This window comes from Pyxidicoccus sp. M6 (assembly GCF_055568925.1).
In genome coordinates, this window is sequence record NZ_CM145714.1 from 3,524,255 (window position 1) to 3,985,627 (window position 461,373).

Below are 461,373 nucleotides of genomic sequence, written 5' to 3' on the forward strand. Positions count from 1 at the left end.
GAGACGTCGAAGCTGGCGCTGGGGGCCTACGGGCGCGTCACGCTGCCCACCGGCCCGAGCGACGAGGACGGCATCATCCCCAGCCTGTCCGACGGCACGTGGGACTACGAGGGCACCTTCATCGCCGAGCTCCGCGCGACGAAGGACCTGCGCTTCATGCTCAACGGCGGCTACTTCCACCAGGGCACGCGCGACAGGGACGAGCTGCCCGACTTCGACGTCCCGGACGCGGTGCAGGTGTCGCTGGCCGGCACGTACAACCTCGACAAGTTCACCATGCTGGGGCTCGAGGTGGTCAGCCGCATCTACTTCGAGGACGTGATTACGCCGGTGTGGCGGGACAACGCCACGCAGGTGGAAATCATCCCCGTGCTGCGCCACGAGGCCTGGCCCGGACTGGTGCTGGAGGCCGTCGCGGGCGTGGCGGTGACGCCGGAGCTGAGTGAGATCTACCAATTCCGCGTGCTGCTCGGCGCCACCTACGAGTTCGACCTCGCGTCGGGCCCGAACCTGCCGACGAAGGAGGAGGACCTGCGCCGGCCCAAGGCTCCCACGCGGCGCCGCCGCTGAGGGCCGCGCGGCCCGCGCGTGGCTAACGTTCCTTCATGAGCCAGACGACAGATGTCCTCATGAAGGAAGCGGACTCCGGGCGCACCGTGGACCTCTCGGTGGGGCAGTCGGTATCGCTCGAGCTGCCCGACCCGGGTCCCACCGGCTACCGGTGGAAGGTGGAGTCGCTCGACGAGTCGGTACTGTCCTCCGTCGGTACGCGCACGCAACCGGCCATGGCCGTGGGCGGTACCGGGAAGGCCACGCTGACTTTCCAAGCGAAGGCTCCCGGTACCACCCGGCTGCGGCTCAAGCTCTGGCGCGAGTGGCTAGGCGATGCGTCCGTCATCCGCCGCTTCGACGCGCTCCTCCACGTACGCTGACGGCGGCATGGCGGCCTCGGGTTGCTCGGCCACCTCGCGCCCTGCCTCCACGCCCACGGGGAAGGCGTGCTTCACCCAGGGCGTCCACGGCGCATTCGCCTGCGTGTCCTGCTTCCAGCACGTCCACAGGGTGTAGTGGCCTCCGCCCGTCGGGCTCGTCAGCCAGAGCTGCAACCGCTTGTCGGGCAGCACCGCCAGGGCCAGGCCCTCGATGGAGGCCGAGCCGGGGCGCGGGAAGGCATTCCAGGCATTCCAGCCCGCGTCTGGCCCCGTGCCCTTCTGCCGGCAGCCGTACAGCTCGCCCTTCGTGGTGAGGCCGAAGAGCTGCACGCGGCCGTCGGAGAGCGGCGCCGCGGCGAGGTATGCCAGCTTCCGGTCCTTCACGCCGGAGAGGTCCTTCCACGGCGTCCACTTCGCTCCCGCCTGGGCGCTCTCCTTGTGGCAGCCGTGCAGCTTCCCCTGGGTGTCGATGGCGAAGAGCTGGAGCGCGCCGTTGGCCAGCCGGACGGTGGTCAGGTGCGCGACCTTCACGTCGGGGATGCGCTGGAACTCGTTCCAGTCGCTCCAGGGCAGCGAGGGCTCGTCGCGCTGGAAGCGGCTGTAGAGCGTGCCATTGGAGCCGATGCACCAGAGCTGGAGGCGCCCGCCCGCGATGGCGCCCACGGCGATTTCCACCGGCTTCACGCCGGAGGGGGCGGGAATGGGCGGCTGCCATGCATTCCACTGCGGCACCTCGCCGCCCATCGTGCCCTCCACGAGCCCCCACAGCGTGCCGTCGGCCGCCAGCGCGAAGAGCTCCACGTACTGGTCCGCCCGCTTCGCGGCGGCGACCTGGGCGGTCTGGATGCCGGGCAGCGTGGAGGCGGGCTGGGACCAATACGTCGTCCACGGCGTCCACGGGGCGTCCGAGGCCGGCGTGGACTTGGCGCAGCTCCACGCGTAGCCCCCATTCACGGCCCACAGCCGCACGCGGTCGTCGTCATGGCGCGCGCTGGTCATCTTCCCCCGGCTGGTGAGCGAGGCCGCCTGCTCACTGGGACGGGTGATGTCCGTGGGCAGCCACATGATGTAGTCGATGCCGCACACGCCGTAGGCAATCTTGAAGTAGCCCTGGTCGCCCCACCAGGTGCCCCAGCTGTTCTTGCATATCCAACACCGCTCGGTGTCGCTGTAGCCCACGACGCAGATGCAGTGGCCGCCGACGTACTGCGCGGTGCTCGTGGGCGAGTAGACGCCGCTCGAGTAGCTGAAGAAGTCGTCGTAGACGGCGAAGCAGGCGATGAGCTGCCCGTCGCGCGCGAGCCACGCCTTCATCTGGTCGAGGTCCTGCGTCGTCTGCGAATGGGCGAGCGTGTAGCCCTGCTTCCAGTTCTCCGGGAGCTGGGGCGGCTGGTCTCCCGGGGTGTATGGATAGAGCGACGCGTCGGTGACGCCTTCCGCGAGGTGGCTGGTCGCGCTGTCCACCCACCAGCCCGTGTTGCAGCCGTAGCCCTCCTGCTGCGCGTAGACGTAGAAGAGGTGGGCCTCCGAGCAGAGGATGGGGAGGTAGGCATCGTCGCGCTGGATGCGCAGCGTGCCCTCCACGGCCGCGAGTGTTCCGAAGGCCACACACGAGCCGCAATAGCTCTGGTCCTTCACGGGGGACGTGTAGTCGCGCCCGTCGTGGTTGCGCCAGTCCACGGCGACCGGGCCGCGTGAGGCCTCCATTCGCTCGCCCATCGAGGCGCGGTATGCGGCGTAGCGGGCCTTCCCCTGGCGCTCGGCCTCCTCGAAGCTGGGCTGATTGGGGCCGGGAATGGCACCCAGCCTCAGCTTGAGCTGGGACAGCGGGAGCGACGTGAGCGGGTTGGGGCTTGCGCGCCAGTGCGCTCCCTCGCGCTGGATGGCCTGGATGATGCTCTGTACGTCTCGCATGGTGGTTCCTTCCCCCAAAGGTTCCCTTCAGAGGTGGGGGAAGCACCTGCCGGGGACAAGCCCGGCGCCAGTCATGGAGGCGAGGCCTCGTGCCGGTCGCTTTCAGTCGAGCTTCCTCCGCCGCTGCTGCTGCTCCAGCGGAGACCTCCGGGGGGCTCGGCTGGCCAGTGCGGTAACCGTGTTACCCTCGCCGCGGACGGTGCGAGGGCACCTCCGGGGGGAACAGGGAACCGGCATGACGGACGAAGCTGAGGTCTCGGACTCGCCAGACATTGCTGTCGTGGGGATGGCCGCGCGGCTGCCGGGAGCGCGGGACGTGGACGCCTTCTGGCGCCGGGTTCGCGACGGGGTGGGCTCGGTGACGTGGTTCACCGACGCGCAGCTCCTGGCCGCGGGCGTGGACCCCGCGCTGCTGAAGGACCCGAGCTACGTGAAGGCCGGCATGGTCTTCGAGGGGCTGGAGGACTTCGACGCGGGCTTCTTCGGCTTCAGCCCTCGCGAGGCGTCCATCCTGGACCCACAGCACCGGCACTTCCTGGAGGTGTGCTGGGAGGCGCTGGAGCACTGCGGGCACCCGCCCGAGTCCTTCAAGGGCCCCATCGGCGTCTTCGGCGGCTCCGGCATGAACGCGTACATGCCCTACCACCTCTTCACGAATCCGCGGTTGATGGAGCAGGTGGGCCTGTTCCTCGCGCGGCACACGGGCAACGACAAGGACTTCCTCACCACGCGCGTCTCGTACTGCCTCGATTTGCGCGGCCCCAGTGTCAACATCCAGACGGCGTGCTCCACGTCGCTGGTGGCCATCCACTCGGCGGTGCAGAGCCTGCTGACGCGCGAGTGTGACCTGGCCCTCGCGGGCGGTGTCACGCTGGAGCTGCCGCACTACCGGGGCTACCTGTACCAGGAGGGGGAAATCCTCTCTCCGGATGGGCATTGCCGCGCGTTCGACCACCGCTCGCAGGGGACGCTCTTTGGCAGTGGCGTGGGCGTGGTGGCGCTGCGCCGGCTGGAGGACGCGCTGGCGGACGGAGACACCGTGTACGCGGTGGTGAAGGGCAGCGCGGTGAACAACGACGGCGCGCGCAAGGTGGGGTACCTCGCGCCGTCCGTGGACGGGCAGGCGGATGCGGTGGTGGAGGCGCTCAACGTCTCCGGCATCGGCGCGGACACCATCGATTACATCGAGTGCCACGGCACCGGCACGCCGGTGGGCGACCCGATTGAAATCACCGCGCTCACCCAGGCCTTCCGCACGCAGACGCAGAAGAGCGGGTACTGCCGCATCGGCTCGGTGAAGACGAACATCGGCCACCTGGACACGGCGGCCGGCGTGGCGAGCTTCATCAAGGTCGTGCAGATGCTGCGGCACCGGCAGCTCGCGCCGAGCCTCAACTACGAGAAGCCGAATCCACAGATTGATTTCGCGCGCACGCCGTTCGTGGTGAATGCCGCGTTGCGCGAGTGGGCGGCGAAGTCAGGCCGGCCCCGGCGCGCGGCGGTGAACTCGCTGGGCGTGGGCGGTACCAACGCGCACGTCATCCTGGAAGAGGCTCCGGCCCAGCCGACGACGTCCGCCGCGCGGCCGTTCGAGACGCTCTGGCTGTCCGCGCGCACGCCGGCCGCGCTGGAGCGTGCGTCCCGCCGGCTCGCGCAGCGGCTCGGAGAGGAAGGGGCGCCGAACCTCGGGGATGTGTCCTTCACGCTGCTGGCCGGACGGCGCCGCTTCGCGCACCGGCGCGCGGTGGTGGCGTCCTCGCGCGAGGAGGCCATCCGCCTGCTGGAGCAACCCGAGCCGGCCCGCACGGCGCAGGCGCATACCGAGGCGGAGGGGCGCTCGGTGGTGTTCCTGTTCCCCGGTGGAGGCGCGCAGTACCCGGGCATGGCGAAGGGGCTCTACGAGCAGGAGCCCGTGTTCCGCCGCGCGCTGGATGAGTGTCTGTCGCTGCTGGAGCAGCACGAGTCGCTGAAGCTGCGGCCGCTGCTGTTCCCCGAGGCGGGCAGGGAGGCCGAGGCGCGCGAGCAGCTCGAGCAGGCGACGTATGCGCTGCCCGCGCTGCTGTCCGTGGAGCTGGCGCTCGCGGCGCTGTGGAAGTCGCGCGGGGTGACGCCCGCCGCGTGTCTGGGACACAGCATGGGCGAGTACGCGTGTGCCCAGCTCGCCGGGGTGTTCTCCGTGAAGGATGCGCTCGGCATCGTCGCGTGCCGGGGGCGGCTGTTCGACGGGCTCCCCGCGGGGGCCATGCTCAGCGTGGAGCTTCCCGAGGCGGAGCTGAAGCCGCTGCTCGGGCCGGGACTGGAGCTGGGCGCGCACAATGCACCGGGGCTGTGCCTCGTCTCGGGCGAGGTGGCGGCCATCGATGCGTTGGAGGCGCGGTTGAAGGCGCGCGAGGTGGAGGCCCGGCGCCTGCACATCCGCGTCGCCGCGCACTCGCGGATGCTGGAGCCAATCCTGGCGCCCTTCCGTGACTACCTGACGACGAAGGTGCGCTTCTCCGCGCCGAAGACGCCGTGGGTCTCCAACGTCACCGGGACGTGGATTGCGCCCGAGGAGGCCGCGTCTGCCGACTACTGGGTGCGGCACCTGCGCCAGCCGGTGCGTTTCGCCGAGGGCGCCGGAGTGCTCCTCGCGGACAAGGCCCGCGTGTACCTGGAGGTCGGTCCAGGGCAGACGCTGTTGTCGCTGCTGCGGGCGCAGGGGGAGAAGCCCCAGGCGGAGGGGCTCGTGCCGTCGCTGCGGCACCCGAATGATTCGGTTCCGGACCAGGCCTTCTTCCAGCTCGCGCTCGGACGTCTGTGGGCGGCCGGAGTGAACCTGGACACGGCGGCGCTTTTCGCGGGACTGAAGCGGCGCCGCGTGGGGCTGCCGACGTATGCGTTCGAGCGCGAGCGCCACTGGGTGGAGCCGGGCACAGGCTACTTCATGGCCCGGCGCGAGGGAGAGCGTCCGCTCGTGCGCGAGGAGGACGTGTCGCGGTGGGGCTATGCGCCGCGCTTCCGCGAGCAGCCGGGGCCGAAGCCGGAGGCTCCGGCGGAGAACGAGCGCTGGCTGTTGCTGGCGGATGAGGAGCCGCTCGCGGAGGAGTGGTCCCGTGAGCTGACGGCCCGAGGGGCGCGCGTACAGCGGGTGTTCCCGGGTGGGGCTTTCGCCCGGAGGTCGGACGGTGCGTTCACGCTGCGACCCGACGCGCGCGAGGACTGGGAGGCGCTCTGGGATGCGCTGGGTGCGGAAGGGCGAGTGCCTCCGAGGCTCGTGGACCTGCCGGCTGTGGACGCGAGTGGCTGGGAGCGCGCGGTGTCGCGTCACCTCCTCGCGCCGCTCGCGCTGATGCAGTCGCTCACCGCCGAGTCGCTGCCCGCCGGGCTGCGGTACGTCCGGGTGATGCGGGGCGGCATGGCGGTGGACGGGCCCGCGCGGATACCTGAGCAGGCACTCGCCTTCGGTCCTGTCCTCGTGGCTCCGAAGGAGCTGCCCGAGCTGTTCGCTCGCGCGGTGGATGTCGACGTGAGCGCCGCTCCGGCGACGCAGGCTCGCGAGCTGGCGGATGAGCTGTTGCGCCCGGACGTGGACGTGCCGGTGGCGCTGCGGAGTGGCCGCAGGCTCGTGCAGGTGCTGGAGCGGACCGCGTTGCCGGAAGCGCCGACACCGCTGCGCGAGCGCGGTGTGTACCTCATCACTGGCGGGCTCGGCGGCATCGGTCGGACGCTGGCGGAGTTGTTCGCGCGCAAGGCGAAGGCCCGGCTCGCGCTCGTGTCCCGCTCCGCTGCCAGTGCCTCGCACGCGGAAGTGCAGCGCATGCTGGAGGGATTGGGCGCCGAGGTCCTGCTGCTCAAGGCGGACACGTCCGATGCGGGGCAGCTCCGCTCCGCCATCGCCGAGGTGAAGGCGCGCTTTGGCGCGTTGCACGGCGTGGTGCACGCGGCGGGCGGGCTGGAGGACGGGCCGCTGGAGTCGAAGACGCGGGACTCGGTGCTGCGCGTGCTGGCGCCCAAGGCACTCGGTGCGCTCGCGCTCGAAGAGGTGCTGCACGGCACCCAGCTCGACTTCTTCGTCAGCTTCTCCTCGACGAGTGCGCACCTCGGTCCTCCGGGACAGGTGGACTACGTCGCGGCCAATGCGTTCCTGCTGGCCCAGGCGGCGCGACTGGAGGCGTCCGGTACGGCGAAGCGCGCGCTCGCGCTGGGGTGGGGCGTCTGGCAGGAGGTGGGCATGGCCGCGGCCCAGGTGGCGCCTCGGCTTCCTCCAGGCGAGTCCGTGGCCCACCCGCTGTTGCAGCGGCGCGTGGATGCTCCCGAGGGCCAGCACGTCTTCCGCGCCATCTACGACGCGAAGGCCCTGTGGGTGCTGGACGAGCACCGCATGCGCGGCGGCGGGCCGGTGCTGCCGGGCACGGGCTACGTGGAGCTGGCGCGCGCGGTCTGGGAGACGGTGCGTCCGGGCACGCCGTTGCATGTGGACCAGCTCGCCTTCGTCGCGCCGCTCGACGTGCCCGACGGCGAGGTGCGCGAGGTCGAGGTGTCGCTCGCTCCCGAGGGCGACGGCTTCACCTTCCGCGTGTCGAGCCGCTCGGCCGGGAGTGCGTGGGTGGAGCACGCCACCGCGCGCCTGGGGCCCGCGGCCGGTGGGCCTCCCGCGCCACTGGACGTGAGCGCGGTGCATGCGCGCTGCGCTGCGCGCCCGCTCAGCTTCGGCGAAGGGGAGCAGGTACTGCCCCAGGACGCACTCATCGCCTTCGGTCCGCGGTGGAAGGTGCTGCGCTCGGCGGGCTTCGGCGCGTCGGAGGCCTTCGCTCGCCTGGAGCTTCCTCGCGCGCTCCTCGGAGACCTGGCGACGTACGCGCTGCCGCCCGGGTTGCTGGACATCGCCTCCGGTTTCGCCTTCTCACTGCTGCCCGACGCGGGGCAGCCCGGGAAGCTGCACGTGCCCGTCTCCTACCGGCACCTGCGCGTGTGGGGCCCGTGGCCCGAGGTGGCGCTGAGCCACGTGCGCGTGCGCCAGGAGGAGGGGCGTGGCGCGCTGCTCGATGTCACCCTCTGTGACTCGGACGGCCGCGTCTTCTGCGCCATCGAGGGCTACCTCGTCGCCGCCGTCGAGGCGAAGCGCTTCGGCCGCTCGCCCCAGAAGAAGGGCTCACTGCTGGAGACGTGGCTGCCCCTGGGCATCAAGCCCGCGGAGGGACAGGAGGCCTTCCTCCGCGCGCTGTCCCTCACCGGCACTCCGGCGTTGTTTGTCAGCTCCATGGACCTGCATGCGCTGGCGGCGCGTCTGCGTCCGAAGCAGGAGGCGGAGAAGCCCGTGGCCGCGCAGCAGGGCGTGGCTCCGGCACAACAGGGTGCGGCTGCGGATGCTCCGCGCGACGACGTGGAGCGCAAGCTCGCGGAGCTCTGGCAGCAGTTGCTCGGCGTGCCGAGGGTGGGGCTCAAGGACAACTTCTTCGACCTTGGCGGGCACTCGCTCATCGCGGTGCGCCTGTTCGCTCGCATCAAGAAGCTGCTCGGCGCGGACCTGACGCTGGCGACGTTGTTCGAGGCGCCCACGCTGGAGCAGTGCGCCGCGCTCGTGCGCGAGGCCGCCGGCATTCCCTTCACGCCGGACACCGCTCCGGCCAGCGCGGCGCCTGTGGCCTCCGCGCCCGTGTCGAAGGGGTGGTCTCCGCTCGTTACCATCCAGAAGGGTGGCGCAGGCATCCCCTTCTTCTGCGTCCATGGAGCGGGCGGCAACGTCCTCAACTTCCGCGACCTCGCGGCGACGCTCGGGAAGGAGCAGCCTTTCTATGGGCTCCAGGCGCGCGGCGTGGACGGCAAGCTGCCACCCGCGGACAGCATCGAGGAGATGGCGAACATCTACCTGGAGGGCATCCGCCAGGTGAGGCCGCGCGGGCCCTACCTCCTCGGTGGCTACTCCGGAGGCGGCGTCGTCGCCTATGAGATGGCGCAGCGGCTGCGCGAGCAGGGCGAGGATGTGGCGTTGCTCGCCTTCCTCGACACCTTCCATCCCGCCACGCAGGAGCGGCGGCTCACCTTCGACGAGCGCTGGCGCGCGGTGCTCGACGAGGGCGCGGCGGCCTACCTCAAGGACCGGCTGCGCAAGAAGGTGGAGCGCGACGGCAACCGGCTCATCAACTCCATCAAGCTGCGCTGGTACGAGCAGCGCGGTGAGCCGCTGCCCATCGAGCTGCGAGACCTCCAGCTCACCGAGCGCTTCCAGTTCCTGTCGAGCCGCTACGCTCCGCGCCCCTATTCCGGGCCGGTGACGCTGTTCCGCGCGCAGGACGTCAACCCCATCTACTCGCACATGGGCGCGACGCTGGGCTGGGAGCCGCTGGTGCCGTCGCTGCGCATCCGCGAGGTGCCCGGCGACCACGACAGCCTCGTGCGCGAGCCCAACGTCCACATCCTCGGCCGACTGCTGCGCACGGCGCTGGACGAGGCACAACAGGCGGGCCGCAAGTGAATCGTCGGGACCTGGGCATGGCGGCGCTCGCGGCCGCACTGGGGGGCATCGTGTTGAAGTTCGGCTGGCTGGACAGACCGTCGGAGGCGCCGGGGCCGTTTCCCTATGACGGTGCGCCCCTGGCCTCCGGAGCGGAGGCACGCCTCACCGCGGGCGGGTGGACGCTGAGCGACATCGCCGGACCGCCACGCCAGCGCGCGCTGACGCGGGCTCCCGCGCCGGGCGAGACACGCTGGCTGGTCTTCTTCGGAGGCAACGGTCCGGGCTACCTCGAAGAGGCACGCTCCGTGCTGGAGGCGCTGGACGCAGGACGCGGGCTCGGGCTGGCCGCGGTGGCGCCGCCGGGCTTCGATGGCTCTCCGGGCAAGCCATCGCCGCAGTCCCTCCGAGCCGGAGCGGAGGCCGCGGTGCGCTGGCTCGTCGCCACGCACCAGCCGGGAGACCTCCAGCTCGTGGGCTTCTCCATGGGAAGCAACGCGGCGCTCGCGGCGGCGCACACGCTGGCGAAGGACGGAAGGCCCGCGCGCGGCGTCGTGCTCCTCGCGCCCTTCACGTTGATGGACGTGACGGACAAGGGGCTGCGCGGCCGGCTGCGGACGCCGGACCGCTACGACAACCTCTCGCTCGTCTCGGAGCGTCTGCCACCGGTCCGCGTGCTGCACGGACTGGCGGACCAGGCGCTGCCGCCGGTCCATGGTGAAGAGCTCGCGCGCAGGCTGGGCGCGCCCTTCCACACCTTCTCGGGCGTGGGGCACGCGGAGTTGCTGAAGCATCCCGCCGCCCTCGCCGAGGCCTCGAAGCTCTTCTCGCAGTCCGGAGCCATCGAATGACCGCGACTGCCGAGTCGCCCTCCTGCTTCATCATCGGCGAGGGCACCCTCGTCGTTCCCTGTGCCGAGGCGCTCCAGGAGCACGGCGTGCGGATTCTCGGGCTCGTCACCCGGGAGCCGGCCCTCCAGAAGTGGGCGGAGGCGCAGGGCATCCAACAAGTGCCGCCCGGGGACGGAGTGCTGCCCTTCCTCTCCGCCACGCCCTTCGACTGGCTCTTCAGCATCGTCAACCTGAGCCTGGTGAAGGACGAGGTGCTGCGGCTGCCGCGTCGCATGGCCATCAACTTCCACGATGGGCCGTTGCCGCGCTACGCGGGCCTCAACGTCACCTCGTGGGCGTTGCTGCACCGCGAGTCCCAGCACGGCGTCACGTGGCACGAGATGACGTCGGGCGCGGACAAGGGGCGCATCCTCAAGCAGCGCCTCTTCGACATTGCTCCCAACGAGACGGCCTTCAGCCTCAACGCGCGCTGCTACACGCTGGGCATGGAGATCTTCGCGGAGCTGGCCGCGGAGCTCGTCGACGGGAGCGTGGACCTCATCGAGCAGGACTTCTCCCAGCGCAGCTATTTCGGCATGGCGCGGCGCCCGGATGCGGGGGCCCTGCTGGACCCGCACGGTGATGTGGAGGATGCGCGCGCGCTGGTGGCAGCGCTGGACTACGGCGGCTATCCCAACCCGCTCTCCTTCGCGAAGCTGTGGTTGGGCAGCGCGCCGGTGGCCGTCTCCGACGCAGTCCGGGTGGAGGAGGGCTCCGGCGCGAGCCCGGGCCGCATCGTCGCGATTGAAGGGGACGCGCTGACGCTGGCCTTCGGCGGCGGGGACCTCACGCTGAAGGGGCCGAAGGGCCTGTGCGGTGCACCGCTGTCGTGGGCCGAGCTGCTGGGCTCGCGCAACCTCGCGGTGGGTGATGCGCTGCCGCCGCCCTCGCAGGAGCTTCGTGCCCGCGTGACTGAAGTGGGTGTGCAGGCGGGAAAGGCGGAGGCGTTCTTCCTCGCGCGGCTGGAGACGCTGGCGCCTCCGGACCTGCCGTTCCTGGGTGGAAGCTCGAAGGAGGAGGGCACGCACTCGCTGACGCTCTCCGCCAGCGACGTCGCTTCGGGCTGGGCCACGGACCTGCCTCCCGATGAGCGGCTCCTCTTCACCGCCGTGGCCTTTCTGTCGCGCCTGTCCCCGGAGCCGTCCTTCGACGTGGGCTTCAGTGACGCGAGCACGCGCGCCCGGGTGCGGGACGTGGAGGGCTTCTTCGCCTCGCAGCTCCCGCTCCGGGTGGAGCTGCCGATGAAGGACTCGCCGGATGCCGCGGCGTCCGCATTCCGCAAGGCGCTGACGCAGCTTCGCGAGAAGGGCGTGATGTCGCGAGATTTGCTCGGCCGCTCGCCGCAGCTCGCCGGCCTGCCGCGCCACCTGGGTGAGGTGGCCCATCCCGTCGCGCTGCGCATCTCCGCGCCGGGCGAGCTGAGCCATGTCGTGCCCGGCGCGGTGCTCACCGTCTCCGTCGATGCGGAGGGCACGAAGGCGCACCTGCTCTTCGATGCCTCGCGGGTGGAGCAGGGCCGCGTCTCCGAGCTGTCGCGCCAGCTCTCCGCGTTCCTCGCCTCGCTGCGCGAGTCTCCGGGCAGGCCGCTGGATGAGCAGGGCCTGCTGGGCGCGGAGGAGCGTGCGCTGCTCGCGAAGTGGAACGACACCGCGCGCGAGCTGCCCGGGGACGCCACCTTCCATTCGCTCTTCCGGGAGCAGGCACGGCGCACCCCGGATGCCACGGCCCTCGTCTGCCGGGGCGCCTCGCTGACCTACCGCGAGCTGGATGAGCGCAGCGACGTCCTTGCCCGCCACCTGCGAAGCGCGGGCGTGGGCCGCGACGTGCGCGTGGGCATCTTCATGGAGCGCTCGCTGGAGATGATGGTGGGCGTGCTCGCCGCGCACAAGGCGGGCGGCTGCTACGTGCCGCTGGACCCGGCGTACCCCGCGGAGCGCATCGCGTTCATGGTGGAGGACTCGGGCTGCCACCTGGTGCTGACGCAGGAGCGGTTGCTCGCGCGCGTGCCCCCGGCCGCGCGGCAGGTGCTCGCGGTGGACGCGGCGTGGGCGCGCATCGCCGCCTCCGAGGACGCCCAGACGCCCCCGGCCGGGCCGGACAGCCTCGCGTACGTCATCTACACCTCCGGCAGCACGGGCCGTCCGAAGGGCGTGATGATTGAGCACCGCAACTTCGTGAACTTCGGCATCGGCATGGACGAGCGCCTGGGCACGGAGCGCGGCACGTGGCTCGCCGTCACCAGCCTCAACTTCGACATCTCCGTGCTGGAGTTGTTGTGGACGCTCACTCGCGGCTTCACGGTGGTCATCCACGCGGAGCGGCACGACGGCGCGCAAGAGGGGAAGCACGCCTCGCGCGGCATGGACTTCAGCCTCTTCTACTTCTCCAGCGACGAGGGCGAGCGTCCGGAGGGCCGGTACGATTTGCTCCTGGAGAGCGCGCGCTTCGCGGACGCGAATGGCTTCCGCGCGGTGTGGACGCCGGAGCGGCACTTCCATGCGTTCGGAGGATTGTTCCCCAACCCGGCGGTGACGTCGGCGGCGCTGGCGGCGGTGACTCGCAACGTGCAGCTCCGCGCGGGCAGTCTCGTGTCGCCGCTGCACCCCACGCTGCGCATCGCCGAGGACTGGGCCGTGGTGGACAACATCTCGCACGGCCGCGTGGGCATCTCCTTCGCGGCGGGCTGGCAGCCCAATGACTTCGCGCTGCGGCCGGAGAACTTCGCGGACCGCAAGCGCGTCATGTTCCAGCAAATCGACGACGTGCGCAGGCTGTGGCGCGGCGAGACGCTGGAGGCGAAGAGCGGCACGGGCGGCACGGTGAAGCTGCGCACCCTGCCCAGGCCGGTGCAGAAGGAATTGCCCATCTGGGTCACCACCGCCGGCAACCCCGAGACGTTCGAGGAGGCCGCGCGCGCGGGCTGCCACGTGCTGACGCACCTGCTCGGCCAGTCGCCGGAAGAAGTCGCTCAGAAGATTGCCCTCTACCGCGAGACGTGGCGCAAGGCGGGCCACCCGGGGAAGGGCACCGTGACGCTGATGCTGCACACCTTCGTCGGTGAGTCCGAGGCCGCGGTGAAGGAGGTGGTGCGCGGCCCGATGAAGGCGTACCTGAAGTCCTCGGTGAGCCTCATCAAGGAGGCCGCGTGGAGCTTCCCGGCGTTCAAGGCGCAGACGACGCTGGCCAATGGCAACTTCGGCACCGACAACCTCTCCGCCGAGGAGATGGACGCGCTGCTCGAGTTCTCCTTCGAGCGCTACTTCCAGACGTCGGGCCTCTTCGGCAGCGTGGACACCTGCGTCGCCGTCGTCGACAAGCTGAAGGGCATGGACGTGGACGAGGTGGCCTGCCTCGTGGACTTCGGCGTGCCGACGGCGCTGGTGCTGAAGCACCTGCCGCTGCTGGCCCAGGTGCTCCAGCGCGCCAACGCCAGCGTGGGCGTGAAGCCGATGGAGGGGGACGAGGTGGATGGCTCCTTGCCCGCGCTGCTGGAGCGCCATCCGGTGACGCACCTCCAGTGCACGCCGTCGCAGGCGAGCATGCTGCTGGCCGAGGAGCGCGCTCGCGCGGGACTGAAGCGGCTGAAGAAGATGATGGTGGGCGGCGAGGCCTTCCCCGTTCCACTCGCGCGGCAGCTCTCGGAAGTCGTCTCCGGTGATGTGCTCAACATGTACGGGCCCACGGAGACGACCATCTGGTCCTCGACGTACGCGGTGAAGAACGTGGGAGACGGGATTCCCATCGGCACGCCCATCGCGAACACGCAGCTCTACGTGCTGGATGCACGGCAGCGCCCGCTGCCCATCGGCGCGGTGGGCGAGCTGTACATCGGCGGCGCGGGCGTGGTGCGTGGCTACCACCAGCGGCCGGAGCTGGACCGCGAGCGCTTCGTGTCGGACCCGTTCTCCTCGCGGCCGGGCGCGCGCATGTACCGCACGGGGGACGCGGCGCGCTGGCGGCAGGACGGAGTGGTGGAGTTCATCGGCCGCCTGGACCACCAGGTGAAGGTGCGCGGCTTCCGCATCGAGCTGGGCGAAATCGAGGCGCGGCTCGGTGAGCACCCGGCGGTCCGCGAGACGGTGGTGGTGGTGCGCGAGGACACGCCGGGCGACAAGCGGCTCGTGGCGTACCTCATCGCGAAGCCGGGCGAGCCGCCGACCGCGGACGCGCTGCGCGACTTCCTGCGCGCGCGACTGCCGGACTACATGGTGCCGCAGGCCTTCGTCACGCTGAGCGCCTTCCCTCAGACGCCGAACAAGAAGGTGGACCGCAAGGCACTGCCGCCGCCGGAGCAGGCGCAGTCGCGCGCGGCCTTCACGCGCCCGGAGGGGGAGACGGAGGCGATGCTCGCTGGCATCTGGCAGGAGGTGCTGAAGCTCGACAAGGTGGGCGTCGAGGACAAGTTCGCCGACCTGGGCGGACACTCGCTGCTGATGGTGCAGGTGTTGGAGAAGCTCAAGACGAAGGTGGAGCGGCCGCTGACGCTGGTGGACCTGTTCCGCTACCCGACGATTCGAGCGCTCTCCTCGTTCCTCTCCGGTGACGGCGCGGAGGGGCAGGGGATGAAGGACGTGGCGGCGCGCGGGGCGGCCCGGCGTGCGTTGCACACGCGCCGCCGCAGGTAGGGCTCCGCCGCGAGTCGAGCCGGGCGCCCATTGCATCCGGGCGTCCTGAATGGGCAAGGTGGCGGGGATGGACCGTCACCTCGCCCGGACGAACCCGCGCCTGTATGCCGCCCGCTGGATGTCGGCGGACGAAGAGGGGCACAGCGCCCTGCTGCGCTCGCTGCCTCCCGACGAGCTGGCGATTCACGTGGAAGCCCTGTTCGCGGCGCTGCTGCATCCGCCGCGCCTGGTGGGCGAGGGTGGCCTCGTCATCGACCTTCGCGTGGAGGGGCTGGACGCGGTGGGCATCGTCGCGAGCTTCCGTGAGGACGATGGCGAGAAACGGCGTTACCAGTTCCTGGAGGCGGGAGGCCTGCGTCCGGCCGAAGGGCGCGCGGTGCTGGAGGCGCTCTGGGCCGCCAACACGCGGCTCGGTGGACGGCCCGCGCGCACGGGCGTCAACAGCGTCTATCTGGCGGGGCTGTGGGGAGACGACGACCCTGGTCAACTGAATGACCCCGAGGCCTTCGCGCTGCGCCTCTGTGACCGGCAGCTCCGCGTCCTGGAGGCGCTCTTCACCGGACTGCCGCTGCGGCGCGCGGAGCTGCAGGGCTATGAGGCCACCTATGCGTGGTGCCTCACGCGGCCGGACGGGCTCGTCGTCACCGACTACAGCCGGCCAGACCCTGGCTACGCCAACCTTCATCTCTTCTGGGCCGCGCCCGACGGCGGCGAGTCGGAGTCCTTCTTCAGCAGCTCGATGAAGGAGACGGCGCTCGAGGCGTTCGTGGCGTGGTGTGAGGAGCGGGTTCGAGCGCGGGGCTGCCCGCTGTGGCAGCGATGGCAGGACCCGTCGTCCCCGTCGTTGCTGGAGACGCCGTGGGAAGCCTCTCGGGAATGAGTGGTTACGGCGTGCCGCCTCGCCTCCAACCCACCGCGAGGGCCACGAGCAGTCCCGGCAGCGCGAGCAGGTCGGTGACACCCATTACATCCATGGCCGCATCCGGAGTACGGCCACGGTCTGGGCACCCCATGTGCCATGACGATGTCAGACTCCCCGGCGCTGGCGGGCGGCCCGGGACTCGTAGAGCCGGTGCAGGAAGTCATACAGCACCAGCTCCTGGGCCCGCGCGGCCGAGCGCAGCATCCGGTTGGCGTGCATGTGCGCCAGGCTCGCCGCCACGTGGGGCAGCGCCTGGCCCAGCCTTCCTTGGAGCGAGAGCGCCCTCAGTCGCTCCATGAGCGGCGCGTTGCGCTCCGAGCGCCGCCGCAGCACCGCCAGCCCGGAGGCGAGCGCGCCCTCGGATGGAGGTGGATTCCAGAGGAGCGCCTCCAGCTCCCGGCGGTGCGCGCGGAAGCGCTCGCCCAGTTGCCGCTCGAAGGCACCGTCCACCTGGAACTCCTTCCCATGGGCCTCGCGCAGTCCCGCGAGGAGCTGCCGCCGTGCCTCCACGTCCAGGCCCAGGTCGTCCAGGAGCGCGTCGATGCCCCGCAGCGTGAGGCGCCAGCGCGCGTCCGCGCCCTCGTCACCCACGCAGGTGTCGAGCAGCTCCAGCGCGGCCTCGCTGTCGACATGGAAGAGGTGCTCGGCGAGCAGGATGCCCTCGTCGCCGCCGTAGCGCTCGACCTCGCGCTCGTACGTGTCCAACTGGACGCGGTGGACGAGCCCCGCGTGCAGTGACGGCGCCAGCGCTTCGTGCAGGCGCTCCAGCACCTCCGTCCTCAGTCGCGCCGGGTCGCCCTGGAGGCGCACCCGCAGGTGCCAGTCCGGGTCTCCGAAGCGGAGGAAGAACCACTGCTTCGCCGCGCCGGAGGCCAGCGCCTTTCGCGCCACCGGGGCCACGACGTCGCGCAGGACGGCGTCGGCGGTGGCCGTGCCCGTGTAGAGCTTCGCGTAGAGCCACTCCGAGCCCGGTGCGAAGGAGCGACTGATGGGGATGGGGCGTACCGGCGTGGCACGCGGCGGCGGCCGGGCCACGGGCGCCGAGCGCACGAAGGGCACCACCAGCTCGTGGACGAAGCGTCCCTCGGGACCCTGGACGCAGAGCCCCTCCGTGAGCAGCTCCACCAGCACCGCGTGCTCCCGGTCCTTCACCAGGTGGACGAAGGTGTCGATGCTCAGCGCGTTGTCCAGGTCCACCGGCAGCACGTTGTCCCGGTCCTCGACACCCACGAAGCGAGGCAGCCGCAGCTCGGCGCGCAGGCGCTGCACGGCCTGGAAGCGCTCCGCTTCGGACACCGCGCCCAGTGCCACCAACGTGGGGACTCGCAGGCGCCAGCGAGCACGGAAGAGGATGAGCCTTCCGGCGGTGACGCGAGGAAGGACGGCGCTGTCGGCGAGCGGGCCCCAACCCCAGCGGAGGCCCGGCGACACCCCCTCCTGCTGGAGCGTGGCGAGGAAGGTATAGGGCCGCAGGTGGGCCTTGCCGAAGTCGTGGACGTGGGTCATCCGGGGCAGGACTTCGCGCCCCAGGCTGGCGGACCGCAGGACGATGCGCCGGCCCTGGACGCAGACGCGCAGGTCGGTGATGGGTATCTGCTTCGCCACCGGCGCGCCCGAGTGCCCCAGGTACACGAGCTCGTACTCGCGCAGGACGGGGCGACAGATGACGTTGCCCACGCGCCCCTCGGGCAGGTGGACCAGCTCCGCGAAGAGGGCGTCCGGACGCAGCGCCTCCTCCGCGCGCAGGTGGGCCTCCACGTGCCGGTGGAGCTCCGGGTCCACGTGACAGAAGCGCCCCAGCAGCAGCGCGCCCGACGGCCCCACCACCGACTCCAGCACCACCTGGAACCGCCCCGCGTCGATGTCCTCCGAGGAGGTGGCCAGCACGCTCGCCATGACGGAGAAGGCCTCCGGCAGCGGGCCCGTGCGTGGGTTCTCCAGCGACTTCAGGTCCGCCTCGTCCAGCTCCAGTTGCTGCCCTCCGGAGCGCAGCAGCTCCGTCAGGCGATGCTGCAGGTGGGCCCGTCCGGGCCCCCAGGGCTGACGCTCGTCCCCGGCATTGGCGGGAAACGCGAGCCCCCGCAGGAGCGGGCTGGCCTCCGCGGTGATGGGATTGCCCGTCTCGAAGCCGATGCCCACGTCCTCGTCCAGCGCCTCCACGAGCGGCACTTCGCGCCCCTCGTAGCGCTGCACGAAGGCCTCGCGGAAGCGGCGCAGGGACGGTGACTCCGAGGCGGGGCTGATGCGGTGGAGCAGCGCCACGCCCCGCGCCAGCTCCTCCACCACCCGAGGGCCCAGCGTGAGCGCCGCGCCGGGCTTCATCAGGTCCACCTGGAAGAGGCGGCTCGGCTCGACGGGCGCGGGCAACGTCTCCAGCTCCCGGGCGATGGCGCGATAGCGGGACGGCGCGCTGCCCGGAGGCGAGGCATCCAGGTCCGCCAGCGCGCCCCGGACCTGCTCCAGGCGCTGGTGGTACCCGGCCAGGGCGGGTACGGGAGCCAGCCGCGCGAGCAGCTCGTCGAGGGGCTCGGGGCCCGTCACCCGGGGCGGCAGCTCGGGGACGAGGAGCTGGTGGTCCACGAGAATGCCGACGTAGGCCTCCGCCTCGTCGCGGGCCACATCGGGGTCCGCGGCGACGAGGGCCTGGGCCAGCTCGGAGAGCGGCGCTCCCGGACGGGCGCGCTCCAGCGTGGCCTCCAGGTAGTCCGTGGGCTCCACGGCGACCAGTTGGTAGGCGCGCGTGCGGCCCGTCAGGTGCGACTCGGCGTAGCGCAGCTTCCCGGCGCTTCGGTAGAGGCTGGAGTTGGGTCGGTAGCGGAGCGCCTCCCGTAGCGCGGGCTCCCGGGCGAGTTGCTCCGCCAGCGCGCTGACGTAGTCCATGTCCAGCCGCGTGTGGCGGCGGTACGTCTCGCGAGGCTCCAGCGTGAGCCGGGTGCTCGGGCCTGGCGTGCCCACGGTGGTGCCCGCGAAGAGGCCGAACGGCGTGGCCCGCGCGGCCATGCGCTGCCAGTAGCGCACCAACGCGCGCTCCACCTTGCGGCCCCATTCTCCCTCGGGCGCGCGGAGCCACTCGGGAAGGCCCTCGTCGAGCGAGGGTGAGGCGAGGAAGAGCGCCTCGCGAAGCTCTCCGCGCGAGAGGCTCGCCGCGAGGCGGCTCCGGAGCAGGGCGCGGTCCTCCCCGCCGCCTTCGCTCCAGGCGAGGAGCGCGTCGAAGGGCAGCAGGGGAGAGCGGAGGACGAAGAACCCCGACGTCGTGTAGCCGGGCAGCGCGGCGAGCGGAGCAGTCATTCCTGGACCGGAGCGAAGGGGGGCGGGGACATGAGCAGCAGGCGGTCCCATCCAGGCTCCACCGGAGTCGCCGCCGCCAGGAGGGCGAGGGCGATGCCGGTGGCCCCGGCGAGCAGCCCCGGCAGGTCCGTCCATTCCTCACCGCCGCCCGGAGGAACCTCCAGCGTCTGGAATCCGCCGATGCCCACGCCCGGCCGACGCAGCGAGAGGACATGCCGCAGCCAGCGGCGCGCCGCGTCCTCGAAGATGCCGTCGCCCGTCGCCTGGAAGAGCCGGTTGTACAGGTGCGCGAGCCCCGCCGCGCCATGGCAGAGGCCCGCGTCCCTCACGAGCTCGGTGCGGCTCCAGCGCTCCACCGACTCCTTGCAGAGCGCGAGCGCCTCCCGCTCCCAGCCGGCGTCACCCACCGCGCGGGCGATGCCATGGAGGATGAGCGCCACGCCGGGGTCGCCGTAGCACCACGCGGGACGGCTCGGCCAGCCGCGAGGCTCGCCGTTGGCGTCCAGGCGCGTGGGGAAGCGCGCGGCGTCGTCGTCGGGAGCGCGTTGCCGCATCAGCCAGCTCCATCCGCCCTGGAGCAGCTTCCGCGCGGAGGGCTCCGCGACGCCCGTGGCCACGGCCCCCGCGAGCACGGCGAGCACGCCGGGGACACCATGCGCGACGCCCAGGTTGATGCAGCCACGGGGGTAGCGCTCCCGGGCCTCTTCCTCGATGTGCCAGGACGGCGTCGTCCAGCGGAGGCCGTCCTCCACGGGCTCGGCGAGCTCGCCCAGCCGGGCCACCACCTGCTCCAGGCACTGGCGAGCGCCGGGGCGGGGAATGCGCTCCAGCGCGTAGGCGCCCAGCCCCGCCAGTCCACTCACCAGGTCATAGCGGTGGTGCCACGGGCGCGTCTGGAGGAACTCCGCGAGCGCGGCGTCGATGTCCGTGAGCGGGTCCTCGTCCGGTGACTCAGGGGTTCCCCGTACGTGCTGGAGGGCCCAGGCGATGCCGGGGAAGCCGTCATACAGGTCTGGCAGCAGCGTGGTGGTGACCAGCGCTTCGGTGGCCTCCTCCAGCAGCGCTTCCGCCCTGGCGCCGGACGGGGAGCCCGGAAACGCGCGCGCGTGGTAGGCGAAGAGGACGGCCAGGCCCGTCTGGCCTCGCATGAGGGAGGTGGCCAGGGGGCCCTGCACCGGGAAGCGGGGAAGGTCCTCGAGGATGTTCCCCACCGCGTGCAGCGCGGCCTCGCGCTCCGTTCCCTCGAGCAGGGGTTTCCAGTTCACCGTCCGCCGCATGCCTGCGTCCTCGCTTTCTCTTTCAGTTCCAACGCAGACAGACATCTTGCAGCGGTGCGTCGTCGGCGAGTCGAAAATCGCCCCCAGGTTGCAACTGTCATTGTGAGTGGGTTGGAATAATCTAGAGCTGAGGTGTGATTGTTATGTGAATGCAATTACTTTTGGACGCCCGCAAAGCGCTATTGCAAGCTTGGAAGGCCGCTCATCGGCGGTGAATCGCAACAATCAGAAGGGAAGGCGACATGAACCAGCACGACAACAAGCAGCCCAAGAAGCTGAGCCTGAGCCGTGAGACGGTCCGCATTCTCTCGAACCCGGAGGGCTCTCCCACGAAGAAGGAGATTACCACTCCGTTTTGTACCGAGGGTGGTCCTCGCTGCGAGGCGTGATGCACCTGACCGGCCGATAGGCCGGTGAGCCTCACCGGGTGGGGAACACCGTCCTCATCCGGTGAGGTATCTGAGGTGTGGGAGTCATCCCCTCACTGCCAGGGATTGCGGCCCTGGAATCAGTAGTCGAGCCGGAAGCAGCGGGAGACCCACTCCGCCACTTCCAGGTTGTCGCGAGGATTCGCGGGGCGCAGGGGCAGGGACGCCATCAGCTCGCGGACCTGGGCGACATGGGCCGAGCGGTCCTCCGCGCACAGCACCTGGCCGTTCTCGACGAGCAGCTCGTGGACCTCGTTGAACTTCCACGCGGGATGGAAGCCCATGTTGACGGTGAGGTCCCGCAGGAGGCCACTCGCCAGGAGCAGCGTGCCGGTGAAGAACACGGGGACGTGCAGCTCCCGGTACACGTAGACATAGTCGCGCGGCAGGTACTCGGGCCTCCTGCCAAACAGCTCCCGCCCGTGCGGCAGGGCGAGGTAGGCGTCCTTCAGCCGCAGCGAGGCATCCACGACTTCGTAGGTGCAGTAGAAGCCCCGGCGGTTGTCGCTGAAGCCGGTGTCCGGTTGGAGGCCGTGCTCGCGTGGCTCGAACAGCCCGGCGCCGTTGATGCCCGCCAGGGTGAAGGTCCGCCCCAGGTGGACCACGCTGTCGCCGATTTGCGCCGTCACGGTGGATGCTCCTCTGGCGGTGGATGATGTCACGTCCCGGGAACGGAGGCGGCGCGGCGCGTTCCCTCGTGGCCATCGGCTGCACGCCGGGGTTGCGGCGGCCGGGGCACGCGGCCAGAGTGCCGGGCCCATGAGCAAGTCCTCCGCCGAATTCGACGTCATCGTGTGGGGCGCCACCGGCTTCACCGGGCGCCTCGTCGCCGAGTACCTCGCGAAGACGCAGGACACCCACCGCGCACGGTGGGCCCTGGCGGGACGCGACCTCAAGAAGCTGGAGGAGGTGCGGCGGGGCCTCGCCTCGCTGGTGCCAGCATGCGCGGAACTGCCGCTGCTGGTGGCGGACGCGAAGGACGCGGCCTCGCTGGACGCGCTGGTGTCGCGCACGCGCGTGGTGTGCACCACCGTGGGGCCGTACGCGAAATACGGCAACGAGCTGGTGGCCGCGTGCGCCCGCGCCGGCACGGACTACTGCGACCTGACGGGCGAGGTGCAGTGGATGCGGCGGATGATTGACGCCCACCACGAGCAGGCCCGCGCGACGGGTGCCCGCATCGTCCACACGTGCGGCTTCGACTCGATTCCGTCGGACCTGGGCACGCTGATGATGCAGGAGCACATGCGCGAGAAGCATGGCGGACACCTGGGCTCGGTGCGTCTCTACATGGGGCCGATGCGCGGGGGCGCCAGCGGCGGCACGGTGGCCAGCCTCCTCCAGGGGCTGGAGGAGGTGGACGCGGACCGCTCGGTGCGGCGCGTGCTCGTCAATCCGCACGCGCTGGACCCGGACCCGCGCCAGCCGCGCAACGCGGCCGAGAAGGACCTGGCGACGGTGCGCTACAGCCAGGAGCTGGGGCAGTGGACGGGCCCCTTCTTCATGGCCTCGGTGAACACGCGCGTGGTGCGGCGCAGCCATGCGCTGCTCGGCTATCCGTGGGGCCGCGACTTCCTCTACACGGAGGTGGCCAGCCATGGCTCCGGCGTGAAGGGACTGACGCGGGCCACCACCGTGACGGTGGGCCTGGGCGGCTTCTTGGTCGCGCTCCAGCCGAAGCCGCTGCGCAAGCTGCTGGAGTCGAAGGTGCTGCCCGCGCCGGGGCAGGGCCCCTCCGCCGAGAACCGCGAGCGGGGCTACTTCGTGGCGCAGCTGTTGGGCGAGGGCAAGTCGCCGCGCACCGGGCGCGAGGTGAAGCTGAAGGGCAAGGTGGCGGCGCAGGGAGACCCGGGCTATGCGGCCACCGCGCGCATGCTCGCCGAGTCCTCGCTGTGCCTCGCCTTCGACGCCAACCCGACGCAGGGTGGGGTGCTCACCCCGGCCTCGAGCATGGGCATGCGGCTGGTGGAGCGGCTGCGCAAGGCGGGCATGACGTTCGAGGTGCAGGAGCTGGCCGCCTGAGCACGCCGGGCCGCGCGGGCTTCGCGCGGCGTGCTCGCCAGGTTGCCCTCGCGGCTCGCCCGGGTGGCAGTAATGACTCAGGAGTCCTGGCAGAGTTTGGGGGCTCCGGCGCTATGCTGGGGGCGTGATGATATGCCCAGTCTGTGCGCGGCTCCGCGCCGATGAAGCCGGGGCCGCGTGCCCGGAGTGTGGCAACACGCTCGTCCCTCCCACGGAGGCGCACGTCGAGGCGCTCGTCGAGAAGGTGCTGCGGCACCGCATCGACCGCTGGCGCTTCGACGGGCTCGTGGATGCCGCGACGGCCGCGAAGCTGGAGGCGTCCCTCTCCGCCACGCAGGCGCAGGCCGCGCCCGCGACGAAGCCCGTGGAGGCGCCGCAGCCGGTGCCTTCCGCCGACCGCGTGGAGGCCTGGGCGGATGATGTCGCTGACTCGCTGCGTCAGGCGGCGGGGTGGCGTCCGGGCTGGGGCGCGGCGCTGGCGCACAACCTGGAGGAGGCCGCGAAGGCGGAGCGCGAGCTGAAGGCGAAGCAGCGCGAGGCGGCGCGCGCGAAAGCCAGGCAGGCGGCGGGGAAGCACGGGGCTCGCGCGGGCCATGACGGTGACTCCAGCGAGGACGACCTCGGCTCGGCGCTGGGCTCGGGGCAGGCGCTCTTCGCGCACGGGCAGACGAGCGCGCTGGGCGGCGGGCTGGAGGCGGTGGTGGCGCTGGACGAGGGCGGGCCCTCGAGCACGCCGCGCCTCCACGAGTACATCTGGTGGTTCCTCGGCGCGGTGCTGGTGCTCGGCGGCTCGCTGATGGGCGTGCGCGAGGCGTGGCGGGCCCTGGGCGGCGTGCCCCGGCAGCTCCTCGTCACGGGCGCGCTCTTCGGCTACCACGCGGCCTTCATCGGGCTGGGCGCGTTCCTCGCGCGGCGCTCGCTGTCGGCCGGGCGCGTGCTGGCGGGCATCGGCCTCGCGCTGCTGCCGGTGGTGTTCGTGGCGCTGTCTTCGTTGGTGGCGCTGTCGCCGATGGTGGGCGTACCCGTCGCGCTCGGCGTCGCGGGCGTGGGGCTCCTGCCGCTGAGGATGGCGGGGCGGCTGCTGCACGGGACGTCGGCGGTGTCCCTGGCGGTGGCGCTGTGGCCGTCGCTGCTGGCCGGGCTGCCGTTGATGGGCTTCGAGGAGGCGCCCTGGTTGCGGGCGCTCTGCGCGGGGGCGGGCGTGGTGTCGCTGGGAGCCACGGCGTGGCGCACGCGCTCCTCCGGCCCGGGGAAGGCCGCGCTCGTCAGCGCGGGCGCGGCGCTCTACGGAGCGCTGTGCCTGGCCATCTTCAGTGTGGCCAGCGCGCCGGATGGCTTCGACGCGCTGGAGCCGGGCAGCGCGCTGTTCGCGGGGCTGACGCTGTGGGCGGTGGCACTCGGCGCGGTGGTGGCGGTGGCCGCGTCCTCGGACGTGGTGCGGGATGTGTTCCCTCGCGCGGGCGCGGTGGTGGAGACGCTGGCGCACGCGGTGGTGGCCACCGGTGCACTGGCGGGGGCGCTCGGTGCGTTCTCCGTGGCGGTGGGGGACTTCCAGACGGACCTCGCCTCGGCGCTCGCGCCCGTGCTGGCCGCGGGCGTCTTCTTCCTGTTGGAGCCCCGGCGCCGGGCGCTGGTGCATCCATTCGTCATGGCCGCGATGTTGAGCGGCGTGCTGCTCGCGCGCACGCAGGCGCCTGGGGATTCCACGTGGTGGGCCTTCGGCTTCGCGGTGGTGTGCTCGGGCCTGCTGCTGTTGGCGCGCGTGACGGCGGCGCATGGGACGCGTATCCGTCTGTTGACCTGGGCTGTCGTCGGCTCGCTGCTGTCGATGCCCGTCGTCATGGGCACCGCGTGGGGTTGGAACTGGGGGAGCGTGTGGCCGCAGGTGCTGACGGGCGCGTCCATCGCGGTGGCGGCGCACGTGGCGGGCGGCTGGCCCTGGCGGGGGCTGCACTACATCGGCGGCGTGGCCCTGCTCTTCGGTGTGCTCACGTACGTCACGGGCACGCCGTGGCTCAACGCGAGCGCGACGACCCTCGCCGTCCTCTCGCTGGCGTCGGCGCTGTATGGCCTCGTGGGGCTCGTGCACGGTTCGTGGGCGCATCCGCAGGGGAATGCCCACTCGCTGCGGCCCCTGGATGACCTGTCGCTGGTCATGGCCTCGCTCGGATTGGCGATGGCCGTCGGTGTCACGCCGGTGCTGCCCGAGGTGCTGGCCCCCTTCGTGGACCGCTGGAATGGCGGGCTGGTCTGCGTGCCCACGGCGCTCGCGTCGGCGGTGCTGCTGCTGCGCGTGCGGAGGGACGGCAGTCGGCTGGTCTCCTTCCTCGCGGCGTCGGGGCTCGCGCTCACGGTGGCGCAGGTCCTGGGCACCGTCTCCGTCCCCGGCTCCGCGTGGGCGGCCCTCGTCTCCGCGTGCATGGGCCTGGGCTTCGCGGCCTTCGCGGCGCTGCGCCGTCCCGTCCCGCCCGAGCCCATGGATGGAACGCCTCCGGTCCGAATCAAGGGACGGGTGCTGCTGGACCTCCTGCCGCTGCCCTTCGCCGCGAGGGGCCTGCACCTCTTCACGGACGGGTTCGCCGCCGCCGCGTTCGTGCAGGGCGCGGCCGCGACGCTCGCGCTCGTCAACTGGCTCTCCGCGCCGGATGACGTGGAGCGGCCGCAGGTGCTGCTCGCGGGCGCGCTGCTCACGCTCACCGCGCCGGTGGCCTTCGTGTCGCGCGGCTTCGTGACGTGGCGCCTGCGGGGCTCGGTCTTCACGCTGGCGGCGGGCGGCGGCTTCATCGCGCTCACGGCCGTCATCAACCGCGCGGGCCGGCCGCTTCCGCCAGACGTGTCCGCGTGGCGCCTGCCGCTCATCGGCATCGCGCTGTGGGGGCTCGCGCTGGCGACGCGGCGCTTCGGGCCCGGGCTCGGACGGCTGCTGGAGAACCCGTCGCACGGCCGCGACTACCATCTCGTGCCGCACCTGGGCGTGGCCGCGCTGGCGGTGGTCCTCGTGAAGAGCGCGGTGGCGGTGGGCATGCCGGACCCGTCGCGCGCGCTCGGCGTGGTGCCGCCGCTGCTGCTGCTGGGCGCGGCGCTGATGTCACTGCTGCTGGCGTACTCCTTCCGCTCGGTGTTCATCGCGCAGGTGGGGCTGCTGCTGGGGCTGCCGGGCGCGGCGTTGCTGGCCGCGCGACAGGACCTGCTCGGCCCGAGCCTCATCGCGCTCGTTCCGCCCGATGGTCAGTGGGTGCGCGCCACGGCGGTGCTCGCGTCCGGCGAGGCGCTGGACTGGCTCCAGCCCGAGGCGTGGCTCTCCCTGGGGGACACTCTCTTCTTCCTCTGGCAGCGGGCCTTCGCGGGCATCGCCGCGGCGGGGCTCGTCTATGCCGCCGCGGCCCTTGGCGCGCGGCACGAGCCGTTGAAGCAGGCCCTGCGCCGCGTGTCCGTCATCGCCGTGGGGCTCGTCTGCGCCGCCGCGTTCTTCCAGCCGGGGCTGACGGCGGCGGGGCTCGTCTTCGCGACGGGTGCGGCGCTCTTCGCGGGTGGGGCTCGCGAGAAGGGGCGCGGCGTGCTCGGCGCGGGCGTCTTCCTGCTCGTGCATGCGCAGGCGCACCGGGTGCCCTTCCTGGAGGCGTGGCCGGGTCCGGTGCTCGCGGCGGTGGGGCTGGCGGTGGTGGTGCTGGGCCCCTGGGTGGCGAGACGGCGTGGCGTGGACCCGAGCGTGGTGCGCGTGCGCGTCCATCAGGTCGCGCTGGCCTGGCTCGTGTCCGGCATGGTGTACGCGGTGGCCGTGACGGGCGAGACGTCGCCCGTGCTCGCCGTGCCCACGCTGCTGTGGCGGATGCTGCTGGGGCTGGGCGGCGCGTGGATGGTGTCCGTCGCGGTGCCGGTGACGCTGGCCCTCTTCGCCACCGCGCTGCTCCTGGCGGCGTTCCAGTGGAAGGGCGTCTTCGCCGGGTTCGTCGCCTGGTGGGGCGCATGCGTGGGGGGATGGGCCGTCGTCTCCGCGCTCATGGTCTCCCTCGTTCTTCGCGCGGGCGGCGCGCCGGGCTATGGCGAGCTCTTCACCACGTCCGGCGCCGCGCTGGCCCTGGCCGTCGCGGGCAGCGCGCTGGCCCTGCACCTGTCCCGCGGGCTGACGCAGCGCCGCCGCGAGGACGTGTCGGACGGCCTGGGCTGGGGACGCGACGGGTGGCTGGTCGTCGTGGGCGGGATGCTCGCCATCGTCGCGACGAGCGGTCGCGCCACCGAGGCGGCGCTGCCCTTGGCCGTCGGCGCCATCGGCCTGTCCGTCCTCGTGTCGCTGCACGCCGCGTGGCGTGAGCACACGGGTCGGCACGTGTACTTCGTGCAGTTGGCGGTGGTGGGCGTCTACGCGCTGGTGCGCAGCCTGTACGCGCCCGGCCTGCGGCCCGAGCACGACGCGCTCTTCGCGCTGGCGTTGGGCTTCGTGCTGGTGGGCGTGACGGTGCTGGCGCGGCGGGCCGGCGTGCGCCCGGTGGAGGCGGCGACGCGGCGCTTCGCGGCGCTGTTGCCCATCGGCGTGGCGCTGGTGCTGCCCGGGGATGCGACGCAGGATGCGGCGCTGCTCGCGGGAGGCTCGGGCCTGCTGTACGCGGCGCTGGGCGCGGTGGAGCGCAGCCGCATGTTCGGCGCGTTCGCGGCGGCGGCGTGCAACCTCGCGCTGCTCATCGCGGCGCTGGCGTACGGCCTGGAGGGGCTGGAGATATACCTCGCGCCGCTCGGCCTGCTGTTGCTCATGCTGAGCCAGTTGTTCTCGTCGAGCCTGCCGCACGCGGCCCGCAACGCGGTGCGCGTCGTCGGAGGGCTGCTGCTCTACGTGCCGGCGGCGGCGAAGCTGGCGATGCGGGTGGGGGAGTCGGCGGACGGGACGTATGCGCTCGTCTTCGGCGGTGTCTGTCTCCTCGGCGTGGCGGTGGGCATGGTGCTGCAGATTCGGGCCTACCTCGCGCTGGGGACGCTCTTCCTCACGCTGGACGTGGCGGCCAACCTGCTCAACGCGGGCCTGAGGGACCACCGCATCGGCTTCCTGGTGATGACGCTCACCGGGCTCACCATCGTCAGCGCGCGCGTGCTGGCCACCCTCAAGCGCCAGGAATGGGAGCTGGCGCTGAAGCGGGTGCGCGTGAGGCTCCAGGACTGGGATTGAGTCGCCCCGGAGGGCATGGGCCCCTCCGGGTCGTCAGGCATCGGAAGGCCCGGCGTCCATGCCGGCGGCGACCACGCCCTTTCCGCGTGCATCCCGCCTTCCGGTGCCCATGCGACGCCCGTCCGATGAGCCCATCTCCGACCTCAAGCGCATCCTGCTGCGCCTGAGCCTGCTCGACGGTCGGCTGGTGTGGCTCGTGGAAGGGCCGCGGCTCATCTGGCCCCAGCACGTGCACGACCCGCTCGTGCTGCTCGAGGAAATCGAACGGCACGGACGTCCCTCGTTGGCGGGGCTCCAGCGCGCCGTGCGGATGGTCCGCCCTCCATTGGCGGTGGACGTCCGGTGGCTCGGCGCCGCGCAGCGGGACCTCAAGGCGCTCCGGCGCCATCCCTCCGCGCTCGCGCTCATCGCCGAGGCCCGGCGCGTCTTCCGGCGCCATGGCTCCGTGGACGCGGCGTGGCTCGACGCGCGGCAGCACACGCTGGACGCGCTCTCGCGGCAGCTCGCGGCCGGCCCCCTGGAAGGGACGGCGGGCCTGCACTCCCTGGTCGAAGCCCTCCACGGCCCAGGCACCGCCAGGGTGCTGGAGCGAAGCGAGCTTCGGAGCCGCGAGCAGGGACGCCTGCGCCGGGCCGAGGGACGGCGGCGCATCGCAGCGCTCACGGCGCGCCTCTCCACGGACTCGCGCCTCGCGCCGTGCGACGCCTGCGAGATTCCGGACGACGTCCTCGATGGCTTCGCTCGCGAGGTGCTCCATGCGGACCGGGTGAGAGGCCGTCCCTTCGAGCGCCGCCTGCGGCGGACCGTGCAGGCGATGATGGCGTGGCCCGCGCCGCCGCCCGCCGCGGAAGGGGACACGCCTCCGGAACCGCTGCCGCCGTCCCTGGGAGACGCGGTGCGGGCGGTGGGGAAAGAGGTCATCGCGGCGCAGCGCTCCACCACGAACGCGCAGGCGCTGGCGCAGCGGGGGCGAGCGCTCGGGGTGCTCGGGCTGATGTTCCGCCCGGATGTGGAGGTCCTCCTCACTCCCTCGGATGTCTCGCTCGTACTGCGGAATGTGGACCGGCTGCGTGAGGGCCTCGCGGGGCAGCGGCTCGGGGTGTCACAGGTGCTGGAGTTGCTGCGGCTCGACAGGCACCGGAGCGATACCTCGAGCGACGTCCTCCACCCGCTCGGAGCGCTCGTGGCGCATGGCCTCGAGCTCTCCCTGGTCTCCGAGCTCGTCCGGGGCAAGCTCACCGGCGGGCTCGTCGAGCTGAAGAACGACGTGGAGGCGGCGCGCATCTGGGGACAATGGGCACTGCGGCTCGCTCCCATGCTGAAGAAGCCCGCGCGCGAAACGACGGAGATGGCGTCCACCTTCCGAGGCGTCGCCCAGAGCCGCAAGGCGCGGCTCGCGCTGCTTGGACGATGCCTGCTCACCCTGCGGTCCACGGCGAAGCCCCAGACGCTCCTCACGTGGCTTGATGCGACGCTCGGACTGGTGCGCTCCGCGCCGGAGCAGGCGCGCCAGCTCCATGCGGACCTGATGGGCACCACGCCCGGCCTCGGGCGCGGTCTCTTCCCGGAGTTCGCCACCTGGCTCGGAGAGGATGCCCTGCTGGACCGCTACTGCCACCTGCGGCGGCTGGCGGGCGAGCCGCAGGGACTGCCCCGGGCGCTGCTGCGCGACTTCGCCCGGGCCACGCGGCGTCAGGGCGAGCGCGAGCACCTGGCCTCACAAGAGGGTCTCACGGAAGGCCAGCGGCGCCGGCTGGAGCGGTTGGCGCATGAGGGGCCCCATCGGGACACACCGCCCTCGCCGGAGTGGACGCTGCGGCGCCTCCAGGAGCGGGTGGAGGCGGCTCAGGCTCGTGCCTTCGAGGTCCGTCTCGACGTCGCGCTCGACGCCGTGCTGCGCGCCGGCTGGGGCATCTGTCTGTCCTCGCTGACGCCCGCGTGGCGCGACGCCGTGCGCTTCCACCTGTCGACGGAGGAGAACAAGGAGCTGCTCGGCAAGCTGCTCCGCCACGCGGTGGCTCATCCGGGGCAGCCCCTGGTTCGCGCCATGCCCGCCAACATGCCGTGGCTCAAGCGCGCGGCGACGCGGATGGACGTGGAGGCGTGGCTCGCGTCCCGCTCCATCGGGGTGCGCCTCGAGGGCCGCCGGCACACGCTCTCCGTGGAGCAGGACCCGCTCCAGGTGCTGCGGATGGGCATCCCCTTCAACACGTGCCTGTCCATCGAGGGGGGCGGGTGTAGCGCCGCCACCGTGCTCAACGCCCTGGACGCGAACAAGCGCGTCCTCTACCTGCGCGACGAGGCCGGGAACATCGTCGCGCGCAAGCTCCTCGCCGTCTCCCGGGACTGGAAGCTCCTGGGCTACCGGCTCTACGTCGCGCTGGAGCGCGAGCTGCGGCCGGAAGTCGAGCGCGCCTTCCTCACCTTCTGCGTGGACCTGGCCACCAGCGCCCGGCTGCCGCTGGCGACCTCCGGCGAGCCGGAGACCCTGCACCCGGGTTCCTGGTACGACGACGGCGCCGTGCCCTTCCAGCTCTCGGACGCGGCAGGCCCGGCCGGGGACTTCGTGGCGGCGTACTGCCGGCACCTGGGGCGGCCCGTCGGTCCATCCGAGGCACTCCAGTACGAGGCGGCGGTGTGGTTCGCCCGCCAGCGCGAGGACGTCGGGGCGACGCTGACCGCCCTGGGACCGAACCTCGGAGGGGAGGTGCACCTGGAGGCCGCGCACTGGCTCGTCGAGCGCCTGGGTGAGGCCGAGTGTCTCCAGCTCTCGAAAGTTCATCCGACGCTGGGGTTCGCGCTCCTCCGCCGCGCCTTCACCCCCGACGCCGAGGCGATGCTCGCGATGCTGGGCCGCTTCCCGCGGGTGGACGACTCCCACTGGGAAGCGGCCAAGGCGCTCCTCGACCTCGCGAGCCCCTCCGCGGCGGCGGCGCGGATGCTCGTGGACGTGGCCCGGCGCGAGTCGAAGCGCTCGGCCCGTTACAGCGACCACGGCATCGAGCATGGCACCCTGCACGTGCTGCCGCCCCTGCTGGCGAAGCTGGACGTGGCCACGGCGCTCGAGCTGTGCGAGCGGGTGGCGCCACTCTGGGACTACGTCGGCTCGGCCGGGGCGCCCTACTGCGGGGACTGCCGCGACGAGGCGTGGCAGCGCGTCTTCGCGTCCTGCGTGCGGGCCTACGAGCGGCGGCCGGACCCCGCCGAGGTGGTCCGCTGCCTCGCGGACGCCCGACGGCACCCCGCCACGCACCGGGTGGCGCTGCACCTGGCCGCGCGTTTCCCCTTTCCCACGAACCTGGGGCGGCCCGGGCCGGTGCCCCGGGGCCTCACCTGCTTCGAAGGTGCCCCCATCGGCTGTCCACCGGCCTTGCGCGTCCTGCGCAGGCGCTGCGCGAGCAGCCGTGAGCTCGCCGCGCTGCCGGACATGCTCGCCGCGCTGTTGAGGCAGTCCGGGCCCGGCGCGTTCCTTCCTCCCGGTGCACTGCCGGTGCCCGGCGCCGCGCCCTTCGAGGCGCTCGCCGACCTGCGGCTCCACCTTCCCGGGCCCACGCGTGAAGTCCTGGCGCGCTGGGACGGTGCGCCGGCGGAGAAGGCGGTGGACCTCACGCCGCTGCGCGGAGCGCTCCACGCGCTCGACGTGGGCACGCGCCCCGGAGCGCCGGTGGAAGGCGAGGGCGAGGTACTGGAGCCGTGCATCGACGTGCTGGCCCAGGGAGGCCTGCCCCGGGAGTGCTGGAGAGGGGTGTTGGAGCAACTGATGGAGCGGGGAGCTCCGGACGCGTTGGTAGCGCGGGCCACGAAGGCCGCCTTCGCCGAGCCGATGAACTTCCTGCCGGATGGTGTGGAGGCGCTCCTGATCCGCCTCGCCGAGCGGCCCCGGGCGCGCCGGGCCGTCGTCGAGTTCCTGTCCCGGCTCCACCCCCTGGGTTGGCCGGGCTGTCATGCGCGCCTCATGTTGGAAGCGCGGGCCCGGGGATGGGACGCGAGCGCGCTGCTGGACGCGGTCTGCGCGGGCTGGGTCCGCCGCTTCCGGAGCACGGAGTCTCTGTACTTCGCACCCTGGCTCCCGGCCGGGCTCGTGGACTCGCTGGAGCGGGCGGCCCTCGCCCAGGGGCCGCTCATCTCCTTGCGCCTCTTCGGGGAGCTCCCCACGCACGCGCACGCGTCGGGATTCCTGGACCGTATGCTCGCCACGCTCCCGAGAAAGGCACTCCAGGAGGAGCTGGCCGTCAGTCCCCAGAACGACTCCGTGGAGCTCCGGCGCGGCTGGCTGGAGGCCGCACTGGGTGGGGGAGCATCACCGATGACCCTGACATTCTCGTGCGGCGAGAGCGCAAGGCTGCGTTGACGCTGCAATGGCAGATGTGAGACACAAGGCGCGCCTAGGGGACGGAGTCCTATCCGTCCTCATCAGGGGGAGGCCTTGTCCATGCACGTTGGGGTCGTGAGGGCCGCGCTACGCGCGAGCCGTTTCCGTTACGCGGTGCTGGCGTTGTTGTTCTCCACGGTGGCTCACGCGGGCTCCGGGCTGGACTGGCTCACCGCCCAGCAGGATGTGGACGGCAGCTATGGCGGGAGCGCGGCATCGCTCGCCACCCGTCCACAGGCCACGGCCGAGGTGCTCCGCGCACAGCTCGCATTGGACGCATCGCTCGCGCTGGGCTTCGAGCCCGGGCTCGCCTGGCTCAACGCGCACCCCGAGGTGAACACCGAGTTCCTCGCGCGCAAGGTGACGGTGAACGCGCTGGCGGGGCGCATGGCGACGGTGTTCGCCACGCGGCTGCTCACGCACCAGAACGCGGATGGCGGCTTCGGCCACCGGCCGGGCTTCGACTCCAGTGTGACGGACACCGCGCTCGCGGTGGAGGCGCTGGGCGCAGCCAACTACGGCTCCATGCCGCAGGTGGGCAAGGCGGTGGCCTTCCTCCTCGCGCGCCAGCAGGGCAACGGCGGCTGGGCGGAAGGGGCGAATGACGCCTCGGTGTCGCTGAGCGCCGTGACGCTGCGCGCGCTGTGGCCGTACCGCTCGACGTGGCAGGGCGTGGCGGCGGCGCTCACCCGCGCCCAGGGCTTCCTCGCCTCCCGCACCGAGGCGGACGGCCTCTGGGGCGAGGACTTCGTCAGCGCGCAGGTGCTGCTCGCGCTGGTGCCCGCGGCCACCGACTTGTCCGGCCTGACGGCCAGCGCGACGGCGCTCCAGGCCCGCCAGCTTTCCGACGACAGCTGGGCCCATGACACGTACACGACGGCCCTGGTGCTCCAGGCGCTGCGCGCGTACGAGGCGCGCAATAGCGGCGGGACGCCCGCGCCCACCGGCTCCGTGTCCGGCTACGTGGTGCGCGCCAACAGCACCGAGCCCATCGCCGGCGCCACCGTCAGCGTGGCCGAGTCGCCCGACATCGCGGTGCTCACCAACTCGGAGGGCTACTTCGTCATCCCCGGCCTGCCCGCGGGTGGCTACACGCTCACCGCGAGCCGGACCGGCTTCACGTCGGCCAGCGTGGCCGTGGGCGTCCAGGCCAATCAGGTGACGCTCGCGGGCCAGCTCGTGCTGGGCGTGGCCGCGCAGACGGGCATCGTGCGAGGCCGGGTGCTGGACACCACCACGGCGCAGGCGCTCGCGTCCGTGCAGGTCAGCCTGGATGGCACGGCCCAGCGCTCGGTGCTCACCAACAGCGCGGGTGACTTCGACTTCGGCGCGCTGGCGCCGGGCGCGTACAGCATCCGCTTCCAGAAGACGGGCTACCGCACCCTCTCCGGCACCGTCACCGTGACGGCGGGCGAGACGGTGAACGCGCAGCTCGGCATGACGCCGGACACCACGCCCGTCGACGACGCGGCGGGCCTCGTGTCCGGACGCGTGGTGGATGGGAAGACGGGCCAGCCGCTCGCCGGCGCCACCGTCTCGCTGGGCTCCGGCCTGAGCGGCACCACCGCGGCGGACGGCACCTTCGCCATCGCCGACGTGCCTCGCGGCAGCTACCAGGGCACGGTGAGCGCGGCCGGTTTCCAGGGCCTGCGCTTCAGCCTCATGTTCGGGCCGGGCTGCATCGGCGACATGGGCACGCTGACGCTGTTCCCCGAGGCCTCCACGCCTTCGCCCACCACGCTCACGCTGCGTGGCACGGTGTCCGACGGCGTGAATGGCGCGCCCGTGGGCGCCGCCACGGTGCGCCTCGTCGAGACGGGCGCGAGCGTCACCACCGCCGCGGATGGGCGCTTCGTGCTGACCGGCATCACCCTCAAGGACTTCAGCCTCGCGGTGAGCGCCACGGGCTACGCGCCGGCCACGTACACCATGAAGGTGGGCGCGTTCGGTGAGGCGGTGGTGGAACTCAAGCTGTCGCCGCCCGGCAGCAGCGCCACCACGAGCAACTTCGCCGGCGTGGTGACGGACGTGGACACGGGGGCGCCCGTGGCCGGGGCCCTCGTCTCCATCGAAGGCACCCACCTGACCGCCACCACCGGCGCGGACGGCGGCTACACGCTGGCCGGCATCGAGTCGCTGGAGTTCACCCTGAAGGTGTCCGCGGTGGGCTACGGCGCGCAGGCGCACGGCGTGAAGCTCGCCGCGCACGGCAGCTATACCTTCAGCCCCGTGCTCGCCCCGGTGGCGGGGGACAGCTTCCAGATTGTCGCGCTGGACGCGACGCAGCCCGAGGCGGGCGCGGACGGCACGGTGATGTTCACCGCCCGCATCGCCAGCCTGCTGGACGCGCAGAAGGCCGCGCTGGTGCTGGGTGAAATCCAGGACGCCACCGGCACGGGCATCGCGGTGGTGCGCCCCTACATCGAGGGCACCACCACCCCGGGCACGGAGTTCTCCTTCGCGCCGGACGAGGTGAAGACGCTCTCCGTTCCGTGGAACACGGCGCAGTTCTCCCCGGGCGTGTACCGGCTGGTGCTGCGCGTGGTGGAGCCGGGCACCGTCAGCCGCGCCCTGCCCACGGGCGAAGTCCTGGCGGAGAACAGCGCCTCCGCGCGCGTGAAGGCCACGCAGGCCATCAGCGGGGCCATGAACATCAACCCGCCGCTCACCCAGGCGGGGCTGCCCACGCCGGTGTCCTTCTCGGTGATGCTGCGCAACGCGGGCAACGTGCCGCTGGCGGCGGGCGCCTACGTGCTCACCGTCGTGCACCCGGACTCGGGTGAGACGCTCTTCACCGTGCAGGCGAACGCGGCCGCCCTCGAGGTGGGCGAGCTGACCACGGTGTTCCTGGGCACCTTCACGCCGATGCAGGCCGGCAACCTCCAGGTGCGCGTGCGGCCGGTGGCCACGGGCGTGGCCGGCGAGGTGACGGACCGCCTGTACGTGGGCGACAAGGCGACGGGCAGCTTCACCGTGAGCCGCACCGTGGTGCCCGAGGGCAACCAGACGGTGCGCGGCAAGGTCTCCATGCAGGGCGTGGACACCTCGCAGGGCGGCAGCACGGACCCGCTGTTCGCCTTCGTGAAGGAGTCCGTCCGCCGCGGCGGCGTCTTCACGGCGCCGGAGGCGGTGAGCTGGCACCGGGTGAACCGGTGCCTGGGCTGCCACATCCAGACGCAGAGCCTGCTCGGACTTTCGAGCTCCTTCGACAAGGCGCCGGTGGACCGCAATGCCGCGACGTTCCTCTACAACAGCATCTCCAGCAGCCAGTGGACGGACGGCGCGCTGCGCATCTCCCATCCGGAGTTCCAGCGCACGCAGACCACGCTGGGCCTGTGGTCGCTCTCCGCGTGGCCGGACATCGCCGGCACCTTCCGCACCAAGCTGAACGCGGCGAAGTACCTCCAGGCGCGGCGTAGCACCAGCGGTGACCAGACGTACTGGGTGCCGGACTACGCCACGGGCTGGTGGAACACCAACGTGAGCCACACGGCGCTCACCATCAAGGGCTACGCCAACGTCCTCAAGGACGCCACGCGGCCGGAAGTCGCGGACGTGAAGGACTACTCGCTCGCCACGGTGGGCGCGACGGGCACCATGTCCGGCTCCGAGGACCTGACGGTGGCGCCGGACGGCACCCTGTACGTGCTGCGCAACGGCGGAGCCATCGACCGGCTGGACAAGGCGACGGCCCAGTCGACGCGCGTCGTGTCGGGCCTGCCCGCGCCGACGTATGGCCTGGCCGTCGCCGCGGACGGCACCTTCTTCGTCACCCGCACCTCCAACCCCACCGTCGTCATCGTCCGGCCGGACGGCACGCGGCAGAACGTGAATGCGGGCGGCTACCTCGTCGACGGCGCCCTGGGCCCGGACGGCTGGCTCTACGCCGCGGACTACTCCAGCCACCGCGTGCTGCGCGTGTCGCCCACCGGGCAGGTGGAGACGTTCGTGAGCGGCGGGCTCATCTACTACCCGTACAGCGTGGTGTTCGACGCGGACGGCAACCTGCTGGTGTCCAACCAGTGGGGCTACAACATCGCCAAGGTGACGCCGAGCCGCACCGTCACCACCTTCGCGGACGGCCTCGCGTACCCGCCGATGCGGATGACGCGGGCGCAGGACGGCAGCCTGTACGTGCTGGTGGCCCAGAACTACTCGGAGGGCCTGCTGCGGGTGCGCCCGGACGGCAGCGCCGAGCGCCTCTTCGAGCTGAGCAACCTCCGCGCCGTCGCGGCGGCGGGGGACCAGGTGTTCGTCACCTACGCGGGTGACAACACGCTGAGGGAGGTGAAGCGCGCGGCCATCGACACCTCCTCGCTGGCGACGCTGCGCGCGGAGATTCCCCGCGCGGTGCGCTACCTGATCGCGAGCTACCAGGACAACAACAGCGACAACACCGTGCACGCGCTGCGGCTGATGGGCCTGGCCGAGGCCCGGCCCTACGTGGATGACGCCACGCTCAGGGCCCGCATCGACACGGCCATCACCTACGAGGCGGACCTGCTGCGCACCCGCCAGCGCGCCGACGGAGGCTGGGGCCGCTACCTGGGCTACGGCAGCGACCCGCTGATGGCCGCCATGGTGGGCATCGCGCTCGAGTACACGGACCCTTCGCCCTCGGACCCGCAGATTCGCAAGGCCATCCAGTACCTGCTGGCCACGCAGCGGGCGGACGGCTCGTGGGACAACTACAACAACGGCCTGAGCACCCGCCTGGCGTCCACCAGCTTCGTCATGGTCTTCATGCCCAAGGCGCTGGAGCGGCTGGGTGGCATCGACGTGGACCTGCGGCTGGATTTGCCGGGCAACGTGACGCTGTCCAACCCGACGCTCGCGCCCACCACGGTGCAGCCGGGCCCGAGCGGCGTGACGGCGTACACCTGGCGGCTCCTGGGTGTGACGGGCTCGGGCCGCGAGGTGGAGTTCGACCTGGGGCTGCAGGGCATGGCCCTGGACGAGCAGCGGTCTGTGGCGACGAAGGCCTTCCTCGAGTTCGATAACTCGTTCCTGGAGGAGAAGGTGCAGGTGCCCCTGGACGTGCCCGTGGTACGGGCCGCCAGTGGCATGACGCTGGCCGTGAAGACGGATGCCCTGACGTACCCGGCCTCGGCGCCCGTGGCCATCCAGAGCACGGTGACGAACAGCGGGCCCACGCCCGCCGCGGGTCAGGTGGTGCTGGCCATCCACGCGGTGGGCAGCACGGAGCCGCTGGTGGAGTTGCCGCCGCTGCCCGTGGACACGCTGGCGTCGGGGGCCTCGCGCGTGCTGCCGGCGGGCTGGAACACCGGCGCCACGCTGGCGGGTGAGTACGAGGTGCGGGGCCGGCTGCTGGACGCGCTCGGACGGGTGGTGGCCCGGGGCGTGGCGCCGCTGCGCATCAGCGCGCCCTCCGCCATCGCCACCACGGCCGTCGTCACGGACAAGGCGGTGTATGGCGCCTGGGACGCGGTGCGCATCACCGGTCGCGTGGGCAACGCCGCGTCCAACGCGCTGCTGGCGCCCTCGAAGGCGGAGCTGACGGTGCGGACGCCGGGTGGTGTCACGGTGTTCACCGCCACGCGCGACGTGCGCCAGCTCATGCCCAACGCGCTGGTGGACCTGCCCTTCCCGCTCACCCTGTCCGACGCGGCGGGGGGCACGTACTCCGTCACCCTGGTGCTGCGCGACGCGCTGTCGCGGGCCGTCCTGAGCACGGCCACCACCACCTTCCAGGTGGAGCGCCGCGTGCTGGCGGGTGTTTCGGGCTCGGTGAGCGTGGCCGAGTCGAAGGTGTACGTGGGTGACGCCAACGCCTGCACGGACACGGCGCGCAGCGCCTCCGGGGCGCCGGTGCCGGGTGTCGTGCTGGTGCGCCAGTTGGTGGACGTGGCCGCGGGCACGGTGCTGAGCGAGGTGCGCGAGACGGTGGACCTGGCGGCCAACGCGCCCAACGTCCGGACGCGCAGCATCTCCACGCAGGGCCTGACGCCGGGCGGCTATGCCTGCGTGCTCCAGGCAGAGCTGCCCGGAGAGACGCGCACCCTGGGCTTCGCGGGCTTCCAGGTGGAGACGCCGCCCATCCGCTTCGGTGCGACGCTCAGCCAGGGCGGCCGCGGCCGGCTGCTCATCCTGCTGGACGCGCCCGTCGTGGAAAGTGGCCACGACAATGACCCGTACGGCCCCACCGGCGCGCCGGGCCTGATTGCCCAGAAGGCATTCCTCGAGGAGCTGCTGGACAACGCCGGCTGGTCCTACGACATCGTCGAGTGGCAGAAGACCTTCGCGCTGCAACTGCGCACGGGCGGCTACGGCGCGCACATGCTGCTCACCGAGCTCTTCACGCTCGACCCGCTCATCCAGAAGGAGCTGCGCGAGGCAGTGTTCCGTGGAGAGGGCCTGGTGGTGGCGGGTGACTACGACTCGCGCCACAAGACGGTGCACGACGCGCTGGGCCTGCGCTACGTGAGCAAGGTGAACGGCGCCTCGCGCGTGGTGCTGGACGCGCCGGGCTTCCCGCTGCTGAGCGGGGAGATGGCGGTGCTCGCGGGCGAGAAGCCGCTGCTCATCGAGCGGCGCGGTGCGCAGAGCCTGGGCACCTTCCGCCTCGCGAGCGGCTACCCCGCGCCCACCACGCCGTATGACGCGGTGACGCTGAACGCGTACGGCCACGGCGAGTCCGGCTTCGCGGGCATGGACCTGCTGGCCATCGCCACCCGCGACGGACAGACGAGCCTGGCCGCGGACCTCCTCCGCGCGCTGCTGGAGCGCGTGCACCCCGTGCCCGTGCCCACCGGTGGGCGGGCCGTGGTGCCGGTGCAGCTCGACGTGGAGAACCTGGGCATGGCGGTGCCCATCACCGCCACGGTGGCCATGCCTCCGGGCGTGGAGCTGGTGGACGCGGGCTCGGGCCAGGTCGTGGACGGGAAGCTCACCTTCACCTTCCCGCTGGAGGTGGGCGGGGCGAAGCAGGTGCGCTTCTGGGTGCGGCTGCCGAAGGCGGCGGGGCCGGTGGACTTCACCGCGGTGGTGAAGGGCGGCCCGACGGGCGCGGTGTCGGTGAACGCCACGCTGCGCCTGAATGTCACGGCCCCGGACACGCTCACCAGCATCCAGTCGAAGCTGCTCGCGCTGGTGAAGGCGGGCCACCCCAATGCCTCCGCGCTGAAGACGGCCGCCAACTACGTGGGGCAGGCCGCGGCGGACGAAGCGGAGTGGCCGGTGCTCGCGTGCGAGTCCGCGGTGAAGGCCACGGACGCGCTGCTGGCGGTCACGGACCCGTCGGTCGTCGAGCTGCGCGTGGCGCTCGACATCTGGCTGCGGCAGGCGACGCAGGACCTGCCGCCGCCCTTCTGAGGCGTCGCGCTCGGCGTCTGGCCGCGGCAGGGGGTGCAGGGCCTGCCGCGGCCCTTGTGAGTCGGCTCAGTCTCGACAGGAACCCAGTTCAAGAACTCATGGATACATGTCCCCTTCGGGGGCCATGCATCGGATGGATGTCCCCTTCGGGGGACATGAAGGGCAGGAATCCGTCATGAAGGGTTTTCGTGAAGCAGTGCCCCAGCGCCCCGGTGGTTGGATGCAGGGCATCTCGGTGGCGGTAACGGTGGCGATGGTCGTCCTCTCGCTGCAGCCCATGGCGGCGGCGGCGCAGCCGGCCATGCGCCTGGCGGCGGCGCGGGCGCAGCGGCTGGCCCATGGCGCGGTGCCGTCGGGCCCGGCCACGCCGGTGCCCTTCCTGTCGCCCATGGCGCAGCAGGGCACGGGAGCCAACCGGTGCGAGCTCTCCGGGCTGAAGCGGCCCGCGCCCACGGCGGAGGCGCGGTACGGCGAGCAGCTCGTCGCGGTGGCGGAGCGCGCGAAGCAGGCGCGGCCCGCGGCTCGCGGCGCGCGGCTGGAGGACGTGAAGGCGCTCCGGACGCAGCTCTCGGAGGCGGTGGCGTCGGGCACGGCGGCGGAGGCCTCGTTCCAGGCCGCCGAGCGCGAGCTGAAGGCGCAGAAGCTGCCGCCCGTGGCGCTGGAGCGGCACCGCGCGGCGCTGAAGCAGGTGCGCGCCCGTCAGGCGCAGCTCCAGCAGTTGTCGACGCGGCTGGCCCGCGCGGATGACGCCAACCAGCCGGCGGAGCGCACCGCCGCCGTGGAGCAGGTGGCCGCCTTCTTCGAGCAGAACCCGCAGGGCCGCACGCACCAGCGCGCCCGGCTGGACAAGCTGCCCTTCCGCGCGCCCGAGGCGCAGGTGCGCGAGCCGGTCACCACCCCCGATGCCTTCCCCGTGACGCTGGCTACGGAGGCCGCGGGGCGGAGCACGGCGGGCGCGAGCATGAAGTCCGGCGCGGCGGCCTCGCTCGCGGTGCCGGTGCCCGCGGACGCGCTGGCGGAGACGGAGGACGTGCAGCTCACCCAGCCCATCCGCGACCTCGCGGCCACGCTGCACAACAACCCGGTGGAGATCTACAACTGGGTGCGCAACAACATCCAGTGGGTGCCCAGCTACGGCTCGCTCCAGGGCAGCGACCTCACGCTGCTCAACCGGCGGGGCAATGCCTTCGACACGTCGAGCCTGCTGATTTCCCTCTACCGCGCCGCCGGCATCCCCGCGCGCTACGTGTACGGCACCATCGAGGTGCCGGCCGACCAGGTGATGAACTGGGTGGGCGGTGTCACGCGGCCGGATGCGGCGCAGCAGCTCATGGGGCAGGGCGGCATCCCCAGCGTCGCGCTCGCCAACGGCGGCAGCATCCGGAGCATCCGGATGGAGCACGTCTGGGTGGAGGCGCTGGTGGACTTCGTCCCGTCGCGCGGCGCCATCAACAAGGAGCCGGACACCTGGGTGGCGATGGATGCGTCCTTCAAGCAGTACACCTTCACCGCTCCGGTGGACCTGAAGGGGACGGTGTCCGTGGACGTGGACGCGGCGGCGGCGCAAATCATGGCCACCGCCACCGAGGACCTGCAGACGGGCTCCTTCACCAACCTGAACCAGGCCGCGTTCGACGCGTGGACCGGGAAGATGCGCTCGGACATCGAGCTCCAGTACGGGACGGAGCGGAAGCTGTCCGAGTTCACCGGCAGCCGCACCATCATCCCGGAGACGGGCAGCGTGCTGGCGGGGACGCTCCCGAACAAGGTGGTGGCCCGTAGCAACAGCTTCACCCGGTTGCCGGACAGCCTGCGTCACCGGGTGCAGCTCACGCTGTACGCGTCCTCGTGGGACAGGGCCATGGGCGACGCGTCGCTCACGTGGACGGTGGACCTGCCCTCGCTGGCGGGCAAGCGGCTGGGCGTGACGTACGCGCCCGCCACGGCGGCGGATGCGGCGGTGCTCGCGAGCTACCGCAACAGCCCCGGTGACAGCCTGCCGCTGTACCAGATTCAGGTGCGCCCGGTGGTTCAGGTGGACGGCGTGGACCGGGCGCAGGGCCCGGCGAGCGTCATGGGCACGGAGCAGACCTGGGAGGCGCGGTTCCTCTCGCCGGGAGACCCGGGCAGCGCGCCGGAGGAGTTCGAGGTGGCGGCGGGCGAGGAGATGGTGTTCGGCATCAACGGCGCCGGCATCACCCAGGAGATGATTCACCGCCGCTTCACGCAGGTGCCGTCGGACACGGCGGCGGAGAACCTGCACACGGTGGCGCTGTACTACTGGGCCCAGTACGACGCGCTGGCCGAGGCGGTGGCGTCCACGCGCAACGCGCTCGTGATGCGCATGCCGTCCATCGGTCTGTTCTCCGTGCCGCTGCAGGTGGGGTACTTCTTCGGCATTCCCCGCACCGGCTCGTACGTGTCGCGGCAGATGGACGTGGCGCGCTCGCTGCTCGCGGTGGTGGACCGGGCGAATGGCGACACGGCGGAAATCCACCGGCTGACGGGCACGTTCGGCTCGCTGCTGGAGGGCCGCACGTTCGACTCGCTCTTCAAGCGCGAGCAGGGCTCGGGCGTGTCGGCGGTGCAGCTCCTGAAGGAGGCCAACCAGCAGCAGATTCCCATCTACCGAATCACCGCGGAGAACTACGAGGACATCGCGCCCCGGCTGAACCTCCCGGCGGACATCGAGGATGAAATCTACGACGCGGTGCTGGCGGGCAAGCACGTCATCGTGTCCGAGCGCGCGCCGACGCACGGCAACTGGAAGGGCGCGGGCTACATCATCGAGGACCCGGACACGGGCGCGGCGGCGTACCTCATCAACGGCGGCCTGAATGGCGGCTCGGATGACCCGTGCGACCCGGACCGCCGACGCGAGCCGGTGCGCATCCCCATCGTCGAAATCATCCTCATCGCCTTCATCATCGCGGCCATCATCCTGCTGATTGCCTCGCTGCCGGCGCTGGCTCCCGCGGCGGGTGCGGCCTTGAAGCCCGCGCTGGCGGGCCTGCTGATACTGCTGGGATTGGGCGCGGCGACGCCCGCCTTCGCCGGTCCGTCGCCGACCTTCCCGGGCAATGGGATGGTGCCTCCGGGTGACTGCACCATCGCGCAGCACCTGGCGCTGCAGGCGGTGGTGGACCTGGAGTGCCATGGCGCGCCGAGCTGCCGCCCATACCCGCCACGCGGGGGCCCGGCGTTCTGCGCGCCGCTGCAGGCGGCGAAGGACCGGAACCTCCGGTGCGCGCTGGCCCGCAGTGCGGTGAACAACACGTGCTTCCGGGGTGGCAACCGCACGCACTACGACGAAGAGGTCATCGCCTACGAGCGCGTGTATCTTTGCGAGTGCCGTCTGGCCTCGAACGGGTGCGCGCCCTGAAGGTGACGTCGTGATGTTGGACGCAGCGAAGGTGGCGGTGGCGCTGGAGGCCCTCCAGCGCGCCTTCCCGGACCGGCCCTTCCCCCAGGGGAAGGATGTGGTCCGGGGGGGCCGGTGGCATGACAAGGCCGGCCAGTCACATCGTCATGAGGACCCGGAGGCGGCGGGTGTGGCCCGCTTCTTCGCGGGTGCGCCGTGGAAGAGCGTCTCGGGTGCGAAGCTGCTGGAGTGGGGCATGGCGGGAGTGGCGCTGCGGCACCTGACGCCGGAGGCGCTCGCGTACTACCTGCCCGCGTACCTCACGGCGTTCCTCACCGAGCCACTGGGGCCGGAGTCCTTCGCGGTGTTGGAGTCGGCGGTGTCAGTGCTCACGGCGCCGGAGTCATCGAGCGGCCCGCCGCCGGGGGGCCGGAGCGATGCGCAGTGGCAGGCGATGGAGCGCGAGCGCGCGGAAGGATTCCAGGCGTTCGCCGGTGCGTTGACTTCCGCACAGCGCTCGGCGGTGAGAGCCTTCCTGGATGCCGTCGAGTCGGTGTTCGAGGAGCCGGGCATGGACAACCCGGTTCGGACCGCCCTGGAGCGCTACTGGGCGAGCTGACCTGAAGGGACCGCACCGGAGTTCTTACCGGGCCGTGCATCGTACGAAGGTCCCATATGCCTCCAAGTGCTTGAAAGTGCTGGGCTCCGGTCATCCGGAGCGCCCGGCACGCGCCCTGCTATGGGGTGGTGCGGCAGGACGGGGCGGTACGGGGCAGGGCGGCAGGGTGGGGCAACAGGGCAGAACGGGCGGCGGGCAGGGCGGGCAGTAGGGGCGAGTTGGTTGGGCGGGACAGGGCAGTACGGGTGGCGCGGTTCGGGCGGCGGGCAGGGCGGGAGTTGGTTGGGCGGGACAGGGGCAGTACGGGTGGCGCGGTTCGGGCGGCGGGCAGGGCGGGGGCAGTAGGGGCGAGTTGGTTGGGCGTGGCGGGGCAGGGCGGCAGTGGCAGTGAGGGCGGCGGGGCAGGGCGGCAGTACAGGGCAGTACGGGCGAGTTGGTTGGGCAGTACGGGGCAGGTCGGGCAGCGCGGCGCAGTACGGGCGAGTTGGGTTGGCGGTACGGGGCGGGGCCGGCGGTGCGGTGAAGCAGCACGGTGGGGCGGGTCGGGCGGGGCGGTACGAGTGGTGCGGGGCAGGGCGGGCAGTACGGGTGGGCGGAGCGGTGAAGCAGAGCGCGGTACCGGGCGGCACACGGGCGGGTCGGGTGGCGGGTCGTTCAGGGCGGTACGGGTGACCGGCAGCACGGGGTGTTGGGGCTGCGCGGGGCGGTACGGAGCAGTACGGGCGGCGGGTAGGTCGGGGCAGCAATGCAGCAAGGCGGCAGAGGCAGCGGGTCGGCAGAACAGCAGGACGGGGGGCGGGTCGGGGGGAAGGGCAGCACCGCGGTACGGGCAGCACGGGGCAGTACGGCAGTGGCAGTGAGGGCGGCGGGCAGGGCGGGGCAGCGGCAGCAAGGGTCGCGAGTGGGACGGGGCAGCAACAGCAGCACGCAGCACGGGGCAGCACGCAGTACGCAGTACGGGCGGCGGGATGGGACGGGGCAGTACGGCAACACGGGGCAGTGAGCTCAGCCTGCTCCGGTCGGACGGCTCGGGTGTGGCGGATGGGGAAGGAGGGAGCCGGTCCTTCACGGAGGATCATCTTCGCGAGGACCGGTTCGCCTCATCACACGCCGGGCGCGCTACGCATCGAGGAACGCCAGCGCAGTGCGCGCGAAGGCCTCGCGATGCTCCAGGAAGATGGGACCGTGTCCCCCACCGGGGACGACCCACAGCCGTGACTCGGGGATGGACCGATACAACTCCACCCCCAGCTCCACGGGGTAGAGCGGGTCGCGGTCTCCATACACGATGAGCGTGGGCGCGGTGATGGTGGCCAGGTACGGCGGCGTGAAGCTCATGTCGTCGTAGCTGTCCGCGAACGCGCGCCCATGGCGCCACAGCGCGCGAATCTGTGCGTCCCCAAGCAGGTGCCGCGAGCGCATCTCCGCCCACTCGGCATCAGTCCGCGTCTCCTCCGTCATCGTGGCCATGATGCGGCGCGCCTGCGCGGGGTAGTACGGCGGGCTCGACACCACCACCATCCGCTCCACTCGCGCCGGAGTCCGCGTGGCGATGTGCAGCAGCGTGTTCCCACCCAGGCTCATGCCCACGGCGCGGAACCGCGCAATGCCCAGCACGTCCATCAGCGCGAGCACATCCGTCGCGCACTGGCGCATGGTGAACGTGTCCGCGGGATTGTCGCTCCGCCCATGGCCGCGCAGGTCCGGAACAATCAACCGGTACCGAGCCGCGAGCGCCTCGAGGTCGAACGCGTGTCGCCAGTCCTCGCCCGAACCCGTGAAGCCGTGCAGCAGCACGAGCGGCGGACCTTCACCCCAGACGCGGTAGTGCAACTGCATGCCCTCGACGGCGGCCGTGCGCGAGACGGACGGTGCATTCATTGCGAGCTCCCCCGGACGAAGAATGACCACGGCCGAAGCGCCGCGGTCCGCCAGGGGAGTACGGCAGCCGTCCCGCCGTTGATAGCTTTGTTCTTTTCCGTCAGACTGCTTCGCGGCACGACAGCATGGGACGCGACATCCGTGTCCCCGCCGCGTGGCTCCCACTACACCGCGGGCTGCTGCTGCACCTCGATGCCGAGCGCCTCGTGCGCGAAGCGGTACATGCGAGCGCTGAGCTCATCGAGGGCGTGCCGCGGGTGTCGCCCGGAGCGGTCTGCCGCGTCCTCCAGCTTCTCCTTGCAGCGCAGGTCATTGCAGAGCGTCACGCCGACGCGGCGCTTGTTGTCCACGTCCGTGGTGAGCATGCCCACCTCGGCGGACGTGCCGTGGCTGTGGCACCACTCGCACATGCGGTAGGTCGGCTCCCCGCCCGGCGGCTCGCGCCGGAAGATGATGCCAATGGGCTTGCGGCTGCCAGGGGCGGCGAAGATGAGGTACACGCGCGCGCCGGACGTCTCCGTCCACGCGAGGTAGTCCCGGACGAAGAGCGGGAAGCTGATGCCCTCGGGCATCTCGATGACCCGGCGGTCTCGCGAGCGGAAGGACTCGATGAGCGCCCGGTCGTTCTCGAATCGAAACACGGCGACTCCTTGGCGAACGCCTGCACTAACAGTTGGGACGCCTCATATCCACCCCAACCGGGCAGCCGGCCGGGCCCCCTCCCGCCCGAGCAAGGCCCCCGAGGCGGACCGGCGCGTCCGTCGGACATGCGTCATATTCACGATTCGACGCAGCCCGATTCACAATGGCTTCCTGTAGCATGCGCGTCACCTGACCCACCCGGGAGGTTCCAGTGCCCCCAAGACACGCACCCCACTTCCACATCGCCATCGCGGGAAGTGGCTTCGGCGGCCTCGGCATGGCCGTCCGCCTCAAGGAATCGGGCTTCCAGGACTTCGTCATCTTCGAGCGCTCCCACGACGTGGGCGGCGTCTGGCGTGACAACTCGTACCCGGGCTGTGCGTGCGACGTGCAGTCCCACCTCTACTCGTTCTCCTTCGCGCCCAACCCGTCCTGGTCCCGCGCGTTCTCCCCGCAGGGGGAAATCCACGCCTACCTGCGCGACTGCGCGGACCGCTTCGGCATCCGGCCGCACGTGCGCTTCCGGCATGCCGTCCAGGAGGCCCGCTGGAATGACGTGGAGCAGCGCTGGCACATCCAGACGTCGGAAGGGCTCTACACGGCGAATGTATTCATCTCCGCTGTGGGAGGCCTGAGTGAGCCCTCCATCCCCAACCTGCCGGGCCTGGAGCGCTTCCAGGGGAAGGTGATGCACTCGGCGCGGTGGGACCACGGCTACGCGCTCTCCGGCCGGCGGGTGGCCGTCATCGGCACCGGCGCCTCCGCGATTCAGTTCGTCCCCGCCATCCAACCCGAGGTGGGCCGGCTGCTCCTCTTCCAGCGCACGCCGCCCTGGGTGGTGCCCAGGAACGACCGCTCCATCCCCGAGCGCATGCGCCGGCTGTACCAGCGCCTGCCGGGTACGCAGCGGCTCATGCGCGGGCTCATCTACGCGCTGCGCGAATTGCTGGCGCTCGGGTTCATGCACCCGTGGATTCTGCGGCTCTTGCAGCGGCGCGCGCTCAAGCATCTGGAGCAGTCCATCCCCGACCCGGTGCTGCGCGCGAAGGTGACGCCGAAGTACACGCTGGGCTGCAAGCGCGTGCTCGTCTCGGATGACTACCTGCCCGCGCTCGCGAAGCCGAACGTGGACGTCATCACCGACGGCATCCGCGAGGTGCGCGAGCACGCCATCGTCACCGCGGACGGCACCGAGCACGCCGTGGACGCCATCATCTTCGGCACCGGCTTCCAGGTGACGGATATGCCGGTGGCGCACCACATCCACGGGCGTGACGGGCGCTCGCTGGTGGAGGCGTGGGGCGGCACCATGAAGGCGCACCTGGGCACCACCATCAGCGGCTTCCCCAACCTCTTCATGCTGCTGGGGCCCAACACGGGGCTGGGTCACACCTCCGTCATCCTGATGATTGAGAGCCAGATTGACCACGTGCTCGGCGCGCTGCGCTACCTCGAGGGACGCGGGCTGGCCGCGGTGGAGCCCACGCCCGAGGCCCAGGCGGACTTCGTCCAGCAGCTCGACACGCGCATGTCCGGGACGGTGTGGATGCAGGGCGGCTGCGTGAGCTGGTACATGGACGCCACCGGGCGCATCTCCACCCTCTGGCCCGGCTTCACCTTCTCCTTCCGGCGCCGCGTGGAGCGCTTCGAGCCCTCCGAGTACGTCGCCATCTTCCCGCACCGTCAGCGGCGGCCCGCCGCGCTCCCCGCGCCGGCGCGCGAGGTGGCCCATGCTTGAGCGTGCATCCACGGTGCGCCCTCGAATTTCCTCACGAGTCTCAGGAGGCTGCCCATGAAGTCGGTGAAGAACAGAGTCGCAGCGATTACCGGCGCGGGCTCGGGCATCGGCCGGGCCACGGCGGTGCTGCTGGCGCGCAACGGCTGCAATGTCGCGCTGTCGGATGTGAATGAGCAGGGTCTCTCCGAGACGGCGGAGCAGTGCCGCGCGCTCGGCGTGAAGGTGGAAGCGGCCCGCGTGGACGTCGCGAAGCGTGACGTCGTCCATGACTGGGCGGACACCGTGGCGAGGAGCCTGGGCGGCGTGCACGTCGTCGTCAACAACGCGGGCGTCGCGCTGGGGGCCACCATCGAGGACACGTCGTACGAGGACTTCGAGTGGCTGATGAACATCAACTTCTGGGGCGTGGTGCACGGCACCAAGGCCTTCCTCCCGCACCTGCGCGCGGCGGGCGAGGGCCACATCGTCAACGTCTCCAGCGTGTTCGGCCTCATCGGCGTGCCCACGCAGGCCGCGTACAACGCCGCCAAGTTCGCGGTGAAGGGCTTCACGGAGGCGCTGCGGCAGGAGCTGGAGGTGGAGGGCGTGCCCATCGGCGTCACCTGCGTCCACCCCGGCGGCATCAAGACGAACATCGCTCGCAACGCGCGGATGACCTACCGCAAGGGCTGGACGGACGAGCGCTCCAGCAGCGACTTCGAGAAGTCCTTCTCCACCACGCCGGAGAAGGCCGCCTCGGACATCCTCGCGGCCATCCAGAAGAACCGGCGGCGCCAGCTCATCGGCGGTGACGCCGTGCTCATCGACCTGATGCAGCGGATGCTGCCCACGCTATACCAGCGCATCCTGGTGGCGGGTGCGAAGCGCCGCCGGCGCAAGCTGCTGGAGAGCACCGCGTGAAGGCTCCCCGCGCGTACAAGCGCCGCGCCACGTCCGAGGCGCCGGAGCGCCCCCCGCTTTCCTCCCGCCGCTCGCGCGCGTCCGTGCGGGCCACGCCGCTGGCGCGGCGGCTGGATGCGCCGTCGAAGGCCACGCCCCAGGACCTCTTCGCCCTGGCGCTGGACTGGTGGAAGCGGGGCGAGCGCTTCGACATCGGCCGCATGGCGCAGGCGCTGGGCGTCAGCCGCGCCACGGTGTTCCGCTGGGTGGGCAGCCGCGAGCTGCTCTACGGCGAGGTCATCTCCTCGCTGTTCGAGTCGGCGCTCGCCACGGCCCAGAAGGGCGCGCGCGGCGAGGGGCCGGAGCTGGCCGCGGACGTCACCCGGCGACTGTTCGACTTGCTGGTGAAGGACGCGCCGCTGCGCACCTTCGTCCAGCAGGACGCCGAGTACGCCATGCGCATCCTGATGTCGCGCAGCAGCACGGTGGAGCAGCGCTGCGCCGCGAGCATCCGCGCGTCGCTGGAGGAGGGCGTGAAGCAGGGCCACCTCCGGCCGGTGATGGATTTGGACGCGCTGGCCTACGTCATCATCCGCATCGGCGAGTCCTTCCTCTACCGCGATGCGATTACCGGCGACCCGGTGGACGTGGAGTCCGCCATCATGGCCATCCGCATCCTCCTCACGGTGGAGAAGCAGGACGTGCGCTGGAGGGGGCGCTGAAGCGAAGAGCGCCCGGTGCTACTCCGGCGCCGCCGTCCGCGCGGGGCTGCGCAGGGCGTACAGCGCGCCGCCCACGGCGAGGGCAATGGCCCCGGCGATGAGGTTGCGCGCCTGCGCGCTCATGGCGAAGACGACGCACAGCGCGGCGGCGGCCATGGGCACCACGGGCCCGCCGGGAATGCGGAACGCGCCCGGTTGCTGTTGCAGCTTGCGCCGCAGCACGGGGACGGCCATGGCCGTGCCGAAGTACGTGGCCAGCCGCGCCACCACCGACAGCGTGGCCAGCACCTCGAACGAACCGGAGAAGGCCAGCGGCAGGGCTATGGCCGTCTGCGTGAGGATGGCCACCGTGGGCGTGCGGAAGCGCGGATGCAGCGACGCCAGCGCCGCGGGGCCGAAGCCGTCGCGAGCCAGCGCGTAGAGGTAGCGCGGCCCCGCGAGCACCGTGTTGCTGTTGGTGCCGAGGATGGAGAGCACCGCACCCACCGTCATCAGCAGCCCGCCCCAGCCCCCGAGGAAGCGCGCCGCCGCGTCCGCCAGCGGCGTCTGCGCGTCCACCACGCCCGGCAGCGTGCCCAGCGCCACCCACTGCACCGCGGTGTAGATGAAGGTGACGACGCCAATCTGCACCACCAGCGCGAAGGGCACGTCGCGCTTCGGATTCTTGAACTCGCCCGCCGGTGCCGCCGTGTTCTCGAAGCCCGCGTACGCGAAGAGGAGCAGCAGCACCGCCTCGCCCAGGCTGCCGTCGGGCTTCGCCGCCACGGACGTCGCCTGCGCCCAGGACATGGAGAAGATGCCCACGCCGATGAAGAGCAGCAGCGGCACCGTCTTCGTAATCGCCAGGAAGACGGCCGTGCGCGCTCCGGACTTCACGCCCACCACGTTGATGGCGGTGAGCAGCAGCAGCGGCAGTGCAATCGCGAGCGAGCGCCCCACGCCGTCATTCACCTGCGGCCACAGGTAGCCCAGCGCCCGCGCGAAGCCCGCGGACAGCGACGCCACCGAGGACACGCGGGCCAGCCACGTCATCCACCCCACCTCGAAGCCCACCAGGTCTCCGAAGGCCTCGCGCGTGTAGACGTACGCGCTGCCGGGCTTGTCGAAGTAGCTCGCGGCCTCCGCGAAGCAGAGCACCAGCAGGAACACGCCCAGCCCCGCGAGGACGATGGCTCCCACGCTCGCCGAGCCGAGGTTCGCCGCCGCCGCGGCGGGCAGCAGGTACACGCCACTGCCGATGACGTCGTTGATGGAGAAGCCCACGATTTCCCAGCGGGACACCGCGCGCTTCATGCCGAGGTCCGCGGGAGCCGCGGGAGGGGGAGTCGTCATTTCTGAGAAGATAGTCGGAGCTACGTCCCCCTGTACCCGGAATTCCCGTCAGGTCGGATTCTGATGCCGAGCGTCAGTGCCACGTCGGCGGGAGGCCAGAGCGGGCCTTCAGTCCGGAGTCTGGCCGAGCGGCAGCGCCACCTCGAAGAGGGCGCCCTGGCCGGGCTGGCTTTCCACGCGGATGGTGCCGCCGTGGGCCTCGACGATTTCCCGCGCGAGGTAGAGACCCAGGCCGAGGCCGCCATAGTGGCGCTCGGACACTGCGCGGGCGAACTTGCCGAACAGGCGCGGCAGCGCCTCGGGGGAGATGCCGACGCCCTCGTCCTGCACGGTGATTCGCGCGTGGCCGCCGTCCGCCACCAGGCACAGGCGGATGGGCCGGCCCGCGCCGTACTTCACCGCGTTGGACAGCAGGTGCGAGACGGCCTGCTCCACCCGGCGCCGGTCCACCGCGCCCACCACCGTCCCCGGCGTCTGGAGCTCCAGCGGGCAGCTCGCCTTCGCGCAGTCCGCCTCGAAGGTCGCGCCCACCTCGACGAGCAGGGCGGAGAGGTCCACCGCCTCGCGGTGCAACTCCAGCCGCCCGGCGCTGAAATGCGACACGTCCAGGAGCCCGTCCACGAGGTTGGCGAGCCGCCGCATCTGCGAGGACACCGTGTCCAGCACCGAGGCCACCTTGTCCGCCGGCAGCACGCCGCCCGCCGCCGCCTGCGTCTGGCGTTGCAGTCCCTGCAGCTTGATGCGGATGGGCGTCAGCGGCGTGCGCAGCTCGTGGCTCGCCACCGACAGGAACTCGTCGCGCAGGTGCACCGCCTCCTGCGAGGCCTGGTACAGCCGGGCATTGTCCACCGCGAGGGCCGCGCGCCGCGCGAAGTCCTCGGCGAAGCGCACGTCGGCCTCCGTGTGGCGGCGGCCCGACTCGGCGTGCAGCAGCGACATGACGCCCAGCACCCGGCCCCCGACGATGAGCGGCACGCAGACGTAGGAGCGAACACCCAGCGACAGGAGGAGCTCCAACCGCTCCCGGTCCTTCCACGTCGTGCGGAGCACTTCCACCGTGAGGTCGGCCATCCAGTCGGGCTCGCCCGTGTGCAGCACCCTGGCCACGCCCCGGGACGCGTCCGGCGGATGCGGGTGGCGGTTCAGGAAGTCCTGGAGGCGCAGGGCCTTGTCCGTGTCGGCATGGGAGACGGCGAGGCACTCGAAGCGGCCGCGCTCGTCGACGAGGTCCACCGTGCACCAATCTCCGAGCGTGGGGATGGCGAGCCGCGCGAGCTGCCGCAGCGTGGTGGCGTTGTCCAGCGAGTTGCCCAGCAGGGCGCTCGCCTCGGCGAGGAAGCGGGATTCCTCCTCGCGCTTGCGCAGCACGCGCTCGGCCTCCCGCAGCGGGGTGATGTCCTGGAAGGTGATGACGGCGCACGCGGGCCGCTCGCCCATCGCGGGCACCTGCGCGGCGTCCAGCAGCACGGTCCGCTGTCCCCGGGGCGTGCGCATGTGGAGCTGCAGCCCCCGGATGCTCTCCCCGCGCGCGGCGCGCACGGCGGGGTACTCAGAGGGCGGCAGCTCCCGGCCCTCCATGTCCAGCAACTGGAGCTCGCGCGCGGAGTCGCCCTCCGAGGTCGGCATGGGGAAGTCGGTGCCCCAGTGCTCGTCGGCCTTCGAGTTGGCGAAGAGGGGGCGGGCCGTGCCGTGCTCCACCAGGACGAGGGACACGGGCAGTCCCTGCAGGATGGACTGGAGCCACTCCTGCTGGGCCACCAGGGCGGCGTTGAGGGCATCCACCTGCTGACGCTCCGCCTCCGCCAGCCGCAGCGCCTCCTGCTCGCGGGCGTGCCAGTCGCTCCGCTCCTGCTCCCGCACGCGCCACAGCTCCAGGAAGACGGACACCTTCGCGGTGAGCTGCTCCGCGAAGAGGGGCTTGTGGAGGAAGTCCACCGCGCCCGCGCGGTAGGCGCGCAGGGAAATCAACGGGTCCTGCTTCGCGCCCGTCATGAGCAGCAGCGGCACGGCCTGCCGGCCCGGCAGCTCGCGGATGCGTCGCGCCGTCTCGAAGCCGTCCCACGCCCCCACGAGGTAGACGTCCAGCAGCACCGCCACGAAGTCCTGCCGCTCCAGCGCCTGCACCGCCTCCTCGCCCGACGCCACGCACACCAGCGCGACGCCGAGCGGGTGCAGCGCCCGCTGGAGGGCCACCACGTCCGCCTCCGAGTCCTCCACGAGGAGGAGGGCCGGACCGGCTCCGTGGAATGTCACGCCGCGCACGTCGACTGCGGCACTCAAGGGCTTCCCTCCTGAAAGGTGGGTGCGGTGGAGCGGCCTGGGTGTCGGGGCACCGGAGGGGGGCGCTCGTTCCGGCGGCAACATGGGGCCATGTCCCCGGTCATGCCAGCCCCACCTGACGCTCCTCGTGCGGGGAGCTGGCGCCCGGCCGCATGGAGTGCCCGGTTCTGGACGTTGGCGCCGGGCACCCGAGTTGCTATGAAGGCGGAAGACGGACGGCGATGGACGCCGGCCCGGACACTTTCGGAGGCACCATGAAGCCGGACCTTGTCGTGACCGTGAAGGCCCTGTCCGCCCCGAGGGTGCGGGCCGCGTAAGACGGCCGTGTAGCTCCGGCGCAGCGCGAGCCGCTCCCCTCCGGGCCCTGAAGCACCAGGTGCGCCTGACGGCACCGTCGTGTCCGGAGTTTCCCACAGTGTCTCTCGACTCTCTCGGCTGGACTCCAGCCCTCGCTCTCGCTTTCTCCGACGTCCTCTCGCAGTCCTCTCTTCCCCTCGTCCCCGGCCGCGTGGTGCGCCAGGCGCGTGGGCTGCTCTCCGTCCAGACGGCCGGGCCCGCCTTCCTCGCGCGCACCGCCGGGCGGCTCCTCCACCACGCGCCCGGCGCCGAGGCGCTGCCCACCATCGGTGACTGGGTGGCGCTCCAGCTCCCCGCTGGTGACGGCGAGGCGCTGCTCCACGCCGTGCTCCCCCGCCACAGCGTCCTCGCGCGCCGCGAGGCGGGCAGCGAGCGCGACAGCCAGCTCCTCGCCGCCAACCTGGACGTGGTGTTCCTGGTGGCCGGCCAGGACGACGACTTCAACCCCCGACGCCTCGAGCGGGCGCTGACGCTGGCGTGGAACAGCGGCGCGGCGCCCGTCGTCGTCCTCAGCAAGGCGGATCTGCTGGACGACGTGGAGGCGCGCATCGAGGAGGTGGAGGCGCTCTCGCCCGGAGTGCCCGTGCTCGCGTTGAGCGCGCACACGGGCGAGGGCGTGGACGCGCTGCGCACGTGGCTGCCCGCCGGGAAGACGGGCGCGCTGCTCGGCTCCTCGGGCGTGGGCAAGTCCACGCTCGTCAACCGGCTGCTGGGCGAGGAGCGCCTGGCCACGCAGGCCGTCCGCGAGGACGACAGCCGGGGTCGCCACACCACCACCCACCGCGAGCTCTTCGCGCTGCCCGGAGGCGGGCTGCTCATCGACGGCCCGGGCATGCGTGAGTTCGGCATCTGGGGCGAGGAGGAGGGCGTGGACAGCGCCTTCGCGGACATCCTCGCGCTGGCCGCCGGGTGCCGCTTCGCGGACTGCGAGCACCGGAGCGAGCCGGGCTGCGCGGTGCGCGCCGCGGTGGAGGAGGGCACGCTGGAGGCCGCGCGGCTCGGCAGCTACGAGAAGCTGCGGCGCGAGCAGGCCCACCACCTGCGCCAGGCGGACCCGCTCGCCCGGAAGGAGCACCGGCGCCACATGGGCAGCCTCATCAAGTCCGTCCGGGAGTTGGGCCGGACGAAGTGGCGCGGCGACTCCTGAGGGGTGACGCTCCCTGGCGGCGGTGACGTCTGGCCGCCGCCAGGGCAGGCAGGCACGGGGGGCGTCTATACTCCGCCCCCATGAAGATGAAGACGGACCTCATCAAGGCCCAGCTCCGGCGCACGCTGCGCCGTGATTTGTGGCTGACCCTCGGCCCCGCGCTGGTGCTCGTCGGCCTCGCGTTCGCCGTGACGTTCTACTTCGTCAAGCCCGCGCCCCCGAAGACCATCGTCATCGCGACGCCGCAGGACGAGGGCGGCTTCCGGTACTTCGCGCGCAAGTACGAGGCCATCCTCAAGCGGGACGGCATCACCCTGGAGGTGCGCCCGACGAAGGGCTCCCTCACCAGCATCGAGCTGCTCACCGACGAGCACTCCGGGGTGGACGTCGCCTTCGTGCAGAGCGGCATCGTCAGCGCGGAGAAGGCCACCAACATCGTCTCGCTGGGCGCCCTGTCCTACGTGCCGCTCTGGGTGTTCTACCGGGGCGAGCCGATTGAGGACGTGCGCGGGCTGCGCGGCCGGCGCATCTCCGTGGGCCCGGCCGAGAGCGGGACGCGCTCGCTGGCCCTGACGATGCTCGAGGCCAACAAGGTGGACGCGGCCCCCACGCAGCTCGTCGAGCTCGGCCGCGAGGAGTCCATCGAGCAGCTCAAGCAGGAGAAGCTCGACGCGGTGTTCCTCGTGTCCACCGCGGACTCCCCCGTCATCAAGAAGCTCGCGGCGGTGCCGGGCATCCACATGCTGAGCTTCTCTCGCGCGGACGCCTACACCCGCCGGTACACGTACCTCACCCGGCACGTGCTGCCGCGCGGCGTGTTCGACCTCGCCGCGGACGTGCCCGCCCAGGACGTGACGCTGGTGGCCCCCACCGCCAACCTCGTGGCCAGGGACTCCCTGCACCCCGCGCTCGCGTACCTCCTGCTGCGCGCCGCCAGTGAAGTGCACGGCAGCGCCGGCATGCTGGACAAGACGGGCGAGTTCCCCGCGCCCATGGAGACGGGCTTTCCACTCAGCGGTGAGGCCAAGCGCTACTACCAGTCCGGCGTGCCGCTCCTGCAGCGCTACCTGCCGTTCTGGGCCGCCAACCTGGTGGACCGGCTGTGGGTGATGCTGGTGCCCATCATCGCCGTGGTGGTGCCGCTCGTACGCGCGGTGCCGGCCCTGTTCCTCTGGCGGGTGCGTTCGCGCATCGTCCGCTGGTACGCGCGCCTGAAGGAAATCGAGCTCCAACTGGATGAGAACCCGGGACGCGAGGCGCTGGGAGAGATGCTGCGCCGGCTCGACGAGGCGGAGCGCGAGGTCAACCGCATCCCCATGCCGCTGTCCTACTCGGAGAACCTCTACTACTTCCGCGAGCACATCGAAGTCGTCCGCCGCCGGCTGCTGCGCCGGCTCGCGGACGCGCCCTCCTCGCTGGAGCACGGCGCCCAGGCCGTGGGTTGACGCGTCGCGAGTGTGGTGCGCTGTGGGCCTGAAAAAATAAATAGGGCCGCACTCAAGATTTCGGGCGGCGTGCGTATTTATTTTCGAAAGGTGGGGGCGCCGGGGCAAGAGCCGCGACGCCCAAGGGCTTCAGGCGCAGAGCGTCTGAAGGGGTGGTTTCTGGAGGGTGTCCGGGTCGTTGACGGCACTCAAGGTTTCGGACGCATCGCGTCTGATTGGGAGGGGGGAAGTCAGCCCGGGGGGGCTGGCTTCAAACGGTCGAGGGGGCGCCCCAGAGTGGGGGCGCGTGGTCATTGGGAGCACGTCGAGGGGGCGTGCTCCCAATGCTTTTTTTCCGAAGTCTCGAAGTCCTGGAGCCCCACAATCGGTGGCTCATACGGCGGGAAGTGCGTCGGGGGGCGCGCTTCCCGCTGTGTTTTTTCGGGCCCTGGTTACTCCGTCGGGGCCGCATCCCACGCGTCCGCGCCGCAGGGGCCGAGCACCGCCCGCGTCTGGACGTGGAAGAGGTCCCCGGGAATGGGCTCGGGCTCGTACTGGTGCCGGACGAAGTAGAGGGTGCGCCCGTCCTGGGAGAGCGACGGGTGGTACTCGTCCTGTGAGGTATTCACCAGGGGGCCCAGGTTGCGCGCGGGCTGCCAGCGGCCTCCGGCGCGCTCCGCCACGTAGAGGTCTCCGTACCCGTAGCCGTCCTCACGGCCGATGGAGGCGAAGAGGAGCGTCCGCCCGTCCGGCGTAATCGTGGGGTTGAAGTCCAGCGTCTCCGTGTTGATGGCGGGGCCCAGGTTCTCCGCCGGCCCGTAGGTGCCGTCCCGCCGCGGGGACGCGCGCCAGACGTCCCAGATGCCTTGGCCGCCCGGCCGGTCCGAGCCGAAGTACAGCGTGCCCCACGCGTCCACGCTGGGGTACAGCTCGTCCGAGGTGCTGTTGACGGCGTCGCCCAGGTGGCGTGGCTCGCTCCAGCCGTCGCCCTGGCGCTCCACCACCCAGAGCTCCACGTCCTCGCGCGGCACTCCATTCACCGGGCGGATGGAGGAGAAGAAGAGGCGGCGTCCGTCCGGGGTGATGAACGGGTCGATGTCGCTGTAGACGCCGGAGAAGGGCGCCACGCGCGGCTCGCTCCAGCGGCCGTGGCGCCACTCGGAGTAGACGATGGTGGACCTGCGCGACTCGGGGAAGAGGACCTCGCCCACGCCCCAGAAGGCGGTGCGGCCGTCCGGGGTGAAGGCGATGCGGTACTCCTCCTGCCCCGGCTGCGAGACGAGGCCGGGGAGGAACACCTCGGGCACGCGGGGCGCGGCGGAGGCGGGCGCGGCCACGAGCAGCGTGAGCGCGGCGAGCAGTGTGGGGACGGCGGGAGACTTCGGGGACATGTGCGGCTCCTCTCGACGGTGAATGTTGCGCACGCACAGGTAGCGGGTGGAGGAGTCGCCGTCCGGAAGCCGGGGACGAACCGCGCGGGGCAGGGGACGGATGGGAGCGGAGCGGGGACGGGCCCTCAGCGCGAGCCCGGCGCGTCGGGGCCCAGGCCCAGTGCCTGTTCCAGGCGCGCGCGGTGGCTGCGCGCGGTGCGCACGGCGGTGCCCGTGCCCAGCACGAGCAGGTACTCACCCTGTGACAACGGCTCCAGCTCGCGCACGTGGTCCAGGTTGACGAGCACCGAGCGGTGCACGCGGATGAAGCGCCGCGCGTCCAGTCGCTCCTCCAGGCGCGTCAGCGTCTCGCGCAGGACGTGCTGCCCCTCGGCGGTGTGGATGCGCACGTAGTTGGCCTCGGCCTCCACGTGGGTGATGGCCGCGCAGTCGATGAAGCGGATGGTGCCGTCCTCCTTCACGGGCAGCCGGCGGGGCGGCACCTGCGCCAGCGCCAGCCCGGACAGCAGGGACTCCTGGCGCGAGGCCGCGTCGTCCCGGCGCAGCAGCGAGACTTGCTGCCGGGCGCGGGCGAGGGCGGAGCGGAAGCGCTCCCTGTCATAGGGCTTGAGGAGGAAGTCCAGCGCCTGGGCCTCGAAGGCCTGCACCGCGTAGCGCTGCCACGCGGTGACGAAGACCACCACCGGGACGGACTCCGGAGGCAGCGCGCGCAGCACCTCGAAGCCGTCGCCCGCCGGCATCTCGATGTCCAGCAGCAGCACGTCCGGCGCATGGGCGAGCACCACGCGCACGGCCTCCGCGCCGCTGGCGGCCTCGGCCACGAGCTGCACGTCCGGCTCGGCGGAGAGCAGCGCGCGCAGCCGCTCGCGGGCGGGCGGCTCGTCGTCCGCCACCACCACGCGCAGGGGCGGCTTGTCCGTCTCGCCGCTCATGCCGGGCCTCCCTTCGCCAGGGGATGGGGTGGCTCGCGGGGCCCCGCCAACGACACCCACGGGGGTGCCTCGGGCATCGCGCGGTTCATGTCGCTCACGCTCCCGCCATCGGCCGCAGCGGCACGCGCAGCTCCGCCACCGCGCCGCGCGGCGTGCCGGGCCTCAGCTCCAGCGCGGCCCGGCCCCCATATAGCGTGGCCAGGCGCGCGCGCAGGTTGGCCAGCCCCACGCCTCCGCCCCGCGTGGGCGCGACGCCACCGGGCAGCCCCAGCCCGTCATCCTGCACCTGTACGCGCAGCGTCTCCCCGTCCCGCTCCGCGCTGATGCGCACCCGGCCCGGCTCGGCCCTCGGCGCCAGCCCGTGGCGGATGGCGTTCTCCACCAACGGCTGGAGCGCCAGGTGCGGCACCCGCGCCTCCAGCACGTCCGGCGACAGGTGCCACTCCACCGCCAGCCGCGCGCCGAAGCGCGTGCACTCGATGTCCAGGTATGGCGCCAGCGCCTCCAATTCCTCGCGCAGCGTCACCTCCGGCCGCTCTCCGGACTCCAGGCTGTGTCGCAGCAAGTCCCCCAGCCGCGCCAGCATCCGCTCCGCGCCATCCGGCTCCCGGTGCACCAGCGAGGCCACCGCGTTGAGGGCGTTGAAGAGGAAGTGCGGCCTCAGCTGCGCCGCGAGCGCCTGCAAGCGCGCCTCCGCGAGCTGCGCCTGGAGCTGGTCCGCCCGGCGCTGGCGCACGTGCGCATGCCGCGCCAGCCCCAGGACATGCGCGCCCGTCGTCAGCAGCAGCCACGGCAGCACGTTGTTGGCCACGCTCTGCGCCAGTACCACCCCGACGTCCGGAGGCCGCGCATACCAGCCGATGACGTCCTGCGTGACGAGGACGAAGGCCGCGCGCCCCAGCACCACCAGCGCCAGCGCCCCCAGGTGCGCCGCCACCGCGACGCCCAGGCGCCCGCGCCGCGGCGGAATCCACTCGGACAGGCGCAGGCACAGCACGGTGAAGGGCACCCACAAGAGCGCGCTCGCGAGCGCCATCCGCCACAGCGAAGCCTCGGGCGCATCCACCTCGCCCAGGCTCCGCAGGAGGCGCAGCTGGCTGATGGTGACGAGCCCGTCCGTCAACCACCACGCCAGGGCTCCCGTCCACACGGCCCACGAGGGCAGGGGCGGGACTTCACCGGACCAGGGGACGGAGGACTCCTGCGGCGGCTCGCGCATGGCCGGGAAGGCTAGCGGCGCGCCGGGACGGCTTCCATGGCGCCTGGGACGAACGGCGCCACGGGTGGGGACGAACCGGGAAGCGCCCGGCCCGTCCCCTCTACCGCGAGCGGATTACTGCCCGCCCGAGGGCATGACCTTGATGCGCTCGCCGTCGCTGCCCGTCATGGTGGTGCCGGACGACTTCTGCTGCTCCGCGGTGGGCTTGCCCATCGCGAAGGTCGCCACCTTCGACAGCGGCGCGCCCTGGAAGGTGCCGCTGATGGCCACCACCAGGTGCGAGCGCCCGGGGCCGGGCGTGAAGTCCACGTCGAAGGACGTCTCGTCCGCGCGCGCGAAGCTGCCGCCCTTCACCGGCGAGGCCTCGCTCTTCACCGCCAGGCCATCCACGCCGGAGACGTTCACCTGCACGTCGCTGGCGGGAGCGTCGAAGCGCAGCGTGACGTGCGCCTTCTCGCCGTCCAGCTTCGCGTCCACCGTCACCGGGGCGCTGGCCTTGGCCGTGTCGCTGCTGGCCGCGGGGGACGTGGACTTCGCCTGGGAGCTGCAGGCCACCGGCGCCGTCAGCGCGAGGAGACCCGAGAGGACTGTGAGTGCCGTGCGATTCATGTGTGCTCCTCGCTTCAAGGGCTCGAGATGGAGACGGAGACGCTGTAGGTGGTATTCACGGTGCTGTAGCCCGTCACCACCAGCACATACGGCGTGTCGCTCTGGGTGGAGAAGTTCACGGACTCCGTGCCCGGCGCCTCCTTGTACGAGGACGCCACCAGTTTGCCCCGGCTGTAGACCTCGATGTCCACGTCGTACGACGAGTTGGACACGGAGATGTTCATCGTCCGGCCGGTGCCGGAGAAGGCGAAGTAGCGGTTCTGCTGCTGCTTGTTCGCCTCCTCGCCGCCCTTGAGGCTGATGCTGTTGTTGTACGGGTACGCGTTGGGTACGGCCACGTACATGGTCCGCAGGCTCGTGTCCCCGTCACCGTAGGGCGACGTAATCGCGCCCACGCTGTAGTGCGCCAGCAGCGTGTCCACCGAGGACGTATTCACGCCCGCCTGCGACTTGAGGCCCGCGATGAACGAGCCCAGGGTCGTCATGGCCTCGGTCGTCTTCTGCGGCCCCACCAGCACGTCGTAGATGGGGCCCAGGCCCAGCGCCACTCCGTCGTACCCCTCGTTGGAGCCGGAGTCGTAGAGGTCATACAGGATGCGCATGACGCTCGTCTCGGAGAACACGCCGGGTTTCTCGTCGTCCGTGGGCGTGGGCGCCGTCTCCGCGTCGAAGCCGAAGGCCAGCGGCGGGCCGTTCGTGCTGTTGGTCCACACCGTGTCCACGTACATGGACTCGGGCAGCAGCATGGCCGCGAGCGCGTTGCCGTAGCCCTCGCCGAAGGACAGGCGCGGGTCCAGCACGTCACCCGTGCTGTGCGGGCCGCCCGGGCTGTCCGCGCGCGACAGGTTGGCCTCGAAGTAGTGGCCCCACTCGTGGACGATGACGTGCGAGTCGAACTCGTCCGTGTCCGCGCCCGCGCGCCCGAGGATGTAGATTTCGTTCTCCGTGAAGGAGAAGTGCGACGTGCCAATCAGCCCGTTCGCCTTGTTGCCGGACTGGGGCACGTTGTCCGGGCTCCAGTTCACCTTCAGCGGGGGGAAGGTGACGGTGCGCACCGCCATGAAGGCCTTGGACGCGGTGTACATGCTGTCCAGGATGGCGAAGGGCGCCGCGGTCCGCTGGTTCGCGTTGTAGCTCGAGCCCCCCCAGCCGTGCGCCGCGTGCAGGTCCTTCGACGTGGTGGTGGCGGTAATCGACTCGCCCACGGCCCAGATGGCGTCGTTGTCCGTGTTGTCCTCCACCTGGATGGGAGGATTCGTCGTCTTCGCGAGCACGACGAGCGTCATGCCGCACGTGGAAGGCGTGTAGCCGAGCTGGTAGTTGCCCTGCTCGTCCGTGGACCCGGTGGCGAGGATGTTGGAGTCCTGGCGTACCTGCACCACCGCGTTGCGCACCGGCCGCTTGGACGCCTGCGAGAAGGCCAACGTTCCCGTCCTCGTCGTCGTCGAGTACGTCGCCGGGACGAAGTCGTACGTCACCTTGCCGCTCAGCGTCACCGGGCTGCCGGTGGTGCCGCCGGTGCAGTCGTCATCATCATCGTCGTCATCGCCGCACCCCGTGAGCGCGAGCGTGAGCGTGAGTGCCAGGACCTTGCTGGCGTTGCCCCAGTCTGACCTGCGAGCCACGAACATTCCGTTCTCCCCCTGCCGCTCGCGAGTCGAGGGCAGGGGCGCATTCTGGGCAGTTCTCCGGGCAACTTCAAATGTCCCGAGCAGGCGGGCAGGCTCGGGCACCCGGAACAGGCCGGGCGCCCGTGCCGTCCTCACGCTCATTCTTCAGGGCAGCGGCCCCTCCACCAGCCGGAGCACGTCCGCGAGCACGCCGGCCGCCGTCACCGCCGCGCCCGCGCCGTAGCCGCGAATCACCAGCGGGGTGGGGCTGTAGCGCTCGGAGAGGAAGCTGAGCGCATTCTCGCCGCCCTTCACCGCCGCCAGCGGGTGCGCCATCGGGACGGGCACCAGCCCCACCGAGCAGCCCTCCGCGGTGACGCTGCCCACGTAGCGCAGCACCTTACCCTCCTTGCGCAGCGCCTCGGCGCGGTGCTGGAAGACGGCGTCCACCTTCGGCAGCCGCGCGAGGAACGCGTCCAGCGGACCGGACGCGTCGAAGTCTTCGGGCAGGAGCGACTCCAGCTTCACGCCCTCCAATTCCACCGAGCGGCCCAGCTCACGCGCGAGGATGAGCACCTTGCGCGCCACGTCCGTGCCCTGCAGGTCGTCACGCGGGTCCGGCTCCGTGAAGCGCCGCTCCATGGCCGTGCCCACGGCCTGGGACAGCGGCACGCCTTCTTCGACGAGCCCGAGGATGAAGGACAGCGAGCCGGAGAGGATGCCTTCGATGCGCAGCACCGTGTCGCCCGTGCGCACCATGTTCTTCAGCGTGTCGATGACGGGCAGGGCCGCGCCGACGTTCGTCTCGTAGAGGAAGCGGCGCTGGTGGCGCGAGGCCGTCTCGCGCAGCGTGCGCCAGTGGCTCCACCGGCCGGCGTTGGCCTTCTTGTTGGCCGTCACCACGTGGAGGCCGGCCTCCATCAGCGACGGGTAGGCGAGCGCCACGTCCTCGCTGCTGGTGCAGTCCACGAAGATGGGACGGCCGGGGCGCTTGGCGCGGGCCCAGTCGCGGAAGGTGTCCATCGCCGGGCCGTCTCCGCCCGCCTCGAGCCGCGCCTCCCAGCCCTCCAGCTCGATGCCCTCGCTGGAGGCCACGCAGTGCCGGCTGTTCGCAATCGCGCATACCCGCAGGTCCACGCCGTGCGCGCGCAGCTTGGGGGCCTGCTGGCGCACCTGTCGCAGCAGCTCGCCGCCTACGCTGCCCACTCCAGCCACCAGCAGCTCCACCACCTCCGTGGTGCCGAAGCAGCGGCCGTGCACGTGGGCCATGGCGCGCGGGCCGTCCGTCTCGGAGATGACGGCGGAGATGCTGCGCTCGCTGGAGCCCTGCGCAATCGCGGCGATGCTGCACCCCACGTCGGCCAGGGCGCTGAAGAACGTGCCCGCCACGCCCACGCGGTGGCGCATGCCGTCGCCGACGATGCTCAGAATCGCCAGCCCGCCCGTGCGCTCAATCGCGTCCACCTTGCCGGCCTCGCGCTCCACCTCGAAGGCGACTTCGAGCGCCTTCACGGCGCGCTCGGCCTCGGCCTGCTGGACGCAGAAGCTGATGGAGCACTCGCTGGAGCCCTGGGTGATGAGCACCACGGAGATGCCGGCGTGGGCCATGGACTCGAAGACGCGGGCGGCGGTGCCGGGGACGCCCTTGAGGCCCGCGCCGGCGATGTTGATGAGCGCGATGTCCCGGAGGAAGGACAGGCCGCGCACCGGGGCTTGCGGCGGAGCGGCGGCGGCCGTCACGCGGGTGCCGGGGTGCTCGGGGCGGAAGCTGTTGCAGACGCGCACGGGGATGCCGCGCTCGCGCGCCGGGGCAATCGTCTTCGGGTGGAGCACCTTCGCGCCGAAGTAGGCCAGCTCCATGGCCTCCTCGAAGCTCACCTCCGGCAGCGGGAAGGCCTCGGGCACCAGGCGCGGGTCCGCGCTGAAGATGCCGTCCACGTCCGTCCAGATTTCGAGCAGCTCCGCGTCCAGCGCCGCCGCCGCCAGCGCCGCCGAGTAGTCCGAGCCGCCGCGGCCGAGCGACAGCGTCTTGCCCTTGCCGTCACCGCCGAAGAAGCCCGGCATCAACATCAGCCCCGGGCCGCCCTCGCCGCGCAGCGGGGCGAAGCGCGAGCGAATCTCGTCCATCATCGGCGTGGCCTGGAGCGGGTCTCCCGAGCAGATGAGCACCTCGCGCGGGTCCACCGCCCTGGGCTCAAGGCCTCGCGCCTCCAGCAGCGCCTCGAGAATCAGGCACGCGGCGCGCTCACCCAGGCCCGACAGGTGCGCGAGCACGGAGGGGGAGCACTCGCGCAAGAGCCCCACGCCCTGGAGCAGGCCGCGCAACTCCGAGGCGAGCGCGGCGAGCCCTTCTTCGAGGGGCTTCTGGCGGGCGGGGCCCAGCTCGCCCGCCAGCTCGCGGGAGATTGCGGCGTGCGTCTCCTCGAAGCGGGCGCTCAGCGCGTCCACGGGGCCGCGCTCCTGGGCCACGCGCGCGGCGTCGATGAGGAGGTTGGTGATGCCGGACACAGCCGAGGCCACCAGCATGACGCGCGTCTCCTGGCGCGCCGCCGCGGCCAGGTCCACCACGCGGCGCATCTGCTGCGCGCCGCCCACGCTCGTGCCACCGAATTTCATCACGCGCATGGCGACACCTCGGCGTGCAGCGGCGCGGAGCGGGAGGACTGTGAGAGAGGCGTCTTCGGGGTGGGCTGCATTCGGGGCTCCTGAGAAGGGTGGTGCGAAAACGAAAAAGCCCCGCGCCTGGGAGCGCGGGGCCGAGCTGGGAGACCTGCGAAGGTGTCCGAGCTAGACCGCCCGCGCTCCGCGGGGAGTCGTAGTGGTGGTGGTAGTGGTGGTCGAAGCGGTGGCCGGGCGCACGGAGGCGGAGGACAGGTGTCCCTCGCCCAGCGCGATGCTCCCGTTCAGGCCGCTCATGAAACGGAAGGCTGGCTGAACTCGCGGATGCAAGTCAAGCCAGCCTCCCGGAAGGTGGTATTCGGTTGCAATACGTACGGGGGAGCTTTCAGCCCACCAGCCGCACGACTACCTGGGTGAGGCCGTAGACAATCACCGCCATGAGCGCGGCGGCGGGGATGGTGAACACCCAGGCCCAGATGATGCGACCCGCCACGCCCCACTTCACGGCGCGCCAGCCCTTGGTGGAGCCCACGCCCACGATTGCACCCGTAATCGTGTGGGTGGTGGACACGGGGATGCCCAGGTGCGCCAGCGCGATGATGGTGACGCCGCCGCCCGTCTCGGCGCTGAAGCCGCCAATCGGCGCCAGCTTGGTGAGGCTGTGGCCCATGGTGCGGACGATGCGCCAGCCGCCGAAGAACGTGCCCATGGCGATGGCCGCATGGCAGGAGATGATCATCCACCAGTCGATGTGGAACGGCCGGTCCTTCCAGATGGTGCCGAACAGCACCACCGCGATGATGCCCATCACCTTCTGCGCGTCATTGGTGCCGTGGCTGAACGAGAAGATGCCCGACGACACCAGCTGCAGCCGCCGGAACCACAAGTCCACCCGGAGTGGCGTCTGCTTGTGCACCGTCCACGTGCTCGCCAGCATCAGGGCCACGCCCAGCACCATGCCGATGAGCGGCGACAGCACGATGAAGGACGCAATCTTCGCGATGCCCGAGCCCACCAGCCCCTTGAAGCCGAGCACCGGCAGCGTGGCCCCAATCATTCCGCCCGCCAGCGCGTGAGACGAGGACGACGGCAGCCCCCACCACCACGTCAGCAGGTTCCAGGCAATCGCGCCCATCAGCGCGGAGAAGATGACGGCGAGCACCGCGGACGAGCCCTCGGCGCGCAGCATCTCGAAGTTGATGATGCCCTTGCCCATGGTGTTCGCCACGTGCACGCCACCGGCGAACGCGGCGATGAAGTTGAAGAACGCCGCCCAGGCCACCGCCAGGTTGGGTGACAGCACGCGCGTGGACACCACGGTGGCGATGGAGTTCGCCGCGTCGTGGAAGCCGTTGATGAAGTCGAAAATCAGGGCGACTGCGACGATGAGGACGACGGCGGTGAGTAGCATCTCAGGAGTGCTCCAGCACCACGCCTTCGATGATGTTGGCGACGCCCTGGCACTTGTCCGTCGCCGTCTCGATGAGGTCGTAGATTTCCTTCCACTTGATGACCGTCAGCGTGTCCACGCCGCTCTTGAAGAGCCGGCCCACGCCCGAGCGCAGCGCCTCGTCCGCCTGGGACTCCAGCTGCTTGATTTCCTTGCAGCCGGCCAGAATCTGCTCCGGCTTCTTGATGAGCCGCAGCGCCGCCACCACCTCCTGCACCTTCTGCGTGCTCAGCACCAGCAGCCGCGCCAGCTCCGTCGCATCCGGGAGGCTGGTCTGGATTTCGTAGTAGTGCAGCCGCGCCGCCGCGGCGTTCGTCAAGTCCAGCACGTCGTCGATGCGCGACAGCAGGTTGTGAATCTGCCCTCGGTCGAACGGGGTGATGAACTGCTGGTGCAGACGGTTGAAGGCGGTGTGCGTCACCTCGTCACCGCGGTGCTCAATCTCCTTCAGCTTCCGGACCCGCTCGGGCACGTCGCGGTAGTCCACCAGCAGCTCGTGCAGCAGCTTCGCGCCCTGCACGGTGACGGCACACTGCGCGTCGAAGTCGTCGAAGAACTCATCCGACTTGGGCATCAGCTTCTCGAGCATCCGTCCCTCCAGGCTGCCCGGGTGTCCGGGCTTCAATTCCCCGGGAGCCCGCCGTCAGACGGCCGTGACGCTCCCGTTTCGCGCCCGTGACTACCCTACCTGGAGAGAATCTCCACACTTCGTTTTATTTCACGGAGCGTGGTGGACGGCGGGCCCGGAGGACAGGCAGGCTCGCCCCCTTTAGCGGTAGCGCCGCTCGGCCTCGGAAATGGGGATGTCGTTGGCGCTCATGTCCCGGCGGCGCATGAGCCCCTCGGCGTCGAATTCCCAGTGCTCGTTGCCGTGCGTGCGGAACCACTGGCCGGCGGCGTCGCGCCACTCATACTCGAAGCGGACCGAGATGCGGTTGCCGGTGAAGGCCCACAGCTCCTTCATGAGCCGGTAGTCCAGCTCCTTTTCCCACTTGCGGCGGAGGAAGGCCTTGATGGCCTCGCGGCCCCGGAAGAACTCGGTGCGGTTGCGCCACTCGGAGTCCTCCGTGTACGCGAGCGCCACCCGCTCCGGGTCCCTGCTGTTCCATGCGTCCTCGGCCGCCTGCACCTTGGCGCGCGCCGTCTCGAGGGTGAAGGGAGGGCGAAGGGGAGATGCCATGGAGAGCTCCTTTTCATTCAGGTGAAGGGTTCGCCTACTGGGATTGCAGCGCGCGTGCCGGCCGGTGTCCCTCGGGAGCGCGCCTCCGGGGCACCACGAGATTTCGTGGACACCGAAAAGCCGGCACGAGAAGTCGTGGTGCTCGCGCGGAGGCTTTCGGGTTAGGGAAGGGGCATGTACGCGGAGGCGCTCCAGTCCATCGCCCTGGCCGTGGCGCAGGTCCGCTCGGTGGACCGGGTGCTGGCGCGCATCGTCCAGGGGCTCGCCGCCCAGCCGGACGTGGCCCTGGCGCGCCTGTGGCTCATCGAACCCGGGGACATCTGCGGCGTCTGCCCCATGCGCGCCGAGTGCCCGGACTCCGCGCGCTGCCTGCACCTGGCGGCGAGCGCGGGGGCCTCGCGCGAGTCACCCGGCGAGGAGTGGACGCGGCTGGATGGCGCGTTCCGCCGCTTTCCATTGGGCGTGCGCAAGGTGGGGCATATCGGCAGGACGGGCGAGCCCGTGCTCCTCCAGAGCCTGGGCGGGCAGGCGGACTGGCTGGTGCACAAGGACTGGGCGCGGCGCGAGGGCATCCGGAGCTTCGCGGGCCAGCCGCTCGTCTTCCGGGGCGACGTGCTGGGCGTGCTGGCGGTGTTCAGCCGGCGCGAGCTCGGCGAGCGGGAGTTCTCCTGGCTGCGCACCTTCGCGGACCACGCGGCGGTGGCGCTGGCCAACGCGCGCGCCTTCGAGGAGGTGGCGCGGCTGCGCGCGCAGCTGGAGCTGGAGCGTGACTCCCTGCGCGAGGAGGTGAAGGACGCGCACTCCTTCGGGGAAATCGTCGGCCGCGGCGCCGCGCTCCAGCGGGTCCTCCAGCAGCTCCAGCCGGTGGCCGCCACCACGGCCAGCGTGCTCATCCTCGGGGAGTCCGGCGTGGGCAAGGAGCTCATCGCCCGCGCCATCCACGAGCAGAGTCCGCGCCGCGAGCGGCCCCTCATCCGCGTCAACTGCGCCTCCATTCCCCGCGAGCTGTTCGAGAGCGAGTTCTTCGGCCACGTGAAGGGCGCCTTCACCGGCGCGCTGCGGGACAGGGCCGGCCGCTTCCAGGCGGCGGAGGGCGGCACGCTCTTCCTCGACGAGGTGGGGGAGATTCCCCTGGAGCTGCAGAGCAAGCTGCTCCGCGTGCTGCAGGAGGGTACCTTCGAGCGCGTGGGCGAGGACGTCACGCGCAAGGTGGACGTGCGCATCATCGCCGCCACCAACCGTGACTTGAAGGCCGAGGTCGCCGCGGGCCGCTTCCGCGAGGACCTCTACTACCGGCTCGGCGTCTTTCCCATGGAAGTGCCTCCGTTGCGCGAGCGCCGGGACGACATTCCCCTGCTGGCCGAGCACCTCCTCCGGCGCATCTCCGCGAAGCTCAACCTGCCGCTGCCACGTCTCTCACGAGCCCATGTGCTGGCGCTCCAGCGCTACGACTGGCCGGGCAACGTGCGTGAGCTGGAGAACGTGCTGGAGCGCGCGGCCATCCTCTCGCGCGGGGGACGGCTGCGGCTGGATGGGGCATTGCCCGAAGCGAAGGGCGCTCCGCCGCCACGCGAGCGCAGGGAGTCCGCGCCCTTCGTCGCCGAGAAGGAATGGCGCCAGCGCGAGCGGAAGAACCTGGAGGCCGCGCTTGCCGCGGCGGGCGGCAAGGTCTACGGCGCGGGAGGCGCGGCTGAGCTGCTGGGCCTTGCGCCCACCACGCTGGCCTCGCGCCTCAAGGCGCTGGGCATCAAGGTCCGCTGACGCGGCACCCGCTTCAGAGCTTGATGACAATCTTCCCGAAGTGCGCGCCCGCCTCCATGTAGCGCAGCGCCTCGCGCGCCTCGTCGAGCGGGAAGACGCGGTCGATGACGGGCTTCAGCTTGTGCTGGGTGATGACGCGGTTCATGTCCTCGAACATGGCGCGGCTGCCCACGTAGATGTTGTGCACGTTCAGCTTCTTCGCCTCGACGATGGCGGGGTCCGGCTTCGCGAAGCCGCCGCTGAGCATGCCGATGAGGTGGATGTGCCCGCCAGGCCGCGTGGCCGCGAACGAGTGGGGCAGCGTCTCGGCCCCGCCCACCTCCAGCACGTGGTCCACACCCTGGCCGCCCGTGAGCTGGAGCACCGGCGTCTCCCAGTCCGGGTGCTTCTTGTAGTTGACGGTGCCGTCCGCTCCGAGCGCCTTCGCGCGCTCCAGCTTCGCGTCCTGGCTGGAGGTGATGACGACGCGGGCCCCGAGCGCGCGGGCGAATTGGAGCGCGAAGATGGAGACGCCGCCGGTGCCCTGCGCCAGCACCGTCTGGCCCGGCTTCAGTCCGCCCTCGGGCACCAGCGCGTTCCAGACCGTCACGGCCGCGCACGGCAGTGTCGAGCCATCCTCGAAGGAGAAGTGCTCCGGCAGGTGCACCAGCCCTTCCGCGTCCACGACGACGTACTCCGCGAGCACGCCGTCCACGCTGCCGCCCAGCGCGTTGGCCGCCTTCTCCTGTGTCCTCGGGCCGTCCGTCCACGTCTGGAAGAAGGTGGGCGCCACGCGGTCCCCGGGCTTCACCCGGGTGACGCCGGCGCCCACTGCCACCACCTCGCCGGCGCCGTCGGACGTGGGGATGAGATTCGGCGGGCGGCTGCCCGGGTACCTGCCCAGGGCGATGAACAGGTCGCGGTAGTTGAGGGACACCGCGCGGATGCGCACCAGGGCCTGACCCGGCCCCGGCTTCGGCTCCGGACGCTCCACCTGCACCCAGCCCTCGATGCTGCCCGTCTTCTGGAGTTCGATTGCTTTCATGCGCGCATCACTAGCCATGTCCGTGAGGGAATGCCACGAACATGGCCGGGCCCCGGGCGGCCCTGCGCGGCTCAGAACGTCGCGTTGAGGCTGACCTCCGCGAGGAACGGGCGCAATTCCTCTTCCAGCCGCTTGCGTGGCATGGCCCCGACGAGCTGCTTCACCACCTTGCCGTCCCTGAAGACGAGCAGCGTGGGCATGGCGCGGATGCCGTACTGCTGCGCCGTCTCCATGTGGTCGTCGGTGGAAATCTTGGTGAACTTCATCCGGCCCCGCCACTCGGTGGCCAGCGCGTCCAGCATGGGCGCGATGATGCGGCACGGCGGGCACCACGCGGCCGTGAAGTCCACCACCACCGGCTCCTCCGCTTCGAGCACCTCGCGCCGGAAGTCCGCGTCCCCCAGCTCGATGACATTCCCAGCCATGACTTCATCCTCCTCGTCGGGCCACGGCCTGCATGGCCGAGGCTCCCGGTACGGAGGAAGGTGTAATGGTGGGGGAGGCCCGGGACGAGAGCCCCCGGCGCAACGGATTGTTCCGCGAAGCGCCCCCTACGTCTCCGGCTCCCAGGGGAGCGAGGCGCTGCGCTCGGACAGCAGCGTCAGGAAGGCGCGCACCTTGGGCGGCAACTGCCGGCTGCTGGGGTAGACGGCGAAGATGGGGATGCCCGGCGGCGTCACGTCCTCCAGTACCGGGACGAGCAGCCCCGCGCGCACGTCGTCCACGACGAGCGACGCCGGAAGCCGCACCACGCCCAGGCCCGCGCGCGCGGCGGCCTGTCCGGCGCGCACGCTGGGCACGCGCAGCCGGCCCGCCACGGGCACCGTCTTCGCGCGCCGGCCCTCGCCGAAGAACCACACCTCGTCCGTGCCCGGCTCCGCGAGGAGGACGCACTCGTGGCCCCGCAGCTCGTCCGCCGAGTGGGGCGTGCCGTGGCGGCTGAGATAGCTGGGGCTGGCGTAGTAGCCCGTGCGCAGGCGCCCCAGCCGGCGGGCCATCAACGTGGAGTCCGCCAGCGGCCCGGTGCGCAGGGCCAAATCATATTCCTCGGCGATGAGGTCCACGTGGGCCTCGGCGAGGGACACCTCCACGCGCATGCGCGGCTGGTGCAGGAGGAGCTCGGCGATGAGCGGCGTGAGCAGCTCGCCGAGCAGCGACAGGGTGGCGAGGCGCAGCGTGCCCTGGGGCGTGCCGCGCGACTCGCTCACCGCGCGGTTGACCTCACGCGCCTCGGCGACGAGCCGCGCGCAGTGGGCGTGGTAGTCGCGGCCCGCCTCGGTCAGGCGCAGCCTGCGCGTGTTGCGCTCGAGCAGGCGGATGCCCAGCCGCTCCTCCAGCGCGGCGAGGCGGCGGCTCACCGTGGATTTGCGCAGGCCCAGCCTTTCGGCGGCGGAGGTGATTCCGCCCGTCGCTATGACTTCGACGAAGAGCAGCATGTCATCCAGGAGGGGAGGGCTCGGGGACACGGGGGTAGCCTACAGGGGACGGATGTCCGCCTCCTCGCTCTCCGTGCGTGCTGGAGGCAAAGAGGGGTGGGCAGGGACGGGAAAGCCGGGTAGATGCACCCGGCAGGGGAGCGGCCTCGCTTCGAGGGACGCTCCAGCCGCTCCCCCGGGTTCTTCCATGATGCCGCCTCGCCCCATTCCGCTGTGTGTCGCGCCGATGATGGACTGGACGGACCGGAACTGCCGGTACTTCCACCGGCTGCTCAGCCGTCACACGCTCCTCTACACGGAGATGGTGACCACGGGGGCCGTCATCCACGGAGACCGCGAGCGGCTCCTGGGCTACGAGCCCGCGGAGCACCCGGTGGCGCTCCAGCTCGGAGGCTCGGAGCCCGCCGCGCTCGCCGAGTCCGCGCGCATCGGCCAGGAGTGGGGCTACGACGAAATCAACCTCAACTGCGGCTGCCCGAGCGACCGCGTCCAGTCCGGCCGCTTCGGTGCGTGTCTCATGGCGGAGCCGGACCTCGTCGCGCGGCTGGTGGGCGCCATGCGGGACGCGGTGAGCATCCCCGTCACGGTGAAGTCGCGCATCGCCATCGACGAGCTGGAGGAGTGGCCGACGCTGGAGGCGTTCATCCGCAAGGTGTCGGCCGCGGGCTGCACGCGCTTCATCGTCCATGCGCGCAAGGCGTGGTTGCAGGGGCTGAGCCCGAAGGAGAACCGGGACGTGCCGCCGCTGCGCTACGAGCTCGTCTACCGGCTCAAGTCCGAGTTCCCCCACCTGGACATCAGCATCAACGGTGGCATCAAGACGCTGGACTCCGCCGCCGAGCACCTGAAGCACGTGGATGGGGTGATGATGGGCCGCGCCATCTACGAGAACCCGTACCTGCTCGCGGAGGCGGACCGCCGCTTCTTCGGCGCGCGGGAGGCTCCGCCCGAGCGCCACGCCGTGGTGGAGGCGATGCTCCCGTACGTCGAGCGGCGCATGAGTCAGGGCGCGCCGCTAGGCGCCATCACCCGGCACATGCTCGGCCTCTTCCAGGGGCTGCCCGGTGCGCGCGCCTGGCGCCGGCACCTGAGTGAGAACGCGCACAAGTCGGGGGCGGGGCCCGAGGTGCTGATGGCCGCGCTCGCGAAGGTGCGCCGCTCGCCCGAGGCAGACGTCGCGGCGTAGCGGCGGGCTCCCGGCACGCGTCCAGGTCCATCGCCGACTCGGAGCCGGGGCGGATGGCCGTCGGCCAGTCGATGCCATCCAATGTCGACAAGGTCGGCCACTTCACGCGGGGGCTGGCAGTCCTCCACGAAGCTGGGCTGTGGAGCCGCGACCGCCGCTGATGGCAAGACGACCTTCATGGCTGCAACGACGCTCCGGCTGGCAATTCCCGGGGGCGTACGCCCAGGAAGAGTGCCTCAGCGTGCCTGTCGCGCGGCGCCGGTGCGGAAGCGCTGGAGCTTCATCCGGTTGCCGCAGATGCGCATGCTGCACCAGCGCCCGGAGCGGTTCTTCGACGTGTCGTAGAAGGCGCTCTGGCAGTCGCCGGCGGGGCAGAGCTTCAGCCGCTCCCAGCGTCCATCCCGCTGGGCGGTGGCCATCGCCGCGAAGAGGCTCCCCAGGGCCTTCCAACCCCCTTGCGCGGCCGGGCGGAGCGTCACGCCGCCGGAGTCGAAGCCCACTGTGAGCGGGCTGGCCGCGGCCACGCGCTCCAGCGTACGTAGCTCCGCCGGGGGCAGGGGTTCGCCATTGTGCGCGAGCAGCACTGCGCGCAGCGCCTCGCGCACCTGGATGGCGGCGGTGAAGGCCTCGGGCGACACCGTGTCTCCTGGCGACAGGAGCCCCCGGGCGCGGAACCAGCCGGCGAGCGCCACGGGCGTGGGCACGTCGTCGAGCAGCTTCTCCACGTCCAGCGTGTTGACGAAGTCGCGCAGCAGCACGACGTCCGAGGGCAGCTCGGCGCTATGGGGAGAGGCCATCGGCTCCAGCCTGCCGCGTCCGGGGCGGTGAGGCCAGCGCCCCGAGCCCATGGACCAGCACGTCCGTCAGCACGCGGGCGGCCGTGCGCTCGGGGTCGAGGCTCGGGTCGTAGATGGTGACGTCGACGCCCGCGACGCGTCCGGAGCCGGCGAGCAGCGCCAGCACCTCGCTCAACTCCTCCGGCCGCAACCCGTCCGGCTGCCGCGAGTCCACCGCGGGCATCACCGCGTCATCCATGACGTCCGCGTCGAGGTGAATCCAGAAGCCCTCCAAGCCCGGCGCCCGGAGGCGTGACAGGACGCGCTCCATGGACGCGGAGATGCCGTCGCGGCGCAGGGTGGCCAGGTCCAGGTAGAGCATGGCGGTGTCCCGGGCGCGCTCGGCGCCCACGCCGCCGCCCCAGTCGTCCGGGTCCCTCACGCCGAGCAATGCGACGTCCGCGTCACGCACGAGAGGTCCGCGTCCCTCGAGGTTGGAGAGCACGGCCGAGCCACGGCCGGTGGAGAACCACAGGTCCATGCCGGCGACACCCCCGAGGGGCGATGCCGACGGAGGCCAGAAGTCCGTGTGCCCGTCCAGGAAGGCGAGCCCATGACGCGCCCCGGTCCGCTTCAATCCCAGCAGGCACCCGAGCAGGATGCTGCAATCACCACCGAGCACCACCGGCACGCGAGAGGCAAGGCGCGCCGCCTCCACCACATCCGCGAGCCGGTGCGCCAGGTCCACGATGCCGGGAGCGTTGTGGACGCCGACGACGGAATCCCGCTCCGGAACATAGGGCCCGGGAGTCACAGTGGCCTCCAACGCCACTCCGAGCCTTCGGCCCAGCCCCGCCTCCATCAAGGCCTCCGGGAGCAGGTCCACCCGGGGGGCGCGCCCATCCGGACGGCTCAATCCCAGGAAGGAAGGGGCGGCAATGAGGGCGATGGGGGACGGCATGTGTGCCTCCGGCCGAAATCGGCATGTAACCGCATAAAGTCGTTTACTGGTTATTTCAACGCTAGGGACACCGCTGTCGAGGTTCAACCGGTAAAACGGTTTGGATGGTGTCGCGGTCGGTGGCGCCTGGATGATTTCCCGGGCGTCCATCCCTGCCCCTGCCGCGGCTGAGCTGGAAGGAACCTTCGTTCCACGCGTCAGCCAGCTCGCCATCGGCAGACTCGACTCTCGCCATTCTTGACCGATTCCCTCGGGTCTCCCTCTGGGGCGCCCCAAAGAAGCGAAGGGCGAGTCAGAGCCTCCGTTGCTGCATGCACGTCGCGCGAGACCCGCCGTGATGGCCGGGGCTCCCGCATCCATGTTCCCAGACTGTGAGACAGGCGCAGACCACGCCCTGCGCGGACCGTATGTCGCGAGCGGTTCCTCCGGGGCTACTCCCCTGGTCTCGCGCCCATGTCAGACCCACCCGGTAGATAGGCAGGCGTGGAAGTAATGTTCGTTCCAGCCGCCGGTCGTCCGGAGCGGGTGGGGAGGGGAAGGGGCCATGTGGATTCTGGAGCACATGCATGCCAACGCGATGGGCGAGGCGGCGGGGGTGATGGCGCTGCGGGGGTACGACAACGTGCACGCGTCGGAGCTGGCGCTGGCGATGCGCATGTCGGTGGGCACTCTCTATCGCCGTTACGGCAGCAAGCGAGGCTTCGCGCTCGCGGTGCGAGACTTCGCCGAGAACACCCTGTGCCACCGGGCGCGCGTTGCCTTCGAATGTGCGCATGGCAGGCCGGAGCTGGGCTTTCGCCAGGCCTTCTTCGACTTCTGGAACGAGCTGGTCGCCGAGGCACTGAGAGAGCCGGGACTCTTTGCCTTCACGTTCCTGCACTGGCACCCGCGCGACCCCGGGCCCCATGCGCGCCACACCTATCTGCCCTACATGCCGCGCTCGCTCGGGCCTGTGCCGCCAGACGCGATGGGTGTGTATGCGCCATCCTCTACCGGGACAGGTACAGGGGTTCCACCTGCGGCAGGTGATTGGGAGGAGTCCGGTGCCCGTGCCGCGGAGCCGGATGCTCCGGGCTCCTCATGGTCGCGGAGGGCAGACGCTGGACTGGACGCGATGGAGGCGGATGCTCCAGATGCCTCGCTGGAGACTCCGGGCCCGTATGAGTCGAGCCGCCCGGGGCCGCGTGCGCTGCGCGCGCTGGGGCCACAGTCGCATGGTCGGGCGGTGCGTGCGCTGGTGCGCGAGGTGTTGAGATACGGCGAGCAAGAGGGCGCGCTGGTTCCGGGGAGCGCCCGCGTCGGTGAGGGCCTCATCTGGGGCGCGCTGGTGGAGTTGGTGCGCGCGCCGGCCGAGGAGGGCACGCTGGTGACAGAAGCCGAGGTGCTCGCCTCGGGCAATATTCTGTGGCGTGCGCTGGCGTCCGCCGAAGATCCGGGGCCTCAACGCATGGACCCGTCTCCTTCGGATGCCTCCGCGCCTCCGTCCGAGGCGTCAGGCAGTGTCACTGACTCACGGGTGTCAGCGCCGCATGGACTCCGCGAGTCCGGCGCGCAATGCGTCCAGCAGTCGGGGCGGATCTCCCTCGCGGAAAGCAGCGAGCCCCGCCTCGAAGTCGGCGCGGGCTCCATCCGCATCTCCCAGCCGAGCCCTGAGCACGCCCCGCTGCCACAGCAGCTCCGGGTCCACGTCCTCCCCTGCCTGCGTGGCAAGCGCGTCCGAGAGGTCCGTCACCGCCTCCGCCAGCATTCCCAGCCGTGCCCGCACCGACGCGCGCTGCTGGAGCAGCCACGGATTGCCCGGGTCCTCCGCCACCGCGAGCGTCCAGTCCCGCTCCGCCTCCGCATCTCTCCCCAGCGCCTCCAACGATTCCGCGCGCTTCATGTGGATGACGAGTGCCTTGCGGTACCCCCCTGCCACCAGCGCGTCGAAGTCCGCCACCGCCTCCTCGTGCCGTCCCAGCCGCGCCAGCGAGAGTGCCCGGTGCAGTCGCGTGGTGTTGTGCCCGGGCGCCAGCTCCAGCACCCGCTCGTACCAGACGAGTGCCTGCGCTGGCTCGCCGCCCCAGATGCCCAGCGTCTGCCCCAGCTCGCTCAGGATGCGCACCTGCCGCGGGTACGTCTCCGCGAGCTGCCGGATGAGCGCGAGCGCCGACGCGTATCGGCCGCTGCGCCGCAGCCGGTCCACCTCGCGCATCTGCTCGGACACCTCGGGAGGCCAGGCCTCGCGCCCGTTCCGCTCCACCGCGCGCATCTGCTCGGGCATCTCGGGGGGCGGGGCCTTGCGTTCGTTCTGCTCCACCTCGGGCATCTGCTCGGAGACCTCGGGAGGCGAGGCCTCACGTCCGTTCCGCTCCATCCCCGGCTCACCCGCCCCGGGGGAAGTTGCGGCACGCCTCGTCGTACTCCTGCCACCACTTGTTCAGCGCCTGCATGTCCGTGGCGCGCGGCTCGTCGCCGGCCCCCGCCATGTCCAGGTACCCCTTCAAGAGCGGCCGGAAGTGCGGGTGCGCGCAGCGCTCGATGATGTCCTGCGCCCGCCGCTTCGGTGAGCGGATGTCCATGTTCAGCGCGTAGCCCTGCTCGGTGACGACGCACTTGATGTCGTGCTCGGTGTGGTCGATGTGTCGGACGTACGGCATGACACAACTCACCGTCCGCCCGTCCTTCAGTCGCCGCGTGGATGGCGTGTGGACGATGCTCAGGTACGCATTGCGGAAGAAGTCCCCCGAGCCGCCCAGCCCGTTGACGATGCGCGAGCCGTCGATGTGCGTGGAGTTGACGTGCCCATAGATGTCCACCTCGATGGGCGTGTTCATCGCGATGACGAACAGCCGCGAGATGATTTCAGGGCTGTTGGACAGCCACATCGGCCGGAGCACCAGCCTGTCGCGGCAGCGCTCGAACAGCTCCATGAAGCGGCGGCGCCCGTCAGCGGAGAAGGACACCGCGGTGGCCGACGCGTACTCGAACTTCGCGTCGTCCTCCACGTAGCGCAGCATTCCGTCCTGGAACACCTCGGTCCAGAATCGAATCTTCTGGAAGGGTGAGTCATACAGCTCGCCGATGATGGCGTTGGCCACGTTGCCCACGCCGGACTGAATCGGCGGCAGGCGCTTGCCCCAGCTGAACTGCTCGCGGCACTGGAGCAGGAAGTCCACCACGTTGCGCGCAATCCGCTTGTCCGTGTCGTCCGCCGCCTTGAAGGGCACCGGGTGGTCCGGCGTGCGGGACTCCACGACCGCCACCACCTTGTGCACGTCCAGCTCCACGTATGGCGTGCCGATGCGGTCCCTCACATTCACCACCGGCAGCGGCCAGCCCACGTGCGGGTGGGTGGCGGGCGCGACGATGTCGTGGAAGCCCGTGTAGTCCGGCACCGAGGTGTTCACCTCGAGGACAATCTTCTTCGCGCGGGCGAGCGCCTCCACGCTGATGCCCACCGAGGACGTGAGGACGACGCTCCCGTCGGGGCGGATGCGTGACACCTCCACCACGGCCACGTCGATGTCGCCGTAGAAGCCGTACATCAGGTTGCGCGCGAAGGCGGACAGGTGGACGTCGGTGAAGTCCATCTCCCCGGCGTGGATGCGCTTGCGCGACGCGGTGGAGGACATGTACGGGCCGCGCTTGCGGATGAAGGGCGCCAGGGGACCTTCCACGTCTTCAGAGAGCGAGGCCCCCGACAGCAGGGTGATGCGCGCCTGCGGCAGGGACTGGGAGAAGTGGAAGGCGAGCGCGGGGAGGAAGGTCTTCGGCTCACCCGACTTGGTGAAGCCGCTGATGGCCAGCGTGCTGCCGTCCGCCACGTGCTTCACCGCCTCCTCGACGGGGACGACCTTGGCCAGCAGCTCGGTGTTCTCGATGCGTTCCTTCAGGGAGCTCGTGAAAGTCATATCCATGGGGACAACGGCCGGGAGAGGGTGGCCGTTCTCGCGGGCGGGAAGATGACACACCGCGTGCTCGCCGGGTGGGCGGGGTGAAGAGCGGGGGCCCGCTCCTGGAGGTGGGCGCTCATACCCGGAGGAGAGCGGCGGAGACTCGGGAAGAGGGGGGCAGGCGGGCGTGTTGGGGGCGCCGCGATTCCGTCCTACGTTTCGCGCCGGGCCGCCGCCAGGCTCCGCCCCCACCAGACAGCCACCCTTTCGTTGGGAGACCCCCTTCTCATGCGTAAGCTCCTCTTCGCCGGCGCCGGCATGGCCGTGCTCGCATCCGCCGGTTGCGCAACGACGGCGCCCCCGCTCGCCCAGGAGTCCCGGAACATGGCTTCCGCCCCGTCCGCCCCCGCTGCTGCCGCTCCCGCCTCCACTCCCGCTGCGTCCAACCCGCTCCTCGCGAAGTGGTCCGGCCCCCACGGCGGCGTGCCGCCCTTCGCCGACGTGAAGGTGGAGCACTTCAAGCCCGCACTCGAGGCGGCCATGGAGGAGAACCGCCGGGAAATCGCCGCCATCGTCAACACGTCCGCCCCGCCGACCTTCGAGAACACCATCGTCGCGCTGGAGGCCACGGGGAAGACGTTCAACGACGTGGAGACGCTCTATGGCGTGTGGAGCTCCACCATGGCCACGCCGGACTTCCAGGCGCTCCAGCGGGAGATGGCGCCGAAGCTCGCGGCCTTCGAGGACGAAATCTACCAGAACGCGGGGCTCTTCCAGCGAATCGAGGCCGTCTACAACTCGCCCGACAAGGCGAAGCTGACGCCCGAGCAGCAGCGGCTCACGTGGCTGCACTACACGCGCTTCGCCCGCTCGGGCGCGAAGCTGGACGCGGCGGCGAAGCAGAAGCTGGCCGCCATCAACCAGCGGCTCGCGTCGCTCTACACGTCCTTCAGCCAGAATGTCCTGGCCGACGAGGAGGGCTACACCGTCGTCCTCGAGTCCGAGGCGGACCTCGCGGGGCTGCCCGACTCCGTCCGCGCCGGCGCCGCGGCCGCCGCGAAGTCCCGCAACCTCGAGGGCAGGTGGGTCATCACCAACACGCGCTCCTCCATGGAGCCGTTCCTCACGTACTCGGCCCGGAGGGACTTGCGCGAGAAGGTGTGGCGCAACTACGTCAACCGCGGCGACAACGGCGACGCGCGCGACAACAACGCCAGCATCGCCGAGGTGCTGAAGCTGCGCGCCGAGCGCGCGAAGCTCCTGGGCTACGCGACGCACGCGCACTGGCGCCTGGAGAACACCATGGCGAAGACGCCCGAGCGCGCCATGGAGCTCATGGAGGCCGTGTGGAAGCCCGCCGTGGCCCGCGTCCACGAGGAAGTGCGGGACATGCAGGCCGTGGCGGACAAGGAGGGCGCGAAAATCAAGATTGAGCCCTGGGACTACCGCTACTACGCGGAGAAGGTCCGCAAGGCGAAGTACGATTTGGACCAGAACGAGGTGAAGCCCTACCTGCAGTTGGAGAAGCTGCGCGAGGGCATGTTCTGGGTGGCGGGCGAGCTGTTCGGCTTCGCCTTCACGCCGGTGACGGACGTGCCCGTATACCACCCGGACGTGCGCGTCTGGCAGGTGACGGACAAGGCGAGCGGCCGCCACGTGGGGCTCTGGTACTTCGACCCGTACGCGCGCCCCGGCAAGCGCTCCGGCGCGTGGATGAATGCGTACCGCAACCAGGAGCGGTTCCGCGGCGAAGTCACCACCATCGTCTCCAACAACTCCAACTTCGTGAAGGGCGCGCCCGGTGAGGCGGTGCTCATCAGCTGGGAGGACGCCTCCACGCTGTTCCACGAGTTCGGCCATGCGCTGCACGGGCTCAGCTCCAACGTGACGTACCCGTCGCTGGCGGGCACGTCCGTGGCGCGCGACTACGTGGAGTTCCCCTCGCAGCTGCTGGAGCACTGGCTGTCCACGCCCGAGGTGCTCAACACCTACGCGCTGCACTTCCAGACGGGGAAGCCGATTCCCAAGGCGCTGGTGGCCCGAATCGACAAGGCCGCCACGTTCAACCAGGGCTTCGCCACGGTGGAGTACCTGTCCAGCGCGCTCATCGACATGAAGCTGCACCTGGCGGGGGACAAGCCCATCGACCCGGACGCCTTCGAGCGCGACACGCTGAAGGCGCTGGGCATGCCGAAGGAAATCGTGATGCGGCACCGCACGCCGCAGTTCGGCCACGTCTTCGCGGGCGACGGGTACTCGGCGGGCTACTACAGCTACCTGTGGTCCGACACGCTGACGGCGGACGCCTTCGAGGCCTTCACCGCAGGCAAGGGCCCCTACGACAAGTCGGTGGCCGAGCGGCTGCGCAAGAATGTCTTCTCCGTGGGCAACACGCTGGACCCGGCCGAGGCCTACCGCGGCTTCCGCGGCCGTGACGCGGGCATCGACGCGCTGATGCGCAAGCGCGGCTTCCCCGTGCCCGCCTCGAAGGCGCAGGCGAAGGACGTGAAGTAGCCAGGCCCGCGGTGAGGGGCCTCCGGGAGGCAGGGCACTTCCGGAGGCCTCAGCCGTCCAGCGGGAAGAAGTGGCTGAAGGGCCCGGCGCCCCGGCCCAGGGGCAGCGGGTGCTCGAGCGCGGCGGTGACGTAGTCCTTGGCGCGCCGGGTGGCGTCCAGCGCGTCCCGCCCCAGCGCGAGGTGCGCGGCGAGGGCCGCCGACAGCGTGCAGCCGGTGCCGTGCGTGTTGCGCGTCTCCACCGAGCGCAGGTGCAGCGTCTCCAGGCGCTCTCCGTCGAACCAGACGTCGGTGCCGCGCAGGGCGCCCGCCATGCCGCCGCCCTTGACGAGCACCGCGCGGGGGCCGAGCCGGTGGATGCGGCGCGCGGCCTCCTGCATGTCCTCCAGCGTGTGCAACTCCATGCCCGCCAGCAACTCCGCTTCATGGCGGTTGGGCGTGACGACGAGGGCCAGCGGCAGCAGCAGGGACTTCAGCGCGCCCACGGCCGCGTCGTCGATGAGCCGCGCGCCGGCCCGGGACACCATGACGGGGTCCACCACCACCGGCCCCAGCTTCCATTCGCGCAGCCGTCCGGCCACCGCGGTGATGATGTCCGGGTTGACGAGCATGCCCGTCTTCACCGCGTGCACGCCGATGTCCGTGGCCACCGCGTCGATTTGCGCGGCGACGGCGGCCGCGGGCAGCACGTCCACGCGGGTGACGCCCAGCGTGTTCTGCGCGGTGACGGCGGTGAGGGCGCTGGTGCCGTGGACGCGGTGGAAGGCGAAGGTGCTCAGGTCGGCCTGGATGCCGGCGCCCCCTCCGCTGTCCGAGCCGGCGATGGTGAGCGCGGTCGCGACGGGCCTGTGATTCTCCATGGTCGCCATGGTGGGCCAGCGCTCCGGCAAGGGCCAGCGATTCGGAGTCCGGGGCCAGATATCACCGGGCCGGCAAGACTTCCCGAGCCGGAGACGCCGCGGCGGCACGCGCCAGGTACGGGGTGCCCCCAGGGGACAGTGCGGAGGTTGCTTTCAGGACCCGGTGCGGGGCCGCACTGACTTCAGCCTTCGAGGCACTCCCCAAATGGCAGACATGCTGTAGCTTTCCGGCCTCGCGGGAGGGAGCTCCATGCTGAAGACTGTTCGCAGGTTCGGGATGCCGGTGCTGCTGGTGGGGGCCGTGGCGGGGCTGTCCGCGTCCGCCAGGGAGCGTCCCAGGCCGAAGTGCCTGAAAGTCACCGGCACGCTGACGAGCGCCGTCAGCACGGGCCCCTGCGCGAGCCCGGTGGGCCTCTGCGCGGCGGGGGAGTACAAGGGGGACGGGCTGCTCAACGGGCGGACGCATTTCGTCGCCGACTCGCTCCAGCCGGCCGCGCCCACCGAGGCGCCGACGACGCTCGTCTACTCCGGGCTGCTCACCCTCTACACGAAGCGCGGCACGCTGACGACGCGCGACACCGGCATCCTGGACACCGCCAACGGGCTCATCGGGGCGCGGGACATCATCGTCAGCGGCACCGGCATCTTCGAGGGGGCCACCGGCTACATCCTCTTCCAGGGCACCGGCACCTCCCCCTTCGTCAACGAGGCGAGCGGGGAAATCTGCCTCCAGCGCTGACGCCGCCCGCGGCTCACGGGTCCAGGAACGCGCGCTTCACGGCCTGCAGCAGCGGGTCCCTCTTCCCTTCCGCTTCCTGGGGCAGGTGGCCCTGGTTGATGGTCCACAGGATGGTGCCCCCCAGGCCCTGCTCGCGCGCGAAGCGGCCCTTGGCGGCAATGGACTGGGCGTCCTCGTAGGAGACGTAGTTGCAGTGGCCGGGGCCGTACGCCTGTGTGAAGGACAGGTACGGAGAGCGCGCCGGCCCGTCCCAGCGGTAGGCCTGGGCCTCGTAATAGTGCGTCATGATGTTGGTGAAGCTCATGGCGTTGTCGCTCTGCCCCTCGACGACGTCGCGCCGTCCGTCGAGCGGCGTGCGCGGCTCCGTCACGCCCTGCCAGCACGTGCCGAAGAAGCCGATGCCCATGCCCAGCCGCCCCGCGGGGACGCCCGCCGCGAGGTAGCCCTTGATGGAGCTGGAGACGGAGCTGGGCCGGTTGGGCGCCTCGTCCGTGAGCGCGCTGGAGTGCCAGCTCTCCCAGCTGCCCCAGTTGCCGCTCATCTTGTAGGACATGATGTTCATCTGGTCGACGCGCGCCGCCAGCTGCTTCACGAATTCCGCGCGGGCCCTGCTCATGCCGAAGTTGGCGTTCACCCAGTCCACCGGCACGGTGAGGATGATGTCCGGCCGCGCCGCGCGCAGGTCATCCAGCAGCGCCAGGAGCGGCGCGCCGTCGTCCGGCTCGGGTGGGACGCCCTCGGGAGTCTCCGCGGCCAGGACGATGGGCTCCCAGTCCACGTCGATGCCGTCGTAGCCCAGCTCGTCCATCAGCTTGATGAGGTTCTTCACCAGGATGGGGCGCGACTCGTCGGTGGTGGCGGTCCGGAAGTGGTCGTGCTCGCCGAAGCCGCCCAGCATCATCAGCGCCTTGCGGCCCTGCGCGTGGGCCCGCTCGGCGAGCGCCTTCGCCAGGACGGGGCCCTCGTACTCGGTGATGTCCAGGTCCGCGCTCACCGTGCCCCAGTGGCCCGGCTTGAAGCGGCCGACGACGAGGTGGGTGATGCCGGACAGGTCCACCCGCTCCACCGGGAGCAGCGAGCGCTGGTAGCCCATGTAGTAGCCGGACACCCAGCTCGCCGGCGCGCCGCCCGGGTGTGGCCGCACCACGGAGGTGACGGCTTCCGGGCCGTCTCCCACCTCGTTGGTGGCCACCACCTTGAAGCGGTAGGGCACGCCGTTGGCGAGGCCCGGAATGCTGGCGCTCGCGGCCGGCGCCTCCACCGTCACCGTGGCGCCGCTCGGCTCCACCGTGATGCGGTAGGAGCCCAGGGGCCGCCCGCCGAAGCTGGCCGGGGCCAGCCAGCTCACGAAGGCCTCGCCGTTGCCCGCCGTTGCGCGCACCGAGCGCGGTTGGCCGGGGATGGTGGGGTTGGCCACCTCGGCGCCGGCGCGGGGCGTCACGGACTCGGAGGGAACGGAGGTCGGGCCCTCGCCCTTCTCATTCACCGCCGTGACTTTGAAGAGGTAGGGGAAGCCGTTGTTGAGGCCGCGCACCGTGGCCTGCATCGTGTCCGCGGCGACGATGGCGCCGCCGCACGCCGGCTCGCAGCGGACCACGTAGTACATGAGCGGGTTGCCGCCGTCCGTCGTGGGCGGTGTCCACCTCACCAGGGCCTCGGCGTCCGCCGCGTCGGCCGTCACCGCCGACGGGGCTCCGGGCAGCCCCGGGTCGTCCGCCTTCCCGCCCCCGCAGCCACCCAGGAGCGCCCCCAGGAGGAGCGGGAACGCCCCCCACCGGTTCGTCATGGACTGATTCTTCATGGACCCACCCCTCGGAGAGGTGCCGTATATACGAGCCCTGCCTGACACCGACAGTGGAAAATTGAATAATTGGAGTTATCCGGGATTCCGCGCTTGAGTTGTCCTGGCGCCAATCTCGAAGCCTGAGAATTCAGGGGCTTCGAAGCTGGGACGCGTGGCCCTGCTACCGTACGGAGCCCCGAGTCGCCTTCGCGAGCCCGCTGATGAAACGTCTATTCCTGTTTTCCTTGTTGGGCATCACCCTGCTGGCGGGTGTCCTGGTGACTCGGACCCTGTCGCTGGCTTCGCGCCAGGTGGCTTCGGAGGCCCCGGCGCCCTTCTCGGTGGACGCGGACGGGGCAGCGGCGCGGCTCGCGGGGGCGCTGCGGCTGAAGACGGTGGCCGCGTCGGACGGGGTGCCCGCGGACGACGCCGCCTTCGAGGCGCTGCACGCGTACCTGCGCGAGCACTTCCCCCGCGTGCACGCGTCGCTGAAGCGCGAGGCGGTGGGCCGTCACTCCGTGCTCTACACGTGGCCGGGCACGGACGCCTCGCTGCGCCCGGTGCTGCTCATGGGGCACCTGGACGTGGTGCCGGTGGAGCCGGGCTCGGAAGGGGCCTGGACGCGCCCGCCCTTCAGCGGCGACGTGGTGGACGGGTACGTCTGGGGCCGGGGCGCGCTGGACGACAAGGTCAGCGTGTTGGCCATGCTGGAAGCGGTGGAGGCGCTGCTCGCGGCGGGGCACGCGCCGAAGCGCACCGTCCTCTTCGCCTTCGGCGGGGACGAGGAGGTGGGCGGCCATGACGGCGCGGAGGCCACGGCGAAGCTCTTGCGCGAGCGCGGGGTGAAGCTGGAGTCCGTGCTGGACGAGGGCGGCATGGTGCTGACGGGCACCGTGCCGGGCGTGCCGGCGCCGGTGGCGCTGGTGGGCGTGGCGGAGAAGGGCTTCGTCAGCGTGGAGTTGGTGGTGGAGGGGGAGGGCGGCCACTCGTCCATGCCGCCGAAGCAGACGGCGGTGGGAGTCCTCAGCCGGGCCATCTCACGCCTGGAGGAGTCTCCGATGCCGGCGGAGCTGCGCGGCGGCAGCCGGGCCCTCTTCGAGTTCCTGGGGCCGGAGATGCCCTTCGGCCCGCGGCTCGTCTTCGCCAACCTGTGGCTCTTCGAGCCGGTGGTGGTGCGGCAGATGAGCGCGCAGCCGACCACCAACGCGGCGGTGCGCACCACCACCGCGGCCACCATGTTCGAGGGCAGCGTGAAGGACAACGTGCTGCCGGCCCGCGCCCGCGCGGTGGTGAACTTCCGAATCCTCTCCGGCGACACCGTGGAGGGTGTGCTCGCGCACGTGCGCCGCGTGGTGGATGACGCGCGCGTGAAGGCGGGCACGCTGTCCTTCCAGAGCGAGCCCTCGCCGGTGTCGCGCACGGACTCGGAAGGGTGGGGCGTGCTGCAGAAGAGCCTCCGCCAGGTGTTCCCCGACGCCCACGTCGGGCCGTTCCTCATGGTGGGCGCCACGGACGCGCGCTACTTCACGGCCCTGAGCGACAGCGTCTACCGCTTCACGCCCCTGCGCCTGGAGCGCGCGGACCTCGCGCGCCTCCACGGCCGCGACGAGCGCGTGTCCGTGCAGGGCTACGCGGACGCCGTGCGCTTCTACGCTCAATACCTTCGCAACGCGGGGAGCTGAAAACACGCGAATGCAGATGTCCCCGGGTGGCTGTCACGCCCGCATGCAGAGCAGGGAAGCCGTGGTTGCCTGCTTCTGCTTCATGGGTGTGCATGTGGGCGCGCGTCACTCGGAAAGGCCACAAGTCCGCTCGTCCTGCACATGTATGTGAATCCTGCACCGTGACGAGGTTTTTCGAGGGGCGGGGGCGCGCGGACGGATTGACACATGCTTCAAGCACTTTCAGCATCTGTGTTCATGCTGACCCCCCTCAGGCCTACTTCCCGATATGCGAGACTTGTTCTCGCTTCTCTCTTCTTCGCGCTCGCTGCCTGTGGCGGCGATGGTGGCTCCGCCAAGCCGGACGGCGGCGGCAACCCGGACATCGACGCCGGCACGGACGGCGGTGTGACGTGTGGCGATGGCACGCGCCAGTCCAACGAGGCGTGTGACGACGGCAACACGGTGAGCGGCGACGGCTGTAACGCGGCCTGCTCCGAGGTGGAGCCGGGCTGGTCCTGCGACACCGCGGGCGAGGCGTGCGTGCGCACCGAGGGCTGCGGCAACGGCAAGGTCGAGGCGCCCGAGAAGTGTGACGACCGCAACATCACCTCCGGCGACGGCTGCAGCAAGGAATGCACCGTGGAGCCCGGCTACAACTGCCCGCTGTCCGGTGGCCGCTGCCGCGCGGCGCAGTGCGGTGACCGCATCATCGCCGGCGAGGAGGAGTGCGAGGACGGCAACACGGTGGCCGGCGACGGCTGCAGCAAGGAGTGCCGTCTGGAGGACGGCTACAAGTGCCCCACCGTCGGCCAGGCCTGCCAGACCATCACCTGCGGCGACGGCAAGATTGAAGGCACCGAGCAGTGCGATGACGGCCCCATCAAGGTCCACGACATGGGCGACGGCTGCTCGCCCACGTGCAAGAAGGAGCCGGAGTGCACCGACGGCGTCTGCAAGTCCGTGTGCGGCGACGGCGTGATGCTGCCCAACAGCACGGCCGAGCAGTGCGACGACGGCAACACCCGCGCCAACGACGGCTGCTCGGCCACGTGCAAGCTGGAGGAGGGCTTCGCCTGCACCGTCGTCACCGAGGACCCGCCGGCCAAGGTCACCATCCCCACCGTCTACCGTGACTTCCGCGGCAATGACCTGGCGGCCACCGCCACCCTGCCCAAGGGGCACATCGACTTCGAGAACGCGAACAACTCAGAGTTGGGCATCGTCGCGGCGACCCTGGGCTCGAACGGCAAGCCCGTGTACGCGAAGGATGGCGTGAGCTCCGCCACCACCCATGGGAGCACGGCGTTCAACCAGTGGTACACGGACGCGGACAAGGTCAACAAGAGCCTCGTCGGGTTCCTGGAGCTGACCCACCAGGCCGACGGCTCGTACGTGTTCGACAATCCGGCCTTCTTCCCGCTCGACAACGCGGGCTGGGTGGCCTCGAACGAAGAGCCCCGGCGCAACAACAATCACAACTTCAGCTTCACCAGCGAGGCCCGCTACTGGTTCGAGTACAAGGGCACCGAGGTGCTCACCTTCCGCGGTGACGACGACGTCTGGGTGTTCATCAACAAGAAGCTCGCGCTGGACCTGGGCGGCGTGCATGGCGCCCAGGATGGCAGCATCACCCTGTCCCAGAAGGCGACCGACCTCGGCCTCAAGGTGGGCGGCATCTACGAAGTCGTGGTGTTCCAGGCCGAGCGCCACACCACCGCGTCCTCGTACAAGCTCACCCTCAACAACTTCGTCACCCGTCGCACCGTGTGCACCGCCACCTGCGGCGACAGCATCGTCGACAAGACCAAGGGCGAGGAGTGCGACGACGGCGTGAATGACGGCGGCTACGGCCAGTGCGCCCGTGGCTGCGTGTGGGGCCCCCGCTGCGGCGACGGCACCCTCCACCCCGAGGGTGGCGAGGAGTGCGACGACGGCAACACCACCAACCGCGACGGCTGCAGCGCCACCTGCAAGCTTGAGATTGGCTGAGCGCACAGGGCCCGGCCTCTCATGAGCAGGAGGCCGGGTCTCCTGGGACTCCCGAGCAGGGGAGCAGTCGTAGCCCGGGGACCGTCTGCTATGGTCCCCGCGCTTTGATGGCTTCCCGTCCGTACTTCCGTCTCTCGGCGCTCGTGTTGCTCGTGCTGGCCGCCCCCGCCTGGGGAGCGGCCACGCGTCCGGCATTGCCTCCGGAGGCGGAGGTGATGGCGATGCTTCGGCAGCTCGAGACGGCCCGCGCGCAGGGGAAGTCTCGCGCGCTGGAGGACGACTTCGACGAGCAGGCCCGCACGCGGCCGCGAGACTCCATGCCTCGCGTGTACCGGGCGTGGCTGACCTTCCCCACCGACGCGTGCTGGAACGAGCTGAAGGCGCTCTCCACGCTGTACCCGGAGAACCCCTGGCCGCACGTGGGGATGACGCTCATCTACGTGCGCTGGGGGATGCTGGCGGAGGCCCGCGCGGCGCTCGCCTCCCTGCAGCGCGAGCGGCCCGGCTTCGCGCCCGCGCTCTGGGCCGAGGCGGTGGTGCTCCAGGCGGAGCGCAAGCCGGCGGACGCGGAGGCGCGCTTCCGCGAGGCGCTCGCGAAGCTGGACGCGCCGCAGATTCGCACCGCGCTGGGGCTCTTGCTCGCCCAGCAGCCGGGGCGCGAGGCCGACGCGCGCGCGGAGCTGACGCGCGCGGTGGAGGGCTGGCCGGAGCAGCCCGAGGCCCTGAAGACGCTGGCGAGGCTGGCCCAGGCGGGCAACGACGTGCGCGCCGCCGCGGTGGCGGGGGACAAGCTCGTCGCGCTGAAGCCGCGCGACAGGGAGGCCCACCGGCTCCAGGCCGGGCTGTGGCTGGCGGCGGGGGAGAAGGAGAAGGCCGCGGCGTCGCTGGAGCGCTACGTGGCGCTGGGCGGCGCGGAGCCCGCGTCGCTGACGCAACTGGCGCGGCTGTACCAGGAGCTGGGCCGGGCGGCCGACGAGGAGAAGGCCCTGGGGCGCCTCATGGAGGCGGACCCGAAGGACGCGGAAGCCGCGCTCCGCCTGTCGGAGCTGGCCGAGGCGCGGGGCGACGCGGCCGGCGCGGAAGCCTTCCTGGTGAAGGCGTCCGAGCGGGCGCCGGAGCGCGGCGACATCCACGTGCGCCGGGCGCGAATGGTGTTGAAGCAGGAGCGCTTCCAGGACGCGCTGGACGCATACCGCGCGGCGCTCGCGGCCCCGGAGCGCCGGGTGCCGGAGGCGGAAGGGGAGGCCGCCGCGCTGGTGAAGCGCTTCCGCCTGCCCGCCACCCCGGCGAAGGGGACGCCGGACCAGATATACAGCCGCGTCTCCCTGGGGCTGGTGGCGCTCTACATGGAGCGGCTCAAGGAACTGCCCGACTTGAAGGGCAACCTCAAGGTGCGCGTCCAGGTGGATGCGTCCGGACGCGCCACGCAGGTGCGCGTGCTCCACGACAGCCTGAAGGACGCGCTCATCTCCGGCCACGCGCACTTCGCCTTCCTGGACGCGCAGTACCCGCCAGGAATCGAAGCGCCGGTGTTCCAGTACGTCTTCCGCCCGCCGAAGTGACGCGCGCGCTCACTCGCCGGTGAGGTCGTAGATTTGCTGGATGTTGCGCAGCGTCTCGCGGAAGTCGAGCTTCAAATCCTTGATGAGGCCGTTGCGCAGGTCGAAGACCCACGAGTGCACGATGGGGAAGCCCTTCTTGAGGTAGCACTTCTGCACGGCGGCCGTCTTGATGATGTTGATGCTCTGCTCCAGGACGTTGAGCTCCACCAGCCTGTCGTAGCGCAGCGCCTCGTCCTTGAAGGCGTCCAGCTCCGCCTTGTGCATGCGGTACACGTCGCGGATGTTGCGCAGCCACGGGTTGAGGATGCCCAAATCCTTGGGAACCATCGCCGCCTTCACGCCGCCGCACCCGTAGTGGCCGCAGACGATGATGTGCTTCACCTCGAGCGTCCGCACGGCGTAGTTGATGACGGACATCACGTTGAGGTCGACGTTGTTGACGAGGTTGGCGACGTTGCGGTGGACGAAGACGTCCCCGGGCGCCAGGCCCATGATTTGGTTCGCCGGCACGCGGCTGTCGGAGCAGCCGATGTAGAGGAAGTCCGGACGCTGCTCGACGGACAGCCGGGCGAAGTACTCCGGGTCCGTCTTGAGCTGCTCCTCCGCCCAGCGGCGGTTGTTCTCGAAAATCTGCTCGTAGGGCGTCACGCTCGGATGGTTCCCGTTGCTCGGGTGCGGCCCATTCCGCACCGGCCGCGGCGCGCCGTGGGGCGTCGCGGCGGGGGCACCCTCGCACGGGAGGGCGCGGCGGGGAAGGGACGTCCCGTCCGGTGGCGGCCCCATCCCGGGCGAGGCCGCCACGGACGTCATCCAGGGGACGTCACTCCTCCACGGGAGCGCCGCTGCCGCCGTAGCCCTGGGCCTGGTTCTTCAGCCGCTCCCACTGGACGCGGGCCTGCTGCTCCTCGCGCGACTGCGAGTCCACGCGCTGGCGGGCGTCCTCCACCCGGCGTTGGGCCTCCGCGAGCTTGGAGGCGAAGTCCGCCTCGGAGAGCTGCTCGGCGCGCACGTCGCCGTGCTGCTTGAGGGCCAGGTACTCCGCCTGGTTCAGCCGCGCGTCGGCGACCTCCAGCTCGCGCTGCCGGAGTTGCTTGCGCGCATCCAGCGCTTCAATGGACTGCTGGCGCCAGTTGACCTGGGCCTGGGCGGCGGTGACGCCCGTCTCCGAGTTCGTCAGCTCGGCCCTGGCCCGTTCGATGTCCGCGCGCTGGCCGGTGGCCTCGGCGGCCTGCAGGGCGGCCTTGTTCGCATCGCGACGCAGCTTGGAGGCGTCCGCGTTGCGGCGGGCCACCTGCAGCGAGCGCTCCGCGTCCTGCAGCGCCACGTCCGCCCGCGTGACTTCATCCTGGGCCCGGCGCCGCTCTGACTGCGCGGCGCGCACGTCCCCCAACTGCTCCTCGGGGACGCGGGCCAGCCATGACTCGTCCACCTTCGCCGCGCGGGTGGAACCGCAGCCGACTCCCATGCCTCCCACGACGCTCAGGGCGGCTCCCAACACCACCGCCCCCAGCACCCGACGCCTTCTCGCTTGGAACATGCTCGTGTCTCCTTGCCGTTTGCGCGCGTTACCTGCCGGACACGGTAGTCACGCGAGCGGGGACGCCGTGCGGAGGGATGGCCGCACGGCTGCCCCACGGCCGGGTGCATGTCTTTTCCGCCCGGGGCCCGGGGCCCGGAGGGCGGGCGGCCGGGCGCCTCAGCGCTTCTCGAGGATGACGGCGTAGAACTCGATGCCAATGCCCTCGCGGTCCTCCTCGGTGATGTAGCCGGACGGCTTGCCGAGGAACTCGCTCACGGGCACCACGCCCATGCGGTCCTGGGACCAGGGGCCGCACAAGTCGAGGTACTCGGGCAGCGAGTAGAGGTGGAAGGACTCGCCCATCTTCTGGAACATGCCGACGAACTGCTCCCACTTCGGCGTGGACAGGCCCGCCTCCTTCGTCTCGAAGGTGGTGAAGAGCTTGGAGCCCGGCTCGGCCCAGTCGTAGAGGTCCCTGAAGAACTTCCGGTTCTCCTCGGCGGAGAGGAAGACGGTGATGGCGTTGGCGCCGAAGGCGACCTTGCGGTGGCCCTCCAGGAAGGACTCCACGTCGGGCCGGCGGAGGAACTCGCCCGCGCCGCGGATGTCACATTCCATGTACTTCACGCGCGGGCTGTCGCCGAGCAGATGCCGCGCCGAGTCGATGGTGAGCGGGTTGATGTCGCTGTAGAGCACGCGTGCGTCCGGCATCACCGTGTGCACGTGGTCCGCGGTGGGCAGGCCCGAGGCGAAGTCCACCCAGTACTTGAAGCCGTCCGCGGCCATGCGCCGGGCCGCCGTCTGGAGGCAGCCGCGCAGCATGCGCACCCACTTCCGCGTGGAGGGCACCATCGAGAACATGTACTCCGCCGCCTGGCGGTCGGCCTCGAAGTTGTGCGTACCGCCCAGGGTGTAGTCGTAGATGCGGGACGCTTCCGGGACGTTCGGGTTGATGCCTGGCACGCTCGCCAGTTCGTTGGAATCCATGATGTCTGTCTCCGAGGGGACTGGAGACCTCATCGTACGTCCCCAGCCGCTCCGTGCGCCGTGAATTCTCCGTCCGGGAAAAGGGGTGGCCCGCGGTGGACGCGGGGTGAAGCACCCTGCACGGGCCCGCATGGCAGGCCGCCTGAAGCCTGACACCCGGACGGGGCGCCTCTTTGCCAGTCAGGGGCGCTCCTCTAGAGTCCTCTCGCGGTAATCGCCAACGGGGAGGGAAATCCGCATGCTGAAGCATCTCGCAGTGGGTGCAGTGTTGGTTTCGGCGACGCAGGCCCTGGCCGCTCCTCCGCAGAAGCTGGGCAAGCCCGAGGGGCAGGTCAACATCATCGCCTGGCCGGGCTACATCGAACGCGGCGCGACGGACAAGAAGTACGACTGGGTGACGAAGTTCGAGAAGGACACCGGCTGCAAGGTGAACGTCAAGACGGCGGCCACCTCGGACGAGATGGTCTCCCTGATGAACCAGGGTGGCTATGACCTCGTGACGGCTTCGGGCGACGCCAGCCTCCGCCTCGTGCACGGCAAGAAGGTGCAGGAAATCAACACCGCGCTGGTTCCCTCGTGGAACACGGTGGACGCGCGGCTGAAGGACGCGCCGTGGCACACGGTGGAGGGCAAGCACTACGGCGTGCCCTACCAGTGGGGCCCCAACGTGCTCATGTACAACACCAACGTCTTCAAGACGCCGCCCACGTCGTGGGCGGTGGTGTTCGAGGAGCAGAAGCTGCCGGACGGCAAGTCCAACAAGGGCCGCGTGCAGGCGTACGACGGGCCCATCTACGTGGCGGACGCCGCGCTGTACCTGATGAAGAAGCAGCCGGAGCTGGGCATCAAGGACCCGTACGAGCTCAATGACAAGCAGTACGCCGCCGCCACGGCGCTGCTACGCAGCCAGAAGGCGCTGACGCACCGCTACTGGCATGACGCCACGGTGCAGATGAGCGACTTCAAGAACGAGGGCGTCGTCGCGTCCAGCTCCTGGGGCTACATGGTCAATGCGCTCCAGGGCGAGAAGCAGCCCGTGGACTCGGTGATTCCGCAGGAGGGCACCACGGGCTGGGCGGACACCACGATGATGCACGTCGGCGCCAAGAATCCGGTGTGCGCCTACAAGTGGATGGAGCACTCGCTCAACAAGGACCTGCAGGCCTCGCTCGCCGAGTGGTTCGGCTCCAACCCGGTGGTGCCCGAGGCCTGCAAGACGAAGGCGCCGGGCGGCACGGACTTCTGCAAGACGAACGGCTTCGAGCGCTTCTCGCAGGTGCACTTCTGGAAGACGCCGGTGGCCAAATGCGCCAGCCAGGGCACGTGCGTGCCGTACAGCCGCTGGACGCAGGACTACATCGCCATCATGGGCGGCCGGTAGTCACGCAACGCCTCGGGGACACGCCATGAACGGCACCGCCGTCGAGCTTCGCAATGTCAGTCGTCACTACGGCGCGGTGCGCGCCGTGGATGGCGTGTCCCTGTCCATCCAGGACGGTGAGTTCTTCTCCATGCTGGGTCCGTCCGGCTCGGGGAAGACGACGTGCCTGCGCCTCATCGCCGGCTTCGAGCAGCCCACGGCCGGCAGCCTCCTGTTGCACGGCCAGGAGGCCGCCGGCCTGCCGCCGTACGAGCGCGACGTCAACACCGTGTTCCAGGACTACGCGCTCTTTCCGCACATGAGCGTGCTGGAGAACGTGGCCTACGGGCCGAAGGTGAAGGGCGTGGCGAAGGCGGTGCGCCAGCGCGAGGCGGAGGCCGCGCTGGAGATGGTGGCGCTCGCGGGCTTCGGCTCGCGGAGGCCGGGGCAGCTCTCCGGCGGCCAGCGCCAGCGCGTGGCCCTGGCGCGCGCCCTCATCAACAAGCCGCGCGTGCTGCTGCTGGACGAACCGCTGGGCGCGCTGGACCTCAAGCTGCGCGAGCAGATGCAGGCGGAGCTCAAGTCGCTCCAGCGCCGGCTGGGCATCACCTTCGTCTACGTCACGCACGACCAGGGCGAGGCGCTGTCCATGTCGGACCGGGTGGCCGTCTTCAACCAGGGCCGGATTGAACAGGTGGACACGCCGCGCAACCTCTACGCGAAGCCGCGCACCGTCTTCGTCGCGGGCTTCGTGGGCACGGCCAACGTGGTGAAGGGAGACCTGGCGCGCCGGCTCACCGGCAGCGAGCAGCCCTTCTCCGTGCGCCCCGAGCACCTGCGCTTCACCCATACCGCGGAAGGCAACCGGGTGAGCGTGGAGGGGAAGCTGATGGAGGTGCAGTACCACGGCGCCACCAGCCGCTATGAGGTTCACGTCGAGGGCAACCAGGTGCTCACGCTCAGCCTGCTCAACGGCGAGGCGGACGAGGCGGCCCTGCCGCGGCGCGGCGACACGGTACGCGTGGCCTGGGCCCGCGAGGCGATGGTGCAACTGGAGCAGGGAGGGTAGGGCGTGGAGACCTTGCCCACCATGGCGCTGCCCGCTCCCTCGCGTCCGCGCTCGCGCCTGTCGCGGGCCGTGGCGAACGTGCTCTACCGGCACGGCACGCTGTACCTGTTGCTGCTCCTGACGCCGCCGCTGCTGTGGTTCGGCGGGGTGTACCTGGGCTCGCTGCTGTCGCTGCTGGTGCAGAGCTTCTACACCTTCGACGACTTCACCATGGGCGTGACGCCCGACTTCACGTGGGCCAACTACACGGCGCTCGTAGACGCGGCCAATCACGACATCGTCCTGCGCACGCTGGGCATGGCGGGCGCGGTGACGGTGGCCTCGGCGCTGCTCGGCTTCCCCGTGGCGTACTACATGGCCCGCTACGCCACCGGCTGGCGCAAGGGCTTCTTCTACATCGCCGTCATGCTCCCCATGTGGGCCAGCTACATCGTCAAGGCCTACTCGTGGACGGTGCTCCTGTCGAAGGGCGGCATCGTCTACTGGACGGTGGAGCGGCTGCACCTGATGTCCGCGCTGGAGTGGGTGCTGGAGCTGCCCGGCGTGGGCGGCTCGTCGCTGTCGACGTCGAACCTCGGCCGCTTCCTCGTCTTCACCTACGTGTGGCTGCCGTTCATGATTCTGCCCATCCAGGCGGCAATCGAACGCGTGCCCGCCAATCTGTTGCAGGCGGCGGCGGACCTGGGAGCGCGGCCGGCGCAGTCGTTCCGCACGGTGCTCTTGCCGCTGGCCTTCCCGGGCGTGGTGGCGGGCTCCATCTTCACCTTCTCGCTCACGCTGGGGGACTACATCATTCCCCAGCTGGTGGGCCCGCCGGGCCTCTTCATCGGCAACATGGTGTACACGATGCAGGGCTCCATCGGGAACATGCCCATGGCGGCGGCCTTCACCGTGGTGCCCATCGCCATCATCGGCGTGTACCTCACGGTGGCCCGCAGGCTGGGAGCCTTCGATGCGCTCTGAAGCCCGAAGGGACGACGGGCCCCGCGGCCCGCTTTGGCTGCGCGTGCTGGCCTACGGCGGGCTGGTGTTCCTCCACTTCCCCATCCTCATGCTGGGGCTGTATGCCTTCAACACCGAGGAGAGCGCGTTCAGCTTCCCGCTGAAGGGGCTCACCCTGCGCTGGTTCCACGAAGCCGCCGAGCGCGAGGACGTGCTGGCCGCCATCCAACTGTCATTGCAGGTGGCGCTGGCGGCCACGGCGCTGGCGCTGGTGTTGGGCACGCTGCTGGCCGGAGCGCTGTACCGCCGCCGCTTCTTCGGCAAGGAGGCCATCAACCTGATGGTCATCCTGCCCATCGCGCTTCCTGGCATCATCACCGGCATCGCGCTGTTGTCCGCGTTCCGGTTGGCGGAGGTGTCCCCCAGCTTCTGGACGATTGCCGTGGGCCACGCCACGTTCTGCGTGGTCATGGTCTACAACAACGTGGTGGCCCGGCTGCGGCGCATGCCGCACAGCCTGCTGGAGGCCTCCGCGGACCTCGGCGCGGACGGCTTCCAGACGTTCCGCCACGTGGCGCTGCCGCAGATGGCCACGGCGCTGCTCGCCGGTGGCATCCTCGCCTTCGCGCTCAGCTTCGACGAGCTCATCGTCACCACCTTCACCGCGGGGCAGGAGAAGACGCTGCCCATCTGGCTGTTGGACCAGCTGGGCCGGCCGCGCGACGTGCCGGTGACGAACGTGGTGGCGCTGTGGGTGATGCTCATCACCGCCATTCCCATCCTCGTGGCCTGGCGCCTCACGCGCGGCACGGAGGACGTGGCCGGCAGCAGCAGGTGACTTCTCGCGGCCAGGGTGGCCGCGGCGAGCAGGGCAGGGCGGCCACGGTGGCCGCATGAAACAGGGGAGGACCGCATGGACGGCAAGCTGTTGATTGGTGGCGAGCTGGTACAAGGCGAGGGCCCGGCGGAGGAAGTCCTCAACCCGGCGACGGGCGAGGTGCTGGCCCGCGTTCCCGAGGCGTCCCTCGCGCAAATCCAATCCGCGGTGCGCGCGGCGGAGAAGGCCTTCCCCGGCTGGTCCCGCACGCCGCCGAAGGACCGTGGCGCGGTGCTGCTGAAGCTGGCGGATGCCATTGAAGCGCAGGGGGCGGAGTTTGCCCGGCTGGAGTCGCTCAACTGCGGCAAGCCCTACGCGCTGGCGCTGGCGGACGAGATTCCCGCCGTGGCGGACGTGTTCCGCTTCTTCGCGGGCGCGGTGCGCACCATGCAGGGCGCGGTGGCCGGCGAGTACGCCCCGGGCTACACGAGCATGATTCGCCGCGACGCGCTGGGCGTGGTGGCCTCGATTGCGCCGTGGAACTACCCGCTGATGATGGCGGCGTGGAAGCTGGGCCCCGCGCTGGCCGCGGGCAACACCGTGGTGCTCAAGCCCTCCGAGCAGACGCCGCTGACGACGCTGAAGCTGGCCACGCTCATGGCCGGCCTCTTCCCGCCCGGCGTCGTCAACGTCGTCACGGGGCGCGGTGAGTCCGTGGGCGCGCCGCTCATCCGCCAGCCGCAGGTGCGCATGGTGTCGCTGACCGGCGACGTGGCCACCGGGCAGAAAGTCCTGGAGGCCGCCTCGCAGGGCGTGAAGCGCACGCACCTGGAGCTGGGCGGCAAGGCGCCGGTCATCGTCTTCGACGACGTGGACCTGGAGTCGGTGGTGGCCGGCATCCGCACGTTCGGCTTCTACAACGCGGGGCAGGACTGCACGGCGGCGTGCCGCATCTACGCGGGCCGCCGCGTCTACGACAAGCTGGTGGCGGACCTGTCCGCCGCCGTCGCGTCCCTCAAGGTCGGCGAGCAGGAGGCCGCGGGCGTGGAGATGGGCCCGCTCATCACCGAGAAGCAGCGCCAGCGCGTGGCGGGCTTCGTGGAGCGCGCCGCGGATTTGAAGCACGTGGAAGTCACCGTGGGCGGCAAGGTGCGAGGGACGAAGGGCTTCTTCTTCGAGCCCACCGTGGTGGCCGGCGCGAGGCAGGAGGACGAAATCGTCCGGCGCGAGGTGTTCGGCCCGGTGGTCTCCGTCACGCGCTTCGAGGACGAGGAGCAGGCGATTGCCTGGGCCAATGACTCGGACTACGGCCTGGCGTCCTCGGTGTGGACGAAGGACCTCTCCAAGGCGATGCGCGTGGCGGCGCAGCTCCAGTACGGGTGCACGTGGGTGAACTCGCACTTCATGCTGGTGAGCGAGATGCCTCACGGCGGCGTGAAGCGCTCCGGCTACGGCAAGGATTTGTCCATGTACGCGCTCGAGGACTACACGGCCGTGCGCCACGTCATGGTGAAGTTCTGAGCGGGGAGGGACTGGACATGAAGGACAACGCCAACCTGTTGCGCCGCAAGGACGCCGCCACCCCGAGGGGCGTGGGCGTCATGGCCCCCTTCTTCGTGGCGCGCGCGGAGAACAGCGAATTGTGGGACGTGGAGGGCCGCCGGTACATCGACTTCGCCGGAGGCATCGCGGTGCTCAACACCGGTCACCGCCACCCGCGCGTGGTGGAGGCCGTGCGCGCGCAGCTCGATTCCTTCACGCACACCGCCTATCAAATCGTCCCGTACGAGAGCTACGTGACCCTGGCCGAGCGACTCAACCAGCTCGTGCCCGGTGCGCACGCGAAGAAGACGACGTTCTTCTCCACGGGCGCGGAAGCGGTGGAGAACGCGGTGAAGATTGCGCGCGCCGCCACGGGCCGGGGCGGCGTCATCGCCTTCACCGGCGCCTTCCACGGGCGGACGATGATGGGCATGGCGCTCACCGGCAAGGTGGTGCCCTACAAGACGGGCTTCGGCCCCTTCCCGCCGGAAGTCTTCCACGTGCCCTTCCCCATGCCGCTGCATGGGGTGGGCGTGGAGGACTCGCTGAAGGCGCTCCAGTACCTGTTCAAGGCGGACATCGACCCGAAGCGCGTGGCCGCCATCATCATCGAGCCCGTGCAGGGCGAGGGCGGCTTCTACGTGGCGCCGCCGGAGCTGATGCGCGCGCTGCGCAAGGTGTGTGACGAGCACGGCATCCTCCTCATCGCCGACGAAATCCAGACGGGCTTCGGCCGCACCGGGCGCTGGTTCGCGATGAACCACCACGACGTGGCGCCGGACCTGATGACGCTGGCGAAGTCGCTGGCCGGAGGCTTCCCGCTGTCCGCGGTGACGGGGCGGGCGGACGTGATGGACGCGCCGGCTCCGGGCGGCCTGGGCGGCACCTACGCCGGTAGCCCCATGGCCATCGCCGCGGCGCACGCGGTGCTGGACGTCATGCAGGAGGAGAAGCTGGTGGAACGGGGAGATCGGCTCGGCGCGCAGCTCCGTGAGCGGTTGTTGGCGCTCAAGGCCCGCCAGCCGCGCATGGCCGAGGTGCGGGGCCTGGGCGCCATGCTGGCCGTGGAGTTCTGCCAGCCCGGCGGCAACACCCCGGACCCGGACTTCGCGCAGCACGTACGCACGCGGGCGCTGGAGCGCGGCCTCTTGCTGCTCACCTGCGGCGTGCACGCCAACGTCATCCGCTTCCTCTTCCCGCTCACCATCCCCGACGCTGTCTTCACCGAGGCGTTGGGCATCCTCGACGGCGTGCTGGTGGGCTGACGCCCGGCGCGGCGCCTGGAGGGCGGGAAGGGCACCGTCAGTCACGTCACGGACACCGGTGACGGACTCCTTCGCGAGGGAAAGGGCCGGGGCAACTCCCTCGGACCTGGCCACCGCGGGAGTCCGTCCCCCGACCCGTGGACATTGCCCAGGGGGACCTCGTCCTGGAGGTTCTCATGTCCAAGTTCGTGCAGGGCGTCATCACGCTCGCCTTCTCGCTCGCGTTCCCCATCGCCGCGGCGCTGACCCTCAGCGCCGTCACGAAGGGGGCCTTTCCGCCATTGATTGCCCTCGCCATCGGTGGTGGCTTCGGCCTGCTCTACGGGCTCGAGGCGGCCATCCTGAACATCTACGATTTGGAGTCGGGGCTCGGCTGGTTCGAGATGATTGTCGACCTGAGCTGGAGCCTGCCCAACACGATGTTCGGCTTCGTGGTGGGCAACATCATCTACATCTTCTTCGGCGCGCCCTCGCGCTCGAACTCGGAAGGGCAGGCGTGGATCAGCTTCGCCCCGCGAAGCTCCGGTGGCTTCGGAAGCAAGGTGCTCCAGACGCTGGGCACCGTGAACCTCGGCGGCGCGGGCCAGCACGAGCGGCAACACCTGCTCCAGGCGCGAATCCTCGGTCCGGCCTACATGCCCTTCGTCGTGGCCTCCTACATCGTCACCGGCACCATCCAGATTGTCTGGACGCTCGTCTTCGGCTGGTGGCTCGCCCTCGTGGGGGTGCGCGACAAGGCCTGGTTCGAGCCGCCGGCCGTCTCGGCGGTGGGCGGCTTCTTCGGTTGGATCTACTTCGCGACGCCGCTCGAGCTTCTAGGGTACGGGCTTGGTAACCCTTGAACGCTCGCTTGTCATTCAAACCACGCTTCAAATTTACGTAGTCGTGTGAAAATTGATAGGTGAGAAAATGGGGTCTCCATCCAACCTGGAGGCCCCATTTGGCGCGTACCCCCCTGTTCGAGCTGTTTCGTCAGACCACCCGTGTCGCGCTGGCGTCGGAGCGGCGGGGAGTGCCTGGCCGGGAGGCCACGCAGTGGATGCGGATGGACAGGCGCTCGGTGTTGAAGGGCCTGACGGCAGCGGGCGTGGGGCTCGTGGGGTCGCACGCCGAGGCGGAGGCCGCGAAGCCTCCGCCCTCCTCGGTGAAGGTGGGCATCGTCGGCGCGGGCATGGCGGGGCTGGCGTGCGCGTACGACTTGAAGCGCGCGGGCATCCTCGCCACCGTGCACGAGGCCAATGACAGGCCCGGCGGGCGCGTCTTCTCGCTGGGCGGCGCCTTCAGTGGACCGGTGTCATTTCCCGGTCAGGTGGTGGAGCGCGGCGGCGAGTTCATCGACACCGGCCACAAGACGATGCTGGCCTATGCGCAGGAGTTCAACCTCGCGAGGGAGGACGTCACGCGGGGGCCCGGTGAGGTCTTCTATTACTTCGCCGGCCAGCACCACCCCGAGTCCGCCGTCGTCGACGAGTACCGCGACTTCGTGGCCGCCATGCGTCCGGACCTGCAAGCCCTCTCCGGCGCGCCGACGGCGGACGTGCACACGGAGGTGGACCGGCAGTTCGACTTGATGGACCTCGTCACCTATCTGGAATCGCGCGGCGCGGGCCCGGTGGCGAAGGCGGCCATCATCGCCGCGTACGAGAGCGAGTACGGGCTGCGGGCGCACGAGCAGAGCTGCCTCAACTTCCTCTTCTTCATCCGCGCCAACCGGCGCTCGCGCTTCGAGCCCTTCGGCGTCAGCGACGAGCGCTACCACCTGGTGGGCGGCAACCAGCAGATTCCGCGCGAGCTGGCGGCGCGGCTCCCCGGGCAACTCCGCTACGGCGAGCGGCTGGAGGCGGCGCGCAGGACGGCGTCCGGCGCAGTGGAGCTCACGTTCCGTCGCGGGAGCACGGCGGTGACGGCCACGTATGACGCGGTGGTGTTCGCGGTGCCCTTCACCGTGCTGCGTAACGTGGCGCTGGACGCGTCGCTGGCGCTACCGGCGTGGAAGACGCTGGCGATTCGGGAACTCGGCTACGGCACCAACGCGAAGATGATGGTGGGCTTCCAGGGGCCTGTCTGGAGCGCGCGGGACTGCAACGGGGCGACGTACTCGGACCTGGCGGACCATCAGGCCACGTGGGAGACGAACCCGGGCCGGGCCACTGCGCAGGACGCGGTGCTGACGGACTACTCCAGCGGCGTGCGCGGGGCCTCGCTGGACCCGAACAACGTGGCGCGTGAGGCGGAGCGCTTCGTGGCGGCGTTGGACCGGGTGGTGCCGGGTGCGGCCACGGCGGTGAAGTGGGGCGCGGGCGGCCGCATCCTCGCGCACCTGGAGCACTGGCCGAGCAACCCCAACACCCGCGGCAGCTACACCGCATACCGGCCCGGCCAGTTCACCCGCATCTGCGGCAACGAGGGCAAGCCCGTGGGCAACCTCTTCTTCGCGGGCGAGCACGCCAACTCGTTCTACGGGTGGCAGGGCTTCATGGAGGGCGCCGCGCTGTCCGGCAAGGACAACGCGGCGGCCATCCTCCAGGCCGTGAAGGTCGGCCAGCTCTGATCAGCGGACCCCGCCCGAGCGCAGCCGCGGCGGCAGGTGAGGCCCGAAGGCGGGCGGCTCCTCCTCGAGCCGCACCTCCGGGTTGCGCTTCAGCGTGGACAGGCCCATCCAGCGGTTGAGGTTGGCCTTCGCCGCCGCCTGTTGGTCCGCCGGGAGCTGGCTGATGCGAGCGCCGTGGTTTCCGTTCGGCACCAGGTACAAGTACGAGTCCCGCGAGTTGCCCAGCGTGTAGGCCGCAGCCGTCCACGGGTCCAGGCCGCCGTAGATGAACATCAGGCGCTGGCCGTTGGTGGACACCCAGTTCTGCACGTCCTCCATGGCCTGGGGCCGGTGGACGAACGGGATTCCGGGCGGCGAGTACACGTCGCCGGTGTCCGTGCCCGGGAAGTGGATGAGCGAGCCGAGGTGCGCCTCGTAAGGCTGGGGCCAGCCCAGCTCCAGCGCCGACTGGTAGTAGTAGGCCGCGTAGTAGCCCATGCCCGGGTCGGAGAAGGTGTCCAGGCCCACCTCGTGGTTCAGCGCCTCCAGCAGCTCCTCGTCCGTGGCGGTGGTGTCGGGGATGTTCAGCTCGCACAACCCGGGGGAGTCGTACTGCCAGAACGTGAAGTACGCCTCGATGGTGGCGTGCTCCAGCGCCAGCTCGTAGCCGAGCCTTGTGTAGGGCAGGCCCTGCTGCTCGGCGTAGGCGCGCAGGAGGTCGACCATCCGTCCGCGGCGCGAGAGCACCTCGTGCTGGAAGGCCCACAGCCGCTCGCGGCAGGCCGCCTGCGCGTCACCTCCGACGACGGTCTGGAAGGCCGGGAAGCGCTCGTCGTCGCGGCGGGCGATGGGGGCCACGTAGGCCACGGTGGCGTCCACGTCGTCCGGATGGAAGCGGCGGAAGAACACCACCGTCTCGCCGCCCTTGCTGCCGCCGGTGGAGACCCACTTGCCGGTGTAGATGGGCTTGAGCGCCTGGACGACGCGGTGGAAGTCATCCGCGGACTGGCGGATGGTGAGCTGACTCCAGTCCGCGGGCTCCGGGATGCTCGGCGGGAAGAAGCGGTGCTCCACCGAGAGCTGGTTGGCGGCGAGGAGCTGCGTGGGCTCGGAGCGGGCCGGGAAGTCGTAGAGGTAGTAGCCGGTGGTGAAGAGCACCATGGGCTTCACGTCCGAGGTGTGCATCAGCGTCAGGCGCTGCTCGAAGCGCTGGCACTCCGGATGGGTGTGGTCCGTCGGCTGGTTGTACGTCATGACGAAGAAGCGGTAGCCCGAGGGGAGAGGGTAGCCGTCGGGGTTCTCCTGCACGGAGAGCCCGGGGATGGCGCGCAGGCGGACGAGGATGTCCGCCGACGTGTCGGCGACCACCTCGGGGTTGCCCGTGCCCGCGTCGTAGCCACTGGGGATGCACGCGACGCCACCGTCGGTGCCCGCGTCCGTGTTGCCGGTGCCGCCATCCGTGTCGCCGGTGCCCCCATCCGCGTTGCCGGTGCCAGCGTCTGTGTTACCGGAGCCGGCGTCCGTGTCGCCGGTGCCAGCGTCTGTGTTACCGGAGCCGGCATCCGTGTCGCCATGGCCCGCATCGGTGTTGCCGGTCCCTGCGTCCGTGTTGCCGGTCCCTGCGTCGACATTGCCATGGCCCGCATCGGTGTTACCGGAGCCCGCGTCTGTGTTTCCGGTGCCGGCATCCGTGTCGCCGGTCCCTGCGTCGACATTGCCATGGCCCGCGTCCGTGTCGCCGGTGCCACTGTCGGCGTCGTTCGTGCCGGTGCCACTGTCGACGCCACCGGTCCCCGCGTCCGTCGTCCCGGCGTCACCGGGACGCGTGCCCGAGTCCATGACCTGGGTGCCGCTATCGGTCGTCGTATCGGGTGGATCATCACCGCAGGCCACCGGTCCGAGCACGGTGAGCAGGGATGTGAGCAACAACCAACGAGAAAGACCTTCTGCGCGAGCCATGGCGTCTCCGGAAATGGCCGCGAATCCTAGGTCAGGAATCCGACAGGCTCATAGCGGACCCATTCAAAGGGCAACCATCGTGGTCGGCGTGAGCTTCGCGTCACCGGGATGCGTCACGAAGATGCTCGAGAACCTGCTTCGCACGCGCTCTCGGAGCACCTTCGACCTCGAGCACCTCCACTTCGAAGGCATAGGGGGCATCGAGAAGAAGCTCCTTCAGCTTCTCGTCGACAGCCTGGCGCTGCTCCTCGTCGTCCGAGGCGGAGCGCGCGATCCGGTCCGGCCGCTCGATTCCGACCAGGACAATCAAATCAAGCTTCCGGAGTGCCCTGCGCACGCGCGGGAGCCATGCGTCGAGGTCGAACGCGTCGCGGTCCTCATGGGCCAACAGGTATCCGATGAAGTCCACCGGACATCGGTCGAACAACACGTCACGAGAGCCCTCGTCCAGGTTGGCGATGGACCGTGCGAGCTGCTCTTCGAAATCCTCGACCGATGGCGTCTCCGCGAACTCGTATCCCTCTTCCTCAAGCTGGTGATACGGCTCATCCACCGTCACATAGGAAGGGAGGAGGTCGGACAACTCCTCGATGAGGGTCGACTTCCCCGCGCGATGGGTGCCGGAGACAGCGATTCGCATGCCGGAGCGCTCTAGCAGTTGGACCGCTCCGGCGTCAGCCTGGGTGTGCCTCGAAGCAGGGCCTGGTTGGCCTGGGAGGGCTGACGCACGGCCCTCCGCAGGCTTACGCATGAAGACTACTTGCCCTTGTTGAACTCGCGGCTCTGGATGACGCCCTGCACCTCGGCCAGGGCGCGGGCGCCGGAGGCGGACTCGAGGGCCTTCTCGGCAATCGCCTGGACCTGACGCTTCGCCTCGTTCAGCTCGGCCTGGAGCGTCTGGATGGCCTGCGCCTGCTTCGCCGTCGTCTCCTTCAGCGCGGCAATCTCCATGCTGGCCACGCGCTGCGCCGTCTCCGCGTCCTTCGTCGCGAGCGTGAGCTTCAGGTCCCACTCGGACTTCACGCGGTTGCCGACGATGGCGGACGCGGTGTCCGTCTCCTTCTTCAGCACCTGGGGGAACTCCGCCACCTGCTTGCGCAGGTCCTCGAGCTCCTTCTCGCGCAGCTTCAGGGCCTCCTCACGCGTGGCCCACTCCTTCTCCAGCTTCTCCTTGCGGTCGCGCTCGGCGGCGGCCTGCTGGCGCAGCGTCTCCGCGAAGGCGTCCTGCTCCTTCTTGCGGAGCTGCTGGGTGTCATAGGAATACGCCTCCTCGGCGCGCTTGCGGGCGAGCTCCGAGGCCTCGCGCTCCGAGGCCAGGTCCGCGGCGGCCTTCGCGCGCGTGTCCTCGATGTCCTTCTGGAGGCGCTCCATCTCCGCCTCGAGCTCCGCCTTCTTCTTGTCGTACTCGGCCACCAGCACGTCGATGGCGCTCGCGGCCACGTCCTTGCCGTGCAGGCCGTTGAGCTCTTCCGTCTTGAGCTGGATGGCCTCGTCGAGCTGCTTCAGCTCCTCCACCAGCGAGATGACCTGCTCGTTGATGCCGGCCAGCGTCTTGTTGATGGTGAGGCCCGCCTCGGTCACCTTCTTCACGGCCGTCTCGGCGGTGAGGCCGGACACGTCCGCCAGCACGTTCTTGGCGTGGGCGTCGAGCGCCTCCTGCTCCTTCGACACGATGACGGGCTTGTTGCGGGCCTTCTTGGCGAGGTCCTCGAAGGCGGCCTTGGTGGCCTCGGCGGAGCGGTTGCGGGCGACGGCGTTGCGCTTGGTCTTGTTGCGAGTAGCCATGTGACTCTCCAGGTATGGCAAGGCCAGGGCAGGCACGTAGGCCTGCGAATGGCGTGTGAGTTCTGCGGGAGTTCCTGGCCCCCTTTCTGGCGGCCATGGGAAGAAGATACCTATGGGGTCTGACATGCTCGGGGGCCGTCCAGGCACCCGGCAGGGCCCCTGGACGCCCCGGGGTGCGCCGCCGGGTGGGGTGGGGGTGGGGGAGGTCAGGGCCCCCCGGCTTCCGGCCCCTGGTGGGGCGCCTGGACGCGCCGGGTCGAGCCCGGTGGAGGGCCTGTCGGCCGGGGTTTCGACGCCCCCGGGGGCACACGCCGCCCTTGTCCTCCGGCCCGGCGCGCGGCTAACTCGGCCCCCTGAACGGTTCAAGGGAGAGCGTCAATGCAGGTCGTCAGTGTGAAGAAGGTCCTCGCGGGCGCACTGGAAGAGGGCGCGAAGGTGGAGGTCCGCGGCTGGGTGCGCACGCGGCGCGACTCGAAGGCGGGCATCAGCTTCGTCAACGTCAGCGACGGTTCCACCTTCGACCCCATCCAGGTCGTCGCCCCGGCCACGCTGCCCAACTATGAGAAGGAGGTCCTGCACCTCACCGCGGGCTGCTCCGTCGTCGCGCGGGGCACGCTGGTGAAGTCCCAGGGCAAGGGGCAGGCCTTCGAAATCCAGGCCGACGAGGTCCAGGTGCTGGGCTTCGTGGATGACCCGGACACCTACCCCATCCAGCCCAAGCAGCACACGCTGGAGTTCCTGCGCGAGGTGGCCCACCTGCGCGTGCGCACCAACACCTTCGGCGCGATTACTCGCGTGCGCCACCGCGCGGCCGCGGCCATCCACCGCTTCTTCGACGAGGAGGGCTTCTTCTGGGTCAACACGCCCATCATCACCGCCAGCGACGCGGAGGGCGCCGGACAGATGTTCCGCGTCTCCACGCTGGACACGGTGAACCCGCCCCGCACGCCGGAAGGCAAGATTGACTGGCACAAGGACTTCTTCGGCAAGGAGGCCTACCTCACCGTTTCCGGCCAGCTCAACGTGGAGGCGTACTGCCTCGCCATGTCGAAGGTCTACACCTTCGGCCCCACCTTCCGGGCGGAGAACTCCAACACCACGCGCCACCTGGCCGAGTTCTGGATGATTGAGCCGGAAATCGCCTTCGCGGACCTCAACGCGGACGCGGACCTGGCCGAGCGCTTCCTCAAGTCCGTCTTCAAGGCGGTGCTCGCCGACTGCGGGCCGGATTTGAAGTTCTTCGAGGAGCGCGTGCAGAAGGGCGTCATCGAGCGCCTGGAGAAGTTCATCAACTCCAGCTTCGAGCGCATCAACTACACGGACGCCATCGAGATTCTCAAGAAGGCGAAGAAGAAGTTCGAGTACGCGCCGGAGTGGGGCAAGGACCTCCAGACGGAGCACGAGCGCTACCTCTCCGAGGAGCACGTGGGCCGGCCGGTGGTGGTGATGAACTACCCGGAGGCCATCAAGGCCTTCTACATGCGCATCAACGAGGACGAGAAGACGGTGGCCGCCATGGACGTGCTGGCCCCCGGCATCGGCGAAATCATCGGCGGCAGCCAGCGCGAGGAGCGCCTGGACGTGCTCGACGCGCGCATGAAGAGGTTCGGCCTCCAGCCCGAGCACTACCAGTGGTACCGCGACCTGCGCCGCTACGGCACGGTGCCGCACGCGGGCTTCGGGCTCGGCTTCGAGCGGCTCATCGTCTACATGTGCGGCCTGCAGAACATCCGCGACGCGATTCCCTACCCGCGCGTGCCGGGCTGGGCGCAGTTCTAGGACGCCCTCCGGCGTCAGGATGGCTCGCACGGTGCGGCGCGTTGTCTGCGCAGGGCGCCCACCGTGAGAGCCGAGCTTCGAGGACAGATAGAGCAGGCGGCCGAGTGGCTCGCCGCCAGCCAGCACGCGGTGGCCTTCACCGGCGCCGGCATCAGCACGGACTCGGGCATGCCGGACTTCCGGGGGCCGGATGGTGTGTGGACGCGGCGGGACGCGGGGCTGCCTCCGCCGAAGTGGGGCGTGGAGCCGTCTCGGGTCCGCCCCAATGCCTCGCATCTGGCGCTCGTGGAATTGGAGCGGCTGGGGCGGCTCGCGTTCCTCATCTCGCAGAACGTGGACAACCTGCACCTGGAGTCGGGCTTCCCGCCCGAGCGGCTCGCGGAGCTGCACGGCAACGGGAAGCTGATGCGCTGCCTGGGATGTGAGGCGCGCTTCACCTTCGGGCAGGTGGGGTGGGACCGCCGCGTATGGGGCGAGGGTTACCGCAGTCAGCGCCCGCTCAAGGGACAGCCGCGCTGTCCGCTGTGCAAGGGGCGCATCGTCTCCTCGGTGGTGAACTTCGGGGACCCGCTGCCGGCGAAGGAGCTGGAGGCGGCCTTCACGCACTCCGCGGAGTGCGACGTGTTCTTCGCCATCGGCTCGTCGCTGGTGGTGTCTCCGGCCAATGACATGCCTCGCATGGCCGTGGAGGCCGGGGCGAAGCTCATCCTCCTCAACCGGGGCGAGACACCGTTCGACGACGTAGCGGACCTGCGCATCGACGCGGGCATCGGCGAGGTGCTGCCTCCCGTCGTGGAGCGCGTGAAGGCCCTCGTCGCCGGGAAGGCGTGAGGGCCTGGCGCCATCTTCCGCCTACGGCAGTTGCTGCTGCAGTGCCGGCCAGCGCGTCTTCACCCACTGGCGCACGTACTCCAGCTCACCCTCGTACTCGTTGAAGTCCGTGCGGGCGTGCCAGTTGGGGAAGTTGCCGTAGCCCTTCTCCGGCAGCTCCGGCGGGGGAGGCGCGAAGCTCTTGTACTGCGCTCCCCACCTGGCCCAGTCGCGCCGCGCGGCGGGTGCCGTCTCCTTCACGTAGCCGTCGATGAGGCCGAGCACCGTCTCCAGCTTCAGCTCGTCACGCAGCAGCTTCCGGTAGCGCTCGCGCATGGGCCCGGCGATGGACGGCTCCGCCAGCATCCGTTTGAAGAGCAGGTTGTCCTCCGCGAAGGTGGGCCGCGCGGTGGGCGGCGAGCGGGTGGTGTCGAAGTTCTGCCCCAGGCTCGCGTCCAGGTCCCACGGGATGAAGCGCCACGGGCCTCCAGCCGCCGGGTCATGGGCGTGGTACGCGTTCTTCCCCTGCGAGTCCGTGCCGAGGATGAGCGTGTTGAAGATCCACCAGTCCTCGTAGTCACTCGCCTTCGCCCGCTGCGGGAAGCCCGCGCGGAAGGTGGCGGCGTCCGAGTCCGCGACGAAGGCGGTGAGGGCGTTCAGCGTGTCGAAGTCGCCGGGCCAGCCCTCCTGGGGCGTGCCCTCCTTCTTCTCGTAGCCCAGGCTCAGCTTCGACTTGGGCGCACCGTCGTGGTCCAGCCGGGAGAAGTTGGCGTTGTTGTCCACGGCCTTGAAGAGGTCCGCGTCCTTGGAGATGCCGTGCGCGGCCATCAGCCGTTTGTCCACGTGGTCCGCCACCGTGTAGATGCCCATGAACCGGCCGTTCATGTAGAGCACCGCGCTGAAGGTGTGAATCTTCACGTGCTCCGGGGCCATCCGGTTCCACATGTCGAAGGCCAGGCGCGCGCGCACGTACGAGTTGTCATTGAACGTGGTGATGAGCACCACGCGCTTCCGGTCCTTGAAGCCGTCGCCGAAGACGGGCTCGCTGAAGAGGTCCTCGTCCTTGAACTTGAAGGTGAGGCTGCGCTTGGGGAACACACTGGAGGTGGCCCCGCGGTACTGCGCTTCAATCTCATGGCGCCGGCCCCGGTAGACGATTTGCGCGGGCCGATAGCCGCCGGAGGTGAGGCCGCCCTCGAAGGACAGGTGGAACACCGGCAGGCCGTACTCCTCGGTGTACGTCGTCGGGTCCGCGAACGTCACCTTGTCCGAGGCGACGATGTTGGGCGCCACGCCCACCTTCAGCGTGCCCGTCTCTCCGGTGCTCTTCTCGCGCAGCACCAGGTTCCACACCGCCGACTGGGCCCGGGTGGGCGTCCAGCGCAGCGTGGCGGTGGCCTCGTCGAAGCTCGCGCCCTGCGGGAGGTTGTCCACGGTGAAGCGCACGTCCGCGCCCGTATGGCCGGTGCCGCACGTCACCGTGGCCGTCACCGTCTCGCCTTCTTGCACCCAGCGCGCGTCACCCGCGGCGGGCGCGCACACGGTGGGCTTCGGCGGCGGAGTGCCCGCGTCCGAATTGCCCGCGTCCGGTGTACCGGCGTCCGTCTCCTCGGGCGATGTGCCCGCGTCCGGCGTCCCGCTGTCGGTGTCCACCGGAGGCGGGTTGCCGGCATCAGGCTGGCCCGTTTCCGGAGTGGGCCGCGGACCCGGGGACTCATCCACCGGTCCGGGCCCGTTCGTTCCGCTGCTCCCCGCGCTGGAGCCTCCGCAGGCCACCGTCAGGCATGTGACGACACATGCCAGCAAGACGCTCGCAAAGCGTTTCCCCGCCACCTGAGTCCTCCCCCTCGCCCGTCACGCCTTCAGGGCCAGAGGAGTAACCATCCGGTGACGGCGCGGGGAGTCAGCCGGGCCTGCCGACTGTCCTCCCTCGGACGGGAGGAGCAGGCGGGCGGGCAGGTCAGGCGACGCCGTGCATCGTGGCCAGCACGGCGCCCACGGACACCAGGGCGACGCCGGCCAGCCGCTCGCGCCAGACGATGGCCGTCGCGGAGCTGGACATCTTGCCTCCCGCGACGCCGAGCCACGCGTAGACGGCCAGCACCGGCACCTCCACCACGACGCAGGTGAGGCCATACACGGCGAACTGCGTGACGGCGTCCTTCTGCGGGTGGATGAACTGCGGCAGCAGCGAGCCGAAGGACAGGATGGACTTGGGGTTGGCCAACTGCTTCACGAAGCCCTGCGCGAAGCCGCTGTTCCACAGCGCGGGCTTCGGCCGCTGCTCCAGCGACAGGCTCGACCGGGCGCTGAGGATGGTGCGGACGCCGAGGTAGACGAGGTACGTCGCGCCCGCGTAGCGGATGACGTTGAAGGCGATGGGCGAGGTGGCCAGGGCGGCGCCCAGGCCCGCGGCGGAGATGAAGAAGTAGACCGCATTGCCCGCTTGCACCCCGAGTGCCGCGCCCATTCCCGCGCGGAAGCCGCGCGACATCGCCTGCGAGATGACCAGCAACACGGCCGGTCCCGGGGTGATGGAGAGGACGAACATCGTCACTGCGAAGGTGGCCCAGAGGGTGAGGTCCATGGCGAAGCCTGCCGCGAGGTGGGGTGCTTCGATGCGACACCCTACGGACGGGGCGTGCCCGTTTCAAATGACGTGTGCTCCGCGCGGCACGGAAACGAATTCACCGCTACCGGAGGCTGGCCACCCACGCGGCGAAGGCCACCGCGGGCGAGCCCACCGGCGCGTCCTCCGCGTGGAGCACGTAGTAGCGGCGCGAGTCCGCCATGGCCTTGCCGAACGGCTTCAGCAGCCCCTGCGCCAGGGCGGGCCTGCTCGCGAGCGAGTGGCCCATCGCGATGCCCGCGCCGGCCTGGGCCGCCTGATAGAGCATGTTGTTGTCGGCGAAGTACACCACCCGCGCCGGGCGCGCGTTCTCCACGCCCATCTCCGCGTACCACGGGCCCCAGAAGTCCGCGGGCTGGAAGGCCAGGTGCACTTCCTTCAGCCATTGCTCGGGAGGCGTGCCCTCGAGCCGGTCGGCGAGGGCGGGCGCGGCCACGGGGAACAGCTTCGCCGCGGGCAGCAGCGTCAGCTTCGTGCCCGGCATCTTCTCCGGCAGGCCGTAGCGGACCACCACCTGCACCGTGCCCCCGGTGGGGCTGTCCGCCTGGTTGCCGTCCAGGTGCAGCTCCACGTCCGGGTGCTTCGCGAGGAAGGCGCCCAGCTTCGGCGCGACGACGGCGGAGGCGAAGGTGCGGGGCATGCCCACGCGCAGCACGTGGCGGGGCGCGCCCTGGGCGGCGGCCACGGCCTCGGACATGGCCTGGAACTGGACGGTGAGCCGCGTGGCCAGCGCCGCTCCCGCCGGAGTCAGCCGCAGCCCTCCGGGGAGGCGGTCGAAGAGGGTGACGCCCAGTTCCTGCTCCAGGTTGCGCAACTGGCGCGTCACCGCGCCGGGCGTGACGAACAACTCGGAGGCCGCGTGCGTGGGCGAGCCGCGCCGGGCCACGGCCTCGAAGGCGCGCAGGGCGGTGATGGGCAGGCGCCCGTACACGGTCAGTTCCTCGCGCGCCGGGCCGGACGGCTCGCGGACGGGATGTCGCCGAGCGAGGCGATGACGGGGCACTCCGCCTCGGTGCCGCAGAAGCCCTCCGCCATCAGCTTGAGGATGGCGCGCTTCATGCGCTGGAGGTCCTTCACCCGCTCTTCGATGGCCTGGAGCTTCTCCGCCGCGAAGCGCTCCACCTCGGCGTTGGAGGGCACGCGGCGGTCCGACACGGCCAGCAGCGCGCTCACCTCGCGCAGGGAGAAGCCCAGCTCCTGCGCCCGGCGGATGAAGCGCACGCGCGTGACATGCCGGGGCTCGTAGACGCGGTAGCCGCTCTCCGTGCGCCGGGGCGGGGGCAGCAGCTTCTTGCGCTCGTAGAAGCGCAGGGTGGGGATGCCGACGCCCGCGGCGTGGGCCAGGTCGCTGATGCGCAAGGAGGTGGGGACGTCAGGTCGCGGGGGAGAGGCGCGAGGGCTCATGGTGGTTCCTCCACCAGAGAATGGCACCGCCCTGGACGAAGAACCACGTCAGCTCCGTTACGAGGAAGACGGCGAGCACGCTCGACTGCCCGTTCCAGAGCGCCCAGGCCATCCACAGGGAGAAGAGGGCGCGCCCCGCCGTGTCCACGGCGCCGAAGAGAGGCTCCGGGCGCCCCAGGCGCAGCAGCGCCCACAGCGTGACGATGGAGCCCATCAGGCTCACGAAGAACAGGTGCATTGGCTCGAAGGTGGGCATGAGGGCCCCGGGCATGCCCAGCCACACGTGCAGCTGGTTCAGGCCCTGGAGGAGCCAGCGGGCCGTGAAGGGCGTGGCGAAGGGCAGGGTGACGATGAGGTCGTAGAGGGCGCTGGCCCAGACGATGCGGGACGTGATTCGGAGGGTGTCGTTCCGGTTCATGCTCGCAAGGCTACGGTCTGCACCAAGGTGCAGAGTCAAGGGCCCTTCCATTCCGCGTCCCGGATGGTTGCGCGCCCACCGCCGCATGTCCTGGAGGCGGCATCCCACCCGGCACGGGGGGTAGACAGTTTCGTTTACGCGTGTCGTGGCGGGGGCGCGCGAGCCAGTTGGTAGAGATGGCTGCGTATCCCCCTTCAGGTCATGAATTCCCCCCAACGACTCGTATTCCTCCTCCTCGCGCTGACCGCCCTGCCGGGCATCGTCGCCGCCCAGGCCCCTCCCGCCGCCACCAGTGAGCCCCGCGCGGTGGAGGTGGACGTCCAGGCCACCGATGCCGGCACGGCCGTGTCTTCGGATGATGCATCCCGGCTGGGCCTGGATGCCGACGGCGGAGCGGTATGGCTTCAGCCGCCGAAGCTCGTCGCGGACTCCCCCGCCGCGTGGCCCGAGGGATTGGTGGCCGCCGCCTCCGAGGTGAAGCTGGTGCTGCTGGTGGACGAGCACGGCGCCGTCACCGAGGTGAAGGTGGCGGAGCCCTCTGCCTACGAGGCCCTCACCGAGGCCGCGGTGAAGGCCGCTCCGGGCCTGCGCTTCACCCCCGCGCTCATGGCCGGCAAGCCCGTCGGCGTGCGCATCAACTTCAGCTACCGCTTCGAGCCGCCCGCCGAGCTCGCGTCCTCCCCGAGCCACATCCGCGGCGAGGTGCGCGCCCGGGGCACGCGCCGGCCGCTGAAGGATGCCGCGCTCTTCGTCGACGGGAGCCAGGATCCCTCCGCCCTCGTGGATGAGCAGGGCCGCTTCGAGCTCGAAGTCCCCCCGGGCACGCACCGCCTCCTGGTCCGAGCGCCGGGGCACGCGCCCTTCACCTTCGAGGAGACGTTGATTGCAGGGCAGTCCCTCGAGGTGGTGTACCGGCTGCAGCCCGGCGCGGTGAATCCCTACGAGACGGTGGTGCGTGACGACCGGCCCCGCACCGAAGTCACCCGCATCAGCCTGCACGAGCAGGAGATTCGCGAGGTGCCCGGCACGCAGGGCGACCCGTTCCGCGTCGTCATGCTGATGCCCGGCGTGGCCAGCGTCGCGTCCGGCCTGGGCTACCCGGTGGTGCGCGGCGGCCAGCCCGCCGCCACCGGCTACTTCCTCGACGGCGTGCGCGTCCCCATGCTGTACCACCTGCTGCTCGGGCCCGCCGTCATCCACCCGGACTTCATCGACACCATCGACTTCTATCCGGGCTCGCCGCCGGTGCAGTACGGGCGCCTGCTGGGCGGCGCGGTGGAGGGGCGGCTGTCGAGGCCCCGTGAGGACCGGCTGCACGCCACCGCCTACGCGGACCTCATCAACGCGGGAGGCTTCGTCGAGGTCCCCTTCGAGAAGACGGGCACCTCCGTCACCGTGGCCGGGCGCTACAGCTACACCGGGCTGTTGATTCCGGTGGCCTACGCCATCTTCAACCGGGACGAGGAGAACCCCCTCCACGCCGGCTTCTGGGACTACCAGCTCCGCGTCGAGCAGGAGGTGGGCGAGGGCCGGCTGCGCCTCTTCGCGCTGGGCAGCTCGGACGATGCCGGCGAGGACTCGGGGAACTACGAGGGCGGGCTGGGCGGCAGCATCGTCTCGCGCTTCCATCGCGTGGACCTGCGCGGCACGCACCCCGTGGCGGGCGGCGAGGGCGAGCTGGGCGTCACCGTGGGCGTGGACAAGGTGGGGATGGTGGGCCAGCGGACCTTGGAGCTCGAGCCGGGGAAGGGGCTCACGCAGGTCGACTCCGGCGAGTACGCGCTGGACCAGCTCACCTTCTCCGCCCGCGCGGGCTGGAAGCGGCGCCTGTCGGACGCGCTGGAGGTGCAGGTCGGCGGGGACGTGGAGCACCGGCGCGTGGCCACCACGATTACGGGCTCCGCGCGGCCTCCGGGCTGGAGGCCCACGGACGAGGCGCATCCGCTGAAGCAGCCCTCGTCGCTGGGGACGATGTCCGGCGCGTACGCGTCGGTGGCGTGGCGGCCCTCGGAGAAGTGGCTGGTGCTGCCCGGGGCGCGCGTGGACTCGTACCACCTGGTGCCCGGCATCAATCACCTCGCAGTGGAGCCGCGCCTCACCGTGCGCCACGAGCTCACGGAGAAGCTCACGCTCAAGGCAGGCGCGGGACTCTTCCACCAGCCGCCCACCATCCTGCTGCACCTGCCCGCCATGGACGTGTCCGGGCTGCGCTACGGCCTGCAGGAGGGCGCCCAGCTCGACGTGGGCGCCGAGTGGAAGGCGCGCGAGGGATTGGAGCTGAGCGCGGACGCCTACTACAACCCGCTGTGGCGCACGGTGGAGTTCGACGTGAAGAAGGTGCTTGAGAACCGGCAGCGCCGGGGAGTCCTCCGCGAGGACCCGGCCGCGAGCGGTTACGCGTACGGCATCGATTTGATGGCGCGCCACCCGCTGGGCGGCAACTGGTTCGGCTGGGTGACTTACAGCTTCCTCCAGAGCAAGCGGCACAAGCGCTTCGCCCGGTACAACGACGACACCTCCGTGCGGGAGATGGCCGAGGCGGACCTCGCCTTCGCCTTCGAGCAGGCGCACGTCTTCAACGCGGCGCTCAGCTACAAGCTCGGCAACAACTGGACGGTGGGCACGGTGGTGCACTTCAACACCGGCCGGCCCGAGTCCGGGGAGATCTCCTCCATCACCCAGCGCGAGGTGCGCGGCGCGGACAACTACTACGCGTGGGTGCGCACGGACGCGGACCAGGTGGAGCGCCTGGCGCCCTTCTTCCGCGTGGACTTCCGCGCGGCGAAGTCCTGGGCCCTCGACGACTTCAACCTGGAGGCCTCGCTGGACATCCTCAACCTCTCCCTCCAGTCGGAGGTGTTCGCCTACGAGTACACGCGGAAGGCCGGCAATCTGGAGCGCAAATCCCTGGGGATACCCGTCATCGTTCCACTGCTCGGCCTGAAGGGGAGCTACTGAGATGCGCCATCCATTCCACACACTGGGGCTGCTCGTCCTCGTCTCCGCCGGGTGCGACCGTGTGCAGGACGACCCCATCTTCGCCTATGGCCGCGTCGAGCTGCGCGACGGCTCACCGCTCGCGGGCGCGACGCTGTCCTACGAGCGCGCGAAGGTGGAAGACCGCCCGAACGGTGGCGGCCCGCCGCCGCAGTACCCCAAGCCCGTCTTCACTTCGTACGGGACGGCCACCTCCGACGCCAACGGGGACTTCTTCCTGGAGATGCGCTTCGGCGACGTGCAGGCGCCGGACCCGACCTATCCCGACGCCACCATCCCCTATCGCTACCGCGTGTCGCGGCTGGACGAGGATGGCGCGGGCACCTTCGTGTCCTTCGAGTTCTACGACGACGTGGAGCTGCCGCTCCTGCGGACCTGGGACTCGCGCGTGACGCTGACGCCGGGTGCCGGGGGCACCGTCGTGTCCTTCGCGCCGGCGCCCTCCACGCCGGAGGTCCCCGTCACCGGCGAGGTGGCCAACATCAGCAACATGGACCAGGAGGTGCTGCCCGGCCCGGCGTCGGACCCCGAGGTGGTGCTCAGCGTCACGAGCGGAGGCCAGACGCTGTACCGCTGGTGGGGCGCCACCGCGCCGTGGACGGCGAGCCCGTACATCCTCGAGGACTTCGCCAGCCCCGAGCTCCAGCTTCGCGCGATGAGCGTCGGCGAGTGGTTCTTCTTCCCGCTGGGGGCCAAGCACTCCTACCTGACGTTCCGCCAGGAGTGGCGCACGGCGCCCCTGCCGCTGCCCGCGGGCACCCTGCGGCCCATCAGCCGGGGCCTGTCCTGCGAGCCCGTGCCCGCGCAGGGCGGCTGCCCGTGGACGGATGGGCTCCTGGCGCCGGTGCGAGTCGCCGACGCGTCGAACCGCAGCGCCCAGTGGCTCACCCTCACGCTGCCCGAGCCGACACGGCTCCGGCACGCCGTGGTGCGTGGCATGACGGGCACGGTGGGCGGGTACTTCATCCTCGAGGGCAGCGTGGACGGCGAGCAGTGGTCGCGCCTGGCGCTCTCCCCGCTGCTGATAACCGAGCCCACGACGGACAGGTACCGCCAGGACATCGTCGAGCGGACCCAGTGGGACAGTCCCTTCGATGGCGGTCTCTACCGGCACGGAGACGGAGGCAGCCTCTTCGGAGAGGCTGCCCTGGAGGACGTGGGGCCGGTCCGCTACGTGCGGCTGTCCGGGACGTCGTACGCCAATGGGAACAACGGCGTCGGCAGGAGCCTCAGCATGCTCGCCGAGGTGTCCCTCTTCGAGTAGCCGCGCTACGCCGTCTTGAGGCGTGCGGATGCTTCCGCGTGCTTCGCCAGGGCGTTGGAAATCTGCGCGGACGTCCACAGCGGGTCCAGGCAGGGGCAGAAGTAGCCCGGGCCCGCCTTCTCCTTCACGGCCCACTCGAAGAAGCCGCGCGCGGTGGCGTGCAGCTCCTCGGGGAGGAAGAGGGCGGCGACGTCGTACTCGGTGAAGCGCAGGAGGCCCGGCACGCGCCACTCGCGCTCCCAGTCGAAGCGGTAGCTGTAGGGCGCGTTGTGGGTGTCGCCCTGGATGTCCACGAAGGGCGTCATGGACCAGATGGGCTCGCGCTGCGGCTCCTTCGCCGTCAGCGCCTGCTGCACCTGGTGCTTCAGCGCGAGGTGCGCGGGCGAGCCGTATTGCACGTACCAGACGGGGCCGCCGCCCTGGGACAGGACGTAGCTCTTGCTGAAGGCGATGCCGTAGAGGCTGCGGCGCTGCACGAGCCGCGCGAGCTGGTCCAACGGAATCTCGCTGAAGCACACCGAGCGGTGTCTCTCGGCGACAGTGGGCTCCTTGCGGGAGATGCCGAAGCCCTCCGCGCCGGGGATGAGCGTCCGCGAGCCGAGGATGCTCATCATGTTCTGGTAGGAGTCATGGTAGGGCGCGCCCGGCTTCGTGAAGTGCACCACGAAGTCGCTCATGTCCCGCCATTGTGCGTTGGCTTGATAACCGAGCATGGACCCTACCCCGCCGGTAATGTCCCGAACGGGGGAGGTGGATGCAACCGGCTGGGTTGGCCTCTTCCAATGCCTGCTCGCCGTGCTTCCGGACGCGCGGGGCCCCGCTCGTGGCTCGTGTCGCGGGCGTGAGGGGCGGCGCTTCATCCAGAACCGAGGCGCGTTCTCGTCGCGCTACCGGTACTCCACTTCGCTCGGAGCGGGGCCGCGTCTCGTTGCGACGGCGGTGCTCCGCTGGTTAGGGTTGCCTCGTGGCACCTTCCGCTCCCCAGCTCTCCGACCGGGCCGCCATCGAGCGCCGGGCCAAGGTCTTCAAGGCCCTCTCGGACCCTTGCCGTGTCCGCATCGTGGAGATGCTGAAGAAGGGGGGCGAGATGTGCGGCATGGAGCTCGCGCAGGCACTCGGGGTGAGCGTGGCGCTGCTGTCCCACCACGGAAAGGTGCTGGAGGGCGCGGGCATCATCTCCAAGCGGAAGGAGGGCCCCCACGCGTTCTGCGTCCTCAACCGCGAGTTGCTCGAGGAGACCTTCCGCGGCCTCGTGGACTGAGCGGGCCCCAGAGGGGATTCAAACATTCATTTGATTGTTTGAATGGGGCTGATTACTTCGATGCGCCATCGAGATTCTTCTCGGAGGCGCACCATGTCGCAGCAGCCCCTGTTCACGCCCATCACCGTCGGTTCCCTGAAGCTCCCCAGCCGCATTGTCATGGCCCCCATGACGCGCAACCGCGCCGCGGAGGGGCAGGTGCCCACGGCGCTGATGGCGGAGTACTACGCGCAGCGCGCGTCGGCGGGTCTCCTCATCACCGAGGCCACGCAGTTCTCCCTCCAGGGTTATGGCTATCCGAACACGCCGGGCATCCACACCGACGCGCAGGTGGCGGGCTGGCGCCGCGTCACGGACGCCGTGCACGCGCGGGGCGGGCGCATCTACCTCCAGATGTGGCACGTGGGCCGCATCTCCCATCCGGTGATGCAGCCGGGCGGGGCGCTGCCGGTGGCACCGTCGGCCATCGCCGCCGAGGGCACGCTCTACACGGTGGAAGGCCCCAAGTCCTTCGTCACGCCGCGCGCGCTGGAGCTCCGTGAGCTTCCGGGCATCATCCAGGGCTTCGCCGACGGTGCGCGCCGGGCGATTGAAGCGGGCTTCGACGGCGTGGAGGTGCACGGCGCGAATGGCTACCTGCTCGACCAGTTCCTGCGGGATGGCAGCAACCACCGCACGGACGCGTACGGCGGCAGCGTGGAGAAGCGCGCGCGCCTGTTGTTGGAGGTGACGGAGGCCGTCGCGGGTGCCATCGGCGCGGACCGGACGGGCGTGCGGCTGTCACCGACGAATCCGTTCAACAGCATGTCGGACTCGGACCCGGCGAAGACGTTCGGCTACGCGGCGGGCGCGCTCGACAAGCTGGGGCTGGCGTACCTGCACGTGTTGGCGCCGGTGCCGGACCCGGAGACGCCTCGCATGCTGCCGCTCATCCGCGAGCGCTTCCGCGGGCCGTTGATGACCAATGGCGGCCACACGCTCCAGAGCGCCAATGCCGTCCTCAACGACAAGCTGGCGGACCTGGTGTCCTTCGGCACTTCGTACCTGGCCAACCCGGACCTGCCCGAGCGACTGCTGAAGGGCGCGTCGCTCAACACGCCGGACCCAAGCACCTTCTACGGCGGCGACGCGCGCGGCTACACGGACTACCCGACGCTGGCGGCCTGAGGCCGCGAGGCCGTCACCCAGACGCCCGGCCGGGGGCGCAGGGTGATTGCGGGCGCCGGCACCAGGGGATGGCCCGGCGCCAGGTCGAGGCGCACGCGCTGGAGCAGCGTGGCCAGCACGAGCACCAGCTCCATCAACGCGAACTGGTTGCCGATGCACTGGCGCGGCCCGCCGCCGAAGGGGAAGAAGGTGAAGCGCGGACGCTCGCGCTCCTTCTCCGGGAGGAAGCGGTCCGGGTCGAACGCGTCGGCGTTCTCCCAGAGCTTCGGGTGGCGGTGCAGCACCCACGGCACGACGAGCACGTACGAGCCCTTCGGGATGCGATAGCCCCCCACGACGTCGTCCTGGATGGCGGCGCGAGAGAAAATCCACGCGGGCGGGTAGAGGCGCAGCGACTCGTCCACCACGCGGCGGGTGAGCGCGAGCTTCGGAAGGTCCTCCACCGTGGGCACGCGGCCCGCCAGCTCTCGTGACAGCTCGGCCTCCAGTTGCTGGCGCACGCCGGGGTGCTGCGAGAGCAGCATCACCGTCCATGCGAGCGTGCTGGCCGTCGTCTCATGTCCGGCGAGCAGCAGCGTCAACACCTCGTCGCGCAGCTGCGTGTCGCTCATGCGCTCGCCGGTGTCCTCGTCGCGCGCGTCCATCAGCATCTGCAACAAATCATGGTGCTCACCGCCCTCGCGGCGGCGGCGCTCGATGATGGAGCGCACCACGCGGTCCAGCGTGGCCGCGTCCTTTTCGAAGCGCCGGTGCGAGGGAAGGGGCAGGGCGCGCGGCAGCGGGATGAGCTGCGTGAGGCGCTCGTTGGCGAACGTCTGCACGCGGCCCAGCGCGTCGCCCACGGCGCGCGAGTCCTCGCCCACGTCGGTGCCGAAGAGGGTGAGGCCGGCGATGCGCAGCGTCAGGTGGGTGAGGTCCTCGGCCACGTCGAAGGGCTGGCCGCTGGTGATGCGGGCCTCCAGCGCGTGGGCCAGCTCCTCCGTCGTGCGCACCATGGTGCTCGCGAAGCCGGCGAGCCGCTGGCGGTGGAAGGCGGGCTGGGCGAGGCGGCGCTGGCGCAGCCAGAAGTCTCCTTCACTGGTGAGCAACCCCTGGCCAAGGAGCTCACGCACCACCGCGAAGCCGCGCGTCTGCTTGTTGTAGTTGCGCGCGTTGTCCTGGAGCACGTGGCGCACGTGGTCCGGGTGGGCCAGCAGCGTCACGAACAAGGGGCCCACGCGGAGGCGCACCACGTCCCCGAACTCGCGCACCTGGGCGGGGAAGAAGGTGAGGGGAGCGCGACGCAGCGCACGCAGGCTGCCCAGCAGCGGCTCTCCCCGGGGGCCGGGCGGAAGCGGGGTGTCAGAGGCATACATCGCGTGCAACCCTCCCTGTCGGATGTCCCATTCTCGACCCGGGCGGGGCCTGGCGGTAGTGGCGGGTGCCACCCCGCTCGGGAGGCGCTAGCCTCGCGCCAGTTCTCCTGATGGGAGGGATTGCCCTGGACACCCTGTTCCGCAACCGACGCCTGGCCCTCGTGACGCTGCTCGCACTCGCCGTGACTCCCGTGGCCATGGCCGCCGGCAGTCCTCGACTGGAGGCCTTCTTCCAGAACGAGATGAAGGATGCTGCCTACCAGCAGAAGGCCTACTCGCGCGTGGCCGGCAAGTGGCGGCAGCCGAAGGGCACGCCCGCGCTGGGGAGGAAGACGGTGGTGCAGGCGGTGATTGGCCGGGACGGGAAGCTGGTGTCCGCCACGGTGTCCACCGAGTCGGGCTCGAAGGCATGGGACGCGGCGGCATTAGATGCGGTGAAGAAGGCCGCGCCCTTCCCGCCGCTGCCGGCGAGCTACTCGCAGTCCACGCTGGACGCCCACTTCCACGTGTCCTGGGTGGCCGGGCCGTAGGGTATGGTTCGCGCCCATGGCCACTCCTCATATCTCCGCCGCACCCGGTGACTTCGCCGACGTGGTGCTGATGCCCGGCGACCCGCTGCGGGCCCGTCACATCTCCGAGCGCTTCTTCGAAGAGGCCCGCGGAGTCACCTCCGTGCGCAACATGTATGGCTTCACCGGCACCTACCGCGGCCGCAAGGTGTCGGTGATGGGGCATGGCATGGGCATCCCCTCCATCTCCATCTACGCCACCGAGCTCATCAAGACGTACGGCGCGCGCGTCCTCATCCGCGTGGGCAGCTGCGGCGCCCTGCGCCACGACGTGAAGCTGCGCGACGTCATCGTCGCCACCGGCGCGGGCACCGACTCGAAGGTGAACCGGATGCGCTTCATGGACCACGACTACCCCGCGGTGCCGGACTTCACGCTGGCGCGGCGCGCGGTGGAGGCGGCGGAGAAGCGCGGCCGGCCGGTGCGCGCCGGGCCCGTCTTCTCGTCGGACCTCTTCTACCACCCGCAGGAGCAGCTCAACGCCACGCTGGCGCGCATGGGCATGCTCGCGGTGGAGATGGAGATTGCCGGGCTCTACGGCATCGCCGCCGAGACGGGCGCCCGCGCGCTCGCGCTGCTCACCGTGTCCGACCACCTGCTGACGCACGAGGCGCTCAGCCCACAGGAGCGGCAGACCTCCTTCGACGAGATGATCGAGCTCGCGCTGGACGTCGCCCTCGCGGAGCCGGTGCCTCCGGCCTCGGCGCCCAAGGCGGGCTGAAGTCCGTCCGTGTCCCGCTCCGTGTGAGGCTCCACGCGGGGCGGGGCTCGGGCGTCAACGGGCCCGGCCGCGCCTCGCCGGGCAGCAGCCGGGCAGGGCGGTGGAGCCGGGGCCTCCCTCGGAAACCGTGAAGTGGAGGGAGGCGGAGCGCCCCCGGGGGCAGGGAGGCGTTCACAAATCCGAGACAGGTACTTGGTGCTCGGATGGATTCCGGGTCATCCTTCGCCCCGGTGCGTTACCCAATCTGGCTCCTGCTCGTTTGCGCCGGCTGTGCCGCGCGCGTGGCTCCCACTGCTGGCACTGCGCCGGCCCTCGCCGCCGTGCGTCCGGAGGTCTCGGATGCGCCGCGCTCCGAGGCGCCGCTGGCTCCGGCTCCGACACCGGCTGCCGCCGCCGAGAGTCCGGCGCCCGTGGCCGCCGCTCCGGCCGCCGCGCCCGAGGGGAGCTGTGCGCTGTCCGCCGAGGACGCGGAGGGCGAGGACGACGAGGCGGCCGAGGTCGCCGACGGCGACGCGGGTGATGACGGCGAGTCCGCGGAGGCCGTGGCCTCGGGCGAGCTGCCGACGGGGCCGGTGTACACGACGGACATCTCCGACGAGGACCTGGCGCGCCGCTGGAAGAACGAGATTGCGTCGCTCGGGTCCATGGCGGTGGGCTTCGTGCAGAGCGGCCGGCTGGTGAACTCGAAGCGCTTCCCGAACGGGCCGGAGTGGATTGTCGTCTCCCCCGAGGTGGCGTGGGCCACCGAGGAGACCATCGACTACCTGACGACGGCCATCCGCGAGGTGCGCGCGAAGTTCCCCGAGGCGCCGCCGCTGCGGGTCAACGGCATCAGCAACAAGGAGGGCGGTTACCTGCGCCCCCACAAGAGCCACCAGAACGGCCGCGACGTGGACGTCGGCTTCTACTACCCGACGGTGGACCCCATCCGTGAGCGCGAGCGCGAGAAGTACATCAACGTGCCGCTCAACTGGGCGTTCCTGCGCGCGCTGATTACGAAGACCGACGTGCAGATGGTGCTGGTGGACAAGCGCGTGCGGCAGGTCATCTACAACTACGCGCTGTCCGTCGGTGAGGACAAGGCGTGGCTGGACTCCCTCTTCAATGACGGACCGAATGGCGTCGTCCGCCACGCGCGCCGGCACCGTGACCACTTCCACGTGCGCTTCCACAACCCGCGCGCGCAGGAGCTGGGCCGCCGCGTGCAGCCGCTGCTGGCGCTCCAGCCCGAGTACAACGTCACCACGCACAAGATTCGTTCGGGCGACACGCTGGGCGGGATTGCGCTCAAGTACAACTCGACGATTGCGATGATCAAGAAGGCGAACCGGATGCGCAGCAACTTCCTGCGCGCCGGTCAGCGGCTGTCCGTGCCGCTGCGTGGGCCCTGCACGCACTGCCCCGTGCCGCCGCCGTTCCTGCTGCCCCCGCGCCGCCTGCCTCCCGAGGCCGTGACGTCTCCCGCGCTGGTCGCCTCCAAGGCCCAGGGCGCGCTGGACTGCGCGAAGACGGCGGCCTCGGCTGAGAAGGCCGCGGTGCCCGCCGGAGCGGGCTCGGCCGGTGTGGATGCTGCTGCCGCCGCCATGGCTGCTTCCTCCGAGAAGGCGGCTGCGCCTGCCGTGGCCGCGCCTGCCGCGGGCAATGCTGTTCAGCCCGCCGTGGCGAATGTCGCTGCGACCGCCGACGTGAAGACCGCTACACCCGTGGTGGCGAAGTCCTCCGCGCCCGCCGTGGTCGCGCCAGCGGTGGCGAAGGTTGCCGTGGCCGCCCCGTCCACGGTGGCTCCGGCCGAGGCCGCCGTGGCGAAGACCTCCGAGTCCGAGGGGAACACCGTCACCGTCGTGGCCCCTGCCTCCGAGCCCGCGGTGAAGGCCGCCGCTGCCGCGACCGTGTCCGCGCCTGCGTCCATGCCCGCGCCCGCCATGGGCTCTGGGGCCGGCGAGGGCGCTTCGGTCGGCATCTCGCACGGGCGCTGAGTCGCGCCGATGGCATTCCCTCCCCATCGGGGGCGCTCGTTGGGCCACAAGGTCCGCCAGCGCACCCCCGGCCACCACTACAACGCGAGCTTCCTCTCCGCCGCGGACAAGACGGAGATCATCGCGTGGCTGGGCACGCTCCACCCGCTGTGGGAGGAGCGCTATTCGAAGCACTTCCCGCCACCGCCGGGGCAGTCGCAGCGGCGGCTGCTGCGGCCGGTGTACTGGCTGGGCAACTGGCAGTTCGCGTGCCTCGACTACTACCGCCCGCCGAAGGGCCTGCTGAACCGCTGCGTGAAGGCCGAGCCCTTCCCGGCGGTGCTCCAGCGGCAGGTGACGAAGATTGAAGAGCTGGCGCGGCGGATGTTCCGGGGACCGGACATGCCGAAGGGCTGGCACCTCAACACGTGTCTGGTGAACTTCTACGGCAGCCGCCTGGAGGACGGGCGCTGGGTGGACACCGCGCGCGTGGGTGAGCACAAGGACTTCGAGCCGGGGCCGGTGGCTTCGCTGTCCTTCGGCGAGCGAGCCCTCATCCAGTTCGTCACCTCCACCCGACCGGGCGAGCGCGACGAGGTGGTGCTGGAGCAGTGGCTCGACGACGGAGCGCTCCAGCTCTTCGGTGGTGCGCGCTGGAAGGACCAGACGTTCCACCGCGTGCAGCGGGTGGACACGCGAGCCGGCCACGTCATGCCGCCGGAGCTGCCGGACTTCCGCACCCGCCGCATCAACCTGACGTTCCGCTACGTGCCCGATGAGCACGTGATTCCCTTCGCGAAGCTGTCCCCCGAGGCCCGCGAGGACGTGCGGCCGTACATGCAGGAGCTCGCGAAGGGCAGCGCGTTCTTCCGCGCGGAGCTGGAGACGGAGCGCGGAGCCTAGCGCGCGCCGTCACGGCGTCCGCATCCGAGCGCGCAACGCCCGATTCTCTTCGCGGAGGGCGTCGAGCTCGCTCAACAGCGGCCGCATCGCGGCCTCGAGCTCGGCCTGCGTGTAGCGCGGCGTGATGTGCCGTGGGCAATTCCAGTCGAAGCCCTCGACCCGCAGCACGAAGCCTCGCTCGGCCTTCGTGCCTTCCCCGGAAACCTCCAGGCGCTCGAGCGTTGCTGCATCTGTCTCGCGCGTGATGACGGATGCGCGTGCCAGGAGCTTCAGGCGCGCGCGCCGTGGATAGTCCATGAAGATGAGCGCGACGCGGTCGTTCTCGCTGACGTTGCCAACGGAGATGTACTGCTTGTTCCCTCGGTAGTCCGCGAAGCCAATCGTATGGCTGTCCAGCACCCGGATGAATCCCGGAGGTCCACCGCGGTGCTGGACGTAGGGCCAGCCGTTGGCGCCAACGCTTGCCATGTAGAAGCTGTCTCGCTGCGAGAGAAACGACATCTCGTCGGGCGTGAGCGCGTCCGGTGCGTCACCCCGTCCCTCGAGACGGGCATAGGCCGTGCGGCTCCCGAGCTTCTCCTGTATCGCCTTGACCGCTGGCGTGAATGCGAGTTTTGCGAATCGACCCATGTCCTATCTCGAAGGTGCCGCGGGTTGGCCGGAGTGTCGAGCACCCCGGCGTCGATGCTCGCGCGCCGGACCTTCATCCGGTCCGGCGCGGCCATGGCCTCACGCCATTTCCGCTGCGCGGATGACGGGGAAGTCGATGTCCGTCCGGGCGACCACGTTGAGGAAGTTGGTCAGGACGTTCTCCGCGACGAGCGCGACGATTTCGACGAGCTGCGCGTCCGAGAACCCCGCGGCGCGCACCGCCTGGAGCTCGCCGTCGCTGACCTTGCCGCGAGCGCGAGCGATGGACGTGGCGAACGCCACCGCGGCGTTGGCCTTCGGGTCCATCGAAGCGCCCTTCCGGTTGAGCGAAATCTCCGCCGCGTCGAGCTTCGCCAGGTTGAGCGCCAGGTAGCCGTGGGCCGACAGGCAGTAGTCGCAGCCATTCACCTGGGCAACGGCGATGGCAATCCGGGTGCGCGTCTTCACATCGAGCGCCTGGGTCAGCGCGCCGTCCAGCCCGAGGAAGCCCTGGAGCGCCGCGGGGCTGAGCGCCATCAGACGGAAGAGGTTCGGCACGGCCCCCAGCTTCTTCTCCACGGCCTTGAGCAGGGGCTGGGAGGCGGCGGGAGCGGCTTCGCGGGACGGAACGTTGATGCGGGACATGGTCTTCTCAGGTGCAACGCGGCGGGATTGCCGACGCCACATCAATAGCCACCATCGCGATGTGAAATAATCAGCGTGAACGGCAAGTCTTCATTGCTGATTGCGCGATAATCATGGACCAGCTCTTCACGCTCCGGACGTTCGTTGCCATTGCCAGGCAGGGAAGCTTCACGGGCGCGGCCCGTCAGCTCCGCATCTCTCCCTCGGTTGCGACCCGTGCCGTCGCCCAGCTCGAGGAGCACCTGGGCCTGGCGCTCTTCACCCGGACCACCCGCTCCGTGCGGCTCACCGAGCGCGGACAGCTCTATCTGGAGCACTGTCAGCGGCTGCTGGAGGACTTCGACGAAGCTGAGCGCCGCGTCCGGGGCGAGGATGCCGAGCCTCGGGGCGAGCTCAACCTCTCGGCACCCATCGTCTTCGGACGTCTCCACGTCCTGCCACTCGTCCAGAAGCTGCTCGCCGCGCATCGGGAGTTGTCGGTTCGCCTACACCTGTCGGACCGGAACCAGCACCTCGTGGATGAAGGCATCGATGTGGCCGTCCGCCTGGGAGAGTTGAAGGACAGCGGGCTGATTGCCCTCAAGCTGGGCACCGTCCAGCGCGTGCTGGTGGCCAGTCCGCGGTACGTGAAACAGCGTGGGACACCCAGGACTCCCGCCGAGCTCGCCCGCCATGACCTCATCGCCTTCGAGGGACTCGACTCGACGAACGAGTGGCGGTTTGGCGAGCGGGAGCAAGCGGTCCGCATCCAGCCCCGCCTCGTGCTCAACAGCGCCGATGCGGCCATCGCGGCCGCCGAGGCGGGAATGGGAATCGCGCGCACGCTCTCGTACCAGGTGAAGGACGCCGTGCTCGCGGGGCGCCTGGTCCTTCTCCTCGGTGCGTCCACTCCGCCCCCGCTCCCGGTGAGCGTCATCCATCCCGGACGCCGGAGCACCTCCGCCAACGTCAGCGCGTTCATCCGCGCGGCACGCAGTCACTTCGAGGAGAACCCGCTCCTGCCTGTCGGGGCATGGCGTCCGCTGAAGCGCGAACCCCCGGCGAGATGACCCTGACGGCGAGCGCCCGGAGTGCCCGGTGGAGCCGGGGCGGCTGCTGTCATGAGCGGCCTCTGATTCGAGGTGGCGGTACGGGGACTCGGGGGCCGGCGCCCATCAGGGGCCGCGCTTCTTGTGCGTCCGCGCATGGCGCCCCGGGCCCTGCTCGGGTGAGCGCTTCGGCTGTCCGGCGTCCTTTTGCGGCGGTCCGGGGTCTCGCTGGGCCGCGAGGAAGCGCTCCCACTGTTCCTTGAACACGGGGTCCTCGCGCGGCACGGGGACGCGGGGAATCTCCGCGCGCATGATGCCCTCAATCCTCGTGACGACCTGGCCCTCGCGGGTCATCGCGAACGTGGACGCCACGCCGCTCGCGGCGGCGCGCGCGGTGCGGCCGATGCGGTGCACGTAGTCCTCGGGCGCGTGCGGTAGGTCGTAGTTGATGACGTGCCCCACGTCCTCCACGTCCAGCCCGCGCGCGGCGATGTCGGTGGCCACGAGGACGCGGTACGTGCCGTCGCGGAACCCGTCCATCGCCTGCCGACGCTGGTTCTGTGTGCGGTCCGCGTGCAGCAGGGCCGCGCGGTAGCCGGCCTTCTGGAGCGCCTTGTGGACCTTCTCCACGCGCTCCTTCGCGCGCGCGAAGACGAGCGTTGTCTTGTCGTCCCTCGAGAGCAGCGTGAGCAGCAGCGGCGTCTTCTCCTCCGCGCGCACGAAGTAGAGCCGCTGCTCCGCGCGCTCGGCGGGGGTGCCGCTGCGAGTCACTTCCACGCGCACCGGCTTGTAGAGGCGCTGGCGCGCGAAGCGGCTCACGTCCGGGCCCAGCGTCGCGGAGAACAGGAGCGTCTGCTTGCGGCGGGGCAGGGCGGTGAAGATGCGCTCCAACTGCGGCAGGAAGCCCATGTCCAGCATCCGGTCCGCCTCGTCGAGGACGAGCGCCTCCAGGTGCGGAAAGGCCGCGGCCTCGTTTTCCAGCAGGTCCACCAGCCGCCCCGGCGTGGCGAGCACGAAGGTGGGGCGCTCCTTCAACTCCTTCACCTGCGCCCCCATGTCCTCACCGCCGATGACCACCGTGTGCGTGAGGCCGCGCGGCTCCGCGAAGAAGCGCACCGGCTCCGCGATTTGCAGCACCAATTCACGCGTGGGCGCGAGCACCAACCCGAGCGTGCCCTTCTTCCCAGCGAAGCGCTCCACCAGCGGCAGTACGTACGCGGCCGTCTTGCCGGTGCCCGTGGCCGCGCAGCCGATGACGTCCTTCCCGTCGAGGGCCGGAGGAATGGCCTGCTCCTGGATGGGAGTGGGGCGGGTGAAGCGCGCCCGGCGCAGGGCGCCGAGCGTCTCCCGCGAGAGGCCGAGTCTGTCGAAGGAGTCGCTCACGCCCGAGGGGCTACCACGATGCGAGGCCTCGTGGGAGTGCCCTCGCGAGCCTCTGTCACACGCCGCGCGCCGGAGGACCTTCGACAGGTGTCCGTTGCCGACACTCCAGCTACGCTCTGCCCCAGTCTCTCTGTGGGAGGCTGGAATGGACCTCTACTCATGCAATGAGCGGGAGTTTCGTCATCACGTCTGCGAGGACCGGTGATTCGAAGTCGAGATGTGACCTCGAATGGGACGGCTCGGAGCTTCATGCGAAGGGGCAGTTGCCATGGCCCAGGCAGGCTCCAAGTTCAGGAATCTGAGTGGGAGGCCCACGTTTCATGTTCCGCCCCCATGTCCTCCAGGGCAAACGTAGCTCACTCATGCCTCCTTCCGTTCCCTCACTCCCCGTGGTCCTCGACACCAACGTGGTGCTGGACCTCTTCGCCTTCGACGACGTGCACGCACGCCCGCTCGCCGAGGCCCTCGACTCGGGAACGCTCATCGCCTGGGCGGACGCGGACACGCTGGCGGAGCTGGGCTACGTGCTCGCGTCGCGCAACTTCCGGCCCGGATGGGACGCGGCGGCAAGGCAGGTGACGCTGGAGCGCTACCGCGCCCTGGCGCGCATGGTGCCGGCGGGGGATGGGACGCCTCCGCCGGAGCTGCCCCGCTGCCGTGACAGGGACGACCAGAAGTTCCTCCTCCTGGCCGCCCGCGCCGGGGCCGCGTGGCTGGTGAGCAAGGACAAGCGCGTGCTGTCCATGGCCGGCCGCAGTGGACTGCCCTTCACCATCCTCACCGTGCGGCAGGCCGTGGAGCGCCTTCAGGCGTTGGTGGCCGGGCGGTAGCGCACCACCCGCACCAGGAGGTCTCCGATGATGAACGACGTAATCGAGCTCACCCGCGCCTTGCCTCCCTCCTCCGTCCACTCGAGCACGTGGATGCGCAGGGGCTCGCCCTCCTCCAGGTTCTCCTCCCAGAACCCGCGGACGAGCACCACGCTGGCCTTGTCACCCGCGTAGCTGACGAGCGTCTGTCGGAAGGCGAGCGAGGACTCGCGACTTCCGGTCTCCTCCGTCAGCCCGCGCAGGAAGGCGGTGGGGTGCGCGAGGGGGCCGACGACGAACTCTCCGCCCTCGAGCTGGTGGGTGAGTTGCTCGGACTTGCTGCTCAGCGGCATCTCTTCGCAGCCCAGGCACTCGCCCTCGCAGTCGCAGTCGTAGCTGTCCTCGGGTTTGCCGGCCGTCTTGCGGTACTGCACGCACTGACTCACACAGGCGCCCAGCGCCTGGGCCTCCTTCTTCTTCGTCTTCTCGATGTTGGCGCGCATCTGCGCCTGCGAGGCGTCGGCCTCGAAGAAGGACGCGTCGCCCAGGTGCAGCAGCCCCGCGACGCGCACGAGGCCGTCGTCCTCCATGGCGGAGAGTGCTGCCCGTGCCGCGGCCTTCTGCGGACGCAGTTGCGCGGGCTTCACGCGCGTCCACTTCGCGCGGGCCTCGGAGCCCGTCCCCTCGCGCTGCAGGTCCACGCGGTCGAACAAGGCCGCCACCTCGCGTGCACGGGCGAGCGCCTCGCGGTAGCTGTCCTTCTCCCGGACTCCGTTGAGGACGCCCACCATGCCCGGCTGCTGCTCGTCGTGGTTCCTCTGCTCCCAGGTGCGCTTCAGGGTCAGCAGCTTCTCCGCCTTGTAGCGCGGCGCCCACTCCACCTTCGCCTGCGTGTCGTTGCGCTCGGCGGCCTGCTTGCGCTCGTAGGCGAAGGCACGCACCTGCTCGTAGGCGGCGGCTTCCGCCTCGGGCTTGTATGGGTCTTCGCCCTCCACATAGACGCGCAAATCACTGAGGCAGGTGTCGTCGTACGCGGTGCCCGGGTACGTGGATACGAGCGTGAGCCGCACGCCCTGCACCTGCGCCGGAACGGGCAGGCGCACCTCCTGCCAGCCCTGCACGTCCTTCAGTTCCGTCTCCAGCGCCTTGCCGGTGGTCTGCGCGCCCGTCTCGCCCTGGACGAGCGGCTCCAGCTTCACCTTGCGCGGGCGCGCGTTGGCGCGGAAGAGCTTGTCGGACTTCTGGAAGCCGTTGCGCAGGAAGACGCGGAAGGACTTCGCCTTCGTCAGCGCGGGGCCCCACCATTCGAGGGACTCTCCCTCGCCGCGTCCCTTCGCGCCCTCCACCCACGCGGTGGTGGGGTCATCGTCCGCGATGTAGAGGGGCAGGTAGTTCTGCGCGTGCTTGTTCCAGCCGTTCTCCAGGAAGGAGGACGCCGTCACCCGGCGCGGGTGCAGGCGGTGGGCTCCGCCCGCGTCCGGTTCGAGCATCACCGGCGGCGCGGCGGCGAGGATGAGCGACAGGAGAATCATGGCGCGTGCTCCTTGTGGCGGGACTGCAGCGGCGCGGCCCACAGCACCAGCCGCGACAGCCCCGCGGGGTAGAGCCCCGAGTCCTCCTGCTCTCGGGACACGAGGTGGTAGACGATGCGGGCGTAGCGGGCGCCCTCGGGCAGGGGCACGCGGCGCGTCTCCCCGGGGCGCAGGCGCGTGTCCGCCACCGCGCCCAGGTGCGGCAGCGGCTCGCCCGGCCAGGCGCGCACCTCCAGGCGGCGGCCGAAGGTGGCCACCGTGCGCGGGGACTCGAAGAGGGGCTCGCTCGCCACCTCCACGCTCACCCAGCGCATGACGTCGCCCGTGGGGAAGGCGTGGCCCACGTCGCGCGTGGAGACGCGGAGCGCGCCGCGCGTCTGCTCCACCACGAGCGCGGCCTTGAGGGACTCGGTGCGTCGCGTGCCTCCGAGGCCGTGGTCTCCTCGCGGCATGTGGCAGTCCGTGCAGTGACGCGCGTCGCTGGACTGCTCGCGCCAGCGGGTCCACTCGCCCACGGTGTCCTGCTGCCACTGGGTGGAGGAGAGGCGCACGCGCTGGCCGTTGCCGTCGAGCACCGGGAAGCCGAACTGGTGACAGCCGGCGCAGGGCATTGCCGGTGTGGCCGTTGCGTCACCGCGCGCGGCGTGACAGCCGGCGCAGGTGACTCCGTGCTCCTCGGTGGTGCTGCCGGCGGGAGGGGCGCCTCGCTCCAGGTTGCGTGCGAGCGGGGCGTGGCACTGCACGCACCAGGCGGGCCGGTCCTCGGTGAGGGCGACCTGGAAGACGTCGTCGAGCCGCGCGTTGGCGTGGCCGCTGTTGCGCCAGGACTCCACCTGGGCCGGGTGGCACTCCGCGCAGCGCTGGACGTCCCAGTCGGGCAGGCCGTGCGGCGCGGGGCCGGGCTCCATCCGCGCGGTGCCCTGTGGGAAGCGGGGGCTCGGCGCGGCGGCCAGCAGTGAGCAGGTGAGGAGGAGGAGCGCGTGCACTGTTGGCGACACAGTGTAGGCGCGCTGTCACTGCGAGCGCGACCCCACCCCTTGGGGCAGGGTAGAACGGGGCCCATGAAGGCCTACGAGATTCGCGACGGATTTGGTCTGGACAAGCTGGTGGCGTGCGAGCGGCCGGACCCGGTGCCCGGCCCCTTCCAGGTGCGGGTGCGGGTGAAGGCCACGAGCCTCAATCAGCGTGACCTGATGATGGTGGAAGGCCGTTACAACCCGCGTCAGAAGCTGCCGCTGATTCCGAACTCGGACGGCGCGGGCGTGGTGGACGCGGTGGGCCCGGGCGTCACGCGCGTGAAGCCGGGAGACCGCGTCATGGGCCTCTTCTCGCAGGCGTGGCTCGCGGGAGAGCCGAGCCGTGTCGCGCAGACGAGCACGCTGGGTGGGCCGCTGGATGGGGCGCTCGCGGACACGATGCTGCTGCACGAGGACGGCGTGGTGCTCACGCCCTCGTACCTTTCGGATGAAGAGGCCGCGACGCTGCCGTGCGCGGCGCTCACGGCGTGGAGCGCGCTCGTGACGTACGGCGGGTTGAAGGCGGGAGACTCGGTGCTGGTGCAGGGCACCGGAGGGGTTTCCATCTTCGCGTTGCAGTTCGCCCGGATGCTGGGGGCCCGCGTCATCCTGACGTCGAGCAAGGACGAGAAGCTGGAGAAGGCGCGCACGCTGGGGGCGCACGAGGTCATCAACTACGCGACGACGGCGGACTGGGACAAGGCGGCGAAGGCGCTGACGGGCGGCGTGGGCGTGGACCACGTCGTGGAGGTGGGCGGGGCGGGGACGTTCGAGAAGTCACTGCGCGCGGTGCGCGTGGGCGGCACGGTGTCCGTCATCGGCGTGCTGAGCGGTGGGGCGGGGACGGTGCCGCTCACGCCCATCCTGATGCAGAACCTGCGCGTGCAGGGCATCCTCGTGGGGCACCGTCAGGGCTTCGAGGCGATGAACCGCGCGATGACGCTGCACGGAGTGCACCCCGTGGTGGACCGCGTGTTCCCCTTCGCCGAGGCGCGCGCCGCCTTCGAGTACCTCAAGAGCGGAGCGCACTTCGGGAAGGTGGTCATCCGGGTGGGGTGAGGCGGCTCCGGGCGGGTCCTGAACAGCGAGGCGGGCGGCCGTTCACCTCGTGGAGGACACGACCCGGGAAGGTGTTACCTTGGCCGCATGCCTCGCTGGTTCAACACTGCGGGTCCGTGCAACCCGGCCGACCACTACATGCTCCCAGCGTTGCGTCGCCTGCCCGAGGTGCAGCAGCTCTTCGAGGAGAGGAGCTACTTCGTCCTCCATGCCCCCCGGCAGGTGGGCAAGACGACGGCGCTCCGGTCCCTGGCCGCGCAGCTCATCACATCCGGGCGCTACGCCGCGCTTCACTTCTCCTGCGAGGAAGGGGAGGTCGCGGGTGATGACTTCGCGGAGGCACAGAGGACGTTGCTGGCACGCATCCGCCGCAGTGCCGAGCTCTACCTGCCTCCGGAGTTGCGCCCACCTCCATTCCCCGCCGCGCCTGATCTGCAGCTCCTGGGCTCGGCTCTGAGTCTCTGGGCACGGCAGTGCCCCCGGCCGTTGGTGCTCTTCTTCGATGAAATCGACGCGCTCCGGGGGCAGAGCCTCCTGAGTGTGTTGCGGCAACTGCGCGGGGGCTACCACGACAGGCCCGAGGGCTTTCCCTCCTCCGTGGTGCTGTGCGGCCTGAGGGACGTCCGCGACTACAAGATTGCGTCAGGCAGCCAGGGGCATCTGGGCACCTCCAGCCCCTTCAACATCAAGGTGGAGTCGCTCACCCTGCGCAACTTCACGCGCGACGAGGTGGCGGAGCTCTACCAGCAGCACACCGATGACACGGGACAGCGCTTCCTTCCCGAAGCCGTGGACCGCGTCTTCTACTGGACCCAGGGACAGCCCTGGCTCGTCAACGCCCTGGCGCGGCAGATGGTGCAGCAGCTCGTGCCGGACCGGACGCAGGATGTGACGGCGGCTCATGTGGATGCCGCGAAGGAGATTCTGCTCAAGCGGCAGGACACGCACCTGGACAGCCTCGCCGAGCGCCTGCGCGAACCCCGGGTGCGGCGCATCCTCGAGCCGATGCTCGCGGGCCGCGCTCTGGGTGACATCCCCCAGGATGACCTGCGCTTCGTCCAGGACCTGGGGCTGGTGCGCATGGGCAGCACGGGTGGAGTGGAGATGGCCAATCCGCTCTACCGGGAGGTCATCCTCCGAGTCCTCGCGAACACGGCCTTTGCTTCACTGCCTCCGATGCAGTCCGCGCCGCCGTGGTTGCGCGCGGATGGGCGGCTCGACATGGAGCGCCTCATGGAGGCGTTCCTCGCTTTCTGGCGCCAGCATGGTCAGCCCCTGCTGGGAACCGCGCCCTACCATGAGATTGCGCCGCACCTGGTGTTGATGGCCTTCCTGCACCGGGTGGCCAACGGTGGCGGCACGCTGGAGCGTGAGTACGCCATCGGCACGGGCCGCATGGACCTGTGTCTGCGCTACGGCCTCGACACGCTCGCCATGGAGCTCAAGGTGTGGCGCGACGAGGAGAAGGACCCGCTGGACGAGGGGCTGGCCCAGCTCGACCGGTATCTGGCCGGGCTGGGGCTCGACACCGGCTGGCTGGTCATCTTCGACCGCCGCAGCGGGCAGCCCCCGATTGCCGAGCGCACCGTGGCGACCCACGCGCAGACGCCCGCGGGGCGCCGGGTCTCCGTCGTGCGGGCCTGAGCCTTTCGCGGACGCCCGCGGACCACCGGCTCTTCGTCGTGTGGGCCTGGGCCTCCCCCGGGAAGAGGCTGACTGTGCTCTGGCCCCTGTCTCATGAGGCCCCGCCTCTGGTGCGCGGGGCTCGGACCGCTCAGGAGCCCGTCTCGTGAGGCCCCGGGTCGGAAGACGAGGGCGGACGCTGGACGAAGGAGACCTGCGGACCCTGGGCACGCGGCGGCCGGGGGCCTCCGCGATTCGGCCCCTGCCTCGGCGGCCTCGGACCCGGACCGTTGCCCGGACCCGCCGGGCGCGGCTCGCGGAGGGTGTTGGTGCCCGGGGAAGACGCCCCCGTCGCCGGCCGCGTCTCCACCACGGGCTGCGAGCGGACCGGGCCTCCGCGCCGCTCCACGCGCGGGCCCGGTGGGGTGAGGCCATTGTCGCCGGCCTGCACGTCATTCCGGGGCGGACGGCCATTGTTGCGTCCGGGACGCCCGTCGTTCCGAGGCGGACGCCCGTTGCCACCAGGACGCTGCTCGTTCCGGTTGGGACGGCCCTCCGCCGCGCGCGAGTCATTCACGGGCGACGACTGCACCAGCGCGGCTCCGTCTCGCGGCTCGTTCCGGGTGGGCGCTCCGTTGCCTCCCGAGCGCCGCTCGCCGAAGCGTGCGGAGGTGTCTCCACCGCGCTGCCCATCCGGCTGCGCTCCCGCGCGCTGCTCGTTGAAGCGGGCACCCCGATTGTTTCCGCCGCGCTCGTTGGGCCGCGTGCCCGGGTTGCCATTGCCGCGCTGCTCGTTGGGCCGCGCTCCCGGAGTGCCACCCGCGCGCTGCACGTTGGAGCCCGGGCCCGCGTTCGCGCCACCCCGCTGCTCGTTCGCGGGACGCCCGTTTCCACCACCCCGAGGCCCACCATTGGACGCGCGCGGGCTCCCACCCGGGGGCGGGCGCGCACCATTGGAACGCCCACCGCCGGAGCGGTTCCGTCCCCCTCGCGGCGGAGGCGCCGCCTGGGGCTTGCCGCGCTCGCCGCCGCCCTGCTTCAGCACCAGGGCCTCCAGCTCGCGCAGCTCCGCCTCCGCGGCCTCCTCCGGCGTCATCGTGGACTGCGCCACCGGCGCCTGTTCCACCACCGGCTCCGCGCGGAAGGCTCGCGGGTGGCCGTTGTCCCCGGCGCGCTCCGGGTTGAAGCCCTGGCGCCCGTCACGCGGACCCTTGAGGCCCCGGCCCTGCCCACCATTGCGGCGAGGCGCATCTCGGAAGTTGCCCCTCGGCGTGAAGTCCGGCGTCAGCTCCCGCCGCACATAGGCGTTCCAGATTTCACCCGTCTCGCCCGCGGCGTCGTACAGCTCCGGGGCGATGCCCGCGAGGAAGTTGCGGACGTTGTCCAAGTCCCGCCGGAAGTAGAACTCCGCGCGGTTGTTGCGCGCCGCCGCCACCGTCTGCGGGAAGTCGATGATGGTGGGGCCCTGCCAGCTCATCAGGACGTTGTACGGCGACAAATCCCCGTGGATGAGGTCGGCGCAGAGCATGTTCACCACCTGGGTGCGCAAATCCAGGTAGAGGGCGTGCGCCTCGTCGGGCGTGGCCGGCGGGGCCTCCACCAGCCGCGGGGCGGGGTGGCCCTGCGGGTCGAGCACCAGCTCCATCAGCAGGATGCCCTCGTAGAACATCACCGGCGTGGGCACCCGCACACCATGGGCGTGCAGCTTGTAGAGCGAGTCCGACTCCGCGCTCTTCCAAGCGTCCTCGGCGGCGGCCTGCCCGAAGCGGCTGCCCTTCTCCATGGCCCGGCGCGTGCGCGAGTTGCGCACCTCGCGCCCCTCCCGGTAGCCCGCGTTGTTGCGGAAGTTGCGCTCGTGGCGCTCCTTGTACAGCTTGGCCGCCACCACCTCGCCTGCGTGTTGGACCAGCCAAACCTCCGCCTCCTTGCCGGTCTTCAACTGGCCGATGACGGCCTCGATGATGCCGTCGGCGAGGAGAGTCTCTAGTGAGTCATTCATTCAGACGCGGAAGTCCAATGAGGTCCGGGCAGGTGTCTCGGATGGGAGCGCGTGCGGCCCTGTTCGCTGCGCTTCGCGGCATGTGAACATCTCGCGGGTTCCCCTTTCTACCGCCATACGACGCCAAGCCGTTCCGGGGACCAGCACCCGGCCTGCTAGCAGTTTGCAGGCCAGGGTTCCAGGGTAGCCAGGGCTCGCTTCCAGGGGTGGGTCATTAGGGACCAAGCCTTCCAGGCGGGGAGGTGCCCGCCTGGCCGTCCGCTCGGGGGCGGTGCGCGGCTACTTCTTGATGACTTCCCGGACGGAGCGGCCGTCCGGGCTGGTGCCGGTGAGCAGCACGTACTCCACGCCGGTGGGCCAGGCCGCCTTCACGAAGATGCGCTCGATTTGCGCCACCTTGCCGTCCATGACGGTGAAGGCCCGGGCGGCGCAGTGGCCATTCTCGCGGAAGACGTCCAGGTCGATGACCCGCTCCGGCCAGGCCCGCAGCCGGAAGTGGACGCGCCAGCCCTGGGGTGTGGCCTCCACCTGCTGCGCCTCGCCCAGCCCGTAGGCGGGCTGTTCCCGGCCGAGCAGCGGCTCGATGTTCTTCACCCCCTCCTCCAGCATCCGCCAGTACGCGTGCACCGGCTTGGGCCCCTGGGGCTTGCAGTCCTCGTCCACGTGGATGCCGTAGTGGACCTGGTTCCGGTTGGTGCTCCGGGTGATGAAGAAGGCGGAGTCCGCCTCTCGGGCCGGAGGGGCCTTGGGCGTCGCCGGGGGCGGCGGCTCCGCGGAAACGGCCGCCCGGGCGAGCAGCAACGCCAGGCAGATGCCAGGCCACGTCCAGTCCCTCTGTCGCACGCGTCCCCTCGTTCTTCCGGTGCCACGGATGTGGAATCGCACCCGGCCGGGCGCCAGGGCCCGCGGGCGATTCTGGCGCAGAGTGCATGAAACGCGGCACGGAGGGGACCCCCGCCGTGAATTTGTCACCGAAGCGGGCCGCGCGGAGGCGGCCGGGGCCCTTCCGACGCGGCGCTTCCCCGCGGAGGCCGCGGCCCCTCGGCGCGACGTCCATGACACAAGGCTGATGCCCCGCACCGTAACGGCGTTACGATGCGCGCCGCCCAGGGAGGGGCTCATCATGGCAACGAAGTCACGCAAGACGAGTGCTGCGAAGAAGTCATCCCGGCGCGCCCCCACCGCGAAGAAAGCGGCCACGAAGAAGGCCGGCGCGAGGAAGACGGCCACGAAGAAAGGCGCGGCGAAGAAGGCCACCGCGAAGAAGGCGGCCGCCCGGAAGACCCCCGTGAAGAAGGCGGCCGCGAAGAAGGCCGGTGCCGCGAAGAAGGCGGCCGGCGCGCGGAAGGCCTCCGCGAAGAAGACGACTGTCGCCAAGAAGGCCGCGGGCGCCCGGAAGCCGTCCACGCCCGCCGCCAGGAAGGCCGCGGGCGCCCGGAAGCCATCCACGCCCGCCGCCCGCACGCGGAAGCCCGCGGCGGCCCCCGTCGCTCCGCCGCCCCCGCTTGAAAGTACGCCGGCGCCGGAGGCCACGCCCACGCCCCCGCGCGAGGAGCGCGCCGCCGCCGACGAGCGTCCGGCCACGGGCTCGCCGTACGTGGAGCAGGTGGAGACCTCGTCCGCCGGAATCCAGCCGCTCGCGCCCGAGCACGCGGCGGTGGACGAGCTGACCAGCTCCGGCAACGAGCTGCTCGACATCTTCCAGCGCTATGACCGCAACCGCACCGGCTCCATCGAGCGCGGCGAGTTCGCCCGGCTGCTGGAGGCGCTCGGCCAGCCCGTCACCGACGAGGAGCTGGAAATCGCCGTCGACTCCGTCGACACCGAGCGCACCGGGAAGATTTCCTGGAAGGCCTTCAAGGCCTGGTGGACCAGCCGCTAGAAGCGCATGAACACTCCGGGGCCGGCGGCCACCGAGTCGTTGCCCCGGCCCGCCGGCATCACCACCGGCACGGGGACGGGCTGGAGCGCGTTGAGCGTCTGGGGCTCGCGCTGCGTGGGCCCGTCCGGCGCCAGCGCGGAGAGCAGCACGGTGATGGCGAACGTCCCCGCCATCGTGCCCAGCACCGTCTTGGCCACCGTGACGTCGCTGACATCCAACCGCGAGCCCACCAGCAGCGCCGCCAGTCCCATGCCCACGGGGAACAGGGTGACGTCCCGCAGGGACGAGGGCTCGATTTCCAGCGGAATGGCCAGCAGCCCGCCGATGAGCATTCCCGCCGCCGGGGCAATCAGGAGCGGCGTGTAGCGGAAGCTGTCCCCGGACTGGCGCGAGCCGATGAACTCGATGAGCCCGGTGGTGATGAAGGCATAGAAGGTCGTCGTACCAATCAGCCCCGTGTCGCCGTTGCTCACGTCGTCGCCGCCCGCGGTGAGCAGCAGCACGCTGGCCACGCCCACCTGCGAGGTGGTGAGGGCGAGCAGCGCCCGCTGCCGGTTGTCGAGGTCCCATCCGTTGGCGGCGCTCACCCCGGCCGTGAAGCCCAGCGTCGCGGCGCTCGCGGCGAGCAGCGACTCGTTGCGCTTCACGGGGATGAAGTACTGGTACAGCGTGCTCGCCGTGCCGAGGGTGAGCGTGCCCAGCATCGCCCCCATGTAGGCGTTGTCGCTCCGCCCGTTCGGGTCGTCGTAGCTGTCACCCAGCATGGCGCCGAGGACCATGCCGCCCACCGCCTCCGTGAGGACCAGCGTGGGGCCACCCGACGCCGCGGAGAGGCGGCTGTAGCGCAAGGGGCGCTTCTGTGGCGCCAGGGTCCGGGACGGCTCCAGCGCGGCGGGCTCCAGGGCGGACGCGGGCCGGCGCGTGGCGGGTGTCAAGGTGCCCCGGGTGGACCTGCCCGGGCGGGCGGCGGGGGTGTCGGGGCTCTCGGCGGGCGCGGCCGGGCTCGCGGTGGCCGGAGCCGGGCGCGCGACGGGCTCATCCGGGCTCGCGGTGGACGGGCCGTCGGGGCTCGCGATGGAGGTGGGGTTCTCCCGCGTCTCCGTCACGGACTCCCTGCCCGGATTGAAGGTCGGGGGCGTGGCCCACTCAGGCTCATCCGGGGACGCGGGCGAAGAGGTGAGGGGAGGAGGTGGGAGTGGAGAGTCGGCGGCCGGCTGCTGGGCGCTCGCGAGAGTGGCGAAGAAGCCCAGCAGGAGGGCGATGGGACGCATGTGGAGGGACTCCTGGTCCGCCCCATCTTCGTTGACTCCCGGGCTCCAGGGAACCCACGGCCAGGGTGGGGCCGGGACTACCTCCCCCGACGCCATGCGACGCCCCCTTTCTTGCCTGCCGCGCCTCCGGGCTTTCCGGCTTCGTTGCCGCATGGCGCCGTCCACTGCTGTGCCGTTCGGCTGTCTGGCATGATGCAGGTTTCCGAGGAGTGGCCCCCGCCGCGTGGTGGCGGGCCGAGGGACCGACCTACATTGCGAGGTAGGGGGAAGGGTGTCCGACCTGGCGTCCAGCGCACATTCCGCCGTGTTCGAGCACTCGCGTGACGCGGTGCTCGTGCTCGACTCCGCGCAGCGCATCCTCGAGCTGAACCGCGCCGCCGAGCGGTTCTTCGGGCCGCGCGCCGGGCTCGTGGGCAGCCTCGTCGCCCAGGTGCTCCCCGGGTGGCGCCCTCCCGAGTTCCGCGTCACCACTGACGCACCGCAGGAGACCGAGCTGGCGGGCCAGCGTCCAGGCGGCGGGGGTACTGCGTACTACCTGCGCGTGCTGACGCTGCCGCTGGCGGGCCCGGAAGGGGGCTGGGTGCTCCAGCTCCAGGACATGACGGGGCGCCTGGAGGTGGAGGCGTCCATCCGCCAGCAGAAGGAGTTTTTCGAGGCGGTGGTGCGCAACAGCCCCGTGGCCATCGTCACCATCACCCGCCAGTTCCGCGTGCTGTCGTGGAACCCGGAGGCGGAGCGGCTCTTCGGGTTCACGCCGCAGGAGGCGCTGGGCCGGCACATCTTCGAGCTGGTGGCCACCAACCAGGCCGTGCTCCCGGAGGCGGAGCGGGCCAGCCGTGAAGTGGTGGCGCGTGGCCGCGTCCACTCCGTCACCCGGCGCGTGCGCAAGGACGGCAGCGTGGTGGACGTGGAGCTGCTCGCGCTGCCGGTGTCCGTGGGAGGGCGGCAGCTCGGCTTCATCGCCATCTACCACGACATCACCGACCTCCAGCGCGCGCGCCAGGCCGCCGAGGCCGCCAACCAGGCCAAGAGCCTCTTTCTGGCCACGATGAGCCACGAAATCCGCACGCCGATGAACGCCATCATCGGCATGACGGGCCTGCTCCTGGACACGGGGCTCACCGAGGAGCAGCGCGACTTCGTCTCCACCATCCGCCAGAGCAGCGAGGCCCTGCTCACGCTGCTCAACGACGTGCTGGACTTCTCCAAGATTGAAGCCGGCCGCTTCGAGACGGAGCTGCACCCCTTCGACCTGCGCCAGTGCGTGGAGTCGGTGCTGGACCTGCTCGCGGTGCGCGCCAGCGAGAAGGGGTTGGACCTGGGCTGCGACATCGCCCCGCGCGTGCCGCAGATGCTGGTGGGCGACGCGTCGCGCCTGCGCCAGGTGCTGCTCAACCTCGTGGGCAACGCGCTGAAGTTCACGGAGAAGGGCGGCGCGGTGGTGTCGGTGGACGCGACGCTGCCCCCGGGGGCCGCGTCGGACGCGCCGTGGGAGCTGACCTTCTCCGTGCAGGACACCGGGCCCGGCATCCCCGAGGAGATGCGGGCGGGGCTCTTCCAGCCCTTCAATCAGCTCGACGCGTCGGTGTCCCGGCGCTTCGGCGGCACGGGCCTGGGGCTGGCCATCTCCAAGCGGCTGGTGGAGGCCATGGGCGGCCGCATCTGGGTGGACACGGAGGCCGAGCGCGGCATCGGCACCACCTTCCGTTTCTCGCTCAGCGCGCAGGCCGCGGCGCAACAGCCCGCCGTGCACCTGCTGCCGGAGCAGCCCCTGTTGCAGGGGCGGCGCGTGCTCATCGTCGACGACAACGCCATCAACCGGCGCCTGCTGGGGCGGCAGCTCCGGTCGTGGGGGCTGGACTTCGTGGAGACGTCCTCGGGCGCGGAGGCCCTGGCGAGCCTCCAGGCCGGCGCGCGCTTCGACGTGGCCCTCATCGACCACCAGATGCCGGGGCTGGACGGGCCGGCGCTCGCGGCGCGCATCCGCCAGTGGGGAGACATGCGCGCGCTGCCGCTGCTGCTGCTCACCTCGCCCGGCCGCAGGGGCATCACGCCCGAGGGGCTGTTCTCCGGCGTGTTGTCCCGCCCGGTGAAGGCCTCGCAGCTCCACGACGCGCTGATGGCGTGCTTCTCCCACGACGTGGCCCGGCAGGCGCACGCGGCCCGCATGGAGCGCGCCCCGCCGCGCCGGGCGCCCTTCCCTGGAGAGCGCCCCGGAGACCGGCTGCCGCTGGACATCCTCCTGGTGGAGGACAACCCCACCAACCAGAAGCTGGCGCTGCTGGTGCTGGAGAAGCTGGGCTACCGCGCGCAGGTGGCCTTCAACGGCGTGGAGGCGGTGAAGGCCGTCTCACAGCAACGCTTCGACGTCGTCTTCATGGACCTGCAGATGCCGGAGATGGACGGGCTGGAGGCCACCCGCCGCATCCGCGCCGAGGTGCCGCCGCACGCGCAGCCGTGGATCATCGCCATGACGGCCAACGCGATGGACTCGGACAGGGACCAGTGCTTCGCGGCGGGCATGGACGACTTCCTGGGCAAGCCCATCCGCGTGGAGGCGCTGGCCGCGTCGCTGCTGCGCTGCCAGCCGCGCCGCGCGGAGGCCGTCACCGCCCGCAGGCCCGCCCCGCTCGCCACGGAGCCGTTGCCCACACCCGTGGGCGAGATGCCCGAGGCGGCGCGCGTCCCCGGCCTGGAGCCCTCCGCGCTCGCGCGTCTGTGGCGGGAGCTGGGCGCGCAGTCCGGGCAGATTCTCCCCGAGCTCATCGAGACGGCCCTGCACAGCATGCCGGCCCTGCTGGACGACGCGTACACCGCGCTGGGCCGGGGACGGATGGACGACCTGGGCCGGGCCGCGCACACGCTCAAGTCCAACGCGGCGTGGTTCGGGGCCACGGCCCTGGAGTCGCACTGCCGCGACATCGAGCTGCGCGCCGACTCGGGCAGCATGGAAGGCATGGCGGAGCGACTGGAGCGCTGCAAGGTGGAGCTGGACGGCACGCGCCGCCTGCTGGCGCAGCTTCGCGAGCGCATCCTGGCGTTGTCGCCTCGGAACTGAAGCCCCGGGCCAGAAGGTCGCAGTGTCCGCTGTCGCGGATTTCAAAGGCCCCGGCCCCACACTTCCGGTGCCGTGAGCGCCCTCCAGGGGCTATCTCTGGGGGACACGCGCGGCGCACCCGGAGGAGAGAGGACCATGGCCCGTTACGACTTCGACCTGTTCACCATCGGCGGAGGTTCTGGAGGCGTGGCGGCGAGCCGCCGGGCGGGCTCCTACGGCGCGCGCGTGGGGCTGTGCGAGGAGAAGGACCTGGGCGGCACCTGCGTGCACCGGGGCTGCGTGCCCAAGAAGCTGCTGGTGTACGGCTCGCACTTCCACGAGGACTTCCAGGACGCGGCCGGGTACGGGTGGACGGTGCCGGAGCCCACGTTCGACTGGGCGAAGCTGCGCGACGCCAAGGACAAGGAGACGGCGCGGCTGGGCGGTGTGTACGCGCGCCTGTTGCGCGACTCGGGCGTGACGGTGGTGGAGGGGCGCGGGCGACTGGTGGACCCGCACACGGTGGAGGTGGCCGGGAAGCGGTACACGGCCGAGCGCATCCTCGTGGCCACGGGCTCGCGGCCGTACCTGCCGCCGGAGGTGACGGGCATCGAGCATGCGCTCACCTCGGACGACGCGCTGTCCTTCCCCTCGCTTCCGAAGCGGCTGGCGATTGTCGGTGGCGGCTACATCGGCGTGGAGCTGGCGGGTGTGTTCCACGGGCTGGGCTGCAAGGTGACGGTCATCATCCGCGGGCCCACGGTGCTCAACGGCTTCGACGGGGACGTGCGCGCGGTGCTCACGGAGGAGATGCGGAAGAAGGGCATCGAAATCCTCATGGACACCTTCATCCGCGACATCGAGAAGCGCGCGGACGGTGGGGTGAGCCTGCTGACGAGGTCGGGCGAGACGGTGGAGGCGGACGCGGTGCTGTACGCCACGGGGCGCATGCCCAACTCGAGCGGGTTCGGGCTGGAGGAGGCGGGCGTGAAGCTCGACGCGCGCGGCGCCGTCATGGTGGATGAGGGGTCCCGCACCTCGGTGGAGAACATCTACGCGGTGGGGGACGTGACGGACCGGCTCAACCTCACCCCGGTGGCGATTGCGGAGGGACGCGCGCTGGCGGAGACGTTGTTCCACGACAACCCGATGAAGATGGACCACACCAACGTGCCCTCCGCCGTCTTCAGCCAGCCGCCGGTGGCATGCGTGGGGCTGTCGGAGTTCGAGGCGCGCGAGCGGCACGGGAAGGTGGACATCTACGTCGCCAGCTTCAAGCCGATGAAGCACACGCTCAGCGGGCGCAACGAGCGGACGATGATGAAGCTGGTGGTGGAGCGCTCCTCGCAGAAGGTGCTGGGTTGCCACATGGTGGGGGCGGACGCGCCGGAAATCATCCAAGGGCTCGCGGTGGCGGTGAAGTGCGGCGCCACCAAGGCGCAGTTCGACGCCACCGTGGGCATCCACCCCACGGCGGCCGAGGAGTTCGTCACCATGCGCGACAAGCGGCCGGACCCCGAGGCGGCGCTGGCCGCCGAGCGCGGGCACGACGCGGGAGTGACGGGCGCGCACTGAGTGGAGAAGATGGGGCCATGTCCCAGCTGAGCCCACGAACGCTGGCGATGGCCATCCGGGCAGTGGATGCGGAGCTCCGTCGCCTCGAGGCCGAAATCGAGAGCGCGGGCGACGACGTCGACCCGGACGCCCAGGAAATCCACCTGTGCTACGACCTCGCGGCCTCGGACCTCGAGGATGCCTATCGCCTCCTCTGCGAGCGCTTCATCAACCTGGCCCCTTACGAGCAGCTCGTCACCCAGGTCCGATGGGTGAAGGAGCCCCCTCCCATTCGGGAGGATGGGAGCGTTCCGGAAGGAGGGGAGGAAGTCCCGCAGCCACTGAGCTCTCGCGCGCTGGCCATGGCCATCCAGGCGGTAGCGGTGGAGATGCGACTTCTCAGGGACGCAATCGCGAGCACCGGTGGGGACACGGGCGGGGTTGAGGACCTCCCACAGTACGAGGACTACGCGAGCGCGGCCGAGGAGCTCAAGCAGGCCTACCTTCCCCTCGAGAAGGTCTACAGCAACCTGGTGCCCTACGACGTGCTCGTCGGCCGGCTCTCCGCGAAGAGCTAGCACTCCCAGGTGCGTCCCGGTGCCGGGGTAGCATGCCCTCGGGCCGGTCAGGTCCGCGCGGGTGGCTCCGTCCACGATGACCCCGCTGAGCACCGGGAGGTGAGCGATGAGTGATTCTCCGACGGATTCCCCGCGCACGGGCGCCGGACGCATCCGTGGACTGGAGCAGGTGGACCGGCTGTCCGTCCCCCTGCCGCACGGCACCGAGGTGACCACGCGCGTGGAGCGCATGGCCTCGGGCGGACGCCGCATTCCGCAGGGCGTGGTGGGCCGCGTCGTGCGGGCCCATGACGGCGGCTTCGACGTGCAGATTGTCGGCGTGGGCGAGGTGTGGTTCGCCCGCGAGGAGCTGGTGCCCCGGCGCATGGGGCAGGTGAACTTCGCTCGCCGCCGCGAGGCCGCGTGGAGCGCGCTGACGCCGTGCGTGGTGCTGGAGACGCGCGTGGGCAGCCATGCGTGGGGCCTGGCCAACGAGAACTCGGACGTGGACGTGCGCGGCGTCTTCGCGCTGCCGCTGCCGTGGACCTTCGGCCTCGTCGAGGCGCCGATGGACCTGGTCAGCGCCGACGGCAGCACCACCTTCTGGGAGGTGCGCAAGACGGTGGAGCAGGCGCTGCGCGCGGACCCCAACACGCTGGAGACGCTGTTCGTCCCCGGCGCGAAGGCGAAGGACGTGCTCGGCGAGTGGCTCCTCGCGGAGCGTGACGCCTTCGTGTCCAAGGCCATCTTCGGCAGCTTCGGCCGCTACGCCATGAGTCAGCTCGACAAGCTCACCCGCAGCCAGCGGCTGGCCGAGCACCGCGACCTCCTCCTGGAGTGGCTGTGCGAGGACCCGGCCCCGGACCTGGATGAGGTGGCGAAGCGGCTGTCCGCCGTGTCTCCGCGCGGTGCGCCCACGCAGCAGGACGCGCTGCTGGCGGCGAAGACGTACGTGAAGCAGCTCTACCGCTCGCTGTGGGACCAGGGGCTGCTCACGGCCAACGACTTCGCGGCGCTCACCGCGTACGCACGTGGCGGCGGGCAGCGGCCTCCGTCCGCGCGCGAGCTGCGGCCGAAGAACGCGTACAACCTGCTCCGGTTGGTGGCCACGGCCACGGGCTGGCTGCGGGAGGGCGTGCCCACGTTCGAGGCGTCGGGCGCGCTGAAGGCGCGGCTCTTGGACATCAAGGCGGGCCGCGTGCCGCTGGAGGACGTGCTGCGGGACGCGGAGGCCATGGCGCCGGAGCTTGAATCCGCGCACCGGGAGAGCAAGCTGCCGGAGCACCCCGACTATGAGCGGGCGGACCGGCTCTTGCGCCGGGTGGGGGACGAGGTGGCGCGGCGCTGGGTGCTGAAGGAGCCCGGCCCGCTGGGGCGGGATGCGCCGGAGGCCCCGGCCATGGAGTGGAGGGAACCGGAATGAAGGGCACGCTGAAGGAACATGAGCGCGTGGTGGCGGACCGGGTGCTCGACGAGGAGTCGGCGAAGCGCGAGCACCTCGTCATCGCCCTGTCCGGGGCGCACGCGTATGGCTTCCCCTCGCCGGACAGTGATTTGGACTTGAAGTCCATCCACGTGGCGCCCACTGGGGTGCTGCTCGGCCTCCAGCCGAAGCACATCACCGCCGAGCGGCTCCAGGTCATCGACGGCGTGGAGGTGGACTACTCGTCCAACGAGCTGCAGGGAGTGCTTCAGGGCATCCTGCAGGGCAACGGCAACTACATCGAGCGGGTGCTGGGCGCCATCCGCGTGCGCGCCTCGCCGGAGCTGGAGGGGCTCAAGCCGCACGTGCGCGCCGTGCTGTCTCGGCGCGTGCACCGGCACTACCGGGGCTTCGCCCACGGCCAGCTGCGCGAGTGGGAGAAGACGGGCTTCAAGTCCGCGAAGAAGCTCCTCTACGTCCTGCGCACCACGCTGACGGGCACGCACGCGCTGCGCACCGGGGAAATCGAAACGGACGTCACCGAGCTGCTCGACATGTACGGCTTCTCGGAGGCGCACGTGCTGGTGGAGCAGAAGAAGCGCGGCGAGAAGAGCGAGCTGCCCGAGGAGCTGAGCCAGAAGTGGCGCGCGGAGGTGTCGCGCTCCTTCGAGGTTCTCGACGCGGCGCTGGCGGAGTCCGTGCTGCCGGAGGACCCGCCAGGGAAGGCCGTGGATGCGATGGAGGCGTGGATGCTGGACTTGCGTCGTCGGCGGTTCGAGACGGAGAGGATGTCATGAGAGGCCTTGCTGTCGTCCTGTGCGCCTGCTCGTTGCTCTGCGCGGGCGTGGCCCATGCGGCTGAGCCGGCGCCCGCGCTCCTGGAGGCGGAGGCCCTCATCCAGAAGGCGGAGGACGCGGATTCGAACCCCGGCGCGCACGCGATAGTCGCCACCGACGTCGAGCGCGTGCTTCGGGCGCTGCTCGCGCGCTGCCTCGCGGGGACCGAGGAGTGCAAGGAGTTGGAGAGCTTCGGTGCACCCGAGGACAAGGAGCTGCGTCGGGTGGCGCGGAGTGCGGAAGTGCTCATCGGAATGCTCGGCGGGTATGGCACCGCGGACGTGCTTCCTCTCCTCTGGCAACTGGATGCGCGGGGCTCGTTTGCCGCGAGGCGTGCCCGGGAGACGCTCCAGACGCGGTCGATGACCGGAGCCCTCGCCACGCGTCCCTGTGCGCCACCTTCCAAGGAAGAGGTCGCCAGCGAGCTGACCCGCCTCGGAGACTTCGCGGCGCTTCGAGTCGAGGGGGGCAAGCTCGTCGCCGTGAAGCCCACGCAGAAGGAGCTCTCGGACCTCGCGTACTTCCTCGTGGCGGTGCGCGAGGCGGGCACTCCAGTGGGAGAGGGGACGGAGCCCGGTGGCGACTGGCGCCGCCCCGCGCCGACCAACGCCTCGCTCGACGCGGCCTACAAGGAGCTGGGTGAGGCCCGCCTTCGGGGCGACCTCCAGGGCATGGACACCGCGGCACGGCGCTACCTGGTGCTGCTGGGCTACCCGGCGCCGCTCAAGGCAAACGAGGAGAACGCCTACGGCTGGCATGGCTCCCGCTTCGCCTCGGTGATGCGGGAGTGGGCCAGCGTGCAGGAGGACCTCGGTGCCTTCACGGATGCCGCGGCCCTCTATCGCCGAGCCAGTCCGGGAGATGGCGCCTGCGGGACGGGCGTGGACCTCGTCCTCAAGGACCAGATGCTCGCCGTCATCCGCACCACGGAGCAGCACTCGGGCTGCCGCGCCGTGGTCGCCGAGCGCCTGCTGGACGTCGACGGTGAGTTCGATAGCGAGAATGAACCGTCGCCCTACGGGCCGGCGCGGCTGCGCAAGGCGGGCTTCGACCTGGCGCGGCTCTACCGAGGCGCCCTGGTGACGCGTCACCGGGACATTCCCGTGGAGGAGTTGAAGCAGGTGCTCTCGTCCGCCAAGGAGCCGCTGCGCACGGCCGCGCTCCGGCGCCTCCAGGAGCGGGGACCGGAGGCATGGGAGAAGCGGGTGCAGGCCCTCGAGGGGCTCGCGGATGTCGCCCAGCGTGAGGCGCTGGAGCCGGTGCTCGCACTTGCCCTCTCGTCCCTGGGTGACACGCAGCACCGCGCGGTCTCCGCGCTCGGCCGGCTCGCGGAGCGACCCGAATATGACCCCTGTGCGGAGGACGGGATGATGGGCGGCAGCTATTCATCCAGCTTGAGCATGCAACGCCCCATCCGGAAGCTCGCGGAACGCTGCGCCACCGCGCTCAAGCCGAAGGAGCGAGACGGCGTGGCAAGACGCCTCCTGCCGCTCCTCGACTCGAAGGACGGGCGGACGCGCGAAGTCACGGCGGAAGCGCTGGGCATGCTTGGCTCGGCGCTCGCCATCCCCCGGCTGGAGCAACTGGCCACGGATGCCTACACGAGCGGGAACTACCTCTCCGAGGGCGGCACCAAGGAGAGGCCCCGCTACCCCGTCAGGGAAGCGGCGGCCGAGGCCCTGAAGCGGCTCAGGTGAGCGCCCGACTCAGTAACGCGCCTGCACCAGCAGGTTGAAGCCCACGCCGCGCTGGCTCGGGTCTTTCGTGAGGGAGGGTGGGAGCTCGTCGATGGCATGGGCGTGGGAGTACTCCGCCCCGGTCTTCGGTGGCGCGAAGGTGGTTCGCTCCCACGTGTACGAGAGCTCGCCCGCGGCGGCGACCCATCTGAGCAAATCCCACTTCAAGGTGGCCCTGGCGGACACGAGCGGCTGGGGCGCCTGCCCCTCCGGAAGCAGTCTCGCGAATCCCTCCGGGCCGATGAGCCACCAGGAGGGAGCCTGCCCCGCCGTGCTGCTCGCCCTCAGGTGACCCGCGGGGCGCAGGACCCGCATTCCGAGCCCGGGCGTCAGGCCGAGCGCTGCCAGGTGGTAGTCCGCCCCCAGGCTCACACCGAGCTCGGGGCGGCGCTGCGAGCCGCGGAAGAAATCCAGCCACAGGTCCGCGTCTTCCTGCACCACCGCGCCCGCGCTGCGCACGAGCCCCAGGCCATGCAACCGCAGCCGGTTCCAGCGAAGGCGGGCATCCAGGGCCACGATGTTGGTGTGGGCACTTCGAGGGACCCACACCTGAACGCCATCGACGACGCCGAGCTCGGCGTAGCCATTGAGGATGGTGTGGGTGGCCTCGAGCGAGATGCTATGGGAGATGCCCTCCGCGTAGGGCTCGGCCTGGAAGACCTCCTCGAACAGCGCGGGCGACGTGCCGTACAGCCCGAAGTCCACATTCGTCCCGATGGGAGCACCCCGTTCGTGGACGAGCCGCGCGGACACACCTCGGGTGTCATACGGCGGGCTGGAATCGCTGGACCTGCTGCGCTCGAGAAGCTCGGGGTCGAGCTGGCCGGTCTCGGGCCTGAAGAGGCCAGGGTAGCGGCGGTAGCGCGGGACGTACGCGGCCTGGACCTCCGCGCGCAGGGCGAGCGGGAGCGAGACGCCGGCACCTACCCTGGGGGAGAGCAGATGCGTCAGCTCACTCGACTTCAGTGCCGCGAAGACCTGCCAGCGCTCGCGCTTCACCTGGAGCTGAATCCCGTGGGTCAGCCGGCGCTCGACGGAGAGGAAGTTGGACAGCTGCGGCGTCGCCTCCCATCTGCCGTGGAAGGTGCCGGCCCAGGTGGCCGGGTACGCCCATCCCAGGCGCAGCCGGGAGCTGTCGAGCGGGTACACCGTCAGGGAGGCACCCTCGCCTGGGGCCCAGCCCTCCGGACGGTAGCGCACGAAGAGAGAGCTGCCGCTGTCCTGCACCCGCGTCGAAGAGCCCGCCTCCTCGAAACTGCCCCACTGCGCGACCTTCCCAGCGTTGACGGAGAGGTTCGCTCCGAAAAGCCAGGGACTGGCCTCGCGCTCCGGAGACTGCAGCGTGGCGCCCAGGTTGACCCAAGGAGTGAAGTCCCAGGCCGGCTCCAGGGTCTGCTGGGACGTGAAGAACGATGCCCGCGCCCGCACCCAGGGCTCTTCCGCTCGAGCCACCGTGCCCGAGAGCCCGCAGCCCAGCACCGCGAGTCCAACTGCCCACCTCTTCAATGAATGCCGTCCCATCTGCACCGTCACGCGGAGCCAGACTCTCCGCGCGCCCCCCTCCACGAGTCAATGGCACGGGCCGCGTCAGGAGACGCGGGCCCGGCGGGTACGTGCCCGCGCTTCTATCCGAAACGCCGGAGCTCGGTATAGACAGCCGGCCGAACGTGTCTGGCCGTACGCAGTTGCCGACGTCCGAGCACCGCGCTGCGTGTCACTGGCACGAGTACGTGTACGAAGACGGCGTGCTCCACGTGCCATCCGGGTTGATCGCACGCACGGTGTAACCGCTCGCCGGGTACGTCGTCCCCCAGCAGTCGCGGGCGCGGACGTCGTTGCGGAACGCGGTGCTCAAATCCCAGTTCCCCTTGCGGCGCAGCTTCTCGTACGCGGCCACGCGGTCCACGGCGTCAATCCACGTCGAGTCCCCGGCGAGCACGTCGCGGCGCTTCTCCAGGAACTTCTGCAGCCACGCGTTCTCGGTGATGCCGTTGTAGCCGACGGCCGGCGCCACCTGTCCCGAGTTGCCCAGCGCCGTGTTCGTCGCGCGGACCATGCTCTTCACGCCGGACTCGCCGTGGTTGATGTACGCGTCGTACAGCGCCGCCTTGGAGAGCGCCTTGGTGAGGCCCCACTTCGCGGCCTCGTTCATCGCCGGCGTGTAATAGAACTGGTCGCTCACCTGGTCCTGGCAGCTCTTGAAGTCCGCGCGCGTCGTCGTGTTGTTGTAGCTGGCCGCCCAGTCCGCCGGCCAGTTGCCCACCGCGTCGAGCTCCGCCGTGGAGCCCTGGGACTCGCCCGTCTCCTCGTAGCGGTCGTTGATGGTGATGAGCCCCGGCATGTACTTCGCCATCAGGTTGCCGTTGGCCGCGCTGCGCAGGTTGACGTAGCACTGGATGACCAGGATGGCGTCACCCGTGCCCGTGCAGAAGCCCGCGCGCCCGCTGGTGTACCCGCGCCCGTCATCGATGTTCTCCGAGTACGCGTAGTCGATGTTGGGCGTGTCGTTCTCCCAGATGCTCGTCAGGTCCTCCGCCACCTTCTTCTGGTTGGCGCTCAGTCCCGTGCCCGTGGGCGGCGGAGTGCTGCCGCAGCTCGGGTCGCTGATGGTGACGTTGGAGGCGGTGAAGTTCGAGTTGGACGTCGTCGAGTAATAGAACGTGTACGACGCATTCACGCCGATGCTCAGCGCCGAGGTCCGTGAGTACGTACACGTCGTGCCGCTCTGCGTGTGCGTCCAGCCCGGCTCGTCGTAATCACAGACAATGCCGCTGGGGACGCCGAAGGCGATGGTCGGGCTCGTCATCGCCGCCGTGCCGGTGTTCTTGAACGTGAGGGTGCCCCACCAATCCGCGCCCACGTACGTGTTGGTGGTGATGACGTACGAGCACGCCGCCAGCGTCTGCGCGTCCGTCTGCTCGGGCGCCTGCTGCGCCCCTCCCGCGTCCGGCGCACAGCCCGCGAGGGCCGCCGCCATCCCCAGGAGCACCGCCCCCCAGCTCCGCTTCAGTCGACGCTCTCCCATGTCCTGGTCCCTTTCCTGGCGCGAGGGTGAATGACAGATGCATTCGCGCCAGAATTGAAATACCAGAACTCTCCGAGCGCTTCAGGGAGAAGCGTTTTCGAGCCCCGACAGCTTGCGGTTGCGCACCTTCAGCCACGCCTGCTGACGGAAGAGGTACGTGGAGCAGACGCGGCGCCACGTCCACACGTCGGGCAATTCCCACCACTTCGCGGGCGGCTTGAGCCCCTTATCGCGAAGGTTTCCGATGCCGCGGTAGCCCACACCATCGAGTCCGTAGGCGGTGTTCGATTCCAGCATGAGCACCTTGTCGGTGGCGGAGTGGTGGTCCACCACGAGGAAGGTGTGCCCCGAGCGCCACTGGTTGCGCCAGCCCTGCACCAGCGTCCACGGATGCGGCGGAGCGTCCGGCGACGGCGCGAGAATCCCCATGCCGCTCTCCACCGCGGCCGTCACGGGCGAGAAGTAGTCCTCCGTGGAGGCAATCATCATCTGCCGGTGACGGCGCGCATCCCAGACGATGGCGTCGCCGTGCGCGTCGGTGAAGGCCTTCACCGTCAGGGCCTCCACGAAGGTGCAGCAGTTGTTCGCCGCGGGCGGCGCCAGCGGGAGGGTGACTCCGGGGAGTGCCCACGGGTAGCGGGCCAGGTCGAGCTCGTAGCGGTAGTCGCGGAACGCCGCGAGCAGCTTCGTCAGGCGCTCCTCGTCCACGGCGAGGGGCTCGTCCTTGAATGACAGGCGCTGCATGGGCGGGGGCTTCTCCATGTCCAGCAGCCGCGCATAGCTCTGCGTGCGCCAGCGTGTGCAGACCCAGGTGTCGAGCGCGCCCAGGGTGGGCACCTCCAGCCGTACATAGTCGGTGTCGGCGTTCGGGAACTTCGGTCGCTCCTCGAGCACGAAGTAGTCGCCCGGCTCGACGTAGCCCTCGAACTGCGATGCCGTGTCCGGCTGGACGAAGCCGCGCAGTCGGATGGGCAGTCGTGCGACGCGATAGGTGTCCGCCATGTGTCCCCCTGTGTAGGTGCTCCGGCCATCATTGCACGTTTGAGCAATCCAGTTGCTGTGTGGCCGTACACATGCCGGCTACAACCCCGGAGCACTGCCTGCATGCGCTTCCCATTCCTGTCGGCTCTCGTCCTGTCCTCATTGATGTTTGCCTGTGCCACCCAGGGCCCAGCGCCCGCGCCTTCAGGAGGAATGCCTGTGAAGAGCTCCTCTCCATTGGACGCCGCAGCCGAGCAGTATGTGAAGCTCGTCCTCGCCCTGGGCCAGCACGGTGAGAGCGACGTGGATGCCTATTACGGACCGGAGGACTGGGCCCGGGAGGCTCGCACCACGCAACTGCCATTGGCGGAGATAGGCCAGCGCGCCGCGGAAGTGATGAAGGCCGTGGAGGCCGTGCCCGTGCCCGACGATGCGCTCGTGGCGATGCGCCGTCGCTTCCTGCTCACCCAGCTCACCGCGCTGTCCACGCGGGTGCGGATGCTGTCGGGGGAGCGACTGTCGTTCGACGACGAGAGCCAGGCCCTCTACGGCGCGCGTGCGCCGCGCCACTCCGAGGAGGAATTCGAGGCCGTGCTCGCGCGGCTCGAACAGGTGGTGCCCGGTTCCGGTCCCCTGGGCGAGCGCGTCGACCGCTTCCGCCAGCGCTTCGTCATCCCCGCGGACAAGCGCGATGCGGTGTACCGCGCCGTCATCGCCGAGTCCCGCCGACGCACCCTCCAGCATGGGGTGTTGCCGGCCCATGAGCGCTTCACGCTGGAGTACGTCTCGGACAAGCCGTGGGGGGCCTACAACTGGTTCAAGGGCAACGCGACCAGCGTCATCCAAATCAACACCGGGCTGCCGGACTTCCTCTGGCGCTCCGTCGTGCTGGCCGCGCACGAGGGCTACCCCGGCCACCATGTCTACAACTCCCTGCTGGAACAGCACCTGGTGCGGGAGCGCGGGTGGGTGGAGTTCACGGTGTACCCGCTCTACTCCCCCATGTCCTTCATCGCCGAGGGCAGCGCGGACCATGGCGTCGAGCTGGCCTTCCCCGACGCGGAGGCCTACGTGCGCGACGTGCTCTTCCCGCTCGCCGGGTTCGACCCGAAGGACGCCGCCCGGTACATGCGATTGGAGGCGCTGCTCGAGCAGCTCTCCTATGCGAACACCGAGGTCGCGCGTGCCTACGTCGACGGCAGGCTCGGCAGGGAGGCGGCGCGCGACTGGCTGATGCGCTACGCGTTGATGACTCCCGAGCGCGCCGAGCTCGTGATGACGAGCATCGAGGCGGGCCGCTCGTATGTCATCAACTACAACCTGGGACGCGACCTGGTGAAGCAGTACGTGGAACGCCGGGCCGGACCGGGCGCCACCCAGGAGCGGCGCTGGGAGGTGTTCCTCGACCTGCTCGCCTCGCCCCGCCTGCCCGCGGACCTGCGGTGAGCACCCGCGTGCCCGCGCTCAGGGCGTCAGCTCCGCGAGGAGCACGGCCCCTTCGGGACGGTGCTCCCAGTCCTGGAAGGCCTGGCAGAACTCGTTGACCTTCTCCATGAGGACCGTGCGCGGGACGGACCTGGCGTCCAGGCCGATGACGAAGGTGCTGTCGTCCTCGGAGGAGGTCGGGGGCAGGGGACGCGCGAAGACGCGGCGGTCGCCCTCCAGCCGGTAGACCAGCGCGGTGAGATGTCCGAGCACCCAACCCGCGGCCACCTCGTACGCATCGGAGGTCGGCGCCTCGACGGTGAGCTCCAGCCGCGAGGGGAGCGCGTCGGCCAGGGGCTCGAAGAGGGCTTCCCAGGATGCTGGGGTGCCGTCGGCGCGGGCCTTCTCCACGAGCTTTCCGGCCCGGGTCAGCTCATCGCGCAGCACCCGCGAGGTGGAGCGCGACACATTCCGCGCGGTGTTCCGCACCGGCGCCGAGGGCGCGATGACGGGCAGCAGGTCCCGCTTGCCATCGGGCCGGTAGCCGGCCGTCTCGGGAGTGAGGGACACCGGCTGCGGCCAGCGCCAGAGGGAGAACGTCTCGAAGAACCAGGCGAGCAGGGACACGTCGGACGCCGTCGCCTCTCGGGGCGCCCGCGTACAGGTCCAGGCCGCGAGCACCGCCCAGGACAATCCGCCCAGATAGCCCAGGGCATGCGAGTAGATGCCGCGCGCCTTCGCCCACGCCTTCACGGTGCGCAGCAGCGTGCGGAAGCGCTCCAGCCCGGCGCCTGCTCGCGTCACCTCGTCGAGCAGGCGCTGCGTGTCCAGCAGGCCGAGCACGGAGCGCAGGCCGGGGGTGTCCAGGGCATCCCCGTGCCGGGCGACGAGCACCTCGGGCGGGCAGGGCGCCACGCCTTCCGGAAGGCTCGCGTAGGAGAGGTCGAAGCTCACGCCGTCCAGCGACAGCTTCACCAGCGGAATCGCGGCATCCGCCACGAAGCGGCCGGAGGCGGAGGGCTCGCGCTCCAGCGCATCGAGGAGCGCCTTCGCGAAGGCTTCGCGCGACAGATGCGAGGGGCCGATGGCCACCGCGTCCACGTCGCTGCCCGCGCCATCCGTTCCGAGAAGGTACGAGCCATATGGGTGCAGCTCCGTCCCCACGTGTGCACAGAGCGACTGGAGCCGTTCCACGGCAGTGGTGCGCGCGCGCCGGGACTCGGAGGAAGCCGCCGGAGCATGGGCGGACAACGCAGCCCGGAGGGCTTCATCCTCCCGAGCCGAGGCGTCTGCTGTACGGCGACCTGCGCCTCCATCTCTTCCTCCGAGGGGAATCCTTCGCACGACCTCGAACGGGGTATCGCCCTTCCTGCGGATGATGCACACCTCACGCGCCTCGAAGGTGAGCGGGCGCCAGTGCTTCGCCCAGCCGGCAATCGTGCGCGCGATGTCCGCCGCTCCCGAGCATGGGAGCTGTCCGACGGACATGTGCGGGGTGAAGCCACGCGCCGACTTGCGGCCCTGCTCGTCGCACTCGGGCATGGCCTGCTCCAGCGCCGCATGCAGGGCCTTCAGGGCACCCTGCGGCCGGTCCTCGGGACGCAGCCAGGCGGTGACGTTGGCGCGGTGCTCGAAGTGGCTGAAGTCGGACAGCGTCACCTCGAAGGGCTTCATGCCTAGCAGCGCTTCCGAGAGCCGTACTTCCGCCTCGTCGAAGTACTCCTCGGGAACGAAGGGGTAGAGCAGGGTGACGTGTGGCATCCACCGCTGGAACTTCGAGTCATGTTTGCGGCGCAGGGCCTGGATGGGCTCCCACACCGCGTCGGGCGGGATGAGCACCACCGCCGTGTGGTGGACGAGCGGCGGCCTGCGCTCGCGGGCATACGCCGGAGCGGCCTCCGCGCGCGGCGAGGGGCTCCGGTGCAGGACGCAGCGGAGGCCGAAGTGGTCCGACGCGTAGAGCGCGGCTCCGGTGGGGCCTGGAGGCCCTTCCAATGGGGACTCTCCGATGAGGTCCACCGCCTCCGGAACGAGCCGCCCCGAAGGAGAGCCCACCAGCACCCGGTCCAGGCGGAGGCTCCGGCCCGTGCCGGTCGTGAACGCGGCGAGGGCATTCCGTGCGGGGTCGTACGTCTCTCCGCTCTCGGCGGGCCGCAGTGTCGGCCACGCATCCACGAAGCCGACCCGGACGAAGGCGTCGAACTCCGGGGCGCCTTCTCCGAAGTTGAAGTCACCCGCGAGCACCACGTCCGAGCCTTGCGTGAGGAGCGAGTGTGCCCACTCGGTGATGGTCTCGACCTGCTCGGCCCGCGCGGAGACTCCCGCGGGTGTGCGGCTGCTCGTCAGGTGCTGCGTGGCCACCCACAGCGGACCTCCGCTCAGGGCCAGCTCACCCATGATGAGCCGCTTGTCTCGCGAGAAGACGTGTTGGCTCAGCGAGGCGAATGGCAGGCGGGACAGGAGCAGCTGACCGGACGGAGTCACCGTCGCCGCGCCCGGTCCATCCGAGACCTGGTAGTGCTCGCGCACCCACGGCGCGTCGAGCAGCGCGCGGAGGAACGAAGGCGTCACCTCCTGCAAGGCGATGACGTCCGCGTCGGAGTCACGCAGCACCGCGAGGGCCGCGGGCGTTCGTCGCTCCGTGTCGAGGCCGTCCCCGTCATACAGGTCGAAGAGGACGTTGAGCGTGGTGACGGTGAATCGCTCGACGTTGGCTTCTGCCTGCTCGGGCGGGGACTCCCCCCAGGCGCCGGCGCTCGTGTCGAAGCGCCATCCCGGCAGAGGCTTGTATCCACGCGAGGCATGCTGTCCCGGCGCGGACGTCTTCCCGGCGGATGCGGAGGCAGCAGTCACCTCCGGCGCGGATGCAGCGTCGTCCCGCGCCGGTTCTACTGGCTCGGGCTTCTTTTCGACCGCGGTGGGCGCCGGAGCCACCACGGGCTCCGGCGGGATGAGCGAGTCGAGCAGGTCGAGGCGCTGTCGGCGGTCCCACACCACCTGCTTCCCGCGCTTGAAGTACCAGACGCGGTGCCAGGGAATCTCCCCGTCGGGGACAAAAGCCTCGAAGGGCATCTCCTCCAGTTGTTCGAGGTGCGCGTCGTAGCCGATGGAGAACTCGCGCGCGTCGAGCCGCGGGTCCCAGCGGATGCGGTGGTACACCTCGCGGCTGGTCGTGAAGCGTTCCTGGGACATGGCGGCCACCGGAGGAGAGAGGACGAAGCAGCGTACACGCGCGGGCCACCCCGTAGACCGAGGCCCTTCGCGCGGAGGCACCTGACGCCCGCCGTTGTCACCGGCTGACACGTGCCACCCCTCGCCGTTCACCGGCCGCCATGCCGAACACATGGCCACGGCGCGGGCGTGCGGCAACGTGCCCGGAGGCACCTCAGCTCAGGACGGATTCACCCCCGCCACGAGGTAGAAGCGGAACTCGCCCGAGTTCACCCCGTACGCCACGTCCACACCCACCAGCGGCAGGACGACGTTGCGCAGGTACAGGCGCAGGCCCGCTCCCACGCCCTGGGCCAGCGTGGCGCCGTCCAGCCCCTCCTTCGCGTCCGGCAGGTAGCCGCGCACCACGCGGCCATTCACGTCGCGCAGCTGCCGGTCCTCGGGAATGTCCCGCCACAGCATCAGCCCCGTGTCGGAGAAGCCCACGCCCCGGAAGGACAGCGAGCTCACCGTGAAGAGGGGGAAGTGGTACTCGGCGGTGAAGGACACCCGCGTGTCGCCGCGGAACTGGCGGTGCAGGAAGCCGCGCAGCGAGTTGCCGCCCATCGTCAGCTCCTGGTGGAAGGGCAGGTCCATGCCCGCCACCGCCTCGCCGCGCAGCACCAGGTTGTGCTCGCCCATCAGCCGCAGGCCGTGCCGGTACAACAACCCGAAGCGCCGGTAGGTGAACTCGCTCCACACGCCGGGGCTGGACACCTCGTACGAGGCCTCGAGGTTGATGCCCTCCATCACCGCGTGCAGGTTCTGCCGCGTGTCGATGCCCACCATCAGTCGCAGCGACGCGTCGCGCTGCGAGGGGCCCGTGGAGAAGGCCTCCTCCGTGACTTCCTCTTCGGGGTCCGGCGACTTCGCGTCCACGCTCATCAGCCGGTACTTCGCGGCGGCGCGCACGCGCTCGAAGAGCATCACCCCGAGCTCCCCGGCGATGGACGCCGTGTTGATGCGCGTGCGGCGCACCACCTCCGGGTCCTCCTGGCTCGCCCCGGGCTGGTACTCGTCCACGCGGTCGCTCTTGATTTGTCCCTCCAGGCTGAAGCGCAGCTGCGGCAGGCCGAAGAGGTTCGGGTCCAGGTAGCCCGCGAACAGGCCGCTCTCCGCCGTGCTCACCTGCGCCGCCGCGCCGAACTTCTTGCTGCGGCCCCACAGGTTGTTCTCCGCGTACAGCACCCCGCCGCCGACGTTGGCCGAGGACAGCGAGAAGGTGGGCGCCACCACCCACGAGGCCTTGTCCTCCACCTCCAGGATGAGGCGCACGTGGTTCGGCGCCGTGTACTCGGTGCTCACGCGCACCTCCTGGAAGAGGCCGGTGGCCACCAGGCGTCGCTCCACCTTCGTCAGCTCTTCCGGAGTGAGGGTGTCGCCCGCGTCGATGCGCGCGTAGGCCTGCACCGTCTCGGGCTTCGTCTTCTCCGGGCCGCGGACCACCACCTCGTCCACCACCTGCTCCGGCCCCGTGTCCTGCGCGCCCGCGCGGGGTGCCAGCAGCGCCAGCGTCAGCGCCACGCACCACATCACCACTCGTCCACTCATTGCTCGTGCCACGTCCGTGCCGTCTTCGAGGGGGCCTCCGGCCTTCGGCCCTGGGGGGGAACCCAACCCTACCCGGACATCTGCTATGCCTTCCCCATGATTTCACTCCTCCGCCAGCTCCGCCGACGGCGCCTGCTGCGCCGGCCCTTCCCGGCGGACTGGCTGGGTTACCTCGACGCGCGGGTGCCCTTCTTCCGCGCGCTGTCACCCGAGCTGCGAGCGCCCTTCCTGGACAAGCTCAAAGTCTTCGCCTGGGAGAAGGAGTTCATCGGCGCCGGAGGGCTGACCGTCACCGACGAGATTCGCGCGGTGGTCTCCGCCACGGCGGTGCAGCTCGTGGTGCACCTGGACCTGTCGTATTACGACCGGCTCCGCGAGGTCATCGTCTATCCGGACGCCTTCAAGCTGCCGGACCGCACCGGTGTGGTGCTGGGCGAGGCGAAGCACTGGGGCTCCGTCATCCTCTCGTGGCAGGCGGTGCTCAACGGCCTGAGCAACCCCGGGGACGGGCACGACACCGCCGCGCACGAGTTCGCCCACGTGTTGGACCGCGCGGACGGAGCCTTCGACGGGACGCCGAAGCTGCGGGCGTACTCGCACTACCAGGCATGGGCCTCCGTCATGAGCGAGCACTTCCAGAAGCTCCAGCAGGGCGGGCGCCGCGAGCGGCAGGTAATGGACGACTACGGCGGCCTCAACGAGGCGGAGTTCTTCGCCGTGGCCACCGAGTCCTTCTTCGAGAAGCCCCGGCAGATGCGGGAGAAGACGCCGGATTTGTATGAAGAGCTGAAGCGCTTCTACGGTTGGGACCCGGCCACGGGTACCTGAAGCCCCGCGCGCCGCGTACGCCCTTGTGGTAGGCGGCGGAGGGGAAGGGTGTCCATTCTCCTGGAGGAGCACCTCATCATGTCCGCACCCGGCAGCACGGCTGCTTCCATGTTCATCGACCTGGAGCGCGAGGCGTGGCGGGGCCTGCGTGCCTCCACGCCGCTGCCGCTCGCCACGGCCGACATCGAGGGACTGCGCGGCCTGGGCGAGCAGTTGGATTTGGAGGAGGTGGTGGATGTCTACCTGCCGCTCTCCCGGCTGCTCAACCTCCAGGTGGCCGCGGCCCAGCGCCTGTGGGCGGACCAGCAGGCGTTCCTGGGCGGCACCGCGCGGAAGGTGCCCTACATCATCGCCATTGCGGGAAGCGTGGCGGTGGGCAAGAGCACGACGGCCCGCATCCTCCAGGCGCTCCTGGCGCGCTGGCAGGACCATCCGCGCGTGGAGTTGGTGACGACGGACGGCTTCCTCTTCCCCAACCGCGTCCTCACCGAGCGCGGGCTGATGAAGCGCAAGGGCTTCCCGGAGAGCTATGACCGGCGCGGGCTGGTGCGCTTCCTCGCGGAGCTGAAGGCGGGCCGCGCGGAGGTGACGGCGCCGGTGTACTCGCACCTCGTCTACGACGTGGTGCCCGACGAGGCGAAGGTCATCCGCCAGCCGGACATCCTCATCCTGGAGGGGCTCAACGTCCTCCAGTCCGGCCCCGTGGAGGGGACTCGGATGCCGGGCACGTTCCTGTCCGACTTCTTCGACTTCTCCATCTACGTGGACGCGAGCGAGCAGGACATCCGGCACTGGTACGTGAATCGCTTCCTCCAGCTCCAGCAGACGGCGTTCCGCGACGAGCGCAGCTACTTCCGCCGCTTCTCCGAGCTCACCCGCGAGCAGGCCGTGGCGATGGCCGAGTCCGTCTGGGCGGAGATCAACGGGCCCAACCTGGCGCAGAACATCGCGCCCACCCGCTCGCGCGCGCGGCTCATCCTCACCAAGGGGCCGGACCACAAGGTGAAGCGGGTACGGCTGCGAAAGCAGTAGGCGTGGCGGTTATTGGCGGGGCAGGGGCTTCAAAACCGACTCCGGCAAGGTGAATCGCGCGCGCAGGCCGTTGCGGCGAATCTGGTTCAGCCACTCGCGCGCCTCCTGTACGCCGAGCCCTCGGCGCAGGAGGGTGAAGAAGAGGTAACAGAACTCGTCCGGCAGGCTGTTGGCGAACGTCAACGGGTCGTCGTCGCCGAGCGCCACCAGCACGGGGCCGCCCTCCGGCATGGGCTGGCCCGGCATGGGCTGCAGGCGGAAGAGGGGATGCTCCTCGAGGGGCACGTCCCCGATGAGCATGTTGCTGGAGGGGTTGGCCTCCACGGTGATTCCCAGACGCGAGAAGAGCTTCCGCATGAAGCGCTGGGCCTCGTGCAGCATCCTCCGCTCGGCGGCGTCCACCTGTACCTCCTCGGGGGCCTGCCCCCGCACGTAGACGCCCGGGTCCGTCAGGTAGAGGAAGAGCAGGTCACGCGCGCTCCCCGTGTCGCGTGGGCGTGAGGCGTCGAGCATGAAGGGGTACCGCGCGGTGTTCAGGAGGAACTCGGGGACGTGGCGCAACTGCCGCGCACGGATGAGAGCCTCCACGTTCCGGTAGGTGTCGCCGTAGATGGCGCGGGCCAGCCCGTCGATGCGGCCGTGGAGCCAGTCCACCCGTCCCGCCTCGCCCCGCATGTCCCCCGCGCGGCAGCGGGCGAGCTCCCAGAGCAGGTCGTCCAACAGCTCCTCGCGGGGCTGACAGACGGTAGGAGCTGTCTGGGCCCAGCGCTCCGGGTCCAGCGCGAGCGCGAAGGCGTGGCCCATCCGGTCCCCGGGCTGGAGCGCGCCGAACTCCAGGGGCTCGTGCATGCGGCGCAGCCCCTCCGCGAGCCGCCGGAAGTCCTCACCCGCGTGGAGCGTCAGCCGGAAGGGCGGAATCCGGGCATGTGGGGTCAGCAGCCGGGCCGCCTCGCGCGAGGCCTCGCGCAGGCGCTTGAGGAGCGGCAGGAAGACCCAGGTGGGAATGGCCAGCTCCAGGTTGCAGGTGTCCATGCCCCGCAGATAGATGAGCAGTTCTGGATGGCGGCGCAGGGCGCGCTCGATGGCCACCACCTCGTATTGGCACCGCTGGTAGTAACTGCCGAAGCGGCAGCCGTAGACCAGGTCGGACGGGTCCGCGTGGCGCATCCTGGCGGAGCCCCGCTCCTCGCGGTCCAATTCCTTCACGAAGTGCAGCATCACGCCCCGCTCCGTCTGAACATGGGCCGGGCCCGGGGCCGTGGCGATGGCGCGGATGAGCTGACGGTTCAGGTGCCACAGTCTCTCGGGCGCGGTGCGGACCTCGAGCGACTTGAGCGGCAACCCGCGTGATTCCAGGGCGAGCGCCGAGCTCATCAGCAACTCCGTCCCCATGTCCAGGCGCAGCGCGGAGACGCGCTTGTAGTGGATGGTGAACCAGTCCAGCCCGGCCGTTCCCGGCTGCTGGACGAGGTGGCGGTAGGTGCGGTTGCGGATGCGCTCGTACTGCCAGAAGAGCTGTGCGAACTGTTCCTCGTCCGGGTTGTCCCGGATGAACATCAGGGCCTTGGCCGCCAGCCGTGTCTCGGGCAGCGCTCCCTGCCGCATGTTGAACCAGGCGTACAGGGGATCCGCGCTCCGGATGTCCTCCAGGGCGCGCGGGCGCCTCTTGCTCGAATCCGGGGGAAGTCCGGTGTACTGCAGCCGGCGGAGGACGGGACGAAGCTGCCTGCTCCCAACGGCATCCACACCACTAGCGAGGGCGGCGAGGGCCCTCAGGTGCAGCGAGGCGTCCGGCCCCCGCGCGACGAGCTTCCGGACGAAGGGGATGAAGGTGGGCTCACCGCTCCGCTTCACCAGCCCCAGGTCCCAGTGCCAGAGGAAGGCAGCGAGGGTGATTCGGGCCAGGGCCGCGGTGACGAGCCAGTCCAGGAACGACTCCGGCGTGCCGAAGGGAACGCCCCCCTTGGTGCGGAGCTTCTCCTCCGGGGGCGCGTGCAGCCCGATGCGAGCCATGAGGTGCGTCCACAGCCACTCGAAGGAGACGGCCGCGCCGAGGTGCAGGTGGGTCTGCGCGATGCCCTCCTCCTGGAAGAAGTGCCCCAGGTGGGCGGTGCCCAGAGTGATGAAGTCCGTCGTGGGCTCGTTCCGGTTCGCCGCGGCGCTCGCGGCGATGAGCAGGTCCGGCGGGAGGACGAGTGACACCCAGCGCCAGCGCTCAGCCAGTCGCTCGATGGAGCGCTCGTCGTGATGACCCAGCGTCACCTGATGCCCCAGAACGAGCAGGTGCCTGTCGGCGATGTGGCGCAAGAGACGCTCCAGCGGAAGCTCCCGACCTCCCGCCGTGGACGACGGCCGCGAGAACGCAACCCAGGCCTGCTCTCGAATCTGCTTGAGCATCTCCAGGGACAGCCCGCGCGCGATGGGCCGCAGCTTGTCGATGAGGGCATCCGAGAGCCGCTGGGAGTCACCCACGTAGAGTCCGTGCGAGTTTCGCACCAGGGTGGAGAGCGCCAGCTCGAAGGACAGCTCGGACGTGAAGGGGAAGGACAGGACTTCCGCTTCGAGGTGGGACGTGTTCGCGACCGTGGTCATGGTCGGGGGCCGTCGTCAGTGGTAGGCGTGCTTGGAACGTGCGGCGGGAGCGGGCTTCCCGCGAGGGGGCCGTGGTACTCCCGCTCTCTGGAATTGCGCGTCGAGCCTCCGCAGGAGTTGTTCCGCGTTGAGCTTCAAGTCGGGTGGCTTGATTTCCTCCAGGGCCTGCTCCGTGCGCTTCATCCGGGCCACTTTCAGCTTGAGCCCCTGGCCCTGTGGCAGCTTCTTGCGGACGTCCTCGGGTAGTCCCGATTCAGGCTGAGCCAGGAGGGGCAGTCGCTCATCGAACCACTCGAGGAACGCCTGCTCATGCACTGTCCGCGAAACGTCTTTCTGGATGCGTGTGCACGCGCTGGCGATGGCCTTCAGCCGTGCTGGCAGGGAGCGGTCCTTGCTCGCCTCGGTATCCGGCTTGGGCGTGTCACCGGGGTGTCTACTGGGGTCGTGTGCCCACAAGAAGCCGCCTAGGAAGAGGACGAGCAGTTCTTCCAACTCGCGACCCGTCTTCCTTCCACGGGCCAGCGCGTCGCTCAGCCCCTGGTTCCAGTACGCGTTGAAGTACCCGGCATGCCTCGAACCGACCCAGTCCGGGGTGGGCCAGCTGAATGGCACGCTCAACACTCCGAAGGAGAACTCGACGGGAACGGAGACCCGGACATAGGGCGCCACGAGTCCGTTCAACTGGAAGCGGCCTTCGAGCTCCCCGTGCCCATCGGCCGCGACGTCGATTGCCACCAGGAGCAGCGCCGTCAGGTAGTCGGGGACCTCGCGTGGGAAGTCCCTTCGAACCTTCCAGACGAAGCCGTCGGCGGTGTTGAGCTCGTAGCGCAGATTGGAGGTCTGCTGAGTCTGGAGGATGTGCGGGTGCAAGCGGCCGCGTTGTCTGACGGGCTCGCTCAGGGACACCTGCAGCCTGCTCTTCCATGCGCCGCCTTCCTCGGCCAGCTTGCGCTGGACCGCGTGCCGCAGGCCCCTGTCGGACGTGCGGGAGAGGGGCTGGTTCTCGATGGCGTCCTTCCAGAGGATATGGACCAGCTCCGCCTGCGTTATCTCCACACCCGTGGAGACCGTCCGCACCACGGAATGCTCCAGATTGCGCAGGCGCCGGAAGTGTTCGGGAAGGCCCAACTGCAATTGGGGGTGCTCATGGAATCGGAGCAGGAATGCGCCGAGAGCCGTGCGGTTTCCTCCGAGTGCATTGATCCATTGCTTCATATTCGCCTGCGGCTTTTGGGCGTGGGGCGAGGAGGGCTTCGGGTTGGTATGAGGCAGGGCCGCGTGCAGGAGGCGGACGAGGTGGTGGAGGCGCTGGTCCGGCACGAGGGGTTTGAGAAGAAAGCGCTGCCCGGGAGGGATGACCCGGTCATAGACCTGCACTGCGAGCTCATGTGCGGAGGGGCGCGCATCCATCGACAGGAACTCGCTCCAGATGATGCCGCCGTTGCCGAACCAGCCTCGCATCATCCCATGGTGGGCGACCCTGAGCATCTTGACGAACAGGCGGGACTCGCCCGTCAGCATGAAGACGAGCTGTGGGTGCCAGAGGAAGCGCACCAGCTCCACCACCTCCACGCAGCGGTCCGGGTTCATGTCCACGTCGTCAATGGGAAGGACGAGCCGGGCCCAGGGTTTGATGGTGCGAGGGAACCGCTGGCAGGCGTACTCGACGACCGCGCTGACAAAGGCCCGCCACTTGACCACCACGTCATGTCGCTGCCGCTCCGCCTGGGTGAGCTCTTCCGCGAAAGACTCCGGGTCCAGGCTTCCCCGGCGCTGGTCCAGGTTGCTCTCCCAGCCGTAGGCGGCCGCGGTGGCGAACTCGCGCCAGGGCTTGCGCCAGGGCGCTTCGTTCCGGGCCTCGGGATGCCAGCTCGCGATGGGCTGCGGTGTCCCCCCCGCCAGGGTGCCGGTCGCGAGCTGTTCGAGCAGGTCCGCGAACTCCCGGACGCGGCTGGCAATCCAGGTCAGCAGTGAAGTGCTCCGCGGGAGCGGCTGGAGATCCAGGGGCTTCAGGGGGATGATCATCCCGGGCTCTCCACTCACGTCCAGGGCCTTCTGGATGGTTTCCCCCGAGAGGATGTAGGCGAGCGAGCCCTGATCCTTCTTGCCGTCCGAGACGTTGACCTCGCGGCAGCGATCTGGGAACTCCATTCCCTCCATGAGCAAGCGGCGCCAGATTTCGAGCAGCGTGAGCATCACGCTCGTCTTCCCGCTTCCGCGTCCGCCACTGATGAGCAGGACATTGGAGGGGCGCTGGAGGTCCGCCGCCTGCCAGGTGAAGGGGCCCTGCTGCGGGAGCATGACGGGGTCTTCTGCGACGAACCGTACCATCCATTGATGGATGGACCTGGCCACCCACCGCTGTCCCTCGTCGAGCTCACTCCAGCAGTAGGGCTGGGCCTCGGGGCGAGCGGTCGGAAGGATGGTCCTGTCTTTGGTTGCCATTGGCCCCCGGGGTGCAAGCGATTGCGCCCGCAATCTCACGCTTGGACCGATGCAAGGGATTGGCGAGCAGCCCCGGAGGGCAATGCTCCCGGCCGCATGCTCTCCGGCCTCACGGCGCGGGTGTCCGCTGGCCGCATGCCCTCAGGGACGCGGCGTGGCCGGCGTGCAGAGCGTGCCGCTCTTGAGCCCCGCCAGCCGCTCGCGCAATGCCGTCTCCACCTCGGGGTTGCCCTCGTCCTGAATCAACTCCAGGGCGCGCTCCTCCGTCTGGATGGCCTCGTCACACGCGCCGCCGCCCGCCAGCACCATGGCGAAGGTGTCCAACGCATGCGTGCTCCAGGGCGCCAGCGAGACGGCCCACTGCACCAGCGGGAGCGCCTCCGCGAGGCGCCCCTGCGTGACGTAGAGCCACGCCAGCCCCGTCGCCGCGGGGGCGCTGCGGGGCTCCAACTCCAACGCCTTCTTGTACGCCGCCTCCGCTTCCTCCCTCGCCGCCGGCTCCGTGCCCAGCGCCGACGCGAACAGCAGCCACGCCTCGCTCTCGTTCGGGTGGGCCTCCACCGCCTGCCGGGCGATGGCGGGCCGCTCCGCCTCGGGCGCCGCGTGGACCTGCGCGGAGAGGGCGAGGAGCCCCTTCGGGTCCAGCCGCAGGGCCTCGTTCAGCTCGTCCCGCGACAGCTTCCTCCGGTTCTCGATGAAGGGCTCCCGGTGGGCCATGCTCGCGCCCAGCGCGGCGAGCTTCGCGCGGATGGCGTGCACCTCCGCGTGCTCGATGACCTCCTCGAGGAAGGCGCTGCCCACGGTGGGCACCGGCACCGTGTACTCCCGGTAGCGGCGGTTGCGCAGGTAGTCGAGCAGCATGCCGTCGAGCTCCGCGGAGCGCAGCTCGGGCAGCGCCTGCCGCTCGGCCTCGTCGGGGGCCACGCCCTTCGCGAGCAGGGCCTGGTACGCGGCGAGCTCCTTGGGGCGCTCGTCGTAGAGCCAGTGCACGAGCAGCCAGCTCCCCGCGTACAGCAGGCCCACCTGCTGGTCGTTCTCAGCGGCCTCCAACGCCGCATCCCAGTCCAGCACGCGCTGCATCGTCCAGCTCCGCTTCTCCGGGCGCGTGCGCACCACGCGGCGCAGCTGCGGGGCCATCTCGACGATGGCCTCGAAGTGCGGCGCGCCCACCACCACCGACTTCCCGTCCTCCGACAGGCGCAGCGTCTCCAGGAACTCGGCCATGCCCTCGGAGAGCCACCGGGGCTGGCGCAGCAGCGCGTACGTGCTCAGGAAGTGGGCCAGCTCGTGGTTGAGCCGCGAGGACGACGCCTTCGACAGCCCGCTGAAGCGGTGCACCCACGAGCCGGGCGGGCCGGGCAGGACGATGAGGGCCTCGGTCTCCGAGCGGTGGAAGAAGGCGCGCACCCGCCGGGGGTACAGGCCCTCGAACTCGCCGGCGTCGGCGAGGACGTAGACGCGCACCTTCGGCATCGGCCGCGCCAGCACGTCCGGCCACATGGAGGCGAGGATGGCGACGCGCGTGCGCTCCAGCGCGCTCATCGCCTCGCGCGCCTGCGCGGGCGGCAGGTCCGTCTCCAGCGTGTAGTGGTCGCTGTCCAGCCGCACCCAAGGGCGGCCGCCCTCGGCGGGGCACCGGGTGAAGCGGGGGCCCACCACGCACGCGAGCTGGGACGAGGCCAGCAGGGCGAGCAGCGCTCCCATCGCGAGGCCGTGGCGCACCGTCGGCTCCTCCCTCTTCAGCGGCGGGCCGCGGCGCGGACCATCTCGATGTGGGGGATGCCGTCCTCGTCGTACACGTCGCCCTCCGCGTGGAAGCCGAAGCCCTCGTAGAAGCGCTGGAGGTAGTGCTGCGCGGAGATGCGGATGGCCGCCGTCGGGAAGTCCGTGTCCAGCCGCGTGAGTCCCCGGGCCACCAGCTCGCGTCCCTGGCCACGTCCGCGCGCCCGGGGCGACGTCACCACGCGTCCCAGGCTGCTCTCCCCGGGGAACTTCACGCCCGGGGGCAGCACGCGCAGGTACGCCGCGAGGAAGGGCGTGCCCCGCGCGTCTTCATTCGCGAGCAGGTGCAGGGAGGCCGCGTCCAGCCCGTCCACGTCCTGGTAGATGGAGCGCTGCTCCACCACGAACACCTCCTGACGGAGGGCGAGCAGCGCGTACAGCTCGTCCAGCGTCAGCTCCGAAAAGCTCTTCCATTGCCAGCGCAGCATGCCCCTCGCGTGTAGCACGGCGGCGCCGCCGGAGCCCTCCCGCACGTAGCGTCCAGGTCATCCACTTGCTCCGTGGAGGGTTCTTCACCGGGGGAGGGTCTTCCGCCCGTTCCGCGTCGCCCCGGCGGCCCTACTGGCCGGGAGATGGTCTTCCTCCCGAATCTGGTGTTGAGATTCGCACTCATGGGAAACCCAGCTACTCCTGTACAGAAGGATTCACCTGCCAACCGGTGGCTGGCGTGGCCGCGCGTCCTCTGGCTGGCCCTGGGCGCGGCGGTGCTGGTGTCGCTGCCGGTGTTCCGGGTGGGGCTCTTCGGCGACGACTTCATCTACCTCGGCATTCTGTCGGGGCGGACACCGCCGGCGCCGCTGGCCAACGGCCCCTTCGACTTGTACCGCTTCATCCCGGGGGACCCGGCCATCTCGGTGCCGCTGACGCAGAAGGGCATCCTCCCGTGGTGGACGCTGCCGGAGGTGAAGCTCGCCTTCTGGCGGCCGCTGAGCAGCATGACGATGGTGCTGGACCACGCGCTCTTCGGGGAGAACCTGGCGGCGTTCCACGTCCACTCGGTGCTCTGGTACCTCGCGGTGGTGGCGGTGTTCGCCCTGCTGATGCGGCGCACGCTGGCGGGGGCGGTGGGCGCGGTGGCGCTGCTGCTCTTCGCCATCGACGACTCGCATGCGGTGCCGGTGGGCTGGTGGTGCAACCGCAACGCGGTGGTGGCCACGCTGCCCGCGCTGGTGGGCCTGTGGCTGCACATGGAGTGGCGCGAGCACGGCCGGAAGTGGGCCGCGCCCCTGTCGTTGGCGGCGCTGGTGCTGGGGCTCGTGGGCGGGGAGACGGCGCTGGGCGTCTTCGCGTACGTGCTCGCCTATGAGTTGTTGGGCGCGAAGGGCCCGTGGCGGCAGCGGCTGCTGTCGGTGGCGCCCGCGGCGGTGCTCGCGCTGGGCTACCTGGTCCTCTACAAGAAGGCGGGCTACGGCTCCTTCGGCTCGGACCTGTACGTGGACCCGCTGTCGCAGCCGGCGGCGTGGCTGGCGGCGGCGTCGGTCCGCATCCCCGCGATGCTGTGGGGCCTGCTGCTGAGCATCCCCTCGGAGCTCACCATCGAGTCGGAGGGTGGCGACGGGCTCGTCATCGGCGTGGGGCTCTTCGCCGCCGCGCTGGTGCTCGGCCTGCTGCGTGCGGTGTGGCCGTCGCTGTCGGAGGACGAGCGGCGGCACTCGCGCTGGCTGCTGGCCGGTGCCTTCCTGGCGCTGTTGCCGGTGTCCTCCACCATCCAGGGTGACCGCCTGCTGCTGGTGCCGAGCATCGGCGGCGCCGCCGTCATCGCCCTGGTGCTGACGCACGTGTGGCGCAACCGGGCGCGCTCCGGCGGCTGGCGCGTGCTGACGGGCGTCGCCGGCCTCCTGGCGGTGACGCACGGGCTGTTGGCGCCGGTGGGCTGGTACTTCATGTCCAGCACCCTGGCGCGCATGACCGCGAGCTTTGACCGCGTCTATGCGCAGCTGAAGAAGGACCTGGACGAGACCGCGTTGCCCCACCAGCGCGTGGCGGTGCTCACCCTGCCGAACCCGAACCTGAACCTCTATACGTCCGTGGCCTGGTGGGCGCGCGGCAACACGCTGCCCCGCGCGTGGTGGACGCTGTCGTACGCCGTCGACATCCACAAGCTGACCCGGACGGGGCCCAACTCGCTGGAGATGGAGCTGACGCAAGAGCGCTTCTTCGATGGCATCGTCGAGCGCGTCCACCGCGGCGAGCGGTTCAGGCTGAAGCAGGGCGACGAGGTGGAGCTCGACGGCTTGACGGCGAAGGTGGTGGAGGTGGATGCGCGCGGAATCAAACGCGTGGCCTTCACCTTCGACGTGCCGCTGGAGGACCCGTCGCTGCTGCTGCTGCACTGGAAGGACCGAGGCCTGCGTCGGCTCGTCATTCCGCCCATGGGGACGACGGTGGCGCTGGACTACGGCAAGCGGCCGGCCCCGGACGCGTCACAAGCCACCAGCAACGCACCCTGAGCGGCGTCCTCACGCGGCCTGCTGGGAGGGAACCTCGCTGAGCATCCGCTGAAGCTCGGCGAGGTCCTGCTCGCGGCCGGGCAGGGTCTGGAAGAGGTCGATGGCCCGCTGGAGCGCGGCGCGTGCCGCCTCCGGCTCTTGTCGATGCAGGTGGAGCCGGGCCAGGGACACGAGGGGCGGCCCCAGGAAGGGGTCTCCCGCGCCAGCCGCTTCCCGCAGCCGGGCGAGGGCGTCCTGGAGCACGGCGAGCGCGTCCGGGTGCTCCCGCTCGGCCAGCGAGACCGCGGACTGGTACAGGGCGATGGCCTCCGCCAGCCGGTCCTGCTCCGCGTCTGTCGCGGCCACGGGCTCGCCGGGAGAGATTCCCCGCCCGATGAGGGCGTTCTCGAGCTCGGTGAGCACGCCGCCGCCCAGCTCCTCCGCCAGCTTCTCCGGGTCGGCGAACAGCGACAGCGCGGGCGCGTCCTCCATGGGGCGCCGCCCGGGGATTCCCTCCACGCGCTGCACGCGCTCGGACGGAGGCGGGTGCGAGTCGTACGCATCCACCGGGCGGGAGAACAGCTCCTCGCGGGTGAGGGCCCACAGCGGGGCCGGCGTGCCGCGCGCCGTCGCGTCGACGGTGCGGTAGAGGTCCCTCGTGGGACGGCCCGCCTCGCGCAGGCCCACGGCCACCGTCAGGCCCCGGGTGAAGGTGTCGCCATACTCGATGGTCTTCGTCAGCGCGCGGGCGAAGGTGTCGCCTCCGTAGGCCAGCGCGGAGACGCGGTCCGCGAGCAGCTCGCGGCGGCGGCCGTGGCCGGCGGTGACCTGGAGGTAGACGAAGAAGTACGCGCGCAGGAACCAGTACACGGGGCTGGCGGCGGCCCAGCCCACCTGGTGGATGCCCTGGATGGTGCGCAGCACCTGCGTCTGGATGCGGCCGATGATGGGCGTCAGGCGCGTCTCGCCGTGGGAGAAGTGGCCGTACTCGTGGGCGAGGATGGCCTTCAACTCGGACACGGTGAGGCCGCGCAGGGCGCCCAGGCCCAGGTGGAGGATGCGCTCGCCGCGCCCCACCAGCACCTCGAGCCGGCCGCCCGCCTCGCGCACGCCGATGGCGACGCTCGGGAACAGCAGCACCCGGTCCACCCTGCGGGACCCGGCCACCTCGGCCACCTCGGCCAGGGCGCGGAACAACGCGGGAGCCTCGGAGGGCTTCAGCGGCCGGCCTTCCTCCGGCTCGGACGCGCTGACGAAGAGTCCGCGGATGATGGCGATGAGCCCACCGACTCCGACGATGCCGACGATGGCCATCAGCTTCACCGAGACGACGTGCAGCTTGAGGAGCCCGTAGAAGAGCCCGGCCGTCACCATCAGCGTCAGCCCGAGCATCATCGGCACGGACGCGTAGAAGAGCAGCGAGGCGTACCAGAGCACCGCGCTGTAGAGCCGGTCCACGCGGCGCTCGGAGGCCGTCTGCTCGGCGCGCATCAGGTGGACGCGCCCCGCGCGGAGCTTCCCGAGCTGCACCGACGACAGCGCGCGTCCCGCGGCCCAGGTGCCCAGCAGCGACAGTCCGAGGAACAGCACCATCCCCAGCGGCACCTCCCACAGGAGCCTGCTCCGGCGCTCCTTCGCGATGCCCGCTTCCACGGCCGTCACCGTCGAGTCGTCCTGGCCGAGCTCGCGCGCGAGCCGCACCTCCGCCTCCGCCTCGTCCAGTTCGCCCTGGCCGAGCGCGGCGGCGGCGAGCAGCGCGTGTCCGAGGCCCGAGCCCGGCTTCACCGCGATGACACGCAGGGCATGCTCCCGCATGCGCTGGAAGTCCTTGCGCCGCCCGGCGAGCACGGCGGCCTGGTATCGCGCCGTCAACTGGTCCGGACTGAGCTGGAGGGCTCGGTTCAATGCATGGTCGGCCTCGTCGAAGCGCTGGAGGCCCGCGTACGCGATGCCGAGGAGGCCCAGTACTTCCGCACGGAGGTCTTCCTGGACGCCCAACTTCAGCGCCTGGTTCAGCGCCCGCTGCGCGTCGTCGAGCTTCTGCTGTTGCAGGTAGACGAGCCCCGCCAGATGGAAGCCCTGGGGATTCTCCGGTGCCTCCTCGAGCAGCCGCTGCACGTCGGGCAGGGCGTCCTCGGGACGGGGCCCCTGGGCCACCTCGAAGGCTCGGTCGAAGACGGGCTGGAGCTCGGTGCTGTAGGACAGGTGGTCCGGTGCCCCCGTGGCCGCCCCGGCCTGGGCGACGAAAAGGGCGACGACGAAGGCATACATGGGAATCACCCCGCGGGACTGACGCCTTTCTACCACGGGCGAGGGGAGGGGGCCGGGCAGGCATCCGGCGGCGGAGGACCCACACCATTATAGAAGTGCCGCGATGACCTCTTCGCTCGAAGCCCTGCCTGCCCCCGAAGCGACCGAAGGCGTGGACGCCCTCATCCAGCTCCTGCGAGGCCGCCGCACGGTGGTGCTCACCGGCGCCGGGTGCAGCACCGAGTCGGGCATCCCGGACTACCGGGGCCCCGGGACGCGGGCCCGCGCGCGCAATCCCATCCAGCACCGCGAGTACCTCACGAGGCCGGAGGTCCGAGCGCGCTACTGGGCGCGGAGTCTGCTCGGCTGGCCGCGCTTCTCGGCGGCGCAGCCCAATGCCGCGCACCACGCGCTGGCGGCCATGGAGCGAGACGGGCACGTGCCGGGGCTGATTACCCAGAACGTGGACCGGCTGCACCATGCGGCGGGGAGCTCGCGCGTCATCGAACTGCACGGAGCGCTGGCGCGCGTGCGCTGTCTGGACTGTGGCGCGCAGGAGGCGCGCGCGGACGTGCAGAAGCGGCTGTTGGCGCTCAACCCAGACTTCGAGCACCACGTGCTGGAGCTAAGGCCGGACGGTGACGCGGAGCTGTCCTCGGAGGTGCTCCAGTCCTTCCGCGTCCCGGTGTGCCTGCGCTGCGGCGGGACGCTGAAGCCGGACGTGGTGTTCTTCGGCGACAACGTGCCGGCGCCCACGGTGGAAGCGGCCTTCGCGCTGGTGGAGGAGGGCGACGCGCTGCTGGTGGTGGGCTCGTCGCTGGCCATCTTCTCCGGCTATCGCTTCCTGGTGCGCGCTTCGGAGCGGCGCATGCCCATCGCCATCGTCAACATCGGCGAGTGCCGGGGCGTGGAGATGGCCGACGTGCGCGTGGAGGCGCGGGCCGGAGACGTGCTGCCCCGGTTGGCGGAGGCGCTGGGGTAGGGTGTGACACTCGCAGGCAGGCGCTTGTCACGCGCCCTCGAGCGGGACTTTTCTTGCGTCCGTGGGCCGGAAGCACCTCCGCTTCCTCGGTCACGAGGCCACGGGCAAGAACCCGGCGGGCCTCTACGCATGCTGCATACGAAGGACGAAGGGCTGAAAAAACAAGAACCGGAGCAGGCAGTCCTACTCCGGTTCTTGGCAGAGGTGTGCCTACTGACGCACTGAAGCTACGAAGACTGCGCTATCGGTAGCCCAGAGGAGTACATCATCGATGCGCACTCTCCCACAGTCGTCGAATCCACTCGTTGGCTGACGCAGGCGGCTCCTGGCGCAGAGGAGCCCCATTGGGCGCGGATTCAATGAGATGTAAGAGAGCCCAAGCCAGGCCGAAACAGTCGTCGGGGCCGAAGCACGAAATCAATTGCTCCGCCTCTTCATCTGAGACTGGCGGCTCAATGCTCATGAGGAGCTTCTCGTGACGCTCGATTATCTCTGGAGGAGCTGATGAGTCGGGGAGTGGCCCCAACTTGACGAAGGATGCGACCGAATCACGCACAGTCATCGAATACCTCTACTTTTGCATCAACTCAGGGAAATGTTGCCTGTAGTAACCGAGCAGATCTCGTAGTCCCTGATTGTACCTCGAGCCCACGATGCTGCGAACATCAGCGATATCTCGCGCAAGCACATCGCGGAATGACATGCCTGCCTCCGCACTCGCGGTAATACTGCCCCTCCTGCCGAAAGTCCGCGTTTGAAAATGCTCAGCCTGAGTCATCACAAGTGCGCCGCCATCGGCCCTGGCGGTGAAGTGCAGCGCATCCTGAGGCATGTGGTGAGGGGTCAAATTGTCTCCAGAGACACGACGAGCATCAAGATCGGCGAAACGGCCTGCCTCGCCGGCGCGGACTCCTCTAGCAGTCGAGCATCCATTGTTGTGGACCCATGCAGACAGGTCCCCGACAAAATAGGTGTGGGCCTCGTCGACCTCAAGGTTGTAAACCGTCTCCCGTGCCGTCGCGAGCGAGAGCGAGCGAACTTGAGCCGACGCTCCCGACGCCGTCTCAATCTTGTCTCCAAGCTCCAGGAACTGAGCCTCAACCCAGCCCTTGCCTTCTACCCAGAACGGGTGCTCATTCGTCGTCCCTAGCTCCTCGGACTCGCCGTCCGGCGTCACCAGGACGACTCGTAGCACCGCTCGCTGCGGTTTGACGAAAGTCCGCACCACCCTGTGCCATCCAGGGGCTTTCGTCCTCTCGTCCCATGTCCAGACCCAGTCGCCTTCTGCAACCTGCTCAATCGGAATGGCGCCTGCGAATGTCAGGACCGGCGTTCCAGCAACAAAGCACCCACCGCCCGCGAGAGCTTCGTCGAGAGCGGCTGCCGAGAATGGATTCCCGGCCCCCACAGGGACACCCTTCAACCCTTTCCATGCGGCGGCGCCACCGCCCGCGATTCCTGCGGCCACGCCAACTGTCTCAACAGACGCCAAAGAACCCCGGAATATGTGCTGGCCCGCCGCGAAGTCATCGCCAGAATTGAACGATTCGCTTGCAAGCCAGAAATTCTCCAGCACCTTTCCGGCAGGATTGAATGTGTCAATCAGGCCGCCAACAACTCCGTATTCCCGAATGCTGCTGTCGAGATGCTGGAAGCGTGCAAACCCATCCCGTATCCCGTTCTTGAGCATTCTGTGCGGCTGGATTTGGAACGGATCCGTCAGCACTCCGGGGTCTGCTCGCACTTCTTCAATCTTCGCGAGCATCATCTGCATGGCCATCGTGTTGGCCTCGTACAGAGCGCCTTGAGACCAACTCCCTACCGGGGTCGAAATTCGTTGGCTGCCCCCAGCGCCTCCTGCACTGCCGGATGGGCCGGGATTGACCTTGACCTCTGGCCTCGTCGCGCTCGGCACGGATGTCGATCTGGAATTGGTGCCATTGTTGACGCCGTTTCCCCTGGGCCCACGGGACGTAGTGTAGTTCCAATCCTCGGGCTGATAATGCGACGGAATGGGATTCGGGCTCAGGCCTCCTCCGCCAAAGCCCCCACCGTTCCCTCCCACGACGTCTCTCAGGACATTCAGGCCCCAGCCGGCCAGGTCATAGCCGGTTGGATCTGTGTATTTCAGGGGGTTGTTCAGGGCGAATCGATAGCGATTCAGCGAAGCAGACACAATCGGGTCGGGAGTCAGGAAGCCACCCCAATCAGGGTCGCAAATCCGCCCGCCCATGTTGACCAGGCCCGATTCGTCGTCCACGGGATGGCCCTGGAGGCCCCGTTTCATCAGTGAGGGCTGGGAGAGCTCCGCTGCCAGGTCGACCGATGATTGACGCGCACCGAAGGGGCCAAAGTTCATTCGTTCAATGACTTGCCCGTTCTTATCGGTGATGGCGGTGGGCGTCCCAAGAAGGTCGGTGTGCAGGTAGAAGACGCTGTCGTCGACAATGCCGCCACCGGTTCCCTCTCGCCAACGCACCTGCCCGATCATCCGCCCCCCCGCGCTCAGGTTGAACACGTGAGTACGGACACCGACCTCGGTTCGACGCTCGTACACATCACCGATGGTCAGTGTCTCATCGCCATTCGGCAGGAGCTTGCGGACTCTTCGGTGTGCGCCGTCATACTTGAAAAGCGTCGCCTCACTGCCGACGCTGACCTGAGCTGGCAAGTCAAACGCGGTATACCGCACAGTGCGAGAGGCGCCGTCAGAAGTTTGATTCCCAGCGGCATCGTACCCGTACTGACGGGAGACTCCTTTTTGTACGCGTTCGGTTACGGCATGAGGCCTGGGGCCCGTGTAGTTGAAGTCCACGGTAAAGCCGGGTCCCGCATGGATCTTCCGCGTCTCAAGGTTCCCAAGAACGTCATATTCAAATTCCTGTTGAGACACTCGTCCGGCTTGCGTGATTCGCCACCTTCTCAGCCTGCTGAGTTCGTCATACTCGAAGTCTTCCGAGGAGTGATTGAGCAGATCGTGCCGCTCGAGCAGGTTGCCAGTATTGGAGAACGCATAGGCAATCTTCTGCACCAGGCTCACGCCTTCACTCTTCAGGAAGCGTAGACTTCCTGTCTTGTCGAACACGCGGTCGGTAACAACTCCGTTCCCAAGGACCTCCTGTGAAATCTGCCCAAGACTGTTCCGAACAGGGGCGCGCCAGTATTTGTCGCCTGTGCTGACGTTCTCGAGCGTCGAGGCCAGACCGACACTGTCATACGTGCGGCGAACCACGAGCCGTCGAGCTCCGGCCGCTGGGTATGAGAGCGTGGCCGGGCGTCCGTAGTCATCATAGGTCGTGGTCAGGGCGAAGCTCTCGTTGCTGATCGTCCAGACCGTCTCACTCGGACGTCCCACTTCGTCATACTTGAACTCGGTTCGGACGCCATCAGGACTGGTTACCGACGCGAGCTTGCCCTTGCCATGGGAATCAGGCGTTCCATCCCAAATATACTCGGTCGTACCATCGGGCGAGTAGAGGAAGGTCGGACGCCCATGACCGTCTCGCCTATAGGTCGTCGTGCCCGCGGGATCCGTGCGACGCATGACTTCGCCGAAGGCATTGTATTCAACATCAATCCTTCCCATGTCTTTGTCGACGAGGGAGCGCTGCCTTCCTAGTGAGTCATACGCAAGCGTAGTGACGTTTCCCTTGGCATCTCGAACCTCTCGCAGTTCGCCAAACGGCCCGTAATCCAATTTCGACGTTACCAGGGTGCCGTCGTACAGCACGTCGCTCACGGACACGGGAAGACCTCGGCCATCGAGCGTCGTCTTTTTCCTGTTGAGCGCCTCGTCTGTTGTCTCAACAGTCAATCGGTCATACGTCCAGGTCCGGTAGCTCCCGTCAGGATGAGTCAGCTTGAGTGGACGTCCAAGCGCGTCGAACTCCTGGGATGTGTAACGAAGAGGTTCGCTTGCCGTATGTGGCTGCGTGACTCTCTTGACCTGGCCGGTAGTTGTGTACTCTGTGTTGACGATGACGGGTTCTGGCGAATTTCCAGGACGAATCCACTGCTCAAGCAGGGGCCGGCCGCGGTCATCCAGTTCTGTCCGGACGGTCTGCCCGCCCGCGACTTGACTTGTAATGACAACTCCTCCGCCCGGCCTTCGCTGATAGGAAGTTGTTGAATCTCCCTGATGAACTGCATCAACTTTGCGCTGGCGGCCAAAGCCATCAAAACTGAATGTCGTCCAATCCCCGTTCTCGTCATGAACGCTCAGGAGTACTCCCAGGCCGCGGTGATGCTCGAACCAGGTCTTGCGACCGCCAGCCTCCCTCCATTGGGGGAAGATGTAATCGAATGGCTCATATTCTGTCGACTGAAGTCGAACCTCGCCGGTCAGGTCTCGCTGCTCGACCGTCTCAGGCAAGCCGAAGCCATTGTACAAGATGTGTGTCGAGAGTCTCGCCGCGGGGTCCGATGAGTCCGGCTCGACGACAATCCAGTCTATCAATCCAGTCTGTGAATTGGCGGTGTACTCAATGGAGTATGTGGCAGCCCGCCCATTGGAGTCAGACACGCTGGCGATGACGCGCTTGGGCAACGCCACCAACCACTTTGACACATTGGGTGTGTCGTAGGTGAGGGTTACATCGCGGGTGGCATATGCAGGGGCCTGCGGGTACGACTCTCCCCAGGCCGCCTTGCTCCTGACCCGTGTCGGATTCCCATATTCATCGAAGTCCTGACTACTCCATTTGGACGCAAAGCATGATTCAACGCCCAATGAATCCTTGCAGAGCTCTTCGTTCGTCTCGCCGTGTGAAAGGCGCATGCGTGAGCCGGCAAGCTCGAAAGCATAGTGCCAGCTCTTCTTTGTGATGAGCCACCCATTCTCAGCCGGGACTTTCGTTACTTCCGTATCGGGCAGTCCGGCGTTCGGGTAGAAGCTGCCGAGTCTTGTGAGAGGGCTTGCGATGGTGGTCGTTACCTGGCCCGTAAGGTCATCTGTCACCGTACGCTGCTTGAAGCCAAGCCACCCACGTCCCAAGCGGTCCGCGCGACTGCCTTCATATTTGTATGACAGGGAGTGCTCGACCGCATCACCGACACCCCCCTTGGAGCGCCGAACAACCCATATGCCTCTGTGAAGAGGAAGGATGGACGATGGGGATCCTGGCTCTACGGAGGGAGTGTAGACAGCGCGGTTTCCTGTGTGACTGTACTCAAAAGAATCATATACGGAGCCGCGCAGGGCCTTCTTCAGTAAGGGCTGTTGTGGAGAGGTCGAGACGCTTACGCTCACCATTGACGCTCTGCACTCCCAGTAGTCGGGAATCCCATCGCCATTGATGTCCGCGGAGCGCCCCGGATGCATTCGAAGGCCGCCCCCCGTGCGGGGTGTCACCGACTGTTCGCCTGGCGCAAAGGCGTACCCTCCCGCATATCCGTCCGTTCCCGTCGTCCAGTATTCTTCGCGTCCATCCCCATCGACGTCGAACGCTACGTCATGCCCATTCCCAAAATAGCCATTTCCGACAATATGCGGCTCTTCGAACCCATTTCCTGTGTTGATTGAAATCCGGAGAGGTCTGTCTTCGTAATTGCTGATGACTGCATCCTGTAGACCATCGCCATTGATGTCGGCCGGATAAACGTTCTGATTCGATGCCAGTCGTCCATTGTAGCCAAACGAGGACACCGTCGTCGTGCCAGGGAGCAGGGCATGGAACCTGCCGTACCCGTATCCCATGCAGCTGTCCCTATCCTTGGGAGACACCTGAAATGTCCGCCGAGGCTCCGACTGGCTCCGTGAGGACAGGAATACAGGTGCTGAGAAGTCTTGTCCCCCGACATACTTGCGGTACACGAGCTCGTAGGTTGATTCGTTGAAGCTGGCATACTCAAGTACCCCATCTCCATCGAGGTCCAGGAGGCGCCAGTCCTGGGAGGTGCGCGGATATGTCTTGGGTTCTGCCGGACCCGACAGGAACTCGATGGCGCCAGTGGAGGCATTCGTGACGCCGCGAAAGAACTGGTTTCCAGCCGCCGCAACGACCTCGCTGCTTTGAGAGCCTTGTGCCCACGAATAGTGGGTTCCCATGAAGTCTGATCGACCGTCACCGTCGACGTCCGCGAGTGCTGAACCTTCGCCGCCGAACTGCCGCAGCTTTCTTCCGTCACTCAGTTGGTTGAAGGTGACCGTGGGCAAGCCGTTGGCCAGCACGGGTGCGCCGAACTGAGCGCCTTGGCTGATCCTGTAGTAGTAGCGATCTCCATCTCTATACAGAATGTCATCGAGGCCATCGGCGTCGAGGTCGCCGAAGTGGCAGTCCATGTCTGCCTGGGAGTCTGGATTCGTCAGGTTGAAGGACAGCCCGGTGCGGCTCAGGCCGGGCTCTTTGACCGGGAGTTCGTATTCAAGGCTCGTGGCGTCAACGCACGCACCCGCTCCGTCGCATTCCTGAATCTTCTCCGGAAGGCTGTATTGCTCCCAGTCGTTCAGAGGCCGATAGGTAATCGTGTACTTCTTGAGTAAGCCCTCATTTTCGGGGGCCGGTCCATAGACCTCGATGTTCTCCAGCAGTTGCGAACGGCGGACCTTGAAGCCCGAGATCCACCGGGTCGACGGGCGTGGATCTGACTTGTACGTCAAGACGACCTTGCGTGTGGGTTGATGCGCGTTGGACCAGGTTGAGCCGGTGTACCGAATCGCCGTGGGAACGGCCTCATACCCGGTGTTTGTATCTCCACTGGGGGAGTACTCGACGGTCATGAAGTTTCCCATGGTGTCTTCAACACGCGTCAGTCCCCATTCGAACCGCACAGTCTGGCTCGTATTGACGCTGTATGTGTCGAGAGAGGAGTCGTATCGTATGTCGACTCTCTTGCCGGTCAGTGTGGCGGAATAGGTCTGGACGGTTCCGTCTTTGGAGTAGACATTGAAGACGCCAGGGCCCGCGCTCGTCACCGCCTGGCTTACAATCTTTTCATAGCCATTGCTCTCGACGCGGTACTCTGTCCCCTCGGCTCCGTACTCACCTTGGACGGCCACGAGCCGCTGCCCATCAAGGCAGAATCGATCTCCCTCGGCGCCATTGTTGAACCCTGGGTCTGCCGTTCTTCCATCCTGAATCAGCGATCTGCCGCAGCGGGATATGCGCGATAGACCTGACAGGTCCCAACCCAGGCCTGCCATGCCAACGCCCGACTGGCTGCTGTACTCGAGGGAAAGTACTGGGCCGATTCCAGCGCGCGGGTAGGGGGTCCAAAGTGGGAGCCGATAGGTCGCAGCGCCGTCCTTCGATACGCTTGCCTCCGCCACCATTGTGCCTGCGGCCAGGCCCGACGCATCTCGCTCGGTTGGCAGTACTCCCCCGGGAGTTGGTGTGGAAGTCAATGAAGAAGAGGCCGTGGTGGCAGGAGCACCTGTGTTGGCGCCATGTTGTTCCTCGGTGCGCGAACACCCTGTTGTGAGGCTGAAGCAGGCGGCAAGTGCCGCAAAGGCAATTATTCTGAATGTTCGTGGGCTCATATGACCCCTCGGATGACTGCTGTGTGTGTGCGGTGGCTTCGTGGTTTGGGGATGGCTCTTGGGTTGATTGGGCGTCTGTCGCTACTTCCTGCGCTTGGTTGATGACGGCGCGAGGATGCATGCATTACCCTGGCATGTCTTTCCTGTGGGACAGGAGCCACAATTCAGCGTCCCTCCACATCCATCGGCGACCATGCCGCAAAGTGCACTCTGAGACTCGCACGTCTTTCGCGTGCACTGGGCCGCGCCGCCAGCTTCTTGGCGGCACACGTACCCGTCAATCTCTCCATCGCAGTTGTCGTCCAACCCGTTGCACTGCTCCGCAACCGTCGAGACACATGGGCCGTACTGCCCCTGTGAGTGAGCCTGGCAATAGCTGGCGCCGGGTCCAGTACAGTCACCGTTTGCGACGGTGCATGACCTGCTGAGAGAGTACGCGGCGCTGGAGCCAACTGCGTTGTCGACCAGACCATCACCATTGTCGTCGCATTCATTGCATACTTCTTCGCCTACCACGCAGCCCCCGACGCTGCAGGTGGAGCTGCAGGTTCGAGTCCCTCCTTTTCCGCAGTTACTGCAACTGATGGTCCCCCCACATCCGGTGCAGGAACTCCATGAGCCCGTCGTGCATGTCTGGACTCCGGCGACCGGGCAAGGGCTGCTCACAGATGGGTCTGAATGATTGCAGCTCCGCTTGAGTGTTCTGGCGCCCTGCGAGATGGCATTGTCTATTGCCCCGTCGCCGTTGTCGTCGCAGTTGTTGCACTCTTCTGGACCTACGTTGCAGAGACCTACGGAGCAGGCCGCGGTACACGCACGAGAGCCTTGTTTACCGCCGCATCCCGTGCAGGAGGCCGTCCCGCCACATCCGGAGCATGCACTCCATCCTGATGCAGTACAGCTTCTTGTTCCTGCTTGACTGCAGCTGTTTGGGTTGCATGACTCGGTTAGTGTGTAGTTGTTGTAGTTGTTCCATGCGTTGTCCACTACGCCGTCCCCGTTGTCGTCACAATTGTTGCACACCTCCGTGCCCACGTTGCATCCGGTTACTTCGCAGTCGGAATTGCATGTCTTCGTTCCCGGCAGGCCGCCGCAGCCGGTGCAGGCGACGGTGCCGCTACAACTGACGTCTTCCATTACTCCGTCGTTGCAGATTTGTGTCAGCGTGCAGCCATTGCTCAACGTGGTTTTCTGGATGGTTCCGTTGGTGCATCGCGCGCTGGCGGGTTGTGCCAGCCCGAAAGTCGCCCAAATGACCAGTAGTCTAGCGAATGCGCTCTTCAAGATGGCGTGCTCCTTTGATGTGAGGTGCGTAAACGGGCTTGGTGGTGTTGCATCGGCAAGGGTGCATGTGGTCAGCCTGGTTGCGAGCCCGTCGATATCCAACCTGCACGCTGATTGGGCCATAGGCTCGAGGATTACCTTTGCTTGAGCTGAAGGCGCAGCGTTCGACCGGCAGTTCGCGTGCGGCCAAGGCGCATGGTCGGAGTACTCTTCCTTGCCATTGATGCCTTTGCGCAATGGTGACAGAAGGCAGCAACCAGAGTCTGGAGGGAGTGTCGTTGCTGTTGGTTGCAAGTCCCGATTGCGTGCATGCGCCTGCGTTGGAGCCTTATCTGGAGTGTCCGAGCGATGAGATGGCGCCGACCGTGACCGCAGCCTTCCAATGGTCTGAGTGAAACCAGCGAGTTCGGTAAATCGGCAACTGAGTTACCAGAGCTGTCCGTGCGGGTAAACGCCTTTGGCGGCATGCTTGTACGCCACGGGGCCGACGCAACGACTTCGGGCCCGCTGAATCTCCTGGACTTTTCGGCTTGGATGTCGGGGTCTCGTCGTTTGCGTGTGATTCCGCGCTCAAGCCGTCAAAGCTGGAAAGCGAGAGTTCCGAACTCCAGGCCAGGCGTTCTCGACGACTTGCTGGCGTCTCCGTATCCCGCGGAGGCCATTGTTAGAGTTGGCAACAGTGGTGTAAGCCTGCCTTGGTTGCCTGGTGCTGGGGCATATCGCGGGCCCGCTTTCGGGGCAGACGTCATTGCTTGCCGGCGAGTTCCCATTCGTTTGGCGCTACCAAGTTGGCATGGGCGGATGCCCTTACGACACTTCATCTGTCACCTGCGCCAGCGAAGGTGTCGCTCGGCCCGCATGGTCTGCAGATGCACCTGGGCGCGAAGAGGAGAAGAGACGTTCCATGCAGAGAAATTCGCGGAGCAGATGGTGCGCCGGATGGTGGACCGGAGGCGCGGAGCGCGACAGTTTTGGGAAGGCAGGTGGGGCCGCGGTCGACGCTGCCGTCGTGGCTGATGAGGGCGATTTCGCTGGGTTGAAGGTGTGTCGTTGAAGACGAGGGCGCAAAGGGACCGTGCTCAATGACACGCTGCATGAGTTTTGCAGCCTGTCTTGTGGGGAATCTTGATTTTAGAGCCGAGAATGTGAGCGGGGAGATGCACGCCGACCGTCAAGGTGGGTGGCTGAAGCCTTGATATATGGCTTTGGCTCGAGCATGTGCTCGGATGAAGCGCCGCGGGCTCAGCCCTCGCCGCGCGAGCCTTGTCCGGGACGCGCTTCCCCATCATCGGTGAGGAGATGGGCTGGGACGCCCCGCGCGAGCTGCCGGCCAACGGCATCCCGCTGGATGCGGCCTCGCGCAGGGGCACGCCCTCCTCGGGTCCGCGCTGCGAGGTGGGCTGAAGGCCGCTACCGCCGCCGGGTGTCCGCCTCCAGGTCCTCGCGAATGCGGTGCAGCGCCTCCGCGAGCGGGTTGTCCGGCAGCACGCGAATCCACGCGCCCGCGCCCAGCATCGCCTCCAGCTCGACGAGCGCCTTCAGCACACGTCCTGGCTCCTGGGTGTTGACCGCGACGAAGAGCGTCCCTCCGTAGAGGTCCGTCTCGAGCCGGTCATCCGGCTTCAGGTACGGACGCAGGTGGGGGACGACATCCGGCGGGCCGAAGTCCGTCTTCGAGAAGTTCCCCGCCACGATGACGCGCTTGCTGGTGAGCACCAGCGCGGTGCCTCCCTGCCGGTGGGCGAGGAAGCCCAGCCGCGGCCCGAAGTGGTCCGCCTCGAGCAGGACATGTGGACCGGCGACAGTGACTTCGCCGCCCAGGTCCTTCGCGTAATGGGCCGCGGTCTCCGGGTAATGGAAGCGGACCCACAGGCGCGGCTGCTCCACCGAGGGATGCCGGAAAGCGAGGGCCCGCTCCAAAGGTTCCTTCTTCGGCACCCGCACCAGCTCCACGGAGAGCCGTGCGCCCTGTTCCCGGGCGAGAGCCTTCAGCTTCTCCGTGGTGGCACCGAGATTTCCCCGGCCCCCGTAGTGAACGAGCCCATACAACTGGTCCGCGTGACGGACGAAACCTTCAAGCGCTTCACGCTCCAGCGCCTGCTTCAGCGCGTCGAGCGATGCGCCCTCCTTCACGCGGAACCCGGCCGCCAACTGGAACCTACTGTGCGAAGGGACTTCCGAGTGGATTGCCCGCCCCTTCCGCCTCCACAGCAGCGTCCGCAGCGAGGGAAAGTCGTCCCCCAGCGTCATGTCCGTGTAGAGCATCACCACGCGTCCGACAGCGGCAATCTCTTCCGGCGAGTACTCCTGCTCATTCGTCTGGATGCCCTCCGACGCCAGCAATTCCTTCCATCGCTCGGAGTAGGGGCCTCCACGTGTCCAGTCGGGGAGGAGCGCCTCGACATACGCGCTGGCCTCCTCGGGCTTCTCGAAGCGCCCCACCAGCACGCAGTCCCCGCTGTTGTTGCCGGAGAACCCACGCCAGACGCGGACTCCGTCGGAGAGCGCTTCCGCCCGACGTGTGCCCGTCCGCGCGCAGCCCTGGAGGGGCGAAGGCTTCGACAGCACCTCCTGCCGTCCCGCCCACGCCGCGAGCACGTCGTCCGCTGACTGGACGGGAAGGCCCGGGCCCTGGAAGGAGCACGCCTTCAGCCGCCGGTCGGAGGTCAGCGTGACGAAGTCCAGCCCCGCGCCACAGTCGCCACCGAAGAGCCGGGGCACCTCCACCAGCGCGTCGCCGAAGCAGACCGACAGCCGCGCGCGGAGGGGACTGTCAGCGAGCACGTCCGTGAGCCGCGCCTCGTCCTCCGCGCCCAGCCGGAGCTTCGAGTCATTCCCCACGTAGCGCAGCACGGCGACATCGCGGCAGCCGAGCGCGTGAAGCGTCCGGAGCTGCGCCGGCAACAGGGGCACCCGCTCCGGCGTCGCGAGGATGTTCACCCCGAACGTCTGCCCCGCGCGGGCCAGGCGCTGAACGCACGCCTCCCAGTCGTTGTCGTCGTAGAGCGACACGCGGACCTCGCCGAGGTACGGCGCCAGCCGCGCCAGCCGCTCATCGCCGAGGAGCGTGCCGTTGGTGGTGACGTGCACGGCGAGCGGCGTCTCGGTCGCGAGCCGGCGCACCAGCGTGTCGAAGCCTCGGAAGGCGAGCGGCTCACCACCGCCGAAGGCCACCTCGAGCGTGCCGGCGCGGGCCAGGCCCGCCAGCACGTCGAAGGCCGAGTCCACCGTCCACTCGCTCCGGGCCTCCCTGTCCCGCGAGCAGAAGGCGCAGGCGAGGTTGCAGGCATTGGTGATGCCGAAGAGCACCAGCCGGGGAGCCCTGCGCCGCAGGTGCCGGGTGTGGGGCCCGTCGATACGGAGGTTCGTGCCCGTCCTCCGGTGGAACCAGAGGAGGGCACCATCGAGGGCATGGGGACGCCAGTCGGGGAGCGGCTGCATGGGGGACCTCGGGGAACGATGTCCCCTCACGTGCAGCTTCGCACGCCCTGACAGGGCGCTAGAACCGCAGCCGGTAGTGCAGGGCCTTCGGGCGCGTCAGCGAGTCGAACCCGAGCGCGCTCAGCGTGACGCCGCGCCCGGAGCTCTTCACGCCGCTCCACGGCAGCGCGGGGTCCAGCGAGTCGCAGCGGTTCATGTAGACGGTGCCCGCTTCCAACTGCCGCGCCAGCCGGTCCGCGCGCTCGCGGTCCGACGTCCACACGCTCGCGGTGAGCCCCAGGCTGGACGCGTTCATCCGCGCCAGCGCCTCCTCGTCCGAGCTGACGGGCGCAATCGGCAGCAGCGGCCCGAAGGACTCCTCGCGCATCACCTTCGCGTCGGCGCTCACGTCCTTGAGCAGCGTGGGCTCGAAGAAGCGGCCCCTGCCGTTCACCTGTGCGCGCTGGCCGCCGCGGATGAGCTTCGCTCCCCGGCGCGTGGCGTCCTGGACGAAGACCTCCAGCTCGGCCGGGTGCCACGGCTGGGCAATGGGGCCCAGCGTCGTCTTGTCGGACTCCGGGTCGCCCAGGACGTACGCGCGCACCAGCGGCTCTACGGCATCCACGAAGCGTGCGTACAGCGAGTGGTGCACGTACACGCGCTCCACCGCGCAGCAGCTCTGGCCCGCGTTGTACATGGCTCCGTCGACGATGTTCTCCACCGTCTTGTCGAAGTCGCAGTCCGGCGCGACGTAGGCCGGGTCATTGCCGCCCAGCTCCAGGCCGATGTGCAGGAAGCGGTCCTTCGCGGCCGCCTGCATCTTGTGCCCGCCCAGCACCGAGCCGGTGAAGAGCACGTGGTCCACGCGCGCGTCACCCACCAGCTTCTCCGTCGCGGCGTAGTCCAGGAAGATGGCCTGCACCGTGCCCTCGGGCGCGCCCGCCTCCGCGAAGGCGCGGGCGAAGTGCTCGCCACACAGCGGCGTGCGCGGCGAGTGCTTCACCACCACCGCGTTGCCCGCCAGCACGGCCGGCGCCACCGCGTTCACCGCGGTGAGCAGCGGGTAGTTCCACGCGGGCAAATCCAGCACCACGCCGAGCGGCTCCTTGGCAATCCTCCGCTCGAAGCCCTCCTTGGGCGGCAGGACGATGTCCGCGAGCGACTCGGGTGCAATCGACGCCATGTGGCGCAGCCGTCCGGCCATGCCGCCCACCTCACCGCGGGCTTGCGACAGCGGCTTGCCCATCTGCCGGGTGATGTCGCGGGCGATGGCATCGGTGCTCTTCTCCATCGCCTCGCAGGCGCGCAGCACCAGCTTCACGCGCTCCTCCACGCGCATGGCGCGCAGCGCGCGGGACGCGCTCCGGGCGCGCTCCAGCACCGCATCGAGCTGCGCGGGAGAGGTGGGCTCCACCGAGGCGGCGACGTCGCCGGTGTACGGGTTGTCGACGATGTGTGTGCTCATGGGGACCAGGAAAGCCGACGGACGCGGCGAGCGTCACGGCCCGGCGGGAGCGAGGGCACGCTTCAAGACAGAGTGAGACAGGCAACTGTTATCGGCCCATCGCTCCCGGGGCCGGGCATGATGTGGCCCGGCGCCGCGCCGCCTGGAGGGCACTCAGGGGGCCATGGCCTGAAGCAACCCCGCGTGGCGCGGCAGGGGAGCGACATGCACTTCGTCTCGAAGGTCGACGGACTGGACTACGTGGTGGTGCTGGATGGGCTCGCGCTGTCGTCGTGGTGCCTGCCCGACGAGGTGGTGTCCGACCTGAACATCCACGCATCGAGCGAGGGCCTGCTGTCCACCGACGGCACCGGCAGGCTCCTGCTCGCGTGGGACGACAGCTACGACCGGAGCCACCTCGTCGCGGTGGACACGCTGGAGCGCGAGCAGCGCTACGCCCGCTTCCAGCTCAGGGCTTCCGTCCTCGACGCCACAGGCGAGGCGTTGCTACGAGTCCCCGACCTCCAGGCGCCCCTGACGCTCGAGCGCCTCACCTTGAAGGGAGAGCCCGAGGCCTCGCGGCCGCTGCCGTTCCCGGACTGGGAGCCCGTGTCATTGTCGACGGCGTGGAACGCGCCCCTCTGGACCCGTCCCAGGTACGTCAGCCGCGCGGGGCTCGTGGCCGTCCTCGGCGCGGACGGGCGCGTGCTGCTGGCGGACTTCCGCGACTTCGACGCGCCGAGGGTGGTGGCCTTCGCGAAGCTCTGGGTCCCTCCCACGTGGGACGTCCAGCTCACGCCCTTCGAGGACGCGCTCGGCATCATCGCTCACGACATTCCACACGGGACGGCCACCGCGTGGGTCGTCTCCGGTCGCGACGTGCTCGAGAAGAAGGGGCTCGCCGCGCTCACCCTGCCGGCCTTCGCCACGAAGGACGTACTGCTCACGCAGGTGGACGCGGGCACGCTGCAGCGGGTGCCGCTCCGTGGAGGTGAGTCCCAGACGCTGCGTCTTCCCGCCTCGGGCCGCGACACGGGCCTGGAGGCGCACGGCCCGGGAACGCCCATCGCGGGTGGTGACGTCACCGCCTTCCTCCCCTGGCATGCCGAGAGCCTCATCCTCTTCGACGCGGAGACGGGCGAGCCGTCCGAGGTGTCGCGCCTGCTCCCCGACGACCTGCGAGAGCTGCGCCAGTTCCTCATGCGGCGTGTCATGCAGGCGAACGAGACCGCGCGCTCCACGGGCACCCGCTTCGCGTTGAAGGCGCTGGATGCGCCCGCGAAGCACCGGCGCTACAGCGTGACGCTGTCCGCGCACGGAGGGGATGGCAGCTTCTGGGCGCACGTGGTGCTGGGCGCCTTCCAGGGCATGTATCCGGAGCTGTCGGAGCGGGACTTCGGAGGCTGGCGGTTGGGCGCGATGGGCCACCCGCACATCCCGGCCCCACCCCCGGTCTCCCTCGGCGTGGACGAGATGGCGTCCATCCTCGGCCGCATCGAGCACCATGGGTTCCGGCTCTCCAGCCTCGCCCCCATCATTCAACGGCTCTACGAGCGCAACCTCCCGGGCCACTGGAGCGTCGGGGGCGCGAAGCTCCCGCTGACGGATGACGCCGCGGTGCTGCTGCTGCAGGCGTTCATGGAAGGGCTCGCCTCGCCGGCACCCCTCGGTGTCGCGGCGCACCTGGAGCAGTGGCGGCGGTCACCCATGCCGGTGTCCTCGCTGACCGCACGCGTGCCGCGCCTCCATGGCTCGCACGCGCGCGCCGAGCCCCGGCTGCTCGTCGCGCTCGCCCAGCTCGCAGCGAATCACCTCCACCATCACGCGGGACCGCTCCTCGCCGCCCTGGCGACGGAGGCGCATCCGGACCACCTCAACAACGCGCGTCATGGCGTCGTGGAGATCCAACGGTATTGGGCCCAGCGGCACAAGGCGGTATCGCTCTAGTCATACTTTTTCAGTTAATCTGTCGAAGTCCCGGCAAACGCAGGCTCCCAGGCAACTTTGTCTCTGGGAGTCCGAGAATCGGGGACGACGCAGTTTTCCCCCCATCGGGAAGGATTTCCCCCGTGACCACGATCAGCGTTTCTCGAGGCGACCGGCTCAGCTCGATTGCCGCCAAGTACAACACCACGGTGGAGAAGTTGGCCAAGGCCAACAACATCGCGGACCCGAACAAGATCAAGGTTGGCCAGAAGCTCGTCATCCCCGATGGCTTCGACAAGCCGACGACGAAGGCCACCAACACCAAGCCGGGCACGGACAACTTCGCGGCCACGTCGGCGAAGACGGGCCCGGTGAAGGACGACGACGGCCGCCAGTTCTCCACGTCGCGCGACGGCACGCCGATGTACCGCCAGGGTGACTCGCAGTGGGGCTCGCGCGCGCTGGGCACCGGCTCCAGCATCTCCGCCGCGGGCTGCGCGATGACGGCCACCGCGATGGCGGTGAGCAAGATCACCGGCCAGGTCATCAACCCCGGCGAGATGGACAAGTACCTGGACAGCCACGGCGGCTACTCGGGTAACGCGCTGAACTGGGGCGTCGCCGCGAAGGCGGGCGGCCTGGGCGCGTCCAAGCAGGCGTGGAGCCTCGACACCATCAACAAGCAGATCGACGCCGGCCGCCCGGTCGTCGTCGGCGTGGACTACAAGCAGGGCAGCAACGGCGGCTCCAACGGCACGGACCACTGGATCACCATCACCGGCCGCGGCACGGAGAACGGCAAGCCGGTCTACTACGCGAACGACCCGGCCACCGGGAAGGAAATCACCCTCAAGGCCAACGGCAGCCAGCTGTCGGGCGGCCCCTCGGGCTACAAGACCACGGGCCAGCTGGTGACGTTCTCCGGCGGCAACCCGAACCCGGGTGGCATCAAGCCGGGCGACAGCACCACCAAGCCGGACAAGCCGGACAGCAAGCCGACGCAGGGCTCCGTGAAGGGCCTACCGCTGCCGGGCAAGGACCTGGAGCGCGGCGCGAGCGGCGAGGCCGTGAAGCAGCTCCAGAGCGCGCTGGTGAAGGCCGGCTACATGACCCAGGCCGAGATGAACACCGGCCCGGGCAAGTTCGGCCCCCGCACCGAGCAGGCGCTGAAGGAGTTCCAGGCGGCCAACGGCGTGAAGAACACCGGCTACTACGGCCCGCTGACCCGCGCGGCCTTCGAGAAGCTGGGCGCCAAGGTCGGCGGTGCCAGCACGAAGGGCACGGACACCACCGGCGGCACGAAGGGCACGGACACCACGAAGGGCACGGACTCGTCGAAGCCGGTGAAGGGCAACAACGACCTGAGCGGCTTCACGTCCAACAAGTACGACAACATCATCAACGACATGTCGCAGAAGTACGGCGTGCCCGCGCGGCTCATCAAGGCGGTCATCCAGCAGGAGTCGGCGTTCAACCCGAACGCCACCTCGGGCGTCGGCGCCAAGGGCCTGATGCAGCTCATGCCGGCCACCGCGAAGGAGCTGGGCGTGACGGACCGCACGGACCCGCGCCAGAGCATCGAGGGCGGCACCAAGTACCTGGCCCAGCAGCTCAAGCGCTTCAAGGGTGACGTGACGCTGGCGCTCGCCGCGTACAACGCCGGCGCGGGCAACGTGCAGAAGTACGGCGGCGTCCCCCCGTTCAAGGAGACGCAGAACTACGTGAAGAAGATCACCGGCTGGTACAACGGCGCCGGCCCGGCCTAGTCGCTCACGCAGGTTCGAAGCAACGCGGCCCGGTCACCTCGTGGTGGCCGGGCCGTCGTGCTTCATGGCGTCGGCCAGAACGCGGGCGCGTAGACCTCGGACACATCCGCGAGGCGCTTCGGCGTCGCCGCCGTGCTCCACACGTGCGCGGCCGCGTAGCCGCCGTATGCGGTGACGAGGAGCAGCCCGCGCTGGAACTGGAAGCCCAGGTATGCGTCGGACTCGGCGACGTCCTTCAATTCCATACGCTTGCCATTCGTGGACCAGAACAGCGGCGAGCCCATGACGACCTCCGGGCCTGCTTCAGAGGCGCGGTAGTAGAGCGTGCCGTCCGGCCCGGGCAATTCCATCCACCAGCCGTCCTCCGGAGCGCCCAGCGCGCCCGCCACGTCCGCGGGGGCCTTCTTCCCCTGGGGACTGGCCGGAATGGACGCGGTCCACACCGGCGTCATCGTCTTCACCGTGTCGAGCACGGAGAGCCCGGGGGCATTGGCCGCCTCGAAGCGGCCGGGCTTCGCCTCGACGCGCTTCCAGCCTTCGTCCTCCAGCCGGTACGCGAGCGCCAGTCCCGGGATGCCCGGGCCCTTGGGCGCGGTGAACTGCTCGCCCTCGAAGGTGATGACGCCCTTCTTCGGCGCGCGCTTGCTGTACGCGAGGACGATGAGCGCGACGGGGCGCCCCTGCGCATCGAAGCCGAGGCGCGAGACATACGGCTTGTCCGGCGCCGAGGCGCCGGTGCCACCCGGCAGGGACTTCAAGTCGAGCGGCTGGCCGGACTTCGCGCCCAGGTCCACGCGCCAGGCTCGCGCCACCTCGCCCTCGCCCGAGGGCCACGTGAAGACGAGGCCCTGCTTTCCGTCCGCGCTCCACGACACCATGGACCTGTCGCATGCGGCGTCGAAGGAGAAGACGGAGGACGGCTCACCGGGCAGCGGGTGGCGCATCCACTGGCACTTCTCTCCGTCGCCGGTGGACTTGAGGTAGCCGAGCACCGTCTGCGCGGAGGCAGCCGGAGGCGCGGGCCGTGAGGCAGGAGCGCTCCGGCCCGCGACGGCGGGAGGAGGGGACTCTGGAGCGCCCTGTCCGGACTGACAGCCAGCGAGGGCAAGAGCTGCGAGCAGCGCGGAGGCGCGGCGAAGCGGATTCATGGAGACCTCGGCGGGCCCCGGAGATGGGAGGTCCAGGGCGCGGCGGGGAGACACTACCCGTCCCCGTGCGCGTGTCACGGGGCATGCGACCGCCTCTGTCTTCGCGCGTCATGCAGGAGTCCCAGGCGGTACGCTGGCCACCCCATGCCGAGCCCCGCCGCCTCTCCGCGCCGCTTCCACGACGAGCCGCTCATCGACATCGTCCGCCATCTGCGAAGCGCGCTCGAAACAGGAAGCGCGCGCATCGAGGTGCCAGACCCGGACCTCGGACGCGGGCACTACGCGGGCGAGCGCGTGGGCCCGGAGAAGGGACTCATCCACCGGCCACTGCGAAGCTGGTGCGACCTGGCCGATGGGCTCTCATGTCGGCTGCTCACGCCTCGCGCGGTGGACGCCACGCACGTGGCGCTTACCTTCGAGCGGCTCGGCTCGGAAGCGTCGTGGCATGCGGGCGGCGAGGAGGCCGAAGCCGCGCTCGAACCGCAGGAGCGGTACGGGGCGGGCTCCGGCTTCGCGCGGGTGCGCAAGCTGGAGGACGCGGGCTTCCTCCTGCCGTGGCTGGACGCGCTCTCCCGCATCCACCTGCCCCCGGGGGCGAGGGTGCTCGACCTGGGCGTGAATCGCGGTGACGAGCTCGCCGCCTTCGCGTGGCTCGAAGGCGCACCGGACGTCAGCTTCGTCGGCGTGGACCACGGGGCCAGCGCGCTCGCCGAGGCTCGCGCCCGCTTCCCCGACGCGCGCCACCGCTTCGTCCTCGCGGACCTCAACGCGCTGCCCGAGGACCTGGGCCACTTCCACCTCGTGGTGTCGGTGGGCACGCTGCAGAGTCCCGGCGTGGACGACCACGCGCTGCTGCGCCGGCTGGTGCAGCAGCACCTGGAGCCGGGGGCCACGCTCCTGCTCGGCTTCCCCAACTCGCGTTTCCGCGACGGCGAGGTCGTCTACGGCGCGCGGGTGCGCAACCTGCGCGAGCCCGACCTGTCCCTGCTGGTGAAGGACCTGTCCTTCTACCGGCGCTACCTGCATCAGCATGGCTTCCGCACGTATCTCAATGGCAAGTACGACCTGCTGCTCACGGCGGTGCGGGGCGGAGCCCATCGGGCCGGAGCGGACGTCGAGGACCCGGACTGAACGTCAGCGGGGGCCACCGTGACGGGGAACGAATTGTGGGCCCCGCCGTTGGCCTGCCTCCCGCCGTCGAGAAGGTGAGTCGTGGCCGGCACTCCGCCCTCCCTCGCAAGAGAGGGCGGAGGTGATGCTCAGGCCGCCGCGTTCGGCGTCGCCTTCGCCGATGGCGCAGGGACGTGGCCGGCGCGGACGACGTAGTCACCGAAGCCCTCACCCGGCTTCCGCTCGCGCGAGTACTCCGCGAACAACGGCTCCAGAGCGGCGAGGATGCCGTCCTCGTCGATGTTCTCCCGGTACAGCCGGTTGAGCCGCTGGCCGCGCACGTCGCCGCCGAGGTGGAGGTTGTAGCGGCCCGGCGCCTTGCCCACGAGCCCCACCTCCGCGAGGTACGGCCGCGCGCAGCCATTCGGGCAGCCGGTGATGCGCAGCAGGAGGTTCGCGTCCCGCAGCCCGTGCGCCACCAGCCGCGCCTCCAGCTTCTCCACGAAGGACGGCAGGTAGCGCTCCGCCTCGGCCATGGCCAGGCCGCACGTGGGCAGCGCCACGCACGCCAGCGCGTTCCTCCGCAGGGGACTGGCGCTCCGGAATCCATCCAGTCCGTGCTTCGCCACCAGCGCGTCGATGGTCTCCTTCGCCTCGGCGCTCACGTTGGCGATGACGAGGTTCTGGTTCGCCGTGAGCCGGAAGTCGCCCGTGTGGACGTGGGCAATCTCGCGAAGGCCGGTGAGGTGCGGCGCCTCGGGCCGGTCCGCCACGCGGCCGCTGTCCAGGTGCAGCGTCAGGTGCCACTTCCCGTCGTGTCCCTCCACCCAGCCGAAGCGGTCTCCATTGTGGTCGAAGGAGAACGGACGCGCTGGCTGCAACGCGAAGCCGAGCCGCCGCTCCAATTCCGCCGTGAACCACGCCACGCCGCGCTCCTCCAGCACGTACTTGAGGCGCGCGTGCTTGCGGTTGGTGCGGTCTCCGAAGTCGCGGTGGATTCTCACCACCTCGGCGGCCACCTCCAGTGTCTTCTCCGGAGGGATGAAGCCCACCACGTCCGCGAGCCGCGGGTACGTGGCCGCGTCTCCGTGCGTGGCGCCCATGCCACCGCCCACCGAGACGTTGAAGCCGGCCAGCTCACCCCTCTCGATGATGGCGATGAAGCCCAGGTCCTGCGCGAAGACGTCCACGTCGTTGAGCGGCGGCACCGCGACGGCCGTCTTGAACTTCCGGGGCAGGTAGGTGGACCCGTAGATGGGCTCTTCCTCGCCGCCGGCCACCTTCTCGTCGTCCAGCCAGATTTCGTAATAGGCGCGCGTCTTCGGCAGCAGGTGCTCGGAGAGGCGCACCGCCCACTGGTACACCGTTTCGTGGACGCGCGAGTCCACCGGGTTCGGGTTGCACAGCACGTTGCGATTCACGTCGCCGCAGGCGGCCAGCGTGTCCATCAGCGCCTGGTTGATGCGGGCGATGGTGGGCTTGAGGTCGTCCTTGATGACGCCGTGGAGCTGGAACGCCTGCCGCGTCGTGATTCGCAGCGTGTGGTTGGCATACTCGCGCGCCAGTGCGTCCATGGCCAGCCACTGGGCCGGCGTGCACACGCCGCCGGGGAGGCGCGTGCGGAGCATGAAGCTGTACGCCGGCTCCAGCTTCTGCAGGCGGCGCTCCTCGCGGATGTCCCGGTCGTCCTGCTGATAGCTGCCGTGGAACTTGATGAGGCTGGTGTCCGGCGTGGAGATGGCACCCGTCACCGGGTCCACCAGGCTCTCCGCCAGCGTGCCGCGGAGCAGGCGGCTCTTCGTCTTGATGTGCTCCACCTCGGACAGGGGCTTGGACTGGTTGCTCATGTCGTTGCTCACGTGGAAAGGCTCAGTAGACGTCGCGCAGGTAGCGCCGCTGCTCGCGCAGGCCCTGGAGCCAGGCCTCCGCGTCCTCGCGGCTCTTCCCGCCATGGGTGGAGACGATGTCCACCAGCGCCGCGTGGACATCCGGGGCCATGCGCTGGGCATCGCCGCAGACGTAGAGGTATGCGCCGCCGTCCAGCCACTCGTAGACGTCGCGTCCCGCTTCGCGCAGGCGGTGCTGCACGTAGACCTTCTGCGCGCGGTCTCGCGAGAAGGCGAGAGACAGCTGGTGCAGCGTCTTCTTCTTCAAGGCCTCCTGCCACTCCACCTGGTAGAGGAACTGCGTGCGGAAGTGCTGCTCGCCGAAGAAGAGCCAGTTGCGGCCGCGCGCGCCCACCTCGGCGCGCTCCTGCACGAATGCGCGGAAGGGCGCCACGCCCGTGCCGGGGCCAATCATCAGCACGTCCTTGTCGCCGTCCTCCGGCAGGCGGAAGCGCTCATTGGGCTCGATGAAGACGCGGACCTTGTCCGTCCCCGCCGCCCGCGAGGCCAGGTACGACGACGCGGCGCCGAGGTGCCGCGTGCCGAAGGCCGTGTAGTCCACCACTGACACCGTCAGGTGCGCCTCCGCGCCCACGCGCTTGGGACTGGAGGCAATCGAGTACAGCCGGGGCGCCAGCTTGCGCAGTGCCGCGACGAGCTCCGTCGCGCCCCACGCCGCCGGGTGCGCGCGCAGGAGGTCGATGACCTGGTGGCTCGCCAGCAGCGTGCGGAAGCCCTCCGCGCCGGACGGCTCCAGGAGCCGCTTCAGCTCCGTGCTGTTGGCCAGGGCCGCGTGGCGCTCCAGGAAGGGACGGTTGAGCTTCGTCAGCTCCAGCTCCTCGCCCAGCCACTTCGACAGCGGCAGCGAGCGCCCGTCGCGCTTCACCTCCGTGCTCCCGTCCAGCTTCAGCTCGGAGAGGAAGGCGTCCACCAGCTCGGGCGGGTTGTGCGGCCACACGCCGAGCGCGTCGCCCGGCTGGTACTCCAGGCCGGAGCCTTCCAGTGACAGCTCCACGTGCCGCACGTCCTTGAGCGCGCCCCGGCCGGTGATGCGCTGGTTGACCAGCACCTCGGTGGAGAAGGGCGCTTCCTTGCTGAACGTCGCTGTTGCAGGAGCCGCACTGCGCAGCGGGACGACAGCCGCGATGGGCGCGGCTTGCGGCTCCAGCGCCTCCTTCGCCCGCGCGAAGGCCTGGTCGAGCCACCCCTTCGCCACGGGCTCGAAGTCCACGTCGCAGTCGGCGCGCTCCACGAGCCGGGTGGCACCCAGTTCCGCGAGGCGCGCGTCGAGCACGCGGCCCACCTCGCAGAACTTCGGGTAGCTGGAGTCACCCAGTCCCAGCACCGCGAAGCGCAGCCCCTCCAGCTTTGGAGCTCGCTTGCCCAGCACGTGCTCGCAAAAGCCGCGCGAGTCGTCCGGCGGGTCTCCGTCGCCCTGCGTGCTGATGACCACGCAGAGCAGCTTCTCCTTCGCCAGCTCCCGCACGGGGTAGTCGCTCGCGCGGAAGAGGCGGGTGGGAAGCCCCGAGGACTCCACCTGCTGCTTGAGCCGCTCGGCCAGCAGCTTGCTGTTCCCCGTCTGCGTTCCGTAGACGATGGTGAGCGGTACCGCGGGAGCCGCGGCGGGCGCGGCGGACACGGGCACGGCAGCGGAGACTGGAGCGGCCCCCGGCCGTGAGGCGAGCCCCGCCGCGTAGCCGCTCAGCCAGTGCAGCGCCGCTGTGTCCAGCCCCTCCACCAGCTTGAGCAGCAGCGCGCCCTTCTCCTCACCCAGCAGGGTGGTGACGAAGGGCGGTGCGGCGGGTCGTGGGGCCCCCCCCATCTGCGACGGACTCACTTCACGTTCTCCCCGAGCGCGAGCACGCGCTCCACCTGCTGCTTCGCGTCCTCGGATGCCTCCAGCTCCAGCCACGCCACGCCGGAGTCGCGAGCCTCCGCTCGCAGCACGCGCCGGGCTTGCGACGCCTCGGTGTGCACCAGCGCGATGAGCCCCGCGCCCGCCAGCGCGAGCGCCACCTCCACGTCACCCATGACGGTGGCCACGTGCCGGCCCTGGTCGAACAGGCTCCGCTCCAGCTCGAAGGCGCGCGACGCCGCGTCCGGCGAGGACGGCAGCAGGACGATGGCACCGGGCTGGCCCAGCCGCGCACGGCGCTCGGCCGCGGAGATGAGCGAGGACTCCACCGCGCCCCGCGCCCCGGTGTCCGCCGGCCCCAGCACCATGCCCGCGCCCACCGTGTCATGCGTGAGCGCGTCGATGATGATGAAGGCACCGGTGCGCCGGTTGTCGCGGTACGGGTCCGCCAGCAACGGCCGGCGGCACACCAGCCGCACCTTGCCGATGTCGTTGAGGGACAGTGACTCGGCGGGCACCTCGGACAAATCCTCCAGCTCCTTGCGCCAGAGGATGCGCTCCACCTGCGCGGGCGCGGTGCGCGTGGCCTGCTTCACCAGGTAGCGCCGCGACACGTCCAGCGGCTGCTCGCCGAACGACACCAGCATCGCGTCGAGCTGGTGCAGCGCCTGCGGCGGCTCGTCCACGTGCGCGAGCAAATCACCGCGGCTCGCGTCCACGTCATCCGCCAGGAGCAGCGTCACGGACGCGGGCGCGGAGGCCTCCTTCAGCGGCCCGTCGAAGGTGTCGATTCCCGCCACGCGCGTGCGGCGCCCGGAGGGCAGCACCTGGATTTCGTCCCCCACGCGCACGGTGCCGGAGGCCACCTGGCCGGCCAGCCCGCGGTAGTCCTGGTGCGGACGGATGACGTACTGCACGGGGAAGCGGAAGGCCGCGTTGTCCAGCCGGCGCTGGTGGGGCAACGACTCCAGCCACCCGAGCAGCGTGCCGCCCTCGTGCCACGGCGTGCGCGCGCTGGGACGGGTGATGTTGTCGCCCCGGCTCGCGCTGACGGGGAAGAGGCGCACGCCCTCGAAGCCGAGCGTGTACGCGAAGTCCGCCAGCTCCTGGCCGATGCGCTCGAAGGTGGCCCGGTCGAAGCCCACCAGGTCCATCTTGTTCACCGCCACGGCGAGGTACGGAATGCCCAGCAGCGAGGCGATGTACGCGTGCCGGCGCGTCTGCGGCAGCACGCCCAGGCGCGCGTCCACCAGGATGACCGCCGCGTCCGCCGTCGAGGCGCCGGTGGCCATGTTGCGCGTGTATTGGATGTGTCCCGGCGTGTCCGCGATGATGACCTTGCGCTTCGCCGTGGACAGGTAGCGGTACGCCACGTCGATGGTGATGCCCTGCTCGCGCTCGGCCTTCAGGCCATCCGTGAAGAGGGAGAAGTCCAGCTCCTCCTCCTCGGCGCCGGCCGCGGCCTTGAGGCCCTGGGCGAGCAGCTCCGGAGGCACGGCCACGCTGGCCTCGGTGCGGGCGGCGGCGCGCTTCGCGCTGGCCTTCTTCACGGCGGAAATCTGGTCCTCGAAGAGGCCGTCGCACTCGTAGAGGAGCCGGCCGATGAGCGTGGACTTCCCGTCGTCCACGGAGCCCACCACGACGAGCCGCAGCAGCTCGCGGCTGGAGTGCTCCTCGAGGAGCCGCTGCACGTCGAGCGGGAGAGGAGCCTGCAGTGCGGTTTCCATTAGAAGTAGCCCTCGCGCTTCTTGAGCTCCATGGAGCCCTCTTCGTCGTGGTCGATGAGGCGGCCCTGCCGCTCGGACTGGCGGGCGTTGACCATCTCGTGGATGACGGCCTCCACCGTGGTGGCGGAGGACTCGATGGCACCGCTCAGCGGGTAGCAGCCGAGCGTGCGGAAGCGCACGCGCCGCAGCGTGGGCTTCTCACCCGGACGCAGGCGCATGCGCTCGTCGTCCACCATCAGCAGCGTGCCGTTGCGGTCGATGATGGGGCGCTCGGCGGCGAAGTAGAGCGGCACCACGGGGATGCGCTCGCGCAGCACGTAGTGCCACACGTCCAGCTCCGTCCAGTTGGACAGCGGGAAGACGCGCATGCTCTCCCCGGCGTCCACGCGGCCGTTGTAGAGGTTCCAGAGCTCCGGCCGCTGCCGGCGCGGGTCCCACTGGCCGTGCTTGTCGCGGAAGGAGAACACGCGCTCCTTGGCGCGGGACTTCTCCTCGTCGCGGCGCGCTCCGCCGAAGGCCGCGTCGAAGCCGTGCTGCGCCAGCGCCTCCAGCAGCGCCTGCGTCTTCATGGCGTGCGTGTACTTCTGGCTGCCGTGGTCGAAGGGGTTGATGCCCTCGGCCAGCGCGCGGCGGTTCTGGTGGACGAGGAGCTTCAACCCGTGCCGCGCCACGAAGGCGTCGCGGAAGGCATACATGTCCCGGAACTTCCAGGTGGTGTCCACGTGGAGGAGCGGGAAGGGCAGGGGCGCGGGATGGAAGGCCTTGCGCGCCAGGTGCAGCAGCACCTGCGAGTCCTTGCCGATGCTGTAGAGCATCACCGGGTTGGCGAACTCGGCCACCGTCTCGCGGATGATGTGGATGCTCTCTGCTTCCAGTTCCGCCAGGTGCGTCGTCCTCGCCAGGTTGTTCTCACTCATGGCCACCCTCCGCCTTCAGGGGCACCGGGTGCCCGTTCATCGTCGAGCCGCGCGCCGCCAGCGACGGCAGCCGGGAGCGCAGCGCCACCACCTCGCCCACGATGAGCAGCGCGGGCGAGCCAATGGCGGCCCGGCGCGCCTCGAGGGCGATGTTGCCCAGCGTGGCCTCCACCACCCGCTGGTGCTCCCATGTGCCCGCCTCCACCACGGCGACGGGCGTCGAGGCGTCGCGGCCCGCCGTCACCAGGGCGCGCACCGTCTCTTCCAACCGGTCTCCCGCCATGAAGAGCACCAGCGTCTTCGCCTTCGCGAGGAAGGCCCAGTCAGGCGAGCCGCCCGCGCGGTGCGCGGTGGCGAAGGTCACCTCGCCGGACACGTCGCGGTGGGTGACGGGGATGGCCGCCGAGGCCGGCGCGGCGATTCCGGCGGACAGGCCGGGCACCACCTCGTACGGAATGCCCGCCGCCTCCAGCGCGAGCGCCTCCTCCGCGCCACGGCCGAAGACGAACGGGTCTCCGCCCTTGAGGCGCACCACGCGGCGGCCGAGTCGGGCCTGGGTGATGAGGACGGTGTGGATGTCCTCCTGCCGCACGGACTCGCCGCCGCCCTCCTTGCCCACGTAGATGAGGCGGGCGCGGGGGCGCGCGTGCTCCAGCACGGCGGGGTGCACGAGCCTGTCATGCACCACGGTGTCCGCTTCTCTCAGCAACCGGGCCGCGCGCAGTGTGAGCAGCTCGGGGTCTCCCGGGCCGGCTCCCACCAGGTACACGCGTCCCTGGACCTGCTCTCTCATGTCGTCTCTCCCGATGACTTCAAGGTCTTCAGCGCCGCGCGGAGCCGGGCTCCCGCGGCCTTGCGCTCGCCGCGTTCCAGCAGCGCGCCGATGTCTCCCTCCCCGAGGCTCTTCAAGAGGCGCTGGCGCTCCACGCCCGCGGGGAGCCGCCGACGCAGCCAGCCGCTGAGCCGAGCGAGCCACACGTGGTGCGGGCCCACCCGCGCCGTCAGCTCGCGGCGCAGCCGGCGCGCAATCGCGGGCGCGTGGCCGGCGGTGGAGATGGCGAGGGTGATGGGGCCTCGGCGACCGACGGAGGGCAGCGTGAAGTCGCAGAGCTCCGGCACGTCCGCCGTGTTCAACCAGACGCCGAGCAGGCGCGCCTCCCGCGCCACCAGCGGGCCCACGCTCGCGTCGTCTGTTGCCGCGAGCACGAGGTCATGGCCGCGCACGTCGCCGGGGACGTAGGGCCGGGCGAGCCAGTCGAGGTGGCCCTGCGTGGCGAGGGCGCGCAGCGTGGGTGTGACCTCGGGGGACACGACGCGCAGCCGGGCGCCGGCTTCGAGCACCGCGAGGGCGCGGCCCTCGGCGATGGTGCCGCCTCCGATGAGGAGGACGCGGCGTCCCTCCAGGCGGAGGCAGACGGGGTAGTCGGTGGGAGTGCTCATGGTGTTCGGTTCAGCGGACCGGATGGAGGCCGCACTCGCTGTGCTCGCGGGCCTCCCACCACCAGCGGCCGGCGCGCTCGTCCTCGTACGGCTTCACCGCGCGGGTGCAGGGCGCGCAGCCGATGGACGGGTAGCCGCGGTCATGGAGCGAGTTGTAGGGGACGGCGTTTTGCTTCACGTAGGCCCAGACGTCCTGACGGGTCCACGTGGCCAGCGGGTTGAGCTTGAGGAGCCCGCCGTGCTCGGCATCGACTTCAGCGATTTCGACGGCGGTGCGGGTGACGGACTGCTCGCGGCGCAGGCCCGTCACCCAGGCCTCGCGGCCGGCGAGCGCGCGGCGCAGGGGCTCCACCTTGCGGATGGCGCAGCACTCCTTGCGCGCCTCCAGGCTCTTGCGGAAGGAGAAGTAGCCCTTCGTGGACTCCAGCGATTCCACGTGGGTGCGCTCGGGGAAGAAGGTCTCCACGGCGAGGCCGTAGCGGTTGCGGACGACTTCGATGAGCTCGTACGTCTCCGGGGGCAGGCGGCCGGTGTCGAGGGTGAAGACGCGGAGGCCGGGCGCGTGCTTTCGCGCCAGGTCGATGAGGACCATGTCCTCCACGCCGAAGCTGGAGGCGATGGCCGCGCGCGCGCCGAACCGCCGCTCCACCCACGCGAAGACCTCCTCCACGGGTGCGTCCGCCAGGGCACGTGCTTCATCGAGCAGCGCTGACGGGGAGGCGGCGGTGAGGGTGGCGGCGGACAGCGGGGACGACATGGAGGACTCCGAGAGTGGAAACGAAAACGGCCCGCCCCTTGAGAGGGCGGGCCGCGCGAGCAGGGAAGGTCGAGAAGGGACTGCTACCCACTCCTCGCTGCTCGGCACCCGCCGGGGGGCGGACACACGGGACACGCACACGCCAGACAGCACGCACAGCACACGCCCCGGGCCCACGACGCTCCGCGCGCGGTGGCCGGCGCGAGGGACTTCGGAGCGAGGGAGGCGGAGGAGGGCATGAGGCGCGTCAGCTGCGGAGTGAGAGCGGAAGGCGGAAAGTGAAAGGCCCGGCTCCTTCGAGAGGAGGCCGGGCCGGGGAGACAGCGCGGGGGACTCAGGAGTCCGGTGCGCGCGTCAACAACCCAGGCCCGACAGGGCACAACAGGCACACGACCGACAGCAGCGGCAGCGGAACAGCGCGGCGGTCGGGGTGGAGTGCGTCACCTGGGCGTCCAACGTAGCGGAGGAGTGTCCAAAGTAACGGCGGGTGGGGCCTGCCGTCAACCTGCCCTTCCGGGACAGGGTGGGAGTGTCGCTCACCCGTTACACGTCGCCCCAGAGATACGCGAGCTCCAGCTCGGCGGCCTCGAAGGGCTCGGCGCGAACGAGGGCCGCGCCGGAGTGCGTGGCGAGGAGCGAGTAGTCCGTACCCTCCAGGCGGAAGACCTCCAGCGAGCGGGCCTCCGGGTCCATCAGCCAGACGTGGCGCACGCCCTCGCGCGCATACACGGGAAGCTTCACCTTGCGGTCCAGGGCCTTCGTGGATGGAGACAGCACCTCGCAGGCCCAGTCCGGCGCGAGAGTAGAGGCTGCGGTCCTGTAAGGTCTGGGCATCCGCTCCCGGCGCCAGCCGGCCAGGTCCGGGACGAGCACGTCCTCTCCGAGATGAAGCTCCGGCTCGATGAGGAGAATCCATCCTCCGGGCCCATTCCGCGCCCGGTCGAACGGACCGCCCAGCTCGATTTCCAGTCGGGATGCCGCACCCGTGTGCGGCCCGGTGGGCCGAGGGCTGGCATGCAGCACTCCGCCGATCAGCTCCCCGATGACGTTATCGGGGAGGGCCTCCAGGTCCGCATACGTGGCCGGTTTCCGTTCCATGACTGCCCCATACTCCACGCCGCCCATGTCCAGTTCCATGGGGAGGGCATAACAAGCGGGTCTGACGTGCCAGGGCGGAAATGCGCCGGCCACCCTGGAAGGTTGTGCCATGAAGCCGCTCCATGCAAGCCTGGGCACGGCAAGCGTTCATCACGGGACCGCTTCGACGTGAGACTGGTGAGTAGGAACCCGGCTCATGTGGCGTCACTCAGTTACAACACCGTCGGGGCCGATGCCGGGGCCCCGGGAGCACGTCATGGGTGGAAAGTACAAGCCGTCGGGACTCGGCGGCCTGGCAGCGGCCTTACAGAAGGCGGGCCTCGCCACGAAGGAACAGGCGGAGCGCGCCGAGGTCGAGAAGCGGGCGCGTGACCGGCATGCCTACCTTGATTCGCTGGGGCTCCGCGGGCCCGCTGTCGAAAGCGCGGGCAGCTACCGGGCGCAGATTGCTTCCATCAATGAGTGGTTCGCAGCGCTGCTCCGGCGCGAGCCGGGCCTCGCGGCGCACGTGCCGGACGGGCGGACCCAGGCCGTGTCCATCGAGGGAGCACCGGCGACTCCCTCGGACGTGAGCGCCACAGAGCGCGCGCTGGGCTTCACGCTTCCTCCGTCATTCGCGGCCTTCCTCCTCGAAGTGGGCTCGGTCTCCTTCCTAGGCCCCTGGCTCGACACCACGACGCCCGTGGCGCGGTTGGTGGCCGCGAGTGCCTCGCTCGAAGCGGATGTCGCCTTGACCGCCGAGCGCTTCGTCCAGGTCGTGAAACAGAACGGCGTCACGCTCGATCCGAGCGCGCCCCGGCGACTGCTGTACGTCTCCGACGACAGGAATGGAGAGGCGGTCTTCGCCCTCTGTGCGCAGCGAGATGTCTCCGGTGAGGCCCCCGTCTTCATGCGCTTCCATGACGAGACCGATGCGCTCTACGACGCGTCCGCCTGCTTCCGGCAGTGGTTCACCGCGCGCCTCGCCCGCCTCCTGGATGAACTCCAGGAATGGCTCACCCGGGAAGCATCACGCTGAGGAGGACGCTCACAGCAGGCCCTAATTGCCCCAGACGAAGGCCAGCTTCAGCTCGACGGAATCGAAGGGCTCCACGCGGACAACAGCCGGGCCTGAGTGGGTGGCAATCAGCGAATAATTCGAGCCCTCCAGCCGGAGCACCTCCAGCACCTTGGCCTTTGGGTCCAGCAGCCAGACGTGCCTCACGCCCTCGCGCGCATAGATGGGCAGCTTCTCCTTGCGGTCCAAGGTCTTCGTCGAGGGAGACAACACCTCGCAGACCCAGTCCGGCACCCCGGTGAAAAACACCATCTCGCGCGCATTCGGCAGGCGCTCTTCGTGCCAGCCCGCCAGGTCGGGCACCAGTACGTCCGTTCCCAGATGCAACTCTGGCTCCCCCATGATGATCCAGCCACCGGGGCCTCCCTGGCCCGCCACAAAGGGCGTGCCCAATGCGACTCCCAGGTTGTAAGCCGAAATCGTGTGCGCCCCAGCCGGCCTCGGGCTGGTGTGCAGCACCCCGCCAATCAGCTCCCCGACCACGTTGTCGGGAAGCGCCTCCAGGTCCGCATACGTGGCCGGTTTCCGTTCCATGACTGCCTCATGCTCCCCGCCGCCCATGTCCAGTTCCATGGGGACGGCATACCAACCGGGTCTGACGTGCCAGGGCGGCACCAAGCCTACCACCCCGGTAGGTTGTCCCCGATTCCAGCGTGAGGCAACCCCTCAGCCCGCTTGAGTGCCACCCGCCGGCAGCCGGCGCGCTCCTTCCACGAGCCGCAGCGACGAACTCTGTGCCTCCAGCAGCGCCGGCATGTCCACCCGCAGCGCCGACCGGTCCAGGTCCGCCAGCTTCGGCCTCCCGAGCAGCGCCAGCGTCCGGTCAATCTCCTTGGAGAGGATATCCAGCGCCAGCTCCACTCCTGCCTGCCCGTTGGCCGCCAGTCCATACAGGAACGGCCGCCCAATCATGCAGGCCCGAGCCCCCATCGCGATTGCCTTCACCACGTCCGACCCACGTCGGATGCCGCCATCGAGGATGATCTCGCTGCGCCCCTCGACCGCGTCCACCACCTCCGGCAGCACGTCCACCGCACCCGGCAGGAAGTCGAGCTGCCGCCCGCCGTGGTTGGAGACGATGAGGGCCTCCACGCCCAGCTCCACCGCGCGCCGCGCATCCTCCGCGCACGAGATGCCCTTGAGCACCAGCGGCCCCGGCCACACCGAGCGCAGCCACTCCACGTCCTTCCACGTCACCGACGGGTCGAACTGGGCGTTGGTGAACTGCGCCACGGAGACCGCGTCCGTGCGCTTCAATTCCGGCAGGTCCACGAAGTTGCCGAACGTGGCCCGGGGACTGGACGACATCCGCAGCACCCACCCGAGGTGCCGGAACACGTCCAGCAGGTTGGTGAAGGTGATGCGCGGCGGAATCGTGAAGCCATTGCGCCGGTCATTCTCCCGGTTGCCCATGGCCGGCACGTCCACCGTGAGGCACAGCGCGCGGTAGCCCGCCGCCTTCGCTCGCTCCACCAGCGAGCGCGTCACGCCGCGGTCCCTCCACACGTAGAGCTGGAACCACAGCGGCGAGGACGCCGCGGCGGCCACCTCCTCGATGGTGCCGATGGACATGGTGCTCAAGGTGAACAGCGCGCCCCGGCTCGCCGCGCCCTTCGCGGCCAGCTCCTCGCCTCGGGGCGCGAGCAGTCCCGCGAGCCCCGTGGGCCCGAGGATGAGCGGCGTGGCCAGCTTCTCGCCGAGCACCGTGGTGGAGCGGTCCACCACGCTCACGTCCACCAGCGAGCGCGCCCGGAAGAGGTAGTGGTCGAAGCCGCGCCGGTTGGCGCTCGCCGTGAAGCCGTCCTCGGCGGCGCCTTCCACGTAGTCGAACACGGCCTTGGGCAGCCGTCGGCGGGCGCGCTGGCGGAGGTCCTCGATGTTGACGATCACGATGCGTGCTCCAGCAGGGAAGGAAGTCCCCGAGTGCGGCCGCCAGGATAGCAGCCTCGCAGGGGATGGCGCCGGGCCCCTGGGGAAGTCATGACTCGCGCTCCAGGTCCGCGAGGAGCCCGGCCAGCGTCCGGGCCACGGACTGGACATGGGGCGCACGCAGCAGCGTGTAGTGCTCGCCCGGGACCTCGTGGACCGAGGGCGGCTCGGTGAGCCAGCGTCCCCAGCCGAGGTCCTCGGGGAACGAGTGCCTCTCCGGGCCCGTGGTGGCCTTGAAGACCCAGGCCGGGCCCGTGTAGGTGCCGCCCGGGACGTAGCGCCGCAGCGCCTCGTGGAGCCGCTGGTACACGCCGAAGAGCCGCTCGGCCGCGTCGAGGTCCAGACCGAGCCCTCCCGAGGGTGAGCGCCGCGCCTGCTCCAGCACGTAGGCCAGCGCGTCCCGGACGTCGAGGCGCCGCAGGTGCTCCACGTCCAGGGCCAGGTCCTGCAACGGCAGCCCGAGCACCCGGCCGAATCCCGCCAGGTACGAGAGGAGGTCGGCCTCGGGGTACGGCTGGCCCGAGGGCGCGGGAGTGTCGATGAGGGCGAGCACTTCCACGCGCTCCCCCGAGGCCTGGAGGCGCCGCGCCATCTCGTACGCCACGAGCCCGCCGAAGGACCAGCCACCCAGGAGATAGGGCCCCTGGGGCTGAACAGAGCGGACCTGCGCGAGGTAGTCGCGGGCCAGCGCTTCGACGGAGGCGACGGGCAGCGCGCCGCCGTCGATGCCCGAGGCGGATAGGGCGTAGATGGGCCTGTCGCTCCCGAGCTGGCGTACGAGTGCGGTGTAGCTCAGCGCACTGCCTCCGCCGCCGTGGACGAGGAAGAGCGGCCGGCGGGTGGACGTGCCCGCCTCCATTCGCAGGAGGTTCGGCGTGGAGACGGCGCTGTCCTCGCGCTGCATCATCCAATTCGCGAGGCCTTCCACCGTGGGCGCCTGGAACAGGACCGATAGCGGTGGCGCCACGCCCAGGCGCTCGCGCAACCGGGCCACGAGGCGCACGGCCAGCAACGAGTGGCCACCGAGGTGGAAGAAGTCGTCGGTGACGCCGACCTTCTCCAGATGGAGCACCTCGGCCCAGATGGCAGCCACGGTCTCCTCGGTGGGGGTGCGCGGGGCGACCTGGGCCGCGCCCGTGGAGGAAGTGTCCGGAGCGGGCAGGGCCTTGCGGTCGAGCTTGGCGTTGGCGGTGAGGGGCAGGGTGTCCAGCCGCACGAGGGCGGAGGGCACCATGTACTCGGGCAGCCGCTGCTTGAGGTGCGCGCGCAGGGCGGCGGTGTCGAGTGGCTCGGAGGCCACGACGTAGGCCACGAGGCGCTTGTCTCCGGGCACGTCCTCACGCACCAGGGCCACGGCCTGGGCCACGTCGGGGAAGGCGAGCAGGGCGGCTTCGACTTCCGCGAGCTCGATGCGGTAGCCACGCACCTTCACCTGCGCGTCCGCGCGGCCGAGGAACTCCAGCACGCCGTCGTTGCGCCAGCGGGCGAGGTCACCCGTGCGGTAGAGGCGGGCACCGGAGACACCGGAGAAGGCATCGGGGACGAAGCGCTCCGCCGTCAGGGCCGGCTGGCCGATGTAGCCACGGGCCACGCCGTCACCACCGATGAACAGCTCGCCGACAACGCCGACGGGCACCGGCTGACCGGAGGCGTCGAGCAGGAACACCTGCGTGTTGCCCATGGGCCTGCCGATGGGCACGGCGGTGCCGACGTGCTCCACCGAAGCCATGCGGTGGGTGGAGGCGAAGAGCGTCGTCTCTGTGGGGCCGTAGCAGGCCGTCACCGGGATGCGCAGCTCTTCAATCACGCGGCGCACATGCGGAGCGCTCACCACGTCACCACCGGTGAGGAGTTGCTTCACGCCTCGCAGGGCGGGGAAGTTGTGGTCCACCACCTGCGTGAAGAGACCGGCGGTGAGGTGCAGCGTCGTCACTCCGTGCTTCACCAGCACGGACTCCAGTTCCTTCAAATCGGAAGGCGAGGAGGGCGGGAACACCACCAACCGCGCGCCATGGAGCAACGGCCCCCACAGCTCCAGGGTAGAGGCGTCGAAGGAGACGGGCGCGATGAGGAGGAAGGTCTCATCGGGGCCGAGGTGCGCGTAGTCGTTGCCGAAGACGGTGCGCAGGACGGCGGCCTGCGGAGTGCCGACGCCCTTGGGCCGGCCCGTGGAGCCGGAGGTGAAGTCGATGTACGCGAGGCTGCTCGGGAGCGCCATGGAAGAGGGCGCATGCGAAGGCATGCCATCCACGGGCAGGTCCTCCAGCAACAGCGTGACGAGCCCCTTCGTGGGCAGGCTCGCCAGCAGTTCGCGGGACGTCACGAGTACGCAGGGGCTCGCATCCTCCAGCATGCTCACCAGTCGCTCGCGTGGGTACGACGGGTCCAGGGGGACGTAGGCGCCACCGGCCTTGAGGATGGCCACCAGCGCCACCACCAGCTCCAGCGAGCGGTCCAGCGAGATGGCCACGCGCGAGTCTGTAGACACGCCCAGTTCACGCAGGTGCCACGCGAGCTGGTTGGCGCGCTCATCGAGCTGACGGTAGGTGAGCTTCGCGTCACCGAGCTCCACCGCGACCTTGTCCCCGAACCGGGCCACGACCTGCGCGAAGACTTCGGGCAGGGTGGAGCCGCGCGGGTACCCGGTGGTGGTTGCGTTCCAGTCCGCGAGCACCTGCTGGCGCTCGGCCTCGGAGAGCATGGAGATGGAGGCCAGGGGGACGTCGGCCCGGGTGACGAGCGCCTCCACCAGCACCTGGAAGTGCTCCGCCATGCGCGCGACGGTGGTGGGCTCGAACAGGTCGGTGTTGTAGCGCAGAGGGCCCTGGAAGCCTTCCGGTGTCTCGGAAAGGCTCAGCTCCAGCTCGAACCGGACGGTGGGGTTGTTCACCTCGTCCAGCGGGCGCAGCGCGAGCGCCGGCTTCCGGGCCTGCTCCGGGGCCTGCATCGATGCCGCGGTGGGCGCGTTCTGCAGGGCGAAGATGGCCTGGAACAACGGACTGCGGCTCATGTCGCGAACGGGCTGCAGCTCTTCCACCAGCCGCTCGAAGGGCACGTCCTGGTGGGCGTACGCCCCCAGCGACGTCTCCTTCACCTGGCGCAGCAGACCCAGGAACGAGGACGAGTCATCCCAGCGAGAGCGCATCACCAGCGTGTTGACGAAGAAGCCGATGAGGCCTTCGAGCTCGCCACGCTGACGGCCCGCGATGGGCGAGCCGACGGAGATGTCCTGCTGCCCGGAGTAACGCGATAGCAAGACCTGGAACGCGGCGAGCAGGGCCATGAAGGGCGTGACGCCCTCCTGCTGGCACATCGCCTTGAGCTTCTCCGAAGCGGACCGTGACAACGCAACGGGCACGTGCGCGCCACGGAAGGTCTGCACGGGGGGACGTGGCTTGTCGGTGGGCAGCTCCAGCGTCGTGAGGCCGGAGAGCTGCTTGCGCCACCAGCCGAGCTGGGCCTCCAGCGCCTCGCCCTGGAGCCAATTGCGCTGCCAGACGGCGTAGTCGGCGTACTGGAGCGGCAGCGAACGCAGCGGCGAAGGCCGGCCTTCGGAGAACGCCGCGTAGAGCGCCGTGACTTCGCGCACGAGCACGCCCATGGACCAGCCGTCGGAGACGATGTGGTGCATGTTGAGGGCGAGCACGTGGTCCGTCGCGCCCAACTTCAACAGCCGAGCACGGATGAGCGGGCCGGTGGAGAGGTTGAAGGGCATCAGCAGCTCTTCGCGGAGCTGGCGCTCCAGCTCGGCCCGGGCCGCAGTGGGCTCCAGGGTGCAGAGGTCCGTCATCTCCAGCGGCAGGTGGCCGGTGGGAGCGATGACCTGGAGAGGCTGACCTTCGTGCTGGGTGAAGGTGGTGCGCAGGGCCTCATGGCGACGCACCAGCTCCTCGAAGCTGAGCCGCAGGGCCGCCACGTCGAGCGGCCCGTCCATGCGCACGAAGGTGGGCATGTTGTAGTTGGCATTGCCCGGCTGGAGCTGGTCGATGAACCACAGGCGCTGCTGAGCGAAGGAGAGCGGCAGCGGCCCGGTGCGCGGCACGGGGACGATGGCCGACGCCTGGAGGCCGGACGTGGACTGCCGAGCGGACTCGATGCGCGAGGCAAGCCCCTCGACGGTGGGGGCCTCGAAGAGGACACGCAGCGGCAATTCCACTCTGAGCTGGGAGCGGATGCGGGAGATGACCTGCGTGGCCAGCAGTGAGTGACCGCCCAGCTCGAAGAAGTTGTCGTGCACGCCGACTCGCTGCACCCGAAGCACCTGGGCCCAGAGCGCGGCGAGCTCCTCCTCGGTGGGAGTGCGAGGCGCGACGAAGGACTCCTGCGTGGAGAGCAGCGCCGAGTCGGGAACAGGCAGGGCCTTACGGTCGAGCTTGGCGTTGGCGGTGAGGGGCAGGGTGTCCAGGCGCACGAGGGCGGAGGGCACCATGTACTCGGGCAGGCGATGCTTGAGTGCCGTGCGCAGTGCGTCGATGTCGAGCGACGCGGGAGCGGCGACGTAGCCGACGAGGCGCTTGTCGCCGGGCACGTCTTCACGCACCAGGGCCACGGCCTGGGCCACGTCGGCGAAGGCGAGCAGCGCCGCTTCGACTTCGGCCAGCTCGATGCGGTAGCCGCGCACCTTCACCTGGGCATCGGCGCGGCCGAGGAACTCCAGCACGCCGTCATGGCGCCAGCGGGCGAGGTCGCCCGTGCGATACAGGCGGGCACCGGGGACACCGGAGAAGGAGTCGGGGATGAAGCGTTCGGCGGTGAGAGCGGGCTGGCCGACGTAACCGCGAGCCACGCCGTCACCACCGATGAAGAGCTCACCCACGACACCGACAGGCACCGGCTGACCAGATGCGTCCAGCAGGTACACGCGCGTGTTCCCCATGGGCTTGCCGATGGGCACGGACGTGCCGACGTGCTCCACCGAAGTCATGCGGTGGGTGGAGGCGAAGAGAGTCGTCTCGGTGGGGCCGTAGCAGGCCGTCACCGGAATGTGCAGCTCTTCAATCACGCGGCGCACGTGCGGCGCGCTCACCACGTCACCACCGGTGAGGAGCTGCTTCACGTCCCGGAGGGCGGTGAAGTTGTGGTCCACCACCTGGGTGAAGAGGCCCGCGGTGAGGTGCAGCGTCGTCACGCCGTGCTTCACGAGCACGGACTCCAGTTCCTTCAGGTCGGAAGGCGAGTGCGGTGGGAACACCACCAACCGCGCGCCATGGAGCAACGGGCCCCAGAGCTCCAGGGTGGAGGCGTCGAAGGAGACAGGCGCGATGAGGAGGAGCGTCTCATCGGGGCCGAGGTGCGCGTAGTCGTTGCCGAAGAGGGTGCGCAGCACGGCGGCCTGCGGAGTACCAACACCCTTGGGCCTGCCGGTGGAGCCAGAGGTGAAGTCGATGTACGCGAGGCTGTCTGGCAGAGCCATGGGCGATGGCGCCGACGTGGGCTGCGTCTCCAGGGACACGTCTCCCAGCACCACGGTGGACAGGCCTTCGGTGGGCAGCTTCGAGAGCAGCTCGCGTGAGGTGATGAGCACGCCGGGCCGCGCGTCCTCAATCATCGCGGCGAGGCGCTCGCGCGGGTACGACGGGTCGAGCGGTACGTAGGCGCCGCCAGCCTTGAGGATGGCGACGAGGGAGACAATCAGCTCCAGCGAGCGTTCCAGCGAGATGGCCACGCGCGAGTCGGTGGACACGCCCAGGGCGCGCAGGTGGTGAGCGAGCTGGTTGGCGCGCTCATCGAGCTGCCGGTAGGTGAGCTTCGAGTCGCCAAACTCCACGGCGATCTTGTCTGGGAACCGAGCCACAATCTGCGCGAACACTTCGGGCAGGGTGGAGCCGCGCGGGTATTCGGCGGTGGTGGCGTTCCACTCCACCAGCACCTGCCGGCGCTCTGCCTGCGTCAGCATGGACACGAACGCGAGCGGCACCCGGGGCTGGCTGACGAGGGCCTCCACGAGCACCTGGAAGTGCTCCGCCAGCCGCTGGGCCGTCGTGCTCTCGAACAGGTCGGTGTTGTAGCCGAGCGAGCCCTGGTAGCCGTCCGGGGTCTCCGTGAGGTTGAGCTGGAGCTCGAACTTGATGGTGGGGTTGTCCACCTCCTCCAGAGGTCGCAGCGTCACGGCCGTCTTCTGCGCCTGCCTCTCGGGCATGGGCGTGTTCTGCAGGGCGAAGAACACCTGGAACAGCGGGCCGCGGCTCAGGTCGCGGGTGCGCTGGAGCTCTTCCACCAGCCGCTCGAAGGGCACGTCCTGATGCGCGTAGGCCCCCAGGGACGCTTCCTTCACCTGCGTCAGCACGTCGCGGAAGGACTGGTGCTCATCGAATCGCGAGCGCAGCACGAGCGTGTTGACGAAGAAGCCGATGAGCCCTTCCAGCTCGCCCCGGTTGCGTCCGGCGATGGGTGAGCCGACGGAGATGTCCTGCTGCCCGGAGTAGCGGGACAGCAGCACCTGGAACGCGGCCGTCAGCGCCATGAAGGGCGTAGCCCCCTCCTGCTGGCACAGCGTATTGAGCCGCTGGGAGACCTCGCGCGACAGCGCGACAGGGACCCTCCCGCCGTTGAAGGTCTGCACGGGCGGGCGCGGCTTGTCGGTGGGCAGCTCCAGCGTGGCGGCGCCAGCGAGGCGCTGCTTCCACCAGGCGACCTGCTCATCGAGCACCGCGCCCTGGAGCCAATTGCGTTGCCAGACGGCGTAGTCGGCGTACTGGAGCGGCAGCGAACGCAGCGGCGAAGGCTGGCCTTCGGAGAACGCCGCGTAGAGCGCGGCCACCTCGCGCACGAGCACGCCCATGGACCAGCCGTCGGAGACGATGTGGTGCATGTTGAGCGCGAGCACGTGGTCCGTCGCGCCCAACTTCAACAGCCGGGCACGGATGAGCGGGCCGGTGGAGAGATTGAAGGGCGTCAGCAGCTCTTCGCGGAGCTGGCGCTCCAGCTCGGCCCGGGCCGCAGTGGGCTCCGGTGCACTGAGGTCCGTCACTTCCAGAGGCAGGTGGCCGGTGGAAGCGATGACCTGAAGAGGCTGGCCTTCGTGCTGGGTGAAGGTGGTGCGCAGGGCCTCATGGCGGCGCACCAGCTCCTCGAAGCTGAGCCGCAGGGCCGCCACGTCGAGCGGCCCGTCCATGCGCACGAAGGTGGGCATGTTGTAGTTGGCATTGCCCGGCTGGAGCTGGTCGATGAACCACAGGCGCTGCTGGGCGAAGGAGAGCGGCAGCGGCCCGGTGCGCGGCACGGGGAGGATGGCCGGTGCCTGGAGGCCGGACGTGGACTGCCGAGCGGACTCGATGCGCACGGCAAGCCCCTCGACGGTGGGGGCCTCGAAGAGGACACGCAGCGGCAATTCCACTCTGAGCTGAGAGCGGATGCGGGAGATGACCTGCGTGGCCAGCAGCGAGTGACCGCCGAGCTCGAAGAAGCTGTCGGTGACGCTCACCTGGGGCAGGCGGAGGATGGAGCAGAACAGCTCCGCGAGCTTCTCCTCCAACGGGTTGCGAGGAGCGGTGAAGGGCGCGTTGCCACGCACGCTCTCAGCGTCGGGCGCGGGGAGCAGGTTGCGCGCCAGCTTGCCACTGGGCGTCAGTGGCAGGGCCTCCAGCATGACGAAGGCGGAGGGCACCATGTACTCGGGCAGCCGCTGCTGGAGGAAGTCGCGCAGGCTCTCCGCGTCCACTTCGCCCGCGGGGACGACGTAGGCCACCAGCCGCTTGTCGCCGGCTCCGACTTCTCGCACCACGGCGGCCGCGTCGCGGACTCCAGGCGCCGCGCGCAGGACGGACTCCACTTCGCCCAGCTCCACACGGTAGCCGCGCAGCTTCACCTGTCCGTCGAGGCGGCCGAGGAAATCCAGCGTGCCGTCCGCCTTCCACTTCGCTGCGTCGCCGGTGCGGTACATCCGCGCTCCCGGCTCGGTGCTGAGCGGATTCGGCACGAAGGCCTTCGCCGTCAGGTCAGGCCGCGCCAGGTAGCCGTGCGCCAGGTGCGTGCCGCCGACATACAGCTCACCGGGCACGCCCACCGGGCAGGGCTGCCCGTGCGCGTCGAGCACATAGAGCTGCGTGTGCCCCAGCGGCCCGCCGATGCACGGCAGCTTGGGCCACGTGGACGGAGGTCCTTCCAGCCGGTACGCGGAGACGACGTGTGCCTCCGACGGGCCGTACTGATTCTCCAGAACGCACCCGGGCAGCTTCTCGAAGAACGCCACCAGCGCGGGCGTCACCTGGAGCTGCTCGCCGGCCGTCACCACTTCGCGCAGCGCGCGCGGCAGCGTGGCTCCGTGGGACACGGCATCCGCCATGGCCTGGAGCGCGACGAAGGGAAGGAACAGTCGTTCCACCGCGTGCTGATTCATGAAGTCCAGCAGCGCGGGGATGTCCTGTCGCAGGCCTCCGGTGGGCAGCAGCAGGGTGCCTCCGGCCCACCAGGTGGAGAACAGCTCCTGGAAGGACACGTCGAAGTTGAGCGAGGCGAACTGCAGCGTGACGCCTTCCGGGCGCGCCACTGAGCGCGGGTTCTGCCACGCCAGCAGGTAGCTGAGCGCCCGGTGGGGCATGACGATGCCCTTGGGCCGGCCCGTGCTGCCCGACGTGTAGATGAAGTAGCAGTTGGACTCTGTCGACACTTCACGGACTGGCGCATGCACGGGCAGCCGCGCGAACGTCTCCGCCTCGGTGTCCATGCACACGCGGAGCGCGCCCGCGTTGGCGGGCACCGCGGAGAGCAGGTGCGACTGCGTGAGCACCACCGGGGCCTGCGCGTCCTCCAACATGAAGGCGAGCCGGTCCGAGGGGTAGGTCGGGTCCAGCGGCAGGTACGCGGCACCGGCCTTGAGCGCGGCGAGCACGGCGACTGCCATGTCCAGGCTCTTGTCCAGGCACAGGCCCACCGTGCCTCCGGCGGGCACGCCCAGCTCCACCAGGTGGTGCGCCACCTGGTTGGCACGAGCCTCCAGCTCCGCGTAGGTGAGCGAGCGCGAGCCGTCGCTGACGGCAACGGCATTCGGCGCACGCCGGGCCTGGGCCTCGAACGGGCGGTGCACCAGCACGGGCGTGTGAGGCACGTGCGAGGTGTCGTTGAAGTCCACCAGGAGCTGGCGGCGCTCGTCCTCGCCGAGGAGCTTCAGGCGGGAGATGGGCTGGCTTACGTCGGCCACGGCGGACTCCAGCAGCCGCACCATGTGGCCGGCCATGCGCCGCGCCGTCGCCTCGTCGAAGAGGTCGGAGTTGTATTCGAGCGCTCCGGTGATGTCGTCCCCGATGTCCACGAGCAGCAGCGACAGGTCGAACTTGGACGTGCCGCTGTCCACCTCCAGGGCCCGTACGACGTCGGCATCGCCGCCGCCAGTGCCGTCGGCTTCTGGCTCCCGCTGGTGCGGGGTGTTCGTCAGCCCGAGCATCACCTGGAACAGTGGCGAGCGGCTCAAGTCACGCTCCAGCTTCAGTGCGTCGACCAGCTTCTCGAAGGGGACGTCCTGATGGGCGTACGCGCCGAGGGTGGTCTCCTTCACCTGGGCGAGCAGCTCGCGCAGGCTCATCCCCGGAGTCAGCTGCCCGCGCAGGGCGAGGGTGTTGACGAAGAAGCCGACGATGCCCTCCAGCTCGGTGTGCTGGCGGTTGGCGATGGGCGAGCCCACCACGATGTCGTCCTGTCCCGAGTAGCGCGACAACAGCACATGGAATACTGCGAGCAGGCCCATGAAGGGCGTGACGCCCTCGCGCTCGCACCACTGCTTGAAGGTGGCGGTGAGCGTCTGCCCCAGACGCACGGGGATGAGGCCTCCGCGGTCCGTCTGCACGGGCGGGCGGGGCCTGTCGGTGGGCAGCTCGAGCGCGTGCGGCACGCCATGGAGCTGCTGGCGCCACCAGTCCACCTGCCGCTCCAGCGTCTCGCCGCGCAACCAACCTCGCTGCCAGGCCGCGAAGTCCGCGTACTGGAACCGCAGTGGCGGCAGCGGCGAAGGCAACCCGCGAACGAAGGTCGGGTAGAGCAATCCCACCTCGCGCAGGAGGATGCCGCTGGTCCAGCCATCCGAGACGATGTGGTGGACGGTGACGAGCACCGCATGGCGCTCGTCCGACAGCCGCACCAGTGTGGCACGCATCAGCGGCGCCTGCGTCAGGTCGAAGGGCTTTTGCGCCTCCGTGAGCGCCTCGTGCCGGGCCGCCTCTTCGCGCTGGGACTCGGGCAGATGGCCCAGGTCCACGAAGGACAGCGAGAGCTCCACGTCCGGATGGACGCGCTGGAAGGGCTCGCCATCCTCCAGGGTGTGGAAGCTCGTGCGGAGCACCTCATGGCGGCGCACCAGCTCCTGCAGCGTGCGCGTGAGGGCCTCGTGGTGCAGGGGGCCGTCGATGCTCACGGCGAAGGGGATGTTGTAGTAGGCGCTGCCGGGCTGGAGCTGGTCGAGGAACCAGATGCGCTGCTGTGAGAAGGAGAGTGGCAGCGGGCCGGTGCGCGGCACGGACACCAACGGCGGTAGCTGCTCGCCCGCGTGCGACCGCCGCGCGGGCTCCACGCGCAAGGCGAGCGCGGCGAGGGTGGGCGCCTCGAAGAGGGCTCGCACGGGCAGCTCCACGCCGAAGGCGCGGCGCACGCGGGAGACAACCTGCGTCGCCAGCAGCGAGTGGCCACCGAGGGAGAAGAAGTCGTCGGTGACGCCGATCTTCTCCAGGCGGAGCACCTCGGCCCAGATGGCGGCGAGCTGCGTCTCGGTGGGCGTATGCGGAGCCACGAAGGTGGCACTGGCCTCCGCGTTCATCACGGGGGCGGGGAGGGCTTTGCGGTCCACCTTGCCATTGGGCGTCAGCGGCAGGGCCTCCAGCGGAACGAAGGCGGAGGGCACCATGTGCTCGGGCAGGCGCTCACGCAGCCACGTGCGCAGGCCCGCCACGTCCACGGCCGGGACGACGTAGGCCACCAGGCGCTTGTCGCCGGGGATGTCCTCGCGGGCCAGTACCACCGCGTCGCGCACCTCGGGGTGCTCGCGCAGCACGGTGGCGATTTCACCCGGCTCCACGCGGAAGCCACGCACCTTCACCTGGAAGTCGGCGCGGCCGATGAACTCCACGCGACCGTCCTCGCGCCAGCGCACCCGGTCTCCGCTGCGGTACATGCGCGCGCCCGGCACCGGCGAATAGAGGTCCGGCAGGTAGCGCTCCGCCGTCAGCTCGGGCCGGCGCAGGTAGCCGCGCGTCACCTGGGAGCCGCCGATGTAGAGCTCGCCGGGCACGCCCACGGGCACGGGCTGGAGGGCGGAGTCGAGCACGTACAGACGGGACTGGTCCAGGGGGCGGCCCAGAGGCACCGCCACCGGAGCGGAGCCCTGGGCCGGAGTCTCCACCGGGCCCGCGAGCACGCCCACCGTCGTCTCGGTGGGGCCGTAGTGGTTGAACACCGCGCAGTCGGGAGCCAGCGCGCGCACCTGCTCCATGAGGGCCCAGGTGGAGGACTCACCACCCAGCACGAGCTTCTTGCGAGGCAGCACGTGCCGGGGCTCTGCGGCGGTGAGCAGCGCGGACAGGTGCGAGGGGACGAGCTTCACGCAGTCCACCGCGTGACGCTGGAAGTACTCGGCCACGCCCTCCGGACTGCTGGCGCGCTCCTGGGTGAGGACGTGCAGCAGGCCGCCGGTGCACAGGGCGGGGAAGAGGACGGTGTTGCCGAGGTCGGCGACGAAGGTGGAGACGAGGGCGAAGCTGGTGCAGTCGGCGAGGCCCAGCCGCTCGGTGGCGGCGCGCACGTAGTGGACGAGCTGCCCGTGGGCCACGGCCACGCCCTTGGGCCGGCCGGTGCTGCCCGAGGTGAACAGGACGTACGCGAGGTTGTCCGCGGACACCTCGCACGGAGGCGCATCCCCGCGCTCGGCTGAGAGTTGGGGCGCGTTTGTGTCCAGCAACACCTGTTGGACGGAAGTGCCCGAGAAGGCGTCCGCGTGGCGCGACTGAGTCACCACCACCGGGGCGGAGACTTCCTCCACCAGCGTGCGCAGGCGCAGGGCGGGCTGCGCCGGGTCCAGCGGGACGTAGGCGCCGCCGGCCTTCCAGACACCCAGCAGAGCCACCACGGTGTCCACCGAGCGCTCCAGGCACAGGGCGACGCACGTATCAGGGCCCACGCCCAGCGAGCGCAGGTGCCACGCCAGTTGGTTGGCGCGGGTGTCCAGCTCGGCGTAGGTGAGCACCTGCTCCTCGCAGGCCACCGCGGGCTTGGACGGGTGGCGCGCGGCCTGGGCCTCGATGAGCGCGTGCAGCGGGCCTTCGGCGACGAAGGGCACCGGTGAGGCATTGAACGCCTCCAGCACCTGGTGGCGCTCGGAGTCGCGCAGCAGGGGCAGCTCGCCGACGCGGGCCTCGGGCGAGGACGCCGCGGCGTCCAGCAGGGTGGCGAGGTGCTCCGCCATCCGCGAGATGGTGGAGCGCTCGAAGAGGTCCGTGCGGTAGCTCAGCGTGCCCGTCAGTCCCTCCGGCGTCTGTGTCAGTGAGAGCGTGAGGTCGAACTTCACGGCCTGGAGCTCGATGTCCACCGCGTTCATCCGCAGCGGCGAGGCGCCTTCCGGACCGGCGACGACCTCCAGGGAGGCCGTGGGCGTGTTTTGCAGGACGAACATCACCTGGAACAGGGGCGAGTGGCTGAGGCTTCGCGGCGGCTGGAGCTCCTCGACGAGCTTCTCGAAGGGGACGTCCTGGTGCTCGTAGGCGGCGAGCGTCGTGGCACGCACGCGGGCCAACAACTCACGGAAGGTGGCGCGCGGGTCCACCTGGGTGCGCAGCACGAGCGTGTTGATGAAGAAGCCGATGATGCCTTCCGTCTCCGCGCGCGTACGGCCGGCGATAGGCGAGCCGACGGAGATGTCGTCCTGACCGGAGTAGCGCGATAGCAGCACCTGCCACACGGCGAGCAAGGCCATGAAGGGCGTGATGCCCTCGCGCTGGCACAGGGCTTCGAGGCGTCCGGTCAGCTCTCGGGACAGCTGCACGGGGACCCACGCGCCACGCGAGGTCTGCGCCGCGGGCCGGGGCTTGTCGGTGGGCAGCTCCAGCACGGGCTCCGCGCCGGAGAGCTGCTGGCGCCAGTAGCGGACCTGTCTCTCCAGCGCTTCGCCCTCCAACCACGAGCGTTGCCACGCGGAGAAGTCCGCGTACTGCACCGGTAGGGCGGGCAGTCGGACCTCCTGACCGGTGGCATGTGCGGCGTAGAGTGCCGCGAGCTCGCGGATGAGCACGCCCATGGACCAGCCGTCGGAGACGATGTGGTGCATCGTCCCGATGAGCAGGTGGTCCTGTTCGCCCAGGCGCAATAGCAGGGCGCGGAACACGGGGCCTCGTGCGAGGTCGAAGGGACGCTGCGTTTCGAGCCGTGTCTGCCGCTGGGCCTCGGCTTCGCGCTCGTCAGCGGGGAGGGCGCTGAGGTCCACCACCGGCAGCGGGAAGTCAGCTCGCGGAAGGATGACCTGCACGGGCTGGCCGTCGTGCGTGTCGAAGGTGGTGCGCAACGACTCGTGCCGCTCGACGAGGGCGGTGAAGGACTTCTCCAGCGCGACCACGTCGAGCGGGCCTCGCAGCCGCAGCACGGTGGGCATGTTGTAGGCGGCGCCGCCGGGCTCGAGCTGATCGATGACCCACAGTCGCTGCTGGGCGAAGGACAGCGGCAACGGGCCCATGCGGGGCACGGGCCGCAGGGATGGCGCCTGGAGGGCACTCGATGAGACTGGCGTCTCCACTCGCGCCGCGAGCGTGGCGACAGTGGGAGCCTCGAAGAGGGCGCGCAGGGGCAGCTCCACGCCGAGGGTGGCGCGGATGCGAGAGATGACCTGCGTGGCCAGCAGCGAGTGGCCGCCTAGCTCGAAGAAGTTGCCGGTGATGCTCACCCGCGGCAGCCGCAGGACGGAGGCGAACACCTCCGCGAGCTTCTCTTCGGTAGGCGTGCGCGGAGCGACGAAGGCCTCGGAGGAAGAGTCCTGAACCGCGTCCGGAGCGGGCAGGGCCTTGCGGTCGACCTTGGCGTTGGCGGTGAGGGGCAGGGTGTCCAGGCGCACGAGGGCGGAAGGCACCATGTACTCCGGCAGGCGCTGCTTGAGTGCCGTGCGCAGTGCGGCGATGTCGAGCGACTCGGGAGCGGCGACGTAGCCGACGAGGCGCTTGTCGCCGGGCACGTCTTCACGCACCAGGGCCACGGCCTGGGCCACGTCGGGGAAGGCGAGCAGGGCGGCTTCGACTTCCGCGAGCTCGATGCGGTAGCCGCGCACCTTCACCTGGGCATCGGCGCGGCCGAGGAACTCCAGCACGCCGTCATGGCGCCAGCGGGCGAGATCCCCGGTGCGGTAGAGGCGGGCACCGGGGACACCGGAGAACGCATCGGGGATGAAGCGTTCGGCGGTGAGGGCGGGCTGGCCGACGTAGCCACGGGCCACGCCGTCGCCGCCAATGAAGAGCTCGCCGACAACACCGACGGGCACCGGCTGACCGGAGGCGTCGAGCAGGTACACCTGCGTGTTGCCCATGGGCTTGCCGATGGGCACGGAGGAGCCCACGTGGGCCACGTCCGTCATGCGGTGGGTGGAGGCGAAGAGCGTGGTTTCCGTCGGGCCGTAGCAGGCCGTCACCGGGATGCGCAGCTCTTCAATCACGCGGCGCACGTGCGGTGCGCTCACCACGTCGCCACCGGTGAGGAGTTGCTTCACGCCTCGCAGGGCCGGGAAGTTGTGGTCCACGACCTGGGTGAAGAGGCCGGCGGTGAGGTGAAGCGTCGTCACGCCGTGCTTCACGAGCACGGACTCCAGTTCCTTCAGGTCGGAGGGCGAGTGGGGCGGGAAGACGACGAGCCGTGCGCCATGGAGCAACGGACCCCACAGCTCCAGCGTGGACGCATCGAAGGAGACGGGCGCGATGAGGAGGAAGGTCTCGTCGGGGCCAAGGTGCGCGTAGTCGTTGCCGAAGACGGTGCGCAGGACGGCGGCCTGAGGAGTGCCGACGCCCTTGGGCCGGCCCGTCGAGCCAGAGGTGAAGTCGATGTACGCGAGGCTCTGCGGCAGCGCGGTGATGGGAGGCGCGGACGTAGGCTGCGTCTCCAGAGACACCTCTCCCAACACGACAGTGGACAGGCCTTCGGCGGGCAGTTTCGCGAGCAGCTCGCGCGAGGTGACGAGCACACCCGGGCGCGCGTCCTCGACCATCGCCGCGAGGCGCTCGCGCGGGTACGACGGGTCGAGCGGGACGTAGGCGCCGCCAGCCTTGAGGATGGCGACGAGAGAGACAATCAGCTCCAGCGAACGGTCCAGGGCAATGGCCACGCGCGAGTCGGTGGACACGCCCAGGCCGCGCAGGTGGTGAGCGAGTTGGTTCGCACGCTCATCGAGCTGACGGTAGGTGAGCTTCGAGTCACCGAACTCCACGGCGACCTTGTCCGGGAATCGAGCCACGACCTGCGAGAAGACCTCGGGCAGGGTGGAGCCGCGCGGGTACTCGGCAGTGGTGGCATTCCACTCCACCAGCACCTGCCGGCGTTCCGCGTCGGACAGCATGGACACGGAGGCAAGGGGCACCTCGGGGCGAGAAACCAGCGCCTCCACGAGCGCGCGGAAGTGCTCCGCGATGCGGTCGGCCGTGGCGGGCTTGAAGAGGTCGGTGTTGTAGCTCAGCGAGCCCTGGAAGCCCTTCGCCGTCTCGCCCAGGTTCAGCTCCAGCTCGAAGCGGGCCGTGGGATTGTCCACCTCCAGCGGGCGCAGCTTCAGCTCGTTCATGTCGAGCGAGGGCATGAACGTGTTCTGCAAGGCGAAGAGCACCTGGAACAGCGGACTGCGGCTCAGGTCGCGCGTGGACTGGAGCTCTTCCACCAGCCGCTCGAAGGGTACGTCCTGATGCGCGTACGCCCCCAGTGCCGTCTCGCGCACCTGACGCAGCAGGTGGCGGAAGGAGGTGCTCGGGTCCACCTGGGCACGCAGCACCAGGGTGTTGACGAAGAAGCCGATGAGGCCCTCCGTCTCCCCGCGCTGGCGGCCCGCGATGGGCGAGCCGACGGAGACGTCCTGCTGCCCGGAGTAGCGGGACAGCAGCACCTGGAAGGCGGCGAGCAACGCCATGAAGGGCGTGGCGCCCTCCTGTTGGCACAGCGTCTTGAGGGCCTGGGACGTCGAGGACGACAGGACCACCGGCACCTGCGCGCCGTTGAACGTCTGCACCGGCGGGCGGGGCTTGTCGGTGGGCAGCTCCAGCGTGGTGCGGCCCGAGAGCTGCCGGCGCCACCAGCCGAGCTGCTCGTCCAACACCTCGCCCTGGAGCCACTGGCGCTGCCAGACGGCGTAGTCGGGGTACTGGATGGACAGGGGCGGCAGGGGCGAAGGCCTGCCCCGCGAGAAGGCGTCGTAGAGGGCCGCCACTTCCCGCACCAGCACGCCCATGGACCAGCCGTCCGAGACGATGTGGTGCATGTTGAGCGACAGCACGTACTCGGCGGGGCCCAGCTTCAGCAGCCGTGCGCGCAGCAGCGGGCCCGTGATGAGGTCGAACGGGCGCTGCATGTCCGCGCGGAGGTGTCGCTCCAGCTCCTCGCGTGCGGCCTGGGGCTCCAGCTCGCTGAGGTCGAGGGTGTCCAGCGGGAGCGTGCCCGTGGGTGAGATGTGCTGGACGGGCTCGCCCTCGTGCTGGACGAAGGTGGTGCGCAGGGCTTCATGCCGGCGGACCAGCTCGTCGAAGGCATTCCGCAACGCGCCCACGTCGAGCCGCCCCTCCATGCGCACGAAGGTGGGCATGTTGTAGGAGGCATTGCCGGGCTCGAGCTGTTCCGTGAACCACAGGCGCTGCTGGGCGAAGGACAGCGGCAGGGCGCCCGTGCGAGGCACGGGAGCGATGTCGGGTGCCTTCGGAGCCCCAGGGCCGGAAGTGGACTGACGGGCGGACTCGATGCGCGCGGCGAGGGCGACCACGGTGGGCGCCTCGAAGAGGGTGCGCAGGGGCAACTCCACCTCGAACGTGGAGCGAATGCGCGAGACGAGCTGGGTGGCCAGCAGCGAGTGGCCGCCCAGCTCGAAGAAGCTGCCGGTGACGCTCACCCTCTGCAGGCGCAGGACCTCGGTGAACAGCTCCGCCAGCTTCTCCTCGGTCGGCGTGCGTGGAGTCACGGAGTCCGCCGGGGAGGCCCGCGCCTCGTCCGGAGCGGACAGGGCCTTTCTCTCCACCCGGGTGATGGCGGGGCCCAGGAATACCAGCACGCCGTCATGGCGCCAGCGGGCGAGGTTGCCCGTGCGGTAGAGGCGGGCACCGGGGACACCGGAGAACGCATCGGGGACGAAGCGTTCGGCAGTGAGTGTGGGCTGCTCCATCTGGCCATGTGCCACGCCGTCGCCGCCGATGAACAGCTCGCCGGTGACATTCACGGGCACCGGCTGACCGGAGGCATCCAGCAGGTACATGCGCGTGTTGCCCACGAGCACCTGCCGGCGTTCCGCCTCGGACAGCATGGAAACGGAGGTGAGGGGCGCCTCGGGCCTGGCCACGAGCGCCTCCACCAGCACCCGGAAGTGCTCCACCATCCGCTGGGCGGTACCGGCCTCGAACAGGCCCGTGTTGTAGCTCAGCACGCCTGCGTAGCCCTGACCCGCCGGCGCGAGGTTGAGCTCCAGCTCGAACCGGATGGTGGGGGTGTCCACCTCCACCTGCCGCAGGACCAGTGAGGACTTCCGCGGCGTCACCTGAATCGCGTTCTGCAGGGCGAAGAGGACCTGGACGAGCGGGGGACGACTGAGGTCGCGCTCCAGACGGAGCTCCTCCACCAGCTTCTCGAAGGGAACGTCCTGGTGGGCGTAGCTGCCCAACGTCGTCTCCCGTACCTGGGCCAGCAGCGTCCGGAACGACGTGCGCGAGCCCACGCGGCCGCGCAGCACCAGCGTGTTGACGAAGAAGCCGATGAGCCCCTCCGTCTCGGCGTAGCGGCGGCCCGCGATGGGCGAGCCGACCCGCACGTCGTCCTGGCCCGAGTAGCGGGACAGCAGCACCTGGAAGGCCGCGAGCAGGACCATGAAGGGCGTGGCCCCTTCCCTCCGCGCCAGCTCCGCCAGTGCCTCGCCGAGCTCTCCTGACAGCAGCACCGGTACCGTCCCGCCCTGATGCGACAGCACCGCGGGCCGAGGCTTGTCCGTGGGCAACTCCAGGTGCGAAGGCGCTCCGGCGAGCTGCTGCTTCCACCAGCCGAGCTGCGCATCCAGCGTCTCGCCGCTCAGCCACTGCCGCTGCCACACCGCGTAGTCCGCGTACTGCACCGGAAGCGCGGGCAACGCGGGAGGCTGTCCCTCCGAGAACGCCGAGTACAGCGCCTCCATGTCGCGCACGAGCACGCCCATGGACCAGCCGTCCGAGACGATGTGGTGCATCACCAGCACCAGCACGTGCTCCTCGGGGGCCAGCCGCATCAGCGTGGCGCGCAGCAGCGGGCCCGCTTCGAGCGAGAAGGGAACCGCCGCCTCCCGCATGGCGCGGCTGCGGGCCTCTTTCCAGCGCTCGGACTCTGGCAGCGCGGACAGGTCCTCGATGCCCAGCGCGAAGTCGGAGGGCGGATGGATGACCTGTGTGGGCTGGCCTTCGCGCGAGGCGAAGGTGGTGCGCAGGGCCTCGTGGCGTTCGACGAGCGCGGAGAAGGCTCGCTGGAGCGCATCCACGTGCAGGGTGCCCTCGATGCGCAGCACGACGGGGATGTTGTAGGCGGCGCTTCCGGACTCGAGCTGGTCGATGAACCACAGGCGCTGCTGGGCGAACGACAGCGGCAGGGCGCCGTCGCGCGGCACGGGCATGGGAGGCGGGGCCTCGGGAGCCGCGCCGTCTCGGCGTGCCGCCTCCACGCGCAGGGCGAGCGCCTCCAGCGTGGGCGCTTCGAACAGCGCGCGAAGGGGCAGCTCCACGCCGAAGGTCACGCGAATCCGGGACACGATCCGGGTGGCCAGCAGCGAGTGGCCGCCCAGCTCGAAGAAGTCATCGCCCACGCCGACCTGCGTGCGGCCCAGCACCTCGCTCCAAAGGATTGCGAGGCGCTGCTCCGTCCGCGAGCGGGGCGCGACATACTCGCGCTGCGTGGAGACGGAGGCGGATGGAGCGGGCAGGGCGCGCCGGTCCACCTTGCCGTTGGGCGTCAGCGGCAGCGCGTCCAGCGGCACCAGTACCGAGGGCACCATGTACTCGGGCAGCTTCGTGCGCAGGTGCTCCTTGAGCGTCTGCGCCTCCACACCCGGAGCCACGACATAGGCCACCAGTCGCTTGTCACCGGCCGTGTCCTCCCGCACCACCGCCACGGCTTCCTTCACGCCCGGGTGCTGCGTCAGCGCCGCTTCCACCTCGCCGACTTCGATGCGGAAGCCACGCAGCTTCACCTGGCCGTCCTTGCGGCCGAAGAACTCCAGCGTCCCATCCGCGAGCCACCGCACGTTGTCGCCCGTGCGGTACAGCCGCTCCCCATTCCCGAAGGGATTCGGGACGAATCGCTCCGCCGTCAGCTCCGGACGGCCGATGTAGCCGAGGGCCAGGCCGTCTCCGCCCACGTACAGCTCGCCCGGCACGCCCACGGGGACGGGCTGCAGCGCTTCATCCAACACGTACGCCGTCGTGTTGCGGATGGGCCGGCCGATGGACACCGAGCGCGCTCCCAACTGCTCCAGCCGCTCCAGCCGGTGGGTGGTGGAGAACGTGGTGTTCTCCGTCGGGCCGTAGCCGTTGATGAGCGTGCCACCCGCGGCGAGCCGCTCGCGCACGCGCCCCACGGGCAGGACGTCTCCGCCGGCCAGCACCTGCTTCACACGAGCCAGGGCCTCCGGCTGCCGCGCCTGCATCTGCTCGAAGAGGGCCGCGGTGAGCCACAGCGAGGTGATGCCGGACGTCTCCAGTGCTCGGCCCAGCTCCTCCAGCGACGGCGGGCCCGCCGGGTACACCACCAGCTTCGCGCCGTGCAGCAGCGCGCCCCAGAGCTCCAGCGTCGAGGCGTCGAACGAGATGGGCGCGAGCTGCAGCCACACCTCCTCAGGGCCGAAGCGCGCGAAGTCCGTGCCCAGCACGAGGCGAGACACCGCGCGGTGCGGCACGCCCACGCCCTTGGGCCGGCCCGTGCTCCCCGAGGTGAACATCACATAGGCGAGCTGCGCGCCGTCGGCCCGGGCTGGCGGGTTGCTCTCCGGCTGGCGCGCGAGCTCGTTCGACCCGACGTCCACGAGCACCACCGGCTCACCGTCCTCGGCCCCGGCCCCGGCCAGCTTCTCCTGGGCCACGAGCACCGTGACGCCGGCCTCGCGCTTCATCCACTGCAACCGCTCCGCCGGGTAGCTGGCGTCCAGCGGCACGTACGCGCCGCCAGCCTTGAGGATGCCCAGCACGCTCACCGCCAGCTCCAGCGAGCGCTCCACGCATAGACCCACCCGCGCCTCGGGGCCGACGCCCAATGCCCCCAGCCGGTGTGCCAGCCGGTTGGCGCGGCGATTGAGCGCGTCGTACGTCAACTGCCGGCCCGCGTACTCCACCGCCACCGCGTGCGGCGTCTTCCGCACCTGGGACTCGAACAGCTCCGCCAGCGATGCCTCGCGCGGGTAGCTCGCGGACGTGCCGCTCCACTGCTCCACCAGCCGACGCCGTTCCTCCTCACCCATCAGCGGCAGGTCGCGCAGCCGCGTCCCGGGCTCGAAGACAGCGGCCTCCAGCAGCACCCGCACGTGCTCCAGCAGCCGGCCGGCCGAGTCCGGCTCGAACAGGTCGCTGTCGTAATTGAGCACCGCGGCGGCGCCCTCGGCCGTCTCCCATACCAGCAGCGAGAGGTCGAACTTCGAGGTGCGGTTGCCGGCCTCCATGCCCTTCAGCGCCAGCCCCTGTCGCAGCTTCACCGCCGTCATCGGGGTGTTCTGCAGCGTGAGCGCCACCTGGAAGAGTGGGTTGCGGCTCAGGTCACGCCGGGGCTGGAGTTCTTCCACCAGCTTCTCGAAGGGGACGTCCTGGTGCGCATACGCGCCCAACGTCACCTCGCGTACCTGTGCCAGCAGCTCGCGGAAGGTGACTCGCGGTGAGACGAGCGACCGCAGCACGAGCGTGTTGACGAAGAAGCCGATGAGGCCTTCCGTCTCCGCGTGCGTGCGTCCGGCGATGGGCGAGCCGACGGAGAGGTCCTCCTGCCCCGCGTGGCGCGCGAGCACCGCCTGGTACGCGGCCAACAGCACCATGAAGGGCGTGGCGCCCTCCTGCTGCGCCAGGGCCTTCACGCCGTCCCACAGGGACTTCGTCCACGCGCGTTGCTGCACGCCACCTCGGAACAACTGCGCGGGCGGACGCGGCTTGTCGGTGGGCAGCTCCAACGCGGCCGGGGCGCCCGCGAGCTGCTGGCGCCAGTAACCGAGCTGCGTGTCCAGCGTCTCCCCTTGCAGCCAGCCGCGCTGCCACACGGCGTAGTCGGCGTACTGCACCGGCAGCTCGGGCAGCGGCGAGGCACGGCCGTCCGAGAAGGCCTCGTAGAGCGAGGCCACCTCGCGGACGAGGACACCCGAGGACCAACCGTCCGTGATGATGTGGTGCAGGTTGAGCAGCAGCACATGGTCCGCGCCGCCGAGCTTCACCAGCAGCGCGCGAATCAGCGGGCCGGTGGTGAGATTGAACGGACGCTGCGCGTCCTCCTCCACCAGTCGACGCGTCTCTGCCTCGGCGGCAGCGGCATCGAGCCCGCTCAGGTCCACCCCGAGCAGCGGCAGCTCCGCGGTGGGAGCGATGACCTGCACGGTGCCGCCCGCGTCCTGTCGGAAAGTGGTGCGCAGCACCTCATGCCGGCGGACGAGCTCCTGGAGCGCGCGTTCCAGTGCGCCCACGTCCAGCGGGCCTTCGAGCCGGACGGCCGCGGGGATGTTGTAGAAGGCACTGCCCGGTTCGAGCTGATCGAGGAACCACAGGCGCTGCTGCGCGAAGGACAGCGGCAGCGGCTCGGTGCGCGGCACGGGGACCAGCGGCGGTCGGGCCGGGCCAGCCTGCGTGCTCTTCGCGGCGTCGATGCGCTGGGCCAGCTCGGCCACGGTGGGCGCCTCGAAGAGGTCCCTCAGCGGCATGTCGAAGTTGAACGTCGCGCGCACGCGGGACACGAGCTGCGTGGCCAGCAGCGAGTGGCCGCCCAGGTCGAAGAAGTTCTCGTGAGCACCCACGCGCTCGGCGTGCAGCAGCTCCGAGAAGAAGCGCGCGAGCTGTTGCTCCGTCTCCGTGCGGGGCTCGACGTACTCCACGCCGTCGCCACCTCCAGGCGCCTCCGGTGTGGGCAGGGCCTTGCGGTCCACCTTGCCGTTGGGAGACAGCGGCAGCGCCGGTAGCACCACGACGGCGGAGGGCACCATGTACTCGGGCAGCTTCTGCTGGAGGAAGGCGCGCACGGCCTGGGGCTCCAGCACCTCCTGCTCTTCGGCTACGACGTAGGCCACCAGGCGCTTGTCGCCGGGGACGTCCTCGCGCACCACCACCACGGCCTCGCGCACGCCGGCGAAGCGGCGCACCACGGCCTCGACTTCACCGGGCTCGATGCGGAAGCCACGCACCTTCACCTGGAAGTCGGTGCGGCCGAGGAACTCCAGCGAGCCGTCGGCCTTCCAGCGCACGCGGTCTCCGGTGCTGTAGAGGCGTGCACCGGGCAGAGGGCTGAAGGGATTGGGGATGAAGCGCTCGGCCGTCAAGTCCGGGCGGCCGAGGTAGCCCCAGGCGAGGCCGTCGCCGCCGACGTACAACTCGCCGGGCACGCCCGCCGGCACCGGTTGGAGGGCCACGTCCAGTACGTAGGTGGTGGAGTTGGGCAGGGGACGGCCAATGGGCACGGAGGTGCCCACGGAGTCCGCGCGTCGCAGCGAGTGGGTGGCGGAGAAGGTGGTGTTCTCCGTGGGGCCGTAGCCGTTGACGAGGACGGCGCCCTCGGGGAGACGCGCGAGGTGCTGGCGCACGCGCTCAGCGGGGAGGACGTCGCCGCCCGCGAGTACCTGCCTCACGCGGGCCAGGGCCTCACCCTGGTGCAGCACCACCTGCTCGAAGAGGGCGGCGGTGAGCCACAGCGTGGTGACGCCGTGCTGCACGAGCAGCGCGCCCAATTCCTCCAGGGACAGCTTGTGCGGCGGAGCCACGACGAGGCGGCCGCCGTTGAGAAGTGCGCCCCAGACTTCCAGGGTGGAGGCGTCGAAGGCGACGGGGGCGAGCTGGGCGAAGGTGTGCTCGGGCCCGAAGTCGATGAAGGTGGAGCCGCGCACCAGGCGCACCACGCCCCGGTGCGGCACGCTGACGCCCTTGGGCTGGCCGGTGCTGCCGGAGGTGAACATGACGTACGCCAGCGCGTCGGCGGAGACGTCCACTTCCGGCGCCGTCTCTGGCCAGCGGGCCACCTGGGCCCACTCGGTGTCGAGGCAGATGAGGAGCTGGCCGAGCGCGGGCAACTCGTCCGCCACGTGCTCCTGAGTCAGCAGCACGCCGACGCCGGCCTGCTGAAGGAGGAAGGTGATGCGCTCGGTGGGGTAGCTGCGGTCCACGGGCACGTAGGCGCCACCGGCCTTGAGGACGCCGAGCAGTGCCACCGCCAATTCCAGTGAGCGCTCCAGGCAGATGCCGACGCGCGCTCCCGGTGCCACGCCGTTTGCACGCAGGTGGTGCGCGAGCTGATTGGCGCGCCGGTCCAGCTCGCCGTAGGTGAGCTGCGAGTCACCGAAGACGACGGCGACCGCGTCGGGGGTGAGTGCCGCCTGCCGGGCGAAGAGCGCGTGGATGGATGCGTCGCGCTCGTACTCCGTCGCGGTGGCATTCCAGTCCACGAGCACGCGCTGGCGCTCGGCCTTGGTCAGCATGGACAGGGAGGACAGCGGCGCCTCGGGGTTCGCGACGATTCCCTCGGCGAGGACGCGGAAGTGCTCCGCCATCCGGGCGATGGTCTCCGGCGCGAAGAGGTCGGCGTTGTAGGAGAGCAGGCCGGAGAAGCCCTCGGCGGTGCGCCACAGGCCCAGCTCCAGCTCGAACTTGACCGGGCTGTCCTCCACCGGCTGCGCGCGCAGCGTCAGCCCCGGCAGCGACAGCGTGGGCACCGGAGCGTTCTGGAGGACGAACGTCGCCTGCACCAGGGGCGGGCGGCTCAGGTCGCGCTCGACCTTCATCGTCTCGACCAGCCGCTCGAAGGGGACGGATTGGTACGCGAAGGCGCCGAGCACGCTCTCCCGCTCCTGGGCCAGCAGCGCGCGCACGGTGTCCGTGCCGGAGACGCGGGCCCTCAGGGGCAGCGTGTTGACGAAGAAGCCGATGATCGACTCCAGCTCGCTCCGGTCCCGTCCCGCCAGCACGGTGCCGACGAGCAGGTCCTCCTGCCCGGTGTAGCGACTGAGCAGGACGTGCCAGGTGCTCAGCAGGACCATGAAGGGCGTGATGCCTTCGCGGCGGCAGAAGGCCTCCAGCGCCTCGGCCTGGGGGACGGGGAGGACCACCGGGTGCGCAGCTCCGCGAGACGTCTGCACCGCCGGGCGCGGCTTGTCCGTGGGCAACTCCAGGGCCAGGGGCGCGCCCGCAAGCCGCTCGTGCCACCAGCGGAGCTGGCCGTCCAGCAGGTCACCTCGCAGCCAGCCGCGCTGCCAGGCGGCGAAGTCCGCGTACTGCAACGACAGCTCAGGCAGCGGCGAGGGCCGCCCCTCCGCGAAGGCGAGGTAGAGCGCGGCCAGCTCCCGCACGATGATGCCCATGGACCAGCCGTCCGAAACGATGTGGTGCTGCGTCAGCACCAGCACGTGCTCCTGCGCCCCGAGCCGCAGCAGGGCCGCGCGCAGCAGCGGGCCGCGCGTCAGGTCGAAGGGCCGGAGCGCCTCGTCGCGCATCTGGCGTCCGAGGTCCTGACGCTCGGGGACGTCCATCACGGGCAGCGGCACGGGGGCGGGCGGGTGGATGACCTGCACCGCGCCGCTCCCACCCTCGCTGAAGGTGGTGCGTAGGGCTTCGTGTCGGCGCACCAGCTCCGTCAGAGCGAGCTGCAGGGCGTCCACGTCGAGCGCGCCCGTCAGGTGCAGCGTCCCCGGCAGGTTGTAGAAGGCGCTGCCCGGCTCGAGCTGATCGAGGAACCACAGGCGCTGCTGTGCCAGGGACACCGGCAGCTCGCCCGTGCGAGACACCGGCACCAGCGGTGCCGCCTGCGGGCCCTGACCCGCCAGCACCGCGCGGTCCACCCGCATCGCGAGGTCCGCGAGCGTGGGCGAGTCGAACAAATCCCTCAGCGGCAGCTCCACGCTGAACGCGGCGCGGATGCGACTGATGGCCTGCGTGGCCAGCAGCGAGTGGCCACCCAGCTCGAAGAAGTTGTCGGACAGGCCAACCTGCTCCACGCCCAGCACCGCGCTCCAGATACCGGCCAGCAGCGTCTCCGTCTGGGTGCGCGGCGCGACGTAGTCCGGACGGCCGCTGGAGGTGGCGAGGTCTGGTGCAGGCAGGGCCTTGCGGTCCACCTTGCCGTTCGGCGTGAGCGGCATCGCGGACAACACCACGATGGCCGAAGGCACCATGTACTCCGGCAGCGTCTCCTTGAGGGCAGCACGCAGCGTGGCTCCGTCCGTCTGTGTTCCTTCGTGCGCGACGACGTAGCCCACGAGGCGCTTGCCACCCGGCCCATCCTCGCGCGCGGCGACGACGGACTCGCGCACCGAGGGCAGCCTCGCCAGGGCGGACTCCACCTCGCCCAGTTCGATGCGGAAGCCGCGCACCTTCACCTGTGCGTCCGCGCGGCCGACGAACTCCAGCGTGCCGTCCTCGCGCCAGCGCACCACGTCGCCCGTGCGGTACAGGCGGGCACCCGCCTCACCGGAGAAGGCATCTGGGACGAATCGCTCGGCGGTGAGTGCGGGACGGCCCGCGTAGCCGCGCGCCACGCCCACGCCGCCCACGTACAGCTCGCCCTTGACGCCCACGGGCACGGGCTCGCCGCGAGCGTCCAGCACGTAGGCGCGCACGTTGGCCAGGGGCCGGCCGATGGACGGGATTCGCCCGTCCGCCACGCACTCGGTGAGCGTGGCCACCACCGTGGCTTCCGTGGGGCCATATGTGTTGAGCAGGCGCCGGCCCGGAGCCCACCGTGCAACGACTTCGGCGGGCAGGGCTTCGCCGCCGGAGATGACGGTGCGCAGCTCGGACAGGCCTTCGGCGGAGGTCGCCGCGAGGGCCGCTGGTGTGAGGCTGATGACGGTGAGTGCTTCGTCGCGCAGCAGCTTCTGGAGCGGCGCGCCCGGCATCAGCTTCTCCAGCGGCGCCAGCACCAGCGCGCCACCGGAGCACAGCGTGGTGAAGATCTCCTCCACCGACAGGTCGAAGGAGAGGTTCGCGAACTGCAACACGCGGCTGCCGGGGCCGATGCCGTAGGCCACCGCCTCATGGGTGACGAGGTTGGCCACGCTCCGGTGCTCCACGGCCGTGCCTTTGGGCTGACCGGTGCTGCCGGAGGTGTAGAGCAGGTACGCCAGGTGGTACGGGGCCACGCCCGTCACCGGGGCCTCGGTGCTCTCTCCCGAGAGCGCATCCTTCTCGGAGTCGAGGCAGAGCGCGCGCGAGCGGAGCGACGCGGGGAAGCGCTCCAGCAGTGGTGACTGCGTCACCAGCATCGCCGCGCCGCTGTCCTCCAGCATGAAGGCCAGGCGCTCACGGGGGAGCAGAGGATCCACGGGCACCCAGGCGCCACCGGCCTTGAGGATGCCGAGCAGGCCCACGACGATGTCCAGGGAGCGCTCCACGCTGAGGGCCACGCGGACCTCGGGACCGACACCCCGGCGGACCAGGGCGTGCGCGAGCTGGTTGGCCCTGGCATCGAGCTGCGCGTAGGTGAGGTGCTGCCCCTCGAACGATGCGGCGAGCGCGTCCGGCGCGCGGCGTACCTGTGCCTCGAACAGCGAGTGGACGCAGGCCTCCGGGAAGTCCGCCCCGGTGGCATTCCAGTCCACGAGCACGCGGCGCCGCTCCTCAACCGAGAGCAGCGGGAGCGCGGACAGGCGCTTGTCGGCCGAGGCCACCAGGGCCTCCACCAGCGTGCGCAGGTGGCGCACCATTCGCGCGGCCGTGGAGGCCTCGAACAAATCAGCTCGGTAGTCGAGCGAGCCCTCGAAGCCGTCCCCCGTGCGCGTCAGCGTCAGCGTGAGGTCGAACTTCGCGACGTGGTCGCCCATGGGCGCCACGCGCATCGTCAGCCCGGGGAGGGACAGCTCCGCGGGCGGCGTGTTCTGGAGGATGAACATCACCCGGAACAGCGGCGCCTGGCGCAAGTCGCGCATCGGCTGGAGCTGCTCGAAGGGGACGTGCTGGTGGGCATAGGCGCCCAGCGCCGTCTCACGCACGCGGCCCAGCAGCTCGCGCACGGTGGGGTTGCCGTCCAGGCGCGTGCGCAGCACCAGCGTGTTGAGGAAGAAGCCGACGATGCCCTCCAGCTCCGCCCGGTTGCGCCCCGCCACGGGCGAGCCGACAGAGATGTCGTCCTGCCCCGAGTAGCGCGACAGCAGCACCTGGAACGCTGTCAGCAGGAACATGAAGGGCGTGACACCCTCACGACGGCACAGGGCCTCCACGGCCTCGGCCAGCTCGCGCGGGAGCAGCACGAGCTCCAGCGCTCCTGGAGGCGCGGGGTGGTGGGTGCGCGGCTTGTCGGTGGGCAGCTCCAAATCCTGGGGCGCGCCGTCGAGCTGCTTGCGCCACCACGTGAGCTGCTTGTCCAGCTCCGAGTCATCCAGCCACTTGCGCTGCCACGCCGCATGGTCCGCGTACTGGAGCGGCAGCTCCGGCAGCCGTGGCGGCTGGCCCGACGCGAAGGCCGGGTAGAGCGCGCTCAGCTCGCGCACCAGCACGCTCATGGACCAGCCGTCCGAGACGATGTGGTGCACGTAGAGCAGCAACACATGCTTCAGCGGCTCCACCTTCAACAGCAGGGCGCGGAGCAGCGGGCTGGTGGAGAGGTTGAAGGGGCGCAGGGACTCCGCGTTCAGCCGGCGGCGCACCTCGGCTTCACGCGTCTCGGGAGCCAGGGCGCTCAGGTCGATGAGGGGCAGCTCCAGCGGGCCGGGCGCGGAGATGCGCTGCACCGGGCCCTCGGGCTCGCCGTGAAAGGTGGTGCGGAGTGCCTCGTGGCGGTGCACCAGGGCTTCGAGGGACTTGCGCAGCGCCTCCGCGTCCAGCGCCCCGGTCAGCTCCAGGGTGAAGGACATGTTGAAGGCCGCGCTGCCGGGCTCGAGCTGGTCCAGGAACCACAGGCGCTGCTGCGAGAACGAAACGGGCAGCCGCTCCGTGCGCGGCACGCGCTCGATGGGCGGGAGCGCTCCGACGTCGCCCGCGCTCACGGCTGCATCGATGCGCGTGGCGAGCTCGGCCACGGTGGGCGCCTCGAAGAGGTCCCTCAGCGGCATGTCGAAGTTGAACGTCGCGCGCACGCGGGACACGAGCTGCGTGGCCAGCAGTGAGTGGCCGCCCAGGTCGAAGAAGCTCTCGTGCGCTCCCACGCGCTGCACGCCAAGCACCTGCGAGAAGAGCCCCGCTACCAACTCCTCGGTGGGCGTGCGCGGCGCAACGTACTCCACGCTGTCGTCGCCACCCGGTGCCTCTGGAGCGGGCAGTGCCCTGCGGTCCACCTTGCCGTTGGGGGACAGGGGGAGCGCTGGCAGCACCACGACGGCGGAGGGCACCATGTACTCGGGCAGCTTCTGCTGGAGGAAGGCGCGCACGGCCTGGGGCTCCAGCACCTCCTGCTCTTCGGCCACGACGTAGGCCACCAGGCGCTTGTCGCCGGGGACGTCCTCGCGCACCACCACCACGGCTTCGCGCACTCCGGCGAAGCGGCGCACCACGGCCTCGACTTCACCGGGCTCAATGCGGAAGCCGCGCACCTTCACCTGGAAGTCGGTGCGGCCGAGGAACTCCAGCGAGCCGTCGGCCGTCCAGCGCACGCGGTCTCCGGTGCGGTAGAGGCGTGCACCGGGCTGGGAGCTGAAGGGATTGGGGATGAAGCGCTCGGCCGTCAAGTCCGGGCGGCCGAGGTAGCCCCAGGCGAGGCCGTCGCCGCCGACGTACAACTCGCCGGGCACGCCCGCCGGCACCGGTTGGAGGGCCACGTCCAGTACGTAGGTGGTGGAGTTGGACAGGGGACGGCCAATGGGTACGGAGGTGCCCACGGAGTCTCCACGCCGCAGCGAGTGGGTGGCGGAGAAGGTGGTGTTCTCGGTGGGGCCGTAGCCGTTGACGAGGACGGCGCCCTCGGGGAGACGTGCGAGGTGCTGGCGGACGCGCTCGACGGGGAGGACGTCACCGCCAGCGAGTACCTGCCTCACGCGGGCCAGGGCCTCGCCCTGGTGCAGCACCACCTGCTCGAAGAGGGCGGCGGTGAGCCACAGCGTGGTGACGCCGTGCTGCACGAGCAGCGCGCCCAACTCTTCCAGAGACAGCTTGTGCGGCGGAGCCACGACGAGGCGGCCGCCGTTGAGAAGCGCGCCCCAGACTTCCAGGGTGGAGGCGTCGAAGGCGACGGGGGCGAGCTGGGCGAAGGTGTGCTCGGGCCCGAAGTCGATGAAGGTGGAGCCGCGCACCAGACGCACCACGCCCCGGTGCGGCACGCTGACGCCCTTGGGCTGGCCGGTGCTGCCGGAGGTGAACATGACGTACGCAAGGGCATCGGCGGAGACGTCCACTTCTGGCGCCGTCTCTGGCCAGCGCGCCACCTGCTCCCACTCGGTGTCCAGGCAGACGAGGAACTGGCCGAGGGCGGGCAACTCGTCCGCCACGTGCTCCTGGGTCAGCAGCACGCCGACGCCGGCCTGCTGGAGGATGAAGGTGATGCGCTCGGTGGGGTAGCTGCGGTCCACGGGCACGTAGGCGCCACCGGCCTTGAGGACGCCGAGCAGTGCCACCGCCAATTCCAGTGAGCGCTCCAGGCAGATGCCGACGCGCGCTCCCGGTGCCACGCCGCTGGCGCGCAGGTGGTGAGCGAGCTGATTGGCGCGCCGGTCCAGCTCGCCGTAGGTGAGCTGCGCGTCACCGAAGACGACAGCGACGGCGTCCGGCGTGAGGGCCGCCTGCCGGGCGAAGAGCGCGTGGATGGATGCGTCGCGCTCGTACTCCGTCGCGGTGGCATTCCACTCCACCAGCACCTGCCGGCGCTCCTCGTCGGACAGCAGGGACACGTCGCCCAGCCGGCTGTCGGGCCGGGCCACCAGCGCTTCCAGCGCCAGGGACCAGTGCTTCAACAGTTGCTCCAGGCGGTACGCCTCGAAGCGCGACACGTCATACGCCAGGCGCAACTCCATCCGCGTGCCCGGGATGATGACGGCCACCAGCGGCAGGTCCGCCTGCTCCCGCGCGACGACGTCCCGCAAGCCGAGGTCCGCGCGGGCCGACTTCACCGCGGCGTCGATGGGATAGTTCTCGAAGACGAACAGTGACTGGAACAGCGGGGTGCCGCGAGGCACGGCGCTCCAGCCCTGGATGCGCACCAGCGGCGAGTGCTCGTGGTTGCGCTGCTCCGCGAGCTGCGAATGCATCCCCTTCAGCCACGCGAGGACGCGCGTGTCCTCGTCCACGCGCACCCGCACCGGCAGCGAGTTGATGAACAGGCCCACCGCGCGGTCGATGCCCGGCAGCTCCGCCGAGCGGCCGGAGCCGGTGGCACCGTAGACGACGTCGCTCTCACCCGTGTGTCGAGACAGCGCCAGGGCCCACGCCGCCTGCACCACCGCGTTGGGCGTGAGCTGGTGCTGGCGCGCGAAGGCCTGGAGCGTCGTGGTCAGCTCGGCGGACAGCGGTGCGCGCAGCTCGTGGCGGCCGTGCGCGCCCGCGGGCTTCTCGGGCAGCAGGCCCGGCAGCGGCGTGGGAGCGGTGAAGCCGCGCAGCGACTGGCGCCAGAAGGCCTCGGTGCGCTCCATCGGCTGGCGCTGGAGCCAGGCGATGTAGTCGCGGAAGGGCATCGACGTGCCCTTCGCGGGCATGCGGCCCGCACGCAGCTCGTCGTAGGCGGCGAACAGCTCCTGGAGGATGGCTCCGAGGCTCCACCCGTCCATCAGCAGGTGGTGGTGCGTCCACAGGACGCGGTGCGCGCCTTCCTCCAGCCGCACCACCGTCACGCGCGTCAGCGGCGCGTGGCGCGGGTCGAAGCCACGCCTGGTGTCCTCGGACATCAGCGCGTCGAAGCGGGCCCGCTGCTCGGCCTCGGGCACGCCGCGCCAGTCGTGCTCCTCCCAGGGCACGGACGCGACCGGGTGGACCACCTGCAACGGCTCTTCCAGTCCATCCCAGAGGAACGAGGTGCGCAGCGGCGCGTGGCGCTCCGCCACGACGTTCAACGCGCGCCGGAAGGTGCCCAGGTCCACCGCGCCAGTGAATGTCCAGGCGAGTTGCGAGACGTAGACGCCCGAGCTGGGCTCCGCCAGCGTGTGGAAGAGCATGCCCTGCTGGAGCGGAGACAGCGGGTAGAGGTCCTCCACCTCCAGCCCCGCGGGCAGCACCCGGTCCAGCGCGGACTGAGTCAGCTTCGCCAGCGGGAAGTCGGCTGGCGTGTAGCGGTGCGCGTCCGCGGACGTGCGGGTGGCGATGAGCTGGCGCAGCGCGGAGAGACAGCGCTCGGCCAGCGCTTGCACGGTGCCCGGGTGGTGCACGGCCTCGCTGTAGGTCCAGCCCAGCGTGAGCCGTCCCTCGAAGACATAGCCGTTCACCTCCAGCAAGTGGCCGCGCTCGCCCTGCGTGCCCCACAGCGCACCCGTGGGCTCACGCGTCGGAGCGAAGGGCGCGCCCTGGGCCTGCGCGCCTCCCACCTGGTCGAACTGGCCCAGGTAGTTGAACAGCACCTGCGCGCGAGGCGCCTCCTTCAGCGCTCGTGCCTGCGCCTCACCCGCGAGGTGGCGCAGCAGCCCATGGCCGATGCCGCGCCGGGGCAGCTTCCGCAGCGAGTCGCGCACCGCGCGCAGCCGGTCTCCCAGCGTGGCGGCGCCGGACACGTCCAGCACCACCGGGTACGTGGCGGTGAACCAGCCCACGGTGCGCGACAGGTCCACGTCCTCGAACAGCGCCTCGCGGCCGTGGCCTTCCAGCTCCACGCGCAGCCTCGGCTGGCCCGTCCACTGCGTCAGGCTGTCGGCCAGTGCCGCCAGCAGCACGTCATTGATGTGCGCGCGCCAGGCGGCCGGAGTCTCCTGCAACAGCAGGCGCGTCTCCTCCGCGTCCAACGACACCTGCACCACGCGCGCGGACGCCAGCGTGTTGGCCGCGCCGGCCACGTCCACGGGCAGCGCGGGCACCTGCGCGCGGCCCTGCTCCTCCCAGTAGGGCAGCTCGCGCGCCAATTCCTCCGAGCGCGCGAAGACGTGCAGCTTCTCCGCCCACGCCTTGAAGGACGTGGACTTGGGCGGCAGCGCCACCGGCTTGCCGGCCCGGAGCTGCTCGTACGCCGTGGCCAGGTCCTCCAGCAGGGTGCGCCACGACACTCCATCCACCGCGAGATGATGCACCGCGAGGAGCAGGCGCGGCGTGCGACTCGTGCCAGCGTGGAACAGGCCGGCGCGAAGGAGCAGCCCCTCGGACAGACTCATGCTGCCCTGCAGGCGCGTGGCCTCGGCCTCCATGGCTCGGGCCTGCTCGGCCTCGGGCATGGAGGAGAGGTCCACCTGCGTGAGGCGCACGGGAGCCTCGGTGCCGGCAATCTCCTGCTGCCACGCGCCGTCCGCTGCGCGTGTGAAGCGCAGGCGCAGCGAGTCGTGGTGGGCCACCAACGCCTGGAGCGCCTTCTCCAGCGCGGGCACGTCCACCGCTCCGCGCGCGGCGAGGACGACGGCCTGGTTGTAGTGGTGCGGCAGCGCGGGCGGCTGCTCGAAGAACGCGCGCTGGATGGGCGTCAGCGGCACGGTGCCGCGCACGGCGCCCTGCTCGGCCTGGATGCCGCCATCCCGCTTCGCCACGCGCGCGAGGGCCTCCAGCGTCTGGTGCTGGAAGATGTGGTTGGCGGCGAGGTGCAGGCCCGCCTGCCGCGCGCGGGAGACGAGCTGGATGGAGAGGATGGAGTCGCCACCCAGCTCGAAGAAGTTGTCGCGTCGCCCGACGCGGGGCACGCCGAGCAGCTCCGCCCAGATGGCGGCCAGGGCCCGCTCGTCGGGCGTGCTCGGCTCCTCGAAGGCCGTGGTCTCACCGCGCTGCTGCGCCTCCGGCGCGGGGAGTGCCTTCCGGTCCACCTTGCCGTTGGGGGAGAGGGGAAGGGCCTTCAGGACGACGAAGGCCGCGGGCACCATGAACTCGGGGAGTCGCTCGGTGAGGAAGGTGCGAAGCACCTGCACGTCGGGCGCGGGGCCTTCGTCCTCCTCGTAGGGAGAGGTGACGTAGGCGACGAGGCGCTGGCCGGAGGGGCCGTCCTTGCGCACCACGGCCACGGCCTCTTCGACGGACGGATGGGAGCGCAGGGCGGCTTCGATTTCGCCTGGCTCGATGCGGTAACCGCGCAGCTTCACCTGGAAGTCTGTACGGCCCAGGTAGTCGAGCGTGCCATCGGGCTTCCAGCGCACGAGGTCGCCCGTACGGTAGAGCCTCTCGCCGGGCACGCCGCTGAACGCATCGGGGATGAAGCGCTCCGCGGTGAGCTCGGGGCGGCGCAGGTAGCCACGCGCCAGGCCCACACCGCCGATGAAGAGCTCGCCGGGGACACCGGTGGGCACGGGGCGCAGGTGCGCGTCGAGGACGTAGAGGCGCACGTTGGCCAGGGGCGCGCCGATGGAGGGCTTCTGGCCGTCCGGCGTGCAGGTCCCCATGCTGGCGCAGACGGTGGCCTCGGTGGGGCCGTAGGCGTTGATGAAGCGGCGGCCCGGGGCCCACTTCGCCACCAGCTCGGCCGAGCACGCCTCGCCCGCGGAGACGATGGTGCGCAAGTCGTCGAGCCCCTCGGTCTCCATGACGGAGAGCGCGGTGGGCGGCAGCGTGGCCACGTGGATGCGCTGCGTGCGCAGCAGCTCCCGCAGCGAGGGCCCGGGCAGCAACTGCTCGCGCGAGGCCAGGCACAGCGTGGAGCCCGACAGCAGCGCGGTGAAGACCTCCCAGACGGTGGCGTCGAAGCTGGGCGAGGCGAACTGGAGCACGCGCGTGCCCGGCCCCAGGCCCTGCGGTGCCACCTGGCTCCGCACCAGGTTGGGCACGCCCCGGTGCGTGACGGTGACGCCCTTGGGACGGCCCGTGCTACCGGAGGTGTAGATGACGTAGGCGAGGTGGTCCGCCAGCGCTCCCGACGCGGGCGGCGTCTTCGGCTGCCGCTCGAGGTGGCGCGCGTCCGCGTCCATCAACACGAGCTGCTCGCCGCGCGAGGGCAGCTCGTCCGCCAGGTGCTCCAGGGTGATGATGACCGGCACGGCCGAGTCGGTGAGCATGTAGCCCAGCCGGTCCGCGGGGTAGCTCGGGTCCAGCGGGACGAAGGCGCCGCCGGCCTTGAGCACGCCGAGCATGGCGACCACGAGGTCCACCGAGCGCTCCAGGTGGAGCGCCACGAGCGTGTCGGGTCCGACGCCGAGCATGCGCAGGTGGTGCGCGAGCTGATTGGCGCGCGCGTCCAGCGCTCCGAAGCTGAGCGACGTGTCACCGTGGAGGAGCGCCGTGGCGTCGGGCGTGCTCCGGGCCTGGGCCTCGAAGCGCTCGTGGATGGTGGCGCCGTCCGGAAAGGCCGCGGGCCTGCCGTTCCACTGCACCAGCACGCGCTGCTGCTCGGCGGCGTCCATGAGCGGCAGCTCGGAGATGCGGCGCCCGGGGTCCGCGGCGATGGCCTCCAGCAGCGTCTGGAAGTGGCCCAGCAGCCTGCGCACCGAGGCCTCCTCGAAGAGGTCCGTGCGGTAGAGGGTGACGAGGCGCAGGCCCTCGGGCAGCTCGGTGGCCAGGAGCGACAGGTCCACCTGACTGGTGCCGCTGTCCACCGGCTGCATCTCCAGCGTCAGGCCGGGCACGCGCAGCGGAGGCAGCGGCGCGTTCTGCAGCGTGAAGCTGACCTGGAACAGGGGCGAGGTGCTCAGGCTGCGCTCGGGCTGGAGCGCCTCTACCAGCTTCTCGAAGGGCACGTCCTGGTGCGCGAAGGCGCCGAGCGACGCCTCGTGCACGCGCGTCATCAGCTCCAGGAAGGTGGGGTCTCCCGAGAGGTCCGTGCGCAGGGCGAGCGTGTTGACGAACAGGCCGATGAGGCCCTCGAGCTCGGAGCGGTTGCGCCCCGCGACGGGCGTGCCGATGACGACGTCGTCCTGGCCGCTGTAGCGCGACAGCAGCACCTGGTACGCGGCGATGAGCAGCGGGAAGAGGGTGCGTCCCTCACGCCGGGCCAGCTCCTTGAGGGACTGGAGCAGCGCGGGCGGCAGCATCACCGTGAGCCGCGCGCCTCGGGTGGAGGCCATGGGCGGGCGGGGTTTGTCGGTGGGCAGCTCCAGGACCGCGTTGGGGTCCAACCGCTCGCACCAGTAGCGGAGCTGCGAGTCGAGCGCGTCGCCCTTGAGCCAGTCGCGCTGCCAGGAGGCGAACCCGGCGTACTGCATGGGCAGGGGCGGCAGGGACGCGGGCTGGCCGGCGGCGAGCGCGGGGTAGAGGGCGCCCAGTTCGCGCACCAGCACACCCAGGGACCAGCCGTCGGAGACGATGTGGTGCACGTCGAGGAGGAGCAGGTGCTCACCGGGGCCCCAGCGGTAGAGCACCGTGCGCAGCAGCGGGCCCTTCTCCACGTCGAAGGGCTGCTGCGCCTGCGCGTGCAGGCGGCGCCACGCCTCGGCTTCGCGCTCGGACGGCGTGCCCTCGTGCACGTCCACCACGGGCAGGGGAACTTCCGCGGACTCGGCGATGTGCTGCAGCACGCGTCCGTCCTGCTCGACGAAGGTGGTGCGCAGGGCCTCGTGGCGCTGCACCAACTCCTGGAGTGCCCGGCGCAGCGCGTCGGCATCCAGCTCGCCGGACAGGCGCACGGCGATGGGGACGTTGAACGCGGCGCTGCCCGGGTTCAGCCGCTCCTGGAACCACATCCGCTCCTGCGCGAACGACACCGGCGCACGACGCGACGTACGGGCCTTGTCGCGCAGCAGCTCGGCAAGACGTGCGCGCTTCTGTTCGGGGGTCAGTGCCACGGCCAACTACCTTTCCCGGCGCGCGTACACGAGACCACGGCACGGCCGTTGCCGGCCGGCGGTCCGATGCACACGCTCTCGAAGAACTTTGAATCGAAGTTGAAATCGCGGGAGCAACGGCGAAAGACGCGGCTGTCTCTAACGCAGCTCAGTCGTTTCGTCTCGAATTGCATATACCGCGAGCGCGCCGCCGGGCCACGCACTCCAGCCGACGCGCTGGTGCGACTGTGTTTCACTCAATGTTTCACTCGGAGAGTGGACCGGCGTCGCTCGAAAGGCCCGCGCTCACGGGCTTGGGCCTCGAGCGCCGTCTCGCGCACGCGGAAGTCGCGTCAGCAACGGCCGGGTGGCGAGACGGCGGGACGAAACTCGCGGAGCTCAGCCCAGGCGCTTCGTGCCGGGCTGGAGCACCAGCGTGCTCTTCGCCTGGGACTCCACGGCCTGCCGCGTGTACAGCAGGGGATGGCACTCGACCTTCTGGTTGAGGTCCATCAGGTCATCGCGGTGCGGGTGGAACAGGTGCTCCGACTGCCCGGGGGCATGGATGGAGACGGACTTCGTCACGTCGCTCAGGTCGATGACCACGCGCAGCGCGGTGCCGTGCACGACGTCGAAGGGCCGGCTCCAGATGAAGGACGCGCCGTCCACGGAGTAGGTGTCCCCGCGCGCCGGCAGCGTCCGCGTGTTGAAGGCCTTGCGCAGCGGCTTGGGGCTGGCCGGCCCGCCCAGCACCATGTGGCCGTACGTCACCGTGTGGACGCGGCCCCAGGTCCAGGACTTCAGCTCCGGCCCGTAGCGCTCGGTGAGCCACTTCAGGGCCGCGGTGAGCGCACGCCGGAGGATGTCGTCGCGCGTCTCGCGCTCCGGCGTCGTCGGGTCGTCCCACCACGCGTCGTCGGGCCGGCCCATCAGGTCGATGACGAGCGGCATGTGCAGGCTGCCGTGCCGCTCGTAGTCGCTGTCCAGGTAGCGCTCCACCAGCTTCGGCCCCAGCTTGTGGCGCAGCAGGGCGCGCAGCACCTGGATGTACCAGGCGTGGAAGAGCGTGGCGCCCACGCGGTCCACCTCGAAGCGCAAATCCCACGCGGCCAGCTCCTCCAGCGCCTTGGCCTGCGCGTCGTCCGCGGGCTTCATCGCCAGCAGGTGCGGGCGCATCAGCTCGGCGGGGATGGAGTACGTCTCCGCCTGGATGCGGCGCATGTCCTCCACCGTGTGCTTCGTGCCCGCCGCGAGCAAATCGGTAATCCGCCGCGCGCGGTAGCCCGGGAACCAGTTGTGGGCGATGACGTACGGGTACTCGTCGGACGTAATCTTGTTGTTGGCCGTGACGGCGAAGCCCGCGGGCGGGTTGAGCGAGGAGGGCAAATCCTCGAAGGGGATGTAGCCCTGCCACTCGTTCTCCCCCGTCCAGCCCGCCACCGGCACCGTGCCCTGGTGCCCCGGGGCGCGGATGGGGATGCGGCCGGTGGACTGGTAGCCCACGTTGCCGTCCGTGTCCGCGTACACGAAGTTCTGTCCCGGGCTCTCCCACAGCCGGCAGGCCTCGCGGAACTCGTCCCAGCTCTTCGCCAGGTTCATCTTCACCAGCGCGTCGATGAGCGGCCTGCACTCCGAGTGGGCCCAGCGCAGCGCCATCGGCTGCTCGTCGCCAATCAGGCGGCTCATCACCCTGTTGAGCAGCGGCCCGTGGCGCGTGCTGCGGATGACCACCGTCGCGGGCGGGCCGCCCTTGACGGGGAACTCCTCGCGGATGATGTCCAGGTCGTGCCAGGCGCCCTGGTACTCGTAGCGCTTGGGCGCCTTCGGGTCGTCCACCTTCTCCACGTAGAAGTCCTGGGTGTCCGGCCCCAGGTTGGACATGCCCCACGCGGCCTTGCCGTTGTGGCCGATGACCACCAGCGGCACGCCCGGCAGCGAGTAGCCCACGTGGTCGAAGCGGCCGCCGTGCAGGCCGTTCTCGTACCAGGGCGACGGCATGCCCAGGCCCATGTGGATGTCATTGGCGAGCAGCGGCTTGCCGCTCTGCGTGCGCTGGCCGTGCACCACCCAGTTGTTGCTGCCGGTGACGATGTTCGGGTCCCCGAGCACCGCGTCGGTGGCGTCCAGGCCCTCCATCGTCTTCACGCCGCGCAGGCCCTTGTACATGGCCTCCGGCGGGACGATGAGCGGCGTCTGCGGCGCGTTGACGGGCAGCAGCATCGCGGCCACCTCCTCGCCCGCCTCGGCGACGAGCCGCGCGCGCAACATCTCCAGCCGGTAGTTGCCGCCCAGCATCAGCGACAGGAGGTTGCCGCGCACCAGCGTGTCCAGCGGCGTCCACGGGGCCGGGGTGGTGCCCAGCACGGTGTACTCCAGCGGCAGCGGCTCGTTGGCGATGCGCGCATTCACGCCCGCGGCGTACGCGTCCAGGATGGCGCGCGACTCCGGCGTCACCTGGGGCAGCGTCTTCTCCGCCATGCGGCGCAGGCCCAGCGTGCGCATGAGGTGGTCCACGGGCACCAGGCCGGGGCCAATCACGGACGCCAGGAGGCCATTGCCGGTGAGGCGGCCGAAGTCGAGCTGCCACATGCGGTCCTGCGCGTGCACGTAGCCCTGGGCGAAGAACAGGTCGTGCTCGTCCTTCGCGTAGATGTGCGGGGTGCCCCAGGTGTCGCGGATGATTTCCACGGGGCCGTGCAGGCCCTCCACCTGGAAGGAGCCCTGGGCCCGCGGCCAGCGGCGGCGTGCGAGCCAGGGACCGAGGCCCGGCGTGGCGATGGCCAGCGCGGGGGGCAGCTTGCGGAGCAACTGGGACCAGCGACTGAAGGCACTCATGACTCGGAGCTCCCGGTGGCGAGGCGAGGCGCGGCTCCGGCATCCGCGACGACGTCCGTGGGCGTGGGGGTGGGGGTGGGGGGCGTGCGCGGGTGGGCGGGGAGGGTGTCCGGCAGCTCGGCCTCCACGTTGCGCGTGCGGGGCGACAGCAGCAGGACGGCGACGTTGGCCAGCACCAGCACGCTGAGCATGAGGAACATGAGCGCGACGCCGCGCCCCTGCCCGGTGCCAATCACCCGGCCGACGCTGCCCGCGAGCGCGCCGTCATGGGCCATCAGCGGCTCGAAGACCTTGTCCGCGAGGACGCCGCCCACCAGGGACACCAACAGCCCCATGGCCTGGAACAACACCCGGCGCAGGGATGCCACGCGTCCCTGCAGGTCGGGCGGCACCTTGGTCTGCCAGATGAACTGGTTGCAGGCCGCGGTGATGGGGAAGGTGAAGACGAAGACGGCGGCGGAGACGGCGATGAGCGGCACGTTGGGTGGCAGCGCCGCGAGCAGGAGGATGAGGCCGCCCAGGGCGGAGAAGGTGGCGATGCCGAGGATGCGGCGCTGGGGGCCGCCCCAGATGCTGGTGAGGACGCCGCCCGCCAGCATTCCCATGCCGGCGCTGGTGGCAATCCACTTCAGGTGGTCGATGTCCGTGAAGGCCAGCACCAGCGGGTTGATGAGCAGCATCACCATGCTCACGATGAAGCCCGTGGTGGTGATGAAGGCCAGCAGGCCGAGCAGGCCCCGCCGCTCGCGGATGAACCGCCAGCCCTCCACGATGTCCGCCCTCAGCGAGCCCCGGCCGGAGCGCGCTTCACTCCGGGGCGGCGTGGGGAAGCGGACGATGACCAGCGCCGCGATGGCGAAGAAGTACGAGATGGCATCCACGAGGAGGATGCCGCGCAGGCCGATGAAGCCCAGGAGCGCGCTGGCGATGAGCGGGCCGGCAATCTGGGCGATGGCCGCGGACAGCTCCGTCATCCCGCTGGCGCGGCCCAGGTGCTGGCGCGGGACGATGAGCGGCACGGTCGCGGCCCAGGAAGGGAAGCACAGCGTGGAGAAGGCCGAGCCGAGCAGGAGCGGGCCGTAGAAGTACCAGATCTGGATGGTCCACCACCCGGCGTCCTGGCCGACGAAGAGGCCCCAGATGAGGAAGATGCCCAGGGCCGCGCCCACGTCGCCCAGGAGCATGAGCTTGCGCCGGTCCCACCGGTCCGCGAGCACGCCCGCCAGCGGCGACAGCAGCACCGTGGGCAGCAGGCCGAAGAAGCTGACGAGGGCGAAGCCGGTGACGGAACCGGACGTCTTGTAGACGTGCGCCCCGAGCGCGAACGTCGTCAGCGACGAGCCCAGTGTGGAGATGAACTGCCCGAGCCAGACCGTGGCGAAGGTCCGCATCGAGTAGCCCGGAGAAGGAGGGGCTTGCGTTGTCATGAGGCGTCGCGCTCCAGAGAGTCCAGGTGATTGACGAGCCGCTCCGCCACATGGGGGGCATTGGGCGCGCTGAGCATCGTGAAGTGGTCCCCTGGCACTTCATACACCGTGAGCCCGCCGCTGAGCCACGCACTCCAGCCGAGGTCCTGGGGGATGGGTGTTTCACTCGGAGGAAGGACGGCGCGTAGCAGGACGGCCGGGCCCATGTAGGCGCCCGCGGGGACGTAGGTGCGCTGGGCCTGGCTGAGACGTTGATACACGTGGAACAAACGTTCCGCCGCGTCGACGTCCAGGTCGAGCCCGCCCGAGGGAGCGCGGCGCGCCTCGTCCAGCACGTAGGCCAGCGCGCCCCGGACGTCGAGACGTCGCAGATGTTGCACGTCCAGGGGCAGTGACTGCCATTGCAGGCCGAGGACCCGGCCGAAGCCGGCGAGCTGCATGAGGGCATCGGGCTCGGGGCGTGGCTGGGAGTCGGGCGCGTGGCTGTCGAGGAGGGCGAGCAGCTGCACCTGTTCGCCCAGCTGCTGGAGGAGGCGGGCCATCTCGTAGGCGACGAGTCCGCCGAAGGACCAGCCACCCAGCAGGTAGGGGCCCTGCGGCTGCACGGCGCGCACCTGGGTGAGGTAGTCGCGGGCCAGCGCTTCGATGGAGGCGGGGGGGAGCTCGCCGCCGTCGATGCCGGAGGCGGACAGGCCGTAGAGGGGCCGGTCATTGCCCAGTTGGCGGACGAGCTCGGTGTAGCCCAGCACGCTGCCGCCGCCGCCGTGGACGAGGAAGAAGGGCTGGCCGGAAGCGGTGCCGGAGTCGAGGCGGACGAGGTTGGAGGTGGCGCGAGGAGGCTGGTGCTGCTGCGCTTCCAGGCGCTGGGCGAGGCGCTCGACGGTGGCGCCCTGGAAGAGGGCAGAGACGGGGAGTGTGACTCCGGTGCGCTCCCTGAGTCGGGACATGAGCCGCACGGCGAGCAGCGAGTGGCCGCCGAGGGCGAAGAAGTCGTCGGTGGCGCCCACCTTCTCCAGGTGGAGGACTTCGGCCCAGACGCCGGCCACGGCCTCTTCGGTGGGGGTGCGCGGAGCGACGTAGGCCGCGCTGGTGGCGGAGGCGTCGGGAGCGGGCAGGGCCTTGCGGTCGACCTTGCCGTGGGTGTTGAGGGGCAGTGCCTCCAGGAAGACGAAGGCGGAGGGCACCATGTACTCGGGCAGCGAGCGGAGCAGCGAGGTGCGCAGCTCTGCCGGGTCGAGGGTGCGGCCCTCGGGCGTGACGACGTAGGCCACCAGACGCGGGTTGCCGGGCACGTCCTCGCGCGCGAGCACCACCGCGCGGCTGACGTGGGGCAGCGTCTCCAGGGCGGACTCGATTTCGCCCAGCTCGATGCGGAAGCCGCGCAGCTTCACCTGGAAGTCGATGCGGCCGAGGTAGTCGAGCTCACCGTTGGCGAGCCACCGCACCTTGTCGCCGGTGCGGTAGAGGCGTCCGCCAGGCGTGGTGCCGAACGGGTCGGGGATGAACTTCTCCGCGGAGAGCTCGGGCCTGCCGAGGTAGCCGCGAGCGACACCCGCGCCGCCGATGAAGAGCTCACCAGGGACACCGGTGGGCACCGGCTGCATGTGCTCGTCGAGGACGTACACCTGGACGTTGGCCAGCGGGCCACCCAGCGTCGGACGGGAGGCACCGCGAATGGCACGGGCGGTGGTGTCCACGGTGCACTCGGTGGGGCCGTAGACGTTGAAGCACTGGATGAAGGGATGAGTGGAGAGCTTCGCCCACAACGCTTCATCCACCGCTTCGCCACCCACCAGCACGCGCAGGGCGCGAGAAGAGGCCAGGCCTTCTTCCAGCAGCAGGCGCAGGTGAGAGGGCGAGCAGTCGAGGACGTCGAGCTGGTGCTTCTCCACCCACGCCTTGAGCAGTGCCACGTCTTCGCGGGCAGCCTGCGGCACCACGCACAGCGCATGACCGTCCGCGACCTGGATGAATTGCTTCACCGAGGCGTCGAAAGCGAGCGGCGCGTTGAGGCTGACGCGCAGCGAACCTTCCGCACCGGCGTACACAGCGGAGGCGAGCGCGGCGCGCAGGTTCATCACGGAGGCGTGCTGAACCATGACGCCCTTGGGACGGCCGGTGCTGCCCGACGTGTAGATGACGTAGGCGAGGTGCTCGGGCGCGGTGACGTGGGCCGGATTGGCCTCGGACTCGCGCGAGAGCTGCGCACGCACGGCTTCGTCGTCCAGATAGAGAGGCTCCACGCCGGAGCCCTCCATCCTCTCGGAGAGGTGGCGCTGGGTGAGAGCCAGCCGAGCGCCGCAGTCCTGGAGCATGAAGGCCAGGCGCTCACGCGGGTAGGCCGGGTCCATGGGGACGTAGGCACCACCCGCCTTGAGGATGGCGAGGACGGCGACGACCATGTCCACGCCACGCTCCATGCAGAGCGCGACGCGCACCTCGGGCCCGACGCCGCGCTGGCGCAGGGCGTGCGCGAGCTGGTTGGCGCGACGGTTGAGCTGCGCGAAGGACAACGAAGCGGTGTCATCGAGAACCGCGAGTGCATCCGGCGTGCGAGCGGCCTGGGCCTCGAAGCGTTCATGGAGCGCACCGCCCCAGTCGCTGTCCAGGCGCGTGTCGTTCCAGCGCACCAGCACCTGCTGACGCTCGGAGGCCGGCAGCAGCGGCAACTCACCGACGCGCGTCTCGGGCGCGGAGACGGCGGCCTCCACCAGCGTGGTGAAGTGCTCCACCAGTCGGGCGATGGTCTCCTTCTCGAACAGGTCCGTGCGGTAGCTCAGTGAGCCCCCGAGGCCGTCGGGCCGCTGGGACATTGAAAGCGTCAGGTCGAACTTGGTGGGCTGCGTGCCGGACTCGAACGACTCCAGGCGCAGCGGCGTGCTGCCCTCCGCACCGCCCTTCACCTCCAGGTTGGCCGTCGGAGCGTTCTGCAGGACGAGCATCACCTGGAACAGCGGCGAGTGGCTGAGGCTGCGCTGCGGCTTCAGCTCCTCGACGAGCTTCTCGAAGGGCACGTCCTGATGCTCGTAGGCACCGAGCGTGGTGGCCCGCACCTTCGCGAGCAGCTCGCGGAAGGTGAGGCGTGCGTCCACCTGCGTGCGCAGCACCAGCGTGTTGACGAAGAAGCCGATGAGGCCTTCCGTCTCCTCGCGCGTGCGGCCGGCGATGGGCGAACCCACGGAGATGTCGTCCTGTCCCGAGTAGCGCGCCAGCAGCACCTGCCACAGCGCCAGCAGCGCCATGAAGGGCGTGGTGCCCTCGCGCTGGCACAGGGCCAGCAACTTCTCGGACACGGGCCCGGAGAGCTGCACCGGCTGCCATGCACCGCGAGAAGTCTGCACCGCCGGCCGGGGCTTGTCGGTGGGGAGCTCCAACACGGGCGCCGCGCCGGAGAGCTGCTGGCGCCAGTACCCGAGCTGCCTCTCCAGCGCCTCGCCCTTCAGCCACGAGCGCTGCCACGCGGCGAAGTCCGCGTACTGCACGGGCAGGGCCGGCAGGCGGGGCTCACGGCCCACCGAGTGCGCCGAGTAGAGCTCCGCCAGCTCGCGCACGAGCACGCCCATGGACCAGCCGTCGGAGACGATGTGGTGCATCGTCCCGATGAGCACGTGGTCCTGCTCACCCAGGCGCAGCAGCAGCGCGCGGAAGACGGGGCCTCGCGCCAGGTCGAACGGACGCCATGCCTCCCGCGCGGCGAGACGGCGGGCCTCGGCCTCGCGCTCGGTGTCGGGGAGCACGCTCAGGTCCACCACCGGCAGCGGGAAGTGCGGCTCCGGGTGGATGACCTGCACGGGCTCGCCGTCGTGGACGGCGAAGGTGGTGCGCAGCGACTCGTGACGCTCGGCGAGCGAGGCGAAGGCCTTCTCCAGCGCGCTCACGTCCAGCGGGCCGCGCATGCGCAGCGCGGTGGGGATGTTGTACGCGGAGTTGCCGGGCTCGAGCTGGTCGATGACCCAGAGCCGCTGCTGCGCGAAGGAGAGCGGCAGCTCACCCGTGCGCGGCACCGGCACCAGGGGCGGAGCCTGGACGCCGCGCGCGTTCACCGCCGCGTCCACCTTGCGTGCGAGGGCGGAGAGGACGGGGGCCTCGAAGAGAGCGCGCAGAGGCAGCTCCACGCCGAAGGTGGCGCGGATGCGGGAGATGACTTGCGTGGCCAGCAGCGAGTGGCCGCCCAGCTCGAAGAACCGGGCCTCCGCGCCCACGCGCTCCAGGCCCAGCACCTGGGCCCACACGCCCGCGAGCAACTCCTCCGTCGGCGTGCGCGGAGCGACGTACTCCTCCGAGGATGCCGGTGCCTCCGGCACGGGCAGGGCCTTGCGGTCCACCTTGCCGTTGGGCGTGAGCGGCAGCGCCTCCAGCACGACGAAGGCCGACGGCACCATGTGCTCGGGCAGCCGCTGCTTGACGGTGGCCCGGAGCGACTCCGCGCCCGGGGACACGCCCGCGGCAGCGACCACGTACGCCACGAGGCGCTTGTCGCCGGGGCGGTCCTCGCGCACCAGCACCAGGGCCTGACGCACGCCCGGGTGCGAGCCCAGCACGGACTCGATTTCACCCAGCTCGATGCGGAAGCCGCGCAGCTTCACCTGGAAGTCGGTGCGGCCCACGTAGTCCAGCGTGCCGTCCGGCCTCCAGCGCACGAGGTCTCCCGTGCGGTAGAGGCGCCCGCCGGGCACGGTGCCGAACGGGTCCGGCACGAACTTCTCGGCCGTCAGCTCGGGGCGGCCGAGGTAGCCGCGCGCCAGCCCCACTCCGCCGATGCACAGCTCGCCCGCGACGCCCACGGGCACCGGGCGCAGGTGGCGGTCCAGCACGTAGTGCCGGGTATTCGAGAGGGCCCGGCCCAGCGGAGGACGCTGCCCATCAGCCACGACCGGGTGCATGTTGGCGATGACGGTGCACTCGGTGGGGCCGTACGCGTTGAAGAGCTGCCGGCCCGGGGCCCACTTCTCCACCAGCTCGGCGGTGCAGGCCTCGCCGCCGGAGAGCAGGGTGCCCAACGTCTCCAGCTCCTCGGTGGGCAGCAGCGCCAGCACGGAGGGCGGCAGCAGCACCTGGTCGATGGCCTGGCCGCGCAGCACGTCCACCAGGGACTGGCCGGGCATCAGCTCCTCACGCGGCGCCAGCACCAGGGTGGCGCCGTGGAACAGGGCCAGCGTCACCTCGTACACGGCGGCGTCGAAGCTGGAGGACGCGAACTGGAGCACGCGCTGGCCCGGCTTCAGGCCCGTGACACGCGCGATGCTGGCCGCGAGGTTCGGCACGCCCCGGTGCGTCACCATGACGCCCTTGGGACGGCCCGTGCTGCCCGAGGTGTAGATGACGTACGCGAGGTCGTCCGCCGTGACGGCCGCTGCCGGCGCGGTGAGCGGGTGGCGCGAGAGCGCTGCTTCGGCGGCATCGAGCATCAGCACGTCGCCAGCGAAGGCGGGCAGCGCGCCGCGCAGGTGTGACTGCGTGAGGAGCACCGAGGCGCCGCTGTCCTCGAGCATGAGCTCCAGGCGCTCGCGGGGATAGGCCGGGTCCATCGGCACGTAGGCGCCGCCGGCCTTGAGGACGCCCAGCAGGCCCACCACCAGGTCGAACGAGCGCTCCAGGCACAGGGCCACCCGCACTTCGGGGCCCACGCCCCGGGTGCGCAGCTCATTCGCGAGCTGGTTGGCACGCGCGTCCAGCTCCCGGTAGCTCAGCGTGCGCTCGCCGAAGCGGAGCGCCGGAGCGTCGGGCGTGCGCTGGACCTGCGCTTCGAACTGCCCGTGGAACAGGGCGCCGTCCGGGAAGGGCGCGGCGTTGTCGTTCCACTGCTCGACGACCTGGCGGCGCTCGTCCTCGCGCATCAGCGGCAGCTCGGACAGGAGCTGGCGCGGGTGGGCGGCGATGGCCTCCAGCAGCGTGTGGAGGTGGCCCGCCATGCGAGAGATGGTGGAGGCGTCGAACAGGTCGGTGTTGTAGTTCAGCGAGCCGTACAGCCCCCGCGGGCTCGGTGTCATCGCCAGCGTCAGCTCGAACTTCGCGACGTGGGTGGGCGCCTCCACGGTGGAGAGCTTCAGGCCCGGCAGCGCGATGGAGGACGTGGGCAGGTTCTGCAGCGAGAACATGACCTGGAACAGCGGCGAGCGGCTCAGGTCGCGCTCGTGCTGGAGCACCTCCACCAGCTTCTCGAAGGGCACCTCCTGGTGGGCATAGGCGCCCAACATCGTCTCGCGCACCCGGGCCAGCAGTGACGCGAAGGTGTCCCCGTCGGACACGCGGGCGCGCAGCGCGAGCGAGTTGACGAAGAAGCCGATGAGGCCCTCCGTCTCCGTGCGGTTGCGGCCGGCGATGGGTGAGCCGACGACGATGTCGTCCTGGCCCGAGTACCGCGAGAGCAGCGTCTGCCACGCGGCGAGCAGCACCATGAAGAGGGTGGCGTTGTGCTGGCGGGCGAGCGCTTCCAGTTGCTGGCCCAGCTCCGCGGGGAGCGCGAAGGAGTACGTCGCGCCGTGGAAGGTCTGCACGGCGGGGCGGGGTCTGTCGGTGGGCAGCTCCAGCGCCATCGGAGCGTCGCCGAGCTGCTGCTTCCAGTAACCGAGCTGCGCCTCCAGCACCTCTCCGCTGAGCCAGTTGCGCTGCCACACGGCGTAGTCGGCGTACTGCATCGGCAGCGGCGCCAGGCGCGGCGGCTGGCCCGAGGCGTGGGCCTGGTACAGCGCGGCCAGCTCACGCACGAGCACGCCGAGCGACCAGCCGTCGGAGACGACGTGGTGCAGGTTGAGGAGCAGCACGTGGTCATCCGGCGCGAGCTTCAGCAGCGAAGCGCGGAAGAGCGGGCCACGGGTGAGGTCGAACGGACGGACACCGTCCTCGGTGGCCAGCCGCCGGGCCTCGGCCTCGCGCTGCTCGGCGGGCAGGGTGCCCAGGTCCACAATGGGGAGCTGGTAGTCCGAGGCGGGGTGAATGACCTGCACGGGCTCGCCCTGGTGGACGGCGAAGGTGGTGCGCAGCGACTGGTGGCGCTCGACGAGCGCGCCCAGGCTGCGCTCCAGCGCCGCGAGGTCCAGGGCGCCGGTGAGCCGCACCGGCGAGGGCATGTTGTACGCGGAGCTGCCCGGCTGGAGCTGGTCGATGAACCACAGGCGCTGCTGCGCGAAGGACAGTGGCAGCCCGTGGGTCGACGTCAGGCGCGCGAGGGCGGGCGCCTGGAGGGAGCCTCCCGCGGAGTGGATACGCTCGGCGAGCGCCGCGACGGTGGACGCTTCGAAGAGCGCGCGTAGAGGCAACTCCACCCCGAGCTGCGAGCGGATGCGGGAGACGAGTTGCGTGGCCAGCAGCGAGTGACCGCCCAGCTCGAAGAAGTTGCCGGTGACGCTCACCCGCGGCAGGCGCAGGACGGCGGCGAACAGCTCCGCGAGCTTCTCCTCGATGGGGGTACGAGGAGCGACGAAGGACTCGGTGGGCGAGGACTGCACCGCATCCGGAGCGGGCAGGGCCTTGCGGTCGACCTTGGCGTTGGCGGTGAGAGGCAGGGTGTCCAGCCGCACGAGGGCGGAGGGCACCATGTACTCGGGCAGCCGCTGCTTGAGGGACTCACGCAGGGCGGACACGTCGAGCGACTCGGGAGCGGCGACGTAGCCGACGAGGCGCTTGTCCCCGGGGACGTCCTCACGCACCAGAGCGACGGCCTGGGCGACGTCGGGGAAGGTGAGCAGGGCGGCTTCGACTTCCGCGAGCTCGATGCGGTAGCCGCGCACCTTCACCTGCGCGTCCGCGCGGCCGAGGAACTCCAGCACGCCGTCGTTGCGCCAACGAGCGAGGTCACCCGTGCGGTACATGCGGGCACCGGAGACACCGGAGAAGGCATCGGGGACGAAGCGCTCCGCCGTCAGGGCCGGCTGGCCGACATAACCACGGGCCACGCCGTCACCACCGATGAACAGCTCGCCGACAACGCCGACGGGCACCGGATGACCGGAGGCATCGAGCAGGTACACCTGCGTGTTGCCCATGGGCTTGCCGATGGGGATGGAAGCCCCGACCTGCTCGGCGCTCGTCATGCGGTGGGTGGAGGCGAAGAGCGTCGTCTCGGTGGGGCCGTAGCAGGCCGTCACCGGGATGCGCAGCTCTTCAATCACGCGGCGCACATGCGGAGCGCTCACCACGTCACCACCGGTGAGGAGTTGCTTCACGCCTCGCAGGGCGGGGAAGTTGTGGTCCACCACCTGCGTGAAGAGACCGGCGGTGAGGTGCAGCGTCGTCACGCCGTGCTTCACCAGCACGGACTCCAGTTCCTTCAAATCGGAAGGCGAGGAGGGCGGGAACACCACCAGCCGCGCGCCATGGAGCAACGGGCCCCACAGCTCCAGGGTGGAGGCGTCGAAGGAGACGGGAGCGATGAGGAGGAAGGTCTCATCGGGGCCGAGGTGCGCGTAGTCGTTGCCGAAGAGGGTGCGCAGGACAGCGGCCTGCGGAGTGCCAACACCCTTGGGCCTGCCGGTAGAGCCGGAGGTGAAGTCGATGTACGCGAGGCTGCTCGGGAGCGCCGTGGAAGAGGGCGCATGCGAAGGCATGCCGTCCACGGGCAGGTCCTCCAGCAACAGCGTGACGAGCCCCTTCGTGGGCAGCTTCGCCAGCAGTTCGCGGGACGTCACGAGCACGCAGGGGCTCGCGTCCTCCAGCATGCTCACCAGTCGCTCGCGCGGGTACGACGGGTCGAGCGGGACGTAGGCGCCACCAGCCTTGACGATGGCGACGAGGGCAACAATCAGCTCCAGCGAGCGGTCCAGCGCGATGGCCACGCGCGAGTCGGTGGACACGCCCAGGGCGTGCAGGTGGTGAGCGAGCTGGTTGGCGCGCTCATCGAGCTGACGGTAGGTGAGCTTCTCGTCGCCGAATTCCACGGCGACCTTGTCCGCGAAGCGAGCGACGACCTGGGCGAAGACCTCCGCCAGGGTGGAGCCGCGCGGGTACTCGGCAGTGGTGGCGTTCCACTCCACCAGCACCTGCTTCCGCTCCGACTCGGAGAGCATGGAGACGGAGCTCAGCGGCGCCTCGGGGCGAGAAACCAGTGCCTCCACCAGCAGACGGAAGTGGCTCGCCATGCGCGTGGCGGTGGCGGGCTCGAACAGGTCGGTGTTGTAGCGCAGAGGGCCCTGGAAGCCCTCTGGCGTCTCGGACAGGCTCAGCTCCAGCTCGAACCGGGCGGTGGGGTTGTCCACCTCCTCCAGCGGGCGCAACACCAGCGTCTGCTTCCGGGCCTGCTCCGGGGTCTGCATCGCCGTAGCGGTAGGCGCGTTCTGCAGGGCGAAGAAGACCTGGAAGAGGGGGCTGCGGCTCATGTCGCGAGCGGGCTGCAGCTCTTCCACCAGCCGCTCGAAGGGCACGTCCTGGTGCGCGTACGCCCCAAGCGCCGTCTCCTTCACCTGGCGCAGCAGACCCAGGAACGAGGACGGGTCATCCAGCCGGGCCCGCATCACCAGCGTGTTGACGAAGAAGCCGATGAGGCCTTCGAGCTCGCCACGCTGACGGCCCGCGATGGGCGAGCCGACGGAGATGTCCTGCTGCCCGGAGTAGCGCGACAGCAACACCTGGAACGCGGTGAGCAGGGCCATGAAGGGCGTGACACCCTCCTGCTGGCACAGGGCCTTGAGCTGCTCCGACGTGGACCGGGACAGCGCCACGGGCACATGCGCGCCACGGAAGGTCTGCACGGGCGCGCGCGGCTTGTCGGTGGGCAGCTCGAGGATGGCGGCGCCGGAGAGGTGCTGCTTCCAGAAAGAGAGCTGCTCATCGAGCACCGCGCCCTGCAACCACTGACGCTGCCAGACGGCGTAGTCGGCGTACTGGAGCGGCAGCGGCGACAGGGGCGAGGGCCGGCCTTCAGAGAACGCGGAGTAGAGGGCGCCGACTTCACGCACCAGCACGCCCATGGACCAACCGTCGGAGACGATGTGGTGCATGTTCAGGGCGAGCACATGGTCCGTCGCTCCCAGCTTCAACAGGCGGGCACGGATGAGCGGGCCGGTGGAGAGGTTGAAGGGCGTCAGCAGCTCTTCACGCAGGTGTCGCTCCAGCTCGGCGCGGGCGGAGGAGGGCTCCAGAGCGCTGAGGTCCGTCACCTCCAGAGGTAGTTCGCCCTGGGGCGCGATGAGCTGGAGGGGCTGGCCTTCGTGCTGGGTGAAGGTGGTGCGCAGGGCCTCATGCCGACGGACCAGCTCCTCGAAGCTCTGCCGCAGGGCCTCTGCGTCGAGCGGTCCCTCCATGCGCACGAAGGTGGGCATGTTGTAGGAGGCGCTGCCGGGCTGGAGCTGGTCGATGAACCACAGGCGCTGCTGAGCGAAGGAGAGCGGCAGCGGCCCGGTGCGAGGCACCGGGAGAATGGCGGACGCACGAGTTCCGGATGCGGACTCGATGCGCGTGGCCAGGGCGGCGACGGTGGGTGCCTCGAAGAGGGTACGCAGCGGCAATTCCACTCCGAGCTTGGAGCGGATGCGGGAGATGACCTGCGTGGCCAGCAGGGAGTGGCCACCCAGCTCGAAGAAGCTGGTGGTGACGCTGACCTTCTGGAGGTGCAGGACACTCGCGAACAGCTCCGCCAGCTTCTCCTCGGTGGGAGTACGCGGAGCGACGAAGGACTCCTGCGTGGAGAGCAGTGCCGAGTCGGGGGCGGGTAGGGCCTTGCGGTCGACCTTGGCGTTGGCGGTGAGAGGCAGGGTGTCCAGCTGCACGAGGGCGGAGGGCACCATGTACTCGGGCAGGCGCTGCTTGAGGGACTCACGCAGGGCGGACACGTCGAGCGACTCGGGAGCGGCGACGTAGCCGACGAGGCGCTTGTCCCCGGGGACGTCCTCACGCACCAGAGCGACGGCCTGGGCGACGTCGGGGAAGGCGAGCAGGGCCGCTTCGACTTCGGCCAGCTCGATGCGGAAGCCGCGCACCTTCACCTGGGCGTCGGCGCGGCCGAGGAACTCCAGCACACCGTCGTTGCGCCAGCGGGCGAGGTCACCCGTGCGGTACAGGCGGGCACCGGAGACACCGGAGAACGCATCCGGGACGAAACGCTCCGCCGTCAGGGCCGGCTGGCCAACGTAGCCACGGGCCACGCCGTCACCACCGATGAACAGCTCGCCGACAACACCGACGGGCACCGGCTGGCCGGAGGCGTCCAGCAGGTACACCTGCGTGTTGCCCATGGGCTTGCCGATGGGCACGGAGGCGCCCACGTGGGCCACATCCGTCATGCGGTGGGTAGAGGCGAAGAGCGTGGTTTCCGTCGGGCCGTAGCAGGCCGTCACCGGGATGTGCAGTTCTTCAATCACGCGGCGCACGTGCGGCGCGCTGACCACGTCGCCACCGGTGAGGAGCTGCTTCACGCCTCGCAGGGCGGGGAAGTTGTGGTCCACCACCTGGGTGAAGAGGCCGGCGGTGAGGTGCAGCGTCGTCACACCGTGCTTCACCAGCACGGACTCCAGTTCCTTCAAGTCAGAGGGTGAGTGCGGCGGGAAGACGACGAGCCGCGCGCCATGGAGCAACGGCCCCCACAGCTCCAGGGTGGAGGCGTCGAAGGAGACGGGAGCGATGAGGAGGAAGGTCTCATCGGGGCCGAGGTGCGCGTAGTCGTTGCCGAAGACGGTGCGCAGGACGGCGGCCTGCGGAGTGCCGACGCCCTTGGGTCTGCCGGTGGAGCCGGAAGTGAAGTCGATGTACGCGAGGCTCTGCGGCAGCGTAGCGATGGGAGGCGCGGACGTGGGCTGCGCCTCCAGGGACACCTCGCCCAGCACCACGGTGGACAGGCCTGCGGCGGGAAGCTTGGAGAGCAGCTCGCGCGAGGTGACGAGCACACCCGGGCGCGCGTCCTCGACCATCGCCGCGAGGCGCTCACGGGGATAGCTCGGGTCGAGCGGGACGTAGGCGCCACCGGCCTTGAGGATGGCGACCAGAGAGACAATCAGCTCCAGCGAGCGGTCCAGCGCGATGGCCACACGCGAATCGGTGGACACGCCCAGGCCACGCAGGTGGTGCGCGAGCTGATTGGCGCGCTCATCGAGCTGACGGTAGGTGAGCTTCGAGTCACCGAACTCCACGGCGACCTTGTCCGCGAAGCGAGCCACGACCTGGGAGAAGACCTCGGGCAGGGTGGAGCCGCGCGGGTACTCGGCAGTGGTGGCGTTCCACTCCACGAGCACCTTCCGGCGCTCGGCTTCGGTGAGCATGGAGATGGAGGCCAGGGGCGCCTCGGGCCAGGCGACGAGGGCCTCCACCAGCACCTGGAAGTGGCTCGCCATGCGCGCGGCGGTGGCGGGCTCGAACAGGTCGGTGTTGTAGCGCAGAGGACCCTGGAAGCCCTCCGGCGCCTCGGACAGGCTCAGCTCCAGCTCGAACCGGATGGTGGGATTGTCCACCTCTTCCAGCGGGCGCAGCGCCAGGGCCGGCTTCCGAGCCTGCTCCGGCCCCTGCATCGACGCCGCGGTGGGCGCGTTCTGCAAAGCGAAGAGGGTCTGGAACAGCGGGCTGCGGCTCATGTCGCGAGCGGGCTGCAGCTCCTCCACCAGTCGCTCGAAGGGCACGTCCTGATGCGCATAGGCGCCCAGGGCCGATTCCTTCACCTGGCGCAACACGTCTCGGAAGGAGCCGCGCGCATCCAGTTGGGTCCGCATCACCAGCGTGTTGACGAAGAAGCCGATGAGGCCTTCGAGCTCGCCACGCTGACGGCCCGCGATGGGCGAACCGACGGAGATGTCCTGCTGCCCGGAGTAACGCGACAGCAACACCTGGAACGCGGCGAGCAGCGCCATGAAGGGCGTGGCGCCCTCCCGCTGGCAGAGCGCGTTGAGCTTCTCCGACGCGGACCGCGACAACGCCACGGGCACGTGCGCGCCACGGAAGGTCTGCACGGATGGGCGGGACCTGTCGGTGGGCAGCTCCAGCGTGGCGAGGCCGGCGAGCTGCTTGCGCCACCAGCCGAGCTGCTCCTCCAACACCTGGCCCTGGAGCCAGTCGCGTTGCCAGACCGCGTAGTCCGCGTACTGGATGGCCAGGGGGCGCAGCGGAGAAGGCCTGCCCTGGACGAAGGACTCGTAGAGGGCACTCACCTCGCGCACCAGCACGCCCAGGGACCAACCGTCCGAGACGATGTGGTGCATGTTGAGCGCGAGCACGTGGTCCGTCGGCCCCAGCTTCAGCAGCAGGGTGCGCATCAACGGGCCGGTGGAGAGGTTGAAGGGCGTCAGCAGCTCTTCACGCAGGCGGCGCTCCAGCTCGGCTCTGGCGGCCGTGGGCTCCAGGGTGCTGAGGTCCGTCACCTCCAGTGACAGCTCGCCCTGGGGCGCGATGACCTGAAGGGGTTGGCCTTCCTGCTGGGTGAAGGTGGTGCGCAGGGCTTCATGCCGGCGGACCAGCTCCTCGAAGCTGAACCGCAGGGCCTCCACGTCGAGCGGCCCCTCCATGCGCACGAAGATGGGGATGCTGTAGGAGGCGCTGCCGGGCTGGAGCTGGTCGATGAACCACAGGCGCTGCTGGGCGAAGGAGAGCGGCAGCGGCCCGGTGCGAGGCACGGGGACGATGGCGGGAGCGCGAGTCCCGGACGCGGACTCGACGTGCTCGGCGAGGGTTGCGACGCTGGACGCCTCGAAGAGGACACGCAGCGGCAGCTCCACCTCGAACGTGGAGCGGATGCGGGAGATGAGCTGCGTGGCCAGCAGCGAGTGGCCACCCAGCTCGAAGAAGTTGTCGTGCACGCCGACTCGCTGCACCCGGAGCACTTCGGCCCAGAGTGCTGCGAGCCGCTCCTCGGTGAGCGTGCGAGGCGCGACGAAGGACTCCTGCGTGGAGCGCTGCGCCGAGTCGGGTACGGGCAGGGCCTTGCGGTCCACCTTGGCGTTGCCCGTGAGGGGAATGGCGTCCAGGCGCACGAGCGCGGAGGGCACCATGTACTCGGGCAACCGCTGCTTGAGGGACTCACGCAGGGCGGCCATGTCGAGCGACTCGGGAGCGGCGACATAGCCGACGAGGCGCTTGTCGCCGGGGACGTCCTCGCGCACCAGGGCCACGGCCTCGCGCACGTCGGGGAAGGTGCGGAGGGCGGCCTCGACCTCGGCCAGCTCGATGCGGAAGCCGCGCAGCTTCACCTGCGAGTCGGCACGGCCGACGAAGTCCAGCGCACCGTCCGTGCGCCAGCGGACGAGGTCGCCGGTGCGGTAGAGGCGTGCACCGGGCTCGCCGCCGAAGGAGTCGGGGACGAAGCGCTCGGCGGTGAGGGCGGGCTGGCCGACGTAGCCGCGGGCCACGCCGTCTCCGCCGATGAACAGCTCTCCGGTAACGCCCACGGGCACCGGCTGGCCGTGCGTGTCGAGGACGTACAGCCGCGTGCCTGGCGTGGGGCGGCCGATGGGAACGGTGCTGCCCACCTGCTCGCCGCGTGTCACGGGGAAGCAGGAGGCGAACACCGTCGTCTCGGTGGGGCCGTAGAAGACGGTGACGGGGATGCCCAACGCATCCACGGCGCGGCGCACGTGGTCCGGGGAGACGACGTCGCCGCCCGTCATGGCGTGCTTCACCGTGCGCAGCCCCGGAGGCGGGTTGTCCACCAACTGGGTGAAGAGGCCGATGGTGGCCCACAGCGTGGTGACGCCCGTGGACTGGATGACGTGGCCCAACTCCTCCAGGGAGGCCGCGTGCGGAGGCATGACGACCAGACGCGCCCCGTGGAGCAGCGCGCCCCAGATTTCGAAGGTGGAGGCGTCGAAGTGGATGGGCGCGAACTGGAGGAGGACTTCGTCGGACCCGAAGCGGGCGTAGTCGACGCCGATGAGGGTGCGCAGGACGCCCCGGTGCGTGGTGCCCACGCCCTTGGGCCTGCCGGTGGAACCGGAGGTGAAGTCCACGTAGGCCAGCGAATCGGGCAGGGCGATTGGAGTCAGCGCATGCGTCGGCTCGGAGGCGACGGGCGTCTCCTCCAGCACGACGGTGGAGATTCCGTCCGCCGGCAGACGCGGAAGCAGCGCACGCGTGGTGATGAGGACCCGAGGCTGCGTGTCCTCCACCATGCCGGTCAGTCGCGCGCGTGGGTAGGACGGGTCCAGGGGGACGTAGGCGCCACCCGCCTTGAGGATGGCCACCAGCGAGACGATGAGCTCCAGCGAGCGCTCGAGGGCGATGGCGACGCGGGAGTCGCTTCCCACGCCGAGCCGGCGCAGGTGGTGCGCGAGCTGGTTGGAGCGCTCATCGAGCTGCCGGTAGGTGAGCTTCTGCTCGCCGAACTCGACGGCGACCTTGTCCGCATGACGGGCCACCGCCTGTGCGAAGACCTCGGGCAGCGTGGCCTCGCGCGGGTAGTTCGGAGGCGAGGCGCTCCAGTCCCGCAGCACCTGCTGGCGCTCCAGCTGCGTGAGCATGGGCAGCGACGCGAGGGGTGCGTCGGCGTGGGTGACGAACGCTTCCGCGAGCACGCGGAAGTGCTCCGCCATCCGCTGAGCCGTCGTGCTCTCGAACAGGTCGGTGTTGTAGCCGAGCGAGCCCTGGTAGCCGTCCGGCGTCTCGAACAGGTTGAGCTGGAGCTCGAACTTGATGGTGGGGTTGTCCACCTCTTCCAGCGGGCGCAGTGCCACGGTCGCCTTCTGGGCCTGCCCCTCGGGCATGGGGGTGTTCTGCAGGGCGAAGGACGCCTGGAACAGCGGGCCGCGGCTCATGTCGCGAGCGGGCTGCAGCTCTTCCACCAGTCGCTCGAAGGGCACGTCCTGGTGCGCGTAGGCACCCAGGGCCGATTCCTTCACCTGGCGCAGCACGTGTCGGAAGGAGCCGCGCGCATCCAGTTGAGTCCGCATCACCAGCGTGTTGACGAAGAAGCCGATGAGGCCTTCGAGCTCGCCCCGGTTGCGCCCGGCGATGGGCGAGCCGACGGAGATGTCCTGCTGCCCGGAGTAGCGGGAGAGGAGGACCTGGAAGGCGGCGAGCAGCGCCATGAAGGGCGTGGCGCCCTCCTGCTGGCACAGGGCATTGAGCCGCTGGGAGAGCTCCCGTGGCAGGGCGACAGGGACCTTTCCGCCGTTGAACGTCTGCACGGGCGGACGCGGCTTGTCGGTGGGCAGCTCGAGGGTGGCGGCGCCGGAGAGGTGCTGCTTCCAGAAGGCGAGCTGCTCATCGAGCACCGCGCCCTGCAACCACTGACGCTGCCAGACGGCGTAGTCGGCGTACTGGATCGACAGCGGTGCAAGGGACGAGGGCCGGCCTTCCGAGAAGGCCGAGTAGAGGGCGCCGACTTCACGCACGAGAACGCCCATGGACCAACCGTCGGAGACGATGTGGTGCATGTTCAGGGCGAGCACATGGTCCGTCGCTCCCAGCTTCAACAGGCGGGCACGGATGAGCGGGCCGGTGGAGAGGTTGAAGGGCGTCAGCAGCTCTTCACGCAGGTGTCGCTCCAGCTCGGCGCGGGCGGAGGAGGGCTCCAGAGCGCTGAGGTCCGTCACCTCCAGAGGTAGTTCGCCCTGGGGCGCGATGAGCTGAAGGGGCTGGCCTTCGTGCTGGGTGAAGGTGGTGCGCAGGGCCTCATGCCGACGGACCAGTTCCTCGAAACCGAGCCGCAGGGCCTCCACGTCGAGCGGCCCCTCCATGCGCACGAAGGAGGGCATGTTGTAGGAGGCGCTGCCGGGCTGGAGCTGGTCGATGAACCACAGGCGCTGCTGAGCGAAGGAGAGCGGCAGCGGCCCGGTGCGAGGCACGGGGCGGATGGCGGGCGCGCGAGTTCTGGACGCGGACTCGATGCGCGTGGCCAGGGCGGCGACGGTGGGGGCCTCGAAGAGGACACGCAGCGGCAATTCCACGCCGAGCTTGGAGCGGATGCGGGAGATGACCTGCGTGGCCAGCAGCGAGTGGCCGCCCAGTTCGAAGAAGCTGTCGGTGACGCTGACCTGGGGCACGCGGAGGATGGCGCAGAACAGCTCCGCGAGCTTCTCCTCCAGCGGATTGCGAGGAGCGGTGAAGGGCGCGTTGCCACGCAGGCTCTCCGCGTCGGGCGCGGGGAGCAGGTTGCGCGCCAGCTTTCCGCTGGGCGTCAGTGGCAGGGCCTCCAGCATGACGAAGGCGGAGGGCACCATGTACTCGGGTAGTCGCTGCTGGAGGAATCCGCGCAGGCCCTCCGAGTCCACTTCGCCCGCGGGGACGACGTAGGCCACCAGCCGCTTGTCGCCCGCGCCGACTTCGCGCACCACGGCGGCCGCGTCGCGCACGTTGGGAGCGGCGCGCAGGACGGACTCCACCTCGCCCAGCTCCACGCGGTAGCCGCGCAGCTTCACCTGGCCATCGAGGCGGCCGAGGAAGTCCAGTGTGCCGTCGGGCTTCCACCTCGCCGCGTCGCCGGTGCGGTACAGGCGTGCGCCGGGCTCGCTGCTGAACGGGTTGGGCACGAAGGCCTTCGCCGTCATGTCGGGGCGGTCCAGGTAGCCGTGCGCCAGGTGGGTGCCGCCGATGAAGAGCTCACCGGGCACGCCGACGGGACAGGGCTGGCCGTGCGCGTCGAGCACGTAGAGCTGCGTGTGCTCCAGCGACCCACCGATGCTCGGCAGATTCGGCCACGTGGACGGAGCCCCTTCCAGCCGGTACGCGGAGACGACGTGCGTCTCCGACGGGCCGTACTGGTTCTCCAGCACGCACCCGGACAGCTTCTCGAAGAAGCTCACCAGCGCGGGCGTCACCTGGAGCTGCTCACCCGCGGTCACCACCTCGACGAGCGCGCGAGGCAGCGTGGCGCCGTGAGACACGGCATCCGCCATGGCCTGGAGCGCGACGAAGGGAAGGAACAGTCGTTCCACCGCGTGCTGATTCATGAAGTCCAGCAGCGCGGGGATGTCCTGGCGCAGGCCGCCGGTGGGCAGCAGCAGGGTGCCGCCGGCCCACCAGGTGGAGAACAGCTCCTGGAAGGACACGTCGAAGCTGAGTGAGGCGAACTGCAACGTGACGCCCGCCGGACGCACGGAGCGCGCGTGTTGCCACGCCAGCAGGTAGCTGAGCGCCCGGTGGGGCATGAAGACGCCCTTGGGCCGGCCGGTGCTGCCCGACGTGTAGATGAAGTAGCAGTTGGACTCCGGCGACACGTCGCGGTCCGGCGCATGCGTGGGCTGGCGCGAGAGCACCTCCGCCTCGGTGTCCATGCACACGCGGGACGCGCTCGTGTTGGCGGGCACCGCGGAGAGCAGGTGCGACTGGGTGAGGACGACTCGTGCCTTCGAGTCCTCCAACATGAAGGCGAGCCGGTCCGCGGGGTAGGTCGGGTCCAGCGGCAGGTACGCGGCGCCGGCCTTGAGCGCGGCGAGCACGGCGACGGCCATGTCCAGGCTCTTGTCCAGGCACAGGCCCACCGTGCCGCCGGCGGGCACGCCCAGCTCCACCAGGTGGTGCGCCACCTGGTTGGCACGAGCCTCCAGCTCCGCGTAGGTGAGCGAGCGCGAGCCGTCGCTGACGGCCACGGCATTCGGCGCACGACGGGCCTGGGCCTCGAACGGGCGGTGCACCAGCACGGGCGTGTGAGGCACGTGCGAGGTGTCGTTGAAGTCCACCAGGAGCTGGCGGCGCTCGTCCTCGCCGAGGAGCTTCAGGCGGGAGATGGGCTGGCCTGCGTCGGCCATGGCCGACTCCAGCAGCCGCACCATGTGGCCGCGCATCCGCTGTGCCGTCGCCTCGTCGAAGAGGTCGGCGTTGAACTCGAGCGCTCCGGTGATGTCGTCTCCGATGTCCGCGAGCAGCAGCGACAGGTCGAACTTGGACGTGCCGCTGTCCACGTCGAGCGCTCGTACGACGGTGCCGCTGGCATTGGCTTCTTGTGCCCGCTCGAGCGGGGTGTTCTGAAGCGCGAGCATCACCTGGAACAGCGGTGAGCGGCTGAGGTCGCGCTCCAGCTTCAGCGCGTCCACCAGCTTCTCGAAGGGGACGTCCTGATGGGCGTACGCGCCGAGGGTCGTCTCCTTCACCTGGGCGAGCAGCTCGCGCAGGCTCATCCCCGGAGTCAGCTGCCCGCGCAGGGCGAGGGTGTTGACGAAGAAGCCGACGATGCCCTCCAGCTCGGTGTGCTGGCGGTTGGCGATGGGCGAGCCCACCACGATGTCGTCCTGTCCCGAGTAGCGCGACAGGAGGACCTGGAAGACGGACAGGAGGCCCATGAAGGGCGTGACGCCCTCGCGCTCGCACCACTGCTTGAAGGTGGCGGTGAGGGTCTGCCCCAGGCGCACAGGGATGATGCCGCCGCGGTCCGTCTGCACGGGCGGGCGGGGCCTGTCGGTGGGCAACTCCAGCGCATGCGGCACGCCGTGGAGCTGGTTGCGCCACCAGCCCACCTGCCGTTCCAGGGTCTCGTCACGGAGCCAGCCGCGCTGCCAGGCCGCGTAGTCCGCGTACTGGAGCGGCAGCGGAGGCAGCGGAGACGGCAGCCCGCGTGCGAAGGCGGCATAGAGCGTCGCCACCTCGCGCAGGAGGATGCCGCTGGACCAGCCGTCCGAGACGATGTGATGGATGGTGGCGAGCAGCAGGTGGCGCTCGTCCGACAGCCGCACCAGCGTGGCGCGCAGCAGCGGTGCCTGCGTCAGGTCGAAGGGCTTCTGGGCCTCCGCGAGCGCCTCGCGCCGGGCTGCCTCTTCGCGCTGGGACTCAGGCAGGTCGCCCAGGTCCACGAAGGACAGCGTCAGCTCCGCGTCCGGATGGACGCTCTGGAAGGGCTCGCCTTCCTCCACGGAATGGAAGCTGGTGCGGATCACCTCGTGGCGGCGGACGATCTCCTGCAACGTCCGGGTGAGGGCCTCGCGGTTCAGCGTGCCCTCGATGCTCGTGGCGAAGGGGATGTTGTAGAAGGCGCTGCCGGGCTGGAGCTGGTCGAGGAACCAGATGCGCTGCTGTGAGAAGGAGAGTGGCAGCGGGCCGGTGCGCGGCACGGACACCAACGGCGGTAGCTGCTCGCCCGTGTGTGACCGCTGCGCGGACTCCACGCGCAAGGCGAGTGTGGCGAGGGTGGGCGCTTCGAAGAGGGCGCGCACGGGCAGCCCGACCGCGAAGGTCCTGCGGATGCGGGAGATGACCTGGGTCGCCAGCAGCGAGTGGCCACCGAGGGCGAAGAAGTCGTCGGTGACGCCGACCTTCTCCAGGCGGAGCACCTCGGCCCAGATGGCGGCGAGCTGCTTCTCGGTGGGCGTACGCGGGGCCACGAAGGTGGCGCTCGCATCCGCGTTCATCACGGGGGCGGGGAGGGCCTTGCGGTCCACCTTGCCATTGGGCGTCAGCGGCAGGGCCTCCAGCGGCACGAAGGCGGAGGGCACCATGTGCTCGGGCAGGCGCTCACGCAGCCACGTGCGCAGGCCCGTCACGTCCACGGCCGGGACGACGTAGGCCACCAGGCGCTTGTCGCCGGGGATGTCCTCGCGGGCGAGCACCACCGCGTCGCGCACCTCGGGGTGCTCGCGCAGCACGGTGGCGATTTCACCCGGCTCCACGCGGAAGCCACGCACCTTCACCTGGAAGTCGGCGCGGCCGATGAACTCCACGCGGCCGTCCTCGCGCCAGCGCACCCGGTCTCCGCTGCGGTACATGCGCGCGCCCGGCACAGGCGAATAGAGGTCGGGCAGGTAGCGCTCCGCCGTCAGCTCTGGACGGCGCAGGTAGCCGCGCGTCACCTGGGCACCGCCGATGTAGAGCTCGCCGGGCACGCCCACGGGCACGGGCTGGAGGGCGGCGTCGAGCACGTACAGACGGGACTGGTCCAACGGCCTGCCCAGTGGCACCGCCACCGGAGCGGAGCCCTGGGCCGGAGTCTCCACTGGGCCCGCGAGCACGCCCACCGTCGTCTCGGTGGGGCCGTAGTGGTTGAAGACCTCGCAGTCGGGAGCCAGCGCGCGCACCTGCTCCATGAGGGCCCAGGTGGAGGACTCACCACCCAGCACGAGCTTCTTGCGAGGCAGCACGTGCCGGGGCTCTGCGGCGGTGAGCAGCGCGGACAGGTGCGAGGGGACGAGCTTCACGCAGTCCACCGCGTGACGCTGGAAGTACTCGGCCACGCCCTCCGGACTGCTGGCGCGCTCCTGGGTGAGGACGTGCAGCAGGCCGCCGGTGCACAGGGCGGGGAAGAGGACGGTGTTGCCGAGGTCGGCGACGAAGGTGGAGACGAGGGCGAAGCTGGTGCAGTCGGCGAGGCCCAGCCGCTCGGTGGCGGCGCGCACGTAGTGGACGAGCTGCCCGTGGGCCACGGCCACGCCCTTGGGCCGGCCGGTGCTGCCCGAGGTGAACAGGACGTACGCGAGGTTGTCCGCGGACACCTCGCACGGAGGCGCATCCCTGCGCTCGGCTGAGAGTTGGGGCGCGTTTGTGTCCAGCAACACCTGTTGGACGGAAGTGCCCGAGAAGGCGTCCGCGTGGCGCGACTGAGTCACCACCACCGGGGCGGAGACTTCCTCCACCAGCGTGCGCAGGCGCAGGGCGGGCTGCGCCGGGTCCAGCGGGACGTAGGCGCCGCCGGCCTTCCAGACACCGAGCAGAGCCACCACGGTGTCCACCGAGCGCTCCAGGCACAGGGCGACGCACGTGTCGGGGCCCACGCCCAGCGAGCGCAGGTGCCACGCCAGTTGGTTGGCGCGGGTGTCCAGCTCGGCATAGGTGAGCACCTGCTCCTCGCAGGCCACCGCGGGATTGGACGGGTGGCGCGCGGCCTGTGCCTCGATGAGCGCGTGCAGCGGGCCTTCGGCGACGAAGGGCACCGGTGAGGCATTGAAGGACTCCAGCACCTGGTGGCGCTCGGAGTCGCGCAGCAGGGGCAGCTCGCCGACGCGTGCCTCGGGAGAGGACACCGCGGCGTCCAGCAGGGTGGCGAGGTGCTCCGCCATCCGCGAGATGGTGGAGCGCTCGAAGAGGTCCGTGCGGTAGCTCAGCGTTCCGGTCAGTCCCTCCGGCGTCTGTGCCAGCGAGAGCGTGAGGTCGAACTTCACGGCCTGGAGCTCGATGTCCACCGGCTCCATCCGCAGGGGCGCGGCGCCTCCGGCCACTTTGAGGGAGGCCGTGGGCGTGTTCTGCAGGACGAGCATCACCTGGAACAGGGGCGTGTGGCTGACGCTGCGCTGGGGTTGCAGCTCCTCGACGAGCTTCTCGAAGGGGACGTCCTGGTGCTCGTAGGCGCCGAGGGTGGTGGCGCGCACCTTCGCGAGCAGCTCGCGGAAGGTGGCGTGCGGGTCCACCTGGGTGCGCAGCACGAGCGTGTTGATGAAGAAGCCGATGAGGCCTTCCGTCTCCGCACGCGTACGGCCGGCGATAGGCGAGCCGACGGAGATGTCGTCCTGGCCGGAGTAGCGCGACAGCAGCACCTGCCACACGGCGAGCAAGGCCATGAAGGGCGTGATGCCCTCGCGCTGGCACAGCGTCTCCAGGCGCTTGACCACCTGCGCGGGCACGTGGACCGGCAGGTGGACACCGCGAATGGACTGCACGGCTGGCCGGGGCTTGTCGGTGGGCAGCTCCAGCACGGGCGCCGCGCCGGAGAGCTGCTCACGCCAGTACCCGAGCTGCTTCTCCAGCGCGTCACCCCGCAGCCAGTCGCGCTGCCAGGCGGCGTAGTCGGCGTACTGGATGGGCAGGGACGGCAGCTTCGGCTCGCGGCCGGATGCGAAGGCGCCGTAGGCCGCGGCCATCTCGCTCACCAGCACGTTCATGGACCAGCCGTCGGAAACGATGTGGTGCATCGTCGCCGCGAGCACGTGCTCCTCGGCGTCCAGCCGGAGCAGCAGGGCGCGCAACAGCGGCCCCCGCGCCAGGTCGAACGGGCGCTGGGTCTCCTCGAGCGCCAGCCTTTCCACTCGGGCCTCGCGCTCGTCCGGCGGCAGGGTGCTCAAGTCCACCACCGTCAGCGGGAAGGCGGACGGCGGGAGGATGCGCTGCGTGGGTGCGTCCTCGTGCGTGGCGAAGAGCGTACGCAGCGATTCGTGTCGCTCCACGAGCGCGGTGAAGGCCTTCTCCAGCGCGGCGACATCCAAGGCCCCACGGAGGCGGATGACGGTGGGCAGGTTGTAGGCCGTGTTGCCGGGCTCGATCTGGTCGAGAATCCACAGCCGCTGCTGCGCGAAGGACAGCGGCAGCGCGCCCTCGCGCGGCACGGGGACCAGGGATGGAATCGCCGGGTTCTGCTCGAGGCGTGCGGACGCGATGCGCCGGGCGAGCAGGGCCACGGTGGGCGCCTCGAAGAAGGCCCGCAGCGGCAGCTCCACGCCGAACGCGGAGCGCACGCGCGAGGCCAGTTGCGTGACGAGCAGCGAGTGGCCGCCCAGCTCGAAGAAGCTGTCGTGGATGCCCACGCGCTCCTGCCGCAGCAGCCCGGCGAAGAGGCCGGCCAGCACCTCCTCCGTCGGGTCTCTCGGGGCCGCGGTGGCGCTCTCGTGCGCCTGGGCCGCCGGTGCGGGCAGGGCCTTGCGGTCCACCTTGCCGTTGGGGGTCAGCGGCAGCGCCTCCAGCGGAACGAAGGCGGTGGGCACCATGTACTCGGGCAGGCGCTCGTGCAGAGCGGTCCGCAGGCCCGCGACATCCATCGTGGCGGGGACGACGTAGGCCACGAGGCGCTTCTGGCCCGGCACATCCTCGCGAACCATCACCACCGCGTCGCGGACGCCGGCGTGCGCGCGCACCGCGGCCTCGACCTCACCGGTTTCAATACGGAAGCCGCGGACCTTCACCTGCGAGTCCTGGCGGCCCAGGTACTCCAGCGAGCCGTCGCGCAGCCAGCGCACCTGGTCGCCAGTGCGGTACAGGCGAGCGCCGGGATTCGACGCGAACGCATCGGGCACGAAGCGCTCGGCGGTGAGGTCGGGCCGGCCCAGGTAACCGTGGGCGAGCTGCGCGCCGCCAATGAACAACTCTCCCGGCACTCCCGGCGGCACGGGCCGCAGGTTCGCGTCCAGCACGTAGAGCCGGGTGTTGGCCACCGGCCGTCCGATGGGCACGGTGGCGCCACGCTCCTTGTCCGTGGCCAGCGCCGACGTGGCGTCGATGGTCGTTTCGGTGGGGCCGTACAGGTTGACCAGCCGCGTCTCCGGCAGCAGCGCCCGCAGGCGCGGGGCCAGCTCGGAGGCCAGGGCCTCACCGCCGCAGAACAGGCAGCGCAGGTGCGTGGCGTCGCGCAGGCCCTCCTCCTCCAGCATGAAGCGGAGCATGGAGGGGACCACCTGGAGGATGGTGATGCGCTGGCGCACCAGGCACGCCACCAGTGCGGCCGGGTCGCGGTGGGCCTCGGGCGGGGCGAGCACCAGCGATGCGCCCACCATGAGCGACGCCCAGCACTCCCAGACGGAGGCGTCGAAGCTCAGCGGCGTCTTCTGCAGCACGCGGTCCGCCGCGGTGACGCCGAAGGCGGAGAGGAACCACGCCATGTGGTTCGCCAGGGCGCGGTGCGGGATGACCACGCCCTTGGGCTGGCCCGTGCTGCCCGACGTGTAGATGACGTAGGCGGCGTGGTTCGGCGTGACAGTGACGGCCGGCGCGTCCGTGCTCTCGCGCGAGAGGGTGTCATCACCGGTGTCGAGGCACACCGCGTCCGTGCCCTCGGGCAGCAGGCCCAGGAGGGCGTGCTGGGTGAGCAGCACACGGGCGCCGCTGTCCCGGAGCATGAAGGCCAGGCGCTCGCGCGGGTAGTCCGGCGCCAGTGGCACATAGGCGGCGCCGGCCTTGAGGATGCCGAGCAGGCCCACCACCATGTCCGGCGCGCGCTGCACGCAGAGGGCGACCCTGTCACCGGCGCGCACGCCCCGCCGCAGCAGGTTCCGTGCGAGCTGGTTGGCCCGCGCGTCCAGCTCCCGATAGGTGAGCCGCGCGTCGTCCGACTCCACGGCCACCGCATCCGGCGTGCGCCGAGCCTGCGCCTCGATGCGCTGGTGGATGCAGGCTTCCCCTTCGAAGTCCGTGGCGGTGGCGTTCCACTCCACCAGGACCTGGTGCCGCTCCGCCTCCGTCAGCAGGGAGAGGGAGCCCAGCGGCGCCTCGGGCCGCGCGGCCAGGGCTTCCACCAGCACCTGGAAGTGGCTCGCGATGCGCAGCGCGGTGGCGTGCTCGAAGAGGTCGGTGTTGTAGCTCAGTACGCCCTGATAGCCGTCCGGCGTCTCCGACAGGTTGAGCTGGAGCTCGAACTTGGTGGTGGGGTTCTCCACCTCCACCATGCTCAACGACAGGTCCTGCTTCCGCACCGTGGGCATGGGCGCGTTCTGCAGGGCGAAGAGGACCTGGAAGAGCGGACTGCGGCTCATGTCGCGCGAGGGCTGGAGCTCCTCCACCAGCCGCTCGAAGGGCACGTCCTGGTGCGCGAAGGCGCCCAGCGCGGACTCCTTCACCTGCCTCAGAAGGTGGATGAAGGACGCGCTGTCCTCCACGTGGGCACGCAGCACGAGCGTGTTGACGAAGAAGCCGATGAGGCCTTCCGTCTCCGCGCGGGTGCGGCCTGCGATGGGCGAGCCGACGGCGATGTCCTGCTGCCCGGAGTAGCGGGAGAGCAGCACCTGGAACGCGCCGAGGAGCGCCATGAAGGGCGTGGCGCCCTCTCGCTGGCAGAGCGCCTGGATGGCCGCGGACGTCGTACGGGAGAGAGCCACCGGCAGGTGCGCGCCGTGGAAGGTCTGCACGGGCGGGCGGGGCTTGTCGGTGGGCAGCTCCAGCGTGGAGACGCCGCCGAGGTGCTGCTTCCAGTAGCCGAGCTGTGCGTCGAGCACCGCGCCCTGTAGCCACCCGCGCTGCCACACGGCGTAGTCCGCGTACTGGATGGGCAGGGCAGGCAGGGGCGAGGGCTGGCCCTGAGAGAAGGCTTCGTAGAGGGCGGCGACTTCACGCACCAGCACGCCCATGGACCAACCGTCCGAGACGATGTGGTGCATGTTGAGGGCGAGCACGTGCTGGGTGGTGCTCAGCTTCAGGAGCTGTGCGCGCACGAGCGGGCCGGTGGTGAGGCTGAAGGGACGGAGGGACTCCTCCCGCAGGCGACGCTCCAGCTCGGTGCGTGCGGCACCGGGCTCCAGGCCGCTGAGGTCCACGAGCTCCAGTGGCAGCTCACCGTGAGGCGAGATGCGCTGGCGGGGCTGCCCTTCCTGCTCGGTGAACACGGTGCGCAGGGGCTCGTGACGGCTCGCCAGCTCGGCGAGGGCACGGCGCAGGGCGTCCGTGTCGAGCGTCCCTTCCATGCGCACGAAGGTGGGCATGCTGTAGGCCGCGCCGCCCGGCTCGAGCTGGTCGATGAACCACAGGCGCTGCTGGGCGAAGGAGAGCGGCAGATGTTCCGTGCGCGGCACGGGAGCGAGCGGTGGCGCGGAGTCCTGGCTGGAGACGCCCGGAGCATGGATGCGCTCGGCCAGGGCGGCGACGGTGGCCGCCTCGAAGAGGGCGCGCAGGGGCAGCTCCACGCTGAAGGTGGCACGGATGCGGGAGACGAGCTGCGTGGCCAGCAGCGAGTGGCCGCCCAGCTCGAAGAAGTTGCTGGTGACGCTGACCTTCTGGAGGTGCAGGACACTCGCGAACAGCTCCGCGAGCTTCTCCTCGGTGGGCGTGCGCGGGGCGACGAGCTCCTCGTTGGAGGCCACCGCGTCCGGAGCGGGCAGGGCCTTGCGGTCCACCTTGGCGTTGGCGGTGAGGGGCAGGGTGTCCAGGCGCACGAGGGCGGAGGGCACCATGTACTCGGGCAGGCGCTGCTTGAGCGAGGTACGGAGTGCCCCGATGTCGAGCGACACAGGAGCGGCGACGTAGCCGACGAGACGCTTGTCCCCGGGGACATCCTCACGCACGAGGGCCACGGCCTGGGCCACGGCGGGGAAGGCGAGCAGGGCCGCTTCGACTTCGGCCAATTCGATGCGGAAGCCGCGCACCTTCACCTGCGCGTCCGCGCGGCCGAGGAACTCCAGCACGCCGTCGTTGCGCCAGCGGGCGAGGTCTCCGGTGCGGTAGAGGCGAGCGCCGGGAACACCCGAGAAGGCGTTGGGGACGAAGCGCTCGGCGGTGAGGGCCGGCTGGCCGACGTAGCCACGGGCCACGCCATCGCCACCGATGAACAGCTCACCCACAACGCCGACGGGCACCGGCTGTCCGGAAGCATCGAGCAGGTACACCTGCGTGTTGCCCATGGGCTTGCCGATGGGCACGGCGGTGCCGACGTGCTCCACCGAAGCCATGCGGTGGGTGGAGGCGAAGAGCGTCGTCTCGGTGGGGCCGTAGCAGGCCGTGACGGGGATGCGCAGCTCTTCAATCACGCGGCGCACGTGCGGCGCGCTCACGACATCGCCACCGGTGAGGAGTTGCTTCACGCCGCGGAGGGCGGGGAAGTTGTGGTCCACCACCTGCGTGAAGAGACCAGCGGTGAGGTGAAGCGTCGTCACGCCGTGTTTCACCAGCGCGGACTCCAGCGCCTTCAAGTCGGAGGGCGAGGAGGGCGGGAACACCACCAGCCGCGCGCCATGGAGCAACGGGCCCCACAGCTCCAGGGTGGAGGCGTCGAAGGAAACGGGTGCGATGAGGAGGAACGTCTCGTCCGGGCCGAGGTGCGCGTAGTCGTTGCCGAAGAGGGTGCGCAGGACGGCGGCTTGCGGAGTGCCGACACCCTTGGGCCTGCCCGTGGAGCCGGAGGTGAAGTCGATGTACGCGAGGCTCTGCGGCAGCGCGGTGATGGGAGGCGCGGACGTGGGCTGCGCCTCCAGGGACACCTCGCCCAGCACGACGGTGGACAGGCCTTCGGCGGGCAGCTTCGCGAGCAGCTCGCGTGAGGTGATGAGCACGCTCGGCTGCGCGTCCTCAATCATCGCGGCGAGGCGCTCACGGGGGTAGCTCGGGTCGAGCGGCACGTAGGCGCCACCAGCCTTGAGGATGGCGAGGAGGGAGACAATCAGCTCCAGCGAGCGTTCCAGCGAGATGGCCACGCGCGAGTCGGTGGACACGCCGAGGCCGCGCAGGTGCCAGGCAAGCTGGTTGGCGCGCTCATCGAGCTGACGGTAGGTGAGCTTCGAGTCGCCGAACTCCACGGCGATCTTGTCGCTGTAGCGGGCCACCACCTGTGCAAAGACTTCGGGCAGGGTGGAGCCGCGCGGGTACTCGGCAGTGGTGGCATTCCACTCCACCAGCACCTGCCGCCGCTCCGCCTCGGAAAGCATGGAGACGGAGCTCAGCGACGCCTCGGGACGAGCAACCAGCGCCTCCACGAGCGCGCGGAAGTGCTCCGCCATGCGCGCGGCGGTGGCCGCGTCGAAGAGGTCCGCGTTGTATTCGAGCGGTCCCGCGTAGCCCTCGGGCGTGCGGAACAGGTTCAGCTCCAGCTCGAACTTGACCGGCTTGTCCTCCACCGGCATCGCGCTCAAGGACAGGCCCGGCAGCCGCAACGTCGGCATGGGCGCGTTCTGGAGCGCGAACATCACCTGCACCAGCGGCGGACGGCTCAGGTTGCGCTCCACCCGCAGCGCTTCCACCACGCGCTCGAAGGGCACGGACTGGTGCGCGAAGGCGCCGAGCGTCGTGTCACGCACCTGCGCCAGCAGCGAGCGGTAGCTGTCCGAGGGAGACAGGCGCGCCCGCAGCGGCAGCGTGTTGACGAAGAAGCCGACGAGCGACTCCAGCTCGCTCCGCTCTCGTCCGGCCACCACGGAGCCGACGACGACCTCCGGCTGGCCCGAGTAGCGGCCCATCAGGAGCTGGAACGCGCCGAGCAGCGCCATGAACGGCGTCACACCCTCGCGGCGGCAGAACGCCTCCAGCGCCTGGGCCACCTGCGCCGGCAGTTGCACCAGCGTCGAGGAGCCCCGCGACGTCTGCACCGCCGGGCGAGGCCGGTCCGTGGGCAGCTCCAGCGTCCGGGGCGCGTCGGCGAGCTGCTTACGCCACCAGCCGAGCTGGCCCTCCAACACCTCGTCTCGCAGCCAGCCGCGCTGCCACGCCGCGAAGTCCGCGTATTGCAGCGGCAGCTCCGGCAGCGGCGAGGGCTGGCCCCCGGAGAAGGCCAGGTAGAGCGCGGCCAGCTCGCGCACCATGACGCCCAGCGACCAGCCGTCCGACACGATGTGGTGCACGTTGAAGACGAGCACGTGCTCGCGCTCGGAGAGCTTCAGCAACGTCACCCGCAGCAGCGGGCCACGGGACAGGTTGAAGGGGCGCAGCGCCTCTTCACGCACGCGCCGCCGCGCCTCCTCCCGCCGTTGCTCCTCGGGCACCGAGGTCAGCTCCACCACGGACACCGGAACGGGCGCGGACGGGTGGATGACCTGCACGGGGCCACTCGTGCCCTCACGGAAGGTGGTGCGCAGCGCCTCCTGCCGGCGCACCAGCTCCGTCAGGCTGCGCTCCAGGGCGCCCAGGTCCACGGTGCCTTCCAGCACCAGCGCGGCCGGCAGGTTGTAGAGCGGGCTGTCCGGGTCGAGCTGGTCCAGGAACCACAGGCGCTGCTGCGCCATCGACGCCGGCAGGTCGTCCGTGCGCGGCACGGGGACCAGCGGTGGCACCTGTGCGCCCTGGCCGGCCTGCACCGCCCGGTCCACCCGCACCGCCAGCTCCGCGAGCGTGGCGGCGTCGAACAAATCCCGCAGCGGCAATTCCACGCCGAACGCGGCGCGCATGCGGCTGATGGCCTGCGTGGCCAGCAGCGAGTGGCCGCCCAGCTCGAAGAAGTTGTCGGACAGGCCCACCGGCTCCACGCCGAGCACGGCGCTCCAGATTCCGGCCAGCAGCGTCTCCGTCTCCGTGCGCGGGGCGACGAAGTCCGGACGTCCGCCGGCAGCGGCGAGGTCCGGCGCGGGCAGGGCCCTCCTGTCCACCTTGCCGTTGGACGTCAGCGGCATGGCGTCCAGCACCACCACCGCCGAGGGCACCATGTACTCGGGCAGGGTCTCCTTCAGGGCGGCGCGTAGCGCGGCGCTGTCCGTCTGGACGCCCTCGCGCGCGACGACGTAGCCCACGAGGCGCTTGCCACCGGGCCCGTCCTCGCGAGCCATCACCACGGCCTCGCGCACCGCGGGCAGCTTCGCCAGCGCGGACTCCACCTCGCCCAGCTCGATGCGGAAGCCACGCACCTTCACCTGCGCGTCCGCGCGGCCGAGGTACTCCAGCGTCCCGTCCTCGCGCCAGCGCACCAGGTCGCCGGTGCGGTACATGCGGGCGCCGGGCACTCCCGAGAAGGCGTCCGGTCCGAAGCGCTCCGCGGTGAGGCCGGGGCGGCCCGCGTAGCCGCGCGCCACGCCCACGCCGCCCACGTACAGCTCGCCCTTGACGCCCATGGGCACCGGCTCGCCGCGCGCGTCGAGGACGTACGTGCGCACGTTGCCCAGGGGGCGTCCGATGGAGGGCACGCTCGCGTCCGGCTCGCAGATGCCCAGCGTGGCCACCACCGTCGTCTCCGTGGGGCCGTAGCTGTTGTGGAACGTCCGGCCCGGCGCCCAGCGCGCCACCACCTCGGTGGAGACGGCCTCGCCGCCGGAGATGACGGTGCGCAGGGCGGGGTAGTCCTCGGCGGGCGTGGCCGCCAGCGTGGCCGGGGTGACGCTGATGACGGTGAGGGCCTCGTCGCGCATCAGCTTCTGCAGCGGCGCGCCCGGCATCAGCTTCTCCATGGGCGAGAGCACGAGCGCGCCGCCGGAGCACAGCGTGGTGAAGATCTCCTCCACCGACAGGTCGAAGGAGAGGCTGGCGAACTGAAGCACGCGGCTGCCCGGCCCGATTCCGTAGGCTCCCGCCTCCTGCGTCACGAGGTTGGTGACGCCGCGGTGCTCCACCGCGGTGCCCTTGGGAGTGCCGGTGCTGCCGGAGGTGTAGAGCAGGTAGGCCAGGTGGTCCGGCGTCACGCCTGTCACCGGTGCCTCGGTGCTCTCGCGCGAGAGCGCATCCTTCTCGGAGTCGAGGCAGAGCGCGCGCGAGTGGAGCGACGCCGGGAAGCGCTCCAGCAGCGGAGCCTGCGTCACCAGCATCGCGGCGCCGCTGTCCTCCAACATGAAGGCCAGGCGCTCACGGGGCAGCAGCGGATCCACGGGCACCCAGGCGCCACCGGCCTTGAGGATGCCGAGCAGGCCCACGACGATGTCCAGGGAGCGCTCCACGCTGAGGGCCACGCGGACCTCGGGCCCGACACCCCGGCGGACCAGGGCGTGCGCGAGTTGGTTGGCCTTCGCATCGAGCTGCGCGTAGGTGAGGTGTTGTCCCTCGAAGGATGCGGCCAGTGCGTCGGGCGCGCGGCGCACCTGGGCCTCGAAGAGCGAGTGGAGGCAGACGTCCGGGAAGGGCGCCGGGTTGGCGCTCCAGTCCCCGAGGATGCGCTGGCGCTCCTCGCTGGAGAGCATGGACAGGTCGGACACGGGGCGGGACGTGTCGCCGACCATGGCCTCCACGAGCGTGTGCAGGTGCCTCGCGATTCGCTCGACGGTGGACGTGTCGTACAGCTCGGTGGAGTACTCCAGCTCACCGAGGAAGCCGTCCTTCGTGCGGGTGAGCGACAGCGACAGGTCGAACTTGGCGATGCGACTCTCGGGCGCGACGAGCCGCACGCTCAGGCCGGGGAGCTCCAGCTCGGATGCCGGCTGGTTCTGGAGGACCAGCATCACCCGGAACATCGGCGCCTGGTGCAGGTCCCGCATCGGCTGGAGCTGCTCGAAGGGGACATGCTGGTGCGCGTAGGCGCCGAGCGCCGTCTCGCGCACGCGCCCCAGCAGCTCGCGCACGGTGGGCTCCCCGTCCAGACGGGTCCGCATGACCAGGGTGTTGAGGAAGAAGCCGACGAGCCCCTCCAGCTCGGCGCGGTTGCGGCCGGCCACGGGCGAGCCGACGGAGATGTCGTCCTGGCCGGAGTAGCGCGACAGCAGCACCTGGAAGGCGGCGAGGAAGAACATGAAGGGGGTGATGCCCTCACGAGTGCAGAGGGCCTCCACGGCCTCGGCCAGCTCGCGGGAGAGCTTCATGTTCAGCAGCGCGCCCGAAGGAACCGGGTGGCGGGAGCGCGGCCTGTCGGTGGGTAGCTCCAGGTCCTGCGGCGCGCCGTCGAGCTGGCGGCGCCACCAGCCGAGTTGCTTCTCCAGCTCCGCGTCGTCCAGCCACCTGCGCTGCCACGCCGCGTAGTCCGCGTACTGGAGCAGCAGCTCGGGCAGCGGCGACGGCTGGCCCGAGGCGAACGCCGCATAGAGCGCGGCCAGCTCCCGCACCAGCACGCTCATGGACCAGCCGTCCGAGACGATGTGGTGGATGTTGAGCTGGAGCGCATGCTCGCGCGCGTCCAGGCGCAACAGCTGGACCCGGACCATGGGACCGGTGGCCAGGTCGAACGGGCTCATCGCCTCCTGGGTGAAGCGGCGGCGGGCCTCCTCCTTCCGCTGCTCGGGCGGGAGGCTGCCCAGGTCGATGATGGGCAGCTCCAATGGCACGGGCTCGGAGACGCGCTGGACGGGGCCCTCGGCGTCCGCGTGGAACGTGGTGCGCAGGGCCTCGTGCCGGCGGATGAGCGTGGAGAGGCTCTCGCGCAGGGCGGCGAGGTCCAGCTCACCGGTCAGCTCCAGCACGACGGGGATGTTGTAGGCCGGGCTGCCGGGCTCGAGCTGGTCGAGGAACCACACACGCTGCTGGGAGAACGAGAGCGGCAGCTTCTCCGCGCGCGGCACGCGCTCGATGGGAGGCAGCACGCCCGTCTGTCCCGTCTGCACTGCCGCGTCGACGCGCTCGGCGAGGGCGGAGACGGTGGGCGCCTGGAACAGCTCGCGCAGGGCGATGTCCACGTTGAAGGCCGCGCGGATGCGGGAGACGACCCGCGTGGCGAGCAGCGAGTGGCCACCCAGCTCGAAGAAGTGGTCCGTGGCACCGACGCGCGCAACGCCGAGCACCTGGGCGAAGATGCTCGCGAGCAGCTCCTCGGTGGGGCCGCGCGGAGCGACGTAGGCGCCGGGCGCCGACATCCGTGCCGCGTCGGGAGCCGGGAGCGCCTTGCGGTCCACCTTCCCGTTGGCGGTGAGGGGGATGGCGTCCAGGCGCACCAGCGCGGAGGGCACCATGTACTCGGGCAGCCGCCGCTTGATGGAGTCGCGCAGGGCGACCAGGTCGAGCGACTCGGGCGCGGCGACGTAGGCCACCAGCCGCTTGTCGCCGGGGACGTCCTCGCGGGCGATGGCCACGGCCGCTTGCACCTCGGGATGGGCCCGCAGCGCGGCCTCGATTTCGGCCAGCTCGATTCGGAAGCCACGCACCTTCACCTGCGTGTCGGCGCGGCCGACGAAGTCCAGCATGCCGTCGTGGCGCCAACGGACGAGGTCGCCCGAACGGTACAGGCGCGCACCGGGGACGCCGGAGAAGGCATCGGGGATGAAGCGCTCGGCGGTGAGCGCGGGCTGGCCGACGTAGCCGCGGGCCACACCGTCGCCACCGAGGAACAGCTCACCCACGACGCCCACAGGCACGGGTTGTCCCGAGGCGTCCAGCACGTACGCCTGCGTGTTGCCGATGGGGCGGCCAATGGGCAGGGGGGCCGTGGCCTGCGCCACGTCCGTCATCCGGACGCTGGTGGCGAAGACGGTGGTCTCCGTCGGGCCGTAGAAGTGGCCGACGGGAAGGCGCAGCGTTTCGAGGACGCGGCGCACGCTGGCGGGTGGCATGACATCGCCGCCGGTGTTCACCTGCCTCACCGGGCGCAGGACCTCCAGGTGCGACTCCACCACCTGAATGAAGAGGCCCGTGGTCAGCCACAGCGTCGTCACTCCGGCGTCGCGCACCAGCCGGGCCAGCTCTTCCAGCGAGGGGGCCTGGGGCGGCATCACCACGAGGCGGGCGCCGTGCAGCAGCGCGGCCCAGATTTCGAAGGTGGAGGCGTCGAAGGCGATGGGGGCCAGTTGGAGGTAGGTCTCGTCCGGGCCAAAGGGCGTGTAGTCGTTGCCGAAGAGGGTGCGCAGGACGGCGGCCTGAGGAGTGCCGACGCCCTTGGGCCTGCCGGTGGAGCCCGAGGTGAAGTCGATGTACGCGAGGCTGTCTGGCAGAGCCATGGACGGCGGCGCCGACGTGGGCTGCGCCTCCAGGGACACCTCGCCCAGCACCACGGTGGACAGGCCTTCGGCGGGCAGCTTCGCGAGCAGCTCGCGCGAGGTGACGAGCACGCGCGGCTGCGCGTCCTCCACCATGGCGGTGAGGCGCTCACGCGGATAGCTCGGGTCGAGCGGGACGTAGGCGCCGCCAGCCTTGAGGATGGCGACGAGGGAGACAATCAGCTCCAGCGAGCGTTCCAGCGAGATGGCCACGCGCGAGTCGGTGGACACACCGAGGTCGCGCAGATGCCACGCGAGCTGATTGGCGCGCTCATCGAGCTGACGGTAGGTGAGCTTCGAGTCGCCGAACTCCACGGCGACCTTGTCCGGGAAACGCGCCACGACCTGGGCGAAGACCTCGGGCAGGGTGGAGGTACGCGGGTACTCGGCGGCGGTGGCGTTCCACTCCACCAGCACCTGACGCCGCTCCTCCGCCGACAGCAGGGAGAACGAGTCGAGCGCCGCCTCGGGCCGCGAGACGAGTGTTTCCACCAGCGACTGGAAGTGCCCGGCCATGGCCCTGGCCGTCGCGGCCTCGAACAGGTCGGTGTTGTAGCCCAGCGCGCCCTGATAGCCGTCCGCGGACTTCGCGAGGCTGAGCTCCACCTCGAACTTGATGGTGGGGTTCTCCACCACGAGCGGCTTCATCTTCAGGCCCGGCGCCTGGAGCGACGGCATGGGCGCGTTCTGGAGCGCGAAGATTGCCTGGAACAGCGGCGAGCGGCTCGGGTCGCGGGTGGGCTGGAGCTCTTCCACCAGCCGCTCGAAGGGGACGTCCTGATGGGCGTAGGCGCCCAGGGCCGCCTCCTTCACCTGCCGCAGCAACTGGAGGAACGACGACCGCCCGTCCACCCGGGCGCGAAGCACCAGGGTGTTGACGAAGAAGCCGATGAGGCCCTCCAGCTCCCCGCGCTGGCGCCCCGCGATGGGCGAGCCGACGGAGATGTCCTGCTGCCCTGAGTAACGGGACAGCAGCATCTGGAAGGACGCCATCAGCAGCATGAAGGGCGTGAACCCCTCGCGCAGGCAGAGCGCCTCGAGCTGCTCGGACGTGGCTCGCGACAGCACGACGGGCAGGTACGCACCGTGGAACGTCTGCACGGGCGGCCGGGGCTTGTCCGTGGGCAGCTCCAGGGTGGAGATGCCCGCGAGGTGCTGCCTCCAGTAGCCGAGCTGCTCCTCCAGCACGTCGCCCTGGAGCCACTGACGCTGCCAGACGGCGTAGTCGGCGTACTGGATGGGCAGCGGCGGCAGAGGCGACGGCTGGCCCTGGGAGAAGGCTTCGTAGAGGGCCGCGACTTCACGCACCAGCACGCCCATGGACCAGCCGTCCGAGACGATGTGGTGCATGTTGAGCACGAGCACATGCTCGGTGGTGCTCAGCTTCAGCAGCCGCGCGCGCAGCAGTGGGCCCGTGGTGAGGGTGAACGGCCGCAGCGTCTCCTCGCGGAGGTGTCGCTCCAGCTCCGCCTGGGCGGTCTGGGGCTCCTGCGTGCTGAGGTCCACCATGTCGAGCGGTAGCTCGGCCCGGGGGCTGATGACCTGGAGGGGCTCGCCCTGGTCCTGGGTGAAGTGCGTGCGGAGCGCTTCGTGACGCCAGGTCAGCTCAGCCAGCGCGCGGTGCAGGGCGCCCGCGTCGAGCGTGCCCTCCAGGCGCACGAAGGACGGCATGTTGTACGTGGGGCGTCCTGGCTCGAGCTGGTCGATGAGCCACAGCCGCTGCTGCGCGAAGGACAGCGGCAACGCGCCGGTGCGCGGCACGGGGACGATGGCGGGAACCTGCCGGTCCACGCCGGACGCGGGAGTGCCCGCGAGGAGGGCGGCGAGCGCGGCGACGGTGGATGACTCGAAGAGGGCCCGCAGCGGCAGCTCCACGCCAAGCGACGTGCGCAGGTGCGACGCCACCCGGATGGCCAGGAGCGAGTGACCACCCAGGGCGAAGAAGTCGTCGGTGACGCTCACGCGCTGCACGCCCAGCACGTGGGCGAAGGCGTCCGCGACCTTTTCTTCCAGCGGAGTCCGCGGCGCGACGAATGGCGCTTCGCCACGAAGGCTGTCCGCATCCGGAGCGGGCAGGGCCTTGCGGTCCACCTTGGCGTTGGCGGTGAGGGGCAGGGTGTCCAGCCGCACGAGGGCGGAGGGCACCATGTACTCGGGCAGGCGCTGCTTGAGGGACTCGCGCAGGGCGGACACGTCGAGCGACTCGGGCGCGGCGACGTAGCCGACGAGACGCTTGTCCCCGGGGACGTCCTCACGCACCAGGGCCACGGCCTGACCCACATCGGGGAATGCGAGCAGGGCCGCTTCGACTTCGGCCAATTCGATGCGGTAGCCACGCACCTTCACCTGGGCGTCGGCGCGGCCGAGGAACTCCAGCACGCCGTCGTTGCGCCAACGGGCGAGGTCACCGGTGCGGTAGAGGCGCGCGCCGGGAGCAGCGGAGAAGGAGTCGGGGACGAAGCGTTCGGCGGTGAGGGAGGGCTGGCCGACGTAGCCACGGGCCACGCCGTCGCCGCCGATGAACAGCTCACCCACGACACCGACGGGCACCGGCTGACCGGAGGCGTCGAGCAGGTACACCTGAGTGTTGCCCATGGGCTTGCCGATGGGCACGGAGGTGCCCACGTGGGCCACGTCCGTCATGCGGTGGGTGGAGGCAAAGAGAGTCGTCTCGGTGGGGCCGTAGCAGGCCGTCACCGGGATGCGCAGCTCTTCAATCACGCGGCGCACGTGAGGCGCGCTCACCACGTCGCCACCGGTGAGGAGCTGCTTCACGCCGCGCAGGGCGGGGAAGTTGTGGTCCACCACCTGGGTGAAGAGACCTGCGGTGAGGTGAAGCGTCGTCACGCCGTGCTTCACCAACGCGGACTCCAGCGCCTTCAAGTCGGAGGGCGAGGAGGGCGGGAACACCACCAGCCGCGCGCCATGGAGCAACGGCCCCCACAGCTCCAGGGTAGAGGCGTCGAAGGAGACGGGCGCGATGAGGAGGAAGGTCTCATCGGGGCCGAGGTGCGCGTAGTCGTTGCCGAAGACGGTGCGCAGGACGGCGGCCTGCGGAGTGCCAACGCCCTTGGGCCTGCCGGTGGAGCCGGAGGTGAAGTCGATGTACGCGAGGCTCTGCGGCAGCGCGGCGACAGGAAGCGCGGAGATCGGCTGCGCGTCCAGGGACACGTCTCCCAACACGACGGTGGACAGGCCTTCGGCGGGCAGCTTCGCAAGCAGCTCGCGTGAGGTGACGAGCACGCCCGGCTGCGCGTCCTCAATCATCGCGGCGAGGCGCTCGCGGGGATACGACGGGTCGAGCGGGACGTAGGCGCCGCCGGCCTTGAGGATGGCGACGAGGGCAACAATCAGCTCCAGCGAGCGGTCGAGGGCAATGGCCACGCGCGAGTCGGTGGACACACCGAGGCCGCGCAGGTGCCAGGCGAGCTGATTGGCGCGCTCATCGAGCTGACGGTAGGTGAGCTTCGAGTCGCCGAACTCCACGGCGACCTTGTCGCCGTAGCGGGCCACCACGTGTGCAAAGACTTCGGGCAGGGTGGAGCCGCGCGGGTACTCGGTGGCGGTGGCATTCCACTCCACCAGCACCTGACGCCGCTCCTCCTCCGACAGCAGGGACACGTCACCCAACCGGCTGTCGGGCCGGGCCACCAGCGCCTCCAGCGCCAGGGCCCAGTGCTTCAACAGTTGCTCCAGGCGGTACGCCTCGAAGCGCGACACGTCATACGCCAGGCGCAGCTCCATCCGCGTGCCCGGGATGATGACGGCCACCAGCGGCAGGTCCGCCTGCTCCCGCGCTACGACGTCCCGCAAGCCGAGGTCCGCGCGGGCCGACTTCACCGCGGCGTCGATGGGATAGTTCTCGAAGACGAACAGTGACTGGAACAGCGGGGTGCCGCGAGGCACGGCGCTCCAGCCCTGGATGCGCACTAGCGGCGAGTGCTCGTGGTTGCGCTGCTCCGCGAGCTGCGAATGCATCCCCTTCAGCCATGGGAGCACGCGCGTGTTCTCGTCCACGCGCACGCGCACGGGCAGCGAGTTGATGAACAGGCCCACCGCGCGGTCGATGCCTGGCAGCTCCGCCGAGCGGCCAGAGGTGGTTGCGCCATAGACGACTTCGCCCTCACCCGTGTGGCGAGACAGCGCCAGGGCCCACGCCGCCTGCACCACCGCGTTGGGCGTGAGCTGGTGCTGGCGCGCGAAGGCCTGGAGCGCCGTGGTCAGCTCGGCGGACAGCGGCGCGCGAAGCTCGTGGCGGCCGTGCGCGCCCGTGGGCTTCTCGGGCAGCAGGCCCGGCAGGGGCGTGGGGGCGGTGAAGCCCTGGAGGGACTGACGCCAGAACGCCTCCGTACGCTCCATCGGCTGGCGCTGGAGCCAGGCGATGTAGTCGCGGAAGGGCATCGACGTGCCCTTCGCGGGCATGCGGCCCGCACGCAGCTCGTCGTAGGCGGCGAACAGCTCCTGGAGGATGGCGCCGAGGCTCCACCCGTCCATCAGCAGGTGGTGGTGCGTCCAGACGACGCGGTGCGAGCTCTCCTCCAGCCGCACCACCGTCACGCGCGTCAGCGGTGCATGGCGCGGGTCGAAGCCACGCCGGGTGTCCTCGGACATCAGCGCGTCGAAGCGGGCCCGCTGCTCGGCCTCGGGCACACCGCGCCAGTCGTGCTCCTCCCAGGGCACGGGGGTTCTCGGGTGTACGAGCTGCAGCGGCTCCTCCAGTCCATCCCAGAGGAACGAGGTACGCAGCGGCGCGTGGCGCTCCGCCACGACGTTCAATGCGCTCCGGAAGGTGCCCAGGTCCACCGCGCCGGTGAAGGTCCAGGCGAGTTGCGAGACGTAGACGCCCGAGCTGGGCTCCGCCAGCGTGTGGAAGAGCATGCCCTGCTGGAGCGGAGACAGCGGGTAGAGGTCCTCCACCTCCAGCCCTGCGGGCAGCACCCGGTCCAGCGCGGACTGAGTCAGCTTCGCCAGCGGGAAGTCGGCCGGCGTGTAGCGGCGTGCGTCTGTGGACGTGCGGGTGGCGATGAGCTGGCGCAGCGCGGAGAGGCAGCGCGCGGCCAGGGCCTGCACGGTCTCCTCGCGGTGCACGGCCTCGCTGTACGTCCAGCCCAGCGTGAGCCGTCCCTCGAAGACATAGCCGTTCACCTCCAGGAGGTGGCCGCGCTCGCCCTGGTTGCTCCACAGCGCGCCCGTGGGTTCGCGCGTTGGCGAGAAGGGCGCGCCCTGTGCCTGCGCGCCTCCCACCTGGTCGAACTGGCCCAGGTAGTTGAAGGACACCTCCGCCCGGGGCGCCTCGTGGAAGGCTCGCGCCGCATCGCCGCCCAGGTAGCGCAGCAGCCCGTGACCGATGCCGCGCCGGGGTAGCTTCCGCAGCGAGTCGCGCACGGCGCGCAGCCGGTCTCCCAGCGTGGAGGCGGCGGACACGTCCAGCACCACCGGGTACGCGGAGGTGAACCAGCCCACGGTGCGAGACAGGTCCACGTCCTCGAAGAGGGCCTCACGGCCGTGGCCCTCCAGCTCCACGCGCAGCCGAGGCTGGCCCGTCCACTGCGACAGGCTGTCGGCAAGCGCCGCCAGCAGCACGTCGTTGATGTGCGCGCGCCAGGCGGCCGGAGTCTCCTGCAACAGCAGGCGTGTCTCCTCCGCGTCCAGCGACACCTGCACCACGCGAGAGGAGGCCCGCGTGTTGGCCGCGCCAGCCACGTCCACCGGCAGCGCGGGCACGGGCACGCGGCCCTGCTCCTCCCAGTAGGGCAGCTCGCGCGCCACTTCCTCGGAGCGCGCGAAGGCCTGGAGCTTCTCCGCCCACGTCTTGAACGAGGTGGACTTCGGGGGCAGCGCCACCGGCTGGCCACGCTGGAGCTGTGAGTACGCGGTGGCCAGGTCCTCCAGCAGGATGCGCCAGGAGACGCCGTCGACGGCGAGGTGGTGGATGGCCAGCAACAACCGAGGTGTGCGGGCCGGTCCGAAGTGGAAGAGGGCGGCGCGCAGCAGCAGGCCCTCGTCCAGGTGGAGGCTGGCCTGGATGCGGGTGGCCTCGGCCTCCAGGGCCCGTCCCTGGTCGGCCTCGGGCACCGAGGACAGGTCCACCTGCTGCAGGCGCACGGGCACGCCGAGACCGGCAACCTCCTGCTGCCACGCACCGTCCGTCCCGCGCGTGAAGCGCAGGCGCAGCGAATCGTGGTGGGCCACCAGTGATTGCAGCGCCTGCTCCGCGCACGTCACGTCCACCGCTCCGCGCGCGGCGAGGAGCACGGCCTGGTTGTAGTGGTGCGGCAGCGCGGGCGGCTGCTCGAAGAAGGCGAGCTGGACGGGCGTCAGCGGTACGGCGCCGCGCACGAGTCCCTGCTCGGCCTGGACGTGGCCCTCGCGCTTCGCCACGCGGGCCAGGGCCTCCAGCGTCTGGTGCTGGAAGATGTGGCTGGCGGCGAGGTGCAGGCCCGCCTGCCGCGCGCGGGAGACGAGCTGGATGGAGAGGATGGAGTCGCCGCCCAGCTCGAAGAAGTTGTCGTGCAGCCCGACGCGGGGCACGCGGAGCAGCTCCGCCCAGACAGAGGCCAGGGCCTTCTCCTCGGGCGTGCGCGGCTCCTCGAAGGCCGCGGTTTCAGCGCGCTGCTGCGTCTCCGGAGCGGGCAGGGCCTTGCGGTCCACCTTGCCGTTGGGCGTCAGGGGCAGGGCCTCCAGCACCACCAGCGCCGACGGCACCATGTAGTCCGGCAGTCGCCCCGCCACGAAGGCGCGCAGCGCCGCGGTGTCCAGGGTTCGGGGCGCGTCTCCTTCCGCGGGCGCGGGCACCACGTAGGCCACCAGTCGCTTGTCGCCGGGCCGGTCCCCGCGTGCCAGGACCACCGCCTCGCCCACTCCGGAGAAGGCGAGCAGGGCCGCTTCGACTTCGGCCAATTCGATGCGGAAGCCGCGGACCTTCACCTGCGCGTCCGCGCGGCCGAGGAACTCCAGCACGCCGTCGTTGCGCCAGCGGGCGAGGTCACCCGTGCGGTAGAGGCGCGCGCCGGGAACAGCGGAGAAGGAGTCGGGGACGAAGCGCTCGGCGGTGAGGGAGGGCTGGCCGACGTAGCCGCGAGCCACGCCATCGCCGCCGATGAACAGCTCGCCGACAACACCGACGGGCACCGGCTGACCGGAAGCATCGAGCAGGTACACCTGCGTGTTGCCCATGGGCTTGCCGATGGGCACGGCGGTGCCGACTTGCTCCACCGAAGCCATGCGGTGGGTGGAGGCGAAGAGTGTGGTTTCCGTCGGGCCGTAGCAGGCGGTGACGGGGATGCGCAGCTCTTCAATCACGCGGCGCACGTGAGGCGCGCTCACCACGTCACCACCGGTGAGGAGCTGCTTCACACCGCGCAGGGCGGGGAAGTTGTGGTCCACCACCTGCGTGAAGAGACCGGCGGTGAGGTGAAGCGTCGTCACGCCGTGCTTCACCAGCGCGGACTCCAGCGCCTTCAAGTCGGAGGGCGAGGAGGGCGGGAACACCACCAGCCGAGCGCCATGGAGCAACGGGCCCCACAGCTCCAGCGTGGACGCATCGAAGGAGACGGGCGCGATGAGGAGGAACGTCTCGTCCGGGCCGAGGTGCGCGTAGTCGTTGCCGAAGAGGGTGCGCAGGACGGCGGCTTGCGGAGTGCCGACACCCTTGGGCCGGCCCGTGGAGCCGGAGGTGAAGTCGATGTACGCGAGGCTCTGCGGCAGCGCGGTGATGGGAGGCGCGGACGTGGGCTGCGTCTCCAGGGACACCTCGCCCAGCACCACGGTGGACAGGCCTTCGGCGGGCAGCTTCGCGAGCAGCTCACGCGAGGTGACGAGGACGCGCGGCTGCGCATCCTCCAGCATGGCGGCGAGGCGCTCACGCGGATAGCTCGGGTCGAGCGGGACGTAGGCGCCGCCGGCCTTGAGGATGGCGACGAGGGAGACAATCAGCTCCAGCGAGCGCTCCAGCGAGACGGCCACGCGCGAGTCGGTGGACACGCCGAGGCCGCGTAGGTGGTGCGCGAGCTGGTTGGCGCGCTCGTCGAGCTGACGGTAGGTGAGCTTCGAGTCGCCGAACTCCACGGCGACCTTGTCTGGGAAACGAGCGACGACCCGCGAGAAGACCTCGGGCAGGGTGGAGCCGCGCGGGTACTCGGTGGCGGTGGCGTTCCACCCCACCAGCACCTGCTGGCGCTCGTCGCCGGAGAGCAGGGGCAGCGCGGACAGGCGACGCTCCGGGTGCGCGACGATGCCCTCCAGCAGCGTGTGGAAGTGCGTGAGCAGGCGCTTCAACGTCGCTTCATCGAACAGGTCCGTGCGGTAGACGACGGCGACGCGCAGGCCCTGGGGCAGCTCGGTGGCCGCCAGCGACAGGTCCACCTGCGCGGCCCCGCTGTCCACGGGCTGCGCTTCCATCCGCAGCCCGGGCACCTGCAACGGAGGCAGGGGCGCGTTCTGCAGGGCGAACATCACCTGGAACAGCGGCGTGACATTGAGCCGCCGCTCCGGCTTCAGCGCCTCCACCACCTTCTCGAAGGGCAGGTCCTGGTGGGCGAAGGCGCCCAGCACCGTCTCGTGGACGCGGCCCAGCAGCTCCAGGAAAGTCGGGTTGCCGGACAGGTCCGCGCGCAGGGCCAGTGTGTTGACGAAGAGGCCGATGAGCCCCTGGAGGTCGGTGCGATTGCGCCCGGCGATGGGGGCACCCACCACCACGTCGTCCTGGCCGCTGTAGCGGGACAGCAGCACCTGCCAGGCGGACAAAAGCAGCGTGAAGAGGGTGCGGCCCTCGCGGCGGGCCAGCTCCTGGAGGGACTGGAGCAGCTCGGGAGGCAGCATCACCGTGTGACGCGCGCCCCGGTTGCTCGGCATGGAGGGACGGGGCCTGTCGGTGGGCAGCTCCAGCAGGGCATCCGGGTCCAGTTGCTTGCGCCAGTAGCCGAGCTGCGTGTCCAGCGTCTCGCCCTGGAGCCAGTCCCGCTGCCACGCGGTGAAGTCCGCGTACTGCAATGGCAGCGGGGGCAGGGACACGGGCTGGCCCGCGGCGAGCGCGGGGTAGAGCGCGCCCAGCTCGCGCACGAGGACACCCAAGGACCATCCATCGGAGACGATGTGGTGCACGTCGACGAGCAGCAGGTGCTCGTGCGTACCCCAGCGGAACAGCACCGCGCGCAGCAGCGGCCCCTTCTCCACGTCGAAGGGCTGCTGCGCCTGGACGTGCAGTCGGCGCCAGGCCTCGGCCTCGCGCTCGGACGCGGTGCCTTCCGCCACGTCCACCACGGGCAGTGAGACCGCGAGCGAAGCGGCAATCTGCTGCGAGACACGTCCGTCCTGCTCGACGAACGTGGTGCGCAGCGTCTCATGGCGCTGCACCAACTCCTGGAGCGCGCGGCGGAGCGCGTCGGTGTCGAGCTCGCCGGACAGGCGCACGGCGATGGGCACGTTGAGCGCGGCGCTGCCGGGGTTGAGCCGCTCCTGGAACCACATCCGCTCTTGCGCGAAGGACACCGGCGCACGACGGGACTGACGGCTCTTGTCGCGCAGCAGCTCTGCGAGCCGCGCGCGCTTTTGTTCGGGAGTGAGCGCCATGGTCAAACCTGCTCTCGGGTTTCACGCAGTCCGGTTACGGGGCGCCCGCTTGCTTGGAAGCGACACCGGGCCATCCGGATGAATTGCGAAACCACGGGAATCTCCAACGGGATGTGGAAACAGTGAGGAGAGAGAACTCCGCGACAGCGAGAATAGCTCGGTGAACGAGCCATTCTCCAATCTCCCACCGTTGGAGTCATAGAAGGCTGGGCTGACGTGCTTCGGCCCTCTATGCAATTCAGGAATGTCCCGTGAGCGCCCAGGTGGGCGATCAGTCGTTCTCCCGCTCCAGTGCCCTCAGCAGCTCCGTGAGCAGCTCCGCCACGGCGCCGAGGTGCGGCAGCTGGAGCATCGTGAAGTGGTTGCCGGGCACCTCGAGCACCCGCGGCGCCTGGGTGAGCCACGCAGTCCATCCCAGGTCCACTGCCGGTGTGGTGGCCTCGGCGGCTCGGAGGAGCACGGCCGGGCCGTCGTAGCGAGCCGGGACGTAGTTCCACTGGGCCGAGAAGAGCCGCTCGAAGACGAGGAAGAGGCGCTCGGTCTCGTCCACGTCCAGGTCGGGCACGCCGCCGGGCAGGTGACGCAGCTGCTCCAGCAACCAGGCCAGGCGCTCGCGGCCCTGGAGCTGCCGCAGCTTCTCCACGTCCACCTTCAACGCGCGCCACGGCAGGCCGTGGAGCTCGCCGAAGGTGGCGAGCTGCTGGATGAGCTCCGGCTCTGGCGTGGGACGGGCTTCGGGCGCGGGCGTGTCGAGCATCACCAGCAGCTCCACCGCTTCACCCTCCGCCTGGAGCTGGTGCGCCAGCGCATGGGCGACGAGCCCGCCGAAGGACCACCCACCCAGCAGGTACGGGCCGTGCGGCTGTACCGCGCGCAGCTGCGGGAGGTAGTGCCGGGCCAGGGCCTCCACGGACGCGGGAGGCAGCTCGCCGCCGTCCAGTCCGGGCGCCCGGAAGGCGTACACGGACCGGTCCGCGGGGAGGAACCGGGCCAGGTCGGCGAAGGCATTCACACCGCCGCCACCGCCATGGACGAGGAACAACGGCCGGCGTCCCTCCTGGCCCTGCTTCAGGCGCACCAGGTTGGAGGCGGCGGCGGGCGTCGACTCCTGTCCGCGCGTGTCCAGGTAGTGGGCCAGCGCCGCGACGGTGGAGTGCTGGAAGACGATGGCCAGCGGCAGGCGCGTCCGCGTCGCCTCCTGGAGGCGGGACACCATGCGCGCCGCCAGGAGCGAGTGGCCACCGAGGCCGAAGAAGTTGTCGGTGGCGCCCACGCGCGGCACGCCGAGCACCTCGGCCCAGAGGGCCGCGAGCCGTTCCTCGGTGGGCGTGCGCGGAGCGACGTACTCGCCCTCGGGAGTGGAGGACGCGCTTGGCGCGGACAGGGCCTTGCGCGGCTTCACCCGCGCGTCGGCGCGGCCGATGACGTCGAGCGTGCCGTCCTCCCTCCAGCGCGCGAGCTCCCCCGTGCGGTAGAGGCGCGCACCGGGGACTTCGCTGAAGGTGTCGGGCACGAAGTGCTCCGCGGTGGGCTCGGGCTGGCCGCGCTCACCACGGGCCAGCTCCTCCCCGCCCACGTAGAGCTCTCCGACGGCGCCCACGGGCACCGGCTGGCCCTGCGCGTCGAGCACGTACGCCCGCGTGCCGCCGAGGGGGAGGGTGACTCCCGCGGTGGTGCTCCACTCCCGCAGCAGCTTCGTCCGCTCCGTCGCGCTCATCAGCGGCAGCGTGGCGAGGCGCTGGTTCGGGTTGGCGGCGATGGCACCCAGCAGCGCGCGGAAGTGCTCGACGAGGCGCGCCGCGGTGGAGGCGTTGAACAGGTCGGTGTTGTACTCCAGCGCGCCGGCCAGCCCCGTGGCGGTGGACGTCATCACCAGCGTCAGCTCGAACTTGGCGGCGGGGTTGCCGGCCTCCACCGTGGAGAGCTTCAGGCCGGGAAGACGCAGCTCCGACTCCGGCAGGTTCTGCAGGACGAACATCACCTGGAACAGCGGCGGGCGGCTCAAGTCCCGCTCGGGCTGGAGCACCTCCACCAGCTTCTCGAAGGGCACCTCCTGGTGGGCATACGCGCCCAGCATCGTCTCACGCACGCGCTCCAGCAGGGACACGAAGGTGTCCTCGCGGGAGAGCTGCGAGCGCAGGGCGAGCGTGTTGACGAAGAAGCCGATGAGGCCTTCCGTCTCCGAGCGATTGCGGCCGGCGATGGGCGAGCCGACGACGATGTCGTCCTGCCCCGAGTACCGCGCGAGCAGCGTCTGCCACGCGGCGAGCAGCACCATGAAGAGGGTGGCCTGGTGCCCCTGGCCGAGCGCCTCGAGCTGCCTGGACAGCTCGGGAGTCAGGGTGAAGGCGTGCGCCGCGCCGTGGGACGTCTGCACCTCGGGACGCGGCTTGTCCGTGGGCAGCTCCAGGGCATGCGGCGCCCCGCCGAGCTGCTGCTTCCAATAGTCGAGCCACGCATCGAGCACCTCTCCGCGCAGCCAGTCGCGCTGCCACACCGTGTAGTCGGCGTACTGGACGGGCAGCGGCGGCAGGCGGGGCGTCTCGCCGGTGGCGTGGGCCTGGTACAGCGCGGCCAGCTCGCGGATGAGCACGCCCATGGACCAGCCGTCGGAGACGATGTGGTGCATCGTCATCAGCAGCACGTGCTCGACGGGCGTCAGCCGCGCCAGGGTGACGCGGAAGAGCGGCCCCTGCACGAGGTCGAACGGCGCCGCGGCCTCGGAGGCGGCCAGCCGCCGGGCGCCGGCTTCACGGGCCTGGACGGGCAGGGCGCTCAGGTCCACCACCGGCAGCTTCGCCGCCGGGGCGGGGTGGATGCGCTGCACGGGCTCGCCGTCCTGGACGGCGAAGGTGGTGCGCAGCGACTCGTGGCGCTCGATGAGTGAGTGGAGCGCGCGCTCCAGGGCGGGTACGTCGAGCGTGCCGGAGAGCCGGACGGCGGTGGGCAGGTTGTAGGTGGCGCTGCCGGGCTCCAGTTGGTCGATGAACCACAGGCGCTGCTGCGCGAAGGAGAGCGGCAGGGCCCGGGTGCGCGGCGCGGGCCGCAGGGGCGGAGCTTCATGCATCGCCGTGCTGGCCTTCTGGAGCGAGGCAATCCGCTGCGCGAGCGCGGCGAGGGTGGGGGCCTCGAACACGGCACGCAGCGGCAGCTCGACGTGGAAGGCGGCGCGGATGCGCGAGACGAGCTGCGTGGCCAGCAGCGAGTGGCCGCCCAGGGAGAAGAAGCTGTCGTCCACGCCCACGCGCTTCACCTTGAGCAGCGCGGCCATGAGGTCCGCCAGCGTCTCCTCGGTGGGCGTGCGCGGCGCCACGTAGCCCTCGGAAGGGGTGCCCGACTCCGGGATGGGCAGGGCCTTGCGGTCCAGCTTGCCGTTCGGCGTGAGGGGCAGGGCCTCCAGCACGATGAGGGCGGAGGGCACCATGTACGCGGGGAGCCGCTGCTGGAGGGCGGCGCGCAGGGCGCCCACGTCCAGTGCCTGGCCCGCGGTGGCGGGGACGACGTAGCCGACGAGGCGCTGGTGGCCGGGCATGTCCTCGCGCACCAGCACGGCGGCTTCGCGCACGCCGGGCTGCTGCTGGAGGGCGGACTCGATTTCGCCTGGCTCGATGCGCTGGCCGCGCAGCTTTACCTGGAAGTCGATGCGGCCCAGGTAGTCGAGCGTGCCGTCCGCCTTCCACCGCGCCTTGTCGCCGGTGCGGTACAGGCGTGCGCCGGGCTCGGTGCTGAACGGGTCGGGCACGAAGCGCTCGGCGGTGAGGTGCGGGCGGTTCAGGTAGCCTCGCGCGAGGCCCTCGCCGCCCACGTACAGCTCACCGGGCACGCCCGGGGGAACGGGCCGCAGGTGCTCATCCAGCACGTAGGTCCGCGTGTTCGCGATGGGCCGGCCGATGGGCACCACCGCACCGGACACGTCGCCCTCCACGCTCCACACGGTGGCGTCGATGGTGGTCTCGGTGGGGCCGTAGCTGTTCGTCAGGCGGACGCGGGGCAGGGCCTCGCGCACGCGGGGCGGCAGGTCCAGCGGAAGCGCCTCGCCTCCGGGGATGAGGCAGCGCAGCCCGGTGGCGGCGGACAGGCCGGGCTCGTCCAGCAGCACGCGCAGGAGCGAGGGCACCAACTGGAGCACGGTGATGCCGTGGCGCACGAGGCAGTCGAGCAGGACGCGCGAATCCCGCTGCGCGTCCGGCGGCGCCAGCACGAGCGTGCTTCCGGTGAGGAGGGCGGAGAAGAGCTCCGCGACGGAGGTGTCGAAGCTCAGCGAGGTGAGCTGGAGGGTGCGCTCTCCCGGGCCCATGCCGAACGCGGTGCGCATCCACCCGGCGTGGTTGGCGAGCGAGCGGTGGGAGATGACGGTGCCCTTGGGCTGACCGGTGCTGCCCGACGTGTAGATGACGTAGGCGGCGCTCTCCGGCGGCACCGCGACGCTCGCCACGGGGGCGTCGGTGCGCGCGAGGGCGTCCCGCTCCACGTCGACGCACACCACGGCGGGTCCCTCGGGCAGCAGGCCGCGCAGGTGCTGCTGGGTGAGCAGCACCGGGGCGGCGGAGTCCTGGAGCATGAAGGCCAGGCGCTCGCGCGGGTAGGCCGGGTCCAGCGGCACGTAGGCGCCGCCGGCCTTGAGCACGCCGAGCACCGCCACCGGCAGGTCCAGCGAGCGCTCCATGCATAGGGCCACGAGGGTGTCCGCGCGCACGCCGAGCTGGCGCAGGTGCGCGGCCAGCAGGCCGGAGCGCGCGTCGAGCTCCGCGTACGTGAGCGAGCCCACGTCGGAGACCACCGCGAGCGCGTCCGGGGTGCGCGAGGCCTGGGCGGAGAAAAGGTGGTGGACGCTGGCCTGGGACGGGAAGTCCGCGGCGGTGGTGTTCCACTCCACCAGCACCCGGTGCTGCTCCGCCTCGTCCATCAGCGGCAGCGACGAGATGGGCCGCTCCGGATGGTCCACCGCCGCGCCCAGCAGGGTGCGCAGGTGCGCCACCATGCCGGAGGCGGTGCTCTCCTCGAAGAGGTCCGAGTTGAAGAGCAGCGTGCCCCGGAAGCCCTCGGGCGTTTCCGCCAGTGCGAGCTCGAGCTCGAACTTCGCCGTGGCGCTGTCCACGTCATGGGGGCGCATCGACAGGCCCGAGACGCGCGCCGTGGACGTGGGCGCGTTCTGCAGGACGAAGAGCACCTGGAAGAGCGGGCCGCGGCTCATGTCGCGCGAGGGCTGGAGCTCCTCCACCAGCCGCTCGAAGGGGACGTCCTGGTGCTCGAAGGCGCCCAGGGACATCTCCTTCACCTGCCGCAGCAAGCCCACGAATGAGGCACTGCCGTCCACCCTCGTGCGCAGGGCCAGGGTGTTGACGAAGAAGCCGATGAGGCCTTCCAGCTCACCTCGCTGGCGGCCGGCGATGGGCGAGCCGACGGTGATGTCGTCCTGTCCGGAGTAGCGCGACAGGAGCACCTGGAAGGCGGCCAGCAGCGCCATGAAGGGCGTGACGCCCTCTTGCTGGCACAGCGCCTTGAGCCGGCCGGCGAGGTCCGCCGGGATGAGGACGGGCACCTGCGCTCCGCGGAAGGTCTGCCCCGCCGGGCGCGGCTTGTCCGTGGGCAGCTCCAGCGCGCGCGGCGCGCCCTCGAGCCGCCGGCGCCACCACGCGAGGTTCTGCTTCAGCACGGCCCCCTGCATCCACTGGCGCTGCCACACGGCGTAGTCCGCGTACTGGAGCGGCAGCGGCGGCAGCGGCGACGGACGTCCCTGCAGGAAGGCCTCGTAGAGCGCGGCCACCTCGCGCACCAGCACGCCGTTGGACCAGCCGTCGGAGACGATGTGGTGCAGGTTGAGCGCGAGCACATGCTCGTCGGGTCCGAGCTTCCACAGCCCCGCGCGGATGAGCGGTCCGGTGGCGAGATTGAACGGACGCAGGGCGTGCTCGCGGAGCTGTTGCTCCAGCGCCTCGCGGGCGGCCTCGGGCGTCAGGCTGCTCAGGTCCACCGTCGTGAGCGGCAGCTCGGCGTAGGGGAGGATGAACTGGAGCGGCTGGCCCTCCTGCTGGATGAAGAGGGTGCGCAGCGCTTCATGACGCTGCACCAGCTCCGTGAGCACCCGCTGGAGCGCGGCCACGTCCAGCGTGCCCTCCAGCCGCACGAAGGCCGGCATGTTGTAGGTGGCGCTGCCGGGCTCCAACTGGTCGATGAACCACAGCCGCTGCTGTGCGAACGACAGCGGCAGCGGGCCCGTGCGCGGCACCGGGACGATGGGCGGAATCTCGGGGTTCCTCGCCTGCTGGAGGTCCTCGATGTGCCGGGCCAGTCCCGCCGGCGTGGGCGTCTCGAAGAGGACTCGCAGGGGCAGGTTGACGGAGAAGGCGGTGCGGAGGCGCGAGGCGAGTTGCGTGGCGAGCAGGGAATGTCCCCCGAGCGCGAAGAAGCTGTCGTCCGCGCCCACGCGCTCGACGCGCAGGAGCTGGCTCATGAACCCCGCGATGAGCTGCTCTGACGGCGTGCGCGGCGCGACCCAGGGCGCCGTCACCCCGGCGCGAGCGTCCGGCGCGGGCAGGGCCTTGCGGTCCACCTTGCCGCTGGGGTTGAGCGGCAGGGCCTCCAGCACGACGAAGTCCGAGGGCCGCATGTACTCGGGGAGCACTCTCGCGAGCTCATCGCGCAGGTTCGCCATGTCGAGCGTCGGAGCCGTGGCTCCCGGCACGACGTAGGCGACCAGCCGTTGCTGGCCCGGCACGTCCTCGCGCACGAGGACCACCGCATCACGCACGCCTGGCAGCCGTGCGAGGGCGGCCTCGATTTCGCCCAGCTCGATGCGCTGGCCGCGCAGCTTCACCTGGAAGTCGATGCGGCCCAGGTAGTCGAGCGTGCCATCCGCCATCCACCGCACCTTGTCGCCCGTGCGGTAGAGGCGCGCGCCGGGCTCGGTGCCGAACGGGTCGGGGACGAAGCGCTCGGCGGTGAGGTGCGGACGGTTCAGGTAGCCGCGAGCGAGCTGCACGCCGCCGAGGTACAGCTCGCCGGGCACGCCCGACGGCACCGGCTGCATGCGCGCGTCCAGCACGTAGGCCCGGGTGTTGGCGACGGGACGGCCGATGGGAACGGTGATGCCGGATTCCCCGCCCGTGGCCTCGGCGAAGGTGGCGTCGATGGTGACTTCCGTCGGGCCGTAGAGGTTGACCAACTGCACGTTCGGCAGGACCGCGCTCAGCCTCCGGGCCAGCTCGGTGGGAAGGGCCTCGCCGCCGCAGTACAGCCAGCGCAGGGACGTGGCGCTGCCCATGGCCTTCTCCTCCAGCATGAAGCGCAGCAGGGAGGGCACCACCTGGAGGACGGAGATGCGCTGACGCGAGACGCACTCCAGCAGCGCGGCCGGGTCGCGATGGGCCTCGGGCGGAGCGAGGACGAGCGAAGCGCCCACCAGCAGCGGAGCCCAGCACTCCCAGACGGAGGCGTCGAAGCTCAGCGGCGTCTTCTGCAGCACCCGGTCTTCCGCGGAGATTCCGAACGTGGCGAGCAGCCACGCCATGTGATTCGCGAGGGCGCGATGGGAGATGACCGTGCCCTTGGGCTGGCCGGTGCTGCCTGACGTGTAGATGACGTAGGCGGCGCTCTCCAGCGGCACCTGGACGCCCGGCGTGCGCGCACGGGCCTCCTCGCTCCAGCCGGAGTCGAGGCACAGCACGGAGGGTCCTTCGGGCAGGAGCCCGCGCAGGTGCGACTGCGTGAGCAGCACCGACGCGGCGGTGTCCTGGAGCATGAAGGCCAGGCGCTCACGCGGGTAGCCCGGGTCCAGCGGCACGTAGGCCGCCCCGGCCTTGAGGATGCCGAGGAGCGCCACGGGCAGCTCCAGCGAGCGCTCCATGCACACGCCCACCAGCACTTCGCGCCCGACACCGAGCTGGCGCAGCCTCGCGGCGAGCTGGTCCGCGCGCGCGTCGAGCTGCGCATAGGTGAGGGTCTGGTCTTCGAAGCGCACGGCCTCGGCGTCGGGCGTGCGCTGCACCTGGGCCTCGATGAGGGTGTGCAGGCAGACGTCGCGCGGGTAGGCCTCGGCGCGGCCCTGGAAGTCCACCAGCAACTGGCGGCGCTCGTCAGGGGTGAGCAGCGGCAGCGTGGCCACGGGCTCTTCCGGCCGTGCCAGCAGGCCGTCGAGCAGCACGAGGAAGTGCTCCACGATGCGCGTGACGGTGGGCCGCTCGAACAGGTCCGTGTTGTAGACGAGCGCGCCGTGCAGCTCCTCGGGCTTCTGGGCGAGGTCCAGGCTCAGGTCGAACTTCGCCGACTCGAACTCCTGGTCCAGCGCGCGCAGCTCCAGCGGTCCGGCGCCTCCCGGTCCCGCGGGAATCTCCACGGGCGCGTCCGGCGTGTTCTGCAGGCCGAACATCACCTGGAACAGGGGCGAGTGGCTCAGGCTGCGCTCCGGCTGCAGCTCCTCGACCAGCTTCTCGAAGGGCATGTCCTGGTGCTCGTAGGCACCCAGGGTGGTGGCGCGCACCTCGGCGAGCAGCTCGCGGAAGGTGACCTGAGGCCGGATTCGCGTGCGCAGCACCAGCGTGTTGACGAAGAAGCCGATGAGCCCTTCCGTCTCGGCGCGGTTGCGGCCGGCAATCGGCGAGCCCACCACGATGTCGTCCTGCCCGGAGTAGCGCGCCAGCAGCAGTTGCCACGTGGCGAGCAGCGCCATGAAGGGCGTGGCGCCCTCGCGCTTGCACAGCGCGATGAGCGCGTCGAACTGTGGCTTCGTCAGGCGCAGCGGCACGTACGCGCCCCGGGTCGACTGAACCCGGGGACGCGGCTTGTCGGTGGGGAGCTCCAGCACCGGAGGCGCGCCGGAGAGCTGCTCGCGCCAGTAGCCGAGCTGCTTCTCCAGCACCTCGCCCTGGAGCCACTTGCGCTGCCAGAGGGCGTAGTCCGCGTACTGCAGCGGCAGCGGGGGCAACCTGGGCTCGAGTCCGGAAGCGAAGGCGCCGTACAGCGTGGCGACCTCGCGAATCAGCACGCCCATGGACCAGCGGTCCGAGACGATGTGGTGCATCGTCACCATGAGCATGTGTTCCTTCGCGTCCAGCTTGAACAGATGGGCGCGCAGCAGCGGTCCGCGCGACAGGTCGAACGGGCGCAGCGTCTCCTCGGAGATGAGCCTGCGGACTCGCGCCTCACGCTCTGCCGCGGGCACGTTGCTCAGGTCCACCACGGGCAGCGGGAAGTCCGAGGCCGTGAGGATGCGCTGCTGCGGCTCGCCGTCGCGCGAGGCGAAGACGGTGCGCAGCGACTCGTGGCGCTCGACGACGGTGGTGAAGGCGCGGCTCAGCGCGGCCACCGCCAACACGCCCTTGATGCGCAGCACGGCGGGGAGCGCATAGGCGGGGCTGTCGGGGTCGAGCTGCGTGATGAGCCACAGCCGCTGCTGGGCGAAGGACAGCGGCCACTCGCCGTGGCGGCCCATGGCGGTGAGGGCGGGCGCCTTCGGGCCCTGCTCGCTCCGGGAGCTCTGGATGCGCTCCGCGAGCGCCGCCACGGTGGGGGCGTCGAAGAGCGCGCGCAGGGGCAGCTCCACGTTGAGGGTGGAGCGGATGCGGGAGATGAGCTGCGTGGCCAGCAGCGAGTGGCCGCCCAGCGCGAAGAAGTTGTCGGTGGCTCCCACGCGCTGCACGCGCAGCACCTGGGCGAAGAGGCCGGCCAGTTGCTCCTCGGTGGGCGTGCGCGGGGCGACGTAGGCCTCGTCGGATGTTGCGGACGCGGACTCTGGCGCGGGCAGTGCCTTGCGGTCGACCTTGCCGTTGGGGTTGAGGGGGAATGCGTCCAGGGCCACGAAGGCCGAGGGCACCATGAAGTCGGGCACGTGCTGGCGCAGGTGGCGGCGCAGCGCTTCGACTTCAATCTTCTGACCTGGAGCGGGGACGACGTAGGCGACGAGGCGCTTGTCGCCACCGGGCGAGTCCTGACGCGCCATCACCACCGCGCCCTGCACGGTGGGGTGACTGCGCAGGCCGGACTCGATTTCGCCCAGTTCAATCCGGAAGCCACGCACCTTCACCTGGTGGTCGATGCGGCCCAGGTAGTCGAGCTGACCGTCGGCCCTCCAGCGCACCAGGTCTCCGGTGCGGTACATGCGCGCGCCGGGAGTGGTGCTGAAGGGGTCCGGCACGAAGCGCTCCGCGGAGAGGTCGGGCCTGCCGAGGTAGCCGCGAGCGAGGCCGGCGCCGGAGAGGTAGAGCTCACCGGGGACGCCGACGGGCTGGAGCTGGAGGCTGGGGGTGAGGATGTAGCCGGCCGTTTCGGGCAGGGGCACGCCGATGGTGGGCTCACCGGGGCCGTCGGGGACGCGGGTGAAGGTGGAGTAGGTGGTGTCCTCGGTGGGGCCGTAGAGGTTGAAGACGTGCTTGACGGTGCCGGTGGCGTAGAGGCCGCGCACGAGGGTACCGGGCAGGGCTTCACCAGCGAGGTTGACGGTGGTGACGGAGGGAGGAATGGCGCCCAGGCGAAGCAACTCGGCGACGGCGGAAGGCACCGTGTTGACGAGCGTCACCTTGGAGGCGGCGGGCAGAGAAGCAAGCTCCAGCGCGTTGGCGGCGAGCAGGACGGTGCCGCCGCAGGAGAGGGGCGCGAAGAGCTCGAAGACGGAGAGGTCGAAGCAGATGGAGGTGGCGGCGAGGGTGCCGGCGAACTGCTCGCGGGAGAAGGTGCGAAGGGACCAGTCGAGGAAGGCGGTGGAGCTGGCGTGGGAGATGGCGACGCCCTTGGGCCTGCCGGTGGAGCCCGAGGTGTAGATGACGTGCGAGAGGTTGTCGGGCACGGCGTGGCATTCCGGCGTGGATGCCGGCAGTCGCGCGAAGGAGGAGGGCAGAGCGTCAAGGCAGACGGTGCGCAGGCCCTGGGTGTCGAGCTGGAGCGAGGTGAGCAGGGACTGGTGCGACAGCAGGAGCTGGGCGCCAGAGTCGGAGAGCGTGTAGTCGAGACGGCCGCGCGGGTAGGCCGGGTCGAGCGGGACGTAGGCACCGCCGGCCTTGAGGACGGCGAGCAGTGACACCACGAGGTCCGCGGTGCGCTCCATGCAGACAGCGACGCGCACCTCGGGCCCGACGCCGAGAGACTGGAGGTAATGCGCGAGGCGGTTGGCGCGCTCATCGAGCTGCGAGTAGGTGAAGCGCTCGGTGCCGACGACGAGGGCGGTGGCGTTGGGAGTGCGAGTCACCTGCGCGGCGACGAGGTGGGGAATGACGGAGCGCTGGAGAATGGTGCGCGTGTCGTTGAACTCCACCAGCAACTGCTGACGCTCCCCGGGCGTGAGGAGGGGAATGGACTCGACGGGCTGCTCGGTGCCCGCGAGCAGTCCCTCCAGCAGCACGCGGTAGTGCTCCGCGATGCGCGCGGCGGTGGCGTGCTCGAAGAGGTCCGTGTTGTAGAGCAGAGTGCCCCGGAAGCCGTCGGACGTTTCTCCCAGTCCGAGCTCGAGGTCGAACTTCGCGGTGACGCTCCGCACTTCCTTCGGGCGCAGCGACAGGCCGGAGACGGGCGCCGCGGACATGGGCGCGTTCTGCAGGACGAAGAGCACCTGGAAGAGGGGGCTGCGGCTCATGTCGCGCGAGGGCTGGAGCTCTTCCACCAGCCGCTCGAAGGGGACGTCCTGGTGGGCATACGCACCCAGCGCCGTCTCCTTCACCTGCCGCAGCAAGCCAACGAATGAGGCACGGCCATCCACCCTCGTGCGCAGGGCGAGGGTGTTGACGAAGAAGCCGATGAGGCCTTCGAGCTCCCCGCGCTGACGGCCGGCAATGGGCGAGCCAACGGTGATGTCGTCCTGTCCGGAGTAGCGCGACAGGAGCACCTGGAAGGCGGCGAGCAGCACCATGAAGGGCGTGACGCCCTCGCGCTGGCACAGCGCCTTCACGGCATCCGCGAGAGAGCGCGGAAGGGTAAAGGCAATCTCGGCGCCGTGGTAGGTCTGCACGGGCGGGCGCGGCCTGTCCGTGGGCAGCTCCAGGTTGGAGAGGCCGGACAGGTGCTGGCGCCACCAGGTGAGCTGCCCGTCGAGCACCGCGCCCTGCAACCACTTGCGCTGCCACACGGCGTAGTCCGCGTACTGGAGCGGCAACGCCGGCAGCGGCGAGGGCCTGCCTTGAGAGAAGGCCTCGTAGAGCGCGGCGACTTCCCGCACGAGCACGCCCATGGACCAACCGTCGGAGACGATGTGGTGCATGTTGAGCGCGAGCACGTGCTCGGAGGCGCTCAGCTTCCACAACCCCGCGCGGATGAGCGGTCCGGTGGCGAGATTGAACGGACGCAGCGCCTCCTCGCGGAGCTGCTGCTCCAGTGCTTCCCGCGCGGCCTCCGGTGCGAGGTCACTCAGGTCCACCGTGTTCAGCGCCAGCGTCGTGGGCGGCAGGATGATCTGGAGCGGCTGTCCCTCCCGCTGGGTGAAGACGGTGCGCAGGGACTCGTGGCGCTGCACCAGCTCCGTGAGCCCGCGCTGGAGCGCGGCCACGTCCAGCGCGCCTTCCAGCCATACGAAGGCCGGCATGTTGTAGGTGGAGCGGCCGGGCTCCAACTGGTCGATGAACCACAGTCGCTGCTGCGCGAAGGACAGCGGCATGCCTCCGGTCCGTGCCACCGGCACCAGCGACGGCGCCTGGGCGCCGTGCGAGTGGGTGGTGGCTTCGACCCGCGCGGCGAGTTTGGCCACGGTGGGGGACTCGAAGAGCGTGCGCAGGGGCAGCTCCACGTCGAACGCACTGCGCACCCGAGACACGAGCTGGGTGGCGAGCAGTGAGTGCCCGCCCAGCTCGAAGAAGTTGTCAGTGGCTCCCACGCGCTGCACGCGCAGCACCTGGGCGAAGAGGCCAGCCAGTTGCTCCTCGGTGGGCGTGCGCGGAGCGACGTAGGCGGCGTCGGGAGAAGAGGACGCGGACTCCGGCGCGGGCAGTGCCTTGCGGTCCACCTTGCCGTTGGGGTTGAGGGGGAATGCGTCCAGGGCCACGAAGGCCGAGGGCACCATGAAGTCGGGCACGTGCTGACGCAGGTGGCGGCGCAGCGTTTCGACTTCAATCTTCTGGCCTGGAGCGGGGACGACGTAGGCGACGAGGCGCTTGTCGCCGCCGGGCGAGTCCTGACGCGCCATCACCACCGCACCCTGCACGGTGGGGTGGCTGCGCAGGCCGGACTCGATTTCGCCCAGTTCAATCCGGAAGCCACGCACCTTCACCTGGTGGTCGATGCGGCCCAGGTAGTCGAGCTGGCCGTCAGCGCGCCAGCGGACTAGGTCTCCGGTGCGGTACATGCGCGCGCCGGGAGTGGTGCTGAACGGGTCGGGCACGAAGCGCTCCGCGGAGAGGTCGGGCCTGCCGAGGTAGCCGCGAGCGAGGCCCGCGCCGGAGAGGTAGAGCTCTCCAGGGACGCCGACGGGCTGGAGCTGGAGGCTGGGGGTGAGGATGTAGCCCGAAGTCTCCGGCAGGGGCACGCCGATGGTGGGCTCTCCGGGGCCGTCGGGGACGCGGGTGAAGGTGGAGTAGGTGGTGTCCTCGGTGGGGCCGTAGAGGTTGAAGACGTGCTTGACGGTGCCGGTGGCGTAGAGGCCGCGCACGAGGGTGCCGGGCAGGGCTTCGCCCGCGAGGTTGACGGTGGTGACGGAGGGGGGAATGGCGCCCAGGCGCAGCAACTCGGCGACGGCGGAAGGCACCGTGTTGACGAGCGTCACCTTGGAGGCGGCGGGGAGAGAAGCGAGCTCCAGCGCGTTGGCGGCGAGCAGGACGGTGCCGCCGCAGGAGAGAGGCGCGAAGAGCTCGAAGACGGAGAGGTCGAAGCAGATGGACGTCGCGGCGAGGGTGCCAGCGAACTGCTCACGCGAGAAGGTGCGAAGGGACCAGTCGAGGAAGGCGGTGGAGCTGGCGTGGGAGATGGCGACGCCCTTGGGCCTGCCGGTGGAGCCCGAGGTGTAGATGACGTGCGAGAGGTTGTCGGGCACGGCGTGGCATTCCGGCGTGGAGGCCGGCAGTCGCGCGAAGGAGGAGGGCAGAGCGTCAAGGCAGACGGTGCGCAGGCCCTGGGTGTCGAGCTGGAGCGAGGTGAGCAGGGACTGGTGCGACAGCAGGAGCTGAGCACCGGAGTCGGAGAGGGTGTAGTCGAGGCGGCCTCGCGGATAGGCCGGGTCGAGCGGGACGTAGGCGCCACCGGCCTTGAGGACGGCGAGCAGTGACACCACGAGGTCCGCGGTGCGCTCCATGCAGACGGCGACGCGCACCTCAGGGCCGACGCCGAGAGACTGGAGGTAATGCGCGAGGCGGTTGGCGCGCTCATCGAGCTGCGAGTAGGTGAAGCGCTCGGTGCCGACGACAAGGGCGGTGGCGTTGGGAGTGCGGGCCACCTGGGCGGAGACGAGGTGGGGGATGACGGAGCGCTGGAGAATGGTGCGCGTGTCGTTGAACTCCACCAGCAACTGCTGACGCTCCCCGGGCGTGAGCAGCGGGGCCGAGGCCACGGGCTCGCCGGGCCGGGCCAGCAGGTTCTCCAGCAGCACGCGGTAGTGCTCGAGCAGCCGCGCGGCGGTCTCCGCGTCGAACAGGCCCGTGTCGTAGTCGAGCGCGCCCACGAAGCCCGTGGGCCCGTCGACGAGGAAGAAGTCCAGGTCGAACCGCGCGTGGATGTTCTCCTCGGGCAGGGACTGCAGGTGCAGCCCGGGCAGCTCCAGGCGGCCCATGGGCATGTTCCGCAGGGCGAACATCACCTGGAAGATGGGCTCGTAGCTGAGGCTGCGCTCCGGCCGGAGCTCCTCCACCAGCTTCTCGAAGGGGACGTCCTGGTGCTCGTATGCCGCGAGCGTGGTCTCCTTCACGGCGTGCAGCAGGGCGGTGAAGGAGGCCTGCGGGTCGATGCGCGAGCGCAGGGCCAGCGAGTTGGCGAAGAAGCCGATGAGCCCCTCCGTCGCCTGGTGGTTGCGGCCGGCAATCGGCGAGCCCACCACGATGTCGTCCTGGCCCGAGTAGCGCGCCAGCAGCACCTGGAACACCGCCAGCAGCGCCATGAAGGGCGTGACGCCCTCGCGACGGGAGATGGCCTCGAGGGACTCGGAGAGCGACTCACCCAGGACGAAGGGCCGGCGCGCGCCCCGGCGCAGCGGCACGGAGGGACGGGGCCTGTCCGTGGGCAGCTCCAGCAGCGCGGGCGCTCCGGCGAGCTGCTGCTTCCAGTAGCCCAGCCGCGTCTCCAGCGCCTCTCCGCGCAGCCAGCCCTTCTGCCACACGGCGAAGTCGGCGTACTGCACGGACAGCGGCGGCAGGCCGGCGTCCACGCCGTTGACCTGCGCCGCGTACAGCGTGCCCAGCTCGCGCACCAGCACGCCCATGGACCAGCCGTCCGAGACGATGTGGTGCATCGTCAGGAGCAGCACGTGCTCCTTCTCATCCAGGCTCAGCAGCACCGCGCGCAGCAGCGGGCCCGTGGACAGGTCGAAGGGCTTGAGGGCCTCCTCCGCGGCCAGCCGCCGGGCCTCGGCGTGACGCTCGGACGCGGGCAGGGCGCCCAGGTCCACCACCGGCAGCGGCACCGGCGCGGGCGGGTGGATGAGCTGCACGGGCTCGCCGTCGCGTGAGGCGAAGGTGGTGCGCAGCGACTCGTGGCGCCGCACCACCTCGGAGAGGGCCTTCTGGAGGCTGGCCACGTCCGGCGCGCCCTCCAGGCGCAGCGCGAAGGGCATGTTGTACGTCACCGTGCCCGGCTCGAACTGGTCGACGAACCACAGCCGCTGCTGCGCGAAGGACAGCGGCAGCGCATCGTCCGTGCGCGGCACGGGGACGAGCTCGGGCACCTCCAGGCCCTGGCTCGCCAGGCGCGCCGCGTCCACCACCCGGGCCAGCGCGGAGAGGACCGGCGCCCGGAACAGCTCGCGCAGCGGCAGCGTCACGCCGAAGGTGGTGCGAATACGGGACACCACCTGGGTGGCCAGCAGCGAGTGGCCTCCCAGGGCGAAGAAGTCGTCCTCCGCGCTCACGCGCGGCACGCCCAGCACCTGGGCCCAGAGGCTGGCGAGCAGCTCCTCGGTGGGCGTGCGCGGGGCGACATACGCGCGCTCCGTGGAGAGCGCCGTCAGGTCCGGCGCGGGCAGCGCCTTGCGGTCCACCTTTCCGTTGGGCGACAGCGGCAGCGCGTCCAGCACCACCAGCGCCGACGGCACCATGTAGTCCGGCAGCCGCTCCGCCACGAAGGCACGCAGCGCCGCGGTGTCCAGGGCGCGGGGCGCGTCCCCGTCCGCGGGCGCCGGCACCACGTAGGCCACCAGCCGCTTGTCGCCGGGCCGGTCCTCGCGCGCCATGGCCACGGCCTCGCCCACGCCGGGCCAGGACAGCAGGGCGGACTCGACTTCACCCAGCTCGATTCGGTACCCGCGCACCTTCACCTGCGCGTCCGCGCGGCCCACGAAGTCGAGCAGGCCGTCCTTGCGCCAGCGCACCAGGTCTCCCGTGCGGTACAGGCGCGCACCGGGAACACCGGAGAAGGCGTCGGGGATGAAGCGCTCGGCGGTAAGCGCGGGCTGCTCCACGTAGCCGCGCGCGAGGCCGTCACCGCCGATGTACAGCTCTCCGGTGATGCCCACGGGCACGGGCTGGCCGTGCGTGTCCAGCACGTAGGCGCACGTGTTGGCCAGCGGCCCGCCGATGGGCAGGGCGCCGCTCGCCTGCGAGGGCTCCGTCATCCGGAAGCTGGTGGCGAAGACGGTGCTCTCGGTGGGGCCGTAGGCGTTGGTGACGGGGAGGCGCAGCTCCTCCAGGACGCGGCGCACATGCGTCGCGGGCACCACGTCACCGCCGGTGAGCACCTGCTTCAGGGGACGCAGCGCCTCCAGGCCGGACTCGACCACCTGGGTGAAGAGGCCCGCGGTGAGCCACAGCGTGGTGACGTGCGCGTCGCGCAGCACGCGGCCCAGCTCCTCCATGGAGGGCGGGTGCGGCGGGAAGACGACGAGGCGGGCACCATGCAGCAGCGCGCCCCAGACCTCGAACGTGGAGGCGTCGAAGGAGACGGGAGCGAGCTGGAGCAGCGTCTCGTCGGGGCCGAGGTGCGCGTAGTCCACGCCGAACACCGTGCGCAGCACCGCGCGGTGGAAGATGGAGACGCCCTTGGGCCTGCCCGTGGAGCCGGAGGTGAAGTCGATGTACGCGAGGCTCTCCGGCAGCGCGGCCGGAGTGGGCGCGGTGGTGGGCAGCGCGGAGAGGGGCGCGTCCTCCAGCACCACCGGCGTCAGGCCCTCCAGGGGCAGCTTCTGGAGCAGCGACCGCGTGGTGACGAGCACGCGCGGACGTGCATCCTCCACCATGGCGGTGAGCCGCTCGCGCGGGTAGGCCGGGTCCAGCGGAACATAGGCGCCACCGGCCTTGAGGACGGCGACCAGCGTCACCACCAGGTCCAGCGAGCGCTCGACACACGTGGCCACGCGCGAGTCGGTGGAGACGCCCAGGCCGCGCAGGTGGTGCGCGAGCTGGTTGGCGCGCGCATCGAGCTGCCGGTAGGTGAGCTTCGCCCCCTCGAACTCGACGGCGACCTTGTCGGGGAAGCGGGCCACCACCTGCTCGAAGACCTCGGGCAGGGTGGCGTCGCGCGGGTACTCGGCGGTGGTTGCGTTCCAGTCCACCAGCACCTGCCGGCGCTCGGCGCTGGAGAGCAGCGAGATGGAGGGCAGCGGCGCGTCGGGATGGGAGCCGAGGCCCTCCACCAGCGCGCGGAAGTTGCCCAGCATGCGCCGGATGGTGGCGGCCTCGAAGAGGTCGGTGTCGTAGCGCAGGGTGCCGCGGTAGCCGTCCGCGGCCTCGGAGAGGATGAGCTCCAGCTCGAACTTGGCGGTGGAGAGCTCCACCTCGAACATGTGCATCGTCAGCCCCTCCATGCGGGGCGACGTCGCGGGCGCGTTCTGCAGGGCGAAGAGGGCCTGGAACAGCGGCGTGCGGCTCAGGTCTCGCGTGGGCTGCAGCTCCTCCACCAGCCGCTCGAAGGGCACGTCCTGGTGCGCGTACGCGCCCAGCGCCATCTCCTTCACCTGGCGCAGCAGGCCGCGGAAGGAGGCGGGCTCCGACAGCTTCGCGCGCATCACCAGCGTGTTGACGAAGAAGCCGATGAGGCCCTCCAGCTCGCCGCGCTGGCGGCCGGCGATGGGCGAGCCCACGACGATGTCGTCCTGTCCCGAGTAGCGCGACAGCAGCACCTGGTAGGCGGCCAGGAGCGCCATGAAGGGCGTGGCGCCCTCCTGCTGGCACAGGGCCTTGATGCGGCTGGCGACGTCCGCGGGGACGTGGACGGCCACCTGGGCGCCCCGGTATGCCGGCACCGCCGGGCGCGGCTTGTCCGTGGGCAGCTCCAGCGCCCGCGGTGCGCCGGCGAGCTGCTTGCGCCACCACGAGAGCTGCTCCTCCAGCACCGTGCCCCGGAGCCACTCGCGCTGCCACACCGCGAAGTCCGCGTACTGCAACGGCAGGGGTGACAGCGGCGAGGGCCGGCCCTGGCGGCGCGCCTCGTAGAGCGCGGCCACCTCGCGCACCAGCACGCCCATGGACCAGCCGTCCGAGACGATGTGGTGCATGTTCAGCTCGAGCACGTGCTCGTCTGGAGCCAGCCGCCACAGGCTCGCGCGGATGAGCGGGCCGTCGCCGAGGTCGAAGGGCCGCAGCGTGTCCTCGCGAATCTGCTGCTCCAGCGCCTGCCGGGCCGCCTCGGGCGTCAGGCCGCTCAGGTCCACGAGGCTCAGCGGCAGCGCCACCTCGGGGAGGATGAGCTGGCGGGGCTGCCCTTCCTCCTGGCGGAAGACGGTGCGCAGGGCCTCATGGCGCCGCACCAGCTCGGTGAGGCCGTGCTGGAGCGCGGACACCTCCAGCGTCCCCACCAGCCGCACGAAGATGGGCATGCTGTAGGTGGAGCCGCCGGGCTCCAACTGGTCGATGAACCACAGGCGCTGCTGCGCGAAGGACAGCGGCAGCGAGCCCGTGCGCGGCACGGGGACGAGGGCGGGGCCGTGGCTCTCCGTCTCGGAGCCCCGGGCCGCGTCGATGCTCGCGGAGAGCTCCTCGAGCGTCGGCGCGGCGAACAGCTCGCGCAGCGACAGCTCCACGCCGAAGGTGGAGCGGATGCGCGAGGCCACCTGGGTGGCCAGCAGCGAGTGGCCTCCCAGCTCGAAGAAGTCGTCGTGCACGCCCACGCGCGGCACGCGGAGCACCTCCATCCAGAGGGCGGCGAGCCGCTCCTCGGTGGGCGTGCGCGGCGCGACGTAGCCCGCGTCCGGGCCGGACGACACCGCCTCCGGCGAGGGCAGGGCCCTGCGGTTCACCTTGGCGTTGGCCGTGAGCGGGAAGGCGTCCAGCCGCACCAGCGCGGAGGGCACCATGTACTCGGGCAGCCGCTGCTTGAGGTGCGCGCGCAGGGCGGCGGTGTCGAGCGGCTCGGAGGCCACGACGTAGCCGACGAGGCGCTTGTCGCCGGGCACGTCCTCGCGCACCAGCGCCACGGCCTCGCGCACGTCGGGGTGGCTGGCGAGCGCCGCCTCGATTTCGGGCAGCTCGATGCGGAAGCCGCGCAGCTTCACCTGCGCGTCCAGGCGGCCGAGGAACTCGAGCCGGCCGTCGGCGCTCCAGCGGACGCGGTCTCCCGTGCGGTAGAGGCGCGCGCCGGGGATGCCGCTGAAGGCGTCCGGCACGAAGCGCTCGGCGGTGAGCGCGGGCTGCTCCACGTAGCCGCGCGCCAGGCCGTCGCCGCCGATGAACAACTCACCCGGGACACCCACGGGCACGGGCTGGCCGTGCGCGTCCAGCACGTAGACGCGCGTGTTGGCCAACGGCCTGCCGATGGGCAGCACCGCGCTCGCCTGGGCCGCGTCCGTCATGCGGAAGGTGGTGGCGAAGACGGTGCTCTCGGTGGGGCCGTAGGCGTTGGTGACGGGGATGCGCAGCTCCTCCAGCACGCGGCGCGCATGCGGAGCGGAGACGATGTCGCCGCCGGTGAGCAACTGCTTCACCGTGCGCAGGCCCTCCAGGTGTCCGTCCACCATCTGCGTGAAGAGGCCCGAGGTGAGCCACAGCGTCGTCACACCGGTGCGCTGGAGCACCTGGCCCAGCTCCTCCAGCGACGGCGCCTGCGGCGGCATCACCACCAGCCGGGAGCCGTGCAGCAGCGCGCCCCACAGCTCCAGCGTGGAGGCGTCGAACGAGACGGGCGCGAGGAGGAGGAACGTCTCCTCCGGCCCGAAGCGCGCATAGTCCACGCCGAACAGGGTGCGCAGCACGGCCGCGTGCGGAGTGCCCACGCCCTTGGGCCGGCCCGTGGAGCCGGAGGTGAAGTCGATGTACGCGAGGCTCTCCGGCAGCGCGGCCGGAGGGGGCGCGGTGGAGGGCCGCGCGGAGTAATCCACATCCTCCAGCAACAGGGTGCTCATGCCCGTGGTGGGCAGCTTCGTCAGCAGCTCCCACGAGGTGAGGAGTACGCTCGGGCGCGCGTCTTCCACCATGGCCGCGAGGCGCTCGCGCGGATACGCAGGGTCCAGCGGCACGTAGGCGCCGCCGGCCTTGAGGATGGCGACCAGCGCCACCACCAGCTCCACGGAGCGCTCCACGGCGATGGCCACGCGCGAGTCGGTGGACACGCCCAGCTCGCGCAGGTGGTGCGCGAGCGGGTTGGCGCGCTCATCGAGCTGTCGGTAGGTGAGCTTCGCGTCGCCGGACTCGACGGCGACCTTGTCGGGGAAGCGCGCCACCACGGCCGCGAAGACCTCCGGCAGCGTGGACGCGCGCGGGTACTCGGCGGCGGTGGCGTTCCAGTCCACCAGCACCTGCTGGCGCTCGACGCTGGAGAGGAAGGGCAGCGCGGACAGGCGGTGCTCCGGATGCGCGACGATGCCCTCCAGCAGCCGCTCGAAGTGCGTGAGCAGCCGCGTCACCGTCGCGTCGTCGAACAGGTCCGTGCGGTACACGACGGCGGTGCGCAGGCCCTGGGGCAGCTCGGTGGTCAGCAGCAGGAGGTCCGTCTGGGCCGCGCCGCTGTCCATGGGCTGGGCCTCCATGCGCAGCCCGGGAGCTTCCAGCGGCGGCAGGGGCGCGTTCTGCAGCGAGAACATCACCTGGTACAGCGGCGTGACGCCAACCTGCCGCTCCGGCTTCAGCGCCTCCACCACCTTCTCGAACGGAAGGTCCTGGTGGCTGAAGGCGCCCAGCACCTTCTCGTGCACTCGCCGCAGCAGCTCCAGGAACGAGGGGTCGCCGGACAGGTCCGTGCGCAGCGCCACCGTGTTGACGAAGAGGCCGACGAGCCCCTCCAGCTCCGCGCGGCCGCGGCCCGCCACGGGCGAGCCCACCACCACGTCCTCCTGACCGCTGTAGCGCGACAGGAGCACCTGCCACGCGGACAGGAGCAGCGTGAAGAGGGTACGCCCCTCGCGCAGGGCCAGTACCCGGAGGGACTCGAGCAGCTCGGGCGGCAGCATCCGCGTCTGCCGCGCGCCCCGCGCGCTGGTGCCCGTGGTGCGGGGCCGGTCCGTGGGCAGCTCCAGCACCGCGTTCGCATCCAGCTCCCGGCGCCAGTAGCCGAGCTGCGTGTCCAGCGTCTCGCCCTGGAGCCAGTCGCGCTGCCACGAGGCGAAGTCCGCGTACTGCAGCGGCAGCGGCGGCAGCGACGCGGGCTGGCCCGACGCGAGGGCGGGGTAGAGCGCGCCCAGCTCGCGCACCAGCACGCCCATGGTCCAACCGTCGGAGACGATGTGGTGCAGGTTGAGCAGCAGCAGGTGCTCGCGCGGCGCCCAGCGGTACAGCACGGCGCGCAGCAGCGGGCCCTGCTCCAGGTTGAAGGGCTGCCTCGCGTCCGCCCGCAGCCGGCGCCACGCCTCCGCCTCGCCCGTGTCGACGACGTCCACCACCGGCAGCGCGACGTCCTGCGCGGCCGAGATGTGCTGGAGCACCCGCCCGTTCTGCTCGACGAAGGTGGTGCGCAGCGCCTCATGGCGGTCCACCAGCTCCTGGAGCGCCTGGCGCAGGGCCTCCACGTCCAGCACGCCCGACAGCCGCACGGCGCTCGGGACGCTGAGGGCGGCACTTCCTGGCTCGAGCCGCTCCTGGATCCACATCCGCTCCTGGGCGAAGGAGGCGGGGGCACGACGGGACTGACGGGCCTTGTCGCGCAGCAGCTCGGCGAGCCGTGCGCGCTTCTGCTCAGGGGTGAGCGCCATTACGGGGAACTCCAAATCCAGAAGTCGTGCGCAATCCGGAAAGTTATCGCGAGGACGGGCCGGGAAATACCCCGCCCGGCGGGCCATCGGCCAAATGACGTACGGTTCAACTCATCTACAACGTCACTCCCACGCAGGGATTCCAGGACTCCCCGTGAGAATGAGACACGGGGCCGTCACGCGGCGTCCCGTTCCATGATTCTCAGGTGATGAATCAACCTATCCGCCACGTCGGGCGCGTGAGAGGCATTGAGCAGTGAGAAATGGTCACCCGGTGTTCCAACCACGGTGAACTCACCGGTGAGCCAGGGGCCCCAGCCCAGGTCCGCGGCTCGCGGCTCGCCCTGCGAGGACGCGGCGGCCCGGACCAGGAGCGTGGGGCCGGTGTATGGACCTGGTAGGTAGGTTCGCCGGGCCTCGAAGAGCCGCTGGAAGACGGCGAAGAGCCGCTCCAGGGCGTCGAGGTCCAGCTCCAGGGCGCCCGGCCTCCAGCGCCGCACCTGCTCCAGCAGATAGGCCCGCTGCTCGGGGCCGTGGAGGTTGCGCAGGTGCTCCAGGTCCAGCGGCAGCTCCCGCCACGGCAACCCGAGCACCGCGCCGAAGGTGGCCAGCTCGGAGAGTGCGTCCGGTGGCGGCTGGAGCGCGGGGGCCGGCGTGTCGAGCAGCGCGAGCAGGTCCACCCGTTCTCCGTCCGCCTGGAGCTGGCGCGCCATCTCGTACGCCACGAGTCCGCCGAAGGACCAGCCCCCCAGCAGGTAGGGTCCGTGGGGTTGCACCGCGCGCACCTGGGCCACGTAGTGAGTTGCCAGGGACTCGACGGACGCGGGCGGTAGCTCACCGCCTTCGAGTCCCGAGGCCTGCAGCCCGTACACGGGCCGGTCCGCGCCCACCCGGCGGACCAGCTCCGCGTAGCCCAGCACTCCGCCTCCGCCGCCATGGACGAGGAAGAGGGGCCGCCGGGTGGAGCCGTTCGAGTCCAGCCTCATCAGGTTGGGCGTGGGACGGGGGCTGGCCTGCCGTTGCTCCAGCCACCGGGCCAGCCGCTCCACGGTGGAGCCCTGGAAGAGTGCGGACACTGGCACCACGGCGCTGGTGCTCTCGCGGAGGCGGGCCGCCAACTGCACGGCCAGCAGGGAGTGGCCGCCCAGCGCGAAGAAGTCGTCGGTGACGCCGACTCGCGGCACGCGCAGGACGCTGGCGAAGGTCTCCGCGAGCCGTGCCTCCAGCGGAGTGCGCGGAGCCACGTACTCGGAGGTGGACGACGGGGCGTCCGGCGCGGGCAGGGCCTTGCGGTCCACCTTGCCGTTGGCGTTGAGGGGCAGTGCGCTCAGCACCACGAAGGCCGAGGGCACCATGTAGTCCGGCAGCAGCCGCTGGACGAAGGCACGCAGGGCTGGGGTGTCCACGTCGCCGTGCGTGGAGGCCACGTACGCCACCAGGCGCTTGTCGCCGGGCACGTCCTCGCGGACCACCACCACGGCCTCGTCGACGCCGGGGGCCTGGCGCAGTACCGACTCCACCTCGCCCGGCTCGATGCGGAAGCCGCGCAGCTTCACCTGGAAGTCGACGCGGCCGAGGAACTCGAGCGTGCCGTCCGCGCGCCAGCGCACCCGGTCTCCGGTGCGGTACAGCCGTGCGCCGGGCGTGGTGGCGAAGGGGTGCGGTACGAAGCGCTCGGCCGTGAGGTCCGCGCGGTGGAGGTAGCCCCAGGCGAGCCCGTCGCCACCGACGTAAAGCTCGCCCGGTACTCCCGGCGGCACCGGCTGGAGCGATGCGTCCAGCACGTACGCGGTGGAGTTGGACAGCGGCCTGCCGATGGGCACCGAGCGGCCCGGCGCGTCGCCGGCCTTCAGCGTGTGCGTGGCGGAGAAGGTGGTGTTCTCGGTGGGGCCGTAGCCGTTGATGAGCGCGGCGCCCGGAGCCAGCCGCGAGAGGTGCTCGCGCACGCGCTGCACCGGCAGCACGTCACCGCCCGCGAGCACCTGCCGGACCTTCGCCAGCGCTTCGCCCTGGTGCAGCACCATCTGCTCGAAGAGGGCCGCCGTCAGCCACAGCGTGGTGATGCCCTCGCGCGAGAGCAGCTCGCCGATGTCGTCCAGTGAGAGCGCGCCCGGAGGGGCGAGCACCAGCGTCGCGCCGTGCAGCAGCGCGCCCCATATCTCCAGCGTGGAGGCATCGAAGGCCGCCGGGGCGAGCTGGAGGAAGACCTCGTCGGGGCCGAAGCGCATGAAGTCGTTGCCCCGCACCAGCCGCATCACACCCCGGTGCGGCACGCAAACGCCCTTGGGGCGGCCGGTGCTGCCCGAGGTGAACATGACGTACGCCAGCGCGTCGGCTCGCGTCGCCACATCAGGCGGCGTGGTGGGCCGAGAGGCGATGGCGCTCCATTCCGCATCCAGCAGGATGCGATGGCCCTCGAACGTACTCGACAGGGACTGCTGCGTGAGGAGCACGCGGGCGCCCGTCTCACGCAGCATCCACGCGAGGCGCTCCGAGGGCTGGTGCGCCTCCACCGGCACGTAGGCCGCGCCGGCCTTGAGGATGCCGAGGATGCCGATGACCCGCTCCAGCGAGCGCTCCAAGCACAGGCCGACGCACGCGCCAGGATGCACGCCGAGCGCGCGCAGGTGGTGCGCGAGTTGATTGGCTCGTGCGTCCAGCTCGCCGTAGCTCATCGAGTGCTGCCCGAAGCGCAGGGCGACTGCATCCGGCGTGCGCCGGGCCTGGGCCTCGAAGAGTGCGTGGAGGCTGTCGTCCCTGGGGAAGTCCGAGGCGGTGTCGTTCCACTCCACCAGCACCCGGCGCTCCTCGGCCGCGTCCATCAGCGGGAGCGCGGAGAGCGGTTGCTCCGGCCGGAGCGAAGCGGCCTCCAGCAGCGTGCGCAGGTGGTCCGCCATCCGGGCCACGGTGGACGCGTCGAACAGGTCGGTGTTGTAGGTGAGTGCGCCGTGCAGGCCGTCCGCCCCCGGCTGCATGGCCAGCATCAGGTCGAACTTGGCGACATCGTCCCCGGTCTCCAACGTGGAGAGCGTGAGTCCCGGCAGAGACAGCCGAGTGTCGGGCAGGTTCCGCAAGGTGAAGACGGCCTGGAAGAGCGGCGTGCGGCTCAGGTCGCGCTCGGGGCGGAGCACCTCCACCAGCTTCTCGAAGGGGACGTCCTGGTGCTCGTAGGCGCTCAGGGTGGTCTGTTTCACCTGCTCCAGGAGGGACGCGAAGGAGTCCGTGCCGGCAACGCGGGCCCGCAGGGCGAGCGTATTGACGAAGAAGCCGATGAGGCCTTCCGTCTCCGCGCGGTGGCGGCCGGCGATGGGCGAGCCGACGACGAGGTCGTCCTGTCCGGAGTAGCGGTGCAGCAGGGATTGGAAGCCCGCCAGCAGCACCATGAAGAGGGAGGCCCGGTGCTCGCGGGCGAGCGCTTCGAGCCGGTGGGACAGCTCGGGTGGCAGCGCGAAGGAGTGGGTCGCGCCGTGGAACGTCTGCACGGCGGGACGCGGCCTGTCGGTGGGTAGCTCCAGGGCATGGGGAGCGCCGGCGAGCTGCTGCTTCCAGTAGCCGAGCTGCGCCTCCAGCACGTCTCCACGCAGCCAGTCGCGCTGCCACGCCGTGTAGTCGGCGTACTGGATGGGCAGGGGCGGCAGGCGGGGCGCTTCATCCGAGATGTGGGCCTGGTACAGCGCGGCCAGCTCGCGGATGAGCACGTCCATGGACCAGCCGTCGGAGACGATGTGGTGCATCGTCAGGAGCAGCACGTGCTCGCCGGGTGTCAGGCGCAGCAGCGTGGTGCGGAGGAGCGGCCCGCGGGAGAGGTCGAACGGACGCGCTGCCTCGGCCTCCGCGAGGCGGCGGGCCTCGGCTTCACGTATGTCCGCCGGTACGTCGCTCAGGTCCACGAGGGGTAGCGGGAAGTCGCAAGCCGGGTGGATGACCTGGACGGGTTCTTCTCCGCGCAGGGCGAAGGTGGTGCGCAGGGACTCCTGGCGCTCGATGAGTGCGCCGAGGCCGAATTCCAGGGCGGCCACGTCCAGGGTACCTGTGAGGCGCACCGCCGTGGGCAGGTTGTAGGAAGCGCTGTCGGGCTGGAGCTGGTCGAGGAACCAGAGGCGCTGCTGCGCGAAGGACAGCGGCAGCGGGCCGGTGCGCGGCACGGGCACCAGCGGCGGGAAGTGCCAGCTCGTGCGGGACTGGCGTGTGGCCTCCACGCGTGAGCCGAGCGCGGCGATGGTGGGCGCTTCGAAGAGCGCACGCACGGGCAGCTCCACCTCGAAGGCCTTGCGGATGCGGGAGATGACCCTTGTCGCCAGCAGCGAGTGACCGCCGAGGGTGAAGAAGTCATCGGTGACGCCGACCTTCTCCAGGTGAAGCACCTCGGCCCAGATGGCGGCGAGCTGTATCTCGGTGGGCGTGCGCGGGGCCATGAAGGTGGCACTGGCTTCCGTCTCGGGGGCGGGCAGTGCCTTGCGGTCGACCTTGCCGTTTGGGTTGAGGGGGAAGACGTCCAGGGCCACGAAGGCCGAGGGCACCATGAAGTCGGGCACGTGCTGGCGCAGGTGGCGGCGCAGCGCTTCGACTTCAATCTTCTGGCCTGGAGCGGGGACGACGTAGGCGACGAGGCGCTTGTCGCCGCCGGGCGAGTCCTGCCGCGCCATCACCACCGCGCCCTGCACGGTGGGGTGGCTGCGCAGGCCGGACTCGATTTCGCCCAGTTCAATCCGGAAGCCACGCACCTTCACCTGGTGGTCGATGCGGCCCAGGTAGTCGAGCTGGCCGTCAGCGCGCCAGCGGACCAGGTCTCCGGTGCGGTACATGCGCGCGCCGGGAGTGGTGCTGAAGGGGTCCGGGACGAAGCGCTCCGCGGAGAGGTCGGGCCTGCCGAGGTAGCCACGGGCGAGGCCGGCGCCGGAGAGGTAGAGCTCTCCGGGGACGCCGACGGGCTGGAGCTGGAGGCTGGGGGTGAGGATGTAGCCCGAAGTCTCCGGCAGGGGCACGCCGATGGTGGGCTCTCCGGGGCCGTCGGGGACGCGGGTGAAGGTGGAGTAGGTGGTGTCCTCGGTGGGGCCGTAGAGGTTGAAGACGTGCTTGACGGTGCCGGTGGCGTAGAGGCCGCGCACGAGGGTGCCGGGCAGGGCTTCACCGGCGAGGTTGACGGTGGTGACGGAGGGGGGAATGGCGCTCAGGCGAAGAAGCTCGGCCACGGCGGAAGGCACCGTGTTGACGAGCGTCACCTTGGAGGCGGCGGGGAGAGAGGCGAGCTCCAGCGCGTTGGCGGCGAGCAGGACGGTGCCGCCGCAGGAGAGAGGCGCGAAGAGCTCGAAGACGGAGAGGTCGAAGCAGATGGACGTCGCGGCGAGGGTGCCGGCGAACTGCTCGCGGGAGAAGGTGCGAAGGGACCAGTCGAGGAAGGCGGTGGAGCTGGCGTGGGAGATGGCGACGCCCTTGGGCCTGCCGGTGGAGCCCGAGGTGTAGATGACGTGCGAGAGGTTGTCGGGCACGGCGTGGCAGGCCGGGGCGGACGTCGGCCACTGGGAGAACGTTTCCGGCAACGCGTCCAGGCAGACAGTGCGCAGGTCCTGGGTGTCGAGCTGGAGCGAGGTGAGCAGGGACTGGTGCGACAGCAGGAGCTGGGCACCGGAGTCGGAGAGGGTGTAGTCGAGACGGCCGCGCGGGTAGGCCGGGTCGAGCGGGACGTAGGCACCGCCGGCCTTGAGGACGGCGAGCAGTGACACCACGAGGTCCGCGGTGCGCTCCATGCAGACAGCGACGCGCACCTCGGGCCCGACGCCGAGAGACTGGAGGTAATGCGCGAGGCGGTTGGCGCGCTCATCGAGCTGCGAGTAGGTGAAGCGCTCGGTGCCGACGACGAGGGCGGTGGCGTTGGGAGTGCGAGTCACCTGCGCGGCGACGAGGTGGGGGATGACGGAGCGCTGGAGAATGGTGCGCGTGTCGTTGAACTCCACCAGCAACTGCTGCCGCTCTCCGGGCGTGAGGAGGGGAATGGACTCGACGGGCTGCTCGGTGCCCGCGAGCAGTCCCTCCAGCAGCACGCGGTAGTGCTCCGCGATGCGCGCGGCGGTGGCGTGCTCGAAGAGGTCCGAGTTGAAGAGCAGCGTGCCCCGGAAGCCGTCGGACGTTTCTCCCAGTCCGAGCTCGAGGTCGAACTTCGCGGTGACGCTCCGCACTTCCTTCGGGCGCATGGACAGGCCGGAGACGGGCGCCGCGGACATGGGCGCGTTCTGCAGGACGAAGAGCACCTGGAAGAGGGGGCTGCGGCTCATGTCGCGCGAGGGCTGGAGCTCTTCCACCAGCCGCTCGAAGGGGACGTCCTGGTGGGCATACGCGCCCAGCGCCGTCTCCTTCACCTGACGGAGCAGGCTCACGAATGAGGCACGGCCATCCACCCTCGTGCGCAGGGCGAGGGTGTTGACGAAGAAGCCAATGAGGCCTTCGAGCTCACCGCGCTGACGGCCGGCGATGGGCGAGCCGACGGTGATGTCGTCCTGTCCGGAGTAGCGCGACAGGAGCACCTGGAAGGCGGCGAGCAGCACCATGAAGGGCGTGACGCCCTCGCGCTGGCACAGTGCCTTCACCGACTCGGAGACCGTCCTGGGGAGGGCAACGAGAAGCTCGGCGCCGCGGTAGGTCTGCACGGGTGGGCGTGGCCTGTCCGTGGGCAGCTCCAGGTTGGAGAGGCCCGACAGGTGCTGGCGCCACCAGGTGAGCTGCTCGTCGAGCACCGCGCCCTGCAACCACTTGCGCTGCCACACGGCGTAGTCCGCGTACTGGAGCGGCAACGCCGGCAGCGGCGAGGGCCTGCCTTGAGAGAAGGCCTCGTAGAGCGCGGCGACTTCCCGCACGAGCACGCCCATGGACCAACCGTCGGAGACGATGTGGTGCATGTTGAGCGCGAGCACGTGCTCGGAGGCGCTCAGCTTCCACAACCCCGCGCGGATGAGCGGTCCGGTGGCGAGATTGAACGGACGCAGCGCCTCCTCGCGAAGCTGCTGCTCCAGTGCTTCGCGGGCGACGTCCGGCGCGAGGCTGCTCAGGTCCACCACCGTCAGCGGCAGCTCCATGCTGGGGAGGATGAGCTGGAGCGGCTGGTCCTCTTCCTGACGGAAGACGGTGCGCAGTGCCTCGTGACGGCGCACCAGCTCAGTGAGCCCGCGCTGGAGCGCGGCCACGTCCAGCGTGCCCTCCAGCCGCACGAAGGTGGGCATGTTGTACGTGGCGCCGCAGGGCTCCAATTGGTCGAGGAACCACAGGCGCTGCTGCGCGAAGGAAAGCGGCAGCGGACCGGCGCGCGGCACCGGGACGAGCGCGGGGACCTGTCCCGCCGGTGCCGAACCCCGCGCGGAGTCGATGCGCGCGGCGAGCGCTTCGAGCGTGGGCTCGGCGAACAGTGTGCGCAAGGACAGCTCCACGCCGAAGGTGGAGCGGATGCGGGACACCACCTGCGTGGCCAGCAGGGAGTGACCGCCCAGTGCGAAGAAGCTGTCGTCGCGACCCACGAGCTCCACGCGTAGCAGCTCCCGCCAGAATATGGCGAGCTCCTGCTCGACGGCCGTGGCGGGCGGAAGGAAGGAACCTTCATTCCGCCCGGCGTCGGGCGCCGGCAGGGCCTTGCGGTCCAGCTTGCCGTTGGGCGTGAGGGGCAGGGCCTCCAGCACCACGAAGGCCGAGGGACACATGTACTCGGGCAGGCTCCTGGCGAGCGATGTACGCAGGGCCACCGTATCGAGCTCCGGTACCGAGGCTTCCGGCACGACGTAGGCCACCAGTCGCTGCTGGCCCGGGACGTCCTCGCGCACGAGGACCACCGCATCACGCACCCCGGACTGCTGCTGGAGCGCGGCCTCGATTTCGCCTGGCTCGATGCGCTGGCCGCGCAGCTTCACCTGGAAGTCGATGCGGCCGAGGTAGTCGAGCGTGCCATCCATCCTCCACCGCACCTTGTCGCCCGTGCGGTACAGGCGCGCACCGGGCTCGGTGCCGAACGCGTCGGGGAGGAAGCGCTCGGCGGTGAGGTGCGGACGGTTCAGGTAGCCGTGAGCGAGTTGCTCGCCGCCCAGGTACAGCTCACCGGGCACGCCCGTGGGCACCGGCTGCATGCGCGCGTCCAGCACGTAGGCCCGGGTGTTGGCGACGGGACGGCCGATGGGAACGGTGATGCCGGATTCCCCGCCCGTGGCCTCGGCGAAGGTGGCGTCGATGGTGACTTCGGTGGGGCCGTAGAGGTTGACGAGCCGGACTTCCGGAAGGACGGCGCGCAGACGCGTGGCCAGCTCGGAAGGAAGGCCCTCACCACCGCAGAACAGCCAGCGCAGGTGTGTGGCTGCGCGCAGGTCCTCCTCCTCCAGCATGAAGCGGAGCATGGAGGGCACCACCTGGAGGACGGAGATGCGCTGGCTCGCGACGCACGCCAGCAGCGCGGCCGGGTCGCGATGGGCCTCGGGCGGAGCGAGGACGAGCGAAGTGCCCACCAGCAGCGGAGCCCAGCACTCCCAGACGGAGGCATCGAAGCTCAGCGGCGTCTTCTGCAGCACCCGGTCTTCCGCGGAGATTCCGAACGTGGCGAGCAGCCACGCCATGTGATTCGCGAGGGCGCGGTGGGAGATGACCGTGCCCTTGGGCTGGCCGGTGCTGCCTGACGTGTAGATGACGTAGGCGGCGCTCTCCAGCGGCACCTGGACGTCCGGTGCACTCGCGCTGGCCTCCTCGCCCCAGCCGGAATCGAGGCACAGCACGGAGGGTCCTTCGGGCAGGAACTCGCGCAGGTGCGACTGCGTGAGCAGCAACGGTGCGGCGGTGTCCTGGAGCATGAAGGCCAGGCGCTCACGCGGGTAGCTCGGGTCCAGCGGCACGTAGGCCGCTCCGGCCTTGAGGATGCCGAGGAGTGCCACGGGCAGCTCCAGCGAGCGTTCCATGCACAGCGCGACGAGCGTTCCCGGGCGCACGCCCGACTCGCGCAGCCGTGAGGCCAGCAGGTTGGCGCGCTCATTGAGCTGCCGGTAGGTGAGCTTCGAGTCACCGAGCTCGACGGCGATGTTGTCAGGCAGTCGCGTTGCCACACGCGCGATGGTTTCGTGCAGCGGCTCGCTCGGAAGGGGCGTTGCGGTGGGGTTCCACTCCACCAGCACCTGCCGGCGCTCCTCGTCGGACAGCAGGGACACGTCGCCCAGCCGGCTGTCGGGCCGGGAGACCAGCGCCCCCAGTGCCACGGCCCAGTGCCGCAGCAACTGCTCAAGGCGGCGGGCTTCGAAGCGTGTGGGCTCGTACGTCAGGTGCAGCCCGAGCCGCGTGCCGGGGACGCTCGTGGCCAGCAGCGGCAGGTCGGTCTGCTCGTGCGTGACCACGTCCCGGATGCCCAGCTCCGCGTGAGCCGACTTCACGGCGGCGTCGACGGGGTAGTTCTCGAAGACGAACAGCGAGTGGAACAGCGGCGTGCCGCGGGGCACGTCGCTCCAGCCCTGGATGCGCACCAACGCGGAGTGCTCGTGCTGGCGCTGCTCCACCTGCCGCGCGTGCAGGTCCTTCAGCCACGCGAGGACTCGCGCATCCTCATCCACGCTGATGCGCACGGGCAGCGTGTTGATGAACATGCCCACCGCGCGGTCGATGCCGGGCAGCTCGGCAGCGCGGCCGGAGCTGGTGGCTCCGAAGAGGACGTCGTCCTCGCCCGTGTGACGGGACAGCGCGAGGGCCCAGGCCGCCTGCACCACGTCGTTCGGCGTGAGCTGGTGCTGGCGTGCGAAGGTGTGGAGCGCGGAGGTGGCCTCGGCTGACAGCGAGGCGTGCAGCTCCTCGCGGGAAGACTCCGCACCGGACCTGACTGGCAGGAAGCCGGGCAGCGGCGTGGGGGCGGTGAAACCGCGCAGGGATTCGCGCCAGTACGCCTCGGTGCGCTCCTCGGGCTGCTGCCGCAGCCACGCGATGTAGTCGCGGAAGGAGAGCGACGTGCCCCGGGCCGGCGTCCGGCTCGCGCGGACTTCGCCGTAGGCGGCGAAGAGGTCCTGCATGAGGAGGCCCAGGCTCCAGCCGTCCAGCAGCAGGTGGTGGTGTGTCCACAGGACGCGCCAGGCGAGCTCACTCAGGCGCACCACCGTCAGTCGCGACAGGGGAGGCCGGCGCAGGTCGAACCCGCGCGCCTTGTCTTCCTTCACGAGGGCATCGAAGCGCGCCCGCTGTTCCGGTTCGGGCACGTTGCGCCAGTCGTGCTCCTCCCAGGGGAGGGGCGCGCTGGGGTGGACCTGCTGCAGCGGCTCCTCCAGCCCGTCCCAGAGGAAGGAGGTGCGAAGCAGGGCATGGTGCTCGATGGCGGCTTCCCACGCGCGCCGGAATGCGGCCATGTCCACGGTGCCACCAAAGGTCCACGCGAGCTGGCAGACGTAGACGCCCGAGGCGGGCTCCGCCAGCGTGTGGAAGAGCATGCCCTGCTGCAATGGAGACAGCGGGTAGAGGTCTTCCACCTCGACGCCCGCCGGCAGCACGCGGTCCAGCGTGGACTGGCGCAGCCTCGTCAGTGGGAAGTCGGAGGGCGTGTAGTGGCGCGTGTCCTCGGATGCCCGCGTGGAGATGAGCTGCCGCAGCGCGGTCATGCAGCGCGTGGCCAGGGCCTGGATGGTGTCCTCGCGGTGCAGGGCCGCGTTGTACGTCCAGCCCAGCGTCAGCCGTCCCTCGAAGACGTAGCCGTCGACTTCCAGCAGGTGGGTGCGCTCGCCCGACGGGCTGCGCAGCGCGCCCGTGGCGCCACGCGCCGGTACGAAGGCCGGCGGCGTGCCGCCCTGGGCTTGCGTGCCGCTGAGTTGGTCGAACTGGCCCAGGTAGTTGAAGCACACCTCCGCCTGGGGCGCCTCGCGGAGCGCTCGCGCCGCGTCTCCGCCCAGGTGGCGCAACAGCCCGTAACCGATGCCGCGCCGGGGCAGCTTCCGCAGCGAGTCACGCACCGCGCGCAGCCGGTCTCCCAGCGTGGAGGCTCCGGACACGTCGAGCACCACCGGATACGTGGAGGTGAACCAGCCCACGGTCCGGGACAGGTCGACGTCGTCGAACAGCGACTCACGGCCGTGGCCTTCCAGCTCCACGCGCAGCCTCGGCTGGCCCGTCCACTGCGTGACGCCCTCCATCAGCGCGGCCAGCAGCACGTCGTTGATGTGCGCGCGCCAGGCGGCCGGAGTCTCCTGGAGCAGCAGGCGCGTCTCCTCCGCGTCCAGCGACACGTTCACCACGCGGGCGGAGGCCAGGGGATTGCCATCACCCGGCAGGTCCACCGGGAGCGCCGGCACCCGCGCCTGGGCCTCCTCTCGCCAATACGTCAGCTCGGGCTCCAGTTCTTCGGAGCGCGCGAAGGCGTGCAGCTTCTCCGCCCACGCCTTGAACGAAGTGGACTTGGGAGGCAGTGCCACCGGATTGCCGGCCTGGAGCTGCGCATACGCCGTGGCCAGGTCCTCCAGCAGGATGCGCCAGGAGACACCGTCGACGGCGAGATGGTGGATGGCCAGCAACAGCCGTGGCGCGCGGGCCGGTCCGAAGTGGAAGAGCGCGGCGCGCAGCAGCAGGCCCGCGTCGAGCTGGAGGCTGGCCTGGATGCGGGTGGCCTCGGCCTCCAGGGCCCGGTCCTGGTCGGCCTCGGGCACAGAGGACAGGTCGACCTGCTCCAGCCGGACGGGCGCTTCGAGGCCGGCAACCTCCTGCAGCCATGCGCCGTCGGCTCCGCGCGTGAAGCGCAGGCGCAGCGAGTCGTGGTGCGCCACCAGCGCCTGGAGCGCTCCTTCGGCGCACGCCACGTCCACCGCGTCGCGCGCGGCGAGGAGCACAGCCTGGTTGTAGTGGTGCGGCTGTGCGGGTGGCTGCTCGAAGAACGCGTGCTGGATGGGCGTCAGCGGCACGGTGCCGCGCACCAATCCTTGCTCTGCCTGGACGTAGCCCTCGCGCTTCACCACGCGAGCCAGGGCCTCCAGCGTCTGGTGTTGGAAGACGTGGTTGGCGGCGAGGTGCAGGCCCGCCTGCCGCGCGCGGGAGACGAGCTGGATGGAGAGGATGGAGTCGCCACCCAGCGCGAAGAAGTTGTCGTGCGGCCCGACGCGGGACACGCCCAGCAGCTCCGCCCAGATGGAGGCGAGGGTCTTCTCTTCGGGCGTGCGCGGCTCGACGAGCTCCGTGGCGTCGTACCGCCGCGTGTCCGGGGCGGGCAGGGCCTTGCGGTCCACCTTGCCGTTGGGCAGCAGCGGCAGGGCCTCCAGCACGACGAAGGCCGTGGGCACCATGAACTCGGGCAGCCGTGCGGACAGGAAGTCGCGCAGGGCCCGGGTGTCCGGGTTGGTGCCACCGTTGGCAACGACGTAGCCCACGAGCCTGGGGCCGGCGCCGTCTTCCCGCACCAGCGTCACCGCATCCGCGATGTCCGGATGGGAGCGCAGCGCGGACTCGATTTCCCCCAGCTCGATGCGCAGGCCGCGCAGCTTCACCTGCGTGTCGATGCGGCCGACGAAGTCGAGCGTGCCGTCCGCTCTCCAGCGCACCTTGTCACCGGTGCGATACAGGCGCGTGCCGGGCTCGGCGCTGAATGGGTCGGGCACGAAGCGCTCGGCGGTGAGGTCCGGCCGATGCAGGTAGCCCCATGCGAGGCCCACTCCGCCCAGGTACAGCTCGCCGGGCACACCCGTGGGCGCCGGCCGCAGGTGCGCGTCCAGCACGTAGGCCCGCGTGTTGGCCATGGGCCGGCCGATGGGCGCCACCGGCCCGGGGATGGTGTCCTCCACGTGCCACCACGTCGCGTCGATGGTGGTCTCGGTGGGGCCGTAGGTGTTGTGCAGGCACACGTGCGGCAGCACCTCGCGCACGCGGGGTGGCACGTCCGCCGGTAGCGCTTCTCCGCCGGCGAGGAGCCAGCGAAGCCGCGTGGCGGTGCGCAGGGCGGGCTCGTCCAGCAGCACGCGCAGGTGCGAGGGCACCAACTGGAGCACCGTGACGTCGTGACGCACGAGGCTCGACAGCAGCACGGCGGCATCCCGGTGTGCCTCTGGCGGCGCCAGCACGACGGCGGCGCCGTTGAGCAGGGCGGAGAAGAGCTCGGCCACGGAGACGTCGAAGCTCAGAGCGGTGCGCTGGAGCGTCCGCTCTCCCGGGCCGATGCCGTACCTGGTGCGCATCCACGCCGCATGGTTGGCGAGGGAACGATGGGAGATGACGGTGCCCTTGGGCTTGCCCGTGCTGCCCGAGGTGTAGATGACGTAGGCGGCGCTCTCCGGCGGCACCGGCGCATGGGGCGCAACCGGGGTGTCGCGGAGGTCGGCGTCCCAGCCGGAGTCGAGGCAGAAGACGGCGGGGCCCTCGGGCAGCAGGCCCTGGAGGTGCCGCTGGGTGAGCAGCACCGGAGCGGCGGAGTCCTGGAGCATGAAGGCCAGGCGCTCACGCGGGTAGGCCGGGTCCAGCGGAACGTAGGCACCACCGGCCTCGAGCACGCCGAGCAGCGCAACGGGCAGCTCCAGCGAGCGCTCCATGCAGACGGCGACGAGCGAGCCGGCACGCACGCCGAGCTTGCGCAGATGCGAGGCCAGCAGGCTGGCGCGCGAGGCGAGCTCGGCGTAGGTGAGCGAGCCCTCATCCGAGATCGCGGCGGGGGCCTCGGGCGTGAGCGCCGCCTGGGCGGAGACGAGGTCGTGGACGCTGGCCTCGGATGGGAAGTCAGCGGCGGTGGCGTTCCACTCCACCAGCACGCGGTGCTGCTCGGCCTCGTCCATCAGCGGCAGCGCGGAGATGGGCAGCTCGGGCGTGGCCACGGCGGCGCGCAGCAGCGTGCGCAGGTGGTCCACCATGCGGGCAGCGGTGGCGGCGTCGAAGGGGGCCGTGGAGTAGAGCAGGGCGCCGGAGATTCCCTCGGGTGACTCCGCCAGCGTGAGGTCCAGGTCGAACTTCGCGGGGACGTCGTCGAGCTCCACGGGCCGCAGGCGCAGGCCCGGCAGCTCCGGCACACCCCTGGGGGTGTTCTGGAAGGAGCACATCACCTGGAACAGGGGCGAGTAGCTGAGGCTGCGCTCGGGACGCAGCTCCTCGACGAGCTTCTCGAAGGGGACGTCCTGGTGTTCGTAGGCGCCCAGGGTCGTCTCGCGGACCTGCTCGAGCAACGCCTGGAACGAGCCGCGCGGGTCGACGCGCGAGCGCAGGACGAGCGTGTTGACGAAGAAGCCGATGAGGCCCTCCGTCTCCGCGAGGTTCCGGCCGGCGATGGGCGAGCCGACGACGATGTCCTCCTGGCCGGAGTAGCGGTGCAACAGCACCTGGAAGGCTGCCAGCAGCAGCATGAACGGCGTCACGCCCTGTTGCTGGCACGCGGCCCGCAGAGCCTCCGAGTCTTCCTGGGTGAAGGAGAACGGGACGAGGCCGCCCTGGAAGGATTGAACGGGAGGACGGGGCCTGTCGGTGGGGAGCTCCAGGAGCGCGGGAGCACCGGCGAGCAGTTGCTTCCAGTAACCGAGCTGGGCCTCCAGCACCTCGCCCTGGAGCCAGCCGCGCTGCCAGACCGCGAAGTCGGCGTACTGCACGGACAACGGCGGCAGTGGCGAGGGCTGGCCCTGGATGAAGGCGGTGTAGAGGGCCGCCACCTCACGCACCAGCACCGTCGCGGACCAGCCGTCCGAGACGATGTGATGCATGTTGAGCAGCAGCACGTGCGAGGCGTCGTCGAGGCGGAGCAGTGTGCCGCGCAGCAGCGGACCGGTGGCGAGGTCGAAGGGGCGGAGCGCGTCCTCGTGCGCCAGCTTCCGGGCCTCTTCCTCGCGCCGTGGCGGAGGCAGGTGTGTGAGGTCCACCCGCGCGAGGGTGAAGTCGCCGCTGGAGTCGATGCGCTGGCCAGGCTGGCCTTCACGAGCGACGAAGGTGGTGCGCAGCGCTTCGTGACGGCGCACCACTTCGCCCAATGCACTTTCGAGCGCGGCCGGGTCCAGCGCGCCCTCCAGGCGCAGGGCGGCGGGGATGTTGTAGGTGGCGGTGCCGGGCTCCAGTTGGTCGATGACCCACAGGCGCTGTTGCGCGAAGGAGAGGGGCATGTCCTCCGTGCGAGGCACGGGGACGAGAGGAGGCCGTGAGGGGCCTGTGTCCGCCCTCCGGCTCTTCTCCACCTGCTCGGCGAGCTGCGCGAGGGTGGGAGCGGCGAACAGCTCGCGCAGGGACAGCTCGATGCCGAAGAGCGCGCGCAGGCGGGAGACGACCTGGGTGGCCAGGAGCGAGTGGCCGCCGAGCTCGAAGAAGTCGTCATGGGCACCCACGCGGGCAACGCCCAGCAGTTGGCACCAGAGGTCCGCCAGCAGGGTCTCCGTGGGAGTGCGAGGCGCGAGGTATCCAGAGGCGGAGGTCTGGGCCGTGTCGGGCGCGGGCAGGGCCTTGCGGTCCACCTTGCCGTTGGGCGTCAGCGGCAGCGCGGTCAGCACCGCCACCGCCGAGGGCACCATGAACTCGGGCAGCCGGCGGGAGAGGGACTCGCGAAGGGTGCGGATGTCGAGCTCCTCGGGAGCGACATCCGCCGCGGGCACGACGTAGGCGACGAGCCGAGGGCCGGTGGGGCTGTCGTCGCGCACCACGGCCACCGCGTCACCGACGTCTGGATGGGAGCGCAGGGCGGATTCGACTTCACCCAGCTCGATGCGGAAGCCACGCAGCTTCACCTGCCCGTCGCGGCGACCAAGGAAGTCGAGGTTGCCGTCGGGGAGGAAGCGCGCGCGGTCTCCGGTGCGGTAGAGGCGGGCACCGGGGATGGAGCTGAAGGCATCGGGGATGAAGCGTTCGGCGGTCAGCTCCGGGCGGCGCAAGTAGCCACGGGCTACGCCTTCTCCGCCGATGTACAGCTCACCGATGACGCCGACGGGCAACGGCTGGAGCTGACCATCGAGGACGTAGAGCGACGTGTTGGCGATGGGCCTGCCGATGGGGACGATGCCATTGACGACGCCGCCGACGTTCAAGTCGTAGATGGAGCAGCCGACGACCGTCTCGGTGGGGCCGTACTCGTTGATGAGGCGGACGCGAGGAGCGAGCCGCTGCCAGCGCTCGACGGTGGCCGGAGGCAGAGCTTCACCACCGACGACGAAGGCACCTTCCAGTCGGGCCAGTTCCTCCGGCTGCATCAAGTCGAGCAGCACCTGGAGGTGAGCGGGCGTGAGCTTCACGAGGCCATGGCGGTGCTGCCGCAAGGAATCGGCGAGCGCCTCCAGGTCCTTGCCGGAGGGAAGCAGGTGCACGGTGCCACCGGCCAGCAAGGGCGTGATGAGACTGGTGAGGGTGGCGTCGAAGGCGACGGAGGTATGGACGGGGGCGCTCTGCCCCTCCGTGACGCGGTACTCGCGCAGGGCCCAGTGGAGGTAGTGGACGAGGCCGCGGTGCATCACCATGACGCCCTTGGGCCTGCCGGTACTGCCGGAGGTGTAGAGGACGTAGGCGAGGTGTTCGGACGTCACTCCCGAGTACGGAGGCGTCTGAGGTTGACGTGCGAGCAGTGGCTCGTCCGCATCGAGCAATACATAGAGCTCGCCACGTGAAGGCAGCTCATCCGCCAGTCGCTCCACGGTGATGACGACGGGGACCGCGGCATCCGCGAGCATGAAGCCGAGGCGCTCGGCGGGGTAGCTGGGGTCCAACGGGAGGAAGGCACCGCCCGCCTTGAGGACGCCGAGGATGGCGACGACCAGCTCGATGGAGCGCTCCAGGTGGAGAGCAACGAGCGTGTCGGGGCCGATGCCTAGCGAGCGCAGGTGGTGAGCGAGCTGATTGGCTCTCGTCTCCAGCTCCCGATAGGTGAGCGAGTCCTGATCGAAGCGCAGGGCAATGGACTCGGGAGTGCGGCGAGCCTGAGCCTCGAAGAGGAGGTGGGCGCAGGTGTCGCGAGGGAAGTCACGCGCGGTGGCGTTCCATTCCACCAGCACCTGGCGCTGCTCCTCGGGAGACAGCAGCGGCAGGCTGAACACCGGAGTCTCGGGTCGCGCCGCGGCGAGCTCCAGCACCGTGCCGAGGTGCCGCAGCATCCGGTCGATGGTGGCAGCCTCGAAGAGGTCCGTGCGGTACTCGCAGGCGCACGTCAGCCCCTGCGCGGTCGGGATGACGAAGAGGGTGAGGTCCAGGCGCGAGATGCCGCTTCCGGTGTTCTCCGGGCGCAGGGTCAGGCCGGGCACCTTCAGCTCGGTGGTGGGCTGGTTCTGGAGGACCAGCTTCACCTGGAAGATGGGCGCGTGGCCGAGGCTGCGCTCGGGATTGAGGACCTTGACCAGCTCCTCGAAGGGCAGGTCCTGGTGGGCATACGCCCCCAGGGTGGTGTCACGCACGCGGCCGAGCAGCTCACGGAAGGTCGGGTTGCCATCCAACCTCGCACGCAAGGCGAGCTGGTTGATGAAGAAGCCGATGAGGCCTTCGGTCTCAGTCCGGTTGCGGTTGGCGATGTCCGTGCCGACGACGAAGTCTTCCTGCCCCGAGTACCGCGAGAGGACCACCTCGAAGCCGGCGAGCAGGGCCATGAAGAGGGTGGTCCCCTCGCGACGGCAGAGCGCTTGAAGAGAGTCCGCCAGCTCGCGAGGCAGCACGCGAATGAGCGTGTTTCCGCGCACGCCCTGGACGGCGGGACGCGGGAAGTCGCCAGGCAGCTCCAACAGCCGGGGCGCGCCGGTGAGGTGCTCGCGCCACCAGGAGAGCTGGTTGTTCAGCACATCGCCCTGGAGCCAGCCGCGCTGCCACACCGCATGGTCCGCGTACTGCACGGGCATGGGAGGCAGTGGGGAGGGGTGGCCCTGGGTGAAGGCGGTGTAGAGGGTGGCGACCTCGCGCACGAGCACGCCCATGGACCAACCGTCGGAGACGATGTGGTGCATGTTGAGCAGCAGCACGTGAGCTGTGTCGTCGAGGCACAGCAGCGTGCCGCGCAGCAGCGGGCCGGTAGCGAGGTTGAAGGGGCGCAACGCTTCTTCTCGCGCCAGCTTCCGGGCTTCGTCCTCACGCCGAGGCGGAGGCAGATGTGACAGCTCCACTCTCGTGAGGGAGAAGCCGCTGCTGTCCTGGACGCACTGCACGGGCTGGCCTTCGCGTGAGACGAAGGTCGTGCGCAGGGACTCGTGCCGGCGCACCACTTCGGCGAGCGCGCGCTCCAGCGCCTCCGAGTCCAGCGCCCCCTCCAGGCGAAGGACCGCGGGGATGTTGTAGAGCGGGCTGCCCGGCTCCAGTTGGTCGATGAACCACAGGCGTTGCTGCGCGAAGGAGAGGGGTAGGTCGCCCGTGCGAGGCACCGGGACGAGTGGAGGCTGTGCCAGGCCATGGTCTGCCTTGCGAAGGACCTCCACCCGCTCCGCGAGCCGCGCGAGGGTGGGATGGGAGAACAGCTCCCGCAGCGGCAGCTCGACGGCGAAGACCGAACGGATGCGTGAGACAACCTGGGTAGCGAGCAGGGAGTGGCCACCGAGGTCGAAGAAGTTGTCGTGGACGCTCACGCGGGTGACGCCCAGCACCTGCGCCCAGAGGTCCGCGAGCAGTGTCTCCGTGGGAGTGCGAGGCGCGAGGTATTCGGCCGCTGAGGTCTGCGCAGCGTCGGGCGCGGGCAGGGCCTTGCGGTCCACCTTGCCGTTGGGCGTCAGGGGGAGCGATGGGAGCGCGATGAGCGCCGAGGGCACCATGAACTCGGGCAGCCGCTCTGAGACGAAGGCACGCAGGGCCTGGGTGGGCGGGCTGGTGCCTTCGGCAGGCACGACGTAGGCGACGAGCCTGGGGCCGGTGGAGCCGACTTCACGCACCACGGCCACCGCGTCACTGACCTCCGGGTGGGAGCGCAGCGCGGATTCGACTTCGCCCAGCTCGATGCGGAACCCACGCAGCTTCACCTGGAAGTCAGCACGGCCCAGGTACTCCAGCTCACCGGAGGCCTGCCAGCGGACGAGATCTCCCGTGCGGTACAGGCGGGCACCGGGGACGGAACCGAAGGCGTCGGGGATGAAGCGCTCAGCGGTGAGCTCCGGGCGGCGCAGGTAGCCACGAGCTACGCCTTCTCCGCCGATGTACAGCTCACCGATGACGCCGACGGGCAGCGGCTGGAGCTGGGCGTCGAGGACGTAGAGCGACGTGTTGGCGATGGGCCTGCCAATGGGAACGATGCCATTGACGACGCCGCCGACGTTCAAGTCGTAGATGGAGCAGCCGACGACCGTCTCGGTGGGGCCGTACTCGTTGATGAGGCGGACGCGAGGAGCGAGCCGCTGCCAGCGCTCGACGGTGGCCGGAGGCAGAGCTTCACCACCGACGACGAAGGCACCTTCCAGTCGGGCCAGTTCCTCCGGCTGCATCAAGTCGAGCAGCACCTGGAGGTGAGCGGGCGTGAGCTTCACGAGGCCATGGCGGTGCTGTCGCAGCGAATCAGCAAGAGCCTCCAGTTCACCGACGGAAGGCAGCAGGTGCACGGTGCCGCCTGCCAGCAGGGGAGTGAGGAGGCTGGTGAGGGTGGCGTCGAAGGCGACGGAGGTATGAGCCGGCGCGCTCTGTCCCTCGGTGACGCGGTATTCGCGCAGGGCCCAGTGCAGATAGTGGACGAGGCCGCGGTGCATCACCATGACGCCCTTGGGCCTGCCGGTGCTACCGGAGGTGTAGAGGACGTAGGCGAGGTGCTCGGCCGTCACCTCGGACGAGGGCGGCGTCTCGGGCTGTCGCGCGAGCAACGGCGCTTCCGCGTCGAGCAACACGCGTCGTTCGCCCTGCGAGGGCAGCTCCGCTGTCAGGCGCTCCGTGGTGACGACGACCCGGGCCGCCGAGTCGGTGAGCATGTAACCGAGGCGCTCGACGGGATAGCTCGGGTCCAGGGGGAGGAATGCACCACCGGCCTTGAGGACGCCGAGGATGGCGATGACCAGCTCGATGGAGCGTTCGAGGTGAAGGGCAACGAGCGTGTCGGGGCCGACACCCAGCGAGCGCAGGTGCCATGCGAGCTGATTGGCGCGCGTATCCAGTTCCCGATAGGGGAGCGAGTCGGAGCCGAAGCGCAGGGCGACAGCGTCGGGCGTGCGGCGGGTCTGAGCTTCAAAGAAATGGTGAGCACAGGAGTCGCGGGGGAAGTCACGTGCGGTGGTGTTCCACTCCACCAGCACTCGCCGCCGCTCGACTGCATCCATCAACGGAAGCTCGGATAGGTACCGCGCCGGATTCGTGGCGATGCCCTCCAGCAGCGTCCGCAGGTTCGTGGCCATCCGCTCGACGGTGGAGGCGTCGAACAGGTCGGTGGCGTACTGGAGGCTGCCGCTGAAGCCCTCGGGTGTCTCCTCCAGCGTGAGGTTCAGGTCGAACCGCGCGGGCAGCGCCTCCGGAGCGAGCGGGCGCAGGTGCAGTCCCGGCAGCTCAAGTGGGCCCATGGGCGTGTTCTGGAGCGTGAAGCTCACCTGGAAGATGGGCGAGTGGCTCAGGCTTCTTTGAGGCCGGAGCTCTTCGACGAGCTTTTCGAACGGGACGTCCTGGTGTTCGTAGGCGCCGAGGGTCGTGGCACGCACGTGGGCGAACAGCTCCTCGACGGTGGTGCGAGGCTCCACGCGGGAGCGCAGGACGAGTGTGTTGACGAAGAAGCCGATGAGGCCTTCGGTCTCGTTGCGGTTGCGGCCGGCGATGGGAGCGCCGACGACGATGTCCTCCTGTCCGGAGTAGCGAGCCAGCAGGACCTGGAAGCCGGCCAGCAAGGTCATGAAGGGCGTCAGGCCGTGGCGCCTGGAGAGTGCCTTGAGGGATTCGGAGAGGTCTCGGGGCAGGCGCACGGGCACGTGCGCGCCACGGTGGGATTGGACGGACGGGCGAGGCCTGTCGGTGGGCAACTCCAGCACGTGCGGCGCGGAGGCGAGTTGCTGCCTCCACCAGTCGAGCTGGCTGCTCAGCACGTCACCCTGGAGCCAATCACGCTGCCAGATGGCGAAGTCCGCGTACTGCACGAGCAGCGGCGGAAGCGGGGAGGGCTGGCCCTGGGTGAAGGCTCCGTAGAGCGCGGCGACCTCGCGCACGAGCACGCCCATGGACCAACCGTCCGAGACGATGTGGTGCATGTTGAGCAGCAGCACGTTCGCTGTGTCGTCGAGGCGTAGCAACGTGCCGCGCAGCAGCGGGCCGGTAGCGAGGTTGAAGGGGCGCAACGCTTCTTCTCGCGCCAGCTTCCGGGCCTCTTCCTCGCGTTGCGGCGGAGCCAGATGTGTCAGCTCCACTTGGGTGAGGGTGAAGTCGCCACCGGAGTGAATGAGCTGAGCGGGCTCGTCTTCGTGCGAGGCAAAGGTGGTGCGCAGCGCTTCGTGACGGCACACCACCTCGGCCAGCGCGCGCTCGAGCGCTCTCGAGTCCAGCGTGCCCTCGAGGCGCAGGGTCGCGGGCATGTTGTAGGTGGCGGTGCCGGGCTCCAGCTGGTCGATGAACAACAACCGCTGCTGGGCAAAGGACAGCGGCAGAGGTCTCGTGCGTGGCTGGGGAGTGATGGCAGGCAGGTTCCGCCGCGCGGAGTCCCCTACGGCATCGACGCGCGATGCGAGGCCCGCGAGGGTGGGCGCCTCGAAGAGGGCACGCAGCGGCAGTTCCACATGCAGCGTGGAGCGGATGCGGGAGATGACTCGCGTGGCCAGCAGGGAGTGGCCACCGAGGTCGAAGAAGTTGTCATTTGCGCCCACGCGAGCGACGCCCAGCAGTTGGCACCAGAGGTCCGCGAGCAGAGCCTCCGTAGGCGTGCGCGGCGCGAGGTACTCGGTCGCTGACGTCTGCGCCGTATCGGGCGCGGGCAGGGCCTTGCGGTCCACCTTGCCGTTGGGCGTCAGGGGGAGCGCCTCGAGTGCAACGAGCGCCGAGGGGACCATGAACTCAGGCAGCCGTTCGGAGATGAAGGCGCGCAGGGCGTGGGTGTCCGGGCTGGTGCCTTCAGTGGGCACGACGTAGGCGACGAGCCGAGGGCCGGTGGGGCCGTCGTCGCGCACCACGGCCACCGCGTCACCGACGTCTGGATGGGAGCGCAGGGCGGATTCGACTTCACCCAGCTCGATGCGGAAGCCACGCAGCTTCACCTGCCCGTCGCGGCGACCAAGGAAGTCGAGGTTGCCGTCGGGGAGGAAGCGCGCGCGGTCTCCGGTGCGGTAGAGGCGGGCACCGGGGATGGAGCTGAAGGCATCGGGGGTGAAGCGCTCAGCGGTGAGCTCCGGGCGGCGCAGGTAGCCACGAGCTACGCCTTCTCCGCCGATGTACAGCTCACCGATGACGCCGACGGGCACGGGCTGGAGCTGGGCGTCGAGGACGTAGAGCGACGTGTTGGCGATGGGCCTGCCAATGGGGACGATGCCATTGACGACGCCGCCCACGTTCAAGTCGTAGATGGAGCAGCCGACGACCGTCTCGGTGGGCCCGTACTCGTTGATGAGGCGGACGCGAGGAGCGAGCCGCTGCCAGCGCTCGACGGTGGCCGGAGGCAGAGCTTCACCACCGACGACGAAGGCACCTTCCAGTCGGGCCAGTTCCTCCGGCTGCATCAGGTCGAGCAGCACCTGGAGGTGAGCGGGCGTGAGCTTCACGAGGCCATGGCGGTGCTGTCGCAGCGAATCAGCAAGAGCCTCCAGTTCACCGACGGAAGGCAGCAGGTGCACGGTGGCACCGGCCAGCAGGGGAGTGAGGAGGCTGGTGAGGGTGGCGTCGAAGGCGACGGAGGTATGAACCGGCGCGCTCTGTCCCTCGGAGATGCGGTACTCCTGAAGTGCCCAGTGGAGATAGTGGACGAGGCCGCGGTGCATCACCATGACGCCCTTGGGCCTGCCGGTGCTGCCGGAGGTGTAGAGGACGTAGGCGAGGTTGTCGGCTGTCACCTCGGACGAGGGCGGCGTCTCGGGCTGCCGCGCGAGCAGAGGCGCGTCCGCGTCGAGCAACACGCGTCGGCCTCCCCCCGAAGGAAGCGAGTCCGCCAATCGCTCCACGGTGATGATGACGGGGACGGCCGCATCCGCGAGCATGAAGCCGAGGCGCTCGGCGGGGTAGCTGGGGTCCAACGGGAGGAAGGCACCACCGGCCTTGAGGACGCCGAGGATGGCGACGACCAGCTCGATGGAGCGCTCCAGATGGAGAGCGACAAGCGTGTCGGGGCCGATGCCCAGCAAGCGCAGGTGGTGGGCGAGCTGATTGGCTCGCGTGTCCAGCTCCCGATAGGTGAGCGAGTCCTGACCGAAACGTAGAGCGACGGACTCGGGAGTGCGGCGGGCCTGGGCCTCGAAGAGGTGGTGGGCGCACGTGTCGCGGGGGAAGTCACGCGCGGTGACGTTCCATTCCACCATCACCTGGCGCTGCTCCTCGGGAGACATCAGCGGCAGTGACGCCAGGGGCCGTGCCGCATCTTCACAGGCTACGGTGAGGACCGTTCGCAGGTGCCCGGCCATCCGCTCGACGGTGGAGGCATCGAACAGGTCGGTGGCGTACTGGAGGCTGCCGCTGAAGCCCTCGGGTGTTTCCTCCAGCGTGAGGTTCAGGTCGAACTTGGCTGGCAGTGTCGCCGGAGCCACAGGGCGCAGGTGCAGCCCCGGCAGCTCCAGCGGACCCATGGGCGTGTTCTGGAGCGTGAAGCTCACCTGGAAGATGGGTGAGTGGCTCAGGCTTCTTTGTGGCCGGAACTCTTCGACGAGCTTCTCGAACGGGACGTCCTGGTGCTCGTACGCGCCGAGGGTGGTGTGGCACACCTGCTCCAGCAGCGTGAGGAATGACGCACGCGCATCAATCCGGGAGCGCAGGACGAGGGTGTTGACGAAGAAGCCGATGAGGCCTTCGGTCTCGTTGCGGTTGCGGCCGGCAATGGGAGCGCCGACGACGATGTCCTCCTGTCCGGAGTAGCGGGCCAACAGGACCTGGAAGCCGGCCAGCAAGGTCATGAAGGGCGTCAGGCCGTGGCGCCTGGAGAGTGCCTTGAGGGATTCGGAGAGGTCTCGGGGCAGGCGCACGGGCACGTGCGCGCCACGGTGGGATTGGGCGGACGGGCGAGGCCTGTCGGTGGGCAACTCCAGCACGTGCGGCGCGGAGGCGAGTTGCTGCCTCCACCAGTCGAGCTGGCTGTTCAGCACGTCACCCTGGAGCCAATCACGCTGCCAGATGGCGAAGTCCGCGTACTGCACGGGCAGCGGCGGCAGGGGCGAGAGCCGGCCCTGGGTAAAGGCTTCGTAGAGCGCGGCGACCTCGCGCACGAGCACGCCCATGGACCAACCGTCCGAGACGATGTGGTGCAGGTTGAGAGAGAGCACGTGCTCGGTGGGGCCCAGCTTCAGCAACCGCGCGCGCAGCAGCGGGCCGGTGGCGAGGTTGAAGGGACGGAGCGATTCCTCCTGGAGCTCGCGCTCCAGCTCCTCGCGGCTCACGTCCACCACTTCCAGCCGCACCTCTGCGTGGGGCGCGATGCGTTGGAAGGGCTCGCCCTCCTGCTGGAGGAAGGTGGTTCGCAGTGCCTCATGGCGGTGCACCACCTCGGCGAAGGCGCGGCGCAGCGCCTCCGAATCGAGCGTCCCCTCCATGCGCACGAAGGCGGGCATGTTGTACGCGGGGCTGCCGGGCTGAAGCTGATCGATGAGCCACAGCCGCTGCTGGGCAAAGGAGAGCGGCAGCTCACCCGTGCGTGGCACCGGGACGAGTGGCGGCAATGCCAGCCCTCGGGCTTCCCTGCGACGGGTCTCCACCTGCCAGGCGAGTCGCGCGAGGGTGGGCGCGGAGAACAGCTCGCGCAGCGACAGCTCGACGCCGAAGAGCGAGCGGAGGCGGGAGACCACCTGGGTTGCTAGCAGGGAGTGGCCGCCCAGCTCGAAGAAGTTGTCGTTGGCACCGACTCGCGCGACGCCCAGTAACTGGGACCAGAGGTCCGCCAGCAGCGTCTCCGTCGGAGTGCGTGGCGCGAGGTACTCGGAGGCTGATGCCGTGTCGGGCGCGGGCAGGGCCTTGCGGTCCACCTTCCCGCTGGGCGTCAGCGGCAGGGCCTCCAGCGCGACGAAGGTGGCGGGCACCATGAACTCGGGCAGCCGCTCGGAGAGGAAGGTTCGCAGGGCCTGTGTGTCCAGGCTGGCTCCATCGGCGGGCACGACGTAGGCGACGAGCCGGTGGCCGGTGGCTCCGTCCTCTCGCACCAGGGCCACCGCGTCGCCGACGTCCGCATGGGCTCGCAGGGCGGATTCGATTTCGCCTGGCTCGATGCGGAAGCCGCGGAGCTTCACCTGGAAGTCGGTGCGGCCGAGGTAGTCGAGCGTGCCGTCGGGCTTCCAACGCACGAGATCGCCGGTGCGGTAGAGCCGCTCTCCTGTCATGCCGCTGAAGGCGTCCGGCACGAAGCGCTCGGCCGTCAATTCCGGGCGGTGCAGGTAGCCACGCGCCAGGCCGACGCCGCCGATGAAGAGCTCACCGGGCACACCGGTGGGCACCGGGCGCAGGTGCGCGTCGAGGACGTAGAGACGCACGTTGGCCAGGGGCTGGCCGATAGAGGGCTTCTTCCCGTCCGGCGTGCACTCGCTCATGGAGGCGCAGACGGTCGCCTCGGTGGGGCCATACGCATTGAGGAAGCGACGGCCCGGGGCCCACTTCATCACCAGCTCGGCGGAGCAGGCCTCGCCGGCGGAGATGACGGTGCGCAGCGAGTCCTGCCCTTGCGTCTCCATGACGGCGAGCGCGGTGGGCGGAAGGGTGGCGACGTGGACGTCGCGCGAGCGCAGCAACCTCGCCAGCGCGGGGCCGGGCATGCGCTCCTCACTGGAGGGCAGGAGGAGGGTGCCGCCGGAGAGGAGGGTGACGAAGACCTCGGAGACGGCGGCGTCGAAGCTGGGCGAGGCGAACTGGAGGACGCGCGTGCCAGGAGCAATGCCCATGGCGCGAGCCTGCTCCTGAACCAGGTTGGGCACGCCCCGGTGCGTCACCATGACGCCCTTGGGGCGGCCCGTGCTGCCGGAGGTGTAGATGACGTAGGCGAGGTGGTCCGCGAGCACTCCCGAGAGAGGTGCGGTCCCCGGCTGCTTCGCGATGCGCGACGCATCCGTGTCGAGCAGCACGCGCCGTTCGCCCCGTGAGGGCAGAGCGTCCGCCAGCCGTCGCTCGGTGAGGACGAGCGAGACGGACGCGTCCGCGAGCATGAAGCCCAGGCGCTCGGCCGGGTAGCTCGGGTCCAACGGGAGGAAGGCGCCGCCGGCCTTGAGAACGCCGAACATGGCGACCACGAGGTCGATGGAGCGCTCCAGGTGGAGCGCGATGAGGGTGTCGGGACCGATGCCCAGCGTGCGCAGATGATGGGCAAGCTGATTGGCGCGGGCGTCCAGCTCTCCGTAGCTGAGCAACGCATCGCCGTGGAGCAGCGCCGTGTCATCAGGCGTGCCGCGGGCCTGGGCCTCGAAGCGCTCGTGGACGATGGCACCGTCCGGGAAGGTCACGGGCTTGCCATTCCACCGCACCAGCACGCGCTGGCGCTCGGCGTCGTCCATCAGCGGCAGCTCGGACAGGCGCCGCTCCGGGTGCGCGGCGATGGCCTCCAGCAGCGTGTGGAAGTGCGCCAGCATCCGCGCCGCGGTCGCTTCATCGAACAGGTCCGTGCGGTAGACGAGCGCGGTGCGCAGACCCTGGGGCAGCTCGGTGGCCAGCAGCGACAGGTCCACCTGCGCGGCGCCGCTGTCCACGGGCTGCGCTTCCATCCGTAGCCCCGGTACCTCCAGTGGCGGCAGGGGCGCGTTCTGCAGGGTGAACATCACCTGGAACAGCGGCGTGACATCGAGCCGCCGCTCCGGCTTCAGCGCCTCCACCACCTTCTCGAAGGGCAGGTCCTGGTGGGCGAAGGCACCCAGCACCGTCTCGTGCGCGCGCCGCAGTAGCTCCAAGAAAGTCGGGTCGCCGGACAGGTCCGTGCGCAGTGCGAGCGTGTTGACGAAGAGTCCGATGAGGCCTTGGAGGTCGGCGCGGTTGCGGCCCGCCACGGGCGAGCCCACCACCACGTCGTCCTGGCCGCTGTAGCGGGACAGCAGCACCTGCCAGGCGGACAAAAGCAGCATGAAGAGGGTGCGGCCCTCACGGCGGGCCAGCGACTGGAGGGACTGGAGCAGCTCCGGTGGCAGCACCACCGTGAGGCGTGCGCCCCGATTGCTGGCGATGGATGCCCGGGGCCTGTCCGTGGGCAGCTCCAGCACGGCGCCCGGATTCAACCGCTGACGCCAGTAACCGAGCTGCGTGTCCAGCGTCTCACCCTGGAGCCAGTCGCGCTGCCACACGGCGAAGTCCACATACTGCAAGGGCAGCGGCGGCAGCGGAGAGGCGCGCCCCTCGGCGAGCGCGGAGTAGAGCGTGCCCAACTCCTTCACGAGCACGCCCATCGTCCAGCCGTCCGAGACGATGTGGTGGAGGTTGAGCAGCAGCAGGTGTTCGCGCGTGTCCCAGCGGTAGAGCACGGCGCGCAGCAGCGGCCCCTGCTCCAAGGCGAAGGGTAGTCTCGAGTCCTCGTGCAGCCGGCGCCACGCCTCCGCCTCCCCGCCGGGGACTTCCACGACGGGCAGCGGGACCTCGACCGAGGCGGCAATCCGCTGTGACACCCGGCCGTCCTGCTCGACGAAGGTGGTGCGCAGCGTCTCGTGCCGTTGCACCAGCTCCTGGAGGGCCCGATGCAGGACGTCGACGTTCAGCTCCCCGGACAGCCGCACGGCGCTCGGGACGCTGAGCGCGGCGCTGCCCGGCTCCAGCCGCTCCTGGAGCCACATCCGCTCCTGCGCGAAGGATACCGGGGCACGACGGGACGAACGGGCCTTGTCGCGCAGCAACTCGGCGAGTCGCGCGCGCTTCTGCTCGGGGGTGAGCGCCATGGAGTGCTCCGATGTGCGGAATGCAGACGACAGGCGTGAAACGCGCGTCTCCGCGCGGGTGGGCACGGCGGCCCACCCGGCGGAGCTCACTGCGTACGTTTCACGTGTCCCGGATGTTACAAAACCTCCCTCCCCGCGAGGAGGGAGGGCACGTCAGGCGACCTTGTTCGCGTCGCCTTCCACGTCGGCGCCCTCGGCGCCCTCCATCTCCGCCAGCAGCGCGGCGACCTGCTCGTCGGAGAGGTTGTCCAGGTTCTCCAGCAGCTGCCCGGCGCGGGCGTCGGCGGCGGGAGCCTTCTTCGGCGCGGGCGCGGCCTCGGGCAGCTCGTAGCCCAGGCGCGTGGCCAGGGCGCGGGTGGACGCGTCCAGCGCGCGCGGCCACTGGATGCGCTTCCACGAGTCGCTGCGCTCACCCTCGATGCGCGTGTGCTGGAGGATGTTCGGGTCGCCGAGGCCGCCCAGCATGCGCTCGCGCTTGCCGTCGTACGGCGACACCATGCTGTCGTCGTAGGGCAGCTCGAGGAAGTCGCTGACGCCCTTCATCACCCGCTCCGGCTCGGCCACCAGCTCCTCGTAGCGCACCCAGTGCACGCGCTCGGAGCCGATGCGCGAGTAGAAGTCGAGCAGGTTCTGGTTGGGCATGGCCCACACCGTCTCCGCGACGGCGTAGGGGTCCACGTCCGCCGAGCCGAAGAGGCTGGGACCGAAGAGCCGGTCGAAGCGCATGCGCACCAGCGACTCCATGACGGGCAGCGGGTGGCGGATGAGGAAGAGGTACTTCGGCTTGTCGAACATCTCCTCACCGCGCCACAGCGTCTCCGGGTCCATGGCGTACGGCGGCGTCTTGTCCACCAGCAGGCGCGGCGCGGACAGCTCCTGGAGCTGGCCATAGACGGACTGCGCGGAGGCGTTGTCCGCCACCAGCTTGTCGACGAAGGCCTGGCCCGCGACGGAGTCCAGCTTCTTCATCTCCATGAAGGCCCACAGCAGGCCCTTCTCGGTCCACTCCATCTCGTGGCCGAAGCCCACGTTCTGCTTCCACTCCTTCATCGTCTCGAAGAAGAGGAGGTTCAGCTCGGGCGGGCAGAACAGGCGAGGGTGGCCGGCGAGCATGACGCGGAAGAGCGTGGAGCCCGCGCGCGGCGTGGAGTGCACGAAGACCATGCTCGGGTTCTTCTTCGGCGCGCGCACCTTGGGGCCGGACGCCTGCCGGCGGTAGGGACGCAGCGAGAGGGCCGACAGCGGCAAATCCGTGGCGAAGCGCGCCGGGTCCGACTGGCGCTCCATCTCCGCCAGCAGGTAGCGCGACAGCTCCGGCAGCGAGGCGTGCTCGCGCAGCTCGTGCGGGTAGAGCTGGAACTTGAGCTCCTTCTTCAGGTCGAACTCCAGCTCGGAGCCGATGGCGTCCAGGTCCAGCCCCGCGAGGCTGCCGTTGGCGGGCAGGTCCTTCACCTCGCGCTTCGTCACCTTGGCCACCTTGCGGCGCAGCCAGTCCTCCAGGAGCGTCGGGCGCTCGGTGGGGAAGGCCGTGCGCAGGGCCTCGGCCAGGGGCTTCGTCGGCACGGCTTCACGCGCCGCCAGCTCCTTCGCGATGAGGCCGGAGAGGCCCGCCACGGTGGGGTTCTCGAAGAGGCTGCGCAGCGGCGGTTCCACCTTGAAGGTGGCCTGGAGCTGGTTGCGAAGCTGCGTGGCCAGCAGCGAGTGGCCGCCGAGGTCGAAGAAGTCGTCGTGCAGGCCCACCTCGGCCACGCCGAGCAGCTCGCTCCACAGCGCGGCCACCGCCTTCTCCAAATCCGTGCCCGGGGCGACGAAGGCCGTCTTGCCGCGGCGCACGCGGTTGGCGGCCTTCTTCTGCGGCGCGCCCGGGGCCTTCGCCTCGCGGTTGACCCACATGCGCACGCGCGGCTCCAGGTCGCCGGTGATGACCACCACCTGGCCGTCCAGGCCGGCCTGCACCACGCGGCGCAGGGCCTGGGTGCCTTCCGGAATGGTCATCGTGTACTGGTCCATCGCCGTGCGCAGCGAGGTGTGCTTCGTCTCCTCGGGCCACGGGTCCCACGAGGCGCTCACCCAGCGCGGCGACTCGAGGCCGCGCCGGCTCTCCGCGAAGGCGTCCAGGAACTGGTTGCCCGCCGCGTACGTGAAGTGCGCGAGACCGCCCAGCACCGAGGAGCTGGAGGAGAAGAGGAGCACGAAGTCCACCGCGTGTCCGCGCAGCGCCTCCTCCAGCGCGTAGGTGCCGTACACCTTGGGGCCGAACTGCGTCTCGGCGGCGTCGCGGCGCACGTCCGTCAGCGCCATGTACGGCGAGTCACCGCGGGTGACGCCCGCCGTGTGCAGCACGCCGTGAATCGCGCCGAAGCGGGCCTCCGCCTTCTGCACCGCGGCCTTCAGCTTCGCGGCGTCCGCCACGTCGGCGTCGAGCACCAGCACCTCGGCGCCCTTGGCCTCCAGCTCCTTCACGCGGCGGATGCGGCGGCTCGTGGTGTCGTCCTCGGCGTGGCTCGCGAGCCAGGCGTCCCAGGTGCTCCGTTCCGGCAGCGGGGTGCGGCCGAGCAGCGCCAGCTTCGCCTTGAACGTCTCCGCGAGGTGGTCCGCCAGCATGAGGCCCACCGCGCCCATGCCGCCGGTGATGAGGTACACGCCGCCCTCGCGCAGCGGGGCGATGGGGGCGCCCTTCGCGTCCAGCCGCACCGGGGTGTACGTCTGCACGTAGCGGCGGGTGCCGCGCAGCACCACCAGCAGCTCGGAGCCGCGCGCGCTGAACTCCGCCACCAGCGTCGCCGCCAGCCGCTCCGCGCGCGGGCTGTTCGGCACCGGCAGCTCCACCTCCACGCAGCGGGCGGTGACGTGCTGGATCTCCTGCGGAATCACCTTGCAGGCGGTGAGCAGCGGGGACTTCTCCGACAGCGCCTGACGCTCGCCGTCGAGGTCATGCAGCCGGTTGGACACCACCTCGACGCGCACCGGCCGCGTGCCCTTCGCGAGCGCCTGGCCCAGCGCGAGCAGGCTGTAGTAGCCGCCGTCCTGCACCTTGCGGAACAGCTCCGGACCCGTGCCCGTCACGTCCGGCGCGGTGAGGCTCCACAGGTGGACGACGACGTCCGCGGGCAGGCCCTGCTTCTCCAGGTCCTCGAAGACCGCCTGCAGGTCCGCCTTGCTGTCCTGCGCGGCCACGTAGTGACGCGCGTCCTCGCGGGCGTACGCCTTGCCCGCCTTCACGTGGATGACTTCACGGCCCTCGGCCTTCAGGCGGCGCGCCAGCGCCTCACCCATGCCGAGCCCGTCCTCCAGCAGCACCCAGACGCGCGACTTCGCCAGCGCCTCCGCGTCCAGCGCGGGCGGGGCGGCGGGCTTCCACGCGGGGACGTGGAACCAGTCCGCCACGTCGGCGGCCTTGCCCGACGGCGCGCGCGTCTGGGCCTGCGTGGTGGCGCCCTCGACGGCGTCAACCCAGTAGCGCTCGCGCTCGAAGGGGTAGCCCGGCAGCGGCAGGCGGCGGCGCTTCTGCGCGCTGTAGAGCCCCTTCCAGTCCACCGGCACGCCGGCCAGCCACAGCTCGCCCAGGGTGCCCATCAGCTTCGCGGCGTCGGACTCGGGCTTCTGCGGGTGGCGCGACGACGAGAGCACCGTGCGGCCGTTCGCCTCCGGCTGCGCCTTGGCGAGGCTGGCCAGCGTCTGGCCCGGGCCCACCTCCAGCAGCACGTCGGCGGAGTCCTTCATCAGCTCGCGCAGGCCCTGTGCGAAGCGCACCGGCTGACGCAGGTGGCGGGCCCAGTACGCGGGGTCCGTGGCCTGCGCGGCGTCAATCCACGTGCCCGTCACGTTGGACACGTACGGCAGCTTCGGCGCCTGGAGGCGCACGCGGCGCACCGCATCGGTGAAAGGCGCGAGGATGGAGTCCATCATCGCGGAGTGGAACGCGTGCGACGTGTGCAGCCGGCGCGCCTGCACGCCGCGCTCGGAGAGCTTCGCTTCCAGCGCGTCCACCGCCTCCGTGGGGCCGGCCACCACGCACATCGCCGGGCCGTTGACGGCCGCGAGGTCCAGCTTGCCCTCCAGGAGCGGCGTGACGTCGGCTTCCGTCAGCGGCACCGCGAGCATCGAGCCCGTCGGCAGCGACTGCATCAGCCGGCCACGCGCGGCCACCAGCGCCAGCGCGTCGTCCAGCGAGAAGACGCCCGCGAGGCAGGCGGCGACGTACTCGCCGATGCTGTGGCCCACCATGGCGCGCGGCTTCACGCCCCAGGCCATCCACAGCTTCGCCAGCGCGTACTCGATGACGAACAGCGCGGGCTGGGTGAGGGCGGTGCCCTCCAGCTTCTTCGTCGCCTCGGCCTCGCCGGCAGGGGTGGGGTAGAGGACGGTGCGCAAATCCAGCCCGAGGTGCGGCTTCAGCTTCTCCGCGCAGGTGTCCACCTCGGCGCGGAAGGCGGGCTCGCTGTCGTACAGCTCGCGCGCCATGTTGACGTGCTGCGCGCCCTGGCCGGGGAACATGAAGACCACCGGCCGGTCGCCCACCTCGCGCACGCCCGTGAGGGCACGGGAGGTCAGCCCCTCGGCGGCGTCCTGCGCGGTGCGGGCCACCAGCACGCGGCGGTGGTCGAAGTCCTTGCGGCCCATCTGGAGCGTGAAGGCCACGTCGGCGAGCGACGCACCCGGGTGCTCCTTCAGCCACGCCGCGAGGTTGTTCGTGGCCGTGTCGAGCGCGGCCTCGCTGCGGGCGGACAGCATCACGAGCTGCGCGGGACGCGAAGGACCGGAGGCCTCGGCCTTCGGGGCCTCCTCCAGGATGACGTGCGCGTTGGTGCCGCCGAAGCCGAACGAGCTGACACCCGCGCGCAGCGGGCCCTGGGCCGTCCAGTCCGTCAGCTTCGTGTTGACGGTGAACGGGCTGTTGGGGAAGTCGATTTGAGGGTTGGGCTGCGTGAAGTTCAGCATGGGCGGCAGCTTGCGGTGCTGGAGCTGCATCACCGTCTTGATGAAGCCCGCCATGCCCGCGGCCACGTCGAGGTGGCCCACGTTGCCCTTCGCCGTGCCCAGCTTGCAGAAGCCCTTCTTGTCCGTGCTCGCGCGCCACGCGTTGTTGAGCGCGAGGATTTCAATCGGGTCTCCCAGCGACGTGCCGGTGCCGTGGGCCTCCAGGTAGCTGATGGCGTCCGCGTCCAGGCCGGCGCACGCCAGCGCCTCCAGCAGCACGTCCGTCTGGCCCTCCACGCTGGGCGCGGTGAAGGACGCCTTGTGCGAGCCGTCGTTGTTCACCGCCGTGCCGCGCACGACGGCCAGGACGTTGTCGCCGTCCGCAATCGCGTCCTGCAGGCGCTTGAGCACCACCACGCCCGCGCCGCTGCCGAAGACGGTGCCCTCGGCCTTCGCGTCGAAGGGACGCACGTGGCCGTCCGGGGAGAGCATGCTGCCCGGCTCGTAGGTGTAGCCCGCGCGGTGCGGCACGTTGACGGCGGTGGCCGAGGCCAGGGCCATGCGGCACTCGCCCATCAGCAGGCTCTGGCAGGCGAGGTGGATGGCCACGAGCGACGTGGAGCACGCCGTCTGCACCATGGTGCTGGGGCCGGTGAGGTTGAGCTTGTACGAGACGCGCGTGGCCAGCGACGACATGTCGTTGCCCAGCTCCACCAGCAGCCTGTCCTGCGGCTGGAGCGCGGCGCGGTTGGCCAGCACGTGGAAGAGGTACGTGCTGGTGCGGGTGCCGGCGAAGACGGAGATGCGCTCGCCCGGGTGCTTGTCCGGGTCATAGCCCGCGTGCTCCAGCGCCTCCCAGGAGACCTCCAGCAGCAGGCGCTGCTGCGGGTCCATGACGCGCGCCTCCAGCGGCGTGTAGCCGAAGAAGCCCGCGTCGAAGTTCTCCACGCCGTTCAGCACGGGCGCCGCCTTCACGTAGCGGCTGTTGCCCAGCTCCTCGGCGGGCACGCCCGCGGCGCGCAGCTCGTCGTCGGTGAGCGGAACGATGGACTCCACGCCCGCGCACAGGTTCTTCCAGAACTGCTCCACGTCCTTCGCGCCAGGGAAACGGCCAGCCATGCCGATGACGGCAATGGCCAGTCCCTCGTAGGAGGACTCGTCGGTCTCGTTGATATCGGCCATGGTGATTTCTTTCAGAGGGGTGGGCGATGCGCGCGTGCCCGCGCTCGCGCTGCTATCGCTGCCTGCGGTGGAGCCACTGGTTGCGGCGGCTCAGTTCTTCCTTGCGCTTCGCCAGCTTCTCCGCGCGCTCGCGGGCCGCCGCGTCGCCCTCGCCCAGCAATTCCGCGAGCGAGCGCGCCGTGGGGCGCTGGTACAGGGTCGCGGCCGGCACCTCCACCTGGAGGGCCTGCCGGAGCTGGGCGGAGGCCTGCACCGCGAGGAGCGAGTCCGCGCCCAGCTCGAAGAAGTTGTCGTCGATGCCCAGCGGGTCGATGCCGAGCACGCCCTGGAGCACCGTGACGAGTGTTCGCTCCAGGTCATTGCGCGGCGCCACGTAGGCCGTGGACAGCGCGGGGCGCGGGTGGGCCTTGCGGCCGCCGGGCGTGGCCGAGGCCTGGGCCTGCGACGCGGACCGCACCGACTGCCGGCGCCGCGAGGCAAGGTCCGCCGTGCACACGGCGATGGGACCGCCCGTCGTGCCGGCAAGGATGCGGCGCGTGGCGTCCACGCCCTCGGCGGGCGTGAGCGCGAACTTCGCGAGCGCCCCCAGGGCGGCGGAGTCGTCCAGCTTCCACGCGTCCCAGCCCACGCTGTGCCAGGGCACGGTGCCTGTGTCGGTGCGGGCCTCCGCGAAGGCGTCCATGAAGGCGCTGGCCGCCGCGTTCGCCACCTGTCCCAGGCCGCCCAGCACCGAGGACAGCGACGACATGAGCAGCACGAAGTCCAGCCCGTCCGTGGGGAGGGCAGCGGCCAGTGCCTGGAGGCCTTTCACGCCGGGCTCGAAGTGCGCGGCGCGCTGCTCGGGGCCGAGGTCCTGGATGGCTCCCAGCATGGCGCCGCGCAGCCCGCTCGCCGCGTGGATGACGCCGTCGATGCGGCCGAAGCGCTCCTGCGCGCGAGCCACCGCACCCTGGAGCTGGGCCGCGTCCGTCGCGTCGACATCAAGCACCAGCACCGCGGCTCCGGCGGACTCCAGCGCCTGCGCGGCCTCCACCTTGCGGCGCGTGGCATCCGTGGGCTCGTGCGTGGCGAGCCACTGCGCCCACTCCTCGCGGGCGGGGAAGCCCGGGCCCTCCACCAGCGCGAGGCGCGCCTGGAGGGACTTCGCCAGGTCCAGGGCCAGCACGTGGCCCGGGCCCTCCAGGCCGTCGGTGATGAGGTACGTGCCCTGAATCCGCAGCGGCTGGCTGGACGCGGCGTCCTCGTGCAGCCGCACCTGCTCGAAGGTCTGCACCCAGCGCTGGCGCCCGCGCCAGGCGACCACCGGCTCCGCCGCGCCCCTGAAGAGCTCCGACAGCAGGTGGTCCGCCAGGGCGGCGGCGTCCTTGCTCCGGCCCGGAGCGGCCACGTCCACCAGCCGGCAGGTGAGGTGCGGGTACTCCTGGGGAATCACCCGGCAGGGGCCGAGCATCGCCGACAGCTCGGGCACCAGCGTGTCCGCGCGCTCCACGTTCGCGGCCCCGCTGGCCACCACGAACCACGGCTGCGGCTCCGTCTGGCCCTTCGCGCCCGTGGCCTGCGCGAGCGACAGGAGGCTGTGCAGGCCCGTGTCCAGCGCCACCTCGCGCAGCACGTTGCCCGCGTGGATGCCCCAGAGGTGGATGATGCCGCCGACGGCATGGCCCTGCTGTGCGAGCGCGTCCAGCAGCGCGACGTAGTCCTCGCGCCGCTTCGGGTCCACCGTGAAGCTGCCGTCGCTCAGGTGGGCGAAGCCCGTGCCGGGAACGACGCGCGCCACGGCGGGGCCCGCGCCCGTCAGCCTGGCGATGAGCGCGTCCCCGACGCCCGTGGTGTCCGCGAACACCAGCCAGCTGCGCACGCCCATCGTGGGGCCGGCGGCCTCCGCCGTGCGCGGCAGCGGCGCGCGCTTCCACGAGGGCACGTAGTACCAGTCGGCCGCGTCGGTCTTCTTCTCGGGCGACGCGGTGCTGGCCGTCGCCGTGGCGGAAGGACGCACGGCATTCAGGCCGGTGCCGGGGCGCGCATCAATCCAGTAGCGCTGCCGCTCGAAGGGGTAGGTGGGCAGCGGCAGCCGGCGGCGCTGCTCCTTCTTCGCGAAGCCCGCCCAGTCCGGGTGGACGCCGTTGAGCCACAGCCTGCCCAGCGCGGTGACGAGCACCGTCACGTCATCGGCGTTCGTCTCGCGCGGGTGCCGCGTGCAGGCGAGGGCCACGCGCGTGTCGGCGCCGGGCTGCTGCCGCGCGAGCGAGGTCAGCGTCGTGCCCGGCCCTACCTCCAGCAGCGCGAGCTGAGGCTTCTGCGCCAGCGCGCGCAGGCCCGCGTCGAAGCGCACCGCCTGCCGCAGGTGCTGGGCCCAGTACGCCGGGTCCGTGGCCTGCGCGGGCTCAATCCACGTGCCCGTCACGTTGGACAGGAACTGGAGCTTCGGCGGGTTGCGCTTCACCGCGCGCACCGCCTCCGTGAAGGCGGGAAGGATGGGGTCCATCATCGCGGAGTGGAACGCGTGCGACGTGTGCAGCTTCGACACGCCCACACCCATCGGCTCCAGCTTCGACTGGAGCGCGGCGATGGCCTCGGAAGGCCCGGCCACCACCGTGAGGCGCGGCCCGTTGACGGCGGCCAGCGACAGCTCCGGCGTCAGGTGCGGGCGCAGCTCGTCTTCGGAGAGCTGCACGCTCAGCATGGAGCCGGCCGGCAGCGACTGCATGAGCTGACCGCGCTTCGCCACCAGCGCGAGCGCGTCCTTCAGCTCGAAGACACCGGCGAGGCACGCGGCGACGTACTCGCCCACGCTGTGTCCCAGCATGGCCTGTGGCTTCACGCCCCAGGACATCCACAGGCGCGCCAGCGAGTACTCCACCGCGAACAGCGCCGGCTGCGTGAGGGCCGTCTGGCCCAGCTTCTTCGCAGCCTCCTCCGCGCCCGCCGCGTCCGGGTACAGCACCGTGCGCAAGTCGAGCCCCAGGTGCGGGAGCAGGTGCGTCGCGCACGCATCCAGGTGCTCGCGGAAGACGGGCTCGGCGTCATACAGCCCGCGCGCCATGCCCACGTATTGCGAGCCCTGACCCGGGAAGAGGAACGCCACCGGCCGGTCCTGCACCTGCGGCGCGTCCGTCAGGCAGCGCGGCGTGCCCTCGGCCTCGAGCGCGGCGAGCGCGTCGTCGCGGTCCGTGCACACCAACGCGCGGCGGTGCGACATGGGCTGCCGCCCCACCTGGAGCGTGTATGCCACGTCCGCGAGCGACTGCTCCGGGTGCGCGCGCAGGTGCTTCGCCAGCCGCCGCGTCGCGGAGTCCAACGCGGTGGCCGAGCGGGCCGACAGCACCAGCGCCTGCGCCTTCCGCGACGGGCCGGACGCGGGCAGGGCAGGGGCCTCCTGCAGGACGATGTGCGCGTTGGTTCCGCCCACGCCGAAGGAGCTGACGCCCGCGCGGCGCGGGTGCTTCGGGTGCGCGGGCCACGGCTCCAGCTTCGCGCTGACGTAGAAGGGCGTGCTGTCGAAGTCGATTTCCGGGCTGGGCTGCTCGAAGTGGAGGCTGGGCACCAGCTCGCGGTGCTCCAGCGACATCACCGCCTTGATGAGGCTGGACACTCCGGCCGCGTTCGCCAGGTGGCCGATGTTCGACTTCACCGAGCCGATGGGAATCTTGCGCGCATTCGCGGTCGGAGCCGCGGCCGCCGCGCTGGCCTTGCGAGGACGGAAGGCCTTGGTGAGCGCGCGCACTTCGATGGGGTCGCCCATCTTCGTGCCGGTGCCGTGCGCCTCCACGTAGCCGATGCTCTCCGGCTCCACGCCCGCGGCGCCCAGGGCCTCGCTGATGACGGCGGCCTGGCCCTCGACGCTCGGCGCGGTGAAGCCCACCTTCATCGAGCCGTCGTTGTTGATGGCCGTGCCCTTGATGACGGCGTGGATGAAGTCGCCGTCCTCCAGCGCGTCCTTGAGGCGCTTGAGCACCACCACGCCCGCGCCGCTGCCGAACACCGTGCCCTCCGCCTTCGCGTCGAAGGCGCGGCAGTGCCCGTCCGGCGAGACGATGCCGCCGGGCAGGTAGCGGTAGCCCTCCGGGTGCTTCACGTGCACGGACACGCCGCCAGCCAGGGCGATGTCACACTCCTCGTTGAGGAGGCTCTGGACGGCGACGTGCGTGGCCACCAGCGACGTGGAGCACGCGCTGGAGATGGAGTAGCTGGGCCCGCGCAGGTTGAACTTGTACGCGACGCGGGTGCCCAGGAAGTCGGCGCCGTTGGCGACGTCGATTTGGACCTGGTCCAGCATGCTGAGCTGGTCCGCGTTGGGCACCAGGTTGTGCAGCAGGTACGTGTTCGTCGGCGCGCCGCCGAAGACGCCGATGATGCCCTTGAAGTTCTCGGGCGCGTAGCCCGCGCGCTCCAGCGCCTCCCAGCAGCACTCCAGGAAGACGCGGTGCTGCGGGTCCATCAGCTCCGCCTCGCGGGGCGTGTAGCCGAAGAAGCCCGCGTCGAAGAGCTCCATGCCCTCCAGCGCCGCGGACGCCTTCACCCACGACGGGTCCTTCCGCAGGGATGCGTCCACGCCCAGCGCTTCCAGCTCCGCGTCCGGTACGGCGCGGATGGACTCCACGCCGTTGCGCAGGTTCTGCCAGAAGGCGTCGAGGTCGGGCGCTCCGGGGAAGCGCCCGGTCATGCCGATGATGGCGATGTCCTGCTCGTCGGCGGCGATGTCGGTAGGCATGGGTACTGACTTTTCGGAAAGAGGGTCCGTCGGGTTGTTACGGCTCAGGTCTCTTCTTCGGATGCATCCTCGGAGGACTCACTCCGGCGGGCGCGGCGGGCGCGGCGGCGCGCACCCCGGTCCATGCTGGTGTCCTCATCCTCCGCGGGCGCCGCGTCGGGCGGCAGGGTGGCCGCCTTGATGAGCTTCGCCAGCGCGTGCACCGTCGGTCCCTCGTAGAGGCTGACGGCGGGGATGGAGACGCCGAACTTCTCGCGCACGCGGGCGATGAGCTTCACGCCCACCAGCGAGTTGCCGCCCAGCTCGAAGAAGCTGTCGTGCACGCCCACCTGGGAGATGCCGAGCGTGGCCTCCCACAGGCGGGCAATCGTCTCCTCCAGCTCGTCGCGCGGCGCCACGTACGGGTTCTGCAGCGTGGGGCGCGGGGTGCGGTCCTCCGCTCCGGCGTCCTGTTGCACCAGCGCGCCCTGGGGCTTCTCCGCCTTCGCGGCCTCCTGCTCCGGACGCGTCCAGCGCGCGGCGCGAGCGGAGAGGGAGCTGGTGGACACCGCCACGTGGCCCACCGGGCCCAGCGCGAGCAGGTGCTCGAAGGCCTGCGCGCCCTCGTCCGCGGAGATGGCCAGCGCGCCGAACGGCGTGGCCGCCGCCAGCGCCGAGGACGAGCCCTCCTCGAAGCGCCACGCGTCCCAGCCCACGCTCGTCCACGGCACCGGGGACTCCTGCGTGTGCTTCGCGGCGAAGGCGTCCATGAAGCCCGTGGCCGCCGTGTACGAGGCCAGCCCCAGGCCGCCCAGCACCGCCGCCAGCGACGAGGCGAGGTGGACGAAGTCCAGCGTCCGGCCCGCCAGCGCCTCCTCCAGCGCATAGACGCCCTGGATGCGGCTGCGGAAGTGGTTGCGCACGTCCTCGGGGCGCGTGTCCGGAATGGCGCGGAAGAGCGCCGGGTCCACGTCGCCCGCCGCGTACACCACTCCGTTCAGCGTGCCGAAGCGCGAGACCGCCGCGTCCACGGCCGCCTTGAGCTGCGCGCGGTCACCGACGTCCGCGGCGACTACATGCACCTCGGCGCCCTGCGCCTCCAGCGCGCGCACCTTCTGGATGCGGCGGCTGACCGGGTCCGCCTCACCGTGCGAGGCGAGCCACGCGTCCCAGCCGGAGCGCTCCGGCAGCGCGGTGCGGCTGGCCAGCACCAGCTTCGCCTTCACCTTGCCAGCCAGCGCCTTCGCATGCGCGGTACCCAGCGTGCCGAAGCCGCCGAGGAGCAGGTACACGCCCCCCTCGCGCAGCGGCAGGGACTCCGGCTTCACCGCCTGGCGCGGCACGGGCTCGAAGGACTGCACGTGGCGCTGACCACCGCGGTACGCGACGGCGGCCTCCGCGCGCGAAGCAGCGGCGCACTCGGCGAGCAGCGCCTCCGCCAGCGCGCCCTCCTGCCAGCTCCCCGCCTTCGGCAGGACGACGTCCACCGAGCGGCAGGACAGGTGCGGGTACTCCTGCGGAATCACGCGGCAGGGGCCGAGCACCGTGGCCCACTCCGGACGAGGCTCCTCGCCCGCGAGCGCCTGCATGCGGTGCGTGACGGCCACCACCGACACCGTCTTTGCGCCGCCCTGACGGCCGAGCGCCTGCGCGAGGTGGAGCAGGCTGGAGAAGCCCCGCTCCAGCACCGAGTCGAGCGCCGCCTCACCGGAGGCGCCCTCCGGCTCCGCGCTCCACAGGTGGAGGATGCGGTCCGGCGCGAGGCCCTGCGCGGTCAGCGTCTCCAGCAGCGACGCGTAGCCGGCGGCGTCCTTCGGGTCCACCGTCCACTGGCGCGAGGCCACCTGCGCGGTGCGCGGGCCCGGCGTGAGGGTGATGACGTCCTGGCCCACGTCGGCCAGCTTCTTCGCCACCTGCGCGCCCAGGCCGTCCGGGCCCGGCGTGAAGAGCCACCAGCAGGCCTTCGTCTTCGCCCACTCACCCGAGGCGAGCGGCAGTGTGCGCTTCCACGTGGGCAGGTAGAACCAGCGCGACACGTCCAGCTTCTGGTCCGCGCCCGCGCTCTCGTCCACGGGGGCCGCGGCCGCCGGGGAGTGCGAGGCCTTCTTCGGCTCCACCCAGAACTTCTGCCGCTCGAAGGGCGAGGTGGGCAGGGGGATGCGGCGGCGGCGCTCGCCGTCGATGAAGGCATCCCAGTCCGGCTCCACGCCCGCGAGCCACAGCCGGCCGAGGGCGCCGAGGAAGAAGTCCACGTCCGCGTGGCTCTCCTTCGGGTGGCGCAATGAGGTCACGAAGGCGTGATGCGCGCCCTTCGCCGGGTGCTGGCGCGACAGCGTGGCCAGCGTGTTGCCGGGGCCCACCTCGAGGAGGATGGCGTCCGCGTCCTTCAGCAACTCGCCCACACCGTCCGCGAAGCGCACCGCACCGCGCAGGTGCTTCGCCCAGTAGTCCGGGCTGGTGGCCTCCTCGGTGGTAATCCACTGGCCCGTCACGTTGGACAGGTAGGGCACCTGCGGCGCGTTGCGCTTCACCTTGCGCACGGCCTCGCGGAAGGCGTCCAGGATGGGGTCCATCATGGACGAGTGGAACGCGTGCGACGTGTGCAGCCGCGTGGTGGGCACGTCCCGCGCCGCGAGCTGCGCCGCGAAGGCCTCCACCGCGTCCACCGGACCGGCGACCACGCAGGTGCTGGGGCTGTTCACCGCCGCCACCGACAGCGTAGGCGGCAGCAGGCCCGTCACCTCGGACTCCGGCAGCGACACGGCCAGCATGGTGCCGGCGGGCATGCCCTGCATCAGCCGGCCGCGCGCGGCCACCAGCGCCAGCGCGTCGTCGAGCGAGAAGACGCCCGCGAGGCACGCGGCCACGTACTCACCGATGCTGTGACCCAGCATGGCGCGCGGCTTCACGCCCCACGCCATGAAGCGGCGGGCCAGCGCGTACTCGATGACGAAGAGGGCGGGCTGCGTGAGGGCCGTCTGCTTCAGGCGCTCGGCCGCGGCCTCCTGCTGGCCCGCGGGCGGGTAGAGCACCGTGCGCAAGTCCAGCCCGAGGTGCGGCTTCAGCTTCTCCGCGCACGCGTCCACGTCGGCACGGAAGCCGGCTTCCGTCTCATAGAGCTGCCGGCCCATGTCCACGTACTGCGAGCCCTGGCCGGAGAAGAGGAACATGACCGGCCGGCCCGCGGAGTCCGACGCGCCGGAGAGCACGCGCTGCGGCTCACGCGAGGACAGCACCTCCACCGCGTCCGCCACCGTGCGAGCCACCACCGCGCGCCGCTTGCCGAAGCGCTTGCGGCCCACCTGGAGCGTGAAGGCCACGTCCGCCAGCGAGACGTCCGGGTTCTCCTTCAGGTGCGAGACGAGCCGGTCCGTCGCCAGCTCCAGCGCGGTATCCGTGCGCGCGGACAGGAGCAGCAGTTGCGCCGGGCGGCGCGGCTTGTCCGTGGGAGGCAGCGGCGGGGCCTCCTCCAGCACGGCGTGCGCGTTGGTGCCACCCATGCCCAGCGAGCTGACGCCCGCGCGGCGGGGCGTGGCGCCTGCCGGCCAGTCGCGCAGCTGCGTGTTCACGAAGAAGGGGCTGTTGGCGAAGTCGATGGCCGGGTTGGGCGTGTCGTAGTTGAGGTGCGGCACCAGCTTCTTGTGGTGCAGCAGCAGCGCCGTCTTCATGAAGCCCACCGCGCCCGCGGCGGAGTCCAGGTGGCCGATGTTCGTCTTCGCCGAGCCCAGCGCGCAGAACTGCTTCGCGTCCGTACCCTGGCGGAAGGCCTGCGTCAGCGCGGCGACTTCAATCGGGTCACCCACCTGCGTGGCGGTGCCGTGCGCCTCCACGTAGCCGATGGTGTCCGGCGACACGCCCGCCACCGCCTGCGCGAGCGCAATGGCCTCCGCGTGGCCGTCCACGCTGGGGGCCATGTAGCTGACCTTGTTCGAGCCGTCGTTGTTGCACGCCGAGCCCTTCACCACCGCGTAGATGGTGTCGCCGTCGCGCACCGCGTCTTCCAGGCGCTTCAGCATGATGACGGCCGCGCCGTGGCCCGCGACGAAGCCCTGCGCCTTGGCGTCGAAGGTGTGGCAGTGGCCGTCCGGAGCCGTGGTGCCGCCCTCGTAGTAGAGGTAGCCCGCCTTCTCCGGGAAGTGGATGGACACGCCGCCGGCCAGCGCCGCGTCGCACTCGTACGCCAGCAGACTCTGACAGGCGAAGTGGATGCACGTGAGCGAGGTGGACGAGGACGACTGCACGGTGACGGCCGGGCCCTTGAGGTTGAGCCGGTAGGCCACCTCCGTGGTGAGGCTGTCCTTGTCGTTGCCGATGGAGGCCTGGAGGCTCTCCAGTGACGCGACGTGGGCCAGGTGCGCGTAGATGTTGTTGAGCAGGTACGTGTTCATGCTCATGCCGCCGAACACGCCCACGCGGCCGGGCTGGCGCTCCGGGCTGTAGCCCGCGCCCTCCATGGCCTCCCACGCGCACTCCAGGAAGACGCGGTGCTGCGGGTCCATCAACGCCGCCTCGCGCGGGTTGAGGCCGAAGAAGGCCGCGTCGAACATCTCCGCGTCGCCGAGCACGCCGCCCGCCTTCACGTAGTTGGGCGCCTTCACAATCGCCGGGTCGATGCCCTCGGCGATGAGCTCCTCCTCGGTGAAGAAGGAGATGGTCTCCTTGCCGCCGGTGAGGTTCTTCCAGAACTCGGCCACCGTCTTCGCGCCCGGTAGCCGTGCCCCCATGCCGATGACGGCAATGCCCTCCAAGCCCCCGCCCTCATTCTCGTTCTCGGTGCTCATTGAAGTCGTCGTCCCTGCTGGCCGCCCCAAGCGGCCTGGAAGTCTTTGCGTGAATCCTTACTTGCGGGTCCCACGTCCCCGCGCGGCCTGCTGACGGCGGCCCATGGCCTCCCGGCGGCGCTGGGCTTCGTCCTTGATGGACTGGGCCTGCTCCTGAGCGTTATCGGCGCCGCCCTCGTTGCCGAGGTGCCGCGCCAGCGCGCTCACGGTGGTGAGCTTGAAGAGGTCCACCAGCGCGAGGTTGGCGCCGAGCTCCTCGCGCAGGCGGCGGTGCGCCTGGGCGATGAGCATGGAGTTGCCGCCCAGCTCGAAGAAGTTGTCGTGCAGGCCCACCTCGCTGACCTTGAGCACCTGCTGCCAGATGGCGGCGATGCGCCGCTCCAGCTCGCTCTGCGGCGGGGCGTAGGCGGCGGCCAGCGCGGGACGCTCGCCCTCCGGCACCGGCAGCGCGCGCGTGTCCACCTTGCCGTTGGGCGACAGCGGCAGCGCGGGCAGCGTCATGAAGGCCGACGGCACCATGTACGGCGGCAGCGTCTCCGCGAGGAAGCCGTGGAGGTCGCTGCTGGTGGGCGCGGGCTCGGAGAGCACCACGTAGGCCACGAGGCGCCTGTCACCGGGCACGTCCTCGCGCGCCATGACGAAGGCGTCGCGCACGGCCGGGTGGCGGCGCACGGCGGCTTCGACTTCACCCAGCTCGATGCGGAAGCCGCGAATCTTCACCTGGTCGTCGGCGCGGTGCAGGTACTCCAGCACGCCGTCGGGCAGCCAGCGGGCCATGTCGCCGGTGCGGTACATGCGCTCGCCGGGACGGAAGGGGTTGGCGACGAAGCGCTCCGCCGTCAGCTCCGGCCTGCGCCAGTAGCCGCGCGCCACGCCCAGGCCGCCCACGTACAGCTCGCCCGCGCAGCCCACCGGCACGGGCCGGCGCCGCGCGTCCAGCACGTACACGTCCGTGTTGATGATGGGCTTGCCGATGGGCATCCACGCGCGGCCCTGCAGGTCCTCCGCGCGCAGGTGGTGGTACGTGGAGCAGACTGTCGTCTCGGTGAGGCCGTAGCCGTTGACGACGGTGGTGGTGTCCAGCAGCGCCTCCACGTCACGCGCCACCAGCGCCTCGCCGCCGCTGAGCACCAGCCGCACCGGCGGCAGCGTGTCCTTGCGCGCGTTGAGGCCGGCGATGACGGCGGGCACCGTGCTGACGATGCTGATGTGGTGCCGGGCGATGAGGCCCAAGAGCAGCTCCGCGTCCAGCACCTCCTCCTCGGTGGGCAGCACCAGCGCCGCGCCCGTGCACAGCGGCGGCAGCACCTCGCCCACGAAGCTGGCGGAGGCCACCGAGGTGAGCGGCAGCATCCGGTCCTTCTCGCCCGGCGCGTACGACTCCACGAAGGAGCGCACGAGGTTGGCGAGGCCGCCGTGCTCCAGCATGACTCCCTTGGGCTGGCCGGTGGAGCCGGACGTGTACACGAGGCACGCGAGGTCCTCGGCGCGCACGGCCACGGGCTCCGGCACGGAAGCCGAGGCCGCCGCGCTCCAGTCCAGCTCGGTATCCAGGCTGACCACGTGCACCGCGCCGCCGCCCGCGTGCGACGCGAGCCGGCCGTGCAGCCAGGACTGGGTGAGCAGCAGCGGGGTGCCCGCGTCGGAGAGGATGAAGGCCAGCCGCTCCACCGGGTACGCCGGGTCGATGGGCACGTACGCCGCGCCCGTGGAGAGCACGCCCAGCACCGCGGCAACCATCTCCACCGAGCGCTCCAGGCACAGGCCCACCACCGAACCCGGCCCCACGCCCTGCTCGCGCAGCCACGCGGAGAGGAAGCCCGCACGCTGGCGCAGCTCGCGGTAGGTGAGCTGCTGCTCGCGGAACATCACCGCCGCCGCGTCCGGCGTGCGCGCCGCCTGCGCCGCGAAGAGGGCGGGCAGCAGCGAGCCGTCCAGCGACACGCGCGGACCGGACTGCATCTGGAGGAGCTGCTTCGCCTCGGTCTCCGGCAGCAGCGGCAGGTCCGCCAGCGCGCGGCGCGGGTCCGCCACCAGGCCCGCGAGCAGCGTGCGCAGGTGGCCGGCCATGCGGGCGATGGTGCCCGCCTCGAAGAGGTCGGTGTTGTACTCGAAGGACGCCACCAGCGCGTTGGCCGCCTCACCCATGGTCAGCGTGAGGTCGAACTGCGCGCCGCCGTGGTCCAGCGGCAGCGACTCCAGCGGCAGGCCGGCCAGCTCCGACTTCGCGCCGGGCAAGTCGAGCGCGAACGCAGTCAGGCCGCGCTCGTCCAGGCGCGCGGCGCGCTGGTACACGAACATGACCTGGAACAGCGGCGAGCGGCTGTGGTCGCGGACGGGCTGGAGCTTGTCCACCAGCACGTTGAAGGGCTGGTCCTGGTGCTCCAGCGCCTCCAGCACCGTGCGCCGCGTGGAGGCGAGGTAGTCCGTGAAGGACTGCGCCGCCGTGGGCTTCGTGCGCACCACCAGCGGGTTGACGAAGTAGCCCGCCACGGAGGTCAGCTCGCTGCGGTGACGGCCCGCGCTCACCACGCCCACCGTGAAGTCCTCCTGCCCGGTGTAGCGGTGCAGCAGCACCTGGAAGGCCGCCTGCAGGAGCATGTTCAGCGTGGCGCCCTGCTCGCGCGCCAGCGCCTTGAGGGACGCGGTGAGCTGCGCGTCCAGCCGCTCCGTGTGGACGCGGCCGGCGTACGCCTGTACGGGCGGACGGGGCTTGTCCGTGGGCAAATCCAATACCGGCGGCGGGCCGGCGAGCTGCTCGCGCCAGTAGCGCTCCAGCGCATGGCCGCGAGGGCTGGCCAGCAGCTCCGCCTGCCAGCGCGCGAAGTCCGCGTAGGTGCGCGCGGGCTTGGGCAGCGTGACGGCCTTGCCGGTGCGCAGGGCGGGGTAGAGCGCCTCCAGCTCCTCGGCCATCACGGCCAGTGAGCCGAAGTCGGTGATGATGTGGTGCATCGCCAGCAGCAGCGCGTGGTCGTCCGCCGCGCGCGAGTACAGGCGCACGCGCAGGAGCGGGCCGGCCTCCAAATCGAACGGGCGGCGGGCCTCCTCGGACAGGCGCTCGCGCAGGGCGGCGTCGTCCCAGCCCTTCGCGTCCTCCGTCTCGAAGTCCAGCGGCAGCTCGGCGTGGATGCGCTGCACCGGGCCGGACGCCGTCATGGCGAAGGTGGTGCGCAGCGCGGGGTGACGCGCGACGAGCGTCTCGAAGGCGCGGCGCAGCGAGTCCACGTCCAGCGCGGCCTTGACGCGCACGGCGACGGGCACGTGGTACGCGGCGCTGCCGGGCGCGAGCTGGTGCAGGAACCAGAGCGCCTGCTGGCCGCCGGACAGCGGGGCATCACCGGTGCTCTCGTGCGCCGCCACGGCCGGGCCCGACGCTTCCGACTTCGGCGCGGAGAGCAGCGCCAGCACGGTGTCCGCCAGCTTCTCCAGCGAGTCGCCCTGGAGGATGCCGCCCAGCGGCACGTCGATGCCGAGCCCCGCGTCGAGCGCGCTCTTGAAGTCGATGGCCATCAGCGAGTCCACTCCGTACACATGGAGTGGGCTCTTCGCGTCCACCTGTGACGCGGGCAGGCGCAGCACCGCGGCGGCCTGCTCCTGGAGGAACACGGACAGGAGCGCGCGGCGCGCACCCGCGTCCGTCACCGCCGTCAGCGCCTTCTGGATGAAGCTGGGCTCGCGCGCCGGGGCGGCCGGAGCCGGAGCCTGGGCCTCGCGAGCGGGCGCGGCCTGCTCGGTGCGGGCGGGGGCCGCGGGCGCGGCGGCCGGCGCGTCGAGGATGCTCTGGTGCAGCACCTCCAGGCTTCCGGAGAGGAAGTCCGCGCGGGTGGCGAAGCGCTGAATCTTGCCGCTGGACGTCTTGGGCAGGCTGCCGCCCTGGATGAGCATCACCGCGTACACCTGGAGCTCGTGCGCCTCGGCGACGGACTGGCGGATGGCGGTGGAGAGGGCCTCCAGGTCCACGCTGCCCGCTTCCACGGCGCGGCGGTCCACCTCCTGCACCACCACCAGCCGCTCCTCGCCGTCCTTCTCCACGGAGAAGGTGGCGCCGCAGCCCGGACGCAGCGCGGAGTTCAGCGCCTCCACCGTGCGCTCGATGTCGTGCGGGTAGTGGTTGCGGCCGCGGATGATGATGAGGTCCTTGATGCGGCCGGTGACGTACAGCTCGCCGTTGTCGAGGAAGCCCAGGTCGCCGGTGCGCAGGTAGCGCGCGTCGTCGCCCGGCACCTTCCCGCCGAAGGCCGTCGCCGTCTGCTCGGGACGGTTCCAGTATCCCTGCGCCACGCTGGGGCCACTCACCCAGATTTCACCCACACTCCCCGGCGGCAGCGGCGTGCCCGTCTCCGGGTGGGCAATCACGAGCCGCTGCCCGTCCAGGTTGCGGCCGGAGCCCACCAGCGTCTGCGCGCCCGGGCGCTGCGGCTCGGACGGCTCCACGCGGTGGCCCTTCAGCGCGGCGGCGTCCACCGTGCGCAGCACCGGCGCCTCGTGCTTGAGGCCGCCCGAGGCGATGAGGGTGCCCTCCGCCAGGCCGTAGCACGGGTAGAAGGCCTCCATCTTGAATCCGCACGGGCCGAACACCTCGGCGAAGCGGCGCAGCGTCTCCGGCTGGAGCGGCTCCGCGCCGTTGAAGGCCAGGTCCCACCTGCTCAAGTCGAGCGCGGCGCGCTCCTCGGGCGTCACCTTCCGCGAGCACAAGTCGTACGCGAAGTTGGGACCGCCGCTGGTGGTGGCGCCGTAGCGCGAGACGGCCTTGAGCCAGCGCAGCGGGCGCTTGAGGAAGTCCACCGGCGACATCAGCACCACCGGGAAGCCGCCGTAGAGCGGCTGGAGGATGCCGCCGATGAGGCCCATGTCGTGGTACGGCGGCAACCAGATGACGCCCTGGCTGTCCTTCGAGTGCCCGAAGCACCCGTGGATCAGCTTCGAGTTGTGCATCAGGTTCGCGTGGCTCAGCACCACGCCCTTGGGCGAGGACGTGGAGCCGGAGGTGTACTGCAGGAAGACGGTGGTGCTGGCGCTCGCGCCGGGGTGCTTCCACGCCTCGCCGGTGGACTCGTCCAGCGTGTCCGTGGCCAGCCAGTGCAGCTCGCGCAATTCCGGGGCCTGCTCGAAGAGCATCTCCCCCATGCCGAGGATGAAGTCGGTGGTGAGGGCGACGGTGGCCTGCGCGTCCTGGCAGATGGCCAGCAGGCGGGGCAGGGTGCGGCCCAGGCGCATCGGGTCCGGCGGGTAGATGGGGACGGCGATGACGCCCGCGTAGAGACAGCCGAAGAAGCCCGCGATGTAGTCCAGCCCCGGCGGGTACAGCAGCAGGGCCCGCTGGCCCTGGGCGCCCCGCGCCTGCAGCGCCGCGGCGATGGCGCGCGCCTTCCGGTCCAGCTCCGCGTACGTGAAGTGGAGCTCCTCTTCCTCGCCATCCACGAGGAAGGTGAAGCCACGCTGGCCCGGCTGCTTGTCCGCCCGGAAGCGGAGCAACTCGACAAGCGTGTCACAACGGGGATCCAGGTCCGAAGGAAGACCGGTAGGCACGACGCCTCCTGAAAAGATGTATCGCGGTACCAGCACCGTGTTTCCCTGGGAGACAGGTGCTGTTCGAGAAGCCCTATGAGTGGGCCTTCTCGTGAGGGCCCGATAGTTGAGACAGGCCGTTTAGAACAGATGAAACAGGCTCAAGGGGAGTGACGACGGGTGAAGCCTCCTTGGCGCCTCTGACATCCCTGGTTTCCCGTGGCGCTCACGCGTGGGCTCCGGCGCCGGCCTGCGACGCGGAGTGCGCGGGGAGGGGAACGGAAGGCACGGCACCGGGCCGCGGTCGGGTGTGGGGCAGGCTGTCGCATCATGGCCGGGGTGTGGGTCGCGCGTGACGTCGCGTGCGCCGCATATTCACAGTCCGAGCGCATTCTTGCAAACAGGGCAGCCGGACAAACAGGCCATCCTCCCCATGGGGTTGGGCGAGCGGGCGAGCGGGCCTGGACCCGGAAACGGAAGGCACCACCTTTGCGCGGTACCACGCTCAAGCAGGAGGCCGACATGGCGAATACCGGCAAGGATGTCGACACGCTCAATTCCTTCCTCCGAGGCGAAATCTCGGCCGTGGAGACGTATCGCAAGGCCATGGGCCACGTTTCGGACGACCGCATTCGCACCGCCATCGAGGACTGCCGGCATGACCACGAACACCGGGTGGAGGAGCTGAAGGACCGCATCCGGAAGCTCGGCGGCGAGCCGGCGGAGGACTCGGGGCTGTGGGGCGGCTTCGCGAAGCTCATCCAGACCGGCGCGGACGCGCTGGGGGAGAAGGCCGCCGTCCAGGCCCTGGAGGAGGGCGAGGACCACGGGCTCAACGACTACCAACGGGACGTGGACCAGCTGCACGGCGAGGCCCGCCGCTTCGCCCGGATGGAGCTGCTGCCCGCGCAGAAGCGGACCCATGACCGGATGAGCCGCCTGAAGCGCACCCTGCACTGACGGGCAACCTGTCACGTCAGGTCCGGGACGCTTCCGGACCTTCCGGAAGCCCCGGGGACCTCCGATAGGCCCCGGGGCCCTTGAATCCCCGCGCGCCCCCCTTCCATCCCAGCCCCGCGGGGGAGGGGTCTGGAGGTTGTGGGGGGCGACATGCGATACCAGGAGTCTGCCATTTGAGCTTCGGGAGGCGCGGCATGTGGCTGGACAGCCGTTCGTCGGAACGCGATTCGGGCTCCGGGTCCGATCGGCGCACGGACGACCGCGGCCCCGAGTCCGCCGACACGGCCCCCCAGCCCGAGCCGTCGCCTGAGCCCGTCGCCGAGCCCATTTCGGAGCCCGTTTCGGAGCCCGTTTGGGAGCCCGCCGTCATGGCCTCGCCGTTCGTGGACACGAGCCACGCGGGAGCGCTCGGCGTGGGCTGCGAGGGGCTGTTCCGCTCCACGGAGAACGCGCTCCAGTGGGCGTGGCGGCTCCTCCAAATGACGAAGGGCGGCCCCGAGGCGGGCGTCCTGGTGAATGCGGCCCGCACGTGCGCGCTCGACTTCCTGGACCGCGTCCCGCCGCACGTGCGCCGGAGCGTGGCGGAGCTCCTGGGCTACAGCAACCTCTGGCAGGCCGTCTGCACGCGCCTGGGCCGCCCGGTGGCGCGCTCCAACGAGGAGTTGCTGCGCGAGATTGGCGAGGACCTCCAGTTGCTGTCGCGCGGCGCGCAGGCCCGGCTGGGCACCGCCTCCGCGCTGGAGCAGGGGCTGTTGGTCCACGTGGGCCGGCTGCGCGAGTCGCGCGGCAGCGAGCCCGGCGCGCCGCTGGAGCTGCGCGCGGTGCTGGACGCCTTCACCCACGCGGTGTCGGAGGTCATGACCGCGGCCAGCGCCTACCGCCGCGCCTGGGAGGCCACGGAGGGCGAGCTGTCCGAGTGGGCCGCGTGGCTGGGCGCGGGAGACCCGGGCTTCTGCGCGTGGCTGGCCGAGCACCTCGCCGGCACCGTCTTCGCCTGGCGCCAGACGCACGCGGCCGTCCGGCTGCTGCGCGAGCTGGGCGCGCTGGCCGGACAGCCGTAGCCGTAGCCGTAGCCGTCGCTCACGCCTCCACGAGGATGCGGTGGCGGTACAGCTCCAGCAGCACGTCCTCGGACAGGTCCGCCTGCTTGTGCTCGCGCAGGTGGTGGCGCACGGCGTCCACGGGCTCGCGGCCGGTGAACTCCACCAGCAGGCCGTACGCCTCGCCGGGCAGGGCCAGGGCGTCGTAGTCGCTGTAGGCGCCCAGGGCGACGCTGCCGTCCTGCATCCACTGCACCGTGGCGTCGGGGTTGAACTTGAGGGTGCGCGGCAGCTTCGGCGACACGGCGGTGTCGTGCAGCTTCTCCAGCGTCTTCAGCTCGATGGTGCCGTCCAGCCCGAGCAGCTTCTCCAGCCCGTCCGGGGGCAGCTCGCGCACCAGCCGGTGGCAGGCGCGGTAGTACTCCGCCTCGCGGCCCGCGTACTCCTTCCACAGCTCCGCGTACGCCTTCGCGGGAGGGGCGATGTCGTCCAGGTCCTCCACGCTCAGCGGCGCGGCCTGCGTCTCCGCGCGGTCCTTCCCGGACAGCACGTAGTCCGGCAGGAGCTGGAACGCCGCCCAGCGGGAGAGCTGGATTTCCGCCAGCGTGAGGTACGTCTTCATCGACATGTAGAACTTGCGGCCGTCGGCGCCCGCCACGTACTTGCAGAAGAAGGTGGAGCAGACGGCCTCGCGGTAGGGCCAGATGGTGCAGCCGCCCGTCTCCACCGCGAAGTAGGGGCAGCGCAGCGACGCGGCCCGGCCGAAGAACTGGTGCCCGTTCTTGTAGAGGAAGTGGAACTTCGCCGGCGGCCGCACCCACTGCGGCGTCACGCCGATGCGGCTCTCGAGCTTCTCCTCCATGCGGCGCCGGCCCTCCGCCAGCTCCGGGCGCTCGTCGGAGAGCAGCGCGCCCACGAGGTAGTTGGGCAGGCGCGGCGCGTACGTGCAGCACTTGGTGTCCGGCCGGAAGAAGCGGCTCACCCCGTCCACGGCGTCGACGGCGCCCTGCGCGTTCTCCTTGCACATGGCGCAGTTGGCGCAGGTGGCCTTCGCCTCCTCCGGGACGTCCTGTCGGAAGAAGGAGGGGAGGAGGTCCCGGTACAGCGTGGGAAGGGTGTCGATGAGGCGGGGCATGACAGGGGCTTTCCGGAAGGGGAGATGTCAGCGGGCGGACGCGTCGTCCCACTGGACGCGGTAGGTGCAGGACTCGGGGCCGTGGCGGTCCCGGCCGATGGTGAGGCCCTGCACGCCGATGCGCTGGAGGCCTTCCTCGAGGACGCCCTCGACGAAGCCCTCGGTGACTTCGGGCTCGTTGAACCAGAGGTCGGCGACGTTGGGGCCCAGCTGGGTGAGGCGCGTCTCGGTGAAGTTGTTGCCGCTGCGGAAGTTGTGCGTCATCCGCCCCAGCGAGCGCATGGGCCCGAGCACTCGCGCCATGGCCAGCACGGCGGCGCCCATGAGCGTCTGGGCATAGCCCTCAATCATGCGGCGGGCGAGCCGGCGGCGGGCCTGGTCCAGCGGCACGTCCGGGTGGAGCGTGCGGCCCACCTCGTCCAGGCAGCGTACCCAGACGGCATGGGGGTAGGCCGCGAGCAGCGGCACATCCAGGTCCACGCCCAGCGTCTTCAGCCGTGCCCGCAGCTCGGGCGGGATGTCCGCTTCGAGCGTCCTGCGGTAGAGGCTGTCCACCGTGTTGCCGAAGATGACGCGCTCAGTGCTCATGTGGCGCGCATTCTTCCCAGAGCCCACCTCCCGAGGCCAGTCCCGCGCACGTGTCCTGGCGGGTGGTTGAGCGGTGGACGCACGCGGCGCGTAGTGGAGGTCCCTGACTGGACACGCGCCCCGCGTGCATGGTCCGCTTCACGGCAAGGACGACCCTTCATCCCCCCGATGCAAGAGGAGGCGCCGCCCATGCAATTCTTCGAGGTGAACACCCACGCTCCCCCGAGCGTCGACATGGGCCACCACCTGCCGCTGCGCTTCATCTGGCGGCCGTTGCTGGGGGACGTCGTCTACGCGCTGCTCCTCGGCACGTGGTTCTGCGTGATTCCCACCGCGTACGTGGTGGACCAGGGGCTGTCCCTCAGTGCCATGCTGGAGAACTGGTGGTTCTCCATCATCTTCCTCCTCGGCGGGCTGTTCAGCGTGTCCGGAACGCTGAGCTGCGTCCTCACGCGGCTGGAGGTGGAGGTGACGTCCTCGCAGGTGCGCCAGCTCGGCGGCGGAGTGCTGCGCGACAGGACGTGGAACGAGCCGCTGGCGCACTACACGGCCCTGCGCGCCGAGCACCGGCACCATCCGGACTGGCTTGGCGCGAAGGACGAGTTCGGCATCCACCTGTGCCACGGCGAGGACGCGTCCCGCTCCGTCCTCCTGTACTGGGGCCGCAGCGAGCGCCGCTTCCGGGCTCGGCTGGACCACTACTCGAAGCTGCTGGGACTGGGTGTCCAGGGCGCACGCGCCGAGCGCCGCGCCACGGGGTGACTTGGGGGCAGCGCGAGGCCCTCGCGCGTGGTAGGAGCCGGTTCCGCTCCTGCATCGTCGAACTCGCGAACCATGACCCCCAATGTTGTTGAACCCGGAGCCGGACGCGCGCGGCGCGTGGCTGGTGTGCTGGGTGTGGCGCTCCCCTTCATCCTCTGGGTCGGGCTCGTCGTGGTGCCCGTCTGGCTCCAGGCCTCGCACGTCTGCTTCTCGCACTACGACCTGGGCATCTACACGCAGGCGCTGGCGCGGCTGTCGCTGGACGACGTGAACCCGTGGCTCAGCGCGCGGCAGATTCGCGTCTTCAACGACCACTTCGACCCGGTGTTGTGGCTGGCCCGGCCGCTCGTCGAGGTGCTGTCGCCGATGTGGGCCGGCCTCCTGGCGGAGGTCATCTTCGTGCTGCTCGCCACGGTGCCGCTGCTGTGGCTCCACGTGCGCGGCCTGTTGGATGGGGTGTCCACGGCGCTGCTGTGCTCGCTGCTGCTGTTGAGCCCCATGGCCATGGATGCGGTGATGTACCCCATCCACCCCACCACGTGGTCCATGCTGCCGCTCATCGTGCTGGGGCTCGCCTTCCACTTCCGGAAGAACGCTCTGCTGGTGGCGTCGCTGCTGCTGCTGTTCGCCTGCAAGGAAGAGTTCCCCTACGTGGGCATCATGCTCGCCGTGGCGCTGTGGCTGCGTGGAGACCGGCGACTGGCGGTGGGTGTGGCGGTGTTGTCGGTGGCCTGGCTCGGCTTCGTCATCGGCGTGCGGCCCCGCTTCGGGCCCGTGGTGGACTACACCGCGCGGCTCAAGAACGGCATGCAGGCGGGGCTCGGTCCGTTCCTGGCGGAGCGCTTCGCCTCGCGGCAGCTGTCGCGCGTGGGCACGCTGCTGCTGCTGTTCGTCCCGGTGGGCATCTGGGCCTGGCGCGAGAAGCTGAGGCCCGACTGGAAGTGGATGCTGGTGCTGCTGCCCATGCTGGGCATCCGCTTCCTGGGCATGGCGTGGCGTCACCAGTACGGCGCGCCCCTCATCGCCGCGCTGGTGGTGGCGCTGGTGCCGCTGCTGCTCGCGCGCCGTCCGCCCGCGTGGGTGCTGGCGTTGACGGGCGTGCTGCTCGTCACCACCAACGAGAGCAACCTCCGGCCCCTGGTGCGCACGCTGGCGTCGCCGTCCACCTTCCCGTCCACATGTCCGGGGGATGCGGAGCGGTTGGCCAGCGTGCGGCGCGGCGTGGAGTACCTGTCCACGCACCGTGAGGGGAAGGCGCTGCTGGGCGGCCAGCTCGTCACGCCGCTGGCCTCTCGCGACGAGGTCTACGCGGTGGGCGGGCCCCAGGGCGAGGGGACGCTCACCTACGACTGGGTGCTGGTGGAGACGCCGGGGCGCGGCGACGTCTGGCCGGTGAGTCCCGAGCACATCTCCGCGCTCATCGCCCGGTGGCGCGCCACGGAGGGCGCCGAAGTCCTCATCGACGACGGGCACGTCTTCCTCGCTCGGGGCCGCTTCTCCGACATGCCCTGACAGAGAATTCACGATTTGACGCGACCGGACAGGTCCTCTGTCCGGTAGAGTACGGAACCGATGTTGTGGGTCATCCCCCGCTGGCCCCTCACGGACGTGCGACATGGACGGTTCCGGCCCCCTCCTTCCCCGAGCTGCGCCCCGCGACGTGGACGTCCTCGCACGGGTGCACGCGGCCATGGCGTACAAGTTCCCCCACTTCCACCCGGTGGCGCGCCAGGCGCTGTCCACGCTGGTGCGGTTCTGCGACGGCTGGCAGCGCCTCTTCCCTCCGCGGCGCGAGTCCGGCGTGGTGCCGGCGCTGACGACATGGGAGCGCTTCCTGTCCACCGAGCCCCGCTCGCGCCGCATCATGGTGACGGTGCAGCCGCTGGGCGTGGACACCACGGACGGCACGTGGACCTCCGCGCTGCTGTCCCGTGTGGCGCGCTGGCACCGGGACAATCGGAGGCGCGGGTACAACCAGCCCACGGACGTGTGGGTGGCGGAGCTCGGCCGCGAGGGCTTCGACGCGCGCCAGCCCGTGTCCGACACCAGCACGCTCACCGCCGCCGTCACGCATGAGGGCGGTGGCCTCCAGGTGGTGCGGCTGCCGCTGGAGGACGCGGCGCTGACGCCGGAGGCGGTGGCCGCGCAACTGGCGCGGGCTCCGGTGTGCTCGCTGTCGGAGGCCCGGCGCGACGGCCTGCGCCCGCAGGTGCTGGTGGACCGCGCGTCGCGAGGTGACAGCGCGTGGACGTCCCATCTGCTGGCCTCGGGCGCGTGGCTGGGCGCGCGCGTGGACGCGACGACGGGCTCGCTGGAGCTGGGCTTCGACCACCTCGTCATGGACGGCACGGCGATGCTCGACGTGTCGCGCGCAATCTCTCCGGGGTTGCCCCGGCGGGCGGCCGGTGGGGATGAGGGCGAGTGGCTCACCGGCCCCGGCGAGCCCTCGCCGATGCTGCGCGTGGAGCTGCCGGAGCGGCTCGACTTCCGCAACCTGTGCTGCGCGGTGCTGGAGGCGTTGGAGCGCTCCTCGGAGGGACTGATTCCCTGCGACAACCCGACGTTGCTGGTGCCGGTGCTGCCGGACGCGCCGGTTTCGGTGGAGCGGGACTGGCGGCGCATCCGCATCGCCGTGGTGCCGGCGCGCACGCGCGAGGGCGCGGTGACGCCGGAGCGTGTGTCCTCGCTGCTGGACCGGACGCGGCACGAGGGCGGGGTGCTGGAGGACGTCTTCTCCACGCTCTACTCGCCGTCGCTGCCCTGGTGGATGCCGTCGCTCACCACGCACAGCTTCGCGTACACCCCCGCGCTGCGGCAGGTGGCCACGGCGATGTGCGGCAACGCGCTGTTGTCCAAGTCGACGCTGGTGGTGGAGGACGAGGCGGCGCTGGCGCGCTTCCCGCCGCTGTACTTCAACACCATGCGCCCGCTCCCCGCGGTGGGAGGCGGCGTGGCCCTCTGCGTGACGGAGGTGCTGTGCGTGACGCCCTCGGGCGTGCGCAAGCGCTTCTTCGCCTCCGTCGCGGGCAGCGGCCACTTCAACTCTCGCGAGCGGCTCAGCGCCTTCCGCGCAGCGCTCGCTCCGGAGGCGACCCGTCGGGCAAGAACCGCCGGGCCGGTCCTCCCTTGAACCCTCCTGGCCTTCCGAAGCAAGAGTCCCCCATGGTCCCCCCGCCTGACGCCGGGCGCATCCGCCCGCGCCCCCACCTCAAGTTCACCTTCGACGCGAGCTTCCCCCGCCAGTGGCACAAGAACGGGCTCGGCTCCACGCACCTGTGGAACGGGCTCAACATGCTCTTTCCCCAGGGGGAGCGCTTCTTCGTCCGCAGCGTCAACCACTACCTGGACCGCTTGGAGGATGCGCCGGAGCTGCGCGCCCAGGTGAAGGCCTTCTTCGCGCAGGAGGGCAAGCACTCCCGCGAGCATCAGGCGTACATCGAGCTGCTGGAGTCACAGGGATACAAAGTCTCCGGCTTCATGACGGCGTACCAGCGGCTCGTGTGGGGATTCATCGACCCGTACTTTCCGCCGCCGCTGCGCCTGGCGATGACGGCCGCGCTGGAGCACTACACCGCTGTCATGAGCGAGCACACGCTGACGCTGGGCGTGTTCGCGGACGGCCACCCGGCGATGCAGCAGCTCATCGAGTGGCACGCGGCGGAGGAAATCGAGCACAAGTCCGTGGCCTTCGACGTGCTCCGCAAGGTGGCCCCGGGCTACGCGCTGCGCATCGCGGGGATGTTCTGCGGGACGCTGGCCCTCTTCGGCCTGTGGTTCGTGGCCACGGTGACGCTGCTGCGGCAGGAGCCCGGGCTGGGCTGGATGGGCGTGCTGCGCGAGCTGCGCAAGGGTCACAAGAAGGACCCGGTGCTGGTGCGCGTGCTGTGGCGGGGGCTGAAGCAGTACCTGCGGCCGTCCTTCCACCCGCTGCAGAACGACAACCTGCACCTCGCGCGGGCGTACCTCGCGCGCTTCGACGAGCCCGGCGCGGAGGCGGCGTAGGGCAGGGCGGCAAGCATGATGTGCGGGCAGGCATCGAGGGAACGCCGGGACGCGGGCGCGCGTTCCGATGCTCTACGATGCGCTGTGTGACCCGATTCCTCCTCGCCTCTGCACTTCTCCTGGCCGTGGGTCTCGCGCCCCGCGCGGAGGCCTTCTCCGTGGAGGACCACCGCGCGCTCACCGCGGCCGCGCTGGATGCGGCCGTGGCTTCGGGAAGCGGCGCGCGACTGAAGGAACACCGCGAGGCCGTGCTGCACGGGGCCACCGCGGAGGACCTGAACCTCCACGTGAAGTGGCTGGGCTGGCACCACTTCTACCGGCCGGAGGGGAGCGTTCACTCGGGGCCACGCGAGGGCTCGGACGCGCGCGTGCGGGCCCTGTGGGACGAGGCGCTGGAGGCCGCGCGCCACGGTGACATGGCTCGCGCCTGGGACCGTGCGGGCCACCTCGCGCACCACATCGAGGACATGGCCTCGCCGCCTCACGTGGTGCCGGTGATGCACAGCCTGGGAGATGGCTTCGAGGCGCACGGTCTCGGCGCTGCTCTATCCCGCATGCAGCCTCGCGAAGTGGCTCCGCTCTCCGGCGGTGACGCACAGGTGGCACTCGCGCGCGAGACGCTGGACGCGGTGCGCACGCAATCCCTCACCGCCCGCGACGGCACGGCGATTCCGTGGAGTGCCTTCTGGACCGAGCCGGATGCACGCAGCCCGGGGACCTTCGGCGTCTACGGCGCGGTGGGCAACGTCTTCGGCCAATCGCAGGTCCGCTGGCAGGGCCACATGCACGAGGTGGACTCTGCGAGCGTCGAGGCCTTCGTCGATGCCCGGGCCTCCAGCGCGGTGGCCTACGTGCGCGCCTTCCTCGTGTGGGCCGCGGCGCGCTTCGAGGAGGTGTCCGCCCCGGGCTCGCCGCGCCTGTCGCTGCTCGGCTTCCGGCCTCCTCCCGAGCTGTCGTTGCAGGCACTCGGAGGCATGGCCCGGGACTCGCGAGGCACGGCGCCCATCGCGGGCCTTCGCGCCGCGCTCCCGCTGCCGCATGCGCTGACGCTCTCGGTGGACTGGACGCGTGGGGGGCGCGGCGGGTGGGCGCTGGCCGTGCAGTCGCCGCCGCTGTGGGCATGGCGGCCGGGATACTCGTTTGGGGTGGACCTGCGGGCCACCGTGGGCCTGGGCCTGTTCTCGTGGGAGGGCGGCTCGCGGCTCGGTGTTCCGGTGGGACTGCGGGCGCATGCGTCCCTCGGCGGGCCCTTCGTCGCCAGCACCGAGGTGCTGTACCAGGGCGTGCGTCCCTTTGGCGCATCCTGGGCGCACGGCGTCACGTGGACGGTGGGCTTCGGCATCGCCCTGGGGGACAGGTAGTCGAAGGCCGGGAATGGAATTCCGGGCGCGCGGTTCCCTGCCTGCTCCCCCCCGAGCGCTCCAAGTCCCCAGGAGCCGCCACACATGTCCTCTTCACGCAGGAAGTTCCTGCAGTACTCCGTCGCGGGCGCGTCGCTGCTCGCGCTCGGTCCCGAAGCCCTGGCCGCGTCCGGCGGCAAGGGTGCCACCCCCGCGCCGAAGGGCGCGAAGAAGAAGATCCTCATCCTCGGGGGCACCGGCTTTCTCGGTCCCGCCGTGGTGCAGGCCGCGCAGGCGCGCGGGCACTCGCTGACGCTGTTCAACCGCGGCAAGACGCGCCCGGAGCTCTTCCCCAACGTGGAGAAGCTGCGCGGCGACCGGGACCCGAACAAGGACGAGGGGCTCAAGGCCCTCGAGGGCCGCAAGTTCGACGCGGTGGTGGACACGTCTGGTTACTACCCGCGCCTCGTCAAGGCCTCGGCGGAATTGCTCGCGCCCAACGTGAAGCAGTACCTCTTCATCTCCAGCGTCTCCGCGTACGCCAGCGACAAGACGCCCGGCGAGGACGAGAGCGGCCCCACCGCCACCATGGCCGACCCCACGCTGGAGACGATGGGCAAGGAGTACGAGTTCTACGGCGCCCTCAAGCGGCTCTGCGAAGAAGCCGCCGAGGCCGCGCTGCCGGGCCGCGTCGCCAACATCCGTCCGGGCTACATCGTTGGCCCCGAGGACCGCTCGGACCGCTTCACGTACTGGCCGGTGCGCTTCGACAAGGGCGGGGAGATGCTCGCGCCAGGAACGCCGAACGACCCGCTGCAAATCATCGACGTGCGTGACCTGGCCGAGTGGCTGGTGCTCCTCATCGAGGGCAACACGACGGGCATCTTCAACGCCGTGGGCCCGGGGCATGCGTGGACGATGGGGGCCATGCTCGACACGTGCCGGCAGGTGTCGGGCAAGGACACGAAGCTGACGTGGATTCCCGCGGACTGGCTGGAGAAGCAGGGCGAGACGGGCGATATGCGGCTCCCCATCTACATGCCACCCACGGGCAACTCCGCGGGCACGCACCGGCGCAGCAACGCGAAGGCCGTGAAGACGGGGCTCAAGTTCCGCCCGGTGGACATCACCGTCCGCGACACGCTGGCGTACTTCAAGAGCCTCCCCGAGGAGCGCCGCGCGAAGATGCGCGCGGGCCTGCCGCCGGAGCGCGAGGCGGAATTGCTCGCGTTGTGGGCCAAGGCGAAGGACGGCAAGAGCGCGCCCGCAGCGCCAGCTCCTGCTTCGTCCGCGTCCGGCAAGGGCGGGTAGCGGCGCGTCGCGAGAAGCACGAACAGGGGCCCCCGGTCCATGGGAATGGCGGGGGCTCTCTCACGGCGCTTTCCGGACTGTCACGTGCGCCGTGCAGGCGCCGACGTGCGGGCTGCTCCCACGTTGGCTCCTGTCCGTCCGTACAGCGTGCGACCTGGCGGCAACTCTTCCCTCGCCGCCTCGACGCACAGTGATAAGGACGGCCCGGCTGTTACCCAGAGCCAACCCATTCCCATGTCCAGCATGCACATCCTGCGTGGGGCTCCGGCCCTCTCTGATTTCCGGCTCGCCAAGCTCCTTGCCCGGTGCCGCGAGCAGGTGCCCTCCGTGTCGTCCGTCTACGCGGAGTTCGTGCACTTCATCGACGCCTCGGCGCCCTTCTCCGAGGGTGAGCAGGCCACCCTCGGCCGCCTCCTCGAGTATGGGCCCCGCGTGGCCGCGGGAGAGCGGGCGGGCAGCCTGCTGCTGGTGGTGCCCCGCCCGGGCACCATCTCCCCCTGGTCCTCCAAGGCCACCGACATCGCGCACAACTGCGGTCTGGGCGACAAGGTCCGCCGCATGGAGCGCGGTGTCTCGTACTTCGTGGCCGGCCCCGACGGCCGCGCGCTCCAGCCCGATGAGTGGCAGCGCCTCGCGCCGGTGCTGCATGACCGGATGACGCAGGCGGTGATGGCGCGCCTGGAGGACGCCGCCGTCCTCTTCGAGGCGCACACGCCCCGGCCCCTCACCACGGTGGACGTGCTCGGCGGCGGCCGCGCGGCGCTGGCCAACGCCAACCGCGACCTCGGCCTCGCCCTGGCCGAGGACGAAATCGACTACCTGGTGGCGCGCTTCACCGAGCTGAAGCGCAACCCCACCGACGTCGAGCTGATGATGTTCGCGCAGGCCAACAGCGAGCACTGTCGGCACAAGATCTTCAACGCGTCGTGGACCATCGACGGCAAGCCCCAGGAGCGCTCGCTCTTCCAGGCCATCAAGAACACCTACGCCCTCAACAAGGAGGGCGTGCTGTCCGCGTACAAGGACAACGCCGCCGTCATCGCGGGCTTCGAGGTGGACCGCTTCTTTCCCCATCCGGAGACGGGTGAGTGGGGCTCCGTGCGCGAGCCGGCCCACATCATGATCAAGGTCGAGACGCACAACCATCCGACGGCGATTTCTCCCTTCCCTGGCGCCGCCACCGGCGCGGGCGGAGAGATTCGCGACGAGGGCGCCACCGGCCGCGGCGCGAAGCCGAAGGCGGGCCTCACCGGCTTCACCGTCAGCCACCTGCGCATCCCCGGCTTCGAGCGCCCGTGGGAGCAGCCCTACGGCAAGCCCGAGCGCATCGTCTCCGCGCTGGACATCATGATTGACGGTCCGCTCGGCGGCGCCGCCTTCAACAACGAGTTCGGCCGTCCCAACCTCGCCGGCTACTTCCGCAGCTTCGAGGCGCAGGTGCCCACGCCGCAGGGCGTGGAGGTGCGCGGCTACCACAAGCCCATCATGATTGCCGGCGGTCTCGGCAACATCCGCGAGGGGCACGTGAAGAAGGGCCGCCTCCAGCCGGGCGACAAGCTCATCGTCCTCGGCGGCCCGGCCATGCTCATCGGCCTGGGCGGCGGCGCGGCGTCTTCCATGGCGCAGGGCGCGAGCGCGGCGGACCTCGACTTCGCCTCCGTGCAGCGTGACAACGCGGAGATGGAGCGGCGCTGCCAGGAGGTCATCGACCGCTGCTGGGCGCTGGGCGATGCCAACCCCATCCGCTCCATCCACGACGTGGGCGCGGGCGGCCTGTCCAACGCGGTGCCGGAGCTGGCGCACGACAATGATTTGGGCGGCCGGCTGGAGCTGCGCAACGTGCCCAACGCCGAGCCCGGCATGGCGCCGGTGGAAATCTGGTGCAACGAGGCGCAGGAGCGCTACGTGCTCGGCGTGGCCCCGGAGGACCTGTCCCTCTTCGCCGCGATGTGCGAGCGCGAGCGCGCGCCCTTCGCGGTGTTGGGTGACGCCACGGCGGAGCAGGTGCTGACGCTGTCGGACTCGCAGCTCAAGGCTGCGCCCATCGACCTGCCCATGGACGTGCTGTTCGGCAAGCCGCCGCGCATGCACCGCGACGTGACGTCCCGCCCGCTGGCGCTGCCGCCGCTGAAGCTGGACGTGTCCCTGCGCGACCTCGCCGAGCGCGTGCTGGGCCACCCGACGGTGGCGGACAAGTCCTTCCTCATCACCATCGGCGACCGCACGGTGTCCGGTCACGTCAGCCGGGACCAGATGGTGGGCCCGTGGCAGGTGCCCGTGGCGGACTGCGCGGTGACGCTGTCCACCGTGACGAGCACCACCGGCGAGGCCATGTCCATGGGCGAGCGCACGCCGCTCGCGATTGTGAATGCGGCGGCCTCCGCGCGCATGGCGGTGGGTGAGGCGATTACGAACATCGCCTCGGCGCGCATCGGCAAGCTGCCGGACGTGAAGCTCTCCGCCAACTGGATGGCGGCGGCGGGCAGCCCGGGTGAGGACGCCAACCTCTTCGCCGCCGTGCAGGCGGTGGGCATGGAGCTGTGCCCGGCGCTCGGCCTCACCATTCCCGTGGGCAAGGACTCCATGTCCATGCGCACCGTCTGGGAGGAGAACGGCGCGCGCAAGGCGGTGACGGCGCCGGTGTCGCTCATCGTCTCCGCCTTCGCCCCGGTGCTGGACGTGCGGCAGTCGCTCACGCCGCAGCTCGTGGACGTGGCGCAGGACACGCGGCTGTTGTTCGTGGACCTGGCGCGCGGGAAGCAGCGGCTGGGCGGCTCGGTGGCGGCGCACGTCTACGGGCAGGTGGGCCCCGAGTGCCCGGACGTCGAGGACGCGGCGCTGCTGAAGGGCTTCTTCTCGGCGGTGCAGGCGCTCAACGCGGACGGGAAGCTGCTCGCGTACCACGACCGCTCCGACGGCGGCCTGTGGGCCACGCTGTGCGAGATGGCCTTCGCGGGCCACTGCGGCGTGGACGTGGACCTGACCTCACTGGGCGGCGACGCGGTGTCGGCGCTCTTCAACGAGGAGCTGGGCGCGGTGGTGCAGGTGCGCGCGGCCGACGTGGCGCGCGTGCGCGAGGTGCTGGGGCAGCACGGCCTCGCGGCGCACTGCCATGAGGTGGGCCGGCCCACGGCGGCGCTGGAGGTGCGGGTGCGCCACGGCGACGCGAAGCTGGTGGAGGGCACCCTGGCCCTGCGCCGCACCTGGTCTCGCGTCAGCTACGAGATGCAGCTGCTGCGCGACAACCCCGTCTGCGCGGAGCAGGAGTACGCGGCGAAGTGCGACGCGGCGGACCCGGGCCTGTCCCCGAAGCTGACCTTCGACCCGACGCAGGACGTGGCCGCGCCGTACATCGCCAAGGGCGCGCGGCCCCGGGTGGCGGTGCTGCGTGAGCAGGGCGTCAACAGCCAGCAGGAGATGGCGGCGGCCTTCACCCGCGCCGGCTTCATGGCGGTGGATGTCCACATGAGCGACATCCTCTCCGGGCGCGTGTCGCTGAAGGACTTCCACGGCATCATGGCCTGCGGCGGCTTCTCCTACGGAGACGTGATGGGCGCGGGCGGCGGGTGGGCCAAGTCCATCCTCTTCAACCCGCGCGCGCGGGACGCGTTCGCGGACTTCTTCGCGCGGAAGGACAGCTTCGGCCTGGGCGCGTGCAACGGCTGCCAGATGATGGCGCAGCTGAAGGACATGATTCCGGGCGCGGAGCATTTCCCCCGCTTCGTGCGCAATGCCTCGGAGCAGTTCGAGGCGCGCCTGGTGACGGTGGAGGTGTCCGACACGCCGTCGCTCTTCTACAAGGGCATGGCCGGCAGCCGGATGCTCATCGTCGCCTCGCACGGCGAGGGCCGCGCGGAGTTCCCGAGCGACACGGAGGCCGCGCGCGTCAACGGGCTGGGCTTCGTCACCACGCGCTACGTGGACAACCACGGCCAGGTGACGCCGGTGTACCCGGCGAACCCCAACGGCTCGCCGTACGGCATCGCCGGGCTCACCACGCGCGACGGGCGCTTCTCCATCACCATGCCGCACCCGGAGCGCGTGCACCGCTCCGTGCAGCACTCGTGGCGCCCGCGCGAGTGGGGCGACGATGGGCCTTGGATGCGCATGTTCCGCAACGCCCGCGCCTGGCTGGGCTGAGCTGAGCGCCAGCGGCTGACTGTTCGGATGCCCCGTCTCGGAAGAGGCGGGGCATCTTCAGTTTCAGGGGTATGTCAGGTCCCCTTGCGCACGAATATCTAGCACACTAGATATTTGTCTACGAGCGGTTCCGAGGGAGCGGGCATGGAGCGAATCGAGGAGTGCATCAACTTCCTCGCCGGGAAGGCGTACCAGCAGCTCAACCAGGAGGCGAAGCGCCGGCTGGCGGAGTTCGGGGTGACGCCGCCGCAGTACGCGGTGCTGAAGGTGCTCTGGGAGCAGGACGGCCAGAGTGGGGCCAGCATCGGCGAGCGGCTGGTGCTGGACAGCGCCACGGTGACGGGCCTCATCGACCGGCTGAGCGGCGCAGGGCTCATCGAGCGGCGGGCCGACCCGGAGGACCGCCGCGTCAACCGGCTCTACCTGACGCGCGCCGGCCGCGCGCTCCAGGCGCCCCTGGACCGGGAGATGGACGAGATGAACGAGAAGGTCTTCGCCCGCCTGGGCCCCCGGGACGCGCAGAAGCTCCGGGAGCTGCTGGCGAAGCTGGGCCAGGAGAGGTGACGCCATGCAATTCGATACGAAGATTGCCGTGCTGCTCCGAGACGACCTGCTCGCGTGGCAGCGCCTGAATGTGACGGCCTTCACGGTGAGCGGCATCGCCACGCTGCCGGAAGTCGTGGGCGAGGCGTACGAGGACGCGTCCGGCCGGCGCTACCGGCCGATGCTCAAGCAGCCCGTCCTCATCTTCCAGGCCACCCGCGAGCAGCTCCGGGAGGCGTACGCGAAGGCGGTGGGCTCGGACGAGACGCAACTGAGCATCTACACCGAGGACCTCTTCGCCACCCCGCACGACGAGGCCAACCGGGCCGCGGTGCGCGCCGTGCACAGCGAGGACCTGAACCTGGTCGGCCTCGCCGTCCGGGGCCGCAAGAAGGCGATGGACAAGCTCACCAAGGGGCTCGTCCTCCACCCGTGACGGTCCACCCGGGCCTGGGGAGGCGAGGGTGGACCGGGCCGTGCCTCAGGCCTTCACGAGCTGGAGCGGCTGTCCTTCCGGCACGTGCTTCATGGCCACGGAGTTCATGCAGTAGCGCAGGCCCGTGGGCGGCGGTCCGTCCGGGAAGACGTGACCCAGGTGGCCGTCACAGCGCGCGCAGCGCACCTCGGTGCGAATCATCCCGTACGAGACGTCCTGCACCTCCGTCACCGAGTCCGCCGTCAACGGCTGGGTGAAGGACGGCCAGCCCGTGCCGGACTCGAACTTCGTTCCGGCCTTGAAGAGCGGGTTGCCGCAGCCGGCGCACACATAGGTGCCCGGCGTCTTCGTCCCCAGGAAGCAGCCCGAGCCGGGACGCTCCGTGCCGTGCCTGCGGAGGACGTCGTACTCCTCGGGAGTGAGGCGCTTGCGCCACTCTTCGTCGCTGAGGGTCAGCTTGTCCGCCATGCCGTCATTGCTCCTTTCGGGGCCCGTCAGGGCCCGGGGAATTACTCAGATGCACATCCTGCCAAGCCGTCGCGCCTGGAGGGCAGTCGGGAGTGCGGCGTGCTGTCCACTGGCCCGCTCCGCGTCCCTTCTCCTCCCCCTGGCCAGCACGCGGCCTCCGGGGCACCCACGGTAGGGGAGAGGGGACAGCTCGCGGAGGAGGCACACCCATGCGGATTGGCGACTTGATGACCAAGAACCTGGAGACCATCGAGGCGGGCGAGCCCGTGCGCGCCGCGGCCCTGAGGATGCGCACCTGCAACATCGGCTCTCTGCCCGTCGTCGAAAACGGGCAGCTGGTGGGCATGCTGACGGACCGGGACATCACCGTGCGCAGCACCGCGCTGGGGCAGAATCCGAACACCACCCCCGTGCGCGAAATCATGACGACCGCCGTCATCACCTGCGATGCGGATGCGTCGCTCGAGGAGGCCGAGCAGTTGATGGAGGACAAGATGGTGCGCCGCCTCATCGTCATCGATGAGCAGCGGCAGCCGGTGGGCCTCCTCAGCCTGGATGACCTGGTCTCCGAGCCCGAGGAGATGCTGTACGCCAGCGCAGTGATGGACCGCATGCATCAGGCCTGACGCTCACTTCCGCCCGCCCGCCTTCCGTGCGGGCGGGCGCCGTGACGGTGTCTCCAGCCCGGGCAGTTCCTGCTGCACGGCCGGGCGCTTCCCCGTCGTCCTCGCGGGAGCGCATGTGGGCAGCAGCTCCTCGCCCTCCACCGCGGCCCAGCCCTCCTGGATGAGCTCGTCGAAGCTCGGGCCGGTGGCGGTGGCCTCCAGCCGGCGGGCCTGCCGGTCCAGCTCGCGCAAGGCGGAGAGCTTCTCGTCATGGCCCAGCTTCGCCGCGTCCACCGCGTGGCGCAGCACGCACAGCGTGGCGTCGTACACCTCCAGCTTCACGGGGTAGGGGTGCCGGTCCTTGCCGCCCTGCGCGAAGGAGAAGCGCGCCGGGTCGCTGAAGCGGTAGGGCGCGCCGTGCACCAGCACGCGCCCAGCCGGGCCATGCGGGTGTGGAGCCAGTCCGGCACCTTGCCGGAGTGCAGGGGCATCAGCGCGCTTCCCGTGCGGTCCATGCCCGTACTCCCAACCACCATTCGAGCCTTGCGTCAGGAGGGGTGGTGAAACTGATGCCATGCCGTTTCATGTGAGCAGGCACGGGAAAGGGGGCCTGCGAAGGCGGTGGCCACATGACGGACCGGCGAACGCTGGCGCCCGGCGGGTGAATGGAGCCAGAATGCGCGCTCGCCTTCTTCCGGTGTGCGCGGCCCCGCACCCTGCTGACTCACGCTGTCCGGGGGCGCTCCCGGACCGCACGCGTCTTCCACCTGGGGGTTGTCATGCGCGTCCCTCTTTCGACAGTGGTTCTTCGTACACATGTGCTGCGAGCCGTGCTCTCGGCAGGACTCCTGGGCGTCGCCGCCTGCAAGGGCTCGACGGGCGCGGATGGTCCCCAGGGCTCGGTTGGGCCGCAGGGCCCCGTTGGACCCCAGGGCCCCATCGGACCGCAGGGGCCCGCGGGGCCGGCGGGCGGTCCTCCCGGTCCACAGGGACTGAGCGCCCTGCTGCTCACCACGCCCGAGCCCGCGGGCGCCAACTGCGGTTTCGGCGGCGTCAAGATGGAGACCGGCGTCGACGCGAACGGCGATGGTGAGCTGGGTAAAGACGAGGTGAACGCCTCGGCGACGAAGTTCCTCTGCAACGGCGCGCAGGGGCTCCGGGGCGAGGTGGGCGAGGTGGGCCCGCAGGGGCCCAAGGGAGACACGGGCGAGACAGGGCCACAGGGCTCCGTGGGCCCTCAGGGTCCCAAGGGAGACACAGGCGCGCAGGGGCCCCAGGGCGTGTCCGGGGCGTTCGAGATGGTCTTCGGCGACGGCTCCGCGGGAGACCTCAAGGTCGAGTCCTTCGGTCCGCCGCGGTACTTCCAGGCCGGGAACTTCTCGCCCGCTGGCGCCAACCTGATGTTCCGGAACGTGACCATCGAAGGCACGCTCATCGTGTCGAGCGGGACGATGATTCGCGCGACCGAAAACATCACCATCGCCAAGGGCGCGAACATCTTCATCAGCCCCGACTTCGCGATTCAGACCCTCAACCCGTCGCAGAAGGGCATCGCCATGTCCGCCTCCTACACCTACCTGGGTGGAAAGGGGCTGGACCTGGGGCGCACGTCGTTGGTCTCACGCGCCGACCTGTTGGGGGGCGGCAATGGCTACCGCTCGACGACGAATCCCGACATCCTCGGCGGCGACGGTGGCGGGCGACTCATCCTCGCCGCAGGGGGCAACATCATCATCAACGGCTTCATCGACGGGAACGGCCGCCAGGGCATAAACAACAGCGTTCCCACCATCAATCGGCCCGCCGGAGCACCGACCCCCGTGGCGGGCGGCGGCGGTGGCGGTGGCGGCGTCCTCAGCCTCATCGCCGGCAACAGCATCACCGTGGGGGACTCCGGTGTGATTCAAGCCAAGGGAGGCGAGGGGGCCAAGGGCTGGAAGGGCTCCAACCCGGTGGTGGGGCACATGTACGGCGGAGGAGGTGGCGGCGGTGGTGGCATCATCCAGTTCATTTCCAAGGTCCCGGTCACCATCGCTACTGGCGGCAGGGTCGAGGCGAACGGCGGCCCAGCGGGTGCGGCGAGTGTCGAGGGCACGGCCACCACCCTGAAGGAGCTGGGCGGTGGTGGCGGCGCCAGCGCGGGCGATGGCGGAGATGGCACGAGCTCGACGGCGCAGCCGGGGACTGCGGGTGCCTCCGAGCCGGGCACCGCGGGAGACATCATCTACATCCGGGCGGACCGGCCGGAGCTGATCTTCTTCTGACCAGGGCTCGCTGATCGCGCGCCTCATGGATTGCGGGGGCTCGGAGTAGGTCTGCCTCGAGCCCGCGGCCTCGCTGTCTTCCGAAGGCTGACGTCTCACGGACAGCCCGCCCCTTCGCACCGCAAAGGGGCGGGCCGTCACCCGGCTCAGGCGTGTTCCGCCGGACGGCACGCGGCCACCAGCTCCGCGACCGCGTCGTCCCACGGCAAATCCTTCTGCGAGCCGTCGCGCTGGCGCAGGCGTACGCCGCGAGCCTCCACCTCGCGAGCGCCCACCACCACCAGCCACGGCGCACCATCACCGTGCGCGTCGACAATCTTCCGCGACAGCGACTCACCTCGGACGTCCGCGCGAGCACGACAGCCCGCCTCGCGCAGCCGGGCGGCGAAGCGCTCCGCGTAGTCCGCGGCGGCCTCACCCACGGACGCCACCACCACCTGCTCCGGGGCGAGCCACGCCGGTAGCGCGCCACCATGGTGCTCCAGCAGCACGCCGATGAAGCGCTCCAGACTGCCGAGCAGCGCGCGGTGAAGCATCACCGGACGGACGCGCGCCCCCGACGCGTCCACGTAGCGCAGGTCGAAGCGCTCCGGCAGCACGAGGTCCAGCTGAATCGTTCCGCACTGCCACGCGCGGCCGAGCCTGTCCTTGAGGACGAACTCCAGCTTCGGCCCGTAGAAGGCGCCCTGGCCCGGTTGCATGAGGCACTCCAGTCCGGCCTCCTTCGCCGCGGCCAGCAGCCACGCCTCGGCCTTGTCCCAGCTCGCGTCATTGCCGGCGCGCATGGCCGGGCGGCTGGAGAAGGCCACCTGCACCTCGTCGAAGCCGAAGTCCGCGTAGAAGCGCTTGAGCGAACGCACGAAGCGGACCACCTCCTGCTGCACCTGCTCCTCGGCGCAGAAGATGTGGCCGTCGTCCTGCGTGAACTGGCGCAGGCGGAACAGGCCGTGCAACGCGCCGCCCGGCTCGCTCCGGTGCACGAGGCCGAACTCGCCCAGCCGCAGCGGCAAGTCCCGGTAGCTGGGCGCCATGCGCTGCACGAGCTCGATGTGGCCCGGGCAGCTCACCGGCTTCACGGCGAGGTGACGCTCGCCGTCCTCCACCAGGAACATGTTCTCGCGGAAGTTCTCCCAGTGGCCGCTGCGCTCCCACAGCGGCTGGGCGTAGATTTGCGGCGTCCGGACTTCGCGGTAGCCCTCGGCCTGCATGCGCCGGCGGACGTGGTCCTCCAGCAGCCGGTACAGCATCAACCCGCGCGGGTGCCAGAACACCATGCCGGGCGCCTCTTCCTGCAGGTGGAAGAGGTCCAGGCGCTGGCCCAGTGAGCGGTGGTCGTGTTCGTCGAGCATGTGCAACTCCGTTTCGGAAGCGGTGAAAAGCCCATCCGGACGGAGCGCTGAAGTGAGCGCACGGTTGCCCCGGCCGGAGAAGGCGGGGCAGGGAACCGTGCGTTCGTCAGCTCACCACGCGACGCACACCGTTCCAGGCCCGCCGAAGCGAGTCGTGGTGGTGGTCGCGGTGGTGAAGATGACGAAGCTCACGGAGATATAACTGCTGGTTGGCCGCGAAAATGTCAACTCGCCCTCCGGGGCGTGCGGCCTCGCGTCACGAAACCGCGGGCCTCGGGCCGGTGCTCGCACCCGAGGCCCCGGACGTCACGGACAGACCCAGTACGTGCCGTTGCAGGCGCAGACCGTGGGCCTGCCGACCATGTAGCAGAACGCAGTCGCGCCCTGGGTGGTACACGCCTTGAGGTCGATATCCGCGCAGTCCGTCCTGAGCGCGGCGCTGGCGGAGACCTCCTCGGTCGTCGGCGTGGGCTCCTCGGCGGAGACCTCGGCGTCGGGCCCGCCACAGCCCAGCAGGGACACACTGAACATCACCGCGACCGCGACGAAGACATTCTTCACGAGACACCTCGGACGGGTTGAATGAGACGGCTCAAGCTATCCCAGTCTTCCATGTATGTCAGACATGTCTCGTATCTGCGATGTGTCACGCGAGCAGTGACACCAGTCCAATCATCCCGGCGATGAGGAAGAAGAGCGACTCGCCAGCGATGAGGCCGCCGCCGACGAGGGACATACTGCTCATGTCCTCGGGAAGCGCTTCACCCTGGCCGGGGCTGCCCGCGACGTGAGGCTTCTGGCCGCGCTGCGCCAGCGTGTTCCACACCGAGGTGAAGATGCCGCCCGCGCCGAACCACAGCGCCGCCGGGAAGTTCACGAAGCCGCCGAAGGACGAGGCATACGGGCTCGACAGCAGCAGCGCGTCCATCACCCAGCCCACCACGAAGCCCGTGCGCGAGCCCTTCACGAAGCGCTGGTAGCCCGGCCGGCTCAGCACGCCCTTGCGCACCGCCTGGATGACGAAGCCGATGGCGAGGCCGATGAGCAGCAGCTTCACCGTCGAATCCGACAGCGTGCCCAATCCGCGGATGGCGCCCACCAGCTTGTACGTCATGGCCGAGCCCCACTGGCCCACCTCGGCCTTGGGGTTGTCGAGCTGGTTGATGGTGATTGCGGGGTAGGCCGCCATGAACACGCGCGCCAGTCCCACGCACAGGAGCGCGCCCATGATGACGCCGAGCACCTGATAGCGGAACTGGAGCACGCGGTTGGTGCCCAGGCGCCAGCCGGTGGAGCGGTCCTGCTGCATGTCCACGCCCACCGAGGTGGAGACGAGCAGAATCGTGGCCCCCATCAACCCCACCAGCGGGTTCTTCAGCCCCATCAGCGACATCAGCATCACGGAGATGACGAACGCGCTGGAGATGGGGTTCTGGTCGGTGATGCCGTACGAGATTCCGTTGATGAGCACGAACAGCAGCGCCAGCCCGAGGCCGAGGAGGAGCCAGCCCAGCGGCTGACCCAGCACCACCGTCCCCACCAGCAGCGTCGCCGCGCCCCAGCCCACCACCCAGGCCACGAGCCGGCCCATGTTGACCTTCTTCCAGGCCTCCTCCTCCTGGTCCGGAGCTTCAGCGGCACGGGCGCGAATCTTCGCCGCCGCCTGCACCGCGAGCAGCGACAGGTCCACCGCCGCCGCGCCGCAAATCATCGCGAGCCCGAGCAGGAAGCCAATCTTGCGGAACGGGTCGCTGGGCCCCAGCCAGCCCAATTCGCGGAAGGTGGGCAGCAGCGCCTTGCCGATGACGGCCATGACGATGGCGGGCACGGTGATGCGGCTGCCCACAATCATGCCGGCGCCCACCGTGGCGGCGCTCGTGCCGATGGCGCCGACGAAGGCCACCTTCTCCGTCAGCCACGCCGTCACCGCGCCCAGGAGCGTGCCGCCGCCGAGCTTGGAGATGGAGACTTTGAGCAGCCGCTTGTCGGTGAGCGCGCGGAGGATGTTCGCGACGGCCAGTCCCGACGGGTAGTCGAGCTGCAGCTTGTCCACGAGCAGCGGCGTGTAGAGCATGCCCACGCCCACGGCGAACATGCCCACGCAGCCGACGAAGAGGATGAGGTGCCACGCGGGTGGCATCTCCATGCCGAGCCACACCATGGATTGAATCAGCACGGACATGGCGCACAGCGAGGCCACCGACGCGGCCATCGTCTGCATGTAGTTGGCGCCGTGTTTGCCCTCCGCGCCGTAGCCGTACGTGACGGCGCTGCCGAGGATGCCCGCCAGCACCTGGCCGCCCACGAAGAAGCCCACGCTGAAGTTCATGTACGAGGCGGCGATGCCGCCCAGCGGGCCAAGGATGAGGAGCGCCACCGCACTCAAGAGCGCGTGGTACTTCCACGTGCCCACCTCGGGCAGCCAGCCGAAGCGCTGCTGGACGGCTACGGAGGGGGATGTGTCGGGAGAAGCAGGGGGCAGGGGACGCTGGGGAGCGGGCTGTGCCATGTGCCCTCCAGGGTAGCGGCGTTCTCCGCGACTGTCGCGCGCACGCTCTGCACGCACCCCGAGTCATCGAAACCCCCGCTCACGCGGCGCGGCATTAACATCCGCGCCATGCGAATCACCCTGCATCGGGGCGTCAGCCTGGCCGTCCTCGCGTCGGCCCGGACGGAGGCCGACCACCACGAGGACCTGGGCTGCAGCATCCAGGGCCCCACCGCGCGCCCCGTGCGCCGCGCCCACCTGCCGCTCAAGCGCCACGTCGCCATGCTCGGCCGCGAGGGCACGCTGCGCGAGGCGGACGCGCTGGTGCGCTGGCTCGAGGAGACGCCCCGCTACGCGGCCCTCTGCGAGGACGGGAAGCGGCGGCGCCTGGGCCGGCGCGTGCTCAAGCACGAGGTGCTCTTCCCGGACGCCACCCGGCACCGCCCGCGCGTGCTGCACCTGCGCCAGGAGTCGCTCGGACTGGATGTCCCCGTGCGCGCGTCCGAGTGGCCCCACGTCGCGGACCTCTTCGCCACGCTGGCCCGGGGCGCCACCCGCGCGGAGTTGCGCGCGCTGTCCGTCGTGCCCGTGGTGGCGGGGCTGCTGGCGGATATGGGGCAGGCCGGCTGGCTGGTGAGGCACGAGGCGCCGGTCGAGGTGCCCGCGCCCGGGGCCCTCTTCGTGGGACACAACACGGTGCTGGTGTCCGGCCGCGAGGCGCGCGTGCTGGTGGACCCGTACTTCCGGCCCGCGGGCCTGGTGGACTCGCGGGGCTACCAGCCCATGCAGCCGAGGGACGTGGGCCGGGTGGACGCGGTGGTCATCACCCACTCGCACGGGGACCATTTCCACCTGGGCTCGCTGCTGCCGCTGCCTCGGGACACGCGCATCTTCGTGCCCCACGTCGCGCGCGAGAGCCTGTTCTCCACGGACTGTGCGCTGAGGCTCTCGCAGCTCGGCTTCACGCGCGTGGAGCCGCTGCGCTGGGGCGAGTCCCGGCAGGTGGGCGACGTCACCGTGCGCGCGCTGCCCTTCCACGGCGAGCAGCCCACGGACGAGGAGGGCCCGTACAAGGACCTCTTCAACGAGGGCAACGCGTGGCTGGTGCGCGCGCCGGGCTTCTCGTCGGCCTTCTTCGCGGACTCGGGGCACGACGTGCGCGGGGACATGCGCGACGTGTGTCGCGAGGTGCTGCGCGAGGAGGGCCCGGTGGACGTGCTCTTCTGCGGCGTGCGCGGCTTCAAGTTGGCGCCCATCTTCTTCGGCTTCACCACGCTGGACGCGTTCCTCGTCAACGTGCCGCGCGCGGCGCTGACGAAGCCGCAGCAGCTCATGGCCGGGCCGGAGGAGGCGCTGCACTACGGCGAGTTGCTGGGCGCGCGCTACGTGGTGCCCTGCGCGGACGGAGGAGCGCCCTGGTACTGGCGCGAGGGCATGGGCCCCCGCTACGAGGGCTACCCCGGCCAGCCCGTGAGCGGCGCGAGCCACATGGATGAGAACCCGGACGCGGACCCGTACCCGGAGCGGCTCGCGGAGGTGCGGCGCGCGGTGAAGCACGGGCCGCAAGCCCTGCTGTTGCGGCCCGGTGAGGCGCTGGCGTGGAAGGGGCGGCGGAAGCCGGAGGTGGTGCGCTCCGCGGGCTTCACGTGGCCCTTCGGCGCGGTGGGGTGAGGGCTACATTCCGGGTTCGTACTCGAGCGTGGCGGTGACGCTCTGGGCGTCCACCACGTTGCCAGAGCCATCCCGGATGGTGACCGTCGCCGTGAAGGTGCCAGCGAGGGCACTGATGGCGCACCAGGTGGGGCCGGTCCCCGTGCAGGTCACGCCGCTCCACTGGTACGTGTAGCCGGAGACCGGGCTGATCATGTCGAACACGATGGTCTTCTTGACGGTCCGGCTGCGGTTGAAGCCGAAGCAGCCGCCCGCGCGCGGGTAGTCATAGGCCGGCGTGTCCACGTAGCAGCCTCCGGTTCCTCCCGTCAGCGCGGCCTCGGACGTGGTCACCGTTGGCGGTGTGGGCTCGCCTTGCTCCAGCTCGGGGGCACCTCCGCAACCGGCGCCGACGAGCAGTGCGGCTCCCAGGGAGAGCATTCGCAGGGTGGAGGGACTTGGGGACTTCATGGGCTGACGCGTCGGGGTGTGGGCGTGGCTCATGTGGCTCCTCATGGAGGAAGGGTGCTTCGCCGTGAGCGGCCCGCGGACGTTAATCGACGCTATCCTGAATAAGCCACCATCCAAGGAATCGTGGAATATTCTATTCGTGTGCCCGGACGCGCTGCTCACGCCTTCGCGGCGAGTCGCCGCCGGCCCTGGACGAGCTTCACCGCGTAGAGGACGACCAGGACGACGAGGCACACCACTCCCAGCGTCACGAAGCGGTGGATGAGGTCTCCCTCGGACCAGCCGTGGTCCTCCACGAGACGGTACGCGTCGCTGGGGCCCGAGCCCTCGTTCTGGCCGAAGGGGATTTCGGCGAAGTCCCTGCGGGCGTGCCACCACGTGATGAAGCCGTCCATGAAGCTGGCGCCGCCGATGACGGCGAAGCCCCACCGCAGGCCGTGCTCGTGGACGTAGCTGCCGGGGCGCACGTACATCGTGGCCATCAGCGCGGTGCCCATCACCATCATTCCCGCGTCGCCGTTGAAGATGATGAGCATCAGCGCCGTCGGCTCGGACAGGAACAGCGTCCCGATGAGCTGGGTGAGGAGGATTCCTCCGGCCGTATAGACCTGCCACATGCGGCGCTGCTTCCAGGCCCACCAGGCCCAGTACCCGAGCCCCGCGGCCGCCAGCGTCGCGAGGAAGTACGAGCGCCCGAAGTTGAGCGTCTTCCACAGCGTGGGGATGGACACGTAGCCGCACAGCCAGCCGGTGATGGCATGGCCCAGCTCATGGACCGGCATGGTGAAGATGCGGACGAGGAACGCGCTGCCACCGGATGCGGCCAGATACGAGACGAGGAGCACCACGGGAAGGGTCCACGTGTGGATTTTCAGCTCCCAGGCGGCGTCCTCGGCGTCGGCGTCCAGGTCGGGTGTCGCCTCGGGAAGGACGTCGGAGCGCAGCTCCCCGGGCCGGACCAGCCACGCCGGGTCGATGAGGGGCGGCTCCTCCGGCGCGAGCAGCGCGGCGGGGGAGGGGGCGGCGGAGGCCTCTTTCGTGGCGGCATCGCGAGCGACTCGCGCGTTCGCCTTGGCGTAGATGACGCCGCAGCGCGGGCACTCCGGCCCCGGGGCTCGCGGCGCGTGACAACGGGGACAGGAGGGGGAGGAGTCCACGGTGCCCATGAGCCTAAGCGGCCCCGTCCGTGGGAGAAAACCCGGGCGGGCCTTGACGCGCGGGCGCCGCTCGCCGCATGAGCGGGCCATGTCGTCGCTCGACACCCAGACGCGAGGCCGCACCACGCCAGGCCGCCTGCGCGCGCTGGACGCGTACCTGTGCCACGCCGAGCGCGAGCTGCTCTCCCGTGGCGACGGTCAGTGGGCCCACGCCGTCTTCGTCGACGTCGGCTTCGGCGAGCACCCGTGGACGACGCTGGAGAGCGCCGCCGCCTTCCGCGCCCTCCAACCGGAGCTGACCGTCATTGGCGTGGAGTTGGAGCCGGAGCGCGCCCGCGCCGCCTGCGCTCACGCCGACGCCCGCACCCACTTCCGCGAGGGTGGCTTCGCGCTGCCGCTGCGCGAGGACGAGCCCGCCCGCCTCGTGCGCGCCATGAACCTGCTGCGCCAGGGCCCGCCCGAGCGCGTCCCCGAGGTCCATCACACGCTGGCCCGCTTCCTCCTCCCGTCCGGCCTCCTCGTGGAGGGCAGCGCGGACCCGGAGGGGGCCATCCTCACAGCGCATCTGCTGCGCCGGGGACCCGACGCGGACGCGCCCCCCATTCGTGAGGCCCTCCTCTTCCACACCGACTTCCGCCACGGCTTCGCACCGTGGCTCTTCCGTGACTGGCTGCCCCGTGACTTGCGCCGCCGTGTGAAGCCCGGCGAACCCATCCACGCCTTCTTCTCCGAGTGGGACGCCGCCTGGCGCGAGGCCCGCGCCGCCGGCCACACCGACCCGCGGGATGCCTTCCGCGAGACAGCCCCGCGCCTCGCCACCCGCACCCATGGTGTGCTGGCGGACACATGGCTGGGGGCGCAGGGCTACCTCGTCTGGAAGCCCGAGGGCGGCGTCAGTCCCTGAAGCGTGGAGCTCCAGCGATGACGCGATGCATGCCCCCCTCGCATGCGCGGGGGGCAGACAGCCAGGCTCCGGGCTTTCTCCGGTGCCGAGAAGATGAGTTGCCCAGGGGGAGGAGAAAAGTGTGGTGCAGACGGCTATTCTGCGCCCCGAAATCCTCCCTCGGGGTCTTGCCAAGGCTCGTGAGTCTGGAGCAGGTAGGACCTTCGAACCTTCATGAAACGGCACATCGTCTCTCTCATCGCCGCGGGACTCGCCGCGGCCACCTCTGGCGCCACCATGCCCGCGCCAGGCACAGCTCCGGCGTGGGCCTCGCAGGCGCGCTCCGCGAACCGCGCGGTGGCGTCGCGTGCGCGCCGGGACGGGGAGACGGGGGCGCCGGAATCGCAGCAGGAGATTGAGGACGCCATGGTGGAAGAAGCACCCCGGGCGCGCGTGGAGGGCCGGCCGTCCGTGCTGCTCTTCTCCGCGAGCTTCTACGGCACGCTCGCGGCCGCGCGCTGCTTCGGGCGCAACGGCATCGACGTCACGGTCGCGGACCCGGCGAAGCTGGGCCCCGCGAGCTGGTCCCGCTACGTCGGGCGCCGCGTCCAGTGTCCGCCCGAGTCACGCGCCGAGGACTTCATGGCGTGGCTGCTGGACTTCGGCCGCCGCGAGCCGATGCGGCACGTCCTCTACCCCACGAGCGATGAGCTCGCGTGGCTCGTCTCCGTCCACCGCGACGCGCTCGCCCAGTACTTCCACCTCTATGACCCGGGCGTGGACGCCGTCTACGGCCTGCTCAACAAGCGCAAGCTCTTCGAGGTGGGCCAGGAGGTGGGCCTGCGGCTGCCGCGCACCTGGTTCCCCGAGTCCGAGGGGGATTTGGACGCCATCTCCCGCGAGGCGCGCTTCCCCGTCCTCATCAAGCCCACCACGCAGATTCTCTACTCCACCCACCGCAAGGGCCACCCGGTGTCGGAGCCCGCGCAGCTCGCGGAGGAGTACCGCGCCTTCTCGCGCGACGGGTACGCGGACATGCTGGTGAAGTTCGACCCGGCGGTGGCCCGGCCCATGGTGCAGGAGTTCCACCCCGAGGCCGCGCGGGGCATCTACAGCCTCTCCGGCTTCGTGGACGAGACGGGCGAGCTCTTCGAGGTGCGCGGCGCCATGAAGGTGCTCCAGCGCCCCCGGCGCCTGGGCGTGGGCGTGTGCTTCGAGTCCGCCCCCGTGCGCGAGGAGCTGGCCAACGGCCTCAAGCGCCTGTGCAAGCGCCTGGGCTACCACGGCGTCTTCGAGGTGGAGTTCATCCAGACGAAGGACGACTTCCTCCTCATCGACTTCAACCCCCGCTACTACGGGCAGATGGGCTTCGACATCGCCCGTGGCCTGCCGCTGCCGCTGCTCGCGTACCACGCGGCGCTGGGCGACAGGGAGTCGCTCCAACGCGAGGCGAAGGCCGCGCGCGAGTGGCGCGGCAAGGGCGAGGTGTTCTGCAACCGGATTGCGCTGGAGATGCTGCTCAACCTCCAGCGGCTGTCCGGCGCGCTCCCGGGCGAGGAAGCGCGCCAGTGGCGGCAGTGGCTGGAGACGCACCGGGGCGTGTCGGTGGACCCGCTCATCGACTCGGAGGACCTGGTGCCCACCGCGGTGGAGCTGGCGCAGATTCTCTACGTCTCCGCCCGCCACCCCCGCGCCTTCGTGCGCTCCATGGTGCTCAACCGCTGAGCCGCGCGGGCTCGGCGGGCGGCGCGTCGAACGTCACCAGGTCATCGAACGTCTCGGCGCGGCGCAAGAGCCGCTCCTTCCCGCCCTCCAGCGCGATGATGGCCGGCTGCGGGAAGGAGAAGGACGTGGCGAAGGGCACGAAGTACGCGCCCGCGTCCATGATGGCCAGGGTGTCCCCCACGGAGAGCTCCGGCATCCGCTTCGCGTGGTAGAGCGTGTCGCCCGGCGTGCAGATGGGGCCCACCAGCGTGTACACGCGCTCGGCCTTCGCGTCCGGCCGCTCCACGTGGAAGAGCTGGTGGTACTCGTTGCGCACGCACTCGGCATGGTTGACGCCCGCGTCCAGCACGGCCCAGGCGCGGTCCTCGCCCTGCTTGAGGGCGTGCACGCGGGTGAGCAGGAGCTGCGTGTCGCCCGTCATCGCCCGGCCCGGCTCCAGGAAGATGCGCGGACGCTGACGGCCCCGGCGCGCGTAGTGCGACTCCACCATCTCCACCACCAACGCGAGGTAGCGGTCGATGGAGAGCGACGCCGCCGGGTCCGGCGCCGGCACGTCGCGGAAGAAGGTGAGGTTGAGCCGCCAGTCGCGCTCGGCGATGTGCTCCGTCGTCGGCGTGCACAGGCTGCCGCCGAGGTCCAGGACTTCCAGGTCCAGCCCCAGCTCCTGGTGCAGCGTGTCCGTGAAGGCCAGCACCGACTCCACGAAGCCGGTGATGTCCCCCTCGGTGCGGATGGTGGCGCCGCGGTGCGCGTGCAGGCCCACGACGTCCAGGTGCTTGGAGGCGCGCGCCTGCTGGTAGGCCCGCAGCGCGGCGCCACCCGCGATGGGCGTGCCGAACTGCGCGGACCAGCCGCTGTCCGTGCTCACCCGCACCGCCACGCGCGGGCGGCGGCCCACCTCCGCGGCGATGCGCGAGAAGACGTCCAGCTCCTCGGCGTGGTTGGCCGCGAGCAGCTGGATGCCGCGGGAAATGGCCTCGCGCACGGAGGCCTCGGACTTCGCCGGGCCGTTGTAGACGATGCGCTCCGGGGCCACGCCCAGCTTCAGCGCCAGCCACAGCTCGTACGCGGAGATGACCTCCGCGCCCACGCCCAGCTCGTGCATGAAGGACAGTACGCCCGGCACCGGGTTCGTCTTGTACGAGTAATAGACCTCGGCCCCGCCCGCGCGGCCCGGAGGCACCGCGAGGAAGCGCTGCACGTTGCGCTTCAGCGCGGCCAGGTGCACCACGTGGAGCGGCGAGCCCCAGCGGGCCGTCAGTTCCTTCAGGGGCACGCCCTCCAGGCACAGCCCCTGGCCGGGGCGGTGCTCCAGCCCCCAGTGGGAGGCGGGGATGGAGGTCCGCGCGGGCGCCATGGCCTTCTGGAGCACCGGGCGCAGCGTCTCCTTCACCTGGCGCTTCGCGGTGCCGACGAGGCGGCTCTTGAGGCTCATGAAGCGCGTCCCTGCTTCGGCAGCCGCAAGGGCAGCTTCTTCGCCACGTCGAAGGGCAGCGTGCGCATCAGCAACTGCAGCGCGCGGTACTCCAGCATGCCGTTCGTCTTGCGGTACTTGCCGTGAATCATCTCGTTGGACTGCATGACCAGCGTGCCGTCCTTGCCCAGGTTGTGCATCAGCGAGGGCCGGCCCGTGCGGTAGTGCAGGATGGGGCGGTCGACGTAGACGTGGCCGAAGGCGCGGATGGCGCGCAGGTAGAAGTCCACGTCCTCGTAGACGGGGATGGAGGCGTCGAAGCCGCCCAGCGGCGCGAAGTGCTCGCGGCGCACCATGCACGCGGAATTCACATACAGCGTGCCGCGGAAGAGGATGTGCGCCACCGTCCACGCGCTGTTGGGCGTGCTGGCGCCCACCTTGGCGGCCCACTGGAAGTAGTCGCTCTTGTCCTTGAGCCAGTCCGCGTCGTCGCCGAAGGGCACCACCCAGCCCACCGCGACACCGGCGTCCGGCCGCGCGTCCAGCCCGCTCACCATGGCGTGCAGCGCCCCTTCCGCGAGCATGTCGTCGTCGTCGAGGAAGTGCAGGTAGCGGCCCTTCGCCAGCGTGGCGCCGTAGTTGCGCACCACCGCCGGGCGCCCCTTGGAGGGCGGGTCATTCACGAGGTAGCGCACCCGCGCGTCGCCAATGCCTTCCACCGTCGCGCGCGCCGTCCCCTCGGGCGTGTCGTCCAGGACGATGACTTCCACGCTCACCCCCTCCTGCCGAAGCACGGAGCGGATGGCCTCCACCACTTCCTTCTCTCGCTTGTGGGTGGGCATCACCACCGAGACATCAATCGCTGACATGGCAGGACTTATATGCGGTGGCGCCCACGGCCGGGAAGACGCCCCCGGGCCGTGACGGTGCGCGCCTGACTGCTCACGCACGCGTCACGCCGCCTGCTTGGATGCTGGGTTTTTGGGAATCGCGGCGCCCGCGCGGACCACGCAGAAGCTGCGCGAAAAAGGGGCATCGCGCGTCCATTGCCGACGCGGGACCGTTGCGACCGGACGCGCTGCCCCAGGCTGTTCAGTAGCTCGCGACGGTGAAGTCGAAGTCGTCGTGGCCCCATTCGGTGTCGTCATCGACCTGGACGGAAGCCGTGGCAGGTAGGGCAGGGCTGTCAGGGTTTGCGGGCCGGATGGCAGAGCGGGATGCGGGGGAAACCTCGGCTCCATCCCAGTCCCGGAAACCCAGCATAGAGCGGGGAGAGACGCCCGTTCCCTCGATTTCCCCGTACGAAACGCGGTCCAGCCAGGGCTGCATGCTGTCACGGGCCATTTGCGTCCTCCTGCCCCCCCGCGGGCGGCGTGGGGATGTTTTGCAGTCGGCATGCCAGCCCGACCTCGGGTGCAAGACGTCTGGAGGCGCCGTGTCCGGCCAGCCACGCGAGGCCCGCCGGACGCAAGGCTGGCGGGCCAGTGTCAACGAATTGACGCCAGGGCGGCCGCCGGACAGGAACGAGGGCGCACATGGCCCTCCTCCTGGCACACGACGTCGAGGACCCCCGTCCCTGCAGCTACCTGCCGGAGCGGGAGGCCTCCCTTGAAAACCTGGTGATGCAGGACGTCACGGCGGAGGAGTACGAGCACCTGCTGGTGCGCGGGTGGCGCCGCTTCGGACCGGTGTACTTCCGGCCCGCGTGCGCGGCCTGCAACGAGTGTGTCTCGCTGCGCATCCCCGTGGAGACATTTCGTCCCAACCGCAGCCAGCGCCGCGCCCACGCCGCCTGCGCCCACCTGCGCGTGGAGGTGGGCAGGCCCCGCGTGGACGCGGAGCGGCTGGCCCTGTACCGCGCGTGGCACGCGGAGCGCGAGGCCTCTCGCGAGTGGAACCCGTCACCCATCACCGCGCGCGACTATTCGCTCCAGTTCTCCTTCCCGCACCCGTCCGCGCGAGAGCTGACCTGGTACGACGACTGCGCGGAGGGCGGCCCGAAGCTCGTGGGCGTGGGCATTTGCGACGAGACGCCCCGCGCGTGGAGCGCGGTGTACTTCTTCTATGACCCGGCCTACGCGCACCTGTCGCTCGGCACCGCCAACGTGGTGCGGCAGGTGGAGCTGGCGCGCGAGCGCGGCATCCCCCACGTGTACCTGGGCTACCGCGTCCTGGCCTGCGCGTCGCTGCGCTACAAGGGCGGCTTCCGCCCGCACGAGCTGCTGACGGAGCGGCCCGCCGTCGGCGCGGAGCCCCGCTGGGAGGCGGCGCCCTCGGAATAGGCGCGGGCGTCAGCGGGCGTCCAGCAGCGCCCGGGTGAAGTGCTCGCGCAGCCGCCGCTCGTACTCCTCGGGGGCCACCTTCGAGTACTGACCATGGCCGGCGCCCTCCACCACCCAGAGCTGCTTGGGCTCGCAGGCGGCGCGGAAGAGGCTGGCCTGGAGCTTGGCGGGCGCGTCCGGGTCCACGTCGCCGTTGACGAGCAGCAGCGGCCGCCCCCGCAGCCGGCACATACCGTCGATGGGGCGCACCGCCTTCACGTCGATGCCCGCGTGGCGCAGCGTCCACAGCACCGGCTCCGCGCTCAGCGCGCCCCAGCGGCCATAGCCCGAGTACACGTCCGCCTCGAGCGCGGGGTAGGCACCCGCCGCCGCCACCGCCTTCACGCGCGAATCCACGCTGGCCACCAGCAGCGCGGTGGTGCCGCCCATGGAGAAGCCGAACAGCCCCACCCTCGCCGGGTCCACGTCCGGGCGCGCGGAGACGAAGTCCAGCGCCGCCGTCACGTCGTGCCGCTCGCTGTCGCCCCACGTCACCCGGTCCCCGTCGCTCTCGCCATGCGCGCGCAAGTCGAAGAGGAGGACGCCGAAGCCCGCCCGGGCGAGCGCGCGCGCCTCGAAGAGCAGCTGCGTGCGGTTGTCCGCGAAGCCATGGACGAGCACCACCGCGGCCCGGTTGCGAGAGGGCACGTACCAGCCGCGCAGCGTCAGCCCGTCCGAGTGGGTGAAGGCCACGTCCGTGAGCCCCTCCAGCTCGCCCGTGGCCGCCGGGCGCTCCACTGGAACGTGAGGTGGGTGCAGAAGACCCTGGCCGATGCGATAGCCGTGGAAGGCGAGGTAGCCGACGAAGCCGAGCGCGCCCACGAGGAGCACCAGGACGGCGAGGAGGAGGGGGCGGAGGCGCGTTTTCACGGTGGCGGACGGCGCGGGGCCGGGAAGCGAAGCCTATCCGAGAGCTGCCAGGGTGCCTGCCTCAAGGCCGGTTGCTTCTCAAGAAGCCGGACGCTAGGGCTTATCTGCTTATCTTGGCGCCCCAACCTCCATGCGCTACGGTGCCGCTGCCTTTGGAGTGAGGCTTGATGTACGCACATCTACCGGTCGACGCACCCGAAGCCTCCGAAAAGAAGCGCGTGCTCTTCACGTTGGTGTTCCTGGGCTTCGGGGGCATCGAGCGATCGGTGTGCAATGTGTTGGCGGGCCTGAACCCGAAGCGGTTCGCCACCAAGATGTTCTTCCACCACCAGCCCCACCCGAAGAGCCAGTCGGACCGCATCCCCAAGCACACCGAGGTGGTGTGGGGCACCGATGCCTTCTTCTACCGGCGGACGATGCTCCCTCGCTTCCTCTGGCGGCTCGTCCAGGAGGCCCGCGACGCGGACGTCATCGTCGCCGGCCAGGAGGGCCGCGCCGCGCTGATTGCCTGTCTGGCCGGGAAGCTCCTGGGCAAGCCCGTGGTGGGGATGATTCATTTCGACTGGGGCGCCTTCAGCCGCGAGCAGCCCCGGCGGCAGCTCTGGGGGCTGCGCGTGCTGTACCCGCGCATGCAGCGCATCATCGCGTGCGGCCATGACTCCGCGAAGGCCTTCCAGGCGCTGGTGCCGGTGCGGCCGGGCCAGCTCCAGGTCATCCCCAACTTCGTGGATGGCAACAAGGTGCGCGCCGCCGGTGACGCGCCGCTGCCCGACTGGGCCGTGCCCATCTACGAGAAGCCGGTGGTCATCGCCGTGGGGCGGCTGGAGCACCAGAAGGCCTTCGACGTGCTCATCCGGAGCCACGCGCTCATGCGTGAGAAGGGCTCGGACCACCACCTCCTCATCCTCGGCGATGGCTCGCTCGAGGCCGAGCACAAGGCGCTGGTGAAGTCCCTGGGCGTGGAGTCCTCCGTCTTCATGCCGGGCTTCGTCCCCAACCCCCACGCGCTGATGAGCCGGGCGGCCGTCTTCGCCATGTCCTCGCGCTTCGAGGGGCTGCCCATGGTGCTGCTGGAGGCGCTCGCCCTGGGCTGCCCCGTGGTCAGCACGGACTGCCCCTCCGGGCCCGCGGAACTGCTGGAGCACGGCAAGCACGGCCTCCTGGTGCCCATGGAGGACCCCCAGGCCCTGGCGGACGCGCTGGGCCGGGTGGTGGGCGACGACGAGTTCCGGCGGGAGCTGGCCGGCCGGTCCCGCCGCCGCGCGGAGGAGCTGTCCGCCGAGCGGGCCCTGCGCGCCTGGGAAGACCTGCTGTCGTCCGTCTGATTCAGCCGGGTCCAGACGTCCGTCCGCCTGACCTCCAGACCCGGGGATGGAAGGGGGGCGCCCGGGGTGTTCCACCCCGAGGCACCCGGAGAATGGCAACGCAAGGGAAGGAAAACCTTGCCGGCCCCGGGCGGCTTCAACAGGATTCGCCTCCATCATGACGACGACGAACGAGACGCAGGGCCTGAACTTCCTCCAGGAAATCATCGAGGAAGACCGGCGCACCGGGAAGCACGGCGGTCGCGTGCACACCCGCTTCCCGCCCGAGCCCAACGGCTACCTCCATATCGGCCACGCCAAGTCCATCTGCCTCAACTTCGGGCTGGCGCAGCAATATGGCGGCAAGTGCAACCTGCGTTTCGACGACACCAACCCCGTCACCGAGGACACGGACTACGTCGAGTCCATCCAGCGTGACGTGAAGTGGCTGGGCTTCGACTGGGAGGACCGCAAGTTCTTCGCGTCCGACTACTTCCCGAAGCTCTACGACTTCGCCGTCGAGCTCATCAAGCAGGGCAAGGCCTACGTGTGCAGCCTGTCCGCGGACGAGATTCGCGAGTACCGCGGCGACTTCACCACGCCGGGCCGTGACAGCCCGTACCGCAACCGCTCCGTCGAGGAGAACCTGGACCTCTTCCAGCGCATGCGCGCGGGCGAGTTCCCCGACGGCAAGCACACCCTGCGGGCGAAAATCGACATGACGTCGCCCAACCCCGTGTTGCGCGACCCGCCCATCTACCGCATCCGTCACGCGCACCACCACCGCACCGGCGATGCGTGGCCCATCTACCCGCTCTACGACTTCGCGCACTGTCTGTCGGACGCGATTGAAGGGATTACCCACTCCGTCTGTACGCTGGAGTTCGAGAACCGGCGCGTGCTGTATGACTGGATTGTCGACGCGCTCATCAAGGGCGACCGGCCGTACCAGTACGAGTTCTCCCGGCTGAACCTCAACTACGCGGTGATGAGCAAGCGCAAGCTGCTCAAGCTCGTGAATGAGGGCCATGTGTCCGGCTGGGACGACCCGCGCATGATGACCATCTCCGGCCTGCGCCGGCGCGGCTTCACCCCGGCGTCCATCCGCGACTTCGCGACGCGCGTGGGCGTGAGCAAGACGGAGCAGCTCATCGACATGGGGGTGCTGGAGCTGTGCATCCGCGAGGACCTCAACGAGACGGCCCCTCGCGCCATGGCCGTGCTGCGCCCGCTGAAGGTGGTGCTGGAGAACTACCCGGAGGGGCAGGTGGAGCACCTGGAGGTGCAGAACCATCCGCAGAAGCCGGAGATGGGTTCTCGCCAGGTGCCCTTCATGCGCGAGCTGTACATCGAGGCGGATGACTTCATGGAGGACCCGCCGAAGGGCTTCTTCCGGCTCGCGCCCGGCAAGGAGGTGCGCCTGCGCTCGGCGTACTTCATCAAGTGCGAGAAGGTCATCAAGGACGCCGCGGGCAACGTGGTGGAGCTGCGCTGCTCGTATGACCCGGCGACGCGTGGTGGCAACGCGCCGGATGGCCGCAAGGTGAAGGGCACGCTGCACTGGGTGCCGGGCAATGCGCCCACCGCCGAGGTGCGCCTGTATGACAGGCTCTTCTCCGTGGAGAATCCGGGCGCGGACGACGAGAAGGACTTCACCACCTTCCTCAATCCGAGCAGCCTCGAGGTGCTTCGCAACGCGCGCGTGGAGCCGATGCTGGCGGACGCCGCCGCGGAGTCCCGCTTCCAGTTCGAGCGCCAGGGGTACTTCTACGTGGACGCGAAGGACTCGAAGCCGGGCAAGCCCGTCTTCAACCGCACGGTGACGCTGAAGGACTCGTGGGTGAAGGAGCAGACGAAGGGGAAGTAGTCCTTCCGCGCTGATGTGGAATCGAGGGCCCCTGGGATGGTTGCCATCCCCGGGGCCCTTTCTCTTTCAGGGCGCTGCCGGCTTGGGCGGCACCCGGCACGCGGCATGGCCGAGGATGACGTCTCCGTCGACGGTGCTCGTGGGCGTGGGCGTCCATCCCTCTGTGAGCCGGGCGTCCAGCATCTCATCTGCGTCGGGTCGGTGGTCCCACACGGAGACCGCATTCACTCCGCCCAGTCAGGTGGTGTCGAAGACGAGGTAGCGCCCGTTCTTCCACGGCACCACGACGTCGTGGGTGAACTCGTCCTGGACGACGACCTCCGCCACGTCGCGCGGCGGCGTGTCCGAGAAGCCCCAGCGCACCACGTCCTGCAGCAGCGTCAGCGGGGCGAGCTCCCGCTCCAGCGCGGCGAGCTGCTCGGCGGGCAGTCCAGAGGGGTCCTTCAGGGGCACCATGCCGGCAGCATACCGCTTCCCGCGCCGCGTGCCCCGGACCCGGGGGCGAGGCGGGCATGCGAGGAACAGTCGCCCCTCCCGTCCGCGGTGTCCCCGTCCCCATGGCGAGGCAGGCACCCAAGGGGCGGTTGAATCACGGCCGCTTCGAGGCCACTCCTCCCGTGAGGTCGGGGACATTCCGCTCCGATGCAAGAGGAGGCTCACGCATCATGGCCTGCGGCACGCTCCCACACTTGTGGCCTACGCCCACGCAGGCCGAAGTCGACGCCATCATCCGCATGGAGGACCCGGTCCTCCGCAACCTCCACATCACCCAGACGTACCACGTGCTGAAGGTGGCCCTCACCGACGTGCTCGGCGAGGAGGACGTCAACTGGTGCGGCTTCGCCACGTGGGCGTCGAAGACGGCGGGCGCCTTCATCCGCAAGGACGTGCTGCCGGGGCTGCTGGCGGACCTGTTGGACAGGGCCGACGCGGTGACTCGGAGCATCGCGGAATTACAAGACAGGCTGCTCGGCGCATGGGGCGCGTCCGTGGGCGTGCAGTTCGTCATGGCGCGGACGCTGGAGGACATCATTGACGAGGTGGCCCGCCACGCGGCGCGCGGGAACTTCATCGTCTTCGAGGAGCTGGCCCCGCTCTACGTGGACCTGCTGGAGAGGTTCTCGGGGCTCGACGCGCCGGACGCGTCGCGGCTGGAGGCGGTGCTGTCGAAGCTGGTGCCGGGGCCGGTGGAGGAGGGCGGGCAGGACCTGCTCATCCGCGCGGCGAAGGCGTACTACGAGGCCATCTTCACGAAGGACCGCAAGGCGCGCGCGGAGCTGATGTTCCTGGCCAATGCACTGGTGGGCTATCACGAGCAGACGCGCCTGCAGGGGCCGGTGCTCGCCGCGCTGAATGCGCCGCTGCGCGAGGTGTTCCTGGACAACCTGGTGGAGTTCACCCGCGCGGACCCGAGGCGCCGCGTGCGCGACATGCCCGAGTGGGGACTGCGCGGGGCCTTCACGCCGTTGGCCACGCGGCTGGAGCGCCTGTGGCGCGAGCTGGAGACGAAGACGCTGATGCGCATCGAGCTGCCGGACGTGACGATGCGGCTGGGCGAGGACATCCCCGCGCTCACCTCGGAGCGGGACTTCCCGCCGGACCTGACGCGGCTGGAGCACCCGGAGCTCGTGGCGTTGATGGCGGAGCTGGACAGGACGCCGGACGACACGGCGGGCAGCGCGGCGCGGGACTGGGGGAGCCTGGGCGACAGGATGAACCTCATCGTGGACCTGTTCCGAGTGAGGCAGCAGGACCGGCTCCTGTATGACCAGCCCTTCACCTTCCTGCAGGTGGACGCGTTCCAGCAGGGGCGGGTGCCGCACGGGCGGCTATGAGGACTTGCCGGAGTCGGTGGGGGCCTCGCGCGTCATCTCCACCATGGTGGGGCGCCAGCCGAGCTTCGCGAACATGCGCTGGGCGGCCTCGTTCTTCGCGGCGGTGTGCAGCACGACGCGGGGGGCACCGAGGGCGACGAGGCGCTTCATGAGCTCCTCGGCGAGCAGGACACCCACGCCCGCGCGGCGGGCTTTCTCGTCCACCCAGATGTCGTGGAAGCCGCCGCAGCGGTCCATCAGCATGTTCCAGTCCACGTCCTCGACGCGGCCGTACGCATAGCCGGCGACTGCGCCATCGAGCTCGGCGACGATGACGACGGCCTTCTTGTTCTTCGCCTCCTTGCCCAGCCACCAGCGGTAGCCGGACTCCACGTCGTCCGGGAGCATGAAGCGCTGCGGGTCGTAGTCATGGTGCAGGCGCGCGAGCGCCGCGCCCATGCGGCCCAGGGCGGGTTCATCGGAAGGCTTCGCGGGGCGGATGGTGACGGACATGGATGTACCGTCGCGGAAGGTGGTGTGGAGGGGCAAGCAGGGAATGCGCTTCCGTGCTGCGTCCATCACAGACATCGGGCTCCCGAGCCAGGCCCTGCTCGGGAGTCATCAGGAGGCGCGCATGCGCTGGGTCGAGTCGGCGGGAGGTCCGCCACGGCGCTCAGCGCATCTTGAGCACCACCCGGAAGCGGGCGCGGTTGCTCATCATGCGCTCGTAGGCCTCGGCGACGCGTTCGAGGGGGAACGTCTCGTTGCGTGAGCGCACATCCGCGAGCGCGCTGAAGGCCATGGTGTCTTGCGAGTCCTGGGGATTGCCGCTCGGCCAGCCCTGCACGCGCGTGCGCTTGAGAATCATGGGCAGCCCTTGGATGGGAATGGGCTCGGAGCCCGCGCCCAGCAGCAGCAGCGTGCCATTGCGTCCCAGGCCTCCGAGCAGCTCACCCGCGAGGCTGCTGCTCGACGCGGTCACCATGATGACGCGCGCCCCGCCCATCTTCTGGAGGGCCTCGGCCGCCTTGCCGCGCTCGGTGTCGATGTACTCGTGTGCACCGAGCTCGAGCGCGAGTTGCCGCTTGTCGCCTCCGCGCGAGATGGCGACGGTGCGGTAGCCCAGCTTGCGCGCGTATTGGATGGCGAGGTGTCCGAGCCCGCCGATGCCCTGCACCGCCACGAGGTCGCCCGGCCGCACCTCCATGTTGCGCAGGGAGTTGAACGTGGTGACGCCCGCGCAGAGCAGGGGCGCGGCGTCGTCGGAGCCCATCCCCTCGGGAACGCGCGCGAGCACGTCCTGGGCGGCCACCATGTACTCGGCGTAACCGCCATCGAAGCTGATGCCGCTCACCTGCTGCACCACGCAGGTGACGAAGTCGCCGACGCGGCAGGCATCACACTGTCCGCAGTGGCCACCGTGCCAGCCCACGCCGACGTGCTGGCCCTCCTTCCAGGCAGTCACGCCGGGACCCACGCGGTCGATGCGGCCCACCACCTCGTGGCCCGGGACTCGCGGGTACTGGATGGGCATCCAGCCTTCCTTGGTGATGGCGTCGCTGTGGCAGATGCCGCACGCCTCCACCGCGAGGCGCACCTGCCCCGGGCCAGGCTCGGGGATGTCTCGCTCGACGATTTCGAATGGGCCTCCGGCCTTCGGTACCTGCACTGCCTTCATCTTCCTGGCCATCGCGTCTCCTGTGGGTGTGAGGGACGCGGGTCAATATGGGCAGGCTGCTGGCGCGGGAGGTGGCGGAGTGGAACCGGACAGGAAGGCGGTTGCCAAGCCTCCTGGCGTATGACTGCGATCTCGGCGGAGGGACTTTCTTCGGTCAAGCTGAAGTGTCCGTCACCCACATCTCATTCCAAGGCGGTGGCCGCCCGTCGTTCTTCCTCCCAGGGAGTGGTCACCTCCGGAGTTCTGATGCCGTAATCGGTGGTGGCAAGAGGATGTGATGATTGCTGAGCAGGTGGCTCTGAATGTTACGGCCGGATTTCATTGCTGAGTTGTCTCGCTGCGGCAGCGCGCTGCGGGAGTTGTCGCGTCGGGAGCGCTGGCAGTGGATGCAGACGTGGCGCGAAGTCTACGCGGCGTCGCTCCATGCGAAGACGGGGGCTTGGAAGCAGGGAGCATTCGACTGGCATGTCTTCAGCTTCGATGCCGCGCGTGCGCTGCGCGGCACCAAGGCGGAGCACGCCTATTTTCACGAGCAACCAGGGACGCTGCTCGTGATTCCGGAAAACGAGCAACTGCCCGCCGTGAGGCTCGAAGCCGAGCGACTGCCCAACCTGGTCCCCATCGGGCAGGACATCTACGTCTGGCCACTGGACCTGACCTGGACGATGGCCTTCACTCACGAGATGTCCGTAACTCCTCGCCTGAGCCCGTCGTGACGGGGGGGCGGATGAAGTGCGAAGTCGACGCTCGACTCAAAGCAGGAGGAGCGCGACGGCATGGACTTGAAGGAGACGGCGCAGAAGCTGAAGGAGCAGGTGGAAGCGCAGCGGGGTCGCGGGACGCGGTGGCGATTCGAGGAGGGCTTCCGTGCGCAGGTGGTGGCGTATCTGAGGGCGCGGCAGGCGGAGGGAGGGACGCAGGAGGAAGCGGCGCGGGAGGTGGGCCTGTCCTCGTGGACGCTGTCGCGGTGGGGCCGGCAGGCAGGCCCGGTGAAGCGAGGGCGGCCCGCGCGAGCAGCACCGGAGACGAGTGGCGCGGCCTTCCACCCGGTGGAGATGAAGCGCGAGGTGGCGGTACGCAGCGCGCTGGTGGTGCACGGGCCCGGGGGCGTGCGGGTGGAGGGCCTCAGCGTGACGCAGGTGGTGCAGGTGCTCAGGGGGCTTGGGGGATGATGGGCACCACGCGCAGGCTGGCGGTGTACGCGTACGCGCGCCCGTGCGACATGCGCAAGTCCTTCGACACGCTGTCGGCACTGGTGACGCAGGGCATGGGGCGCGAGCTGCTGAGTGGTGACGTTTTTCTCTTCGTGGGTGGAAACCGGAAGCGGGCCAAAGCCCTCTTTTTCGACGGCACGGGGCTGTGCCTGTACGCGAAGCGGCTGGAGAGGGGCCGGTTCGCGGCGGTGTGGAAGCGGGCAGAAGAGGGCGAGCCGGTGGCGCTAACGCTGCCGGAGCTGGCGCTCTTCTTCGAGGGCAGCGAATTGGTAGGGCACCAGGCGCTCTCGCCCGCGGCGGCCGAGGCGGTGCCGGTCTTCGCGCTGGCGCGGGGCCAGGTGGGCTGAGGAGCTTGCAACCTGGAGGGTGGTGTGGCACCAGCACGACCCAGCATGGTGCGGCTGGAAACCGAGCGAGACGTCGAAAGGCTACGCCAGGCGGCGCTGCTGCTGGAGGCGGAGAATCGCCGCCTGACCTCGCGGGTGGTGGAGTTGACGCGCCAGCTTTTGACGGCGCGCGGCGAGGCCGCCGAGGTGCTGCAGCTGCGGCTGGCGGAAGTCGAGCGGCAGCTTTCCCAGGCACGCGCCGCCCTCTTCGGCCCCTCCAGCGAGAAGCGCCCGCGCCCGAAGCCCGAGCCGCCGCCCACCGAGGGCAAGCCCCAGCGAGGCCACGGCCCGCGCCAGCAGGCGCTGCCGGTGGAAGAGGAGGTGCACCTTTTGGACGAGGCGGACCAGCAGTGTCCCCAGTGTGGCGGCGCGCTTTCGCCCATGGCCGGCCAGTACGAGGAGGCCGAGGAAGTCGACGTGGTGGAGCGACGCTTCGTCCTCAAGCGCCACCGGCGGCAGAAGTACCGCTGCGGCTGCGGCGCGTGCGTGGAGACAGCCCTGGGCCCGCCAAAGCTGGTGCCGGGGGGCCGCTACTCCGTGGCCTTCGCCATTGAAGTCGCCGTGCAGAAGTACCTCGACCACGCGCCGTTGGAGCGGCAGGTGCGGGCCATGGCGCGCGAGGGCATGGTGGTGGACAGCCAGACGCTCTGGGACCAGGTGCGGCTGCTGGCGCGCCTGCTGCTACCGACGTGGGAAGCGCTTTGGCTTGAGCAATTACGCCAGCAGGTGCTGGGCGCGGACGAGACGCGCTGGCCGCTGTTGGGCAGCCCGGGACAGACGAAGTGGCACCTGTGGGCGCTGGCCAGTGCGCACGCCGTCGTCTACCGCATCGCCGAAACCCGAGGGGCCGAGGCCGCGCGCGAGCTGTTGAAAGACTTTTCCGGCGTGTTGATGGCGGACGGCTACGCCGTCTACGGGGCCTTGCAGAAGGAGAGTGCTGGGCGCTTCCAGGTGGCGCACTGCTGGGCGCATGTGCGGAGGAAGTTTCTGGAGTGCGGCGGGCCCCAGGCGGCAGTCGCTGTGGAGCTCATTGGCGAGGTGTACCAAGTGGAGCGCGAGTACCAGACGGGCCCGCCCGACTTGCAGCGGTTGCACGCACTTCGCCAGCAGAAGAGCCGCCCGGTGGTGGCCCGCCTGCACGCGTGGGCCCTCCAGGTGCGCGTGCTGCCCGAGTCCGCGCTGGGCAAGGCCCTGCGCTACCTGGGCGAGCTGTGGCCCGGACTGACGCGCTTCCTGGACGACGCACGCGTGCCCTTGGACAATAACGCCACCGAGCGTGCCCTGCGCGGGCCGGTGGTGGGACGCAAGAACCACTACGGCAGCCGCAGCCGCCGCGGCACCGAGGTGGCCGCCATTCTCTACAGCCTGCTGGAGTCGGCGAAGCTGTGCGGCGTCGAGCCCAAGGCCTACCTGCGCGCTGCCGTGCTGGCGGCGCTCAACGGCGAGTCGCCACTGCTACCGCACCAGTACGCGACAGCTGCCTGAAAGGGCTTCCATGGCCGCGAAGATTTCCGAAACCCTGCTGGAGTACGCCGCGCCACTGCTCGCGCAGATGCCACCAGGCGCGTCGCTTCAGCAGCAGCAGGCCTTTCTCCAAGTCGTCATCACCGTCTGGAATGCGCTGGTAGTGGCGCAGTGGGGGAAGGAGAACCTGTTGCCCGATGTCTACCGGCGCCTGGAAGCGATGCCCCAGCCCGGCCGGACAACGATGCTCGCGATGGTCGACGCGCTCGTGGACCGCAAGCGCCAGCACTTCGCGAACGACCTGCGCGCCGTGGGCCGCTGGGAACTGCGCGTGAAGGCGAACGGAGAACTCTCCCTCTGGGCGGAGGCACGCGGTCCATCACGCTGAGTCGGGCCACAGCGGCATCATCCGCCGAGCTCTCCGTCAACGGAGAACTCGACGGGCTCGGGCGAGGACTTACAGATGTCCATCGGGCTTGGACCGTACTTCAGCCGCCGGGAGTGGATGGAGGATTAGGCTGGCTGCGGACGCTGGCGGCGGGCCTTCTCGCGGCGCTCGGCGCGGAGCATGTCCCACACGCCCCAGACCGCGATGAGCGTCAGTGCCATGCCGCCCAGTGCCAGCACGTAGCTGGCGATGCCGGCGCTGCCCACCTCGAGGCAGGCCACGGACGGGTCACCCGGCTCATAGTGCACGGGCACGTGGTGCCCGGACGCGTAGTGGTGCGTCACGCGCTGCGCATCCGGCAGCGAGCCCGCGTCGTTGCCGCCGAACGAAATCGTGCTGGCCGAGTACGGCGTGCCGGCCACCAAGTACTGGTAATGCACCTCCGGGTGGAAGCGGACGCCCCCGCGGCGGCTGCGAAGCGTCTCCACCGACGAGGAGGTGATGGTGGCATCCGTCGTGGGCCAGCTCGAGCTCTGGTGCGCCCGAACCACCGTCCGCGCCCCGCCGTAGGCGAGCGCCACCCCGACCATCAGCATCAATCCCGCCATCATCCACTTCTTCATCTCGGTTCTTCCTCGTCCGCCAGGTGGCCCGCCGCGCGAGCCCTCCCGGCGTGGCGTGTGGTTCGTGTCCTGCATTGCACGGGACACGCCAGGGCCTTCCCCTGGGACAGCACCTCCGAGCGCCTTCCCCCTGGGGCAATCCGCCCCAGTTGGGGCATTTCGCCTCAACGCCAGCCCACTTTGGCCTCCCCGGGACAGGCGGTGGCGGGGCAGACTGTTCCCACACCATGGCCTCCTTCGACACCGAGCTCGACACCGCCCGCCGCATCGCCCGCCAGGCCGGCGACATCCTCCTGCGCATCTATGCCACCGACTTCGCCGTCCAGGACAAGGCCGGAGGCATGGGCCCCGTCACCGAGGCCGACGAGCAGGCCAACGCCTTCATCGTGGCCGAGCTGCGCAAGGCCTTCCCCGGTGACGGCGTGGTGGCCGAGGAGTCCGACAACGGCTCCGAGGGCAAGCGCGAGCGCTGCTGGTACGTGGACCCGCTCGATGGCACCCAGGAGTTCGTCAACCGCAACGGCGAGTTCGCCATCCACATCGGCCTCGCCGTGGCCGGGCAGGCGAAGGTGGGCGTCGTCTTCCGTCCCGTGGGGGACGTGCTGTACTCGGGCGTGGTGGGGCAGGGCGGCTTCGTGGAGCGCGAGGGCGCGCGCAAGGAGTTGCGCGTCTCGGACGTGGCGGAGCCGGCGTCGATGCGGCTCGTGGTGTCACGCTCGCACCGCTCGAAGCTGACGGACGCGGTGGCGAAGCAGCTCGGCATCACCCGCGAGAAGGAGTCCGGCTCGGTGGGCCTCAAGTGCGGGCTGCTCGCCGAGGCCACCGCCGACATCTACATCCACACCAGCGGCAAGAGCTACCGCTGGGACAACTGCGCGCCGGAGGCCGTGCTGCGCTCGGCCGGAGGCATCCTCACGGACCTGGGCGGCACGCCGTACGCGTATGACGGCTCCGAGTTGCAGAACCACCGCGGCCTGCTCGCGTGCAACGCCGTGGCCTTCCCGCAGGTGCAGCCCGTGGTGGCCCGCTTCGCGCGCGAGGCCGGCATCCTCCGCTGAGAAGCTCAGGGCGGGGCTTCGCGCTTCGAGCGGAGCCACGCCGCGAGACGCTCGGGCTCATCGACGTTCTCCAGCGTCAGCTCGCGAGAAGCGTCGCTCGGGCCATACTTCACCACGACCAGCCCCGGGTTTTGACGGCTCCACGGCGCGGTGAGGCGCGCTCGCACCTCGGTCAGCTCCGCATACGGCACGATGACGGGCTCGACGGTGGAGGACGCCGCGCGCCACTCGATGGCCGTCTCGGTGAAGCGCACCCGGGGAAGCTCGCGCCAGCGCTTCATGGCCCGCCAGAGCGCCAGCAACAGGAGCCCCGCTCCGGCCAGCAGGCCGCTCTTCCCGTCGCCCACGGGGAGGATGAAGGCGAGCGCCGCCAGCACCATCCACGGAAGGGCATCGAAGAGCGCCGCGAAGAACCGCGCGGTCATCGAGAGCTCGAATGGGGGTGACAGGTCCATCGACAGGGACTCGCGCTCCACTGCATGCTGGAGCCCGTCCCGCTCGGCCTGGAGCGATTCCAGTCGGGCCCGGAGTTGGTCGTGCTCGTGGGAGAGCGCATCGAAAGCAGGGTGCTCATCGCGAAGCCGGGCCCGGGTCTCCTGCACTGCCTGGGCGAGCTCGGAATCTTCAGGGCGCTCGAGTCGCATGGAGGAGCTTCTTCTCCCGGGCCTGCGCGGCGCGTCTTCGCAGATAGGTGGCGAGCCGGTCCGCTTCATCCACGGTGCTCAGCACCACCCTCCGGTCATGGGTGGTGACACTCACGGTGCCGACGAGGCTGTCATGGCGCTGCACCTCCACCTCCACCACGTCGTGGTACAGCACCCGGTTTCGTTCTCCCGTCCGGATGCGCTCGCAGAAGCCTTCCTCGTCGAAGCTCCAGAAGGGCTGCACGTCGGCATCCTCGGCGGCCTTGAAGTAGCGCATCGCCGCGAGGTCACACGTAATCAGGAGGAGCAGCCCCAGGGCTTGTGGGCTCCGCTGATACATGACGGCGAGGTTGAGTAACGTCACCAGCGGCGCAAGCAGTACCAGGAGGCCTCTGCGGACGAGCCAGGTGCTCTTCGACCGGGAGGGAATGGCCAGGAACGGCGGTACCAATTGGTCCGGCAATGAAGGCTCGAACCGCTTCTCGCCGCGCGTGGCTTGCAGCGTCTCGCGCAGCCCCCGGACCTCCGCCTCCATCGCGGCCACCTTCGCGGCGAGCTCGGCATTCTCCGCGGGCAATGACTCGCGCTGGCGGCGGACGTGGCGCAGCTCCTGCTGGAGTTCCTCCAGCTCGTCCCGTTGCGAGCGCTCAGGCGTGGTGCGAGTCCGCGTCGTCACGGACGCAAATGCTAGCCCGCGTCCGCCGCGCGGCGCAGCTCGGCGAACAGGCGTGCGAGGTCCGCGAGCTGGTAGTGCGCGTTGAGGCCGCTCGGGTTGGGGAGCACCCACAGTCGTGCCGGACCCAGCGTCTCCGGCTGGAGCCCGGGCTGGGCCTTGGGCCTGGCGAAGGCGGTGCGATAGGCGCTCACGCCGAGCACCGCGAGGAAGCGCGGGCGGTAGCGCTTCACCTTCACCTCCAGCGACTTCGCGCCCTCGCGCAGCTCCGCGTCGTCCAAAAGGTCCGCGGTGGCCGTGGCCCGGTCCACCACGTTGGTGATGCCGTAGCCCAGCGAGAGGAGCTCCTCCTGCTCGAAGGGCATCAGGAGGCGCGGGGTGATGCCCGCGGCGTGCAGCGTGGGCCAGAAGCGGTTGCCCGGCCGGGCGAAGTGGACGCCCACCACCGCGGAGTAGAGGCTGGGGTTGATGCCGCAGAAGAGGACGCGCAGGCCGCGCTGGATGAGGTCCGGCATCGTCCGGTCGGTGGCGGCGTCCAGCTCCGCGCGCGTGGGCTTGCGTGTCGGTGTCGTCATGTGCGGCCGGGATATTCGCGGGCCTACCCGGGAAGGCAACGAGAAGCGACATGACGCCTGGGGTGGGGTGCCTTCCGGGCGTGGAGGCTCAGGGTTGCTCGGACGGCTGGCGGTAAGGCTCCGGCTGGGGCAGTCTCCGCGCGCTCCCGCTGTCTTTCCAGACACGGCGCACCGCCCAGGAGGACGCTCGAGATGCCCCAAATCGTGACGCTGACGCTCAACCCGGCCATCGACGTGGCCACGTCGGTGCCGGAGGTAACACCCGAGCACAAGCTGCGCTGTGGCCCCGCCCGCCGAGACCCGGGCGGCGGCGGCATCAACGTGGCGCGCGTGGTGCGCGAGCTGGGTGGAGAGTCCATCGCCGTCTACACGCGCGGCGGCCCCACCGGCCATATGCTGGAGCACCTGCTGGAGGAGAAGGGCCTTTTGCGCCGCTCCATCCCCATCCATGGCTACACCCGCGAGAGCTTCACGGTGGCCGAGGGCACCAGCGCGCGCGAGTACCGCTTCATCCTCCCGGGCCCCACGCTGACCGAGCACGAGTGGCAGCGCTGCCTGGACGCGGTGGCCGAGGTGTCCGTGGGCGCGGCCTTCATCGTGGCCAGCGGCAGCCTCGCGCCGGGCGTGCCCGAGGACTTCTACGCGCGCGTCGCGCGGCTCGGGAAGAAGCAGGGCGTGCGCGTGGTGGTGGACACCAATGGGCCGCCCCTCCGCGCGGCGCTGGAGGAGGGCGTGTACCTCGCGAAGCCCAACCGCCGCGAGCTGAGGGACCTCACCGGCATGAAGACGGAGGAGCTGGCCTCGCAGGCCGCCGCGGCTCGCGAGCTGGTGGCGAAGGGACGCGCGGAGGTGCTCGCCGTGTCCATGGGCGCGGACGGCGCGATGCTGACGACGCGCGAGGGGCAGATTCGCGCGTTGACGCCGCCGGTGGAGACGCACAGCTCCGTGGGCGCGGGTGACAGCTTCGTGGCCGGCCTGACGCTGGCCCTGGCCCGGGGCAAGTCGCCCGAGGAGGCCCTGCGCTGGGGCATCGCCTCCGGCACGGGCGCGCTCCTGTCGCAGGGCACGGACCTGTGCCACCGCGCGGACGTGGAGCGCCTGTTCGCCCAGGTGAAGACGATGCCCGTGTCCCCCGCGTAGCCGCTCCCCGCCAGGCTCCTCCCGCGTGTCTTCTCCGAGTCCGTCTCCGACCTCCACGTCCCGCCTCACGCCTCGGCACTGGCTCGGGCTCGCGGTGAGCGTGGCGCCGCTGGCGCTGTATGCCTTCTCCTCGCGGGTGAAGGACCTGGAGCTGTACTTCAATACCGCGCACGCCTTCCTCGGTGGCGCGACGCCCAACCAGGACTTCCGCTTCGAGTACCCGCCCTACGCGCTGCTGTGGTTCGTCCCCGCGGCGTGGCTGGGCGGAACGCTGAAGGCCTTCGTGCCCCTCTTCGGCCTCCAACTCACGCTGTTCGACGCCGTGAGCAAGTGGCTGCTCTTGTCCGAGGGCGTGCGGCGCTGGGGGCATTCGCTGAAGGCCTGGGGGCCCTTCGCGGTGTACTCGGTGGCGAGCTGGGTGATGAGCGTCCACTACCTCAAGCGGTATGACCTCATCCCCGCGACCTTCACGCTCGCGGCGCTGGTGGCGCTGTCTCGGCGCCGGGACGTGCTCGCGGGGCTGGCGCTCTCGGTGGGCATCGTCACGAAGCTGTACCCCGTGGTGTTGGTGCCACTCGCGCTGGTGGTGTGCTGGCGGCGGGGCGCGTGGGCCTCGACTCGGCGGCTGATGCTGGGCCTGTTGCTGGGCGCGTTGCCGTTGCTACCGCTGAGTGCCTTCTGGCCGTGGTGGAACTTCGCGTCCTTCCACGTCGGGCGGGGCCTGCAGGTGGAGTCGCTCGGGGCGTCGCTGCTGTGGGGCTCGCATCTGCTGGGGCTGGCGCCGGACGTGGTGTGGGAGCACGCGCCGGCCGCGTATGAGTTGCACGGCGCGGCGGCGGAGTCGGTGAAGGCCGTGTCGCGATGGGTGTGGGTGGTGGGCTCGTTGGCGTCCGCGGCGGTGGGCCTGTGGGCCGTGCTCCGCCGTGCACCCGAGCAGGTGGAGGACCTGGCGCGGCTGGCGCTCCTGCCGCTCATCGCGTTCGTCATCCTCAACCCGGTGCTCAGCCCGCAGTACCTCGTGTGGCTCACGGGCGTGGCGGGGCTGGCGCTGCTCTCGGGGCCTCGCGCGGCGCCGGTGACCGTCTTCATCGCCGCGGTCATCACCCGAGGCATCTTCGCTGGCAGCACGTACCACACGGGCATCGGCCCCGTGCACGAGGTGCTGCTGCTGGCGCGCAACGGGCTGCTGCTCTACGCGGGCGCCGTGTTGGTGCGCGACGTGTGGCGGAGCGCGTCCGCCGAGCCCGTGAATCAGCGGCGGTAGACGATGCCGCCCTTCATCACGAAGCGCACCTTGCGCACCGCGGAGATGTCCTGCGTCGGGTCTCCATCCACGGCGACGAGGTCCGCGAGCAGCCCGGCCTTCACCTGCCCCAGCTTGTCCTCCCGGTGCAGCATGCGCGCGTTGCCGGACGTCGCCGCCTGGAGCACCTGCACGGGCTTCATCCCGTACTCCACCATCAGCTCCATCTCCCGCGCGTTCTCCCCGTGAGCGAAGACGCCTGAGTCACCACCCACGCACATGGGCACGCCGGCCGTCACCGCCGCGCGGAAGCTGGCGCGCTTGGAAGTAATGGACGCGGGCTCCGGGTCCACGCCCTTCTTCCAGCCCCGGTACTGAAGCACCGCGTCCCCGGCCGCGAGGGTGGGGCAGAAGAAGACGCGCCGCTCGGCCATGAGCTTGAAGACCTCGGGCGTGCCGTCGTCGCCGTGCTCGATGCTCTCCACGCCCGCGAGCACCGCGCGGCGCATGCCCTCGGCGGTGCTGGCGTGGACCACCACCGGACGGCCGCTGCTCCTCGCCGTGTCGACGATGAGCTTCATCTCCTCCTGGGAGAAGGTGGGGCGCGCCTCGCCATTCGGGCCCCACCGGTAGTCGCCGTAGACCTTGATCCAATCCGCGCCGTGGCCAATCTGGCTGCGCACCACGCGCACCAGCGAGTCCACGCCGTCCGCCTCCTCGGCGCCTTGAGGCACCGTCCACTCGGCGGCGAAGCCCTTGGGTCCGTAGCTTCCGGTGGCGACGATGGCCCGCGTCGTCACGAAGAGGCGGGGGCCGGGGATGATGCCCTGGTCGATGGCCTGCTTGAGCCCCACGTCCGCGTCGCCCGCGCCCTCGGTGCCCAAATCTCGCGAGGAGGTGAAGCCCGCCATCAGCGTGGCGCGCGCGTGGTTCGTGGCGCGGGCCACGCGCACCGTGAGCGACTCCTTCAGCACCTGGTCGTTCCACGACGTCTCGTTGTACGGGTGCAGCAGCATGTGCGAGTGGCCCTCGATGAGGCCGGGCAGCAGCGTGGTGCCGGCCAGGTCCACCACCTCCGCGTCGGCCGGGGCCTTCACCTGGGCCTCGGGGCCGGCCGCGGCGATGCGGTCTCCCGTGACGAGCACCACCCAGCCCGTCTGGGGCTTCGCGGTGACGCCGTCGAAGACGCGCGCGGGCCGCAGCAGGTACGACTTCGGCGCGGGCGCGGCGGTTTGTGCGGAAGCGGACGAGACAGCCAGGGCCATGAGAAGGGGAAGGGCGCGCATGGCGGCGGATGATGGCGCGCGGGCGGGACGGCGGCCACTCCGTCGTCATGGGAGCAAGAAGGCGGGCTGTGTCCCCGGGGGGCACGGCGCGGACGCGGTTGTTAGATGGAGGCCATGGCTCGCGATGACCGCGTGAATGCCCTGCTGCCCGTCGAGGTCGAGTTCCAGAGGGAGAAGGCCTCCGGGCTGCGCAGGACGGGCGACAAGTTGGAAGAGCTGTTGAAGCAACTGGCCCAGGCCGAGCGCGAGGTGCGAGCGCAGACGGGCTCCGGCCGCGCGGCGCTCTTCACCCGCTACCGCACCGTGCGCCAGGAGGCCGAGAAGCAGCGGTGGAACCTCATGGTGCAGCGCGAGGCCTGTGGCCTGCGCAACCACAAGGAGCTCGACATCCTCTACCCGATGCCGCCTCCGTTGAAGGAGTGACATCGGGGTGTGCACGGGCCGTCAGGCCGTGGTGCGCCACGCGGCGATGGCGAGGAGCAGCCACCCGGCGAGGAAGCCCAGTCCGCCCAGCGGGGTGATGGCGCCCAGCGCGCGAACGCCGGAGAGGGCGAGCGCGTAGAGGCTGCCGGAGAAGAGGACGATGCCGACGAACATCGCCCACCCGGCGCCAGAGAGCAGCGGGGAGGGGCGGAAGTGCCCCAGCAGGCCCACGGCCACGAGCCCGAGCGCGTGGTACATGTGGTACCGCGCTCCCGTCTCGAAGATGACGAGGAGGTCCTGTGGGAGCCGGGCCTTGAGCGCATGCGCGCCGAAGGCACCCGCCGCCACGGACAGGAAAGCGTTCACCGCGCCGACGACAAGCCACCAACGCATCATCGAGTGCCTTTCATCGCAAATCCGTCTGGGGCACGCTACACCGCCGCTGCCGGAGCGTCCTGGCCGACGCGAACTCCCGGGGACGCTCCCAACCGAATGACCGCACCCACACTGATTCCTTCCCCGAAGCCGATTCCCTTCGAGCTGCGTCCGTCCACCATCCAGGGCACGGGCGCCTTCGCCACGCGCCGCATCCGCAAGGGGACTCGCATCATCGAGTACGTCGGCGAGCGAATTACCCAGGAAGTGGCCGACCAGCGCTACGACGACGAGGCGATGGAGCGGCACCACACCTTCCTGTTCAACCTGGACGATGGGGCCGTGCTCGACGCGGGCACGATTCACAACGAGTCGCGCTACATCAACCACTCGTGCGACCCGAACTGTGAGGCCCTCATCGAGAAGGGCCGCATCTACATCTACTCCCTGCGCAACATCGAGCTCGGCGAGGAGCTGGTCTACGACTACGCCTACGAGCGCACCGAGGACATGGGCCCGGAGTCCGAGGCCCTGTACGTGTGCCGGTGCGGCTCGCCGAAGTGCCGGGGCACCATCCTCGCGCCGCTGAAGAAGGAGCGCCCGGCGAAGAAGGCGGCGACGAAGGCGAAGTCCAAGTCGAAGTCCAAGGCCCGGAGCAAGGACTCGCGCGGCACCAAGAGCGCGGGGAAGAAGGGCGCGTCGTCCAAGAAGTCCACGAAGCAGGCGAAGACGGCGGGCCGCAAGCGGGCGGGGTGAGGTCGGGCTCCGCGTGTTTGACTGGTCCGACCTTCGCGTCTTCCTCTCCATCCAGCGCACGGGCAGCCTGTCGGCGGCGGCCCGGACGCTGCGGGTGAATCAGACGACGGTGGGGCGCAGGCTCGCGGAGCTGGAGCAGGCGCTCGGCGCGCGCCTGTTCGACAGGCTTCCGGCGGGCATGGTCCTCACGGGCGCGGGGGAGGAGCTGCTTCCGCATGCGCTCGCGGTGGAGGAGCGGGCGCTCGCGGTGGAGCGGGCCGTGGGGGCGCGTGACGCCGCGCCTTCCGGTGTGGTGCGCGTCACCTGTGTGGAGTCGCTGGGCAGCCGCTTCCTGGCCCCGCGCCTGGGGGAGTTGCACTCGCGGCATCCGGGGCTTCGGCTGGAGGTGCTCACGGGCAGCCATGTGCTGGACCTGGCCCGGCGTGAGTCGGACCTCGCGCTGCGGTTGGGGAAGCCGGTGGAGCCGGGGCTCGCGAGCCGGAAGCTCGGGAAGCTGGGCTTCGCGCTCTATGGCACCCGGGCGCTGCTTGGGGCCCGGCCGCCCGCGCATGTAGAGAGCGCGAGGGGGATGCCGCTGCTCGCGTTCGATGAAGGCCTCGCGCACCTGCCGGAGTCGCGTTGGCTCGTGAAGGTGATGGGAGATGCCGTGCCCGTGCTGCGAAGCAACAGCACGTCGGTGCTGTTCGAGGCGGCGCTCGCGGGGCTCGGGCTCGCGGTGCTGCCGTGCTGGCTCGCGGATGGCTCAGGCCTCGTGCGGGTGGGCGCTCGCGATGAAGGCGTGGAGCGGGAATTGTGGCTCGCGATGCATCCGGACCTGCGGCGCGTGGCTCGCATCCGCGCGGTGGCGGACTTCCTCGCCGGGCTCGTGTCTCGCGAGGCGTCGCTGCTCGCGGGGGGCGCTGCGTAGACGCAGAGGGCCCAGGTATCCGCGCAGCGTTCATGGCCCGTGAGGCGTCTCGGCTCGCGGGCGCTCTGCGCAGATGCAGAGGGGCCAGGCATCCGCGCAGAGGCGCACGGGCCTCGCCGCCTGCATCTTTCACGGCATGAATGCTCAAGCGCTTCGGCTCCTTTCCGTGCTGTCCCTCTTCACTGGCTGCGCCAAGGCGCCTTCCGCCACCACCCTGCGCGAGCACTATGGCCTCACGCCTCCCTCGGCACTCGCCCCGCGTCGCACGGCGCTGGTCCTCGTGGACTTCCAGGAGGAGTTCTTCTCCGGAGGTCTGCCGCTGGAGGGTGCTCCTGCCGCGGTTGCCAACGCGCAACGGTTGCTCTCGTGGGCCCGCGCCTCGGGGCTGCACGTGGTGCACATCCACAACGTGACGGCGAAGGGAAGTCCCTTGTTCGCTGAGGGCAGCCCCGGCGCGGCGGTGCGGCAGGAGGTGGCGCCTCTTCCTTCCGAGCAGGTGGTCATCAAGAAGATTGCGGGCGGCTTCTCCCGCACGGACCTGCACGAGCGATTGAAGGCGCTCGGTGTGGAGACAATCATCGTCTCGGGACTGATGACCCACCTCGCGGTGGACACCACGGTGCGGGACGCAGTCGTCCTCGGCTACCGCGTGCTGCTGCCCTCGGATGCGTCGGCCACCCGTGACTTGCCGGGCGCGGCGGGTGGTGCACCGATTCCCGCCCGAGCCCTTCATGCGGCGAGTCTCGCGGCGCTCGCGGACCGCTTCGCGGATGTGCTTCCCACCCGTACGGTGATGGCCCTGCCGGCCAGTGCCGCGAACCCGGACTCGAACTGACGCCCCAGACCGCGGTGCCTCCCCCCGTGTGCCAGGAGACGCCGCACGAGCTTTTGGGGGCATTGGCGGTGCTTTCCTCCGTGGTCATTGGTTCGGGCCACCCCAGTCTCAATCCCCGACGGAGGGCCCCTCCATGCCGAAGACATCCAGGCCCCTGGTGCTGGTGCTGACCCTGACGTTGCTGGCGGGCTGCTCTGCTTCTTCGCCCGACACAGGCTCGGCGCGGTTTGCTGTCGCCGTGCCTCAGGCTCTCGCCTCCGGCATCGCACGTGTCTCCGTGACCTCCAGTGGGCCGGACATTCCCTCCGTGACCGTGGACCTGGTCCCCACGAACGGCGTCTGGGGAGGAATCATCGGCAACATTTCCGCGGGCGGGAATCGGTCCTTCCTGGCGCAGGCCTTCGATGCCTCGGGCACGCTGCTCTTCGAGGGCTTCGCCTCCGACGTCATCATCAGCGCGAACACGACCACCCTCGTCGCCATCACCCTCCAGGAGGTCAACGCACCGCCACCCTTCGACAATGAGGCCCCGGTCATCGACTCCCTGGTGGCTTCGACCACGTCCGTGCCCACGGGCGGTGCAATCTTCCTGGTGGCCACCGTCCACGACCCCAACCCGGGCGACACCCTCTCCTACGCCTGGAGCGCCACCGAGGGCTCCTTCACCGAGCCCTCGGCTGCTTCCACGCTGTGGCGGGCACCGCTGTCCACTGGCATCCAGACCCTCACCTTCACCGCGACGGACTCGCGGGGGCTGTCCTCCAGCGTCGTCCTTGACGTCAATGTGACTCTCCGAGGCGGGGAGGGCGAGGCGCAGTTGCTCATCTCCTTCAACTGCTCACCTTCGGTGGCGTCCATCAGCGTCAACCCTTCGCCGCTGACCGTCGGGCAGGCGGCGTCCGTCTCCGTTTCCGCCTCCGACCGGGAGGGTGACAGCCTCCACTACGATTGGAGCGCCACCTGCGAAGGCTCCTGGATTCAGGATGGCTCCAGCCCTTCCGCGCAGTTCACTCCCTCGAGCCTGCCCGCGGGTGCTTGCAACAACTGCGTCCTGACCGTCCTGGTCTCGGATGCGCGCGGGGGGCAGACCACGGGCAGTGTCTCGCTGTGCGTGCGCGACGCGCCCACCCCCACTCCATTTCCTCCCGTCATCATCCGCTCCTACCGCTCCTCGAACACCGCCATGCCGGGCCAGGTGCTCACCTACGAGGTGGTGGCCAGCGACCCTCGGGGCTCTCCGCTCACCTTCTCCTGGGAGGCCAGCGCCGGCACGCTGGGCACTCCCGACACGGGAGACTCCCGCAGCCGCATCACCTGGACGGCTCCCTCCTGTGTGGGTTCCGGTGGGGAGCCGGTCATCACCGCCACCGTCACCAACGCCTCCAATCTCACGGACACCCGCGACTTCATGGTGCAGGGGTTGCCCTTCTGCGACGGCGCGGATTGGGTATCGACGGGCTCCATGGCGGAAGCCCGTGTCGGACACACGGCGACGCTGTTGCTCGACGGCAGGGTGCTCGTCGCTGGCGGTAGCAACCCGGGTGCCACCAGACTCGCGACGACGGAGCTGTATGACCCGGCCTCGGGGGCGTGGAGCCCTGGAGGCTCCATGAACGAGGCACGCACTGGCCACACAGCGACGTTGCTGTCCGATGGCCGGGTGCTCGTGGTCGGGGACTCCGCACTGAATGTCACGGCGGAGGTGTATGACCCGGTCACGAATACCTGGCGCACCGCAGGCTCCATTCCTGAACCCCGCACCAATTACACGGCGACGTTGCTGCCCGACGGCCGGGTGCTCGTCGCGGGGGGAATCGGCATGGACGAGGCCGTCGCGACGGTGGACCTGTATGACCCGGTCTCCAACACCTGGAGTCCTGCCAGCTCCATGGCCGGGGGCCGCTACAACCACGCGGCGACGCTGCTACCCGACGGCCGGGTGCTCGTCGCGGGGGGCGACCTCAATCCCGTGTCGACCATCGGGTCGGTGGAGTTGTACGACGCGGTCTCGAATACGTGGAGCGCCACTGGCTCGGTGGGAGCACGCTCCAGTTTCACGGTGACACTGCTCCTCGATGGCAGGGTGCTCGCCGCGGGTGGAGTCAACAACGTCGAGCCGGAAGTCCTTCGGACGGCGACCCTGTACGACCCGGCCACGGGCATCGGGAGTGCGACCGGCTCCATGCTCGCGGCGCGTGCCGGTCACACGGCGACGTTGCTGCTCGATGGTCAGGTGCTCGTCGTGGGCACCACGTCCCTGGGAATCTCCGTTGAGTTGTATGACCCGGCTTCGGGTACCTGGAGTGCTGCTGCCTCCTTGAACGAGGCCCGCGGGGGCCACGAGGCGACGCGGCTGCTCGATGGCAGGGTGCTCGTCGTGGGAGGAAGCTCCGGTGGGCAGGTGCTCAAGACGGCGGAGCTGTACACGCCCGCGCCCTGACGTGCTCACGAGCCCCGCCGGTCCGTAACTGGACGTGGGGTTCGCTGTCCTTGGCACACGTCATGGCAGATGCGTTGCAGGACATTGCATGGCAGTAGCCATCCTCTTGCAGGAGCCCCGCCCATGCGTTCCCAAGTCCTCGTCTCCCTTTCGGTCATTCCACCGAGCCAGCCCTCACACCCGCCGCCTGAGTCGGTGGGCTGGCCCATCTCCTGACGTAGAGTGGGGGACGTGAACGACGTCCTCCACTTCCTGCTCTCCGAGTCTCCCGAGCCGCTCCCCCTCGACTCCGTCGACGCGTGGTGGCGGCGTCACGCGGAATTGCTGCCGCGCTTCTCCGCCCCCGCGGACCTGGCGCTGGCGGGTGGCTTCCGCGCGGACAGGCTCGGGTTTGCGTTTGCCTCCGGCTATCACGCCGCGCACCGATTCCTGTTCCCCATGCTCCCCGGGGACAGGCCGTGTGCGCTCTGCGCCACCGAGCCAGGCGGTGCGCACCCCTCCGCCATCCAGACGCGGCTGACGGACACAGGCTCCGGACTGAAACTCCGTGGCGAGAAGACGTTCATCACGCTGGGCACTCGCGCGGAACTGCTGCTGGTCGTGGCGTCCGAGGGCCAGGACGCCCAGGGCCGCAACCGGCTGCGCATGGTCGTCATCGATTCGAAGCGGCCGGGAGTTCGCGTCACCGCACTGCCGGAATTGCACTTCGTGCCGGAACTGCCGCATGCGGAGATGGCACTCGAGGACGTGGCGGTGGCCCCGGACGAGGTGCTGCCCGGTGACGGATACACGCGCTACCTCAAGCCGTTCCGCACCGTGGAGGATTGTCACGTCCACCTCGCGGCGCTCGGCTGGCTCTTCCAGGTAGCGCGCCGGAGTGGTTGGCCGGAGCCTGTCCGCGAGGAATTGCTCGCCCTGGTGGTGATGATGCGGGGGCTCGCCCAGGCGGACCCGGCGAGCTCCACCACGCACCTCGCGCTCGGCGGGGCGCTGGCGCTGGCGAAGCAGGCCATCGAGAAGTGCGAGCCGCTGTGGGCGCAGACGGATGCGACCACTCGCGAGCGGTGGGCACGTGACAAGAAGCTCCTGGAGGTCGCCGGCAAGGTGCGCGCGAAGCGGCTGGAGGCGGCGCGGCAGCGAGCTTCGGGAGGCACGGCCGCCGGTGAATGAGCGGTATTCGCTGCACGAGCCCTATCTTGAGGGCGGGGGACGGCGCAACTTGGCGGAGCTGTACGCGCTGGGGCGGGGAGACACCCCCGCTGCATCCGATGCCGGAGAGCGCACTGCGCTCGTGCGGCTTCGTCTCACTGGGCATGAGGGGGAAGATGCGCGCTGAGGCTCGGCTGCTTCGCGGTGTGGGCCTGTTCTTGGCCGCTGCCCTCTTCGCCACGGGCTGCGCCTCGCTGCCGTCCCGGAGTGGGCGTGGCGCGGCAGTTTCGTATGCCCCGAGCCCATCTTCCTCGCGGGAGTGGAGGACCACCGCTACCGCCAGCCTCCCGGAGGACTCCTCCGGCATGGAGGACGAGGCGCTGCTGTACCGCCGCTCGCCAGCCCAGGCGTACGGCACGGACTGGGGGGAGACGACGCCTCTGCGGGCGCCTCATGCCCTCTCCGCCGTTTGCGGAGACGTGCCCTCCGGCTGGCCATACTTGGACTCGGAGGAGGTGCTGGCTCCCTTTCTCGGGTGTACCTCCCCTGCGGCCTTCGTCGCCCTGCAGCGCACGGTGGACATGCCGCGTCTGGTGGAGTCCCTCTCCGACTGGAATGCCGTCCGGCTGGGGGCCCTGGGCCCGTTGGGCGCGAAGGCCTCGGAAGTCCTCAACCGCAAGCGCGCCGCCTTCCTCGCCACCGCTGTCGAGAAGCACGGCCTGGCCGAGGCGGAAGTCCTCACCCTCTTCATCCTCCACACCGCCTACGACGACGAGGTGCGCCAACTGCTGCGCCTGCTGGCCGAGGACAAGCTGCTGAAGCGCACCCTGGGGGACATGGAAGTCGTCCGCGCGGAGCTGCAGCGGCGGGGCCTCGGCCTCGGTGACTTCCCGGAGAGAGACTTCCGCGCCAGCGACATCGCCCGCGGGCTGGGGCGGGCTGCGGACGACGTCGCGGCCTCCATTCCGCTCGTCGGCGGGAGCCGGAGCGTGGACGTATCCTCCCTGCCCCAGCAACTGCCGCCGCCGTACCGGGATGCGTACCTGGCGATGCAGAAGGCGCAGTACCTGGGAGCCTTCGCGCCGGGCAACGTGGCCCTGGGCGCCTTCGACCACCTCACCTTCGGCGTGCCGGTGGGCTTCTACCACCTGGCAGCGGGGACGGTGCAGGGCGGCGTGTCCCTCGTCCAGGGCGAGTACGAGGAGGCAACGCGGCAGCTGACACCGGCGGCCCTCATGGTGGGCCTGTACGCGGGAGGCAAGGGCGCGCGTGCCTTCCGCGAAGCGGCCCTCTCCAGGAAGGAGGGAATGCGGCTCCATACGGTAATGCCTCGCGTGGAAGCGCTGAAGGCGGTGCTGGAGAGGCTGGAGGCGCAGATGGGGAAGCGCGCCGTGGGCGAGCTGGCCCGCTGGCTCCAACAAAGTCGAGAGGCCGCCCTCCTCGCGGCTGAGTGGGGAGATGCCGCGGCTCTGGCCCTGCACGAGACACGGGGCAACGTGCCGAAGGCGCAGTCCATGCTGGCGGAGGCATATCGCGAGCGCCCGAGGACCGCGTCAGTGAGGGGCGGCGCCGGGAAGAGAGACGGCAGCACGCCTACCCTGTCGCCAGAGTCGGCCGGAATCGCCGCAGAGATAGCGGCGGCCAGGTTCCAGCAACTGGAGGCAGAGGCCGGAGGGCCGCGCCTGCCGATGGACATGGCGGTCCTGAAGCAGCATCGCGAGGCGCTACTGAAAGCTGCTCCTCCTGGTGTCGAAGCGAATCCGCTCTGGCCCGACTACCTGTCGTACCTGGAGAAGAGGACCGCTGAAATCGAGCAGGGCACAGCGGACAAGGGCCCACTGAAGTGGACGGGCTATCAGGAGATGCGCGGGGAGTTTGCCCGCGGGCTAGCCTTCGAGCGTCTCATGTTCTCCATCCTGGAGAAGGATGCGGCGCTTCCGCGAGTGCAGCGTAAATGGCTGAAGGACTTCGACGAGCCCCACGTCGAAATGCACGTGGGCGTGGCGAAGGAGGACATCCGCTTCGCGGATGTCCTCGTGATTGAGACAAAGGCTTCTGCCGGCCAGGCACCACGCGTAGAGACGTTCAGCTTCAAGAGCCGCGACCTCTCACAATTAAGAGACAAGGACCTCCGGGCGCAGCTGATTTCGGATGCGACCGTAGCCTTGAAGTATTACGGCGAGACGCTGGACATCCTCCGGGATGGAATCAGGCAGCGGGCGAGGGTTCATCGGGTTCGCCTCATCTATGAGGGCGCATTGAAGCCCTTGAAGTCGGACGTGATGAGGGAAGCTGTGCGGGTAACCGAAAGCAAGGTCAAGGGAGTGGAGGTGTCGTTCGAATGAGGGTGCTCGAGTTTCGCGAATCGGCTGCGGAGGACATCCTCCGGCTTTCCCTCGAAGCAGCCTTCAATCCCCAGACTGACCTCGTGCACGAGCTGGAGCCTTTCCTCCGGACGCTCGAGACGTACGCAGGGGACTGGATGCCGGACGTTGTCGAGGGTAAGCGGCGGCGCAAGTACTCTCATGCCGCCGTCTGGAAGGCATTGGAGGAAGAGCGTGACGAAAACAGCGCGGCCGTTGGGTTCTATCGCACGAGCTGGCCTGCGTTGGATATGACACTTCAGCTCTTCTTTCCTCCGCTCTCCGGCAGTCTTCACGCATGGGTCGCCATCCAGCCGCAAACCCTATTCTCAGCGGCGGAGCGCTGTTCCAAGTTCGTGGAACTGGTACGCGCGTGGGCTTCTCGCTACCCCGTCACCCATGCCATGGCTCACAGCATGGCGGACCGTCAGCTCGCGGATTACCCCACCTTCGGCCGCGACGACGACACCTGGAAACGAGACGGTTTCGACAAGATCTACGAGGTGTTCTGGCTGAATGTCTTCGGTCCAAGGCTGGTGGAGACCGTCGGCCGCGAGCGCATGCTGTCCACGCCAGCTCATCGAGTGGAGGAACTGCCCAATGGCTCAATTCTCCTGGTGACATGGCCGACTGCCGCGGACTTCGCCAGCGAAGAGGCGCGCGTGGCCCAGGCCCGTGCCTATGTCCACCTGCGGCCGGAACTCGATTTCGACGCAGTGATGCGCGCCTTGCGGGAGCGTAGTGCCGCACTCGCCCCTGTGGAGCCGCGCTTCCATCCTGACATTGCACCTCTCCTCGCGCGCTTGCCCGACGAGTTCGCTATCAGCGAGAGGCAGCGGAAGATTGCCGAGCTCAACGCGTACCGGCCGCCCGAGCCGGAGGAGTGGCTTCCTGTTGCCCTCCCATCGGACGTGGAGAACCTGGACACAATCCATGGCCAGTATGGCGATCTCGCCGAGTACCTCGTGGCGGTCCTCCACACGCAGGTGCCCTCGGTCTTCGACGTGACACCCGAGGCTCTGACGGATGTCGACTTCCACCTCTGGCGCGACAACATCCCGGAGAGATACGAGCGGGCGCTCATCGACGAACGGGTGACCCCCGCGGTGGGGGCCTACCTGGGCAACGTGCTCGTGCGCAGGCTGGGCGGGCAGTGGATACCGCGCAAAAAGCTGGAGGAATCACAGGTTCGCGTCGGCAACCGCGTCTGGCTGCCTTTCCTTCGTGCCCGCCGGTACATGGAGTCCCGCCAGTCGCTGCTCGACTACTCTCTCACGCAACTCTTCCGCGAGGCGGAGCGGCAGCGAGCTTCGGGAAGCACCGGAGCCAGCGGCGAATGAACGTGCGTGATGGCGACGGGCCCGTGCTCGTCATGACGCGAAAAACGAAGGGCCGTGACCCGCTGAAAGGTCACGGCCCCAAAGACTCACATCAGACAGTGACTCAGTAGCGCCCGCCGCCCACTGCGGAGACGATGGCGGAGAGGATGCGGTTCTCCACGCCCCACACGGCCTTGTTCACGCCCTTGACGCCCGCGCCGCGCAGGTAGTCCGTGAAGTCGTGCAGGGCGGTGGATCGCTGCATGCGCTCGCTGCTGGCCGCGTAGAGCAGCGGCGTGCCCGGTGCGCCCGTCAGGCCCAGGTCGGGGCAGGCCTCGGAGAGCTTCTGCGGGTCGATGCCCGTGGCCGAGGCCAGCATCGCCACCGTGAACTTGTGCACCGGCAGCTCGCGCGCGTTGGGCACCTTCTCCAGCACCTTCTGCCGGTCCTTCGGGTCCGTCGCGAGCTGGTCCAGCGTCACCTTGGACATCGCGATGAGCTGTTCGTTGGTGATGTGCTTGCTGTCCAGGATGGCGCGGCCGAACAGGCTCGCCGGGGTGTCACCCTTGATGGTGATGTCCTTGCCCGGCATCTGCTGCATCCGCGCCCACATGGCCTGGACGGCCTTGCCCACCTCGGTGTCCGGGCCACCGCGCCACGAGCCCGGCGTCGGCTGAGCGGCCGCGCGGACCGGCGACGTTGCCTGGAAGGTGCTCAGCGCCGTGTGGCCCACCGCATTCGCGCGCACCGGGGCGGCGGTCTGCTGCGTCGTCTGGGACTGGGCGGCCGGGGTCGGGGTGGTGGCGACTCGGGGGCGGCTGCGGATGGGGTCCATGGGGGAAGGGCTCCGGCAATTCGGCTGATTCTTGGGATTATCGCGAGGGGCCGGAGAAGGTTGCGTCCGGACGCTCCCAAGGCCCGTGCACTCCCGGGCGGGGCCGCTATGTGTCCGATGGGGCAGGCCGCCACAGGGCGTCAAGCGCTTCCATGGGAGAGGAAGTGCTTCGCCATGACATGTATCCCCGTCATCCGGGAGGCGTGCGGAGAGCGGCGCCCTCGATGGCGGCGAGCAGCTGCTGCATGTCCCGGTCGAAGTCGGGGTCAGGGCGCACGCGTCGGGCCTGTAGCTGGCATAGCGGCTGAAGCGACGACGGGAGTTGCTCTTTGCGCGGCATCTGGGCTTCTCGGATGAGCACCGGAAGTATCGGAGTTCGATGCCGGAGCGCGAGCTCCACTTCGCGCCGCACGAAGTCCGTAGGGTCTTCGAGCCTGGGTGTCACCCAATGCTCATCGATGATGAGTACGAGCGCACTGCTCTCCCGCAGTCGCGATTCGATCTCCGCCTCGAAGTTTGCGCCCCAGGGAATCGAGCCGTCGTCCTTGAAGACGTTGTCCTGCCCCAATTCCCCGCTCAGCCATACGCGAACAAATCCCGTGAACTCGAGGCTGGTCGCCCTGCGGTACGAGAGGAAGACCCGAAGCTCGAAATCCTTCCTCATCTGGCCGTGCGCGAACTCGGCGAACTCCTGCGTTGACCAGGCCTTGAAATGTGCGGCTCCTTGCGCCTGCAGATCGGCCAGATGAAGAAAGTAATCTCGGTGCGACTCGAACGACGGTTCCCTGGCTAGCGCAATGAGCGCCCGCTGGGCATCGTCGTCATGGGCTTCCGACAGGACGCGGCAAAGCTGGTCACGGAACTGAGTTGCTCCGTGCCGAATGTCGCGTCCCAGTTCCTTGTGCCCTGATTCACCGCCTGGGGGGAAATACCGGTACAGGGTTCGTAGCATGCGACCCAGCGTGGCGGGCGCGTGGAACGAGGGCTTGTATCCCGGCGTCTGCTGCACCTGGTACTCGAGCAGGAGGGCAGCGAGCTGGAGGAGTTTCTTCGTTGCCGCTGCCTCATCCCGCGCCTCCAGAAGCCAGTGCTCCACGAAGTCCCACGCCGCTTCGCCGTCCGCATACACATAGGTGGCAAGCCATGGGAGCAGCTCTGAGTCTTCATGCCCTGCCCGTCGCGCCAGTGCATCGCGTGCCTGGGATGCCAGTCGCGCCGGGTCCGTGTGCGGAGAGCGCCGAAGAAGCCATAGCACGTCCTCGAGCACCTGCTTGCGTCGTGGATCGCCTTGCTTGAGCTGCTCCTGGAGCAGGCGCGTCGTGAATGCCATGACCCGGGCAGGAGCCTGTTCGAGCTTCGTGAGCAGGCTTCGCCCTCGAGGCTCTCTAGCGTCAGGGTGGAACTCCATCGCCAAGGCTTCGGTGAGGACGGCCTCGACTGTGACGGGGTCGACCTGGGCGAGTTTGCCGAACCATGGGGGAAGCGAGAGGAACTCGCACAAGGCGTACCTCGTTGCAATCGCTCGCTCACTCCGCGTGAGTTGTGAAAAGTCGATGCCCTCTTCCAACTCGGTCCCCAGGCCCGACAGGCCGACGCGAAGTCTCTTCTCGTGCTCGAAGGTCAGCTGCGCCGGAAGCGGGGGAGTCCACTTCCGCCAGAAGCGTTTGCTTCCCGTACGCGCCGCTCTGGCAAGGTCTTCTCCGTACTCCGTCGCGAGCGCCACCCAGGACTGCGTGTAGTTGCGGCTCTCGTGCTTCGAGCCGCTGGCTGCAATGCTGTAATTCAGCTCGGCGAGTGCGTCGATATCGTCGCCTGACTCGAGATGCTCAACCCTTGCGAGCACCTGGTCACGCCAGGCGTCACGGCCGCGGCGCTGTTCCTCCTCAGCCTTCTCCTGCTGCGCGTCATGCCGTGGGACTGGGGGCGGTTGAGTCATCTGTTGGAGGAGCGCCCACACTTCATGATTGCCACTGGCAAGCTGCAGCAGCGCCGCCCGCTCCTCGGGTGTATGGCTGTTCTTCCTCCAGAGCGTCATCACGGCCCCGAGCGCGACCTCGCGAGCCGATTCGGATGCCTCCGCCACCGCGCCCTCGATGAGCCAGGGAATGTCTGCCTCGTTCACACAGAGGCGGTCACGAATCAGCCAGAGGTTGAGGTCGGGGAGGGGCGCTCGCATGCAGGACCAGAAGAGGCGCTTTCGCACTTCGACGAGGCCCTGGAGGGCTGCGCTCAGCTCTTTGCTTCCGCCAGCCATGTACTCGCGGAGCTGGATTCTCGTCTGGCGCACCTTGAAGGCCTGCTCCAACAGGGGCAGGGGGAGTGCCTGGAAGGGAAGGGTGTTCAGGATGCGGGCCATCGTGTGGGCAATGGCGCCCGACACCCAGTCGTATTCCGACCCTGCGTTGTCAGAAGTCTGAATCGCCAGCAAGGACTCCAGGAACTTCTCCAACTGGTCCGCGGGGCAGCGGTCCGCAAGCTGTTGCTCCAGCAGAACGACCAGGCTGGCATCCACGACCCGGGCGGACATCACGACGCCACGGAGGAGTCGCGCACAGCCCTCGACGTTCAGCCACCCAGGGAAGAGGTTGTCGAGGAGCGCCTCGATGAGTCGGGGCGGAATGGACCGAGCCTGACTTCCCCATTCCACCAGGCGAGTGCAGTGCTCCGCGACGCCACACGCCGCCACGGCACGGACCGCCATTGCGCGGACATGTTCGGATTCGCCTTCGGTGAGCGCCCATTTCAGTGCGAGCGAGGCACAGGTCTCAAATCCCCCGATAGCGACCATCTTCAACAGGAGTTCCCGTACGTCCTCCGTGCGTGGCAACGCCTCCATGAGTTGCTGGAGGGTTGGCGCCAGATCCTGGGTCACAAAGCGGCGCAGCATGACCCCATCCGGACGGACTGCCGCTCGCGTGCGGTCCGAATAGCGAGCCACGAGTCGTTCCAGGAGCCGCTGCCTGCTCGCGTGCGGAAGTGCCGCGGGATCGCCTTCTTGCAGGAGCAATTCGGGTTCGAGCTCGATGAGCCGCTCCCTCAGGTGCTCATCTCGAGTTGCCATCCACCCCAGGACGCCACGCAATGGCTGTAGGACGACAGCTCCACCCGCTGACGTTCGGACGCATTGCCTGAGGAACCCGGAGGTCGGCCGCCGCCGGTTCTTGAAATGATTGAGAAGCCAGCAAGCGGCCAGATACTCCCGGACCGTGCGGTGATGGATGCGGACGCGCCCATAGGTGGCCTCATCGAAGAGGGCCCGCGTGAGCAGGGCCACCCACTGCGGGGCTTTCCAATGGGGCAGGACCCCTCGTGTATCCAGAGCCGAAGTGTCGGCGTACGGATTCCCTGAGCCCGCGAGGAGAATCGCTGACTTGCCGCAGAGCACCAGCGCGGCGGCCAGGGTCTCCGCGCCCTCGCGGGCTTCCGCGGGGGACAGTTCATCGCTCGTGTTGCGGTTGCGGTTCTCCTCCTGAAGCTTGTTCCGGACATCGTTCTCGACCAGCTCGCTCAGGGTTCCGAGCTTCCCCTCCCGCAGCCAGTAGGGCACCAGCCACAGCACGTCCTGAGGCCGCTGCACGAACGCCCAGGCTCCGGTCTTCGCAATCTCTTCGATGAAGGGCCGTGGCTCTTCGAGGTCGCAGGCGCGCGCGAGCTCGGAGACCTGCTCCGCACTCAAGCCTTGCATCGTGAAAATGCGAACCCCCGTGGCTTCGTCCGCGCCGGAAGCCGCCGCGTTCCCCCCGCTTTCGATACTGACTGCTGGTGGGGGCAACGAAAAGAGCTGGTCCAGCAACTTGCGGTCTTCCAGGTAGCGCCAGTCGCTCGCCCTGCACGACAGGAAGAGGCGGATGCGGCGCACATGCGGTCCCAGTTGGCTGCGAAGGCGCTGGAGTGCGGTGTTCAGGGCGCTTGGAGCCCTGAGGCGGGCCTCGTCGACCGAATCGAGGAAGAACCAGGCCTCCTCCTGCGGATGGGCGCACCAGGCCTCGAAACGACCCTTGTCTTCATCGTCTACCAGTACGTCGGAGAGGGGGCCATTCAGGGTCAGGAGGGTCTCGATGGGCAGGAAGAAGGCGGTATGTCCCTGCCTGTTCAGCCGCTTCGCCTGATACTCGAACTCCGTGGTCTTCCCGATGCCGGCCTCGCCAAGGACGACGACGCGCCGGTGCTTCAGGAGTTCGTCCCAGCTCAGGGCCCCGATTCCGGAGCCATCCCAGGCGAAGTAGGCGGCCACGTCCGGGTCGATTTCCTGGCGTTTGTCGAAGGGCTTGAAGGTTCGCTCGAGAGGCACGTGGCGCATGGGCGACACCCCCGAAAGCATGCATACTTCACGACCGCTCCCGCGTTAAGCCATGGGCGGGACAACCGCACGGACGGTTTGAGAGGAAGCACGTGGAAACGGGCCGCTGCCGTGGTACCGCGCCACCCATCGACCCATGAAGAAGACCTTTCCCGCCGACTTCGCCGATCTGCTCACCCCCAAGGGCCGCCGCATCCTCGAGGGGAAGGACCGGGAGGTGACGGGCGCCCTGCTGAATCCGGAGCGGCCTTTCGTCTCCCTCCAGGGCGTCGTCGATGCGAAGAAAGCCTTGGCCTGCCGAGACGCCCTCGACGCGGCGCTGCGCGACACGTTGGTGCCCATGGAGGACCCCATCCCCCATGACTCCATCTCCGGCCAGACGATGAACTACATGGAGCTGCTGCCCAAGACGGTGCGCAACCGCACGGCGCTCCTGGAAAACCGCCGCTCCCGCTCGTACCGCGCCGCCGAGGCCGTGGGCCTCACGGACATGATGCGCTCGGACAGCTTCGCCGCCTTCGCCGCCGCCGTGACGGGCCGCGCGCTGCGGCGCAAGTGGGGCATCCAGGTGCTGTGCTACGGGCCGGGCGACTACTCGGGGCCGCACAACGACCACCACCCCGAGGAGCCCGAGGCTCGCGACGGCTACGTCGACATGCACCTCAGCCTCACCATGCCCGGCGCGGACCACCAGTACCTCATCTACGCCAAGGACGGGCACTTCACCGAGATGACCCGCGTCAGCACCGTGGGCGGCATCACCGTGTACCGGCTGCCCTTCTGGCATTACACGACGCCGCTCCTGGCGAAGCCCGGCAAGGACGACACGTGCCGCCGCTGGGTGCTGCTGGGCACGTTCCTGGACGCGGCACCGGGGGCGAGGGCCGGCTCGACGGTGCTCCCGGCGGGGGCTCCTGGGGAACGCCCGCCTGCCCGGGAGGCGACTTTCGGGAGTGGCGGAGGGGCCGGACGGCGTTAGCTTGGGGCGCCCTATGAGCCCCATCGACACCGACGCCCTGGCCAAAGACCTGCTGGACTACATCGACGCCTCGCCGACGCCGTATCACGCGGTGCGCGAGACGGCCCGCCGCCTCACCCAGGCGGGCTACCGCGTCCTCGACGAGCGCGAGACCTGGACGCTGAAGCCCGGCGAGCGCGTCTTCGTCACCCGCGGAGACACCAGCATCGCCGCCTTCCAGCTCGGCACCGCGCCGGTGGACCGGGCGGGCTTCCGGCTGGTCGGCTCCCACACGGACTCGCCCAACCTCCGGCTGAAGCCGAACGCGGCCGTGACGAAGAACGGCTACCAGCAGCTCGGCGTCGAAATCTACGGTGGCGTCCTGCTGCACACGTGGACGGACCGTGATTTGTCCCTCGCCGGTCGCGTCATGGTCATGGCGGGCGGCAAGCCGCAGGGGCACCTGGTGGACTTCCGCCGGCCGCTGCTGCGCGTGCCCAACCTGGCCATCCACCTCAACCGCGGTGTGAATTCCGACGGGCTGAAGCTGAACCCGCAGGACCACATGGTGCCGGTGCTGGGCCTGGAGCGCGCGGGCGCCGTGGACCTGCACTCGCTGCTGGTGGCGGAGCTGGCGAAGGGTGGGGTGAAGGCGGAGGCGGGGGACATCCTCGGCTACGACCTGTGCCTCTATGACTTGCAGCCGTCCATCCGCTCCGGTGCGCATGGTGAGTTCCTCCATGCGCCGCGCCTGGACAACCTCGCGAGCTGCCACGCCGCGCTGTCCGCGCTGCTGTCCGGCAACGAGAAGCGCGAGGCCACCAGCGGCGTCATCCTGTTCGACCACGAGGAGGTCGGCAGCCGCAGCGCGCAGGGCGCGGCGTCTCCGTTCCTCCGCACGCTGCTGGAGCGCTTCACGCTGGCGCACTCGGACGGGAAGCCGGACGCGTTCCACCGGGCGATTGCGAATTCGTTCCTGGTGAGCGCGGACATGGCGCACGCGGTGCATCCCAACTACGCGTCGCTGCACGAGCCCAAGCACCAGCCGCACATGGGCGCGGGCCCGGTCATCAAGTCCAACGTCAACCAGTCCTACGCGACGGACGGCGAGTCGTGGGCCTACTTCACGGCGCTGTGCCGCGAGGCCGGTGTGACGCCGCAGCACTTCGTCACGCGCACGGACCTCGGGTGCGGCAGCACGATTGGGCCCATCTCCGCGGGCCAGCTCGGCATCCGCACGGTGGACGTGGGCAACCCCATGCTGTCCATGCACTCGATTCGCGAGATGGCCTGCGCGACGGACGTGGCGCAGATGGTCGCGGTGCTGAGGCAGTTGTTCAAGTAGCCGCATGCCGAGGCTCGGCCCCGTCGTGAAATCGCGGGGCAGTTCTCGTTGAATGCGGTTGTTCAAGTCGCCGCGCGACAAGGCCCGGTCCCCGCCGTGAATCGCGGGGCCGGGCCCTCGTTGAATCAGCCGCTTCGAGCGGGGCTCAGGAGGCGATGCGCGCCAGCCGCCGCTCCCGTGCCTCCGCCAGCGTGCTCGCGTCCAGCAGCACGGCCGTCTTCTCCGGCGCGGACAGCGGCTCCGGCACGCCGCCCAGCAGCTTCTGTCTCGCCGAGGCCAGTGCCACCGGCGCCGTCTCCAGACCGGGCTGTGACTCCAGCAGCGCCAGGTGCAGCGCGTGCGCCCGCGCGTCCGTGAGCACGTGGTCCACCGCATCCGCCACCGGCGCCACCGCGTGCTCCTCCGTCACCTCGCGCGCTCGTGTCAGCACCGCTGGTGGCTCCGTCTCCTCGGGCATGAGGAACAGGCCCAGGCGCTCCGCCCACGTGCCCAGCGACGCGCGCGCCGTGAAGACGGAGAGGGGAATCGACAGCACCAGCCCCGCCACCACCGGCGTCAGCCACGCCAGCAGCCCCGGTGACAGCAGGAACGCGCTCACCGCCAGCACCACGCCGAAGGCCGTGTGCACCCAATGCCGACGCGCGGCCTCGGACCAGGGCAGGTCCGCGTCCTCGCGCTGCTGGCTGGACCACGTCACGCGATAGCCCAGCAACGTCCCGAAGACGAAGTGCGACTGGAACAGCATCATCACCGGCGCCAGCAGCGTGGCCAGCACGCTCTCCAAAAGCACGCTCGCCACCAGCCGCGCCCGGCCGCCCATCCGCTTCGCGTCCTGCCCGCGCGCCAGCGCCAGCGTCAGCCCCAGCACCTTCGGCGTGAACAGCATGCCCATGGACACGCTGAACAACCGCAGCGCGCCCTCCGCGTCGAACCCCAGCCCCGTCAGTCCCTCGGGCAGGTGCTCCAGCGTCACCCAGCCGTCGTGCAGCGCCGCCACCAGCCCCGCGAGCAGGAACAGCAGCCACAGCGGTGACGCCACGTAGGACATGACGCCCATGAGGAAGTGGCCCCGGCTGATGGGGTGCAGCCCGCCCGCCATGACGAGGCTCAGGTGCTGCAGGTTGCCCTGGCACCAGCGCCTGTCGCGCTGCGCGTACGCGAGCAGGTTCGGCGGCGGCTGTTCGTAGCTGCCGCCCAACTCCGGCACCAGCCACACCGTGTACCCCGCGCGCCGCATCAACGCGGCCTCCACGAAGTCGTGGCTGAGGATATGCCCGCCGAAGGGCTGCTGCCCCGGCAGCACCGGAAGGCCGCAGTGCTCGATGAACGCCGTGGTGCGGATGATGGCGTTGTGCCCCCAGTAGTTGGACTCACCGAGCTGCCACGCCGCCGCGCCCGCCGCCACCACCGGCCCGTACACCCGGCCCGCGAACTGCTGGAGGCGCGCGAACAGCGTGCTGCGCCCCACGCACAAGGGCGGCGCTTGGATGATGCCCACGCGCGGGTTGAGCTCCATCAGCCGCGCCATCTTCACCAGTGTGCGGCCGTCCATCAGGCTGTCCGCGTCCAGCACCACCGTGAAGTCGTAGTGCCGGCCCCACCGCTCGCAGAAGTCCTGCAGGTTGCCGGCCTTCTTCCCCGTGTTGTCCGTGCGGCGCCGGTAGAAGATGCGCCCCTGGCCGCCCACCCGGCGGCAAAGGTCCGCCCACGCCAGCTCCTCGGCCACCCAGGCCTCGGGCTTCGTGGAGTCGCTCAGCACGTAGAAGTCGAACGCTTCCAGGTGCCCCGTGGCCGCCACGGACTCATACGTGGCCTGCACGTTGGCGAAGACGGCGGCCGGGTCCTCGTTGTGGATGGGCATCACCACCGAGGTGCGCGACGTCAGCCGCGTGCCTTCTTCCTCCGCCGAGGGCCACCGCAGGCCCGGCATCCGCCCACCCACCGCGAGCTGGAAGAAGCCCGCCACCGCCGTCCAGAAGGACAGCGCAATCCACCCGAAGCACAGGGCGAAGAGGGCCACCAGCACCACCTCCGGCGCGGTGGTGCCGCGCACGCTCAACAGGCGGTGCATCTCCCACGTCCCCAGCACGGTGGACGCGGCGGCCAGGCCCAGGACGCAAGCGCGCCTCGGCCCGGCGCTCTCGGGTGAGAACGAATGAGCGTGCATGGGGGACTCCGAGGGGGGACGGCAGCGAACTAGCCGGAGATGGACACGTCGGCCTGCGCCCCGCGCAGGACGCGGCGGAACAGCTCACCGAAGGGCCAGAGCACCAACTGCTGCTCGGGCATCACCGAGGCCACCTGCACCGGGGCCGGCATCGGCACCGCCGCGCGCAGCATCCGGAGGAAGTCGTGCGGCAGCGGCTCGCGCGTCACCGCGCGGGCACCCAGGCGCGCGCCGTCGCACAGCACGAAGGCCGCGCGGCCCCGGGACAGCAGCGAGCCGCCCAGCTGCTCGCCCAGCACCTTCGCGAACCACGCCTCCATCCGCGCGCGCGCCAGGGACAGCGCGGCCCGGGGCTCCTCGCGGTGCGCCGTGGAGCCCTCCAGCACCCAGGCGGAGAGGACGTCGAGGTCCTCGCGGGCGCTGAAGCCGAAGCCCTGGAAGAAGACGTCCATCGCCGCGCACGTCTCGGGGCGCGCCCACATGGCGGGCGGGACGGAGGGGCGGGAGGTCGGCATCGTCGTCACGGAATCCACAGGTAGCTCCAGGTCTCGGTGAGGGTCTCGGAACCGCGTCTCAGGTACGCGCGAAGTTCGACGGGAGCGCCGCCGTCGGGCAGCAGCTCGAAGGTGGCGCGCCAGCCGCCGGTGAGGTCATGGGGCCGCACGGTGGTGCGCAGCACCTTCCCCGTGGAGGCGGTGACGACGGCCTCCACCGGCCCATCGCCCGGCCGGGGCGAGCGCGAGAAGTCGAGCACGAAGCGCCGCGCGCCCGCCGTGTCGCCCGCGGCCACGCGCGTGGCGGTGATGATGGAGCCCGACGCGGCCCACGGCGCCTCGGCGCCCCAGTGCAGGCGGTACGCAAACCGCAGCGGCGCGGCGGGCGTCAGCGGCGCGTCCGGCACCCAGAAGGCGACGATGTTGTCGTTCACCTCGGTGTTCGTCGGAATCTCCACCAGCCGCACCACGCCCGGGCCCCAGTCGCCCACCGGCTCCACCCACGCGCTGGGGCGGCGCTCGTAGCGGGCCTCCAGGTCCTCGTAGCTGCGGAAGTCGGTGTCGCGCTGCAGGAGCGCGAAGGCGCGCGGGCTCTTCGCGCGGAAGCTGGAGACGTTGAGGTGCGCGGGGTTCTGCAGGGGTCGCCAGAGCTGCTCGCCGTCCTGCGTCCACACGAAGAGGCCGTCCGAGTCGTGCACCTCGGGGCGGAAGTCGTCGAAGCCGCCCCGGTCGTTCTCGCCGAACTGGTACATGCTCGTCAGCGGGGCGAGGCCGAGCTGCTCCACCGGCTTGCGCGCGAAGAGCGTGGCCTCCACCTCCATCACCGTGCGCGCGCCGGGGATGAGCGTGAAGCGGTACGCGCCGGTGACGCTCTGGCTGTCCATCAGCGCATGCACCACCACGCGGTCCGCGCCGGGCGCCGGGCGCTCCAGCCACAGCTCGCGGAACGCGGGGAACTCCTCGGGGCGCGTGGGCAGCGCGGTGTCGATGGCGAGCCCGCGCGCGGACAGGCCGTACACGTTGCCCTGGCCCAGCGAGCGGAAGTAGCTGGCGCCGAGGAAGGACACCACCTCGTCGAAGTGCTCGGGCCGGTTGAGCGGGTGGGTGAGGCGCAGCCCCGCGAAGCCGTCCGCCTTGGCCAGCGGGCCCGGCTTCACCAGCGAGCCGTACGTGTACAGGTCCGGCGAGAAGCGCACGGCCTCCGCGCGGCCGTTCTCCACCACGTTCACCACGACGGCGATGGGGAAGAGGAAGCCGGGGTGGAAGAACTGCGCCTGGAAGGGCAGCCCGTCCTCGCGCCACAGCGCCTGGTCGTTGCGGTAGCGGATGTCCCGGTACGCGTCATACGAGAGGCCGCGGTACGCCTCGGGCAGCGTCGAGCGGGGCTCCTGGTAGGGGCGCGCGGCGAGCGCCTTCGCGCGCTCCACGACGGTGGCGGCGCTGAAGGCCTGCATTTTCGTTCCCGCCTTCGTGGGCGCGGACGGCTGCTTCGCGCCGGCGACCCCACTGGAGGCCACCACCGCCGCGCACAGCCACGCGCTCCAGAACTTGTGCCCCAACGACTTCACGTCCAGGTGCCTCCGAATGAACCGGTACGTCGAACGACCCCCCGGGTCCTTCGGACCTGCGCCCGACTTTCAAGCCGCACCTCACTCCCGGTGCAGCGCGTCAGGGCCTGAGCAACCCGCGTACCAGCGCGTCATGACCCACCGGGCCCCCTCCGGAACCCCTGGAATTCCCAGGCTCTGAAGACGCAATCCAGTTGCGGCCCCAAGGAATCTCAGGAATGGAGAGGTATGAGGAGACCTCTCCCCGGCTCGGCGTTGCCGGCGTTGGGGACGAGAGGGGCAGCCCCGGAACAGGGCTGTCCAAAACTTCCACAAGCCAACACGGACTCGGGGTGGGGGCGGGCGGCTACGGCGCGGAGGCGCGGCGCAGGCGCTCCTGGACCAGGGAGAGCAATTCCCTGCCGGCGAAGGGCTTCTCCAGGTGGGGGCTGGGGACGGACTCCAGGAAGGCGCGGGCCTGCTGGGTGACGGCGCCGCCGGTGAGGAACACCACGCACCGGGCCTGCTCCGGGTAGCGCTCCTGCAGAGCCGAGTAGAAGTCCATGCCGCTCATCCCCGGCATCATCAAGTCACAGAAGACGACGTCGAAGCGCTCGCCGGCCTCGATTCGCTCCAGCGCCTCCTGGGCGCGGGTGGACAGCGTGACGTCGTGGTGGGGCCGGAGGGTGCGGCCCAGCGCGGTGACGACGAGCGGCTCGTCGTCCACCACCAGCAGCCGGCCGCGTCGCTCTCCAGACGGCTGGGGGGGCGGGGGGGCCTGCGGGGCGGCCTCCACGGGCTTCGTCGGGGGCAGGAGGACGCGGAAGGTGGAGCCCTTGCCGGGCTCGCTCTCCACGTGGATTTCACCGCCCAGCGACGCCACCAGGCTGTGGCAGATGGACAGCCCGAGCCCGGTGCCGACGCCGGGCGCCTTCGTGGTGAAGAAGGGGTCGAACAGGCGGGGCAGGTGCTCGGCGGAGATGCCCACGCCGGTGTCCGCCACCTCCACCACCACGCGGCCGTTGCTCCCCACGCGCGTGGCCACGCGGATTTCGTGCCGCTCCGGCGCGCCGCCCGGAATGGCCTGCGCGGCGTTGACGAGCAGGTTGAGGAACACCTGGCCCAGCCGCGACTCGTTGGCGCGCACGCGGGGCACGTCGTCGAACAGCTTCACCAGCCGCGCCCGGTGACGGATTTCGGTGGTGGCCAGGTTGAGCGTGGACTCCAGCACCTCCCGCACGTCCACGTCCATGTTGTCCGCCGAGTCCACCCGGCTGAACGTCTTCAAATCGCGGACGATGGTGCGCACCCGCTCCGCGCCCTGCTGGGCCTCGGCGAGCGCGGACTGCGCGTCCGCCACCGCGCCCGCGGCCTTCGCGTCCATCTCGTTCATCCAGTTGGACAGAAGCGAGTTGAGCTCCTCGCGCGCGAAGGCGAGGTTGGCGGTGAGGTACGCCAGCGGGTTGTTGATTTCGTGCGCCACTCCGGCCGCGAGCGTGCCCACCGAGGCCATGCGCTCGGCGAGCATGAGGCGGGCCTGCATCTGGTGGCGCTCGGTGAGGTCGTGCGAGACGGAGACGATGGAGTCCTGGCCGTCGAAGGCGAGGGGGAAGGTGGTGGACTCCACGGGGAGGATGGTGCCGTCCTTGCGCAGGAGGCGCCGCTCCTGGAGCGCGGCGCGGCCGGTGCGCAGCGCCTCGTGCATGCGCCGGTCCGCCGAGACGAAGTCCTCCGGGGGGATGATTTCGGAGATGTGCTTGCCGATGAGCTCGCGCATGTCCGAGTAGCCCAGCGCGGCGGCCGTCCTCGGGTTGGCGTAGCGCACGTGCGCGCCCTTGTCGAAGACGGCCATCAGGTCCGGCAGGTTCTCGATGAGGGTGCGGAAGCTGACCTCGGAGCGGCGCAGCTCCTCCTCCGCGCGCTTGAGCGGGGTGATGTCCGGGAAGAAGGAGATGATGTGCGGCGAGCCGTTGTAGGGCACCAGCCCCATGAAGAGCAGCGTGTGCCTCACCTCGCCCGTGCGGGTGTGGTACTGCGCGTCCACGCCGCGCACCGCGCCGTGGCGCCTCAGCCGCTCCACCACCTGGGCCCGGTCGAAGGGGCGCTCCCACAGGCGCAGGTCCACCGTGGTGCGGCCGATGACCTCGTCGCGCGTGTAGCCGAAGGCCTGGAAGTAGGCGTCGTTCGCCGCGACGATGCGGCCGTCGGTCAGCGTCGTAATCGACGTGGGGACGGGGGACACCGACAGCAGGCTGTCGCGCAGCTCGTCGCCGGAGGGCACGCTGGTGCGGCTCTGGCGCCGGGCGAAGCGGCGCTCGGCCAGCTCCAGCCGCAGCTCCAGCTCCGTGGTGTCCGGTGGCCACGCCAGCACCTCGTCCGCGCCGGCCTCGACGGCGGCGTGCAGCAAGCGCAGCGCCGAGCGCGGGCCCAGCAGCAGCACCACGGCCTCCATTCCGCCGGGCAGGCTCCGCAGGGCGCGCAGCAGGGGAATCGGAGATGAAGAGGTGTGGGTGTCCACCACGACGAGCGCACAGGCGCCCGAGCGCCAGATGGACGGCACCTCGGCGTCGCGCGCCGCGGTGACGACCGTGTGCCCACGCTCCCGCAGCCGGGCCTCCAGCGGCGCCAGGTCCGCCCCTCCCTGGGTGACGATCAGGACCCGCATGGAACTCCTCGCAAACGAACGGTCATCGTCGCACGAGGCGTCCAGTTGTAAAAGTGTAGTGTCCTTAGCGATGTCAGCTGGAACGGGGGCAAGGGGTCACCAGGCTGATACACTGCGGCACGGACCGGGTTGCCACCCGGTGCTGTAGGAGGGGGGACACGCATGGACGAGAGGGGATTGAGCGAGCCTGCCCTGGAGACTCGGAGGCTTCCTCCCATGCCCGTGCAGGTGCCGAGGCGGAACTTCGAGGGGCTCTTCGTCCACGCGCTGAAGCCCACCGGGAGCTTCGCCCAGTCGCTGCGTGACATCGGCTACGACTCGGAGGCCGCGCAGGAGTACTACCCGCTGACGGTGTGGCGGGCGGCGCTGGGTGTGGCGCGGCGGTACGCCTACGCGGGGGAGCCCGTCGAGGTCGCCAACCGGGCCCTGGGGGCCAGGTACGTGGAGGGCTTCGCGCAGACGCTGGTGGGGCGCATCTTCGCCACGGCGGCGCCGCTCCTGGGCACGGAGCGGTGCCTGACGCGGCTGCCCACGTACATGAAGGCGGGCCGCGAGGACATGAAGATGATGCTGGAGCCGGTGCAGTCCCGCGAGTGGCGGGTGCGCGTGGTGGACCCGGACCCGCTGCCGGACTTCGTCGCGGGGGTGGTGGAGGCCGTGCTGGTCCGCACCCGGGTGACGCCCCAGGTGGAGGTGCTGGAGCGCCACCCCCACGGTTACGTCCTGCACGTCCGGTGGGACGAGGGCTGACGCCCGGTTCAATTGAGGAACCGCTTCGGGGGTGGGGGTTGCCTGCCCGTTGACGCCGGGGCGCGGGACGCGAGCCAGCGCTGGATGACGTCCAGGAGCCCGTCGAAGGCGTCGCGCAGGGCCCAGGCCCGGTCATCCGCGTCCGTCAATTCGACGCAGCGCAGGAGCCCATCCCGCAGGGCGCGCTGGGCGCCGGGACAGTCGGGGCGCTCGTCGATGAGCTGCTCGGCGGTGCGGGCGTAGAGCCGGTAGCAGCCCTCCACGTCGCCGCGGTTGTAGGCCGGAGCGCCCACGTTGATGGCCTGGCCCAGGGTGGTGGCGATGGACTCCACCGCGCCCGCGGGCGCGCCCTCCAGCACGCTCAGCGGGTGCTGCGGGACGTTGCGCACGCGGCCCGCGCGCCTCCGGGGCGCCTCCAGCGCGGACAGCGGCGCCGTCGCGGTGTTCTTGAGCATGGGCATCACGTAGCGGGACGGAATCACCAGCCCCAGCGAGCGGCCATTGGCCAGGGCCGCGGTGGCCACGCCCACCACCTCGCCGCGCGCGTCCAGCACCGGGCCGCCCGAGGTCTCCTCGGAGAGGGTGCGCGTCAATTCCAGCAGGGTGAGCCAGTCCCCCAGCACCTGCACCGCGCGCACCTCCAGCGCCCGGACCTCGGGGGCCGGCCCGCCCACCGCGCGCAGGACGTAGACGCTCTCACCCTCCGCGGGCAGCCGCTGCGGGGACAGCGAGAGCGCGGGCACCATGTCCGGCAGGGGCAGCCGGAGGACGGCCAAATCCCTCCGCTCGTCCAGCGCCGCCACCTGCACCACCTCCGAGCGCACCCCGTCCGCCAGCACCGCGCCGATGCTGCGCGCGCCGGCCACCGCGTGGAGGCTGGTGACGAGGTGGCCCTGGGCCGTGGCCACGAAGGCGGAGGTGGTGCGCCCGTCGACTTCGAGCACCACCAGTGACGGGGAGGCCTGGACCAGCGCATCCCGGGGCGGCGTCCTATCGGGGCCCTCGGACATGGATGACCTCCTGCGTCGTGGATGCCCTCGTTCTACCAGCCGCCTGCTCGGCCCCCAACCCGGGGGAGGGCCTCCTGCACCCGAGTCCTACTTGTCGTTGGCGCCGAAGTGTCCGCTCGTTAAACCTGCGGCCTCCATGCACAAGACTCACCTCGTAGGCGCTCGCACGCACAACCTGAAGGACCTCTCCGTGGACCTCGCGGAAGGGGAGTTCGTCTGCATCACCGGTGTCTCCGGCACGGGCAAATCCAGCCTGGCCCTGGACACCCTGTATGCGGAGGGGCAGCGGCGCTTCGTGGAGAGCTTCAGCCCGTATGCCCGGCAGTTCCTCGAGCGGCTGGAGCGGCCGCCCATGGACGCGCTCGAGCCCGTGGCGGCCGGAGTGGCGGTGGACCGGCGGGCCCCGGTGAAGAGCTCGCGCTCCACGGTGGCGACGCTGGCGGACGTGGAGCCCTACCTCTCCGCGCTCTTCACGCGCGAGGCGGTGCCGGTGTGCCCCACGTGCGGCGTGGAGGCGGTGCGCACGGACGCGCGCGTGGCGGCGGCCGCCGTCATCCGCGAGCACCCGGACGCGCAGGCGGTGCTCACCTTCCCGGTGCGCATCCCCGACACGGCGGCGTTCCTGGACGTGCGCGCGCGGCTCTTGAAGGACGGCTACCACCGGCTGGTGGTACAGGGCGAGGTGAAGGAGCTGGAGTCGCTCAAGCCCTCCGAGGCCACGGACCCGGCGGGCGTGGCGCGCGTGGTGGTGGACCGCGTGAAGCTGACGGACGCGCAGTTGTCGCGCGTGACGCAGGCGCTGGAGGACGCGTGGGCGCGCGGGGACGGTGAGGCGCTGGCCTTCATCCCCGGGAAGGCGCCGCACCGGCTGCGGCGCGGCCTGGTGTGTCCGAAGTGCGCGAAGGAGTTCGAGCCCGCGCGGCCCGGCCTCTTCAGCTACCAGTCCCCGGTGGGCGCGTGCGCGGCGTGCCGCGGCTTCGGGCGCACCATCGGCATCGACTGGGGGAAGGTGATTCCCAACCCGTCGCTGAGCCTGTCGAAGGGCGCCATCCGCCCGTGGTCCGGCCAGTCCACGTCGTGGGAGCGCGACATGCTCCACCGCTGGTGCCGCGCGCAGGGGATTCCCTGGGACGCGCCGTGGGCCACGCTGACGCCCGCGCAGCAGGAGCTGGTGCTGGAGGGCGAGGGTGACTACCACGGCGGCCGCGCCTACCCGGGCGTGCGTGCGTGGTTCCGGTGGATGGAGGGCCGCACGTACAAGATGCACGTGCGCGTGCTGCTGGCCCGCTACCGCGCATACTCGCTCTGCGAGAGCTGCGGCGGCGCGCGCCTCAACGAGCAGGCGCGGGCGTACCGTGTGGGCGGGCTGGATTTGCCCTCGTGGCACGGGCTGGAGCTGACGGACGCGCTGGCGCGGCTGGAGGCGCTGAAGACGACCACGGGCCAGGGAGACCTCGCGCGGCGCGAGCTGGCGGGGCGCCTGCGCTACCTGCAGCGGGTGGGCCTGGGCTACCTCACGTTGGACCGGCCCGCGCGCACGCTGTCGGGCGGCGAGGCGCAGCGCGTGTCCCTCACGGCGGCGCTGGGCACCTCGCTCACCGGCGCGCTCTTCGTGCTGGACGAGCCCACCGTGGGCCTGCACCCCGGTGACGTGCCGCCGCTGACGGAGGCCATCGCCGAGCTGGCGGAGCGGGGCAACATCGCGCTCGTCATCGAGCATGACCCGCTGGTCATCCGCTCCGCGCACCGCGTGCTGGAATTGGGCCCGGGCGCGGGGAAGCAGGGCGGCAAGCGGGTCTTCGACGGCACCCCGGAGGCGCTGGCGAAGAAGACGGACCTGCCCACGGGACGCATGCTCGCGGGCAGCGGCGAGACGAAGCGCACGCCGCGCCAGCGCACGGGCGAAGTGGTGGTGAAGGGCGCGCGCGAGCACAACCTGAAGAACCTCTCCGTGCGCGTGCCGCTGGGCGTGCTGTGCGCGATTACGGGGCCGAGCGGCTCCGGCAAGAGCACGCTGATGGACGAGGTGCTGTACCGGCACCTCGCGCGGCGGCTGAACGTGAAGGACGTGGAGGCCCCGGGCGCGGCGGATGCGGTGGAGGGGATGGAGGCCGTGGAGGACGTCACCTTCGTGGACCAGTCCCCGCTGGGTCGCACGTCGCGCGGCAACGCGGCCACGTACACCAAGGCGTGGGACCGGATGCGCGAGCGCTTCGCCGCGGAGCCGGACGCGGAGGTGCGTGGCCTCACCGCGGCGCACTTCTCCTTCAACGTGGACAAGGGCCGGTGCGAGGCGTGCTCGGGCGAGGGCTACGAGACGGTGGAGATGCAGTTCCTCGCGGACGTGGCGCTCCTGTGCGCGGCGTGCCGGGGCCGGCGCTTCAAGGAGGACGTGCTCGCCGTCCGCCACCACGGCTTCAGCGTGGCGCAGGTGCTGGAGATGACGGTGGACGAGGTGCTCCAGCACTTCGGTGACGACGCGGCCCTCCGGCGCACGCTGGGCCCGGCGGCCCGGCTGGGCCTGGGCTACCTGCCGCTGGGACAGCCCCTGTCCACGCTGTCCGGCGGCGAGGCGCAGCGGCTGAAGCTGGCGCGCGCGCTGGCCAGCGAGGCGAAGGGCACGCTCTTCCTCATCGACGAGCCCAGCGCCGGCCTCCACGCGGAGGACGTGCGCCACGTCATCGCCGCGCTGCATGAGCTCGTGGACCGCGGCGCGAGCGTCATCGTCGTGGACCACGACGTGTCGGTGATGAAGGGCTCGGACTGGGTGATTGATCTGGGCCCGGTGGGCGGGCGTGATGGTGGCCGGCTCGTGGCCGAGGGCACTCCCGACGACGTGGCCCGTACGAACGGCGCCACCGCGAAGGCGCTGCGTGGGGAGCACCGGCCGCTGGGGCGCTCGGTGAAGCTGCGCCGGCCGGGGAAGGACGCGGTGCCCGCCATCGAGGTGGAGCACGCGCGCGAGCACAACCTGAAGGAGGTGTCCTGCAAGATTCCCCTCGGGAAGATGACCGTCGTCACGGGGCCGAGCGGCTCGGGCAAGAGCTCGCTGGTGTTCGACGTGGTGTTCGCGGAAGGGCAGCGCCGCTTCCTGGAGACGCTGAGCCCGTACGCGCGGCAGTTCCTCCCCACCATGCCGCGTCCGGACGTGGAGCGCATCGGCTCGCTGCCGCCGTCGGTGGCGCTGGAGCAGCGCACCTCGCGCGCGGGCGCAACCAGTACCGTGGCCACCGTCACCGAGGTGGCGCACTACCTGCGGCTCCTCTTCGCCAAGCTGGGCGAGCCGCACTGCCCGAAGGACGACTCGCCCATCGCCTCCACCACGCCGGACGTGCTGTACGCGCAGCTCACGGCGATGAAGGGCGAGGGCACGGTGCTGGCGCCCGCGGTGCGCGCTCGCAAGGGCACCTACCTGGATGTCTTCGCCGCCGCCGCGCGCGCGGGGATTGCGCAGGCGATTGTCGACGGGAAGCTCGCGTCCACGGACGACCCGCCGCGCCTGACGAAGTCGCGCGAGCACGACATCGACCTCGTCATGTACGAGGGCAAGCTGTCCAAGCTTCCGCGTGACGTGTTCGACAAGGCGCTGGGCTGGGGCCAGGGCGCGCTGAAGGTGGGCGGAGGGAAGGGCGAGACGCTGCTGTCCACCGAGCGCACCTGCCCGAAGTGCGGCACCGCCGTGCCGGAGTTGGACCCGCGCTGGTTCTCCTTCAACACCAAGCAGGGCCGCTGCGAGTCGTGCGAGGGCACCGGTGTGGAGGGCGGCGCGGAGGCCATGGCCGAGGGCGAGGTGTCGCCGTGCCGCACGTGCGGCGGCAGCCGGCTGGCCCCGGTGCCTCGCGGCGTGCGGCTGGAGGGCGCGCGCTACCACGAGGTGGTGCAGCCGTCCGTGGCCGCGGCGCTGACGCGCGTGCGCGCGTGGAAGTTCAAGGGCGACCGGGCGCTGATTGGCGAGCAGTCCCGCCAGGAGCTGCTGCGCCGCCTGGAGTTCCTGGAGCGCGTGGGCCTGGGCTACCTCTCGCTGGACCGCAACGCGGCCTCGCTGTCGGGCGGGGAGATGCAGCGACTGCGCCTGTCCGCGCAGTTGGGCGCGGGCCTCACCGGCGCCATGTACGTGCTGGACGAGCCCACCATCGGCCTGCACCCGCGCGACACGCACCGGCTGCTGGACAATCTGCGCGCGCTGGTGGCCACGGGCTCCACGGTGCTGGTGGTGGAGCACGACTCGGACACCATCCGCGCGGCGGACCACCTGTTGGACTTGGGGCCCACGGGTGGACGCGGCGGCGGGCACATCCTCGCGGAGGGCGCGCCGGACGTGGTGCTGGAGGGTGACTCGCCCACGGCCACCGCGCTGCGGGCCGCGCAGGTGCGGCCTCCGTCCGGACGCGGTGAGCCCAGGCAGTGGCTGGAGCTGAAGGGTGCTCGCGCCAACAACCTCAAGCGCGTGGACCTGAAGCTCCCGATTGGCCGGCTCAACGTCGTGTCCGGCGTGTCCGGCTCGGGGAAGAGCACGCTCATCCGGCAGGTGCTGTACCCGGCGCTGCGCGAGGCGCTGGACCGCGTCACCGTGAAGCCCGGCGCGTTCGACTCGCTGCGCGGGGTGGAGCCCATCAAGCGCGTGCTGTCGGTGGACCAGTCGCCCATCGGCCGCACGCCGCGCTCGGTGCCGGCGACGTTCCTGGGCATCTGGGACGAGCTGCGGCGCGTCTTCGCGGCCACGCCCGAGGCGAAGATTCGCGGCTTCACGGCGACTCGCTTCTCGTTCAACTCGGCGCAGGGCGGCCGGTGCACCGCGTGCGAGGGACAGGGCTCCATCTCCCACGAGATGTCCTTCCTCCCGGACGTGGTGACGCCGTGCGAGGCGTGCAACGGCGCGCGCTTCGACGCGGCCACGCTGGAGGTCCGCTACAACGGGCTGACCATCGGCGACGTGCTCCGGCTGTCCGCCGACGAGGCGAAGGATGTCTTCCGCGCGCTGCCCCGCGTGGCCGCGCCGCTGGAGTGCCTGGCGGACCTCGGCGTCGGCTACCTGCAGCTCGGCCAGGGCTCCAACACCCTGTCCGGCGGCGAGGCGCAGCGGCTGAAGCTGGCCGCGGAGCTGACGGCCACCGCGCGGCACGAGCCCACGCTGTACGTGCTCGACGAGCCCACCACGGGCCTGCACATCGGCGACGTGGAGAAGCTGATTACCTTCATGGGCCGGCTGGTGGACCGAGGCGACACACTGGTGGTCATCGAGCACCACCCGTCCGTCATCGGCGCGGCGGACCACGTGGTGGAGCTGGGGCCCGAGGGTGGTGAGGAAGGCGGCCACATCGTCGCGACGGGCACTCCCCGTGAAGTGGCGAAGCTGAAGACGCCCACCGGGCGGGTGCTCAAGTCACTGTTTTCCGGTGAGGACGCACGGCCCCGGGCGGCTGCGAGAAGGGCGTGAAACGCGCGAGGACGTCCGGCATCCTTGCGGACGCATGCGAACCCTCCACACCCTGACCCTGTTCGCGGCGCTCGCCGTCACCCCGGCGCTCGCCGCGAACAAGCCCGCGAAGCCCACCCCTCCTGCACAGGCTCCGGCCGCCAAGGCCGAGCCCCAGAGCGAGAAGAAGCCCATGTCCTTCCATGACCTCACGGCCAACCGCCTCGATGGTACGACCGAGAAGCTGTCCGACTTCCAGGGCAAGGTCGTCCTCGTCGTGAACACCGCGTCGCAGTGCGGCTACACGCCGCAGTACGCGGGCCTGGAGAAGCTGTACCAGGACTACAAGGACAAGGGCGTCGTGGTGGTGGGCTTCCCCTCCAACGACTTCGGAGGGCAGGAGCCGGGCAGCGCGGAGGAAATCAAGAAGTTCTGCGAGCTGCGCTACAAGGTCACCTTCCCCATGTTCGAGAAGGTGAAGACGAAGGGCGACGGCCAGTCCCCCGTCTACGAGTTCCTCGCGCGCAACCACCCCGCGCCCAAGTGGAACTTCCACAAGTACGTGGTGGGCAAGGACGGCCAGGTGAAGGCCGCCTTCCCGAGCGCCGTGACGCCCGACAGCGCCGAGCTGAAGGCCGCCATCGACGGCGCGCTCGCGCAGAAGTAGCCGTTGGCCCGGGGCGGCGAGAAGCCGTCCGCTGGCTGTACCCGGCCGCACGTGTGGGGATTCGCGGGGGCTGACGCTTCGCTTCCCGTCCTCATGGCGTGCGGCCCATTCCGGGCGCGTGGCATCCGCGCGGGCGCGGTCCCCATCCTCAGGGTCAGAGCTGGCCTTACGAGGAGGGGCACCATGGCCTTCGCGTCGACGCCCGAGCTGGACATGCGGGAGGCCGCATGGCCGGAGCTGCCGCTGGAGGCCTGGCGCGACAGCCAGGCGACGCTGCACCGGTACACGCAAATCCTGGGCAAGGTGAAGCTGGCCCTCACGCCGCCGCAGAACCACTACTGGAACGTGACGTTCCGCGTGACGGCGCGAGGCATGACGACGGGGCTCATCCCCTACGGCACCGGCGCCTTCGAGGTGGACTTCGACTTCCTCGTGCACGAGCTCATCTTCCGGACGAGCGGCGGAGAGACACGGGTGCTCGGGCTGGAGCCGAGGCCCGTGGACGAGTTCTACCGGGACGTCATGGCGACGCTGCGCTCGCTCGGCGTCGAGGTGCGCATCTGGGACGTGCCCGTCGAGATTCCCGACGACACCACCCGCTTCAGCGAGGACCGGCACCACGCCAGCTACCAGCCGGAGTACGTGCAGCGCTGGTGGCGGGCCCTGCTCCAGTCGTCGCTGGTCCTCGAGGAGTTTCGTTCGCGCTTCACCGGCAAGTGCAGTCCGGTGCACTTCTTCTGGGGGAGCTTCGACCTGGCGGTGACGCGCTTCTCCGGCCGCCGCGCGCCGGAACGCCCGGGCGCGGACATCATCACCCGGGAGTCGTACTGCGAGGAGGTATGCAGCGCCGGCTTCTGGACGGGCACTCCGGAGACGAAGGGCGCCGCCTTCTACTGCTATGCCGCGCCGGAGCCGGAGGGCTTCTCCTCCTCGAGCGTCCGTCCGGCCGAGGCCCGCTACGACACGGGCTTCAAGGAGTACCTGCTGTCGTACGACGACGTGCGGCGGGCCGACAATCCAAGGGCCTATCTGCTCGACTTCCTGCAGAGCACCTATGACGCCTGCGCGGAGCTTGGCCAGTGGGACCGGGCACGGCTGGAGCGCCCGCTGTACCTGCCCGAGCACCCGAAGGCGGGCCGCGCCCAGGACACGTCGGCCACGCTTCCCGAGCAGCCCGCGCCCTGAAGCCCTGAAGCAGCGGGCTCACTCCACGGGCGGTAGCTCCGGGCCGCCGCCGTTGCGCTTCCACTTGCCGAGCTTCAGCTTGCCCTCGCTGCGCGCGAGGGTGAGCGCGAGCTTCGCGCGCTTCTCCGGCGACAGGTCCTTCGCCAGCGCCTGATACATCTCCTTGTCCAGCACGGCGATGCGCTCACGGGCCTCGAAGGCGCGCTGGGCGGCCGCGTCCACCTGCGGCAGCGACGCGGAGTCACCTCGCGCGGCGGCATGCAGGATGCGCGCGGCGTCACGCACCTGCTCCCGCAGCGGGCGGCGGCGCTCGTCGAACCTACGCAGCGTCTCCTCCAGCTTCAGCGCCTGCGCGTTGTCCAGCTCCAGCGCGTCGGACAGCTCCAGCACCTGCCGCAGCCGCTGGCGCTTCTCCACGCGCTCGATGCGCTCCGCGTCGCGGGCACCGCGGTCCTTGTCCCCCGAGGAGGGCTGCGCCATCGCCACCCACGGCAACAACACCAATGCCAGCGCCGCCCCGCGCGTCCGCTTCATCGTCCTCACAGCGTCTCTCCCATGTCGAAGTCGTCCAGGTCCTCATCCAGGTCGCCGTCGTCCATGGACGCGACCGAATCCTCGTCGAGCGGCTCCAGGCCGGCCCACGCCTCGATGGCGGCCATGGTCTCCGGGTCCACCTCGGTGGAGTCCACGGAGGCCGCGGCGGGTGGCGGAGTGCTCGGCGTCGTCACCGTGCCGGCGCCGCTCTTGAAGAGGTGGAGCCTGCCGGGCACCAGCAGCATCAGCGCCACCACCGCCGCCGCGGCGGCCAGCGAGCCCAGTGTCCTGCGCCGCAGCCCGTGGTGCTGCGCGTCCCGCCGCCAGGCGGCCAGCGTGCGCCGGGGCAGCTCCTGCACCTCGGCCTTCTCCTCGGCGTCGAGGGGCGGCAGCTCCGCCAGCCCGAGGATTTCCACCGTCGACGCGAGCGCCGCACGGCACCCGTCGCAGGTCTTCACATGGGCCTGGACGCGGGCGGCCTCGTCCGTCTCCAGGCCTCCCGTGGCGTGCACGTCCAGCAGCATCTCGTATTCAGGGCACGCGGCCATCAGCTCTTCTCCTCCGGAGCGCCCACCTGCGCCTTCAACCGCTTCACCGCGTGGTGGAACTGCACCTTCGCGTTGTTCTCCGTGATTCGCAGCGTCTGGGCGATGTCCTTGAAGGACAGGCCCCCGTCGACGCGCAACGTCAGCACCTCGCGCTGGCGGCGGGGCAGGGCGAGCACCGCGGCGCGCACCTGGCGCTCTCGCTCGCCGCGCTCCAGGCCCTCCTGCGCGGACTCCGCCGGGTCCGCCGCCACCACGTCCGGCCCCGCCTCCACCAGCACCGGCCGCCACCGCTGGCCCTGGCGCGCATGGTTCTTCGCCAGGTTGAGCGCCACGCGCACCAGCCACGCGCGGAAGGGCGCGGGGCCCTGTGGCGTGAAGCGCGCGAAGACGCGGCGCGAGGCCTCCAGCGCGCGCAGGAAGGCCGCCTGCGCCAGGTCCGCCGCGTCCTCCGGGCGTGACACGTAGCGCCGCACCAGCGAGAAGACGAGCGAGCGGTGCCGCTTCACCAGCAGCTCGAAGGCCGCCGGCTCGCCCTCCAGGAAGACGCGGCACAGCTCCTCGTCCGTGGCCCGCTCCAGCTCCGGCCGCGCGCCGCGCGAGGGCATTGCCACCACCCGCCCACCTGTGTCTCCCGCGCTCACAACCCCTCCAACCCCCGGGCCGGCAGAAGGTTATTTTCGTTACGGTGTACCGTCTGTGTTTACGGATTGTGCTGGAATTCCGGCACATTGGGTGGGTCCATCGTGACGGAGTGGGTTGCCGCTGACGCAAGCGCGCTGACAGAATGCCTGGCTGCTCGCTTGCGACCACGGACGGGGCATGGTGACGGAAGGCTCTAGCTCTCGCATCAAGGGTGGAGTGCTCATCTCCCGGCTGAACATGCTGCGCCAGCACGGCGGGCAGGTTCGGGTAGACGAGGTGCTGCGGCGGCTTCCGCCGGAGGACCAGGCGCTGTTGCGGAAGATGATTCTTCCCATCGCCTGGTACCCGATGGAGCTGAACCTGCGGTTGGACTCGGCCATCGCGGAGGTCATGTCGCCGGAGGACAAGCGGAGGGCCTTCATCGACATGGGACGCGCGTCCGCCGAGGAGGCGCTCCACGGGACGCAGCACGTCTTCGTGAAGCCCGGGGACCCGCAGTTCCTGCTGAGCCAGGCGCCGCAAATCTACCGCTTCTATTACGCGGTGGGCTCGCGCACGTACGAGCAGGCGGGCACGAATGGCGCGGTGCTGCGGACGTTCGGCGCGGAGAACGTCACGGAGTCGGACTGCCTCACCATCATCGGCTGGCACGAGCGGGCCATCGAGCTGTCGGGCGGGCGGGGCGTCAACACCACGCACCCGCTGTGCCGAGCGCGGGGCGCGCCGCACTGCGAATACCACTTCTCTTGGGAGTGAGGCGTCAGCCGGCGGGCGGTGCCGGGTGGGCGCGCAGGTAGTGGAGCACGTCGTCGAGGTGGCGGTAGACGCGCACCTCGTGGCGGATGATGTGCTCGACGCGGCCGTCCGGGGCGATGATGAAGGTGACGCGCCGGTCGATGTTGAGCACGGGCCAGAGGACGTCGTAGGCGCGGCTGATTTCGCGGCTCTCGTCTCCGAGGAGGGAGAAGTGGATGGCCTCCTTCTCGGCGAACTCGCACTGGACGCGCTGGGTGTCGACGGAGACGCCGACGAGCTCGGCGCCGAGTGACTTCACGAGCTGGTGGTTGTCGCGGAACGCCCGGTTCTCGATGGTGCAGCCGACGGTGAAGGCCTTGGGGAAGAAGAAGAGGATGACGCGCCGGCCGCGCAGGGAGGACAGGCGCAGGGGGGCGCCATGACAGTCGGTGGCGGTGAAGTCCGGTGCGGCGTCTCCGACGGCAAGCATTCCGGTGGGTCCTCTCCCGGGTGGGCCAGGTGCTCCACCCCTACCACGATTCGAGCCGGGTCCTGCTGCCCTGGCTGCTCCGACTGTGAACCGGGATGACGACGAGGTACTTCGAACAGCTGGATGACGTCTACCGTCCTGTCCGATGGGAGCTTGGAGTCCCGCTCGTGGCGCAAGTCCGTGGTGTGAGCGCGTCGACATCGTCCGGAGCGTTCAGGTTAAGGTCCGCGCCCGTGCGGTCGACCCCGGACGGTTTTTCCTCGCAGGAGTTTCCCCGCCGGCTGGCCCGAGCCATGGGCGTCACGCGGGTGGCACGTGTCACCGGCCTGGACCGGACCGGCGTGGAGGTCGCGTGCGCCGTGAGGCCCGGCGGCCACGTGCTCCAGGTGTGCAACGGCAAGGGCCTCACGTACTCCGACGCCTCGTGGGGCGCGCTGCTGGAGACGGCGGAGTTGTGGGCGGCGGAGACGGTGATGCCGGGCCGGCTCGTGTGGGGCTCGCGCGCGGAGCTGGAGGGCCGGCTGGGCTCTCTGTGGGACGCGGAGTCGCTCGGGTCCGCCGGAGCGCTCGTGGCGCCGCGCCTGTGGGGCGATGGCGTGCGCTGCGCCTGGCGTGAGGCCACGGAGTTGTTCTCGGGGCGCTCGGTGTGGGTGCCCGCGCAGGGCATTCACGTGCCTCCTCCGGACGGCCCCGCGCTGGGGCCCGTGGCGGCGGCGTGGACGAGCAACGGCTCCGGTGCGCATCCCGACGCGGGTCAGGCCCTGCTGCACGCGCTGTTGGAGGCGACAGAACGGGACCAGCTCTCCCGCACGCTTCCCGAAGGATGGACGGAGGAGGTCGTACGGCAGCGCCTGCTTCGGCCCTCGGAGTTGCGTGAGGCCGCGCCTCGCACGGCGGTGTTGGCGGAGACGCTGCGGGAGCGGGGCTTCGGCGTGTACCTCTTCGATGCCACGCCTTCGAAGCGCACGGCGGGTGCGGTGGGGCTGCCGGTGGGCGCGGCGGTGCTGGTGGACCTGGAGGAGGGGCCCGTGCCGCTCACCGCGGGTTACGCGTGTGCCCTTGGCCGGGACGAGGCTCTGCTGAAGGCCCTGCTGGAGGCAGCCCAGTCGCGACTGACGGATATCCACGGTGCACGCGAGGACGTGGCTTCGTCGGACCGTGAGGCGGCGCGAGGCTTCGCGGAGGCCTGCGCGCAGGTGCGCCCGAGACGGCGGGCCGCGGACATGCCGGACCTGGGCGCGCACGCGAAGGAGCCGTCGGCCAGGAAGGTGCGGCAGGTGTTGACCCTGCTGAAGCGCGCGGGCTTCTCACGAGCGGCCTCGGTGGAGCTGGATTCCCCCGTGTCGGGTCTGCACGTGCGACGGGTGGTGGTGCCGGGCATGCACATCTCGGAGCTCCTGTGACGCGGCGAACGGATGCGCTGGTGGTCTTCCTCGGGCCGTCGTTGCCGGCGGAAGAAGCACGGAAGCTGGCACCGTGCACGGTGCTGCCTCCGGCGAGGCAGGGAGACGTGTGGCGGGCACTGGGCTCGCGACCTCGGGCCATCGCATTGGTGGACGGCGTCTTCGAGGCGCAGCCATCGGTGTGGCACCACGAAATCCTGGCGGCGCTGGAGGCGGGAGTCGCTGTCTTCGGCGGCGCGAGCATGGGCGCCCTGCGCGCGGCGGAGCTGGCACCGCACGGCATGGTCGGCGTGGGGCGCATCTTCGCGTGGTACCGGGATGGCGTGGTGGTGGACGACTCGGAGGTCGCGCTGCTGCACGCCGATGCGGAGCACGGCTGGCGGCCGCTCACGGTGCCACTCGTCAACGTGCGGCACCTGGCCGAGCGCGCGCGGGCGGCGAAGGTGCTTGGGCGCGAGGCGGCGAACACGCTGGTGCAGGAGGCGGAGTCGCTCTTCTACCAGGAGCGCACCTGGCCCCGTCTTCTGGAGCGCGTACGTCCGAGCTGGCCGGAGTCCACGCGTGCCGCATGGGACGCATGGTTCCCGAAGGGAAACGAGGACCTGAAGCGGCTCGACGCCATCGCCTGTATCCAGGCCGCGGCGGAATGGGTGGCCTCGGGTGCTCCCGCCCACATGGGCGCACGGCAGTTGCCCTCGTCCCTCGTACGCCGCAGGCGACTGGTGGACGACGTGACGCGAGTCCGAGGTGGCATCGTGCCCTCCGGTCGCGTGCTGGATGCGCTCCGTGAAGCTCCCGACGCGGTGGAAATGGCCGAGGCGGGACTGCGCCGGGCGCTGCTCGCGGGGCAGGCCCGGACGCTGGGGCTGACCGTCACCGCCGACGAGGTGGCCGAGGAAGAGGCCGCGTGGTGGGACGCGCAGGGAATTCCTCCCGGACGGCGCGAGGCGCACCTCGCCGCGTGTGGGCTGGACCCGGTGGGTTTGTACAAGCTGTGCGAGGAATTGGCGCTGGAGCGGCTCGTCCTCGCGAACGCGCAGCGCCTGCTGCCCGATGGTCCGTCCTGGGACGAGGCGCTGGCCGCCGAGGCCCGCCTGCGCGGGCGTTGGGCCCGGGCCGCCAGGGACGTGGCGCGCGAGGACTCCGAGGGGCCGACGGGGGACGTCGGGTCGGAGTGACGCGAGGCACCCACCTCGCGGGTGGGAAAATCCGTGACAGACCCGCGAGAGAGGGTAAGGTCAACCCTGGAGGTTGCCCTTGTTCAGCCCCGCTTCCTGGGTGGTTCTCGAGTCCTTCGTGCTGCACGCGCCGGTGATGGCCTCGCCGTCACGTCGGGCCGCGCGCGTGGGCGGAGCGGGGAAGGGGCCGACCTGCCAGGTGGGGGCGCATCCATGAGGTCGTCGCCACTCCACCCGGACCAGCTCGTCCCCGACAGCGAGGTAGGCCCGTGGCGCGTGGTGGCGTCGCTGGGCGCGGGTGGCTTCGGGCGGGTCTTCAAGGTGGAGCGGGGCGGGCGGTTCTACTCGCTGAAGATGGCGCTCCGTCCGGCGGGGCCGCACGCCACCGAGGAGGAGGACGTCAACGGCCGGCTCGCGCACGAGGTGGCCGCGCTGCTGGCCTGTGCGCCGCATCCGAACCTGCCGCGCCTCCACGCGGTGGACCGCTGGCCCGAGCCCCCCGACGGCTACCTGTACTTCGTCACTGACTTCGTGGACGGAGAGACGTTCCACGAGTGGCGCTGGCGGGTGAAGCCCACGGCGGCGCACCTGCTCACCGTCTTCACGGAGGTGGTGCGCGCGGTGGCGGACCTGCACCGGCGCGGCGTGCACCTCCGGGACTTGAAGGGCGACAACCTGATCATCCGCCGCGAGGACGAGCGCCCCTTCCTCATCGACCTGGGCACCGTGCGGATGCCGGGGGCCACGACGCTGACGGTCGGCGTGGCGCCGGCCTCGCCGCACCTGCTGCCGCCCGAGTGCGTGGCCTTCCTGCGCGAGGGCACGTGGCAGCAGGGCGCGTACTTCGACGCGGGCGTGCCGGGAGACCTCTACGCGCTCGGCGCGCTGCTGTACGAGGCGCTCACGGATGGCTACGCGTTCGACCCGAGGCTTCCGTATGACCGGTTGCTGCCGGCCATCGAGACGGTGACGCCGAGAGCGCCGCACGTGGTGAATCCGAAGGTGCCGAAGGCGCTCGGCGACATCGCCATGCGGCTGCTGGAGAAGCGCCCCGAGGCCCGCTACCCGGGCACCGAGGCGCTGCTGCAGGCGCTCTGGGACGTGGCGAAGGAGAAGCGGCAGCCCGCGTGGCGCGTGTCGCTGGACCGGCCGCCCGAGATGGAGTCGCAGGGCACGGGCTCGGAGACGCCCCGCGTGCGCATGAAGCCGGAGATGGGGCGCGCGCCGCTGGAAGCGCTGAAGCCGCTGGAGTCCTCCGAGACGAGGGAGCCCGAGCTCGCGCCGATGGCCGCGGCGCTGGAGCCCCAGGCGCCCGCACCCGAGCGTGGACCCGTGACTCCGCTTCGAGCCGCGAAGGACGAGGCGGTGGCGTCGTCTCCGGCGCGAGGGAGGTACCGGGCAGTGGTGGGGTTCGGGTTGGGTGTGCTCCTCGTCCTCGGCTTCGTGGCCTTTGCGTTGCCACGTCTCTCGCAATCCCCCCGTGCCGTGACGGCGACCGTTTCGCCGCCCCCTTCCGAGAAAGGAAACCCCGCTGTGACGAGCCGTCCTCCGAGTTCCCCCGATGCACACCCGATGGCTGCGGTGCCGCCTGCCGTTGACGCAGGTGTGGCCCCGGACGCGGGCATGCTGGCCTCCGCGCCGGTATCGAACGCTCCTGTGAGCGAAGTCCCCGCGCCGTCAGCGCCGAAGCGGCTGGCTTCGAGTCGTGCGGCGAAGGCCGCGGCCGCAGCTTGCATGGTTGCGGGGGCCGCTTGCGCGAGCGGGCCTCAGCTGCGCACGGCGTCCCCGGAGAAGCCGTGTCCACAGAAGGTCGTCGATTGGATGGAGAGCGTGGGACTCAACCCGCCCTTCATGCTGGGAAGCGACGAGAAGCTCTGGATCACCCCGACGATGCCTGATTCCGATGACGAGGTGCCCGTACCCGCGGAGGGGGCCTTCACCATGAGGGCATACAAGGATCTCACGGGAACCCATCGAGACTTCAAGTTCCCGAAGGGCAGCCAGCTCCACGGACAGGTGTTTCACGGAACGGACCGTGTCTATGCCTGGATAACAGAGGTGGAAACGCCAGATGGCACGCGATACCCCGTTTGTGCCCAACTCGTGGCCGACTCAACGAGGCGAGCACTGGGGCATCTCTACATACCGTCCAGTCCCCCAGAGAAGCGGATGGTGTCCCCGTTCGCGGTCGTCGCATTGACGAAGCGTTTCGGATGGCTCGAGCCCAGGTAGAAGGGCGGCGAACCCAATGGGCATGGATGTGCCCGCCTGGAGGTCTTCCAGCCTTGTTCGCTTCGTCCTTCTCCGTCTTGCTCGCATGGGGGTTGTTGGCTGCACCTGTCACGGCTGTAGGCGCTTCCGGCACTCCAGAGACGTTCGTCGGCGTGCGCCACATCGAGCTCCGGGAAGAGCGGAGCCCCGTTCCTGAAATCCATATCGGCCCGGGCCTCACCACTACGGTGCTGTTCGACTCACCGATTCGGCCCGACGAGGTGGTGCTGGAAGGGCGCGAACGCTTCCTGCGGTTGGGTCTGGCGGAGGACCATCTGGTACTCGTGCCTTCGGGCACCTTCCAACACGGGGACCAACTGCGTCTGGAAGTCCGATTCCGCGATGGTGCGGCTCCGGAGCGGGCCGCGTTCACGCTGGTGGTCGACGCTGCCCGGGTCGAGCGCCAGGTCGAGCTCTACCGTCGACCTCGCATCGCGGAGTCTTATCGTCAGGAAGTCGAGGAGTTGAAGAGCGCAATGGCGCGGCTCCACCAGCAGGTTGCGAAGCTTCAGTCATCGACGGGAATGTCTGGCGATGGTGACTCCCTTGCTGCGACGCTAGCGAGGCTGGATGAGGTTCAGGCAGCGCCGCTGACCTTCGTGCGGCAGGAGAGTTCCGTTCCCGTTTCGGTCAATGCCGCGAAGGGCTTTCGGCTGTCGGGACTCTGGGTGGCTTTGCGCGTGACGCTGCGAGGGCAGGGGGCGGGGGGGTGGGTGGCGGTGGGGGCCTCGCTCCAGAATTCGCAAGGGCGGGTCGTGCAGATGCTGCGCCCGTGGCAAGCGGGGCCACTGACTTCCAGAGAGGTTCAGAGCATTGTCATCGCGAGTGACGACGAGGCATCACTGCCCCCTGGCCGCTACACCCTCAAGATGTGGGACGAAGGTGGTGGACAGACGGTGACGGTCGAAGGTCTCGAAGTCCGCTGAGCGCAGCGTGCTCAATCGAGAAAGCGACGCTCCCAGCGGAGCTTGTCTTCCGGTTGAAAGTCGTTATCGAAGACGATTCCCGGGTCGTGATAGAGCCACGGCTCCAGCACGCGCGCCAGTTCCCGATGTGCGGGCAGATTTTCTCCTGCTTCCAAGTCACCCGCCTCGGGCCACTGCCCTAGTGTGACGACGGCGCGATCTCCCGGAAGTTGCTGCACGGTGGTTCCGGGTGACGACAGTCGTGCACGCAGCCCCTCCGCACCTCCCAGTTCACCCAGCACGGGCTGTCCGAGGAACGTCAGCCAATACGCGCCTGGGATACGGGTACCAATGTCTCTGTGGACATCGTGCTCGAGGACGTCCATCCCGGGGTAGCGGAAGCACATGCTGCGAACCCTGCGCTGAACACCCACCTCATCCGTGATGGCGTTGAAGGAGAGACTGGCGTAACCGGAGTTGAAGGGCAGATGGGAGGCCAGTTCGAGCGCCAGTTCACGCACACGTCCGGGGCCGTGTTGCTCCAGGTATTCCGAGGTCAACTTGAACGTCGCAACACACGCTCGCTCCGGAACGTCGAAGGGGCCGGGATCTTCGTGCGAGATACCGATGTATTCGAAAGAGAATTCAGACATCCCATTGGAATCGCTTGCGATTGTGATGAAGGGATAATCGAGTTCGAGGAGGTCCCCCTCGATGCGTTTCCAGGCGTAGTCGTCGAGCGAATTCCAGTACCCCTCCATGTCGGGGTATATCGCCAGTGTTTCCTGTCCTACTGCCTGCCTGAACACGTTCAGCATTCGCAGCACTGCTGGACCAAGTCCCTTGTGGGAACGGTGCATGAAGAAACGGAAGGTGAGTCCATCGCGGATGAAGACGTAGCCTTTGTTCGTCTGGACTCGGATTCGGGGGTAGTGTTCGGTCATTCGATTCCCCTCCTGGGACTTACGCGGACTGGCTTCACACCCAAGGTCTTCTGGTAGGAGTCTCCTTGATTCGTGGCTTCACGAGCATTCCCGGAAGGCGATTGCCTCCATGAGGACCGATTGGTTTCGGGGCAGGGAAACTTGAAATCAAAGACGGCCTGAACCTGGAGCGGGTTGCCCGTGTGGATGACCACGTCTGGCACCACCGAGCCCACCAGTTCCTCGCCTCCGTTGCGTAGCATCTCCAATTCCATCTCGTGGGTAATCAGCTCCAGTTGTCGAGTCTTGGGGTTGATTCGGTAGCGCTGCTCCAGACTGAATCGTCCGGGGATCTCTCGGCTTAGCTTCTCATCCGCGCATTGAAAGGCGAGCCGATGTTTTGCGTCACCCAGTCTCATGCCTCGGGTCACCGGATTTTCCCGCGTTCCCCCCACCTGTTCTTGACACTCCTGCAGTGTCGGAGCGCGTCCGCCGAACTCCTTCTGATTTACCGCCGCATCCGCCAGGTTCGCGCACTCCACCAGGATGTCCTCGATGCGCTTCCGCGCCATCTCATCGAGCACCTGCCACGCACTGCCGGCCGTCCCCACCTGGACGGCACGTATCATCAGCGGGTGCACTGCCTCTTCTCCGGCCACCTTGGCGCAGTAGGCCGGGTTGCGCTCACACGTGGCGCTCATCGAGTCCACCGCCTGCGCATAAGTCCCCGTCCCGCGCCGGGACGGACTCCCGGCCCCACAGCCCACGGCGAACAGCAGCACTCCCACTGCCATGACACCCGTCGTCAGCCGCCTCATCGGCCCTCCCATGAGCACGCTCCAACGGTAGCCGAGCCACCGCACCGGCCCGCCATTACATTGCCCGGACACGCCCCGAAACGGGTGCGAGGAGGCAGGCAAGCCATGGCCCGGATGTGCCAGGACGACGTAGGCCGCTGTGACTTCATCGACGTGCTCGAAGAGGCCGTCCTCCGGCGCCGCCCCGTCTCCGTGGAGCTGCGCGCCGGTGAGTCCTTCGTCGACCACGTCACCGACGTCGTCACCGAGCAGGGGGACGACTTCGCCGTCTTCCGCTCGCACGCCCGGGTGCCCGTCGGGGACATCCTCTCCGTTACTCGCGAGTCCACTTGAGCCTCGCGCCCCGCCGTGTAGGGTGCAGCCTCGGACGATGACCTCCCTTCCTCCGGCAGACTCCCTCCGCTGCATCAACGCCGACTCGCGCGAGCCGCAGGGCTACCGCGCCGCGCTCGGCGACACCCGCGCGGCCTTGCTGCACACGGACCCGCCCTACTGCCTCCTCACCCGGCGCCGGAAGGGCGGGGACCTCCGCGACACGCGCGCCCACAAGAAAATCGACCAGAACCCCATCGTCCGCTTCGAGACCGTGCGCGACTACCGCGCCTTCACCGATGCCTGGATGTCTCGCGCCGTCGCGCACCTCACTCCGGACGCGCCGCTCGTCATCTGGACCAACCTGCTCGGCAAGGAGCCCATCCTCTCCGTGGCTCGTGGCCTGGGCTATCCGCACCTGCGCGGCGAGTACGTCTGGGGCAAGCGCACCACCGACAAGAACGCCAACGAGCAGACCCTGCGCGTCTACGAGGTCGCCCTCGTCATTGCCCGCACGCCCGCGCCGCCGCTGGCCCCCGGAGACCTGCCCACCGTCTGGGCCGTCGTCGGTGGCTACGACGATGAGGGCGAGGCCGCGCGCTGGGGCGGGCATCCACACCACAAGCCCTTCTCCGTGCTGGAGCCGCTCGTGCGCACGTACAGCCGGCCCGGGGACACGGTGTTGGACCCGTTCGCCGGCAGTGGCTCCATGCCCTCCGCGGCGCTGCGGCTCGGCCGCCGGCCCGCGTGCCTTGAAGTCGAGCCCGAGTGGGCCGAGCGCGTCACCCGCCGCCTCCGCGAGACGGACGAGGAAGAAGCTCAGCGCCCCAGCGCCCGGTAGAGCCGGGTCTCCGCCCACGCCGGGATGTCCGTGGGCCGATGTCCCCACCAGTTCATCACCAGCGTGCGCCGCTGCCGCGAGCGCCCCGGCAGCTTCCCGTCCGGAATGCGGTTCTCCGCGTCCAGCACGCCGTGCGTCAGCGTCCCATCGAAGCGCACCAGCCGGTTCGGCCGCGGCGCCACCAGGTCCGCGGTGTCCAGCCGCGACGGCGCCAGCGAGGGATTCTCCGGGTCCGGCTTCTCGCGCGTCACCACCAGCGCCCCGCCGCGCACCCGGTTGAGGAACAACACGGAGGAGATGCGCGGGTGCACCAACTCCCCCGTGCGCAGCGCCAGCTTCTCGTCCCGGTCCTGGTGGAAGTCCACGCGCACGTCCGTGGGGGACATGCGTGACAGCCACCACTCCACCCCGGCGATGCGCCGCCTCGCGGCCACCTCCGGACGCAGTGTGAGGATGACCTCCTCCACCACGTTGGCGGGGGGGCCGAAGTCGTACCAGAACGTCGTCTGGTACGTCTGACGCAACCGCTCCGTGCCCAGGGCCCCCACGGCGCGCAGGAGGCGGCGGAAGAGGGGAGTGGGCAGGGCGCCTTCGGTGAGCTGGACGAGGGTTTCCACGAGTCTGGCGAGCATTGTCCCACCGCCGGGGTGGGCGCCACCTTCCTTTGCCGCTAGGCTGCGCGGCCCATTCCCCTCCGGACAGGAGGGCGCGGAGACTTCCGGATGAAGGCGCACCAGAAGATGCTCATCGGCATTGTCGCCGGCGCGGTGACGGGCCTCGCCGCCAACGCCGTCGCCAACGCCATCGCCCGGAAGGCCGCCGGTATCGCCGAGGGCCCCGTCCCCGCGGAGGCCATCGCCCAGTACGCCCCCTGGCTCCCGTGGAGTGTCGACTACGTCGCCTCGCCCCTGGGCCAGATTTTCATCCGCCTGCTGCTCATGCTCGTGGTGCCCATGCTCTTCTCCGCGCTCGTCGTGGGCGTGGCGGAGCTGGACCTCAAGCAGGTGGGCCGCCTGGGCCTGCGCACGCTGGGCTACACCGTCGTCTTCTCCGCCATCTCCGTCCTCATCGGCCTGCTCATGGTCAACGCCATGAAGCCCGGCGAAGGCCTCAGCGAGGAGGCCCGCGCCCTGGCCCGGGGCGCCCAGCAGGTGAAGGCGGCCCCGCCGCCCTCGGACACGTCGTTCGGCGCCGTGCTCGTGTCCATGGTGCCCACCAACCCCCTCAAGGCCGCCTCCGAGGGAGACTTCATCGGCCTCATCGTCTTCTCGCTCATCTTCGGCATGGGCCTGGCGCTCACCCCGGGCGAGCCCGCGCAGCGGCTCAAGGAAATCATCCAGGGCCTCTACGACGTGATGATGAAGCTCATCGACGGCGTGCTGCGGCTCGCCCCCTTCGGCGTGGCCGCGCTGCTGTTCGCCATGACGGCGCGCCTGGGCCTGAGCATCCTCGCGCAGCTCGCCGCGTACGTGGCCACGGTGCTCCTGGCGCTGGGCATCCACATGTTCGTCGTCTACTCGCTGTCCGTGCGCTTCCTCGGCGGGCGCAATCCCATCCAGTTCTTCCGCGACATCCGTCTGGTGATGGCCACCGCCTTCTCCACGGCCTCGTCCAGCGCCACGCTGCCCACCGCGCTCAAGGTGGCCGAGGAGAACCTGAAGCTGCCGCGCAACGTGTCCCGCTTCGTCCTCACCGCGGGCTCGGCCATGAACCAGAACGGCACCGCGCTCTTCGAGGGCGTCACCGTGCTCTTCCTCGCCCAGGTCTACGGCGTGCCGCTCAGCCTCTCGGACCAGGGGCTCATCATGTTCATCTGCATCCTCGCGGGCATCGGCACCGCGGGCGTTCCCGCCGGCTCCATCCCCGTCATCGCGATGATTCTGGGCATGTTCAAGATTCCGGTGGAGGGCCTGGGCCTCATCCTCGGCGTGGACCGCTTCCTGGACATGTGCCGCACCACCCTGAACGTCTCGGGAGACCTCGCCGCCGCCGTGTACGTGGCGCGCGGAGAACCGGCTGACCGCCCGGCCGGAGAGGAAGCGGCGGACCCTTCCGCATCCTGACGCCCGGCATTTCGCGGCGCATCCTTCATCACGGAGCAGCGTGCGCGTTGCGCACCTCGTAGCAGCAGTCACCCCGCAGCACCCGCCAAGGAGCCCGCATGAGGGTCGCCAAGGATTCCGTCGTCTCGCTGGAGTATCGGCTGCACCTGGGGGATGAGCAGGTCATCGACCAGAGCGCTCCCGGCCAGCCGCTCGCCTACCTCCACGGGCATCGTCAAATCGTCCCCGGCCTGGAGGGGGCCCTCGAGGGCATGTCCGTCGGCGAGAGCAAGAAGGTCGTGGTGGCCCCGGGCCAGGGCTACGGCGAGCACGACCCCGAGGGCGTGCGCACCGTGCCGCGCGACATGCTGCCCCCCGGCTTCAACCCGCAGCCCGGCCAGACGCTGATGGCGCAGACGGACCAGGGCGACATCCCCCTGCGCATCCAGGAGGTGCGCCCGGACGCCGTCGTCGTGGACCTCAACCACCCGCTCGCCGGCAAGACGCTCCACTTCGACGTCACCGTGCGCGAGGTGCGCGCCGCGACGCAGGAGGAGCTCACCCACGGCCACGTCCACGGCGCGGGCGGGCACCACCACGGCTGATACACGTTGACGCAATGCGCCCACTCGCGGGGTGGGGGCTTCCAGGCCCCACCCTCCGAGGGGAGCGAGCATTTCGCGAGGGCCGGGGCGGTGCACTATCGTCGCGGCCCCAATGAGTTCCCCCTCACCGTCCCCGTCCCCGAGCGAGCTGCGCATCCATCCGACCGACCCGACGGCCAATGAGCCGGGGGCGTCCGCGGAGAAGGACCCGGAGCGCTACTGGCTCGAGCATGTCTACCAGGGCGGCAGCCGCCAGCTCACCGTGCGCGCCGTCATCGCGGGCATGGCCATTGGCGCGGTGATGTGTCTGTCCAACCTGTTCGTCATCCTCAAGACGGGCTGGAGCCTGGGCGTCACGATTACGGCGTGCATCCTCGCCTTCGCGGTGTTCGGCACGCTGCGCTCGCTGGGATTGCTCCGGAAGGAGTTCACCGACCTGGAGAACAACGCCATGGGCTCGGTGGCCTCGGCCGCGGGCTACATGACGGGCGGCGGCAACATGGCGGCGGTGCCCGCGCTGCTGATGCTCACCGGCACGCTGCCGTCCACCGGCTGGCTGGTGCTGTGGTTCGCCGTCATCTCCGCGCTGGGCGTCTTCGCGGCCATCCCCATCAAGCGCCAGCTCATCAACATCGAGGCGCTGCCGTTCCCCACCGGCACGGCCACCGCGGAGACCATCCGCGCGCTGCACGGCCATGGAGAAGTGGCCCGCCGCAAGTCGCGGCTCCTGGGGCTGGCGGGGCTCGTGGGCGCGTTGCTCGTGTTCATTCGCGACGCGCGCTTCACCTGGCTGCCCAACATCAAGGACAAGGTGAGCCTGCCCTTCACCATCCTGGGGAAGCCGGCCTCGGCCTGGTCGCTGTCATTCGACTTCAGCCTGCTGCTGGTGGGCGCGGGCGCGCTGGTGAGCTTCAAGACGGGCTGGTCCATGCTGCTGGGCGCGGTGCTCACCTATGGCTTCCTCGCGCCGTCCATGGTGTCCCAGGGCGCCATCCCCGAGGTGACGTACAAGGCCATCAACAGTTGGATGGTGTGGACGGGCTCGGCGCTGCTGGTGACCTCGGGCCTGTTGTCCTTCGCCTTCCAGTGGCGCAGCGTGGCGCGCTCCTTCAAGGCGCTGTCCGGCCTCTTTGGCGGGAAGGGCGCGCAGGAGGAGCAGGACCCGCTGGCCGGAATCGAATGCCCGCCGTCCTGGTTCCCGCTGGGCTTCGCGGTGCTGGGCCCCATCGCCATCTTCCTGATGGCGTACCTCTTCCAGATTCCGTGGTGGGCGGGCGTGCTGGCCATGCCGCTGGCCGTCGTCATGGGCGTCATCGCCAGCCGCGTGACGGGTGAGACGGACACCACGCCCACCAAGGCCCTGGGCCCCGTCACGCAGCTCATCTTCGGAGGGCTGGCGCCGGGCAACATCCCCGCCAACGTGATGAGCGCCAACGCCACGGGCGGCGTGGGGTTGCACTCGGCGGACCTGTTGACGGACCTGAAGTCCGGGTGGCTGCTGGGCGCCAACCCGCGTCAGCAGTTCATCGCGCAGCTGTTCGGCGTGGTGGCGGGCGCGGCGGTGGTGGTGCCCGTCTTCCACATCCTGGTGCCCAGCGCGGACGTGCTCGGCACGGAGGACTTCCCCGCGCCCGCGTCCATGGTGTGGGCTGGCGTGTCGAAGCTGCTGGCCACCGGCATCGCCGCGCTGCCCGAGACGGCCCGCGTGGGCGCGCTGTGCGGGGCGATGCTGGGCGTCGTCCTGGTGCTGCTGGAGAAGTGGGCCCCCGCGAAGGCGAAGGCCTTCATCCCGTCCGCCTCGGGCTTCGGGCTGGCCATCGTGATTCCGGGCTCCAGCTCCATCGCCTTCTTCCTCGGCGCCGCGATTGCCGAGGGGCTGCGCCGCGCGAAGCCGAAGCTCGCGGAGGACGCGACGCTGCCGGTGGCCTCGGGCTTCATCGCCGGAGAGAGCCTGCTGGGCATCGCGATTGCCCTGGCCAAGGCCTTCAAGTGGATGCCGAAGTAGGCGCCCGGGCCGGAGCGCCCGCCTCCATTCCCCGAGGAGGGAAGGGCGGGCGCGAAGGGTGACGCTCAGTCCACCTTGGAGGTGGCGAAGGACGCGCCGGCGACGAAGC

General features: G+C 70.3%; 235 protein-coding genes and 1 pseudogene (2 of these 236 only partly in view). 118 read left to right on the forward strand and 118 right to left on the reverse strand.

Features of this window, described 5'->3' with window-relative positions:
- Both ACVTJA_RS14685 and ACVTJA_RS14690 read left to right on the forward strand, forming a co-directional pair.
- Window positions 1-570, forward strand: partial view of a transporter gene (locus tag ACVTJA_RS14685; RefSeq protein ID WP_465836992.1) — the 3' portion only. Its footprint begins 333 nt before the window's first position; the window shows 570 of its 903 coding nt (coding positions 334-903); the start codon falls outside the window, past its left edge; the stop codon is at window positions 568-570.
- A gap of 35 nt (window positions 571-605) precedes the next feature.
- The gene (locus tag ACVTJA_RS14690) at window positions 606-932 is read left to right on the forward strand and encodes a protease inhibitor I42 family protein (RefSeq protein WP_465836993.1); all 327 of its coding nucleotides are present in this window, start codon (window positions 606-608) and stop codon (window positions 930-932) included.
- Here ACVTJA_RS14690 and ACVTJA_RS14695 read toward each other — a convergent pair.
- Window positions 879-2,846 carry a C1 family peptidase gene (locus tag ACVTJA_RS14695; protein ID WP_465836994.1) on the reverse strand — a complete coding sequence of 656 codons (1,968 nt, stop codon included), beginning with the start codon at window positions 2,844-2,846 and terminating at the stop codon, window positions 879-881. The genes ACVTJA_RS14690 and ACVTJA_RS14695 overlap by 54 nt on opposite strands.
- Window positions 2,847-3,081: 235 nt before the next feature.
- Here ACVTJA_RS14695 and ACVTJA_RS14700 point away from each other — a divergent pair, with 235 nt between their 5' ends.
- The 4 genes from ACVTJA_RS14700 (at window position 3,082) to ACVTJA_RS14715 (ending at window position 15,674) form a co-directional block, all read left to right on the forward strand.
- Window positions 3,082-9,300, forward strand: coding sequence for an SDR family oxidoreductase (locus ACVTJA_RS14700; protein WP_465836995.1), 6,219 nt, complete (start codon window positions 3,082-3,084; stop codon window positions 9,298-9,300).
- Entirely contained in the window at window positions 9,297-10,130 is an 834-nt protein-coding gene (locus ACVTJA_RS14705; RefSeq protein WP_465836996.1) for an alpha/beta fold hydrolase, read from the forward strand. The genes ACVTJA_RS14700 and ACVTJA_RS14705 overlap by 4 nt, the downstream gene beginning before the upstream one ends.
- Complete coding sequence (locus ACVTJA_RS14710; protein ID WP_465836997.1) at window positions 10,127-14,794, forward strand: MupA/Atu3671 family FMN-dependent luciferase-like monooxygenase; 4,668 nt, start codon at window positions 10,127-10,129, stop codon at window positions 14,792-14,794. The genes ACVTJA_RS14705 and ACVTJA_RS14710 overlap by 4 nt, the downstream gene beginning before the upstream one ends.
- Before the next feature lie 67 nt (window positions 14,795-14,861).
- Window positions 14,862-15,674: a hypothetical protein gene (locus ACVTJA_RS14715; protein WP_465836998.1), complete on the forward strand. Its 813-nt coding sequence runs from the start codon at window positions 14,862-14,864 to the stop codon at window positions 15,672-15,674.
- Window positions 15,675-15,821: 147 nt separating this feature from the next.
- Here the strand turns inward: ACVTJA_RS14715 and ACVTJA_RS14720 are convergent, their stop codons facing one another.
- Both ACVTJA_RS14720 and ACVTJA_RS14725 read right to left on the reverse strand, forming a co-directional pair.
- A complete protein-coding gene (locus tag ACVTJA_RS14720; RefSeq protein WP_465836999.1) occupies window positions 15,822-19,004 on the reverse strand; it encodes a lantibiotic dehydratase in 3,183 nt (1,060 codons plus the stop codon).
- Window positions 19,001-20,281 carry a lanthionine synthetase C family protein gene (locus ACVTJA_RS14725; RefSeq protein WP_465837000.1) on the reverse strand — a complete coding sequence of 427 codons (1,281 nt, stop codon included), beginning with the start codon at window positions 20,279-20,281 and terminating at the stop codon, window positions 19,001-19,003. Before ACVTJA_RS14725 ends, ACVTJA_RS14720 begins: the two co-directional genes overlap by 4 nt.
- A 242-nt stretch (window positions 20,282-20,523) precedes the next feature.
- Here ACVTJA_RS14725 and ACVTJA_RS14730 point away from each other — a divergent pair, with 242 nt between their 5' ends.
- Entirely contained in the window at window positions 20,524-20,670 is a 147-nt protein-coding gene (locus ACVTJA_RS14730; protein WP_465837001.1) for a hypothetical protein, read from the forward strand.
- A gap of 119 nt (window positions 20,671-20,789) precedes the next feature.
- Here the strand turns inward: ACVTJA_RS14730 and ACVTJA_RS14735 are convergent, their stop codons facing one another.
- On the reverse strand, window positions 20,790-21,338 hold the full coding sequence (locus tag ACVTJA_RS14735; protein ID WP_465837002.1) for a hypothetical protein: 549 nt from the start codon (window positions 21,336-21,338) through the stop codon (window positions 20,790-20,792).
- Window positions 21,339-21,468: 130 nt separating this feature from the next.
- Here ACVTJA_RS14735 and ACVTJA_RS14740 point away from each other — a divergent pair, with 130 nt between their 5' ends.
- The 6 genes from ACVTJA_RS14740 (at window position 21,469) to ACVTJA_RS14765 (ending at window position 43,573) form a co-directional block, all read left to right on the forward strand.
- A complete protein-coding gene (locus ACVTJA_RS14740; RefSeq protein ID WP_465837003.1) occupies window positions 21,469-22,731 on the forward strand; it encodes a saccharopine dehydrogenase family protein in 1,263 nt (420 codons plus the stop codon).
- A 127-nt stretch (window positions 22,732-22,858) separates the two neighbouring features.
- Complete coding sequence (locus ACVTJA_RS14745; RefSeq protein WP_465837004.1) at window positions 22,859-27,889, forward strand: hypothetical protein; 5,031 nt, start codon at window positions 22,859-22,861, stop codon at window positions 27,887-27,889.
- A 109-nt stretch (window positions 27,890-27,998) separates the two neighbouring features.
- Window positions 27,999-32,240 carry a hypothetical protein gene (locus ACVTJA_RS14750; protein ID WP_465837005.1) on the forward strand — a complete coding sequence of 1,414 codons (4,242 nt, stop codon included), beginning with the start codon at window positions 27,999-28,001 and terminating at the stop codon, window positions 32,238-32,240.
- Window positions 32,241-32,321: 81 nt separating this feature from the next.
- Entirely contained in the window at window positions 32,322-39,593 is a 7,272-nt protein-coding gene (locus ACVTJA_RS14755; RefSeq protein WP_465837006.1) for a carboxypeptidase regulatory-like domain-containing protein, read from the forward strand.
- A 175-nt stretch (window positions 39,594-39,768) separates the two neighbouring features.
- Window positions 39,769-42,975, forward strand: a complete 3,207-nt coding sequence (locus ACVTJA_RS14760) for a transglutaminase domain-containing protein (RefSeq protein ID WP_465837007.1) — start codon at window positions 39,769-39,771, stop codon at window positions 42,973-42,975.
- Between the two features lie 13 nt (window positions 42,976-42,988).
- Window positions 42,989-43,573 carry a DUF6714 family protein gene (locus ACVTJA_RS14765; RefSeq protein ID WP_465840391.1) on the forward strand — a complete coding sequence of 195 codons (585 nt, stop codon included), beginning with the start codon at window positions 42,989-42,991 and terminating at the stop codon, window positions 43,571-43,573.
- A 1,119-nt stretch (window positions 43,574-44,692) separates the two neighbouring features.
- Here the strand turns inward: ACVTJA_RS14765 and ACVTJA_RS14770 are convergent.
- Window positions 44,693-45,454: an alpha/beta fold hydrolase gene (locus tag ACVTJA_RS14770; protein WP_465837008.1), complete on the reverse strand. Its 762-nt coding sequence runs from the start codon at window positions 45,452-45,454 to the stop codon at window positions 44,693-44,695.
- Between the two features lie 164 nt (window positions 45,455-45,618).
- Window positions 45,619-46,095 (reverse strand): FBP domain-containing protein, encoded by a 477-nt coding sequence (locus ACVTJA_RS14775; protein WP_465837009.1) that lies wholly within the window; start codon window positions 46,093-46,095, stop codon window positions 45,619-45,621.
- Between the two features lie 212 nt (window positions 46,096-46,307).
- On the opposite strand from ACVTJA_RS14775, the gene ACVTJA_RS14780 reads away from it, so the two are divergent.
- The 3 genes from ACVTJA_RS14780 to ACVTJA_RS14790 are packed head-to-tail and all read left to right on the forward strand — an operon-like array spanning window position 46,308 to window position 49,435.
- Window positions 46,308-47,834 carry a flavin-containing monooxygenase gene (locus ACVTJA_RS14780; RefSeq protein WP_465837010.1) on the forward strand — a complete coding sequence of 509 codons (1,527 nt, stop codon included), beginning with the start codon at window positions 46,308-46,310 and terminating at the stop codon, window positions 47,832-47,834.
- Between the two features lie 54 nt (window positions 47,835-47,888).
- Window positions 47,889-48,734 carry an SDR family NAD(P)-dependent oxidoreductase gene (locus tag ACVTJA_RS14785; protein ID WP_465837011.1) on the forward strand — a complete coding sequence of 282 codons (846 nt, stop codon included), beginning with the start codon at window positions 47,889-47,891 and terminating at the stop codon, window positions 48,732-48,734.
- The gene (locus ACVTJA_RS14790) at window positions 48,731-49,435 is read left to right on the forward strand and encodes a QsdR family transcriptional regulator (RefSeq protein ID WP_465837012.1); all 705 of its coding nucleotides are present in this window, start codon (window positions 48,731-48,733) and stop codon (window positions 49,433-49,435) included. Before ACVTJA_RS14785 ends, ACVTJA_RS14790 begins: the two co-directional genes overlap by 4 nt.
- An 18-nt stretch (window positions 49,436-49,453) precedes the next feature.
- Here the strand turns inward: ACVTJA_RS14790 and ACVTJA_RS14795 are convergent, their stop codons facing one another.
- Window positions 49,454-50,767 (reverse strand): APC family permease, encoded by a 1,314-nt coding sequence (locus tag ACVTJA_RS14795; RefSeq protein ID WP_465837013.1) that lies wholly within the window; start codon window positions 50,765-50,767, stop codon window positions 49,454-49,456.
- 108 nt (window positions 50,768-50,875) lie between these two features.
- Window positions 50,876-53,047, reverse strand: a complete 2,172-nt coding sequence (locus tag ACVTJA_RS14800) for a hybrid sensor histidine kinase/response regulator (RefSeq protein ID WP_465837014.1) — start codon at window positions 53,045-53,047, stop codon at window positions 50,876-50,878.
- A 415-nt stretch (window positions 53,048-53,462) separates the two neighbouring features.
- Between ACVTJA_RS14800 and rsgA the strand changes: the two genes are divergently transcribed.
- Together rsgA and ACVTJA_RS14810 are read left to right on the forward strand one after the other, a co-directional pair.
- On the forward strand, window positions 53,463-54,551 hold the full coding sequence (gene rsgA / locus ACVTJA_RS14805; RefSeq protein ID WP_465837015.1) for a ribosome small subunit-dependent GTPase A: 1,089 nt from the start codon (window positions 53,463-53,465) through the stop codon (window positions 54,549-54,551).
- A gap of 86 nt (window positions 54,552-54,637) precedes the next feature.
- Complete coding sequence (locus tag ACVTJA_RS14810) at window positions 54,638-55,996, forward strand: TAXI family TRAP transporter solute-binding subunit (protein ID WP_465840392.1); 1,359 nt, start codon at window positions 54,638-54,640, stop codon at window positions 55,994-55,996.
- A 431-nt stretch (window positions 55,997-56,427) separates the two neighbouring features.
- Here ACVTJA_RS14810 and ACVTJA_RS14815 read toward each other — a convergent pair whose 3' ends face one another.
- The 9 genes from ACVTJA_RS14815 to ACVTJA_RS14855 form a co-directional block, all read right to left on the reverse strand.
- Complete coding sequence (locus tag ACVTJA_RS14815) at window positions 56,428-57,366, reverse strand: TolB family protein (protein WP_465837016.1); 939 nt, start codon at window positions 57,364-57,366, stop codon at window positions 56,428-56,430.
- Between the two features lie 125 nt (window positions 57,367-57,491).
- Window positions 57,492-58,298, reverse strand: coding sequence for a LytR/AlgR family response regulator transcription factor (locus ACVTJA_RS14820; protein ID WP_465837017.1), 807 nt, complete (start codon window positions 58,296-58,298; stop codon window positions 57,492-57,494).
- A gap of 94 nt (window positions 58,299-58,392) precedes the next feature.
- A complete protein-coding gene (locus ACVTJA_RS14825) occupies window positions 58,393-59,517 on the reverse strand; it encodes a sensor histidine kinase (protein WP_465837018.1) in 1,125 nt (374 codons plus the stop codon).
- 114 nt (window positions 59,518-59,631) lie between these two features.
- Window positions 59,632-60,126, reverse strand: a complete 495-nt coding sequence (locus tag ACVTJA_RS14830; protein WP_465837019.1) for a hypothetical protein — start codon at window positions 60,124-60,126, stop codon at window positions 59,632-59,634.
- Window positions 60,127-60,140: 14 nt separating this feature from the next.
- Window positions 60,141-61,757, reverse strand: coding sequence for a hypothetical protein (locus ACVTJA_RS14835; RefSeq protein WP_465837020.1), 1,617 nt, complete (start codon window positions 61,755-61,757; stop codon window positions 60,141-60,143).
- 144 nt (window positions 61,758-61,901) lie between these two features.
- On the reverse strand, window positions 61,902-64,361 hold the full coding sequence (gene thrA / locus ACVTJA_RS14840; protein ID WP_465837021.1) for a bifunctional aspartate kinase/homoserine dehydrogenase I: 2,460 nt from the start codon (window positions 64,359-64,361) through the stop codon (window positions 61,902-61,904).
- 379 nt (window positions 64,362-64,740) lie between these two features.
- A complete protein-coding gene (locus ACVTJA_RS14845; RefSeq protein ID WP_465837022.1) occupies window positions 64,741-65,766 on the reverse strand; it encodes an inorganic phosphate transporter in 1,026 nt (341 codons plus the stop codon).
- A 1-nt stretch (window position 65,767) separates the two neighbouring features.
- Window positions 65,768-66,394: a DUF47 domain-containing protein gene (locus ACVTJA_RS14850; protein WP_465837023.1), complete on the reverse strand. Its 627-nt coding sequence runs from the start codon at window positions 66,392-66,394 to the stop codon at window positions 65,768-65,770.
- Between the two features lie 180 nt (window positions 66,395-66,574).
- Complete coding sequence (locus ACVTJA_RS14855; protein WP_465837024.1) at window positions 66,575-66,985, reverse strand: nuclear transport factor 2 family protein; 411 nt, start codon at window positions 66,983-66,985, stop codon at window positions 66,575-66,577.
- Between the two features lie 174 nt (window positions 66,986-67,159).
- Here ACVTJA_RS14855 and ACVTJA_RS14860 point away from each other — a divergent pair, with 174 nt between their 5' ends.
- The gene (locus ACVTJA_RS14860) at window positions 67,160-68,746 is read left to right on the forward strand and encodes a sigma-54-dependent Fis family transcriptional regulator (protein WP_465837025.1); all 1,587 of its coding nucleotides are present in this window, start codon (window positions 67,160-67,162) and stop codon (window positions 68,744-68,746) included.
- Between the two features lie 13 nt (window positions 68,747-68,759).
- Here ACVTJA_RS14860 and ACVTJA_RS14865 read toward each other — a convergent pair whose 3' ends face one another.
- From ACVTJA_RS14865 to ACVTJA_RS14875, 3 genes are all read right to left on the reverse strand, one after another.
- Window positions 68,760-69,770: a zinc-dependent alcohol dehydrogenase family protein gene (locus ACVTJA_RS14865; protein WP_465837026.1), complete on the reverse strand. Its 1,011-nt coding sequence runs from the start codon at window positions 69,768-69,770 to the stop codon at window positions 68,760-68,762.
- 71 nt (window positions 69,771-69,841) lie between these two features.
- The gene (trxA, locus tag ACVTJA_RS14870; RefSeq protein ID WP_465837027.1) at window positions 69,842-70,195 is read right to left on the reverse strand and encodes a thioredoxin; all 354 of its coding nucleotides are present in this window, start codon (window positions 70,193-70,195) and stop codon (window positions 69,842-69,844) included.
- 126 nt (window positions 70,196-70,321) lie between these two features.
- Window positions 70,322-71,236 carry a LysR family transcriptional regulator gene (locus ACVTJA_RS14875; RefSeq protein ID WP_465837028.1) on the reverse strand — a complete coding sequence of 305 codons (915 nt, stop codon included), beginning with the start codon at window positions 71,234-71,236 and terminating at the stop codon, window positions 70,322-70,324.
- A gap of 157 nt (window positions 71,237-71,393) precedes the next feature.
- Between ACVTJA_RS14875 and dusA the strand changes: the two genes are divergently transcribed.
- Complete coding sequence (gene dusA, locus ACVTJA_RS14880; RefSeq protein ID WP_465837029.1) at window positions 71,394-72,392, forward strand: tRNA dihydrouridine(20/20a) synthase DusA; 999 nt, start codon at window positions 71,394-71,396, stop codon at window positions 72,390-72,392.
- 236 nt (window positions 72,393-72,628) lie between these two features.
- Here the strand turns inward: dusA and ACVTJA_RS14885 are convergent, their stop codons facing one another.
- Both ACVTJA_RS14885 and ACVTJA_RS14890 read right to left on the reverse strand, forming a co-directional pair.
- Window positions 72,629-73,189 (reverse strand): CGNR zinc finger domain-containing protein, encoded by a 561-nt coding sequence (locus ACVTJA_RS14885; protein WP_465837030.1) that lies wholly within the window; start codon window positions 73,187-73,189, stop codon window positions 72,629-72,631.
- Window positions 73,173-74,129 (reverse strand): arginase family protein, encoded by a 957-nt coding sequence (locus tag ACVTJA_RS14890; RefSeq protein WP_465837031.1) that lies wholly within the window; start codon window positions 74,127-74,129, stop codon window positions 73,173-73,175. The genes ACVTJA_RS14885 and ACVTJA_RS14890 overlap by 17 nt, the downstream gene beginning before the upstream one ends.
- A 598-nt stretch (window positions 74,130-74,727) precedes the next feature.
- On the opposite strand from ACVTJA_RS14890, the pseudogene ACVTJA_RS14895 reads away from it, so the two are divergent.
- A pseudogene (locus ACVTJA_RS14895) lies at window positions 74,728-74,784 on the forward strand (hypothetical protein); the annotation flags it as partial.
- Between the two features lie 864 nt (window positions 74,785-75,648).
- On the opposite strand, the gene ACVTJA_RS14900 reads toward ACVTJA_RS14895, so the two are convergent.
- Together ACVTJA_RS14900 and ACVTJA_RS14905 are read right to left on the reverse strand one after the other, a co-directional pair.
- Complete coding sequence (locus ACVTJA_RS14900) at window positions 75,649-76,485, reverse strand: tetratricopeptide repeat protein (protein ID WP_465837032.1); 837 nt, start codon at window positions 76,483-76,485, stop codon at window positions 75,649-75,651.
- A gap of 7 nt (window positions 76,486-76,492) precedes the next feature.
- A complete protein-coding gene (locus ACVTJA_RS14905) occupies window positions 76,493-78,022 on the reverse strand; it encodes an acetyl-CoA hydrolase/transferase C-terminal domain-containing protein (protein WP_465840393.1) in 1,530 nt (509 codons plus the stop codon).
- 270 nt (window positions 78,023-78,292) lie between these two features.
- Here ACVTJA_RS14905 and ACVTJA_RS14910 point away from each other — a divergent pair, with 270 nt between their 5' ends.
- Complete coding sequence (locus ACVTJA_RS14910; RefSeq protein ID WP_465837033.1) at window positions 78,293-80,518, forward strand: M3 family metallopeptidase; 2,226 nt, start codon at window positions 78,293-78,295, stop codon at window positions 80,516-80,518.
- A gap of 49 nt (window positions 80,519-80,567) precedes the next feature.
- Here the strand turns inward: ACVTJA_RS14910 and thiD are convergent, their stop codons facing one another.
- Window positions 80,568-81,386: a bifunctional hydroxymethylpyrimidine kinase/phosphomethylpyrimidine kinase gene (thiD, locus tag ACVTJA_RS14915; RefSeq protein WP_465837034.1), complete on the reverse strand. Its 819-nt coding sequence runs from the start codon at window positions 81,384-81,386 to the stop codon at window positions 80,568-80,570.
- A gap of 241 nt (window positions 81,387-81,627) precedes the next feature.
- On the opposite strand from thiD, the gene ACVTJA_RS14920 reads away from it, so the two are divergent.
- Window positions 81,628-82,116, forward strand: coding sequence for a hypothetical protein (locus tag ACVTJA_RS14920; protein ID WP_465837035.1), 489 nt, complete (start codon window positions 81,628-81,630; stop codon window positions 82,114-82,116).
- A 13-nt stretch (window positions 82,117-82,129) separates the two neighbouring features.
- On the opposite strand, the gene ACVTJA_RS14925 is transcribed toward ACVTJA_RS14920, so the two are convergent.
- Complete coding sequence (locus tag ACVTJA_RS14925) at window positions 82,130-83,917, reverse strand: glycosyl hydrolase family 18 protein (protein WP_465837036.1); 1,788 nt, start codon at window positions 83,915-83,917, stop codon at window positions 82,130-82,132.
- 203 nt (window positions 83,918-84,120) lie between these two features.
- On the opposite strand from ACVTJA_RS14925, the gene ACVTJA_RS14930 reads away from it, so the two are divergent.
- The 3 genes from ACVTJA_RS14930 to ACVTJA_RS14940 all read left to right on the forward strand — a co-directional run bounded on the left by ACVTJA_RS14930 (window position 84,121) and on the right by ACVTJA_RS14940 (window position 89,114).
- The gene (locus tag ACVTJA_RS14930) at window positions 84,121-85,581 is read left to right on the forward strand and encodes a M20 family peptidase (protein WP_465837037.1); all 1,461 of its coding nucleotides are present in this window, start codon (window positions 84,121-84,123) and stop codon (window positions 85,579-85,581) included.
- A gap of 237 nt (window positions 85,582-85,818) precedes the next feature.
- Window positions 85,819-87,552, forward strand: coding sequence for a DUF4215 domain-containing protein (locus ACVTJA_RS14935; RefSeq protein ID WP_465837038.1), 1,734 nt, complete (start codon window positions 85,819-85,821; stop codon window positions 87,550-87,552).
- A 107-nt stretch (window positions 87,553-87,659) separates the two neighbouring features.
- Window positions 87,660-89,114: a tetratricopeptide repeat protein gene (locus tag ACVTJA_RS14940; RefSeq protein ID WP_465837039.1), complete on the forward strand. Its 1,455-nt coding sequence runs from the start codon at window positions 87,660-87,662 to the stop codon at window positions 89,112-89,114.
- Window positions 89,115-89,123: 9 nt separating this feature from the next.
- On the opposite strand, the gene ACVTJA_RS14945 is transcribed toward ACVTJA_RS14940, so the two are convergent.
- The 3 genes from ACVTJA_RS14945 to ACVTJA_RS14955 form a co-directional block, all read right to left on the reverse strand.
- The gene (locus tag ACVTJA_RS14945) at window positions 89,124-89,924 is read right to left on the reverse strand and encodes a carbonic anhydrase (RefSeq protein WP_465837040.1); all 801 of its coding nucleotides are present in this window, start codon (window positions 89,922-89,924) and stop codon (window positions 89,124-89,126) included.
- Between the two features lie 10 nt (window positions 89,925-89,934).
- On the reverse strand, window positions 89,935-90,651 hold the full coding sequence (locus ACVTJA_RS14950) for a hypothetical protein (protein WP_465837041.1): 717 nt from the start codon (window positions 90,649-90,651) through the stop codon (window positions 89,935-89,937).
- Window positions 90,652-90,810: 159 nt separating this feature from the next.
- Window positions 90,811-91,620 carry an SAM-dependent methyltransferase gene (locus ACVTJA_RS14955; protein ID WP_465837042.1) on the reverse strand — a complete coding sequence of 270 codons (810 nt, stop codon included), beginning with the start codon at window positions 91,618-91,620 and terminating at the stop codon, window positions 90,811-90,813.
- A 238-nt stretch (window positions 91,621-91,858) separates the two neighbouring features.
- On the opposite strand from ACVTJA_RS14955, the gene ACVTJA_RS14960 reads away from it, so the two are divergent.
- The 8 genes from ACVTJA_RS14960 (at window position 91,859) to ACVTJA_RS14995 (ending at window position 101,166) form a co-directional block, all read left to right on the forward strand.
- Entirely contained in the window at window positions 91,859-93,001 is a 1,143-nt protein-coding gene (locus tag ACVTJA_RS14960) for an ABC transporter substrate-binding protein (protein ID WP_465837043.1), read from the forward strand.
- Between the two features lie 25 nt (window positions 93,002-93,026).
- Window positions 93,027-94,049: an ABC transporter ATP-binding protein gene (locus ACVTJA_RS14965; RefSeq protein WP_465837044.1), complete on the forward strand. Its 1,023-nt coding sequence runs from the start codon at window positions 93,027-93,029 to the stop codon at window positions 94,047-94,049.
- A 3-nt stretch (window positions 94,050-94,052) separates the two neighbouring features.
- Entirely contained in the window at window positions 94,053-95,012 is a 960-nt protein-coding gene (locus ACVTJA_RS14970; RefSeq protein ID WP_465837045.1) for an ABC transporter permease, read from the forward strand.
- Window positions 95,002-95,829, forward strand: a complete 828-nt coding sequence (locus tag ACVTJA_RS14975) for an ABC transporter permease (protein ID WP_465837046.1) — start codon at window positions 95,002-95,004, stop codon at window positions 95,827-95,829. The genes ACVTJA_RS14970 and ACVTJA_RS14975 overlap by 11 nt, the downstream gene beginning before the upstream one ends.
- 75 nt (window positions 95,830-95,904) lie before the next feature.
- Window positions 95,905-97,329, forward strand: a complete 1,425-nt coding sequence (locus tag ACVTJA_RS14980; protein ID WP_465837047.1) for a gamma-aminobutyraldehyde dehydrogenase — start codon at window positions 95,905-95,907, stop codon at window positions 97,327-97,329.
- Between the two features lie 17 nt (window positions 97,330-97,346).
- The gene (gabT, locus tag ACVTJA_RS14985) at window positions 97,347-98,615 is read left to right on the forward strand and encodes a 4-aminobutyrate--2-oxoglutarate transaminase (protein WP_465837048.1); all 1,269 of its coding nucleotides are present in this window, start codon (window positions 97,347-97,349) and stop codon (window positions 98,613-98,615) included.
- 176 nt (window positions 98,616-98,791) lie between these two features.
- On the forward strand, window positions 98,792-99,457 hold the full coding sequence (locus tag ACVTJA_RS14990; RefSeq protein ID WP_465837049.1) for a hypothetical protein: 666 nt from the start codon (window positions 98,792-98,794) through the stop codon (window positions 99,455-99,457).
- 98 nt (window positions 99,458-99,555) lie between these two features.
- Window positions 99,556-101,166, forward strand: a complete 1,611-nt coding sequence (locus ACVTJA_RS14995; RefSeq protein WP_465837050.1) for a flavin monoamine oxidase family protein — start codon at window positions 99,556-99,558, stop codon at window positions 101,164-101,166.
- On the opposite strand, the gene ACVTJA_RS15000 is transcribed toward ACVTJA_RS14995, so the two are convergent.
- The 3 genes from ACVTJA_RS15000 to ACVTJA_RS15010 form a co-directional block, all read right to left on the reverse strand.
- On the reverse strand, window positions 101,167-103,104 hold the full coding sequence (locus ACVTJA_RS15000; protein WP_465837051.1) for a S28 family serine protease: 1,938 nt from the start codon (window positions 103,102-103,104) through the stop codon (window positions 101,167-101,169).
- Between the two features lie 100 nt (window positions 103,105-103,204).
- Window positions 103,205-103,855 carry an AAA family ATPase gene (locus ACVTJA_RS15005; RefSeq protein WP_465837052.1) on the reverse strand — a complete coding sequence of 217 codons (651 nt, stop codon included), beginning with the start codon at window positions 103,853-103,855 and terminating at the stop codon, window positions 103,205-103,207.
- 5 nt (window positions 103,856-103,860) lie between these two features.
- On the reverse strand, window positions 103,861-104,889 hold the full coding sequence (locus tag ACVTJA_RS15010) for a kinetoplast-associated protein (RefSeq protein WP_465837053.1): 1,029 nt from the start codon (window positions 104,887-104,889) through the stop codon (window positions 103,861-103,863).
- A 378-nt stretch (window positions 104,890-105,267) separates the two neighbouring features.
- Here ACVTJA_RS15010 and asnS point away from each other — a divergent pair, with 378 nt between their 5' ends.
- Together asnS and ACVTJA_RS15020 are read left to right on the forward strand one after the other, a co-directional pair.
- Window positions 105,268-106,668, forward strand: coding sequence for an asparagine--tRNA ligase (asnS, locus tag ACVTJA_RS15015; RefSeq protein ID WP_465837054.1), 1,401 nt, complete (start codon window positions 105,268-105,270; stop codon window positions 106,666-106,668).
- A 63-nt stretch (window positions 106,669-106,731) separates the two neighbouring features.
- On the forward strand, window positions 106,732-107,499 hold the full coding sequence (locus ACVTJA_RS15020) for an SIR2 family NAD-dependent protein deacylase (protein WP_465837055.1): 768 nt from the start codon (window positions 106,732-106,734) through the stop codon (window positions 107,497-107,499).
- Between the two features lie 21 nt (window positions 107,500-107,520).
- Here the strand turns inward: ACVTJA_RS15020 and ACVTJA_RS15025 are convergent, their stop codons facing one another.
- The 5 genes from ACVTJA_RS15025 to ACVTJA_RS15045 form a co-directional block, all read right to left on the reverse strand.
- Complete coding sequence (locus ACVTJA_RS15025) at window positions 107,521-109,311, reverse strand: CotH kinase family protein (protein WP_465837056.1); 1,791 nt, start codon at window positions 109,309-109,311, stop codon at window positions 107,521-107,523.
- 127 nt (window positions 109,312-109,438) lie between these two features.
- Window positions 109,439-110,065, reverse strand: a complete 627-nt coding sequence (locus ACVTJA_RS15030) for a LysE family translocator (protein WP_465837057.1) — start codon at window positions 110,063-110,065, stop codon at window positions 109,439-109,441.
- Window positions 110,066-110,171: 106 nt separating this feature from the next.
- The gene (locus ACVTJA_RS15035) at window positions 110,172-111,038 is read right to left on the reverse strand and encodes a LysR substrate-binding domain-containing protein (RefSeq protein WP_465837058.1); all 867 of its coding nucleotides are present in this window, start codon (window positions 111,036-111,038) and stop codon (window positions 110,172-110,174) included.
- 2 nt (window positions 111,039-111,040) lie between these two features.
- Window positions 111,041-111,511 (reverse strand): heavy metal-responsive transcriptional regulator, encoded by a 471-nt coding sequence (locus tag ACVTJA_RS15040; protein WP_465837059.1) that lies wholly within the window; start codon window positions 111,509-111,511, stop codon window positions 111,041-111,043.
- Entirely contained in the window at window positions 111,480-111,929 is a 450-nt protein-coding gene (locus ACVTJA_RS15045; RefSeq protein ID WP_465837060.1) for a hypothetical protein, read from the reverse strand. The genes ACVTJA_RS15040 and ACVTJA_RS15045 overlap by 32 nt, the downstream gene beginning before the upstream one ends.
- Before the next feature lie 201 nt (window positions 111,930-112,130).
- Between ACVTJA_RS15045 and ACVTJA_RS15050 the strand changes: the two genes are divergently transcribed.
- Both ACVTJA_RS15050 and ACVTJA_RS15055 read left to right on the forward strand, forming a co-directional pair.
- The gene (locus tag ACVTJA_RS15050; protein ID WP_465837061.1) at window positions 112,131-114,887 is read left to right on the forward strand and encodes a TonB-dependent receptor domain-containing protein; all 2,757 of its coding nucleotides are present in this window, start codon (window positions 112,131-112,133) and stop codon (window positions 114,885-114,887) included.
- 1 nt (window position 114,888) lies between these two features.
- Entirely contained in the window at window positions 114,889-116,190 is a 1,302-nt protein-coding gene (locus tag ACVTJA_RS15055) for a hypothetical protein (protein ID WP_465837062.1), read from the forward strand.
- 5 nt (window positions 116,191-116,195) lie between these two features.
- Here the strand turns inward: ACVTJA_RS15055 and ACVTJA_RS15060 are convergent, their stop codons facing one another.
- Entirely contained in the window at window positions 116,196-116,867 is a 672-nt protein-coding gene (locus tag ACVTJA_RS15060; protein ID WP_465837063.1) for an abortive infection system antitoxin AbiGi family protein, read from the reverse strand.
- Window positions 116,868-117,154: 287 nt separating this feature from the next.
- On the opposite strand from ACVTJA_RS15060, the gene ACVTJA_RS15065 reads away from it, so the two are divergent.
- Both ACVTJA_RS15065 and ACVTJA_RS15070 read left to right on the forward strand, forming a co-directional pair.
- Complete coding sequence (locus tag ACVTJA_RS15065) at window positions 117,155-117,451, forward strand: ArsR/SmtB family transcription factor (protein WP_465837064.1); 297 nt, start codon at window positions 117,155-117,157, stop codon at window positions 117,449-117,451.
- A 93-nt stretch (window positions 117,452-117,544) separates the two neighbouring features.
- Complete coding sequence (locus ACVTJA_RS15070; RefSeq protein WP_465837065.1) at window positions 117,545-118,618, forward strand: alkene reductase; 1,074 nt, start codon at window positions 117,545-117,547, stop codon at window positions 118,616-118,618.
- Here the strand turns inward: ACVTJA_RS15070 and ACVTJA_RS15075 are convergent.
- Complete coding sequence (locus ACVTJA_RS15075) at window positions 118,597-119,973, reverse strand: cytochrome P450 (protein WP_465837066.1); 1,377 nt, start codon at window positions 119,971-119,973, stop codon at window positions 118,597-118,599. The genes ACVTJA_RS15070 and ACVTJA_RS15075 overlap by 22 nt on opposite strands.
- Before the next feature lie 110 nt (window positions 119,974-120,083).
- Here ACVTJA_RS15075 and ACVTJA_RS15080 point away from each other — a divergent pair, with 110 nt between their 5' ends.
- From ACVTJA_RS15080 to ACVTJA_RS15095, 4 genes are all read left to right on the forward strand, one after another.
- Window positions 120,084-120,503 carry an energy transducer TonB gene (locus tag ACVTJA_RS15080; RefSeq protein ID WP_465837067.1) on the forward strand — a complete coding sequence of 140 codons (420 nt, stop codon included), beginning with the start codon at window positions 120,084-120,086 and terminating at the stop codon, window positions 120,501-120,503.
- Window positions 120,504-120,519: 16 nt separating this feature from the next.
- The gene (deoD, locus tag ACVTJA_RS15085) at window positions 120,520-121,263 is read left to right on the forward strand and encodes a purine-nucleoside phosphorylase (protein WP_465837068.1); all 744 of its coding nucleotides are present in this window, start codon (window positions 120,520-120,522) and stop codon (window positions 121,261-121,263) included.
- Between the two features lie 281 nt (window positions 121,264-121,544).
- Window positions 121,545-123,239, forward strand: coding sequence for a LysM peptidoglycan-binding domain-containing protein (locus ACVTJA_RS15090; RefSeq protein ID WP_465837069.1), 1,695 nt, complete (start codon window positions 121,545-121,547; stop codon window positions 123,237-123,239).
- Window positions 123,240-123,248: 9 nt separating this feature from the next.
- On the forward strand, window positions 123,249-124,121 hold the full coding sequence (locus ACVTJA_RS15095; RefSeq protein WP_465837070.1) for an alpha-ketoglutarate-dependent dioxygenase AlkB: 873 nt from the start codon (window positions 123,249-123,251) through the stop codon (window positions 124,119-124,121).
- A 9-nt stretch (window positions 124,122-124,130) separates the two neighbouring features.
- Here ACVTJA_RS15095 and ACVTJA_RS15100 read toward each other — a convergent pair whose 3' ends face one another.
- Together ACVTJA_RS15100 and ACVTJA_RS15105 are read right to left on the reverse strand one after the other, a co-directional pair.
- A complete protein-coding gene (locus tag ACVTJA_RS15100; protein WP_465837071.1) occupies window positions 124,131-124,751 on the reverse strand; it encodes a pyridoxamine 5'-phosphate oxidase family protein in 621 nt (206 codons plus the stop codon).
- A gap of 99 nt (window positions 124,752-124,850) precedes the next feature.
- Window positions 124,851-125,396 carry a carboxymuconolactone decarboxylase family protein gene (locus ACVTJA_RS15105; protein WP_465837072.1) on the reverse strand — a complete coding sequence of 182 codons (546 nt, stop codon included), beginning with the start codon at window positions 125,394-125,396 and terminating at the stop codon, window positions 124,851-124,853.
- A 113-nt stretch (window positions 125,397-125,509) separates the two neighbouring features.
- Here ACVTJA_RS15105 and ACVTJA_RS15110 point away from each other — a divergent pair, with 113 nt between their 5' ends.
- A complete protein-coding gene (locus tag ACVTJA_RS15110) occupies window positions 125,510-126,445 on the forward strand; it encodes a LysR family transcriptional regulator (RefSeq protein WP_465837073.1) in 936 nt (311 codons plus the stop codon).
- A 105-nt stretch (window positions 126,446-126,550) separates the two neighbouring features.
- Here the strand turns inward: ACVTJA_RS15110 and ACVTJA_RS15115 are convergent, their stop codons facing one another.
- Window positions 126,551-127,807, reverse strand: coding sequence for a DEAD/DEAH box helicase (locus tag ACVTJA_RS15115; protein ID WP_465837074.1), 1,257 nt, complete (start codon window positions 127,805-127,807; stop codon window positions 126,551-126,553).
- A 362-nt stretch (window positions 127,808-128,169) separates the two neighbouring features.
- On the opposite strand from ACVTJA_RS15115, the gene ACVTJA_RS15120 reads away from it, so the two are divergent.
- The gene (locus ACVTJA_RS15120) at window positions 128,170-128,637 is read left to right on the forward strand and encodes a putative toxin-antitoxin system toxin component, PIN family (protein WP_465837075.1); all 468 of its coding nucleotides are present in this window, start codon (window positions 128,170-128,172) and stop codon (window positions 128,635-128,637) included.
- Here ACVTJA_RS15120 and ACVTJA_RS15125 read toward each other — a convergent pair.
- Window positions 128,613-130,148 carry an NADase-type glycan-binding domain-containing protein gene (locus tag ACVTJA_RS15125; RefSeq protein ID WP_465837076.1) on the reverse strand — a complete coding sequence of 512 codons (1,536 nt, stop codon included), beginning with the start codon at window positions 130,146-130,148 and terminating at the stop codon, window positions 128,613-128,615. The two genes, ACVTJA_RS15120 and ACVTJA_RS15125, sit on opposite strands and share 25 nt — an antisense overlap.
- Window positions 130,145-131,134 (reverse strand): multiheme c-type cytochrome, encoded by a 990-nt coding sequence (locus ACVTJA_RS15130; protein ID WP_465837077.1) that lies wholly within the window; start codon window positions 131,132-131,134, stop codon window positions 130,145-130,147. Before ACVTJA_RS15130 ends, ACVTJA_RS15125 begins: the two co-directional genes overlap by 4 nt.
- 75 nt (window positions 131,135-131,209) lie before the next feature.
- On the opposite strand from ACVTJA_RS15130, the gene ACVTJA_RS15135 reads away from it, so the two are divergent.
- Together ACVTJA_RS15135 and ACVTJA_RS15140 are read left to right on the forward strand one after the other, a co-directional pair.
- Window positions 131,210-132,223 (forward strand): zinc-dependent alcohol dehydrogenase family protein, encoded by a 1,014-nt coding sequence (locus ACVTJA_RS15135; RefSeq protein ID WP_465837078.1) that lies wholly within the window; start codon window positions 131,210-131,212, stop codon window positions 132,221-132,223.
- A gap of 87 nt (window positions 132,224-132,310) precedes the next feature.
- Window positions 132,311-133,867 carry a P-loop NTPase family protein gene (locus ACVTJA_RS15140; protein ID WP_465837079.1) on the forward strand — a complete coding sequence of 519 codons (1,557 nt, stop codon included), beginning with the start codon at window positions 132,311-132,313 and terminating at the stop codon, window positions 133,865-133,867.
- 130 nt (window positions 133,868-133,997) lie between these two features.
- On the opposite strand, the gene ACVTJA_RS15145 is transcribed toward ACVTJA_RS15140, so the two are convergent.
- A complete protein-coding gene (locus tag ACVTJA_RS15145) occupies window positions 133,998-135,845 on the reverse strand; it encodes an RIO1 family regulatory kinase/ATPase domain-containing protein (protein ID WP_465837080.1) in 1,848 nt (615 codons plus the stop codon).
- A 279-nt stretch (window positions 135,846-136,124) separates the two neighbouring features.
- Window positions 136,125-136,688, reverse strand: a complete 564-nt coding sequence (locus ACVTJA_RS15150) for a DUF4833 domain-containing protein (protein ID WP_465837081.1) — start codon at window positions 136,686-136,688, stop codon at window positions 136,125-136,127.
- 280 nt (window positions 136,689-136,968) lie between these two features.
- Between ACVTJA_RS15150 and ACVTJA_RS15155 the strand changes: the two genes are divergently transcribed.
- Complete coding sequence (locus ACVTJA_RS15155; RefSeq protein ID WP_465837082.1) at window positions 136,969-137,727, forward strand: EF-hand domain-containing protein; 759 nt, start codon at window positions 136,969-136,971, stop codon at window positions 137,725-137,727.
- Here the strand turns inward: ACVTJA_RS15155 and ACVTJA_RS15160 are convergent.
- Window positions 137,724-138,998 (reverse strand): hypothetical protein, encoded by a 1,275-nt coding sequence (locus ACVTJA_RS15160; RefSeq protein WP_465837083.1) that lies wholly within the window; start codon window positions 138,996-138,998, stop codon window positions 137,724-137,726. The two genes, ACVTJA_RS15155 and ACVTJA_RS15160, sit on opposite strands and share 4 nt — an antisense overlap.
- 271 nt (window positions 138,999-139,269) lie before the next feature.
- Here ACVTJA_RS15160 and ACVTJA_RS15165 point away from each other — a divergent pair, with 271 nt between their 5' ends.
- From ACVTJA_RS15165 to ACVTJA_RS15190, 6 genes are all read left to right on the forward strand, one after another.
- Entirely contained in the window at window positions 139,270-142,056 is a 2,787-nt protein-coding gene (locus tag ACVTJA_RS15165; protein WP_465837084.1) for a hybrid sensor histidine kinase/response regulator, read from the forward strand.
- 135 nt (window positions 142,057-142,191) lie between these two features.
- A complete protein-coding gene (gor, locus tag ACVTJA_RS15170; RefSeq protein WP_465837085.1) occupies window positions 142,192-143,610 on the forward strand; it encodes a glutathione-disulfide reductase in 1,419 nt (472 codons plus the stop codon).
- 17 nt (window positions 143,611-143,627) lie between these two features.
- The gene (locus tag ACVTJA_RS15175; protein ID WP_465837086.1) at window positions 143,628-144,167 is read left to right on the forward strand and encodes a Tsi2 family anti-toxin; all 540 of its coding nucleotides are present in this window, start codon (window positions 143,628-143,630) and stop codon (window positions 144,165-144,167) included.
- 106 nt (window positions 144,168-144,273) lie between these two features.
- Window positions 144,274-145,569 (forward strand): DNA polymerase beta superfamily protein, encoded by a 1,296-nt coding sequence (locus ACVTJA_RS15180; RefSeq protein WP_465837087.1) that lies wholly within the window; start codon window positions 144,274-144,276, stop codon window positions 145,567-145,569.
- Window positions 145,566-146,366 carry a nucleotidyltransferase domain-containing protein gene (locus tag ACVTJA_RS15185; protein WP_465837088.1) on the forward strand — a complete coding sequence of 267 codons (801 nt, stop codon included), beginning with the start codon at window positions 145,566-145,568 and terminating at the stop codon, window positions 146,364-146,366. Before ACVTJA_RS15180 ends, ACVTJA_RS15185 begins: the two co-directional genes overlap by 4 nt.
- Entirely contained in the window at window positions 146,363-148,102 is a 1,740-nt protein-coding gene (locus tag ACVTJA_RS15190) for a HEAT repeat domain-containing protein (protein WP_465837089.1), read from the forward strand. The genes ACVTJA_RS15185 and ACVTJA_RS15190 overlap by 4 nt, the downstream gene beginning before the upstream one ends.
- A 9-nt stretch (window positions 148,103-148,111) precedes the next feature.
- Here ACVTJA_RS15190 and ACVTJA_RS15195 read toward each other — a convergent pair whose 3' ends face one another.
- The 3 genes from ACVTJA_RS15195 to ACVTJA_RS15205 form a co-directional block, all read right to left on the reverse strand.
- Window positions 148,112-149,647: a hypothetical protein gene (locus ACVTJA_RS15195; protein ID WP_465837090.1), complete on the reverse strand. Its 1,536-nt coding sequence runs from the start codon at window positions 149,645-149,647 to the stop codon at window positions 148,112-148,114.
- Between the two features lie 208 nt (window positions 149,648-149,855).
- Window positions 149,856-151,166 (reverse strand): chitosanase, encoded by a 1,311-nt coding sequence (locus tag ACVTJA_RS15200; RefSeq protein WP_465837091.1) that lies wholly within the window; start codon window positions 151,164-151,166, stop codon window positions 149,856-149,858.
- A gap of 81 nt (window positions 151,167-151,247) precedes the next feature.
- Window positions 151,248-152,168: a hypothetical protein gene (locus ACVTJA_RS15205; protein WP_465837092.1), complete on the reverse strand. Its 921-nt coding sequence runs from the start codon at window positions 152,166-152,168 to the stop codon at window positions 151,248-151,250.
- 198 nt (window positions 152,169-152,366) lie between these two features.
- Here ACVTJA_RS15205 and ACVTJA_RS15210 point away from each other — a divergent pair, with 198 nt between their 5' ends.
- On the forward strand, window positions 152,367-153,593 hold the full coding sequence (locus ACVTJA_RS15210) for a DUF885 domain-containing protein (protein WP_465837093.1): 1,227 nt from the start codon (window positions 152,367-152,369) through the stop codon (window positions 153,591-153,593).
- An 18-nt stretch (window positions 153,594-153,611) separates the two neighbouring features.
- Here ACVTJA_RS15210 and ACVTJA_RS15215 read toward each other — a convergent pair whose 3' ends face one another.
- Entirely contained in the window at window positions 153,612-156,764 is a 3,153-nt protein-coding gene (locus ACVTJA_RS15215) for a poly(A) polymerase (RefSeq protein WP_465837094.1), read from the reverse strand.
- Window positions 156,765-156,962: 198 nt separating this feature from the next.
- Window positions 156,963-158,333: a BamA/TamA family outer membrane protein gene (locus ACVTJA_RS15220; RefSeq protein ID WP_465837095.1), complete on the reverse strand. Its 1,371-nt coding sequence runs from the start codon at window positions 158,331-158,333 to the stop codon at window positions 156,963-156,965.
- A gap of 96 nt (window positions 158,334-158,429) precedes the next feature.
- Here ACVTJA_RS15220 and ACVTJA_RS15225 point away from each other — a divergent pair, with 96 nt between their 5' ends.
- Window positions 158,430-159,161, forward strand: a complete 732-nt coding sequence (locus ACVTJA_RS15225) for a M90 family metallopeptidase (protein WP_465837096.1) — start codon at window positions 158,430-158,432, stop codon at window positions 159,159-159,161.
- Window positions 159,162-159,239: 78 nt separating this feature from the next.
- Window positions 159,240-160,193: a type I pantothenate kinase gene (coaA, locus tag ACVTJA_RS15230; RefSeq protein WP_465840395.1), complete on the forward strand. Its 954-nt coding sequence runs from the start codon at window positions 159,240-159,242 to the stop codon at window positions 160,191-160,193.
- A gap of 9 nt (window positions 160,194-160,202) precedes the next feature.
- On the opposite strand, the gene ACVTJA_RS15235 is transcribed toward coaA, so the two are convergent.
- The 4 genes from ACVTJA_RS15235 to ACVTJA_RS15250 all read right to left on the reverse strand — a co-directional run bounded on the left by ACVTJA_RS15235 (window position 160,203) and on the right by ACVTJA_RS15250 (window position 167,440).
- Window positions 160,203-162,785, reverse strand: a complete 2,583-nt coding sequence (locus tag ACVTJA_RS15235) for a hypothetical protein (RefSeq protein WP_465837097.1) — start codon at window positions 162,783-162,785, stop codon at window positions 160,203-160,205.
- A 15-nt stretch (window positions 162,786-162,800) separates the two neighbouring features.
- On the reverse strand, window positions 162,801-165,086 hold the full coding sequence (locus tag ACVTJA_RS15240; protein WP_465837098.1) for a hypothetical protein: 2,286 nt from the start codon (window positions 165,084-165,086) through the stop codon (window positions 162,801-162,803).
- A 285-nt stretch (window positions 165,087-165,371) separates the two neighbouring features.
- Window positions 165,372-166,952, reverse strand: coding sequence for a DUF1570 domain-containing protein (locus ACVTJA_RS15245; protein ID WP_465837099.1), 1,581 nt, complete (start codon window positions 166,950-166,952; stop codon window positions 165,372-165,374).
- Window positions 166,953-166,969: 17 nt separating this feature from the next.
- The gene (locus ACVTJA_RS15250; protein ID WP_465837100.1) at window positions 166,970-167,440 is read right to left on the reverse strand and encodes a GNAT family N-acetyltransferase; all 471 of its coding nucleotides are present in this window, start codon (window positions 167,438-167,440) and stop codon (window positions 166,970-166,972) included.
- A gap of 183 nt (window positions 167,441-167,623) precedes the next feature.
- On the opposite strand from ACVTJA_RS15250, the gene ACVTJA_RS15255 reads away from it, so the two are divergent.
- On the forward strand, window positions 167,624-169,462 hold the full coding sequence (locus tag ACVTJA_RS15255; protein ID WP_465837101.1) for a hypothetical protein: 1,839 nt from the start codon (window positions 167,624-167,626) through the stop codon (window positions 169,460-169,462).
- A gap of 9 nt (window positions 169,463-169,471) precedes the next feature.
- Here the strand turns inward: ACVTJA_RS15255 and ACVTJA_RS15260 are convergent, their stop codons facing one another.
- Complete coding sequence (locus ACVTJA_RS15260; RefSeq protein WP_465840396.1) at window positions 169,472-171,712, reverse strand: tetratricopeptide repeat protein; 2,241 nt, start codon at window positions 171,710-171,712, stop codon at window positions 169,472-169,474.
- Between the two features lie 103 nt (window positions 171,713-171,815).
- Here ACVTJA_RS15260 and ACVTJA_RS15265 point away from each other — a divergent pair, with 103 nt between their 5' ends.
- Window positions 171,816-172,673, forward strand: coding sequence for an NAD-dependent protein deacetylase (locus tag ACVTJA_RS15265; protein WP_465837102.1), 858 nt, complete (start codon window positions 171,816-171,818; stop codon window positions 172,671-172,673).
- A gap of 571 nt (window positions 172,674-173,244) precedes the next feature.
- Here ACVTJA_RS15265 and ACVTJA_RS15270 read toward each other — a convergent pair.
- Window positions 173,245-180,150, reverse strand: coding sequence for a polymorphic toxin-type HINT domain-containing protein (locus ACVTJA_RS15270; protein ID WP_465837103.1), 6,906 nt, complete (start codon window positions 180,148-180,150; stop codon window positions 173,245-173,247).
- Between the two features lie 1,027 nt (window positions 180,151-181,177).
- Here ACVTJA_RS15270 and ACVTJA_RS15275 point away from each other — a divergent pair.
- The gene (locus ACVTJA_RS15275) at window positions 181,178-181,582 is read left to right on the forward strand and encodes a hypothetical protein (protein WP_465837104.1); all 405 of its coding nucleotides are present in this window, start codon (window positions 181,178-181,180) and stop codon (window positions 181,580-181,582) included.
- Window positions 181,583-182,697: 1,115 nt separating this feature from the next.
- Window positions 182,698-182,838, forward strand: a complete 141-nt coding sequence (locus ACVTJA_RS15280; protein ID WP_465837105.1) for a hypothetical protein — start codon at window positions 182,698-182,700, stop codon at window positions 182,836-182,838.
- 6 nt (window positions 182,839-182,844) lie between these two features.
- Here ACVTJA_RS15280 and ACVTJA_RS15285 read toward each other — a convergent pair whose 3' ends face one another.
- Together ACVTJA_RS15285 and ACVTJA_RS15290 are read right to left on the reverse strand one after the other, a co-directional pair.
- Complete coding sequence (locus ACVTJA_RS15285; protein WP_465837106.1) at window positions 182,845-184,875, reverse strand: radical SAM protein; 2,031 nt, start codon at window positions 184,873-184,875, stop codon at window positions 182,845-182,847.
- A 58-nt stretch (window positions 184,876-184,933) separates the two neighbouring features.
- Window positions 184,934-186,319 (reverse strand): aldehyde dehydrogenase family protein, encoded by a 1,386-nt coding sequence (locus ACVTJA_RS15290; RefSeq protein ID WP_465837107.1) that lies wholly within the window; start codon window positions 186,317-186,319, stop codon window positions 184,934-184,936.
- Window positions 186,320-186,523: 204 nt separating this feature from the next.
- On the opposite strand from ACVTJA_RS15290, the gene ACVTJA_RS15295 reads away from it, so the two are divergent.
- Together ACVTJA_RS15295 and ACVTJA_RS15300 are read left to right on the forward strand one after the other, a co-directional pair.
- Entirely contained in the window at window positions 186,524-188,245 is a 1,722-nt protein-coding gene (locus ACVTJA_RS15295; protein ID WP_465837108.1) for a hypothetical protein, read from the forward strand.
- A gap of 122 nt (window positions 188,246-188,367) precedes the next feature.
- The gene (locus ACVTJA_RS15300; RefSeq protein WP_465837109.1) at window positions 188,368-189,990 is read left to right on the forward strand and encodes a transglycosylase SLT domain-containing protein; all 1,623 of its coding nucleotides are present in this window, start codon (window positions 188,368-188,370) and stop codon (window positions 189,988-189,990) included.
- 62 nt (window positions 189,991-190,052) lie between these two features.
- On the opposite strand, the gene ACVTJA_RS15305 is transcribed toward ACVTJA_RS15300, so the two are convergent.
- Window positions 190,053-191,138: a hypothetical protein gene (locus tag ACVTJA_RS15305; protein ID WP_465837110.1), complete on the reverse strand. Its 1,086-nt coding sequence runs from the start codon at window positions 191,136-191,138 to the stop codon at window positions 190,053-190,055.
- Between the two features lie 144 nt (window positions 191,139-191,282).
- Here ACVTJA_RS15305 and ACVTJA_RS15310 point away from each other — a divergent pair, with 144 nt between their 5' ends.
- Complete coding sequence (locus ACVTJA_RS15310) at window positions 191,283-192,269, forward strand: class I SAM-dependent methyltransferase (RefSeq protein WP_465837111.1); 987 nt, start codon at window positions 191,283-191,285, stop codon at window positions 192,267-192,269.
- Between the two features lie 128 nt (window positions 192,270-192,397).
- On the opposite strand, the gene cysI is transcribed toward ACVTJA_RS15310, so the two are convergent.
- From cysI to ACVTJA_RS15350, 8 genes are all read right to left on the reverse strand, one after another.
- The gene (gene cysI / locus ACVTJA_RS15315) at window positions 192,398-194,095 is read right to left on the reverse strand and encodes an assimilatory sulfite reductase (NADPH) hemoprotein subunit (RefSeq protein ID WP_465840397.1); all 1,698 of its coding nucleotides are present in this window, start codon (window positions 194,093-194,095) and stop codon (window positions 192,398-192,400) included.
- 22 nt (window positions 194,096-194,117) lie between these two features.
- Complete coding sequence (locus ACVTJA_RS15320) at window positions 194,118-195,956, reverse strand: assimilatory sulfite reductase (NADPH) flavoprotein subunit (protein WP_465840398.1); 1,839 nt, start codon at window positions 195,954-195,956, stop codon at window positions 194,118-194,120.
- 11 nt (window positions 195,957-195,967) lie between these two features.
- A complete protein-coding gene (locus ACVTJA_RS15325; RefSeq protein WP_465837112.1) occupies window positions 195,968-197,716 on the reverse strand; it encodes a sulfate adenylyltransferase subunit 1 in 1,749 nt (582 codons plus the stop codon).
- Complete coding sequence (gene cysD, locus ACVTJA_RS15330) at window positions 197,716-198,633, reverse strand: sulfate adenylyltransferase subunit CysD (protein WP_465837113.1); 918 nt, start codon at window positions 198,631-198,633, stop codon at window positions 197,716-197,718. The genes ACVTJA_RS15325 and cysD overlap by 1 nt, the downstream gene beginning before the upstream one ends.
- Complete coding sequence (cobA, locus tag ACVTJA_RS15335; RefSeq protein WP_465837114.1) at window positions 198,626-199,426, reverse strand: uroporphyrinogen-III C-methyltransferase; 801 nt, start codon at window positions 199,424-199,426, stop codon at window positions 198,626-198,628. The genes cysD and cobA overlap by 8 nt, the downstream gene beginning before the upstream one ends.
- Window positions 199,423-200,073, reverse strand: a complete 651-nt coding sequence (locus tag ACVTJA_RS15340; protein WP_465837115.1) for a precorrin-2 dehydrogenase/sirohydrochlorin ferrochelatase family protein — start codon at window positions 200,071-200,073, stop codon at window positions 199,423-199,425. The genes cobA and ACVTJA_RS15340 overlap by 4 nt, the downstream gene beginning before the upstream one ends.
- Window positions 200,074-200,083: 10 nt before the next feature.
- Window positions 200,084-200,830: a phosphoadenylyl-sulfate reductase gene (locus ACVTJA_RS15345; protein ID WP_465837116.1), complete on the reverse strand. Its 747-nt coding sequence runs from the start codon at window positions 200,828-200,830 to the stop codon at window positions 200,084-200,086.
- A gap of 543 nt (window positions 200,831-201,373) precedes the next feature.
- Window positions 201,374-202,039 (reverse strand): Uma2 family endonuclease, encoded by a 666-nt coding sequence (locus ACVTJA_RS15350; protein WP_465837117.1) that lies wholly within the window; start codon window positions 202,037-202,039, stop codon window positions 201,374-201,376.
- A 145-nt stretch (window positions 202,040-202,184) separates the two neighbouring features.
- Between ACVTJA_RS15350 and ACVTJA_RS15355 the strand changes: the two genes are divergently transcribed.
- The gene (locus ACVTJA_RS15355) at window positions 202,185-202,946 is read left to right on the forward strand and encodes an SMI1/KNR4 family protein (RefSeq protein WP_465837118.1); all 762 of its coding nucleotides are present in this window, start codon (window positions 202,185-202,187) and stop codon (window positions 202,944-202,946) included.
- 21 nt (window positions 202,947-202,967) lie between these two features.
- On the opposite strand, the gene ACVTJA_RS15360 is transcribed toward ACVTJA_RS15355, so the two are convergent.
- The 12 genes from ACVTJA_RS15360 to ACVTJA_RS15415 form a co-directional block, all read right to left on the reverse strand.
- On the reverse strand, window positions 202,968-203,558 hold the full coding sequence (locus tag ACVTJA_RS15360; protein WP_465837119.1) for a Uma2 family endonuclease: 591 nt from the start codon (window positions 203,556-203,558) through the stop codon (window positions 202,968-202,970).
- 93 nt (window positions 203,559-203,651) lie between these two features.
- Window positions 203,652-204,875, reverse strand: a complete 1,224-nt coding sequence (locus tag ACVTJA_RS15365) for an alpha-hydroxy acid oxidase (protein ID WP_465837120.1) — start codon at window positions 204,873-204,875, stop codon at window positions 203,652-203,654.
- Between the two features lie 88 nt (window positions 204,876-204,963).
- A complete protein-coding gene (locus ACVTJA_RS15370; RefSeq protein ID WP_465837121.1) occupies window positions 204,964-240,975 on the reverse strand; it encodes a non-ribosomal peptide synthase/polyketide synthase in 36,012 nt (12,003 codons plus the stop codon).
- A 378-nt stretch (window positions 240,976-241,353) separates the two neighbouring features.
- A complete protein-coding gene (locus ACVTJA_RS15375; protein WP_465837122.1) occupies window positions 241,354-243,789 on the reverse strand; it encodes a penicillin acylase family protein in 2,436 nt (811 codons plus the stop codon).
- Complete coding sequence (locus ACVTJA_RS15380) at window positions 243,786-245,216, reverse strand: MFS transporter (protein ID WP_465837123.1); 1,431 nt, start codon at window positions 245,214-245,216, stop codon at window positions 243,786-243,788. Before ACVTJA_RS15380 ends, ACVTJA_RS15375 begins: the two co-directional genes overlap by 4 nt.
- Window positions 245,213-288,769 (reverse strand): non-ribosomal peptide synthase/polyketide synthase, encoded by a 43,557-nt coding sequence (locus tag ACVTJA_RS15385; RefSeq protein ID WP_465837124.1) that lies wholly within the window; start codon window positions 288,767-288,769, stop codon window positions 245,213-245,215. Before ACVTJA_RS15385 ends, ACVTJA_RS15380 begins: the two co-directional genes overlap by 4 nt.
- A 271-nt stretch (window positions 288,770-289,040) precedes the next feature.
- Window positions 289,041-310,940, reverse strand: coding sequence for a non-ribosomal peptide synthase/polyketide synthase (locus ACVTJA_RS15390; protein WP_465837125.1), 21,900 nt, complete (start codon window positions 310,938-310,940; stop codon window positions 289,041-289,043).
- 176 nt (window positions 310,941-311,116) lie between these two features.
- Window positions 311,117-338,746: a non-ribosomal peptide synthetase gene (locus ACVTJA_RS15395; RefSeq protein ID WP_465837126.1), complete on the reverse strand. Its 27,630-nt coding sequence runs from the start codon at window positions 338,744-338,746 to the stop codon at window positions 311,117-311,119.
- A 153-nt stretch (window positions 338,747-338,899) separates the two neighbouring features.
- Window positions 338,900-344,848 (reverse strand): SDR family oxidoreductase, encoded by a 5,949-nt coding sequence (locus ACVTJA_RS15400; protein ID WP_465837127.1) that lies wholly within the window; start codon window positions 344,846-344,848, stop codon window positions 338,900-338,902.
- A gap of 52 nt (window positions 344,849-344,900) precedes the next feature.
- Complete coding sequence (locus tag ACVTJA_RS15405) at window positions 344,901-349,559, reverse strand: type I polyketide synthase (RefSeq protein ID WP_465837128.1); 4,659 nt, start codon at window positions 349,557-349,559, stop codon at window positions 344,901-344,903.
- A gap of 44 nt (window positions 349,560-349,603) precedes the next feature.
- The gene (locus tag ACVTJA_RS15410) at window positions 349,604-354,319 is read right to left on the reverse strand and encodes a type I polyketide synthase (RefSeq protein WP_465837129.1); all 4,716 of its coding nucleotides are present in this window, start codon (window positions 354,317-354,319) and stop codon (window positions 349,604-349,606) included.
- 57 nt (window positions 354,320-354,376) lie between these two features.
- Complete coding sequence (locus tag ACVTJA_RS15415) at window positions 354,377-359,848, reverse strand: amino acid adenylation domain-containing protein (RefSeq protein ID WP_465837130.1); 5,472 nt, start codon at window positions 359,846-359,848, stop codon at window positions 354,377-354,379.
- A gap of 501 nt (window positions 359,849-360,349) precedes the next feature.
- Here ACVTJA_RS15415 and ACVTJA_RS15420 point away from each other — a divergent pair.
- Window positions 360,350-360,787 (forward strand): DUF2383 domain-containing protein, encoded by a 438-nt coding sequence (locus ACVTJA_RS15420; RefSeq protein WP_465837131.1) that lies wholly within the window; start codon window positions 360,350-360,352, stop codon window positions 360,785-360,787.
- A gap of 368 nt (window positions 360,788-361,155) precedes the next feature.
- Complete coding sequence (locus ACVTJA_RS15425) at window positions 361,156-361,848, forward strand: hypothetical protein (RefSeq protein WP_465837132.1); 693 nt, start codon at window positions 361,156-361,158, stop codon at window positions 361,846-361,848.
- 19 nt (window positions 361,849-361,867) lie between these two features.
- Here ACVTJA_RS15425 and ACVTJA_RS15430 read toward each other — a convergent pair whose 3' ends face one another.
- Entirely contained in the window at window positions 361,868-362,962 is a 1,095-nt protein-coding gene (locus tag ACVTJA_RS15430; protein WP_465837133.1) for a hypothetical protein, read from the reverse strand.
- A gap of 27 nt (window positions 362,963-362,989) precedes the next feature.
- Window positions 362,990-363,550, reverse strand: a complete 561-nt coding sequence (locus ACVTJA_RS15435; RefSeq protein ID WP_465837134.1) for a DUF2378 family protein — start codon at window positions 363,548-363,550, stop codon at window positions 362,990-362,992.
- A 189-nt stretch (window positions 363,551-363,739) separates the two neighbouring features.
- On the opposite strand from ACVTJA_RS15435, the gene ACVTJA_RS15440 reads away from it, so the two are divergent.
- The 9 genes from ACVTJA_RS15440 (at window position 363,740) to ACVTJA_RS15480 (ending at window position 376,084) form a co-directional block, all read left to right on the forward strand.
- Complete coding sequence (locus tag ACVTJA_RS15440; RefSeq protein WP_465837135.1) at window positions 363,740-364,312, forward strand: hypothetical protein; 573 nt, start codon at window positions 363,740-363,742, stop codon at window positions 364,310-364,312.
- A gap of 135 nt (window positions 364,313-364,447) precedes the next feature.
- Window positions 364,448-365,824, forward strand: coding sequence for a DUF2079 domain-containing protein (locus ACVTJA_RS15445; protein WP_465837136.1), 1,377 nt, complete (start codon window positions 364,448-364,450; stop codon window positions 365,822-365,824).
- Window positions 365,825-365,927: 103 nt separating this feature from the next.
- Window positions 365,928-367,442: a hypothetical protein gene (locus ACVTJA_RS15450; RefSeq protein WP_465837137.1), complete on the forward strand. Its 1,515-nt coding sequence runs from the start codon at window positions 365,928-365,930 to the stop codon at window positions 367,440-367,442.
- A gap of 32 nt (window positions 367,443-367,474) precedes the next feature.
- Window positions 367,475-368,314, forward strand: a complete 840-nt coding sequence (locus ACVTJA_RS15455) for a metal-dependent hydrolase (RefSeq protein ID WP_465837138.1) — start codon at window positions 367,475-367,477, stop codon at window positions 368,312-368,314.
- Window positions 368,315-368,391: 77 nt separating this feature from the next.
- Window positions 368,392-369,675: a phospholipase C/P1 nuclease family protein gene (locus ACVTJA_RS15460; protein WP_465837139.1), complete on the forward strand. Its 1,284-nt coding sequence runs from the start codon at window positions 368,392-368,394 to the stop codon at window positions 369,673-369,675.
- Between the two features lie 84 nt (window positions 369,676-369,759).
- Complete coding sequence (locus ACVTJA_RS15465; RefSeq protein ID WP_465837140.1) at window positions 369,760-370,965, forward strand: NAD-dependent epimerase/dehydratase family protein; 1,206 nt, start codon at window positions 369,760-369,762, stop codon at window positions 370,963-370,965.
- A gap of 234 nt (window positions 370,966-371,199) precedes the next feature.
- Window positions 371,200-375,105, forward strand: a complete 3,906-nt coding sequence (purL, locus tag ACVTJA_RS15470; RefSeq protein ID WP_465837141.1) for a phosphoribosylformylglycinamidine synthase — start codon at window positions 371,200-371,202, stop codon at window positions 375,103-375,105.
- Window positions 375,106-375,249: 144 nt separating this feature from the next.
- Window positions 375,250-375,669: a MarR family winged helix-turn-helix transcriptional regulator gene (locus tag ACVTJA_RS15475; RefSeq protein WP_465837142.1), complete on the forward strand. Its 420-nt coding sequence runs from the start codon at window positions 375,250-375,252 to the stop codon at window positions 375,667-375,669.
- A 4-nt stretch (window positions 375,670-375,673) separates the two neighbouring features.
- Complete coding sequence (locus ACVTJA_RS15480; RefSeq protein ID WP_465837143.1) at window positions 375,674-376,084, forward strand: DUF2000 family protein; 411 nt, start codon at window positions 375,674-375,676, stop codon at window positions 376,082-376,084.
- 45 nt (window positions 376,085-376,129) lie between these two features.
- Here the strand turns inward: ACVTJA_RS15480 and msrB are convergent, their stop codons facing one another.
- Window positions 376,130-376,552: a peptide-methionine (R)-S-oxide reductase MsrB gene (gene msrB, locus ACVTJA_RS15485; RefSeq protein WP_465837144.1), complete on the reverse strand. Its 423-nt coding sequence runs from the start codon at window positions 376,550-376,552 to the stop codon at window positions 376,130-376,132.
- Window positions 376,553-376,761: 209 nt separating this feature from the next.
- On the opposite strand from msrB, the gene ACVTJA_RS15490 reads away from it, so the two are divergent.
- The gene (locus tag ACVTJA_RS15490; RefSeq protein WP_465837145.1) at window positions 376,762-377,178 is read left to right on the forward strand and encodes a CBS domain-containing protein; all 417 of its coding nucleotides are present in this window, start codon (window positions 376,762-376,764) and stop codon (window positions 377,176-377,178) included.
- 3 nt (window positions 377,179-377,181) lie between these two features.
- Here the strand turns inward: ACVTJA_RS15490 and ACVTJA_RS15495 are convergent, their stop codons facing one another.
- Entirely contained in the window at window positions 377,182-377,586 is a 405-nt protein-coding gene (locus ACVTJA_RS15495) for a hypothetical protein (RefSeq protein WP_465837146.1), read from the reverse strand.
- Window positions 377,587-377,987: 401 nt separating this feature from the next.
- Here ACVTJA_RS15495 and ACVTJA_RS15500 point away from each other — a divergent pair, with 401 nt between their 5' ends.
- Window positions 377,988-379,421, forward strand: coding sequence for a DUF7151 family protein (locus ACVTJA_RS15500; protein ID WP_465837147.1), 1,434 nt, complete (start codon window positions 377,988-377,990; stop codon window positions 379,419-379,421).
- 146 nt (window positions 379,422-379,567) lie between these two features.
- Here the strand turns inward: ACVTJA_RS15500 and thrS are convergent, their stop codons facing one another.
- The 3 genes from thrS to ACVTJA_RS15515 all read right to left on the reverse strand — a co-directional run bounded on the left by thrS (window position 379,568) and on the right by ACVTJA_RS15515 (window position 383,279).
- Complete coding sequence (gene thrS / locus ACVTJA_RS15505) at window positions 379,568-380,770, reverse strand: threonine--tRNA ligase (protein WP_465837148.1); 1,203 nt, start codon at window positions 380,768-380,770, stop codon at window positions 379,568-379,570.
- 306 nt (window positions 380,771-381,076) lie between these two features.
- Window positions 381,077-381,331: a hypothetical protein gene (locus ACVTJA_RS15510; protein WP_465837149.1), complete on the reverse strand. Its 255-nt coding sequence runs from the start codon at window positions 381,329-381,331 to the stop codon at window positions 381,077-381,079.
- Between the two features lie 85 nt (window positions 381,332-381,416).
- Complete coding sequence (locus ACVTJA_RS15515) at window positions 381,417-383,279, reverse strand: OPT/YSL family transporter (protein WP_465837150.1); 1,863 nt, start codon at window positions 383,277-383,279, stop codon at window positions 381,417-381,419.
- 108 nt (window positions 383,280-383,387) lie between these two features.
- Here ACVTJA_RS15515 and ACVTJA_RS15520 point away from each other — a divergent pair, with 108 nt between their 5' ends.
- Window positions 383,388-384,929 (forward strand): MBL fold metallo-hydrolase, encoded by a 1,542-nt coding sequence (locus ACVTJA_RS15520; protein ID WP_465837151.1) that lies wholly within the window; start codon window positions 383,388-383,390, stop codon window positions 384,927-384,929.
- A gap of 3 nt (window positions 384,930-384,932) precedes the next feature.
- Here ACVTJA_RS15520 and ACVTJA_RS15525 read toward each other — a convergent pair whose 3' ends face one another.
- On the reverse strand, window positions 384,933-385,412 hold the full coding sequence (locus ACVTJA_RS15525) for a hypothetical protein (RefSeq protein ID WP_465837152.1): 480 nt from the start codon (window positions 385,410-385,412) through the stop codon (window positions 384,933-384,935).
- A gap of 125 nt (window positions 385,413-385,537) precedes the next feature.
- Window positions 385,538-386,536: a hypothetical protein gene (locus ACVTJA_RS15530; protein ID WP_465837153.1), complete on the reverse strand. Its 999-nt coding sequence runs from the start codon at window positions 386,534-386,536 to the stop codon at window positions 385,538-385,540.
- Window positions 386,537-386,624: 88 nt separating this feature from the next.
- Between ACVTJA_RS15530 and ACVTJA_RS15535 the strand changes: the two genes are divergently transcribed.
- Window positions 386,625-387,440 (forward strand): methylase, encoded by an 816-nt coding sequence (locus ACVTJA_RS15535; protein ID WP_465837154.1) that lies wholly within the window; start codon window positions 386,625-386,627, stop codon window positions 387,438-387,440.
- Window positions 387,441-387,845: 405 nt separating this feature from the next.
- Complete coding sequence (locus ACVTJA_RS15540; protein ID WP_465840399.1) at window positions 387,846-389,144, forward strand: carboxylate--amine ligase; 1,299 nt, start codon at window positions 387,846-387,848, stop codon at window positions 389,142-389,144.
- Here the strand turns inward: ACVTJA_RS15540 and ACVTJA_RS15545 are convergent.
- The 3 genes from ACVTJA_RS15545 to ACVTJA_RS15555 form a co-directional block, all read right to left on the reverse strand.
- The gene (locus tag ACVTJA_RS15545) at window positions 389,134-390,579 is read right to left on the reverse strand and encodes a type III PLP-dependent enzyme domain-containing protein (protein WP_465837155.1); all 1,446 of its coding nucleotides are present in this window, start codon (window positions 390,577-390,579) and stop codon (window positions 389,134-389,136) included. The two genes, ACVTJA_RS15540 and ACVTJA_RS15545, sit on opposite strands and share 11 nt — an antisense overlap.
- A complete protein-coding gene (locus ACVTJA_RS15550; protein WP_465837156.1) occupies window positions 390,576-391,427 on the reverse strand; it encodes a glycosyltransferase family 2 protein in 852 nt (283 codons plus the stop codon). The genes ACVTJA_RS15545 and ACVTJA_RS15550 overlap by 4 nt, the downstream gene beginning before the upstream one ends.
- 223 nt (window positions 391,428-391,650) lie before the next feature.
- On the reverse strand, window positions 391,651-391,902 hold the full coding sequence (locus tag ACVTJA_RS15555; RefSeq protein ID WP_465837157.1) for a hypothetical protein: 252 nt from the start codon (window positions 391,900-391,902) through the stop codon (window positions 391,651-391,653).
- A gap of 191 nt (window positions 391,903-392,093) precedes the next feature.
- Between ACVTJA_RS15555 and ACVTJA_RS15560 the strand changes: the two genes are divergently transcribed.
- Window positions 392,094-392,840 (forward strand): arginyltransferase, encoded by a 747-nt coding sequence (locus ACVTJA_RS15560; protein WP_465837158.1) that lies wholly within the window; start codon window positions 392,094-392,096, stop codon window positions 392,838-392,840.
- Between the two features lie 9 nt (window positions 392,841-392,849).
- On the opposite strand, the gene ACVTJA_RS15565 is transcribed toward ACVTJA_RS15560, so the two are convergent.
- Window positions 392,850-393,749 carry an alpha/beta hydrolase gene (locus ACVTJA_RS15565; RefSeq protein ID WP_465837159.1) on the reverse strand — a complete coding sequence of 300 codons (900 nt, stop codon included), beginning with the start codon at window positions 393,747-393,749 and terminating at the stop codon, window positions 392,850-392,852.
- Between the two features lie 167 nt (window positions 393,750-393,916).
- On the opposite strand from ACVTJA_RS15565, the gene ACVTJA_RS15570 reads away from it, so the two are divergent.
- Window positions 393,917-395,074: a glycosyltransferase gene (locus tag ACVTJA_RS15570; RefSeq protein ID WP_465837160.1), complete on the forward strand. Its 1,158-nt coding sequence runs from the start codon at window positions 393,917-393,919 to the stop codon at window positions 395,072-395,074.
- Between the two features lie 157 nt (window positions 395,075-395,231).
- Window positions 395,232-396,920 (forward strand): glutamine--tRNA ligase/YqeY domain fusion protein, encoded by a 1,689-nt coding sequence (locus tag ACVTJA_RS15575; RefSeq protein ID WP_465837161.1) that lies wholly within the window; start codon window positions 395,232-395,234, stop codon window positions 396,918-396,920.
- Between the two features lie 237 nt (window positions 396,921-397,157).
- On the opposite strand, the gene ACVTJA_RS15580 is transcribed toward ACVTJA_RS15575, so the two are convergent.
- Complete coding sequence (locus tag ACVTJA_RS15580; protein WP_465837162.1) at window positions 397,158-397,376, reverse strand: hypothetical protein; 219 nt, start codon at window positions 397,374-397,376, stop codon at window positions 397,158-397,160.
- 533 nt (window positions 397,377-397,909) lie between these two features.
- Here ACVTJA_RS15580 and ACVTJA_RS15585 point away from each other — a divergent pair.
- Window positions 397,910-398,755, forward strand: a complete 846-nt coding sequence (locus tag ACVTJA_RS15585; RefSeq protein ID WP_465837163.1) for a hypothetical protein — start codon at window positions 397,910-397,912, stop codon at window positions 398,753-398,755.
- On the opposite strand, the gene ACVTJA_RS15590 is transcribed toward ACVTJA_RS15585, so the two are convergent.
- Window positions 398,750-399,247, reverse strand: a complete 498-nt coding sequence (locus ACVTJA_RS15590) for a GNAT family N-acetyltransferase (RefSeq protein ID WP_465837164.1) — start codon at window positions 399,245-399,247, stop codon at window positions 398,750-398,752. The genes ACVTJA_RS15585 and ACVTJA_RS15590 overlap by 6 nt on opposite strands.
- A 160-nt stretch (window positions 399,248-399,407) precedes the next feature.
- Entirely contained in the window at window positions 399,408-400,424 is a 1,017-nt protein-coding gene (locus ACVTJA_RS15595) for an alcohol dehydrogenase (protein WP_465837165.1), read from the reverse strand.
- A 290-nt stretch (window positions 400,425-400,714) separates the two neighbouring features.
- Between ACVTJA_RS15595 and ACVTJA_RS15600 the strand changes: the two genes are divergently transcribed.
- The 5 genes from ACVTJA_RS15600 to ACVTJA_RS15620 are packed head-to-tail and all read left to right on the forward strand — an operon-like array spanning window position 400,715 to window position 403,864.
- Window positions 400,715-401,128 carry a DUF4275 family protein gene (locus ACVTJA_RS15600; RefSeq protein WP_465837166.1) on the forward strand — a complete coding sequence of 138 codons (414 nt, stop codon included), beginning with the start codon at window positions 400,715-400,717 and terminating at the stop codon, window positions 401,126-401,128.
- A 60-nt stretch (window positions 401,129-401,188) separates the two neighbouring features.
- The gene (locus tag ACVTJA_RS15605; RefSeq protein ID WP_465832657.1) at window positions 401,189-401,584 is read left to right on the forward strand and encodes a hypothetical protein; all 396 of its coding nucleotides are present in this window, start codon (window positions 401,189-401,191) and stop codon (window positions 401,582-401,584) included.
- Window positions 401,581-401,973, forward strand: coding sequence for an IS66 family insertion sequence element accessory protein TnpB (gene tnpB / locus ACVTJA_RS15610; protein WP_465832655.1), 393 nt, complete (start codon window positions 401,581-401,583; stop codon window positions 401,971-401,973). Before ACVTJA_RS15605 ends, tnpB begins: the two co-directional genes overlap by 4 nt.
- 24 nt (window positions 401,974-401,997) lie before the next feature.
- Window positions 401,998-403,497 carry an IS66 family transposase gene (gene tnpC, locus ACVTJA_RS15615; RefSeq protein ID WP_465832653.1) on the forward strand — a complete coding sequence of 500 codons (1,500 nt, stop codon included), beginning with the start codon at window positions 401,998-402,000 and terminating at the stop codon, window positions 403,495-403,497.
- A 10-nt stretch (window positions 403,498-403,507) separates the two neighbouring features.
- Window positions 403,508-403,864 (forward strand): hypothetical protein, encoded by a 357-nt coding sequence (locus ACVTJA_RS15620; protein ID WP_465832652.1) that lies wholly within the window; start codon window positions 403,508-403,510, stop codon window positions 403,862-403,864.
- A 125-nt stretch (window positions 403,865-403,989) separates the two neighbouring features.
- On the opposite strand, the gene ACVTJA_RS15625 is transcribed toward ACVTJA_RS15620, so the two are convergent.
- Window positions 403,990-404,487 carry a DUF3592 domain-containing protein gene (locus tag ACVTJA_RS15625; protein WP_465837167.1) on the reverse strand — a complete coding sequence of 166 codons (498 nt, stop codon included), beginning with the start codon at window positions 404,485-404,487 and terminating at the stop codon, window positions 403,990-403,992.
- A gap of 227 nt (window positions 404,488-404,714) precedes the next feature.
- On the opposite strand from ACVTJA_RS15625, the gene ACVTJA_RS15630 reads away from it, so the two are divergent.
- Window positions 404,715-405,545, forward strand: a complete 831-nt coding sequence (locus ACVTJA_RS15630) for a 3'(2'),5'-bisphosphate nucleotidase CysQ family protein (protein ID WP_465837168.1) — start codon at window positions 404,715-404,717, stop codon at window positions 405,543-405,545.
- A gap of 5 nt (window positions 405,546-405,550) precedes the next feature.
- On the opposite strand, the gene ACVTJA_RS15635 is transcribed toward ACVTJA_RS15630, so the two are convergent.
- Genes ACVTJA_RS15635 through mug form a run of 3 tightly spaced genes read right to left on the reverse strand, consistent with a single transcriptional unit; the run spans window position 405,551 to window position 407,377 of the window.
- The gene (locus ACVTJA_RS15635; protein ID WP_465837169.1) at window positions 405,551-406,189 is read right to left on the reverse strand and encodes a hypothetical protein; all 639 of its coding nucleotides are present in this window, start codon (window positions 406,187-406,189) and stop codon (window positions 405,551-405,553) included.
- Entirely contained in the window at window positions 406,170-406,865 is a 696-nt protein-coding gene (locus tag ACVTJA_RS15640) for a hypothetical protein (protein WP_465837170.1), read from the reverse strand. Before ACVTJA_RS15640 ends, ACVTJA_RS15635 begins: the two co-directional genes overlap by 20 nt.
- Window positions 406,866-406,876: 11 nt before the next feature.
- The gene (gene mug / locus ACVTJA_RS15645; protein ID WP_465840400.1) at window positions 406,877-407,377 is read right to left on the reverse strand and encodes a G/U mismatch-specific DNA glycosylase; all 501 of its coding nucleotides are present in this window, start codon (window positions 407,375-407,377) and stop codon (window positions 406,877-406,879) included.
- A gap of 252 nt (window positions 407,378-407,629) precedes the next feature.
- Between mug and ACVTJA_RS15650 the strand changes: the two genes are divergently transcribed.
- Together ACVTJA_RS15650 and ACVTJA_RS15655 are read left to right on the forward strand one after the other, a co-directional pair.
- Window positions 407,630-408,577 (forward strand): 1-phosphofructokinase family hexose kinase, encoded by a 948-nt coding sequence (locus ACVTJA_RS15650; protein WP_465837171.1) that lies wholly within the window; start codon window positions 407,630-407,632, stop codon window positions 408,575-408,577.
- A 25-nt stretch (window positions 408,578-408,602) separates the two neighbouring features.
- The gene (locus tag ACVTJA_RS15655; RefSeq protein WP_465837172.1) at window positions 408,603-409,841 is read left to right on the forward strand and encodes a glycosyltransferase 87 family protein; all 1,239 of its coding nucleotides are present in this window, start codon (window positions 408,603-408,605) and stop codon (window positions 409,839-409,841) included.
- Here the strand turns inward: ACVTJA_RS15655 and ACVTJA_RS15660 are convergent.
- Window positions 409,829-411,106, reverse strand: a complete 1,278-nt coding sequence (locus ACVTJA_RS15660) for a metal-dependent hydrolase family protein (RefSeq protein ID WP_465837173.1) — start codon at window positions 411,104-411,106, stop codon at window positions 409,829-409,831. The genes ACVTJA_RS15655 and ACVTJA_RS15660 overlap by 13 nt on opposite strands.
- Window positions 411,107-411,220: 114 nt before the next feature.
- On the opposite strand from ACVTJA_RS15660, the gene ACVTJA_RS15665 reads away from it, so the two are divergent.
- On the forward strand, window positions 411,221-411,529 hold the full coding sequence (locus ACVTJA_RS15665) for a hypothetical protein (RefSeq protein ID WP_465837174.1): 309 nt from the start codon (window positions 411,221-411,223) through the stop codon (window positions 411,527-411,529).
- 21 nt (window positions 411,530-411,550) lie between these two features.
- Here the strand turns inward: ACVTJA_RS15665 and ACVTJA_RS15670 are convergent, their stop codons facing one another.
- Window positions 411,551-411,925 (reverse strand): DUF423 domain-containing protein, encoded by a 375-nt coding sequence (locus ACVTJA_RS15670; RefSeq protein ID WP_465837175.1) that lies wholly within the window; start codon window positions 411,923-411,925, stop codon window positions 411,551-411,553.
- Window positions 411,926-412,021: 96 nt separating this feature from the next.
- Here ACVTJA_RS15670 and ACVTJA_RS15675 point away from each other — a divergent pair, with 96 nt between their 5' ends.
- The 7 genes from ACVTJA_RS15675 (at window position 412,022) to ACVTJA_RS15705 (ending at window position 421,694) form a co-directional block, all read left to right on the forward strand.
- Window positions 412,022-412,660: an SET domain-containing protein gene (locus tag ACVTJA_RS15675; RefSeq protein ID WP_465837176.1), complete on the forward strand. Its 639-nt coding sequence runs from the start codon at window positions 412,022-412,024 to the stop codon at window positions 412,658-412,660.
- Window positions 412,661-412,673: 13 nt separating this feature from the next.
- Window positions 412,674-413,567 carry a LysR family transcriptional regulator gene (locus ACVTJA_RS15680; RefSeq protein ID WP_465837177.1) on the forward strand — a complete coding sequence of 298 codons (894 nt, stop codon included), beginning with the start codon at window positions 412,674-412,676 and terminating at the stop codon, window positions 413,565-413,567.
- A gap of 136 nt (window positions 413,568-413,703) precedes the next feature.
- The gene (locus ACVTJA_RS15685) at window positions 413,704-414,402 is read left to right on the forward strand and encodes a cysteine hydrolase family protein (protein ID WP_465837178.1); all 699 of its coding nucleotides are present in this window, start codon (window positions 413,704-413,706) and stop codon (window positions 414,400-414,402) included.
- Window positions 414,403-414,535: 133 nt separating this feature from the next.
- The gene (locus tag ACVTJA_RS15690) at window positions 414,536-416,842 is read left to right on the forward strand and encodes a Kelch repeat-containing protein (protein ID WP_465837179.1); all 2,307 of its coding nucleotides are present in this window, start codon (window positions 414,536-414,538) and stop codon (window positions 416,840-416,842) included.
- Between the two features lie 231 nt (window positions 416,843-417,073).
- Window positions 417,074-418,012, forward strand: a complete 939-nt coding sequence (locus ACVTJA_RS15695; RefSeq protein WP_465837180.1) for an acyl-CoA dehydrogenase family protein — start codon at window positions 417,074-417,076, stop codon at window positions 418,010-418,012.
- A 344-nt stretch (window positions 418,013-418,356) separates the two neighbouring features.
- Window positions 418,357-420,336, forward strand: coding sequence for a hypothetical protein (locus tag ACVTJA_RS15700; protein ID WP_465837181.1), 1,980 nt, complete (start codon window positions 418,357-418,359; stop codon window positions 420,334-420,336).
- Window positions 420,333-421,694, forward strand: a complete 1,362-nt coding sequence (locus ACVTJA_RS15705) for a hypothetical protein (RefSeq protein WP_465837182.1) — start codon at window positions 420,333-420,335, stop codon at window positions 421,692-421,694. Before ACVTJA_RS15700 ends, ACVTJA_RS15705 begins: the two co-directional genes overlap by 4 nt.
- 103 nt (window positions 421,695-421,797) lie before the next feature.
- On the opposite strand, the gene ACVTJA_RS15710 is transcribed toward ACVTJA_RS15705, so the two are convergent.
- Window positions 421,798-422,508: a hypothetical protein gene (locus ACVTJA_RS15710; RefSeq protein WP_465837183.1), complete on the reverse strand. Its 711-nt coding sequence runs from the start codon at window positions 422,506-422,508 to the stop codon at window positions 421,798-421,800.
- Between the two features lie 190 nt (window positions 422,509-422,698).
- Entirely contained in the window at window positions 422,699-426,808 is a 4,110-nt protein-coding gene (locus tag ACVTJA_RS15715) for a TIR domain-containing protein (protein WP_465837184.1), read from the reverse strand.
- Between the two features lie 136 nt (window positions 426,809-426,944).
- On the opposite strand from ACVTJA_RS15715, the gene ACVTJA_RS15720 reads away from it, so the two are divergent.
- Complete coding sequence (locus tag ACVTJA_RS15720; RefSeq protein ID WP_465837185.1) at window positions 426,945-427,787, forward strand: hypothetical protein; 843 nt, start codon at window positions 426,945-426,947, stop codon at window positions 427,785-427,787.
- Window positions 427,788-427,800: 13 nt separating this feature from the next.
- Window positions 427,801-429,111, forward strand: coding sequence for a M18 family aminopeptidase (locus ACVTJA_RS15725; RefSeq protein WP_465837186.1), 1,311 nt, complete (start codon window positions 427,801-427,803; stop codon window positions 429,109-429,111).
- A gap of 145 nt (window positions 429,112-429,256) precedes the next feature.
- On the opposite strand, the gene mdoH is transcribed toward ACVTJA_RS15725, so the two are convergent.
- The 4 genes from mdoH to ACVTJA_RS15745 all read right to left on the reverse strand — a co-directional run bounded on the left by mdoH (window position 429,257) and on the right by ACVTJA_RS15745 (window position 435,984).
- Window positions 429,257-431,278: a glucans biosynthesis glucosyltransferase MdoH gene (gene mdoH / locus ACVTJA_RS15730; protein ID WP_465837187.1), complete on the reverse strand. Its 2,022-nt coding sequence runs from the start codon at window positions 431,276-431,278 to the stop codon at window positions 429,257-429,259.
- Window positions 431,279-431,307: 29 nt separating this feature from the next.
- Window positions 431,308-431,793, reverse strand: coding sequence for a hypothetical protein (locus ACVTJA_RS15735; RefSeq protein WP_465837188.1), 486 nt, complete (start codon window positions 431,791-431,793; stop codon window positions 431,308-431,310).
- 5 nt (window positions 431,794-431,798) lie between these two features.
- A complete protein-coding gene (locus ACVTJA_RS15740) occupies window positions 431,799-433,226 on the reverse strand; it encodes an OpgD/OpgG family glucan biosynthesis protein (RefSeq protein WP_465840401.1) in 1,428 nt (475 codons plus the stop codon).
- A gap of 460 nt (window positions 433,227-433,686) precedes the next feature.
- Window positions 433,687-435,984 carry a hybrid sensor histidine kinase/response regulator gene (locus ACVTJA_RS15745; RefSeq protein ID WP_465837189.1) on the reverse strand — a complete coding sequence of 766 codons (2,298 nt, stop codon included), beginning with the start codon at window positions 435,982-435,984 and terminating at the stop codon, window positions 433,687-433,689.
- A 162-nt stretch (window positions 435,985-436,146) separates the two neighbouring features.
- On the opposite strand from ACVTJA_RS15745, the gene ACVTJA_RS15750 reads away from it, so the two are divergent.
- A complete protein-coding gene (locus tag ACVTJA_RS15750) occupies window positions 436,147-436,734 on the forward strand; it encodes a DUF2378 family protein (protein ID WP_465837190.1) in 588 nt (195 codons plus the stop codon).
- An 8-nt stretch (window positions 436,735-436,742) separates the two neighbouring features.
- Here the strand turns inward: ACVTJA_RS15750 and ACVTJA_RS15755 are convergent, their stop codons facing one another.
- The gene (locus ACVTJA_RS15755; RefSeq protein ID WP_465837191.1) at window positions 436,743-437,744 is read right to left on the reverse strand and encodes a trypsin-like peptidase domain-containing protein; all 1,002 of its coding nucleotides are present in this window, start codon (window positions 437,742-437,744) and stop codon (window positions 436,743-436,745) included.
- A 136-nt stretch (window positions 437,745-437,880) separates the two neighbouring features.
- Between ACVTJA_RS15755 and uvrA the strand changes: the two genes are divergently transcribed.
- The 3 genes from uvrA to ACVTJA_RS15770 all read left to right on the forward strand — a co-directional run bounded on the left by uvrA (window position 437,881) and on the right by ACVTJA_RS15770 (window position 445,012).
- Window positions 437,881-443,181 carry an excinuclease ABC subunit UvrA gene (gene uvrA / locus ACVTJA_RS15760; RefSeq protein ID WP_465837192.1) on the forward strand — a complete coding sequence of 1,767 codons (5,301 nt, stop codon included), beginning with the start codon at window positions 437,881-437,883 and terminating at the stop codon, window positions 443,179-443,181.
- 34 nt (window positions 443,182-443,215) lie between these two features.
- A complete protein-coding gene (locus ACVTJA_RS15765) occupies window positions 443,216-443,827 on the forward strand; it encodes a glutathione peroxidase (protein WP_465837193.1) in 612 nt (203 codons plus the stop codon).
- A 183-nt stretch (window positions 443,828-444,010) separates the two neighbouring features.
- Window positions 444,011-445,012, forward strand: coding sequence for a DUF5996 family protein (locus tag ACVTJA_RS15770; RefSeq protein WP_465837194.1), 1,002 nt, complete (start codon window positions 444,011-444,013; stop codon window positions 445,010-445,012).
- Between the two features lie 18 nt (window positions 445,013-445,030).
- Here the strand turns inward: ACVTJA_RS15770 and ACVTJA_RS15775 are convergent, their stop codons facing one another.
- The 3 genes from ACVTJA_RS15775 to ACVTJA_RS15785 are packed head-to-tail and all read right to left on the reverse strand — an operon-like array spanning window position 445,031 to window position 446,699.
- Window positions 445,031-445,555 carry a hypothetical protein gene (locus ACVTJA_RS15775; protein ID WP_465837195.1) on the reverse strand — a complete coding sequence of 175 codons (525 nt, stop codon included), beginning with the start codon at window positions 445,553-445,555 and terminating at the stop codon, window positions 445,031-445,033.
- Window positions 445,552-446,094, reverse strand: coding sequence for a zf-HC2 domain-containing protein (locus tag ACVTJA_RS15780; protein WP_465837196.1), 543 nt, complete (start codon window positions 446,092-446,094; stop codon window positions 445,552-445,554). Before ACVTJA_RS15780 ends, ACVTJA_RS15775 begins: the two co-directional genes overlap by 4 nt.
- A complete protein-coding gene (locus ACVTJA_RS15785) occupies window positions 446,094-446,699 on the reverse strand; it encodes an RNA polymerase sigma factor (RefSeq protein WP_465840402.1) in 606 nt (201 codons plus the stop codon). The genes ACVTJA_RS15780 and ACVTJA_RS15785 overlap by 1 nt, the downstream gene beginning before the upstream one ends.
- 214 nt (window positions 446,700-446,913) lie before the next feature.
- On the opposite strand from ACVTJA_RS15785, the gene ACVTJA_RS15790 reads away from it, so the two are divergent.
- Window positions 446,914-447,492, forward strand: a complete 579-nt coding sequence (locus tag ACVTJA_RS15790; RefSeq protein ID WP_465837197.1) for a TIGR02265 family protein — start codon at window positions 446,914-446,916, stop codon at window positions 447,490-447,492.
- 4 nt (window positions 447,493-447,496) lie between these two features.
- Here the strand turns inward: ACVTJA_RS15790 and ACVTJA_RS15795 are convergent, their stop codons facing one another.
- Window positions 447,497-447,961, reverse strand: a complete 465-nt coding sequence (locus ACVTJA_RS15795; protein ID WP_465837198.1) for a peroxiredoxin — start codon at window positions 447,959-447,961, stop codon at window positions 447,497-447,499.
- Between the two features lie 293 nt (window positions 447,962-448,254).
- On the opposite strand from ACVTJA_RS15795, the gene ACVTJA_RS15800 reads away from it, so the two are divergent.
- The 4 genes from ACVTJA_RS15800 (at window position 448,255) to ACVTJA_RS15815 (ending at window position 453,739) form a co-directional block, all read left to right on the forward strand.
- Window positions 448,255-449,364, forward strand: a complete 1,110-nt coding sequence (locus ACVTJA_RS15800) for a YcaO-like family protein (protein ID WP_465840403.1) — start codon at window positions 448,255-448,257, stop codon at window positions 449,362-449,364.
- Window positions 449,361-450,542, forward strand: coding sequence for a TfuA-like protein (locus tag ACVTJA_RS15805; RefSeq protein ID WP_465837199.1), 1,182 nt, complete (start codon window positions 449,361-449,363; stop codon window positions 450,540-450,542). The genes ACVTJA_RS15800 and ACVTJA_RS15805 overlap by 4 nt, the downstream gene beginning before the upstream one ends.
- Before the next feature lie 276 nt (window positions 450,543-450,818).
- The gene (locus ACVTJA_RS15810; protein ID WP_465837200.1) at window positions 450,819-452,774 is read left to right on the forward strand and encodes a serine/threonine protein kinase; all 1,956 of its coding nucleotides are present in this window, start codon (window positions 450,819-450,821) and stop codon (window positions 452,772-452,774) included.
- 53 nt (window positions 452,775-452,827) lie between these two features.
- Entirely contained in the window at window positions 452,828-453,739 is a 912-nt protein-coding gene (locus ACVTJA_RS15815; RefSeq protein ID WP_465837201.1) for a DUF2381 family protein, read from the forward strand.
- Between the two features lie 11 nt (window positions 453,740-453,750).
- Here ACVTJA_RS15815 and ACVTJA_RS15820 read toward each other — a convergent pair whose 3' ends face one another.
- The gene (locus ACVTJA_RS15820; protein ID WP_465837202.1) at window positions 453,751-454,662 is read right to left on the reverse strand and encodes a DUF3396 domain-containing protein; all 912 of its coding nucleotides are present in this window, start codon (window positions 454,660-454,662) and stop codon (window positions 453,751-453,753) included.
- Entirely contained in the window at window positions 454,659-455,459 is an 801-nt protein-coding gene (locus tag ACVTJA_RS15825; protein ID WP_465837203.1) for a hypothetical protein, read from the reverse strand. Before ACVTJA_RS15825 ends, ACVTJA_RS15820 begins: the two co-directional genes overlap by 4 nt.
- Before the next feature lie 105 nt (window positions 455,460-455,564).
- Here ACVTJA_RS15825 and ACVTJA_RS15830 point away from each other — a divergent pair, with 105 nt between their 5' ends.
- The gene (locus ACVTJA_RS15830) at window positions 455,565-455,792 is read left to right on the forward strand and encodes a hypothetical protein (protein ID WP_465837204.1); all 228 of its coding nucleotides are present in this window, start codon (window positions 455,565-455,567) and stop codon (window positions 455,790-455,792) included.
- 37 nt (window positions 455,793-455,829) lie between these two features.
- A complete protein-coding gene (locus tag ACVTJA_RS15835) occupies window positions 455,830-456,612 on the forward strand; it encodes a DNA-methyltransferase (protein WP_465837205.1) in 783 nt (260 codons plus the stop codon).
- Here ACVTJA_RS15835 and ACVTJA_RS15840 read toward each other — a convergent pair.
- Window positions 456,591-457,229 carry a hypothetical protein gene (locus ACVTJA_RS15840; protein WP_465840405.1) on the reverse strand — a complete coding sequence of 213 codons (639 nt, stop codon included), beginning with the start codon at window positions 457,227-457,229 and terminating at the stop codon, window positions 456,591-456,593. The two genes, ACVTJA_RS15835 and ACVTJA_RS15840, sit on opposite strands and share 22 nt — an antisense overlap.
- 105 nt (window positions 457,230-457,334) lie before the next feature.
- On the opposite strand from ACVTJA_RS15840, the gene ACVTJA_RS15845 reads away from it, so the two are divergent.
- The 3 genes from ACVTJA_RS15845 (at window position 457,335) to ACVTJA_RS15855 (ending at window position 461,264) form a co-directional block, all read left to right on the forward strand.
- Window positions 457,335-458,675 carry a dicarboxylate/amino acid:cation symporter gene (locus tag ACVTJA_RS15845; protein WP_465837206.1) on the forward strand — a complete coding sequence of 447 codons (1,341 nt, stop codon included), beginning with the start codon at window positions 457,335-457,337 and terminating at the stop codon, window positions 458,673-458,675.
- A 98-nt stretch (window positions 458,676-458,773) separates the two neighbouring features.
- Window positions 458,774-459,259 carry an FKBP-type peptidyl-prolyl cis-trans isomerase gene (locus ACVTJA_RS15850; protein WP_465837207.1) on the forward strand — a complete coding sequence of 162 codons (486 nt, stop codon included), beginning with the start codon at window positions 458,774-458,776 and terminating at the stop codon, window positions 459,257-459,259.
- Between the two features lie 112 nt (window positions 459,260-459,371).
- A complete protein-coding gene (locus tag ACVTJA_RS15855) occupies window positions 459,372-461,264 on the forward strand; it encodes an OPT family oligopeptide transporter (RefSeq protein ID WP_465837208.1) in 1,893 nt (630 codons plus the stop codon).
- Window positions 461,265-461,329: 65 nt separating this feature from the next.
- Here the strand turns inward: ACVTJA_RS15855 and ACVTJA_RS15860 are convergent, their stop codons facing one another.
- On the reverse strand, window positions 461,330-461,373 hold the 3' portion of the coding sequence (locus ACVTJA_RS15860; RefSeq protein WP_465837209.1) for a flagellar motor protein MotB. Its footprint extends 871 nt past the window's final position; only the last 44 of its 915 coding nucleotides appear in the window; its start codon lies off the right edge, out of view; the stop codon is at window positions 461,330-461,332.

Bases quoted from the DNA above. Each gene is read 5' to 3' on its own strand.
- ACVTJA_RS14690 (WP_465836993.1), top strand. From the start codon at position 606: ATGAGCCAGACGACAGATGTCCTCATGAAGGAAGCGGACTCCGGGCGC.
- ACVTJA_RS14695 (WP_465836994.1), bottom strand. From the start codon at position 2,846: ATGCGAGACGTACAGAGCATCATCCAGGCCATCCAGCGCGAGGGAGCG.
- ACVTJA_RS14700 (WP_465836995.1), top strand. From the start codon at position 3,082: ATGACGGACGAAGCTGAGGTCTCGGACTCGCCAGACATTGCTGTCGTG.
- ACVTJA_RS14710 (WP_465836997.1), top strand. From the start codon at position 10,127: ATGACCGCGACTGCCGAGTCGCCCTCCTGCTTCATCATCGGCGAGGGC.
- ACVTJA_RS14715 (WP_465836998.1), top strand. From the start codon at position 14,862: ATGGACCGTCACCTCGCCCGGACGAACCCGCGCCTGTATGCCGCCCGC.
- ACVTJA_RS14720 (WP_465836999.1), bottom strand. From the start codon at position 19,004: ATGACTGCTCCGCTCGCCGCGCTGCCCGGCTACACGACGTCGGGGTTC.
- ACVTJA_RS14725 (WP_465837000.1), bottom strand. From the start codon at position 20,281: ATGCGGCGGACGGTGAACTGGAAACCCCTGCTCGAGGGAACGGAGCGC.
- ACVTJA_RS14730 (WP_465837001.1), top strand. From the start codon at position 20,524: ATGAACCAGCACGACAACAAGCAGCCCAAGAAGCTGAGCCTGAGCCGT.
- ACVTJA_RS14740 (WP_465837003.1), top strand. From the start codon at position 21,469: ATGAGCAAGTCCTCCGCCGAATTCGACGTCATCGTGTGGGGCGCCACC.
- ACVTJA_RS14745 (WP_465837004.1), top strand. From the start codon at position 22,859: ATGATATGCCCAGTCTGTGCGCGGCTCCGCGCCGATGAAGCCGGGGCC.
- ACVTJA_RS14750 (WP_465837005.1), top strand. From the start codon at position 27,999: ATGCGACGCCCGTCCGATGAGCCCATCTCCGACCTCAAGCGCATCCTG.
- ACVTJA_RS14755 (WP_465837006.1), top strand. From the start codon at position 32,322: ATGCACGTTGGGGTCGTGAGGGCCGCGCTACGCGCGAGCCGTTTCCGT.
- ACVTJA_RS14760 (WP_465837007.1), top strand. From the start codon at position 39,769: ATGAAGGGTTTTCGTGAAGCAGTGCCCCAGCGCCCCGGTGGTTGGATG.
- ACVTJA_RS14765 (WP_465840391.1), top strand. From the start codon at position 42,989: ATGTTGGACGCAGCGAAGGTGGCGGTGGCGCTGGAGGCCCTCCAGCGC.
- ACVTJA_RS14770 (WP_465837008.1), bottom strand. From the start codon at position 45,454: ATGAATGCACCGTCCGTCTCGCGCACGGCCGCCGTCGAGGGCATGCAG.
- ACVTJA_RS14785 (WP_465837011.1), top strand. From the start codon at position 47,889: ATGAAGTCGGTGAAGAACAGAGTCGCAGCGATTACCGGCGCGGGCTCG.
- ACVTJA_RS14795 (WP_465837013.1), bottom strand. From the start codon at position 50,767: ATGACGACTCCCCCTCCCGCGGCTCCCGCGGACCTCGGCATGAAGCGC.
- ACVTJA_RS14810 (WP_465840392.1), top strand. From the start codon at position 54,638: ATGAAGACGGACCTCATCAAGGCCCAGCTCCGGCGCACGCTGCGCCGT.
- ACVTJA_RS14815 (WP_465837016.1), bottom strand. From the start codon at position 57,366: ATGTCCCCGAAGTCTCCCGCCGTCCCCACACTGCTCGCCGCGCTCACG.
- ACVTJA_RS14820 (WP_465837017.1), bottom strand. From the start codon at position 58,298: ATGAGCGGCGAGACGGACAAGCCGCCCCTGCGCGTGGTGGTGGCGGAC.
- ACVTJA_RS14825 (WP_465837018.1), bottom strand. From the start codon at position 59,517: ATGCGCGAGCCGCCGCAGGAGTCCTCCGTCCCCTGGTCCGGTGAAGTC.
- ACVTJA_RS14830 (WP_465837019.1), bottom strand. From the start codon at position 60,126: ATGAATCGCACGGCACTCACAGTCCTCTCGGGTCTCCTCGCGCTGACG.
- ACVTJA_RS14835 (WP_465837020.1), bottom strand. From the start codon at position 61,757: ATGTTCGTGGCTCGCAGGTCAGACTGGGGCAACGCCAGCAAGGTCCTG.
- thrA (WP_465837021.1), bottom strand. From the start codon at position 64,361: ATGCGCGTGATGAAATTCGGTGGCACGAGCGTGGGCGGCGCGCAGCAG.
- ACVTJA_RS14845 (WP_465837022.1), bottom strand. From the start codon at position 65,766: ATGCTACTCACCGCCGTCGTCCTCATCGTCGCAGTCGCCCTGATTTTC.
- ACVTJA_RS14850 (WP_465837023.1), bottom strand. From the start codon at position 66,394: ATGCTCGAGAAGCTGATGCCCAAGTCGGATGAGTTCTTCGACGACTTC.
- ACVTJA_RS14855 (WP_465837024.1), bottom strand. From the start codon at position 66,985: ATGGCATCTCCCCTTCGCCCTCCCTTCACCCTCGAGACGGCGCGCGCC.
- ACVTJA_RS14860 (WP_465837025.1), top strand. From the start codon at position 67,160: ATGTACGCGGAGGCGCTCCAGTCCATCGCCCTGGCCGTGGCGCAGGTC.
- ACVTJA_RS14865 (WP_465837026.1), bottom strand. From the start codon at position 69,770: ATGAAAGCAATCGAACTCCAGAAGACGGGCAGCATCGAGGGCTGGGTG.
- trxA (WP_465837027.1), bottom strand. From the start codon at position 70,195: ATGGCTGGGAATGTCATCGAGCTGGGGGACGCGGACTTCCGGCGCGAG.
- dusA (WP_465837029.1), top strand. From the start codon at position 71,394: ATGATGCCGCCTCGCCCCATTCCGCTGTGTGTCGCGCCGATGATGGAC.
- ACVTJA_RS14885 (WP_465837030.1), bottom strand. From the start codon at position 73,189: ATGGCCTCTCCCCATAGCGCCGAGCTGCCCTCGGACGTCGTGCTGCTG.
- ACVTJA_RS14890 (WP_465837031.1), bottom strand. From the start codon at position 74,129: ATGCCGTCCCCCATCGCCCTCATTGCCGCCCCTTCCTTCCTGGGATTG.
- ACVTJA_RS14900 (WP_465837032.1), bottom strand. From the start codon at position 76,485: ATGGAGCGGAACGGACGTGAGGCCTCGCCTCCCGAGGTCTCCGAGCAG.
- ACVTJA_RS14905 (WP_465840393.1), bottom strand. From the start codon at position 78,022: ATGACTTTCACGAGCTCCCTGAAGGAACGCATCGAGAACACCGAGCTG.
- ACVTJA_RS14910 (WP_465837033.1), top strand. From the start codon at position 78,293: ATGCGTAAGCTCCTCTTCGCCGGCGCCGGCATGGCCGTGCTCGCATCC.
- thiD (WP_465837034.1), bottom strand. From the start codon at position 81,386: ATGGCGACCATGGAGAATCACAGGCCCGTCGCGACCGCGCTCACCATC.
- ACVTJA_RS14920 (WP_465837035.1), top strand. From the start codon at position 81,628: ATGCTGAAGACTGTTCGCAGGTTCGGGATGCCGGTGCTGCTGGTGGGG.
- ACVTJA_RS14925 (WP_465837036.1), bottom strand. From the start codon at position 83,917: ATGAAGAATCAGTCCATGACGAACCGGTGGGGGGCGTTCCCGCTCCTC.
- ACVTJA_RS14930 (WP_465837037.1), top strand. From the start codon at position 84,121: ATGAAACGTCTATTCCTGTTTTCCTTGTTGGGCATCACCCTGCTGGCG.
- ACVTJA_RS14935 (WP_465837038.1), top strand. From the start codon at position 85,819: ATGCTGACCCCCCTCAGGCCTACTTCCCGATATGCGAGACTTGTTCTC.
- ACVTJA_RS14940 (WP_465837039.1), top strand. From the start codon at position 87,660: ATGGCTTCCCGTCCGTACTTCCGTCTCTCGGCGCTCGTGTTGCTCGTG.
- ACVTJA_RS14945 (WP_465837040.1), bottom strand. From the start codon at position 89,924: ATGACGTCCGTGGCGGCCTCGCCCGGGATGGGGCCGCCACCGGACGGG.
- ACVTJA_RS14950 (WP_465837041.1), bottom strand. From the start codon at position 90,651: ATGTTCCAAGCGAGAAGGCGTCGGGTGCTGGGGGCGGTGGTGTTGGGA.
- ACVTJA_RS14955 (WP_465837042.1), bottom strand. From the start codon at position 91,620: ATGGATTCCAACGAACTGGCGAGCGTGCCAGGCATCAACCCGAACGTC.
- ACVTJA_RS14960 (WP_465837043.1), top strand. From the start codon at position 91,859: ATGCTGAAGCATCTCGCAGTGGGTGCAGTGTTGGTTTCGGCGACGCAG.
- ACVTJA_RS14965 (WP_465837044.1), top strand. From the start codon at position 93,027: ATGAACGGCACCGCCGTCGAGCTTCGCAATGTCAGTCGTCACTACGGC.
- ACVTJA_RS14975 (WP_465837046.1), top strand. From the start codon at position 95,002: ATGCGCTCTGAAGCCCGAAGGGACGACGGGCCCCGCGGCCCGCTTTGG.
- ACVTJA_RS14980 (WP_465837047.1), top strand. From the start codon at position 95,905: ATGGACGGCAAGCTGTTGATTGGTGGCGAGCTGGTACAAGGCGAGGGC.
- gabT (WP_465837048.1), top strand. From the start codon at position 97,347: ATGAAGGACAACGCCAACCTGTTGCGCCGCAAGGACGCCGCCACCCCG.
- ACVTJA_RS14990 (WP_465837049.1), top strand. From the start codon at position 98,792: ATGTCCAAGTTCGTGCAGGGCGTCATCACGCTCGCCTTCTCGCTCGCG.
- ACVTJA_RS15000 (WP_465837051.1), bottom strand. From the start codon at position 103,104: ATGGCTCGCGCAGAAGGTCTTTCTCGTTGGTTGTTGCTCACATCCCTG.
- ACVTJA_RS15005 (WP_465837052.1), bottom strand. From the start codon at position 103,855: ATGCGTAAGCCTGCGGAGGGCCGTGCGTCAGCCCTCCCAGGCCAACCA.
- ACVTJA_RS15010 (WP_465837053.1), bottom strand. From the start codon at position 104,889: ATGGCTACTCGCAACAAGACCAAGCGCAACGCCGTCGCCCGCAACCGC.
- asnS (WP_465837054.1), top strand. From the start codon at position 105,268: ATGCAGGTCGTCAGTGTGAAGAAGGTCCTCGCGGGCGCACTGGAAGAG.
- ACVTJA_RS15030 (WP_465837057.1), bottom strand. From the start codon at position 110,065: ATGGACCTCACCCTCTGGGCCACCTTCGCAGTGACGATGTTCGTCCTC.
- ACVTJA_RS15040 (WP_465837059.1), bottom strand. From the start codon at position 111,511: ATGAGCCCTCGCGCCTCTCCCCCGCGACCTGACGTCCCCACCTCCTTG.
- ACVTJA_RS15045 (WP_465837060.1), bottom strand. From the start codon at position 111,929: ATGAACCGGAACGACACCCTCCGAATCACGTCCCGCATCGTCTGGGCC.
- ACVTJA_RS15050 (WP_465837061.1), top strand. From the start codon at position 112,131: ATGAATTCCCCCCAACGACTCGTATTCCTCCTCCTCGCGCTGACCGCC.
- ACVTJA_RS15055 (WP_465837062.1), top strand. From the start codon at position 114,889: ATGCGCCATCCATTCCACACACTGGGGCTGCTCGTCCTCGTCTCCGCC.
- ACVTJA_RS15060 (WP_465837063.1), bottom strand. From the start codon at position 116,867: ATGAGCGACTTCGTGGTGCACTTCACGAAGCCGGGCGCGCCCTACCAT.
- ACVTJA_RS15070 (WP_465837065.1), top strand. From the start codon at position 117,545: ATGTCGCAGCAGCCCCTGTTCACGCCCATCACCGTCGGTTCCCTGAAG.
- ACVTJA_RS15075 (WP_465837066.1), bottom strand. From the start codon at position 119,973: ATGTATGCCTCTGACACCCCGCTTCCGCCCGGCCCCCGGGGAGAGCCG.
- ACVTJA_RS15080 (WP_465837067.1), top strand. From the start codon at position 120,084: ATGGGAGGGATTGCCCTGGACACCCTGTTCCGCAACCGACGCCTGGCC.
- deoD (WP_465837068.1), top strand. From the start codon at position 120,520: ATGGCCACTCCTCATATCTCCGCCGCACCCGGTGACTTCGCCGACGTG.
- ACVTJA_RS15095 (WP_465837070.1), top strand. From the start codon at position 123,249: ATGGCATTCCCTCCCCATCGGGGGCGCTCGTTGGGCCACAAGGTCCGC.
- ACVTJA_RS15100 (WP_465837071.1), bottom strand. From the start codon at position 124,751: ATGGGTCGATTCGCAAAACTCGCATTCACGCCAGCGGTCAAGGCGATA.
- ACVTJA_RS15105 (WP_465837072.1), bottom strand. From the start codon at position 125,396: ATGTCCCGCATCAACGTTCCGTCCCGCGAAGCCGCTCCCGCCGCCTCC.
- ACVTJA_RS15110 (WP_465837073.1), top strand. From the start codon at position 125,510: ATGGACCAGCTCTTCACGCTCCGGACGTTCGTTGCCATTGCCAGGCAG.
- ACVTJA_RS15120 (WP_465837075.1), top strand. From the start codon at position 128,170: ATGCCTCCTTCCGTTCCCTCACTCCCCGTGGTCCTCGACACCAACGTG.
- ACVTJA_RS15125 (WP_465837076.1), bottom strand. From the start codon at position 130,148: ATGATTCTCCTGTCGCTCATCCTCGCCGCCGCGCCGCCGGTGATGCTC.
- ACVTJA_RS15135 (WP_465837078.1), top strand. From the start codon at position 131,210: ATGAAGGCCTACGAGATTCGCGACGGATTTGGTCTGGACAAGCTGGTG.
- ACVTJA_RS15140 (WP_465837079.1), top strand. From the start codon at position 132,311: ATGCCTCGCTGGTTCAACACTGCGGGTCCGTGCAACCCGGCCGACCAC.
- ACVTJA_RS15145 (WP_465837080.1), bottom strand. From the start codon at position 135,845: ATGAATGACTCACTAGAGACTCTCCTCGCCGACGGCATCATCGAGGCC.
- ACVTJA_RS15155 (WP_465837082.1), top strand. From the start codon at position 136,969: ATGGCAACGAAGTCACGCAAGACGAGTGCTGCGAAGAAGTCATCCCGG.
- ACVTJA_RS15160 (WP_465837083.1), bottom strand. From the start codon at position 138,998: ATGCGTCCCATCGCCCTCCTGCTGGGCTTCTTCGCCACTCTCGCGAGC.
- gor (WP_465837085.1), top strand. From the start codon at position 142,192: ATGGCCCGTTACGACTTCGACCTGTTCACCATCGGCGGAGGTTCTGGA.
- ACVTJA_RS15175 (WP_465837086.1), top strand. From the start codon at position 143,628: ATGTCCCAGCTGAGCCCACGAACGCTGGCGATGGCCATCCGGGCAGTG.
- ACVTJA_RS15180 (WP_465837087.1), top strand. From the start codon at position 144,274: ATGAGTGATTCTCCGACGGATTCCCCGCGCACGGGCGCCGGACGCATC.
- ACVTJA_RS15185 (WP_465837088.1), top strand. From the start codon at position 145,566: ATGAAGGGCACGCTGAAGGAACATGAGCGCGTGGTGGCGGACCGGGTG.
- ACVTJA_RS15190 (WP_465837089.1), top strand. From the start codon at position 146,363: ATGAGAGGCCTTGCTGTCGTCCTGTGCGCCTGCTCGTTGCTCTGCGCG.
- ACVTJA_RS15200 (WP_465837091.1), bottom strand. From the start codon at position 151,166: ATGGGAGAGCGTCGACTGAAGCGGAGCTGGGGGGCGGTGCTCCTGGGG.
- ACVTJA_RS15205 (WP_465837092.1), bottom strand. From the start codon at position 152,168: ATGGCGGACACCTATCGCGTCGCACGACTGCCCATCCGACTGCGCGGC.
- ACVTJA_RS15215 (WP_465837094.1), bottom strand. From the start codon at position 156,764: ATGTCCCAGGAACGCTTCACGACCAGCCGCGAGGTGTACCACCGCATC.
- ACVTJA_RS15220 (WP_465837095.1), bottom strand. From the start codon at position 158,333: ATGAGTGGACGAGTGGTGATGTGGTGCGTGGCGCTGACGCTGGCGCTG.
- ACVTJA_RS15225 (WP_465837096.1), top strand. From the start codon at position 158,430: ATGATTTCACTCCTCCGCCAGCTCCGCCGACGGCGCCTGCTGCGCCGG.
- coaA (WP_465840395.1), top strand. From the start codon at position 159,240: ATGTCCGCACCCGGCAGCACGGCTGCTTCCATGTTCATCGACCTGGAG.
- ACVTJA_RS15235 (WP_465837097.1), bottom strand. From the start codon at position 162,785: ATGACCACGGTCGCGAACACGTCCCACCTCGAAGCGGAAGTCCTGTCC.
- ACVTJA_RS15240 (WP_465837098.1), bottom strand. From the start codon at position 165,086: ATGCTCCCGCAGCAGGGCCCCTTCACCTGGCAGGCGGCGGACCTCCAG.
- ACVTJA_RS15250 (WP_465837100.1), bottom strand. From the start codon at position 167,440: ATGCTGCGCTGGCAATGGAAGAGCTTTTCGGAGCTGACGCTGGACGAG.
- ACVTJA_RS15255 (WP_465837101.1), top strand. From the start codon at position 167,624: ATGGGAAACCCAGCTACTCCTGTACAGAAGGATTCACCTGCCAACCGG.
- ACVTJA_RS15260 (WP_465840396.1), bottom strand. From the start codon at position 171,712: ATGTATGCCTTCGTCGTCGCCCTTTTCGTCGCCCAGGCCGGGGCGGCC.
- ACVTJA_RS15265 (WP_465837102.1), top strand. From the start codon at position 171,816: ATGACCTCTTCGCTCGAAGCCCTGCCTGCCCCCGAAGCGACCGAAGGC.
- ACVTJA_RS15270 (WP_465837103.1), bottom strand. From the start codon at position 180,150: ATGAGCCCACGAACATTCAGAATAATTGCCTTTGCGGCACTTGCCGCC.
- ACVTJA_RS15285 (WP_465837106.1), bottom strand. From the start codon at position 184,875: ATGCAGCCGCTCCCCGACTGGCGTCCCCATGCCCTCGATGGTGCCCTC.
- ACVTJA_RS15290 (WP_465837107.1), bottom strand. From the start codon at position 186,319: ATGAGCACACACATCGTCGACAACCCGTACACCGGCGACGTCGCCGCC.
- ACVTJA_RS15295 (WP_465837108.1), top strand. From the start codon at position 186,524: ATGCACTTCGTCTCGAAGGTCGACGGACTGGACTACGTGGTGGTGCTG.
- ACVTJA_RS15305 (WP_465837110.1), bottom strand. From the start codon at position 191,138: ATGAATCCGCTTCGCCGCGCCTCCGCGCTGCTCGCAGCTCTTGCCCTC.
- ACVTJA_RS15310 (WP_465837111.1), top strand. From the start codon at position 191,283: ATGCCGAGCCCCGCCGCCTCTCCGCGCCGCTTCCACGACGAGCCGCTC.
- cysI (WP_465840397.1), bottom strand. From the start codon at position 194,095: ATGAGCAACCAGTCCAAGCCCCTGTCCGAGGTGGAGCACATCAAGACG.
- ACVTJA_RS15320 (WP_465840398.1), bottom strand. From the start codon at position 195,956: ATGGGGGGGGCCCCACGACCCGCCGCACCGCCCTTCGTCACCACCCTG.
- ACVTJA_RS15325 (WP_465837112.1), bottom strand. From the start codon at position 197,716: ATGGAAACCGCACTGCAGGCTCCTCTCCCGCTCGACGTGCAGCGGCTC.
- cysD (WP_465837113.1), bottom strand. From the start codon at position 198,633: ATGAGTGAGAACAACCTGGCGAGGACGACGCACCTGGCGGAACTGGAA.
- cobA (WP_465837114.1), bottom strand. From the start codon at position 199,426: ATGAGAGAGCAGGTCCAGGGACGCGTGTACCTGGTGGGAGCCGGCCCG.
- ACVTJA_RS15340 (WP_465837115.1), bottom strand. From the start codon at position 200,073: ATGAGCACTCCCACCGACTACCCCGTCTGCCTCCGCCTGGAGGGACGC.
- ACVTJA_RS15345 (WP_465837116.1), bottom strand. From the start codon at position 200,830: ATGTCGTCCCCGCTGTCCGCCGCCACCCTCACCGCCGCCTCCCCGTCA.
- ACVTJA_RS15350 (WP_465837117.1), bottom strand. From the start codon at position 202,039: ATGGCACAACCTTCCAGGGTGGCCGGCGCATTTCCGCCCTGGCACGTC.
- ACVTJA_RS15355 (WP_465837118.1), top strand. From the start codon at position 202,185: ATGGGTGGAAAGTACAAGCCGTCGGGACTCGGCGGCCTGGCAGCGGCC.
- ACVTJA_RS15360 (WP_465837119.1), bottom strand. From the start codon at position 203,558: ATGGAACTGGACATGGGCGGCGGGGAGCATGAGGCAGTCATGGAACGG.
- ACVTJA_RS15375 (WP_465837122.1), bottom strand. From the start codon at position 243,789: ATGAGTGCCTTCAGTCGCTGGTCCCAGTTGCTCCGCAAGCTGCCCCCC.
- ACVTJA_RS15380 (WP_465837123.1), bottom strand. From the start codon at position 245,216: ATGACAACGCAAGCCCCTCCTTCTCCGGGCTACTCGATGCGGACCTTC.
- ACVTJA_RS15385 (WP_465837124.1), bottom strand. From the start codon at position 288,769: ATGGCGCTCACTCCCGAACAAAAGCGCGCGCGGCTCGCAGAGCTGCTG.
- ACVTJA_RS15390 (WP_465837125.1), bottom strand. From the start codon at position 310,940: ATGGCGCTCACCCCTGAGCAGAAGCGCGCACGGCTCGCCGAGCTGCTG.
- ACVTJA_RS15395 (WP_465837126.1), bottom strand. From the start codon at position 338,746: ATGGCGCTCACCCCCGAGCAGAAGCGCGCGCGACTCGCCGAGTTGCTG.
- ACVTJA_RS15400 (WP_465837127.1), bottom strand. From the start codon at position 344,848: ATGGCCGATATCAACGAGACCGACGAGTCCTCCTACGAGGGACTGGCC.
- ACVTJA_RS15405 (WP_465837128.1), bottom strand. From the start codon at position 349,559: ATGCCTACCGACATCGCCGCCGACGAGCAGGACATCGCCATCATCGGC.
- ACVTJA_RS15410 (WP_465837129.1), bottom strand. From the start codon at position 354,319: ATGAGCACCGAGAACGAGAATGAGGGCGGGGGCTTGGAGGGCATTGCC.
- ACVTJA_RS15420 (WP_465837131.1), top strand. From the start codon at position 360,350: ATGGCGAATACCGGCAAGGATGTCGACACGCTCAATTCCTTCCTCCGA.
- ACVTJA_RS15425 (WP_465837132.1), top strand. From the start codon at position 361,156: ATGGCCTCGCCGTTCGTGGACACGAGCCACGCGGGAGCGCTCGGCGTG.
- ACVTJA_RS15430 (WP_465837133.1), bottom strand. From the start codon at position 362,962: ATGCCCCGCCTCATCGACACCCTTCCCACGCTGTACCGGGACCTCCTC.
- ACVTJA_RS15435 (WP_465837134.1), bottom strand. From the start codon at position 363,550: ATGAGCACTGAGCGCGTCATCTTCGGCAACACGGTGGACAGCCTCTAC.
- ACVTJA_RS15440 (WP_465837135.1), top strand. From the start codon at position 363,740: ATGCAATTCTTCGAGGTGAACACCCACGCTCCCCCGAGCGTCGACATG.
- ACVTJA_RS15450 (WP_465837137.1), top strand. From the start codon at position 365,928: ATGGACGGTTCCGGCCCCCTCCTTCCCCGAGCTGCGCCCCGCGACGTG.
- ACVTJA_RS15455 (WP_465837138.1), top strand. From the start codon at position 367,475: ATGGTCCCCCCGCCTGACGCCGGGCGCATCCGCCCGCGCCCCCACCTC.
- ACVTJA_RS15460 (WP_465837139.1), top strand. From the start codon at position 368,392: ATGCGCTGTGTGACCCGATTCCTCCTCGCCTCTGCACTTCTCCTGGCC.
- ACVTJA_RS15465 (WP_465837140.1), top strand. From the start codon at position 369,760: ATGTCCTCTTCACGCAGGAAGTTCCTGCAGTACTCCGTCGCGGGCGCG.
- purL (WP_465837141.1), top strand. From the start codon at position 371,200: ATGTCCAGCATGCACATCCTGCGTGGGGCTCCGGCCCTCTCTGATTTC.
- ACVTJA_RS15475 (WP_465837142.1), top strand. From the start codon at position 375,250: ATGGAGCGAATCGAGGAGTGCATCAACTTCCTCGCCGGGAAGGCGTAC.
- ACVTJA_RS15480 (WP_465837143.1), top strand. From the start codon at position 375,674: ATGCAATTCGATACGAAGATTGCCGTGCTGCTCCGAGACGACCTGCTC.
- msrB (WP_465837144.1), bottom strand. From the start codon at position 376,552: ATGGCGGACAAGCTGACCCTCAGCGACGAAGAGTGGCGCAAGCGCCTC.
- ACVTJA_RS15490 (WP_465837145.1), top strand. From the start codon at position 376,762: ATGCGGATTGGCGACTTGATGACCAAGAACCTGGAGACCATCGAGGCG.
- thrS (WP_465837148.1), bottom strand. From the start codon at position 380,770: ATGCTCGACGAACACGACCACCGCTCACTGGGCCAGCGCCTGGACCTC.
- ACVTJA_RS15515 (WP_465837150.1), bottom strand. From the start codon at position 383,279: ATGGCACAGCCCGCTCCCCAGCGTCCCCTGCCCCCTGCTTCTCCCGAC.
- ACVTJA_RS15520 (WP_465837151.1), top strand. From the start codon at position 383,388: ATGCGAATCACCCTGCATCGGGGCGTCAGCCTGGCCGTCCTCGCGTCG.
- ACVTJA_RS15525 (WP_465837152.1), bottom strand. From the start codon at position 385,412: ATGAGCCACGCCCACACCCCGACGCGTCAGCCCATGAAGTCCCCAAGT.
- ACVTJA_RS15535 (WP_465837154.1), top strand. From the start codon at position 386,625: ATGTCGTCGCTCGACACCCAGACGCGAGGCCGCACCACGCCAGGCCGC.
- ACVTJA_RS15540 (WP_465840399.1), top strand. From the start codon at position 387,846: ATGGTGGAAGAAGCACCCCGGGCGCGCGTGGAGGGCCGGCCGTCCGTG.
- ACVTJA_RS15545 (WP_465837155.1), bottom strand. From the start codon at position 390,579: ATGAGCCTCAAGAGCCGCCTCGTCGGCACCGCGAAGCGCCAGGTGAAG.
- ACVTJA_RS15550 (WP_465837156.1), bottom strand. From the start codon at position 391,427: ATGTCAGCGATTGATGTCTCGGTGGTGATGCCCACCCACAAGCGAGAG.
- ACVTJA_RS15555 (WP_465837157.1), bottom strand. From the start codon at position 391,902: ATGGCCCGTGACAGCATGCAGCCCTGGCTGGACCGCGTTTCGTACGGG.
- ACVTJA_RS15560 (WP_465837158.1), top strand. From the start codon at position 392,094: ATGGCCCTCCTCCTGGCACACGACGTCGAGGACCCCCGTCCCTGCAGC.
- ACVTJA_RS15570 (WP_465837160.1), top strand. From the start codon at position 393,917: ATGTACGCACATCTACCGGTCGACGCACCCGAAGCCTCCGAAAAGAAG.
- ACVTJA_RS15575 (WP_465837161.1), top strand. From the start codon at position 395,232: ATGACGACGACGAACGAGACGCAGGGCCTGAACTTCCTCCAGGAAATC.
- ACVTJA_RS15580 (WP_465837162.1), bottom strand. From the start codon at position 397,376: ATGGTGCCCCTGAAGGACCCCTCTGGACTGCCCGCCGAGCAGCTCGCC.
- ACVTJA_RS15590 (WP_465837164.1), bottom strand. From the start codon at position 399,247: ATGTCCGTCACCATCCGCCCCGCGAAGCCTTCCGATGAACCCGCCCTG.
- ACVTJA_RS15595 (WP_465837165.1), bottom strand. From the start codon at position 400,424: ATGGCCAGGAAGATGAAGGCAGTGCAGGTACCGAAGGCCGGAGGCCCA.
- ACVTJA_RS15600 (WP_465837166.1), top strand. From the start codon at position 400,715: ATGTTACGGCCGGATTTCATTGCTGAGTTGTCTCGCTGCGGCAGCGCG.
- ACVTJA_RS15605 (WP_465832657.1), top strand. From the start codon at position 401,189: ATGGACTTGAAGGAGACGGCGCAGAAGCTGAAGGAGCAGGTGGAAGCG.
- tnpB (WP_465832655.1), top strand. From the start codon at position 401,581: ATGATGGGCACCACGCGCAGGCTGGCGGTGTACGCGTACGCGCGCCCG.
- ACVTJA_RS15620 (WP_465832652.1), top strand. From the start codon at position 403,508: ATGGCCGCGAAGATTTCCGAAACCCTGCTGGAGTACGCCGCGCCACTG.
- ACVTJA_RS15625 (WP_465837167.1), bottom strand. From the start codon at position 404,487: ATGAAGAAGTGGATGATGGCGGGATTGATGCTGATGGTCGGGGTGGCG.
- ACVTJA_RS15630 (WP_465837168.1), top strand. From the start codon at position 404,715: ATGGCCTCCTTCGACACCGAGCTCGACACCGCCCGCCGCATCGCCCGC.
- ACVTJA_RS15635 (WP_465837169.1), bottom strand. From the start codon at position 406,189: ATGCGACTCGAGCGCCCTGAAGATTCCGAGCTCGCCCAGGCAGTGCAG.
- mug (WP_465840400.1), bottom strand. From the start codon at position 407,377: ATGCCGGACCTCATCCAGCGCGGCCTGCGCGTCCTCTTCTGCGGCATC.
- ACVTJA_RS15650 (WP_465837171.1), top strand. From the start codon at position 407,630: ATGCCCCAAATCGTGACGCTGACGCTCAACCCGGCCATCGACGTGGCC.
- ACVTJA_RS15660 (WP_465837173.1), bottom strand. From the start codon at position 411,106: ATGCGCGCCCTTCCCCTTCTCATGGCCCTGGCTGTCTCGTCCGCTTCC.
- ACVTJA_RS15665 (WP_465837174.1), top strand. From the start codon at position 411,221: ATGGCTCGCGATGACCGCGTGAATGCCCTGCTGCCCGTCGAGGTCGAG.
- ACVTJA_RS15670 (WP_465837175.1), bottom strand. From the start codon at position 411,925: ATGATGCGTTGGTGGCTTGTCGTCGGCGCGGTGAACGCTTTCCTGTCC.
- ACVTJA_RS15675 (WP_465837176.1), top strand. From the start codon at position 412,022: ATGACCGCACCCACACTGATTCCTTCCCCGAAGCCGATTCCCTTCGAG.
- ACVTJA_RS15685 (WP_465837178.1), top strand. From the start codon at position 413,704: ATGAATGCTCAAGCGCTTCGGCTCCTTTCCGTGCTGTCCCTCTTCACT.
- ACVTJA_RS15690 (WP_465837179.1), top strand. From the start codon at position 414,536: ATGCCGAAGACATCCAGGCCCCTGGTGCTGGTGCTGACCCTGACGTTG.
- ACVTJA_RS15700 (WP_465837181.1), top strand. From the start codon at position 418,357: ATGGAGGACGAGGCGCTGCTGTACCGCCGCTCGCCAGCCCAGGCGTAC.
- ACVTJA_RS15705 (WP_465837182.1), top strand. From the start codon at position 420,333: ATGAGGGTGCTCGAGTTTCGCGAATCGGCTGCGGAGGACATCCTCCGG.
- ACVTJA_RS15710 (WP_465837183.1), bottom strand. From the start codon at position 422,508: ATGGACCCCATCCGCAGCCGCCCCCGAGTCGCCACCACCCCGACCCCG.
- ACVTJA_RS15715 (WP_465837184.1), bottom strand. From the start codon at position 426,808: ATGCGCCACGTGCCTCTCGAGCGAACCTTCAAGCCCTTCGACAAACGC.
- ACVTJA_RS15720 (WP_465837185.1), top strand. From the start codon at position 426,945: ATGAAGAAGACCTTTCCCGCCGACTTCGCCGATCTGCTCACCCCCAAG.
- ACVTJA_RS15725 (WP_465837186.1), top strand. From the start codon at position 427,801: ATGAGCCCCATCGACACCGACGCCCTGGCCAAAGACCTGCTGGACTAC.
- mdoH (WP_465837187.1), bottom strand. From the start codon at position 431,278: ATGCACGCTCATTCGTTCTCACCCGAGAGCGCCGGGCCGAGGCGCGCT.
- ACVTJA_RS15735 (WP_465837188.1), bottom strand. From the start codon at position 431,793: ATGCCGACCTCCCGCCCCTCCGTCCCGCCCGCCATGTGGGCGCGCCCC.
- ACVTJA_RS15740 (WP_465840401.1), bottom strand. From the start codon at position 433,226: ATGCAGGCCTTCAGCGCCGCCACCGTCGTGGAGCGCGCGAAGGCGCTC.
- ACVTJA_RS15745 (WP_465837189.1), bottom strand. From the start codon at position 435,984: ATGCGGGTCCTGATCGTCACCCAGGGAGGGGCGGACCTGGCGCCGCTG.
- ACVTJA_RS15750 (WP_465837190.1), top strand. From the start codon at position 436,147: ATGGACGAGAGGGGATTGAGCGAGCCTGCCCTGGAGACTCGGAGGCTT.
- ACVTJA_RS15755 (WP_465837191.1), bottom strand. From the start codon at position 437,744: ATGTCCGAGGGCCCCGATAGGACGCCGCCCCGGGATGCGCTGGTCCAG.
- uvrA (WP_465837192.1), top strand. From the start codon at position 437,881: ATGCACAAGACTCACCTCGTAGGCGCTCGCACGCACAACCTGAAGGAC.
- ACVTJA_RS15765 (WP_465837193.1), top strand. From the start codon at position 443,216: ATGCGAACCCTCCACACCCTGACCCTGTTCGCGGCGCTCGCCGTCACC.
- ACVTJA_RS15770 (WP_465837194.1), top strand. From the start codon at position 444,011: ATGGCCTTCGCGTCGACGCCCGAGCTGGACATGCGGGAGGCCGCATGG.
- ACVTJA_RS15780 (WP_465837196.1), bottom strand. From the start codon at position 446,094: ATGGCCGCGTGCCCTGAATACGAGATGCTGCTGGACGTGCACGCCACG.
- ACVTJA_RS15785 (WP_465840402.1), bottom strand. From the start codon at position 446,699: ATGCCCTCGCGCGGCGCGCGGCCGGAGCTGGAGCGGGCCACGGACGAG.
- ACVTJA_RS15790 (WP_465837197.1), top strand. From the start codon at position 446,914: ATGGTGACGGAAGGCTCTAGCTCTCGCATCAAGGGTGGAGTGCTCATC.
- ACVTJA_RS15795 (WP_465837198.1), bottom strand. From the start codon at position 447,961: ATGCTTGCCGTCGGAGACGCCGCACCGGACTTCACCGCCACCGACTGT.
- ACVTJA_RS15800 (WP_465840403.1), top strand. From the start codon at position 448,255: ATGGGCGTCACGCGGGTGGCACGTGTCACCGGCCTGGACCGGACCGGC.
- ACVTJA_RS15820 (WP_465837202.1), bottom strand. From the start codon at position 454,662: ATGACCGAACACTACCCCCGAATCCGAGTCCAGACGAACAAAGGCTAC.
- ACVTJA_RS15825 (WP_465837203.1), bottom strand. From the start codon at position 455,459: ATGAGGCGGCTGACGACGGGTGTCATGGCAGTGGGAGTGCTGCTGTTC.
- ACVTJA_RS15830 (WP_465837204.1), top strand. From the start codon at position 455,565: ATGGCCCGGATGTGCCAGGACGACGTAGGCCGCTGTGACTTCATCGAC.
- ACVTJA_RS15835 (WP_465837205.1), top strand. From the start codon at position 455,830: ATGACCTCCCTTCCTCCGGCAGACTCCCTCCGCTGCATCAACGCCGAC.
- ACVTJA_RS15845 (WP_465837206.1), top strand. From the start codon at position 457,335: ATGAAGGCGCACCAGAAGATGCTCATCGGCATTGTCGCCGGCGCGGTG.
- ACVTJA_RS15850 (WP_465837207.1), top strand. From the start codon at position 458,774: ATGAGGGTCGCCAAGGATTCCGTCGTCTCGCTGGAGTATCGGCTGCAC.
- ACVTJA_RS15855 (WP_465837208.1), top strand. From the start codon at position 459,372: ATGAGTTCCCCCTCACCGTCCCCGTCCCCGAGCGAGCTGCGCATCCAT.